This is a genomic window from Catenuloplanes indicus (assembly GCF_030813715.1).
GTDB classification, from domain to species: domain Bacteria; phylum Actinomycetota; class Actinomycetes; order Mycobacteriales; family Micromonosporaceae; genus Catenuloplanes; species Catenuloplanes indicus.
Window position 1 is genome coordinate 3,651,138 of the sequence record NZ_JAUSUZ010000001.1, and the last position, 461,373, is coordinate 4,112,510.

The 461,373-nt window shown below is 70.9% G+C and carries 409 protein-coding genes, 2 tRNA genes, 1 other RNA gene and 6 pseudogenes (2 of these 418 running past the window's edge); 209 read left to right on the plus strand and 209 right to left on the minus strand.

Translation table 11 applies throughout. The features are described from left to right. The 6 genes from J2S42_RS16380 to J2S42_RS16405 form a co-directional block, all read right to left on the minus strand. Nucleotides 1-141, minus strand: partial view of a hypothetical protein gene (locus J2S42_RS16380; RefSeq protein WP_307240106.1) — the start only. Its footprint begins 1,911 nt before the window's first position; only the first 141 of its 2,052 coding nucleotides appear in the window; the start codon lies at nt 139-141; its stop codon lies off the left edge, out of view. After that, complete coding sequence (locus J2S42_RS16385) at nt 138-1,415, minus strand: glycosyltransferase family 2 protein (RefSeq protein ID WP_307240109.1); 1,278 nt, start codon at nt 1,413-1,415, stop codon at nt 138-140. Before J2S42_RS16385 ends, J2S42_RS16380 begins: the two co-directional genes overlap by 4 nt. Beyond that, a complete protein-coding gene (locus J2S42_RS16390; RefSeq protein ID WP_307240111.1) occupies nt 1,412-2,422 on the minus strand; it encodes a polysaccharide pyruvyl transferase family protein in 1,011 nt (336 codons plus the stop codon). The genes J2S42_RS16385 and J2S42_RS16390 overlap by 4 nt, the downstream gene beginning before the upstream one ends. Before the next feature lie 22 nt (nt 2,423-2,444). Beyond that, nucleotides 2,445-3,428, minus strand: coding sequence for a glycosyltransferase family 2 protein (locus J2S42_RS16395; RefSeq protein WP_307240113.1), 984 nt, complete (start codon nt 3,426-3,428; stop codon nt 2,445-2,447). Further along, nucleotides 3,425-4,264, minus strand: a complete 840-nt coding sequence (locus tag J2S42_RS16400) for a glycosyltransferase family 2 protein (protein ID WP_307240115.1) — start codon at nt 4,262-4,264, stop codon at nt 3,425-3,427. Before J2S42_RS16400 ends, J2S42_RS16395 begins: the two co-directional genes overlap by 4 nt. A 237-nt stretch (nt 4,265-4,501) precedes the next feature. Next, nucleotides 4,502-5,131, minus strand: a complete 630-nt coding sequence (locus tag J2S42_RS16405; protein WP_307240116.1) for a TetR/AcrR family transcriptional regulator — start codon at nt 5,129-5,131, stop codon at nt 4,502-4,504. Nucleotides 5,132-5,196: 65 nt separating this feature from the next. On the opposite strand from J2S42_RS16405, the gene J2S42_RS16410 reads away from it, so the two are divergent. Together J2S42_RS16410 and J2S42_RS16415 are read left to right on the plus strand one after the other, a co-directional pair. Further along, on the plus strand, nt 5,197-7,107 hold the full coding sequence (locus J2S42_RS16410) for a HelD family protein (protein ID WP_307240117.1): 1,911 nt from the start codon (nt 5,197-5,199) through the stop codon (nt 7,105-7,107). A gap of 100 nt (nt 7,108-7,207) precedes the next feature. Then, complete coding sequence (locus J2S42_RS16415) at nt 7,208-7,732, plus strand: CGNR zinc finger domain-containing protein (protein WP_307240118.1); 525 nt, start codon at nt 7,208-7,210, stop codon at nt 7,730-7,732. Between the two features lie 321 nt (nt 7,733-8,053). On the opposite strand, the gene J2S42_RS16420 is transcribed toward J2S42_RS16415, so the two are convergent. Both J2S42_RS16420 and J2S42_RS16425 read right to left on the minus strand, forming a co-directional pair. Then, the gene (locus J2S42_RS16420) at nt 8,054-8,899 is read right to left on the minus strand and encodes an LLM class flavin-dependent oxidoreductase (RefSeq protein ID WP_307240119.1); all 846 of its coding nucleotides are present in this window, start codon (nt 8,897-8,899) and stop codon (nt 8,054-8,056) included. 11 nt (nt 8,900-8,910) lie between these two features. Then, a complete protein-coding gene (locus tag J2S42_RS16425; protein WP_307240120.1) occupies nt 8,911-9,762 on the minus strand; it encodes an alpha/beta hydrolase family protein in 852 nt (283 codons plus the stop codon). Between the two features lie 93 nt (nt 9,763-9,855). Between J2S42_RS16425 and J2S42_RS16430 the strand changes: the two genes are divergently transcribed. Continuing rightward, nucleotides 9,856-10,425: a TetR/AcrR family transcriptional regulator gene (locus J2S42_RS16430; RefSeq protein WP_307240121.1), complete on the plus strand. Its 570-nt coding sequence runs from the start codon at nt 9,856-9,858 to the stop codon at nt 10,423-10,425. A gap of 87 nt (nt 10,426-10,512) precedes the next feature. On the opposite strand, the gene J2S42_RS16435 is transcribed toward J2S42_RS16430, so the two are convergent. Then, entirely contained in the window at nt 10,513-10,812 is a 300-nt protein-coding gene (locus J2S42_RS16435; RefSeq protein ID WP_307240122.1) for a discoidin domain-containing protein, read from the minus strand. On the opposite strand from J2S42_RS16435, the gene J2S42_RS16440 reads away from it, so the two are divergent. Both J2S42_RS16440 and J2S42_RS16445 read left to right on the plus strand, forming a co-directional pair. Then, nucleotides 10,766-10,990 (plus strand): hypothetical protein, encoded by a 225-nt coding sequence (locus J2S42_RS16440; RefSeq protein WP_307249326.1) that lies wholly within the window; start codon nt 10,766-10,768, stop codon nt 10,988-10,990. The two genes, J2S42_RS16435 and J2S42_RS16440, sit on opposite strands and share 47 nt — an antisense overlap. Nucleotides 10,991-12,032: 1,042 nt before the next feature. Further along, complete coding sequence (locus tag J2S42_RS16445; protein WP_307240123.1) at nt 12,033-12,503, plus strand: MarR family winged helix-turn-helix transcriptional regulator; 471 nt, start codon at nt 12,033-12,035, stop codon at nt 12,501-12,503. Nucleotides 12,504-12,527: 24 nt separating this feature from the next. Here the strand turns inward: J2S42_RS16445 and J2S42_RS16450 are convergent, their stop codons facing one another. From J2S42_RS16450 to J2S42_RS16470, 5 genes are all read right to left on the minus strand, one after another. After that, entirely contained in the window at nt 12,528-14,150 is a 1,623-nt protein-coding gene (locus J2S42_RS16450) for a beta-N-acetylhexosaminidase (RefSeq protein WP_307240124.1), read from the minus strand. Continuing rightward, the gene (locus J2S42_RS16455) at nt 14,147-14,965 is read right to left on the minus strand and encodes a carbohydrate ABC transporter permease (protein WP_307240125.1); all 819 of its coding nucleotides are present in this window, start codon (nt 14,963-14,965) and stop codon (nt 14,147-14,149) included. The genes J2S42_RS16450 and J2S42_RS16455 overlap by 4 nt, the downstream gene beginning before the upstream one ends. Continuing rightward, the gene (locus J2S42_RS16460) at nt 14,962-15,888 is read right to left on the minus strand and encodes a carbohydrate ABC transporter permease (protein ID WP_307240126.1); all 927 of its coding nucleotides are present in this window, start codon (nt 15,886-15,888) and stop codon (nt 14,962-14,964) included. The genes J2S42_RS16455 and J2S42_RS16460 overlap by 4 nt, the downstream gene beginning before the upstream one ends. A gap of 2 nt (nt 15,889-15,890) precedes the next feature. Beyond that, entirely contained in the window at nt 15,891-17,147 is a 1,257-nt protein-coding gene (locus J2S42_RS16465; protein ID WP_307240127.1) for an extracellular solute-binding protein, read from the minus strand. 109 nt (nt 17,148-17,256) lie between these two features. Next, nucleotides 17,257-18,525 (minus strand): alanine racemase, encoded by a 1,269-nt coding sequence (locus J2S42_RS16470; RefSeq protein WP_307240128.1) that lies wholly within the window; start codon nt 18,523-18,525, stop codon nt 17,257-17,259. Nucleotides 18,526-18,658: 133 nt separating this feature from the next. Between J2S42_RS16470 and J2S42_RS16475 the strand changes: the two genes are divergently transcribed. Genes J2S42_RS16475 through J2S42_RS16485 form a run of 3 tightly spaced genes read left to right on the plus strand, consistent with a single transcriptional unit; the run spans nt 18,659 to nt 21,700 of the window. After that, complete coding sequence (locus J2S42_RS16475) at nt 18,659-20,020, plus strand: helix-turn-helix domain-containing protein (RefSeq protein ID WP_307248798.1); 1,362 nt, start codon at nt 18,659-18,661, stop codon at nt 20,018-20,020. Then, nucleotides 20,017-21,306, plus strand: coding sequence for an amidohydrolase/deacetylase family metallohydrolase (locus J2S42_RS16480; protein ID WP_307240129.1), 1,290 nt, complete (start codon nt 20,017-20,019; stop codon nt 21,304-21,306). Before J2S42_RS16475 ends, J2S42_RS16480 begins: the two co-directional genes overlap by 4 nt. Before the next feature lie 13 nt (nt 21,307-21,319). Continuing rightward, nucleotides 21,320-21,700, plus strand: coding sequence for a RidA family protein (locus J2S42_RS16485; RefSeq protein WP_307240130.1), 381 nt, complete (start codon nt 21,320-21,322; stop codon nt 21,698-21,700). Between the two features lie 41 nt (nt 21,701-21,741). On the opposite strand, the gene J2S42_RS16490 is transcribed toward J2S42_RS16485, so the two are convergent. From J2S42_RS16490 to J2S42_RS16500, 3 genes are all read right to left on the minus strand, one after another. After that, a complete protein-coding gene (locus J2S42_RS16490; protein ID WP_307240132.1) occupies nt 21,742-22,173 on the minus strand; it encodes a hypothetical protein in 432 nt (143 codons plus the stop codon). Further along, entirely contained in the window at nt 22,170-22,301 is a 132-nt protein-coding gene (locus J2S42_RS16495) for a hypothetical protein (RefSeq protein ID WP_307240134.1), read from the minus strand. The genes J2S42_RS16490 and J2S42_RS16495 overlap by 4 nt, the downstream gene beginning before the upstream one ends. Nucleotides 22,302-22,408: 107 nt before the next feature. Further along, entirely contained in the window at nt 22,409-22,768 is a 360-nt protein-coding gene (locus J2S42_RS16500) for a VOC family protein (RefSeq protein ID WP_307240135.1), read from the minus strand. A gap of 361 nt (nt 22,769-23,129) precedes the next feature. Here J2S42_RS16500 and J2S42_RS16505 point away from each other — a divergent pair, with 361 nt between their 5' ends. Beyond that, nucleotides 23,130-24,071, plus strand: coding sequence for an SDR family oxidoreductase (locus J2S42_RS16505; RefSeq protein ID WP_307240137.1), 942 nt, complete (start codon nt 23,130-23,132; stop codon nt 24,069-24,071). Between the two features lie 106 nt (nt 24,072-24,177). Here the strand turns inward: J2S42_RS16505 and J2S42_RS16510 are convergent, their stop codons facing one another. Next, nucleotides 24,178-24,609, minus strand: coding sequence for a hypothetical protein (locus J2S42_RS16510; protein WP_307240139.1), 432 nt, complete (start codon nt 24,607-24,609; stop codon nt 24,178-24,180). 67 nt (nt 24,610-24,676) lie between these two features. On the opposite strand from J2S42_RS16510, the gene J2S42_RS16515 reads away from it, so the two are divergent. From J2S42_RS16515 to J2S42_RS16525, 3 genes are all read left to right on the plus strand, one after another. Further along, complete coding sequence (locus tag J2S42_RS16515; protein ID WP_307240140.1) at nt 24,677-24,991, plus strand: hypothetical protein; 315 nt, start codon at nt 24,677-24,679, stop codon at nt 24,989-24,991. Continuing rightward, the gene (locus tag J2S42_RS16520; protein ID WP_307240142.1) at nt 24,949-25,134 is read left to right on the plus strand and encodes a hypothetical protein; all 186 of its coding nucleotides are present in this window, start codon (nt 24,949-24,951) and stop codon (nt 25,132-25,134) included. Before J2S42_RS16515 ends, J2S42_RS16520 begins: the two co-directional genes overlap by 43 nt. A gap of 394 nt (nt 25,135-25,528) precedes the next feature. After that, nucleotides 25,529-25,828: a hypothetical protein gene (locus tag J2S42_RS16525; RefSeq protein ID WP_307240144.1), complete on the plus strand. Its 300-nt coding sequence runs from the start codon at nt 25,529-25,531 to the stop codon at nt 25,826-25,828. 194 nt (nt 25,829-26,022) lie between these two features. On the opposite strand, the gene J2S42_RS16530 is transcribed toward J2S42_RS16525, so the two are convergent. Then, nucleotides 26,023-26,391, minus strand: coding sequence for a winged helix-turn-helix transcriptional regulator (locus J2S42_RS16530; RefSeq protein ID WP_307240146.1), 369 nt, complete (start codon nt 26,389-26,391; stop codon nt 26,023-26,025). A gap of 122 nt (nt 26,392-26,513) precedes the next feature. On the opposite strand from J2S42_RS16530, the gene J2S42_RS16535 reads away from it, so the two are divergent. After that, entirely contained in the window at nt 26,514-27,347 is an 834-nt protein-coding gene (locus J2S42_RS16535) for an alpha/beta fold hydrolase (RefSeq protein ID WP_307240148.1), read from the plus strand. Between the two features lie 37 nt (nt 27,348-27,384). On the opposite strand, the gene J2S42_RS16540 is transcribed toward J2S42_RS16535, so the two are convergent. The 4 genes from J2S42_RS16540 to J2S42_RS16555 form a co-directional block, all read right to left on the minus strand. Beyond that, on the minus strand, nt 27,385-27,864 hold the full coding sequence (locus tag J2S42_RS16540) for a DUF742 domain-containing protein (RefSeq protein ID WP_307240150.1): 480 nt from the start codon (nt 27,862-27,864) through the stop codon (nt 27,385-27,387). Between the two features lie 109 nt (nt 27,865-27,973). Then, the gene (locus J2S42_RS16545) at nt 27,974-29,125 is read right to left on the minus strand and encodes an ATP-binding protein (RefSeq protein WP_307240152.1); all 1,152 of its coding nucleotides are present in this window, start codon (nt 29,123-29,125) and stop codon (nt 27,974-27,976) included. Further along, complete coding sequence (locus J2S42_RS16550) at nt 29,122-31,605, minus strand: helix-turn-helix transcriptional regulator (protein ID WP_307240154.1); 2,484 nt, start codon at nt 31,603-31,605, stop codon at nt 29,122-29,124. The genes J2S42_RS16545 and J2S42_RS16550 overlap by 4 nt, the downstream gene beginning before the upstream one ends. An 8-nt stretch (nt 31,606-31,613) precedes the next feature. Continuing rightward, a complete protein-coding gene (locus tag J2S42_RS16555; RefSeq protein WP_307240156.1) occupies nt 31,614-32,957 on the minus strand; it encodes an Hsp70 family protein in 1,344 nt (447 codons plus the stop codon). Between the two features lie 456 nt (nt 32,958-33,413). Between J2S42_RS16555 and J2S42_RS16560 the strand changes: the two genes are divergently transcribed. The 3 genes from J2S42_RS16560 to J2S42_RS16570 all read left to right on the plus strand — a co-directional run bounded on the left by J2S42_RS16560 (nt 33,414) and on the right by J2S42_RS16570 (nt 37,581). Continuing rightward, nucleotides 33,414-34,322: an IniB N-terminal domain-containing protein gene (locus tag J2S42_RS16560; protein ID WP_307240158.1), complete on the plus strand. Its 909-nt coding sequence runs from the start codon at nt 33,414-33,416 to the stop codon at nt 34,320-34,322. A gap of 125 nt (nt 34,323-34,447) precedes the next feature. Continuing rightward, nucleotides 34,448-36,223, plus strand: coding sequence for a dynamin family protein (locus tag J2S42_RS16565; protein ID WP_307240160.1), 1,776 nt, complete (start codon nt 34,448-34,450; stop codon nt 36,221-36,223). Continuing rightward, nucleotides 36,220-37,581, plus strand: a complete 1,362-nt coding sequence (locus J2S42_RS16570; RefSeq protein ID WP_307240162.1) for a GTPase family protein — start codon at nt 36,220-36,222, stop codon at nt 37,579-37,581. Before J2S42_RS16565 ends, J2S42_RS16570 begins: the two co-directional genes overlap by 4 nt. Nucleotides 37,582-37,589: 8 nt before the next feature. Here the strand turns inward: J2S42_RS16570 and J2S42_RS16575 are convergent, their stop codons facing one another. Further along, nucleotides 37,590-38,207 carry a TetR/AcrR family transcriptional regulator gene (locus tag J2S42_RS16575; RefSeq protein WP_307240165.1) on the minus strand — a complete coding sequence of 206 codons (618 nt, stop codon included), beginning with the start codon at nt 38,205-38,207 and terminating at the stop codon, nt 37,590-37,592. A 201-nt stretch (nt 38,208-38,408) separates the two neighbouring features. On the opposite strand from J2S42_RS16575, the gene J2S42_RS16580 reads away from it, so the two are divergent. From J2S42_RS16580 to J2S42_RS16590, 3 genes are all read left to right on the plus strand, one after another. Further along, nucleotides 38,409-39,974, plus strand: a complete 1,566-nt coding sequence (locus tag J2S42_RS16580; RefSeq protein ID WP_307240167.1) for a hypothetical protein — start codon at nt 38,409-38,411, stop codon at nt 39,972-39,974. A gap of 161 nt (nt 39,975-40,135) precedes the next feature. Next, nucleotides 40,136-40,582 (plus strand): Hsp20/alpha crystallin family protein, encoded by a 447-nt coding sequence (locus J2S42_RS16585; RefSeq protein ID WP_307240169.1) that lies wholly within the window; start codon nt 40,136-40,138, stop codon nt 40,580-40,582. A 161-nt stretch (nt 40,583-40,743) separates the two neighbouring features. Further along, nucleotides 40,744-42,240 (plus strand): ricin-type beta-trefoil lectin domain protein, encoded by a 1,497-nt coding sequence (locus J2S42_RS16590; RefSeq protein ID WP_307240170.1) that lies wholly within the window; start codon nt 40,744-40,746, stop codon nt 42,238-42,240. A gap of 45 nt (nt 42,241-42,285) precedes the next feature. Here the strand turns inward: J2S42_RS16590 and J2S42_RS16595 are convergent, their stop codons facing one another. From J2S42_RS16595 to J2S42_RS16605, 3 genes are read right to left on the minus strand one after another with little or no spacing between them, the layout of a single operon-like run. Then, nucleotides 42,286-42,639 (minus strand): hypothetical protein, encoded by a 354-nt coding sequence (locus J2S42_RS16595; RefSeq protein WP_307240172.1) that lies wholly within the window; start codon nt 42,637-42,639, stop codon nt 42,286-42,288. Nucleotides 42,640-42,651: 12 nt separating this feature from the next. Continuing rightward, entirely contained in the window at nt 42,652-43,179 is a 528-nt protein-coding gene (locus tag J2S42_RS16600; protein WP_307240173.1) for a hypothetical protein, read from the minus strand. Beyond that, nucleotides 43,166-43,714 carry a tyrosine-protein phosphatase gene (locus tag J2S42_RS16605; RefSeq protein ID WP_307240175.1) on the minus strand — a complete coding sequence of 183 codons (549 nt, stop codon included), beginning with the start codon at nt 43,712-43,714 and terminating at the stop codon, nt 43,166-43,168. The genes J2S42_RS16600 and J2S42_RS16605 overlap by 14 nt, the downstream gene beginning before the upstream one ends. A gap of 170 nt (nt 43,715-43,884) precedes the next feature. Here J2S42_RS16605 and J2S42_RS16610 point away from each other — a divergent pair, with 170 nt between their 5' ends. Both J2S42_RS16610 and J2S42_RS16615 read left to right on the plus strand, forming a co-directional pair. Then, entirely contained in the window at nt 43,885-44,142 is a 258-nt protein-coding gene (locus J2S42_RS16610) for a type II toxin-antitoxin system Phd/YefM family antitoxin (RefSeq protein ID WP_130511265.1), read from the plus strand. Further along, nucleotides 44,139-44,399 carry a Txe/YoeB family addiction module toxin gene (locus J2S42_RS16615; protein WP_307240179.1) on the plus strand — a complete coding sequence of 87 codons (261 nt, stop codon included), beginning with the start codon at nt 44,139-44,141 and terminating at the stop codon, nt 44,397-44,399. The genes J2S42_RS16610 and J2S42_RS16615 overlap by 4 nt, the downstream gene beginning before the upstream one ends. 21 nt (nt 44,400-44,420) lie before the next feature. Here the strand turns inward: J2S42_RS16615 and J2S42_RS16620 are convergent, their stop codons facing one another. From J2S42_RS16620 to J2S42_RS16635, 4 genes are all read right to left on the minus strand, one after another. Further along, nucleotides 44,421-45,557, minus strand: coding sequence for a hypothetical protein (locus J2S42_RS16620; protein WP_307240181.1), 1,137 nt, complete (start codon nt 45,555-45,557; stop codon nt 44,421-44,423). Between the two features lie 57 nt (nt 45,558-45,614). Beyond that, complete coding sequence (locus J2S42_RS16625) at nt 45,615-46,784, minus strand: hypothetical protein (RefSeq protein ID WP_307240183.1); 1,170 nt, start codon at nt 46,782-46,784, stop codon at nt 45,615-45,617. A 363-nt stretch (nt 46,785-47,147) separates the two neighbouring features. After that, complete coding sequence (locus tag J2S42_RS16630; RefSeq protein ID WP_307240185.1) at nt 47,148-47,585, minus strand: hypothetical protein; 438 nt, start codon at nt 47,583-47,585, stop codon at nt 47,148-47,150. Next, nucleotides 47,578-48,570: a hypothetical protein gene (locus tag J2S42_RS16635; protein ID WP_307240187.1), complete on the minus strand. Its 993-nt coding sequence runs from the start codon at nt 48,568-48,570 to the stop codon at nt 47,578-47,580. The genes J2S42_RS16630 and J2S42_RS16635 overlap by 8 nt, the downstream gene beginning before the upstream one ends. Before the next feature lie 128 nt (nt 48,571-48,698). On the opposite strand from J2S42_RS16635, the pseudogene J2S42_RS16640 reads away from it, so the two are divergent. After that, a pseudogene (locus tag J2S42_RS16640) lies at nt 48,699-49,105 on the plus strand (DUF6642 family protein); the annotation flags it as partial. A 40-nt stretch (nt 49,106-49,145) separates the two neighbouring features. Here J2S42_RS16640 and J2S42_RS16645 read toward each other — a convergent pair. The 5 genes from J2S42_RS16645 to pglX all read right to left on the minus strand — a co-directional run bounded on the left by J2S42_RS16645 (nt 49,146) and on the right by pglX (nt 62,775). Continuing rightward, a complete protein-coding gene (locus J2S42_RS16645) occupies nt 49,146-51,269 on the minus strand; it encodes a DEAD/DEAH box helicase (RefSeq protein WP_307240189.1) in 2,124 nt (707 codons plus the stop codon). Then, entirely contained in the window at nt 51,266-52,579 is a 1,314-nt protein-coding gene (brxD, locus tag J2S42_RS16650) for a BREX system ATP-binding protein BrxD (RefSeq protein WP_307240191.1), read from the minus strand. Before brxD ends, J2S42_RS16645 begins: the two co-directional genes overlap by 4 nt. Next, the gene (gene pglZ, locus J2S42_RS16655; protein WP_307240193.1) at nt 52,576-55,314 is read right to left on the minus strand and encodes a BREX-2 system phosphatase PglZ; all 2,739 of its coding nucleotides are present in this window, start codon (nt 55,312-55,314) and stop codon (nt 52,576-52,578) included. Before pglZ ends, brxD begins: the two co-directional genes overlap by 4 nt. After that, complete coding sequence (gene pglY / locus J2S42_RS16660) at nt 55,311-59,045, minus strand: BREX-2 system ATPase PglY (RefSeq protein WP_307240194.1); 3,735 nt, start codon at nt 59,043-59,045, stop codon at nt 55,311-55,313. Before pglY ends, pglZ begins: the two co-directional genes overlap by 4 nt. A gap of 142 nt (nt 59,046-59,187) precedes the next feature. Further along, the gene (gene pglX, locus J2S42_RS16665) at nt 59,188-62,775 is read right to left on the minus strand and encodes a BREX-2 system adenine-specific DNA-methyltransferase PglX (RefSeq protein WP_307240196.1); all 3,588 of its coding nucleotides are present in this window, start codon (nt 62,773-62,775) and stop codon (nt 59,188-59,190) included. A gap of 96 nt (nt 62,776-62,871) precedes the next feature. Between pglX and J2S42_RS16670 the strand changes: the two genes are divergently transcribed. Continuing rightward, nucleotides 62,872-63,915, plus strand: a complete 1,044-nt coding sequence (locus J2S42_RS16670; protein WP_307240199.1) for an ADP-ribosylglycohydrolase family protein — start codon at nt 62,872-62,874, stop codon at nt 63,913-63,915. Here the strand turns inward: J2S42_RS16670 and J2S42_RS16675 are convergent. The 3 genes from J2S42_RS16675 to J2S42_RS16685 all read right to left on the minus strand — a co-directional run bounded on the left by J2S42_RS16675 (nt 63,900) and on the right by J2S42_RS16685 (nt 69,896). Next, a complete protein-coding gene (locus J2S42_RS16675; RefSeq protein WP_307240201.1) occupies nt 63,900-64,589 on the minus strand; it encodes a hypothetical protein in 690 nt (229 codons plus the stop codon). The genes J2S42_RS16670 and J2S42_RS16675 overlap by 16 nt on opposite strands. Then, nucleotides 64,586-68,980, minus strand: a complete 4,395-nt coding sequence (gene pglW / locus J2S42_RS16680; protein WP_307240202.1) for a BREX system serine/threonine kinase PglW — start codon at nt 68,978-68,980, stop codon at nt 64,586-64,588. The genes J2S42_RS16675 and pglW overlap by 4 nt, the downstream gene beginning before the upstream one ends. Before the next feature lie 91 nt (nt 68,981-69,071). Next, the gene (locus J2S42_RS16685) at nt 69,072-69,896 is read right to left on the minus strand and encodes a hypothetical protein (protein ID WP_307240204.1); all 825 of its coding nucleotides are present in this window, start codon (nt 69,894-69,896) and stop codon (nt 69,072-69,074) included. Between the two features lie 91 nt (nt 69,897-69,987). Here J2S42_RS16685 and J2S42_RS16690 point away from each other — a divergent pair, with 91 nt between their 5' ends. Together J2S42_RS16690 and J2S42_RS42185 are read left to right on the plus strand one after the other, a co-directional pair. Further along, nucleotides 69,988-70,764, plus strand: a complete 777-nt coding sequence (locus tag J2S42_RS16690) for a hypothetical protein (RefSeq protein ID WP_307240206.1) — start codon at nt 69,988-69,990, stop codon at nt 70,762-70,764. A 192-nt stretch (nt 70,765-70,956) separates the two neighbouring features. Then, a pseudogene (locus tag J2S42_RS42185) lies at nt 70,957-71,544 on the plus strand (helix-turn-helix domain-containing protein); the annotation flags it as partial. A 274-nt stretch (nt 71,545-71,818) separates the two neighbouring features. On the opposite strand, the gene J2S42_RS16700 reads toward J2S42_RS42185, so the two are convergent. Further along, nucleotides 71,819-71,894 (minus strand) — tRNA-Ala (locus tag J2S42_RS16700). 144 nt (nt 71,895-72,038) lie between these two features. Continuing rightward, on the minus strand, nt 72,039-72,593 hold the full coding sequence (locus J2S42_RS16705; RefSeq protein WP_307240210.1) for a YqgE/AlgH family protein: 555 nt from the start codon (nt 72,591-72,593) through the stop codon (nt 72,039-72,041). Between the two features lie 385 nt (nt 72,594-72,978). On the opposite strand from J2S42_RS16705, the gene J2S42_RS16710 reads away from it, so the two are divergent. Continuing rightward, nucleotides 72,979-73,914: a hypothetical protein gene (locus J2S42_RS16710; protein WP_307240211.1), complete on the plus strand. Its 936-nt coding sequence runs from the start codon at nt 72,979-72,981 to the stop codon at nt 73,912-73,914. A 2-nt stretch (nt 73,915-73,916) separates the two neighbouring features. On the opposite strand, the gene J2S42_RS16715 is transcribed toward J2S42_RS16710, so the two are convergent. The 3 genes from J2S42_RS16715 to J2S42_RS16725 form a co-directional block, all read right to left on the minus strand. Then, nucleotides 73,917-74,354 carry a hemerythrin domain-containing protein gene (locus J2S42_RS16715; protein ID WP_307240213.1) on the minus strand — a complete coding sequence of 146 codons (438 nt, stop codon included), beginning with the start codon at nt 74,352-74,354 and terminating at the stop codon, nt 73,917-73,919. A gap of 125 nt (nt 74,355-74,479) precedes the next feature. Next, nucleotides 74,480-74,995 (minus strand): flavin reductase family protein, encoded by a 516-nt coding sequence (locus J2S42_RS16720; RefSeq protein WP_307240215.1) that lies wholly within the window; start codon nt 74,993-74,995, stop codon nt 74,480-74,482. 5 nt (nt 74,996-75,000) lie between these two features. Next, on the minus strand, nt 75,001-75,492 hold the full coding sequence (locus tag J2S42_RS16725; protein ID WP_307240217.1) for an NADPH-dependent FMN reductase: 492 nt from the start codon (nt 75,490-75,492) through the stop codon (nt 75,001-75,003). A gap of 128 nt (nt 75,493-75,620) precedes the next feature. On the opposite strand from J2S42_RS16725, the gene J2S42_RS16730 reads away from it, so the two are divergent. Then, nucleotides 75,621-77,852, plus strand: coding sequence for an ATP-binding protein (locus J2S42_RS16730; protein ID WP_307240218.1), 2,232 nt, complete (start codon nt 75,621-75,623; stop codon nt 77,850-77,852). A gap of 1 nt (nt 77,853) precedes the next feature. On the opposite strand, the gene J2S42_RS16735 is transcribed toward J2S42_RS16730, so the two are convergent. Continuing rightward, nucleotides 77,854-78,546, minus strand: a complete 693-nt coding sequence (locus J2S42_RS16735; RefSeq protein WP_307240220.1) for an SDR family NAD(P)-dependent oxidoreductase — start codon at nt 78,544-78,546, stop codon at nt 77,854-77,856. Between the two features lie 88 nt (nt 78,547-78,634). On the opposite strand from J2S42_RS16735, the gene J2S42_RS16740 reads away from it, so the two are divergent. Beyond that, on the plus strand, nt 78,635-79,441 hold the full coding sequence (locus tag J2S42_RS16740; protein ID WP_307240222.1) for a helix-turn-helix transcriptional regulator: 807 nt from the start codon (nt 78,635-78,637) through the stop codon (nt 79,439-79,441). Nucleotides 79,442-79,650: 209 nt separating this feature from the next. On the opposite strand, the gene J2S42_RS16745 is transcribed toward J2S42_RS16740, so the two are convergent. Further along, complete coding sequence (locus J2S42_RS16745; protein WP_307240224.1) at nt 79,651-80,817, minus strand: FAD-dependent oxidoreductase; 1,167 nt, start codon at nt 80,815-80,817, stop codon at nt 79,651-79,653. Nucleotides 80,818-80,840: 23 nt separating this feature from the next. Further along, nucleotides 80,841-81,779, minus strand: coding sequence for an alpha/beta fold hydrolase (locus tag J2S42_RS16750; protein WP_307240226.1), 939 nt, complete (start codon nt 81,777-81,779; stop codon nt 80,841-80,843). A gap of 78 nt (nt 81,780-81,857) precedes the next feature. Here J2S42_RS16750 and J2S42_RS16755 point away from each other — a divergent pair, with 78 nt between their 5' ends. After that, nucleotides 81,858-82,442 (plus strand): TetR/AcrR family transcriptional regulator, encoded by a 585-nt coding sequence (locus J2S42_RS16755; RefSeq protein ID WP_307240228.1) that lies wholly within the window; start codon nt 81,858-81,860, stop codon nt 82,440-82,442. Here J2S42_RS16755 and J2S42_RS16760 read toward each other — a convergent pair. The 4 genes from J2S42_RS16760 to J2S42_RS16775 form a co-directional block, all read right to left on the minus strand. Beyond that, nucleotides 82,439-82,930, minus strand: a complete 492-nt coding sequence (locus J2S42_RS16760; RefSeq protein ID WP_307240229.1) for a metallophosphoesterase family protein — start codon at nt 82,928-82,930, stop codon at nt 82,439-82,441. The two genes, J2S42_RS16755 and J2S42_RS16760, sit on opposite strands and share 4 nt — an antisense overlap. Nucleotides 82,931-83,219: 289 nt before the next feature. Continuing rightward, nucleotides 83,220-84,074 (minus strand): Rieske (2Fe-2S) protein, encoded by an 855-nt coding sequence (locus J2S42_RS16765; protein ID WP_307240231.1) that lies wholly within the window; start codon nt 84,072-84,074, stop codon nt 83,220-83,222. 47 nt (nt 84,075-84,121) lie between these two features. After that, complete coding sequence (locus J2S42_RS16770) at nt 84,122-84,580, minus strand: DUF6174 domain-containing protein (RefSeq protein ID WP_307240233.1); 459 nt, start codon at nt 84,578-84,580, stop codon at nt 84,122-84,124. A gap of 98 nt (nt 84,581-84,678) precedes the next feature. After that, on the minus strand, nt 84,679-85,374 hold the full coding sequence (locus tag J2S42_RS16775; RefSeq protein WP_307240235.1) for a DUF6928 family protein: 696 nt from the start codon (nt 85,372-85,374) through the stop codon (nt 84,679-84,681). A gap of 199 nt (nt 85,375-85,573) precedes the next feature. On the opposite strand from J2S42_RS16775, the gene J2S42_RS16780 reads away from it, so the two are divergent. The 5 genes from J2S42_RS16780 to J2S42_RS16800 all read left to right on the plus strand — a co-directional run bounded on the left by J2S42_RS16780 (nt 85,574) and on the right by J2S42_RS16800 (nt 90,962). After that, a complete protein-coding gene (locus J2S42_RS16780) occupies nt 85,574-86,173 on the plus strand; it encodes a class I SAM-dependent methyltransferase (protein ID WP_307240237.1) in 600 nt (199 codons plus the stop codon). A 101-nt stretch (nt 86,174-86,274) separates the two neighbouring features. Then, entirely contained in the window at nt 86,275-86,892 is a 618-nt protein-coding gene (locus tag J2S42_RS16785; protein WP_307240239.1) for a class I SAM-dependent methyltransferase, read from the plus strand. 195 nt (nt 86,893-87,087) lie between these two features. Then, nucleotides 87,088-89,724: an ATP-binding protein gene (locus tag J2S42_RS16790; RefSeq protein ID WP_307240241.1), complete on the plus strand. Its 2,637-nt coding sequence runs from the start codon at nt 87,088-87,090 to the stop codon at nt 89,722-89,724. Nucleotides 89,725-90,066: 342 nt separating this feature from the next. Next, complete coding sequence (locus J2S42_RS16795) at nt 90,067-90,345, plus strand: hypothetical protein (protein ID WP_307240242.1); 279 nt, start codon at nt 90,067-90,069, stop codon at nt 90,343-90,345. 11 nt (nt 90,346-90,356) lie between these two features. Then, nucleotides 90,357-90,962 carry a hypothetical protein gene (locus J2S42_RS16800; RefSeq protein WP_307240244.1) on the plus strand — a complete coding sequence of 202 codons (606 nt, stop codon included), beginning with the start codon at nt 90,357-90,359 and terminating at the stop codon, nt 90,960-90,962. A 331-nt stretch (nt 90,963-91,293) separates the two neighbouring features. On the opposite strand, the gene ssrA is transcribed toward J2S42_RS16800, so the two are convergent. The 9 genes from ssrA to J2S42_RS16845 all read right to left on the minus strand — a co-directional run bounded on the left by ssrA (nt 91,294) and on the right by J2S42_RS16845 (nt 100,127). After that, nucleotides 91,294-91,667, minus strand: a transfer-messenger RNA (tmRNA) gene (gene ssrA / locus J2S42_RS16805). A gap of 87 nt (nt 91,668-91,754) precedes the next feature. Beyond that, complete coding sequence (locus tag J2S42_RS16810) at nt 91,755-92,417, minus strand: cellulose binding domain-containing protein (RefSeq protein WP_307240245.1); 663 nt, start codon at nt 92,415-92,417, stop codon at nt 91,755-91,757. 81 nt (nt 92,418-92,498) lie between these two features. Further along, the gene (smpB, locus tag J2S42_RS16815; RefSeq protein WP_307240247.1) at nt 92,499-92,975 is read right to left on the minus strand and encodes an SsrA-binding protein SmpB; all 477 of its coding nucleotides are present in this window, start codon (nt 92,973-92,975) and stop codon (nt 92,499-92,501) included. A gap of 324 nt (nt 92,976-93,299) precedes the next feature. Continuing rightward, a complete protein-coding gene (locus J2S42_RS16820) occupies nt 93,300-94,562 on the minus strand; it encodes a peptidoglycan DD-metalloendopeptidase family protein (protein ID WP_307240249.1) in 1,263 nt (420 codons plus the stop codon). 495 nt (nt 94,563-95,057) lie between these two features. Beyond that, complete coding sequence (gene ftsX, locus J2S42_RS16825; RefSeq protein ID WP_307240251.1) at nt 95,058-95,933, minus strand: permease-like cell division protein FtsX; 876 nt, start codon at nt 95,931-95,933, stop codon at nt 95,058-95,060. A gap of 76 nt (nt 95,934-96,009) precedes the next feature. Further along, nucleotides 96,010-96,690, minus strand: a complete 681-nt coding sequence (gene ftsE / locus J2S42_RS16830; protein WP_033339704.1) for a cell division ATP-binding protein FtsE — start codon at nt 96,688-96,690, stop codon at nt 96,010-96,012. A 129-nt stretch (nt 96,691-96,819) separates the two neighbouring features. Next, complete coding sequence (gene prfB / locus J2S42_RS16835; RefSeq protein ID WP_307240253.1) at nt 96,820-97,941, minus strand: peptide chain release factor 2; 1,122 nt, start codon at nt 97,939-97,941, stop codon at nt 96,820-96,822. Between the two features lie 49 nt (nt 97,942-97,990). Further along, nucleotides 97,991-98,506, minus strand: coding sequence for a PadR family transcriptional regulator (locus tag J2S42_RS16840; RefSeq protein ID WP_307240255.1), 516 nt, complete (start codon nt 98,504-98,506; stop codon nt 97,991-97,993). 286 nt (nt 98,507-98,792) lie between these two features. Further along, complete coding sequence (locus J2S42_RS16845; protein WP_307240257.1) at nt 98,793-100,127, minus strand: serine/threonine-protein kinase; 1,335 nt, start codon at nt 100,125-100,127, stop codon at nt 98,793-98,795. 200 nt (nt 100,128-100,327) lie between these two features. Here J2S42_RS16845 and J2S42_RS16850 point away from each other — a divergent pair, with 200 nt between their 5' ends. Both J2S42_RS16850 and J2S42_RS16855 read left to right on the plus strand, forming a co-directional pair. Then, nucleotides 100,328-102,760, plus strand: a complete 2,433-nt coding sequence (locus J2S42_RS16850; protein ID WP_307240260.1) for a helicase-associated domain-containing protein — start codon at nt 100,328-100,330, stop codon at nt 102,758-102,760. A 363-nt stretch (nt 102,761-103,123) separates the two neighbouring features. Further along, entirely contained in the window at nt 103,124-104,143 is a 1,020-nt protein-coding gene (locus J2S42_RS16855; RefSeq protein ID WP_307240262.1) for a hypothetical protein, read from the plus strand. Nucleotides 104,144-104,158: 15 nt separating this feature from the next. On the opposite strand, the gene J2S42_RS16860 is transcribed toward J2S42_RS16855, so the two are convergent. After that, nucleotides 104,159-104,665: a DUF6912 family protein gene (locus J2S42_RS16860; RefSeq protein WP_307240264.1), complete on the minus strand. Its 507-nt coding sequence runs from the start codon at nt 104,663-104,665 to the stop codon at nt 104,159-104,161. A 54-nt stretch (nt 104,666-104,719) separates the two neighbouring features. After that, nucleotides 104,720-105,148 carry a rhodanese-like domain-containing protein gene (locus J2S42_RS16865; RefSeq protein ID WP_307240267.1) on the minus strand — a complete coding sequence of 143 codons (429 nt, stop codon included), beginning with the start codon at nt 105,146-105,148 and terminating at the stop codon, nt 104,720-104,722. 93 nt (nt 105,149-105,241) lie between these two features. Here J2S42_RS16865 and J2S42_RS16870 point away from each other — a divergent pair, with 93 nt between their 5' ends. The 3 genes from J2S42_RS16870 (at nt 105,242) to J2S42_RS16880 (ending at nt 107,014) form a co-directional block, all read left to right on the plus strand. Continuing rightward, nucleotides 105,242-105,709 (plus strand): Lrp/AsnC family transcriptional regulator, encoded by a 468-nt coding sequence (locus tag J2S42_RS16870; RefSeq protein ID WP_307240269.1) that lies wholly within the window; start codon nt 105,242-105,244, stop codon nt 105,707-105,709. Nucleotides 105,710-105,722: 13 nt separating this feature from the next. Further along, nucleotides 105,723-105,953, plus strand: a complete 231-nt coding sequence (locus J2S42_RS16875) for a helix-turn-helix transcriptional regulator (protein WP_307240271.1) — start codon at nt 105,723-105,725, stop codon at nt 105,951-105,953. Nucleotides 105,954-106,084: 131 nt separating this feature from the next. Beyond that, a complete protein-coding gene (locus tag J2S42_RS16880) occupies nt 106,085-107,014 on the plus strand; it encodes an Rv3235 family protein (RefSeq protein ID WP_307240273.1) in 930 nt (309 codons plus the stop codon). Between the two features lie 614 nt (nt 107,015-107,628). On the opposite strand, the pseudogene J2S42_RS42115 reads toward J2S42_RS16880, so the two are convergent. Together J2S42_RS42115 and secA are read right to left on the minus strand one after the other, a co-directional pair. Then, nucleotides 107,629-107,934, minus strand: a pseudogene (locus tag J2S42_RS42115) (SEC-C metal-binding domain-containing protein); the annotation flags it as partial. Nucleotides 107,935-108,029: 95 nt separating this feature from the next. Next, nucleotides 108,030-110,541: pseudogene (secA, locus tag J2S42_RS16885) on the minus strand (preprotein translocase subunit SecA); the annotation flags it as partial. Nucleotides 110,542-110,734: 193 nt separating this feature from the next. Between secA and J2S42_RS16890 the strand changes: the two are divergent. Beyond that, nucleotides 110,735-111,901, plus strand: coding sequence for a GNAT family N-acetyltransferase (locus J2S42_RS16890; RefSeq protein ID WP_307240276.1), 1,167 nt, complete (start codon nt 110,735-110,737; stop codon nt 111,899-111,901). 5 nt (nt 111,902-111,906) lie between these two features. Beyond that, nucleotides 111,907-113,031, plus strand: a complete 1,125-nt coding sequence (locus J2S42_RS16895; protein ID WP_307240278.1) for a GNAT family N-acetyltransferase — start codon at nt 111,907-111,909, stop codon at nt 113,029-113,031. Between the two features lie 57 nt (nt 113,032-113,088). Here J2S42_RS16895 and hpf read toward each other — a convergent pair whose 3' ends face one another. The 5 genes from hpf to mtrA all read right to left on the minus strand — a co-directional run bounded on the left by hpf (nt 113,089) and on the right by mtrA (nt 119,121). After that, nucleotides 113,089-113,709 carry a ribosome hibernation-promoting factor, HPF/YfiA family gene (gene hpf / locus J2S42_RS16900; RefSeq protein ID WP_307240280.1) on the minus strand — a complete coding sequence of 207 codons (621 nt, stop codon included), beginning with the start codon at nt 113,707-113,709 and terminating at the stop codon, nt 113,089-113,091. 288 nt (nt 113,710-113,997) lie between these two features. Beyond that, nucleotides 113,998-114,777: a ComF family protein gene (locus J2S42_RS16905; RefSeq protein ID WP_307240282.1), complete on the minus strand. Its 780-nt coding sequence runs from the start codon at nt 114,775-114,777 to the stop codon at nt 113,998-114,000. A 45-nt stretch (nt 114,778-114,822) separates the two neighbouring features. Further along, a complete protein-coding gene (locus J2S42_RS16910; protein WP_307240284.1) occupies nt 114,823-116,658 on the minus strand; it encodes an LpqB family beta-propeller domain-containing protein in 1,836 nt (611 codons plus the stop codon). Further along, nucleotides 116,655-118,355 carry an MtrAB system histidine kinase MtrB gene (mtrB, locus tag J2S42_RS16915; RefSeq protein ID WP_370879398.1) on the minus strand — a complete coding sequence of 567 codons (1,701 nt, stop codon included), beginning with the start codon at nt 118,353-118,355 and terminating at the stop codon, nt 116,655-116,657. Before mtrB ends, J2S42_RS16910 begins: the two co-directional genes overlap by 4 nt. A gap of 76 nt (nt 118,356-118,431) precedes the next feature. After that, entirely contained in the window at nt 118,432-119,121 is a 690-nt protein-coding gene (mtrA, locus tag J2S42_RS16920) for an MtrAB system response regulator MtrA (protein ID WP_306838480.1), read from the minus strand. 192 nt (nt 119,122-119,313) lie between these two features. Between mtrA and J2S42_RS16925 the strand changes: the two genes are divergently transcribed. The 5 genes from J2S42_RS16925 to J2S42_RS16945 are packed head-to-tail and all read left to right on the plus strand — an operon-like array spanning nt 119,314 to nt 124,537. Then, a complete protein-coding gene (locus tag J2S42_RS16925) occupies nt 119,314-120,165 on the plus strand; it encodes a hypothetical protein (RefSeq protein ID WP_307240286.1) in 852 nt (283 codons plus the stop codon). A gap of 55 nt (nt 120,166-120,220) precedes the next feature. Continuing rightward, a complete protein-coding gene (locus tag J2S42_RS16930; protein ID WP_307240288.1) occupies nt 120,221-120,793 on the plus strand; it encodes a DUF4129 domain-containing protein in 573 nt (190 codons plus the stop codon). Next, the gene (locus tag J2S42_RS16935; RefSeq protein WP_307240289.1) at nt 120,790-122,118 is read left to right on the plus strand and encodes a DUF4350 domain-containing protein; all 1,329 of its coding nucleotides are present in this window, start codon (nt 120,790-120,792) and stop codon (nt 122,116-122,118) included. Before J2S42_RS16930 ends, J2S42_RS16935 begins: the two co-directional genes overlap by 4 nt. After that, nucleotides 122,115-123,095 carry an AAA family ATPase gene (locus tag J2S42_RS16940; RefSeq protein ID WP_307240291.1) on the plus strand — a complete coding sequence of 327 codons (981 nt, stop codon included), beginning with the start codon at nt 122,115-122,117 and terminating at the stop codon, nt 123,093-123,095. Before J2S42_RS16935 ends, J2S42_RS16940 begins: the two co-directional genes overlap by 4 nt. Beyond that, nucleotides 123,095-124,537, plus strand: a complete 1,443-nt coding sequence (locus tag J2S42_RS16945) for a DUF58 domain-containing protein (RefSeq protein ID WP_307248801.1) — start codon at nt 123,095-123,097, stop codon at nt 124,535-124,537. The genes J2S42_RS16940 and J2S42_RS16945 overlap by 1 nt, the downstream gene beginning before the upstream one ends. An 86-nt stretch (nt 124,538-124,623) precedes the next feature. On the opposite strand, the gene J2S42_RS16950 is transcribed toward J2S42_RS16945, so the two are convergent. Next, entirely contained in the window at nt 124,624-125,574 is a 951-nt protein-coding gene (locus J2S42_RS16950) for a stage II sporulation protein M (RefSeq protein WP_307240293.1), read from the minus strand. A gap of 46 nt (nt 125,575-125,620) precedes the next feature. Between J2S42_RS16950 and J2S42_RS16955 the strand changes: the two genes are divergently transcribed. After that, complete coding sequence (locus J2S42_RS16955) at nt 125,621-126,640, plus strand: RDD family protein (RefSeq protein ID WP_307240294.1); 1,020 nt, start codon at nt 125,621-125,623, stop codon at nt 126,638-126,640. Between the two features lie 43 nt (nt 126,641-126,683). Here J2S42_RS16955 and J2S42_RS16960 read toward each other — a convergent pair whose 3' ends face one another. The 11 genes from J2S42_RS16960 to J2S42_RS17010 all read right to left on the minus strand — a co-directional run bounded on the left by J2S42_RS16960 (nt 126,684) and on the right by J2S42_RS17010 (nt 138,381). Continuing rightward, entirely contained in the window at nt 126,684-126,890 is a 207-nt protein-coding gene (locus J2S42_RS16960) for a DUF397 domain-containing protein (protein ID WP_307240296.1), read from the minus strand. 35 nt (nt 126,891-126,925) lie between these two features. Then, nucleotides 126,926-127,789 carry a helix-turn-helix domain-containing protein gene (locus J2S42_RS16965; RefSeq protein WP_307240298.1) on the minus strand — a complete coding sequence of 288 codons (864 nt, stop codon included), beginning with the start codon at nt 127,787-127,789 and terminating at the stop codon, nt 126,926-126,928. Between the two features lie 362 nt (nt 127,790-128,151). Continuing rightward, nucleotides 128,152-129,624 (minus strand): adenosylhomocysteinase, encoded by a 1,473-nt coding sequence (gene ahcY / locus J2S42_RS16970; protein WP_307240300.1) that lies wholly within the window; start codon nt 129,622-129,624, stop codon nt 128,152-128,154. 325 nt (nt 129,625-129,949) lie between these two features. Continuing rightward, the gene (manA, locus tag J2S42_RS16975) at nt 129,950-131,062 is read right to left on the minus strand and encodes a mannose-6-phosphate isomerase, class I (protein WP_307240302.1); all 1,113 of its coding nucleotides are present in this window, start codon (nt 131,060-131,062) and stop codon (nt 129,950-129,952) included. A 2-nt stretch (nt 131,063-131,064) separates the two neighbouring features. After that, nucleotides 131,065-132,066 (minus strand): cation diffusion facilitator family transporter, encoded by a 1,002-nt coding sequence (locus tag J2S42_RS16980; RefSeq protein ID WP_307240303.1) that lies wholly within the window; start codon nt 132,064-132,066, stop codon nt 131,065-131,067. 3 nt (nt 132,067-132,069) lie between these two features. Next, nucleotides 132,070-133,293 carry an SIS domain-containing protein gene (locus J2S42_RS16985; RefSeq protein WP_307240305.1) on the minus strand — a complete coding sequence of 408 codons (1,224 nt, stop codon included), beginning with the start codon at nt 133,291-133,293 and terminating at the stop codon, nt 132,070-132,072. After that, a complete protein-coding gene (locus tag J2S42_RS16990; RefSeq protein ID WP_307240307.1) occupies nt 133,293-133,502 on the minus strand; it encodes a Trm112 family protein in 210 nt (69 codons plus the stop codon). The genes J2S42_RS16985 and J2S42_RS16990 overlap by 1 nt, the downstream gene beginning before the upstream one ends. 53 nt (nt 133,503-133,555) lie before the next feature. Further along, complete coding sequence (locus J2S42_RS16995) at nt 133,556-134,932, minus strand: phosphomannomutase/phosphoglucomutase (protein ID WP_307240310.1); 1,377 nt, start codon at nt 134,930-134,932, stop codon at nt 133,556-133,558. A 145-nt stretch (nt 134,933-135,077) separates the two neighbouring features. Then, nucleotides 135,078-136,133: a hypothetical protein gene (locus J2S42_RS17000; protein ID WP_307240312.1), complete on the minus strand. Its 1,056-nt coding sequence runs from the start codon at nt 136,131-136,133 to the stop codon at nt 135,078-135,080. Between the two features lie 77 nt (nt 136,134-136,210). Continuing rightward, the gene (gene nfi / locus J2S42_RS17005; protein ID WP_307240314.1) at nt 136,211-136,879 is read right to left on the minus strand and encodes a deoxyribonuclease V; all 669 of its coding nucleotides are present in this window, start codon (nt 136,877-136,879) and stop codon (nt 136,211-136,213) included. A gap of 77 nt (nt 136,880-136,956) precedes the next feature. Further along, nucleotides 136,957-138,381 (minus strand): aldehyde dehydrogenase family protein, encoded by a 1,425-nt coding sequence (locus J2S42_RS17010; protein WP_307240316.1) that lies wholly within the window; start codon nt 138,379-138,381, stop codon nt 136,957-136,959. Between the two features lie 106 nt (nt 138,382-138,487). Here J2S42_RS17010 and J2S42_RS17015 point away from each other — a divergent pair, with 106 nt between their 5' ends. Beyond that, on the plus strand, nt 138,488-139,915 hold the full coding sequence (locus tag J2S42_RS17015; protein WP_307240318.1) for a gamma-aminobutyraldehyde dehydrogenase: 1,428 nt from the start codon (nt 138,488-138,490) through the stop codon (nt 139,913-139,915). Between the two features lies 1 nt (nt 139,916). Further along, entirely contained in the window at nt 139,917-141,185 is a 1,269-nt protein-coding gene (gabT, locus tag J2S42_RS17020) for a 4-aminobutyrate--2-oxoglutarate transaminase (RefSeq protein WP_307240321.1), read from the plus strand. Here the strand turns inward: gabT and J2S42_RS17025 are convergent. Then, nucleotides 141,182-144,361: a WXG100-like domain-containing protein gene (locus tag J2S42_RS17025; protein ID WP_307240323.1), complete on the minus strand. Its 3,180-nt coding sequence runs from the start codon at nt 144,359-144,361 to the stop codon at nt 141,182-141,184. The genes gabT and J2S42_RS17025 overlap by 4 nt on opposite strands. A gap of 131 nt (nt 144,362-144,492) precedes the next feature. Here J2S42_RS17025 and exaC point away from each other — a divergent pair, with 131 nt between their 5' ends. Together exaC and J2S42_RS17035 are read left to right on the plus strand one after the other, a co-directional pair. Then, nucleotides 144,493-146,016, plus strand: a complete 1,524-nt coding sequence (exaC, locus tag J2S42_RS17030; RefSeq protein ID WP_307240325.1) for an acetaldehyde dehydrogenase ExaC — start codon at nt 144,493-144,495, stop codon at nt 146,014-146,016. A 9-nt stretch (nt 146,017-146,025) separates the two neighbouring features. After that, nucleotides 146,026-146,400 carry a DUF779 domain-containing protein gene (locus J2S42_RS17035; RefSeq protein WP_307240327.1) on the plus strand — a complete coding sequence of 125 codons (375 nt, stop codon included), beginning with the start codon at nt 146,026-146,028 and terminating at the stop codon, nt 146,398-146,400. A 325-nt stretch (nt 146,401-146,725) separates the two neighbouring features. On the opposite strand, the gene J2S42_RS17040 is transcribed toward J2S42_RS17035, so the two are convergent. From J2S42_RS17040 to J2S42_RS17050, 3 genes are all read right to left on the minus strand, one after another. Further along, nucleotides 146,726-147,505 carry a transposase family protein gene (locus J2S42_RS17040; protein WP_307239215.1) on the minus strand — a complete coding sequence of 260 codons (780 nt, stop codon included), beginning with the start codon at nt 147,503-147,505 and terminating at the stop codon, nt 146,726-146,728. 379 nt (nt 147,506-147,884) lie between these two features. Further along, nucleotides 147,885-148,208 carry a hypothetical protein gene (locus J2S42_RS17045; protein ID WP_307240329.1) on the minus strand — a complete coding sequence of 108 codons (324 nt, stop codon included), beginning with the start codon at nt 148,206-148,208 and terminating at the stop codon, nt 147,885-147,887. Continuing rightward, a complete protein-coding gene (locus J2S42_RS17050) occupies nt 148,205-148,336 on the minus strand; it encodes a hypothetical protein (RefSeq protein WP_307240331.1) in 132 nt (43 codons plus the stop codon). The genes J2S42_RS17045 and J2S42_RS17050 overlap by 4 nt, the downstream gene beginning before the upstream one ends. A gap of 134 nt (nt 148,337-148,470) precedes the next feature. On the opposite strand from J2S42_RS17050, the gene J2S42_RS17055 reads away from it, so the two are divergent. The 3 genes from J2S42_RS17055 to J2S42_RS17065 all read left to right on the plus strand — a co-directional run bounded on the left by J2S42_RS17055 (nt 148,471) and on the right by J2S42_RS17065 (nt 150,534). Then, nucleotides 148,471-149,718 (plus strand): GAF domain-containing protein, encoded by a 1,248-nt coding sequence (locus J2S42_RS17055; protein ID WP_307240332.1) that lies wholly within the window; start codon nt 148,471-148,473, stop codon nt 149,716-149,718. Between the two features lie 64 nt (nt 149,719-149,782). Next, nucleotides 149,783-150,199, plus strand: a complete 417-nt coding sequence (locus J2S42_RS17060) for a YbaB/EbfC family nucleoid-associated protein (protein ID WP_307240334.1) — start codon at nt 149,783-149,785, stop codon at nt 150,197-150,199. Next, on the plus strand, nt 150,196-150,534 hold the full coding sequence (locus J2S42_RS17065) for a hypothetical protein (protein WP_307240336.1): 339 nt from the start codon (nt 150,196-150,198) through the stop codon (nt 150,532-150,534). The genes J2S42_RS17060 and J2S42_RS17065 overlap by 4 nt, the downstream gene beginning before the upstream one ends. A gap of 168 nt (nt 150,535-150,702) precedes the next feature. On the opposite strand, the gene J2S42_RS17070 is transcribed toward J2S42_RS17065, so the two are convergent. Next, nucleotides 150,703-151,296, minus strand: a complete 594-nt coding sequence (locus J2S42_RS17070) for a LysE/ArgO family amino acid transporter (RefSeq protein ID WP_307240338.1) — start codon at nt 151,294-151,296, stop codon at nt 150,703-150,705. A gap of 70 nt (nt 151,297-151,366) precedes the next feature. Here J2S42_RS17070 and J2S42_RS17075 point away from each other — a divergent pair, with 70 nt between their 5' ends. Beyond that, on the plus strand, nt 151,367-152,230 hold the full coding sequence (locus J2S42_RS17075) for a LysR family transcriptional regulator ArgP (protein ID WP_307240340.1): 864 nt from the start codon (nt 151,367-151,369) through the stop codon (nt 152,228-152,230). A gap of 138 nt (nt 152,231-152,368) precedes the next feature. Then, nucleotides 152,369-153,532, plus strand: a complete 1,164-nt coding sequence (locus J2S42_RS17080) for a monooxygenase (protein ID WP_307240343.1) — start codon at nt 152,369-152,371, stop codon at nt 153,530-153,532. Here the strand turns inward: J2S42_RS17080 and J2S42_RS17085 are convergent. Next, nucleotides 153,529-154,128, minus strand: a complete 600-nt coding sequence (locus J2S42_RS17085) for a TetR/AcrR family transcriptional regulator (protein WP_307240345.1) — start codon at nt 154,126-154,128, stop codon at nt 153,529-153,531. The genes J2S42_RS17080 and J2S42_RS17085 overlap by 4 nt on opposite strands. 134 nt (nt 154,129-154,262) lie before the next feature. Between J2S42_RS17085 and J2S42_RS17090 the strand changes: the two genes are divergently transcribed. Continuing rightward, nucleotides 154,263-155,222, plus strand: coding sequence for a glycoside hydrolase family 16 protein (locus J2S42_RS17090; RefSeq protein WP_307240347.1), 960 nt, complete (start codon nt 154,263-154,265; stop codon nt 155,220-155,222). Nucleotides 155,223-155,251: 29 nt separating this feature from the next. On the opposite strand, the gene J2S42_RS17095 is transcribed toward J2S42_RS17090, so the two are convergent. After that, the gene (locus J2S42_RS17095) at nt 155,252-155,962 is read right to left on the minus strand and encodes a GntR family transcriptional regulator (protein WP_307240348.1); all 711 of its coding nucleotides are present in this window, start codon (nt 155,960-155,962) and stop codon (nt 155,252-155,254) included. A gap of 183 nt (nt 155,963-156,145) precedes the next feature. On the opposite strand from J2S42_RS17095, the gene J2S42_RS17100 reads away from it, so the two are divergent. The 5 genes from J2S42_RS17100 (at nt 156,146) to J2S42_RS17120 (ending at nt 161,952) form a co-directional block, all read left to right on the plus strand. Further along, complete coding sequence (locus J2S42_RS17100; protein ID WP_307240350.1) at nt 156,146-157,399, plus strand: extracellular solute-binding protein; 1,254 nt, start codon at nt 156,146-156,148, stop codon at nt 157,397-157,399. Between the two features lies 1 nt (nt 157,400). After that, nucleotides 157,401-158,339, plus strand: a complete 939-nt coding sequence (locus tag J2S42_RS17105) for a carbohydrate ABC transporter permease (protein ID WP_307240352.1) — start codon at nt 157,401-157,403, stop codon at nt 158,337-158,339. Further along, the gene (locus J2S42_RS17110) at nt 158,336-159,154 is read left to right on the plus strand and encodes a carbohydrate ABC transporter permease (protein ID WP_307240353.1); all 819 of its coding nucleotides are present in this window, start codon (nt 158,336-158,338) and stop codon (nt 159,152-159,154) included. The genes J2S42_RS17105 and J2S42_RS17110 overlap by 4 nt, the downstream gene beginning before the upstream one ends. A 27-nt stretch (nt 159,155-159,181) precedes the next feature. Continuing rightward, on the plus strand, nt 159,182-160,345 hold the full coding sequence (locus tag J2S42_RS17115; protein ID WP_307240354.1) for a carbohydrate-binding protein: 1,164 nt from the start codon (nt 159,182-159,184) through the stop codon (nt 160,343-160,345). Nucleotides 160,346-160,416: 71 nt separating this feature from the next. Next, nucleotides 160,417-161,952 carry a beta-N-acetylhexosaminidase gene (locus tag J2S42_RS17120; protein ID WP_307240356.1) on the plus strand — a complete coding sequence of 512 codons (1,536 nt, stop codon included), beginning with the start codon at nt 160,417-160,419 and terminating at the stop codon, nt 161,950-161,952. Nucleotides 161,953-162,391: 439 nt separating this feature from the next. Here the strand turns inward: J2S42_RS17120 and J2S42_RS17125 are convergent, their stop codons facing one another. The 5 genes from J2S42_RS17125 to J2S42_RS17145 are packed head-to-tail and all read right to left on the minus strand — an operon-like array spanning nt 162,392 to nt 167,793. Then, nucleotides 162,392-163,771, minus strand: a complete 1,380-nt coding sequence (locus J2S42_RS17125) for an NAD(P)/FAD-dependent oxidoreductase (RefSeq protein ID WP_307240357.1) — start codon at nt 163,769-163,771, stop codon at nt 162,392-162,394. Then, complete coding sequence (locus tag J2S42_RS17130; RefSeq protein ID WP_307240359.1) at nt 163,768-164,541, minus strand: ABC transporter permease; 774 nt, start codon at nt 164,539-164,541, stop codon at nt 163,768-163,770. The genes J2S42_RS17125 and J2S42_RS17130 overlap by 4 nt, the downstream gene beginning before the upstream one ends. After that, the gene (locus tag J2S42_RS17135; protein ID WP_307240360.1) at nt 164,538-165,437 is read right to left on the minus strand and encodes an ABC transporter permease; all 900 of its coding nucleotides are present in this window, start codon (nt 165,435-165,437) and stop codon (nt 164,538-164,540) included. The genes J2S42_RS17130 and J2S42_RS17135 overlap by 4 nt, the downstream gene beginning before the upstream one ends. Next, entirely contained in the window at nt 165,434-166,561 is a 1,128-nt protein-coding gene (locus J2S42_RS17140; protein WP_307240362.1) for an ABC transporter ATP-binding protein, read from the minus strand. Before J2S42_RS17140 ends, J2S42_RS17135 begins: the two co-directional genes overlap by 4 nt. A gap of 20 nt (nt 166,562-166,581) precedes the next feature. Continuing rightward, complete coding sequence (locus J2S42_RS17145; protein WP_307240364.1) at nt 166,582-167,793, minus strand: ABC transporter substrate-binding protein; 1,212 nt, start codon at nt 167,791-167,793, stop codon at nt 166,582-166,584. Between the two features lie 188 nt (nt 167,794-167,981). Between J2S42_RS17145 and J2S42_RS17150 the strand changes: the two genes are divergently transcribed. Next, nucleotides 167,982-168,482, plus strand: coding sequence for an Lrp/AsnC family transcriptional regulator (locus J2S42_RS17150; protein ID WP_307240366.1), 501 nt, complete (start codon nt 167,982-167,984; stop codon nt 168,480-168,482). 123 nt (nt 168,483-168,605) lie between these two features. Beyond that, entirely contained in the window at nt 168,606-169,952 is a 1,347-nt protein-coding gene (locus J2S42_RS17155; RefSeq protein ID WP_307248803.1) for an aspartate aminotransferase family protein, read from the plus strand. 480 nt (nt 169,953-170,432) lie between these two features. Here J2S42_RS17155 and J2S42_RS17160 read toward each other — a convergent pair whose 3' ends face one another. Both J2S42_RS17160 and J2S42_RS17165 read right to left on the minus strand, forming a co-directional pair. After that, on the minus strand, nt 170,433-172,571 hold the full coding sequence (locus J2S42_RS17160) for an immune inhibitor A domain-containing protein (RefSeq protein ID WP_307240368.1): 2,139 nt from the start codon (nt 172,569-172,571) through the stop codon (nt 170,433-170,435). A 263-nt stretch (nt 172,572-172,834) separates the two neighbouring features. Further along, nucleotides 172,835-173,209 carry a DUF3499 domain-containing protein gene (locus J2S42_RS17165; RefSeq protein WP_307240370.1) on the minus strand — a complete coding sequence of 125 codons (375 nt, stop codon included), beginning with the start codon at nt 173,207-173,209 and terminating at the stop codon, nt 172,835-172,837. 268 nt (nt 173,210-173,477) lie between these two features. Here J2S42_RS17165 and J2S42_RS17170 point away from each other — a divergent pair, with 268 nt between their 5' ends. Then, nucleotides 173,478-173,846 carry a metallopeptidase family protein gene (locus J2S42_RS17170; protein ID WP_307248804.1) on the plus strand — a complete coding sequence of 123 codons (369 nt, stop codon included), beginning with the start codon at nt 173,478-173,480 and terminating at the stop codon, nt 173,844-173,846. 41 nt (nt 173,847-173,887) lie between these two features. Here the strand turns inward: J2S42_RS17170 and J2S42_RS17175 are convergent, their stop codons facing one another. From J2S42_RS17175 to J2S42_RS17185, 3 genes are all read right to left on the minus strand, one after another. Next, nucleotides 173,888-174,145, minus strand: coding sequence for a WhiB family transcriptional regulator (locus tag J2S42_RS17175; RefSeq protein WP_033339648.1), 258 nt, complete (start codon nt 174,143-174,145; stop codon nt 173,888-173,890). Nucleotides 174,146-174,448: 303 nt separating this feature from the next. Continuing rightward, nucleotides 174,449-176,971: a bifunctional FO biosynthesis protein CofGH gene (locus J2S42_RS17180; RefSeq protein WP_307240372.1), complete on the minus strand. Its 2,523-nt coding sequence runs from the start codon at nt 176,969-176,971 to the stop codon at nt 174,449-174,451. 96 nt (nt 176,972-177,067) lie between these two features. Then, entirely contained in the window at nt 177,068-178,111 is a 1,044-nt protein-coding gene (locus J2S42_RS17185; protein ID WP_307240373.1) for a hypothetical protein, read from the minus strand. A gap of 117 nt (nt 178,112-178,228) precedes the next feature. Here J2S42_RS17185 and cofD point away from each other — a divergent pair, with 117 nt between their 5' ends. Next, nucleotides 178,229-179,185, plus strand: coding sequence for a 2-phospho-L-lactate transferase (gene cofD, locus J2S42_RS17190; RefSeq protein WP_307240375.1), 957 nt, complete (start codon nt 178,229-178,231; stop codon nt 179,183-179,185). Nucleotides 179,186-179,405: 220 nt separating this feature from the next. Continuing rightward, entirely contained in the window at nt 179,406-180,500 is a 1,095-nt protein-coding gene (locus J2S42_RS17195) for a coenzyme F420-0:L-glutamate ligase (protein WP_370879399.1), read from the plus strand. 168 nt (nt 180,501-180,668) lie between these two features. Here the strand turns inward: J2S42_RS17195 and J2S42_RS17200 are convergent, their stop codons facing one another. After that, nucleotides 180,669-180,929: a hypothetical protein gene (locus J2S42_RS17200; protein WP_307240379.1), complete on the minus strand. Its 261-nt coding sequence runs from the start codon at nt 180,927-180,929 to the stop codon at nt 180,669-180,671. Nucleotides 180,930-180,981: 52 nt separating this feature from the next. On the opposite strand from J2S42_RS17200, the gene J2S42_RS17205 reads away from it, so the two are divergent. The 3 genes and pseudogenes from J2S42_RS17205 to J2S42_RS17215 form a co-directional block, all read left to right on the plus strand. Next, the gene (locus J2S42_RS17205; RefSeq protein ID WP_307240381.1) at nt 180,982-181,275 is read left to right on the plus strand and encodes a hypothetical protein; all 294 of its coding nucleotides are present in this window, start codon (nt 180,982-180,984) and stop codon (nt 181,273-181,275) included. A 695-nt stretch (nt 181,276-181,970) separates the two neighbouring features. After that, the gene (locus J2S42_RS17210) at nt 181,971-182,387 is read left to right on the plus strand and encodes a hypothetical protein (protein WP_307240383.1); all 417 of its coding nucleotides are present in this window, start codon (nt 181,971-181,973) and stop codon (nt 182,385-182,387) included. 174 nt (nt 182,388-182,561) lie between these two features. Then, nucleotides 182,562-182,783: pseudogene (locus tag J2S42_RS17215) on the plus strand (IS5/IS1182 family transposase); the annotation flags it as partial. Nucleotides 182,784-183,023: 240 nt separating this feature from the next. Here J2S42_RS17215 and J2S42_RS17220 read toward each other — a convergent pair. Next, a complete protein-coding gene (locus tag J2S42_RS17220) occupies nt 183,024-183,590 on the minus strand; it encodes a Uma2 family endonuclease (RefSeq protein WP_307240385.1) in 567 nt (188 codons plus the stop codon). 33 nt (nt 183,591-183,623) lie between these two features. Next, entirely contained in the window at nt 183,624-184,658 is a 1,035-nt protein-coding gene (locus tag J2S42_RS17225) for a hypothetical protein (protein WP_307240387.1), read from the minus strand. Nucleotides 184,659-184,755: 97 nt separating this feature from the next. On the opposite strand from J2S42_RS17225, the gene J2S42_RS17230 reads away from it, so the two are divergent. The 7 genes from J2S42_RS17230 to J2S42_RS17260 all read left to right on the plus strand — a co-directional run bounded on the left by J2S42_RS17230 (nt 184,756) and on the right by J2S42_RS17260 (nt 193,697). Continuing rightward, nucleotides 184,756-186,684: an acetoacetate--CoA ligase gene (locus J2S42_RS17230; RefSeq protein ID WP_307240389.1), complete on the plus strand. Its 1,929-nt coding sequence runs from the start codon at nt 184,756-184,758 to the stop codon at nt 186,682-186,684. A 307-nt stretch (nt 186,685-186,991) separates the two neighbouring features. Then, the gene (locus J2S42_RS17235) at nt 186,992-188,137 is read left to right on the plus strand and encodes a glycosyltransferase family 4 protein (RefSeq protein ID WP_307240391.1); all 1,146 of its coding nucleotides are present in this window, start codon (nt 186,992-186,994) and stop codon (nt 188,135-188,137) included. 111 nt (nt 188,138-188,248) lie between these two features. Continuing rightward, a complete protein-coding gene (locus tag J2S42_RS17240) occupies nt 188,249-189,349 on the plus strand; it encodes a mannose-1-phosphate guanylyltransferase (RefSeq protein WP_307240393.1) in 1,101 nt (366 codons plus the stop codon). Nucleotides 189,350-189,425: 76 nt separating this feature from the next. Next, nucleotides 189,426-190,451: a hypothetical protein gene (locus tag J2S42_RS17245; protein WP_307248807.1), complete on the plus strand. Its 1,026-nt coding sequence runs from the start codon at nt 189,426-189,428 to the stop codon at nt 190,449-190,451. Nucleotides 190,452-190,525: 74 nt separating this feature from the next. Continuing rightward, nucleotides 190,526-190,912: a helix-turn-helix transcriptional regulator gene (locus J2S42_RS17250; RefSeq protein WP_307248809.1), complete on the plus strand. Its 387-nt coding sequence runs from the start codon at nt 190,526-190,528 to the stop codon at nt 190,910-190,912. Nucleotides 190,913-190,917: 5 nt separating this feature from the next. Next, nucleotides 190,918-191,325, plus strand: coding sequence for a VOC family protein (locus J2S42_RS17255; protein ID WP_307240395.1), 408 nt, complete (start codon nt 190,918-190,920; stop codon nt 191,323-191,325). Between the two features lie 8 nt (nt 191,326-191,333). Further along, nucleotides 191,334-193,697 (plus strand): ATP-binding cassette domain-containing protein, encoded by a 2,364-nt coding sequence (locus tag J2S42_RS17260; protein ID WP_307240397.1) that lies wholly within the window; start codon nt 191,334-191,336, stop codon nt 193,695-193,697. Nucleotides 193,698-193,836: 139 nt separating this feature from the next. Here J2S42_RS17260 and J2S42_RS17265 read toward each other — a convergent pair whose 3' ends face one another. From J2S42_RS17265 to J2S42_RS17275, 3 genes are read right to left on the minus strand one after another with little or no spacing between them, the layout of a single operon-like run. Then, a complete protein-coding gene (locus J2S42_RS17265) occupies nt 193,837-194,088 on the minus strand; it encodes a hypothetical protein (protein WP_307240399.1) in 252 nt (83 codons plus the stop codon). Between the two features lie 28 nt (nt 194,089-194,116). Further along, nucleotides 194,117-194,767 carry a DUF6193 family natural product biosynthesis protein gene (locus J2S42_RS17270; protein WP_307240401.1) on the minus strand — a complete coding sequence of 217 codons (651 nt, stop codon included), beginning with the start codon at nt 194,765-194,767 and terminating at the stop codon, nt 194,117-194,119. 1 nt (nt 194,768) lies between these two features. Further along, nucleotides 194,769-202,427, minus strand: coding sequence for a ricin-type beta-trefoil lectin domain protein (locus J2S42_RS17275; protein ID WP_370879195.1), 7,659 nt, complete (start codon nt 202,425-202,427; stop codon nt 194,769-194,771). Between the two features lie 357 nt (nt 202,428-202,784). On the opposite strand from J2S42_RS17275, the gene J2S42_RS17280 reads away from it, so the two are divergent. Next, complete coding sequence (locus J2S42_RS17280; protein ID WP_307240403.1) at nt 202,785-205,862, plus strand: DNRLRE domain-containing protein; 3,078 nt, start codon at nt 202,785-202,787, stop codon at nt 205,860-205,862. Nucleotides 205,863-205,919: 57 nt separating this feature from the next. Here the strand turns inward: J2S42_RS17280 and J2S42_RS17285 are convergent, their stop codons facing one another. Next, nucleotides 205,920-206,264, minus strand: a complete 345-nt coding sequence (locus J2S42_RS17285; RefSeq protein WP_307240404.1) for an MmcQ/YjbR family DNA-binding protein — start codon at nt 206,262-206,264, stop codon at nt 205,920-205,922. Nucleotides 206,265-206,310: 46 nt separating this feature from the next. Here J2S42_RS17285 and ligD point away from each other — a divergent pair, with 46 nt between their 5' ends. Further along, entirely contained in the window at nt 206,311-207,264 is a 954-nt protein-coding gene (gene ligD / locus J2S42_RS17290; protein ID WP_307240406.1) for a non-homologous end-joining DNA ligase, read from the plus strand. Nucleotides 207,265-207,372: 108 nt separating this feature from the next. Further along, a complete protein-coding gene (locus J2S42_RS17295) occupies nt 207,373-208,758 on the plus strand; it encodes a serine hydrolase (RefSeq protein ID WP_307240408.1) in 1,386 nt (461 codons plus the stop codon). 45 nt (nt 208,759-208,803) lie between these two features. Here J2S42_RS17295 and J2S42_RS17300 read toward each other — a convergent pair whose 3' ends face one another. The 5 genes from J2S42_RS17300 to J2S42_RS17320 all read right to left on the minus strand — a co-directional run bounded on the left by J2S42_RS17300 (nt 208,804) and on the right by J2S42_RS17320 (nt 213,481). Then, nucleotides 208,804-209,685, minus strand: coding sequence for a CPBP family intramembrane glutamic endopeptidase (locus tag J2S42_RS17300; protein ID WP_307240410.1), 882 nt, complete (start codon nt 209,683-209,685; stop codon nt 208,804-208,806). 129 nt (nt 209,686-209,814) lie between these two features. Then, nucleotides 209,815-210,399, minus strand: a complete 585-nt coding sequence (locus J2S42_RS17305) for a hypothetical protein (RefSeq protein WP_307240412.1) — start codon at nt 210,397-210,399, stop codon at nt 209,815-209,817. A 12-nt stretch (nt 210,400-210,411) separates the two neighbouring features. Continuing rightward, nucleotides 210,412-211,605: an ABC transporter permease gene (locus J2S42_RS17310; protein WP_307240414.1), complete on the minus strand. Its 1,194-nt coding sequence runs from the start codon at nt 211,603-211,605 to the stop codon at nt 210,412-210,414. Continuing rightward, on the minus strand, nt 211,602-212,291 hold the full coding sequence (locus J2S42_RS17315; RefSeq protein ID WP_307240416.1) for an ABC transporter ATP-binding protein: 690 nt from the start codon (nt 212,289-212,291) through the stop codon (nt 211,602-211,604). The genes J2S42_RS17310 and J2S42_RS17315 overlap by 4 nt, the downstream gene beginning before the upstream one ends. After that, nucleotides 212,288-213,481: an efflux RND transporter periplasmic adaptor subunit gene (locus tag J2S42_RS17320; protein ID WP_307240418.1), complete on the minus strand. Its 1,194-nt coding sequence runs from the start codon at nt 213,479-213,481 to the stop codon at nt 212,288-212,290. The genes J2S42_RS17315 and J2S42_RS17320 overlap by 4 nt, the downstream gene beginning before the upstream one ends. A gap of 108 nt (nt 213,482-213,589) precedes the next feature. Here J2S42_RS17320 and J2S42_RS17325 point away from each other — a divergent pair, with 108 nt between their 5' ends. Together J2S42_RS17325 and J2S42_RS17330 are read left to right on the plus strand one after the other, a co-directional pair. Beyond that, the gene (locus J2S42_RS17325) at nt 213,590-214,267 is read left to right on the plus strand and encodes a response regulator transcription factor (RefSeq protein WP_307240420.1); all 678 of its coding nucleotides are present in this window, start codon (nt 213,590-213,592) and stop codon (nt 214,265-214,267) included. After that, the gene (locus tag J2S42_RS17330; protein ID WP_307240422.1) at nt 214,264-216,069 is read left to right on the plus strand and encodes a sensor histidine kinase; all 1,806 of its coding nucleotides are present in this window, start codon (nt 214,264-214,266) and stop codon (nt 216,067-216,069) included. Before J2S42_RS17325 ends, J2S42_RS17330 begins: the two co-directional genes overlap by 4 nt. Here the strand turns inward: J2S42_RS17330 and J2S42_RS17335 are convergent. Beyond that, entirely contained in the window at nt 216,028-216,441 is a 414-nt protein-coding gene (locus tag J2S42_RS17335) for a CBS domain-containing protein (protein WP_370879196.1), read from the minus strand. The two genes, J2S42_RS17330 and J2S42_RS17335, sit on opposite strands and share 42 nt — an antisense overlap. A 67-nt stretch (nt 216,442-216,508) precedes the next feature. On the opposite strand from J2S42_RS17335, the gene J2S42_RS17340 reads away from it, so the two are divergent. Continuing rightward, the gene (locus J2S42_RS17340; RefSeq protein ID WP_307240424.1) at nt 216,509-216,985 is read left to right on the plus strand and encodes a substrate-binding periplasmic protein; all 477 of its coding nucleotides are present in this window, start codon (nt 216,509-216,511) and stop codon (nt 216,983-216,985) included. Nucleotides 216,986-217,001: 16 nt separating this feature from the next. Next, nucleotides 217,002-217,955: a cation diffusion facilitator family transporter gene (locus J2S42_RS17345; protein WP_307240426.1), complete on the plus strand. Its 954-nt coding sequence runs from the start codon at nt 217,002-217,004 to the stop codon at nt 217,953-217,955. A gap of 114 nt (nt 217,956-218,069) precedes the next feature. Here J2S42_RS17345 and J2S42_RS17350 read toward each other — a convergent pair whose 3' ends face one another. Continuing rightward, entirely contained in the window at nt 218,070-218,471 is a 402-nt protein-coding gene (locus tag J2S42_RS17350; RefSeq protein WP_307240427.1) for a Dabb family protein, read from the minus strand. Nucleotides 218,472-218,646: 175 nt separating this feature from the next. On the opposite strand from J2S42_RS17350, the gene J2S42_RS17355 reads away from it, so the two are divergent. The 6 genes from J2S42_RS17355 to J2S42_RS17380 all read left to right on the plus strand — a co-directional run bounded on the left by J2S42_RS17355 (nt 218,647) and on the right by J2S42_RS17380 (nt 225,357). Beyond that, nucleotides 218,647-219,696 (plus strand): medium chain dehydrogenase/reductase family protein, encoded by a 1,050-nt coding sequence (locus J2S42_RS17355; RefSeq protein ID WP_307240429.1) that lies wholly within the window; start codon nt 218,647-218,649, stop codon nt 219,694-219,696. Between the two features lie 9 nt (nt 219,697-219,705). Next, nucleotides 219,706-220,605 (plus strand): alcohol dehydrogenase catalytic domain-containing protein, encoded by a 900-nt coding sequence (locus tag J2S42_RS17360; RefSeq protein ID WP_307240430.1) that lies wholly within the window; start codon nt 219,706-219,708, stop codon nt 220,603-220,605. A 46-nt stretch (nt 220,606-220,651) separates the two neighbouring features. Further along, complete coding sequence (locus J2S42_RS17365; RefSeq protein ID WP_307240432.1) at nt 220,652-223,318, plus strand: helix-turn-helix transcriptional regulator; 2,667 nt, start codon at nt 220,652-220,654, stop codon at nt 223,316-223,318. A 61-nt stretch (nt 223,319-223,379) separates the two neighbouring features. Continuing rightward, nucleotides 223,380-224,345 (plus strand): CdiA C-terminal domain-containing protein, encoded by a 966-nt coding sequence (locus tag J2S42_RS41960; RefSeq protein ID WP_370879197.1) that lies wholly within the window; start codon nt 223,380-223,382, stop codon nt 224,343-224,345. Nucleotides 224,346-224,369: 24 nt separating this feature from the next. Beyond that, nucleotides 224,370-224,819, plus strand: coding sequence for a SitI3 family protein (locus tag J2S42_RS17375; protein WP_307240434.1), 450 nt, complete (start codon nt 224,370-224,372; stop codon nt 224,817-224,819). 124 nt (nt 224,820-224,943) lie between these two features. Continuing rightward, complete coding sequence (locus J2S42_RS17380; RefSeq protein ID WP_307240436.1) at nt 224,944-225,357, plus strand: STAS domain-containing protein; 414 nt, start codon at nt 224,944-224,946, stop codon at nt 225,355-225,357. A 357-nt stretch (nt 225,358-225,714) separates the two neighbouring features. On the opposite strand, the gene J2S42_RS17385 is transcribed toward J2S42_RS17380, so the two are convergent. After that, nucleotides 225,715-226,425: a GAF and ANTAR domain-containing protein gene (locus J2S42_RS17385; RefSeq protein ID WP_307240437.1), complete on the minus strand. Its 711-nt coding sequence runs from the start codon at nt 226,423-226,425 to the stop codon at nt 225,715-225,717. Between the two features lie 268 nt (nt 226,426-226,693). Here J2S42_RS17385 and J2S42_RS17390 point away from each other — a divergent pair, with 268 nt between their 5' ends. Beyond that, complete coding sequence (locus tag J2S42_RS17390) at nt 226,694-227,119, plus strand: ATP-binding protein (RefSeq protein ID WP_307248817.1); 426 nt, start codon at nt 226,694-226,696, stop codon at nt 227,117-227,119. 202 nt (nt 227,120-227,321) lie between these two features. On the opposite strand, the gene J2S42_RS17395 is transcribed toward J2S42_RS17390, so the two are convergent. After that, nucleotides 227,322-227,525, minus strand: a complete 204-nt coding sequence (locus J2S42_RS17395) for a cold-shock protein (protein WP_307248819.1) — start codon at nt 227,523-227,525, stop codon at nt 227,322-227,324. A gap of 374 nt (nt 227,526-227,899) precedes the next feature. Here J2S42_RS17395 and J2S42_RS17400 point away from each other — a divergent pair, with 374 nt between their 5' ends. From J2S42_RS17400 to J2S42_RS17420, 5 genes are all read left to right on the plus strand, one after another. Further along, nucleotides 227,900-228,643 carry a nitroreductase family protein gene (locus J2S42_RS17400; RefSeq protein WP_307240440.1) on the plus strand — a complete coding sequence of 248 codons (744 nt, stop codon included), beginning with the start codon at nt 227,900-227,902 and terminating at the stop codon, nt 228,641-228,643. 112 nt (nt 228,644-228,755) lie between these two features. Then, nucleotides 228,756-229,061 carry a LapA family protein gene (locus J2S42_RS17405; protein ID WP_307240442.1) on the plus strand — a complete coding sequence of 102 codons (306 nt, stop codon included), beginning with the start codon at nt 228,756-228,758 and terminating at the stop codon, nt 229,059-229,061. Nucleotides 229,062-229,129: 68 nt separating this feature from the next. After that, nucleotides 229,130-229,561 carry a DUF5994 family protein gene (locus tag J2S42_RS17410; RefSeq protein WP_307240443.1) on the plus strand — a complete coding sequence of 144 codons (432 nt, stop codon included), beginning with the start codon at nt 229,130-229,132 and terminating at the stop codon, nt 229,559-229,561. A gap of 71 nt (nt 229,562-229,632) precedes the next feature. After that, nucleotides 229,633-230,610: a diacylglycerol/lipid kinase family protein gene (locus J2S42_RS17415; protein WP_370879400.1), complete on the plus strand. Its 978-nt coding sequence runs from the start codon at nt 229,633-229,635 to the stop codon at nt 230,608-230,610. A gap of 88 nt (nt 230,611-230,698) precedes the next feature. Then, a complete protein-coding gene (locus J2S42_RS17420; RefSeq protein ID WP_307240445.1) occupies nt 230,699-231,820 on the plus strand; it encodes a baeRF2 domain-containing protein in 1,122 nt (373 codons plus the stop codon). 60 nt (nt 231,821-231,880) lie between these two features. Here the strand turns inward: J2S42_RS17420 and J2S42_RS17425 are convergent, their stop codons facing one another. Then, on the minus strand, nt 231,881-232,411 hold the full coding sequence (locus tag J2S42_RS17425; protein ID WP_307240447.1) for a nuclear transport factor 2 family protein: 531 nt from the start codon (nt 232,409-232,411) through the stop codon (nt 231,881-231,883). Between the two features lie 384 nt (nt 232,412-232,795). Here J2S42_RS17425 and J2S42_RS17430 point away from each other — a divergent pair, with 384 nt between their 5' ends. The 5 genes from J2S42_RS17430 (at nt 232,796) to J2S42_RS17450 (ending at nt 238,608) form a co-directional block, all read left to right on the plus strand. Further along, nucleotides 232,796-232,972: a hypothetical protein gene (locus J2S42_RS17430; protein WP_307240448.1), complete on the plus strand. Its 177-nt coding sequence runs from the start codon at nt 232,796-232,798 to the stop codon at nt 232,970-232,972. 548 nt (nt 232,973-233,520) lie between these two features. Then, nucleotides 233,521-233,766 (plus strand): hypothetical protein, encoded by a 246-nt coding sequence (locus tag J2S42_RS17435; RefSeq protein WP_307240450.1) that lies wholly within the window; start codon nt 233,521-233,523, stop codon nt 233,764-233,766. 58 nt (nt 233,767-233,824) lie between these two features. Further along, nucleotides 233,825-234,514 (plus strand): hypothetical protein, encoded by a 690-nt coding sequence (locus tag J2S42_RS17440; RefSeq protein ID WP_307240452.1) that lies wholly within the window; start codon nt 233,825-233,827, stop codon nt 234,512-234,514. Then, complete coding sequence (locus J2S42_RS17445; protein ID WP_307240454.1) at nt 234,511-236,502, plus strand: ATP-binding protein; 1,992 nt, start codon at nt 234,511-234,513, stop codon at nt 236,500-236,502. The genes J2S42_RS17440 and J2S42_RS17445 overlap by 4 nt, the downstream gene beginning before the upstream one ends. Nucleotides 236,503-236,574: 72 nt before the next feature. After that, nucleotides 236,575-238,608 (plus strand): hypothetical protein, encoded by a 2,034-nt coding sequence (locus tag J2S42_RS17450; protein ID WP_307240455.1) that lies wholly within the window; start codon nt 236,575-236,577, stop codon nt 238,606-238,608. Between the two features lie 284 nt (nt 238,609-238,892). Here the strand turns inward: J2S42_RS17450 and J2S42_RS17455 are convergent, their stop codons facing one another. Next, nucleotides 238,893-239,636: a DUF3800 domain-containing protein gene (locus J2S42_RS17455; protein ID WP_307240457.1), complete on the minus strand. Its 744-nt coding sequence runs from the start codon at nt 239,634-239,636 to the stop codon at nt 238,893-238,895. Further along, entirely contained in the window at nt 239,633-239,821 is a 189-nt protein-coding gene (locus tag J2S42_RS17460; RefSeq protein ID WP_307240458.1) for a helix-turn-helix transcriptional regulator, read from the minus strand. The genes J2S42_RS17455 and J2S42_RS17460 overlap by 4 nt, the downstream gene beginning before the upstream one ends. 110 nt (nt 239,822-239,931) lie before the next feature. On the opposite strand from J2S42_RS17460, the gene J2S42_RS17465 reads away from it, so the two are divergent. From J2S42_RS17465 to J2S42_RS17480, 4 genes are all read left to right on the plus strand, one after another. Continuing rightward, complete coding sequence (locus J2S42_RS17465) at nt 239,932-240,531, plus strand: helix-turn-helix domain-containing protein (protein WP_307240460.1); 600 nt, start codon at nt 239,932-239,934, stop codon at nt 240,529-240,531. Between the two features lie 275 nt (nt 240,532-240,806). Then, on the plus strand, nt 240,807-242,048 hold the full coding sequence (locus J2S42_RS17470; RefSeq protein ID WP_307240462.1) for a tyrosine-type recombinase/integrase: 1,242 nt from the start codon (nt 240,807-240,809) through the stop codon (nt 242,046-242,048). 366 nt (nt 242,049-242,414) lie between these two features. After that, a complete protein-coding gene (locus J2S42_RS17475) occupies nt 242,415-243,524 on the plus strand; it encodes a DNA-processing protein DprA (RefSeq protein WP_307240464.1) in 1,110 nt (369 codons plus the stop codon). Beyond that, complete coding sequence (locus tag J2S42_RS17480) at nt 243,517-245,148, plus strand: DUF2637 domain-containing protein (RefSeq protein WP_307240466.1); 1,632 nt, start codon at nt 243,517-243,519, stop codon at nt 245,146-245,148. Before J2S42_RS17475 ends, J2S42_RS17480 begins: the two co-directional genes overlap by 8 nt. Before the next feature lie 56 nt (nt 245,149-245,204). On the opposite strand, the gene J2S42_RS17485 is transcribed toward J2S42_RS17480, so the two are convergent. Next, nucleotides 245,205-245,972 carry an NYN domain-containing protein gene (locus J2S42_RS17485; RefSeq protein ID WP_307240468.1) on the minus strand — a complete coding sequence of 256 codons (768 nt, stop codon included), beginning with the start codon at nt 245,970-245,972 and terminating at the stop codon, nt 245,205-245,207. A gap of 450 nt (nt 245,973-246,422) precedes the next feature. Continuing rightward, entirely contained in the window at nt 246,423-247,334 is a 912-nt protein-coding gene (locus J2S42_RS17490; RefSeq protein WP_307240470.1) for a hypothetical protein, read from the minus strand. A gap of 487 nt (nt 247,335-247,821) precedes the next feature. On the opposite strand from J2S42_RS17490, the gene J2S42_RS17495 reads away from it, so the two are divergent. The 4 genes from J2S42_RS17495 (at nt 247,822) to J2S42_RS17510 (ending at nt 252,036) form a co-directional block, all read left to right on the plus strand. Then, on the plus strand, nt 247,822-248,775 hold the full coding sequence (locus tag J2S42_RS17495) for a DUF4192 domain-containing protein (RefSeq protein ID WP_307240471.1): 954 nt from the start codon (nt 247,822-247,824) through the stop codon (nt 248,773-248,775). Next, a complete protein-coding gene (locus J2S42_RS17500) occupies nt 248,730-249,896 on the plus strand; it encodes a hypothetical protein (protein WP_307240473.1) in 1,167 nt (388 codons plus the stop codon). The genes J2S42_RS17495 and J2S42_RS17500 overlap by 46 nt, the downstream gene beginning before the upstream one ends. Before the next feature lie 398 nt (nt 249,897-250,294). Next, a complete protein-coding gene (locus J2S42_RS17505) occupies nt 250,295-251,431 on the plus strand; it encodes a class I SAM-dependent methyltransferase (RefSeq protein WP_307240475.1) in 1,137 nt (378 codons plus the stop codon). Continuing rightward, on the plus strand, nt 251,428-252,036 hold the full coding sequence (locus J2S42_RS17510; RefSeq protein WP_307240477.1) for a hypothetical protein: 609 nt from the start codon (nt 251,428-251,430) through the stop codon (nt 252,034-252,036). Before J2S42_RS17505 ends, J2S42_RS17510 begins: the two co-directional genes overlap by 4 nt. Before the next feature lie 335 nt (nt 252,037-252,371). Here J2S42_RS17510 and J2S42_RS17515 read toward each other — a convergent pair whose 3' ends face one another. The 4 genes from J2S42_RS17515 to J2S42_RS17530 form a co-directional block, all read right to left on the minus strand. After that, on the minus strand, nt 252,372-253,247 hold the full coding sequence (locus J2S42_RS17515; protein ID WP_307240478.1) for an endonuclease domain-containing protein: 876 nt from the start codon (nt 253,245-253,247) through the stop codon (nt 252,372-252,374). Then, a complete protein-coding gene (locus tag J2S42_RS17520; protein WP_307240480.1) occupies nt 253,231-253,635 on the minus strand; it encodes an endonuclease VII domain-containing protein in 405 nt (134 codons plus the stop codon). The genes J2S42_RS17515 and J2S42_RS17520 overlap by 17 nt, the downstream gene beginning before the upstream one ends. 703 nt (nt 253,636-254,338) lie before the next feature. Then, on the minus strand, nt 254,339-254,974 hold the full coding sequence (locus J2S42_RS17525; protein WP_307240482.1) for a hypothetical protein: 636 nt from the start codon (nt 254,972-254,974) through the stop codon (nt 254,339-254,341). A 245-nt stretch (nt 254,975-255,219) separates the two neighbouring features. Then, entirely contained in the window at nt 255,220-255,369 is a 150-nt protein-coding gene (locus J2S42_RS17530; protein WP_307240484.1) for a hypothetical protein, read from the minus strand. 376 nt (nt 255,370-255,745) lie between these two features. On the opposite strand from J2S42_RS17530, the gene J2S42_RS17535 reads away from it, so the two are divergent. From J2S42_RS17535 to J2S42_RS17570, 8 genes are all read left to right on the plus strand, one after another. Beyond that, nucleotides 255,746-257,401 (plus strand): ParB/RepB/Spo0J family partition protein, encoded by a 1,656-nt coding sequence (locus tag J2S42_RS17535; protein ID WP_307240486.1) that lies wholly within the window; start codon nt 255,746-255,748, stop codon nt 257,399-257,401. 106 nt (nt 257,402-257,507) lie between these two features. Then, complete coding sequence (locus J2S42_RS17540; RefSeq protein WP_307240488.1) at nt 257,508-259,085, plus strand: DNA cytosine methyltransferase; 1,578 nt, start codon at nt 257,508-257,510, stop codon at nt 259,083-259,085. Next, nucleotides 259,082-259,498, plus strand: a complete 417-nt coding sequence (locus tag J2S42_RS17545) for a hypothetical protein (protein ID WP_307240490.1) — start codon at nt 259,082-259,084, stop codon at nt 259,496-259,498. The genes J2S42_RS17540 and J2S42_RS17545 overlap by 4 nt, the downstream gene beginning before the upstream one ends. Beyond that, on the plus strand, nt 259,495-260,469 hold the full coding sequence (locus J2S42_RS17550) for a hypothetical protein (protein WP_307240492.1): 975 nt from the start codon (nt 259,495-259,497) through the stop codon (nt 260,467-260,469). The genes J2S42_RS17545 and J2S42_RS17550 overlap by 4 nt, the downstream gene beginning before the upstream one ends. Beyond that, a complete protein-coding gene (locus J2S42_RS17555; protein ID WP_307240493.1) occupies nt 260,466-261,125 on the plus strand; it encodes a hypothetical protein in 660 nt (219 codons plus the stop codon). Before J2S42_RS17550 ends, J2S42_RS17555 begins: the two co-directional genes overlap by 4 nt. A gap of 194 nt (nt 261,126-261,319) precedes the next feature. Beyond that, nucleotides 261,320-262,813: a DUF3560 domain-containing protein gene (locus J2S42_RS17560; protein ID WP_307240494.1), complete on the plus strand. Its 1,494-nt coding sequence runs from the start codon at nt 261,320-261,322 to the stop codon at nt 262,811-262,813. Nucleotides 262,814-262,942: 129 nt separating this feature from the next. After that, nucleotides 262,943-263,389, plus strand: a complete 447-nt coding sequence (locus tag J2S42_RS17565) for a hypothetical protein (RefSeq protein ID WP_307240495.1) — start codon at nt 262,943-262,945, stop codon at nt 263,387-263,389. A gap of 6 nt (nt 263,390-263,395) precedes the next feature. After that, nucleotides 263,396-264,349, plus strand: coding sequence for a bifunctional DNA primase/polymerase (locus tag J2S42_RS17570; protein ID WP_307240497.1), 954 nt, complete (start codon nt 263,396-263,398; stop codon nt 264,347-264,349). Nucleotides 264,350-264,484: 135 nt separating this feature from the next. Here J2S42_RS17570 and J2S42_RS17575 read toward each other — a convergent pair whose 3' ends face one another. Next, on the minus strand, nt 264,485-265,366 hold the full coding sequence (locus J2S42_RS17575; RefSeq protein WP_307240499.1) for a hypothetical protein: 882 nt from the start codon (nt 265,364-265,366) through the stop codon (nt 264,485-264,487). Between the two features lie 271 nt (nt 265,367-265,637). Beyond that, nucleotides 265,638-266,630: a hypothetical protein gene (locus J2S42_RS17580; RefSeq protein ID WP_307240501.1), complete on the minus strand. Its 993-nt coding sequence runs from the start codon at nt 266,628-266,630 to the stop codon at nt 265,638-265,640. A gap of 1,167 nt (nt 266,631-267,797) precedes the next feature. On the opposite strand from J2S42_RS17580, the gene J2S42_RS17585 reads away from it, so the two are divergent. The 3 genes from J2S42_RS17585 to J2S42_RS17595 all read left to right on the plus strand — a co-directional run bounded on the left by J2S42_RS17585 (nt 267,798) and on the right by J2S42_RS17595 (nt 269,845). After that, nucleotides 267,798-268,448, plus strand: coding sequence for a hypothetical protein (locus J2S42_RS17585; RefSeq protein WP_307240502.1), 651 nt, complete (start codon nt 267,798-267,800; stop codon nt 268,446-268,448). 84 nt (nt 268,449-268,532) lie between these two features. Further along, nucleotides 268,533-269,066 (plus strand): restriction endonuclease, encoded by a 534-nt coding sequence (locus J2S42_RS17590; RefSeq protein ID WP_307240504.1) that lies wholly within the window; start codon nt 268,533-268,535, stop codon nt 269,064-269,066. A 167-nt stretch (nt 269,067-269,233) separates the two neighbouring features. Next, a complete protein-coding gene (locus J2S42_RS17595; protein ID WP_307240506.1) occupies nt 269,234-269,845 on the plus strand; it encodes a hypothetical protein in 612 nt (203 codons plus the stop codon). A 274-nt stretch (nt 269,846-270,119) separates the two neighbouring features. Here J2S42_RS17595 and J2S42_RS17600 read toward each other — a convergent pair whose 3' ends face one another. Beyond that, entirely contained in the window at nt 270,120-270,758 is a 639-nt protein-coding gene (locus tag J2S42_RS17600) for a hypothetical protein (RefSeq protein ID WP_307240508.1), read from the minus strand. 515 nt (nt 270,759-271,273) lie between these two features. Here J2S42_RS17600 and J2S42_RS17605 point away from each other — a divergent pair. The 4 genes from J2S42_RS17605 (at nt 271,274) to J2S42_RS17620 (ending at nt 272,842) form a co-directional block, all read left to right on the plus strand. Next, a complete protein-coding gene (locus J2S42_RS17605) occupies nt 271,274-271,711 on the plus strand; it encodes a single-stranded DNA-binding protein (protein ID WP_307240511.1) in 438 nt (145 codons plus the stop codon). Between the two features lie 81 nt (nt 271,712-271,792). Then, nucleotides 271,793-272,242: a single-stranded DNA-binding protein gene (locus J2S42_RS17610; RefSeq protein ID WP_307240512.1), complete on the plus strand. Its 450-nt coding sequence runs from the start codon at nt 271,793-271,795 to the stop codon at nt 272,240-272,242. Nucleotides 272,243-272,327: 85 nt separating this feature from the next. Then, on the plus strand, nt 272,328-272,600 hold the full coding sequence (locus J2S42_RS17615) for a hypothetical protein (protein ID WP_307240514.1): 273 nt from the start codon (nt 272,328-272,330) through the stop codon (nt 272,598-272,600). Between the two features lie 5 nt (nt 272,601-272,605). Beyond that, on the plus strand, nt 272,606-272,842 hold the full coding sequence (locus J2S42_RS17620; protein ID WP_307240516.1) for a hypothetical protein: 237 nt from the start codon (nt 272,606-272,608) through the stop codon (nt 272,840-272,842). Nucleotides 272,843-272,899: 57 nt separating this feature from the next. On the opposite strand, the gene J2S42_RS17625 is transcribed toward J2S42_RS17620, so the two are convergent. Further along, nucleotides 272,900-273,238: a hypothetical protein gene (locus tag J2S42_RS17625; protein WP_307240518.1), complete on the minus strand. Its 339-nt coding sequence runs from the start codon at nt 273,236-273,238 to the stop codon at nt 272,900-272,902. Nucleotides 273,239-273,367: 129 nt separating this feature from the next. Further along, a complete protein-coding gene (locus tag J2S42_RS17630; protein WP_307240520.1) occupies nt 273,368-274,321 on the minus strand; it encodes a S66 peptidase family protein in 954 nt (317 codons plus the stop codon). Between the two features lie 422 nt (nt 274,322-274,743). Here J2S42_RS17630 and J2S42_RS17635 point away from each other — a divergent pair, with 422 nt between their 5' ends. After that, nucleotides 274,744-275,664: a hypothetical protein gene (locus J2S42_RS17635; protein ID WP_307240522.1), complete on the plus strand. Its 921-nt coding sequence runs from the start codon at nt 274,744-274,746 to the stop codon at nt 275,662-275,664. Nucleotides 275,665-275,977: 313 nt separating this feature from the next. Further along, complete coding sequence (locus tag J2S42_RS17640) at nt 275,978-276,139, plus strand: hypothetical protein (protein WP_307240524.1); 162 nt, start codon at nt 275,978-275,980, stop codon at nt 276,137-276,139. Between the two features lie 60 nt (nt 276,140-276,199). On the opposite strand, the gene J2S42_RS17645 is transcribed toward J2S42_RS17640, so the two are convergent. Beyond that, the gene (locus J2S42_RS17645; RefSeq protein ID WP_307240526.1) at nt 276,200-276,583 is read right to left on the minus strand and encodes a hypothetical protein; all 384 of its coding nucleotides are present in this window, start codon (nt 276,581-276,583) and stop codon (nt 276,200-276,202) included. 418 nt (nt 276,584-277,001) lie between these two features. Here J2S42_RS17645 and mobF point away from each other — a divergent pair, with 418 nt between their 5' ends. From mobF to J2S42_RS17705, 12 genes are all read left to right on the plus strand, one after another. Then, nucleotides 277,002-280,214, plus strand: a complete 3,213-nt coding sequence (mobF, locus tag J2S42_RS17650; RefSeq protein WP_307240528.1) for a MobF family relaxase — start codon at nt 277,002-277,004, stop codon at nt 280,212-280,214. Further along, entirely contained in the window at nt 280,121-281,542 is a 1,422-nt protein-coding gene (locus tag J2S42_RS17655; protein WP_307240530.1) for a hypothetical protein, read from the plus strand. The genes mobF and J2S42_RS17655 overlap by 94 nt, the downstream gene beginning before the upstream one ends. A gap of 159 nt (nt 281,543-281,701) precedes the next feature. Beyond that, on the plus strand, nt 281,702-282,085 hold the full coding sequence (locus tag J2S42_RS17660) for a hypothetical protein (protein WP_307240532.1): 384 nt from the start codon (nt 281,702-281,704) through the stop codon (nt 282,083-282,085). 444 nt (nt 282,086-282,529) lie between these two features. Beyond that, nucleotides 282,530-284,629: a heavy metal translocating P-type ATPase gene (locus J2S42_RS17665; RefSeq protein ID WP_370879401.1), complete on the plus strand. Its 2,100-nt coding sequence runs from the start codon at nt 282,530-282,532 to the stop codon at nt 284,627-284,629. A 204-nt stretch (nt 284,630-284,833) separates the two neighbouring features. Further along, complete coding sequence (locus J2S42_RS17670) at nt 284,834-285,718, plus strand: L,D-transpeptidase family protein (protein ID WP_307240536.1); 885 nt, start codon at nt 284,834-284,836, stop codon at nt 285,716-285,718. 151 nt (nt 285,719-285,869) lie between these two features. After that, nucleotides 285,870-286,322: a DUF6153 family protein gene (locus J2S42_RS17675; protein WP_307240538.1), complete on the plus strand. Its 453-nt coding sequence runs from the start codon at nt 285,870-285,872 to the stop codon at nt 286,320-286,322. Nucleotides 286,323-286,409: 87 nt separating this feature from the next. Further along, nucleotides 286,410-287,066: a DUF305 domain-containing protein gene (locus J2S42_RS17680; protein WP_307240539.1), complete on the plus strand. Its 657-nt coding sequence runs from the start codon at nt 286,410-286,412 to the stop codon at nt 287,064-287,066. Nucleotides 287,067-287,229: 163 nt separating this feature from the next. Further along, nucleotides 287,230-287,604, plus strand: a complete 375-nt coding sequence (locus J2S42_RS17685; protein WP_307240541.1) for a hypothetical protein — start codon at nt 287,230-287,232, stop codon at nt 287,602-287,604. A 188-nt stretch (nt 287,605-287,792) separates the two neighbouring features. Beyond that, a complete protein-coding gene (locus J2S42_RS17690; protein WP_307240543.1) occupies nt 287,793-288,902 on the plus strand; it encodes a PLP-dependent cysteine synthase family protein in 1,110 nt (369 codons plus the stop codon). Further along, nucleotides 288,899-290,197: an MFS transporter gene (locus tag J2S42_RS17695; RefSeq protein WP_307240545.1), complete on the plus strand. Its 1,299-nt coding sequence runs from the start codon at nt 288,899-288,901 to the stop codon at nt 290,195-290,197. The genes J2S42_RS17690 and J2S42_RS17695 overlap by 4 nt, the downstream gene beginning before the upstream one ends. A 177-nt stretch (nt 290,198-290,374) precedes the next feature. Further along, nucleotides 290,375-290,833, plus strand: coding sequence for a hypothetical protein (locus tag J2S42_RS17700; protein WP_307240547.1), 459 nt, complete (start codon nt 290,375-290,377; stop codon nt 290,831-290,833). 140 nt (nt 290,834-290,973) lie between these two features. After that, the gene (locus J2S42_RS17705; protein ID WP_307240549.1) at nt 290,974-291,756 is read left to right on the plus strand and encodes a class I SAM-dependent methyltransferase; all 783 of its coding nucleotides are present in this window, start codon (nt 290,974-290,976) and stop codon (nt 291,754-291,756) included. A 476-nt stretch (nt 291,757-292,232) separates the two neighbouring features. Here J2S42_RS17705 and J2S42_RS17710 read toward each other — a convergent pair whose 3' ends face one another. Next, nucleotides 292,233-292,547 (minus strand): helix-turn-helix domain-containing protein, encoded by a 315-nt coding sequence (locus J2S42_RS17710; protein WP_307240551.1) that lies wholly within the window; start codon nt 292,545-292,547, stop codon nt 292,233-292,235. Nucleotides 292,548-292,838: 291 nt separating this feature from the next. On the opposite strand from J2S42_RS17710, the gene J2S42_RS17715 reads away from it, so the two are divergent. Further along, nucleotides 292,839-293,018, plus strand: a complete 180-nt coding sequence (locus J2S42_RS17715) for a hypothetical protein (protein WP_307240553.1) — start codon at nt 292,839-292,841, stop codon at nt 293,016-293,018. Beyond that, nucleotides 293,015-293,416, plus strand: a complete 402-nt coding sequence (locus J2S42_RS17720) for a hypothetical protein (RefSeq protein ID WP_307240555.1) — start codon at nt 293,015-293,017, stop codon at nt 293,414-293,416. The genes J2S42_RS17715 and J2S42_RS17720 overlap by 4 nt, the downstream gene beginning before the upstream one ends. A gap of 49 nt (nt 293,417-293,465) precedes the next feature. On the opposite strand, the gene J2S42_RS17725 is transcribed toward J2S42_RS17720, so the two are convergent. From J2S42_RS17725 to J2S42_RS17745, 5 genes are all read right to left on the minus strand, one after another. Beyond that, entirely contained in the window at nt 293,466-295,079 is a 1,614-nt protein-coding gene (locus tag J2S42_RS17725; protein WP_307240557.1) for an efflux permease Rv1217c-related protein, read from the minus strand. Beyond that, a complete protein-coding gene (locus tag J2S42_RS17730; RefSeq protein WP_307240559.1) occupies nt 295,076-295,969 on the minus strand; it encodes an ABC transporter ATP-binding protein in 894 nt (297 codons plus the stop codon). Before J2S42_RS17730 ends, J2S42_RS17725 begins: the two co-directional genes overlap by 4 nt. Before the next feature lie 100 nt (nt 295,970-296,069). Continuing rightward, nucleotides 296,070-297,377 (minus strand): Na+/H+ antiporter NhaA, encoded by a 1,308-nt coding sequence (gene nhaA, locus J2S42_RS17735; protein WP_307240561.1) that lies wholly within the window; start codon nt 297,375-297,377, stop codon nt 296,070-296,072. 101 nt (nt 297,378-297,478) lie between these two features. Beyond that, a complete protein-coding gene (locus tag J2S42_RS17740; protein WP_307240563.1) occupies nt 297,479-298,765 on the minus strand; it encodes a glycosyltransferase in 1,287 nt (428 codons plus the stop codon). 52 nt (nt 298,766-298,817) lie between these two features. Then, entirely contained in the window at nt 298,818-299,426 is a 609-nt protein-coding gene (locus J2S42_RS17745) for a DUF998 domain-containing protein (RefSeq protein WP_307240565.1), read from the minus strand. A gap of 674 nt (nt 299,427-300,100) precedes the next feature. Between J2S42_RS17745 and J2S42_RS17750 the strand changes: the two genes are divergently transcribed. Genes J2S42_RS17750 through J2S42_RS17765 form a run of 4 tightly spaced genes read left to right on the plus strand, consistent with a single transcriptional unit; the run spans nt 300,101 to nt 304,219 of the window. Continuing rightward, nucleotides 300,101-301,465 (plus strand): TrkH family potassium uptake protein, encoded by a 1,365-nt coding sequence (locus J2S42_RS17750; RefSeq protein WP_307248825.1) that lies wholly within the window; start codon nt 300,101-300,103, stop codon nt 301,463-301,465. Beyond that, nucleotides 301,458-302,138 carry a potassium channel family protein gene (locus J2S42_RS17755; protein ID WP_307237495.1) on the plus strand — a complete coding sequence of 227 codons (681 nt, stop codon included), beginning with the start codon at nt 301,458-301,460 and terminating at the stop codon, nt 302,136-302,138. Before J2S42_RS17750 ends, J2S42_RS17755 begins: the two co-directional genes overlap by 8 nt. A gap of 39 nt (nt 302,139-302,177) precedes the next feature. After that, a complete protein-coding gene (locus J2S42_RS17760) occupies nt 302,178-303,080 on the plus strand; it encodes a class I SAM-dependent methyltransferase (RefSeq protein WP_307240567.1) in 903 nt (300 codons plus the stop codon). Continuing rightward, nucleotides 303,077-304,219, plus strand: coding sequence for a hypothetical protein (locus J2S42_RS17765; protein WP_307240569.1), 1,143 nt, complete (start codon nt 303,077-303,079; stop codon nt 304,217-304,219). The genes J2S42_RS17760 and J2S42_RS17765 overlap by 4 nt, the downstream gene beginning before the upstream one ends. A gap of 243 nt (nt 304,220-304,462) precedes the next feature. Here the strand turns inward: J2S42_RS17765 and J2S42_RS17770 are convergent, their stop codons facing one another. Both J2S42_RS17770 and J2S42_RS17775 read right to left on the minus strand, forming a co-directional pair. After that, nucleotides 304,463-304,783 carry a winged helix-turn-helix domain-containing protein gene (locus tag J2S42_RS17770; RefSeq protein WP_307240571.1) on the minus strand — a complete coding sequence of 107 codons (321 nt, stop codon included), beginning with the start codon at nt 304,781-304,783 and terminating at the stop codon, nt 304,463-304,465. After that, a complete protein-coding gene (locus J2S42_RS17775; protein WP_307240572.1) occupies nt 304,780-305,268 on the minus strand; it encodes a hypothetical protein in 489 nt (162 codons plus the stop codon). Before J2S42_RS17775 ends, J2S42_RS17770 begins: the two co-directional genes overlap by 4 nt. A gap of 259 nt (nt 305,269-305,527) precedes the next feature. Between J2S42_RS17775 and J2S42_RS17780 the strand changes: the two genes are divergently transcribed. Continuing rightward, on the plus strand, nt 305,528-305,875 hold the full coding sequence (locus tag J2S42_RS17780; RefSeq protein WP_307240574.1) for a hypothetical protein: 348 nt from the start codon (nt 305,528-305,530) through the stop codon (nt 305,873-305,875). A 25-nt stretch (nt 305,876-305,900) separates the two neighbouring features. Next, on the plus strand, nt 305,901-306,326 hold the full coding sequence (locus J2S42_RS17785; RefSeq protein WP_307240575.1) for a hypothetical protein: 426 nt from the start codon (nt 305,901-305,903) through the stop codon (nt 306,324-306,326). A gap of 47 nt (nt 306,327-306,373) precedes the next feature. On the opposite strand, the gene J2S42_RS17790 is transcribed toward J2S42_RS17785, so the two are convergent. The 14 genes from J2S42_RS17790 to J2S42_RS17855 all read right to left on the minus strand — a co-directional run bounded on the left by J2S42_RS17790 (nt 306,374) and on the right by J2S42_RS17855 (nt 323,588). Beyond that, on the minus strand, nt 306,374-308,311 hold the full coding sequence (locus tag J2S42_RS17790; protein WP_307240577.1) for a UvrD-helicase domain-containing protein: 1,938 nt from the start codon (nt 308,309-308,311) through the stop codon (nt 306,374-306,376). A gap of 205 nt (nt 308,312-308,516) precedes the next feature. Next, nucleotides 308,517-310,379, minus strand: coding sequence for an ATP-dependent nuclease (locus J2S42_RS17795; RefSeq protein WP_307240578.1), 1,863 nt, complete (start codon nt 310,377-310,379; stop codon nt 308,517-308,519). A gap of 217 nt (nt 310,380-310,596) precedes the next feature. Then, a complete protein-coding gene (locus J2S42_RS17800; protein WP_307240580.1) occupies nt 310,597-312,549 on the minus strand; it encodes an EAL domain-containing protein in 1,953 nt (650 codons plus the stop codon). Further along, nucleotides 312,546-313,103, minus strand: coding sequence for an RNA polymerase sigma factor (locus J2S42_RS17805; RefSeq protein ID WP_307248827.1), 558 nt, complete (start codon nt 313,101-313,103; stop codon nt 312,546-312,548). Before J2S42_RS17805 ends, J2S42_RS17800 begins: the two co-directional genes overlap by 4 nt. Nucleotides 313,104-313,108: 5 nt before the next feature. After that, nucleotides 313,109-313,390, minus strand: a complete 282-nt coding sequence (locus J2S42_RS17810) for a hypothetical protein (protein WP_307240582.1) — start codon at nt 313,388-313,390, stop codon at nt 313,109-313,111. Nucleotides 313,391-313,763: 373 nt separating this feature from the next. Continuing rightward, nucleotides 313,764-314,024: a hypothetical protein gene (locus J2S42_RS17815; protein ID WP_307240584.1), complete on the minus strand. Its 261-nt coding sequence runs from the start codon at nt 314,022-314,024 to the stop codon at nt 313,764-313,766. 14 nt (nt 314,025-314,038) lie between these two features. Further along, nucleotides 314,039-315,049, minus strand: coding sequence for a DnaB-like helicase N-terminal domain-containing protein (locus J2S42_RS17820; protein ID WP_307240586.1), 1,011 nt, complete (start codon nt 315,047-315,049; stop codon nt 314,039-314,041). After that, nucleotides 315,049-315,744, minus strand: a complete 696-nt coding sequence (locus J2S42_RS17825) for a hypothetical protein (protein ID WP_307240588.1) — start codon at nt 315,742-315,744, stop codon at nt 315,049-315,051. The genes J2S42_RS17820 and J2S42_RS17825 overlap by 1 nt, the downstream gene beginning before the upstream one ends. Nucleotides 315,745-315,824: 80 nt before the next feature. Next, on the minus strand, nt 315,825-317,621 hold the full coding sequence (locus J2S42_RS17830; protein WP_307240590.1) for a type IV secretory system conjugative DNA transfer family protein: 1,797 nt from the start codon (nt 317,619-317,621) through the stop codon (nt 315,825-315,827). A gap of 4 nt (nt 317,622-317,625) precedes the next feature. After that, a complete protein-coding gene (locus J2S42_RS17835; protein WP_307240592.1) occupies nt 317,626-319,128 on the minus strand; it encodes a VirB4 family type IV secretion system protein in 1,503 nt (500 codons plus the stop codon). Between the two features lie 4 nt (nt 319,129-319,132). Next, the gene (locus tag J2S42_RS17840; protein WP_307240594.1) at nt 319,133-320,647 is read right to left on the minus strand and encodes an SCO6880 family protein; all 1,515 of its coding nucleotides are present in this window, start codon (nt 320,645-320,647) and stop codon (nt 319,133-319,135) included. Nucleotides 320,648-320,676: 29 nt separating this feature from the next. Then, nucleotides 320,677-322,530, minus strand: a complete 1,854-nt coding sequence (locus J2S42_RS17845; protein ID WP_307240596.1) for a hypothetical protein — start codon at nt 322,528-322,530, stop codon at nt 320,677-320,679. Continuing rightward, nucleotides 322,527-323,282 (minus strand): DUF8175 domain-containg protein, encoded by a 756-nt coding sequence (locus J2S42_RS17850; RefSeq protein WP_307240598.1) that lies wholly within the window; start codon nt 323,280-323,282, stop codon nt 322,527-322,529. The genes J2S42_RS17845 and J2S42_RS17850 overlap by 4 nt, the downstream gene beginning before the upstream one ends. A gap of 3 nt (nt 323,283-323,285) precedes the next feature. After that, nucleotides 323,286-323,588 (minus strand): hypothetical protein, encoded by a 303-nt coding sequence (locus J2S42_RS17855; protein ID WP_307240600.1) that lies wholly within the window; start codon nt 323,586-323,588, stop codon nt 323,286-323,288. A 187-nt stretch (nt 323,589-323,775) separates the two neighbouring features. Here J2S42_RS17855 and J2S42_RS17860 point away from each other — a divergent pair, with 187 nt between their 5' ends. From J2S42_RS17860 to J2S42_RS17875, 4 genes are all read left to right on the plus strand, one after another. Next, complete coding sequence (locus J2S42_RS17860) at nt 323,776-324,240, plus strand: helix-turn-helix domain-containing protein (protein WP_307240602.1); 465 nt, start codon at nt 323,776-323,778, stop codon at nt 324,238-324,240. A 205-nt stretch (nt 324,241-324,445) separates the two neighbouring features. Then, nucleotides 324,446-324,970, plus strand: a complete 525-nt coding sequence (locus J2S42_RS17865) for a hypothetical protein (RefSeq protein WP_307240604.1) — start codon at nt 324,446-324,448, stop codon at nt 324,968-324,970. After that, a complete protein-coding gene (locus J2S42_RS17870) occupies nt 324,967-326,199 on the plus strand; it encodes an MAB_1171c family putative transporter (RefSeq protein WP_307240606.1) in 1,233 nt (410 codons plus the stop codon). Before J2S42_RS17865 ends, J2S42_RS17870 begins: the two co-directional genes overlap by 4 nt. Before the next feature lie 86 nt (nt 326,200-326,285). Further along, nucleotides 326,286-327,329, plus strand: coding sequence for a M23 family metallopeptidase (locus J2S42_RS17875; protein ID WP_442320103.1), 1,044 nt, complete (start codon nt 326,286-326,288; stop codon nt 327,327-327,329). Between the two features lie 228 nt (nt 327,330-327,557). On the opposite strand, the gene J2S42_RS17880 is transcribed toward J2S42_RS17875, so the two are convergent. The 14 genes from J2S42_RS17880 to J2S42_RS17945 form a co-directional block, all read right to left on the minus strand. Further along, on the minus strand, nt 327,558-328,304 hold the full coding sequence (locus J2S42_RS17880) for a hypothetical protein (protein WP_307240610.1): 747 nt from the start codon (nt 328,302-328,304) through the stop codon (nt 327,558-327,560). Between the two features lie 41 nt (nt 328,305-328,345). Continuing rightward, nucleotides 328,346-329,611, minus strand: coding sequence for a hypothetical protein (locus tag J2S42_RS17885; RefSeq protein WP_307240612.1), 1,266 nt, complete (start codon nt 329,609-329,611; stop codon nt 328,346-328,348). Between the two features lie 82 nt (nt 329,612-329,693). Then, entirely contained in the window at nt 329,694-330,746 is a 1,053-nt protein-coding gene (locus tag J2S42_RS17890; protein ID WP_307240614.1) for a CPBP family intramembrane glutamic endopeptidase, read from the minus strand. A 251-nt stretch (nt 330,747-330,997) separates the two neighbouring features. Then, nucleotides 330,998-331,171, minus strand: a complete 174-nt coding sequence (locus tag J2S42_RS17895) for a hypothetical protein (RefSeq protein WP_307240615.1) — start codon at nt 331,169-331,171, stop codon at nt 330,998-331,000. Between the two features lie 298 nt (nt 331,172-331,469). Next, entirely contained in the window at nt 331,470-333,461 is a 1,992-nt protein-coding gene (locus tag J2S42_RS17900; protein WP_307240617.1) for a hypothetical protein, read from the minus strand. 22 nt (nt 333,462-333,483) lie between these two features. Then, the gene (locus J2S42_RS17905) at nt 333,484-334,788 is read right to left on the minus strand and encodes a hypothetical protein (RefSeq protein WP_307240619.1); all 1,305 of its coding nucleotides are present in this window, start codon (nt 334,786-334,788) and stop codon (nt 333,484-333,486) included. A gap of 115 nt (nt 334,789-334,903) precedes the next feature. Then, a complete protein-coding gene (locus J2S42_RS17910) occupies nt 334,904-335,905 on the minus strand; it encodes an HAD family hydrolase (RefSeq protein ID WP_307240621.1) in 1,002 nt (333 codons plus the stop codon). 35 nt (nt 335,906-335,940) lie between these two features. Continuing rightward, nucleotides 335,941-336,702: an SAM-dependent methyltransferase gene (locus J2S42_RS17915; protein ID WP_307240623.1), complete on the minus strand. Its 762-nt coding sequence runs from the start codon at nt 336,700-336,702 to the stop codon at nt 335,941-335,943. Beyond that, nucleotides 336,677-337,333 carry a hypothetical protein gene (locus tag J2S42_RS17920; RefSeq protein ID WP_307240625.1) on the minus strand — a complete coding sequence of 219 codons (657 nt, stop codon included), beginning with the start codon at nt 337,331-337,333 and terminating at the stop codon, nt 336,677-336,679. Before J2S42_RS17920 ends, J2S42_RS17915 begins: the two co-directional genes overlap by 26 nt. Before the next feature lie 562 nt (nt 337,334-337,895). Beyond that, nucleotides 337,896-338,678 carry an NADAR family protein gene (locus J2S42_RS17925; RefSeq protein ID WP_307240627.1) on the minus strand — a complete coding sequence of 261 codons (783 nt, stop codon included), beginning with the start codon at nt 338,676-338,678 and terminating at the stop codon, nt 337,896-337,898. Between the two features lie 122 nt (nt 338,679-338,800). Then, nucleotides 338,801-339,406 carry a GNAT family N-acetyltransferase gene (locus tag J2S42_RS17930; protein WP_307240629.1) on the minus strand — a complete coding sequence of 202 codons (606 nt, stop codon included), beginning with the start codon at nt 339,404-339,406 and terminating at the stop codon, nt 338,801-338,803. Beyond that, nucleotides 339,403-340,968, minus strand: coding sequence for an APC family permease (locus J2S42_RS17935; RefSeq protein WP_307240631.1), 1,566 nt, complete (start codon nt 340,966-340,968; stop codon nt 339,403-339,405). Before J2S42_RS17935 ends, J2S42_RS17930 begins: the two co-directional genes overlap by 4 nt. Further along, nucleotides 340,965-341,612 carry a GOLPH3/VPS74 family protein gene (locus tag J2S42_RS17940; protein ID WP_307240634.1) on the minus strand — a complete coding sequence of 216 codons (648 nt, stop codon included), beginning with the start codon at nt 341,610-341,612 and terminating at the stop codon, nt 340,965-340,967. The genes J2S42_RS17935 and J2S42_RS17940 overlap by 4 nt, the downstream gene beginning before the upstream one ends. An 86-nt stretch (nt 341,613-341,698) precedes the next feature. Then, the gene (locus tag J2S42_RS17945; RefSeq protein WP_307240636.1) at nt 341,699-341,956 is read right to left on the minus strand and encodes a hypothetical protein; all 258 of its coding nucleotides are present in this window, start codon (nt 341,954-341,956) and stop codon (nt 341,699-341,701) included. Between the two features lie 236 nt (nt 341,957-342,192). On the opposite strand from J2S42_RS17945, the gene J2S42_RS17950 reads away from it, so the two are divergent. Continuing rightward, nucleotides 342,193-342,756: an NUDIX hydrolase gene (locus J2S42_RS17950; RefSeq protein ID WP_307240638.1), complete on the plus strand. Its 564-nt coding sequence runs from the start codon at nt 342,193-342,195 to the stop codon at nt 342,754-342,756. On the opposite strand, the gene J2S42_RS17955 is transcribed toward J2S42_RS17950, so the two are convergent. Then, nucleotides 342,753-344,129, minus strand: a complete 1,377-nt coding sequence (locus J2S42_RS17955) for a helix-turn-helix domain-containing protein (RefSeq protein WP_307240640.1) — start codon at nt 344,127-344,129, stop codon at nt 342,753-342,755. The two genes, J2S42_RS17950 and J2S42_RS17955, sit on opposite strands and share 4 nt — an antisense overlap. Before the next feature lie 320 nt (nt 344,130-344,449). Between J2S42_RS17955 and fxlM the strand changes: the two genes are divergently transcribed. The 12 genes from fxlM (at nt 344,450) to J2S42_RS18015 (ending at nt 357,847) form a co-directional block, all read left to right on the plus strand. After that, nucleotides 344,450-345,676: a methyltransferase, FxLD system gene (gene fxlM / locus J2S42_RS17960; protein WP_307248829.1), complete on the plus strand. Its 1,227-nt coding sequence runs from the start codon at nt 344,450-344,452 to the stop codon at nt 345,674-345,676. 57 nt (nt 345,677-345,733) lie between these two features. Next, complete coding sequence (locus J2S42_RS17965; RefSeq protein WP_307240642.1) at nt 345,734-345,982, plus strand: FxLD family lanthipeptide; 249 nt, start codon at nt 345,734-345,736, stop codon at nt 345,980-345,982. An 89-nt stretch (nt 345,983-346,071) separates the two neighbouring features. Then, entirely contained in the window at nt 346,072-349,134 is a 3,063-nt protein-coding gene (locus J2S42_RS17970) for a lantibiotic dehydratase (RefSeq protein ID WP_307240644.1), read from the plus strand. Next, on the plus strand, nt 349,131-350,312 hold the full coding sequence (locus tag J2S42_RS17975) for a lanthionine synthetase C family protein (protein WP_307240646.1): 1,182 nt from the start codon (nt 349,131-349,133) through the stop codon (nt 350,310-350,312). Before J2S42_RS17970 ends, J2S42_RS17975 begins: the two co-directional genes overlap by 4 nt. Continuing rightward, nucleotides 350,294-351,247 carry a thiopeptide-type bacteriocin biosynthesis protein gene (locus J2S42_RS17980; protein WP_307240647.1) on the plus strand — a complete coding sequence of 318 codons (954 nt, stop codon included), beginning with the start codon at nt 350,294-350,296 and terminating at the stop codon, nt 351,245-351,247. The genes J2S42_RS17975 and J2S42_RS17980 overlap by 19 nt, the downstream gene beginning before the upstream one ends. Before the next feature lie 2 nt (nt 351,248-351,249). Then, nucleotides 351,250-352,353 (plus strand): hypothetical protein, encoded by a 1,104-nt coding sequence (locus tag J2S42_RS17985; RefSeq protein ID WP_307240649.1) that lies wholly within the window; start codon nt 351,250-351,252, stop codon nt 352,351-352,353. A 43-nt stretch (nt 352,354-352,396) separates the two neighbouring features. Next, nucleotides 352,397-353,440: a protein-L-isoaspartate O-methyltransferase family protein gene (locus J2S42_RS17990; protein ID WP_307240651.1), complete on the plus strand. Its 1,044-nt coding sequence runs from the start codon at nt 352,397-352,399 to the stop codon at nt 353,438-353,440. A gap of 315 nt (nt 353,441-353,755) precedes the next feature. Next, nucleotides 353,756-354,304: an RNA polymerase sigma factor gene (locus J2S42_RS17995; protein WP_307240653.1), complete on the plus strand. Its 549-nt coding sequence runs from the start codon at nt 353,756-353,758 to the stop codon at nt 354,302-354,304. After that, nucleotides 354,294-354,716, plus strand: coding sequence for a hypothetical protein (locus tag J2S42_RS18000; RefSeq protein WP_307240654.1), 423 nt, complete (start codon nt 354,294-354,296; stop codon nt 354,714-354,716). Before J2S42_RS17995 ends, J2S42_RS18000 begins: the two co-directional genes overlap by 11 nt. A gap of 196 nt (nt 354,717-354,912) precedes the next feature. Continuing rightward, complete coding sequence (locus J2S42_RS18005) at nt 354,913-357,039, plus strand: hypothetical protein (protein WP_307240656.1); 2,127 nt, start codon at nt 354,913-354,915, stop codon at nt 357,037-357,039. 52 nt (nt 357,040-357,091) lie between these two features. Next, complete coding sequence (locus tag J2S42_RS18010) at nt 357,092-357,586, plus strand: hypothetical protein (protein WP_307240658.1); 495 nt, start codon at nt 357,092-357,094, stop codon at nt 357,584-357,586. Between the two features lie 69 nt (nt 357,587-357,655). Then, complete coding sequence (locus J2S42_RS18015; protein ID WP_307240660.1) at nt 357,656-357,847, plus strand: hypothetical protein; 192 nt, start codon at nt 357,656-357,658, stop codon at nt 357,845-357,847. 329 nt (nt 357,848-358,176) lie between these two features. On the opposite strand, the gene J2S42_RS18020 is transcribed toward J2S42_RS18015, so the two are convergent. The 5 genes and pseudogenes from J2S42_RS18020 to J2S42_RS18045 all read right to left on the minus strand — a co-directional run bounded on the left by J2S42_RS18020 (nt 358,177) and on the right by J2S42_RS18045 (nt 365,014). Further along, on the minus strand, nt 358,177-358,935 hold the full coding sequence (locus J2S42_RS18020; protein ID WP_307240662.1) for a toll/interleukin-1 receptor domain-containing protein: 759 nt from the start codon (nt 358,933-358,935) through the stop codon (nt 358,177-358,179). A 182-nt stretch (nt 358,936-359,117) separates the two neighbouring features. After that, nucleotides 359,118-360,386: a helix-turn-helix domain-containing protein gene (locus J2S42_RS18025; RefSeq protein WP_307240664.1), complete on the minus strand. Its 1,269-nt coding sequence runs from the start codon at nt 360,384-360,386 to the stop codon at nt 359,118-359,120. Between the two features lie 397 nt (nt 360,387-360,783). Beyond that, nucleotides 360,784-361,883 (minus strand): annotated as a pseudogene (locus J2S42_RS41965) (IS3 family transposase). A 929-nt stretch (nt 361,884-362,812) separates the two neighbouring features. Further along, a complete protein-coding gene (locus J2S42_RS18040) occupies nt 362,813-363,712 on the minus strand; it encodes a flotillin family protein (protein ID WP_307240669.1) in 900 nt (299 codons plus the stop codon). Nucleotides 363,713-363,850: 138 nt separating this feature from the next. Further along, complete coding sequence (locus J2S42_RS18045) at nt 363,851-365,014, minus strand: acyl-CoA dehydrogenase family protein (RefSeq protein WP_307240671.1); 1,164 nt, start codon at nt 365,012-365,014, stop codon at nt 363,851-363,853. Nucleotides 365,015-365,154: 140 nt separating this feature from the next. On the opposite strand from J2S42_RS18045, the gene J2S42_RS18050 reads away from it, so the two are divergent. From J2S42_RS18050 to J2S42_RS18060, 3 genes are all read left to right on the plus strand, one after another. Next, nucleotides 365,155-366,582: a UDP-glucose dehydrogenase family protein gene (locus tag J2S42_RS18050; RefSeq protein WP_307240673.1), complete on the plus strand. Its 1,428-nt coding sequence runs from the start codon at nt 365,155-365,157 to the stop codon at nt 366,580-366,582. A gap of 158 nt (nt 366,583-366,740) precedes the next feature. Then, a complete protein-coding gene (locus tag J2S42_RS18055; RefSeq protein WP_307240675.1) occupies nt 366,741-371,654 on the plus strand; it encodes an SCO7613 C-terminal domain-containing membrane protein in 4,914 nt (1,637 codons plus the stop codon). Nucleotides 371,655-371,896: 242 nt separating this feature from the next. Beyond that, nucleotides 371,897-373,015 carry a sigma-70 family RNA polymerase sigma factor gene (locus J2S42_RS18060; protein WP_307240677.1) on the plus strand — a complete coding sequence of 373 codons (1,119 nt, stop codon included), beginning with the start codon at nt 371,897-371,899 and terminating at the stop codon, nt 373,013-373,015. A 197-nt stretch (nt 373,016-373,212) separates the two neighbouring features. Here J2S42_RS18060 and J2S42_RS18065 read toward each other — a convergent pair whose 3' ends face one another. From J2S42_RS18065 to J2S42_RS18075, 3 genes are read right to left on the minus strand one after another with little or no spacing between them, the layout of a single operon-like run. Continuing rightward, on the minus strand, nt 373,213-373,929 hold the full coding sequence (locus J2S42_RS18065; RefSeq protein ID WP_307240679.1) for an ATP-binding protein: 717 nt from the start codon (nt 373,927-373,929) through the stop codon (nt 373,213-373,215). A 60-nt stretch (nt 373,930-373,989) separates the two neighbouring features. Then, nucleotides 373,990-375,810, minus strand: coding sequence for a CheR family methyltransferase (locus J2S42_RS18070; RefSeq protein WP_307240681.1), 1,821 nt, complete (start codon nt 375,808-375,810; stop codon nt 373,990-373,992). A 48-nt stretch (nt 375,811-375,858) separates the two neighbouring features. Then, nucleotides 375,859-376,812 (minus strand): helix-turn-helix transcriptional regulator, encoded by a 954-nt coding sequence (locus J2S42_RS18075; protein ID WP_307240683.1) that lies wholly within the window; start codon nt 376,810-376,812, stop codon nt 375,859-375,861. 187 nt (nt 376,813-376,999) lie between these two features. Here J2S42_RS18075 and J2S42_RS18080 point away from each other — a divergent pair, with 187 nt between their 5' ends. Next, the gene (locus J2S42_RS18080; protein WP_307240685.1) at nt 377,000-377,296 is read left to right on the plus strand and encodes an STAS domain-containing protein; all 297 of its coding nucleotides are present in this window, start codon (nt 377,000-377,002) and stop codon (nt 377,294-377,296) included. Here the strand turns inward: J2S42_RS18080 and purE are convergent. From purE to J2S42_RS18095, 3 genes are read right to left on the minus strand one after another with little or no spacing between them, the layout of a single operon-like run. Next, the gene (purE, locus tag J2S42_RS18085) at nt 377,293-377,787 is read right to left on the minus strand and encodes a 5-(carboxyamino)imidazole ribonucleotide mutase (RefSeq protein ID WP_307240687.1); all 495 of its coding nucleotides are present in this window, start codon (nt 377,785-377,787) and stop codon (nt 377,293-377,295) included. The genes J2S42_RS18080 and purE overlap by 4 nt on opposite strands. Further along, nucleotides 377,784-378,932 (minus strand): 5-(carboxyamino)imidazole ribonucleotide synthase, encoded by a 1,149-nt coding sequence (locus tag J2S42_RS18090; RefSeq protein WP_307240689.1) that lies wholly within the window; start codon nt 378,930-378,932, stop codon nt 377,784-377,786. Before J2S42_RS18090 ends, purE begins: the two co-directional genes overlap by 4 nt. An 8-nt stretch (nt 378,933-378,940) precedes the next feature. After that, a complete protein-coding gene (locus tag J2S42_RS18095; RefSeq protein ID WP_307240691.1) occupies nt 378,941-380,974 on the minus strand; it encodes a thioredoxin domain-containing protein in 2,034 nt (677 codons plus the stop codon). A 123-nt stretch (nt 380,975-381,097) separates the two neighbouring features. Between J2S42_RS18095 and J2S42_RS18100 the strand changes: the two genes are divergently transcribed. Further along, on the plus strand, nt 381,098-382,318 hold the full coding sequence (locus J2S42_RS18100; protein WP_307240693.1) for a sensor domain-containing phosphodiesterase: 1,221 nt from the start codon (nt 381,098-381,100) through the stop codon (nt 382,316-382,318). A gap of 647 nt (nt 382,319-382,965) precedes the next feature. On the opposite strand, the gene J2S42_RS18105 is transcribed toward J2S42_RS18100, so the two are convergent. From J2S42_RS18105 to mca, 3 genes are all read right to left on the minus strand, one after another. Next, the gene (locus J2S42_RS18105) at nt 382,966-385,488 is read right to left on the minus strand and encodes a putative bifunctional diguanylate cyclase/phosphodiesterase (protein WP_307240695.1); all 2,523 of its coding nucleotides are present in this window, start codon (nt 385,486-385,488) and stop codon (nt 382,966-382,968) included. Nucleotides 385,489-385,698: 210 nt separating this feature from the next. Continuing rightward, on the minus strand, nt 385,699-385,992 hold the full coding sequence (locus tag J2S42_RS18110; RefSeq protein WP_307240697.1) for a hypothetical protein: 294 nt from the start codon (nt 385,990-385,992) through the stop codon (nt 385,699-385,701). Nucleotides 385,993-386,036: 44 nt separating this feature from the next. Further along, entirely contained in the window at nt 386,037-386,918 is an 882-nt protein-coding gene (gene mca, locus J2S42_RS18115) for a mycothiol conjugate amidase Mca (RefSeq protein WP_307240699.1), read from the minus strand. Between the two features lie 115 nt (nt 386,919-387,033). On the opposite strand from mca, the gene J2S42_RS18120 reads away from it, so the two are divergent. Beyond that, entirely contained in the window at nt 387,034-387,468 is a 435-nt protein-coding gene (locus tag J2S42_RS18120; RefSeq protein WP_307240701.1) for a DUF4307 domain-containing protein, read from the plus strand. Nucleotides 387,469-387,562: 94 nt separating this feature from the next. Continuing rightward, nucleotides 387,563-388,057 carry a transcription elongation factor GreA gene (gene greA / locus J2S42_RS18125; protein WP_370879201.1) on the plus strand — a complete coding sequence of 165 codons (495 nt, stop codon included), beginning with the start codon at nt 387,563-387,565 and terminating at the stop codon, nt 388,055-388,057. Nucleotides 388,058-388,146: 89 nt separating this feature from the next. Here greA and ilvA read toward each other — a convergent pair whose 3' ends face one another. The 3 genes from ilvA to J2S42_RS18140 are packed head-to-tail and all read right to left on the minus strand — an operon-like array spanning nt 388,147 to nt 392,003. Beyond that, entirely contained in the window at nt 388,147-389,376 is a 1,230-nt protein-coding gene (gene ilvA, locus J2S42_RS18130) for a threonine ammonia-lyase (RefSeq protein WP_307240705.1), read from the minus strand. Nucleotides 389,377-389,427: 51 nt separating this feature from the next. Then, complete coding sequence (locus J2S42_RS18135) at nt 389,428-390,813, minus strand: amidase (protein WP_307240707.1); 1,386 nt, start codon at nt 390,811-390,813, stop codon at nt 389,428-389,430. Between the two features lie 50 nt (nt 390,814-390,863). Further along, the gene (locus J2S42_RS18140; RefSeq protein ID WP_307240709.1) at nt 390,864-392,003 is read right to left on the minus strand and encodes a cystathionine gamma-synthase; all 1,140 of its coding nucleotides are present in this window, start codon (nt 392,001-392,003) and stop codon (nt 390,864-390,866) included. A 23-nt stretch (nt 392,004-392,026) separates the two neighbouring features. Here J2S42_RS18140 and J2S42_RS18145 point away from each other — a divergent pair, with 23 nt between their 5' ends. From J2S42_RS18145 to J2S42_RS18170, 6 genes are all read left to right on the plus strand, one after another. Beyond that, nucleotides 392,027-392,437: an HIT family protein gene (locus J2S42_RS18145; protein WP_307240712.1), complete on the plus strand. Its 411-nt coding sequence runs from the start codon at nt 392,027-392,029 to the stop codon at nt 392,435-392,437. A 73-nt stretch (nt 392,438-392,510) separates the two neighbouring features. Next, nucleotides 392,511-393,203 carry a peptide-methionine (S)-S-oxide reductase MsrA gene (gene msrA, locus J2S42_RS18150; RefSeq protein WP_307240714.1) on the plus strand — a complete coding sequence of 231 codons (693 nt, stop codon included), beginning with the start codon at nt 392,511-392,513 and terminating at the stop codon, nt 393,201-393,203. A gap of 99 nt (nt 393,204-393,302) precedes the next feature. Continuing rightward, nucleotides 393,303-393,590, plus strand: coding sequence for a type II toxin-antitoxin system TacA family antitoxin (locus J2S42_RS18155; RefSeq protein WP_307240715.1), 288 nt, complete (start codon nt 393,303-393,305; stop codon nt 393,588-393,590). Between the two features lie 5 nt (nt 393,591-393,595). After that, nucleotides 393,596-394,087 (plus strand): GNAT family N-acetyltransferase, encoded by a 492-nt coding sequence (locus J2S42_RS18160; protein ID WP_307240717.1) that lies wholly within the window; start codon nt 393,596-393,598, stop codon nt 394,085-394,087. Between the two features lie 169 nt (nt 394,088-394,256). Then, the gene (locus J2S42_RS18165; protein ID WP_307240719.1) at nt 394,257-394,580 is read left to right on the plus strand and encodes a hypothetical protein; all 324 of its coding nucleotides are present in this window, start codon (nt 394,257-394,259) and stop codon (nt 394,578-394,580) included. Nucleotides 394,581-394,590: 10 nt separating this feature from the next. Then, nucleotides 394,591-395,247, plus strand: a complete 657-nt coding sequence (locus tag J2S42_RS18170; protein ID WP_307240721.1) for a nucleotidyl transferase AbiEii/AbiGii toxin family protein — start codon at nt 394,591-394,593, stop codon at nt 395,245-395,247. On the opposite strand, the gene J2S42_RS18175 is transcribed toward J2S42_RS18170, so the two are convergent. Then, nucleotides 395,248-396,219 carry a hypothetical protein gene (locus J2S42_RS18175; RefSeq protein WP_307240723.1) on the minus strand — a complete coding sequence of 324 codons (972 nt, stop codon included), beginning with the start codon at nt 396,217-396,219 and terminating at the stop codon, nt 395,248-395,250. It abuts the gene before it with no gap. 152 nt (nt 396,220-396,371) lie between these two features. On the opposite strand from J2S42_RS18175, the gene J2S42_RS18180 reads away from it, so the two are divergent. The 5 genes from J2S42_RS18180 to J2S42_RS18200 all read left to right on the plus strand — a co-directional run bounded on the left by J2S42_RS18180 (nt 396,372) and on the right by J2S42_RS18200 (nt 400,994). After that, a complete protein-coding gene (locus J2S42_RS18180) occupies nt 396,372-396,557 on the plus strand; it encodes a hypothetical protein (protein ID WP_307240725.1) in 186 nt (61 codons plus the stop codon). A gap of 186 nt (nt 396,558-396,743) precedes the next feature. Further along, nucleotides 396,744-397,613, plus strand: a complete 870-nt coding sequence (locus tag J2S42_RS18185) for a CHAD domain-containing protein (RefSeq protein ID WP_307240727.1) — start codon at nt 396,744-396,746, stop codon at nt 397,611-397,613. A gap of 290 nt (nt 397,614-397,903) precedes the next feature. After that, nucleotides 397,904-398,845 (plus strand): ribonuclease Z, encoded by a 942-nt coding sequence (locus J2S42_RS18190; protein ID WP_307240729.1) that lies wholly within the window; start codon nt 397,904-397,906, stop codon nt 398,843-398,845. Further along, nucleotides 398,842-399,372 carry a GNAT family N-acetyltransferase gene (locus J2S42_RS18195; protein WP_307240731.1) on the plus strand — a complete coding sequence of 177 codons (531 nt, stop codon included), beginning with the start codon at nt 398,842-398,844 and terminating at the stop codon, nt 399,370-399,372. Before J2S42_RS18190 ends, J2S42_RS18195 begins: the two co-directional genes overlap by 4 nt. A gap of 680 nt (nt 399,373-400,052) precedes the next feature. Continuing rightward, nucleotides 400,053-400,994: a S1C family serine protease gene (locus J2S42_RS18200; RefSeq protein ID WP_307240733.1), complete on the plus strand. Its 942-nt coding sequence runs from the start codon at nt 400,053-400,055 to the stop codon at nt 400,992-400,994. Between the two features lie 550 nt (nt 400,995-401,544). Here the strand turns inward: J2S42_RS18200 and J2S42_RS18205 are convergent. Further along, nucleotides 401,545-402,921, minus strand: coding sequence for a cystathionine beta-synthase (locus J2S42_RS18205; RefSeq protein WP_307240735.1), 1,377 nt, complete (start codon nt 402,919-402,921; stop codon nt 401,545-401,547). 31 nt (nt 402,922-402,952) lie between these two features. Next, a complete protein-coding gene (locus tag J2S42_RS18210; RefSeq protein ID WP_307240737.1) occupies nt 402,953-403,306 on the minus strand; it encodes a YkvA family protein in 354 nt (117 codons plus the stop codon). A 215-nt stretch (nt 403,307-403,521) separates the two neighbouring features. On the opposite strand from J2S42_RS18210, the gene J2S42_RS18215 reads away from it, so the two are divergent. From J2S42_RS18215 to J2S42_RS18225, 3 genes are all read left to right on the plus strand, one after another. Then, complete coding sequence (locus J2S42_RS18215) at nt 403,522-404,598, plus strand: SGNH/GDSL hydrolase family protein (RefSeq protein WP_307240739.1); 1,077 nt, start codon at nt 403,522-403,524, stop codon at nt 404,596-404,598. 34 nt (nt 404,599-404,632) lie between these two features. Further along, nucleotides 404,633-405,433 (plus strand): SGNH/GDSL hydrolase family protein, encoded by an 801-nt coding sequence (locus J2S42_RS18220; RefSeq protein WP_370879403.1) that lies wholly within the window; start codon nt 404,633-404,635, stop codon nt 405,431-405,433. Nucleotides 405,434-405,513: 80 nt separating this feature from the next. Further along, a complete protein-coding gene (locus J2S42_RS18225) occupies nt 405,514-406,761 on the plus strand; it encodes an acetyl-CoA C-acetyltransferase (RefSeq protein WP_307240742.1) in 1,248 nt (415 codons plus the stop codon). 338 nt (nt 406,762-407,099) lie between these two features. On the opposite strand, the gene J2S42_RS18230 is transcribed toward J2S42_RS18225, so the two are convergent. The 3 genes from J2S42_RS18230 to J2S42_RS18240 form a co-directional block, all read right to left on the minus strand. After that, entirely contained in the window at nt 407,100-407,420 is a 321-nt protein-coding gene (locus tag J2S42_RS18230; RefSeq protein ID WP_370879202.1) for a hypothetical protein, read from the minus strand. 319 nt (nt 407,421-407,739) lie between these two features. Beyond that, nucleotides 407,740-408,564: a Bax inhibitor-1/YccA family protein gene (locus tag J2S42_RS18235; protein WP_307240744.1), complete on the minus strand. Its 825-nt coding sequence runs from the start codon at nt 408,562-408,564 to the stop codon at nt 407,740-407,742. Between the two features lie 139 nt (nt 408,565-408,703). Continuing rightward, nucleotides 408,704-408,784 (minus strand) — tRNA-Leu (locus tag J2S42_RS18240). An 84-nt stretch (nt 408,785-408,868) separates the two neighbouring features. Here J2S42_RS18240 and J2S42_RS18245 point away from each other — a divergent pair. After that, entirely contained in the window at nt 408,869-410,623 is a 1,755-nt protein-coding gene (locus tag J2S42_RS18245) for a DUF6311 domain-containing protein (RefSeq protein ID WP_307240746.1), read from the plus strand. Nucleotides 410,624-410,674: 51 nt separating this feature from the next. Here J2S42_RS18245 and J2S42_RS18250 read toward each other — a convergent pair whose 3' ends face one another. From J2S42_RS18250 to J2S42_RS18300, 11 genes are all read right to left on the minus strand, one after another. Next, nucleotides 410,675-412,039, minus strand: a complete 1,365-nt coding sequence (locus J2S42_RS18250; protein ID WP_307240748.1) for an NAD(P)/FAD-dependent oxidoreductase — start codon at nt 412,037-412,039, stop codon at nt 410,675-410,677. A 122-nt stretch (nt 412,040-412,161) separates the two neighbouring features. Continuing rightward, nucleotides 412,162-412,632, minus strand: a complete 471-nt coding sequence (locus tag J2S42_RS18255; RefSeq protein ID WP_307240750.1) for a hypothetical protein — start codon at nt 412,630-412,632, stop codon at nt 412,162-412,164. Between the two features lie 71 nt (nt 412,633-412,703). Further along, the gene (locus J2S42_RS18260; protein ID WP_370879404.1) at nt 412,704-414,065 is read right to left on the minus strand and encodes a DUF58 domain-containing protein; all 1,362 of its coding nucleotides are present in this window, start codon (nt 414,063-414,065) and stop codon (nt 412,704-412,706) included. A 159-nt stretch (nt 414,066-414,224) separates the two neighbouring features. Continuing rightward, nucleotides 414,225-415,217, minus strand: a complete 993-nt coding sequence (locus J2S42_RS18265; RefSeq protein ID WP_307240754.1) for an AAA family ATPase — start codon at nt 415,215-415,217, stop codon at nt 414,225-414,227. After that, on the minus strand, nt 415,214-415,774 hold the full coding sequence (locus J2S42_RS18270) for a hypothetical protein (protein WP_307240756.1): 561 nt from the start codon (nt 415,772-415,774) through the stop codon (nt 415,214-415,216). Before J2S42_RS18270 ends, J2S42_RS18265 begins: the two co-directional genes overlap by 4 nt. After that, nucleotides 415,771-416,475: a DUF4129 domain-containing protein gene (locus tag J2S42_RS18275; RefSeq protein ID WP_307240758.1), complete on the minus strand. Its 705-nt coding sequence runs from the start codon at nt 416,473-416,475 to the stop codon at nt 415,771-415,773. Before J2S42_RS18275 ends, J2S42_RS18270 begins: the two co-directional genes overlap by 4 nt. Beyond that, complete coding sequence (locus J2S42_RS18280) at nt 416,472-417,164, minus strand: uracil-DNA glycosylase (protein ID WP_307240760.1); 693 nt, start codon at nt 417,162-417,164, stop codon at nt 416,472-416,474. The genes J2S42_RS18275 and J2S42_RS18280 overlap by 4 nt, the downstream gene beginning before the upstream one ends. Before the next feature lie 33 nt (nt 417,165-417,197). Then, on the minus strand, nt 417,198-417,878 hold the full coding sequence (locus J2S42_RS18285; RefSeq protein ID WP_307240762.1) for a dienelactone hydrolase family protein: 681 nt from the start codon (nt 417,876-417,878) through the stop codon (nt 417,198-417,200). Nucleotides 417,879-418,039: 161 nt separating this feature from the next. Next, nucleotides 418,040-418,684 (minus strand): LppU/SCO3897 family protein, encoded by a 645-nt coding sequence (locus J2S42_RS18290; RefSeq protein WP_307240764.1) that lies wholly within the window; start codon nt 418,682-418,684, stop codon nt 418,040-418,042. 173 nt (nt 418,685-418,857) lie between these two features. Next, entirely contained in the window at nt 418,858-419,838 is a 981-nt protein-coding gene (locus J2S42_RS18295; RefSeq protein WP_307240766.1) for an HAAS signaling domain-containing protein, read from the minus strand. Further along, on the minus strand, nt 419,835-420,167 hold the full coding sequence (locus J2S42_RS18300; RefSeq protein ID WP_307240767.1) for a PadR family transcriptional regulator: 333 nt from the start codon (nt 420,165-420,167) through the stop codon (nt 419,835-419,837). Before J2S42_RS18300 ends, J2S42_RS18295 begins: the two co-directional genes overlap by 4 nt. A gap of 57 nt (nt 420,168-420,224) precedes the next feature. Between J2S42_RS18300 and J2S42_RS18305 the strand changes: the two genes are divergently transcribed. Together J2S42_RS18305 and J2S42_RS18310 are read left to right on the plus strand one after the other, a co-directional pair. Next, nucleotides 420,225-421,094, plus strand: a complete 870-nt coding sequence (locus tag J2S42_RS18305; protein ID WP_307240770.1) for a LysR family transcriptional regulator — start codon at nt 420,225-420,227, stop codon at nt 421,092-421,094. Nucleotides 421,095-421,150: 56 nt separating this feature from the next. Further along, nucleotides 421,151-421,975, plus strand: a complete 825-nt coding sequence (locus tag J2S42_RS18310; protein WP_307240772.1) for an SDR family NAD(P)-dependent oxidoreductase — start codon at nt 421,151-421,153, stop codon at nt 421,973-421,975. Here J2S42_RS18310 and J2S42_RS18315 read toward each other — a convergent pair. Together J2S42_RS18315 and J2S42_RS18320 are read right to left on the minus strand one after the other, a co-directional pair. Next, on the minus strand, nt 421,968-422,900 hold the full coding sequence (locus tag J2S42_RS18315; protein ID WP_307240773.1) for a Ppx/GppA phosphatase family protein: 933 nt from the start codon (nt 422,898-422,900) through the stop codon (nt 421,968-421,970). The genes J2S42_RS18310 and J2S42_RS18315 overlap by 8 nt on opposite strands. 4 nt (nt 422,901-422,904) lie before the next feature. After that, nucleotides 422,905-423,420, minus strand: a complete 516-nt coding sequence (locus J2S42_RS18320; protein WP_307240775.1) for an amino-acid N-acetyltransferase — start codon at nt 423,418-423,420, stop codon at nt 422,905-422,907. A gap of 67 nt (nt 423,421-423,487) precedes the next feature. On the opposite strand from J2S42_RS18320, the gene J2S42_RS18325 reads away from it, so the two are divergent. Then, a complete protein-coding gene (locus J2S42_RS18325; protein ID WP_307240777.1) occupies nt 423,488-424,048 on the plus strand; it encodes a hypothetical protein in 561 nt (186 codons plus the stop codon). Here J2S42_RS18325 and J2S42_RS18330 read toward each other — a convergent pair. From J2S42_RS18330 to eno, 3 genes are all read right to left on the minus strand, one after another. Then, on the minus strand, nt 424,031-424,564 hold the full coding sequence (locus J2S42_RS18330) for a DUF501 domain-containing protein (protein WP_307240779.1): 534 nt from the start codon (nt 424,562-424,564) through the stop codon (nt 424,031-424,033). The genes J2S42_RS18325 and J2S42_RS18330 overlap by 18 nt on opposite strands. Continuing rightward, a complete protein-coding gene (locus J2S42_RS18335; protein WP_307240781.1) occupies nt 424,565-425,176 on the minus strand; it encodes an FtsB family cell division protein in 612 nt (203 codons plus the stop codon). It lies immediately after the preceding gene. Between the two features lie 183 nt (nt 425,177-425,359). Beyond that, the gene (gene eno, locus J2S42_RS18340) at nt 425,360-426,646 is read right to left on the minus strand and encodes a phosphopyruvate hydratase (RefSeq protein ID WP_307240783.1); all 1,287 of its coding nucleotides are present in this window, start codon (nt 426,644-426,646) and stop codon (nt 425,360-425,362) included. Between the two features lie 206 nt (nt 426,647-426,852). Here eno and J2S42_RS18345 point away from each other — a divergent pair, with 206 nt between their 5' ends. Continuing rightward, the gene (locus J2S42_RS18345) at nt 426,853-427,485 is read left to right on the plus strand and encodes a flagellar brake domain-containing protein (protein ID WP_307240785.1); all 633 of its coding nucleotides are present in this window, start codon (nt 426,853-426,855) and stop codon (nt 427,483-427,485) included. 289 nt (nt 427,486-427,774) lie between these two features. Here the strand turns inward: J2S42_RS18345 and J2S42_RS18350 are convergent, their stop codons facing one another. Both J2S42_RS18350 and J2S42_RS18355 read right to left on the minus strand, forming a co-directional pair. Next, the gene (locus J2S42_RS18350; RefSeq protein ID WP_307240787.1) at nt 427,775-429,382 is read right to left on the minus strand and encodes a DUF885 domain-containing protein; all 1,608 of its coding nucleotides are present in this window, start codon (nt 429,380-429,382) and stop codon (nt 427,775-427,777) included. Nucleotides 429,383-429,522: 140 nt separating this feature from the next. Beyond that, a complete protein-coding gene (locus J2S42_RS18355; protein WP_307240789.1) occupies nt 429,523-431,424 on the minus strand; it encodes an enoyl-CoA hydratase-related protein in 1,902 nt (633 codons plus the stop codon). A 308-nt stretch (nt 431,425-431,732) separates the two neighbouring features. Between J2S42_RS18355 and mfd the strand changes: the two genes are divergently transcribed. The 8 genes from mfd (at nt 431,733) to J2S42_RS18395 (ending at nt 444,297) form a co-directional block, all read left to right on the plus strand. Continuing rightward, on the plus strand, nt 431,733-435,341 hold the full coding sequence (gene mfd / locus J2S42_RS18360; RefSeq protein ID WP_307240791.1) for a transcription-repair coupling factor: 3,609 nt from the start codon (nt 431,733-431,735) through the stop codon (nt 435,339-435,341). 34 nt (nt 435,342-435,375) lie between these two features. Beyond that, complete coding sequence (locus tag J2S42_RS18365; protein ID WP_307240793.1) at nt 435,376-436,116, plus strand: hypothetical protein; 741 nt, start codon at nt 435,376-435,378, stop codon at nt 436,114-436,116. Nucleotides 436,117-436,139: 23 nt separating this feature from the next. Continuing rightward, nucleotides 436,140-437,309 carry a nucleoside triphosphate pyrophosphohydrolase gene (locus J2S42_RS18370; protein WP_307240795.1) on the plus strand — a complete coding sequence of 390 codons (1,170 nt, stop codon included), beginning with the start codon at nt 436,140-436,142 and terminating at the stop codon, nt 437,307-437,309. Between the two features lie 738 nt (nt 437,310-438,047). Then, the gene (ppc, locus tag J2S42_RS18375) at nt 438,048-440,756 is read left to right on the plus strand and encodes a phosphoenolpyruvate carboxylase (protein WP_307248833.1); all 2,709 of its coding nucleotides are present in this window, start codon (nt 438,048-438,050) and stop codon (nt 440,754-440,756) included. A gap of 139 nt (nt 440,757-440,895) precedes the next feature. Further along, nucleotides 440,896-441,810: an ABC transporter ATP-binding protein gene (locus J2S42_RS18380; protein WP_307240797.1), complete on the plus strand. Its 915-nt coding sequence runs from the start codon at nt 440,896-440,898 to the stop codon at nt 441,808-441,810. Further along, nucleotides 441,810-442,667, plus strand: coding sequence for an ABC transporter permease (locus J2S42_RS18385; protein WP_307240799.1), 858 nt, complete (start codon nt 441,810-441,812; stop codon nt 442,665-442,667). Before J2S42_RS18380 ends, J2S42_RS18385 begins: the two co-directional genes overlap by 1 nt. Nucleotides 442,668-442,678: 11 nt before the next feature. Then, complete coding sequence (locus tag J2S42_RS18390) at nt 442,679-443,575, plus strand: ABC transporter ATP-binding protein (protein WP_307248835.1); 897 nt, start codon at nt 442,679-442,681, stop codon at nt 443,573-443,575. Nucleotides 443,576-443,577: 2 nt separating this feature from the next. Continuing rightward, nucleotides 443,578-444,297: an ABC transporter permease gene (locus J2S42_RS18395; protein ID WP_307240801.1), complete on the plus strand. Its 720-nt coding sequence runs from the start codon at nt 443,578-443,580 to the stop codon at nt 444,295-444,297. Nucleotides 444,298-444,332: 35 nt separating this feature from the next. Here the strand turns inward: J2S42_RS18395 and J2S42_RS18400 are convergent, their stop codons facing one another. Beyond that, nucleotides 444,333-445,517, minus strand: coding sequence for a glycosyl hydrolase (locus J2S42_RS18400; protein ID WP_307240803.1), 1,185 nt, complete (start codon nt 445,515-445,517; stop codon nt 444,333-444,335). A 140-nt stretch (nt 445,518-445,657) separates the two neighbouring features. Here J2S42_RS18400 and cysC point away from each other — a divergent pair, with 140 nt between their 5' ends. The 8 genes from cysC (at nt 445,658) to J2S42_RS18440 (ending at nt 455,962) form a co-directional block, all read left to right on the plus strand. Further along, nucleotides 445,658-447,181: an adenylyl-sulfate kinase gene (gene cysC, locus J2S42_RS18405; RefSeq protein ID WP_307240805.1), complete on the plus strand. Its 1,524-nt coding sequence runs from the start codon at nt 445,658-445,660 to the stop codon at nt 447,179-447,181. A gap of 245 nt (nt 447,182-447,426) precedes the next feature. Next, the gene (locus J2S42_RS18410) at nt 447,427-449,142 is read left to right on the plus strand and encodes a polysaccharide biosynthesis tyrosine autokinase (protein ID WP_307240807.1); all 1,716 of its coding nucleotides are present in this window, start codon (nt 447,427-447,429) and stop codon (nt 449,140-449,142) included. Continuing rightward, a complete protein-coding gene (locus J2S42_RS18415; protein WP_307240809.1) occupies nt 449,139-450,479 on the plus strand; it encodes a hypothetical protein in 1,341 nt (446 codons plus the stop codon). The genes J2S42_RS18410 and J2S42_RS18415 overlap by 4 nt, the downstream gene beginning before the upstream one ends. Beyond that, entirely contained in the window at nt 450,476-451,702 is a 1,227-nt protein-coding gene (locus tag J2S42_RS18420; protein ID WP_307240811.1) for a hypothetical protein, read from the plus strand. Before J2S42_RS18415 ends, J2S42_RS18420 begins: the two co-directional genes overlap by 4 nt. Then, nucleotides 451,699-452,574, plus strand: a complete 876-nt coding sequence (locus J2S42_RS18425; RefSeq protein WP_307240813.1) for a sulfotransferase family protein — start codon at nt 451,699-451,701, stop codon at nt 452,572-452,574. Before J2S42_RS18420 ends, J2S42_RS18425 begins: the two co-directional genes overlap by 4 nt. Beyond that, nucleotides 452,574-454,202, plus strand: coding sequence for a lipopolysaccharide biosynthesis protein (locus J2S42_RS18430; protein ID WP_307240814.1), 1,629 nt, complete (start codon nt 452,574-452,576; stop codon nt 454,200-454,202). Before J2S42_RS18425 ends, J2S42_RS18430 begins: the two co-directional genes overlap by 1 nt. Before the next feature lie 12 nt (nt 454,203-454,214). After that, on the plus strand, nt 454,215-454,955 hold the full coding sequence (locus tag J2S42_RS18435; protein WP_307240816.1) for a class I SAM-dependent methyltransferase: 741 nt from the start codon (nt 454,215-454,217) through the stop codon (nt 454,953-454,955). Then, a complete protein-coding gene (locus tag J2S42_RS18440) occupies nt 454,952-455,962 on the plus strand; it encodes a glycoside hydrolase family 26 protein (RefSeq protein ID WP_307240818.1) in 1,011 nt (336 codons plus the stop codon). The genes J2S42_RS18435 and J2S42_RS18440 overlap by 4 nt, the downstream gene beginning before the upstream one ends. A 51-nt stretch (nt 455,963-456,013) precedes the next feature. Here the strand turns inward: J2S42_RS18440 and J2S42_RS18445 are convergent, their stop codons facing one another. Continuing rightward, a complete protein-coding gene (locus J2S42_RS18445) occupies nt 456,014-456,805 on the minus strand; it encodes a WecB/TagA/CpsF family glycosyltransferase (protein ID WP_488193134.1) in 792 nt (263 codons plus the stop codon). A 34-nt stretch (nt 456,806-456,839) separates the two neighbouring features. On the opposite strand from J2S42_RS18445, the gene J2S42_RS18450 reads away from it, so the two are divergent. The 4 genes from J2S42_RS18450 to J2S42_RS18465 form a co-directional block, all read left to right on the plus strand. After that, the gene (locus tag J2S42_RS18450; RefSeq protein ID WP_307240823.1) at nt 456,840-457,781 is read left to right on the plus strand and encodes a sulfotransferase family protein; all 942 of its coding nucleotides are present in this window, start codon (nt 456,840-456,842) and stop codon (nt 457,779-457,781) included. Next, complete coding sequence (locus J2S42_RS18455) at nt 457,778-458,698, plus strand: glycosyltransferase family A protein (RefSeq protein WP_307240826.1); 921 nt, start codon at nt 457,778-457,780, stop codon at nt 458,696-458,698. Before J2S42_RS18450 ends, J2S42_RS18455 begins: the two co-directional genes overlap by 4 nt. Nucleotides 458,699-458,790: 92 nt before the next feature. Further along, complete coding sequence (locus J2S42_RS18460; RefSeq protein ID WP_307240828.1) at nt 458,791-460,755, plus strand: beta-galactosidase; 1,965 nt, start codon at nt 458,791-458,793, stop codon at nt 460,753-460,755. Continuing rightward, nucleotides 460,755-461,373: the 5' portion of a DeoR/GlpR family DNA-binding transcription regulator gene (locus tag J2S42_RS18465; protein ID WP_307240830.1), read on the plus strand. It continues 155 nt past the right edge of the window; the window shows 619 of its 774 coding nt (coding positions 1-619); the start codon lies at nt 460,755-460,757; its stop codon lies off the right edge, out of view. The genes J2S42_RS18460 and J2S42_RS18465 overlap by 1 nt, the downstream gene beginning before the upstream one ends.

Sequence of the window (461,373 nt, forward strand, 5' to 3'; positions counted from 1 at the left end):
GGCCAGCTGGAACAGCGCGGCCAGCGGGAGCAGCAGCAGACTCCCGGCGGAGAGCGCCAGCCGCGCGGTGGTGTCCGGGTCGGCGGTGCGGAGGGAAACATGTCTCCTCTCCGGCTTGGGGGTAGGTGGCCGCGGTGTCACCGGATACTCCCGGAGCGGCGGGCCCGCAGGTAGAGCAGCGGACCGGCGAGGTATCCGGCGAACTCGCGCCGCAGCGCGGCCCGGGGAGCGCTCACCCCGTCCAGCCGCCGGTGCGTGTCCGCGCGGATCCGGGCCAGCCGCAGTAACCCGGCCGGGACCCGGCGCAGCAGGTCATGGCGGGTGTCCCGGGTGAGCACCAGCTTGGTCAGGTACGCGGTGAGCCCGGTGCCGTACCCGTACATCTGGCGCAGCAGCGAGCCCGGGTCCGCGCGGTGGTGGTGCCAGACGACCGCGGCCGGCTGATAGGCGATCGCGTGCCCGGCGCGCAGCACCCGGACGAACGCGTCCAGGTCCTCGCCCCCGCGGGTCGGCGAGCCGGCGCCGAGCGCCTCGTCGAAGCCGCCGATCGCGAGCGTCCGCTCCCGGTGGAACGCCACGTTCGCCCCGGTGCCGAAGATCCCCGCGGAGTACGGGTAGAGCGGCCCCCCGTCGGTGTCCCGGTCGAACAGCCGCGCGGTGACCCGGCCGGACCAGCCGGAGTTGCGCGCGTCGAAGTACGCCTCGGACGCGTTGCCGATCGAGGCGGTGCAGACCAGCCCGGTCACGCACGCGACGTCCGGGCGCGTCGCGAAGCCGCGAACCAGCCCGTGCACCCAGCCGGGGTCCACCGAGACGTCGTCGTCGGTGTAGGCGACGTAGGTGCCGCGCGCCGCGATCAGGCCCCGGTTGCGGGCGGCGGACAGGCCGGGCCGCGGCTCCCGTACGTACCGGAGCCGGCTGTCTCTCGTGGATCTCGCCGTGACCAGGCGTTCCGTCGAGTCGTCGGACGGCGCGTTGTCCACGATCACGATCTCCAGCCGCGGGTACGTGAGCGCCGCCAGCCGGTCGAGCGCGGCGCCGAGCTGCCCGGCCCGGTCGCGGGTGCAGACCACCACGGAGACGAGTTCGTCCTCGGCCACCCGGTTCGGGCAGGCCGCGCCGGCCGGTGCGGGCCGCTCGCCGACCGCCGGCTCCGCGCCCTCGACCGCCAGGTGATCGAGCGCGGCCGGGCCGAACGCCCGCCAGGCGGTCGCGACCAGCTCGTCCACCGTGGTCCCGGCCGGCCGGGTGAGGTAGCCGAGCGGCTCGCCGTGCAGCCGGACCAGGACCCGCATCCGCGGCTCACCGCGCGCCGGCACGACCGAGGCGAGCCCGTCCACACCGGAGAGCTCCAGTTCACAGCACCGGACACCGACGCCGGTGGCCGCGGGCGCGGCGGGCAGCACGGCGGTCACAGCACTCCCTCCAGCGCCTCGGACGCCTCGGCCGCGGACCGTGCGAACGTGAGCCCGGGCAACGCGTGCAGGTACGCGTCGTACGCGGCCGAGATCTTCCCGGAGCAGTTGTCCATCGCGATCACCGGAATGCCCATCAGCGCGGCCAGCACCGCGGCGTGCAGCCGGTCGGTGACCACCGCGCGGCCCCGGGAGAGCACGGCGCGGGCCCGGTCGACGTTGTGTGCCGCGAGCGCGGCGAACGAGCGCTCCACCGTGGTCTGCAGCGGCCCGCGCAGCACCGGCAGGTGCCGGGCGACCGCGGACGGCGCGCGCAGCAGGTCCCAGCGGAGCCGGTGCGCGCCCCGGAAACCCCAGTCGGTGCGCAGCGCGCGGGCACCGGCCGGAATCATGACGCGGTGGTCGCCGGTCTGCTCGCCGTCCGTGCGCAGCAGCAGCACCACGTCGTGTGTGGCCGGTGCGGTGCGCGCCTGCGGTCCGGCCCCCGGTGCGAGGTCGGGGCAGAACTCGGCGCGGACGCCGGGGAACGCGTCCCGGGCCCGGGCCAGGCTGCGCTCGTCGCGCAGCAGCAGCGTGAGGTCCGGGTGGGCGTGGAACGCGGCACTGGCCCGCGCGAGCCGCGCCGAGTCGCGGAAGTCCATGGACTGTGGCAGCTGGACGATCGGCCGGTCCGGGTGCTCGCGGAGCAACCGTTCCCGGAAGTCCTGGCGGAGCGGCCAGAGGTCGCCCAGATTTCCCCCGCCCTGAATGAAGATCGGACCCGCCGGATGCCGTTTGCGCAGTACCGTGGGGCTGTAGGTCCGGTCATCGGCGAGATACCGCACCACGAGGCCGAGTCGCCGCAGATGGGCCACCTGTCCAAGGTGGATCAGCGAGTCGCCGGCGTTGTCGTGAGCGGGGAAGTCGAGCAGCGCCACGTGCGGGCCGCCGGGCAGCAGATCCTGGAGGATCGCTCCCGTCCGCGCGGTCAGGGCGCGGACGGGATCGTCGATGCGGGCGTCGGTCACGTGAGAGTCCTCCGGGCGACGGTCATCGGGTGGCCCTCCGGGTTCCGGTCGGGCGGCCGGTCAGGTAGCCGAGCGCGGTCACGGTCAGCCCGGCGAGGATCGCGCCTGCCTGGAGCAGTCCGCTGGGCCGCCGGATCGCACCGGCGAGTCCGCGGGCCACGCCGAGCGGCAGCACCACGCGGACGTACCGGCGTTCGGCCGCGAGCGCGGCACCGGCACCGGCCAGCGCGGCGACCGCACGCTTGGACCGGCCCTCGTGGTAGCAGCGGCTCAGGAAGTAGCGCAGCCGCTGCCGGTCGGCGGGCACCAGGTGGTCCACCCGGGCCCGCGGGTCGAAGACGACGGCGGCACCGGTGTGCCGTCGCGCCAGGCGGATGCAGAACTCGGTCTCCTCGCAGCCGACCGGGAGCGTCCCGACCCGGCCGACCACTTCGGAGAAGCCGCCGACCTCGGCGAAACACGACCGGCGAATCGCCATCGAGGCGCCGATCGGGTTGCGCACCGGCGCCGGCGTGGTGGGCAGGCCGCGGTAACCGCAGCCGACCACCCAGCCGAACTCGGGCGGGAACCAGCACGGCGGCGATCCACCGGCCCAGCGCGGCGCCACCTCGGTGCCGACGACCTGCACGGCCGGGTCGGCGAAACCGGCGCGGACCCGGCCGAGCCAGCCGTCCGCGGCGGTGGCGTCGTCGTCCAGGAACGCGACGACCGGGCAGTGGCTGAGCCGGACGCCGGTGTTGCGGGCGCCGGACAGGCCGGGCGGCCCGGCACTGGCGACCGCGTGCGCGCCGGGGATCTCCCGGTCCACCCGGGACAGCAGCCCCGGGTTGTGGTCCACCACGACGATCAGCTCGTCGTGCGGTGCCAGCTGGGCGATGACGGACGCGCAGGCGGCGACGAGCTCGTCGAAGCGTCGTTCGTGGTAGGTGCAGACGACGACGCTGATCGCGGGCGTGCCCGTATGGTCGCCGGCTCTGGTGGTGTCCTCCGGTGCGAGCAGGGTCACGAGAGCCCTCTCGCGCCCGCGCGGGCGTGCTTGCGGCCGGACGCGGTGCCGCGGATGCGCATGGACGCGGTCACCCGGTGCCGGCGCCCGGCCACGGTCGCGGACGCCGCGGCCATCTCGACCGCGAGGTGCGGAATCGGCTTGCGCGGCCATTCGCGCATGATGGTGCGCAGCACCCGGAGTCCGTCGGTGATCGCGTTCAGGTTGCTCACGCCGTGGATGCGCTCGTGCTCGTAGCTCGGCACCTCCTCGACGCGCAGGCCGGCCCGGGCCACCCGCAGGTTGAGCAGCGTCTCGATCTCGAAGCCGTCGCCCCAGAGCCATTCGCCGTTCGCGGGCCGCGGCGTGGTGTGATCCAGCCCGAAGATCGGCAGGTGCGCGGTCCAGAACGCGTTGTAGCCGTAGCAGAGGTCGCTGTAGCGGGTGCGGAACAGCACGTTCACGAAGAGGCTGAGTGCTTTGTTCCCGAGTCGCCGGATGCCCGTGATGTCCGCGCTGCCCCCGCTGGCTACGAACCGGGATCCCTTGGCGAAGTCGGCACCGCGGCGCAGTGCCTCGACGAAGCGCGGGATCTCACCGGGATCGGTGGACCCGTCCGCGTCGATCATGACGATGATGTCCCCCGTGGCCGCCGCGAATCCGCAGGCCAGGGCGTTTCCCTTGCCCTTGCGGCCCTGCTGGATCACGCGAATGCCGGGCAGCAGGCGCCGCGCGGTCTCGACCGTGTCGTCCACGGAGCCGCCGTCGACGAGGATGACCTCGTCCACGTCCGGCATCGCGCCGAGCACGTGTGGCAGGTTCCGGGCCTCGTTCAGTGCCGGAACGATCACGCTCACCGAAGGAGGCGGCGCGTGATGGTGATATTGCATGGCATCTCCAAACCACCGGTGTTGTGGGTGCATGCCGTCACGCTGTGTGCCGTGACCGTTACAGAGTAGGCGGGGCACATCGGTGGAGAGCGCATGAATCACAGGTAATGCCCGCAAGGTATCTCGGTCCAGGCGAAGTGGACCCTCGCGATAAACCGCTCCAGTTACCCTCATTCGGGCATTTCATACGTGGTCGGCGGAACTTTATCCGTACCGTCGGGACAGTCCGTCAGCAAGCAGTGCGAAGGCGTCCGCGGCGGCCGTGACCGCACCCGGATGGCGCACGTCCGCGCTCTCGCCCGCGGCCAGGTGCCGCCAGTTCTCCCGGGCCAGGATGCGGCGCACGGCCACGACCTGACCGGCCGCAACGAGGTCCGGCGACCCGGGCGTGTCGGACCCGGCCAGCGCCGCGGCCAGCGACTCCTCGTCACCGGCCGCGTGTGCGGCGACGCGCGCGGCCAGCGCCGGCGTCTCGAAGACCATCCGGTGGTACGCCAGCACCTCCGGATGGTCGTTGAGCCCGGTCACCGGGTCGCGCGCGTCCAGCCCGGCACGGAAGTGCGCGTGCAGCGCGCCCAGCGGCGGCACACCGGCCGGGCGGGCGAGCACCACACGGGCCGGCTCGCCCGCATGATCCGCGGCGCGGTGCAGCGCCAGGTCCTCCTTCGAGGCGAAGTACTTGAACAGCGTGGGCTTGGAGACCTCGGCCGCGGCCGCGACCTCGGCGACCGAGACGCGGTCGTACCCGCGCGCCAGGAACAGCGCGATCGCGGCGGCGGAGATCGCATCCCGGGTGCGTTGCTTCTTCCGCTCGCGCAGGCCTCCGTCGATCACGCGCTGAGCGTACCAGTGGAAAGATTTTGACTTGGTAATTTTCTTTACTCGGTTAAGCTTTTGTCATGGCGGTTTCCTCCGACGAACTCGAGTTCCTGGCCGCGGTGCACGCGGCGCTGACCCGCATGCTGGACACCGCGACTCACCGCGTCGCGACCGGCGCGGACGTGGCCGGCGACCGGTGGACGGCCGAGCGGCTCGGCCGCATGCTCAAGAGCCACCTCAAGGAGCTGCGCGAGGAGCCGGACGCGCCGCCCTACTTCGGCGCGCTGCACCTGACGGACGGTGAGCGGTACCGGATCGGCCGGCGCCGCGTCGCCGACGCGCAGGGCACGCCGCTGGTGCTGGACTGGCGTGCGCCGGTGTCCCGCGCGTTCCACCAGGCCCGCGCGGCGGATCCGCAGGGAGTGCGGGCCCGCCGCCGCTACGGCTGGTCCGGCAGCACGCTCACCGGGTACGAGGACGAGACGCTCGCCGCCGGCCTGCCGTCGCTGAGCCGGCTGGTCACCGAGGAGATCGAACGGCCGCGCGTCGGCCCGATGCGGGACATCGTCGCCACCATCCAGCCGGACCAGGACAACCTGGTCCGCGCCGGGATCGGCGACACCGTGTGCGTGCAGGGTGCGCCCGGCACCGGCAAGACCGCGGTCGGGCTGCACCGGGCGGCGTACCTGCTCTACGCGCACCGGCGGCAGCTCGAACGCGCCGGCGTGCTGGTGCTCGGCCCGAGCCGGGTGTTCCTGGACTACGTCTCCGCGGTGCTGCCCGCGCTCGGCGAGGTGCGGGTCGAGCAGCGCACGCTCGCCGGGCTGCTGCCGGTCCCCGCCGTGGCCATCGACTCGCCGGAGGCCGCGCTGGTCAAGCACGACGTACGAATGGCCGGCGTGCTGGAGCGCGCGCTGTGGTCGCACGTGAACCCGCCGGCCGAGCCACTGTCGGTGACGGACGGTTCGTACCGCTGGCGGATCCCGGTTCCCGCGCTGACCGCGCTGCTGCGCGAGGTGCGCGCGGAGAAGCCGCGCTACGGCACCGGCCGGGAGCGGTTCCGGGCCCGGATCGTGGCGCTGTTGCAGAGCCAGGCGGAACGGCGCGGCGAGACACCGGGGTACGCGTGGCAGCAGCGGATGTCACGATCCGCGCCGGTCCGCGAGCTGCTCGACCGCGCCTGGCCCCGGGTCCGCCCGGATGCGCTCGTCGCGGCGTTCCTGAGCGCGCCCGCGGATCCCGCGCTCTCCGGGGCCGAGTGCGCGGCCATCCGGTGGCCCCGGCCCCGGTCGGCGCGCGCGGCCCGGTGGACCGAGGCGGACGCGCTGCTCATCGACGAGGTCGCCGGGATGATCGAGGCGCCGCCCGGGTACGGCCACATCATCGTCGACGAGGCGCAGGACCTCTCGCCCATGCAATGCCGGGCGATCGCGCGCCGCAGCACGCACGGCTCGCTGACCGTGCTCGGCGACCTCGCGCAGGGCACCACGCTGTGGGCACCCGCGTCCTGGTCCCCGCTACTGGCCCACCTCGGCCGGCCCGGCACGCCGGTCACACCGCTGACCGCCGGTTTCCGGGTGCCTGCCGCGGTGCTGGCGATCGCGAACCAGCTGCTCGGCCCGCTCGGCGTGGACGTGCCGCCGGCCCGGTCGGTGCGCTCGGACGGCGTGGTGCGCTTCCTGCCGTCCGGGCACCTGCCGGCGGTGGTCGACGAGGCGCTCGCGCGGGAGGGCTCGGTCGCGGTGATCGCGGCGTCCGTCGACGGGCTGTCGCTGCCGTCCTCACCGCGGCTGACCGTGCTGCCCGCCGCGCTGGCCAAGGGCCTGGAGTTCGACCACGTGATCGTGGTCGAACCGGCGGACATCGTGGCGGCCGAGTCGCGCGGCCTGAACCGGCTCTACGTGGTGCTCACCCGCGCGGTCTCCAGGCTCGACGTGATCCACTCCCGGCCGCTCCCGCCGGCACTGCGCAGCCGCCAGGCACCGCAGTGACAGCGCTCGTAGCGGACCGGTCCGGTGCTGGTGCGGTGACTGGAGACCGTGCGCCAGGTGTGCTGTTCCGTCATGCGGTCAACGATGATGTAATGCCCTTGTGCACATCAACCCTTACGGCGAGGACGCGGTCCTGCTCGCGATAGACCTGCTGCGCCACCCACCGGCGACCGCGGCCGAGCTGGAGGCGCGCTGCCGCGCCGCGGACCTGATGATCGAGCAGCCGGTCACCGACGCGGACCTGGACGCGACGCGCGACTTCCTGCACACCTGGCTCGGCGTGGTGGACGCACCCGACTTCACCACCCGCGCCGACCGGCTCAACGCGCTGCTGGCCGGCTCGTCCGCGCACCCCCGTCTGACCAACCACGCGAACGACGGCTGGCACGTGCACTACCGCGGCACGAATCTGCCGCTCGGCTGGCTGCTGCGCGCACTGATCAGCGTCGGCACCGCGCTGCACCTGGCGGGCCGCGGCATGCACCGCCTCGGCCGCTGCGCCGCCCCGGACTGCGCCGCCCCGTTCGCCGACATCAGCCGCACCGGCCGCCAGCGCTACTGCACCACCACCTGCGCCAACCGCGACGCCGTCCGCCGCCACCGCGCGCGTACCCCCGCGGCCTGATCCTGGTTCGTTCGACGGCCCATCCCCGCCTCGCCGTCCGTCGGCGCGCTCGTTCGCCGAAGGCACCGGCGCGACCGAGGTCCCGGCACAGGCCGCGGGCGGGGTGTGTCGCGGCGACCACTCCTCCGCGGTCCCCGCACCACCGGTATCGACGTGCCTGGAGTCGCGCTCAGCGGCGGCCGCGTGTCGTGGCCAGCGCCCAGGCGATCAGGGCGGGCTGGCCCAGGACCCGCAACGCGCTCCGCTTCATGATCGGCACTCCCCGGGGACGCAGCATGACGACCTTCACGTGATCTCCCGTGCCGCGCCGGCCAATCCTGCTCAGAGCGACGGCTTGATCAGTTCGTCCGCCACCCATCCGGCCACGCCCTCCGGGTAGAACGGCGGCAGGCCGAGGACGACGTGGCCGAAGCCCGCGTCCCGTGCCTCCGCGATCCGGTTCCGCGTCGTGCCGGGGTCGTCGTACGAGACCGGCAGGTGGATCGACCGGGTGATGGTGGCCGGATCGCGGCCGATCTCCGCGCAGTACCGCTCCAGCAGCCGGCTCCGCCGGGCCAGATCCTCGATGTCACCGCCGCCCGCGATGTTCCACAGGTCGGCGTGCGCCGCGACCACGCGCAGCACCGGCGACGACCGTCCGCCGATCATGATGGGCGGATGCGGCCGCTGCACCGGTTTCGGGCTGCCGAACGCGCCGCTCAGCCGGACGTGCTCGCCCGCGAAGTCGAACGGCGCCTCGGACGTCCACAGTCGGCGGATCACGGTCAGCGACTCGCCGAGCGCGTTCACCGACCGGTCGAAGTCGTGGTACGGCAGCCCGTGCGCGTCGTACTCCCGCCGGGCCGGCGGATAGTTCGGCCGGGACCCGGCGCCGATGCCGAAGTCCAGCCGTCCGCCGGAGATCACGTCCACCGTCGTCGCGATCTTGGCGAGCATCGCCGGTGGGCGGAAGCGGTTGCTGGTCACCAGCAGGCCGAGGCGCAGCCGCCGGGTCTGCGCGGCGAGCGCGGAGAGCAGCGTCCAGCCCTCGTAGATCGGGCCGTCCGGATCGCCGCCGAGCGGCAGGAGGTGATCGAACAGCCAAGCGTGCTCGATCTCCTCGATCGCGTCCGCCTCCCGCCAGACGCGCGCGATGTCCGCGTACCCGACCTGCATCGGCGCCGTCATGATCCCGAAGCTCACTTGGACTCGATCCGGCCGAGGTCGTCGCTTCCCGGCAGCGTCTCGCCACGCAGGTACGCCGTGGTCACCCGCTGGATGAACGCGACCCGCTCCGGGTTCTCGTCCGTGGTCTCGGTGACCGCGTAGCCGGCGATCCCACCCAGTGAGTGCTCGCCGCCGTACACCGTGAGCAGGCTCTTCGGCGCCGGGCTGAGGTGGTAGACGTCGGTGAACCACTCCGGGCCGCGCACCGACAGCATCGACTGGTCCTTGTCGCCGGCCACGATCAGCGCCGGCGTGGTCATCCCGGCGAAGTCCGGGCTCATGAACGGGAAGTGCTCGGCCGCGAACGGCGTCAGGTCGTCCCCGCCGGTGCCGGTCGCGGCGAGCAGCACACCGGCCGAGATCCGCGGGTCGCGGGCCGGGACCTCCATGCCGACGACACCGGCACCGAGCAGCACGCCCACGGTCTGCGCACCCCACGAGTGGCCGGCCACCGCGATCCGGTCCCGGTCGAACCGGCCCGGGATCGCGGCCTCCAGCACGTCCAGGTTGTCGAGCACCCGGGTCACGTCGTCGATCCGGGTGCGCCAGATGTCCGGCGTGCGTGGGTCGTCCGGCGCGAGGCCGAGCCGGAGTGAGTCGAGGTGGGTCGGCTGGATCACCGCGAAGCCGTTCGCGGCCCAGTGATCGACGAGCGGCCCGTACCCGATCGCGGACTGGTGGTAACCGTGCGAGAAGACGATGACCGGCAGGTCACCGCCGGTCGCCGGCGCCGAGATCCGCACCTGCAGGTCGTCGCCGCGTTCCGGGGCGGGCAGGATCACCGGGTGGATCGTGAGAACGGTGTTTGGCGTGCTGGTGGTCATGACGTACCTTCCAGTTCCAGACGGCCCAATAATCGGAACCGTGTTCCGCACCAACGTTACGGAACCATGTTCCGTTTGCCAAGAGGAGTGACGGTGGTCACCGACCCCCCCGCGCCACGCAAGCGCGCCGACGCCGAGCGCAACAAGAAGGCGCTGCTGGACGCGGCCGCCGCCGCCTTCGTCGAGTCCGGCGTAGACGTGCCGGTCCGCGACGTCGCCACCCGCGCCGGCGTGGGCGTCGGCACGATCTACCGCCACTTCCCCACGCGCGCCGACCTGATCGTCGCGGTCTACCGGCATCAGGTCGAGGCGTGCGCCGAGGCCGGTCCCGCGTTGCTGGCCGCCGGCCCGACGCCGCACGCCGCGCTCGCCGCCTGGATCAACCTGTTCGCCGACTTCCTGGTCACCAAGCACGGTCTGGCCGAGGCGCTCCAGTCCGACAACGCCGCGTTCGCCACGCTCCACGCGTACTTCCTGGACCGCCTGCTACCGGTCTGCGCCGACCTGCTCGACGCCGGCATCGCGGCCGGCCAGATCATCCCCGGCATCGACCCGCTCACGCTGCTCCGCGGCATCGGCAACCTCTGCATCGGCGCCGGCGACCCGCGCTACGACGCCCGCCTGATGATCACCCTGGTGATCAACGGCCTTCGGCCGGAATAGCGGAGATTCATTTTCCCGCTTCCGGCGTGGTGCTGCCCGTACGCTCCCGCGGGCACCGGTTCCGTCGCCGGTCACCGAAGAGCCCGATCAGCGGATCTCCATCTCGAAGATGCTGAAGCCCCAGATGGTCGCGACCTCCGTCCCGTAGAGCCGCACGTACCGCCCGGTGGTGTTCTTCGGCGCGGTCGCCTTCACCGTGCCGCCCGCACCCGCGGTGGTGCTGTAGATCGACTTCCAGGTACTGCCGTCCCCGGACACCTCGACCCGGTAGGCCCGCCCGTACGCGGTCTCCCAGAACAGCGTGACGCTGCTGATCCGCCACGTCTCCCCCAGATCCACCATGATCCACTCCGGAACCGAGTACGCGCTGCTCCACCGCGTGGCCATGTCTCCGTCCACCACGCTCACCGCCCGCGTCCCGTCCGCCTCCGTGGACGCGAACACCGGCCGCCCACGCGCGATGTTGACCCCGGACGGATTCGTCTTCGGCCCCGCCGGCGTCGGCGCCTTCGTCGACGGCGCCCGGCTGGGCGACGGCGCCGCCACGGAAGTGGAACTTCCCTGACTCGGACCGGCCGTTACCGACGGCGTTCCGGACGGCGACGGCGACGGCGTGCCCGGCGCCACCGTCGACGGCCCCGACGGATACCCCAGCTGCCAGGACAGCGTCGCCACCGCACTCGGCAGTGCCACCGGCCCCGCCTCGCGCTCCTCCCCCAGCACCGGCACCACCGCCGCCGCCAGCCCCACCACCAGCAGAATCCCGGCAGCTACCACCCACGGCACCACCCGCCGCGACCGCGCCCCCGGCACAACGCCACCTTCACCCGGGCCGCGGCCTTCACCAAGTGCGCCGCCTTCGCCGGGAGCGCGGCTTCCGCCCGCCGCACCGGTTGGCGCCGCCAGCCTGGTCGTCGGCCTCCCGGACACCGGCCCGGCCCCCACGCGCCCGGAGGCCGCATCCCCGGCCCGCTCCACGGACGCCGCTTCCGCCGCACGTCGGGACCCCGGCGCCGACCCCGCGCCGCCGGCAGGCCGATCCGGCAGCTCCGCGAACGTCGGACCGGCTGCACCCGACCCGAACTCAGCAACCGCCCCGCCGGCCTCCGGCGCGCGCTCCGCGAACGTAGGCCCGGGCGCACTCGCCCCCGGCACCACGGTGGCCGATGCTCCCGCGGACCGCTCCGCGGGCAGCGTTCCGGCCCCCGACTCCGGCGCGGCCTCACCGCCCTCCGGCGCCCCCGCCATCGACAACCCCCGCAACACGATCGCCCGCTGCGCACGTGGCTGCCCGGACTCCTCGAAGCCACCGAGCCCTCGCTCACCGGCCTCGGCTTGCGTCTCCGGACGCTCCACACCCGACGGGCCGGCGTCCCTGCCGTCCGGCTGGCGCTCGGGCTTCTCCATGTCGGCTCCCCTGCGTGGCGCTGCCTACTGCCGGAGGAGGTTAACCGGATCACGTCGATGCCTCCGCGTCACCCCGCGACAGACCCGGTCAAGGGCACGACGCCCGCGCCCGTTCTCGCCGGCCGGTGCCCGACTTCCGCGAGCACATTTACGGACAACGATTGAATGACGTGTCAACCTGGAGCGCGTACCATGGTGGGGTGACTAGCTGGCTGAGCGATGATGAGCAGCGGGACTGGCGGCGGTTCGTCGTGATGCAGAACCGGTTGATGGCACAGCTGGCGGCGCATCTGCAGGCCGAGGGTGGGCTGTCGATTCCCGACTACGAGGTGCTGGTGCATCTGTCCGAGGCGCCGGACGGGCGCATGCGTTCCACCGACCTGATCGAGCGCATCTGCTGGGAGAAGAGCCGGCTGTCGCACCACCTCACCCGGATGGAGAAGCGCGGTTTCGTCACCCGGGAGACCCGGCCGGACGATCTCCGCTACTCGGACGTGGTGATCACCACGGCCGGGCGGGCCGCGATCGAGGCGGCGGCGCCCATGCACGTGGCGCACGTACGGTCGTGGTTCATCGAGGCGTTGAGCGCGGAGGAGCTCGCCGTGCTGGGCGAGCTGTCCGACAAGGTGACCGCGCGGCTGGACGAGGCGACCCCGGCCTGTCCGGCCTGAGTGCCGGTCAGGCCGGAGGCTCGATCAGGAGCCGAGCAACCGCGCGGTCAGGGCGGCGATGATCTCGCGGCGTTCCGCGTCGGTGAGCGGGTTGCCGCGCGCGGACGGACGGGTCTGCCACGGCCGTGGGCCGTCCGGGCGCCGGTACTCGACGCCGAGCGCGTCCAGCCGGGTCAGGTGCGTGGTCAGCCGGCCGGTGAAGCCGGCGGGGTCGCGGCCCGGGCCGGACCAGACCACCTCGGCCAGCGCGCACAGCCGCGGGAAGGCCATGTAGTCGACCGCGCGTGCGTCCGGCATGTGCTCGGTCCAGATGTTCGCCTGGGCGCCGACGATCCGCTCCGGCGACGTGACGCCGGGCGGCACCGGGTCGAACGCGTAGACGTCCTCGACGGTGAGCCGGGTGCCGACCGGGACCGGCTCGGCCGGGTCGTCGGACTGGCGATAGTCGAGATAGACGTGCATGTCCGGGCAGGAGACCACGTCATGGCCGGCGTTCGCGGCGAACGCGGCCGCGGCCGGGCCACGCCACGCCGCGATCAGCGCGCCCGCCGGTGCACCGCCCTCCAGGATCTCGTCCCAGCCGTACGTCCGGCGGCCGCGCGACTCCAGCACGGCGGCCAACTGGGCGACGAACCAGGCCTGCAGGTCGTCCGGGTCGATGCCGAGGTCGTGGGCGCGCGCGACCGCGGCCGGGCTACGGCGCCACTCGCCGCGGTCGCACTCGTCGCCGCCGATGCCGATCACCGGCGACGGGAACAGATCGCAGACCGTGTGCAGCACCGCGCGGCAGAAGTCCAGCGCCTCGTCCGAGACGTTGAGCGTGTGCGTGGAGATGCCCCACGCCTCGCGGACCGCGGGCGAAGGGCCGTTACCGAGCCGGGGGTACGCCGCGAGCGCCGCCTGCACGTGGCCGGGCAGATCGATCTCCGGCACCACGGTGACGTGCCGGGCCGCCGCGTACGCCACGATCTCCCGCACGTCGTCCGCGGTGTAGTACCCGCCGTGCGGCCGGTCGTCGTACTCCTCGTGCTTCTTGGATCCGCGCATGCTGCGCGGCCGCCAGCCACCGACCGAGGTGAGCAGCGGATAGCCGGGGACCTCCAGGCGCCAGCCCTGGTCGTCCGTGAGGTGCAGGTGCAGCACGTTCAGCTTGTGCAGCGCGAGCAGGTCGATCAGCCGCAGCACACCGGCCACCGGCATGAAGTGCCGGGCCACGTCCAGCATGGCGCCGCGCCAGCGGAACCGGGGGGCGTCGGTGATCTCCACCGCCGGCAGCAGCCATGGGCCGGGCGACACCTCGGCGCGGCGCAGCGCGGCCGGTGGTAGCAGCTGGCGCAGCGTCTGCAGCCCGTAGTGCACCCCGGCGGCGTCCCCGCCGGTGACCGTGACCTGGGACGCGGAGACCGCCAGCCGGTACGCCTCGGCCGCCATTCGCTCGTCGAGGCGCAGCACGATCGCGCCGCTGGGCGCCGGCTCGGCCACGACGGACTGCACCGCCGGCGGCAGGAGGCAGCCGGTCGGTGGCCCGAGCGCGGCGCGCAGCCAGGCCGCGGCCCCGGCCAGCGACTCCGGCGCGATCAGCACGGTGTCCGGGCGCAGCGTGAAGGCGCCGTCGAAGTACGTGGCCGAGGCCGGGCGCGGGATCAATCCTTCACCGCCCCGGCCAGGCCGGACACCAAGCGCCGCTGGACGAGCAGGAAGAAGATCAGCACGGGTACGGTCATCAGCACCGATGCTGCCATGATCCCGCCCCAGTCGTTCTCGTCCGGCTTGAAGAAGACCAACAGCGCCATCGGCAGCGTCTGGTTCTCGGTCGCGCTGATGATGAACGTGCGCGCGAACAGGAAGTCGTTCCACGCGGTGATGAACGAGAAGACGCCGGTGGCCGCGAGCCCGGGCGCGACCAGCGGGAACAGGATGCGCCAGAGGATCTGCCAGCGGGACGCCCCGTCCAGCTGCGCGGCCTCCTCGATCTCGTCCGGGATCGCGGCGACGAACCCGCGCAGCATCCACACCGCGAGCGGCAGCGTGAACGCGAAGTGCACCAGGATCAGCGAGAACAGCGTGTTCAGCGCCCCCAGGTCCCGGACCAGGAAGAACAGCGGGATGGTGAGCGCCTCGATCGGCACCATCTGCGCGATCAGGAACAGCACCAGCAGCGTGGACCGGAACCGGAACCGGAAGCGGGTGAGCGCGACCGCGGCCAGGAACGCTACCAGACCGGACAGAGCGACCACGGCGAGCGCCACGATCAGGCTGTTCACGAAGTACCGGCCGAAGTCGTTGACCCGCAGCACCCGCTGGAAGCTGTCCAGCGTCGGGTGGAGCGTCCACGGCACCGGCGTGGCCGACTGGATCTCCCCGGCCGGCTTCAGCGCGGACAGCACCATCCAGTAGATCGGGAACGCCACGACCAGCGCGACCAGCAGCGCGATCGTGTTCGGGACGATTCGACGGGTCACAGCGGCTCCCCGGAGCGGCGCAGCATGCGCAGGTAGACCAGCGTGACGGCGAGCAGGATCAGCATCATCACGACGCCGATCGCGGAGCCCAGGCCGTACTCGGAGGAGGCGAAGGCCTGCTGGTACGCGTACACGTTGAGGGTGAGGTTCTGCCCGGCGATGCCGCCGCCGTTCGTCATCACGTAGATCTGCGTGAAAATCTTGAAGTCCCAGATGATCGACTGGATGACCACGATCGCGATGACCGGGCGCAGCATCGGCACGGTGATGCTCCAGAACGACCGCCACGGCCCGGCGCCGTCCAGCTGCGCGGCCTCCAGCACCTGCTCCGGCAGCGCCTTGATGCCGGCGTACAGCGTGACCATCACGAACGGGAACGAGTGCCACACCACGACCGCGCCGACCAGCGCGAACGCGGAGAACCGCTCGTACGTCCAGTTGTGTCCCTCCCAGCCGAGCACCCGGTTGACCAGGCCCAGGTTGGTGTCGAAGAGGAACATCCAGACCGTGGAGCCGGTCATCGCGGGCGCGGCCCAGGCGGCCATCGCGGCCAGCGAGAGCGCGATCGCGGCCCACCGGCTGATCTTCGTGAGCAGCACCGCGAGAGCGGCGCCGACCGCGAGCGTGACCACCACGAGCGCGGCCGCGAACACCACGGTCGCCCAGAGCACGGACCAGAACCTCGGCGCGGACATCAGCTCGGCGTAGTTGTCGAAGCCGATGAACCGGGTCGGCTGACCGCCGCTGACCTGCGCCTGCCGGAAGTCCAGCACGGAGAGCAGGCCGAGCTGGTAGATCGGGTAGACGAACAGCGGCAGCAGCACCGCGGCGGCGGGCAGCAGCATCCACAGCGGCGCGAACTGCCGCTTCCGGCGGGAGCGGGCCCGGACGGTGACGGCCGGGCCCGCGTCGATCGCTGTCACTACTACTTCTCCAGCGCCGCGCTCACCGCGGCGGCGGCCTCGTCGGTGGCGGCGTCCACGGTGGCCCGGCCGGTCGCGACGTTCTGCAGCATGGTGGGGATGACGGCCTGGCTGTCGATCGCGCCCCAGCCCGGGTCGACCGGGACGAACTTGGTGCCGGCCGCGATCGTGTCCAGGTACGGCTTGAGCGAGGAGTCCCGCGCCGCCAGCTCGGTGCGCGCCGCGGTCAGCGTCGGCAGGTTGCCCATCGCCTCGTACATCTTCAGCTGGTACGCCTGGCTGCCGAGCAGCTTCAGGAAGTCCGCGGCCAGCGTCCGGCGTTGGGTGTTCGTCATGATGCCGAGGTTGTTGCCACCGGCGAACGCGGGCGCGATCGAGCCGGCGGTGATGCCGGGCAGCGGCACCACCGCGTACTTGCCCTTCGCGGCGCCGGCCTCGACCGCGGCACGGTTGAAGTTGCCCAGGATCGCCATGCCGGCCTTGCCGCCCGCGAACAGCTCCACGGTCTTGCCGCCGGTCAGGTCCGCGCACTGCTGCGGCGGGCAGTTGTCGTCCTTCAGCAGATCGGTGTACGCGGTCACGCCGGCCCGCGACTCGGCCGAGTTCAGCGCCGTGATGTCGCCGCCGTTCGCCCAGACGAACGGCAGCGCGCCGAACGTGTACTTGCCACCGACCGCGACGCCGAACAGCTCCGGCTTCTTCTCGCGGATGGTCTTGGCCGTGCTGGTCAGCTCCGCCATCGTGGTCGGCGGCTCGAGGCCCAGCTCGGTGAAGACGTCGGTGCGGTAGTAGAGCGCCCGCACGCCGACCCACCAGGGCAGGCCGTAGAGCTTGCCGTCGACCGTGGCGCTGGCGCGCAGGTCGGCACCGAGGTCGGCGCCCTCGGCCCAGCCGTCGATGTCCGCGGTGACGTCCGCGAGGCCGCCGGCCGCCACGTACTCGGCGATGTCGGTGTTGCCGAACTCGACCACGTCCGGCGCGCTGGCCGGGTCGTTGAACGCGCCCTTGAAGCGTTCGCCCCGGGTCTCGACCGCGATGTACTGCACGTCGACCGTGACGCCCGAGTGCGTGGCCTGGAACTCGTCGATCGCGGCCTTGATGACCGCTTCCTTCGGCGCGCGGTTCGGCTCGTCGAAGAGCCACACGCGGAGCGTGCCGGTCTTCTCGTCGGCGCCGGACGCCTCCGGCGTGCCGGTGGAGGGGGCGCAGCCGGTCAGCAGCGCGGCGGCGAGCGCGACGCCCGCTATCCGCTTCTTCATCGGACCTCCGTCACAGGGGAAATATTTCGCGCATGGCTCGTAAATGGTTCGTTGATCGTTGGCCACTAGGGTGTGGCCGCGCTCCGGCGCACGTCAAGACTTTCGGAGGTCACAAATAAGGCCGAAGCACACCCGAAACGCGTCCGTCATGATCAACGATCGGGAGCGCGCGCCACTTGTCGAACGCGGTGCACGGGTGCGAGATACCGAACAGGACCAGATCACCGGGTACGACGTGCGCGGCATCGGTCGACAGGTAGGTGTGGTGGTCGTTCATCCTGGTCACACGCAGTCCGGAGGCATCGCGCACCGTGCCGTCGGCGGCGCGGATCCACTGCGGTTCCGGCAGGCCCTCGTCGTACGGGGCGTCGCGCTTGCCCATGCCGGCCAGCGCGAGACCGGGCTCCGGCGTGGACAGCACCTGCGCCCAGACGCCCAGCGCCGCGTGCAGCGCCCCCTCGCCGGCCAGCCGGTTCCACGGGGTCCGCTCCCGGTAGAAGCCGTCGTCGTGGCTGACGTAGGCGCCGGAGCGCAGCAGTGGCACGGTCGTGCGGTCCGGGATCCACTGGCCGGCCAGGCGGTCCGCGACCACGTCGAACCAGGCGCTGCCACCGGCCGAGACCACGATGTCGCCGTCGACCAGCGTGGCCACCGCGTTCGCGGCGTCCCGCAGCCGGTCCAGGAACGCGGCGACCGCGCCGGCGTGCGGCAGCCCGCCCTCGTAGGCCGTGACGCCGGCCAGCCGCAGGCCGGGGCGCGCGCCGATCGCCTCGGCCACTTCGAGCAGGCCGGCGATGGTTCGGGCACCGGTCCGGCCACCGTCGTGGCCCAGCTCCACCAGCACCGGCAGCGTGCCACCCGCCGCGCCCCCGCTTGCCGCGCCACCATCTGCCGGACCGGCCGCCGAGCCGCCGGCGGCTGAGCCGGTGACCGCCTCGCCGGTGACCGCGGCGGCGGCGATCTCCGCGCCCTCGACCGAGTCGACGGTGATCGTGACGTCGTGTGCGGCGGCCCAGCGCAGCGCGGTCGGGTCGAGGACCTGGTTGGCGATCAGGATCCGCGGCACGCCCATCGCATGCGCGGCCAGCGCCTGGTTCGCGGTGGCGACCGTGACGCCCCAGGCGCCGGCGTCGAGCTGCGCCCGTACCAGGGTGGGGCTCATGTGGGTCTTGATGTGCGGCGCGAACATGAGACCGCGCCGCGCGCAGAACGCGGCCATTGTGGCCACGTTCGCGTCCAGCGCCGCGCGGCGGGCGAACATCAACGGGTACGTGAACGCACCCCCGAACAGGTCGTGACCTGCGGCGACGAAGTCCTCGTCGGATATCGGCGGCCCCGGGACGAAGAATCCCTTGGTACGCCAGTCGATGACGCTCACTGTGACACCCTTCTCGCAGGACGGGCTTGACCCGCGCGGGCCGAGGCCCCACTCTTAGTCGAGCTTTAGCGCACTATTTTCGAACCTGATCGAATATTGGACCCGATCGTAGGTGAGGAGCGGCCCCGTGGCGATGGTCATCGGACTCGTGATCCACGCGAGTCATCGGGCGCGGTTCGACGCGGCCGTGCGCACGCTGACCGGCGCCACGCTGGAGTGGATCACCTACGAGAACGAGCCGGAGATCCGCCCGCGCGTCGGCGAGCTGCTGCGCCGCAAGCGGGTGGACGGGCTGTTGCTCGGCCCGATGCCGTACGCCCGGGCCCGCGAGGTCATCCCGAGCAGCCTGCCGGTCGCGGTCACCCGCTCCGCCGCGCTCGACCTCGCGCTCGCCTGGGGACGCGCGCTCGCCGCCGGCATCCCCGGCACGCCGGTCAGCATCGACACGTTCGCCCAGGACACGATCGACGAGGTCGCGGACGCGCTCGGCCTGGACCGCACCGCGGTCGCCGGCCTGCCGTTCGACGAGTCGCAGACCGTCCCGGACATCATCGACTTCCATCGCCGGGCCGCCGCGCCGCTGGTGATCAGCGTCCGCACCGGTGTGATCGCGGCCGGCATCGAGGGCGCCACCGTGGTCACCGCGCAGCCGGAGATCGCCACCATCCGCGCGGAGCTGCATCAGCTCGCGCTGCGGGTCAAGTCGAAACAAGCCGACGAGCTGCGGTTCGCGGCCGGCGTGTTCCTGGTCGCGCCGAACTCCCCCGACCCGGACCGCGCCCGAATAGGCCTGATGAACCTGCTGCTCAACACGCCCGAGTTCGCCGACTGCTGGATCGAGAACCGCGACCGGCGCGGCGTCGTCGTCTTCGCGCACCGCGCGCTGTTCGAGGCGGTCACCCACCGCTGGGTCGACCTGGACGTGCTGTCCAGGGCACAGGAGACACTGGGGGTACGGGTGGTGGCCGGCTTCGGCATCGGCGCGTCCGCCCGCACCTGCGTGGCGCTGGCCGAGCGCGCCGCCGCGCGGGCCGAGCAGGAACCGGCGCCGGGGGCGTACCTGATCGAGGACTCCGGGCTGGTCATCGGACCGATGGGCGCGGGCAGCACCGCACTGACGTTCACCTACCGCGCACACGACGCCGGCCTGGAGGATCTGGCCGCGGAGGTCGGGCTGAGCGCGGGCACGCTGTCCCGCCTCGCCGCGATCGAGCGCGGGCTGGCCGGGCGCCCGGTGTCGCCGGGCGAGCTGGCCACGTCGCTGGGCATCACGGACCCGAGCGGGCGGCGGCTGATCCGCAAACTCAGCGAACGCGGCCTGGTCATCGACGAGGGCAGCGCACAGGTGAGCCGCAAGGGCCGGCCGACGCGCCTCTACCGCCTGGCGATCACGGCGGCGGCCACCGGCCCGGCCGCTACGGTCGTCACGGGGACCGGCGCTACCGGACCGGCCACCGGCGCGGGGACCGGCGTGGCCGGAGCGGTGCGGTCGTGAGTGGCGGGGCGGCGGGGGCCGCCGAGGCGTACCCGATGGATCTGGTCTTCGTCGGTGGGCACGTCGTGGACGTCGGCGGCGAGCACGTCGGCACGTTCGACGTGGGCGTGCGGGACGGCAGGATAGCCGCGGTCGCCCCGTCGCTGGACGCCACGGGCGCGCGCGAGATCGTCGACGCACGCGGGAAGATCGTCACGCCCGGCTTGGTCGACCTGCACACGCACGTGCACGCGGGCGGCGGCTACTGGGGCATCGACCCGGACCCGGTCGCCTGGTACTCCGGCGTGACCACCTGGGTGGACGCGGGCTCCGCGGGTGCATTCACGCTCGGCGGGTTCCGCGAGGCGGCCGCGCGCAGCCGGGTGCGGATCGCGTCGTTCCTGAACATCTCCGCGGTCGGGCTGGCCGGCCGGACCGGCGAGGCGCGCGACCTCGCGCACTGCGACGTCGACCTGGCGATCTCCACCATCGCGGCGCACCGCGACCTGGTGCGCGGTATCAAGGTGCGGATGGACCGGGAGACGGTCGGCGGCAACGGCCTGGAGCCGCTGCGCCGCGGCCTCGCCGCCGCGTCCGCGCTCGGCGTGCCGGTGATGGTCCACATCGGTACCTCGCCGCCCGCGCTCGCCGACGTGCTCGCGCTGCTCCGGCCCGGCGACCTGGTCACGCACTGCGCGAGCGCGATAGCCGCCGGTTCCACGCCGGCCCATCCGGCGCTAGCGGAGGCGTACCGGCGTGGGGTGCTTTTTGATCTTGGTCATGGCTCCGGGGGTTTCGCCTTCGACGTGCTGGACGCGCAGCTGCGGGCGGGCCTCGTGCCACACACGCTCAGCTCCGACCTGCACGCGCGCAGTCTCTACGGCCCGGTCTTCGACCTGCCGACCACGCTGACCAAAATGCTCGCGGCCGGTATGCCGCTGCCCGACGTGATCGCGCGCGCCACCGTCGTCCCGGCCCGTGTGCTCGGGCTGGCCGCCGGCACGCTCGCGGTCGGCGCCCCCGCGGACATCGCGGTGTTCACGCTGCGCGACGGCCCGTTCGAGGTGGTCGACGCACACCAGCAGCGCCGTGCCGCGTCACAGCGCCTGGTCAACGAGGCCACCTACGTCGGCGGGCGGCTGCTCCCCGCGCGCCTGCCGGAACCGCCGCCGTCCTGGATCCCGCTCACCCCGGCCCAGCGCCGGGCACTGCACGACCGGACGCTCACGCTGCGGTCACTGCTGGCTGATCCGCTGGTCAGCGCGGATGGTCTGACCGAACAGTTTCCTCGATTTCCCGTTGTGTAGAAAGGCGTTCACCGTGCCCAAGAAGATCATCGCCACCGACAAGGCAGCTCAGCCGGGCGGCCCGTACTCCCAGGCCGTCGTCGCCGGCGACTTCGTCTACCTGGCCGGCGCCTGCCCGGTCCACCCGGACGGCACCTGGATCCGCGACGACTTCGAGGCCGCCGCCCGCCTCGCCTTCACCAACCTGGCCGCGGTCGCCGAGGCCGCCGGCGCGTCCCTCGACCAGGCCGTCCGGGTCGGCGTCTACCTGCGCGACTTCACCGACTTCCCGAAGATGAACGAGATCTACACCGAGTTCCTCGGCACCGAGAACCTCCCGGCCCGCACCACGCTCCCGGTCCCGCTCGAGGGCTTCCAGATCGAGATCGACGCGGTCCTCTACACCGATGCCTGAGCCGTCGTCCCGCCGCTCACCCACCCGGTGAGCGGCGGTTGTCATCCCCGGCTCCGCTCCAGGTCGTCGCGGACCGGGCCGGTGCGGGGCAGCCGGAACCACCACCAGTCGTGCATCGAGTCGGGAAAGTCGGCGGCCCGCTCGACCAGGCCGTCGACGTCGGGTTCGGTGAACCCCCGGAAGCGATCGTCGATCTCCGCGACGGTGCGGTCGTAGCGGTGCCGCAGATCCGACGGGAGCAGCGCGGAAACCTCCGCGATCCAGTCCCGGACGCAGAGCGCCGCGACGAGGTCGTGGGCGCCCCAGACGCGGCGGTCATCCGGAGACAGCAGCAGATCGTCCTCGAACTTCGCCAGATGCGCCCGCCACGCCGCGACCATCGCCACCGCGTTCACCACCCGCCCGGGCGCGACTGCCTTGGTGACCCCGGCCAGAAACGCCAGATCCGCCTCGTCCAGATACCTGCCGCTCATCGGAGGATCTCGGCCAGGATCTGGCCGGCCGTGCCGGTGGCATCGATCGTGCGGACCCGGCCGGTCGCGCGGTAGTGGGCCAGGATCGGCGCGATGCTCAGGTGATGGTGATGCAGCTTGATGGCCACCTCTTCAGATTCATCGCCGCGCCGCCGGATGAACGTGCCGCCGCAGGAACCGACACCGCCGGCGGAGCCGGGGACACCGATGACGGCGATTCGCACCGGTTCGCCGGTCAGTGCTCGGACCAGACGCCGAGTTCGTTGCCGCTGGGGTCGGTGAAGTGGAAGCGGCGGCCGCCGGGGAAGTCGTACGGGCCCTCGGTGACGGTGCCGCCGGCGTCGCGGACCGCGGTGGCGGTGGCGTCGAGGCCGGTGGAGTAGAGGAGGACGAGGGGGCCGCCACGGCGGGGCTCGCCGGTGGCGTTCAGGCCGCCGACCTCGGGGGCGTCGTCGTGCGGGGAGCGGATGCCGGCGTAGGCGGGGCCGTAGTCGTTGAACCGCCAGCCGAACGCGTCACCGTAGAAGCGCTTCGCCGCCTCCACATCGGTGACGGTCAGCTCGACGTAGTCGATCGCGTGGTGTTGGTGGACCATGACGCCCATTCTGCCGTGCGCCGCGGGTGCCGGGCTGGACGAGGTCAACCGGCTGGCCGGCTCGCCGAACGAGCGGCCGGCACCGCTGTTCCGGGACCGGTTTCGCGCGCATCCGGCGGCGGTTCCGGCGTACTCGCGGTTCACGACAGGAACTGGTCGCGGCCGTCGACGACATCGAGGCCCGCACCCACCTCGAGGAACCGGTGATCGATCGGAGCCCGGTGTCCGCGGAGCAGTGAGCGGCAGCCGCGGCGGCGGAAGGCTGCCGCCTGCCGCCGAGAGGGGGATCGGCCGTCCGTGGTTCGTGCTGGGCATGGCCCGCATCCTCGAAAGCACCAGTGGCCGACGAGGGAGTGACACCATGGCACGCATTCAACCGGAGTACGGCGTCCCGGACCTGTCCGGGAAACGCGCGGTCGTGACCGGAGCCAGCGACGGTGTCGGCCGGGAGATCGCCACCCGGCTGGGCGCCGCCGGCGCCGAGGTCGTCATGCCGGTCCGCAACCGGGTCAAGGGTGAGGCCGCGATCGCGCGGATCCGGCAGAAGCATCCGGGGGCGACGCTGTCGCTGCGCGACCTGGACCTGTCGTCGCTCGCGTCGGTCGCGGCGCTCGGTGCCGCGCTGCACGCGGAGGACCGGCCGATCCACATTCTGATCAACAACGCCGGGGTGATGATGCCGCCGCGGCGGAAGAGTACGGCGGACGGCTTCGAGTTGCAGTTCGGCAGCAACCACCTGGGGCACTTCGCGCTGGTCGGGCACCTGCTGCCGCTGTTGCGCGCGGGCCGGGCCCGGGTCACCTCGCAGCTCAGCGTGTCGACCGTCGCGGGCCGCATCAACTGGGACGACCTGAACTGGAAGCGTTCGTACCGGGCCATGGGCGCGTACGGTCAGTCAAAAATCGCGCTCGGGCTGTTCGCGCTGGAGCTGGACCGGCGTAGCCAGGCCGGCGGCTGGGGCGTCACCAGCAACGTCTCGCACCCGGGTATCAGCCCGACGAACCTGATGCGGGCGCGTCCGGAGATCGGCCGGCTCCGGGAGGCCCCGCAACAACGGGGGATCCGCGCGCTCTCGCGCCGCGGCATTCTGGTCGGCACCCCCGGCACGGCAGCACTGCCCGCGCTGATGGCCGCCACCGCCCCGGACGCCGGGGGTGGCCGGTTCTACGGTCCGAGCGGCCCCGGCGGCCTGGGCGGCGCGCCCGCCGAGCGGCGGCTCTACCGCCCGCTGCGCCCGGTGGACGACGCGGGGAAGATCTGGCAGGTCTCCCAGGACCTCACTCACGTCTCCATCCCGGCCTGAGGAGAACAGATGATCATCGCAGCGGTGGTCGCCGGGATAGCGGCGGCAGCGGCCTGGTTCAGGAAGCGGCGCACACGCCAGGAGCGGGAGCCGGGCGCCTGACCAATTACAGGTAGCGGCCGGGCTCCGCGAACGCGGGCCCCGCCTCTATCGCGTGCCGGCCGGTGGGGTCGATCTCCATGATGGCGCGGCGGGCCTCCGCGTGCCGGCCGCGCGCGTAATGCAGGCCGACCAGCAGGTAGAACGCGAGCTTGTCGCCGGCCAGCGCGCGACGGCGCAGCGCGGCGGCCCGGCCCTTGCGGTAGAGCAGCCGGTTCAGCCGGCGGCGCGCGTGCTCGTCGGTGCGGCTCATCTGCTCCAGTTCGGCCAGCCGGCCGGCCCGGCCGAGCAGGTCGACGTGCCACAGATGTGCCTCGTGCCGGTCGAGGTCGTCGCTGAAACACTCGCCGAACGGCCCGACCAGCGCGATCGCCGCGTCGAAGTCACCCCGGTCCTCCGCAACCCGTGCCGCTGCCGCATCGAACCGCGCCGTCTCCACGGCGACATTATGACGATCTTCTAATTCGTGATCGTCGGCGACACGCTCGGCGCGTCGCTACGGCGCGGTGTCGAAAACGGCCCGCACGGCCGTACCGATCCGGCGCTGGATCGGGTCGGGCACGTTCTTCCTGCGGATACGCCAGCAGGCACAGTTCGCCACCGGCATCGTGCGCACCGGGGCCGCGGTCCAGTTCGTCACCGGCCTCGCCCTGGCGGGCGTCCGCCACGCCGCCGATCTGGACGTCAACTACGCCAGGGTGCTCATCAAGCTGGGCATCGGTCTCGCGGTCCTGATCTCCGCCGTGGCCGCCACGCGACGCACGCCGACGTCAAACCCTTGTTCCACACCGCCGGCGGCCTGGCCACCGGCAACGTCCTGATCGCCACGCTCTGGCAGCAGGCCCGCACCCCGGGCACCGCGCCGGCGGTGCGCCGCTACCGCCCCGACGTGTTCATCACGCGCTCGATCCGCCGCGGCTTCGGCGAGTCGTGCCCGATCCGGCCGGCCGAGGTGGAGACCTGACGTATCGATACGTTGCCGCCGCTCCGAGCGGCGGTCGATCGAGCGGCCGCCGATCGTTCACTGGCCGGCCGGGACACCGGCGCCGCTGCCGGCCGATTCCCAGCCCGGGCAGCCGGAAGCCCCGCAAAGTTACCCGGTTCCGGGAGAACACCCGGGCGCTCGGCGCCGAGGCGGCCCGGAGCGCAACCGGAAGACGTATTCTGAAATGAATTCACGGATAAGGTGAATTCGATTATTAGATAGCCGGCCACAGGCTCAGTCAATAGCTTCGCTTGCCATCCGACATTGCGATTAATTGAGGTTACGGAACTGCGGCACGGGTATTGAGACGGTGCGGCCGCAAGCGCAACAAATCCCCCGGAAACGTTCTTCGATCGCAGTGGAGGAAAACAGAATGCGTCGTATCTCCAAGGTTGTCGCCGGTTTCGCCCTCGCCGGTGCGGCGACGTTCGGTGGGCTCACCATCGCCGGCCCGGCCGCCGCGGGCAGCGGCACCCTGGTGGACGTCACGGTGGAGAACGTGCTGACCGGCAACGAGGTCACCGTCCTGCAGAACGTGGCCGTGCCGGTCGCGGCGACGATCTGCGGCCTGGACGTGAACGTGCTGTCGAACGTGCTGAACAACACCGACGTGACCGAGTGCAAGGCGCTCAGCGTCGCCGGCCAGAAGGTCGGCTGGGTCAAGAAGCACTGAGGCATCTCTTCCCCCAGTAAAACAGGGCCCGGCCACCTCGCCCAGGGTGGCCGGGCTCTGCCCCGCCGACGGAAGGAAAAGCGACGGGCGATTCTTTCGCGACCGACGCCGCAATGAGATGCCGAAGTCACCGCCGGCCACAGCGGAATGCGCGCCGGCCCGTGACGACCCGGCCGAGGTGGCGGCCGGGCAGGTCACTCCGCGGGCGACGCGATGCGCCGGTGTGCGGCGACCTCGGCCATGTGCGTCTCCGCCCATTCCCGCAGCACGGCCAGCGGAGCGTCGAGCGACAGACCGAGCGGGGTGAGCCGGTAGTGGACGCGCGGCGGGATAACCGGCTCGACACGACGCATGACCAGGCCGTCACCGGCCAGTGTGCGCAATGTCTGGGCGAGCATCTTGTGCGAGACGCCGGGCATGCGGCGTTCCAGCTCCGCGAAACCGAGCTCGCCGGGGTGTGCCTCGGCCAGCACCTTGACGGCCATCGCCACCCACTTGCCGCCGACCCGGTCCAGCAGCAGGCGGGTCGGGCAGGCGGGATCGAAGATGTCGCCGCGCGTCACCGGAGCCTCCAGGCCGTGGGGTAACCGTTGGTTACCCCACGCTAGCACCGCACCTCGGGGTAACCACCGCGCGGCAAGGTGCGTTCTTCCGGCGCCGCTGATCCGTTCCTACGGTTGCCGGCATGGAGGAATTCCGGGTGCTGGCGAACGGCATCGAGATCAACGTGGCGATCGCCGGGCGCGGGCCCGCGGCGCTGCTGCTGCACGGGTTCCCGCACACCTGGCGGGTGTGGCGGGACGTCATTCCGGCGCTGGCCCGCACGCACCGGGTGATCGCGCCGGACCTGCGCGGGCTGGGCGGGACCACGCGCGCGGACTCCGGCTACGACGTGGCCACGATTGCCGCGGACGCGATCGCGCTGCTGGACGCGCTCGGCGAGCCGGTCGCGGACGTGGCCGGCATCGACCTCGGCACACCACCGGCTTTCCTGCTCGCCATGCGGCATCCCGCGCGGGTACGCCGGCTGGCCGTGATGGAGTCGCTGGCCGGCCCGCTGCCCGGCGCGGAGGCGTTCCTGGCCGGCGGCCCGCCCTGGTGGTTCGGCTTCCATGGCGTACCGGGGCTGGCCGAGCGTGCACTGGCCGGCAACGAGGCGGCCTACCTCGACTTCTTCCTGCGCTCGGGCACCCACTCCGGCGCGGGGGTGGCTCCGGAGGTGCGAGACGCGTTCATCAGCGCCTACACCGGGGAGGAGTCGCTGCGCTGCGCGTTCGCGCACTACCGGGCGCTCGGCGTGAGCGGCGCGCAGATCGCGGACGAGGCCGCGGCCAGGCGGCTGGTCGTGCCGGCCCTGGCGATCGGCGCGCGGCCGGTCGGCGACGCGCTGCACCGCCAGCTCGCTCCGATCGCGGACACGCTGACCGGTCACGTCATCCCGGACTGCGGGCACATCATCCCGCTGGACCGGCCACGGGAGTTGCTCGCGCTGCTGGAACCGTTCTTCTCCGGCGCCTGACCGGTGTCCTACGGCCCGCGGAGGTGCCACGCGTGCCCTACAGCGCGCGCAGGCCGACGAGCACGCGGCGGAGGATCTTCTCGGTGGGTGCGGTGGTGGGCGGCTCCCAGGCCGTGACCAGGCCGGCGGTGACCAGGTCGCCGAGGAGGACGCGGGTGGTGCCGAGCGGGAGGCCGGCGTGGGCGGCGGCCTCGGCGACGGAGTGCGGGCTGTGGCAGAGGCGGAGGATCTCGCGCTGCTCCGGCGGGAGCGCGCGGCCGCTGCGCGCGCCCTTGCCGGTAGTGATCATGAGGGTGACCAGGTCGAGGTCGCCGGTGGCGCGGGTACGACCGCGAGTGACCGCGTACGGACGCACCACCGGCCCGGCCGCGTCGTCATACCAGGCCTCCTCCGCGGCCGAGGCCGGCCCCGCAGCCGGCGCGGCGCGCGAAACCGCGCCCGCCGGCGGCGAGGCCGCATCCGCGGGCGACGCCGCGCCCGCACCCGAAGTCAGGCCCGCGGCCCCAGCCGTGGCCACAGGCCCAGCCATCCTCGCGGGCGAAGCCATGGCCGCCGGCGAAGCCGCACCCGCACGCGACGCCGAGCCCCGCACCGCTCCCGAGGCCGGAGCTGAGGCGGCAGCCGGCCTATAGGGCGGCATCTGCGCCTCGACGCAACCCCGCGCGCGCACCCGGAACGGCGACGGTCCCACCGGCCGGGCCGCCGGCAGGACCGCCGCGGGCGGGCACGGCGGCGGCCGGGGCCGCCGCCAGCAGATCCGCCGGAATCAGGACCGTGGCCGTGCTCCCCTGTGCGCCGGTCTGCAGCGTGACCGTGATCCCTCGCCGCTGCGCCAGCCGTGCCGCGACATGCAGCCCGTGCCCCCGCTGCTGCTCACTGGCGGTAGCCGGCGCACGCAGCAGCTCGTTCGCCGCCGAAAGCGCGGCCGCGTCCATGGCCGGTCCCAGATCCCGCACCGAGATCAGCACTTCGCCGCGCATCGGCGTGCAGACCACCCGCACCTGCTGCCCGGGCGCCGCGGCCAGCGCGTTGTCGATCAGCTCGGCCAGCAGGTGGGTGACGTCGATCAGTGCACGGCCGAGCAGCACCGGCCCGCTGACCGGGGCCACGTCCACCCGGTGATAGTCGGTCGCCTCGGCCGCGGCCGCGCGCAGCACGTCCAGCATCGGCACCGGCTGGCGCCAGCGACGGGCCGGTGTGCTGCCGGAGAGCGTCAGGTGTTTCTCCACGTTGCGGCGCATGCGGGCGGCGAGGTGGTCGATGGTGAACAGCCGGGCCAGCTCGTCCGGGTCGGTCTGCCGGCTCTCCACCTCGTCCAGCATGGTCAGTTGCCGGTGCAGCAGCGTCTGGTTGTCCCGGCCGACGCGCAGCGCGAGCTGCTGCGCGTCCCGGCTGATCGTCTCCGCGGTGACCGCGTCGACCGCGTGGCAGGCGAGCGCGTGCAGTGCCTCGCCGAGCCGCGCGAACGGCCCGCCGTGCGGTGCCGGCAGCGTGGTCGCGGGGTCGACGGGTTCACCGGCGCGGATCCGGCGGGTGAGGTCGGGCACGCGTACCGCGGCGAGGTCCTCGGCGTAGGCCGCGGCCACCCGGACCTGGCGGGCGAGCCAGATCACGACCGCGCTGGCGATCAGCACGAGCACGCCGAGGACGGCCGCGAACACGATCTGGGGGGAGAACGGGGTCTCAGCGGCGCCGGCACGGGCGACCGCGTTGCCGGCGGCGTACGCGATCAGCCCGGCACCGGCCGGGATGAGGATGATCAGGGCGGGCTTCGTCATTCCGGCGCCTTTCGGGAGGCCGTGGCGCGCAGGCGGGCGAGCAGCTCCGCGCGGTTGGGCGCGCCGAGCCGGGCGCGCATGCGGGCCACGTGGTGCTCGACGGTCTTGGGCGTGATGAACAGCCGGTCGCCGATCTCCTTGTAGGTGAGCCCGGCCAGCAGCAGTTCCGCCACTTCCTGCTCGCGCGCGGAGAGCTGACCGGTCGGCGTCGGCTCGGATGCGCTGTCGGTGCGCGGGCCCGGCTGGCGGCCCTGCAGCAGGCGTGCGGTGTCGAGCAGCGTGACCATGGCACGCCGGTCCGCGGTGCGGGCGGCGGCCTGGCCGGCGAGCCGGGCCGCATCCCAGGCCAGGCCGGTGCGGGCCAGGTCGCGGGCGTGCGCGACGACCTCGTCCGGGTCGATGTCGCCGGTCAGCAGCCGGCACCAGCTGCGCGCCGCGGCGGCGAGCACGGCGGTGTGCGCGGTGGCGTCCGCGTCCACGGCGAGCGCGTCCGCGTGCACGGTCGCGGTGCCGGCGTCCTCGCCGACCACGGCCGCCTGGAGCAGGTACCAGTGCAGCGTGGCGTGCCACAGCGCCGGCCGGCCGAGCCGATCCAGAAGATCAAGAGCCTGCCGCACCGGTACGTCGAGCGCCGCGCGCTCGCCGAGCCGTGCCCCCGCGACCGCGAGCTCGCCGAGCGGAAGCAGCGTGAGCAGGTCGACCGGGTGGCGCAGCACGGTCTCCCGGGCGGCGGCCCAGCCGCGGTGCATCTCCGGCAGGTCGCCGGTGCGCCGGGCCAGCCCGATCTGCAGCGCGGTGGCGAACAGCCCGTCGCGCAGCTGGATCGGTGCGCCACCGGTGGTGGCCGCGGTGAGCAGCTCGTGCGCCGCCGCGGTGTCACCGCGGAACATCCGGATCCAGCCGGCCAGCAGCCGATGCCGGCGGGCCATGAGTACCGAGCCCATGCCGGCCGTGACCGCGCGATCGAGCACGGCGTCGGCCGCGTCCAGCTCGCCGTCGTGGAGCGCGACCAGCGCGGCGAGCGCGGCCGGGCTGTCCGGCAGCAGCACCGCGGGTCCGGCCGGCTCGAGCAGCGCCGCGGCCTGCACCAGCGTGGCGAGCGCGGCCGCGGGCGTACCCTCGATGCTCTCCCGGATGCCGTCGGCCATCATCGCGGCCGCGTTTGTCAGCAGCGTGGGCGGCCCGTCCGCGGCGTCCGCACCGTCGATCGCGAAACTGCCGCCGGTGACCTGCGTGGCCAGTGCCGCGAACGACCGGGACGTGGGCGTGCGCGACCAGCGGTACCGCTCCGCGCTGTGCGCCAGCTGGCCGCGGTGCGCGAGCACGGCGGCCGCGACCGCGGCACCGGCGGCCCGGTCGTTCTCCGCGACCGGTCCGGTACCGGGCGCGCCGACCAGCCGGTCCGCGAGGCGCAGCGCGGTGTCCAGGTCGCCGCCGAGCGCGGTCGCGAGCGCGTGCCGGGCGCCGGTGGCCGCGCCACCGGCGGCGGCGGCCGCGAACAGCCGCGCCGCGATCTGCGGTGCCGCGACCAGCGCCTCCTCCGCACCCGCCTGGAACGCCGGGGCGAGCCCGCTGCCACCGATGCCGGCGTCGAGCAGTGAGCGGGCCACGGTGAGCGTGCCGTCGCCGCGGGCCAGTTGCAGCGCGGCGAGACGCTGCCACAGGTCCGCGCGGTGCGCGACCGGGCCGAGCGCGGTGACCGCCTGCCGGGCGGCCGGGACGAGCGTGTCGTCCAGCGCGAGCAGGCCGGTGGCGCGCGCGGCCTCCAGCAGCTCGTCGATCCGGGCCGGGTCCCGGCCGAGCAGCTCGGCGAGCACGCCGATCGGCAGCGCGCCACCGGCCGCGGTGGCCAGCAGCAGCCGGCGTACGTCCGGGTCGAGATGGTCGAGGTCGGCGCGGAACTGGAGCAGCGACGTGTCGGTCAGCTCCGGCCCGGCCGCGAGCACCGCGGTGATCCGGTGTGCGATGCCCGGCACGCCGCCGCTGAGCCGGTGCACCCGGCCGGCCAGGTCACCGGCGGGCGCACCGCCGGTCCAGGCGTGCACGGCGCGCGCGGTCTGGTCCGGCGTGAACGGGCCGAGCAGCACCGGCGGGCGTTCCCGGCGCAGCACGGTCAGCAGCGACGTCAGGCCGGCCGGGCGCGGCCAGGGACGGTAGGCGAGCACGAGCCGGCGGCGGCCGGCGGTCAGCGGGTGCAGCGCGGCCAGACGGCCCTCGTCGAGCAGGTGGGCGTCGTCGATCATCAGCACCGCATCGTCGTCCGCGCCGTCCAGCGGGTCGGTCCAGGCGTCGATCACCGGTACGTCGTGCTCCCGCAGCAGACCGGCCAGGTAGGACAGCAGCGCGGTCTTGCCGTACCCGCCGGGCGCCTGAAGGCTGAGGCGCAGCGGGCCGGCCGGCCCGGCCGCGAGGTCGTCGCAGAGTCGCGCGACCTGCTCGTCGAGCACCAGCCAGGACGGTGTCATGGTGCGGATCGTCACCGTTCTCCTCAACCGATCGGTATGCCGGGCGCGAGTGCCCCGACTGCGAGTACGAGTGCGGCCGCGCCCGCGTTCATGCCCTGCGCCCTGCGGGTACGGCGGCGGCCGGGCAGATCCGGCGTGCTGATCCGCACGGGTGGCCGCGGTGGTGCGTCCGGCAGCTGGATGCGCGGTTCGGAGACCGGTGCGGGCAGCACGGACGGCTCCTGCCCCGGCTCCGGCTCCCACACCCCGCCGCCGCGCCGGCCGGTGTCCGGCGGCGCGTCGTGCAGCCCGGCCGCGAGCTGGGCGGCGACCGCGGCCGCGCCCTCGGCGACGAGCGTGGTGCCGCCCGGCGGGAACGGCGTGACGCCGGGCAGGTGCGCGGCGACCAGCTCGGTCAGCAGCGGCGTGTGCGCGGTGCCGCCGGTGAGCAGCACGCCGCCGAGGTGGTGCGGTGGCACCCCGGCCACCGCCACCAGCCGGGCCAGCGTGGCGGCGGTGTGGTCGAGCAGCGGCCGGAGCAGCGTCTCCAGCGTGGCCCGGGTGACGGTGAGGCGGGTCTCGCCGGGGTGCAGCGGCAGAATGATCTCGGCGTCGTCCGCGTGGCTGAGCTGCTCGCGCGTGTACCGGGCCTCGGCCCGCAGGTCGTGCAGGATCCGCAGGTGGCGGTCCGGGTCGCCGGCGAGCGGCGCGATCTGGAGACGCAGCGCGTCGTACGCGTGCTGGGCCAGCACCTCGTCCAGGTCGGCGCCGCCGAGCTGCTGCGCGCCGGTCCGCGAGGCACGCACCGCGTACGTGATCGGGTTGGTCCGCGTAACGACGGACGCCTCGTAGCTGGTGCCGCCGACCGCGAGCACCGCGAGCGCGCGGGCGTCCGCTCCACCGCGGGCCGCGTGCCCCTCGGCCGCGAGGACCGGCTCGGGCAGCGGTTCGGCGGCCAGGCCGACGTCGGCGAGCGCGGCGCGCAGCGCGGCGACGTGATGTGCCGTGAACGTGGCCGGGTGGGCCAGCACGACGCGGACCGGCGGCTCGCTCTCACGGCCTCGGACCAGGTCGGTGACGCGGCGCGCGACGATCGCGGTGAGCGTCTGCGGTGACCAGCGCTCGCCGCGCAGCAGCACCGGCGCGTCCGCGCCGATCCGGCCGGCGAACTCGCGGGCGACCACGCCGGGGCGCAGCACCGGGCCGCGCTCGGCCGGGTCGCCGACCTGCAGCGCGCCCTCCGGGTCGACGTGCAGGACCGCGGGCGCCTCGTCGGAGTCGCCGCGCAGCCGGACCGGCGTGGGACGTTTCCAGACGCCGTCGCCGAGGACGCTGGCGGCCGCGGTGACGTGGGTGCCGCCGATGTCGATGCCGAGCACGTACGCCATGCCGCCTCCCCCTCGTCTCCTCGCTGGGCGGGCGCCCGCATGAGCCGCGGACGCCCGCCCCATCCCTCGTGCCTTCCCTGGGCACCCCTACCCGGGAGAGACCGAGCCCTCCGTGGTGGCGCGTGGGCACACGCTCACACGGCCGGCCAGGCAGACGGAGTCCGGCCGCGGCCACGGTGGGCTCTGCCCGCCGGCGCCGGAACGGGATGGCTGCCGTACCGGCCGCGTTGATCGGCGGGCTGCACTGTTCGTACCAGAAAGCCACCGGGGGACGGACCCCACAAAAACGGCGGCCTCCGGACCCCCTAATCCCCCATCCCCCACCCCGGGGGTCCCCAGGGGGGTGGGTGCGGAACCCGGTCTCGTCCCCGATGTTCGGCGGGTCGCGCGGCACTAGCTTCGGTGTTCGGCAGCCGCTGCCCGACCACCGCGAATCCCTGAGAGGCTTGGCGCACGATGATTTCGACGCTGCACGACTTCGTACTGAACCTGATCACCGACCCGCAGGCACGGTCGATCTTCGAGCTGGACCCGGAGGCGGCGCTGTGCGCGGCCGGTCTGGGCGACATCACGCCGGCCGACGTGCAGGACGTGGTCCCGCTGGTGGTCGACTACGCGGCCGTGCCGGGCCTGGCCGGCCTGGCGCTGCCGACCGCGGCGGTGGAGGCGGAGGCCGGTGCCACCGTCTCCGCGACCGCGGTGGCGCAGCTGCAGTCGGTGACCGCGCACCTGTCGGCCGGTACGCACGCCCCGGGCGACCTGGGCAACACGGCCGCGGCCGCGGGCCTGGTGATCGACCACAGTGGCGTCGCGGTCGGCGTCGGCGCGCTCTCCGGTCTCGGCCTCGGCACGAGCGCGGAGGCGCTGGTCGAGGTGCCCCTCGGCCCGGACGGTGACCTGTCCGCGACGCTGGACGCGGACGTGACCGGCATCGACGGCGCGGTGAACTCGCCGGTCAACGAGCTGACCGGCACGGTGTACGACGTGGCGGACGGCGCGGGCCTCGGCTCGACCGTGACCGGCGTCGGCAGCACGGTCGGCGGCCTCGACGGCACGGTCGCGGGTCTCGGCGACACCGTTTTCGGCACGGCCGGTCTGGGCCTGGACACCGTGGGCAGCACGCTGCACGGCGTGACCGGCACGGTCGGCGGCGTGACCAGCGGCGTCACCGGCATCACGGACGGGCTGACCGCGGGCACCGGCCTGGACCACACGCTGACCGGCGTCACCTCGACCGTGGACGGGCTGACCGGCTCCACCGGCCTGCACGACGTCACCAGCCCGGTCACCGGCGCGCTCTCCGGGGGTGCGGCCGAGCAGCAGCACGGACCGGACCTGTCGGGCGTGACCGACATTCTGTTCTAATGAGCTTTTTTCAACCCGGCTAGGATCCAGCCAGGTTGATGAGGCTCGACCACCACGCCTCTGCCGCGCGGCCCCGGAGTCTCGGGTGCCGCGCGGCAGGCGTGGGAGCACAGAAACTGCCGGAGGTGACCGTGACGATCGGCTCGGTGGTGGCGCCGATGTGGGTGGACGTGCTCGACGCGTCGGTCCAGGCCTGCCTGGTGCACGGCCGCACGGACCTCGCGGCCCGGCTGCGCGCCCGGCGGGCTCAGCTGCTCGACCCGGCACTGTGGGTGATCGTGCTCGGCGAGTCCGGCCAGGGCAAGAGTCAGCTGATCAACGCGCTGATCAACGCGCCGGTCTGCCCGGTCGGCGACGCCGGCACGACCGGCACGCCGACCGTGGTCCGGCACGCGGAACAGCCGGGCGCGGTGCTGGTGCGGCGGGCCGCCCGCACCGCGCTCACGGTCGCGGAGGCGGCACCGCACATCCGCGGCCACGAGGCGCTGCGCGCGGAGATCGGGGTGCCCCGCGCGCTGCTGGCCGGTGGCATGACGCTGGTCGACACGCCCGCGGCCACGCCGACGACCGGCTGGCCTGCGCTGCTCGGCGGGCTGGGCGAGCATCCGCCGGCCGACACCGTGGTGCTCACGTCCGCCGCGACCGCGGAGCTGACCGTCGCGGAGCTGGACCTGCTGCGGGACGCGGCCGCGACCGTACCCAACGTGATCGTCGCGCTGACCAAGACCGACCTGGCCGCGGACTGGCGCGCGGTCGCGGACCGCAACCGGCAGCGCCTGGCCGCGGCCGGCCTGGCCGCCGCCGTGATCCCGGTGTCCGCGGTGCTGCGCCTGCAGGCCGCCCGCACCGGCGACGCGGAGCTGAACGCGGAGTCCGGCTTCCCGGAGCTGATCGCCCGGCTGACCCGGGACGTGGCCGGCAAGCCGCACGCGCTGGCCCGGACCGCGGCCGCGCAGGCCGCACGCGGCGCGCTGGAACAGGTCGCGGCACCGCTGCGGGCCCGGCTGACGTCCGCGTCCGCGCCGTCCCAGGCGATGGCCCGGCTGAACGAGGCGCAGCGCGCGCTGGACGACGTGCGGCGCCGGCAGGTCCGCTGGCAGAACACGCTCAACGACGACGTCGCCGACCTGGTGTCCAACGTGGAGTTCGACCTGCGCGACCGGACCCGGCAGATCCTGCGGAAGGTCGACGCGGCGTTCGAGACCGCGGACCCGATGACCGCGTGGGACGAGTTCGCGTCCTGGCTGGATCGCGAGCTGAAGGCGGCCGCGGAGGCGAACTTCGGCTGGCTGATCGCCCAGTGCGAGTGGATATCGCACCGGGTCGCGGCGCACTTCGGCGAGTACGGCCAGGACGCGCTGCCGACGTGGCGCATGCACGTGCCGGACGACCTGGACCGGATGGTCCCGCACATCGAGCAGCCCGGCGTGGAGAAGTTCACCATCACACAGAAGGCGCTGACCGGGCTGCGCGGCTCGTACGGCGGGATCCTCATGGTGGGCCTGGCGACCAGCCTGGCCGGCATGCCGCTGATCAACCCGGTGTCGGTCGGCGCCGGTGCGATCCTCGGCGGCAAGACCGTGCACGACGAGAGCAAGACGCTGCTGAAACGGCGGCAGGCCGCGGCCCGGACCCGCACCCAGCGGCACGTCGACGACTTCTTCCTGCTGGTCAGCAAGGAGGGCAAGGACACCGTCCGGCAGGCGCACCGGCTGCTGCGGGACCACTTCCTGGACCTGACGGACCGGTTGCAGGACGCGATCGTGCACTCCGTGCGCACCGCGAAGCTCGCCGCGGACGCGGACGTGGCACAGACCGAACGCCGCCAGCGCGAGATCGAGCTCAGTCTGCGCGAGCTGGCCGGCCTCTACCGCCAGGCCCAGCAGTTGCAGCCCGCATGACCACGGACCTCGCGGGTACGGTGCAGAGCCTGCTCGACGACACGCTGACCGCCTATCCCCGGGTGGTCACGCTGCGGCACCAGCGGCACCGGTGGACCGAGCCACTGCGGGTGGCGGTCGCGGGCCGCGCCGGGACCGGAAAGTCCACCCTGGTCAACGCGCTGATCGGGGACCGGGTCGCGCCGGTGACCGCGCCCGGCGACGACACCACGGTCTGGTACCAGGACGGCGCCGGGCCGCGCGCCACCGCGTACCCCCGGGACGGTGATCCTTTCGAATTGCCGCTGACCATGACGCCGGACGGGCCGCGCACCGGCGAGACGGACGGCGACCTGGTGATCCACTGGCCGAGCCGGGCGCTGCGGCAGATGACGCTGCTCGACACGCCCGCGGACGGCGCGACGCTGGACGACGCGGACGCGGTGCTGCACCTGACCCCGGCCGCCCGGCCCGCGGACCTGGAGCCGCTGCGCGCGCACCTGGACAGCGCGGTCGCCCGAGCCACGCCGATCGCGACCGTGCTGGTGCTGTCCCGGGCGGACGAGGTGAACGGCGGGCGTACCGACGCGTTCGTCACCGCGCGGCAGATCGCCCGGCGGCACGGACGCGACCCGGCCGTGCGCGACGTCTGCCTGCGCGTGCACGCGCTCGGCGGGCTGGCCGCCGCGACCGCGCGGACGCTGACCGACACGGAGTTCTCCACGATCGCGCACCTGGCCGCGCTCCCCCGCGCGGACACCGACGGCGCGCTGCTGAGCACCGACCGGTACCTGCGCGCCGGGCTACCGCCGGACCTGCTGCACCGGCTCGGGCTGCCCGGCGTCCGGCTGGCCACCGTGCTCGCCCGGACCGGGCACGACACCCGGCTCACACTCGCCGGTGAGCTGGCCCGGCGCAGCGGTCTCACGGAGCTGCGGGACACGATCACCCGCGGCCTGATCGCGCGCACCGAGGCACTGAAGGCCCGGGCCACGCTGCTGGCGATCGAGTCGGTGCTGGACGGACAGTGGACGCCGCGCACCGACGCGCTGCGGGTGCGGCTCGGCCGGATCCTGGCGGAGGCCACCGAGTTCCGGGAGATGCGGCTGGTCGCGGCGCTGCCGGAGCTGCCGGTGCGGTTCACCGCCGAACTGGAGGCGGAGGCGCACCGGCTGGCCGGCGGCGACGGCACGGACATCCCGTCCCGCCTCGGCCTGGACGAGCCGGCCGACGCGCCGACCATGCGCCGGTACTGCGAGGAGGCGCTGTTGCGCTGGCAGGTGCTGGCCGAGGGCGGCACCGCGGACCGTCCGCAGCGCCGCGCCGCCGCCGTGGTCGTGGAGAGCTGCGCCGCGATCCTGGACCGCCTCGGCGCCTGACCCGCCGGTCAGGTCTCGGCCGGTGGCGCGCTCATCGCCGCGGACAGGAACGTGATCGCCCAGCGCCGGGCCGCGTCGCCCGTGCCCGGGGACGGTCCGGTGTTGTAGCGGTCGACGCGGTCCACGGCCGTCACGGCGAGCACGCCGCGGATCCGGAACCACAGCTCCTCCGGGGTCAGCGCGGGCAGCGCGCGGGCGAACGCGGCCAGGTAGCGGTCGCGGACGTCGTTCTCGGCCGGGCCGGGCCAGGCGCGTGTCTCCTCGGCCGGGTCGCTGAGGATCGTCACGATCAGCCGGGACCGGCGGGCACCGCCCTCGTCGCCGCTCGGCATCCCGTCGAACATCGGGCCGGCGAACGCCTCCACCAGGTCGGCGACCGACGGATCCGGCGTGCGGGCGAGCAACCGGTCGAGCCCGGCGGCCTGCGCCTCGGTGATCGGCCCGATCGCGCGGCGGGCGACCGCGACCATCAGATCCGCCTTCGAGCCGAAGTGGTAGCCGACCGCGGCCAGGTTCGCCCCGGCGAGGTCGGTGACCGCGCGGATCGAGGTGCCGCGGTAACCGTGCTCGGCGAACAGCCGTTCGGCCGCGTCGAGCAGCTGCGTGCGGGTGTCGGGGGTCGCCACGAACGGCCACTATACGGTCGTATGAAAGAACGAACGTCCGGATGGGAGGCAGCTGCGGGTTTGCCGCGACCACCCGCGGGACCGGTGCCCGCGGGAGCGTACGGAACTCGCGCCGCCGGAAGCGGGAACACATGTCCTCTGGTCGGAAAACGACGGATCGCTCTGCGCGTGTCGCCGCGGCGGGCGGTACGGTTCTCGACCATGCGCATGGTCTTCACGGACGCACCCGAGGACGAGTTCTACCCCGCCCGTGACCGGCTGATCGACGCGTTCGACCGGTGGGCGCGGCAGGCACGCCGGGCGGTGGACTTGTTCGTGGCCGAGGTGCTGGTCGAGCAGCGGTGGAGCGTGGGCGACGGCCGGCTGTGCCGGTGGCAGCCGGAGGACCTGCGGTACGCGCTGATCGAATACTTCCCGCGCGGCGTCTCCACCCGGGAGTGGTCGGCCACGATCCCGACGCTGCACGCGTTCGTGGACTTCCTGTTCGACGCGGACCTGGCGGACGCGCGATGCGCGGACGCGGCCGTGCTGCACGCCGCGCTGGACGGGCTGACCGCGGAGTACGACGCCGCGATGGCCGACGAGACCCGGTTCGGCCCGGCGAAGTTCTGGTCGATGCGCATGCTCGACGCGGGCATCGACGTTCAGGACCACGACGCGGTGCAGGCGTTCATCGCGGACGTGCAGGCCGGCAAGGTCCCCTACGACGAGGCCGTGCTGGCGAAGGTGGTGCAGAACCAGCTGACCGAGGACGACGAGCCGCCGCCCGCGCTGCCGCCGGTCGACCCGCCGTCCCGGGAGACGGTCGCGGACGCGGCGGCCGGATCGATCACGCTGACCCGCCTGCTCCGCTTCACCGAATGGGTCGGTGACGGCCGTGCGCTCACGCCGAAGGGCAACCTCAAGCTCGCCGACGCAGCCGAGCTGATCTCGTTGCTCAGCCTGTCCGACGTGCTCGACCCGGCGATCGGTGACCGGACCTTCAAGACCACGAGCAGCGCGGAACTGTACGAGACCGGCCTGCTGTTCGCGTGGGCGAAGGAGGCGCGGTTCGTCCGCGTGGTCAAGGGCCGCCTGCTGCCGGTCAAGTCGGCCGCGAAGACGCTCCGGGACCCGGTGGCCGCCGCGGAGCGCGCGTTCGAGGCGTTCTTCCACATCGGCCGGGCCGTGTGCCCGCCCGCATACTTCAGCTCGATCGTGCCGTTCCGCGCCGACGAGTTCACGTTCGCGCTACTGATGGCGATGTACCTGGCACAGCGGCCGATCGAGCACGACGAGCTCGGTGAGATCGTCGGCGGGCTGGTCGAGGAGTTCCTCGGCTTCGACCCGGACGACAGCGAGACCGGCCTGGCCGCCGGCCTGCGGGTCCACGACCAGGATGTGGAGCGCCTGCTGACCCAGCTGGACCTGCTCGGCGCGGTCCGGCACGACGGCTCCCGCACGGCGCTGACCGCGTTCGGCACCGCGTTGTTCCAGGCGCACCTGCGCGGTATGCACGTCGAGGTGCCCACGATCGACGACCTGCTGGATGAGACGGCCGAGGTGGTGGTCGCGCTGGCCGCGAACACGCCGTCGATCACCGCCGCGCTGCTGACCCGCTGGCGCGACCACCGGCCGGAGGCGGCCCGCGCGGAGCTGCGCGCGCTCGCCGCCCGCACGGACGACCCGGAGCACCGGGCGCTGGCCGAGACGTACGGCGGACGGCGGCTCGCCGGACGGCCGCACGCGGTGTCGGCCCGGCGCCGCCCCACGCGACGCCGGCGCTGATTTTTCTCCGCCGAACCCTTGGCACTCCCCGGTCAGGAGTGCTAGAAAATTAGCTGTAGCCACTGCTCAGAGCAGTGAGCTCCTCGGCAGAATTGGTTGACAGCCGAGCGCCACACGCCTCGCCGGAAGGCCCGGCGGGCGACCTCGAGGAGGTGGGTTCCGTGGTGCTGACTTTCGATCCTTTCCGCGAGTTCGACCGCATGGCCGGTCAGATGTTCGGCGGTGGCACCGCGATGGCGATGCCGATGGACCTGTACCGTTCCGGTGACCACTTCGTCCTGCACTGCGACCTGGCCGGCATCGACCCCGGCTCCGTGCAGGTGGACGTGGACGGGCGCGTGCTGGTGATCCGCGCCGAGCGCTCCCCGCGCACCGACGCCGACGTGCAGTGGATCCGTCGCGAGCGCGCCACCGGCACGTTCGAGCGCCGCCTCACGCTCGGCGACGGCCTCGACCTGGACCGCATCGCCGCGACCTGGCAGGACGGCGTGCTGACGCTGACCATCCCGGTCGCGGAGACCGCCAAGCCGCGCCGCATCGAGATCAACACCGGCGGCCAGGTGCTCGAGGGCTCGTCCAAGAGGACCGCCGCGATCACTCGCTCCTGAACCAGACCCACATCGCAGAAGGCCCGCGGTTCGCGGGCCTTCTCGCTGTGTCGGGGCCGTCCGGCCGAATCGACGCACGCAGATATTGACGGGTATCGGATTATCTGTAAACTTTCTTGACAGAGAGCGCTCTCATCACTCCTCAAAACCGGAGGTATGCGATGAAACGCAGGATGAGTGCGCTCCTCGGCCTGGTGCTCGGCGGGAGCCTGCTCGCCGCCGTGCCCACGGTGCCGGCCTCGGCCGCGGCGGGCGGCCCCGACCCAGGGCAGGCCGGCGCGATCCGGCGGGACCTGCACCTCACCGACGCGCAACTGGCCGCCCGGCTGGTCACCGAGGCGGCGGCCGCGCCGATCGAGAGCCGCCTGGAGAGCACGCTGGGCAGCGCCTACGCCGGCACCTGGGTCTCGGCGGACGGACGTACCGTGATCGGCGGCGTCACCGACCCGGTGTGGGCGGCGGCGGTCCGCGCGGCCGGTGCCACGCCGAAAGTCGTCGGCCGCAGCCTCGCGGCGCTGGAATCGCTGGCCGCGACGCTGGACCGGCGCGCCTCCGCAGCCGGGAAGGACGTCCACTCCTGGTACGTCGACCCGGTCACCAACACCGTCACGATCACGGCGGCCAGCACCGCCGCGGCCGGCGCGTTCGCCCGTACCGCCGGGTTGCCCGCGGACGCGGTCTCGGTCCTCGCGGCGCCCGCGTACGAGCCGGTCTACGACATCCGTGGCGGCGACCAATACGTGATCAACAACAGCGTGCTGTGCTCCGTCGGGTTCGCGGTCGCCGGCGGCTTCGTCACCGCCGGGCACTGCGGCGGCGTGGGTGCGACCACCACCGGCAGCGGCGCCGCGCAGGGCACGTTCCGCGGCTCGTCGTTCCCCGGCGACGATCTCGCCTGGGTGCAGACGAATGCGAACTGGGTGTCCCAGCCGTGGGTGAACAACTACAACGGCGGCGTGGCCACGGTCGCCGGCTCCACCGAGGCCGCGGTCGGCGCGTCCGTCTGCGGCTCCGGCCGGACCACCGGCTGGCGCTGCGGCACGATCACCGGCAAGAACGTGACCGTCAACTACTCCGGCCAGCTCGTCTACGGCCTGGTCTCCAGCAGCGCGTGCGCGCAGCCCGGCGACTCCGGCGGCGCGTTCCTCTCCGGCAATCAGGCGCAGGGCGTCACGTCCGGCGCCGGCGGCGACTGCGCCTCCGGCGGCACCACGGTCTACCAGCCGGTCAACGAGATCCTGTCCCGCTACGGCCTGTCCCTGACCACCACCGGCGGGGGCGGCAACCGGCTGATCGGGCTGGCGAACAAGTGCATCGACGTCCCGAACTCCAACGCGGTCGACGGGCAGTTCCTGCAGCTCTGGACCTGCAACGGCACGGGCGCGCAGAACTGGGCCTGGCCCGGCGACGGCACGGTCCGCGCGCTCGGCCTGTGCATGGACGTCGCCTGGGGTTCCACCGCGAACGGCGCGGTCATCCAGCTCGCCCGCTGCAGCGGCAACCCGGCACAGCAGTGGGTGCTCAGCGGCGCCGGCGACCTCGTCAACCCGCAGGCCAACAAGTGCGTCGACGTCGTCGACTGGAACACCGCCGACGGCGCCCGCCTGATCCTCTTCGACTGCCACGGCGGCGCGAACCAGAAGTGGCGCCGCGGCTGATGCCGGTATGACCGGCGGGACGGCGCACGTCCGCCGTCCCGCCGCCTACGTCAGCGCGAGCTCGCCGCCGACCGATCGCGCGGCGATCCGGTGGCCCCCCTCGAACTCGACCTCCAGACCGAACCGCTCACCGGCCTCGTCGGTCTCCGGCCGCAGCGCGACGATCCGCCGCCCGCCACCGGTGACCGGCTGCCGGGTGTACGACTCCGGCGGCCACAGGTAGTCCGGCAGCGCCGCGTCCGGCCGCCGGTCGGTCCGCAGCGACCAGTCCGTCCACACCGTGCACAGCAGCGCCGAGCCGTCCTCGAGCACGATCTGCAGGGCGGCGAGATCGCCGTCCTCGTCGCGCACCTCGACCACCGCCTCGGCCATCGCCCCGACCAGCCCGAACTCGTCCACCGTCGCTCCTTTTCAGTTCCGCACCACGGTGGCACCGTTGTACCAGCCGTTTCCCGCCGGCCCGAGCGGGAACATGGTCACGAACGATCCGTCACCCTTGGTGATGAGCAGGTCGTTGCCCTGACGATAGAACTGGTAGTCGGTTCCGCCACCGCGCTGCGGGTTCCACGGGCCGACCCGCACCTCGTCCGGGGCGCCGTGCACCGCGTGGATGCGCTCCTCGAACCACCGGCGTGCCTCCGGATCGCTCGGATCCAGGCCGTAGTCCTTGGCGTGCTTGCCCCACTTCTTCCCGAACTGCCGGTCCCCGACGCCGCTCAGCGGCGGGCCGGTCCAATCCGGCGTACCACCCGGTGGTGCGCCGCCGTCGCCCGCGCCGCCTGGCGCCCGGCCGAGACCCGCGTCGTGCGCCGCCCGCTCCTGCCCCTGCGTGACGCTCCGGGGACGGCCGGGCCCGCCGGACCCGTCGCGCGTGCGGTCGCCACCGTCCGGCGGATCGCCACCGTCGCCGGTACCGGAGGGATTTCTAGGCCTGGCCATCGCTGTCCGACCCTAACAACGCCGCGCATCCCAGCCGCTCGCACACGGCGCGCACGATGTCGCCGGGGATCCAGTCCGCCGGGCGGAGATCCGCCAGCACCGCCCGGATCGCGTCGTGGACGGTGACGCCGTGCCGGGCCATCCGCCCGGCGATAACATCGCCGGGCGCGGCGTACGCCTCCGCGAAGTGCGGGCGCAGGCGCTCGGCGCTGCGGGCGTAGTCGGCCGCGATCGCATCCGCGGTGACGCCGGCCAGCGCCAGCAGGAGCAGGGACACCAGCCCGGTACGGTCCCGGCCGATACCGCAGTGCACGACCACGCCACCGGGCCGCGCCCGGGCGACGGCGGCGACCGCGGCCGCGCAACGCTCCGGGTTACGCGCCAGGAAGGGCCGGTAATGAGCGGCGTCCCGTCGATCTCCTCGTCGATGCAGCGATACCAGAACTCGGTGTCCGCGGTGTCGTCCAGCGGCAGGATCAATGAATGCGATGACCTCGCGGCGGGCCTGTTCGCTCAGTGACGGACGTTGCGCCATGCGAACCACCCCATCGCCATCCCCGGAGGCCCACTACAGGGACGTTTGACCAGCTCACGTAGCAGGTAGGTGCATTCGGGGCCGCCGTCGGCGGCCCCGGGCGGGCGCCAGGAGCGGCACACCGCCACCATCAGAGTGGTACCGTATCCGGTACAACCTTGGGAGGCATCGTGACTTCAGCGATCAGCGCCAGCGAGGCACGCAAGTCCCTCTTTCCGCTCATCGAGCGCGTCAACGAGGACCACACCCCGATCGAGATCGTCTCCAAGCGTGGAAACGCGGTCCTGGTGAGTAAAGAGGACTGGGACTCGATCATGGAGACCAACTACCTGCTCCGATCACCCGCCAACGCCAAGCGCCTCGTCGAAAGCGTCGAGCAGTGGCGAGCCGGCCGAGCCACCGAGCGCGAGTTCGGCCCCGAGGAGTGAAACTCAGCTGGACCGACCACGGCTGGGACGACTACCTGTACTGGCAGACCCAGGATCGCAAAACCCTCAAACGCATCAATGCGCTGATCGCCGACATCAAATGCGACCCCGACGGTCAGGGCATCGGCAAACCGGAGATCCTCCGAAACAACCTTGCAGGACTCCGGTCACGGCGCATCGACGACGAGCACCGCATGGTGTACGCCGTCGAGCCCAACGAGATCACCATCATCTCCTGCCGGTACCACTACGAGTAGATCCGGCCCTGTCGTTGCTGCTCAGCGGCGTTTGGCGAGTTCTGCCAAGCGCTCGCTGAGCGGGCTCACCCGTGGGTGCGGTGGCCGGTCGAAATAGCTTGGCTTGATTTCACGCATCAGCGCCTCACCGTCGCGGCCCCAGTCGAACCGTGGCCGTTTCAGCAGTCGCCGGAACACGACACTCGCCTTCTTCGGATCCCTCGCCGCAAGCCGACGCAGGACCATCGGCTCCACGCTGTCGTCCTCGAGATAGGACAGCGTGTGCTCGCGCCACCTGCGACGTCGCAGCAGTTCGGGGTTCACGAACGCTTCCTCCACGAGGCCGAACTCCGCGTAGAAACCGAGCCCGTCCGTCTCGTCGTAGATCAGCGCCACCGTCTCCGCCTCGGTCAGGTCCAGCGGCAACGACATCGACACCGCAGACGGGACGTCCTTCGGGTCCGGCCCGAGAACCGAGTCACGGCAGTACGTGTAGTAGCCGTCGAGCCGCTCCTGCGCCTGCTCCCCCGGGACCACCAGCAGGTCGGTGCCGAAGAACTCGACGAACCGTGCCCGGTCAGCACGCTGATGCTCCCACGCCTGCGCCAGCTTCTCTGGATTCCGGAACACTGCTTGCGGCGTACGCAACGACATGTCCAGCGCGAGCTGATAGGCGATGTCCCGCTCGCTCCCACGCAGGGTCTGTACCGGCCCGCTCAGCATCCACTCGTCACCGACCGCAACCAGCCGGGCGATGATGAACGAGCGGCGCGGCATCTGCTTGAACACTGCCGGGCCCATGTTCGACCGGACCCGATACGTCAAATCGTCAACCAGGCTCTCCACCACTAGCGCTGACCCGTCCTTGCGCTGAACCTCGAACGGGCCCTGCACCACATCGCGCCAGCCGAGCACCATCTCCCGCTCGACCTCCGGCAGGTCCGGCCGGGCATCCACGAACTGCTCCACCACCGTCCGGCCGTTCGCCAGCCGGTGCTCCAGGACGAAACAGTCCCAGAGCAACATCCACCGCTGCTCATCGGCGTCTTCCAGGCCGTTGCCGTACTGGGCCAGAAAACTCGACGCAGCCCGGTCGTAGCGGGGCTGTTGAGAAAACGCCACCAGCTCGCCCTTGAGGTCACCAGCCCGTCGGAGCAGCGCGGCATCAGACATCGACATGTCACCAACCTATGAGCTGTCAGAGCCAGACCGGCGCGGGGTGCCTCGTTCGGGTGATCAATCGATCAGACGCCGAGCGAGGCGCTCGGCGTTGAGTCCCCGCATTGCTCCGTCGACGGCCTCCGGGTCGGTGAGGTCGATACCGCGGGCCGCCAGTTCCGCGGCGATCTGCTTGGCCGGACCCCACGCCGCCGCGTCGTCGAACGCCTCCTCGAACGCGGGAAGGAACGTGTCGACAGCCTCGACCACCGGACCGATCCACTCCGGGTCGACCGCACGACGTTCCAGGGCGTACCGGATCCAGCGCCGCAACACGTCCGGCAGCGCGGCGCGCTGCTCGGCGTCCAGCGCCGCCTTACGCGGCAGCCAGTCGGCCAGGAACAGGCCGACCTGTCCCGGGCTCCAGCACAGGGGACCACTGGTCATGTAGCCGTCTCCGTAGTCCAGGAACAGGTCGGCCAGCGACCTGGCGACCGTGGCGTCGACCGGCGCGAACCCGCCCACCAGGCGCTCCCGTTCCTCATCGCCCATCGGCTGCCAGTCACGGAAGTCCGGCAGGTACGGAAGGCATCGCGACCAGGCCAGCGCCCGCAAGTCGACGAAGTCCTCGTCATCATGGCGGGGCCAGGTCATGTCAGTGGTCCGCAAGGCGTCCGCCAGCTCCGCCAGCGCAACCTCAACCGGGCACTCGACCGCCGGCATCGGCACCTCGCCCGGCTCACGCAGCCGGTCCCACGTCTCCTCGGCCCCGGGCTGCAGCACTGCCAGCTTGTCGACCAGCACACCGCCGGCAAGGGAAATCTGCGCCATCACCGTGTGCGGCGTCTGCCCCGCGAACTCAACGAACAGCACATGCTCGCTGTCCCAGACATCCACCGCCCGCCACGCCCGAACCGGCTCGAAGGCGGGAACCGCGAACCACGGCGGCGCCGACTGGCTCTCCGACAAGATCTCCAGGGTGCCGTCCAGCATCGACCACTCACCAGGAGCGGCGACACGGCGCAGCGCCGCCACCGCGGCCAGCCCATGCGGTGACGGCCGGGTCGACGCCCGGCCCACCACCTCCAGGTGGAACGTCTTTTCCGGCTCACGCTCGCCGAACCCCGCCGCCGACCACGCCGCGCCAAGCCACCCACTGGCCCACCGCTCGACCTTGAGCACACTGTCCTCGGACGCGATCGTGACCGCGTCACGCATCAACCGGTCCGACAACCGCAGCTCACGCACCGGGCGCTGCGGACGCTTCGGCTTACCTCGTCCCGCGGGACGACCACGACTCTTGGGCATGTACCCATCTACCACATACGCCCCGGGGCGACAGGCGAGCGACCCGCGTCGCGCAATGCCACATTTGACCTGTTCGAACACGCAGGTCAGGCGTGAAGTGGGCCGGACGTTGCACCCATGCGAACCACACCACCACCGTCCCCGGCAACCCACTGCCTGGACGTTTGGCCAGCTCACGCGGCAATCACAGCCCGGTGTGAGCGCTGACTCCAAGCGGCAGCGGCTGCGGGCTGCCCGGCTCGCAGCCCTACCAGGAATCCGGACCCGCCATACGGTCGGGCTGGCTCCATCGTTTCCGGCCGGTCAGAACTCGACCACGACGGCCGGATCGGTGAGCGCGCGGCGTAGTTCGCCGAGGTTACCAATGGTGGCGAGCGGGGACATGCGGGCGACATCGACGATCGCGGTGAGCGACGCCTGGATGGTCGCGTTATCGCCGGTTTCGCGGGCTTTGGCGAGGTCCTCGAAGAGCCGGTCATGAATCCTGTCCGCCGCGGCGAAGGCCCGGTCGAAATACTCGCGGACGGTTTGCGCTGCAGTGTCGAGGCGTTTGATTTCGATGTCGCGGCGGGCGCGGATCTCTTCGCGGCGGGTGGCCGCGGTCTCCCGCACTTCGATGCCCTGCTGCCGTGCGTTGATCAAGGTTTGCAAGGCGGAGACGACATCCGTGGAGTTGACCACGAACGTGGTGTTCGTGCCGGCCGGGGTGGACTCGGGCTGGCTAATGTCGTAGTCAGGCATCCGGGGACTCCGTGTCGTCGCTGGCGTGGGTGAGGATGAGCTGTTCGGTGGCCGCATCCAGATTGCCGCGTTCGTCGATGATCGGCGCGGTGATGATCGCGGTGAGGGACGCGACGTAGTCTCGGGCAAGGTCGAGGCGGTCACCGTGGAACTGGTCGTCGTACGGTTCGGATTCGAGCAGGTCGAGGGCTTCGACGGCGGGCCTGGTCAGTCGGGCGAGAATTCTCTCCAGCTGGCCGGCACGGGTGGCGGTGGCGCGCATGAACTCACAGCCGAGGTTCAGCTCGGCGATGTCCTCGTCGATCGTCTTGCACGCCTCGGCGGCCTGCGCGATCGCTTTCACCGTTTGGATCTTGGCGGTCACGCCGATCACGGCTGCGCCGGCTCCAACGGCGGAGGCTTTGAGGACGAACCGGCCGCCAGCCCGACCGAGGCCGCCCAGGCTTTTTGGGCCGCTGCCGAAGAGCGCTTCGACGGCGTTGGTCGCAGGCTGGCCGCGGAGAGTCTTGATCATCCGGCCAGTGCCGGCCTTGCCCCATTTCACGGCGATCCGTTTCAGGATCACCGGAACGGCCCCGGCGACCTGGCCGGCGATGACCACGCCGGGCACGAGGTCGGTGACGTCCAGACCGGGGATGGCTACGTCGAGCGCCTCAGTGCTCATCGCATAGTCGGCTTCATCCAGGAACCGGTAGTCGACTGTTCGAACGTTCACGCCCAGGGCAGCGACGAAATCTCGCAGCCGGAACACCACTTCTTCGCGTGCCTGCTGTTTCGCCTGGGAGAGGGATCGCAGCGCACCGTTGGTCTGGTCTCGTTCGGCGCACAGCCGAACGAGGGTGGCCTCACGACGGGTATCGCAGTCGGCGAGCCTGGCCTGGGCCAGATGCACTTCTCGCCCCCCGGACACCAGCGTCACCGCACTGCCGACGACCAGCGCCCCGCTGGCAGCCAGCAACCCTACCGAGAGTTTCGGTATCGCCAACGCCGCACCTCTCCCCAAGGCCACGCCGGCAGGCCCGGCACACATCGCCTGCGAATGGTATCGACTGTGGGGTAGGTGGGCGAAGGCTCGCGGGTTGACCCGGCATCCGCCTCCGCCGCCTACGACTCGACTACCACGTCGGCAACTTCGCGATGCACGGTGAGCCGAGGAAGCTTTGTTAACGGACCCGGCGGACGTGGCCGAGCCCTCGGCCGGCCGCTGTGAGGGGTTGGCGCCCGTACTTCCGCAGTTGCCCCGTGGTGCGGTTCTCCGATTCGGAGCTACGGGAGTTCCTCACGACCACTGGCGCCGCCATGGTCTGCGGCTATACCCGTAGCGTCGGCTGGGTTGAGGCTGCGGCGTTCGAGACGGTTCTGCTGGATGTCCTGGCAAACAGCCCTCGGCAGGACGGTGCGGAGCAGCGTCTGGTTCCGCCCGCTGGGCCGCACTCTCGGCGGGTCTCGGGTTCAGGGTCGCGTATGCGAGCGGGAAGAGCTGGCGCCCTCGACCTTACGCTTCGGCTCAGGCCGTATGAGGAGCCTGGGTCCTTACAATCGATTAGGTTCCTGCCGTGATCATGCGTGCACAAATCGTACGGATTCGCCGAGAACAGCATCGGCGCCCTCAAGGTCGGACAGTCGGGCGGCCAGCGTGGCCAGCGCGAGCCGTTCCGGCAGCGCTTGGCTGAACTTGAGTCCGTCGAGGGCCTTCTTGTTGACGTCGGGGAGGCAGAGTCGCTGGCTGGCGTCGGCGATGAGTGCCCGCCATTCGGCGGGGGTGACGTTTTCCCGGAGTCGGATGTGCCGGTCGTCGAAGCGCTGGATCGGGTCGACGACCTCCGTTAGGGTCGCGGCGAGGGTGGCGTTCGCTCGGAAACCGGCCCAGGTCCACCACTGGAGGTCGTCGCCGCGGTTGTCGCGCAGAATGACGCTTCCGCCTGGGTGCACAAGCGGGGATTCATCCTCACGCACCTGCGCGAGACGATCGATAGCTCGGCGGGTGAGTTTCACCGGCGGGTTCGCACCGAGCAGGACTTCACGCATGGCACGGCTCAACTCGAAGCCGAGACCCGACCAGCCGCCGGTTGTCCAGCGGGCCTTGCCGCCGCCGTCGGCGGGTTCGACAAAGCAGCGGCGGCGGCGCCAGTCGATGTAGGTGACTCGCCAGCTGCGTCCGTTGAGCAGAAGGCGTCGGTCGTCCTGGACTTCTTCGGTGAGTAGAGCTGGGTCGACGCGGCCGAGTTCTTCGCGGCCGACGAGCACGGTGAATTCGGGTGCGCCGGTGAAGACGGCGGTCATGGTCATGAAGTGCCGGTGTCCGAAGCGCCGTTCGGCTTCGGGCCCGATGAAGAGCATGCCGCCGTCGCTGTCCAGGTAGCCCTGATCGATCAGGTGGCGCAGGATCGGGTCGGCGCTGCGGTCGAACGGGGCGAGTCCATTCCACCACTGCGGCCATGTCTGATCTCCTGCTCGGTGTTCCTGCAGGCAGAGCGCGAGTATCTGCTGGGCAGCGATGTGCCTGGGTTCGGGTGGCGCGATGACAGGCTCCACCCATCCACGCCCCCAGAGCAACAGCAGAGCAGCGGCTTCGAGCAGAGCGTCGCCGTCGCGGGCGAGGAACAGGCAGTTGCGGATGCTGCCGGGCCGGCGGCCGGTACGGCCGAGGCGCTGGAGGAACGATGCCACGGTCGTGGGGGTGTCGATTTGGATGACGCGGTCGAGGTCGCCGACGTCAATGCCGAGTTCCAGGGTGCTGGTGGAGACGATGACGCAGTCACGTGCTTCGGCGAACGCTTCCTCCGAGCGGCGCCGTTCGTCGGCGGAGAGCGAGGCGTGTGACAGAAACGTGGTGATGCCTTTGCCTCGTAGGAGGCTGCCGAGTTCTTCGACCGCTTGCCGGGACTCGCAGAAGACCAGGCGCTTCTCCCCGGCGTGAAGGCTAGCGATGATCTTGGCGGCGTTCTGGAGGGAGCCGACGTAGTCGAGCTCGATCTCTCCGGGCGGCACAGCGGGAGCAGGTTCTCCCGGTACGAGGACGGGCAGGTCTGGCGCGACGACGCGGGCTGGCCGGGTACCGGCGCCCGAACCTTGCAGCCAGGTCAGGAGCCTGTCCGGGTTACCCACAGTCGCGGATAGCCCGACCCGTTGTACTGGTCGGCCGATCAGGTGGGTGAGGCGCTCCAAAACGGCCAGCAGGTGCCAGCCTCGGTCGTCCCCGGCGAAGGCGTGAACCTCGTCCACCACGACGGCCTGCAATCCGGCGAAGAACGCCCGGTGGTCGACTTTCTGGCTGACCAGCATCGCCTCCAGAGATTCCGGGGTGGTCAGCAGCAGGTCAGGGCGTGCGGCCAGGATGGCTTGCCGGCGGGACGCGGTGACGTCGCCGTGCCAGAGGGCGGCCTTGCGGCCGAGCCAGTCGGCGTACCGGTCCAGCCGGGGCTGCAGGTTGTTGAGCAGGGCTTTGAGTGGGCAGAGGTACAGCACCGATGTACCGGACCAGCTCTCCACGGTCATGCGGGAGAGAAGCGGGAAGGCCGCGGCCTCGGTCTTGCCGCCCGCGGTCGGCGCCAGCAGCAGGGCGTCCTCGCCGGCTAGCAGCGGCTCGACTGCCGCTTCCTGCAATGGCCGCAGGCCGGGCCACTGCAGGGAGTTGACGATGTGGTGCAGCAGGACCGGATGCAGTAGGTCGGTGCTGCTCACAGGTCTAGGGCGATCTCGTCGGCGCTGGCGGCGTTGCGCTCTACGTCGGTCATCTCGGCAGTGGTCATCGTGGGCGCGTAGTGCCGACGCGGGTCGAAGTCGGAGAACTGATCGACCCGGTCCAGAACGTCACTGACGAGCTTCTTGAGGTAGAGGCGGGGCACGATGCCGACCTTGCCACCGAGTCCGCCGGCCACGGCCCGCGCGAGCTGATCGAGGTACGTGTCGTCGATGAGATCCCGAACCCGCTCGGCTGCGGATGATCCGTCGGCGTAGAGGTCCCGGACCCGGCCGCCCAACTCGACCAGGGAGTCGATGGTGAAGCCCGGTAACCGGATCTGCACGGCGCGCGGGTTGTCGAACCGAGGGTCGGTGTCGAAGTCGACGGCGAGGCGCTGTGCCAGGGGTGCCAGGCGTTGCACTCCCTGTTGCCCGTCGTAGAAGGCGGGTGTGCCGGTGATGATCAGGTACAGGCCGGGGAAACGGCCGGAGTAGACCTCGTCGATCAGTTGCCGTAGCGCGTTCAGGGCCTTGTCGCGGGCGTCGGAACGGACCCGCTGCAGTGTCTCCACCTCGTCGAGCACGAGCAGCAGGCCGGGATGGCCGCTGTCGCGCAGCACCGCGAGAAGTCCCTGCAGGAAACTCAGTGCGGCGAAATGATCGAGGTTGCCTTTGACACCAGCCACCCGTCGCGCGGCGGCTGCCACGTGCGGTTGGCCGCCCAACCAGGCCAGGACGGCGTCGGCGGTCGCGGCGTCGCCGGACAGGCCGGCGGTCCGGTAGCCGCGGAGGGCGGCAGCGAAGGCGGGGGCGCTGCGGCTGACCTCGGCGAGACGCTGATCCAGGAGGACGCTGACCGCGCGGTCGAGGGCTGCCGCGTCGTCGGGGTCGACATCGCCGGCGGCCAGCACGTCCTCTTCCAGGGCGTAGAACCAGCCGTCGACGACCGGGCGTAACGCGCTGGGCGGGAACGTCGTGGTGGTGAGCCGCTCGGTGAGCCTGCGATAGACCGTTTCCAACTTGTGCAGCGGTGTCTCGTTCTCCGAGATCTGCACCTCGGCCGTGGCGAGGTTGACGCGTTTGGCCCGCTCGGCGATCCAGCGTACGAAGAACGTCTTGCCGGAGCCGTACTCACCGCGGACGGCTTTGAAGACCGAACCGTTGGCGGCGACCGCTTCCAGGTCTTCGTCGATGGCGCGGTGGAACCGGTCGAGACCGACGGCGAGGAGGTCGAGACCTGCCGAGGGTACGGCGCCGCGGCGCAGGGCGTCGATGACTTCGCGTCGTCGCAGCGGGCTGGCACTGGTCACGAGCGCTCCCCAGAGAGCCGGAACTGCTCGCGCAGCAGGCGGATGTCCAGCCGTACGGTGCGCCCGTCGTCGATCAGGGTCAGCACCGGGTAGTTGTCCACATTGAAGACGCGCTGCAACGTGGAGACGAAACCGGTCGCACGTGCGGGGATCTCACCGGCGCGTTCGGCGAGGACGGCCGCCGGCAGCACGCCTTTGGCCTCCACCAGGGCGCGCAGCGCCGCTTCGACCTTCTTGATGTCGAGGCGACGCGGGGTGAGGGCGTGCTGTGCCGCGAACAGTTCGCTGTCCTTCAATTGCTCGACGAGGTTGGCGTCGGCTGTTGGCGGTGTCGTTGTCGGCGTGTCCTGGGGGATGTCGAACAACGTCTCGCCGGCAGCGGGCGTGACCGGCGGCTTGCGGCGTGACTTGGGTGTGGCGGAGGGGAGCTCCGGTGCCGCTGTCGGCGAAGGTGTGGCCTGCTGCCACCAATCCGGGCTGCGCACCTCGACCGCTGACCAGCCCGCCGGTACGTCGGTCACGTGCGGCAGGAGGAAGGCCAGCAGTGGGATGGTGACCTCGGCCAATGACGCTCCGCCGTGGTAACCGGCCTTGCTGGGCCGGTAGCGCAGCCGCGGATCCCACAGCGCGATAATCCGGTTGTCCGGGGCGACGACCCGCGGCCCGGTCAGCTCCACCTCTCCCGGGCCGGCGGGGCCTAGACCGGTCCGATGCCGGGCGGAGGCGGCGTCGGCTGCCCGCACATGGTCACCGCCACGTTCCAAGACGTGCCCGTGGTCGCTGGTGATGACGACGGCCCGGCCGGACGACCGAGCGAGGTCGAGCAGGCTGCGCAGGAACCCGACGTCGCCGATCTGCCAACCGGCCTCGCTGCCCTCCCGGCCGTGGGCGAGCGACTCGTCGACCGTGTTGATCACGACGGCCACCAGGTTGCCCGAGTCTGCCACCGCGTCGGCCAGGTCACCGGCGAAAACTTCACCAGCACCGCCGCGCGCCGGCCCTTTGTGGAAGACCTTGGCGTCCTTGCCCCAGCGACCGTCGGCGATGAAACGCTTCTCGTTGTCCTGGCTGCCGCTGCGCAGAGCACCGGCGAACAGCGACGTTCGAGAGACCGCGGTCAGGGTGGGCAGAGCGGCGACGACACCGCGCCGCCGCGAGGTCCCCGACCCGGCGAGCGGATCGTATTCCACCCAGTGCTGCGACAGCTCATCGGCCAACTGGATGGCGACGGCCGCACTCATCCCGTCGAGTACGACGAGAAGCACCCGCCGATTCGCCCGCAGCAGAGGCTCGACGACACGCGGGAGCAGGTTCTCGACGGTCAGCAGCCCGCCGTCGTTGCCAGGCCCGGCTGTGGCCCATGCCTGTAGCCGGCCCGCGAATGACTCGTCCAGGCCGCGCCGCCGTTGCCGGGCCCGCTCGTAGATTTCGCGGAAAGCCGCCTGCAGTTCGGGATGCACGTCGTCGCCGGCCCAGACGTGGTCGACCGCCACATCCACCCAGCCCCAATCGGCGATCTGCCGGTCCACGCCGTCGGCGACGCTGGCCGGCGGTGGGACCGTTTCGCCGAGCCAGCGGACCAGTCGCTGGGCCATCTGAATCCGGCGGACACGTTCAACCTCGGCGGTGGCCAGGTCATGGTCGGCCAGGCTACTGACCGCCGCGTCGAGTGCCGGGTCGCCCGGTTTGTCGAGGGCGGCCAGCAGCGTGGTGGCGGCGGTGCTGATCCTGCGGGTGAATCCGGTCCGAAGGATCGGGCTGGCGGCCGCACTGGAGACCGCACCGAACTGGAGGAGCAGCTCTTCGGCACGATCCAGCACAGCGTGCCCGTCCCGCCGGACCTCCGACTCCGGCGCGGACAACATCCCGCGGACCACCTGAACGACGGCGTCGGCGAAACCGGTAACGGTCGCGTCGTCGTCCAGTTTGCCGAAGTACTGATCGATACGTCCCCGGGCCCGGATGGCCTCATTGCCACGGGCCTGCCAGACCGCGTGACAGACCAGCCCCAGCGGCAAGGCGTCGTCGCCGTGACCAGCGTCGACGAGCGCGAACAACGCTCGCGCGGGCCGACCGTACTGACCGGTCAGCCACTGTTTGAGGCCTTCTCGTTCAGCGGCTCGCAGCAGCCCGAACGCTTCGACCGCTCCGGGCTCGGAACTCCACCGCAACAGGGCATCGACGTCGAGATCGTCCGGCCCGGCGCCGCGCCGGTCCAAGCCGAGGCGTACGGCGGCGAGGTGCCGCAAAGCGACGTCGCGGGTCAGCACCGGCGTGGTCAGCTTCGGCCAGCCCGCCGGCGGCATCGCATCTACAAGCGCTTCGCCGGCCCACGCCTCCTGCTCCAGAGCGCTGTCCGGTTGCCGGGCACCGAAAGCCTCCACCACCAGGTCCCAGGGTTCCATGGTGATGACTCGATGACGGAAGACGCGGCTGCGGACACCATCACCGAGAGCGGCCTCGGCGAGATCGGTAAGCAGCACCAGCACCTCATCCGGCCGGTCGGTGACCAGTTGGTCCCAGATCGCCAGCGGGGATCCGCACGCCACGACGCGGGCGGTTCGCCCGTCGGGCAGCGAGATCGTCGGGTCGTGCGGCCAGACCGGCTCGGCGCGCAGCAGGATCACCGGGTACGCGTTGCCGTTACGGTGCCGTTCGAGTTGCTGGGCGACCTTCTGCCGCAGGGCGATCGGATTGACCCGCAGCGCCCGAGCCGACGTGGATGCCTGAGTCACGGCACAATTCTCCACGTCACCTCGATGGCGCCGCTGTCGTGCTTGGCGGCGAAGGCACGCACCTGCTCGACGGCCTCGTCCACGGATGCAGCCCTCACGGTGATGCGCCCGGCAGGCGGAACATCATCCCCGCCGCCCGGCTTCGGAGGAACGATGATCGGCGGGTTGACGACGGGCGGTGTCGGCGGTTTGCGGGTTGCACGGCGCAACAGTTCGGTGGCGGCACTTCGCGCACGACCCAGGACGGGTGCCAACGGGGTCGTCAGCTCGTCGGCACGGGCCGCAGCGCGTATCTCCGCGATGATCGACGTGGCCTCGAAGGCGTGTGGTTCCGGCAACCCGGCGATGATCTCGAAGGTGTCCCACGGCGCACCGGCCAGTGCCGAAGCCACCTGAGCCGCGCTCTTGACACTGCGCCCGGTGCGATCGGCCGGGCCGCCGAGGTCGGCACGGGCCAGCCGCTCGATGATCTCCACCACCGGTAGCCCTTCGTCCAGTGCGGTGAGCAGCTCGGATGCGGCACGGGCGGTCGCCAGCCGGCCGGGGCCGGACTCCAGGTCGATCTCCAGCCACTTCGCATGCTGTTCGAGACGGGCGACAAGGTCGTCCGCGGCGGCACGGTGCTGGGCGGCCTGCCGGGCGAGGTCCCGCCCGAAGATCGTCATCAGGCGGCCCCGCCGCAGCGCGTACGTTCGGAACCCGAAGATCGCCATGGCACGGCTCTGGGCTTCCTCCCAGTCCTCCGGGCTGGGCAGCCGCTGCTCCCGCAACGCATAGTCGGTGTTGATCCGCCCGGGTTCCGGTGGTGGGCTCACCTCGCCGCCGTGCAGGAAGAACGCCCGGTCGCTCTGCTCGGCGAACGTCGCCACCACGAGCTGGGCCACGATCGGGTCGAGGCCGCGCGGGTTCGGATCGTCGATCCACCGCAGCAGGTCACCGACCCGGATCTCACCGTCGATGCCCTCGCTGGCGGCCTTCTGCTGGAAATGCTGCGCCCAGCGGCTCTCGATGACGAACGCCGCCTCGTGCATGGTGCCCAACTCAAGAGGGTTCGCGATGCGGCGCATGATCTGCCGGTGCGGCCTCTCCACCTCGACCCGACCCTCGGTGGATTCGACCGCCCGGCGGACGTAGTCGAGGACCGTCTTGACGTCGGCCGCCTTGACCAGGTCGCCCTTGCGGTCGGGGTCGAAGTCCGGGTGAGCCGGGTACTGCTGGGTCAGCATCTGGTCGCCCAGGCTGCGCAGCGCATCAGCGAACGCCGCCCCGATCGGCAACTTCGGCTCCAAGACCCGGGTGAGTGGCTGCAAATGGTCGTCGAACCCGATCCGAACGTCGGTCGGCAGCTTCGAGGCCAAGCCGTACGCCTGGCGCAGCACGTTCTGCATCTTGGTCAGCAGCGCGCTGCGCTGATTGGTCAGAGCGGCGTGGGCACGACGCCGGTCGTCGGGGTTGAGGTGCTCGGCGTGACTGTCGAAGCGCTGACCTTCGAGCAGCTTGTCGATGATCACAAGCTTGCCCAGCTCGTTGAGGCGCTCCACGGTCAGCGCGGCCGGAATCCAGCACACCGTCCGTGCGGTCGTCCTGCTGAGCAGCTCCTGCACACGGTTCCGGTCGTCGGCGGGGCCGTGGCTGCCGTCGTCGAACGGGTAGTCGATGATGATCCGCCAGTTGGACGGGCTGTCGGGGTGGAACGACTCGTCGCGGATGTCGTTCGCGTCGCGCACGTTGCCGTACACCAGCTCGATGGTCCGGCGGCTGCCGCGCCAGGTCAGACCGGCCTCGGCGAAAAACGAGTCGTTCCAGGTCACGCCGAGCTGCTGCCACAACATCCGCTGGACGATGTGTTTGCGGGCGCCCTCGTTGTCGTAGTGCTTGGCGGTGGACAGCACGCTGCCCACGTCCACGCCGACCAGCTCCAGCGAGACGACCGGGTCGTCACCCTCACTGATCCGGATCTCGGGGAACTCGCCGGCCCAGTCGCCGAGCTTGCGAGAAACCTGGGCGACCTCACCGCCGGGAATGGGGCTGGTGATGCTGCCGTGGTTCAGTGCCGACAGCCGCCGGGCCGTCAGGTTCCGCAGTGCTGGCACGCTCGGCGCCAGCGAGGCCAGCAGCAGCGTCTTGATGAGCCGGTCGTCGCCCGTAAACGCCCGCACCCGGCCAGCCACGTCGGGCGGGAGGGTGGCACCGCGGCGGGCCGCGTCCAGGTCGTCGTCGGTCAGGCCGTACTGCCCGAGCAGGTACGGGCGCATCTTGAGCGCGTACAGCTTCTGGGCCATCTCGAACTCGGCCTTGAGCTTCTCGGTGAACGGCTGGTCACCGCCGCTGCTGATCACGTCGTAGAGATCGCCGAGCGGCACCAGTTGGCCGAGGCGCAGCGTGTCCCGGCGGTCGACCAACAGTTGGCGCATCAGTTTCAGGGCGGTGCGGGAACGCTGAAGCGCACTGGAGACGTGGACCAGCGTGGACAGAAAGGCCGGGCTGAACGGGTACGTCTTCCGGAAGGCATCAATGTCGGCCCCGCTGGCCGAGTCCGTGCCGAGCAGTGTGTCGAAGACTTCCCGGCGAACCTTGGTGGTGGCGTCGAACGCACGAGAGATCGCGACGCCGGCCTCGTCGGTCAGGGGTTTGAGGACCCGCTTCCTGGCGATCTCCGGAAGGTTGCGGTCCTCCAGTTGGATCACGTCGAAGCGACCGCTGGCCAGGTTGAGGGTGTCCTGGTAGCTCAGCTCGTTGGCGCCGGTCACCTCCTCGCCGACGAGTTCGCGCAGGTCACGCTGCCGGGCGATGAAGCTGATGATGGGAATCGGCCGGCGGGTGTTGCCGCCCTCGACGAAGTTGGTGATCTTCTGGATCTCGCGAGAGACGAACTGCTGGTCGCCGATCGAGTTGGCCAGCCACAGAATCAGCTCGTCCAGGAAGAGGATCAGCCCGTCGTACCCGAGCTCCTCCTTGGCGTGCCGGCTGATCTCGGTCAGGCCGCGGTCCAGCGAGACGAACGCCTCGGCGTCCTCGCGGGCGTTGCTGAAGAAGCCCTTGTTCCACGTGGTCAGCAGGTCGTTGACCAGCTTGCGGCGCAACTCGTCGGCGTACGCCCCGCCGAACGCCTGATCCAGCAACTCACCGGTCCAGAACTTCTCGGTCTCGCCCCACTCGTCCTCGGTGTCGCCGCCCGGCAGCCCGTCGATGAACTGCGCGTCGCCGATCCGCCGGCGCAGGTCGGTAGCTTGCTCCAGAAGCGCGTCGGTGCGGTGCACCGCCGGAATCGGCTTGTCCGGGTGCAGCGCCCGCACCGTGTCGACGTAGCCACCGAGAACCCGCTGCTCCAACGAACGAGCATCAAGCAGGTGGTACGGGATGAGCAGGAACCTGCGCCCGTCAAGCCAGGCACTGTGCTTGTTCAGCAGCGGCGCGAACTCGTCCCGGCCTCGCGCCGCCTGGTCACCGCGCAACAGTGCGTGCAGGACCGCCATGAAATGCGACTTACCCGAACCAAACGAGCCGTGCAGGTAGGCGGCCTTGGAAGCGTGCCCCTCAATCGCCGACCGGATCAGCCCGAGCGCCTCGTCGAAGTTGCCCAGTAGCCGGTCGGTGACCACATACTCCTTGAGCGTGGCACCGGAGTCGGCGACGCTGTCGGCGAGCTGGAGCACGAAGTCGCTGGTGCTCGTCCGCTCCGGGATATCGATGACCTCACGGAGCAGCGGCATGGCGCTGGGCTGTGACATGCCGCTTACCGTATAACTCCAGCGCTGGAGTTATCACGCCGCTCCGCCGGGTGACCGATAGAACGATCAGCACACCCCACCGAACGGCGGAGCCGGGCCGACTGCTGCCGACCCGGCTCCTTACCTTCTGCTGATCAGTGACTCACGCCTTCGCGCGACGACCGCGGGTCGCCTTCACCGGGCGCCAGGAGGCCATGGCCCCGTCGGTTAGATGCAGCCGCCCAGCGGTTTCGGAGAGGAACCCGGTGTACGTGTCGGCCGGCGACTCGCCCCAGACCGGATCGAACTCGCCATGCCATTGCCGCACCCACGGCAGCACCTCACGCAGGCCCGCGAGCAACGGAAGCAGCCGATCCGCATCCCAGCCATCCTCCTGTTCACGCGCGACGATCAGGGTGGACAGGGCCTGCGCCTGCTCACGGTGATCCCAGCCAGCCCATCCGATCAGCAGTGAAGGGTCACCGTCGCGGCCGCCCCCGGGATAGGAGATGAACCGCTCCTTGGGCACATCGAGCTTGCCGCGGTGTCGCCAATAGCTCGTCTTGAGAAAGTCGGTTGGCTTGTACTTAGGCGGCACCGGGATTTTCTTGCGGAATTCCTTCTTCGCCGCGTCGTCGCGGAGCGCATCCTCCTGCCGCTGCAGAACCCAGACGTTCTCCCAGTCTGCCCGCGTCACCAGCCCGGAGTCCTTGTAGCGCAACGCCGCCAGATGTGGCACATGCTCGTCGGCGACCAGGTCCGCGATCACCTTGCCGAGGTCCTGACCGGGGGCATAAAGACCAGCCACTGACAGTACGTCGTCGTCGCGCCGCAACTCGTCGGCGAGCTGCGCAGTGGTCAGCGGACGCGGCTGCTCCATCCCGTCGACGTGGTGGAACCACAGTTCCCGCGCTTCGCACCGGTCCAGGAGCCAGTCCCGCAGCGCCTTCGCCTGCATCGCCTCCCAGCCCTCGGTGGCCCAGCGGCGCTTGCACTCCGGCCGCTCGATCAGCGCGATGTTGCGATTGTTCTCGATGACCGCGATCCGCTGCTCTACGATCGCCCGATACTCCGCCGTCCAATGCGCGGGCAACTCGGTGATCGGCGTGAACTTATGGTTGTGGTGGACGAACCACGTGGTCTCCAGCTCGCCCGCCTCTATTTGCCGTGCCATAACGATCTCGAATGCCCGTTCCCCCGGATTCAACTCAGGCACCGCATCGTCTGGAGCAATGAGCTCGCCGTCCAGTAGCCCGTATAGTGCGTAGAACCGCCAGTCCAACTCCTCCTGCAGCGCGATCATCCTCGCCCGGACTGAGTGCCACTCGCTCTCAGCGGCATACAGCCTCTCCCGACTAGGCACGCCAGAAGCGGCAATCTCCATGGGTCTTACCGCAGCAAGCCGCAGTGCCAGCTTGTCCATCTCCCGGCACAGTCCCAAGGGGTACCCCGTCGGCAGCGGATACTCCTGCAACTTGGTACCTGTGAACTCGAATCGATGCTCCCAAGGCTCGTCTGCACCAGCTTGCTCTGCTCCCGGTCGCCCCTTGTTGTGGCTGACCTGCTTGAGCCAGAAGCACGCGGTCGAACTGTTGAGCACCCCGAGTAGCCGCAGGTGATCGTCCTCCGTCGCGTCCTCAGGCAACTTAATCACCGGAGCCGACTGCTTGAATACCTTCCCTCCCCGATCCAGCACAAAGTGGTTATGCGTGGCCACAAAAGCAAAAGAAATAGACCACTCATTCGCCTTCTCGTCCCGTGGAATCTGATGCCATTCAAACCAGGGCCTACCGTCGCCGAAATATGTCCCTCGTGAGAATGTAGCTCGATTTCCGAGATCGTTCCTAAAAGGCCACAGGCGTTTTCCGTGCTGCGGCATAACGTCTAGCTGGACGAGCTTCCGGGCCGAGTCATAGGGATGAAAGGCATGGTCTCCGTCAAGAGTTGCCCAGTCGCGCTGCTCGTCACCCACCACGAGCCGGCGATGGTAATCGCCTTCAACTCCTAGGCGCACGAAAGTAGCAGCCGGGGCGGTCATGGCTTCGTCCGCGCCCATAACTCCGTAGAAGCCGATACGAAACAAATTTGATCCAAGATTGACCGCCGAGGCGGTCTCTATCGATTGCAGCACGCCACCTGCGCCGCCACCGGCCAAACTCCACGGAAATTTCGCGAGAGCCGACCGAGACGTTTCGGCGGCGCTAACCCACTGACTTTCGGATCCGGGGGTGTCGACCTGGCCAACGATGGCCTGCCAGACGAGGCCTTTTCGAGGGTCAGCCGGAGCGCTCGGTTCGCCGCGGATACCCATGACCGTTCGGATCGTGCTGGCTCTACCTCGGTTAGTGTTGCGGCCGACCAGAATCACGGTGGGGGTACCGTGGCCTGGGATATAAGCACCAGAAGTGTCGATGACGTGGGTCAGGTTGACATCGAGGGCGAACAGGCTCTCAATCATCTTTTTGCCGAACTCGCGTTTCATGAACGAGTTGGCGGTGATCTGGCCGACGAACCCGGCGCCCTTGCCTTCGCCGTCACCCTGTTTCGCAAGTTGGAAGAAGCGCTGCGCGAACGGGACCGACAGGGCGTACTTGCCGGAGCAGGCGTCGTACATCTCGCGGTAGGCCTCGTTGAGGCCCTTATCCTTGACCGTGATGTATGGCGGGTTCCCTACCACGACGTGGTAGCTGCCGGCGGTCAGGATGCCCGGATGTTCGGCTACGTCCTCAGTCGCGTAGGCGAACTCGGTCATCGGGTCCCCGCCGAAGAGCGTGCCCGCACGATGCTTGATCAGCGAGTCGCCGACCGCCAGGTGCATCGGAAAGACGTAGTCGGCCGCGTCGGCGAGCGTCGCGATTCCGCTCGCGCGTAGAGCCGCCATCAGCAGGCGGAACCGAGCGATGGCCACCGCGAACGGGTTGATGTCGACGCCGTGCACCGCGTCCAGCGCCAGCCGAACTCGCTCGTGGGCGTCCCGGTTGGGGGCATGGCGTTCCCACTGCTTGAACAGCCGATCGAACGCACCGAGCACGAAGTGGCCCGAGCCGCAGGTCGGGTCGATCATCTTGACCTGGTCGTGGCCGAACTCATCGATCGCCGGAGTCAGCGTCAGGTCGAGGATAAACTCCTCGACGAACTCCGGGGTCTGCAGCAGTGCGTACGTCTTCTTGGCGTACTCGGAAAGGTCTTGATAAAGGTCTCCGAGGAAGCGGGTGTCCCACACCTCGTCGCGGAAGCTGTGTACCAGGTCGCCGAATTCGCCGCGGCGGCGCCAGAAGCCGATCAGTTCCTTGGCCGCGTCGTGTGACATCGGGATTTGGTAGAGCGGGTTGTGCCGCTTGTCGAAGAGCGACTTGCCGGCCTGGCTGCGGCCGATCGCGTCGAACCCCTGGTGCAGCCAGTCGCGCAACGTCTTGTCCGGCTGGTCGCGGAAGAACTGCGCCTCCGCCTCCTCGGCCAGCACCAGCCGGTCGCCTGGCCCGGCCAGGAACGGCTCCGGCAGCAGCCCGTTGTCCTCACAGAAGCGGACGAAGACCGTGCCGAGAACCCACGCCACTGCGGCCTGGGTGACCCGCTCGTCGCGCCACACCGTCCAGGTCGCGGAGGTGCGGCCCACCTTGAACGCGTAATCGTATTCACCGCGCAGTCGGAGGCGTACCTCCTCGACCGACTCAGCCTGCTCCTGCAGGTCCTTTTCCAGGGTCTTGACCTGCTTCTGCAGGTCACTCAAGAGCAGTTTGCGGTCGATCACCCGATGACTCTAGCCGCCGACCGGGCCGCTGAAGAGGACCGTCTTGGCCTGGTTGTCGACCGTTTGGCGGAAGAGCACGCCTCTATGCTCGTCCGCGTGATTACCAAGGTGACGATGAAGCAGCTGTCGACGGCGCGTGGCTGCGTTCTTGGCCTTGTGCTCGGCGACGCGATCGGTGCCGCAGGCGTCGAGGTGCCATCCAGCGGCGTGTTGCGAGCGACCAGCGCCGCCCAGCTCGCCTGCTTCACGATCGAGGGCGTCATCCGGGCGCACGTGCGAATGGCCCACAAGGGGATCTGTCACCCGCCGGGCGTGGTCTGGCATGCGTACGCACGGTGGGCCACCATGCAGGGGATTTCTGAGATCACGCCGTGGGAGAAGGAGGGCTGGCCCGACGGCTGGCTCGCTCGGGTGCCGGTGCTGGCCGTTCGGCGTGGCTCGGCGCCGGCCACTGTTACGGCGTTGCAGAGCGGCACGATGGGCCAGTTCGATAAGCCGGCCGGGAGCAGCATCGGCGCGCACGCGCTGACCCATGTCCTTCCGGCCGGGCTCGTGGGTGACTGGGTTCAGGAGCCTGGACGTTTCGCGGCGGAGATCGCGGCGACCACTCACGTCGGTGAGGCGGTGTATGCGGCTGCCCTGGGCGCGAGGATCGTCGCCGAGATCGTCAAGGGTCAGGGCATCGAGGACGCGATACGACAGGTGCAGCCGGAGAGTCTGACCTTCCTGGAACAGCAGCTCGATTCGCCCCTCGCAGATGCCGTGGAGGTTGCACGAGCTCAACCCCGGCAGGCTGCGAGGCTTGCTCAGCTCGCGCCCGATGCCCGAGCGGCTTCCGCGCTGGCCGGAGGCGTCTACGTCGCGCTCTCCTTTCCCAGGCGTGACCAGATCCGCGATGCCTTGCTCTTCGCCGTCTCCAGCGGCAACGGGAGTCACGTCGCTGCGGTCGCCGGTGCTCTGTTGTGCGCTGCCCACGGTGCTGACGCGTTGCCCGTCGACTGGGTGTCCCGGCTGGAGTTGGCGTGGGTCGCCGACGTCCTCGCTCGTGACCTCATCGCAGAGTTCGTCGACCAACCATCGGGCACCGAATACACCCCCGGTGACGATCCGAACTGGAGGGATCGCTATCCGGGCTGGTGAGCAGCCTGTTCGGATCGTGCTGGCTCAACCGCCGCAGCAAGCCATCGGAGTTGTCCGTTCGTGCCGTCGAGGTTGGAGTAGTCGCGCCAGGTGATCGGGTAGCTGCCGGACAGGGTCCGCTCGCTGCCGGCGTGGTAGCTACCTTCCGTGCCCCAGCGCAGCAGACCCGACAGGTTTTTCTGCCCTTCGTGGATCCGGAATGCCTGGTCGCGGGTGAGTTTGGCGGTCGCGGGCGGTTGCCAGAGCCGCTGGTCGTTGGTCAGCATGATCGCGAAGCCGTTCGACGCGCGACCGGAAGCACAGAACTTCTCCAGCCGGGCTATGTCGAAGACAAAGCCCTGCCGTCCGAGGTCGGTGGCCTCGTGGTTGCGCAGATGGAACGATTCCCCGGTGACCGGGTCCGCGCCGACCCATGTCCTGGTGAAGTACTTGAACTCGACAGCTGTCCGGGCCCGCGGCCCGAAGCAGAGCAGTTCGACGTACTCACGGGTGTCCTGCCGGACCTCCAGCCGGATCTGAAGCGAAGGCTCAATCTCGCGCAGCACCCAGGCGAAGGCGTGCTGGAAGTCGGCCTCGGAGTGGAACACCGGCCGCACCGAACTCAGCTTCTCCATGACGGTGCTGACGTCGACGGCTCCTGCGATGAGCGGCGTCGGGTCATCGTGCCGGATCACGCGGTGGCGGCGCTACGGTGCGTGTTCTCGACCCAGGCGTCCGGGAGGGAGATCCATTCGTTGTCGCCGACCCGGACCACCGTGCCGTCGAGTTTGGGCAGCAGGTCCGGGTCTTCGGTCGGGCACAGCAGCCACAGCTCACCACCGCCGCCGCGGGCCGCGTCCGCCAGTTCGTACAGTCGCTCCATCGCCCGATAGCGGGCCAGTATCGCCGCGTCGTGCAGCAGCAGCGGGCCGCCGCCGGTCCGGAGTTCGTCGAGCAGTTGCGGGGCGACTGATGCCCATGCCTGCTCCACGTACTCGCCGAGCTTGATCGCCGAGCGGGTGCCGGGTTCGGCGATGTCAGCGCCGAGCACGGTTTCCCAGGTCGGTTTCGGCCGGGCGTCGACCAGGCTGTGCAACGTGGTCAGGAAGCGAGAGGCGACGTTGAGCGGCCGGGCGGAGAAGCGCCGAACGAGTTCTTCACGGGCCAGGGCGTACCGGGAAAGCCGTACCGTCAAGGCGCGGAAACCGCCGGCGGACGCCGCGCCGGTCAGGCGTTCTTCGGCGCGCAGCGCCGAAGCCAGGATCGGGGAGTCCGCGGTCCACGCGGTGGGTGCCGTCGACGCCGACGACCGACGCCGCACGATGGTCATGGACGAGGACGCGGCGGCCCGGGTGGGGGCGGTGTAGTGGTCGCGGTTCCAGATCAGCTCGAAGCCGGCCTCGGTCAGCAGGCGGTCGAGGCGGGGGTGTCCGGGAAGCGGCGCGAGGTCCGGGAAGCGGGCGGCGACCCGGTCGGCGATCTGCGCGGGGGTGAGGCCGCGCGGTTGACCGGGTAGGCCGGCGGGTGGCAGGACGCCGGCCTGGGCAAGGCGCAGCGCTCGTACGGGGTCGAGGTTGCGTGGGTAGATCTCCAGCCGGGCGGTGGCGGCGGCGTTCTCCGAGGCCACCGCGGCGAGCAGGACCCGCCGCCGTTCGTCGATGGCGTCGGCGGCGCCCCCGGGTGCGGTCACCGTCGCGAGGGTGCGCAACACGGTAGCCGGGCTGGGCAGCACCTCGTTGCCGGCGAGGCGGTCGGCAGCCTTGCCGAGCGCGTCGGCGTAGTCGAGCAGGGCCGGTGCGGCCGGGGTGTCCGGGGCGTCGTCCTCGCCGGCTTCCAGCGCCACGAGCAGCCGGTCGCCGTGGCGGCGCGTCAGCAGGCGCGGTTCGTCGGCGAGGGCGTCGATCTCGACGGCGGCGCGGACCGCGGCGAGCGCGACGGTGTGGCGTAGCTCGTCACCCGTGCGCATGGATCCGCGGCTGGTGAGCAGGGCGGTGGCCAGTTCGTCGACGCCCATCACCCGGCCACCGTCACGCAGCAGGTCGATCAGCTCAGTGCGGACGCTGGACACGACCGGGATGTCATTCCAACGTTTGCGCTGTTTACCGAGGATCTGCGCGACCCGGCCAGAGGTCACGTTCAGGGCCGCAGCAACCTGCGGCTGTTGAGGCCACGGCGTCAGGCCGGGCAGGGCTCCGGTCTCGTCCGGCAGGCGCAGCAACAGCCGGGTGCCATCGACCTCGGTGGCGTTGCGGCCGTTCTTGGCCGGGATGAGCAGGGTGGCGATCGCGTCCAGACCCACCCGGACGAGCTCGGCATCGGCGGGGCCACCGGACAATTCGGCGGACGCCTCGGCGGCGGCGCTGCGGCGGGCGTTCGGTGAGGTCGGCAGGGTTTCCCGCTCGGCCAGTCGGGCACGCCAGTCCTTGACCCGGCGCTGCAGCTCCTGGCGGGTCTTCGCGCCCAGGCCGGGTAGGTGGGCCAGCTTGTTCGCCACGGTGAGCAGGTCACCGACCGTGGCGGCGTCCAGGCGGTGGGCGGCGGAGACCGCCCGGGGCGTCAGGCCGGCGGCTTCCAGGGCGGTGGCCCGGGTTGCCTTGGCGGCAGCCTCGTCGCGGGCGGCCTCGGCGACCTCGACGTCCGGTTCATCCTGCGGCTCGGGGTGCTCGGTACCGACCGGCGCACTGGCGTCGGAACGTCGAAAGACCTGCTGCCAGGCGTCGCGCATGTCCTTGAGCGAGGCGAACCGGGCACGACTGTCACGATGCAGGGCGAGCTGGAAGAAGTCGACCAGGCCGTCGCGGATCGCCGGGTCGAACGCTTCGGCGGCGAGAACCGGTGGGCCCTCGGTGTGCTGAGGTGCGGCGCCGTCGTCGTCCCAGCCGGGCAGCTCTCCGGAGGCCATCTCGTGCAGGGTGACGGCCAGGGCGTACCACTCGGCGTGTTTGTCGTAGACGGGCCGGTTGACCGTTCCCAGGAACGGGTCCAGATACCGCGGTGTGCCCGCGGTGATCTCCTTGACCGACACGCCGGCCAGCGAGAAGTCGAAGAGCACGAGCTGGCGGGTGCGGTTGGGACGGATCCGGATCGCGATGTTGTCCGGCTTGATGTCTCGGTGGTAGACGCCCTCGCCTTCCAGATAGTCCAGGGCGCCGAACAGGTAGTCGCTGTAGGTTTCCAGCTCGTCGACGGTGAGCCGGCCGTCGTCGCGGAGTTTGCGGGCCAGTGTCAGGTCACCGGCGTGTTCCAGCACGATGATGGTGCGGTTGGCGATCCGCAGGGGTTCGGGCCGGGCCAGCCGGATCACCCGGGAGTCGGTCAGCGGGCTGAGAACACGCGCTTCATGGGTGAGGCGGCTGGCTTTCTCGTCGGAGAGGCCGACCTTGAGTACTTCGGCGCGGCCGGTGCGGTCGTTGTCGGCGAGGAAGGCGCGGCAGGTCGAACCGGTGCCGAGCCGCTTTCGGACGGTCCATTCGCCGACCTTGTCGCCGGAGCGTGCCTCGAGCGGGTCGGTCGGCTCGGGTTCCGGCTGGGTGGGATGCACGGATGGGGGCGACGACGGTGTGGTCAGCTCCTCCTCGACAAGCTCGAGCATCTCGAGGAACTCGGCGGCGGTCGTCAGTCGCTGGGCCGGCACCGGCGCTGTCGCGGCCTGCACGAGTTCGTCGGCGAACTCGGAGATGGAGTCGGCGACCGATGAGGCCCGCAGGCCGTTATCGCGGGTGAGGCGAGACAGCAGCTCAGGACGCTTCGCGGCTGGAGGCTGGCCGGTGAGGATCAGGTAGGCCAGCGAACCCAGACCGAAGATGTCCATCGCGACCGGATCCGGCCGCGGAGCGGTCATCTCTGGAGCCAGGTACGCCTCCGCCGATCGTTCGAGGTGGGCCGCCGCGTGTGATGACAGCGCTACCACGCCGCCGCTGCCGTCACTTCCGGCGGAGTCGGTTCCTCGGGTCGCGGCCTGCCAGTCGCTGATCTGCAGCTGCGGGAGCAGCCACGCCTCCTCCTCCGAGCCGCCGCGCCGCTTCGGACGGGGAGTAACGAGAATGCTCCGTGCTGACAATGCCCGGTGATGAAGGTGACGGCGATGCGCGTACGCCACCGTCTCGGCCAATTGCCGGATCATGGTGAGCCGAGCGGGCGCGTCCAGGCGATCCTGGTACTGGGCCATGTAGTGGTCCAGTCGCATGGAACGCGGGTCGTACCGGAAAATTAGTGCTGGGCCGGCCTCGTGGGACTCCATCGAGTCGACCTGGACGATGCCGGGATGGCTGATGCCGTGCAGGACGAGCATCTCCCGTTTGGCCGCCCGCTCGATGCTCGCCCGCTCGGTCTGCACCGCGTTGCGCTCGACCAGGTAGATCCGCACCCGGCGGCGTTCACGTTCCAAGTCACGATGCTTGGCGAGATGGTCCTGCCAAGTGGGACCGACATCGAACGGCCTGGTCTCCAACTCCCACGACCCGATCTGGTAATGCCGCCGGCTCCGCGCGATACCGATCTCGGCAAGCAAGTCGGGAAGCGCCCGGGACGTCTCGACGGTGAGCCGCTGCCGCTCGTCCTGCGGCGGGCGCTGCAGCAGCGCACCGATGGTCGGCAGCCGGTTCGCCGGGTTGGGGCCCACTGGCTCGGGGCCATAGACACCATGCAGGTGGTGGTCCGAGAGCTCAACCTGCAGGCCGGGCTTCGACAGGAACACCGCGGCTTGCACAAACGGAATCCGGACAGGCGAGCCGCGCCGCCGGGAGGCCGCGGTTTGCAGGAGCGACTTGAGCTTCTTCGCCTTGGCATCGGCCAGGTGGAGCGGGTTGTCAAAGGTGCGGGTATGGCTGGGGCCGTGCTGGATCCAGTTCGAGCCGCTGGATACGAGCCGCCCGTTCAGGCTCTTGATCTCGATGAGGTAGAGGCCACTCGGTGCGGCCACGAGCAGGTCGACCTCGTACGGATGTCCGGTTTGCGCGGTGAAGGTGAAGTTCGACCAGGCCCGGTACGGCTCAGTGTCCGGTAGCAGTTGCTGTACGTACGCCAACGCCTCGCGCTCGTGCGCGAACTGCGACGGCGTGATCGTGGTCCACCGGCCCTCCTGCATGACAGAATCCTATTGGTCCCAGGCACCCTGGATACGGACGGTGCGGTGGTGACGACTGCGCCGTCGTCCCAGCACCGGTGCGTTCGGCGCGTCACCAGGAAGGGTTATCCGGAACTGTGGGGAAAACGCCCAGCAGTCGGGCTTCGTTCACCGTCTCCGAGTCATCCTCACCAACCGGCACCTCGAGCACCACTCGCTCGGCGGAACTGGCGCTCTCCCATGCCTTCCGGATACCGGCAGCGTCGTGGCCGATCCGGTGGCCGACCGCGAGGATCTCACCGGCTCCGGTCTCGGCGAGTTGGATCAGCTCCTGCAATGCCTCGTCCCTGACGTCGATCCCGTCAGCTGATCGAAGGTCGATCGTCAGTACACCGGGGCGTGGGCGGAGGAGTGTCCGCAGCGAGCCTGTGCTCTTGAGATCGGAGCCCTCCGCTCGGAATCTGAACCGGCTGACCAAGTCGACGCCTGCCGCCCATTGCGCGAAGGTCGACTTGGTGTCGACCGGGACGACCTCCCACCGGCGGTGTCCGTCGAAGGCTCGCAGCACGATCCTGAGTCCGGACGTGAAGTCTTTCTCCGACATGCCGCCTCTGCGTCGTTCATAGACGACAGCCAGGTCAGCGAGCCGTACAGCGAAGGTGACGGTCCGACCGCGGAGTACCGCCTCGTGCTTGAAGTCCTCGACACCAGGATCGTAGAGATCGGTATCCTCCTCGGTCTCCCAGCCGAGGCGAGCCACGACATGATCGCCGTCCGATCTGACGCGGCCGATTCGCCAGATCCGGCTCTTCGCCAGATGCCTCAGACCGGGCGTGATGATGGTTCGGATCGACTCGGGAGGGGCGGGGAAGAGGAGCGGTGGTTCCGGCGGCATGATCCGCGCCCGAGCAAGCCTGCTGATCGCACCGCTACCCATATATCGAACTTATTCGAACTCATCCCGCATGGTCACTCTCGGAAACTGACAGATCTCGGACTGTAATCTTGGCCCGTACCGCGTCCACGACATGGAAGCCGAGTGGGCGCTGGTAGATACTCGCTGGATGTCGGCAGCATCGAATCGCCACCGGATCCTGGAGGCCTTACGTCTCAGCGGACAGCCGCTGGACGATGATCGGCTTTCGACTGCCGCCGGCGTCTGCCCGAGGCAGCAGGTCAACCAGATCTGTCGAGCGCTGGAGAAAGACGGGATCGTCCGCCGGTATCGGGGCCCTGGCGAGAAGCTGGTCAACGAGCTGATCGGCGCCGACATCGCGGTCGCTCCGATAGAAGGCGATCAGACCGGCGGTCGTGGAATCACCAACACCTCCGAGTCGATCGACATAGCCAGAGACCCGATGCTTGACTCCCCGCCGGGCCATTCCCGCGAGCAGCGCGACGCCGAGCGGGTGATGCTCGACCTTCTCGGTCTTCAGTTGGGAGTGGTGCTTGAGCCGGCCCGCATCGTCGTAACCGACGGCACCCGAGTCGAGGTCGACGGGTCGGACGCCGGACGCTCCGTGCTGGTGGAGTGCTGGGCCCACCAGGGGCCGCCCAAGGTCGCGCAGAAGCACAAGGTTCTCGCCGACACACTGAAATTGACCTGGATCGCCACCAAGATCGAGCCGAGACCTCGGCTGTTCCTATGTCTCGGTGATCCGCTTGCTGCCAAGCCGTTTCTGCCGACGTCGAAGTCATGGGCGGCCCACGCGCTCCAAGACCTTGGCGTGACGATCGCGGTGGTTGACCTCCCTCTTGAGGTGAAAGACAGGGTCCGGGCGGCGCAGCAGCGCCAGTACCGATAGACACAGCGGTGGCCGCCAGAGCGACATAGCGCACCCGCGTTACGCGGAGCCGGACCATGACCGCATTCGATGGCACGTTCACCTGATCGACCCGGTTGCGCGGGCCCCGAACGTCCAGCTGAGAGCTATGGTGGCCGGTGATGCCCGGTTTCGGGTCCGAGGTGGCCGTTCGTCGATTAGTTGGGGTGGCCGATGCCGCGGCGGGCTGTTGTTGCCGATCCTGGCTTCGGCCGCAAGCTCAAGGAGCTTCGTGAGCAGCACGGACTGTCGCTGCGCAGGCTCGGCGGGATGGTCCATTGTTCGCACGGCCACCTGTGGGATCTCGAATCGGGGACCAAACGGCCGAGCCTTTCGGTGGCAGTGCTGCTGGATCAGGCGCTCGAAGCGGGTGGGCAGTTGTCCGCCATGGTGTCCGAGGCGTCAGCCGACACCGATACCCGGCCCGTCGCGCTCGAACATGCGGTGGTGGCCATGCCGTCCGGGCTAGAGTTCGCGCCGGGCTGGCGGCACGGCATAGATGTCGCTGTTGATCTTTGGCCAGGCGATATGCAGCGGTGGAACCTTCTGCGGCAGGTGGGCTTCAGCGCGACGGCCTTCCTGCCTGCGGCGATGCGATGGCTGATGTCGGCGCTCGACGAGCACCCGGCCGGCAACGGTGAGCGGCTGATCGGGGCCGCCGATATCGAGACCGTGCGCCGGATGACCTCGACATACCGGACGCTGGATAACCAGTTCGGCGGCGGCCACATCCGCGACAGCCTAGTCCGCTTCCTCAACGCCGACGTCACCGAGCTGATCAACGGCCGCTACGACGCGGCGACCGGCCGCCAGTTGCAGACCCGAGCCCGCCTGGAACACGTGATCGCCAACGGCGACTCAGCCGAGCGCAAGGCCATCATCGAGGAACTGACGCCGAAATCCGCATCATCGGCGAGGAGATCATCCCCGTGTTGCTGCTGCCGCACGACGAGCACGTCGCCGGTGGACGCGACGACACCCGCTACGTCCACCGGTGACGGCAACGAACCGGATCCGGTTCGCGCAATGTCAAACCTGGTGGAGCTGAGGGGACTCGAACCCCTGACCCCCACACTGCCAGTGTGGTGCGCTACCAGCTGCGCCACAGCCCCTTGCCGTACTGCCTTACCGTGGTACTGCCTTACCGTGATACGGACGTACCGTGATACTGCCTTACTGGTCTTGCTGTGTTTCCCGGGCTCACCCGGGCACGGCAGCAATATTACACACCTCCACGACCCCCACGGCGGAGGGGGTCAGTTGAGGGTGGGGTCGGCGGGGAAGTGGGCGACGGCGGCCATGATGCCGCCCTGGCGCTTGAGGACCATGGCCCAGAGGTCGTCGGGGCGGGAGACGAAAGCGTCGCCGGGGAGGGCGTCGAAGACGAACCAGGAGCCGGCGGAGATCTCCTCCTCCAGCTGGCCCGGGGACCAGCCGGAGTAGCCGGCGAAGACGCGCAGGCCGGCCAGGTTGTCGCCGAGGGATTCCGGGTCGGCGGAGAGGTCGACGGTGCCGACGCCGCCGGAGACCGGGTGGAAGCCGGACGGGCGCTTGACGGAGGGGCGCGTGCGGGCCAGGCAGATGGCGGACTCGGGCGCGACCGGGCCGCCCTCGAAGAGCACGGCGGGGTCGCCGGCGAGGCTGCCCCATTTCCCGAGGACCTCGGCGACCGGGACCTCGGTGGCGCGGTTCAGCACGACGCCGAGCGCGCCGCCGGTCTCGTGCGCGACCAGCAGCACGACCGTACGGTCGAAGTTCGGGTCCTTGAGCGATGGCGTCGCGACCAGGAGCCGGCCGGTCATCGACTCCATGGACCGACCTCCGATGCGCTGACCTTCAGGATGCACGCGACCCCCGTTCCACAGGTCCAGGCACGGCAAGGGGCCCGAAGCCGACCTTGCGCGCAGTCAACGCCATGACTCGCACGATAGCTTGCGCCACAGCCCGCCGATAAGGTCTGCACGTGAGTGAGCGCAACGATTACCCGACAGAGCCGAGGCGGGTTTCGCGGCGTAGCGCCTGCGTCACGCTGACGTCGTAAAGACCGGAAAAGACCTTTATCTGCCCGCTTCCGCACAGATCAGCTTCCGCACGCTCCCGCGGGCACCGGTCGTCGCCGGCGCTCCTCCCTGCACGATCCGTGGGCGCAAGGGCAAACCCGCGGAACCCGGATGGTGGGCGACTCGTCATACCGGTATGCGCCGTTTGCCGTACCTGGGAATTCTTCTCGTTCTGCCGCTCGTCGCGTGTGCCGCGCCGGGTGAGGCACCGTCAGCCGGGGCGCCCTCGGACGAACCGTCGAGTGCGTTCGCCGCCCGGGCCGAGGCCGTCGCGGCGGCGTGGCCGGCCGTGGCGGGCGCGGCGCCGGCGTGGCGGACCGGGTTCGTACCGTTGCAGGATCTGCTCGTCGCCCCGGCAGGGCTGAGTGACGAGCAGCGGCAGGCGTTCGACGCCGGGTGGTTCACGCTGGAGGGATCGCTGCCGGCGAGCGCCGGGTCCGGCGAGATCACCTATGCCTCCGGCGCGGAGAAGGCACCGTTGCTGAGCGCCGCCGACGCCTTCACGCTGATCGACCGGGGTGACCCACCGCCGTGCGAGCCCGCCACCGGCAAGCGGTCCGCGCCGGGGCAGCCGGGTCCGGACTCGCCGGTCAGCGCGGATGACGCGGCCTGCACGAGACTGCCGGTCACCGGCGCCACGCTGGGCACGGTGCCGTTGCGCACCAGTCGCGGCGACGCGACCGTACCGGCGTGGTTGTTCGCTGTGCGTGGGGTTGCGTCCCCGGTGGCGCGGGTCGCGGTGGCGCCCGCGTCGACGGCGCCGGTCCCGTCGCCGTCGCTGGCCCCGCCGAGTTCCGGCGCCGGCACGCTGAAGGCCGCGCAGAGTCTTGCGCGCGTCGCCGGGACCGCGATCGACCTGCGTCTCGGCGTCGGCGCCTGCGACGAGCAGATCACGCCGCTGGTGCACGAGACGGAGACGCTGATCGTGGTCGGTGGCACCGCCGTCTCCACCGCCGAGATGTGCACCGAGCAGCTCGTGATCCATCCGGCCACGGTCACGCTCGCGGCACCGGCCGGTGACCGGCCGATCCTGGACGCGCTGACCGGCCAGCTGCTGCTGCTGCGGCCCTGACGTCAGTCGGAGCCGCCGATGTCGGTCTGATACGCCTCCAGGACCAGGTCGGCGCCGCGCTGGCGGTGGGCGAAGAGCTGGTGGACGAGCAGCCGGGCCCAGGTGCGGATCTCGTCGGCGCGGGGCCGGTCCGCGTCGACGTGCTCCTGCAGCGCGCGGATCCGGTCCAGCACGGCCGCGTGCTCGCGGACCAGGCCGTCGACGCCGGAGGCGAGTCGCGGCGCGTTGTCGACGAGCGCGGCGTAGTGCCCGGCCGGGCCCTCGGTGGCCTGCATGTGCTCGTCGAACGCGCCGCGCAGGCCACGCAGCCGGGACGCGACGTGCTCGCGCCACGCCGGGTCGTCGTGCACGGGGTCGGCGATCGCCCGCGCCAGCTCGTGCGTGCCGTTCAGCAGCGGGTGCCAGCCCGTCGCCGTTTCTTCGCCGAAACCAGTCACCATCGCCGCACCCCCTGGTCGGTCACGCATCAGCCCATGAGTCGATGGTGCGGGAACCGGGGAACGCCTGTCCAGGATCACCATGAGAGCCGGTCACACCGGCAACAACGGTCTCACCGGCCCCACCGTCAGGCCGCGTCGCGCAGCCGGGGAGCGGCGAGTTGCCGGAAGCGGCTGCCGTGGAAGACGAGCGGCGCCACGTCCGGATCGGCGCGGAGCGTGTGCACGCGCAGCAGCACGATGTCGTGGTCACCGGCCGGCACCTGGCGCTCGATCGTGCAGTCCAGCCACGCGGCGGCGCCGCCGAGGAAGACCGCGCCGCCCGGGCCGGCCTCCCAGGCCACGCCCGCGAACCGGTCGCCGGTGCGGGACGCGATCTGCCGGGCGAGTGCGTCGTGGCCCTCGCCGAGCACGCTCACACCGAGCCGGCCGAGGTCCCGCAGCCGCGGCCAGGTGGTGGACGTGTGCTGGACGCAGACGGAGACCAGCGGCGGGCTCATCGACACGGATGTGAACGAGCTGGCGGCGAGCCCGGCCGGTGCGCCGTCGACCAGCGCGCAGACCGCGGTGACGCCGCTGGGGAAGCAGCCGTAGGCCGCGCGGAGCACGGCGGGGTCGTCGCCGACCGGACGGAGCTCGACCATGGCGCTCACGCTCCCTGGGGTATCGGCAGCAGCGGCCGGACCCGGTCCGCGTACGCGGGGAGTTGCGGGTCTTCGGCGAACGTCTTGTCGACCAGGTAGAGACCGCGGGCCGCGGTGATCGCGCCGAGCTCGGCCAGGACCGGCTTGAGCAGCAGTTCCGGCGCGAGCGCGTGGCCGGGCCCGGCGCCGAGCATCAGCGGTAGCGCGTGCACGCCGGCCAGTCCGTCCGCCGGGATCTGGTCGAGGAAAAGCTTGAGGATCCCGGTGTACGTGGCCTTGAACGTCGGGCTCGCGAAGACCACGATGTCGGACTTGACCACGGCGGCGACCGCGTCCGCCACGCCCGGATCACCCCAGGAGAGCAGGCCTGGACCGAGATCGATCACGTCGATGACCAGATCGGGTGCGCTGCCGGTAAGCGTCTCGGCGAGGAGGACTCCGGCGGCGAGGGTGCGGGACTTCGGCTTCGGATTCCCCGCGACGACAGCGATACTCACCAGCGACCCCGAATTCCATTGTTACCCGGTAGGAATTGGAGCCTATCCTGTCCGACCGTCGGCTCTCCCGGGAAGTGCCCCACCTCACCCCAGGTATATCCATCGACAGCGAGAAGTACCGTATCGCCGTGCGCCAGGATCGGGTCACCGTGCTGCAGCTCGCCATGTCCGGGTTGCTCACCGCACTGCTCGCGATCGCCATCAACGTCGCCACCGGCGGCCGGCTACCCGGCCCGTTCGCCGCGCTGGCCTGGCTCGCCTGGCCGATCGTCGCCGTGCTCGCGGTCGCGCTCATCGCGCTCTCCATCCGGCAACACCGGCTCGCCGGCGGTGGACAGACGTCGCACCGGCCGGCCGTCCCGGCGGAGCTGCCCCCGGCCCGCCCGATCCACGGCCGGGCCAGGGAACTCGCGGCGATCCGGAACGCACGCGCCCGTACCCCCGTGGTCGTGATCACCGGTGCGCCCGGCGCCGGCAAGACCGCGCTGGCCGTACGCGCCGCCCACGACCTGCGCCGGCATTACCCGGACGGGCAGCTCTACGCGGACCTGCGCGGCGCCGGGACCGTGGTCACACCGGACGCGGTGCTGGCCGCGTTCCTGCGCGCGCTCGGCGAGCCGGACACCGCCGCGCCACTGCCCGAGATCACCAACCGGTTCCGTACCGTCGTGGCGGGTCTGCGGTTGGTGATCGTGCTCGACGACGCGCTGGAGGAAGACCAGATCCTGCCGCTGCTGCCCGGCGGCACCGGAAGCCTGGTGCTGATCACCAGCCGCCGCCCGCTGACCGCCGGCCACCCGGTGCGGCTCGGCGGGCTCGGCCCCGGCGACGCCCGCGCACTGCTGTCCGCCACGGCCGGCCGTGCGCGGATCACCGCCGACCCGGCCGGTACCGACCGGATCATCGCGGCCTGCGCCGGGCTGCCGCTCGCGGTGCAGCTCGCGGCTGCCCGGCTGCGCGACCGTCCGGCCTGGCGCCCGGGCGATCTCGCGGACCACCTGGACGACGACGCCCGGCGGCTCGGCGAACTGAAGCACGGCGACGCGGCGGTGCGCGCCACCTTCCACAGCGCCTACGACGGGCTGTCCGGCACGGACCGGCTGGTGTTCCGCCGGGCCGGCGCCCACCCCGGCACCGTCTTCGGCACCGGCGCGGCGGCAGCACTCACCGGGCTCGACGAGGCCACCGCCGGGGACGCGCTCGACCGGCTCACCGACGCGATGCTCGCGGACAGCCCGGCACCCGGCCGCTACCGGCTGCACGACCTGCTCCGTCTCTACGCCCGGGAGCTGTGCGACGACGACGCGGCCCTCGACCGGCTGCTCGACTGGCTGACCACGACGGCGGCACCGGGGGCATGGCGGGACCTGGAACTGGACAACGCGCTGGCCGCACTCGGCGAAGCGGTGCGCACCGGACGGTACGAGGCCGTGTCTGCGCTGGTGGAGAGGGTGCATCCGCTGCTGGACCGGACCGGCGACCACGTACACCGGCTACCGCTCTGGCAGGCCGGCGCCGCAGCCGCCGCCGCGCTCGGCGACGACCGACGGCGGGTCCGCGCGCTGCGCGAGATCGCGCACTCGCACCACGATCTGGGCCGGCTCGACGCCGCCCTCGGTCCCGCGCGCGAGGCCCTGGACATCGCGGAACGGCTCGATGACCGGCGGGAGATCGCCAGAGCCGCCCGGGAACTCGGTGAGGTACTGCGCGGCCGGCACGACTTCGGGCCGGCGGAGGAACACCTCCGGCGCGCGCTCGCTTTGTTCGAGGAGACCGGAACGCCGGAGGAGGGCATCGAGATCCGGTCGGCTCTCGGCACGCTCTACAACCTCACCGGACGGCCCGGCCTCGCCGTTGACCTGATCTCGGCGTCCGTCGGGCTGTTCGATCCGCCGTTCGGAGACCCCCGCCATGCCTGGGCCGTCCTGGGGCTCGGCACCTCTCACCGTATGCTCGGTGACCTGCCGCGTTCCGCCGGCCTCGTGCGCCTGTCCGCCACCTGGGCCGCGACGGCCGCCGACGACTACGTGCTCGGCTACTGTGCGCAGGAACTCGGGCTGATCGCCCGGGAGGAGCGCCGCTTCGCCGAGGCGGAGCAGGAGTTCCGCCGGATGCGCGACCTGCACCGGCGCATCCGGCACGACACCGGGGTCGCCACCGCCCACCATCACCTTGGCGTCCTCGCCCACCGGCGCGGACGGCACCGGCACGCCCTCAGCGAGCTGACCGTCGCGATGGACCTGTTCGCCAGGCTCGGCAACACCGCCCGCCTCGACCGCAGCCGCGCCGCCCGTGCGGACGTTCTCGACGCGCTCGGCCGGCACGCCGAGGCGGCCGCGGACCGCGCCGCCGCGCGCTGAGCTACCAGGGCACCTCGCCGTCCGCGCCGAGGAAGCGGGCGGTGGAACCGGACCGGACCGCGCGGACCACCACGGCCGCGCCGTCCGTGGCGCTGCGGGTGCCGGTGTGGTGGTTCAGGTCGGTGGCGCAGAGGCCCGGGTCGGCGGCGACGACCGTGATCGGGGTGTCGCGCAGGTCGGCCGCGTATGCCAGGGTCAGGCCGTTCAGCGCGGCCTTGGACGAGCTGTAGGACATCACCGGGATCCCGGCGCCCGGCGCGGACAGCAGCGTGAGCGAGCCGAGGCCGCTGGACACGTTCACGATCCGGCCGGCCGGGGAGCGGCGCAGCAGCGGCAGGAACGCGCGGGTCACCGTCACCACACCGAAGACGTTCACCTCGTACGCGGCCCGCAGGTCCTCGGCCGTCAGGTCGGCCGGACGGCCCCAGCCGGTCAGCACGCCCGCGTTGTTGACCAGCACGTCCAGGCGGCCGTACTCGTCCTCGACCCGGTTCGCCGCAGCGGTCACCGACGCCGCGTCGGTGACGTCCAGCAGCACCGCCACCGCGCCGGCCGCCGTCGCCGCGGCCGCGCCCCGGCCGGCGTCCCGCGCGCCGAGCAGCACCGTCATCCCGGCCTCGGCGAGGCCGCGTGCCGTCTCAAGACCGATTCCCTTGTTGGCCCCGGTGATCAGGGCGATCCGTGCGTCATCCATGCCGGGCAGCCTGGGCCCGGATCGACGGCGGCGGAAGAGGACCGTGCAGTCCCTGGTTCGGCGCGGCCGCGACCGGCACGATGGCGGAATGGACCGCCGTACCCTCGCCGACTTCCTGCGTGCCCGCCGTGCAGCGATCCGGCCGGACGTCATCGGCCCTCGACGGCGGACGCCGGGCCTGCGCCGGGAGGAGGTGGCGCGGCTCGCCGGCATGTCGGCCGACTACTACGTACGGCTGGAGCAGGCGCGCGGTCCGCGGCCGTCGCGGCAGGTGCTGACCGCGCTCGCCCGCGCGCTGCGGCTGACCGGCAGCGAGCGGGCGCACCTGTTCGCACTGGTGGACATGGCGGCGGACGTACCGGAAGGGCCGTCCCAGGACGTACCCGTGGGCATCGTGCATTTGATCGATCGCTTGGACGACACGCCCGCGTTCGTGATCGACGCGGTGCATACGCTGCTGGCCTGGAACCGCATGGCGGTGGCGCTGCTGTGCGACCCGATGATCTGGGCGCCCGAGGACCGGAACCTGATCTGGCAGCTGTTCAGCAGTCCGCTCACCGACTTCGGTGACCCGCAGGTGGACGCGCACGCCCGGCAGTGCCTGGCGGACCTGCGCCGAGCCGCCGCCCGTTACCCGGACAGCCCGGTCGTGACCGGCCTGATCACCCGGCTGCGCGGCACCGGCGACGGGTTCGCGCGGCGGTGGGACGGCTATCCGGTCGACCCGCCGCGCGTCACGTCCATCAAGCGGATCCCGCACCCGGTCGTCGGCGACCTGGACCTGGACTGCCAGACCGTGGACATCACCGACCGCGACCAGCGCCTGATCCTCTACACCGCGGTCCCCGGCAGCTCATCGCACGCGGCACTGCGGGCGCTCAGCGACTCGCCGTGACCCGTGTTGCCGATCTCTGGATTTCGCGACGACCGGAGACACCGGCTCGTCCGGCGAGGAGAGCACGGTGGAGATCGGAGCCGCCGGAACCGATTCCATCGCTACGGCGTCCCCCCGTGGAGCGCATCCTCGGTGGGGCCGGCAGCCACGGCTTACAGCGCGATTCTCGATCACCGTGTCGCTGGACGGCCGCCGATCGACGGCCGGGCTCAGGCCGGTACGTGGCCTCGCCTCGGCCGCCGGCGAATTGTCGTTCGCATTCGGACGAACGTGTCCGCCATCGGAAATGCCAGGTGGATCGCCGCGCGGTAGAGCAGTGGGCCGGCCAGGCGGCGTTGCCAGCGGAGGGCGGGGCGGGCCTCGTCGACGGCGGGTGGGGCGTAGGTGAGCAGGCGAGGCTGGTAGGCGGGAAGGTCGCCGGTGGCGAGATCGTGGGCGAGGTGAGCGGCGTCCAGGATGGCGGTGCCGGCGCCGGCGCCGGCGGTCGGCGGCATCGGGTGGATGGCGTCGCCGAGCAGCGTGACCGGGCCGGGCGGCCAGGGCTGCAGCGCCGCGGGGAAGTAGAACGGGAACGCGGCGACGCTGCCCGGCTCGGCGCGGTCGACCAGCGTGTGGAAGTCGGGGGTCCAGCGGGCGGTCAGTCGGTGCACCAGCTCCGTGAGGTCAGGGCCGGCCGAGGTGAGCGGCGCCGCCACCGACCACACCAGGTAGGGGTCCTCGGCGGCCGGGTCGTCACCGGCGTGGTCGTGCAGCGCGAGGAACGCGCCGATGCCGCCGGGGCCGAGCATGAAGGCGAGGCCGTGCCGGAGGTCGGGCGGGATGCGCTGCGGCAGCCGGGAGCGGCCGGCGATGCCGATGATGCCGGAGCGGACCGCGGTGGGGCGGCCCACCCACCGGGCGGCGATCCGCGATCCGGTGCCGTCCGCGGCGACCAGCAGGCTCACCTCGTCGCCGGTGGACAGCGTGACCGAGTCACCGGCGACGTCGAAGCCGGTTACCGGCGTACCCCAGCGGATCTTGGAGTCGAGACCGCGGGCGAGGACGGTCCGCAGCGGGCGGCGGCCGATCATCAGGATCTCCCGGTCGTGGGTGATCGGGATTCGCAGGCGCGGCCGGCCCCGGTGATCGAGCACGGTGAACCGGCGGAACGAGGACGCGCCGGCACCACAGGCACGCAGCGCGCGCACGGAGGACTCCGGCAGCACGGCCGCGAGCACGGCGAACGCGTCCTCGGTCAGGTGCAGCCGGTATCCGGCGGTGTCGGCCGGGCCGGCGTCGCGGTCGTAGACGACGCAGTCGACGCCCCGGCGGGTCAGCGCGTGCGCGAGCGTCAGCCCGCCGATGCCGGCCCCGACGATGCCCACGCGCTGCGTCATGGTTCCAGCATGCGGCAGCGGGATCAGGGCAGGAAGGCCGCGATGTCGGCGGCGATCTCGGCCGGGTGTTCACCGTTGATCGCGTGTGACGCCTCCGGGTAGATCTTGACGGTGGCGGCCGGGAGCAGGCGCCGGGCGGTGTCCGCCGCGGCGGCCGCGTCGTGCACGCGGGACTTCCCGGCCAACAGCAGCAGCACCGGTGCGGCGACGCCGCGCACCTGGTCGTCGGACGGGCGGACCGGGGCGGACAGCTTGACCGTGTAGGCCTGCAAGCCCGCCTCGATCATGCGGGCGACCGGCTCGTCCTCGACCGGCGCGCCGTTCGCGGTCCAGCTGGCGAAGCCGTCCCGCCAGGCGCGCGGCGCCCACCGGAACGCGACCGGGATCGAGCGCAGCACCACGCCGAACGACAGATCGCCGAAGACCAGGATCGGGTCGAGCAGGATGACGCTCGCGATCTTCTCCGGGTGGTGAACGGCAAGGTTCATCGCGGTCCACCCGCCGAACGACAGGCCGCACAGGTGGATTCGTGGCTCGGGCAGCGCGAGCAGCACCTCGTGCAGCCAGCGTGCGTGGTCGGCGGTGGTGGCGACCGGCCGCTGCTGGACGCTCATGCCGGGCTCGCCGAGCAGGTCGACGGTGTAGACACCGCGCTGCCGCAGCAGGGACGGCAGGTTGCCGGCCCAGACCGGGGACGCGGACGCACGGCCGGGCAGGAGCAGCAGCGGCACGGCGGCCGGGTCAGCGCCGGTGAAGTGGTAGACGCGGACCACGCCGTACCCGGTGCGGATGTCGGCGGTCCGGTCCGGCGCGGGCATGCCGGCCATCGCCTCGCGGTAGGCACCGGTGAAGCGGTCGGCCGCCGCCGCGGAGACGAAGTAGCCGACCGGCGCCGGGTCGCGCAGCGCGTAGGCGACCACGGCCGCGATCACCGCGATGCCGGCGAGGACGGGAACGAGCACCTTCCTAACCATGAGGTCAGATTACTGACCGCCTGGTAGAAAATTCAACCGCAAAGTCAGATCGGGTACGGTGTTCGCGTGCCAGCCAAGAACGCCAGCAAGCCGCTCACCCTCACCGAGCAGGCACGACGCGCACAGTTGATCGGTGTCGCCATCGACGCGGTGGCCGCGCACGGCTACGCCGGGACGTCACTGGCCCGGATCGCCGAGGCGGCCGGCATCTCCAAGGCCGCGGTGCTCTACCACTTCCCGTCCAAGGACGCGGTGGTCCAGGCGGCCTACGCGACGGTGCTGGAGTCACTGATCGCGCACGTCGGCGCCGCGGTCGAGCCGCACACCGGCGGGGACGCGGTCGAGGCCTACATCCGCGCCCTGGTCGGCTACCTGCGCCTGCACCCGGGCCACACCCGCATGATCATCGAGTCGCTGGTCGCGGAGACGGCTCCGCCGGCCGGCCCGAACCGGCACGAGACCGTGGCCGCGCTGCTCACCGCCGCCGCGGAGGCCGGCGACTACCGGCGCGGCATCGACCCGGGGCTCGTGGCCGTGATCGTCAACGGCGCCATCGACGCGATCGTCTCCACCGGCCTGTCCGACCCCGGCTTCGACACCGCCCAGGCCGCGGACGAACTGATCCGCATGCTGAGCCGCACGTTCCGTTAGAGGTTGTGCAGCTCCACGTCACCGAGCATGCCGGTGTCGATCACCGCGGTCATGAACGTGCGGAACGGCTGCCGGCGCCGGTCCGTCGGGCTACCCGGGTTGAGCAGCCGCAGCCCACCCGGCGCGGTCGTGTCCCACGGGATGTGCGAATGCCCGAAGACCAGCACGTCCACGTCCGGATACGCGGCCGCGCACCGTGCCTCGCGGCCTTTCGCGTCCCCGGTCTCGTGCACCACCGCAAACCGCACGCCGTCCAGCTCGGCCCGCGCGACCTCGGGCAGCCGGGCCCGCAGCGCCGCGCCGTCGTTGTTGCCGTAGCACGCGATCAGCCGCCGCGACCGCCCTTCCAGCGCGTTCAGCAGCGGCACGTCCACCCAGTCACCCGCGTGCAGCACCACATCCGCCGCGTCCACCGCCGCCCACACCTCGGGCGGCAGATCCTTGGCCCGCTTCGGCACGTGCGTGTCCGCCAGCAGCACCAGACGCATGGCCTCACCCCCGCATCGACGATCACATCCCGGAAGCGGATTTTCCCGCTTCCGGCGTGGTGCGGCCCGCATGCTCCCGCGGGCACCGGTCCAATGCCGGTCGTGGGACGGCGGGAAGTCGCATGCTTTTCTCCGGCGCCGTGGGGAACCGGCTCCGATGCCGGGCGGCAAGCGGAGCTGCCAGCGGAGTCTTGGCGGGCGGCGAGGTCGGCCCGCTCCGCGCATGCGGGCCGCACCACGCCGGAAGTGGGAAGAGCAGAAGTTGAAAGGTTGTCCTCGCGGGATGTGTCTATGGCAGCGCGGCCTGGACCCGGCCGTCGACCACGCGGGAGCGCAGCAGGGGCTGGTCGTTGGCGGAGGGGCCGCGGACCACGGCGCCGTCGGCGAGGCGGAATGTGCTGCCGTGCCAGGGGCAGACCACGCACGCGGCACCGCCGATCTCGGTGATCTCGCCGTCGCCGAGGGGGCCCGTCTGGTGGGCGCAGCGCTCCATCATCACGGTGACCTTGTCGCCGACGCGTGTGATCAGGACCGGGACCTCGCCGATCCGGGCGACCTCGGGGCGGTTCTCGGTCAGCTCGTCCCAGCCGTAGACGTCGTGCCAACCGTCGTCGATCTGCCGGAGGTACGGCTCGGCCTGGTTGACGGCGGCGGCCTGGCGGAAGCTCAGGTGCCCGCCGACGTAGGCGCCGAGGCCGGCCGCGGCCAGGCCGGTGTACGCGAGCGTGCGCCCGAGCCGGTGATTGCCGGACAGTCGCGCGGCGAACGAGCCGGCGTAGAAGCCGAGCGCGATCATGTTCGCGCCCGCGTGCACCAGGCCGACGCGGCGCTGTTCCCGGGACTGCTCGGACCAGTCGGTGACGCCGGCGGCCGCGGCCGGGAGCGCGGCGGCCGTGCCCACGCCGACCAGGATCGTCGCGGCGCGCTCGGTGCCGGGCAACGCGTCCAGCACGGCCGTGCTCATCCAGGCTCCGACCGGCAGCTGCACGGCGACCGGGTGCAGCGGATGCCCGAGCCCGACGCCGTGCAGCAGATCCTTGAGCCGCCGCGGCAGCGTGGCCCGGACGCCGCGCTGCAGCGGATCACCCGCGCGGTCCAGCTCCCCGGTCTTCTCGACGCGTTCCAGCAGTCTCTGCAGCACCATGTCGCAGGGATGCCCGGCACGGCGGCCCGCAAACACGTGTCCGGCGGCTACTGAACGGCACGGTAGCCCGACACCGCGTAGCAGCGACCCGCGTCGATCGCCATCGCGTCCGGCTCGAAGCCGAACGTGACCGGGTGCCCGTCCGCCGGGTCCCACTCGCGCCGCTCGTCGCCGGTCGCCTGCCGCATCCACACGTCCAGCTCGCCCAGCGTCGGCACGGGGACGTCCGGGTGTGCGGCCGCGGCTTCGTTCAGGCCGGTCGCGGAGACCACCCGGCCGCCCTCGACCCGCACGTCATAACGCGCGTCGACGAAACCGCGGGTGCATCCCGTGGTCAGCACGAACCGATAGCTCTCCGGCTCCGCCCACCGCGGCTGTGCCGCGGAAGATCCCGGCGACGGTACGACCGGCGCCGATGCCGATCCGCCGCCGCTCGCACACCCGGCCGCCAGCAGTACCACGACCAGCCCCGGCCACCAGCGCATCACCGTCACCCGCATCAGCATGCCCTGCCAACGATCCCGGCGGCGTCCGGCCGGGCCCACGGCCCGACATCACCCGGCCGAGCGGCCGGTCAGTGCCGCGCACGGCCGGATGTCGGCGGTCAGGACCGGAGGTCGGCGAGGGAGGCGGGGCGGAGGGTGTCGGCGATGGTGGTGGCGAACGGGCGGCGGTAGGCGCCGGCGCTGACCCGGGCAAGCATCGCCTGGCGGGCGGCCTGTTCGCGGAACAGCGGGTCCTCGACCTGGAAGCCGTGGACGCGGACGGTGGTGGCGTCGACGTCGGCGGGACGGGCCGGGGCGGTGAGGACGAAGCCGAAGAACGCGCGCAGCGCGGCCTCGCCGAGTGCGGCCGGGTCGGCGGCGGGGGTGAGCTCGAAGCTGTACCGGTCGCCGATGTCCTCCAGCACGCGGGTGCCGGACAGGCTCAGCGACCGCACCAGCGCGCCGTGCTCCCACACCCCGTAGGCGAACCGGCCGGCGGCCGCGTCCATGGTGTGCAGCGTGATCCGGCGGTCGGCGCCGGCCCGGAGCACGTGCGCGGGGAGCCGGGACGGCCGGTCGAGCGCGAACCGGCGGTCGCAGAGCAGCACGGCACCGCGCAGCGCGGCCGCGTACGTGACGTCGTCCGGTGGGCAGAGCCGGCCGGCCAGCGTGTCGTCGCCGATCCGGGTGACGTGGCGCGCGGGCAGCAGACCGCGGACCACTTCCTCCGCGTCGTCCACCGGACGGGGTGCGGCACGCAGTGCCGTGCGCAGGTCCGCGTCCCCGATCGCCAGCAGCGCCGTCTTCACGCCCATCACATTCTCCCTGCTCAGCGCCGTTCTGTTGCCGGATCATGATGCACCTCATCGAGGTACCCGGCCTGTCGGCGATCTGTCAGTGCACCCTTGTAGTCCGGTGGCGCGTCGCTCAGACTGCTTCGGAACCAAGGAAACGCACGCAGATTCGACAGTTAGTGAGTGGCGAGTGAGCAGTGATCCGAGTCAGCGTGGCGGGATGCAGTCGAACTCCGGTGCGGCCTTCATCCAGCGCTTCCTCAAGAACCCCGCCCAGGTGGGTGCGATCGCCGCGACGTCGCCGGCGGTGAGCCGCCGGCTGGCCGAGCCGATCCCGGAGACCGGCGACCCGCTCGTGGTCGAGCTCGGTCCGGGCAACGGCGCGGTCACCGAGTGGATCCTGCGGCGGCTCGGCGGTCGCGGGCACCTGCTGGCGATCGAGATCGACCCGGTCTTCGCGGAGATGCTCCAGCGCAACTACCCGACGCTGGACGTGGCCGTCGCGGACGCCGGTGACCTGGCGAAGCTGCTGGCCGACCGCGGCCTCGGCACGGTCGACGCGGTGGTCAGCGCGCTGCCGTGGACCACGTTCCCGGACGAGCAGACCCGGCGGATACTCCGCGCGCTCGCCTCGTCGATGAGCCCGGACGGGGTGTTCACCACGATCACGTACACGACCGCGCGGATGATGCCGCCGTGGCGCCGGGTGCTGGCCGCGCTGAACGACACGTTCGAGACGGTCGAGCCGAGCCGGGCGATCTGGGCGAACCTGCCACCAGCCTTCGTCTACGAGGCCCGGCGCCCGCGCCGCACGGTCTGACCAGGCGCGACGCCGGGGTTGTAACACATCCGGCACCGGCGTCGCGTATTTATTCACTCTTTCGACTGGTCTTCGAGCGGACTCTGAGGCAGCGTTGCGGGATGCAGTCCAGCACCGCCCCCGGGGCCTTCGTTCAGCGCTTCCTCCGCAATCCGGCCCGGGTCGGCACACCGGCCGCCACGTCCGCCGCGGTCAGCCGCCAGATGGCCGCACCGATACCGGAGCACGGCGACCCGCTGGTGGTCGAGCTCGGGGCCGGGACCGGCGCGGTCACCGAGTGGATCCAGCATCGGCTCGGCGGCCGCGGCCACCACCTCGCAATCGAGATAGACCCGGTCTTCGCCGGCCTGCTCCGCCAGCGGTACCCGGCGGTCGACGTGGCCGAGTCCGACGCGGCACAGCTTCCCGCACTGCTGGCCCAGCGTGGGCTCGGCGCGGCCGACGTGGTGGTCAGCGCGCTGCCGTGGACGCTGTTCTCCGACGAGCAGGCGCGCGGCATCCTGGCGGCCGTCGCGGCCTCGATGGCGCCGCACGGCGCGTTCACCACGATCACGCTCAGCATGGGCAGCCGCATGCCGGGTGCCCGGCGGTTCCGCAGCGCGCTCGGCGCCACGTTCGAGGAGGTCACCCAGAGCCGCACGTTCTGGCGCAACCCGCCGCCCGCGTTCGTCTACGAGGCGCACCGCCCGCGCCAGCGCCGGCCTTCCGCGGGCAGCTGAAACCGAAACGTCGCGGGGGTACGTCGGTCAGGTGCCCCCGCATGGGTTTTGCGCGACCACGACGGAAGTGGCAGGGAGGCCGCCCGCGGCCGACCGGTCTCCGGCGGGAGCGGCGGAACGCCACCACCCGCTGACCGGGACCGCATGGTTTTCCGCCTTCGAGTGGGGGTGCGCCGGCGGCCTACGCTCGGAGCGGTGCGATTCCAGGTGTTGGGGCCGGTGCGCGCGGGTGACGCCGTCCTGGCGCCGAAACCGCGGGCGCTGCTGGCCGTGCTGCTCGCCGTGCGCGGACGTCCGGTCACGGTGGACCGGCTGCTGGCCGAGCTGTGGCCGGACGGCACGCCGCCGACCGCGACCGCCACGCTGCAGATGCACGTCTCCGCGCTGCGCAAGGCCGTCGGTGACCGGCTGCGCACGGTGCCCGCCGGCTACCGCCTCGACCTGACCGCGGACGTGCTGGACGCGGCCGAGTTCGAGCGGACCGGCGCGCTGGACCTGTGGCGCGGCGACGCCTACGACGACGTGCCCGCCGGCCCGGCCGTCGCCGCCGACGCGGCCCGGCTCGCGGAGCTGCGCCTCGACGCCCGGCGACGGTGGGCGGAGGCCGCGCTCGCGGACGGCCGGCACGCCGAGGCCGTCACCGAGCTGACCGGCTGGGCCGCCGCGGAACCCACCACCGAACCTCTGGTCCGCCAGCTGATGCTGGCGCTGTACCGGTGCGGGCGGGCCGGTGACGCGCTGATCGCCTACCAGCGGACCGTCGCGGCGCTGGCCGAGCTGGAGACCGTGCCGAGCCCGGCGCTGGACGCGCTGGCCGAGGCGGTACGCCGGCAGGACCCCACGCTCGACGCCCCGGTGCCCGGCGTGCCCGCGCGGCCGAACCGGTTCATCGGCCGCCGCGCCGAACTCGACCGGGCCGCGGGCCTGCTCGGCACCGCGCGGCTGCTCACCGTCGCCGGGCCGGGCGGCGCCGGCAAGACCCGGCTCAGCCTCGAACTCGCCCGCGCGCTCGCGGACGGGCACGACGCGGTGCACGTCGTGGAGCTGGCCGAGCACCGGGACGGTCCGCTCGACACCCGGCTGGCCGCCGCGATCGGCGCGCGCGAGGAGCCGGGCACACCGTTGCTCGCCACGATCACCCGCCGGCTCGACGGCCGTACGCTGCTGATCCTGGACAACTGCGAACACGTCCGGGCGGAGTCGGCCGCGCTCGCCGGTACGCTGCTGGCCGCCGCGCCCGGGCTCCGGATCGTCGCGACCAGCCGGGAACGGCTCGGCCTGGACGGTGAGGTGGTGTTCACGCTGGACGGGCTCGCCGCGCCGGACGCCGTGCGGCTGCTCGCCGACCGGGTCGCCGCGGTCCGCGGTGGCGCCGCGCTGACCGCCGCGGAGCATGCGGTCGCGGACGAGCTGTGCCGCCGCCTGGACGGCCTGCCTCTCGCCATCGAGCTGGCCGCGGCCCGGCTGCGCGCGCTGCCGCTCTCCGAGATCATGTCGCGTCTCGACCGGCGGCTCGACCTGCTCACCGGCACCGCACCGGTCGCCCGGCACCAGACCATGCGGGCCGCCATCGATTGGGGGTACGACCTGCTCGACCTGCCGCAGCAGGAGCTGCTGCGGCGGCTGGGTGTGTTCGGCGGCGGGTTCGACCTGGCCGCCGCCGGTGAGGTGGCCGGCACCGACCCCCTCGACCCGCTCACCCAGCTGGTCGACCGCTCCATGATCGAGTGGCGGGACGGGCGATACCGCCTGATCGAGACCATTCGCGAGTACGCCCGGGACCGCCTCGGCCCGGCCGAGCGCGCGGACGCGTACACCCGGCTCGCCCGGCTCTGCGAGAACCGCCTGGCCACGCCGCCGCCGGTGGACGGGCCCGCGCACACCGCGTGGCTGGCCGGGATCAGCGCGGACCACGACACGATCACGGCCGCGATCGACTGGGCGCTGCGCGACGGCGACGCCGCACAGGGCCTGCGGATCGCGGCCGCGATGTGGTGGTACTGGTGGGTGGCCGGCCGGATGGCCGAGGGACGCGCCTGGCTCGGGCGCGCACTCGGCGCGGGCCCGCCGGAGGCGTCGGCGTCCCGGGCCGCGGCGCTGCGGGCCGCCGCGTCACTCGCCCGCAACTCCGGCGACCTCACGGCGGCCCGGCGGCTCGGCGAGGAGTGCCTGTCGGTGCTCCGGTCGCTCGACGGCGCCGGCCGGAGAGGGCTGCCGGCCGCGCTGAACAACCTGCTGATCACCGCGCAGGCGCAGGAGGACTACCCGGCGTCGCTGGAGTTCGGGTACGAGGCGCTGCGCATCGCGGAGGAGCTGTCCGACGCCCGGATGATCGCGGCCGCGTCCAACAACACCGCGGGCACGCTGCGCTGCCTGGGCCGGCTGGACGAGGCAGAGGAGCTGTTCACGCGCGCGCTCGCCGGGTTCCGCGCGCTGCACGACCGCCGCGGTGAGGCGGCCGCACTGTCCAACCTGTCCACCGCCGCACGGCGGCGCGGACGGTACCCGGACGCGCGGACCGCCATGCGGGAGGCGCTGGCGGTCTACACCGAGCTGGGCATCGTCGAGGGGCAGCTGGACGCGATCGAGGGGCTCGCGCAGCTGGACGTGCTCGACGGTGACCCGGCCGCCGGGCTGCGGCTGCTGGCGGTCGCGGAACGGGAACGGTCGGCGCTGGGTGCGCCGAGCTTCACACCCGACGAGATCGCGGACCGCGCCCGGGCTGAGGAGCTGGCCCGGGCGCGGCTGGGAGCGGCGGCGGTGGGCCGGGTGTACCGGGAGGCGACGGGGACCACGCTCGAGGCGGCGGTGGCGGGTCTGCTGGGCGGGTGAGGCGGCGTCTTTGGCGATTCTTTGGCTGGGTCGCCGATCCTTGCTGACGTGATGCGATCTGCCAGGTCAGCTGTGCTTCTGGTGGTGGGTGTGGCGGCGTTGCCGGGGTGCGCGGTGAGCGTGTCCCCGGGTGGCGGCGCGGCTCCTACCGCGGTGTCGATCACTGCTTCCGCTCTGCCCACCCCGTCAGCCGCTCTGCCCTCGTCCGCTCTGCCCTCGTCCGCTCTGCCGTCTCCAGCTCCGCCGTCCGTTCCGGCTTCTTCCGCGCACGGGTCCGCGGCCGGGCCGCGGGTCGTCTATCTACGCGTCGCCCGGCAGCCCAAGTGTGCGGAGGGCACCGCGGTGTTCCGGGCCGAGCCGGTCCCACTGGTCATCGAGTGGAAGATCTCCGGTGCGACCGGCGGTGCGCTGTCCGTCGACGACCCGACCGGCACACCCGGCACGTACGGCGCGGTCGACCCCGAAGGCTCGCTGGAGTTCTTCTTCTCCTGCGCCGGCGAGGTCGGCAGCACGGAGACGCACACGTACGCGCTCTACACGGTCGGCGGCGGCCCGATGGACTCCGCAACCGTGACCGCCTCCGCCACGGTGCTCGACAAGGGCCTCGGCGCCGACTCCTAGGGAGATCCCCCGTGCAGCTTCGTCTCGCTCTGCCCGCCGTCCTGCTCCTCGCCACCCTCACCAGCGGCTGCGCCGCCATCCCGGTGTCCACCGCACCGCCCTCGTCCATCGCCGACGGTGCCGGCACCGGTCCGGGTCCGGTCGCCGGTGGTGCCGCTTCCGGCGCCGTTTCCGGTGCCTCGGCCGGTGCTGATTCCGGCGCCGCTTCCGGTGCCTCGGCGGAAAGTGGTCTCGGCTCGGTGAAGGACTCCGGTGCCATCCCCGACCCGTGCACGCTGCTCTCCGACGCCGAGGTCACCTCGCTCACCGGCCGCGACATCACCCAGATCGACGAGGACGGCGCCCCCACCGGCGACGTCACCCGCTACTGCCAGTGGCAGCAGAACAGCGGCCAGCTCGCCGTCTTCCTCACCCGTACCACCGCCGGCGACTTCCAGCTCGCCATCGCCGAGGCCGAGCCGGTCGACGGCGTCGGCGAGGACGCGTTCTGGCTCTCCGGCCACCTCTTCGTCCTCTACGGCACCGTCCAGATCGACGTCTACTCCCGCGGCGGCTCCGACGGCGAGAACCTGTCCGACGCGAAAACCATCGCCACCACGCTGATCCCCCGCATCTGACCGGCTACCCCGGTTCGCGCGCGCCGCGAACCGCTGCCCGGACTGACACGCCGGCACCGAAGCCCACCAGAACCCGCAAGCGACCGACGCCACGCCACCACCAGACCGTGGGGGCGTCCGGGGCTCGGCCCAGAGCGGAATACAAAACGGCCCCCCGGTTCGCGCTTTCCGCGAACAGGGGGGCCGCAGGCCGTGGAGGTGCTGTCCGCCTACTCGAACCACACCGCCGGCCGCGACCACCGGAACGCGGGGCCTCCGGGGGCTCGGCCCCCGGAGAGGAATACGAAACGGCCCCCCGGTTCGCGCTTTCCGCGAACAGGGGGGCCGCAGGCCGTGGAGGTGCCGGGAATCGAACCCGGGTCCTTCGGTGAATCAACAGGGCTTCTCCGAGCGCAGCTTGCTGTGCCTCTACTCGGCCCCTCCGATCACGCAAGCGAGTCGGTGTGACGGGCCCAGTCGTGATTGGTCTCGCCGTGCAAGCCTCACGACGGGGCTTGCTTGGCCAGCCTTCTAGATGATGCCGGTGACTAGGCCGAAGGCGTGCCTAGACCGACAGAGCTGCTACTCGCCTCAGGCGGCGAGAGCGAGCTCAGAGCGCTTAGAGTTGGCGCTTATTACTTTCCAACGATCGATTTATGAGACGACGTTGGCTTCCTCAGCTCGCTTCCCCTGCGTCAGCATCCGAAGTCGAAACCAGTCACCCCCTCGTCGAGCGTCGCCGGGTGGACGACGCAACCACACAAGATTAACGCGTCCCCGCGCGAACGTCACATGAGATACCCGGCCGGCGGGTCAGAAGCCGGCGCAGGGGGTGCCGTTGATCGTGCAGGAGACCGGGTTGACCTGGGCGGCGGTGTTCTTGGTGGCCTGGAAACCGGCCTGGATCTCGCCGTTGGCGGCGAGCGGGCCGCCGTCGAGGACGAGCGTGGTGCCGGAGACGGAGGCGGTCGCGTTCCAGAAGCCGGTGACGGCGATCTTGACGTCGGCCGGGTAGGTGAGGCGGACCTGCCAGTTCGTGTTCGCGCCGGTGGCGTTGCCGATGACCACGTTCGACACGAAGCCGTCGTTCCAGGTGCTGCCGAGCACGTACCGCGCGCCGAGCCCGCCGGCGGCGGGCGCGCGGGTGGGTGACGGCGGGGTGGCGGGCGCGGTGGTGCGCGGCGCGGCGGCCGACGGGGACGCGGCCGGCGAGGTGATCACCGGGGACGGTGAGGGCGACTCCTCCTCCAGCGGGTCCGCGGTGATGACGCCTTCCGGCGGCCCGGACAGCGCCGCGGTCGGGATGACGATCAGCGACGGCCGTTCGTCGTCCTCGGAGCGGCTGGTGAGTGCCCACACCGCGCTGCCGATGACCAGCGCGCCGATCACGCCACCGGCGATGGCGAGCCGGGACCGGGTGGGTGAGATGCCGAAGAATCCGCTGGTGGCGACGCCCACGGAGTGCTTGCCGGGCACGGCTGGTCTTCCTCCCGCGTTCCGCGACGAACGCGGTGGTTCGGCGCACCGGACGACGAAGGCTACCGCGGCCGCCCTCGGTCAGTCCATGCCCTTGCCGCGCCGCCCGAGCGCCCGGTTGATCTCCTTGGCCGCGTCCCGCTTGGCCAGGTCCTGCCGCTTGTCGTAGTCGCGCTTACCGCGCGCCAGCCCGAGCTCGACCTTGGCCCAGCCGTCCGAGAAGTACACCTGCAGCGGCACCATGGTCAGCCCGTCCTCGCGGACCTTCCCGGCCAGCTTCAGGATCTCGTTGCGCTTGAGCAGCAGCTTCCGGATCCGCCGCGGCTCGTGGTTGGTCCAGGTGCCCTGCGTGTACTCCGGAATGTGCATGGCGTGCAAAAAGATCTCGCCGTTGCTGACCTGCGCGAACGCGTCGACCAACGACGCCCGCCCGGCCCGCAGCGACTTGACCTCGGTGCCGGTCAGCGCCATCCCGGCCTCGACGGTGTCCAGGATCGTGTAGTCGTGGCGTGCCTTGCGATTCGAGGCCACCACCTTGCGCCCCTTTTCGCGCGGCATCGTGCACCATTCCCTCAGAGCCGGATCCCTCGTGGTCCGAACAACCCCGCAATGCTACAGCGCCACCGAACCCAACCCCCAACGACCAAAAACCCAGAATTCGCTTTTCCCGCTTCCGGCGTGGCTGAGTCCCGAGTGCTCCCGCGGGCACCGGTCGTCGCTGGCGCTCCTCCCTGTCAGTTCCGCCGCTGGTCACCACAACCCCGGGCCGGTGCACGCGACCGGGGTGGGTCTTCCGGGAGTGGCAGCGACGACCGGTCTCCGGCGGGAGCGGCGGGGCGGGACCACGGCGGAACCGGACCCCTCGGTCCTGGGTTCCGGTTTTCAGCAGAGGCAGCTGGGGAGCCAGTTGAGCGGCTGTTTCGGGGTGCCGTCGAGGCGGACCTCGAAGTGAAGGTGGTAGCCGGTGCTGGCGCCCGTGGTGCCGACGCGGCCGATGAGCTGGCCGCGGCGGACGCGCTGGCCGCGGTGGACGAGGATACGGGACTGGTGGCCGTAGCAGGTCGAGACGCCCTGGCCGGCGAGGTCGCCGTGGGCGACGCAGGTGAAGTTGCCGTAGCCGTTGGCCCAGCCCGCGCGGATGACCTCGCCGTCGTCGGCGGCCCAGATGGGCTGGCCGCCGCCGGCTGCGATGTCGACGCCGGTGTGGAGTTGCCAGACCTTGTAGTACGGGTCGAAGCGCCAGCCGAAGTTGCTCGACTTCCAGCCGCGGACCGGCATGAGCAGGCGGGCGTCCGAACGCATCCGGGTGCTGCCGCCGCCGTTGGTGGCGCCGCGGCGGGCGGCACGGCGGCGGTTCTCCCAGGCGCGTACTTCGGCGGCGACCCGGGACTCGGCGGCGCGGGCGTCGCGGTACCGGGCGAGGCTGGCGGAGCGTTCCTGCTGGGCGATGCCGAGCGCGGCGCGGCGCTGGTCGGTGAGACTCTGCACGGCGGCGACCGCGTCCTCGGCGACGCGCTGCGCGGTCCGCGCGTCGGCGAGCTTCGTGGCGGCGTCCGCGTGTGCGGCGTCCGCGGCGCGGCGGGCGGTGGTGGCCGCGTTCTGGGCGTCGCGGGCGGCGCCGCGGGCGTTGACCACCCGGGTGAGCGCGCCGCGCTGGGTGTCCAGGACCCGGTCGACGTAGCCGAGACGGTCCGCGAACGTGGTCGGGTTGGCGTCGATGAGCACGTTGAGCGTGCCGATGTTCCCACCCTTGAAACTGGCGGCGGCGAGGTCACCGAGCTTGTCGCGGGCGGCGGAGACGTCGCGCTCGGCCTGCGCGGAGCGGTTCGTGGCGGCGTCCTGGGCGGCGCGGGCGGTGTCGGCTTTCCGCTTCGCGGTGTCCGCGGCGGCCTGGGCGGCGGCAACGCGGCCGCGGGCCTGTTCCGCGCGGGCCTGGGCGGGCGGGAGCCCGGCGCTGGCGGCGGCGAGGCTGCGGGCGGCGGCGCGAGCGCGGTCGGTGGCGCCCTCCAGGATCGCGGCGGCCTTGGCGACCTCCCGTTCGATCCGGCGCTGGTCGTCACGCGGGTCGGCCGCGGACCTGGCGGCGACGGTCGCGGGTCCGCGCTCGGGCGCGACGTGGGCCGCGGCACGAACGGGTGCCGCCATGACACCAGCGGGTGCCGCCGCGACACCAGCGGGTGCCGCCGCGCTCGGGCCGGTCAGTCCCGCTGCGGCTGCGGCACCGCCCGGCGCTACAGCCCGCGCGGCGCTCGCGGGTGTCATCGCGAGCGCGGCGCCGGCGGGCGTCGCGACTGCGGCGGATGACGCCATCGCGGCAGACGTCGCGGCTGCGGCGGGTGCCATCGCGAGCGCGACACCGGCGGCTTTCGCGGCTACAGCAGATGTCGCGGATGTCGCGGCAGACCTCGCGGCTGCGGTAGACGTCGCGGCTGCGGCGGGTGTGGGCCCGGGTGCGGTGAACGCCAGCGTCAGCAGGGCCGCGAGTGCGCTGCGATAGGACTTCACGGACATATCCCCCGATTCTCCGTGCTCACCACCCTACGCGGGTGAGAACCGGCAGATCGGCAGAAACAAGAATCGCCGTCCGCTCCCGGGACGGACCCGGGTGCGGACGGCGATCCGGCACGGCTCGTGGGGTAACTAGACCCGCAGGTAGAACCGCAGCGTGGTCCATGCGGTCACGGCGCTGACCAGCGCGCCGGCACCGGCCATGAACGGCAGCATGAGCAGCACGTTGTCCCAGTTGAGCGGCGTGAGCAGCTCGGTCAGGTCGCGGAGTGCGCCGTCGATGAGGAAGATCTTGCCGAGGACCAGCGCGCCGAAGCCGAGGAGCGCGCCGAGCACACCGGCCGCGACGGCCTCCAGCACGAACGGCGCCTGGATGAACCAGTTCGACGCGCCGACCAGCTTCATGACCGCGACCTCGCGGCGCTTGCTGTACGCGGCGACCTGGATGGTGTTACCGACCAGCAGCAACGCGGCGATCGCCATGATCGACGAGGCGACCAGCGACATGGTCTGGACCGAGTTGAGGATGCCGAACACCTTCTCCAGCAGCGCGCGCTGGTCGAGGATCTCGTCGACTCCCTCGGCGGAGGCGTACTTGGCCGCGAAGTCCTCGTACTGCTCGGGGTTGTTCAGCTTCACCCGGAACGACTCGGGCAGCTGCTCGGCGCTGACGGAGTTCACGAGGTCGGGCGTGTCGCGCCACAGCGTCTGGAACTTCTCGAGCGCCTTCTCCTTGGTCTCCAGCTCGTACGACTGGACCAGGTCGTCGGACTTCAGCGCGGCGTCGAGGTTCAGCCTCTGCTCATCATTGACGTCGGACTTCAGGAACATCGCCACTTCGATGTTCGCGTAGTAGAAGTCCTTCATCTCGTTGGCCTGCAGGTACAGCAGCGCGCTGGCACCGAGCATGGTCAGCGAGACGGACATCGTGATGATCATGGCGATGGTCATCGTGACGTTGCGCCACAGTCCGACCAGCACTTCGGACAGGACATATTTCAGACGCATCGGTGAGGCTTCCTTCGTGAATCGTCTGCTGCCGGGTCAGGGATCTGGGAGGAGTGCAGTCGGTTACCGACTGTTATCAGCCGTAAACACCGCGCGGCTGGTCACGGACGATCCGGCCGCTCTCGATCTCGATGACCCGTCGGCGCATCTGGTTCACGATGTTGGAGTCGTGGGTCACCATGACGACGGTGGTGCCGGTCCGGTTGATCCGGTCCAGCAGGCGCATGATCTCGATCGAGGTGTCCGGGTCCAGGTTTCCGGTGGGCTCGTCCGCCAGCAGGATCAGGGGGCGGTTGACGAAGGCACGGGCCACCGCGACACGCTGCTGCTCACCGCCGGAGAGCTCGTGCGGGTAACGGTGCTCCTTGCCACCGAGACCGACGAGTTCCAGCACCTCGGGCACGACCCGGCGGGCGACCGCCTTGGTCTTGCCGATCACCTCGAGCGCGAAGGCGACGTTCTCGTAGGCCGTCCGGTTGGGCAGGAGCCGGAAGTCCTGGAAGACGCAGCCGATCGAACGCCGGAAGTGCGGGATCTTCCACGAGCGCATGGAGGTGACGTCCTTGGAGTTGACGATCACCTTGCCCTTGTTCGGGGCGACCTCGTGCAGCAGCAGCTTGATGATCGTGGACTTGCCGGAGCCGGACGGGCCGATGAAGAAGACGAACTCGCCCTTTTCGATCCCGACCGACACATCGTCCAGCGACGGCCGGGACGCCTTCGGATACGTCTTGGTCACGTTCTCAAGCTGAATCACGGGAGCAGAGTCTACGCGGTGTAACGAAAACTCCAAGTCCAGAGCTCGCCCGATCTGTCCCCGATGACCCGATAAAGGATCATCCGAACGGGTGACTTTCCCGGGTCGATCCGCGACACGCCGGGATGGTTACGCGGCGTCGCCACTCAACTGCTGCTGCTTACGCCACTTGATGCCGGCCTCGATGAACGCGTCCAGCTCACCGTCGAAGACCGAGGTCGGATTGCCCGTCTCGTGCTCGGTTCGCAGATCCTTCACCATCTGATATGGGTGCAGCACGTACGACCGCATCTGATCGCCCCACGAGCCGGCCGCGTCGGTCTTCAGGCCCTGCATCTTGGCCTGCTCCTCCTGGCGCTTGCGCTCCAGCAGGCGGGCCTGCAGTACGCGCAGCGCGGACGCCTTGTTCTGCAGCTGCGACTTCTCGTTCTGGCAGGTCACCACGATGCCGGTGGGAATGTGTGTGATCCGCACCGCAGAGTCCGTCGTGTTGACGCTCTGTCCACCGGGGCCGGACGACCGGTAGACGTCGACCCGCATCTCGTTCTCCGGGATGTCGATGTGGTCGGTCTGCTCGACGACCGGCATCACCTCGACACCGGCGAAGCTCGTCTGCCGGCGGCCCTGATTGTCGAACGGGCTGATCCGCACCAGACGGTGCGTACCCGACTCGACACTCAACGTGCCGTACGCGTACGGCGCCTTGACCGTGAAGGTGGCGGACTTGAGGCCCGCCTCCTCCGCGTACGACGTCTCGTAGACCTCCGTCGGGTAGCCGTGCCGCTCCGCCCACCGCAGGTACATCCGCAGCAGCATCTCCGCGAAGTCGGCCGCGTCCACGCCACCGGCGCCGGCACGCACCGCGACCAGCGCCTCGCGCGCGTCGTACTCCCCGGACAGCAGCGTGCGGACCTCGAGCTCGTCGACGGCCTTGGTCAGGCCCTCGATCTCACTGCCCACGTCACCGAGCGCGGAGGCGTCGTCCTCCCCCTCGGAGAGCTCGAGCAGGACGAACGCGTCGTCGAGCCGGGAGCGCAGGTTCTCCAGCTTGGAGATCTCGCCGTTGATGTACGAGAGCTTCGAGGTCACGACCTGCGCACGCGCCTGGTCGTCCCACAGGTTCGGCTCGGCGGCCTGCTCCTCCAGCTCCGCCTTCTCCCGGCGGAGCTTGTCGACGTCGAGGACGCCCTCGATGTTCCGCAGGGTGGCGTCGAGGTGCTTGAGCTGGTCGGAAAAGTCGGCTGCAGTCACAACAGTCAAGAATACGGCGCCCCCGGCCGGTCCGCGCCAAGCGGGCGGATCAGGCGCCCGGTGCCGTCTTCAGCCAGCTCAGCGCCGCCTTGTGATAGGCCACCGCGAACTCCAGCGCGGACGCCCCGAAGTTGTCTCCCGCCTTCTTCGCCTCCTTGGCCTGCTCACGCGCGGATGCCAGTGCGGCCGTGTGGTACTCGTTGGCACCGGCGACCAACGCACTCATCTGACCCTCACTGTGCTGCTCACCAAACGCGACGCGGAGCGCGATCGGGTTGCGAATGGCATCGCGCCCCGGGGTGTCGGTCAGCCAACGGCTGAACGCGCGCTTTCCGGACGCCGTGATCGCGTAGGGCTGGCTCGAGCGGGGGCCCGGCTTACCCAGCCGGACATAACCCATCTCGGCGAGCGCCGGCAATTCCCGGTAAACCTGGCTTCGGGTCATCGACCAGAAGGGGCCAAGGCGGCGCTCCGCCTGACCCATGAGTTGCCCACCCGTCATCGGCCCCTCGTGGAGCAGCCCGAGGAGGGCAGCCGCGGTTGGGTTGATTCCTGTCTCGGCCATGCCCATTACGCTGCCACTTTGTAGCCTCCGCGTCCAGGATTTCGACTTATCCGCACGCGCGCGTCTCCACAGTGCACTGTCTTGCGCGGACTGTCTGGTGCGGACCGGCCACAAATAGTGATCAACTCCGGGAACTATTCGACCGGGAATGCCCTTTGTCCGGTTCGGCGAAGGCAAAGGCTCTCACAAACCCCGGGGGTGCAATGCACCACTCCCGACTCAGCTTTGCAGACTCGGCGGCCCGAATGCCGGGAAACGGGGGTCAACACCCAAAGCAAAACGGGGGTCAGCGGCCGGCCACGGTGGAGGTCCCGGACGGTACCCGGGGCAGTGGCATACCGCTGGAGTCCCCTCCGGAGAGAAGTACCCCACTCAACACCGTGATCAACATAAGGAACGCGGCCACCACACAAACCGCGATCAGACGCCGGCGCCGTGACCGCCCGGCCGAACCGATCTCGGCACCCGCCAGCACGCCGATCTCCGGCATGTGGAGCCGGCCCGCCGCCGCCCTCGGCCACGGGCCACCCGCGCTGTACGCCGCGCCCAGCGCGGCCGCGGCCGGATGGTTCGGCGGCACCGAGACCGGGGCTGCGGAGACCGGCGGCACGGACGTGGGCACGGCCGAGACCGGCGGCGCGGAGACCGGGCCCTGGAACTCCATCACCGGCAGCGCCACCATCCGCCCGCCGGACGCGGGCGACACCGGCGCCACCGCCAGCGGCACCCAGCGCACGCTGGCCTGACCGCGGCTGCGCCCGTCCGGCCGGGGCCACCAGGTCACGTCGCGGTCGGACAGTGCGGGCAGCGGCGGCATGCCGGCCAGCGCGGACTCCACCCGGCGCAGCCGCACACCGATCGCGCGCGCGGCCGGCCGGCGTGCCGGGTCCGGCTCCAGACAGTGCTCGATCACCGGCCACACCTGCGCGGGCAGACCGGCCGGCGGCACCACCGCGCACTGCCGGTGCCGGGCCAGCACGTCCAGCGGCGAGCCGCCCTTGAACGCGCTGCGGCCGCAGAGCAGTTCGAACAGCACCATGCCCATCGCGTACACGTCCGAGGCCGGGCTCGGTGAAGCGCCCTCCACCACCTCGGGCGAGACGTATTCCGGGGTGGCGTGCGTGGCCCGGGCCGCGTCCACCCGGCGCAGCCGCCGCGCCACGCCGAAGTCGACCAGCCGGACCGGGCCGCCGTCCGCCGGGACGACCAGGTTGCCCGGCTTCACGTCGCCGTGCACGATGCCGCGCTCGTGCAGGTACGCCAGCGAGTTCGCCAGCTGGGCCACCAGGTTCGCCGCGACCGCCGGCGGCACCGGGCCGTCCCGTCGCAGGCGCTTGCGCAGGTCCTCGCCGTCGATCAGCTCCATCACGAAGACGTGCTGGTCCGCCTCCCGGCCGAACTCGATCGGCCGCACGATGCACGGGTGCGACAGCCCGGTGAGGATCTCCGCCTCGTCCACGAAGTTGCGCACCAGGTCGGGCTGGGACAGCGCCTCCGGGCGCAGCAGCTTGACCGCCACCGCGCGCCCGGTGCCCGTGTCCAGGCCGGACCAGACCGTGCCGATCGCCCCCCTGGCGATCTCGGCATCGAGCCGGTAGCGGCCGTTCAGCAGACCCGTCATCGTGGTCCTCCTCCCGGGCCCCCCGCCCGGCTGCGCTTCGATGCTACGGCGGCAGAACCGGATTCCGGACCCCTCCGGCTACCAACCGACACCAAACGAACACGGTCCACCAGCGGGAACACCGACCGATCATCGATAAACAGCCATGTCGGGGGACACCGGATTGACCGGCCGGAGGCGATAGGGAACATTTGGCTGCCGTGGCGTCTCCACTCGTACGATGGCTCGCAGGTCGCAGCCCCGAACAGCTCGCCGGGATCCTGCTCCGGCGGCCGGACAGCGTCCACGCGACCACCGGCTCCCGGCCCGCCGCGCCCCCGGCCGACCTGCCCGCGCTCGCCGAGCGTCTCCAGCGCCCGGCCGGTCTGGAGGCCGCGCTGCACACCCAGCCGCAGCCCAGTCACGAGTTGCTCGGCCTGCTGATCCACCTGGGCCGCCGGCGCCGCCCGGTCCCGCGCGCCACGCTCGCCCACCACCTCGGGCTGCCCGCCGCCGACCCCGGGCTCACCGGCGCGCTCGACCGGCTCGCCGCGTTCGCGCTGGCCTGGCCGGACCACGACGGCGCGCTGCACGTACCGGGTGAGCTGATCCGGTGGTTCCCGCACCCGCTCGGCCTCGGCGCGGACGCGGCCCGCCTGTACCGCGAGACACCGGCCGAACGGCTGCGGCAGATCGTGGTCGCGCTCGGCCGGCCCGACCCCGGCCCGCGCCGGGACGACGCACACGCCGCGGTGTGCGCCGCGCTCGGCGACGCGGCCGCGGTCCGCGACCTCGCCGACACCGCGCCGCCGGACACCCGCGACCTGCTGCATGCGATGGCCGCCGGATCGCCGGTCGCCACGCCGGACCCGGCCCGGTCCGCCGCGCAGGACTGGGCGGTCAGCCGGGGTCTGCTCGCGTTCAGCGGCTGGCGGCTGGAGATGCCCGCCGAGGTCGCGACCGCGCTGCGCGGGCCGGACTGGGCGCCGCCGTTCACACCGGAGCCGCCGCTGCCCGCGCCGGTGCCGGTCCCGGCCGGCGCGCTGGCCAGCGAGTCCGCCGCGGCCGCGCACACCGCGGTCCAGTCCGCGAACGCGCTGCTGGACGCGGTCGCGGCCACGCCCGCGGCCACGCTCAAGACCGGCGGCGTCGGCACCCGCGAGCTCACCCGGCTCGGCAAGGCCGCCGGCCTGCCGCCGGCCGAGGCCCGGTTCTGGCTCGTGCTCGCGCACGCGGCCGGGTTGGTCGCGGCCGTCCACGACCGCTCCGTCGGCCACGGCATGGACCCGGTGCACTACGCGGTCACCGGCGCGCACGCCCGCTGGCAGCGGCTCAGCCCGGCCGGCCGGCTCACCGCGCTGCTGCGCCACTGGCCCGCGCTCGCCCCGGCCGCGCTGGCCGCGCACCGCGGCGGCTTCGGGCCGGCCGGCGCCGCGCTGGTGCCGCACCCGGTCGACGCGGTCGCGCCGCGGCTGAAGGCCGGACTGCTGGACCTGCTGGCCGCGCTGCCCGAGGGCGTCGGGCTGCCGGCGCCGTTCGCGGCCGGGCCCGCGGTCGGCTGGCACCGCCCGCTCGACCGCCCGGTCACCGGCGATCGGGACGAGCTGGTGGTGCAGCTGTGGGAGGAGGGCCGGCTGTGCGGCGTCATCGCGCACGGCGCGCTCACGCCGCTGGGCCGGGCGCTGCGCAGCGGCACCGGAGACGACCTCGACCGGATCGCGGGTGAGCTGCTGCCGGACGCGGTCACCACCGCGTTGTTCCAGAACGATCTGACCGTTGTCGTGCCCGGCATCCCGGACGCCGACCTCGCCGCGCTGCTCGACTCGTGTGCCGACCGGGAATCCCGCGGCAGCGCCGGAACGTGGCGGTTCACCGCCGCGTCGGTCCGCCGCGCGCTCGACGACGGGCACCGCGCCGAGGACCTGCGCGCCGCGCTCAGCGCGGTGGGCAGGCTGCCGCAGGCGCTCGACTACCTGATCACCGACGTGGCGCGGCGGCACGGTCACGTGCGGGTGCGGCCGGCCGGGTGCGTGCTGCACACCGACGATCCGGCGCTGGTCACGGAGATCCTCTCCACCCGCGGGCCGGCCGCGCTCGGTCTCACCTCGGTCGCGCCGACCGTCCTGGTCAGCCCGGCCGGGGTCGGGGAGACGCTGGCCGTTCTGCGCGCGGCGGGATTCGCACCAGCCGGTGAGGACGCCACCGGTGGGCCGCTGATCCGCCGTCCCGCACCGGCGGCCGCCGCGGAAGCCGGGCCCGCACCGCGGGTCGTCGCGCCGATTCGGGATCACGGCCTCGGCGCGGACGACGCGCTGCATCTCGCGACGCTGCTGCTCGGCGCGGCGACACCGGCCGACCCGGTCGAGGAGGCCCGGCGGAAGATCGCGGCGCTGCGCCCGCGGAGCCGCCCGGCGGACGAGGAGATCGCGCTGCACGCGGAGCGACTCGACGGGGCGGCCCGGGCCACGCTCGCGGCCTGCGTCCGGGAGCGCCGCTCGGTGTACATCGAGTACGTCAACGCGGGCGGCCGCCGCTACACCAGGCTGGTCGAGCCGGTCGCGGTGGACGGCGAGTTCCTGGTGGGCTGGGTGCCGCCGCTGTCGGAAGAGGTGTCGTTCGCGCTCGGCCGGATCGTCTCGGTGGCACCGGAGTAAGGACCCCATGCGGATATACCCGCTTCCGGCGGGCCGGCTTCCGCATGCTCCCGCGGGCACCGGTCGGCCGCGGCCGGCCTCCCTGCACGATCCGTGGCCGCACGGACGAAAGGCGGACAACGGGCGATCCGCCCGGGTGAACGGCAGAGCCGTCCCGGGTCCCGGCTCGGCCGGCACCGACGGTGGCGGGCGTGAATGCGTCGGATGCATCGTGCCGGCCCGGTCCGCGCGTGCGACAACGGACAGACCGGGGCGAAAGGCGGCGAGTGAGGTCGGGGTGCCGAGGAGTGTCAGGTGGGACGCGTACCCTGAGGCCGCCGGTAGGCAGTTTGCGGCCCGCGGGCCGGGCGAGGAAGACAGAGGATGACCGAGCAGCCACGCACCCCCACGACCGCCGACGCGTCCACGAAGCCGGCGAGGTCCGGCAAGAGCTCCGCCGGGAAGACGGCCGGCGCGGCCGCGGGTGCGCCGGACGCGGAGCGGGCGGGCGCGGGCACCACTCCGCCGAAGCGGGCACGGTTCGCCGTACCGTTGGAATTGATCTTTGCTGTGGTCGCCCTCGGCTGGCTCGGCGTGATGCTGCGGTCGGCGCAGGTCTCCGTGACGACCGCGGCCGAGGGGACGGTGGCGGTCTATCTGGCGGCCTACTCGCTGCCCGGGCTGATCTCCGCGAGCCTGGTGGCCGGTGCCGCGACCGGGCTCACCGCCGTCACGATGATCGGGCCGGTCCGGCGCGCGGGCGCGACCGTGCGGTTCGCCGTGGCGGCCGTGGGCGGGCTGCTGGTCGGCGCGGTCGCGGCGCTGATCGTGCTGAACAGCTACGGGCAGGGTGGCGCGATCACGATCCTGGCGGCGACGTTCGCGGCCTCGGCGACGGCCGGTGGCGCGTTCGCGGGCATCCGGCACGCCGCGCTGGCCGGTGCGGTGGTCAACGCGTCGCTCGGCGTGTTCCTGATCGGCTTCGTGCTCAACCTGTTCCAGGACCCGCTGCTCAACCTGTTCGGCGCCGGCGACACGCAGTCCTCCCAGGCCACCGCGCTGAGCTGGTTCTCACTGACGTCCTCGCTGCTCAGTGCGTTGATCGCGGGCCTGGTGGCGTACCTGACGCTGACCAGCCGGCAGGGCGACGAACGGCCGAAGTGGGTGGTCTACCTGGCCGGCGGCGCGGGCGCGGGCATGGTGCTGCTCGTGTCCGAGGCGATCGCCCGGACCGGCGGCGGGCGCCTGCTCGACCTGGCCGGCCGGCTCAGCGAAGCCGACCAGGCCGCGCAGGAGATCCTGGCCAACTCCCGCTTCAACAACGGCCTGATCGTGCTGTTCATCGGCGCGATCACCGCGATGATCCTGCTCGGCCGCACGCTGAAACCGATCGAGGACGACTAGACACTGGCCGGGCGCTCAGCTGATCCGGTCGACCTCGGTCGCGTCGTACCACTCCAGCTCGTGATCCTCGGCCCCGTCCACGGTGAACTGGGCGTCCTCGTCACCGTCGAGCGCGCCCGGCACTGCCTCCACCGCGGCCGTCACGTCCGCCACCGCGTCCGTGGAGTCGACGTGGATCGCGGCGACCGCGCGGAGCGGCAGCGGACCGCCGAGCGTCATGATCGACGAGCCGAGCTGGTCGTCGCCGCGGGTCAGCGTGCCGCCGGGCAGGTCTGCGGAGATCACCACGCGACGGCGCGGCGCCTGCGGGTCGCGGTGCAGGAGCACGAGCGCGGACTGGGCTGCGCGGGTGAACGCCACGTACTCCAGCTCTTCCTCGTCGCCCTCCGCGTACCACTCGCGCAGGTGCGGCGTGACCGCGTGCACCGGATCGCCGGGCGCACCCAGCTCACCCTTCTCGCGCAGCGTGGCGAGCAGCGGAAGCGTGGCCGGGACGTACACCCGGACATTCTGATCTGGCACCGCCGTGGTCTCCCCGCATCCGTCCCTGTGGCGCCCTCAATTAGACCGTATCGGTCAGCAGGCGCAGGTCGCACCCTTCAACGGCGCGGTCAGCGGATCCGGCTCGCGCGTCGTCGGCCCACCCGGCGTGCGCACCGTGAACCCCTCCCGGATCCAGTACTCGATGCCGCCGATCATCTCCCGTACCCGGTATCCGAGCTGCGCGAACGCGAGCGCGGCCCGGGTGGCGCCGTCACAGCCGGGCCCCCAGCAGTAGACGACGACCGGGGTCGCCGGGTCGATCAGCGCGGGGCCGCGCTCCGCGATCTCCCGCCGCGGCAGGTGCAGCGCGCCGGGGACGTGCGCCTGCGTCCACGCCTCGGCGGACCTGGAGTCGACCAGGACGAAGCCGGGCGTGCCGGACTCCAGTGCCGCATGCGTGTCGGAGACGTCGATCTGCATCTCGAGCCGCGCGGCGAAAAAGGCAACACCTTCGTTCCACATGCCTTCGACGGTACGGTGATCAGTCCTTCTTCTGGATGGGCATCGCACGGCGCATGTCTTTATCGGCCGTGAATTCCCCGCTATAGTTCCGCCATGGCCGCCGTTTCACCGGAACTCGATCAGACCGACTGGCGAATCCTCGCCGAACTCCAGCGCGACGGCCGGATCAGCTTCGCGGAACTCGCCCGCACGGTCGCGATGTCGGCCAGCGCGGTCACCGAACGGGTCCGCCGGCTGGAGGAACTCGGCGTCATCTCCGGTTACCGCGCCGTGGTGACACCGGAGCGGGTCGGCCTGCACATCATGGCGTTCGTCCGGCTGCGCTACCCGACCGGCAACTACCGCCCGTTCCACGAGATGGTGGCGCGTACCCCCGAGATCATGGAAGCTCATCACGTCACCGGCGAGGACTGCTTCGTCCTGAAGGTGCTGGCCGCGTCGATGCGGCACCTGGAGGAGATCACCGGCCGGATCAGCGCGCTGGGCGGCGTCACCACCAGCGTGGTCTACTCCAGCCACCTGCCGTCCCGCGCAGTGACCGCACCGTCGATGACAGACTGAGGAGGTGACGCCGGTGGAGCCGAGGTTCCTGCTGCTGTCCGACGTCGCCGCCGAGCTGAACGTCTCCGACTCGCAGGTCTACCACATGGTCCGCCGCGGCGAGCTGCCCGCGATCAAGATCGGCGGCCGGGGACAGTGGCGCGTGGAACGCGCCCGGCTCGAGGAGTACATCGCCGCGAAGTACGCGGAAACCGCGGAGTGGGTGGCCCAGAACCCCCTGACCGAACGCGACGAAGAGGCCTGACCAGCGGGTACGTGCGGTCACGCCGTGCGATCTTCAATCGATGTCGATCGTTGACAGGTCGAATCGGTGTGTCGTTGAATGAGGTTTGTCGGAGGCAAACGAAGGCAAACGAAAGCATCCGGAGCGTTCTGATGGCCATGCGACTTGCTGATCCCCGCGGCATCCGGCCCGCCATCCGGGTCACCCGCGTTCCCGCGCTCGACCCACCCTTCGAGGACGAGCCGTTCGCCTGGTCCGACGCCGACCAGCTCACGCTTCCGTGGCGTCCACGAGAGAGCGCCGTCGACGGGCGAGCTGACGTCGCCTCGCCGGACGGCCCTGTGCCGCCGGGCGGCGGCAGCCCGGCGGGCGGCGGCATCACGCCGGGCGGCGGCATCACGCCGGGCGGCGATACCTGGCCAGATGGCGCCCTGCCGCGCACTGGCGGCGCCTCGCCAGCCGCCGACGTGTCAGCCGTCGGTGGAGACTCACCGAGTAGCGATGCCTCACCAGTCGGCAAGCCGTCGCCCATCGGCGGCGTCTCGTCTGGCGGCGGCATCCCGCCAGACGGCGGCGCGGCGCCCGGCAGCGGCGTGCCGGCGCCCGGCAGCGTGTTGCCGGCCGGCAACATGTCGCTGTCCGAATTGGCAGCGCTGGCCGGGGTGCGCGTTCCACCGCCGATCGCGGCCGAGGCGTTGGCCGGCGCGTCCAGCGAGGCACGCGGCGCAGCGCACCGATTCCTGATCCGCTCACTGGAGATCCTCAACGGCTACCGGCCGATCGGGCACCTGCGCGCCGTTTCCGCGCTCATGGCCGCCCCGACGATCCTGACCAGTGCCGACACCGCGCTACGCGCCATTGCCCGCATGCGCCGCGCCGCCGGACTGCCACCGGTCGCCGGCCGTCGTCCTCTCGTGCCAGAGGGGCGGGTCCAACCACGCCGCCTCCGTGTCTGCGAGCCCCGCCCCGGCGTGGCGGAAGCCTCCGCCGTCCTCACCACGGCCGGCCGCACCTGGGCCCTGGCCTACCGCCTCGAACTGCTGCACGGCCGCTGGCTGGCCACCGCCTTCACCGTCGTCTAGTCCGCACCCTCACCACCTCGATCGGAGGCGCCACCGTGCCGAACCACTTGGGAGGCGCCGGGGCGCAGCCGGTGCCGGGGCGCAGCAGGCGCCGGGGCGCAGCCGGTGCCGGGGCGCAGCCGGTGCCGGGGCGCAGTAGGCCAACCGGCGGCGCCACCAGCACAACCGACACGATCGGCGCAACCGGCGCAACCGACGCAACCGGATCCCCAGGGAAAGAAGCGCGGCCAGCGCAGCTGCGTCACCTCGTGGCGAGCCGGCGGCACTGGGCAACCGGCACCACAGCCGAACCGGCACTAGCGCACAAACCGCACTACTGGTGAGCGCGTCACCAGCGAACCGGCACCAACCGGCGAAGCGGCAGCAGCCATCGAAGCCGCACCAAACGGCACAGCGGCGCCAACCAGCGAATCGGCACCGAAGGGCATAGCGGCGCCGACCGGCACAGCCGCACCGAACAGCACAGCGGCGCCGACCAGCGCCGAAGCGGTAGCGCTGGCGAAGTGGAGTCGGCGAAGCGGCAGCAGGGTGGAGCCGCATCATCGGCGGCGCTGGAAGCGGATAAGAAAGCCGGCTCGGCCGTGGGGCCGAGCCGGCTGGTGGAGCAAGGTGGATCAGTCGTTGCCCGGGGCGCCGTGGCAGCGCTTGTACTTCTTGCCCGAGCCGCAGGGGCACGGGGCGTTGCGCGACGGGCCGTTGGAGGCGGCGGCCTGGGCGGAGCCGGTGACCGGGGCGCGGCGGGCGGCCTCGCGCGGGGACGGGGTGCCGGCGCCGGACGGGGTGTCGCCGCCGAGGGCGGGGGCCTGGCGCTGCATCTCGACTGCGCCGGAGCCGGCCGCGCCGTCGATGGTGGGGGCGGTGTACTGGAGGGGCTGGCGCTGGGCGCGGCCGCCACCGAGGCCCTTGGCGCGGACCTCGACCTGCGTCTCCGGCTCGGCCTCGGCGGCCGGGGCGTCGGAGGTGGCGCCGCCGACGCGGGGCAGGGCCTGGGCCTGGGCCGGGTCGACCGTCGGGGTCTCCTCGACCTGAACCTCCAGGTTGAAGAGGAAGCCGACCGCCTCCTCCTTGATGCCCTCCATCATCTGCTGGAACATGTCGAAGCCCTCGCGCTGGTACTCGACCAGCGGGTCGCGCTGTGCGTACGCGCGGAGGCCGACGCCCTCCTGCAGGTAGTCCATCTCGTAGAGGTGCTCGCGCCACTTGCGGTCGATGACCGCGAGCAGCACCTGGCGTTCCAGCTCGCGCAGCGCCTCCGGGCCGAGTTCCTGCTCGCGGCGGTCGTAGGCGTCGTGCACGTCCTCCTTCAGCTGCTGCAGAAGGAAGTCGGGGTCGATGTGGTTGACCTCGCCGCCGGCTTCCTCGGCCAGGTCCTCGATGGTGCGGCCGACCGGGTAGAGCTGCTTGAGGCTGGTCCACAGCTGCTCGAGGTCCCAGTCCTCGGCGTAGCCGTCGCTGGTGGCGCCCTGCACGTACGCCGTGATGGTGTCGTCGAGCATGTGGCGGACCTGGTCGTGCAGGTCCTCGCCGTTCAGCACGCGCTTGCGCTCGGCGTAGATCACCTGGCGCTGCTTGTTCATGACCTCGTCGTACTTGAGGACGTTCTTGCGGATCTCCGCGTTCTGGCCCTCGATCTGGGTCTGCGCGCTCTTGATCTGGCGGCTGACCATCTTCGACTCGATCGGCACGTCCTCGGGGATGTTGAGCCGGTCCATGACCGCCTCGACCGCGCCGGCCCGGAAGCGCCGCATCAGGTCGTCCTGCAGGGACAGGTAGAACCGGGACTCGCCCGGGTCGCCCTGACGGCCGGCGCGACCGCGCAGCTGGTTGTCGATGCGGCGGGAGTCGTGGCGCTCGGTGCCGAGCACGTAGAGGCCGCCGGCCGCGACGACCTGCTCGGCCTCGGCGTCGCACTCCTGCTTCCAGCGCGGGAGGATCTCCTCCATCGCCTTCTCGTACTCGTCGGCGTGCTCGACCGGGTCGAGGCCGCGCTGCCGCAGCTCACCGGTGGCCAGGTGCTCGGGGTTGCCGCCGAGCAGGATGTCGGTTCCTCGACCGGCCATGTTGGTGGCGACCGTGACGCCGCCCCGCCGGCCGGCCTGCGCGATGATCTCCGCCTCCTGGGCGTGGAACTTCGCGTTCAGCACGTGGTGCGGGATGCCGCGGCGGCGCAGCAGCTGGGAGAGGATCTCGGAGTTCTCCACCGAGACGGTGCCGACCAGAACCGGCTGCCCGTTCGCGTGGCGCTCGGCGATGTCCTCGACGACCGCGTGGAACTTGGCCTTCTCGGTCTTGTAGATGACGTCCGGGTGGTCCTCGCGGATCATCGGCCGGTTCGTCGGGATGGTGACCACGCCGACGTTGTAGACCTTGTTGAACTCGGCGGCCTCGGTCTGCGCGGTACCGGTCATGCCGGAGAGCTTGTCGTACAGCCGGAAGAAGTTCTGCAGGGTGACCGTGGCGAGCGTCTGGTTCTCCTGCTTGATCTCGACGCCCTCCTTCGCCTCGATCGCCTGGTGCATGCCCTCGTTGTAGCGGCGACCGTGCAGGACGCGACCGGTGAACTCGTCGACGATCAGGACCTCACCGTCGTTGACGATGTAGTCCTTGTCCTTCTTGTAGAGCTCCTTGGCCTTGATCGCGTTGTTCAGGTAGCCGACCAGCGGCGTGTTCACCGACTCGTAGAGGTTGTCGATGCCGAGCTGGTCCTCGACCCGGGCGACGCCGCGCTCGGTGATCGCGACGGTGCGCTTGGCCTCGTCGACCTCGTAGTCGCCCTCGCCGTCCTTGCCGCGCTGGAGGCGCTTGACGACGCGGGCGAACTCGCCGTACCACCGGGCGGAGTGCTCGGCCGGGCCGGAGATGATCAGCGGGGTACGGGCCTCGTCGATCAGGATCGAGTCGACCTCGTCCACGATCGCGAAGTTGTGGCCGCGCTGCACCAGTTCGGCCGCCGACCACGCCATGTTGTCGCGCAGGTAGTCGAAGCCGAACTCGTTGTTCGTCCCGTAGGTGATGTCGCACTCGTACGCCGCGCGGTGCTCGGCGGCCGGCCGGTTCGGCAGGACCACGCCGACGGTGAGGCCGAGGAACCGGTGGATCCGGCCCATGGTCTCGGCGTCGCGCTGGGCGAGGTAGTCGTTCGTGGTGATGATGTGCACGCCCTTGCCGGACAGTGCGTTGAGGTAGGCCGGCATCACACAGGTCAGGGTCTTGCCCTCACCGGTGCGCATCTCGGCGATGTTGCCGAAGTGCAGCGCGGCGCCGCCCATCAGCTGGACGTCATAAGGCCGCTGGCCGAGCACGCGTTTCGCGGCCTCGCGGACCGTCGCGAACGCCTCGGGGAGCAGGTCGTCGAGCGACTCGCCCTCGGCCAGCCGCTCACGGTATTGCTCGGTCAGGTCGCGCAGCTCGTCATCCGTGAGGTCAACGTACTGATCCTCGATCGAATTGACGGCGTCCGCGATGGCCTTGAGCCGCCGCACCATCCGGCCTTCGCCGGCGCGGAGGACTCTTTCCAGAATCGACACGGGTCAACGCTCCCTACACAGTCTGCCGAACCATCGTAGGGCGCGGAGGCGCAGAAGCGACTACCGCGGCTCCCGATAGTCGCTCGAATCGGACAAAAAACACCTGTGAGTTCGCTGAGGGCAGATTATCTGCCGCATCCCGTACCCGGGAAAGCGGGTTGGGGATCTCGGAGCCATGGGTGAGGATGACCGAATGAAGCCCGTGGAGATCATTTCTGACGGCTTGCTGCTGCGCGACTGGGCACCGGGCGACGTGGACGCGCTGCACCACGCGGTCGTCCATCCCGACGTCCAGCGCTGGCTGCCACTGCCCACCGATCCGGCCGCGAACGCGGACTTCGCGCTGCATCAGGCGCCCGCGCAGCGCGAGGCCGGCAGCGGGCTGCACCTCGGCGTGTTCGACGCCGCGGACGGCGGCCTGCTCGGCTCGGTGACCCTGACCAAAATCGATAAAGGCGCCGGAGCAGGGGGGTACGCCGAGGTCGGCTACTGGGTGACGCCCGGCGCGCGCGGTGCCCGGATCGCCGAGCGGGCCACCCGCGCGCTGCTCCAGTGGGGGTTCACCGAGCTCGGCCTCGGCCTGGTCGGCTGGCGTGCCCGAGTGGGCAACCACGCGTCCCGGATCACCGCGCTGCGTCTCGGCTTCACCATGGAGGGCACCGCCCGGTCGATACGCCTCGGGCCGGAAGGCACCCGCTTCGACCGGTGGGCCGCGTCGTTGCTGCCGGCGGACCTGACCGAGTCCGGCCGGCCGGACTCCCCCGCGATCGCGCTCGAGGCACGCCGCGCCCGGATCTTCGGCGGGCCGCGCCCGGTGCTGGCCGGACCCGGCGGGGTGCGGCTGCGGGCGGCCGAGGAGCGGGATCTGCCGGCCATCGTGGAGACCTGCCGCGACCCGGAGACGCTGCGCTGGACCACGGTGCCGGAGGACTACACGCTGGCGGACGCGGCCGGGTACTCGCTCGGCTACCAGCCCGCGCAGTGGGCGGCCGGCACCGCCGCGATGTTCGTCTTCACCGGCCCGGACGACGCGTACGCCGGGAACATGGACCTGCGGCTGACCAAACCGGGCGACCCGCTCTTCGCGGACGTCGGCTTCTCCGCCGCGCCGCACACCCGGGGCCGGGGGTACACCACGACCGCGTTGCGTACCGTCTGCGAGTGGGGTTTCGAGACGCTGGGACTGGAGCGCATCGAGTGGCTCGCGCACGTCGGCAACGACGCGTCCCGGCGGGTGGCGGAGAAGGCCGGCTTCACCGTCGAGGGCGTGCGCCGCTCGGGACTGGCGCACCGCGGTGAACGCCGCGACGTGTGGGCCGGCGGCCTGGTCCCGGCCGATCTCGAACGGACGGCGAGGTGAGCACCATGGACCGGACGACGATCGAGGACCAGGGGGTACGGCTGCGCCCGCTGCGCCGCACCGACGCCGCGGACGTGGTCGCGGCCTGCTCCGACCCGCTGACCCAGCGCTTCCTGCCGCTGCTGCCCCGGCCGTACACGGAGTCGGACGCGCTGTGGTGGATCGAGGAGGGCGCGGAGGCGGAGTGGCGGCAGGGCGGCGGTGTCTGGGCGATCGCCGACCCGGACACCGACCGACTGCTCGGCACGGTCGGCCTGCACCGAGTGGTACGGGAGCGGGCTCAGGCCGAGGTCGGCTACTGGGTCGGCCCGTGGGCCCGGGGCCGGGGCGTCGCGACCGCCGCGACCGTGGCGCTCGCCGCGCACGCGTTCGCGCACGGCTTCGCCCGTCTGGAGCTGCTCACCGAGCTGGAGAACGTGGCCAGCCAGCGGGTCGCGCTCGCGGCCGGGTTCCAGCGGGAGGCGGTACGCCGCGGCGTCGCTCCGGACCGGGACGGCGCCCGCACCGACCTGCTCGCGTTCGCCCGGCTCGCCGGTGACCCGCCCGGCCCGGTCGTGCGCTGGCTGCCGGACCTGCCCGGCGGTGAGCTGAGCGACGGCGTGGTCACGCTGCGCCCGCTGCTGCCCGGCGACGAGGACTTCCTGTACACGCTGCTCAACCAGCCGGACGTGGTCGCGACCAGCGTGCCGGCGGTCGCGCCGGACCGGCGGGAGATCGCACTGCGGTGCGCCCGGTCGCAGGCGCACTGGCTGGCCGGGGACCGCGCCGACCTGGTCATCCTGGACACCGCGACCGGCCGTCCGACCGGCGACATCGGGCTGTACTACCAGGAGCGCAACACCGGACAGGCGATGATCGGGTACGCGATGCTGCCGGAGTGGCGGGGCCGCGGCTTCCCGACCCGGGCCGTGCAGCTGGTGGCGCTCTGGTCGTTCGCCGAGACGTCGATCGCGCGGCTGACCGCCGGCACGAACCCGCAGAACGCCGGCTCGCAGCGTGTGCTGGAGAAGGCCGGCTTCCAGCGGGAGGGCTACCACCGCTCCCGGCTGCCCGGTGCGAACGGCCGGCGGATCGACGACGTGTCGTTCGCCATGGTGGCGGCCGACCTGCTCAGCCGCGCCACGTCGTAACGCGTGGAGGCCCCGCGCCCTCCCAGGGGCGCGGGGCGGTCGGATCGGGCGGGGACGTCAGGCCTCGAGCGAGAGGACGCCGTAGTCGTAGCCGTGGCGCCGGTAGACGACGCTCGGACGGCCGGTCTCCTTGTCCATGAAGAGATAGAAGTCGTGCCCGACCAGTTCCATCTGGAACAGAGCGTCGTCCACGCTCATCGGGATCGAGGAGTGCTCCTTCTCCCGGACGATGTGCCAGGGCTGATCGTCGTCGAGCTCGGGCTCGGACTCGCGCTCCTGGACCAGAGTGGTGGACCCGCCGCCCAGCGGGGCGAAGCCTTCGGCCGGAAGCCCGGCGGTCGCGGCGGCGACCGAGACCGGGGTACGGCGGCCGCGGTGCACGCGGCGGCGGTCGGCGGACCGGCGGAGTCGCGTCTCGAGCTTGGTGATAGCGCTGTCCAGAGCGCTGTAGAAGTCGGCGGCACATGCCTCGGCGCGGATCACCGGGCCGCGGGAAACGACGGTGATCTCGACTCGCTGGCAGTGATCGGATTGGCGCGGATTGCGCTCGTGAAACAGCTCGACGTCGACGCGGATGAGTTTCTGGTCGTAACGCTCGATCTTCTCGAGCTTCTCGGCGACGTGCACTCGGTAGTGGTCCGGCACCTCAACGTTGCGACCCTTGACGACAATGTCCACGCGTGACCTCCCCCTGATCGATCCTGCGGGACCACCGGGGCTCCGGTGGCCACAGATCTGGGCTTGAACTGGTCTGACGAGGCGGAGGACGGTTCCGGCGCGATCGCGGGCATGCCGGCGGCGCGCTGGGGAAATTCTCGACCGACCTCCGAAAATGCGGCGTAGCCTCCTCTCGGCGGCGGTCTGGCCTGCGCGGCCAGCCGCGGTGCCGGCCGCTGTGGCCGGCGGGGCACGCAGCAGCGGCCCCAGCGGCGGTAGATCTTGGGTCATACCTCCGCTATACAAACGCTAACCCGTGTTCCGCCCGGCGTCACGCTCCGTTCCCAAGACCGTGTCGAGAAGATTCGCGCATCCGGCACGTTCGGGGGACAAAGGCGTGCGTCTCAACGTTGCGGCAAGCACGGCCGCGCCGGTCACGGGCACGCCGGACGCCCGTAGTCGCGCCGCGATCACCGCGAGCGTCGCCCCGGTGGTCACGATGTCGTCGACCAGAATCACCGCCCCGGGCGTGTCGCGCAGCCGGCCCGCCACCCGCGCGCGAACCCGGAACTTGGCCGTGGCCTCGGCCATCCGTCCGGCCGCGGAGAGCCGCGTCGAGTCCGCGGCGGACCGGGCGGTCAGCGGGCGGGCCAGCGTGGTGCGCACACCCGCGGCGCGCAGCCGGGACGCGGCCCAGCCGGTCAGCGCCGCCAGATGGTCGCCCTGCCGCTCCCGGACGGCCCGCGGCGTGGACGGGACCGGCACCAGCACGGCGGCCGGGCCGGGTGCGGCCGCGGCGATCACGTCGCCGAGCAGCAGGCCGAGCGGGCGGGCCAGCGCTCGCCGGCCGCGCTCCTTGTAGTCGAGCAGGGCGGCGCGGAGCACGCCCGCGTACGGCCCGAGCGCGGCGCACGGCGGGAAGCCGGGCGGCGCCGGGTCCGGCCCGGTGGCGAACGGTGTGAGCGCCCGCAGCGTGGCCGCGCAGTCGGCACAGACCGCGCGGCGCAGCGCCCGGCCGGTGGCACCGCAGCCCGCGCAGGCGGACGGCAGCACGAGATCGGTCAGCGTCGCCCAGAGTCCCGCGTGCATGCCCCGCAAGGATAGGGCTTGATCACTGAACGTAGGGGGCGCGTCTCACTCCAGGAAGAACGGCGCGCTGATCCGGCTGGACACCGCGTCCGCCGGCGGCTGCGCCAGCTGTGTGGTCTCGATCCGGTTGGAACTGAACAGCAGGCTGTACGCGATGTTGTTCGCGACGTACGCGGCCTGGCTGCCCCCGCTGCCGTTCGGCCGGATCGGGTTCAGCGGGTACGCCGCGAGGTAGGTGACCTGCGCCGAGCCCAGGTCGGTCACCCGGTCGCGCTCGTCGACACCATCCACCGTGACCTCGGCGATCGCGCTCTGCCCCGACTTCTGGCCGGCCACGATCAGCCAGTCCTCGGCCGCGAAGTCCACCGCGGTGATGCCGGTCAGCGACGTCGGCACCTCGCGGACCACGGTGCCGGCCTTCACGCTGGTCTCCGTGCGGGTCAGCGTCGTGACGAACACCCGGCCGCCGGCGACCAGCGCGATCCGCTGACCGTCGTAGGACACCGCCATCGCCGTGATCCCGGAACCGGGCAGGCTGCTCACCGGCACCGACGTGAGTTCCGGTTCCTGCGTGCCGAACTGCTGCAGCCGCCCGTTGACCAGGATCAGCCCGACCAGGCTCTCCGGCTGCTGGTCCGCGACCGTTCCGGGCGCCCAGAGCCAGGCCGGGCGGCCGGCCTGGTCGTCGCCGAGCGGAATGCGCAGCACCCGGCCGGGGACCTCCGCGTTCACCACCAGCTCGCGGCCCGCGCCGTTGCCGCGGTCGCGCACCCACGCGCCGACCGTGCGCTGGCCGAGCCGGGAGTACGCCGCGAGGCTGACGCCGGAGTTCGTATCCACGGTCGCCAGCGGCACGTCACCGCCCGGTCCCGGGGCCTGGCTGCTGCTCATCCGCACGATCTGCCCGTCGTAGACGGCGAACCGGTTCGGGTCGTCGATCAGCGCGGACGACGGGTTCGCGGCGAGCACCCGGGCGTCCCCGGCGAACGCGGCCCGCGCCTGCCCCTCCACCTTGACCTGCACGCCGCCGCCGGCGAAGTCGCGCAACGTCCAGTAGAGCTGGGCGCCGAGCCGCCAGATCGTGTCGTCGTCCAGCGCACCGGCCTCGGCGCTCAGGTTGACCTCCAGCGGATCGTCGCCGACCACCTTAGGCACGTTGCCCTTCGGCTTGACGTTCGCCGGCAGGCCGTCGGTCGCGGCGCCGAGCAGCGCGGACGGGCCGGCGCCGAGCCACTCCAGCAGCTCGGTCGGGCGGCGCTCGGCGGACACGCTCAGCGACAGCCAGCGCAGGTCCGGGACGAGCGCGGTCCGCTCCTTGTTCCAGAAGTAGACCGGCGTGCTGGTGTACCGCAGCTCCAGCTCGGCGGCGGACAGCAGCAGAAGCGGCGGCGGCTCGAGCACCCACCAACCGGTCTGACCGGCGATCTGGCCGACCGTGAAGGTGTACTTCGTCTCGTCGTTGTTCGGCGGGTCCATCGAGCCGTTCGGGTTGAGCACGCCGAGGTGCTGCACGGTGAGCTCGGCGGTGGAGAACGGCTCCGCCTCCGTGATGACCGCGTCCTTCGGCAGCCGGACGATGTTGATCTCGTTGGACGGCTTCCACTCCGCGCGCTGGGTCGGCGCGATGAACGACCGGGCCCGCTGCACGGCCTGCTCCGGGTCGCCGGCCGCGGCCGCCAGGAAGGACTTGACCAGCGCCTCGGCCGTGCCGGTCGGCGCGGTCTCCCGGGTGACCGGCGTGATCGTGTCGACGCCGCCCGGCGCGTCCGGCGACGGTTTCTCGCCGTGCACCTGCACATCGGTCGAGCCGGGGATGCCGCAACCGGTCACCCCGGCCGCCGCCAGCAGCGCCACCAGGACCGCGGCTGTGACCCTTCTCACGACTGCGCCTCCTCGGTGACCCGGCGCAGCTCGCTCACGGACAGCGGCGACTCGGCCGTGCGCGGCGGCAGGTCGTCCGGGACCAGCCGCAACGGCGCCGCGGTGAGCCGGTCACCGGCACGGCACGGCAGCGTCAGGCGGAACTGGGCACCGGCGCCGGGCGCGCCCCACGCCTCCAGCCAGCCGCCGTGCAGACGCGCGTCCTCCAGGCTGATCGACAGGCCGAGGCCGGTGCCGCCGGTCTGCCGCGCCCGCGACGGGTCGGCCCGCCAGAACCGGTTGAAGACCAGCTTCTCCTCGCCCGGCTTCAGACCCACGCCGTGGTCGCGGACCGTGATCGACACGGCGGACTCGTCCGCGCGCATGCGTACCCGGACCGGTTTGCCCTCGCCGTGCTCGATCGCGTTGCCGACCAGGTTCCGCAGGATCCGCTCGACCCGGCGCGGGTCCACCTCGGCCACCATCGCGGCATCCGGAAGATCCACATCCAGTGGTACGCCGACGCGCTCGGCCAGCCCGGCCAGCCGCTCGGTCACCCGCTCCACGATCGGGACCAGGTCGGTAGGCTCGGAGTCCAGCATCGCGAACCCGGCGTCGAAACGGCTGATCTCCAGCAGGTCGGTGAGCAGGTTCTCGAACCGGTCCAGCTCGTTCTGCAGCAGCTCGGCACTGCGCGCCACCGCGGGGTCGAACTCGTCGCGCTCCGCGAAGATCAGATCGGCTGCCATCCGTACCGTGGTCAGGGGTGTGCGCAGTTCGTGCGAGACGTCCGAGGTGAAGCGGCGCTGCAGCCGGGACATCTCCTCCAGCCGGACGATCTGCCGCTGCAGGTTCGCCGCCATCTGGTTGAACGACGCGCCGAGCAGCGCCAGGTCGTCCTCGCCGTTGACCGCCATCCGCTGGTCGAGCAGGCCGGCCGAGAGGCGCTGCGCGGTGCGGGCCGCGACCCGGACCGGCGTCACCACCAGGCGGGTGACCAGCGCGGTCAGGATGACCAGCAGCACCACCAGCGCGGCGCCGGTGACCAGCACGGTCGTCCGGATCTCATTCGCCGCCTGGTCCTCCGCGGTCAGCGGGACCACGTAGTACAGCTCGACCTGGCCGAAGCCGGTCAGCACCGGCGTGCCGTAGACCAGGTACTTCTGCGGTTCGCCACCGTTCAGCGACGCGGTGCGGATCTGCGACGACGGGCCCTCGGTGGCGACGCTGGTCTCCAGCTCCCGCGTGATCACCTGGGAGACGTCGTCGACCTGCGGCGCCGTGACCGGCTGCAGACCGGGCACGCCGTACGCCCGGAGCGACCAGATCCGGCCGCTGACCTGGCTGGCCTCGCCGCCGACCAGGTAGCCGACCGTGCTCAGCATGGTGCTCTGCAGTTCCGGGTCGAACGCCTGGCTGTGCACGCCGAGCTGCGAGTCGGCCCAGATCTCGCCCGCGTTGAGCTGCGCCTCCGCGTTCGCGGTGGCCTGGTCGAGCAGGATCGTGCTGGCCCGGTTCGCCACCACGAACGCGAACACGCCGACCAGCACGCTGGACGCGATCAGCGTGATGGCGACCATGCGCAGCTGGAGCGAACGGCGCCAGGCCTGGCGCACCACGGCCGCGACCCGGCCGGCCCGCCAGGCGAGCGCGCGCCACCAGCCGCCGACCACCCGGCCCGGGCCGGAGTCGCGCAGCCGGACGAGCGCAGCACGCAGCGCGGCGGCCGCGCGGGAGTCGGCGAGCCGTCGGATCAGCGTCAGCGGAGAGGTACGGGTCACAACGCCGTACAGGCTAGCCGTTCCCCGCCTTGTAGCCCACGCCGCGGACGGTCAAGATGATCTCGGGCCGCTCCGGGTCCGGCTCGATCTTGGCGCGCAGCCGCTGGACGTGCACGTTCACCAGGCGCGTATCGGCCGCGTGCCGGTAACCCCAGACCTGCTCCAGCAGCACCTCGCGGGTGAAGACCTGGCGCGGCTTGCGGGCCAGCGCGACCAGCAGGTCGAACTCCAGCGGCGTGAGCTTGACCTCCTCGCCGTCCCGGCTGACCGTGTGCGCGGGCACGTCGATCGTGATCTGGTTCGTCGGCGGGCCGATCGTCAGCAGCTCCGGCGCCGCGTCCTCGCCCCGGCGCAGCCGCGCCCGCATGCGCGCGACCAGCTCCTTCGGCTTGAACGGCTTCACCACGTAGTCGTCGGCGCCGGACTCCAGGCCGAGGACCACGTCAACGGTGTCGCTCTTCGCGGTCAGCATCACGATCGGCAGGCCGGACTCGGACCGGATCGACCGGCACACGTCGATCCCGCTCATGCCGGGCAGCATCAGGTCGAGCAGGACGATGTCCGGCCTGCTCTCGCGGAACGCGGCGAGCGCACGCTCACCGTCGGACACGAACGACGGAAGGAATCCCTCGCTGCGCAGAACGATGCCGAGCATCTCCGCCAACGCTGGATCGTCGTCGACCACCAGGACCCGGGCTCTCATGGCGTCCAATATCGCACTTCCGCTCCAGGAAGCGCGTGACGCCCGCCGTCGGTTCCTGTCGGCCGCGCGTACCGAATCAGGCGATCTAAGGATTTTTCAGGCCTTTTTCCGTGGACATGGGCACCCGGCGCCCGGGCGTGTGCGGGCGTGCCAGGATTGCCCCAGCATTCCCCGCCCCAGGGAGCCCTCGGTTTGGATCACGCCGGCCCGTCCGCCGCGCTTCCGCAGCGTCCACTCACCGTCGGTGAGCTGCTGGACGCCGCGGTCGGCGTGCTGCGCGACAACGCCCGCGCGCTGCTGCCGGCCGGCCTGCTGCTGGCCGCGACGGAGCAGGTCGCGCTCGCGCCGGTCCGCGCCTGGGCCGGCGCGCGGCCGCCCACGTACGTACCGCAGTGGGAAGATCTTGATCGGTTCTGGGTCCTGCTGGTGGTCGGCGCGGCCACCGAGGCGATCGTGATCATGCTGCTCGGCGGGTTCGCCGCGCGCGCCGCATCGGCCGCGTTGCTCGGCACGCGACTGCCCGCGCGCCGGGTGCTCGCCCCGCGCGGCGCCAGGCTCGGCCCCATCGTGCTGGTCGCGGCGCTGACCGGGCTGCTCACGCTGTTCGCCGGGTCCACGATCGTGATGTGGCCGATCGTCTACGGGCTGACCGGGATGATCATCCCGGTGCTGCTGGTGGACCGGCTGCCGGCCGGGCGCGCGGTCCTGCGTGGCATGTCCATCGCGACCCGGCACGGCGCGCGCGGGCTCTGGGTCCGGCTGCTCGGCGCGGCGGGTTGGCTGGCCATGCGGATCGCGCTCGCGGTCTCCGGCGTCTACACGATGGACCTGCTCGGGCTGACCCACCCGGCCTGGGCCGCGCCGCTCGGCTTCGTGGTCTGGACGCTGGCGAACACGATCGCGTACCCGACGCTGGCCTGCCTGGACGCGGTCGTCTACCTGGAGACCCGGATGCGCACCGAGGGCCTGGACATCCGGCTGGCCCGAGCCCGCGCGCACGGGCCGGTCACCCCGGCCGCGCTGGCACAGGGGGCGTTACCGTGAGCGAGCATGCGAGGCGCCGGCCACGGCGAAACCGTCCCCTCGCCGGGGGCACGGCATGAGTTTCAGCAGGTGGTGGACCGAGACGGTGGGCGCGATCGACGACGCGATCGGAGCCGGCACCGCCATGCTCATCGTGCTGCTCACCGCGTTCGTGATCGCGATCCTCTGGTATGCGTACCCGGCCTGGGTGCCGCGCCGGCTGCCCCGGCCGCGCCTGCCCCGATGGCGGCGACGCCGACGGCGCGCGCCACGCCCGGCACCGGCCGAGGCGGTCGAGACCGTGGAGATCGACACGCTGCCGACCATGCCGTCCGCGTCGCTCAGCACGCTCGCCGACCGGTACGCGGCCGAGGGCCGGTACGCCGAGGCGGTCCGGGAACGGCACCGCGCGATGGTCCGGGAACTGGTCGAGCAGCGGGTCATCGAGCACCACCCGGAGTGGACCGTGACGGAGCTGGCCGGTGCCGCCGCCCGCGCCCGGCCCGCGCTCGGCGCACCGCTGCGCACGGCCGCGACCATCTTCTCCGACATCTGGTACGGCCAGCGCCCGGCCGAACCGGGCCACGACCGGCGCATGCGGGAGCTCACCGCCGAGCTCGGCGCGGCGCTGAAGGGCGGCGGACGGTGAAACGCCGTTACCGGATCCTCGTCCCGGTCGCGATCGCACTGGTCCTGCTGCTGACCACCGGCATCACGTACGCGATCGAGGAGCCGGACCCGTCGGCGGAGGACTATCTGTCCCCCACGGTCACCACCGCGATCGGCGGCAGCGCGCTCGACCGGGCACTGCGCGCCACCGGCGTCGACGTCCGGCACCTGACCAGGACGTCGGACGCGCTGGTCGAGGCGTACCGGGGAAACGCCACGCTGTTCATCCCGGCGCCGGAGGCGATCCACCCGGAATACCTGCGCATGCTCGAACTGCTGCCGCCCACCACCCGGATCGTGCTGGTCGCGCCGGGCGGCCCGGCGCTGCGCGCGGCCGGACTCGGCGTCACCGCGCAGAGCCGGCGGTGGACCACCAAGGCGGTCCCGCCGGACGCGGAACAGGCCGGGCCGTGCCGGATCGACGAGGCACGCGCCGCCGGCATCGCGGCCGCGCTGCGCCAGCGCTACACCGGCACCGGCCCGGCCTGCTACGGCCACGGCCTGGTCCGCGCGCACGACCTCACGGCCGAGACGTACGTGATCGGCGCCGGCGACCCGTTCCGCAACGACCGGATCCGCGAGCACGGCAACGAACGGCTCGCGGTCGGGCTGCTCGGTGCGCGCGGGCGGATGATCTGGCTGGACCGGCACCGGCTGGAACCGCCGCCGCTCTACGCCTCCACCCGGCCGGAGGGCCCGGACGCGCCACCGTCGCTCTACCCGGACGTGCCCGGCGACGGCGACACCAGCGGCCCCGGCGAACAGCCCGCACCGGACGGCAGCCCACAGCCGGGCGGCGGCGCCGGACCGGACGACGGTGACGCCGGTGACTCCGGCGGCGACCAGCGCGCGGACGGCCCGGCCCCGCCGGACGAGAACCCGGTGCTGGACGCGTTTCCGCCCTGGTTCTGGGCCATGCTGGTGCTGCTCGCCGCGGCCGCGCTGGCCACCGCGCTGTGGCGGGCCCGCCGCCTCGGCCCGCCGGTCCTGGAACCGCTGCCGGTCCAGGTCCGCGCGCACGAGACCGTGCTCGGCCGGGGCCGCCTCTACCGGCGGGCCCGCGCCGCCGCGCACAGCGCGGAGATCCTCCGCGAGGCCGCCCGGCAGCGGCTCACCCACCGCCTCCGGCTCGCCCCGGACGCCGACCTGAGCGCCGCCGTCGCCGCGCATCTGCGGTCGGACGAGCGGGAGGTGCGCCACGTGCTGTACGACTTCCAGGTGACCGACGACGGCGAGCTGGTCTGGCTGGCCCGCGCGCTGCACGAGCTGACCACCGCCGTGACACACGAAGGAGACGACCGGTGACCCAGAACGCGCTCGCGGTGGCGACCACCGACGACGCCCGGGAGCCGCTGCACCGGCTGCGCGCCGAGGTGGCCAAGGCGGTGGTGGGACAGGACTCGGTGGTCACCGGCGTGCTCATCGCGCTGCTGTGCCGCGGTCACGTACTCCTCGAAGGCGTGCCGGGCGTGGCGAAGACGCTGCTCATCCGTACCGTGGCGGCGGCACTCGACCTGGACGCGAAGCGTCTGCAGTTCACGCCGGACCTGATGCCCGGCGACGTGACCGGCTCGCTCGTCTACGACCCGCACACCGCGAAGTTCGAGTTCCGCAACGGACCGGTCTTCACGAACCTGCTGCTCGCCGACGAGATCAACCGGACGCCGCCGAAGACCCAGTCCGCGCTGCTCGAGGTGATGGAGGAGCGGCAGGTCTCGGTGGAGGGCGTGCCGCGGCTGCTGCCGGACGTGTTCATCGTGGCCGCCACCCAGAACCCGGTCGAGTACGAGGGCACCTACCCGCTGCCCGAGGCACAGCTCGACCGGTTCCTGCTCAAGCTGACCGTGCCGCTGCCCAACCGCGACGAGGAGCTGGGCGTGCTCCGCGCACACCACGCCGGCTTCGACCCGCGCGACCTCGCCGCCGCCGGGGTCCGGCAGGTCGCCACCGCGGCCGACCTGAACGCCGGGCGTGCCGCCGTCGCCCGGGTCGCGGTCGCCGACCCGGTGCTGGCCTACATGGTCGACATCTGCCGCGCCACCCGCGTGTCACCCGCGTTCGAACTGGGCGCGTCGCCACGCGGCGCGACCGCTCTGCTGTCCACGTCGAAGGCGTGGGGCTGGCTGGCCGGCCGCGACTACGTCACGCCGGACGACGTCAAGCAGGTCGCCCGCGCCACGCTCCGGCACCGCGTCCGGCTGCGCCCGGAGGCCGAGCTGGAGGGCGTGACCACGGACGCGGTACTCGAGTCCGTGCTCGCGTCCGTCCCGGCCCCGCGATGATCACCTGGCGTGCCGCGCTGCTGCTGGCCGCCGGTGCCCTGACCATGCCGCTGTGGCCGTGGCCGTGGATCGGCCTGGCCGTGGTGCTGGCGGCCGTCACGCTGCTGGCCGTGCTCGACGTCCGCGCCGCGGCCGCGCTCCGGCATGTCACGCTCACCCGCGAGGGTGCACGCGCGGTCCGGCTCGGCGACGCGGCCGTGGTGCACCTGCACATCCACAACCGGGGGGTACGGACGCTGCGCGCGGAGATCCGCGACGACTGGGTGCCGTCGGCCGGAGCCGCCCGTGCCGTACACCGGCTGGAGGTCGAGCCCGGGGACACCGGGATCGTCGAGACCCGGCTGCGGCCCACCCGGCGCGGCGACCGGCCGGCGGTCCGCGTCACGGTGCGCTCGCACGGGCCGATGGGGGTCGCGTTCCGGCAGCTCGCGGGCCGTCCGGTGACGCCGGAATGGACGCTGCGGACGCTGCCGCGGTTCGAGTCCCGCCGGTTCCTGGCGGAGAAGGTGTCCCGGCTGCGCATCCTGGACGGTTCCACCGTGACCCGGGGCCGCGGCCAGGGCACGGAGTTCGACGCGCTCCGGGAGTACGTGGCCGGCGACGATGTCCGGTCGATCGACTGGCGGGCGAGCGCGCGGCGCTCTGACGTCCTGGTCCGCACCTGGCGGCCGGAACGGGACCGGCGAGTCCTCTGCGTCATCGACACGGGACGCACGTCCGCGGTCCGGGTCGACCGCACCGCCGCCCCGGGGCGGCGGCCGGACTGGCTGGCCGCAGTGCCTTCCAGCACGGGGTCTTCCGGCGCGGGGCCTTCCAGCACGGGGTCTTCCGGCGGAGGGCTTATCGGCGCCGGAGGGGAGGGGGTGCCGCGGCACGGTGAGCCGCGGCTGGATGCCGCGATCGATGCCGCGCTGCTGCTGGCGGCGCTCGCCGCCCGGGCCGGTGACCGGGTCGACCTGCTGGCGGTGGACACCGCTGTGCGCGCGGCCGTCTCCGGCGCAGGCCGCGAGGCCCTGCTGCCCCGGCTCGTGGACGCGCTCGCGCCGTTGCAGCCGGCGCTGGTCGAGACCGACTTCGAGCTGGTCGTGGGCGAGATCCTGCGCCGGGAACGCAAGCGGGCACTGGTCGTGCTGTTCACCACGCTGGAACCGGGACCGCTCGGCGAAGGCCTGCTCCCGGTCCTACCCAGGCTGGCGGCTCGGCACAAGGTCGTCCTCGCCTCGGTGCACGATCCGGCGCTGGCCGCGTTGACCGGGCAGCCGCCGGACACGCCGGAACAGGCCTATGCGGCGGCGGCCGCCCACCAGGCCTATGCGGAACGCGATCGTGTCCGGGCGGCGCTCACCCGTCATGGGGTTGAGGTGGTCGATGCGCCGCTGGATCAGTTCGCCTCCCGGGTGAGCGACGCTTACCTCACGCTCAAAGCGGCTGGCCGGCTGTGACGGCGATCGGGTGCAGGCGCTGCCGGTAGCTGTTCAGGGCGTCTCCGGCGGGCTCGGACAGCGCCTCTGATCCGGAAGTTCAGCGCCTACGAATCCTCGAGTTGACGAGCCCGGGACCCCAGCACCAGCACATAACCGAGAAACGCGAGCCACACCGCCGCGCCCACCCCGATCCGGAACGCCGTCGGCATCGGCGACGGCGTCACCAGCGCTTCGATCAACGCCGAGACCCCGAACACGCCGATCAACCCGACCGCCGCCACCATTCCCTCCCGCGCCGTTTCCGCGAGCGCCCGGCCCCGGGTCCGGTCCGGACCCGGCGCGATCCACGCCCACCCGATCCGCAGCCCCACCCCGGCCGCGACGAAGATCCCGGTCAGTTCCAGCAGCCCGTGCGGGGTGATCAGACCGAAGAACTGGTCCGCGCTCCCGTGGTCGATCATCACGCCGCCCACCACCCCGATGTTGAGCGCGTTCTGCCAGAGCAGCCAGACGACCGGGACGATCAGCACGCCGGAGGCCAGGCACTGGGCGGCCAGCCAGGCGTTGTGGGTCCAGAGGTGGAACGCGAACGACGCGGGCAGGAACTCCGTGTAGTAACCGGCGAACTCGCTCTCCACCAGGCTCCGGGCCCGCTCCTCGCCGATGAACGCGGCGGCGCTCTCCGGGTGGGTGGAGACCCAGGACATCAGGAACGCGGTGAGCGCGCAGAACGCCACGGCCACGCCGGACCACCAGGGCCAGGCACGGTAGACGGCGCGCGGGAAGCCGTGCGTGACGAACCGGGTGGCGTCGGTGAGGCGCAGGCGGCGGCCGCCGGTGACGGTGGCGCGGGCGGTGAGGACCAGGCGGGAGAGGCGGGCGACCAGGGTCGGGTCGGGTGAGCGGCTGCGGACCACGGACAGGTGGGTGGTGGCGCGCTGGTAGAGCGCGAGCAGCTCGTCGACCTCGGCAGCAGATAGCCGGCGACCGCGGGAGAGCTGCTCCAGCCGGCGCCACTCGCCGTCGTGCTCCGCCACGTACGCATCAAGATCCACTAATCCCCCTGACCACGGCCGTCCGGCATAGTGTTTCACTGTGCGCGTGGCGGACGGGAATGCGGCAGGTGGCGGCCTGGTCTCCGGTGAGGCGGTCGAGGTCGAGATCCGAGTGGCCCGGCCGGGGTCGCGGGTGCTGGCGCTCGCGGTCGACATCGTGGTCCAGATCGGGCTGGCGCTGAGCATCACCACGACGCTGCTGCTGGCGCTGGGCATCTCCGGGCTACTGGGCCGGCTGGACGAGGCCGTGATGAGCGCGCTGACCGTGATCGTGACCGCGCTGGTGCTGGTCGGCTACCCGACGATCACGGAGACGGTGTCCGGCGGGCGGACCGCCGGCAAGTCGCTGGTCGGCATCCGGGTGGTCCGCGACGACGGCGGGCCGATCCAGCTGCGGCACGCGTTCACCCGCGCGCTGGTCGGCGTGGCGCTGGAGTGGCCGGGGCTGGTGCTGCCGCTGGTCACCTGGATCGCGAGCCTGTTCACGATGCTGACCAACCCGCTCGGCAAACGGCTCGGCGATCTCGCGGCCGGCACGATCGTCATCCACGACCGGGCCGCGACCGGGTGGGGGTGGGTGCCGGGCATGCCGCCGGCGCTGGCCGGCTGGGCGCTCACGCTGGACCTGACCGGGCTCGGTGACGATCTGGCGCTCGCGGTCCGGCATTTCCTGTCCCGGGGCAGCACGCTGGTCGAGCCGGACCGCAGCCGCCTCGGGCGTGCACTCGCGGCCGAGGTCGCGTCCGTCACCGCGCCACCGCCGCCACCGGGCGTGCCGGACTGGGCCTATCTGGCCGCGGTGCTGGCGGAACGGCACCGCCGCGCCACGCACCGGCTGGCCCGCAACCGTTCGGTCTCGGCCGCGCTCTGGCCGAGCCTGCCGCAGCCCGGCTTCCGCCCGCCGCTCCCGGTGCCGCCGGATGCGCGCGCGGAGTGGCCGAGTCAGACCTGGCCGCGCCCGCCGTGGCAGGCGGACCGCCAGCTCCCGGACTGGACCGGCATGACTCCCCCGCCGATGGCCAGCACGCTGCGCGCCGCCGCGCCGTCGGAGGACCGGAAAGAATAAGACCCCCAGCGGGTACGTCCGCCGGGGGTGTTTCCGCGTACCGCTAGCGGGCGATACGTCCGTCGGAGACGACACCGATCAGGTGCGTCCAGGCCTCGTGGCCGACCGTGAGCATCGGGCCGTCCGGGTCCTTCGAGTCCCGCACGTGCACCGACCGGGGCATCGCGGCGACCTCGACACAGGCGCCGTTGGAGGAACTCCGACTGCTCTTGCGCCATGGCAGGACATGGCCGTGCGACGCGGCAAGCATCCGCGCCACCATCCTCTCTGAATGGGGTTCCGGGGTTATATCTCGCGCGCCGCCGCCCGGATGAATTCGATCGACTTCTCCGGCGGCAACGCGACGTCACGCAGGCCTTCGAAGCTGGTCGCGTATCCGTCCACTTCCTCGGGTTGCTCGCGGAAGGTTCCGCCGGTCCGAGAATCGGCGTAGACGAGTCGCTGCCCACCGGCGAAGTCCATGATGCAGAACGATCCGGCGAGCCCGGAGTGTGCGCCGGCGTCGAAGGGAACCACCAGAATGGTGACGTTCGGCCGGTCGGAAACCTCGACCAGGCGACCCAGCTGGCGTCGCTGGACCTCGCGGCCGCCCACCCGGCGACGCAGCACGGCCTCGTCGAGCACCCAGAGCAGGTCGGGTGCGGGCTGCCGGCCGATCACGGCCTGCCGGGCCAGCCGCACCGCGGCGCGTTGCTCTATCTCGTCGTCCCGGGCCGGTCGGCCGTCCGGGCGCAGGTCGTCGGTCCGGAAGATCTCCCGCGCGTACTCGTCGGTCTGCAGCAGGCCCGGCACCAGCAGCGCCTCGTACGCGCGGAGCCGGACCACCTCGGCCTCGAAGCCGATGTAGGTCTCGTACGCGTCCGGGAGCACGTCGCCGTACGCCTCCCACCAGGCACGCTGGCGGGACTGGACCGCGACCGCGTGGATGCGGCGGCGGTCGTCGTCCGGCACGGCATAGGTGTCGAGGAGCGCGTCCAGATCGCGGTTGCGGATGCCGGTGTGGGCGGTCTCGATCCGGCTGAGTTTGCTCTCCGACCAGCCCAGCGAGCGCGCCACGTCGGCAACGGTGCGGCGGGTGGCCTCGCGCAGGCGACGTAGTTCGGCGCCGAGCTGCCGTCGTAGGGTGGTGGGGCTGGGCTTCACGGCCATCGGCAACACGTTACTGCAAGATCCGATTAGGACGGTGCAGGCCACGGCGGTGTCGAGTGCAACAAGCCCGCATCGATCTGCACTTGCATCCCCGGTCTGCAAGTGGCCTAATGAGCACTGAGCCAGGACGGGACCCGGGCGGCAACGGCGGTCCCGAGCCCGGCCCACCGAGGGGATCAGCGCTCAGGAGGGGTGGGTTCCGGCGGCGGCAAACGCCGGTCCTCCGCCCCTCCTGTCGTGCATTCCGGGCGCTCGCGCAAACCGGACATCACCGCCGCGACCTGCGACATGGGCGCGACCGTAGTAGAGGATCAGGGGCGCCCCACCGTGGCCGGGCGCCCCTGATCTTTTCCGCCGGAGAATCAGTAGCGGTAGTGGTCCGACTTGTACGGGCCCTCGACCGGCACGTTCAGGTACGCGGCCTGCTCCTTGGTCAGCTCGGTCAGCTTCACGCCGAGCGCGTCCAGGTGCAGGCGGGCGACCTTCTCGTCCAGGTGCTTCGGCAGCACGTAGACGCCGATCGGGTACTCCTCGATCTTCGTGAACAGCTCGATCTGCGCGATCGTCTGGTTCGCGAACGAGTTCGACATGACGAACGACGGGTGGCCGGTCGCGTTGCCGAGGTTCAGCAGGCGGCCCTCGGACAGCACGATGATCGAGTGGCCGTCGGCGAACTTGAACTCGTCCACCTGCGGCTTGATGTTGATCCGCTCGACGTCGGCACGCCGGTACAGCCCGGCCATGTCGATCTCGTTGTCGAAGTGGCCGATGTTGCCGACGATCGCGTTGTGCTTCATCCGCGCCATGTGGTCGGCGGTGATGACGTTGAAGCAGCCGGTCGCGGTCACGAAGATGTCCGCGGTCTCGACCACGTCGTCGATCGTGGCGACCTGGTAGCCGTCCATCGCGGCCTGCAGCGCGCAGATCGGGTCGATCTCGGTGACGATGACGCGGGCACCCTGGCCGCGCAGCGAGTCCGCGCAGCCCTTGCCGACGTCGCCGTAACCGAAGACCACGGCCACCTTGCCACCGATCAGCACGTCGGTGGCGCGGTTGATGCCGTCGATCAGCGAGTGGCGGCAGCCGTACTTGTTGTCGAACTTGCTCTTGGTGACCGAGTCGTTGACGTTGATCGCCGGGAAGAGCAGGTTGCCGGCGGCCTGCATCTCGTAGAGGCGGTGCACGCCGGTGGTGGTCTCCTCGGTCACGCCCTTGATGCCGGCCGCGATGTTCGTCCACCGCTGCTTGTCCTCGGCGAGCGACTTGTGCAGCGTGGCCAGGATGACCGCGTACTCCTCGGAGTCGGCGGTGTCGATGGCCGGGACCGCGCCCAGCTTCTCGAACTCGGCGCCCTTGTGGACCAGGAGCGTGGCGTCACCGCCGTCGTCCAGGATCATGTTCGGGCCCTTGCCGTCCGGCCAGAGCAGGATCTGCTCGGTGCACCACCAGTACTCCTCCAGCGTCTCGCCCTTCCAGGCGTAGACCGGCACGCCGGACGGCGCCTCGGGGGTGCCGTTCGGGCCGACCACGATCGCGGCGGCGGCGTGGTCCTGGGTGGAGAAGATGTTGCAGGACGCCCAGCGGACCTCGGCGCCGAGCGCGGTCAGCGTCTCGATCAGCACGGCGGTCTGGATCGTCATGTGCAGCGAGCCGGTGATCCGCGCGCCGCGCAGGGGCTGCGCGTCCGCGTACTCACGCCGGATCGACATCAGGCCGGGCATCTCGTGCTCGGCGAGCTGGATCTCCTTGCGCCCGAAGGCGGCGAGCGACAGGTCGGCCACCTTGTAGTCGCCCTCAGCGACGGTCTGGGGGCGGACGGGAAGGGTGCTGGTCATGAAAGCTCCTGTCGATACGTCACCGATGACCGACCCACTACTTTACGCGTCGCCGGTTGTAGCCGTGGAATCGCGCTGGTCACCGCCCTCCGGACATGCGCACGGGGCGGTCGGTGACGTGAGTCCCGACCGCCCCGTGCATCCCCCCGGTTTGGCATGTCCGCGCGACCACCCCGTGGCCTTGCGTAGTTATAGCCTCACACTCCGCAACCTAACTGTCAACCAAAAACAGCAAAAATCAGGATTGGTACAGAGAAGCGGATAGCGAAATACGGACATACAGCATCGGGCGCCGTGAAACACGGCGCCCGATGCTGTGGATTCGTCAGAGCCCGACGGCTGCCACGAAGGCCTCGCCGGCGCCGGAGAGGCGCAGCGGGCCCGCGTCCGCGCCGGAGAACGCGGCCGTGCCGGGTGCGATCTCCACCACGGCCTGCCCGTCGTCCGCCCGCACCGGACCGCCCACGGCCAGCACCACGCGCGGCCCGGGCACGTCCAGCGTGACCGTGCGGCCGCCCGGCGTGATCCGGTGCAGCAGGAAGTCCGGCACCGGCACCGGCCAGGCCCGGACACCCTCAGCCGGTTCCACGGCCGGGTGCAGCGGCTCGCTCAGCACCTCGAAACGCAGCACGCCGAGTAGCTCGTCCACGTCCACCTGCTTCGGCGTCATGCCGCCGCGGAGCACGTTGTCACTGGCCGCCATGATCTCGACGCCGGTGCCGCGCAGGTACGCGTGCAGGTTCCCGGCCGGCATCCAGATCGCCTGCCCCGGTTCCAGCCGCACGTGGTTGAGCAGCAGCGCCACCAGCACACCGGTGTCCTCGGGATAGAACCGGGCCAGCTCACCGGCGAGCGGCGCGGTGCCGGCCGCCACCGCGGCCTTCACCAGACCGGCACGCTCCTCGACCGGCCAGGTCAGCAGCGTGCGCACGGCCTCGCGCAGGCCCGCCGGCCCGGTCCGCAGCGCCGCTACCACCGGCGCGAGTTCCGCGATGCCGAGCGACTCCAGCGTGTCCGCCGAGACGGCCGGGTCGGCGAAGCCGCAGAGCGCGTCGAACGGGGTCAGCGCGACCAGCAGCTCCGGCTTGTGGTTCGCGTCGACGTAGCCGTCGTGCCCCTCGGCGAACCGCGCGTTCGCGTGCTCCAGCGTCGGGTGCGCCTGCAACGACAGCGGCGCGTCGGCCGCGAGGACCTTCATCAGGTACGGCAGCCGGGCGCCGAACCGCTCCACCACGGCCGGGCCGAGCAGCCGGTCCGGCTCCGCGGCCAGCAGCGTGTCCAGTCCGGTGCCGCCGACCCGCGACGGGTCCGCCGGGTGCGCGCCGATCCACAGTTCCGCCTCCGGCCCGGCGGTGGGCGTGGGCCGGCCCTGGATCTCGGCGATCGCGGCGCGCGAACCCCACGCGTACGGGCGGATGACGCTGGTCAGAGCCTGCATGTTCAGTTCCCCGTGAGTGTCTCGGAAGCCAGCTGCGTGCCGTCGTACCCGGATTTCGGCGCGGCCGCCGCCTCCGGGTCGTACACGTCCGGCTCCAGGTAGATGATCCGGGCGATCGGCACGGCCGCCCGGATGCGCGCCTCCGCCTCGTTGATGTGCCGGGTCACGTCCGCCGCGGTCTCGGTCGCGTCCACCGCGAACTTCGCTGCGACCAGCAGCTCCTCCGGGCCGAGATGCATGGTGCGCATGTGGATGATCTGCCGGACCGCGGCGCCGTCCAGCAGCGCGCGCTCGATCGCGGCCTGGTCCGGCGCGGACGCGCCCTCGCCGAGCAGCAGGCTCTTCGTCTCGACCGCCAGGATGATCGCGATGCAGACCAGCAGCACGCCGATCGCGCCGGTGCCGAGCGCGTCCCACACGCCGTGGCCGGTGATCAGCGTGAGACCGACGCCGAGGAGCGCCAGGACCAGGCCGATCAGCGCGCCGAAGTCCTCCAGCAGCACGACCGGCAGCTCCGGCGCCTTGGCGCGGCGGATGAACTGCCGCCACGAGGCGTCGCCACGGGTGTGGTTGGACTCCTTGATCGCGGTGCGGAACGAGAAGCCCTCCATGCAGATCGCGGCGACCAGCACCGCGACCGGCACCCAGTGCCACGACGTGATGGCGCCGTGGTTCGGGTCGGTGTGCGCCTCGTGCCACTTGTGGTAGGCCTCGTACAGCGCGAACAGCCCGCCCAGCGAGAACAGCACGATCGAGACGATGAACGCGTAGATGTAGCGCTCCCGGCCGTACCCGAACGGGTGGGCCGGCGTCGCTGCCCGGCGGGCTCGTCGCCCGCCGAGCAGCAGCAGCGCCTGATTACCCGAGTCGGCGACCGAGTGGATCGACTCGGCCAGCATCGACGAGGACTGTGTCAGCAGGAACGCGACGAACTTCGTGGCCGCGATGCCCAGGTTCGCGGCCAGCGCCGCGATGATCGCCTTGCCGCCCTCGCCGGTGCTCATCGGTCAGTTGATCCCTTCGGTGCGGATCGGGTTGGCCAGTTCCTTCATCTCGGAGATCGCCGGCACCGCCATCGGGTCGAGACCGTGCGCCAGCGCCAGGTAGATCGACGCGAAGTCCGGGACCGCGATCAGCGACGCCAGCCGCTCCAGCGTGGAGCCGCCCTCCGCGGTCACCACGTCGCAGCGCACGCCACGTCGTTCCGCGAGCGTCTGCACCGCGTCCGCGCGCCGCTCCTCGACCGCGACCGGCTCGTCGTTCGCCTCCTGCGGGTCGATGCCGCCGTCGCGCAGCAGCACGATCCGCAGCCGGGTCTGGTCTCCCTCGTCCTCCGGGTCGGCGAAGATGTCCCGCTCACCCTCGACCAGGCCGCCGAAGACGCCGTCGAGCAGGCCCACCCGGCCGCGGCCGGCCTCACCGAGACCGCCGGCGACCACCGGGTACCGTGCGTTCGCGGAGAGCGTGTCGGCGAACCGGCGCGCGGCCACGGTGGCCAGCGGCGACGAGCCCCAGACGATCGGCACCGAGCCGGCCAGGCCGAGCGCCAGCGACTTCGCCGGGTTGACGAACGACTCCAGGCCGGGGCGGCAGCGGTCCGCGTCCGTGTCCAGCCGGGTCGCGGTCTCCGCCAGGTCGGCCTCGTTGATCTTCACGAGGTCGAGCTGCCGCGCGGCCAGCAGCACCGGTACGGCCAGCGACCACAGGCTGGCGCGGGCCGGTGCGCGGCGCGGCACGCCGATGAACGGCGCACGGGCCGACTCGGCGATCGACTGCAGCCGGGAGTCCGGCGCGCCGATCGCGACCAGCCGGGCACCGCGCCGGGCCGCGGCCTCGGCGGCGGCCAGCGCCTCCGGGCTACGGCCGGAGGCGGAGACCGCGATCACCACGTCCGCCGCGCCGACCCAGCCGGGCACGCCCGGGCTGCGGTGCGCGATCACCGGCGCCGGGCAGCGCGGCCCGGCGACCGTACGCAGGATGTCCGCGGTGAGCACCGCGGTGCCGGCCCCGGCGATCACGACCGCGCGCGGCCGGCCCTCGTCGGACAGCGCGTTGAGGTTCGCCTCCGCCGCCAGCTGCGCGGACTCACGGACCTGGGCGCCCGCGGACGCGGTGGCCCGGAGCATGCCGCCCGGGTCCCGCGCGGCCATCAGCTCCTCGTCGTCGAGGATGCTCTCGTCGGCGACGCGCCGGCCCTGAATCCCCGCGGTGCCGTCCACCGGGTTGCCCATCAGCGGTCTTCCTCCTGGTCCGTGTGCTGCGGACCCGTCGGAGCCGTTCGTGCCTCGTCCAGCAGCATCACCGGGATGTCGTCCTCGACCCGGAACCGCCGCCCACACTCGGTGCAGGTCAGCGTGCCCGTGGCCGCGTCATGGGCGAGCGGCGCACGGTGCGTGTCCGGGCAAGCGATGATCTCCAGCAACTGCGGATCCAGGGCCACGAACGGCTCCTTTCCAGGGGTCCCGCGGGGGTGTTCCCCGCAACCCCCGAAGCCTAACCGCGAACGATGGCGAGAACGTCGTCGCGCAGCTGCGCCATGCGCTCCGCGGTCGGCGCCTCCACGTTGAGTCGCAGCAGCGGCTCCGTGTTGGACGGGCGGAGGTTGATCCACGCGCCGTCCTCGAACGTGATGGTCAGGCCGTCCAGCTCGTCCGTCGGGCGGCCGGCGAACGCGGCGCGCACCTCCGCGGTCTTCGCGGCCGCGTCGGACACCGTGGAGTTGATCTCACCGGACGCGACGTACCGCTCGTAGGCGGCGCCCAGTTCGGAGAGCGGCCGGTCCTGCTCGCCGAGCGCGGCCAGCACGTGCATCGCGGCCAGCATGCCGGTGTCCGCGCCCCAGAAGTCGCGGAAGTAGTAGTGCGCGGAGTGCTCACCGCCGAACACCGCGTCGGTCTTCGCCATCTCCGCCTTGATGAACGAGTGGCCCACCCGGGTGCGGACCGGCTTGCCGCCGTGCTCGACGACGATCTCCGGCACCGCGGTCGAGGTGATCAGGTTGTGGATGACGATGCCGCCCGGGTGCTTGGCCAGCTCGCGCACCGCGACCAGCGCGGTGATCGCGGACGGGGACACCGGCGCGCCGTTCTCGTCGATGACGAAGCAGCGGTCCGCGTCGCCGTCGAACGCCAGGCCGATGTCCGCGCCGTGCTCGACCACGGCGGCCTGCAGGTCGACCAGGTTGGCCGGCTCCAGCGGGTTGGCCTCGTGGTTCGGGAACGAGCCGTCCAGCTCGAAGTAGAGCGGCACGATCTCCAGCGGCAGGCCGGCCAGCACGGCGTCACCGAGCACGGCCGGTACGGTGTGTCCGCCCATGCCGTTGCCCGCGTCCACGACCACCTTGAGCGGGCGGATGCCGGACAGGTCGACCAGCGAGCGCAGGTGCGCCGCATAGTCGGCCAGCAGATCGCGGCGCTCCACCGGCACCTCGCCGACCGGCGTCAGGCCGTCGTCCAGCAACTGCTGCGCCCGGTCCCGGATCTGCGACAGGCCGCTGTCCTGACCGATCGGTTTGGCACCGGCCTTGCACATCTTGATGCCGTTGTACCGCGCCGGGTTGTGGCTGGCGGTGAACATCGCGCCGGGCAGGCCGAGCACGCCGGACGCGTAGTAGAGCAGGTCGGTCGAGCCGAGACCCGCGTGCACCACCTGGGCACCGGCCGCGATCGCACCGGCCGCGAACGACTCGGCCAGCGCCGGGCCGGACTCACGCATGTCGTGCGCGATCACGATGCGGTCGGCGTCGTCGCCGCGATCACGCAGCGTCTCCACGAACGCCTGGCCCAGCGCGCACGCGGCCGCGGTGTCGAACTCGTCCGGGACCGTACCGCGCACGTCGTACGCCTTCACGATCCGTGACAGCTCAGCCAACTCAACGCTCCTCACGCCTCGTCCTACGCCTGTGTAGCCGACCGGGGAAGCGTATCGGAGCCTTGTTCACCGGACGTGATGAGGCGGGTGACCGGGATGCTGCGGCTCGGTCACGGGCACATGACGAAGAGGATGCGCGGGGGTACTACTCCGTCACTCTAGGCAACCGGGTGGTCGGATCCGGCGGCGTGCTGCGCGCCCGGTTCGCGTTCGGGCCGGACGGCACGCCCGGGTAGCGCTGCGTGGGCAGGTCGACCGGCGGCCGGCCACCCGCCGGCGGCTGTGCGGGCAGCATCTGCGTGGCACCCTCGGTCGCGCCGCTCCAGCCGGCCGTGCGCGGACCGGCGCCGTAGACGCCGCCACCGTCACCGCCGCCACCGCTGCCACCGCCGCCGCGCGGCCACGAGCCGCCGGAGCCGGCGAACGCACCGCCGTCGTCCTCCGCGCGGTTGCGCCGGACCAGCAGCACGATCAGCGCCACGCCGACGCCGACCATGACCACACCGATCGCGATCGGCACGCCGAGCCCACCGAACAGGCTGTCGTTCGACTTCAGCGACACCGGGCCGGCCGGGTCCGGCGGGAGCGACTCGAAGGTGGGCGCGGCCGCGGCCTCCTCGGTCTTCTCCTCCTCCGGCGTGGGAGACGGCGACGGGCTCTTGGACGGGCTCTTCGACGGGCTGGGCTTGGGCGCGGGCTCACCGCCGCGGATCTGCGCCTCGTCGTCGCCGTCGGCCAGGCGGTTGTCGTTCTCGTCGAGCATGAAGCCCTCGAACCGAACCTCGCCGTTCGGCGCGTTCGGCCCGAACGCGACGCGGAACCGGACGGTCTGCTGCCGGTTGCGCCGCTCGCACATCTCCGCCTCGGCCGGCTGCACCAGCTGCGTGACGTAGTCGCCGTCGGCCTGCGCGCTCAGCTGCACCTGCACGGTCTGGCCGCCCGAGTTGACCGCGACCACGACCTGGTCCGGGCTCAGGTCGTCGGCGCGGATGCGCAGCTGGGCGCGGGCCCGGATGCAGCCGTCGTCCTCCCGGCGCAGCCGGATGTCGACGTTCTGCGGCCCGTTGCCCGCGGTGAACGAGCTGGGCGCGCTCACCGCGACCTCGTCCGCGTAAGCAGGCGCGACACCCAGCGTGACGGCACCGAGCAGCCCGGCCACCATCGCCATCAGGGCATGCGCCACCCATCGCCGTACAAGCATGTCTGGGAGGCTACATCGCCGGTGCGACAACGCCGAAGCCGTCGTTCGGTCGATAAGCCAACCCTTTTAAGACCAATTCACCGGGTACGTCCAGCGAGCGCGGCGCGGCACGCATGGTCCGCGGCCCGGGTCGTCTCCGGCAGGCGGAACCGCGGGGCGAGCGCCAGGACCTGCGCGGCCGCGCCGGCCACGGAGATCCGGTGGCCGGGCGAGACGAACACCGGCCGCACCCGGTCCTGGGTGCGCAGCACGGTGCCGACCGTCACCCCATCGAGCGAGATCGGGCTCGCATCGCCGCGCCGCTCCCCCGGCATCGCCCACTCGCCGGTCAGGTGCGTCTTGCCGACGCCCAGCGCGGGCAGGCCGGTGAGCACGCCGAGGTGGCAGGCGAGACCGAAGCGGCGCGGGTGGGCCAGGCCGTGACCGTCGCAGACCAGCAGGTCGGGGCGGGTGCTGAGCCGGTCCAGCGCGGCCAGCAGCGCGGGGATCTCGCGGAACGCGAACAGGCCCGGGACGTACGGGAACGCGGGACGGCCGATGGTGACCGCCTCGTCGACCGGTTCCAGCGTGGCCGCGTCCAGCACCACCACGGCCGCGACCAGCCGCTCGTCGCCGTCCGCGTAGGCGACGTCCAGACCGGCCACGGTCCTCGGCGATACCGGTGCGTCGGTCAGGTCGACCAGCCCGCGGAGGCGGTCCTGCTCGGCCTCGGCCTCGGCGACGGTGGTGGGCCAGGCGGCGGTCACGGTACGGGGCCTCCGGTCGGGCTCGGAGCACGGGCGGGTGGGGTGGCGCCCGTACCGTTGATGGGATTTTCTGGTTCTCAGAGGGTGATGCCGGTGAGCACCAGGACGCGGGGTTCGGTGTAATCCTCCATCGCGGAGCGGACGCCCTCGCGGCCGACACCGCTGCCCTTCACGCCGCCGTAGGGCATCTGGTCCGCGCGGTAGGACGGCACGTCGCCGATGATCACGCCGCCGACCTGCAGCGACTGGTGCGCGGCGAACGCGGTCTGGAGATCGTGGGTGAACACGCCGGCCTGCAGCCCGTAGGCGGAGTCGTTGACGGCGGTGAACGCGGCCTCGTCGCTCACCACCCGCTGCACGGCCAGGACCGGGCCGAACACCTCCTCCGCCAGCACCTTCGCCCCGGCGGGCACGTTCACCAAGATCGTCGGAGGGTACGTGGAGCCCTCGCGCTCGCCGCCGGTCAGCGCCTCCGCGCCGGCGCGCAACGCCTCGTCCACCCACGCCTCGACCCGCTTCGCCGCGTCCTCGCTGATCAGCGGGCCGACGTCGGTCGCCTCGTCGTTCGGGTCGCCGGTCGTGAGCGCCTCGGTCCGGTCCTTCAGTTTCGCCACGAAACGGTCGTAGACGTCCGCGTGTGCGAAGACGCGCTGCACCGCGATGCAACTCTGGCCGGCCTGGTAGTTGGAGAAGGTCGCGATGCGCTGCGCCGCGTGCTCCAGGTCCGCGTCCGAGGACCAGTCCGCGCAGATCACGGCCGCCGCGTTGCCGCCCAGCTCCAGCGTCACGTGCTTGCGCGGCACCGACTCCTGGATCAGGCCGCCGACCGGGCCGGATCCGGTGAACGAGATCACCGGCAGGCGCGGGTCCTCGACCAGCTCGGCGGTGCGGTCGTTCGGCAGCGGCAGCACGGAGAACGCACCCTCCGGCAGCTCCGTCTCGGCCAGCAGCTCGCCCAGCAGCAGTGCGGACAGCGGCGTGGCCGGCGCCGGCTTGAGCACGATCGGCACACCGGCCGCGATCGCCGGCGCCACCTTGTGCGCGACCAGGTTCAGCGGGAAGTTGAACGGCGAGATGCCGAGCACGGCGCCGCGCGGCACGCGCCGGACCAGCGCCAGCCGGCCCTCGCCGGCCGGGTCCGTGTCCAGCCGCTGCATCTCACCGGCGAACCGGCGTGCCTCCTCCGCGGCCCAGCGGAACACCGACACCGCGCGGCCGGCCTCGGCGCGCGCCCACTTCAGCGGCTTGCCGTTCTCCGCGGTGATAAGGCGGGCCACCTCGTCCGCGCGCTCCGCCAGCCGTCGTGAGACGTGATCGAGCGCGGCGGCCCGGACGTGCGCGGGCGTCGGCGTGACCGTCGCCTTCGCCAGCGCCTCGTCCACCTGCGCGGGCGTGGCGAAGCTGGTGCGGCCGACCACGGCGCCGTCGTACGGATGCCGCACGATCACCTCGTCGTCGCCGTGCACCGGGCGGCCGGCGACGTAGAACGGGATCATGTCCATGACGCGAATCCTTCCGTCTCCCCCGAGCCTAGTCCTCTTGCCCGCTACGGTTTTCGTGGCGAGGATGGCTGCGGAGTGACGGATACCGCGGTCCTACGGAGATGACATGCAGGTTCTTCGCAACTTCGTGAACGGTAAGTACGCCGACCCGGCCGACGGCCGGTGGTCCGACCTGATCGACCCGGCCACCGGCGAGGTCTTCGCGCAGGCGCCGGTCTCCGGCGAACGCGACGTGGATGCGGCCATGTCCGCCGCCGCCACCGCGTTCGAGAGCTGGCGGGACACCACACCGGCCGAACGGCAGCGGGCCCTCCTGAAGATCGCCGACGCAGTCGAGTCGCGTGCGGCCGAGCTGGTCGACGCGGAGGTCCGCAACACCGGCAAGCCCCGGCAGCTCACCGCGGACGAGGAACTGCCGCCGTCCGTCGACCAGCTGCGTTTCTTCGCCGGTGCGGCCCGCATGCTGGAGGGCAGGTCGGCCGGCAACTACCTGGCCGGCCACGAGTCGTACGTGCGGCGCGAGCCGATCGGCGTCTGTGCCCAGGTCACGCCGTGGAACTACCCGCTGATGATGGCCATCTGGAAGATCGCGCCGGCGCTCGCGGCCGGCAACACCGTGGTGCTCAAGCCGTCCGACACCACGCCGGTCTCCACGCTGCTGCTCGCCGAGATCGCGGCCGAGTTCCTGCCGCCGGGCGTGTTCAACGTGGTCGCCGGCGACCGGGACACCGGCCGCGCGCTCGTCTCGCACCGCACGCCGCAGTTCGTCTCGATCACCGGCTCCACCCGGGCCGGCCGGGAGGTGCTCGCGTCCGCCGCGCCCGACCTCAAGCGCACCCACCTGGAGCTGGGCGGCAAGGCGCCGGTCGTGCTCTTCGACGACGCGGACGTGGCGGCCGCGGCCGCGGCGATCGCGGGCGGCGGCTACTTCAACGCCGGCCAGGACTGCACCGCCGCGACGCGCGTGCTGGCCGCGCCGGGCGTCTACCCGGACCTGGTGGCGGCGCTGACCTCGGAGGCGCGCGCCACCCGCACCGGGCTGCCGGACGACCCCGGCGTCGCCTACGGACCGCTGAACAACGCGGCGCAGCTGGCCCGCGTCACGGGTTTCGTCGACCGGCTGCCCGCGCACGCGTCCGTCGAGACCGGTGGCGCGCGGGTCGGCGACCGCGGGTTCTTCTACGCGCCGACGGTCGTCTCGGGCGTACGGCAGGACGACGAGGTGATCCAGGACGAGGTGTTCGGGCCGGTGATCACCGTGCAGCGGTTCTCCGACGAGGACGAGGCGGTGTGCTGGGCCAACGGCGTCGACTACGGCCTGGCCGCGTCCGTCTGGACCCGCGACCACGGCCGCGCGATGCGGATGACGCGCCGCCTCGACTTCGGGTGCGTCTGGGTCAACACGCACATCCCGTTCGTGTCCGAGATGCCGCACGGCGGGTTCAAGCACAGCGGGTACGGCAAGGACCTGTCGCTGTACTCGCTGGAGGACTACACCCGGGTCAAGCACGTCATGCACAACATCGAGGTCTGAGGTGTCGCTGCACGAGCGGCGGCTGGCCGCGGTCGCACCCGGCGTCACCAGCGTGCTCAGCTCATACGTCGCGCACGCGTCCGGCGGGACGCTGACCGACGTCGACGGCCGCGAGTGGATCGACTTCGGGTCCGGCATCGCGGTCACCAACGTCGGCAACTCCGCGCCGCGCGTGGTCGAGGCCGTACGTGCCCAGGTGGAGAAGTTCACCCACACCTGCTTCATGGTCGCGCCGTACTCGCTCTACGTCGAGGTGTGCGAGCAGCTGAACGCGCTCACCCCCGGCTCGTTCGGGAAGCGGTCGATGCTGGTCAACTCCGGTGCCGAGGCGGTGGAGAACGCCGTCAAGATCGCCCGCCACGCCACCGGACGGCAGGCGGTCGTGGTGTTCGACCACGCCTACCACGGCCGGACGAACCTGACGATGGCGCTGACCGCGAAGAACATGCCGTACAAGCAGGGCTTCGGGCCGTTCGCGGGTGAGATATACCGGGTGCCGATGTCGTATCCGCTGCGCGACGGCGGCCTCTCCGGCCCGGCCGCGGCCGCGGTGGCGATCGACCTGATCTCGAAGCAGGTCGGCGCGGGGAACGTGGCGGCGCTGCTGATCGAGCCGATCCAGGGGGAGGGCGGGTTCGTCGTACCGGCGCCGGGCTTCCTACCGGCGCTGCGGGCCTGGGCCACGTCCGCCGGTGCGGTGTTCATCGCGGACGAAATCCAGACCGGTTTCTGCCGCACCGGGGACTGGTTCGCCAGCACGTTCGAGGGCGTGGAGCCGGACCTGGTCACCACGGCCAAGGGCATCGCCGGCGGGCTGCCGCTGGCCGGCGTCACCGGGCGAGCCGAGGTGATGGACGCGGTGCACGCCGGAGGGCTCGGTGGTACGTACGGGGGAAATCCGATCGCCTGCGCGGCCGCGCTGGCGAGCATCGAGACGATGCGTGAGCTGTCGCTCACGGAAGCGGCGACATCCATCGAAGCGGTCATGCTGCCGCGCCTGCGGGCGCTGGCGGGGCGGGATTCGAGGATCGCGGAGGTACGCGGGCGGGGCGCGATGCTGGCCGTGGAGATCGTGGCGCCGGGCACGCTCGTCCCGGATCCGGCGGCGACGGCTGCGCTCGCCGCCGCCTGCCATGCGGGCGGGCTGCTCACGCTGACCTGCGGGACGTACGGCAACGTGCTGCGTTTTCTGCCGCCGCTGGTCATCTCGGACACGGAACTCGATCGTGGCCTGGAGATCCTCGATTCGGCGTTTGCCGCGGTGGGTTAGCTGCCTGGTTCCGGCGGAACCTCGGGGGTGGATCTGTCCGGTGGCTGGATCGGGATATCCGAGGTCGGCATGCCGAACTCGCCGGGGCTGATCAAGCCGGGCGTGCCGGCTTGGCGGGCCGGTGGCACCGGCTCGGTGAAAGAGGCGTTCGTGCCGGAGATGACGCCGGGGGCGGGCGACGGCCGGACATCACCGGCGGGCGGTGCGGCCTCCGCCGGAGCCTTCGCCTCCGCCGCCGCCTTCACCGATGCGGGGGCTTGAGCCGGGGGCACCGGCTGTCCCGGGCCGGTGGTGTCGGCGACCGGGCCGGCTACCGCGCCGGTCACGTGCGTCGGGGTGCTTTCGGGCGCGGCCGCCGCGCGTCCACCCGGCGGAATTGCCGCGGTTCCGCCGGACGGAATTGGCACGCTTTCGCTTGGCGGCTCCGGCACGGTTCCGCCGGACGACACCGGCACAGTTCCGCCGGACAGAACCGGCACAGTTCCGCCGGACAGAACCGGCACAGTTCCGCCGGACATAACCGGCACGGTCGCGCCGGGCGGAACCGCCGCACGTCCGATGGACGAGGGGGAGGTGGTCCGGTCCACCGCCGGACGCGTGGGAGTCACCGGCTCCTCGATGCCGAACGACGCGGACCCGAGGATTCCGGGTGCCGGCACGCCGGGCTGCTTGATCGGGTCCTTCTCCGGCCGGAACGGGGCCGGCCCCTGCCTCCCGCCACCCTTCGACGATCCACGGCCGCCGCCACCCGGACCGACACCGCCGATGGGCGGCGCGACGAAGACTCCCGGCGCCGTGCCTTCGGCTCCCGACGCGGCCGCCGCCGACCCGGTCGGAGCCGATTCGCCGCTTTCCGATCCGGTCGTGGCATCGGTGGTCGCGGCCGTGCCGCTCGGTTCACCGGCCGCCCCGCCCATCGTGTGCGCGACGGCCGTCGCCTCACTCGCTCCGATCCCGCCGCCGGCCGCCAGCGGACCGGAGACGGTCTCGCGACCGAGATCGGTCGCGGCCGCCGCCCGGTGGTCGGGGTCAACGGCCCAACCGCCCACGGCACTGGACACGCGTGCCGCCGAGGCCGCACCGATGCCGCCGGTCACCGGGGATCGGTCAGCGGATTCCGGCTCTACTCGCCGGTCAGGGCTCGTCACCCACCCGTCAACCGCCGCGGATGCGGGTGTGTCACCGCCCGGCGTCAGCACCTGTGCGAGACCACCCGCCGGGAATCGGTCGCGCTCTCCAGGAGCGTCACCGGCCGGCGCACTCCCCGGATCAGCGGGGCGGTCGCCAACCGGCGCATGTCCGGTCGCGCGGCCGTCGGCGGCATCGCCCGCCGATGAGGTGCTGGAACCGAGCCCGGCCGCGAGGGGACCGGCGACGGGTGGGTGCGGGAGGGCATCCGTCCAGCCTGCGGCCGCGCGGGCAGCCTCGTTCACCAGCGCCGGGCCGACCCCGCTACCGGCCGCCAGCGGGCCACGGGCGGCGGGTGGATCAGGAGCTGGGTTCAGCCCGTCCGACCAGCGACCGACAGCCGCCGAGGCGGCCGCGGTGTCGGTCTGGGCGATGGCCGCCCCGCCGCCACTTCCGGCGGCGAGTGGCCCGGCGACACCGGCCGCCCTGCCGATCGCGCCTCCGGCGCCGACCGGCGGCGGGGCGACGGTGTTGCCGCCGGATGCGGTGTTGCCCGCGGCAGCGGCGGCCTGCGGTATCTCGGTGGTCAGCTGCGTCGTGGTAGCCGCGTCGTCGTGTGCGTCGCGGTGCGCGCGCGGCGGTTCGCCCGGAGCATCGTCGTCGACTGCGGCGAGCACGGTGACCGACGCCAACCCGGTCCCGGACGTCGTCCCGAATTCCGGCGCCGAAGCGAGTCCCGACCCCGGCCCGGTTCCCCAGGGTGACGCGTTCTGCGACGCTGACGCGATTTCCGATGCTGACGCGGTCTGCGGCGTCGGTGCGGTTTCGGAGCCGGCCGCGAGTCCGGGTGCCGGAGCGGACTCCGACCGCAGTAGCTCACCGACGTCCAGCCGGACGTCTGCCGCCAGCGACGGCTCACCCTTCCGGGCATCGGCCGCATCGGAGTCGTCGCCAGCCGGCGTATCGGCGGCGCCACCCGGGTGCAGCGCGTCGTTGATCGCGTCGGGCGAAGCGGTAGCGAGCATCGGCGCGGGCGCCGATGTCGTCCCCTCCGGGGAGAGCACCGCCTCGAAGGCGACCGCTTGGCCCGTACCCGTGGTAGCCGTGATGCCGTCGAGTTTGGCGGCCAGTTCCGCGTTGAGCACGCCGGTCTCGCCGGAGAGGACAGCCGCCCCCGAACCGGTAGCACCCGCGGCCGCCTCCCCCAGTGCCGCACGCACAGCCTCATCCGCGGCGGCGCCGGTCATCCGGACCGCCGCGACCCCGGCCGGTGCCGAAGCGAGAAACGCGTCCGAATCGACCTCGGCAGGACGCCCGCCGGTCGCACCGGCCATCGGCGAGCCCTGGGATACCGCCAGGTCAGCCCCGTCACCGACGGCAACGGCGAAGCCCGCTGGCGCCGGGTCCCGGTGACCGGCGGCGGTGTGTGGCGCTGACGAGCCGCCGTCGGCCGCGGCCACGTCGTCGTGCGGCCCGCGGCGAGCCGCCGACGGCACCGACGGGACGTTCGTCGCCTCCATTGACGCGGCCAGCTCGCTCGCGATGTGCCGCACCGCCAGGCGGCTGCCGGTCAGCGCCACCGCCGCGGCCGCGACCCCGGCGCCGGGCGTCAGCGCTTCGACCACGCTCAACGAGCGCAGCTCGACCACCAGACCCGTGACCTCGGTCCACATCTTGATCTTCGCGGCCTCAATGCTGGAGGCGCACTCCGAGACCATCCGGCCGACCTCGCCGGTCGCGGCCGGCAGGTCGTCGAGTGCGGCCCGGTCGCCGGCGGTGAGCGCGGTCCACGCCGCCCGGAACGCGTCCGCGGCCGGGCCGTCGTACGAATCCTGGAACGTGCCGGCCGCCTCGGACGCGGTCTCCGCGGGGGCGGCCAGCAGGCCGGCCACGCCGTACCACTCGTCGGCCAGGTCCCAGACCGCTTGTTCGTCGCCGTCGGGCCAGTCGGGGCCGATGATCCATTCGAGGGCGGCGCGGACTCCGACCGGGGCGTCCGGCCAGAGCAGGGCGAGTGGATGCGGAACGGGGCTGGTCAATGCCGTCACGAATCCCCCGATCGTCCCCCGGTCAACGAGCCACCCATTCAAGCAGCCGCCCGCCACCTCAACAGCGACGCAACGTTCGCGCAACGTCGGCGTAACTAGCCTGCGGGCCACGACACCGAGGAGGCCGGCACATGTCTCGATACGCAGCGCCCGGACAGGACGGCGCGATCGTCTCCTACCAGAACCGGTACGACCACTGGATCGGTGGCGAGTACGTCGCACCGGCCAAGGGCGGCTACTTCGACAATCCCAGCCCGGTGAACGGGCAGCCGTTCACCGAGGTGGCCCGCGGGACCGCGGACGACGTGGAGCGGGCGCTGGACGCGGCGCACGGCGCGGCGCCCGGGTGGGGGCGCACGCCGGTCGCGGAACGGGCGAACGTCCTGAACCGGATCGCGGACCGGATGGCGGAGAACCTGGAACGGCTCGCGGTCGCGGAGACCTGGGAGAACGGCAAGCCGGTCCGGGAGACGCTGGCCGCGGACCTGCCGCTGGCGATCGACCACTTCCGGTACTTCGCGGGCGCGATCCGCGCGCAGGAGGGCGGGCTCGCAGAGCTGGACGACGACACGGTGGCGTACCACTTCCACGAGCCGCTCGGCGTGGTCGGGCAGATCATCCCGTGGAACTTCCCGATCCTGATGGCGGTCTGGAAGCTGGCGCCCGCGCTCGCGGCCGGCAACACGGTGGTGCTGAAGCCGGCCGAGCAGACGCCGGCCTCGATCCACCTGCTGATGAGCCTGATCGCGGACCTGCTGCCGCCGGGCGTGGTGAACATCGTGAACGGCTTCGGCGTGGAGGCCGGCAAGCCGCTGGCCAGCAGCGCGCGGGTGGCGAAGGTCGCGTTCACCGGCGAGACCACCACCGGGCGGCTGATCATGCAGTACGCGTCGGAGAACATCAAGCCGGTCACGCTGGAACTGGGCGGCAAGAGCCCGAACCTGTTCTTCGACGACGTGTCCGCACGCAACGACGACTTCTTCGACAAGGCGCTCGAGGGCTTCACCATGTTCGCGCTGAACCAGGGTGAGGTCTGCACCTGCCCGTCGCGCGCGCTGATCCAGGCCGGGCACTACTCGGACTTCCTGGCCGCGGCCGTCGAGCGGACGAACGCTATCAAGCAGGGCCACCCGCTGGACACCGAGACGATGGTCGGCGCGCAGGCGTCCAACGACCAGCTGGAGAAGATCCTGTCGTACCTGGACATCGGCCAGCGCGAGGGCGCGAAGCTGCTCACCGGCGGCGAGCGCGCGGACCTGGGCGGCGAGCTGTCCGGCGGCTACTACGTACAGCCGACGATCTTCCAGGGTGACAACGCGATGCGGATCTTCCAGGAGGAGATCTTCGGGCCGGTGGTCTCGGTCGCGTCGTTCACCCACTTCGCGGACGGCATCAAGATCGCCAACGACACGCTCTACGGGCTCGGTGCCGGCGTCTGGACCCGCGACCTGAACACCGCGTACCGGGCCGGCCGGGCGATCCAGGCCGGGCGCGTCTGGACGAACTGCTACCACGCGTACCCGGCGCACGCGGCGTTCGGCGGCTACAAGCAGTCCGGCATCGGCCGGGAGAACCACCGGATGATGCTCGACCACTACCAGCAGACCAAGAACCTGCTGGTCAGCTACTCCGCCAAGGCCGTCGGACTGTTCTAGGAGGACGCCATGGTCTCCAGGGTCGACGTCACACCGGCCGCGGCGGACCTGATCCGGTCACTGCGGGGTGCGCACGGGCCGCTGATGTTCCACCAGTCCGGCGGCTGCTGCGACGGCAGCGCGCCGATGTGCTACCCCGAGGGCGAGTTCCGCACCGGCAGCTCCGACGTGCTGCTGGAGGAGATCGTCATCGACGGCGTCGCCGAACCGGTCACGTTCTGGATGTCATCGTCGCAGTTCGCACTGTGGCGGCACACCCACCTGACCGTCGACGTGGTCCCCGGCCGCGGCAGCGGCTTCTCCCTCGAAGCCCCCGAGGGCGTCCGCTTCCTGATCCGCTCCCGCCTGCTCACCGACGACGAACTCGCCGCCCTCGGCGATTGAAAGACCAGATCAAATACCGTCACCACGGTACGGGCGGCGGGCAGCCCCAGCGACGACCGTTGAGCGAATCCGTCGCCCGCACTCGCCGCGGTACGCGCGGCCGCACATCGCCGGCCGTGCGTACCGGGCGACCCGCACACCACTGATGCCGAACCGGTCCACGTGCCGGCCAGGTGCGCCACCTGCCCGAATCTCCGAAAAGTCCTCGGCCGCCGCACCCGGTGGCCGTCTCCGCCGCGGGTCCGCCACCTGAGTGATCAATCAGTGGAGCGAAAAGGAGGTCATTTAGCGAAGTTGATATCCTTCTTGCTCCACTGAGCCTTTTTCATCCTGGTGTGTGGCCTGCGTCGATGTGGTCGAGGACCAGGATGGCTTGGATGATGGTGGTGGTGCAGTGCGGGCTGCAGCGGAGTTTGGTCAGGATCTTCCATTGCTTCAGGGTGGCGTTAGCTTGTTCGCCGATGGCTCGTAGGCGGGCGTGTCCTTTATTGGCGGTTTTCTCTCCGGTCGATAGTTTGCGCCAGCGGCTGCCGCGGTAGGGGACGAGGACGTTGTCGGGGGCGCCGAGGTAGGCCTTGTCCGCGAGAACGGTGATGTTCGCGCTGGCCAGGGCGTCGATGATGCCGTGGGTGCGGGCGGCGGTGAGGTCGTGGGCGCCGCCGGGCAGGGCGGGTGAGGCCCATAGCCATGTGCCTTGTGGGCTGGCGATCGTTTGGGTGTTCATGCCGTGCCGGTGATGTTTTCCGGAGTAGTACGGTTTTTGGTCCGCGACCCGGTCGATGGGTATCAGGGTGCCATCGAGGATGACGTACGGGTACCGGCGGATCCGGTCCATGGCGGTGGCCAGATCGGGTGCGGCGGCGGCGAGCAGGGCGATGGCTTCCTGGACGTAGCGCCAGGCGGTCGTGACCCCGATACCGAATCCGGCGGCCAGGCGGGTGTAGGTGTCCCCGTTACGCAGGTGCGCCAGGGCGAGAAGGGCCTGGTCGCGGGGTGTCAGCCGCCGCCACCGGGATCGTTGCTGGTGGCGGTGGCGGCGGATATGGCCGGTGAGGTGGTTGAGGGTGCGGGTGGACAACGAGATCGTGGCGGGGTAAGACAGCACGGGCGAGGCTCCCTGGTCGGGGCATCGGATCTTGGTCGACTGCTGTCTTACCGGGAGCCTCGCACCTATCGATCTCCGGGGTCGTCATACCCGCTGCCACCTGCAAAGCCAGGATGAAAAAGGCTCACTGATTGATCACTCAGGGCTGAGCGGGGCCATTCGTCGGCGGCGATACTCCTACCTGCAGGATGAGATATCGCGCGATATTTCGGGCGCATAGCGCCCGGTTGCCACCGAGGAGCCGGTCGCCGCGGAGCCGGGGTGCCGCCGCGAAGCAAGATGCTGCGGCAGGGTCGGGTATGGCCGGCGCGAGCTGGGAATGGGCGACAGAGTCGGACCGTGCGGAAGGTGACCCCGCCGGGAGCGGGAAGTCCGAGGATCAGGTCTGCCAGGTTTTCTGGATCAGTTCCTCGTTGGTCTCGTCCGTGGCGGCGACCCGCCGGACCGCCACGGTGGCGGACTCGCCGAGCGCCTCCACCTGCGTGCCGGTGCGCTCCGCCGCCGCGAGCAGCCGGGACTCGATCTCGCGGTAGCGCGACTCGAACGCCGCACCGATCCGGCCGGTGCCCCACGGCGGCGCGGTGGACAGGCCCTGTATGCGGGTCGCGGCGGCGCGGGCGCGGGCGCGGAGATCGGCACCGGCGTCCGTCAGATCGCGGGCGGCCTGGGCGGCCCGCGCGGCGTCCAGTTCGAGATCGCTCATGCCCGGCTCACGGGGATCGGCTCGTTGGCGTCCACGGCGGAGACCGACAAGTCGGGCAGGCGGGCGCGCGGCCGGCCGGTCCTGGCCGTGAGCGCGGCGTTCGTCTCCCGGTCGACGTGCTGGGTCACCGGATCCCCCTCCCCTGGCAGGCGCCGCCGACAGTACCGGCCCGCGGCAACCGGCGGGGCCGCGGTTGGCAGGGCGGGGTGAGCTGGGTCACGATAGGCGATAGTCCGCTGCCCGACACAGGGGAAGGACGCCGATGTCCAACCCGTGGCTCGCCCTTCAGATCGGCGTCGATCCGGCCGAACGCATCGGCCAGATCCGCCGCGCACACGACGCGTTCATCAGCGGCGGTACGACCACGCAGGTCCGGAGCGTCGTCGCGGAGTCCTGGCACCGGTCCGCGGTCGCGTCCGTCGACCCGGACACCACCGCGCCCACCGACCTGACCGACGACGAGCTGGACGGATACCGTGCCGCGCATCCGCTGGCCCGCGTACTGCCGCTGTTCCGCGACCTGCTCGGCGGCATCGCGGACGACGGCGAGCACCTGATGGCGGTCTGCGACGCGCGCGGCCGGCTGCTCTGGGTGGAGGGGCACACCGCGGTGCTGCGGCAGGCCGCGGCGATGAACTTCGTGCCCGGCGCGCGCTGGGACGAGACGCACGCGGGCACGAACGCGCCCGGCACGGCGCTCGCGGTCGACCACTCCGTGCAGATCTTCGCGACCGAGCATTTCAGCCGCCCGGTGCAGCGCTGGACCTGTGCGGCCGCGCCGATCCACGACCCGGCGTCCGGCCGGCTGCTCGGCGCGGTCGACCTGACCGGCGGCGACCACCTGGCCAACCCGCACAGCCTGGCGCTCGTCACCGCGACCGCGCGGGCCGCGGAGGCGCTACTGGCCGCGCCGGTGCCCGGCCGGTCCGCGTCGCTGGCCGCGCTGGGCCGGGACGAGGCGGTGCTGACCGTGGCCGGGCGGCGGATCCGGCTGGGCCGGCGGCACAGCGAGCTGCTGGCGCTGCTGCTCCGCCATCCGGAGGGCCGCACCGGCGAGCAGCTGGCGCTGGACCTCTACGGCGAGGACCACCAGGCGCCGGTGACGCTGCGCGCGGAGCTGTCCCGGCTGCGTCGCACGCTCGGCCCGGCGCTGGTCGGTTCCCGCCCGTACCGGGTCGAGCCTGGCGTGACCGCGGACTTCCTGACCGTGACCCGGCTGCTCGACGCGGGCCTGGTCGGCGAGGCGCTGGACGCGTACACCGGCCCGCTGCTCCCCGGCTCGGACGCACCCGGCGTGATCCGTCTCCGCCGCACGCTCGACGACCGGTTGCGCGCCGCCGTCTTCGGCTCCGGTGACCCGGCGCTGCTCGACACCTGGGTCCGCACCGGCTGGGGCGCCGACGACCTCCAGGCCTGGGAAGCGCTGACCGCCGCCCTACCGCGCTCCTCACCCCGCCGCGGCCTCGCCGCCGCGCGTATCCACGACCTGACCCGTGAGTACGGGTTGTAGCCGCGCGTGTCTCTTGGCACGGCTCGGTATGGTCTTCGCAGCCGCTATATCGGGGGAGGTAACGGTGGCCCAGCAAGCGAACCGGGACGCGAACGCCGCGCTGAAGGCACGTTTCGCCGACGTCTACGGACAGTACGAGAAGCTTCGCGACGGCATGGGCGAGATGCAGACCCGCCTGGCGTCGCTGTCCGTCTCGGCCGCCGACGAGGACGAGCTGATCCGGGCGACCGTCGGTCCGCGCGGCCAGCTCACGTCGCTGGAGATCGCGCCCCGGGCGTACCGGGTCTACGAGGCGCACGAGCTCGCCGAGGCGATCACCCGCGTGGTCGCGGAGGCCGCGGCGAACGCGACCGACGCCGTGCAGGAGGTGCTCGGCGACTACCTGCCGGCCGGCACCGGCGCGATGGACTACCTCAAGGACGGTACGTTCGGCTCGCTGCTGCGGCACAGCGACTCCCGGCTGCGGGAGACGGGCGAATGACCGGCCCCGGTAACGAGCTGTTCCTCAACCCGGAGCGCGCGGCCCAGGGCGCCCGCGACCTCACCGACGCCGGCAGCGACTTTCTCAGCCAGCAGAAATCGGTCGGCGCGCAGATCCAGAGCCTGTCCTCCGGCCCGCCGTGGGGCGCGGACGAGATCGGCGCCGCATTCGAGACGAAGTACCGGCAGATCGAGACGCAGGTGCTGCAGGGCTGGGAGAAGCTCGGCACCTACCTGGAGGATCTCGGCGAGTCGGCCACCCACGCCGTGCAGCAGAGCACCGCGACCGAAGAGGCCAACGACGTGATCGTCCGGCAGGCCTGGCGAAGCAGCTAGCGCGGGGCGCGACGTGTGCTGGCTGATCTGCCCCGGGTAGAGCACACCGGCGGCTTCCCGCTGCCCACGCTCGACAGCTCCGCGTTTCCGGTACGCCGTGGCCACGGCACGAGCGCGTCAGCGTGAGGCCGGCGCCGCAGCCACGCGCCGGAGAGCGTCAGCGGCTGATCAGGCCAGGACGAGGGTGAGGGCGAGGGCTGCCATCACGGCGGCGATGAGGCCGTCGACGATGCGCCAGGCCGCGGGGCGGGCCAGGAGCGGGGCGAGGTGGTGGGCGCCGAAGCCGAGGGTGGTGAACCAGACCGCGCTGGCGGTGGCGGCGCCGAGGCCGAAAAGCCACTGGCTCGGGTCCTGGTGGGCGATCGCGCCGAGCAGGACGACGGTGTCCAGGTAGACGTGCGGATTGAGGAACGTGAACGCGAGGCAGGTCAGCAGCGTGGCGCGGAGCGTGGCCGGCGGGTGGTCGAGCGGGTTGAGCGTGCCGGGCCGCAGTGCGCGCCGGGCGGCCAGCGCGGCGTAGGTGAGCAGGAAGGCGGCGCCGCCCCAGCGAATCACGACGAGCGCGGCGGGGGCCTGGTTGAGCAGCGCACCCAGGCCGGCGATACCGGCGGTGATCAGCATGGCGTCGGAGGCGGCGCAGACCGCGACGACCGCGAGGACGTGCTCGCGGCGGAGGCCCTGGCGGAGCACGAACGCGTTCTGGGCGCCGATGGCGACGATCAGCGTGAGCGAGAAGCCGAAGCCGGCCAGCAGTGATGCCATGGGCAGAAGTGTGCGGTCACGGCTGTCTACAGGAAAGCTAAAGATTCTGCAGCACCGTTAGGATCGCTTAATGGCGCTGGACCCGGTGCAGCTGGCGACGTTCCACGCGGTGATCGCGCACGGCAGCTTCGACGCGGCCGCGCGGGCGCTGCATGTCACGCCGTCCGCGGTGAGTCAGCGGATCAAGGCTTTGGAACAGGTGGTCGGCCAGGTGCTGGTGCGGCGGGCGCGGCCGTGCGAGCCGACCGCGGCGGGGGCTTCGCTGGTGCGGCTGGGCGGGCAGATCGCGCTGCTGGAGCGGGAGGCGCTGGACGCGGCGCGCGGCGCGCTGACCGGCCGGGCGCGGGTGGCGGTGGTGGTGAACGCGGACTCGCTGGCGTCCTGGTTCCTGCCGGCGCTGGCGGACGTACCCGATGCGGTCTTCGATCTCCACACGGACGACGAGGGGCACACGGCCGACCTGCTGCGCGCCGGGACCGTGATGGCCGCGGTGACCACGGAGCACACGCCGGTGCAGGGTTGCCGGGTGCTGCCGCTCGGCGTCATGCGGTACCTGCCGGTCGCGGCGCCCGCGGTGCACGCGGCCTGGTTCGCCGGGCGTGCGCTGGCGGACGCGCTGCCGGACGCGCCGATGGTCCGGTTCAACCGGAAGGACGTGCTGCAACATCGTTTCGCGCGGGAGGTGACCGGGCGCGATCTGGATCCGCCCGCGCACTGCGTGCCGGCGTCGTCCGCGTTCGACGCCGCGGTCCGGCTCGGGCTCGGCTGGGGGTTGCTGCCGGAGCACACCGCGGGCACGGCCGACCTGGTCAATCTCGCGCCGGGCCGGTACATGGACGTGCCGCTCTACTGGCAGTACTGGCGGCTGGAGTCGACCGTGCTCGCGGCGCTGACCACGGCCGTCCGGGCCGCCGCCGCCACCGCGCTGCGCTGAAAGCCACAGCTCAGCGCCGCGCTGAAACCCGGGTTATTCCCGGATGAACCCTACCCTCACTCTCTGAGACGGTCGAGGTGCACATCGGTGACTCCGCCCTGATCCGACGGGGCGACCGACGGACGGAGGCACGACCCCGTGCGACATCACAGCAAGCTGATCAGTACCGCGCTCGCCGCGCTCCTGCTCACCGCGGCCTGCGCGACGGCGAACGACGACGGTGGCGAACCGGCCGCCGCACCGGCCGCGAGCGGCGGTCACGGCCATGAGTACCAGGCACCGCCGCCCGCGGCACCGCTGCGCGACGGCGAGCGCTTCCAGGAGCTGACCATGGCCCGGCCGTACACGCCGCAGGCCCCGGACGGCGCCACCGACGAGTACCGCTGCTTCATGATCGATCCGGGCCTGACCGAGGCCGCGTTCCTGACCGGCAGCCAGTTCCTGCCGCAGAACCACGAGATCGTCCATCACGCGATCTTCTTCCGGATGGAACCCGGCCAGGTCGCGGCGGCGGAGAAGCTGGACGCGTCCGAGGACGGCGACGGCTGGCGCTGTTTCGGCAACGCGGGCGTCGGCGACGCGGCCTGGGTCGCGCACTGGGCGCCGGGCGCGGACGAGGTGCTGCTGGACGACACGCTCGGCTACCCGATGCCGCCCGGCAGCCGCCTGGTCATGCAGGTCCACTACAACCTGCTCGCGGCGAGGACCGCGGCGAGCGGCACCGACCAGTCCAGCATCCGGCTGCGGCTGTCCGGCGCGGACCTGACACCGCTGGACACCGCGCTGCTGACCGCGCCGATCGAGCTGCCGTGCGCGCCGGGTGAGTCCGGGCCGCTGTGCGACCGGGCGGCCGCGGTCGCGGACGTGACGAAGCGCTTCGGCGCCGAGGCCGGGCAGACGGTCGAGCGGCTGAACGCGGGCTGCAACGGTGGTCAGGCGCCGCGGCAGGGCACGTCGCAGAGCTGCACGGTGCCGGTGCCGCGGCCGATGACCGTGCACGCGGTCGCCGGGCACATGCACCTGCTGGGCCGCGCGATCTCGGTCGAGCTGAACGCGGGCACGCCGCAGGCGAAGAAACTGCTGGACATCCCGGCGTACGACTTCGACGACCAGGCGATCCGCCCGCTGGACGCGCCGGTCCAGCTCAAGCCGGGCGACTCGCTCACGGTCAGCTGCACGCACGACGCCGGGCTCCGCCGCCAGCTGCCGGCACTGCAGGACCTGCCGCCGCGGTACGTGGTGTGGGGCGAGGGCACCAGCGACGAGATGTGCCTCGGCATCCTGGTGGTGTCCGGCTCCTAACGGGCGCGCAGCCGCGCGAGGAAGGCCTCCAGGACCGCCGGCATGTCGACCCTGTCCCGGTCGAGCAGCCACTGGATCTGGAGGCCGTCCATCAGCGCGATCATCGACACCGTGGTCGCGTCCACGTCCAGATCGGCCGGTACGTCGCCGTCCGCCTTGGCCGCGTGCAGCGCCTCGGCCAGCAGTCCGCGGATCCGCCGGTAGCGGTCGGTGAAGAACCCGTGCGCCGGGTGGTCCTCCGCGACCGCCTCACCGGAGAGCGTGGCGTAGAGCTGCACCAGGCCGGGGACGGTGGCGTTGTGCCGCACCAGATCCGCGATCGCCTCGATGAACGCCCACCCGCGTACGCCGTCGAGCCGGCTCAGGTCCGCACCGTCCCGCTGGTCGAGCACCTCGGCGAGCAGCTGTTCCTTGGACGAGAAGTGGTGCAGCAGCCCGGCCTGGGTGAGCCCGACACCATCCGCGATCTCCTTCAGTGAGCCGCCGCGGTATCCGGACTCGGCGAAGACCACGACCGCGTGCCGCAGGATCTCGGCCCGTTTCGCCCGTCCCTTGGTGTAGCTGCCGCGGACGCGCCGCGCGTTCGACTCGGTCACGGAGACCGAGAGTAGTGGGATCGACAGGCGAACATCGCACTAAAGCATTCTTAGGAGACTCTGAAAGATCTTGACTCCCGTGCGTACGTCGACCAGCTTCGAAAGGCGAGATCCCCTCGAAGTCAGGAGAAAAGGTGCGTTCAGGAGCCTCACGCGTACGGCTGGGACTGCTCACGGCGGCCGCGGTGGTCACCGCCGGCGGCGGGCTGGTGGTCACCGGCAACGCGCTGGCCGAGACCGGGCCCACGACGACCGCCGCGGCATGCGGCCGGTTCTTCGACGACTTCAGTTACGCCACCACCGGCGACGCCGCGTTCGCCGGTCAGGGCTGGCGCGTCCGCAACTACGCGGGCGGGCCCGGCGTCTCCGGTGCGGCCTGGTCCGCGTCGAACGTCTCGTTCGCCGATGTGGACGGTCAGCGCGCCGCCCAGCTGCGGGGTTCCACGGACGGCACCGCGGCCGGCACCACGCAGGCCGAGTTCTACCAGGCGGAGAAGCGGTTCCTGGAGGGCACGTACGCGGCGCGGATCAAGCTGTCCGACACACCGGTCAGCGGCCCGGACGGCGACCACGTCAACCAGACGTTCTTCGCGATGGGCCCGGTGCAGCGGTTCGACTACGACCCGCTCTACTCCGAGCTGGACTTCACCGAGTACCTGCCGAACGGCGGCTGGGGCACGGACGGCCCGACCAACTACCAGACCAGCTACAACGGGTTCCGTGCCGACCCGTGGGACCCGTACAACGCCAGCGACGCGCAGGACGGCAGCCTGGCCGGCTGGCACACGGTCGTCGGGCAGGCGGTGGACGGCCGGGTGACGTACTTCGTGGACGGTGTCCAGGTCGCCGAGCACACCGTGGACTACAAGGACGGCTCGCGCTCGGTCTTCCCGCGGGTGGAGATGGGCCTGAACTTCAACCTGTGGTTCATCGACCTGGCCGGGCACTCCGGCGGCCGGGCCACGTACCAGGAGCACGTGGACTGGGTCTACTACGCCGACGAGGAGGCCGTCTCCCCGGCCGAGCTGGAGGCGCGCACTGCGGCTTACCGCGCCGCCGGCACCGCGCGTGAGGACACGCTCGGCTCCTGCTGAGCCCGCGTGAACGGGAGCGGCGCCGCGATCTATCCGGCGTCGCTCCCGAACGCCAGGTGCGTGGTGATCCGGTAGCGGTCACCGCGATAGATGGACCGGGCGAACTCCACCACCCGGCCGGACGTGTCCCGGGTGGTGCGCTCGAAGAGCAGAGCAGGGGCATGCAGGGGTACGCCGAGCAGCCGCGACTCCTCCGCGTCGGTCACCGTCGGCTCGGTGGTCTGCACCGCGTCCGCCACCACCACCTCGTACCGCATGCGCAGCAGTTGATAGAGCGACCCGGCCTCGACGTCCGCCGGCGCCAGCCCGGGGACCAGCTCGGCCGGGATCCGGATGCGCTCGATCGCCATCGGCGCGCCGTCCACCACGCGTACCCGCTGGATGTATCGCAGTGATTCGCCCGGCGAGAGCTCCATCCGGCGGCCGAGCCGCGCACCGGCCGGTTCGATCCGGAAGTCGATGACCTCGCTGCGCCAGTCACCCTCGGCCGGCGGCACGGTGAAGTTGCCCGCGCTGGCCGGCGCGAGTTCCTGGGAGATCTTCCGCGGTGGCGTGAACGTGCCCCGCCCATGACTGCGGACCAGCAGCCCGTCCCGGGTGAGGTCCTCGATCGCGGCGCGCAGCGTGGGGCGGGAGACGCCGAACCGCTCGCTCAGGTGCCGCTCGGACGGCATCATCTCGCCGGGTTCGCGGCCGTCGATCAACTCGCGGAGCAGTTCCCGGATCTCGGCCCGCTTCATGATCGGGACTATACCAACCCATGGCGCAAATTTTTCCCACTGGTAAACCCCTGAGCGCCGAATAAACGGACATAAACGCCGCTAAGTGAATCCTATAAATCTGTAAAGACTCTTGACTTTAACCACTGGTTGGACCACCGTTCTCCCCAACGCGAGACACCCTCACCCCCTGGGGAGAACATCGTGATAACCACCCTGACCCGCCGCCGCGCGCTCGGCGCCGCGCTCGCGGCCGTCACTCTCGGCGCCACCGCGGCCTGTGGCGGCGCCGCGGCCGAGGACGGACCGATCACGCTCGACGTCTGGCTGATGAAGGACTCCGCACCGGACGCGGTGCTCCAGCAGATCAACGCGGAGTTCCAGGCCGCGCATCCGGGCGTCACGGTCGCGGTCCAGATCCTCGAATGGGACGGCCGCGACGTGAAGTGGAAGACCGCGCTGGCCGGCGACAACCCGCCGGACGTGCTCGAGATGGGCAACACCGACGTGCTGGCGTACGCGGCCTCCGGCGGCCTGACCGACCTGACCGGGCGTGAATTCGAGAACCGGGCGACCTGGCTGCAAGGGCTGCGCGAGGCCGGCAGCTACGAGGACCGGCTGTACGGCGTGCCGTACTACGGCGGCGACCGGGTGGTGATCTACCGCAAGGACCTGTGGGCGAAGGCCGGGCTGAGCGCGCCGCCGACCACGCTCGCGGAACTGCGCACGGCCGGCGAGAAGCTACAGGCCGCGAACGGCGCGGACTTCTCCGGCCTCTACTTCCCCGGTCGCTACCAGTACGCCGCGCTGCCGTTCCTCTACGACACCGGCGGCACGATCGCGGTCAAGGACGGCGAACGCTGGTCCGGCGCGCTCTCCACCCCGCAGGCGCGGGCGGGCCTGACCAACTGGGCCGAGCTGGTCAAGGCCGTCTCCCGGGCACCGGCCGACGCGGACGAGACGAACCTGCCGGACGTGCTGGCCGAGGGCCGGGCCGGCATGATCATCGGCCAGGCCTGGATGGTCGGCTCGATCGGCAGGGACCACCCGGAGCTGGCCGATCAGCTGGCCGCGTTCCCGGTGCCGGGCACGGCCGGGCCGATGCCGGTCTTTCTCGGCGGCTCCAACCTCGCGTCCGCGGCAGCGAGCCCGCACCCGGACCTGGCGTACGACTGGATCAGGTTGATGACCGGCACGAAGTACCAGACGCTGGTGGCCCAGAACGGCCTGCTGCCGAACTCGACCAGCCTGGCCGGCGTGGTCACCGGTATCACGAAGATCCAGATGGACGCGGCCGCGAAGAGCTGGTTCACGCCCACCTCCACCAAGTGGTCCGACGTGGACAACGCTCAGGTGCTGATGGACATGCTGCAGTCGATCGCGGCCGGCGACGCCACCGTGGCCGAGGCCACGGCCAAGGCCGACGCGCAGATCGACCAGATGCTGAACGCGGCCTGACGTGAGCATCACCCTGGCCCCGCCGCCGGTCACCCGCACGCCGGTCACGCCGGCCCGCCGCCGGTGGAGATCGACCCCCTACCTCCTGCTGATCCCGGCCACGGTGGCGGTGTTCGCCACGCTGCTCTACCCGGTCGGGCGCATGATCGCGCTCAGCTTCCAGCGCGGGAACCTCGGTGACCTGGTCACCCGGCGCACGGTGTGGGTAGGCCTGGACAACTACCGGTCCGTGCTCACCGACCCGGTGTTCTGGACCGTGCTTCCCCGTACCGCCGGATTCGCCTCGGTCTGTGTGATCTTGACATTGACCGTCGCCACCGGCGCCGCGCTGCTGCTGCAACATGCGAGCCGGTGGGCGCGGGTGCTGCTCTCGGCCGGCATGGTGATCGCCTGGGCCACGCCCGTGCTGATCGGCGCCGTGGTCTTCAAGTGGCTGTTCGACGCGGAGTTCGGCGTGGTCAACTGGCTGCTCACCGAGTCCGGGCTGTGCGACTGCCGGCATCGCTCCTGGCTGGGCGACCAGTGGTCCGCGTTCGCCGTGCTGGTCTCGATCGTGGTCTGGGGCGCGGTGCCGTTCGCCGCGCTGTCCGTCTACGCCGGGCTGCTGACCGTGCCGCCGGAGCTGGGCGAGGCCGCGCGGGTGGACGGCGCGGGCGGATTCCGGATCTTCTGGCGGATCACGTTCCCGCTGCTGCGGCCGATCTACGCGATCCTCACCGTGCTCTCCGTCATCTGGGACACGAAGGTCTTCCCGCAGGTCTGGCTCACCACCAAGGGCGGCCCGTACCAGGGCACCGTGATGCTGGGCGTCTACATCTACCAGAAGGGCATCGTCGGCTCGCAGTTCGGCGTCGCGTCCACGATCGCGGTGCTGATGACGGTGCTGTTGCTCGGGCTCTCCTGGATCTACATCCGGGCCATGCGGCAGGAGGCCCGATGACCCGCCGCGCGCTGGTGAACGGCGCCTGCGTGGTGCTCGCGGTGCTGTTCGTCTTCCCGGTCTACTGGATGGCGTCCACCGCGCTCAAGCCGGACGCGGACATCGTCAGCTACCCACCGGGCCTGCTGCCGTGGCCGATCGAGTTCGGGCACTTCGCCCGGGTGCTCGGCGACGGCGCGTTCTGGGCCGCGCTGCGCGCCTCGCTCACCGTCACCGTGACCGTGGTGACGGCCGGGACGCTGGTCGCGCTGATGGCCGCGGTCGCGCTGGCCCGGTTCACGTTCCGCGGCCGGACCGGTTTCGTGCTCGGCCTGATCATCGTGCAGATGATCCCGGGCGAGGCGCTGTTCATCCCGTTCTACCTGATGCTCCGCGAGGTCCGGCTGCTCGGTCAGCTGGCCGGGCTGATGCTGGTCTACCTCTCGATCACGGTGCCATTCACCGCGTGGATGCTGCGCGGGTTCGTCGCGTCGATCCCGGTCGACCTGGAGGAGGCCGCGGCGATGGACGGCGCGAGCCGCTGGCAGACGTTCTGGCGGGTGCTCTTCCCGCTGGTCGCACCGGGCCTGCTGGCCACCTCGATCTTCTCGTTCATCACCGCCTGGACCGAGTTCACCTACGCCTACGTGCTGATCAACGATCCGAGGAACTACCCGCTGCCGGTCTACATCCAGTCGTTCATCGGCCGCGACGACGTCGACTACGGGCCGCAGATGGCGGTCGCCTTCCTGTTCACGCTCCCGGTCGTCGTCTTCTTCCTGCTGGTTCAGCGTCGCGCCGTGGCCGGCATGAGCGCCGGTGCGGTCAAGGGCTGAGATCCCCCCTCGTTAGGAGCGAAAACCATGCCAACGGTACGGAAGACAGCGCTCGCCGCGGCCGCCCTGGTCACCGCGGCCGGCGGGCTGATAGCCACCGGCTCCGCATCCGCGGAGGCCGCGGCCGCCTGCGGTGTGCTGTTCGACGACTTCAACTACACGTCCCCGTCCGACAGCGCGTTCACCGGGCACGGCTGGACCGCACGGAACAACGCCGGCGGACCCGGCGTGCCCGGCGCGAGCTGGTCCGCCGCGAACATCTCGTTCCCGACCGTGGACGGGCAGAGGGTCGCACAGCTCCAGGCGTTCACGGACGGCACCGCGGCCGGGACCACGCACGCGGAGTTCCTGCAGACCGAGCGGCGGTTCTTCGAGGGCACGTACGCGGCGCGGATCAAGTTCTCCGACGCGCCGGTCAGCGGGCCGGACGGTGACCACATCAACGAGACGTTCTTCGCGATCGGGCCGGCGCAGCGCTTCGACTACGACCCGCTCTACTCCGAACTGGACTTCTCCGAGTACCTGCCGAACGGCGGCTGGGGCGTCACCGGGTCGATCAACTACCAGACCAGCTGGAACGGCTACCGCGAGGACCCGTGGGACCCGTACAACGCGCACTCCCAGCAGACCGGCAGCCTGGCCGGCTGGCACACCGTGATGGGCCAGGTGGCGAACGGTCACGTGCGGTACTTCATCGACGGCGTGCAGGTCGGCGACCACACGGTGTCGGAGAAGGACCCGGCGTGGAGCGTCTACCCGCGCGCGGCCATGTCGATCAACTTCAACCTGTGGTTCATCGACCTGGCCGCGCACACCGGCGGCCGGGCCACGTACCAGGAGCACGTGGACTGGGTCTACTACGCGAAGAACGAGTCCGTGTCGCCGGCCGACCTGAACGCGCGCACGGCCGCGTACCGCAGCGCGGGCCGGGTGCACGAGGACACGCTGGCCGGTGGCGGCTGCCCGGCCGGCCCGACCGCCACCCCGGGAAACCCGACGACCACCCCGACGGTACGGCCGACCACGCCGCCACCGGTCTCCTGCGCGGGCGCGAGCCCGTGGGCGTGGGGCACGGTCTACCTCGGTGGTGACCGGGTCGCCCACAACGGCCGGCTCTGGCAGGCGAACTGGTGGACGCAGGGCTCCGAGCCCGGCCTCACCGCCCAGTGGCGCGACCTCGGCCCCTGCTGACTGCCGCTTCGCTCCCGCCGCCCTTTCTGCTTACGTAGGGGGAGGGCGGCGTCACACACTCTGGAGGCCTCATGCTGATCCCCCGACCCGTCTCGATCTCGGACAGCTCCGGGTCCTTCGCGCTCACACCCGCGACCACGATCCACGCGCCGGACGCGCCGGAGGTCGCCGCGCTGCTGCGCGAGCTGCTCACCCCGGTCACCGGCCTGCCGCTGCCGGACGCGCCCGGCCCCGGTCCGCAGGTGGTCGCGCTGCTCGTCGACCCCGCCGCGACGGATCTCGGCGCGGAGGGTTACCGGCTGGACGTGGCCCGGACCGGCGTGACCGCGGTCGCGACCGGGCCGGCCGGACTGCGCTGGGCCGTGCAGGCGCTGCGGCAGCTGCTCCCGGCCCCGGTGTTCGCGTCCGGTCCCGTCCCCGACGCGTCCTGGACCGTCACGCCGGTCTCGATCGTGGACACGCCGCGCTATCCCTGGCGCGGGCTGCTGATCGACGTCGCGCGCTGGTACAAGCCGGTCGCCTGGCTGCGCACGGTCGTCGACCTGCTCGCCATGCACCGGATGAACGTGCTGCACCTGCACCTCACCGACGACCAGGGCTGGCGCTTCGAGGTGCGCAAACACCCGCGGCTGACCGAGGTGGGCGCGTTCCGCGCGTCGTCGCCGCGCGGGCACGAGACCGAAGGGCTCTCCGACGGTACGCCGCACGGCGGTTTCTACACCCAGGACGAGCTGCGTGACCTGGTCGCGTACGCGGCCCGGCGCGGCGTCACGATCGTCCCGGAGATCGATCTGCCCGGTCACATGCAGGCCGCGATCGCGGCGTACCCGCGGCTCGGCAACGATCCGGCGAACCCGCCCGAGGTGTGGACCCGGTTCGGCGTCAGCCACCGGGTGCTGAACGTCGCGGACGAGACGGTCGCGTTCGTCACCGACGTGCTGGACGAGCTGATGGACGTCTTCCCGAGCCCGTGGATCCACCTGGGCGGTGACGAGGTGCCGCTGGACGAGTGGCGCGCGTCCCAGGCCGCCGCCGAGCGGATCACGGCCGAGGGCCTGACCGGCGCCGACGACCTGCTCGGCTGGTGGATCCGCCGGGCCGCCGCGCACGTCGCCCGCAACGGCCGGCGTGCCGTGCTCTGGGACGAACTGGTCGGCCAGGCCGCGCCCGCGGCCGCGGTCGTGATGGCCTGGCGCGGCCACGACCGGATCGCCGCGGGCCTGCGCGACGGTCACGACGTGGTCGCCACCCCGCACGAGCACCTTTACCTGGACTATCCCGCCTCGGACGCGCCGGGTGAGCCGCTCTCCATCCGCACCGGCTACGCCGAGGGGCACGGGCCCACCACGCTGGACCACGTCTACGCGTACCGTCCGGAGCCCGCCGGCCTGCCGCAGGACCTTCCGTCCCGGGTGATCGGCGTGCAGGCCAACCTGTGGTCGGAGTACACACCCACCCCGGCCGGTGCCGAGTACAACCTGCTCCCCCGCCTGGCCGCGGTGGCCGAGATCGCCTGGGGCACCCCGTCCGCGACCTTCCACACCCGGCTGCGTGCCCACATCCGCCGCTTCGACGAGGCGGGGCTGAACTATCGCCCTCTGGACTAGCGTGCGCTGCGCCACTCTCGGGCTGTGGTCCCACTGCGCCGGCGCACACCTCAGCGACACCGGATTACCGCTGAGAGGAACACCGTGCTCGTCTCACCTCTCCACGTGCCGCTGACCTGCTGCACGCTGGCGGCCCGCTCAGTAACGCTCCCGGGCCGCCCCGGCGACCGGCCGTGGCGGCCCCGCAGCAAAGCGGGCCCCGCATCGCACTCGCGGCGCTCCGCGGTCACCACTCGGCTGCGGCCGATCTCCCCCGATGGTTACGCGAGGCGCGTGTTTCTCAGCCGCTCACACATGCCGCGCGATCTCGGGCCGTGGCAATCGTCAGATTCCATTCCCGCCGCGGGTCGTGCAGGGAGGAGCGCCAGCGACGACCGGTGCCCGCGGGAGCGTGCGGGACGTGGGCACGCCGGAAGCGGGAATATCGGATGTTGCGGGTTTATGATCCCATTCCGAGGCGCCGCATCGTGCGCAGCCACAGGTCGGGACGGCCCTCGTGGTCGTCGGCGTGGGCGCGGGAGCGGCGGGTCAGGGCGATGCCGAGCGTGCGGGCCGGTTCGGGGGGCCAGGGTAAGGGTTTGCGGCGGACCGTGACCAGGTCGGTGAGTTCGGTGCGGGTGCCGCTGAGCAGGTCGAGGCTGACGCGGGCGGCGAAGCGGGTGGCGGAGACGCCGAGGCCGGTGAAGCCGGCGGCGTAGGCGAGTTTGCCGGCGTAGGCGGTGCCGTGGAAGGCGAAGAGGCGGGTGCTGGCGTCGACCGGGCCGCCCCACCGGTGACTGAAGCGGACGTCGCTGAGCTGTGGGAACGTGGTGGCGAAGTGGCGGGCCAGCGTCTCGAACGACGTCGTGTTCTGTGCGAGCGCCGGTGCGGTCCGGCCGCCGGCGTAGAAGACCGGGTCGTAGCCGCCGAAGAGGATTCGCCGGTCCTGGGTGATCCGGTAGTAATGAAACCGGTTACCCAGGTCGGACACGCCCTGCCGCCGGCGCCAGCCGACGGACGCGAGCTGCGCGCTGGTCAGCGGCTCGGTCATCAGCGCGTAGTCGTAGATCGGCGCCACGAAATGGCGCAGGCGGCGCAGCAACGGCGGGAACGCGTGCGTGGCCAGGATCGCGCGCCCGGACCGGAGGCGGCCGTGCGCGGTGGTCAGCCGGATCGCGGTGCCCTCGTCGGCGAGCGCGGTGACCCTGGTGTGCTCGAAGATCCGCACGCCCAGCTGGAGCGCGACGCGGCGCAGGCCCCAGGCGAGGCGGGCTGGGTCGACCAGCGCGGTGCCGCGGCGGTCCCAGGCGGCGTAGAGGTAGGTCGGCGAGTCGACCTCGGCGCGGACCGCGGCGGAGTCGAGCAGACGCACGGTCCGGCCGTACGCCATGGCCAGCACCGCGCTCTCGGCCAGCTGCGCCACCTGGTACGCCTCGGTCGCCACCTTCAGCTCGCCGGAGCGAACGAAGTCGCAGTCGATGCCGTGCCGGGCCACGAACGACTCGATCGCGTCCAGGTTCTCGGTGCCGAGCCGCTCCAGCTGGGCCAGGGCGTCCGGGAAGCGGGCGTGACCGTTGGCGAGCCCGCCGGTCAGGCTGGTGGCGCAGAACCCGCCGTTGCGGCCGGACGCGGCCCACCCGCACGTGCCGGCCTCCAGCACGGCCACGTCCAGCGCGGGGTCGTCCTGTTTGGCGAGCACCGCGGCCCACAGCCCGGCGTAACCACCGCCGACGATCGCCAGGTCCGCGCGCCGGTCGCCGGACAGCGGCGGCAGCGGGTCGGGGCGGTCCGGACGGTCCAGCCAGTACGGGACCGGTGCGGCGTCCCGCAGCGCCCTCATGACCGGCGCCGGCGGCTGATGATCTCGCCGCCCACCACGAAGCCGACCGCGATCAGGAACATCGCGGTGCCGATCACGTTGACCTGCGGCGGGATGCCGCGCTGGGCCGCGCCCCAGACGTACATCGGGAACGTGACCGTAGTGCCGGAGTTGAAGTTCGTGATGATGAAGTCGTCGAACGAGAGCGAGAACGACAGCAGCGCGGCCGCGACGATGCCGGGCGCGACCAGCGGCAGCGTGATCCGGCGGAACGTCTGCCACTCGCCGGCGTAGAGGTCCATCGCGGCTTCCTCCAGCGCCGGGTCGAGACCGGCCAGCCGCGCCTTCACGGTCACCACCACGAACGACACACAGAACATCACGTGCGCGATCACCACGGTCCAGAAGCCGAGCGAGACGCCACCGGCCACGAACAGCGCCAGCAGCGACGAGCCCATCACCACCTCGGGCGTGGCCATCGGCATGAAGACCAGCAGGTTGATCGCGGAGCGGCCGCGGAACCGGTGCCGGACCAGCGCGAACGCCATCAGCGTGCCGAGCAGCGTGGCGACGAGCGTGGACAGCAGCCCGATCTGGACGCTGCGGCCGACCGCGTCGCACATGTCGCCGGGGCCGCACGGGTTGGCCCAGTTGTCCAGCGTGAACCGGTGGAAGTCGTACGACAGGCGGCTGGCCGGCTCGTTGAACGACAGCCCGGCCACCACGAAGATCGGCAGGAAGAGGTAGAGCAGGACGAGCAGGCCGACGGGCAAGACCCAATTGCGCCTCACAGCACCTCCTCCGTGCCGGAGCGGCGCACGTAGACGAACACGATGGCCAGGACCGCGGCCATCAGCAGGAACGAGAGCGCGGCCGCCTGCGGGTAGTCCAGCCGGACCAGGAACGCCGAGTCGATCACGTTGCCGATCATGTATTGCCGGGGCGTGCCGAGCAGTTCCGCGTTGATGTAGTCGCCGGCCGCCGGGATGAACGTGAGCAGCGTGCCGGCCACCACGCCGGGCATGCTCAGCGGCAGCGTCACCCGCCAGAACGTGCTGACCGGCCCGGCGTAGAGGTCGCTCGCGGCCTCCAGCACGCGCGGGTCGAGCCGTTCCAGGTTCGCGTAGAGCGGCAGCACCATGAACGGCAGGAAGTTGTAGACCAGTCCCATGATCACCGCGGCGGGTGTGGCCAGCAGCCGGCCGTCCGCGCCGAGCAGGTGCACCGCGCGCAGCGCCTCGACGATCACGCCGTTGTCGGACAGGATCGTCTTCCAGGCGAGCGTGCGGACCAGGAAGCTGGTGAAGAACGGCGCGATCACGCCGACCAGCATCAGGTTCTTCCACCGGCCGGCGCGGTGCGCGATCGCGTAGGCCAGCGGGTAACCGAGCAGCAGGCAGATCGCGGTGGCCGCGGCGGCGTAGCCGAGCGACCGGAGGAAGTGCCATTGGTAGGCCTCGAACGCGACCGGGTAGTTGCCGAACTCCCAGGTCATCGCGTACCCGGTGGTCAGTGAGCCGGCCGGGTCGTAGAGGCTGGTCGCGCCGAGCTGGACCAGCGGGATCACGAAGAAGATCAGCAGCCAGAGCCCCGCGGGGAGCAGCAGCAGGTACGGCAGCCACCTGCGCCGTGGGGCGCGGCGGGGCGGGGGCGCCGAGGTCCGGGACCGGAGAGCGGCGACGCTCATACCGCGTCCACCAGCGTGTGGGTCGAGTCGCCCGCGCCGGGTGCGCGGTCGAGCAGGAATGCGTGCGCGGGGTTCCAGGCGACCGTGACCTCGGTGCCGTTCGGCAGCGGGCCGCCCACGCCGACGTTCGGCGCGAAGACGGACAGCTCGGTGTCCCACGCGGTCCGGACCAGGTACTGCGTGCTGACGCCCACGTAGGAGGAGTCGGTGACGGTGCCGGTGACGTGCTGGAACCCGCTCGGTACGGCGCCGTCGGCCAGCAACGTCATCTTCTCCGGCCGGACGCCCAGGTAGACCTCGTCGCCGGTGGCCCGGGACCGGGCGGCCGGCACGCTGAACCGCGCGCCGTGCGCGGTGACCAGCAGGTCGTCGCCGCTGCGCCCGCCGCCGGACGCGGCCAGCAGGTTGGACTGGCCGAGGAAGTTCGCCACGAACGGCGTGGCCGGGAACTCGTAGATCTCGGCCGGCACGCCGAGCTGTTCGATCCGCCCCGCGTTCATCACCGCGACCGTGTCGGCCATCGTCATGGCCTCCTCCTGGTCGTGCGTGACGTGCACGAACGTGATGCCGACCTCGGTCTGGATGCGTTTGAGCTCGATCTGCATCTGCCGGCGCAGCTTCAGGTCCAGCGCGCCGAGCGGTTCGTCGAGCAGCAGCACCTGCGGGTGGTTGATCAGTGCGCGGGCCAGCGCGACGCGCTGCTGCTGGCCGCCCGAGAGCTGGGCCGGGCGGCGGTTGCCGAAACCGGCCAGCTCGACCAGCGACAGCATCGCCTCGACCTGCGGCTTGACGTTCTTCACGCCCTTGCGCCGCAGGCCGAACGCCACGTTCTCGGTGATGTTCAGGTGCGGGAACAGCGCGTAGCTCTGGAACACGGTGTTGACCGGCCGCCGATACGGCCGGAGCCGGGTGATGTCGGTGCCGCCCAGCGTGATCTGCCCGGCCGTGGGCTCCTCCAGCCCGGCCACCATCCGCAGCGTGGTGGTCTTGCCGCAGCCGGACGCGCCGAGCAGCGCGAAGAACGCGCCCTGCGGGATGGTCAGCGTCAGGTCGTCCACCGCGGTGAACTGCCCGAACCGCTTGGTCACGCCGGTCAGGCGCAGACCCTCGCCGTCAACACTCATGAAACGTCGCTCCGCTGCTCTCAAGCGCCGATGACGGCCTGGAACTTCTGCTCGTACGCCTTCTCGGTCGCCTCGTCGAGCGCCATGAAACCCTTCGCCTTGGACGTGACGGACTCGTCCGGGAAGATGAGCGGATTCGCCGCGAGCTCCGGATCGGTCTTCTCCGCCTCGGCCCGCGCGCCCTCCACCGGGCAGATGTAGTTCACATAGGCGGCGACCTCGGCGGCCACGGCCGGGTCGTAGTAATAATTCATCAGCGCCTCGGCGTTCGCCTTGTGCGTCGCCTTGTTCGGCACCATCATGTCGTCCGAATATTGGATGACGCCGGACTCCGGAATGACGAAGCGCACTTTCTCGTCCTCGGCGGAGAGCTGAATGACGTCGCCGGACCACGCCATGCAGGCCGCGATGTCACCGCCGGCCAGCTCGGTGGCGTAATCGTTGCCGGTGAACCGGCGGATCTGCCCGGAGTCGACCGCCTTCTGCAGCTTGGCGAGCGCGTCGTCGAACTGCGCCGCGGTGAAGTTCGACGGGTCGTGCCCGTTGGATTGCAGCAGCAGGCCGATCGTGTCCCGCATCTCGGCGAACGCGGTCACCCGGCCCTTCAGGTCGGGCCGGGTGAGCAGCTCGTCCACGGTGCGGATCTCACCGGTGACCGCCGCGTTGTAGGCCAGGCCGGACAGGCCGCCCTGCCACGGGATCGAGTATTCGCCCGCAGGGTCGAACGCCCGGTTGCGCAGCGACGAGAGCAGATTCGCCTGTACGTTCGGCAGCTTGCTGACATCCAGCTTCTGCAGCCAGCCGAGCCGGATCAGCCGCGCGCCCATCCAGTCGGTGAGCACCACGATGTCGCGATTCGTCGGCTGGCAGCCGGCGAGCTGGTTCTGCACCTTACCGAAGAATTCGTTGTTGTCGTTGATGTCCTCGGTGTAGGTGACCGCGATGCCGGTCTGCGCGGTGAACGCGTCCAGCGTCGGGTGCTTCGACTCGTCCTGGGCGTCGACGTCGAGGTACAGCGGCCAGTTGGAGAAGGAGAGCTTCTTCTCGGTGCCGGAGAGGTCCTCGCTGACGCAGGTGTCCTCGCTCTGCTGCTGCCCCTGGGTGCCGCACGCGGTCAGCGCCAGCGCGGACGAGGCCAGCGCGCCCCGCATCAGCGTGCGCCGGGAGACCGCGAAGGCGGAGAGGACCGCCGACGCCTCCGGCGACAACGGTGCACGGGGTGACTTACGCATTCACGGCTCCTGTGACAAGGGGTCCCGCTGGTGGCGAGAAAAGCGAGGATAAGGGGTCGCCCTAGATTAGACGAACGGGTCTCACATGCAAGACGCCTGCGGCCACAAGGGAATCCGTCGCGTGTCTGTCGCTGCGCAACGAAATACCGCAGACTTTGAGTCGGAACGGTTACGAAGGAGACTTCCGTATGGCCCAGAGCACACCGGCGGGTAACGGCCGGCGCATCACGGTACGCGAGGGGCATTCGTTGCTCGACGACGTGGCCAAGCAGATCATCGAGCAGCTGCAGGAGGACGGGCGCCGGCCGTACGCGGCGATCGGCAAGGCGGTCGGGCTGTCCGAGGCCGCGGTCCGGCAACGGGTGCAGCGCCTGCTCGACGCGGGTGTGATGCAGATCGTCGCGGTCACCGACCCGCTCCAGCTGGGCTTCCCGCGACAGGCCATGATCGGCGTCCGGACCACCGGGGACCTCCAGGCGATCGCGGACCGGCTGGCCGAGCTGGACGAGTGCAGCTACGTGGTGATCACCGCCGGATCGTTCGAGATCATGGCGGAGGTGGTCTGCCGTAACGACGACCATCTGCTGGAGATCCTCCAACGGATCCGGACGGTGGAGGGCGTGCTCTCCACCGAGGCGTTCGTCTACCTCAAACTACGGAAACAGACCTACAGCTGGGGTACGGCATAGTTGCGGAAACCGTAGGCAAATCGGTCAGCCAGCACGGTTTCCGTCGTCACCGCGCCTTGCCCATCACGGAATCGGTGTGCGATAACCGTAGAGACCGCTATGCCGACTTCGATGGGGCTGACCATGGGCACGCCGACCGACCATCTCTGGATGCACTTCACCCGGATGTCCAGCTTCCGCGGCGGCGAGGTGCCCACCATCGTGCGCGGCGAGGGCTCGTACGTGTGGGACTCCCGCGGTCGCCGCTACCTCGACGGCATCGCCGGCCTGTTCACCGTCAACGCCGGTCACGGCCGCACCGAGCTGGCCGAGGCCGCCGCGAAGCAGGCCGCGGAGCTGGCGTACTTCCCGCTCTGGGGCGTCGCCCACCCGACCGCGATCGAGCTTTCCGAGCGGATCGCCGGGCTCGCCCCCGGCGACCTCAACCGCGTGTTCTTCACCACCGGCGGCTCCGAGGCGGTGGAGACCGCGTGGAAGCTGGCCCGGGCGTACTTCCGGAAGACCGGCAAGCCGGCCAAGCACAAGGTGATCAGCCGCTACCTGGCGTACCACGGCACCACGATGGGCGCGCTCTCGATCACCGGCCTGCCCGCGATCAAGACCGACTTCGAGCCGCTGGTCACCGGCGGCGTCAAGACCGCGAACACGAACATCTACCGCGCGCCGGTGTACGGCGACGACCCCGAGGCGTTCGGCATCTGGGCCGCGGACGAGATCGCGCGCGCGATCGAACGGGAGGGCGCGGACACGGTCGCCGCGGTGTTCCTGGAGCCGGTGCAGAACGCGGGCGGTTGCTTCCCGCCGCCGCCCGGCTACTTCCAGCGGGTCCGGGAGATCTGCGACCGGTACGACGTGCTGCTCGTCTCGGACGAGGTGATCAGCGCGTGGGGGCGGCTCGGCGACTGGTTCGGTGCGCTGCGCTACGGCTACCAGCCGGACATCATCACCACCGCGAAGGCGCTGACCTCGGGCTACTCGCCGCTCGGTGCCACGATCGCCAGTGATCGGCTGATCGAGCCGTTCCTGCGTGACGGCGTGGCGTTCCTGCACGGCATCACGTTCGGCGGGCACCCGGTCTCGTCCGCGGTCGCGCTCGCCAACATCGACCTGATGGCCCGGGAGGACCTGAACGGGCACGTCCGGGCGAACGAGGCGGCGTTCCGGGCCACCCTGTCCAAGCTCAACGATCTGCCGATCGTGGGTGACGTGCGCGGCGACGGGTACTTCTACGGCATCGAGCTGGTCAAGGACAAGACGACGCGGGAGACGTTCGACGACGCGGAGTCGGAGCGGCTGCTGCGGGGGTTCCTGTCCGACGCGCTGTTCGAGGCCGGGCTCTACTGCCGCGCCGACGACCGCGGCGACCCGGTGGTCCAGCTCGCGCCGCCGCTGACCGCGGGCCAGGCCGAGTTCGACGAGATGGAGCGCATCCTGCGCGCGGTGCTCACCGAGGCGTACGGCCGGATCTGATGGAGTATCACGACGTCTCGTTCTGGATGTCCGGCGAGCGGCTCGGGGTGACGATCTACGAGCGCACACCGGTCACCGCGCTGACGCCCGGCAGTGGCGAGCGCAGCGGCGGCGCGCATACCGGCGACCGCGGAGGCGGGCACGGGCGGCCGCACGGCGCCCGCGGTGTCGCCGGGACGCCGTTCGGCCGGGTGCGGACGGACGTGCTGGTCCGGGCGACCGAGGGCTACACCGCCACGCTGCCCGGCGCACGACGCACGCTGGCACCGCTCTACTCGCTGATGATCGCCACCGCGCCGCTGCCCGCGTCGTTCTGGGCTGGCCGCGCGCGAGACGTTCAGCGACCACCGCCACCTGATCGTCTACGGTCAGCGAACCGATTCAGACCGCTTGGTGACCTCGTCCATCGCCTCGGGCGAGCAGCACACATGACAAGGCCCCCGAACCGTGACCGGTCCGGGGGCCCTTTTCAGCGGTGCATCAGGAGAGCGGGGCGCCGCCCGGCTGCACGACGCCGTTCACCGTGAGGGTGTAGGGCGCGTACTGCTGGATCTGCTCGGTGGGCTCGTCGTAGGCGACGACCGCGACCACCTTCGGGAAGGCGGCGAGCAGCAGCGTGGAGAGCTGGCCGAGCTTCAGCGAGCTCTTCCCGTCGTACTCGAACTGCCAGGAGATGCCGAGCTTCTCGTCGATGCCGATCAGCTTGACGTTCCAGTTGTCGACCGGGGTCGGGGAGACCTCGGACGGCGAGTCGAACGGGTCGAGGCTGGAGCCGTCGCTGATCAGCGTGCCGCCGACCGCGATGTCGTCGACGAGCAGACCGCCCTCGTTGACGCCACCGTCGGACACGTACCGGATGCTGATCAGCACCGACTGGCCGGCGTAGGCCGACAGGTCGTAGCTGTGCGGCTGATAACCGTCGGTGGTGCCGTTCAGGCCGGGGCCGAGCGGGGCGTCGACCGTCCGGTCACCGGGGATGATCGTGTACGTCTGGCCGCCGTCCGTGGACACGGAGACGTACCCGTAGTCGTAGCCGGCCTCGGCGCCGTACTTGGCGTCGAAGGTCAGCGACGGCGACGCCGCCGGGACGGTCGCCTCGAACACGGCGGCCGCGTCGGTGTTGTTCTCGTTGCCGGAGAAGAGCACCGAGTCGCCGCCGTCGTTGACCAGGGTCCACTCCAGCGGCTGGGTGGGCAGCGTCGTCGCGCCGGTGAACTGCACCGAGCGCAGGTCCTTGCCCTTCAGCGCCTTGCCGTTGCGGTCCTGCAGCAGCACGTAGTCCGCGCCGTTGGGTGCGGCGCCGGGCGTGACGTTCGCGTTCGGGTTCGCCAGGTTGACCGTGGAGTTGAGGCTCTTGCTGGTCACCCGGTTCTTCGGGACGCCGAGCGAGACGCCCCACCGGCCACCGACGATCTTGTCCAGCAGCACCATCGACTGATAGTCGTGGATGAGCTGGTACAGATCCTTGACGCCGCGCTTCTTGACCTCCGCCGCCACGCTGGCCAGGCCCTGCAGCTCCGCGTCGCGGTGCAGCGCGGTGATGATCCCCAGCCCGTACCGGTCGTAGAGGAACTGCATGAACTCGTAGGCGTTGCCGTAGTCGGCGAGCACCGCCGCCGGGTTCGGGTTCTCACCCCACAGGTTGAGCGAGTTCTCCGGGCCGCCGCAGTCGCGCGGGTTGACGTTGTACTGCGTCTGCACGCTGCCGAAGCCCTGGAAGCAGGCCAGGTGCCCGTCGTAGCCGGGCTCGTAGACCGTCGCCGCCGTGTTCGAGTAGCCGACGAGGAACTGCGCGAAGTCGGCCAGGCCCTCGTCGAGCCAGGTGGTCTCGCCCGGGTCGGCGTAGTTCTCCGCGAGGTGCTGCCACTCGTGCGCGAACGTGCCCTCGTAGGAGCGCGGCCGGGCCGGGCGGCTGGTGCAGACGTCGTCGGTCGGCTCGTTCGGCGGGTTGGCACCGGTGCGGTGCGCCCAGTCGAACGCGTCGATCGTCATGACGTTGCGGTCGGTGAGGTCGTTGAACTGCGACGAGTGGAAGCCGGCGATATAGGTGGTGGCCACCGGGAAGTCGTAGAAGTTGTCGTCCCGGACGTTGTCCACCAGCGTCACGGTCTTGTCGCCGTCACCGGTGAACTCAAGGCCCTCGATCTGCGAGTTCGTCCCGTCCCGGTCCGGCGGCGTGCTGAACGCCGCGCTCTCCTTCGGGAACATGTTCGTGTCGAACTCGTTGACCAGGTCCGCGACCTGCGTATCGGTGATCGCGACCGGGTCGGTCGGGTTGCGGCAGTCGCCCTCGGGGAAGGAGCGGTCGTTGGCGACCCAGACCTCGATCTTGTCGCCCACACCGCGAAGTGTGTATTCCTTCAGGTACAGCCGGCCCTGGGCGTCGTCGAGGGCCGGCCAGGCGCGCACCGTGCCGACCGGTGGCGTCGCCGCGGCGGCGGTGGTCGCACTCCTCCTGGCCTGCGTCGAGACCTCGAAGTCGCGCGTGAAGCCCTTCGCCTTCTCCTGATCCAGCGTCCGCATGTCGTTCGCGTAGGGCTCGATCGTCCCGCCGGGCTCGGCCGAGGCCGGCAGCGCCGGAAGCAGGGCAACGAGCGGCAGTGCCGCTATGGCGGCCACCGCTCCTCGGACATGGCTGAGTGCCATGAAGCTCCCTTCGGAGGGGTTCTCGTCCGCCCGGCCAACCGTCCGCATCGATCTGAGCTTGGCAAATGCGTCGATCGCCGGGCCGGACGTGACGTTACGCCGAAGGCACGTCGCAGACCTCTCCCCGAAGGGCTTCAAGGGAAATCCCGGCTAACAGCATCCGAACGAAACCCCAAAAAGGGCAAACAACCCCACGGGTACGTGGTAGAGCGCGCGGAATTGCCGGAAAGAACCGATCAGGCCGGCGGGATGACACGCAGGTGCCCGCGGCGCCCGGTCTGCGGGCCGGGCTGCCCCGGCGCGGGCTTCTGCTCGTACTCCTCCGGCCGCGGCTGCACCGGCCGGGCCGCCTCGCGCACCGCCTCGGCCAGCGCGACCAGATCGTCCGTGGTCGGCGGCGGCGGCGTGAACTCGCCCTCGTGCCGGACCAGCTCCCAGCCGCGCGGCGCGGTCAGGCTGCGGGCATGCGGCTCGCACAGGTCGTACGTATGCGGCTCGGCGAACGCGGAGAGCGGGCCGACCACGGCCGTGGACTCCGTGTAGACATAGGTCAACGTCGCTACGGCCTGCCGGGGGCAGCCGTTCCGGGAGCAACGCCGTGGTGACCTCACGGCAGAACGTTATCTCCCTTACCCGGTCCGCGCCCACGCGCCCGACTGCGACACGCCGACCAGGCGATGATCACGATTCGGCGACACGCGGGAACGCGCGGTACCGGGCCGCGCCACGGGCCGCTCCGGCGGGACTACCCTGGGAGCCGTGACCGAGCGGACCAGCCCTGCCAGTGCAGGCCCGACCAGCGCCGCGGGCCCGACCAGCGCCGGGCCCGGCCGCCGGCCGCGCCGCGACCGCCACGGGCGCGGGCTGCGGGGGCGCCTGGTGCCCGCCACCGTGCCGCTGGCCCGCACCAAGGCGGAGATCTTCGACGACCTCGTACTGGACACGGTCGAAAGCCTGGAGCGGCGGTACGCGAAGGAGCTGGCCGGCGTCGAGTTCGCGGTCGAGGACGTGCCGCCGGACCTGAACGTCTACGACAGCGACGTGCTGGAGGACGGCGAGGTGCCGCTGGCCCGGCTGCTGCCCGGCCGCCCCGGCCGGCAGGAGGTGCCGCCGCGGATCGTCCTCTACCGCCGGCCGCTGGAGTTCCGCGCGATGGACCGCGACGACCTGGCCGACCTGGTACACGACGTGATCATCGAGCAGGTGGCGAACCTGCTCGGTGTCGACCCGGACGAGCTCTCCTCGTAAGAGCGCCCCCCGGCGGCCCGTCGGGCCGACACACCCGCGCGTCAGGCCGCGCGGCGCTTGAGCTTGCGACGCTCCCGCTCGGAGAGTCCACCCCAGATGCCGAACCGCTCGTCGTGGCCGAGCGCGTACTCCAGGCACTCGCCCTTGACCTCGCAGCGGCCACAGATCCGCTTCGCCTCCCGCGTCGATCCCCCCTTCTCGGGGAAGAACGCCTCCGGGTCGGTCTGCGAGCACAGTGCCCGCTCCTGCCACTCCGGCGCATCCCCGAGCAGGTCGGCCACTTCCACTTGGCCGTCCATCAACGTGCCCCCTTCGCCGCCGGTGCACCACCGGCTGATCCCCCACGCGGAAGCGTGTCCAGCTACGTACGTACCACAAGCCCTTGCACCATCTGACAATCTGTGTCCGATTCGCGGCAAGTATGGCCTTCCGTTCGTACAACCCCATCGAAATTACACGCGTGTTATGCGTGCGTCGTCAAGCCGAACCTGATAAATAGGGTCACTTTCCCGGAGCGCCACCGTGAGTGGTCTCGTAACCTGCCCTATCGATTCAGACCCGGCCGGGGTAACGCCCGATCGGCGTGGCGCGCTGGAAAAAGATCAGACGCGACCGTACGCAGTGGTCCGTTGACGCGCGGGGCGACCCGCCTTCGCCGCGATGTCGTGCAGCTGCGCCACGGTACGCGCGGAGCCGTGGTCGGAGCCGGCCATCCGGGAGATGGTCTCCTCCATCAGCGTGCCACCGAGGTCGTTGCAGCCGCCGTTGAGCATCGCGACCGTGCCCTCGTCGCCCAGCTTCACCCAGGAACACTGGATGTTGGAGATCCGGCCGTGCAGCAGGACGCGGGCCATCGCGTGCACCGCCCGGTTCTCCCGCCACGTCGGACCGGCCTTCGCGATGCCGGCCAGGTAGATCGGCGCGTTCGTGTGCACGAACGGCAGCGCGACGAACTCGGTGAAGCCGCCGGTGCGGTCCTGGATACCGGCCAGCACCCGGAAGTGCTGGAGCCACTGCCGCGGGTGGTCGACGTGTCCGTACATCATGGTGCTGCTGGACCGGATGCCCACCTCGTGCGCGGTGGTGACCACGTCGACCCAGGCGGACGCGGGCAGCTTGCCCTTGGTCAGCACCCAGCGCACGTCGTCGTCGAGGATCTCCGCGGCCGTACCCGGGATGGTGTCCAGGCCGGCCTCTTTCAGCTCGGTCAGCCACTCGCGCACGGAGACACCCGCCTTCGCGGCCGCGGTCACGATCTCCATCGGCGAGTACGCGTGCACGTGCATCCCCGGCACCCGGCGCTTGACCGCGCGCACGATGTCCGCGTACGCGCTGACCGGCATCTTCGGGTCGATGCCGCCCTGCATGCAGACCTCGACCGCGCCGAGCTTCCAGGCCTCCTCGGCTCGGTCCGCGACCTGCTCGAGGGACAGCCGGAACGCGTCCGCGTCCCGCTCGCGCTGGGCGAACGCGCAGAACCGGCAGCCCACGTAGCAGACGTTGGTGAAGTTGATGTTCCGGTTCACGATGTACGTGATGTCGTCGCCGACCGCGTCCCGGCGCAGGTCGTCCGCGATCCGGGCGAGCTCGTCCAGCGCGCTGCCGTCCGCGTTGAACAGCGCCATCGCCGCGTCCGTGTGCTCCTCGCGGAGCAGCGCGCCCGGGTCCTCGGCGGCCAGCTTCAGCCCGGCCAGCACGTCGGTCGGCAGCTTCTCCCGCGCCCCGGCCGAGGTGCGCGCGGCGTGCGCGGCCACGTCGTCCCAGTCGCCGTACACCTCGTCGAAGTCGCCGCGCCGGTCCTCGGTGCGGCCCTCCGTGTCGATCTCGGTGTGCAGATCGACCCGCCCGCCCGGGACGAACGCGTCCTCCGGCTCCTGCCACGGCCGGCCCTCCGGCCGCGCGGACTCGACCGCGAGACCGGTCGCCGGGTCGGACAACGCGGCCACGTGCCCGGCCACCCGCGGATCCGTCCACTGCTCGCCGCGCAGCACGTACTCCGGGTAGATCGTCAGCCGCTCGCGCAGCGTGAAGCCGGCCTCGGCGCTGCGCCGGGCCAGCTCGTCGATCTGCGGCCAGGGGCGCTCCGGGTTCACGTGGTCCGGCGTCACCGGGGAGACGCCGCCCCAGTCGTCGATGCCGGCCCGCAGCAGCAGCGCGAACTCGTCGTCGATCAGGTTCGGCGGGGCCTGGATGCGCATCGCCGGGCCGAACAGGATGCGGCCGACCGCGATCGTGGCGGCCAGCTCGTGCAGCTCCGCGTCCGGCATGCCGCGCATCGCGGTGTCCGGCTTCGCGCGGAAGTTCTGGATGATGACTTCCTGCACGTGGTGGTACTCACGCTGGGTGCGGCGGATCGCGAACAGCGAGTCGACCCGCTCCGCGCGCGTCTCGCCGATGCCGATCAGGATGCCGGTGGTGAACGGCACGCCGACCCGGCCCGCGTCGTCCAGCACGCGCAGCCGGACCGCCGGCTCCTTGTCCGGCGAGCCGTAGTGCGGGCCGCCCTTCTCCGACCACAGCCGGGTGGCCGTGGTCTCCAGCATCATGCCCATGCTCGGCGCGACCGGCTTGAGCCTGGTCAGGTCGGCCCAGGACATCACGCCCGGGTTCAGGTGCGGCAGCAGGCCGGTCTCCTCCAGCACCGCGATCGCGCAGGCCCGCACGTAGTCCAGGGTGGAGTCGTAGCCGCGCTCGTCCAGCCACTGCCGGGCCGCGTCCCACCGGTCCTCCGGCGCGTCGCCCAGGGTGAACAGTGCTTCCTTGCAGCCCTGGGCCGCGCCCTCCCGGGCGATCGCCAGCACCTCGTCGCGGTCCAGGAACGGCGCGGGGAGCTTGTGCGGCACGGTGGCGAACGTGCAGTAGTGACAGCGGTCCCGGCAGAGCCGGGTCAGCGGGATGAAGACCTTCTTCGAGAACGTCACCACGCCCGGGCGGCCGGCCTCACGCAGGCCCGCGTCGCGGATGCCACCGGCGATCGCCAGCAGCTCGTCGAGCTGCTCACCACGGGCGGCGAGCAGCGTGGTCGCCTCGTCCGCGTCGAGGGACTTGCCGTCGGCGGCGCGGCGCAGCGCGCGCCGGATGCTCGCCTCGGTCGGCTGCTCTTCCCCGAATGCTGTCTCGGCCATTCGATGAGCCTAGGCCGTGGATCACCCCTTACCGGAGGTCCACCCCCCGGTAATTGTGATCACACGGCCCGTGTTCGACTGAGCGGAATAAATGGGTCAGCGATTGTCCGCGTCTCGCGGCGGCTGCTCGGTCACGGCCGGCGGGTAACCCGCACCCTGCGGCTGGCCCGGGAACGGCTGCCCCGGCATGGGCTGCCCCGGCGTGGGCTGCCCCGGAGCGGACTGATGCGGAGCGGGCTGGTCCGAAGCAGGCTGGACCGGCGGCGCGGACTGCGGTGCGGGCGGGCCGGACTGCGGCGCCGCCGGGTAGTACTGCTGCTGCGGTGCCGGGGGTGCCGACTGCGGGTCCGGGTACTGCGGCACGGCCGGTGAACCGGCGGGCGGCGGCTGCACCGGGTATGCGGCGGTCTGGTCCGCCCCGAAGTTCTGCGGGTCGCCGTACGGCGCACCGTACTGCTGCTGCGGCGGGAACCCGTACTGCACGTGCTGACCCTGCTGCTGCGGCTGGCCGGGGTGCTGTGGCTGGCCTGGGTAGGGCTGGCCGGGGTACGGCTGACCCGGGTAGGGCTGGCCAGGGTACGGCCCCGGCTGCCCGTACATGCCCGGGACCGGCGGCGCCGGCTTCGGCCGCGGCGTGTAGTAGTGCGCCTGGAAGATCGTCCACACGCCGTACGCCACCAGGCCCAGGACCGCGGCCCAGGCCAGGCGTGCCAGCAACGCGGTGAAACCGTTCAGCACCGAGCCGGCCGCGAGGCTGACCACGCCGACCATCAGGCCGAAGAGCAGCCCGAAGAACGCGGACACCGCGAACTCCGCCAGCGCGACCGTGACGATCAGCTTCGCCCGCGACGCCGCAGGTGCGACGAACACCGCCAGCAGCACCGCGATCAGCGGGAAGCCGATGGTGACCAGGTTGATGAAGTCGCCGAACGACGCGGCGGCCCGGTCGGTGAACGCGCTCGCGCCGTAGCCGAACTGCACCGACAGGTTGAGGAACGCGATGAACAGGAAGACCGCGTTCGCGCCGAGCAGGACGAAGGCCGCGATCTCACGCAGCGGCTCGACCAGCTCGCGGACCGGCTTCTTACCGGCCGGCGCCGGGTGCTGTCCGGCTGCTGCCGGGTCGGGTTGGGTGGTCACGGCTCCCCCTGGGAAGTCATGTGCGTCGTTGTGTTCGGCGCGGTTGTCCCGCGCAGCCTAGCGTCCGCCCCGGACCGCCGCGACCGGCCTCCGGCGCGATGAGTAAGGATTGGGGGCATGCGCATCACGGTCTTGGCCGGCGGCATCGGCGGTGCCCGTTTCCTCCAGGGTGTGCGGGCGCACGCCCGTACCCTGCCGGAGAGCGACGTCACCGCGGTGGTGAACGTCGCGGACGACACGCGCATGCACGGTCTGCGGATCTCCCCGGACCTGGACAGCGTCATGTACACGCTGGGTGGCGCGCACGACGCCGAGCGCGGCTGGGGTCAGGCCGGCGAGACCTGGACGGTCAGCGGCGAGCTCAAGGCGTACGGCGCGGAGCCGACCTGGTTCGGCCTCGGCGACAAGGACATAGCCACCCATCTGGTACGCACCACCATGCTCGACGCCGGCTACCCGCTGTCCCAGGTCACCGAGGCGCTCTGCACCCGGTGGAACCCCGGCGTCCGGCTGATCCCGGCCACCGACGACCGCCTGGAGACCCACGTCGTGGTGGACCTGCCCGGCGAGGGCCGGCGCGCGATCCACTTCCAGGAGTGGTGGGTCCGGCACCGCGGCAACGTACCGACCAGCCGGTTCGTCTTCGTCGGCGCGGACGCGGCGAAGCCCGCACCCGGCGTGCTCGACGCGATCGCGGCCGCCGAGGTGATTCTGATCGCGCCCAGCAACCCGGTGGTGAGCATCGCACCGATCCTGGCCGTGCCCGGCTTGCGCGACGCGCTGCTCGCCGCGCCCGCACCGATCGTCGGCGTGTCCGGCATCATCGGCGGCTCCCCGGTGCGCGGCATGGCCGACAAGTGCCTGGCCACCATCGGAGTCGAGTGCACCGCGGCCGGTGTCGGCGGCCTCTACGGGGCGCGCTCCGACGGCGGGCTGCTGGACGGCTGGCTGGTCGACACCACCGACGACGGGATCACCGTCCCCGGCGTCCGGGTCGCGTCCGCGCCGCTCTGGATGACCGACGAGGACGCGACCGCCGCGATCGTGGCCGCCGCCCTCGCGCTGACCGAGTGAAACCCGCCACCACCGATGATCGTTTCCACGGCGTAGGGCTTGCACGGGAACAGCACGTCGCCGCGCAGCGATTCCGGTGATCCGGCGCCGCCGGTTTCCCGGCTTCTCCCGCCTCGCCGCAGCGACGTGCGAGCGGCTACACGTGAATCGGCACCGGCCGCGACGAACCGGCATCGGCGTGGTGAAGAGAAAGAGCGGAGAGAGTCCCGTGACCGACCTGATGGTCCTGCCCGTCGCCGGCATCGGCGAGATCCGGCCCGGCGACGACCTGGCCGCCGCGATCACCGAGGCCGCGCCGTGGCTGCAGGACGGCGACGTCCTGGTGGTCACCTCCAAGATCGTCTCGAAGTCCGAGGGCCGGCTGGTCACCGTGCCCGCCGCGGAGGGACCGGAGCGCGACGCCGCCAAGGCCGAGGTGCTGCGGGCCGAGACCGCCCGGGTGGTCGCCAGCCGCGGCCCGGCCCGGATCGTGCAGACCCACCACGGCTTCGTCATGGCGAACGCCGGCATCGACGCCTCCAACGTCGAGCCGGACCGCCTGGTGCTGCTCCCCGAAGACCCGGACGCCTCGGCCCGCGCACTGCGCACCGCGCTGCACGCGCTCACGTCCCGTACCGTCGCCGTGATCGTCTCCGACACCATGGGCCGCCCCTGGCGCAACGGCCTCACTGACGTCGCACTCGGCGTCGCCGGCCTCGACCCGATCGACGACCACCGCGGCCGCACCGACTCGTTCGGCAACGAACTCCACGTCACCCAGATCGCGGTCGCGGACGAGCTGGCCGCCGCCGCCGACCTGGTCAAGGGCAAGGCCGACGGCGTACCGGTGGCCGTGGTCCGCGGCTACCGTTTCCCGGTGCCGGACGGTGACGGCCCCGGCGCCCGCGTCATGGTCCGCGACGGCGCCACCGACATGTTCGCGCTCGGCACCACCGAGGCGCGCGCCGCCGGCCTGCGCGACGCCGCCGACCTGCCGCCCGCGCCGCTGTTCCACGCGCCCGCGCTCCCCGACGCGGAGGACACCGCCGCCGTCATCCGCGCCATCTCCCACGCGCTGCCCGCCGCCGCCCCCGGCACGCTCTTCACCCACGAGAAAAACCCCGCCACGGTACGCGAGACGCCGCCGCCTGGCGTCGAGATCCCGGCCGCCACCACCGACCTGATCATCTGCACCCCGCCGGCGGACTCCGTCCCCGCACTGATCCGCTTCGGCGCCGACGTCCACCGCCTGCGCGCCTCCCTCGCCGCCGAGGGCCTCGCCTCGGCCACCCTCACCGACGTCCCGCCCATCCTCCTGGCGGTCGGCCCGGCCTGATCGTGCTGGCACAATCAGGACCCGTGCTGCAGCACTACCGGCCGGATCTCGCTCGGCCGGGACGAGCGTTCGGCTGCGAGGCCGTCCACGCTGCCCGTGAACGTCGCCAATGGGCCTGATCCACGAGGGCACCCGGACCGGCGCCCCGGTTCGGGACCCCGTAGCCGGTCAGCAGTTGCCGAGGTTGCCGTCCCGGGTGACCGTGGCCGAGGTCAGCCGATCGCCCGGGACGCTCGGTACGGAATACGGTGTGCCGTCGTGCCCGGCGAGTTCCTCGGCGTACGTGTCGCTGACCAGGTAGAGGTGTAGCTCGAAGCGCTGTCCGGCGGACGTGGCATCACCGATCACGACCCGGTTCGCGCGCCAGCTGCGCCCGTCGGGCGCGAACCGCACCGGCTGCTCGTAGAAGTAGTCCAAGTGTCCTTCCACGCGTACGAAGATCACCGCGGTGCGCCCGGCCGCCGGGCGTTCCCCGGTGCCGGTGACGTCGGAGCAGTTCGGCACCGTCGTCGCGCTGGTGATCGCGAAAGTGACCGGCGGAGGTTCAGGCGTCGGTTGCGGTTCGGGCGGTGGTGCCGGGCCGGTCGTCGCCGGGCCGATCGTCGGCGGGCCGGTCGTCGCCGGCGCGAGCGTCGGGCTCGCAGTGGCGGCTGGGCCGGTGATGCTCGGGGTGGGGGCACCGGATGAGGCGATCGGCGTCGGCCTCATCGGTGGCTCCGCGCCGGTCGACTGGCTCGTCTGCGGCGAGCTTCGGTGCCCGACGATCGCGACATAGGCCGGTACCGCCGCGACGATCCCGACGATCGCCGTCACCAGCACGCCTACCGCCGTGATCCGTTCGGTAGCTCCCAGGGCCCTCCACCAGCGCCGCATCGGCATCCCTTTCCGGCCGCACGCGAGTCCTCAGTGCACACGGTGGGCCAAGCGACACGCCAGCGCCCGTCGCATACCCGACGGGCATGCGACCATCGGATCGCCTCACCGGTCACGCGGACGTGGTGGGGTGGGCGTCAGGCGGTCCAGCGCTGGCGGGTGGCTTCGGTGCGGTTACGGGCGCCGACAACCGGGCCTGCGGCCCAGCAAAATCAAGCCACACTCGCACGGGTACGCCGGGGGCGTGCTTGGCCGCGTTGGTGAGCGCTTCCCGGGCGATGCGCAGCAGCGAGACCTCCGCGCTGGGTTCGAGCGCCCGCGGCGTACCGGTGATAGCGGAGGTGCATGTGGCAATCAACAATAAGGGTGGACTTTGTAGTAATTTGATTAACTGCACTGAGTCAGTTCAGGACATGCTGCCAAAGGGATATACAATGCATGTTTGGTGGGGTGCCGGTGAGGGTGAGCACACCACACTGAAGGGACGTAGGTAGATAATTGTCGGTAAATGACATCAACATCCCACCACGGCCCGCTTGGTCTTACATTCCTTTCGTATGCGTTGGTGGCTTGAATTTCGGTATGCGGCATTCGGAGGTGATTGACGTGGTCGCTTCCGCTGGTGGCGCGACGACTGATGCGATTATCACCTCCAACGGTGGACCTTGGGCGCGATTTGCTGATGTCGGACTTTCTGCATATTATTCCGACTCGCGAATGCTTTCCGGCATTGCGGTTGATGCGATTTCCGGCCCACAGGTTCTGCACGATAGCCGCGAACTTGTCGGGCGTGCCCCTTCAGGTTATGGAGCCTGGATCGAAAATTACACTGAATTATATGATCTGCGCCTCAGGTATTCAGAGGAGGGTATTCCGTCTTCGCCAGATCTTGGCTTTTTGATGCGCGTTCAGCGTGCCGGTGACGTGGTCTTGACAAGGCCGGTGTTCGTCATTGAAGGTTGGCTGGACAGTCCATACGACAGTATTCCCCGGGTGGAGTGGAATACATTTTAGTGTCGCGCGCGTCCCAGGTAATTTGACGTACGGGACATTGAGGTTACCTCGGTAAGGGTTGGGACCGTTTCGGCATGCCACGGGCTGCCGGGTGGCGTAGTCGGCGGCATTGGCGCTCCGCCGATACTCGTGGCGGTGCAGTTCAGATAGGACGAAGGTCAGTATCAGGGCCGGGCAGCCGCCGACGACCTGGACGCCGCGATGCGGTGCATCCGACTGCTGGCGTACGCGATCCTCGACGGCACCCTGATCCCGATCGACCGGGTTGCCGACCAGAAGCCCTACTACTCCGGCAAACACAAGCGTCACGGGGCGAACGTGATGACCTTCGCGGACAAGGGCTACCAGGGCGCCGGTGGCACCGTCCGGACGCCGTTCAAACGGCGCCACATGCGCTCTTAATACAGCAGTCGACCAAGATCCGATGCCCTCACAGGAGCCTCGCTCAGGCTGTTCCACCCCTCCGCGATCTCATCGTCCATCCGCAGTTTTGATCACCTCACTGTCCCGATCCGCCGGCACGGTGAGCAGGAACGCTATCGGTGGCGGCGACGGCCTCGACTCCGGCCGTCAGGCACTGCTCGGTCCGTTATGCGAAATGGCTCACTGAGTACCCCGCCGTGATGGGAGGTGGCGTCAGATCTGGCTGAGATCGACCTCGATGGGGAAGGGCGCGGTCAGCTTCACCGTGCCGGTGAAGACCTCGCCGTCGCGGTAGCGGCCGGCTGCCGGGTCGAGGACGTATGTGTAGACGATGGGTACGCCGGTGGCGGCCTGCTCGACACGCCAGTAGAACTGGATCCCCACTCGCGCATACTGCTCGGCCTTGACGATGCGGTCGGTCGTCTCCGATCCGGGTGAGACCACCTCGACCACGAGAAGCACGTGCTCGGGTCGGGTCGGGGCGACGTCGATGGTGTCCGCCCGGTACACCGTGACATCGGGGCGACGGTTGTTCAGCGGGACGTCATGGAGGCGCACGTCGAAGTCGGTGTCCGCGTTCCAGTCGGGCCCCGCCGCGGCGTCCAGGGAATTCGCCAGCAGCCGGGCCAGACGATTGTGCCGCTTGGATGCGCTCGGACTCACGAGAATCATCCCATCCACGATCTCGATGCCCGCGCATTGCTCAGGTGTCCATGTCGCGTACTGCTCGGCTGTGACCAGCTCGTGCATCCAGTCCGGCGCGACCATCTCGACAGTCATACCCACCTCCTGGAGCGTCCTTGGCTACCGGACTCACGATACCGACGAGCCGCCTAGCCCGGGGGTCCTGGTGCGGTTGGCCGGGCCGCTCGGGGGCTGGGACCAGGGTGACTCTGGGCGGCGCGCGGTCGGCACCTGCGGGTCGTCGGGGGCGGGGCCCTCGGGGGCGGTCGGTGCGGGGCGGCCGGGCGCCGGCCGGCGCGCGGGGTCCCCCGGCTGCGGCTGCGGGACCGGTTGCGGCGTCGGCTGCGGAGGGGCGGGCGGCGTGGCGCTGCCCTTCGCCCGCTTCGTCGCGGGGCTCTCCACGACCGGCCCCGGCACGGACACGCTGGCCAGCGTCAGCGGCGCGGCCGGCTTCGGCGGCGCGGCGACCACCGGAGGTGCCGTCGGCGCGGCCGGGGCCGGCGGCGCTGAGGACACGGCCTGCCCGGGGTGCGTGGGAAGCGCGGCGGGAGCCGGATCGACCGGCCGACCGGCCGGCGACACTGGCCGCAGCTCCTGGGTGACATCGTCGGACTCGGACACATCGGAAGCGCTGGACGCCTCGGAGGCCCCGGATCCGGCGAAGGTCTCGGACGTCGCGGCCGCGTCGCCGGTCTCGTCAGTGTCGGGAGCCTCAGCGGCAGGTGCGGCCGCCGCGACCGGCCACCGGCGCCAGCGCTGGATGCTGAACGGCGCCACCAGCAGCAGCACCCCAAGAACGGCCAGCGTCCCGTTGTTCAGCGGCACGTGCAGCGGGACCGGACGGTCCAGGATCACCCAGTCGTTCGGCAGGACGTCGCGGACCGCCAGCGGGTCGATGAACGTGGCCACGTACCCCGAGATCAGCAGCAGTCCGGCGACCAGCGGGCCCACGGGCGAGATGCGCAGCGTGGCGACGATGCCGAGCAGGACGCCGGCGACGAGCAGGAACGCGGCCGGTTCGATCAGGTCGTGGGTGTCCCACCCGCGACCGGCGGCCACCCAGCCGGCGATCAGCTCGGAGGAGGAGGCCTGGCCGGTGGCGAGCAGGAGCCACGTCAGTGGTGCCGCCACCAACCCGGCTATCAGACTCCAGATGTGTCGCATAGCGCGCACCGTACCGTTTTCCGGCTTTCCGGTCATCTCTGGGACGCACCGCGAAAGTCCACTTACTCCTTAACGCTTATTAGGGCACCATCATGACATGGGCACACCGCTGTGGTCACCACCTGACGACGTCCGCGACACCAGCCGGGTCGGCGCCTATCTGGCCTGGCTGGAACGGGAACGCGGGCTGCGCTTCGCGGACTATCGCGCGCTCTGGGAATGGTCGGTCGCCGATCTCCCGGCGTTCTGGTCGTCGATCTGGGAGCACTTCGGCGTGCACGCCTACGACCCGCCGCGGCAGGTGCTGGCCGATCCGGCGATGCCGGGCGCACGCTGGTTCCCGGGCGCGACGCTCAACTACGCCGAGCACGTTCTGCGGAAAGGCACCGGGGAAGGCCCGGTGGTGCTGGCCCGAAGCCAGACCAGGGCGCCCCAGGATCTGACCGCCGAGGACCTGAAAGACCAGGTCGCGAGGGTACGGGCGGGTCTGCGCGCCCGAGGCGTCCGGCGCGGTGACCGGGTGGTGGCGTACGCGCCGAACATCCCGGAGACGCTGGTCCTGCTGCTGGCCACGGCCAGCCTGGGCGCGATCTTCTCGTCCTGCGCCCCGGAGTTCGGCGTCCGCAGCGTGATCGACCGCTGGCGGCAGATCGCGCCGAAGCTGCTGGTGGCGGTGGACGGCTACCGGTACGGCGAGAAGGCGATCGACCGGCGTGCCGAGGTCGCGGAGATCCGGGCCGCGCTGCCGTCGCTCACCCACGCCGTAATGATCACCTATCTGGGTGACGACGAGGGGGACGCGGAGCCGTGGGCGGAGCTGGCCGCGCCGACCGCCGAGCCGCTGCGCTTCGAGCCGGTGCCGTTCGACCATCCGCTGTACGTGCTCTACTCGTCCGGCACGACCGGGCTGCCGAAGCCGATCGTGCACGGGCACGGCGGCATCCTGCTGGAGCACCTGAAGATGCTGGCGCTGCACCACGACCTGGGCCCGGGCGACCGGTTCCTGTGGTTCACCACCACCGGCTGGATGATGTGGAACTTCCTGGTCTCCGGCCCGGCCGTGGGCGCGTCGATCGTGCTGTTCGACGGCAACCCGGCGCATCCGGACCTGGGCGCGATGTGGCGGCTGGCCGCGGAGACCGGAACGACCTATTTCGGCACGTCCGCGCCGTTCCTGATGGCCTGCCGGAAGGCTGGCGTGCGGCCACCGGAGCTGCCCGGACTCCGCGGCATCGGCTCGACCGGCGCGCCGCTGCCGGCCGAGGGCTTCGACTGGGTCTACGACGCGGTCGGCCGGGACGTGCGGCTGGACTCGCTCTCCGGCGGTACGGACGTGTGCACCGGGTTCGTGGGTGGCTCGCCGCTGCTGCCGGTGCACGCCGGCCGGATCGCCTGCCGGGCGCTCGGCGCGCGGGTGGAGGCGTTCGACCCGGCCGGCAAGCCGGTGCTGGACCAGCTCGGCGAGTTGGTGATCACGGCGCCGATGCCGAGCATGCCGGTCGGGTTCTGGGGCGACGAGGACGGGAGCAGGTACCGGGAGGCGTACTTCGACGTGTTCCCGGGCGTGTGGCGGCACGGCGACTGGATCACGATCGGCGAGGACGGCTCCTGCGTGATCACCGGCCGGTCCGACGCCACGCTGAACCGGGGCGGCGTGCGGCTCGGCACCGCGGAGTTCTACTCGGTGGTGGAGGGCCTGGACGAGGTCGCGGACTCACTGGTCGTGCACCTGGAGGAGAGCGACGAGTTGCTGCTCTTCGTCGTACCGTCGGCGGGTTTTGATCTTGATCTGGACGCACTGCGGCATGCGCTGCGCACCGGGTTGTCGCCGCGGCACGTGCCGGACGAGATCCATCCGGTCGGCGCGGTGCCCCGGACGCTGTCCGGGAAGAAGCTGGAGGTGCCGGTGAAGCGCATCCTCGGCGGGACACCGGCCGGGGCGGCGGCCGCGAAGGGCGCACTGGCGAACCCGGAGTCGCTGACCGCGTTCGAGCAACTCGCCGCACGGCGTCACGCGACGCAGTGATGTGCACATCCTGCGAATTCGGTGCTGGGCGTTGAACCGGACCAGGTCACGGCGTTGCAATCGGTCAAAATCTTCAGAGCAGGACCATCAAGGTGTACGGAGTGTGACCGCTCTTGCTCACGGCGATGAGGGTGAGCGGAAGATCCGACAATGCCGTGTGATCGGTGGATGGAAAGACCCCTTACCGTCGCGTCGTGGACATCGCCGCAGAACCGGATCGGCGTAGGCTTGCTCCGGTCGCCGTGCCCCCGCGCCGCATGTTTTCGCACCCGGATCGATATTCACTGACAGATCGAGGAGTCGCCCTGTGACCGCCGGTCAACCGCCCCGAGTTCTCGTCGACGCCACCAGCGTCCCCGCCGACCGCGGTGGGGTCGGCAGATATGTCGACGGCCTGCTCGGCGCGCTCGGCGGCATGGTCGGCAGCGCGGTCGACCTGGCCGTGGTCGCGCTGCGGACGGACACCGAGCGATACGCGCGCATGCTGCCCGGCGCCGAGATCATCGCCGCACCGGCCGCGGTCGCGCACCGCCCGGCCCGGCTCGCCTGGGAGCAGACCGGCCTGCCGATGCTGGCCCAGCAGGTCGGCGCGCGGGTGTTGCACTCGCCGTTCTACACCTGCCCGCTGCGCGCGATGTGCCCGGTGACCGTGACCGTCCACGACGCCACGTTCTTCACCGAGCCGGAGCACTACGACAAGTCCAAGCGCACGTTCTTCCGCAGCGCGATCAAGACGTCGCTGCGCCGGGCCAACCGGGTGATCGTGCCCAGCAAGGCCACCCGCGACGAGCTGATCCGGCTGCTGGATGCGGACCCGACCATGATCGACGTGGCGTACCACGGCGTCGACCACACCGCGTTCCACGCGCCCACCGACGAGGAGAAGGCGCGCGTCCGGGCCCGGCTCGGCCTCGGCGGCATGCAGTACGTCGCGTTCCTCGGCGCCAAGGAGCCGCGGAAGAACGTGCCGAACCTGATCCGCGGCTGGGCGCGCGCGGTCGCCGAGCGGGACGATCCGCCGGCGCTGGTCATCGCGGGTGGTCAGGGGCACGACGACGACATCGACCGGGCCGTGTCCGAGGTCCCGCCGCACCTGCGCCTGCTGCGCCCGGGTTACCTGCGCTACGCGGACCTGCCCGGCTTCCTCGGCGGCGCGCTCGTCGCGGCGTACCCGTCGTACGGTGAGGGTTTCGGTCTGCCGATCCTGGAGGCGATGGCGTGCGCCGCCCCGGTGCTCACCACGCCGCGGCTGTCGCTGCCGGAGGTCGGTGGCGACGCGGTGGCCTACACGTCCGAGGCGCCCAACCAGATCGCGGCCGACCTGGGTGCGCTGCTGGACGACGAGGCACGCCGGCGGTCGCTGGCGAAGGCCGGCTTCGACCGCGCGAAGGAGTTCACCTGGGAGTCCAGCGCGGACGTGCACGTCGCCGCGTGGACGCGCGCGGCGGCCTGACCCGGAGTAACCGGCAATGCCCGTTTAAGTAATCGGTGCGTAACTGATCGTTACCATCTGTATATGTGTGGCACGCTTGAGCACTCATCTTGACCGGGCATGATGGCGCCCATGTTCTACACCGTCATCCCGGCGGGCGGAAGCGGCACGCGTCTGTGGCCGCTGTCCCGTGCCGGTCACCCCAAGTTCCTGCACCCGCTGACCGGCACCGACGAGTCGTTGCTGCAGGCCACCGTGGCTCGCCTGGCGCCGCTGGCCCCGGCGGAGCGGACGCTCGTGGTGACCGGCGTGTCGCACGCCGCCGCGGTGGCCCGGCAGCTGTCCGGCCTGCCCGAGGGCAACATCCTGGTCGAGCCGTCGCCGCGTGACTCGTGCGCCGCGATCGCGCTGGCCGCGGCCGTGATCGCGCGCCGCGAGCCGGAAGCCGTGATGGGCTCGTTCGCGGCCGACCACCTGATCGCGGACGGCGCCGCGTACGTCGAGGTGCTCAAGGACGCGATCAAGGGTGCCGAGTCCGGCCTGCTGATGACGGTCGGCATCAACCCCACCCACCCCGAGACCGGGTACGGCTACCTGGAGTGCGGTGACGCGATCGACGGCGGCCCGCTGCTGCGCGTCGCGGAGTTCAAGGAGAAGCCGTCCTTCGAGGTCGCCGAGTCGTACGTGACGTCCGGCCGCTACCGGTGGAACGCCGGCATGTTCGTCTGGCGCGTCGACGTCTTCCTCGCCGAGCTGGGCCGCCAGCAGCCGCAGCTCGCGGCCGGCATCTCGCGCATCGCGGCCGCGTGGGACAGCCCGGAGCAGGAGGACGTGCTCGGCGAGGTGTGGCCGACGCTGCCGAAGATCTCCGTCGACTACGCGGTGATGGAGGGCGCGGCCGCGGCCGGCCAGGTCGCCACCGTCTCCGGCGACTTCGGCTGGAACGACGTCGGCGACTTCCACACGCTCGGCGAGGTGCTCAGCACGGACGAGTCCGGCAACATGGTGCTCGGCGGCGACACGTCCGGTGACAAGCCGAAGGTGCTGATCCGCGACGCCAGCAACCTGGTCGTGGTGCCGCACTCCGGCCGCCTCGTCGCCGCGCTCGGCGTCCGCGACCTGATCGTGGTGGACACCGAGGACGCGGTGCTGGTCTGCCCGCGCGACCGCGCGCAGGACGTCAAGCAGCTCGTCGACGAGCTCAAGCAGCGCGGCGAGCACGCGCTCGTCTGAGTCTCAAGTCAGGGCCGGCGCTTCGATTGAGGTTCCGGCCCTGGTCACGACCTCCTACTCTGTGTCGGTGGACCACCTGACATCCGTCGAGCTCGCCGTCGCGGGCAACGAGGCCAGTGACCTGCTACCCGTACACTCGAAGGCTCTGCTGGCCGCGCACGGTGCCCGGCACGGTTTCTGGACCGTGCTGGACGAGGGCCCGGTCGAGGAGTGCCTGGCGCTGCTGCTGGAGAAGGACGACCACCCCGGCCACTGGTTCGCCCATCACCTGAGCGTGCTGCCCGGCCGGGAGGCGGGCCGCACCGAGGACGGCGAGGCGCTGGCCTACAAGGACGGCTGGGTCTACGCGATCGGCTCGCACTTCGGCTCGAAGGCCGGCCCGCTGCGCCCGCGGCGCGCGTTCTTCTCCCGGTTCCGCGAGGCGGACGCGGCGCGCGGCCCGGTGCCGATCCAGATCGTCCGCAATCAGTTCCGGCTGCACCGGGCGTTCAACGACGCGCTGCGTGCCCACGGCATCGACACGCTGCCGCCCGGCGAGCGCTCCCAGGCCCGGTTCATCGTGGAGACCACGCAGCGCGGCACCGCCCGCGGCAAGCGGTGGACCCGGCGGTTGGCCCCGGGCGACCACCCGGTGAACGTCGAGGCCGCCGCGTTCACCCCGGCCGGCACGCTGCTGCTCGGGCTGCGCTTCCCGGTCACCACCGCCGGTGAGCCGATCCTGCTGGAGATCGACGGCGTCGAGGCGATGTTCGACGACGACGCGCGCACCTGGCCCGAGGTGGCCGGCGTGCACGTGCTCACCGGCGTCACGCCGCCGGGCACGCTGACCGGCTTCCGGGCGATCACCGCGCGCCCGGACGGCAGCTTCGACGCGGTGATCGGCTCGATCGACGCGCTGAACAAGGGCTCGATCCTGATCGACGACCACCCGCACGGCGGCGGCGTGGAGTGCCGGCACGTGCGGTTCTCGCTGCCTCATTGTCATGGTGAGGTCGTCGCCGAGCTCGCGCCGTTCCGGAACGTGGAGGGCCTGGCCGAGATCGACGGGCATCCGTACTACGTGACGGATGAAGACCACCGGATCGCGCTCTGGTTCGCCTGAGGCTGTGGCATCATCGCGCAGTGAGCACTCCGCACCTGCGCGATCTCAAGCTGCTGCGCCGCGTCCGCGACCGGATGGACCGCGAGTTCGCGCAGCCGCTGAACGTGGAGGCGCTGGCCCGGGACGTGCACATGTCCGCCGGGCACCTCAGCCGGCAGTTCAAGCTCGCGTACGGTGAGTCGCCGTACTCGTACCTGATGACCCGGCGGATCGAGCGTGCGATGGCGCTGCTGCGGCGCGGCGACCTGAGCGTCACCGACGTCTGCTTCGCGGTCGGCTGCGCCTCGCTGGGCACGTTCACCACCCGGTTCACCGAGCTGGTCGGCGTGTCACCGGGCGTCTACCGGCGGTCTGTCGCCGCCGCTGAGTTGCCGTCGTGCGTGGCGAAGGCGGTCACCCGGCCGGTCCGGAATGCCGTCAGGAATGGAGAAGTCCAGGTCACCGCGGCACGCCTAGGGTGAGCGGCATGGACATCTCCATCAACGCCAGTTTCCTGCCGCAGGACGACCCGGAGGCCGCGCTCGGCTTCTACCGCGACCTGCTCGGTTTCGAGGTGCGCAAGGACGTCGGGTTCGGCGGCATGCGGTGGCTGACCGTCGGCCCGCCCGGCCAGCCCGGCACGTCGATCGTGCTCACCCCGCCCGCGGTCGACCCGGGCATCACCGACGACGAGCGCCGCGTCATCACCGAGATGATGGCGAAGGGCACGTACGCCGGCATCCTGCTCGCCACGAGGGACCTGGAGACCACGTTCGACCGGCTCCAGGCCGCGGACGCGGACATCGTGCAGGAGCCGACCGACCAGCCGTACGGGGTGCGCGACTGCGCGGTGCGCGACCCGGCCGGAAACCTGATCCGCATCCAGCAGGCCTGAGGGGTCTCATGAGTCACGTCGCCGACAGCCACGACCTGATCCGGGTGCACGGCGCCCGGGAGAACAACCTCAAGGACATCAGCGTCGAGCTGCCGAAGCGGCGGCTGACCGTGTTCACCGGCGTGTCCGGCTCCGGCAAGAGCTCGCTGGTCTTCGCCACCATCGCGGCCGAGTCCCAGCGCATGATCAACGAGACGTACAGCGCGTTCGTCCAGGGTTTCATGCCGACGCTGGCGAGGCCGGACGTCGACGTGCTGGACGGGCTGACCACGGCGATCATCGTGGACCAGCAGCGGATGGGCGCGGACCCGCGCTCCACCGTGGGCACCGCGACCGACGCGAACGCGCTGCTGCGCATCCTGTTCAGCCGGATCGGCAAGCCCTATCTGGGGCCGCCCAGCGCGTTCTCGTTCAACACCGCGTCGGTCAGCGGCAGCGGGGCGCTGACCGTCGAACGCGGGGCCGCCACCAAGGCGCAGAAGGCGACGTTCTCCCGGGTCGGTGGGATGTGCGTGCGGTGCGAAGGACGCGGCACCGTCAACGACATCGACCTTTCCGCACTGTACGACGACACGAAGTCGCTGGGCGAGGGCGCGCTGACCATTCCGGGCTACAGCATGGAGGGGTGGTACGGGCGGATCTTCGCGGGGAGCGGCTGGTTCGACATGGACAAGCCGATCAAGAAGTTCACGAAGAAGGAGATGCACGATCTTCTCTATCGGGAACCGACGAAGATCAAGGTGGACGGCATCAACCTGACGTATACGGGGCTGATTCCGTCGATCCAGAAGTCGTATCTGTCGAAGGACGTGGAGGCGATGCAGCCGCACATCCGCGCGTTCGTCGAGCGGGCGGTCACGTTCCAGACCTGCCCGGAGTGCGACGGGACCCGGCTGAGCGAGGGGGCGCGCGCGTGCAAGATCAAGGGGATCAGCATCGCGGACGCGTGCGCGATGCAGATCTCCGATCTGGCGGCGTGGGCTGCGTCGCTGAAGGAGCCGTCGGTGGCGCCGCTGCTGGACACGTTGCGGCACACGCTGGACTCGTTCACCGAGATCGGGCTGGGTTACCTGTCGCTGGAACGGCCGGCGGGCACGCTTTCCGGCGGGGAGGCGCAGCGGGTCAAGATGATCCGGCACCTGGGGTCGCCGCTGACCGATGTCACGTATGTCTTCGATGAGCCGACCACCGGGCTGCACCCGCACGACATCCAGCGGATGAACAACCTGCTGCTCCGGTTGCGGGACAAGGGCAACACGGTGCTGGTGGTCGAGCACAAGCCGGAGACGATCGCGATCGCGGACCACATCGTCGACCTGGGTCCCGGCGCGGGGACCGGGGGTGGTGAGGTGTGTTTCGAGGGGACGGTTGACGGCCTGCGTGGCAGTGGCACCGTTACCGGGCGGCACTTCGACGATCGGGCTTCGTTGAAGCCGTCGGTGCGTACGCCTACTGGCAAAATTGAGATCCGCGGTGCTGAGCTACACAACCTGCGCGGTGTGGACGTGGATGTGCCGCTCGGCGTGCTCGTCGTGGTCACCGGGGTGGCCGGGTCCGGCAAGAGCTCGCTGATCCACGGCTCGGTCGCGCCGCTGGATGGCGTCGTGGCGATCGACCAGGGCGCGATCCGCGGCTCCCGGCGCAGCAACCCGGCCACGTATACCGGCTTGCTGGAGCCCATCCGTAAGGCGTTCGCGAAGGCGAACGGGGTCAAGCCTGCGCTGTTCAGTGCGAACTCCGAGGGTGCCTGCCCGACGTGTAACGGCAACGGGGTGATCTTCACCGATCTCGGCATGATCGCCGGGGTGGCGACCACGTGCGAGGACTGCGAGGGGAAGCGGTTCCAGGCGTCGGTGCTGGAGTATCGCTTCGGCGGGCGGAACATCAGCGAGGTGCTGACCATGCCGGTCGCGGCGGCGGCGGCTTTCTTCGGCGAGGGCGAAGCCCGGACGCCCGCCGCCCACGCGATCCTCACCCGCCTCGTCGATGTCGGGCTGGGCTATCTGACGCTCGGGCAGCCGTTGACCACGCTTTCCGGCGGCGAACGCCAGCGCCTGAAGCTCGCCACCCACATGGGCGAGAAGGGCGGCACTTATGTCCTCGACGAGCCCACCGCCGGCCTCCACCTGGCCGACGTGGAGCAGCTCCTCGGCCTGCTGGACCGGTTGGTCGACTCCGGCAAGTCGGTCATCGTGATCGAGCATCACCAGGCCGTCATGGCCCACGCCGACTGGATCATCGACCTCGGCCCCGGCGCCGGCCATGACGGCGGGAAGATCGTTTTCGAGGGCACGCCCGAGGCTTTGGTCAGGTCACGGTCGACGCTCACCGGCCAGCACCTCGCCGACTACGTCGGCGTGCACAAGCTTTAGGCCCTTTCCTCGCCTACAGCGCGTAGCCACAGCGAGTCACTCCCCGCGCTTTAGAGTCCACTTCCCTACAAATGCGTTCGACCATCGAAAACGGATGTCCGAACAAATTCGAGAATGTCATCGATGCTGAAGAGGCGGCTCAGGTGGCGTGCGGAAAGTCGATTCCGGTGGCGACGGTCAGGGTTTTCGGCGTGCGGATCTTGCGGCGTCCGTGGCCTCGGTCTTCTGCGCGGGTGGCGTCGGAGACGGCCCGCCAGGGCAGACTGGCGAGTTGTTTTCGCAGGAGGGGCCGGTCGTCTTCGACGGTGAGGAGCCAGCGGGCGCGGCGGGTAGCGAGGTAGGCGACGTGGTCTTTCTGGCGGTGCATAGCGTCGCCGGTGATGATCGTCAACGCGGAACGCCAGCCAGGAGGAAAAAATTCATTCGAAGGCAATTTCGGCAATTGAGTGGACCACTACGCTGCCTTCGATTCCATGGCCTTCAACTCGATAGAGGCCTTCCCCTAGGCCAAAGATTCGAACCTCTCGCCCTCCTGTCCGACCCATATCATAGCTCAATCGCAAAACGCCATGCGTCAAAGCCGGATAGAGGGCACGAGCCCGCCTGTCGCCGAAGGCCGATTCCAGCATCGGTCGCTCATTCAGATTGGATTCATCTTCCAGCAGGGATGCCCACTGCGCTGCCGTCAAGTTCAAATCTCCATCAATATCGGCAAGCGGCCCGACGCGGACGAAAGAAAACTCTTCAGCTATCTCAAACGCCCTACGACCATGAAGCCATTGACAAACGACAGAGATAACGACGTCGAAGTCAGGAGATGCACCACTTGCCCACACAATCCTGTAGTTGCGACGATGAATCTCGAAAAAGAATACCCTCTCACGGGCGCCGACATTCAGATAGCAGATTCCTCGGTCAGCCTCGACTCGAGCGGTCCAGGCAGACCCACTATCGGACCCAACTGAGACCAGAAGGCCACGTTCGGCAATCGCCTCTCGAGCAGCATTCGACAGTCCACCCAGTTCAACTATGTCTGGATACAGATTCGCAAGCATTTGATCCACCTGCACTTCACTTCCCTTTGGAGCATCGGCACTCAGTCGGCGGATCAGTCCACCATTTATAGGGCGTGAACTGTGACCAATCTGGTTCAGGAACGGAGACCTCCGTCATAACATCACCCACTTTTCGATAGAAGAGCACCGACTTCCAGCTCCGCTCGCCTCGCATGACGGCCGTAGCTATCCAGGACATCTCAAGGTCCGCGCCTCCGCCGGACCCCAAAAATCCAACGCGGGCCGATTCCGCAAAACTGCCCATTTCCTCTAGATTGACATGAAGGGTTATCTTGGAGTTCCTGATGTCATCCTTGACTGGGCCCATCCACTCATCAGGCGACAGATTGCCATAATGCTCGAAACCTTCTTGCTCTGCCCACTGGTAAGTTCCTGCCTTTTTCTGCCCAAGCGCTACATTACAGTTATGCGCGAGAGCAGGGGTCGACCCGGCGAGCACGTAGTACGTGTGGATGTCGCTGATGGCGAGGTTGTGGACCGTCGCTGACTGGGTAGTCCAGCGGTCGATGGCGGCGATCTGGATCCAGGTGCCGGCGCTGGTTTGGAGCCATTGGCCGGGCTGGAGGTCGGTGGCGTCCAGCCACTGGCCCAGTTCAGGGACCCAGAAGGGGTGGCCGTCGGTTGCGGTGATCGCGGCGGTGTCCGTGCCGCGCTCGCCGTCGGTGTCGATGACGATCTTGACCAGGTGCTTGACGCCGTGACCCGTGATGGTTGCGATCACCGTCTTGGTCTGGGTCTCGCCGGTTTCGGCTTCGGTGGCTTGAACGGCGTCGCCCGTTTTCACCTCCTCGATTGGCTTCGACGTGCCGTCGGCCATGAGGACCCGAGTGCCGGGAACAAAGCTGTTGTCGGGCACTTGGCAGCTACCCCCGCTACTGCCGCCGTCGCTGCGACCGCCGCCGCTGGTGTCATCGCCCTTGGACGCCGGTGCCGCCGGCTTCTTCCCGCCCCCACCCCCGCTGCTGGCGGCGGAGGAGCTGGTCGGGTTTGCCTTGGCTTGGGAGCTCTTCTGTGCGGGGTTGCCGGTCTTCTTCGTCATGTCAGCCGCCTTGGCGCTGGCGGTCTTCGCCAGATCGGCGGCCTTCTTCGCCGCAGCCTGCGCGGCCTTCTTCGCCTTCTCCGCAGCCAGCTTCTTAGCCGCGATGAACGCCGCCTCGGCAGCCTTCGCGGCGGCGATGACGCGTTCGGCGATCTTGCGGGCGGTCTGCCACGCTCTGACGGCGGAGATCGTCAGGTCGATGGCCTTGGCGATCTTCGGGATCTTGGCGATCTTGCCCCACGGAACAGCACCGATGATCAAGGACCCGCACGCCCACATGTCACCGCCGAAGCAGTTGATCGCGTCGTTAATGCCCAGGAACTCGGCCAGAATGTTCCAGGCGGCACCGAGGATGACCGACACCAGCGACGAGTTCATCGCCGCCTGCGCCTGCGCCACCTGCGCCGTCGACAGACCCGCACCCTTGTACGCCGCGTCCATCTCCGACGCCGACAACGCCACCGACAAGCCCGACGGGTCGGACAGGGTCATCGGGTTGTTGTGGGCGTAGGAGTAGCCGTTGTTCTGCACCGGATCCGCCAAGTCCAGCAGCGGGTCGGCGGACAGGAACCGGCCCACCACCGGGTCATACAGACGCGCACCCAGCGGCACGTAACCCGAAGCGTCATCCGGAGTCGCGCCGAGGTAGCCGGCCTTCGTCTCCATCTTTGAGCCGAGGGTGGCGACACCGCGCTGGTTACCGAACGGGTCCTGCTTACGGATTCGGGTCTCCATCCCGTCCGCCAAAGCGACCTCAGCAGACGGCGTGCCCTGCGGGTCAGAGGCGACGGCGACCATGCCGGAACCGGACGCGTTCGTGTAGCGCATCACCCCGCCGCCGGGGGCGGCGTAGTTGCGCTGCACGGAGACCTGCACACCACCGGTCTGCACGGTCAGCGTCGTCTCGCCCAGCATCAGCGTCGCCTGGCGGCCCTGGACGGTGATCAGACGCGAGCCGCCAGGGCCGTAGATGTGACGGGTCTGGTTCTGCGGCTCCCACTTCTGCTCGGCACCAGCACCGCACGTCGCCAACACGACCGGAGTGCCGTTTGCACCAGACGTGTTCTGCACCGCGATGCACAGACCGGACGGCTGGTGGATCAGCTGACCGGAAGTGTTACGGGCCACCTGCTGCGCAGCGGTGCCGTCACACTTCTGCACCTGCAGCGCAGAACCCGCGGTCGAGCCGGCCGGAACGACACACCAATCCTGAAGAATCGACAGTGTGCCCAGGTTCGGGTTCGACTGACCAGGAGCCGGGGTGAAGGTGAACTTCTGGGCCAGGGTGCCGTTGCACGCGGTGTGCTGCAGCGGCACACCCGCCGCCGGCACACCCGACTTCAGGTCCAGACACTTACCGCCCAGACCCACATACTCGGTCTTGCCCGTCCCGCCCTGACCGGTGATCGACTCGATCTGGCCGTCATACGTCCAGGACAGCTCCTGCTTGTCACCGTTCTGGATCGACGTGACCGACTTCGTCTCACCGGTCAACTCGTACAGCCGCGTCGCCTCCGCCGTCACCTGGGCACCCGCCGGCGTCGTGTACTTCTTGCCGACCTTCGTCAACGTCCGCGGCTGGCTACCGTCAGCGGCGCCGTAGGAGTAGGTGGTCGTCGCGTCCTTGGCGGTGTCGCCGGTCAGATCCTTCTCGACCAGCTTCGTACGGTTGCCGAGCAGGTCGTAGGTGTACTCCTGCCAGTAACCCGTCTTGTCCACGCCCGCACCGGCCAGCACCGTGCCGTCCGTGGCGACCGGGCCGGAACCGCACGTCATCACGTTCTTCGACGTCCACGCCTTCGTCAGCTGACCACGCGCGTCATACGTGAAGCACTGCCGCTCCTCGATACCGGTGCTGCGCTCCTGGATGTCGGTGATGTTCCCGGCCGCGTCGTACGCGTAGTCACGCTGAGACACCAGGTTCCCGGACACCAGCAGCTTGTTACCGGTCTGCTCCCGGAACACCTGGCTGCGCTTCAGCTCACCGCTGGCCTCGTCATAATCCGCAAGAGCCCAGACACGGTACGGCTGGGAACCGAGCGTCGACCGAACCACCTGCCCGTACGGCGAGTACACCGTCTCCGTGCCGTACCAGTCCTGGCCGGACACCGACAGCGGCAGGCCGTCGTTGGAATACCGGACCAGCAGCTTCTCCGACGGCAGGCTCCCGACCGCGGGCAACACCGACGACTCCGGCAGACCCGTGTCCGTGTAGGTGTACGAGTACGTGTACGAGGTCTTGAAACCCCACGTGTCCGCCACCGACTGCGGCAACGTCAGCGTCGTCGACGTCGGCTGGTAGTCGTTGGTGTAGCCGCCGACCGTCTGCGTGTACGCCTCGTTGTTCGTGTACCTCGTCACCGACGCCGGCAGTCCGACGCCACCCGGCGCCGTGTCATAGGTGTAACCGGCCAGCAGCTGGCCGGTGGCCGACCCGAGCCGCTGCGCGATCGGCCGGGACAGTTCGTCGTAACCGGTCCACGTCGTGACGCCACGCGCGTTCGTCGTGGTGACCGGGCGATCCCGGTGGTCGTACGTCGTGGTCGACGTGCCCGCGTCCGGGTCGGTCGAGACGATCATGCGGCCGCGCTGGTCGAAGCCCCACGACCACGGCCGGTCCGGGTCCTCCGAGTGCCGGGCCTTGACCATCTGGCCGCGCGTGTCGAACTCGTACCGCATGCTGGTGAACGTCGTCCGCGCCGCGTCCGTGAAGGTGTCGATGCGGGTCGTGCGGCCGTTCGCGTCCGACCAGATCCGGTAGGAGCTGGAACCGGCCGGGTTGATCACGGTCGAGTGGTCCAGGCCGTACTCGTAGCGGGTGGCCCGCTCCGGCTTCGCCGAACCGTTCAGAACAGGCAGTTCCTCAAGAACACGACCCATGCCGTCGTACGTGTAGCGGGTCATGTTCGGGATGGCCGTGTCCGCCAGCGGCGTGAACAGCGAACCCTCGGGCTTACCGGTGGCGAAGTACGCGTTGTTGGACTGCCACACCTCGCCGGAGCTGTTGTACAGCGTGTCGGTGATCAGCCGGCCGCCGCCGACCGCCTCCTCCTGCGACTGCCGCTCCCGGCCGAGGCCGTCGTACAGCGTGACCGACACCTGGGTCTTGTTCTCGTGCCCCCGCGTGTACGTCGTGACGTACGGCGGTGATCCGGCCGGCGTGGTGTAGACGGCCTTGAAGTCCGGCAGCGTCGTCGCGGTCGGCGTGCGGCCCGGCGACCAGGCCTCGACCAGGCGGCCGAGCGCGTCGAAGCGGGCCTCGCTGACGTGACCGTTCAGGTCGGTGGTCTTGAGCGTGGTGGCGCGGCCGGGCTCCACCTCCTGGGTCTGCGTGTGGCCGAGCGAGTTCTTCGTGGTGATCCAGAACGCCTGGCCGGTCGCCGGCCGGTATTCCATCGTGGACTTCTTGCCGTCCACGTCCGTGGTGGCGATGACCCGGCCGATCGCGTCGAACTCGGTGGTGCCGCCGGACTGGAAGCCGGTGCCGTCCGCCTTCAGCGAGAACGTCTCGGTGACCAGGCCGCGCGAGTTGTCCGCCGGGGCGACCCCGAACGCCTTGCCGTCATAGGCGGTGCGTCCGCCGCCGGCCAGCGACTTCAGGTCGGTCCACGTCGCGTTCTCGCACAGCGTCGGGCTGGCGAGCATCTCCTGGGTCAGGCCGATCAGGTTGCGGCCGGTCTGGTGGTAGTAGGTCGTCCTGGTGCACGACTCGTCACCGGACTTGCCGGTGTCGCCGAGCGATTCGATGAAGGTCGGCAGCCCGTACGTACCCTCGAAGGTGGTTTTGGTCTCGACCTCGCGGGTCGTGCGCTTGTCGTCGCCGGTGCCGGACGACCGGGCCCACGACTTCTGCCGTGGCTCGGTGATCCGCCACGCGATCAGCGGGCTGACGCCGTCGGCCCGGTTGCGGCGAGCGAGTTCCGTGGCTTCCGGGTACGTGACGGAGCGGGTCAGCCAGTCGGAGTCCGCGGCGGTCGCGGACGAGTAGGTCAGCTCCTCGGCGACCCGGCCGGCGAACGGCTCGCGGTCCTTGGCGATCTCCACGCCCGCGCTGTCCTCGACCGTGACGTCGTCGCCGAGGCCCTGGAAGTAGCGGGTGACGGCCTTGGTGCGGCGGCTGCCGATGGCCGGGTCGTCGACGCCGGACAGCACGGTGGTCTTGGCGAAGCCGGCGAACTGCGAGTACGTCCGGGTGGACTTCTTGGAGAACTCCGCGTCGGCCAGGCGCCAGGCGGCACCGTCGTACGCGTAGGCGGTCTTCGTGCCGTGCGCGCCGAGCACGTTCGGCAGTTCCTCGACGGACTCGACCACGTACTTGTGGAACCAGTCGATGTCCTCGACGGCCGGGTCCGGGTGCCAGTAGGTCGGGTAGCAGAGCCGGTTGTTGCTCTTCAGCAGCGCGGCCTGGTCCTTGCGCGGCAGATTCTGCCCGGTCTTGCAGTCGCCCTCGGGAAGCTTGTACGTCACGACGGTCTCGCCGCCGTACTCGTTGATGACGCGGGCGATGCGCAGCCGGGAGAAGCTGGGGCGGCTGTCGTCCTTGACCCGGTTCGGCATGTCCTCCGGGTTGGACTCGAACCGGACCGGGTTCAGCGTGATCTTCTGGCCCGCCGCGCCGGCCCGGTCGTAGCCGGTGCGCAGGATGGACTCCAGCCACAGCGCGGTGTTCGGGCCGGTCTTCAGGATCGGGAACGACTGGCGGAGCTGGTACTCGTCGACGGTCTGCCGGGCGGTGCTGTGCTCGTGCCGCTGGGCCGAGGTTGTGATCTTGTCGAGGCGCTTGCGTGAGTAGAACGACGGGTTCGCGTTCCAGCACTGCTTACCGGCCACACAGTTGAGGTCGGCCGGGGTGTCGTACCAGATGCGGTACTTGCCCGGGTCCTTCGACGCGAAGTTCGCGTCGGTGCAGGTGAGGCCGTCCTCGTCGAAGCAGCGCTCGGCGACGGAGAACGCGACGCTGGCCGGGACCGGCGCGGAGAAGATGGTGTCGGCGCGCTGGCCGTAGTCGATCCGGGTGAGGTAGCCGCCGCGGTCGTAGGCGACCGGCTTGTTCCAGCCGAAGTTCCGGGCGTAGTAGCCGCCCTCCTTCTCCCACCAGAAGCTCATCGCGTTGCCGTGCACGTCCTCGACGTAGTCGAGCGACCAGCGCCAGCCCTGGTAGCAGGACGAGTCGGCGAACTTGAGCTGGTAGCAGTCCTCGTTGGAGTGGTTGCCGAAGACCGGGACGTTGAGCACGGAGTTGGTGACCGGCTTGCCCTCGGTCCAGCCGGGCAGCCGGTTCCGGCCGAAGTGGTATTTGGTGCCGTCCCGCGTGGTGACGACCCAGTACTCGCCGCGCCAGGCGCCGTTGCCGCTCGTGTTGTCCTTGACCTGGGTGATCACGGAACCGTCGCCGTTCGCGGTGGTCCACTTGTTGTCGTCCCAGACCAGCTCGGTGGTCGAGCCGCCGAGCGAGAGCGTGGCGTTGTGCGAGCCCCAGCACATGTCGCCGGAGCGGTGGTCCTTGTTGTTGGCGCCCGGGGTCTTGGAGTCCTGCGCGCAGCTGGTGTACGTGCGGGTGATCGAGCCGGCGCTGTAGTCCCAGCCGTCACCGATCCAGGAGGCCTGGTTGTTCGTGGCGGACGTGCGCCCGTCCACGGTCTGCGACGAGTAGCCCAGCGCCACCTTCGGGTTCAGGCCACCGGCGGTCTCCGGCACGTGTACCTGGTACGAGTAGGTGAACGCGCCCGAGGACTGACCCGCGGCCCAGGAGCCGGAGGAGAGCAGCGGCGTGGCGGTGAAGTCGCCGGCGGAGGAGGCGCCGGTGTCCAGCGCACCGACGACACCGGACGACGCCGCGGCGGCGGCGCGGGCGTTCGCGGCGGCGGGCGCGCCGTCGAGCAGCCCGGACAGCGGCACGGCGCCGGTGACCACGCGGCGCTCGCCGACGGCGCTGCGCGCGTTCGCCGGGGGCGGGATCACCTCGACGTCGCTGCGCACCGCCGGGGCGGGGTCCTCGGTGCTGGGCGCGCACTCGCCGCTGGCCGGCGCGTCGTAGACGCAGTCGGGCAGCAGCATCATGCCGAACCGGTCGGCGGCCTGCGGTCCGTACAGGTCGGCGAAGGCGGTGTAGTCGACGCTCAGCGCGACCGAGGCCTCCGGGTCCGCGGCGGCGGGCGGCGTGACCTTCATGATCAGACCGGGTACGCCGGCGGTCTGCGACGCCTCCGGCGCGGCCAGGTCGACCTTCCAGGTGCCGGCCAGGTCCGCCGGATCGCCGCCCTCCGGCACGCCGATCGAGACGGGCGTGCCGGCGATCGGCAGCGACTCGCCGGCCTCGACGCCGGTCAGGTCGGCCGTGCCGGTGCCCGCCTGCCACGGGGTGACCGCGGTGGGCGCGTACGGCTCGATCTCGTTCTCGGGCGCGGTGGTGAGGTCCTTCTCCGCGTCCTCCTTCTCGGCGATCGGCGCGATCTCCGGCAGCTCCGGCAGCTGGACCGCGCTCTGGCCGCGCGCCGGGTTGTCCGGCGGGAGCGCCAGGCCCTGCGAGGCCGTGCCGGTGACGACCAGCGTGGTGGTCAGCACGCCGATGAGGAGGGTGCGGGCGCGACGCCGCCAAAGACCCGTGGAACGCATTGGTGTCGACTCCCGCCGGTAGGCACCACAAGGGACACGCCACTGATGGCGCGCGCTCGGGCACTATGCGCGACGGCGAATGCCAACTCAAGATCACATCGAGTGACGGCACTTCGCCAAACGTGATCTGCGGCACGCCGCATTACACGATCTATCCATGCAAGTTGCTAGATCTTCGCCAATCGGACTTCTCCCGTTGAAGCGAGCTTTTCGCACGGTAAATCGGTCAGACGGCAACGAGGCGTCCGTAACTCACGGTGACTCACCGCATACGTCACGAGTTGATAACACTCGAACACACGATCTAACGTGCGATCGTATGCGCGTTTATCGACGCCTGGCCCTCGGGAGTAGACCGTGCATCGCTTCCTCAGCCCGTTCGTGCGCACGCGTACCCGGTTGGCGTGCACAGCGGGCTTGCTGGTCGCCGCGCTGATCGCCGGCCTGCTCCCGATGTGGTTACCGCGCGGCGACGCGGCACCGGCGACGCCAGTCACCACCGGGCCGCGCACCGAGGCGGACGCGCGCGCCCAGGCAGCCGCCACCGGCGAGGAAGTGCTGGTCGAGACCGCGACGACCGCGCACGAGCAGACCTGGGCCCGGCCCGACGGGCGGATGCGCACCGAGATCCACCCGGTCCCGCAGCGGGCCAGGAACGCGGCCGGTCAGTGGGCGCCGATCGACACCACGCTGGTCCGCGACGACCGCACCGGCACGCTGCGGCCGGCCAATCCGGTCGCGCCGGTCCGGTTCTACGGTGGCGAGAGCGGCACGGCGACCGGCGGCACCGGCGGTGGCACCGGCGTCACGTCCGTGCTGGCCGAGGTGGACTTCGAGGGACACACGATCTCCTACACCTGGCCCGGCCCGCTGCCGGTGCCGGTGGTCGACGGCAACCGTGCGCTCTACTCCGAGGTGCTGGCCGGCGTCGACCTGCTGATGGTCGCCCGGCCCGAAGGCGGCTTCGGGCAGATGCTGATCGTCAAGACACCGCAGGCGGCCACGCTGGACCGGGTGCGGCACCCCGACTTCGGGCTCTACTCGGAGACCGCGACGTTCCACTACCAGGCGGAGACCGGTGGCGTCGTCGTGCGCGACCCGAGCGGCACGGAGATCTCCTCGATCCCCACGCCGTACGCCTGGGACTCGTCCGGCACCAGCACGCTGGCCCCGGGCGAGCCGGTGCGCACCTCCACCGCCACCCCGGCCGACGTGCTGGCGCTGTCCGGGCTTGGCTACGTCGAGCCGAGCGCGCGTCAGGCGATCATGCCGCTGCGGCTGGACGGCGACGGCACCCGCACCGCGCGCATTCACCTCGACGCGGACTCCACCGGGCTGCTCACCGGCGACGTGACCTACCCGGTGTTCCTCGACCCGACGCTCACCTCCGGGCAGCAGGCCTGGACGTTCGCGTACAAGAAGAGCCCCAGCCAGGTCTTCATGAACGGTACGAACTTCGCCGGCGGCACGACGTCGCTGACCCGCGTCGGCTACGAGAGCCAGCAGGGCAACACCGGGCGCGCGTTCTGGCGGATGGGCTTCAACACCAGCATGCACGGGGCGACGATCGACTCCGCCTCGTTCAAGGTGCTCAACACGCACTCCTGGAGCTGCCTGACCCGCCCGATCGAGATGTGGGCCACCGGCGGCATCGACAACACCACCACCTGGAACAAGCAGCCGAGCTGGCTGACCCACCAGCAGACGGTGTGGTTCGCCAACGGATACGGCAGCGGCTGTGCCGACAAGTACGTGGAGTTCAGCGTCAAGAACGCGGTCCAGCAGGCGTCCGACAAGTACTGGCCCAACCTCACGCTCGGCATGCGCGCCAACAACGAGGCCGACACCCAGACCTGGCGGCTCTTCCAGGCCAACACCGCGGTGCTGAGCGCCGTCTGGAACCGCACGCCCAGCGTGCCCACCAGCCTGGTGACCACACCCGGCGGCGGCTGCGTCAACGACACGTCCAAGCCCACGGTCGTGGCGAAGACGAACCTGGTGCTCAGCGCGGTCGGCAACGACGCGGACGGCAACCTCAAGAACCTGCGGTTCCGCTTCTGGAAGACCGGCGGCACCCTGCCGGGCGGCACGGTCGTCACCACGACCACGAACGGCAAGGTCTCGGTGACCATCCCCAGCACGCAGCTGGAGGACAAGACCAACTACTCCTGGGACGTGCGCGGCGAGGACCACATGGGTGCGGTCTCCGCGTTCACCCCGGCCTGCCGGCTCCTGGTCGACGCCAGCGCGCCGCAGCCACCGGACGTGACCAGCGACGACTTCCCGGCCGCGACGGAGGACGGCTCCACCTGGTCCAAGGTGCCGTTCGGCACCGGTGGCCGGTTCACCTTCACCGCGGCCGGTGCGGCCTCGTTCACCTACGCGCTGGACAGCATCAACCCGGTCACGGTCGCGGCGGCCAACGGGACCGTGACCGTCCCGGACATCAAGCCGCGGCACGCGGGGCCGACCACGATCGTGGTCCGCTCCTACGACCCGGCCGGCAACCGCAGCGAACCGACCGTCTACACGTTCTACGTCACGCCGAAGTCGTCCGCGGACGGCCCGGGTGACGTGACCGGTGACGGGCTGCCGGACCTGGTCGCGATCAACCACAACGCGCACCTGCGCACCTACCCGGGCGACGTCAACGGTGAGCTCGACCAGTCACTCGCCGCCTCGTACACCAAGGACAGGACCGCGAACCCCGAGGGCCACTGGTACGACTGGAACTCCGGCAAGGCGGCGCTGATCACCAAGCACTCGGACGTCTATCCGGGTGACGGCATCACGGACCTGTTCGCCCGTACCCCCGATGGTGGTTTCTGGGTCTACCCGGGCGACGGGTACGGCAGCTTCGACGTCGACCGGCGCCTGCGGGTCCTGCTTCCGCCGAACGCGCCGGACCCGTCGACCTGGACCCAGATCAAGGCGGTCGGTGACGTCACCGGCGACCGGCACCCGGACCTGTTCCTGCGCGCCGGGACCTCGTTCTGGGCGCTGACCGGGTACACCGGCGCCAGCTTCCAGCAGGCCGTCCAGCTGGACACCGCCGGCTGGGACCGCCGCGAGATCCTCACCGTCGCCGACATGGACCTGGACGGCACCCCGGACCTGCTCTGGCGCGACCTGAGCGGCGGCGTCGTCTCGCTGCGCCACGGCAAGCCGGGCACCGCGGCCGGCAGCGTCACGCTGGAGTCGATCGCCAAGGCGGCCGGCTCGCGCTCCGGCGACGTGTCGGTCGGCACCGGCTTCACCGAGGCCACCGCCATGATCAGCGTCCCGGACACCAACGGCGACAAGATCCCGGACCTGTGGGTACGCAGCGCGGCCACCGGATACCTGCAGCTCTACCACCCGAGCAAGACCGCGCTCGGCAACCCGGTCGGCGACGTCATCGTGGCGGACTGGCGGCAGTTCAAGGCGTTCGGCTGACGACTCCCGGTGCCGGTCCCGCGGGGCAGCGTGCCCCGCGGGACCGGCGGCGAACGGTCAGGCGGGCTCGGCGCGCATCTGGTGGGCGTCGGTGATGAGCTCGGTCAGGCGGGGGACGTCGACCTCGGGCAGGCGGAGCATGACGAGCGGGAGGTCGTCGTAGCCCGGTGCGGTGAAGAAGAGCGCGGGCTCGCCGAGCAGGAGGGCCTGCTTCTCCGCCTCGTCGCCGACGAACAACACGGCCACATCGGTACGGATGCGGCGCGGCTTGCCGGGGATGCGCTCGGGATAGGACCAGACGAACCCCTTGCCGCCGACCCGGAAGTCGAAGCCCGCACTGTCGATCTCGACGGTGCCGGGCAGCGCGAGCGCGATCCGCCGCACGTCGGACGCGTCAGCCATGGCCGGAATCCCGCATGAGGGGAGCGTACCGGCTAGATTCAGGACCATGGCGGCCAGTAAGTCGCCGGCGGTGGTGGTTGAGGCCGGCGGGTATGAGGTGCGTGTCTCCAACCCGGACCGGGTGTATTTTCCGGTGCTCGGGCTGACCAAGCTGGATCTGGTGCACTACTACCTGGCGGTCGGGGACGGGATCGTGCGGGCGCTGCGGGAGCGGCCCTGCATGCTGCACCGGTTCCCGGACGGGCTGGCGGGAGAGAAGGTGCATCAGAAGCGGGTGCCGCACGGTGCGCCGCCGTGGCTGGAGACGGTGCGGGTGTCGTTTCCGCGGTATAGCCGGCATGCGGACGAGCTCTGCGTGACGAAGACCGCGGACGTGCTGTGGGCGGTGCAGATGTCGACGGTCGAGTTCCATCCGTGGAACTCGAGGCGGGCGGACACGGAGAAGCCGGACGAGTGGCGGATCGACCTGGACCCGATGCCGGACTGCCCGTTCGACCGGGTGCGGCGGGTGGCCGCGGTCGCCCATGAGGTGCTGGACGAGCTGGGGATCACCGGTTATCCGAAGACGTCCGGCGGGCGAGGGCTGCACGTGTACGTGCGGATCGCGCCGCGCTGGGGGTTCGCGGACGTGCGGCGGGCGGCGCTGGCGTTCGCGCGGGAGGTGGAGCGGCGGGCGCCGGCGGACGTGACGACCACCTGGTGGCGGCGGGACCGGGATCCGGCGGCGCTGTTCGTGGACTACAACCAGAACGCGCGGGATCACACGATCGCCAGCGCGTACTCGGTGCGCGGGGTGCCGGAGGCGACCGTGTCCGCGCCGGTGGACTGGGCGGAGATCGCGGATCTGGATCCGCGGGACTTCACGGTGCGGACCGTGCCGGAGCGGTTCGCGGCGCGCGGCGACCTGCACGCGGGCATCGACGACACGGCGCACTCGCTGGAGACGCTGCTGGAGTGGGCAGAACGGGACGGTCTGGACGTTCCGGACGACGCGTCCTGACGAAGAATTTTCCCTGGGGCCCGGTCGGAGACACTCCGGCCGGGCCCTCCGCATTGGACAATGATCGGCGGTAATCAACGGGGAACCCTGAACGACGGAGCTGAGAACGTGCGAACGAAGAGACACCTACTGGCCGGCCTGACCGCCGCGCTGACCGTCACCGTCGGCGTGCTCGTCGCGCCGTCCGCCGCGGCCGCGGGCCGGACCCCGCTGGACGACTTCCTCCGGCGTACCCTCGACGGCCTTGCCTTCGAAGAGGTTCTGGACACGGCGCCGCCGACCACCGCCGCGGCGCGAGCCGCCGTGGTCACGACGGACAAAGAGCTGGCCACGGTACGCCGCGCGCCCGTCTTCGCGCCGATCGTGCAGCACCCGCAGATCGACGCCACCGTGCTGGAGCTGGACGCGGCCGGCCGGATCACCGGGTCCGCGACCGTGCTGATGAGCCCGCAGCACCCGGACGGCGTGATCGTCGACGTGGACCGGAACCTGCACACCACGGACGTACGGTGGCGCCAGTGGGACGACGCCGGCTGGTATGCGAACGCGGCGCAGGGCACGGTCGACATCGTGCCCGGCCGGGAGGACGCGTCGCTGGACTTCATGTCGCCGTACCCGGCCTCGGTGCTGAAGCTGATGGTCGCCTTCGGCGTGCTGCGCCTGGTCGACCAGGGCACCGCAGGGCTGAACGACACGTACCAGTACCGGCCGGCCGAGCCGAGCACGCTGTGCGGGCCGGACTACGACGACACGCTGCGCGGCTACCTCGACCGCATGATCACGCTGTCGTCGAACGAGGCCGCCTGCGCGCTGATCAAGTTCCTCTGGGACAACGACGCGGTCGACGCGCTGAACCGGACGTTCCAGGACCTCGGCCTGGAGACGCTGCGGCTGCAGAACACGCGCCCGTCGAACGGCGGCCGGTGGACCAACGAGGTCACCATGACGTCGCTGGACACCGCGAAGCTGCTGGCGATCGTGAACGGTGGCCCGGGCACGCTGTGGACCGCGCCGAACGGCCACCGCGTCACGAAGAACGAGCTGAGCCGCGCGTCCCGCGAGTTCTTCCAGTCCACGCTGCGCCAGCAGGGCTACAACTGGATGCTGTCCACGCCGAACTTCTGCGGTCGTGACTACCCCGCGGCCGGCATCCCGCAGAAGATCGCGCCGCGCTGGATCGCCGCGGACGGCACCGTGACGCTCGGGACGGACGCGTTCGGCGAGGACGTACGGCCGTGCAACCGGGCGGCCGAGGTCACGTTCGCCCACAAGACCGGCTGGGTGCCGAACAGCGGCGCCGACTCCGGCATCGTCCACTCACTCCCTGGCGAGAACGGCCGCCACTACATCATCTCCGTCTTCTCCAACCTCGGCGACCAGTACGTCGACCCCCACCGCCCGCCGACCCCGGCCGGCACCGTCCCGGTCCAGTACACGGAGAAGTTCGCCCAGCTCGGCGCCATCATCGACCACTACGAGTCCCACCGCCGCTGACCGCAGGCATGCGAAAGGGCCCGGCCGAGCCGGGCCCTTTCCGTTTCAGACCAGAGCGGGTGCGGGGGCCGGGGTGGGCTTCGGGGCCTGGAGGCCGAGGCGGCCGCGGGTGGCGATGATCAGGATGAGGGCGGCGGTGGTGGAGGCGATGAGCTGGCCCCACATGGTGTCGGAGGATTCCAGGGTGGGGAAGACCTCGGGCCAGATCAGGGAGTAGGTGCTGTTGATGCCGGCGTGCAGCAGCATGATCAGCGGGACGCTCTGGCCGGTGCGGTTGAAGACCCAGGTCATGACCAGGCTGAGCGGGACGCAACTGGCGATGAAGATGACCGGCAGCCACCACGGCTTGTCCGGGCCGCCCCACTCGGTGAGGAAGAGCGGCAGGTGCCAGGCGCCCCAGAGCAGGCCCAGGATGGTGGTGCCGAGGACCGGGCCGAAGCGGTCCTGCAGGCGGGGCAGCGCGAAGTCACGCCAGCCGGGCTCCTCGGCCGCGGCGGTGGTGATCAGCTGGCCGATCAGCACCGGGACGTACGCGGCCAGGATGATCAGGCTCGGCATGGTGAGCGTGCCCCAGGTCTTGGGCAGCGCGAGCGGGGCGAGCAGGATCGCGATCGGCACGAGCAGCAGCACCGCGAAGAACCAGCGCCAGCCGACCCGCCAGTGGGTCAGCCGGTGTGCCCAGTGTCGCAGCCCGGCCCGGCCCTCGGCGAGCGCGGTGACGATGAACGCGGCGCCGAGCGGGCCGAGGTACGCGCCGGGCAGCACGCCGATCAGCTGGCCGCCGATCTCGCCACCCGGGAAGCGGATGTCCGGCACCAGGCCCAGGCCGTGCGCGGAGAGAATGTACGGAACCCAGCAGAGCCAGCTGAGCCCGAACGCGAGCGTGAAGAAGCTCAGCACCGGGAATCGTTGTACGAGGCGCCGCATCGTGGTCTCCGATCAGGACTGTCACCGTGTCGCTTACGGGTTCCAGTCCACCGGAACGGGCGCCGGAGGTCATTGAAGAAGCCTGGTCAACCGGGGTACAGCAGGCTGTACCCCGGTTGCCGGACCGGGTCAGGAGACGCTGAACGCCTTCATCTCGCACTCGCCGACGAGCACCATCTTGTCGTCCGGCGGCAGGCTCTCGAACGTCACGAAGCCGTCGCTCTCCCAGGCGTCGATCCCGTGCGAGCGGATGCAGGTGATCCAGTCGCGCAGCTTGTCCGCGTAGTCCGGGTCCAGGCGCTTGGCCCGCTGCCAGGGCGCCTCCGGCTCCAGGTTCTCGCAGGCCTTCTGCGCGGCCGCGTCCTGCGCCTCGGCCGCCGGGTCGGGCGCGGCCGGCGCGGCCGGCCCGGGTGCCGGTGCACCCCGGTCGCCGTCCGGGACCTCCTTCGGCCCGCGTCCCCGACCGCCCTTCTCCTCCAGGCAGTCGAACCACACGTCGTAGAGCCGCTCCTCCTCCACATCCGAGGTGTCCGGGCGCAGCAGCGGGCGTTCCGCCGGGGCGGTGGCGGCGGGAGCGGTGGCGCCGGGTGTCGCGGAGCTGAGCGAGACGACCTGGTCGGCCTCGGCCGTACCCTCGGCGGGGGGTTCGGCGCCGCAGGCGGTCAGCAGGGCGACGAGCGCGATGCCGGTGAGGCCGGCACGCAAGCGGTTCATGTGGGGATCCTTTCAGGCGGAGGCGAGCGCGACGGTCGGCGCCAGCCGGGCCGCGCGGATGGAGGGGTAGACGCCGGCGATCACGCCGACCACGACCGCGCCGCCGAGCGAGCCGGTGACCGCGAGCGCGGGGATCACCACCGGCAGGTCGTGCCAGGTGGCGTAGGCGGCGCTGCCGACGATGCCGAGCACGGTGCCGGCGCCGCCGCCGAGCGCGGACAGCACCACCGACTCGGTGAGGAACTGGATGCGGATCTGGCCACGGTGTGCGCCGAGCGCGCGGCGCAGGCCGATCTCGGAGCGGCGTTCCAGCACCGAGATGACCATCGTGTTGGCCACGCCGATGCCGCCGACCAGCAGCGCGACCGCGGCCAGGCCGACGAAGAGCACGGAGAACGTCTGCTCGGTGGCGCGCTTCGCGAACAGCGCGTCGGACGGCAGCGTGACCCGCACCCGGCTCGGCTCGGCCGGGTGCACGGTCGCGGGCAGCACCGCGCGCACCGACTCGATCGCCGGCTCGCGGGCCCGCAGGTAGAGCACGGTCGGCCGGCCGTCGAAGCCGAGCGTGGCCTGCGCGGCCTCCCAGCCGACCAGCACCGACCGGTCGATCTCCGGGGACAGCGGGGTGGTGGCGAGGATGCCGACCACCGCGAACCAGCTCCGGTCGATCAGGATCTGCGGCGGCGGGCCATTCGACGGTACGGACGGGATGCCGAGCCGGGACGCGGCCACCGACCCGAGCACCACCGTGGGGAACTCGCCGCCGGCCCGGTCCAGGAAGTGCCCGGAGTGCAGGCCGGCCTCGAGCGTGCCGAGCAGGTCCGGGCGGGCGGCGAGCACGGACAGGCCGGAGCCGTCGCGCGGGTCGGTGAGGTCGGACCGGCGTACCACCGCGTGGGTGTTCGCGACCGCGGTCACGCTGGTCACCGGCCCGATCCGGCGGACCATCTCGACCGATTCGGCCGGCAGCCCGAAGTCCTGCTCCGGGTTGTCCGCCGCGTTCACCTGCAGCAGGTTCGGGCCGAGCGCGGCGAGTTCCTCCATCAGCGCGCGCTCGTTCGACTCCGGGATCGCGGTGACCGCGACCATGGTGGCGATGCCCACGGCGATACCGAGCGCGGAGAGGACCGCGCGCATCGGGCGGGTACGCAGGCCGATCGTGCCGAGCGAGAGCACGTCCAGGAGTGCCAGGCGGACCGGTTTCACGCGCGCCCCCGGGCGACGACGCGGTCGGCCACGATGCGGCCGTCGCGGACCTCGATCCGGCGCGGCATGCGGGCCGCGATGTCCCGGTCGTGCGTGATCAGCGCGATCGTCGTGCCCTCCGCGTGCAGCCGGTGGAACAGATCCAGCACCGCCGTGCCGTTCGCGGTGTCCAGCGCACCGGTCGGCTCGTCCGCCAGCAGCAGCGCGGGCTCGTTGACGATCGCGCGGGCGATCGCGACCCGCTGGCGCTCGCCGCCGGAGAGCTGGTGCGGCCGGTGCGTGGTCCGGTGACCGAGGCCGACCCGGTCCAGCGCGGCCAGCGCCATCCCGCGCCGCTTCCGCCGGGGCACGCCCGCGTAGAGCAGCCCGGTCGCCACGTTCTCCACCGCGGTCAGCCCGTCCGTGAGGTGGAACTGCTGGAACACGAAGCCGAGCCACCGGCCGCGCAGCGCGGACAGCCGCCGGTCGGACAGCGTGGCGACGTCGTGGCCGGCCAGCTCGACCGTGCCGGACGTCGGGCGATCCAGCGTGCCCATGATGCTGAGCAGCGTCGACTTGCCGGAGCCGGACGGACCGACGATCGCACACAGCTCGCCGGCGTCGATGTTCAGCGAGACCCGGTCGAGCGCGGTGACACCGCCGGGGTAGACCCGGGCGGCGTCCCGGACGGCGAGCACCCGGGTCATGACGTCGTCACCACCAGCAGGCCCTCGGTCACGCCGTCGCCGCTGACCTCGACCATGCCGCCGGAGAACATGCCGGTCGCGACCGCGAGCAGCCGGCCGTCCACGAGCTGGATCGCGTACCCGCCCTCGCGCAGCGCGAGCAGCGCGGTGACCGGCACGGCCAGCACGTCCTTCCTGGTCTCGCCCTCGACCCGCACCTCGACCGCGCCGCCGTCGAGCCGGCCGGCCGCCTTCGGGTCGTTCATCGTGACCGTGACGTTGACCTGCTGCGCCGAGCCCGGCGGCGCGCCGTCCGGCGTCTGCGCGACCGTGCTGGTCTCGCCGACCTCGCCGGGCGTCTCGGTGCCGTCCGGCATGCGCAGCGTGACCGCGCCGCCGGGCTTCAGCACGTCCGCGTCGGTGACCGGCGCCTGGACGGTGATCACCTTCGTGGTCTGGGTGACGGACATGAGGTCGCCGGTGGCCGGATCGCCGATCTGTGCGGTGAGCGAGTCGACCCGGACCGCGCCGGGCAGCACGGCCAGGTCACCGACCTCGATCACGCCGTCGGCCGGCAGGCCGGTGTCCTGTTGCCAGCGCTTGATCGCGGCGCTGAGCGCGGCGGTCAGCACACCCTCGCCGTCCCGGACGGTCACCCACGCGGTGCGGCTGACCGGGGCGGGCGGGGTGGCCGGTGTGGCCGAGGGCGCGGGTGCCGGTTCCTCCGTGTACGTCTGCTTGACCTGCTGACCGGCGGTGGGCTGGTCGCCGATCGCGTACCCGAGTGCGGCGAGGTTCTTCGCGACCATCGCGACGTCCCGGCCCGTCATGTTCGCGCCGGTGATCGTGCGGTAGAGCGGCGGTGCGCCGATGAACAGCGGGACCGGCTCATCGTTGACCTGGTACAGCGGCTGGCCCCGGTCGACGGTCGCGCCCGCCTCCGGCAGGCCGGTGATGACGCCGTCCCGGCCGGCCCGGACCGCGCGCGGCGTGCCGTAGCCCAGCGTGCCGGGCAGCGTCCGGCTGGTCGACAGGTCGGTGCGCTCGACCGCGACCGTACCCACGCTGATCGTCTCGGCCGGCTCCTCGGTGGCAGCGTCCACGTCGCGCGTCCAGACCAGCGCGACCGCGATGATCGCCGGCACGGCCACGGCCGCGGCCAGGCCGGCCAGCACGCGACCGCGCCGCCGGCGGTTGTCCTCCTCAGGCATGGCGCCGATGATGCCGAGGCGTTTTCAGGAAGTTGTGAGGATCGCGGCCACTGTGGGAAATGCCTGCTGGCTGCGGAAATACGAGGTCGCGAACCTATAGTCGGCGGCGTGCCCGCACATGTGCTGATCGCCGAGGACGACCCGAAGCACGCCGAGATCCTGCGGCGCTACCTCGAGTCGGCCGGATACCGCACCACGGTCGCGCACGACGGCCGCACCGCGCTGGACCAGGCCCGCCGGCTCCGCCCGGACCTGCTGCTGCTGGACGTGATGATGCCGGAGATGGACGGGCTCGACCTGTGCGCGGTGATCCGCCGCGAGTCGGCCGTGCCGGTGCTCATGCTGACCGCGCGGACCAGCGAGGACGACCTGCTGACCGGCCTGGACTCCGGCGCGGACGACTACCTGACCAAGCCGTACCGGCCGCGTGAGCTGCTCGCCCGGATCCGGACGCTGCTGCGGCGCGCGGACCGGGCCGACCACCGGGACGTGCTGCGGGCCGGGCCGGTCGCGATCGACCTGACCCGGCGTGAGGTGACGGTGGACGGCCGGGTGGTCGGCTGCACGCCGGACGAGTTCGCGATCCTGGCCGCGCTGGTGGAGCAGCCGGAACGCGTCTTCACCCGGGCCCAGCTGCTGGAACGGACGAACGGCTACAGCCGGGACTCCACCGAGCGCACCATCGACACCCACATGTCCAACCTCCGCCGCAAGATCGAGCCGAATCCGCGCCGTCCCGCGTTGCTGCTCACCGTGTACGGCGTCGGCTACCGGATGGCGGCATGACCGGCCGCGCGGTGCCGCTGCACCGCAGCCTGCTGGTGCGGCTGCTGGCCACGTCGATGCTGATCGCGGCGTGCGCGGTCGCGGCCACCGCGTGGCTGACCGTGCAGCTCACCACGCGGGCGGTCACCCAGGAGCAGAGCCGCACGCTCGCCTCGGACACCGACGTCTACGACGCGATCATCGCGTACGCGGCCGAGCACGACCGCTGGGACGGCGTGGACGCGCTGGTCCGGCGGCAGGCCGAGCTGACCGGCACCCGGATCGCGCTGACCACGCCGGACCGGGTGCTGATCGCGGCGTCGTCCCCGGACGCACCGGCCGCGGTCGCCGCGTCCGACGTGCCGACCGCGACCGTCGACCCGCTCCGGCTGGACCGCGGCGTGGTCCGCGCGGACAGCGGGCTGATCGACGCGCGGGCGGTCGGGCCGTACCGGCTGACCGGCGCGGAACGGGACCGGCTGCGCCGCTACGCCGACATCCAGGCCGCGTGCCTGCGCCGGGCCAACCTGATCGCCGAGGTGGTCGAGCTGCCCGGCGGCCGTCCGGTGCTGCGTGAGGTCACCGGTGAGCCACCGCCGATCACGCCGTGCGACCCCACCGCGCTGACCGAGCCGGTCGAGTCGGAGCGGAAGCCGCTTCGCGAGCTCACCACGCTGACCGCCGCCTGCCTGGAGCGCTGGCTGGGCGCGGACGTCCGCTTCACGATCACGCCGGAGTTCACGCCCCGGTACGACGAGGCGCCGCCGGACGCCGACCGGGACCGGCGGGTGCGCGAATGCATCGAGGACGCCCGCCGCGAGCAGCTGCGCCCGTACGTCGCGCCACCCGCGTTGCTCTTCGTCACCGGCCCGTCCGCGCCGGAGACCGCGCCGGTCACCCTCTCCGCCGCGAACACCATGCGTATCGCCGGCACCGCCGCGCTCATCCTGCTGGTCACGCTGGCCGTCACGGTGGTGGCCGGCCGCCGGCTGGTCCGGCCGCTGCGCGCGCTGACCGAGGCAGCCCACCGGCCCGCGGACCGGCAGGAGCCGGTGCCGGTCACCACCCGCGACGAAATCGGCTACCTGGCCGCCGCGTTCAACGACCTGTCCGCGCGGCGGCAGGCATTGGAGCAGCAGCGCAAGGCGATGGTCAACGACATCGCGCACGAGCTGCGCACGCCGCTGACGAACATCCGCACCTGGCTGGAGACCGCCCGGGACGGCGCGGTCGAGGTCGATCAGGAGGTGCTGGACCTGCTGGTCGAGGAGTCCGTGCTGCTCCACCACGTGGTCGACGACCTGCGCGACATCGCCGCGCTGGAGGCCGGCAGCCTGCGCGTGCACCCGGAGCCGACCTACGTCCGGGACCTGCTCGAACAGTTGGTCGAGGCGCACCGGGGCCCGGTCCGGCTGGACGCCGGACCGCACGATCCGGAGATCGACGTGGATCCGGTCCGGCTGCGGCAGATCGTCGGCAACCTGGTGTCCAACGCGATCCGGCACACACCGGCCGGCGGGACGGTCACGGTCCGGCTGGAGATGCGGCCGGGCCGGATGGTCGTCTCGGTCACCGACACCGGCCCGGGCATCGCGGCCGCGGACCTGCACCGGGTGTTCGACCGGTTCTGGCGCGCGGACACCTCGCGGACCCGCGCCACCGGCGGTTCCGGCCTCGGCCTGCCGATCGCCCGTCAGCTGGCCCGCGCGCACGGCGGCGACATCACCGTGACCAGCGTTCCCGGCCACGGTGCCACGTTCACCGTGATCCTGCCCGCCGCCTCAGTTGTTGGGGGCGACGGAACTGATGTCGGCCAGCACTGAGTCCTCGTCCCGGGCCACCGCCAGGTCGCCGAGCGTGACCATGCCGACCACCTGCTCGCCGTCCATCACCGGCAGCCGGCGCACCGAGTGCGTGCGCATCAGCTCGACCGCGGTCGCGGCGTCGTCCTCGGCGGACGTGGCGATCACGTCCGGTCCGGCCAGTTCGCCGGTCGGCAGCGTGCGCGGGTCCAGGTCCTCGGCGACCGCGCGGACCGCGATGTCCCGGTCCGTCACCACGCCGCGCACCTCGGTGCCGTCCACCACGATCACCGCACCGACGTCACCGTCCCGCATGCGCCGCGCGGCCGTGCTCAGCGGCTCGTCCGCCCGTACGGTGATCGGGTTGGCCGTCATCACGTCTCGTACCTTCACGCCCCGCGTATACCCGGGTGCGGACCGGTCATACATGTCTCGGCCGATCGTGGGGTAAGCGGCCCGCATGCGAGGACTCACGGGTGTGGCGGCGGCCGTGCTGCTGCTGGTGACGTCGTGCGGCTGGCCCCGGGACGCGGCCGGCACGCTGGACGATGTGCGCGACGGCGTCCTGCACGCCGGTGTCACGGAGAACCCGCCGTGGACCGTGCTGCCGGACGACGGCGAACCGGCCGGTGCGGAACCCGAGCTGGTCCGCCGGCTCGCGAAGCGGCTCGGCGCCCGCGTCGAATGGCACCCGGGCACCGAGTCGACGCTGATGCCGGAGCTCAAGGAACGCGAACTGGACCTGGTGATCGGCGGCCTGGACGCGACGGCGCCGTGGACCGCGGACGCGTCGCTGACCCGCCCCTACCTGAGCACCGCGGAGGGCGACCGGGTCTGGGCGGTGCCGCCCGGCGAGAACGGCTGGCAGGTCGAGGTCGAGGAGTTCCTGCTGACCCTGCCGGACGAGGAGCTGGCCCGGCTGCTGGAGGCGTCATGAGCGTGGGAGGCCCGGCATGAAGGTCTATGACAACGTCGAACTGCCACCGGACATGGCCGCGCTGCACAAGCGGGCGATCCGGCTGGAGTGGTGGACGATCGCGTTCTTCGTCACCGCGATCGCGCTGCTGGCCGTGACGCTGGGCCAGTCGCAGGCGATGAAGGCCGCCTGGATCGAGGACATGCTCGGCCTGGTGCCACCGGCCGCGTTCCTGATCGCCGCGCGCTTCCGCACCCGCCCGCCGAACGAGCGCTTCCCGTACGGATATCACCGGTCGGTCAGCGTCGCGTTCCTGTCCGGCGCGGTCGCGCTGCTGGTCCTCGGCGGATACGTGGTCTACGACTCGCTGCTCCGGCTGATCGCCGGCGAACGCCCGCCGATCGGCCTGATCGAGCTGTTCGGACAGCGCTTCTGGCTGGGCTGGTTGATGATCGCGGTGCTGTTCGCGACCATGATCCCGGCGATCGTGCTCGGCCACGTGAAGCAGCGCATCGCCCGGCAGCTGCACGACAAGGGCCTCTACGCCGACGCCGAGATGAACCGCGCGGACTGGCTCACCGCCGGTGCCGCGATCCTCGGCATCCTCGGCATCGGCGCCGGCCTGTGGTGGGCGGACGCGGTCGCCGCCCTGATCATCGGCGGCGACATCGTCCGGGACGGTTACCGCACCACCCGCAGCGCGGTCGCGGACCTGATGGACGAACGCCCGCGCGTGGTCGACGGCGCCCGCCCGCACCCACTGCCGGACACGCTGCTCACCGCGGTCCGCGACCACGACTGGATCGCGGACGCGTGGCTGCGGCTGCGCGAGGACGGCCACGTCTTCGTCGGCGAACTGCTGGTCGTGCCGCACCCGGACACGGACGACCTGGTCGCGCGCCTGGAGAAGCTGCAGACGTTCGTCCGCGGCTTCGACTGGCGCATCCAGGACATCGTGGTCGCGCCGGTCTCGCACATCGACAAACCCTAGAAATTCAAGAGCCAGAACCGGTCCCGGTCCCGCCGTGGGCGCGTTCCGCCGCTCCCGCCGGAGACCGGTCGGCCGTGGCCGGCCGCCCTGCCAGTCCCAGCCTCACCTGAACCGTCAGGCCGCGCCGTTGCCGGAGAACTGGGACAGCGCGAACACGAGCGCGGCCAGCTCCGGGTCCTCCTCGTACCGGCGGCGGTGCATCTCGGAGATCTTCGCGCCGAACTCCGGGTCCTCGTCGTCGGAGACGTCGTACGTCTCGATCCGCTCGGTCCGCGGCAGGCCGACCCGGTCGGTGTGCGCGTGCGCCGGGTGAATCAGGTACTCCCAGTAGCCGTCAAGGTCGTCGATGGTGAACACCGCGCCCCACTCGTACTCGCCGCCGTAGTCCCGGCCGACCGTGAACGACCGCACCGACGGGATCACCCGGCCCTGCTCGCGCAGCAGGCCCAGCACCTCCTCGACCTGCTCCGCCGTCACGTCCGCCCTGGCCTTCATGCGCAGGATGTGGTGGATCATCGTGCCTCCCTCGTAGTTGTCCGGCGACGTCGATGCTGGTCCGGCGCGAGGCACACCTCATCGGCACTCCCTGCCTATCGGGCGGCGACCGCGGCGTAGGCAGCGGCGCGGCCCCGGCACATGTAGGCAGCCCGTGCCGACGCGCGCGGTGCCCCGGCACACGCACAGTGAGGCGGTGACAGAACCTTCGACGAGCACCGCCGCACTGGAGATCGTGCTGCCGGGCCCGGTCGCACCGGACGGGCTGCAGACCCGCACCCGGACGCTGCCCGCGCCCGGCCCCGGACAGGCCCTGGTGCGGATGGAGGCGACCGGCGTGTCCTTCGCCGAGCAGCTGATGCGCCTCGGCCGGTACTACGACCAGCCCGCGTTCCCGTTCGTCCCCGGCTATGACGTGGTCGGTACGGTCGTCGAGATCGGGCCGGGCGTGGACGCCGCGATGCGCGGCCAGCGGTACGCCGCGGTCACCAAGACCGGCGGCTGGGCCAGCCATCTGCTGCTGGACGCGGCGGACCTCGTACCCGTGCCGGTGGGTCTTGATCCGGCCGCGGTCGAGACCGTGGTGGTCAACGGCATCACCGCGTGGCAGATGCTGCACGGGCTGGCGAAGACGCCGCGGGGCGGGACGATCGTGGTGCTCGGCGCCAACGGTGGCGTCGGGTCCACGCTGCTGCAGCTCGCCCGGCACGCCGGGATCTCGGTGATCGGCACCGCGGCGGAGCGCCACCACGCGATGGTCCGCGAGTTGGGTGCGACGCCGGTCGACTACCGCGACCCTGGCATGTTCGACACGATCCGGCGGCTCGCGCCGGACGGCGTGCACGCGGTCTTCGACCACGTCGGGGGGTCCGGCCTGAAACGGTCCTGGCAGATGCTGCGCCGCGACGGCACGCTGGTCTCCTACGGCGCCGCGGCCACCAAGAACGACGAGGGCAACGCGCAGCTGCCGTTCATCGCGGCCTACGCCCGGATCAAGCAGTGGCACTACTCGCCCAACCCGCGCAGTGCCTACCAGTACAGCTTCTGGGACGGCTCGCGGAAGAAGGACGAGTTCCGGGCCCACCTCGCCCGGGACCTGACCGAGGTGTTGCGGCTGCTGGCCGACGGCGCGCTCGTCCCGCAGATCGCCGCGCGGTTCCCGCTCTCCCGGGCCGCGGAAGCCCTGACCCTGGCCGAGTCACGCACCGTGACCGGCAAGGTCGTCCTCGTACCCGACGCGAACTGAAAGCCGGCCATGACACTCGCTCTCGTCTCCCACCCCGACACCGACACCCCCGTCCTGGAACGCGTGACGCTGCCCGCACCCGGCCCTGGCGAGCTGCGCGTCCGGGTCATCGCGGCCTCGGTCGACCCGGTCGATCTCTTCCTGGCCGGTGGCTTCGGCCGCCTGGTCTGGGGCCTCACCGGCACGATCGGGCTCGGCTCGTCGTTCACCGGCGTCGTCACCGCGATCGGCGACGGCGTGACCGGCTTCGCGCCGGGCGACCGGATCGCGGCCGCCCACTCCGTGCTCACCGCACCGGCGCGCGGACACGCGGAGGAGACCGTCGTGCCGGCGTCCGCAGCCGCGACGATCCCGGACGGCGTCGACCCGGTGGCCGCCGCGACGCTGCCGCTCAACGGCCTGACCGCGGCCCAGCTCCTCGACCGGCTCGGCCCGGCCGACGGGCGGACGATGCTGGTCACCGGCGCGGCCGGTGGCGTCGGCGGGTTCGCGGTCGCGCTCGCGGCCCGGGCCGGCTGGGCCGTCACCGCGCTGGCCCGCGAATCCGACCGGGACTTCGTGCTGCGGGCCGGCGCGCACGGGCTGACCACCGAGCTGCCCGGTCCGGAGTTCGACGCGGTGGTCGACGCCGCCGTGCTGGAGGCCGTCGCACTCGGCGCGGTCCGTGACGGCGGCGCGTTCGCCGGCTCGACCTCGGCACGGCCGGCGACGCCGGAGCGCGGCATCACGGTCGACCTGGTCGACTCGCAGCCGGACGGCGACCGGCTCGCCGCGCTGCTCCGGCTCGCCGCGGACGGCGTGCTGGAGCTGCGGGTCGCCGGCACCGTTCCGCTGAGTGAGTCCGAGGTCGCGTACGGCAAGGTCGCCGCCGGTGGTGGCCGCGGCAGGTGGCTGTTGCTGGCGGATTGACGCCTGCGACGGCCGCACCCGCCGCGTGGGCCGGTACGGTCGCGACATGTACGCGTATGACCGGGAATCCGCCGTCCTCGTCGGCCGCACCGCGGAGAGCCGGCGCGTCGCCGCGCTGCTCGACGGCGCTCGGGCCGGCCGGGGCGGCGCGCTCGTGCTGACCGGCGAGGCGGGGATCGGCAAGACCGCGCTGCTCGACCAGGCCGCGGAGACCGCCGGCGGTTTCCGGGTGGCGCGCGCGTCCGGCTCGGAGTTCGAGCAGGAACTGCCGTTCGCCGGGCTGCACCAGCTGTGCGTGCCGATCCTCGACTCGCTGGACGTCGTCCCGGAGCCGCACCGCGAGGCGCTCCGCGTCGCGTTCGGCCTGGCCACCGGCGTACCCGACCTGCTGCGCACCGGCCTGGCCGCGCTGGAGCTGGCGACCGCCGCGGCGCGGGACACGCCACTGCTGCTGGTGGTGGACGACGCGCAGTGGCTCGACCCGGCCTCCACCCGGACGCTCGCGTTCCTCGCCCGCCGGGTCGGCGCCGACCCGGTCGCGGTGCTGATCGCGGCTCGTACCCCCGGCTCACCCGGCGAACTGGGCACGCTGCCCGCGCTGGCCGTCGAGGGGATCGGCGACGACAGCGCCGGTGAGCTGCTGACGCTGCGCAGCCCGCTGCCGCTGGACGAACGCGTCCGTGACCGGCTCGTCGCCGAGGCGAACGGCAACCCGCTGGCGCTGCTCGAACTGCCCCGGGCCGGCGGGTTCGCGCCGCCCTCGACGTCCTCGGTGCCGACGCTGATCGAGCGCGGCTTCCAGGCCCGGCTGGCCGCGCTGCCGGAGGACACGCGGCTGCTGCTCACGGTCGCGAGCGCGGACCCGACCGGCGACCCCGGCCTGCTCTGGCCGGCCGCCCGTACCCTCGGCATCGACGTGCCCCGGGCCGGCGCGGAAGCGGCCGCGACCGGGCTCGCCGAGTTCGGCACCCGGGTCCGGTTCTGTCATCCGCTGGCGCGGTCGGCCGTCTACCGCGCCGCACCGGTCGCGGCGGTCCGCGCGGCGCACGGCGCGCTGGCCGAGGCCACCGACCCGGTCGTGGCGGCGGACCGCCGGGCCTGGCACCGCGCGCAGGCCTGCGGCGGCCCGGACGACGACGTCGCCGACGAGCTGGAACGATCCGCCTCCCGAGCGCAGGCCCGCGGCGGTGTGGCGGCGGCCGCGGTGTTCCTGGAACGCGCCGCCGCGCTGACGCTGAACACCGAGCGGCGGATCGCCCGCACGCTGGACGCGGCGCAGGCCCACATCGACGCGGGCGGCACCGACGTAGCCGCGGACCTGCTCGGCACCATCGACACCGCCGTGCTCGACGAGCAGCGCCTGGCCCGCGTCGACGTGCTGCGGGGGCGAATCGCGTTCATGCGGTCCGACGACGACTCCGGCCCGGCGCTGATGGTGCGCGCGGCCCACCGGCTCGCCGCCACCGACCCGGACCGGGCCCGGGAATGCTTCCTGGACGCGGTCGAGATGGGCCTGGTCGTCGGCCGCGCCGGTGGCCTGATCGAGAAAATCATGGCCACGGTACGGGCGGAGGCCCCGCCACCGACGTCACCTGACGTGCTGGACGCGCTGGTCGTGCTGGCCACCGAGGGCCACTACGCGGCTGTTCCGCTGCTGCGCACCGCGCTCGCCACCCCGCTGTGGAGCCACCGGCCCGCGCTCGCCTCGATGATCGCCGGCGAGATCTACGACCTGAACACGCTCGCCGCGCTCGCCGAGTGGCTGGTCGGCACCGGCCGGGAGACCGGCTCACCAGCGCTGCTACGGCTCGGGCTCGGGCAAACCGTCGTCCACGCCACGCTCACCGGCGACATCGGTCAGGCGCTCGCCGCCACCGCCGAGGAGGAGGCGGTCGCCGAGGCCACCGGCGGCGCCCCGCTGCTCTACCACCGGCTGCACCTGGCCGCGCACCGCGGCCGCCGCGACGAGGCACTCTCGCTGATCGAGACGGCCACCCGGGGGCCCGCGCACGTCACCAACGTCAACTGGGCCACCGCACTGCTCCACAACGGACTGGCCGACTACCCCGCCGCGCTGGCCGCGGCCCGGCGCGCGGCCGAGGACGGCGAACTCTTCCTCAGCGGCGCCGTGCTGCCCGAGCTGATCGAGGCCGCGGTCCGGTGCGACGAGCACGACCTGGCGGCCCGCGGCCTGGACGCGCTGACCGTCCGCGCGGAGGCCATCGGCACGCCGTCCGCGCTCGGCCTCGCCGCGTCCGCCCGTGGCCTGCTGACCGGCGTCGAGGACCACCACGTGGAGGCCGTCGGCCTGCTCGCCACCAGCCCGCTCGTCCCGTACCGGGCCCGCGCCCACCTGCTCTACGGCGAATGGCTCCGGCGCCGCAACCGACGCCGCGACTGTCTGACCCACCTGCGTACCGCCCACGAACTGTTCACCACCACCGGCGCCGACGCGTTCGCCCGCCGCGCCGCCACCGAGCTTCGCGCCACCGGCGAACGCGCCGTGACCCGCGCCACCGGCCCCGCCCACGAGACGCTGACCATGCAGGAGATCGCGGTCGCCCGCCTGGTCGCCGCCGGCGCGATGTCCAAGGACGTCGCGGTCCAGCTCTTCATCAGCAAACGCACCGTCGACGCCCACCTCCGCACCATCTTCCGCAAACTCGGCATCACCTCCCGCGCCCAACTCCGCAACCACCCCGACCTCGCCTGACCCGGACGGGCGGTGGTGTTGCACCATCAGTAGCGCCGATCACGAACCATGGGGGGTAAGAATGGCGCGGCCCAGGGGTCCGGGTGGTGGTCACGGCGACGCCGACACGACCACGACGACGGACGGAGACGGCGTATCCTCGTCGCCGTCCACCCGGCGGCAGCCGACCTCCACCAGCGTCCGCAGCGTCTCCGAGGGCCACACCGTCGCGGCGGAGCACGCCGTCCGGGGACGGCCGAAAGCAGGGCCGGGCGGTGGGTCCGATCCCGGCTCTGCCGGTTCTCCCACGTCTCCGGCCTCACCCACGTCCCCGGCGTCTCCTGCTTCTCCCGCGTCTCCGGCCTCACCGGCGTCCCCCGCCACTCCGTCGTCGCCGGCCTCGCCGGAACCCGGCGGTGGCGGTTCCGGCGGGAACGGGCCCGGTGGCGGCGGTGGGGACGACGGCAACAACGGCGGCGGAAACGACGACCGTGGCAACGAAGGCGATGATCCCGACGACAGCGGTGATGGCGACGACGACGCCGATGACACCAACGGTGGCGATACCGGCGACGCCATCACGCAGCCGACCGGTGAGCCGGGCGGGACGCCGACCGGACCGCGCACCACGATCCCCGCGGACGCGAGCGAGCGGAACCGCACCGACCTGGAACTGGAGAACGCGCAGGCCGACGCCTACGCGAACCAGGGGTACCGGACACACCAGAATCCGACACCGCAGGAGATCGCCCAGGCCGCCCAGGCACACGGCGACACGGTCCGCGCCGGCAAGAGGCCGGACTATCTCATCGAGGGCAAGGTTTTCGACGCCTACTCACCGACCGAGAACCGGAGCGAACGCAACATCGCCAGCGCGGTCGAGAAGAAGGTCGACGCCGAGCAGACGCAGCGGGTCGCGCTCAATCTGACACGCTGGAACGGCAGCGTCGACGCCCTCCGCGACCAGTTCAGCCACTGGCCCATCGCCAGGCTGAAAGAGGTCAAGGGTCTCACCGGCGACGGCGACATCATCCAGATCTATCCCTAGCAGCGACGACGGAGCACACTACCGATGGCGATCCAGTACACCCTGACCCTGGCCGCGGCGCTTTCCGTGGCGGAGCTGGCGGCGCGGGCGATGCCGGAGCCGGCCCACCGGCCGATTGGGCGGGACGGTCTGGCGACGGCGGACCTGTATGACAGCCACGGCTTCGCGCTGACCGTGCTGACCGGGAAGACGAACGGTTATGTCGAGGCCGACTCGGACCTGGGCGTCTTCGAGTGGGAGCCGGCGGACTACTCGCTGGTGATGTTCGACCTGGGGAAGGCGGACCGGCTCGCGCGTCCCCTGGCCGCGATGCTCACCGTCGTACGGCGGGTGCTGGACAGTGGGGACGAGGACGCGGTCCTGGTCGAGAACGACGATGTACTGCTGTTCAAGCGGTTCGGTGGCGTGCTGGTCAAGCACGGGCGGCCGGGCTTCTGGGGGCACTACCCGGGCCTTGACGAACTGATCCGCTGAGTGGGCCGGCACTCGATCCGGGGGCCTTCGGCAGGGCCGGTGGCGTGGCGGCGGGTGGGGGCATATCGTAGGCGTGGGTCAAGCCGCGTGCCCGTCATGTTCCATCGACGGGAGAGGTGCGTCCATGACCGACTCGCGCACGGACCATTCGCCCAAATCCGGCTCATCGGCCGGTGCGGTCACCACGGCGACGGTCACCGGCTTCAACGGTGCCGTCATAGCGACCGTCTCGCGGAGCCTGGAGCACGCCGACGGCCGTACGCCGTTGGCCGTAGTGTCCGTGCACGGTGACGTGGACCGGGACACCGCGCCCCTGGTCGAACGGACCCTGCTGCGGGCGATCGACGAGCATCCGGTCACCTGGCTGGACGTACGGCAGGTCGGCTTCTTCGGGGCCGCGGGCGTACACGTGCTGGTCCGGGCACACCAGCGCGCCGCCGCGCTCGGGCGCACATTCGAGCTGCGCGGGGTGCACGGCATCACCGAGCAGGTGCTGACCATCGCCGGCCTGGACCACATGATCGCGGCGATCCGGTGACGGAACGGCCTCCCCGCGACCGTCTCGTCACGCTGGCCGGCCGCGCGGACGGCGGCACGCTCGTCGCGACCGACCTGGCCGACATCGCGGCGGTGACCGCGGTGCGCACCGTCTGCGAGACGGACGCGTCACCGGACCGGCCCCTCGACGAACCCGACACCGTGCAACGAACTCGTCGCCGGGCTGACCAGCGCGTTCGTGGCGCGGGCGCGGAGTCAGCGGGCGCTCGGCCTCCTGATGTCGACGACCGGCGGCGACGCGGACCGGGCGTTCGCACGGGTTGTACCGGCGTGCCGCCGAGACCGGGCCCGCGCTGGAACTCATCGACCGCACGCAGTCGCCAGTGGGACGGACCGGTCAGGAGCTGCGGGGCGCCTGAGCGACCAGTGCGGCGGCCACGTCCCGCAGCTTGCGGTTGGTGTCCTGGGAGATCCTGGTCAGGATCCGGAACGCCTCGTCGGCGGTACACCGGCGGTCGGCCATGATGATGCCCTTCGCCTGCTCGATCACCGCCCGATGCGCCATCGCGGCGCGCATCTGCTCGGCGAGCGTCGTGGTGGTGTCGTAGAGGTGCGCGTTGGCCAGCGCGACCGCCGCGTACTCCGCGAACGACTCGGCCAGCCGCACGGCCGGGTCGTCGAAGGCATCAGCCGTGGTGCTGTAGACGTTCAGCGCGCCGGTGACGGACTCCTGCACCGGCAGGCCGATCGACAGCGAGCTGCCCGCCCCCAGTTCCACCGCCCGCGGCGTCCAGCGCGGCCAGCGCGTCTCCGTCGCGATCCGGGACAACAGCATCACGCCGGCCGTGCCGGCCGCTTCCAGGCAGGGGCCGCTGCCCAACTCGTACTGCGCCTGGTCCAGCCGCAGCGCCATGTCGCTGGTTAAGGCCGCGGTCTGCGGCTTCTGGCCCCGCACAAGGGTCACCGACACCTCGTCCGCGCCGGGGACGGCCCGCCGCGCCAGGTCGGCGATCATGTCCAGCACGCCGCGCAGATCGGTCTCACCCAGCTTGATCCGGGCGAGCCGCGCGAAGGCCGCCTCGGGGTCGATCGGGTCGCTGGTGGCCACGGCGTTCACGTCCTCGCGTCGAGAACCCGGCCGACACGACGCGGTCGACGGCCAAGCGGATCACTGCGGGCCCTCACCGTCGGTGAAACCCGGGACCGCGCCGCTGTTTGACGCCGACTCGCCGATGCCATGGGGCATCCGCCACAGATTGGTGCAGTCTACCGCCGCTCACCTCCGCAACGCGCGGCCCAACGGTGCTCCAGCCGGTTTGTGCCCGGCTCCGGGCGGGTACCCGGCACCCTCGGCGATGGAAGGTGCGCGGGTGGACATGTCGGAGGAGGACCCGGGACCGGAGGCGACGGAGCCCGACCGGGGTCCGGTTACCGTCGCCCAGGACCTGTTCCCTCTCCCCGGGGCATCGCTGGTCGCACGCGAGGTCGTGACCGAGGCCTGCATGCGCTGGGGGCTGCCGGACGCGGTCGCGCCGGCCTCGCTGATCGTCAGCGAACTGGTCGCCAACGTGGTCGACCACGCGCACACGAGCATGACGCTGGAGATCGCCCTCCGCCCGGGCCGGCTCCTCATCTCGATGCGCGACGGCAGCCGCGTCCCGCCGATGCTCCGGCGCGACACCACCGCGCCGTCCGCGCGCGGCCGGGGTCTGCTCCTGATCGAGGCGGTCAGCGCGGACTGGGGTTACCGTCTCGACGCCGCCGGGAAGACCGTCTGGACGGCCCTGGAGATCATTACCTAGCCCGTACGGTAAAAAGGCGGCTCCGACCGGGATCTGTTTACCGGCCGGAGCCTTGGCCCCGACACCTGCGCGCCGGCGACGGAACCCACCCCGAAGAGTGCCCGGTCGACAGCCGGCGTGCCACTTCTGACATCGGACGAGCGCAAAAGAAATGCCGACGGCGGCCCGCTGAACCAGTCGGGCCGCCGTCGGCAGAATCAGATCAGATGACGCGAATGTTCTCCGCCTGCGGGCCCTTCTGGCCCTGGGTGATGTCGAACTCCACCCGCTGGTTCTCCTCAAGGCTGCGGAAACCGCTAGCCGAGATCGCGGAGAAATGGGCGAACACGTCGGCGCCGCCACCCTCGGGGCTGATGAAGCCGAAACCCTTGTCGCCGTTGAACCACTTCACGATGCCTGTAGCCATGTCTGCTTCCTTCGCAGGCTGTTGGAGACCGCACGGTGCGGACTCGCACGCCGCCGCGTTGATCACCCGCGTCGGAACCGACACGAAAAACGAAAAAGCGCCCGAATGAATCAGATAATCCACCAGGCGCCGAGAACGTCTACGGAAATCAAAACTGCAACGGCACCACCGTAGCACAGAAATTTGCGACTATCACAATCGGTAATTCCGCGCCCTCTTCGCGGAGCGCCGATCGCAGGGCGCGTACGGTGGACGGTGACCGCTGGCGCCGCCACCCGGTCGCACGCCTCACCGGCCACGGTGGACCTCGTCCTCGCCCTTCGTCCTCGGGCTGGGCCCCGCGCCCGCAGCGGTCCCGACGACGGGATGACTCCATGCGATCACCGATGCTCTTCCGCGACCGCCCGGCCACGAACGAGTCCCTCCGCCAGGTGGTCACGGCAGCCGGGCGCGCCCCCACGGCCGACGACTCGCAGCCGTGGCGCTGGCGGGTGAGCAACGGCCTGCTCGACCTGTTCGCGGATTACCAGCCGACACCGGCGGCGACCGATCCGGTACGCCGGCGTGCCGTGATCAGTTGCGGGGCGGCGCTGCACCACGCCCGGCTGACGCTGGCCGCGCAGGGCTGGCGCGTGACGGTGACCCGGCGGCCGGACGACGTCGACCCGTCGCACCTGGCCCGCCTGCACATCGACGGGTCCGCACCGGTGAGCCCGGACACCGCCCGTCTGGCCCGCGCCATCGGGCAGCGCGCGCCGGACGCGCCGTCGGCATCCGGCGTGCCGCTCGACCCCGCGCACCTGCGGGCCGTCGTCACCGCGTTCGAGGCACAGCGGGTCAGCGCCGCGATACTCGCCTCGGACCGGATCGGCTCCGGCGAGCCGGACGGGACCTTCGCGGTGCTGCACGGCCCGCACGACCGTGATCTCGACTGGCTGCACGCCGGCGAGGCACTGTCCGCGGGTTCGCTGGTCGCCGCCGGGCTCGGCGTGTCGGTCCGGCCGCTCGGGCACGACCAGCAGGAGGCGCTACGGCCCACGGTCCCCGGCCGCCCGTACCTGGCGATCCGGTTGAGTGCTCGCCCGACCGGGACGGTGACGGCGCTTGACCGCGGCTGACGGACCGCCCGGGCCGCGCGGCCCGAACAGGCGTAGCATGGAGCTGCCCGGAGCCGGCGCCGTCCACCATGAGACGTCGCCGACCGGCGAGCCCCGTGAGGGGGCGACCTACATGTCTTCCAGCACCGAGACCGGTCCGGCCGCCGACATCACCGCGCTTCCGCGGCACCGGGCGGCACCGGGCGACCGTACCGGCGCGATCTGGCTCGGCAGTTGGGTCGCCGCGTTGCTCCTCTTGGTGCTGATCATCTTCATGTGGCAGAACACCGTCCCGGTCGAGGTCAGCTTCCTGGCCTGGCAGGCAACGGTTCCGCTGGCACTGGTGCTGCTCACCGCCGCCGTGGGCACCGCGATCCTGACTCTGGCGGTCGGCACCGCCCGCATCGCCCGACTACGCCGGCTCCACCGGAGTCGCTGACTTCTCCACCCCAATACACCGTCCGTCGCCGTGCGAACCGAGCCGGCGGCGGGCGGGAGGGACCTCTCATGACGAATCCGACCGCACCACGACTGCACACAGAGGACACCGGCGCGTCCCGGACGCTGCTGGACGGCGGCTGGTGGCCGCGCAGCACCGACCCGGCCGCCGAGATCCCCGGTCTCGTACTCGCCATCGATCGCCTGCACGGTCGCGTGCTCCGGCTGGTGCTCGCCGCCGACGGCTGGGACGACCACCCACGCCGGCTCCAAGTCGCACCGGGCCGGACGGTCCGGCTCGGCTACTTCGCCAGCCAACCGGTCAGCCTGCTCACCGCGCTCTGCGAGAACGGTGGCCGGGTAGACCTGCTGGTGGTGCCGCCCGGCGAGGAGCAGAGCCACGCGGACGCGGCGCTGCTGCTCGCCACCGAGATCGGCAATCCGATGCATGCGCCGCAGATCCTGCCGTCGGTCAAGGCGCGGGCGGTACCCGCCCGGTGATCGGCCGTACCTCGTTCCCGCCGCACCTGGGCCGCATCGGCCGCCGCCGGCCCCGGACGCACCCCGATCCGGTGCACACCCGGAGGCCAGGACCCCTGTCCGCGGTCATCGTGAATCCGGCCAAGGTGGCCGATCTCGCGACGCTCCGCCGCACGATCACCGGCACGCTCGCCGCCGCGGGCTGGCCGGCCCCGCTCTGGCTGGAGACGACCGTCGACGACCCCGGGGCCGGACAGGCCACCGCCGCGGTACGGGACGGCGCCGAGATCGTTCTCGTCTGCGGCGGTGACGGCACCGTCATGGCCTGCGTCACCGCGCTCGCCGGGACCGGCGTCGCCATGGCCGTGCTGCCGGCCGGCACCGGCAACCTGCTCGCCGCCAACCTCGGACTCACCGGCGACCTCGCCACCGCCCTCAAGGTCGTACTCCAGGGCGGCCGCCGCCACATCGACGTCGGCACCGCCGGCGACCGGAGCTTCGCCGTCATGGCCGGGATGGGCTTCGACGCCCACATGCTCGACGCGACCAACGCCACCGCGAAGAAGCACATCGGCTGGCTCGCCTACATCGGCGGCGCGCTCCGGCACCTACGCGGCCGTCAGATGCGACTGGAGATCACCCTGGACGACCGGCCACCGTTCCACCGCCGCGCGCGGTCGGTGATCGTCGGCAACGTCGGCCGGCTCCAGGGCGGGATGCGACTGCTGCACGACGCCCGGCCCGACGACGGCCTGCTCGACATCGCGATCCTCAGCCCGAGCACGCTGTGGCACTGGGCCGCGCTCGGCTGGGGCCTGCTCCTGCGCCGGCGGTCCGTACCCCGCATGGAGATCCTGACCGCCGCCCGGATAGACATCCGCGCCAGCCGTACGCAGCCACGCCAGCTCGACGGCGACCTCATCGCACCGGGCCGGCGACTGCTGATCACCGTACGCCCGGACGCCCTTCTGCTCTGTGTGCCGCAGCCCGCGAGCGCCCCGGACCTCGCCCGGGGCATCGGCACGGCCGCCGCCGGGGCCGAAGGGCTCCGCGAACCGGTGCACTCCTGAGGCGCGTGCGTCGCAGCCCGTTTGCCGGACCGGAAGCGTGGTAACCGGGCAGCGCACGGTCAGCCCGCACCTGTGGAAAGGCACCGATATGAACCTCGACTTCCTCCGGCCGCTGCTGGACCATACCGGAGCATGGGTTTCTGTCTATCTGGACGCCACCCGGGCCGGTGCGAACGCCGACCATGAGGTGGGTCTGCGCTGGCGTGCCCTGCGGGAACGGCTGGCGGAGCAGGGTGCCGACGACGCCACGCTGGACGCGGTGCGGACCGCGATCGAGAACCACCCCGTCGAGACCGGACGGTACGGACTTGCCGTCTTCGCGTGCGACGGCGAGGTGGTCATGGTCGAGACGCTGCCCGCTCCCCCGCCCGCCGACGAGGCCTGCCTGGCACCGCTGCCGCACGTCATGCCGCTGATCAGACAGCAGCACGCGCAGATCCCGTACGTCCGGGTCCTCACCGACCGGACCGGCGCCGACCTGGACGCGTTCTCCTCCGGCGGCGTCCCCCGGCACCGCGAGGTGACCGGCAGCGCCACGTTCCCGTTGCGGAAGGTCCAGGTCGGTGGCTGGTCGCACCGGCACTACCAGCAGGCCGTCGAGGAGTCCTGGAAGCGCAACGCCGGCGATGTGGCCGCCGCCGCAGCCGACCTGGCGGACAGCGTCGGCGCAGAGGTGATCGTGGTGGGCGGCGACGTCCGGGCCGTGCAGACCTTCGCGGGACGGCTGCCGAAGCGCTGGCAGGACCGGGTGGTCGCGACCGACGCCGGGTCCCGGCACGCCGGCGCGGACGAGTCGGCCCTGGACGACGTGACCGTTCAGGCCGTCGCCGACTGCGCCGACCGGCACACCCGCGAGATCGTCGACCGCTACCGGGCGCAGGCGGCGGACGGCACCGCGGGCAGCGGCCTGACCGACGTGGTCGCCCGCCTCCAGCGCCGCCAGGTCGACACGGTCCTGCTCGCCGACGACGCGTCCTCCACCGACACCCTGTGGATCACCCCGGACGACCCGGCGCTCATCTCGGTCGACGACCACGTGCTCCGCGAGGCCGGCGTCGAGAACCCGCAGAAGGTCCGGGCGGACGCGGGCCTGGTTCGCGCCATCGCCGGCTCCGGCGCGAGCCTCGTCCTGACCGCCCCGGACGACGGCCCGCTGCCACACGGCATCGGCGCGGTCCTGCGCTACGCGGACGCCACCCCGGCGGGCTGACCGCCCGGTGCCGGCACGTCGGCGTCCGCGGAGGAACGCGGGCCGGCCGGCGCCGGGGTTTCAGGCGCCGGGGTTCCAGTCGGCCGGAAGGCCGGACTGCGCGGCCACGTCGGCGAAGCTGTAGTAGTCGTCATTGCTGGCGATCTTGGATCCGCGAATCTTCAGCACGGTGACCGCCGGAACCTTGAACGCCTTCGGCGCACCCTTGATGTGCCCGCTGAACGTCCACCCGAACACGATCTCGTCGCCGTGCCGCTCCGCCCAGCGCAGATCGCCGTGCACGCCGTCGATACCGCCGTAGGTGTTCGCCACCCACTGCTCGACGCCCGCCGGCCCGACGAAGACCGGCCCGAACGCATGGTCGGTGTAGCGGCCGTCCTTGGTGAACAGCGCGCCGAGCCGCTTACCGTCACCCGCGTTCCACGCCGCCAGCCAGTCCTTGACGATCCGCGGCGCGTGCCGGCCACGCTCCTGGTCGTGTGCGGCGTGCGCGACCGGCGCCGCCGACGCGGTGGACACGGCCGCCGCCGGCACGACGACACCCAACGTGACGACCGTGGCGACACCGGCGACGATGCGCTTGATGTTCATGGCGAGATCCCCCCTAAGACAACGACTGTAAGTTAACGCTTGTTGCCTTAGAAGCTTGGCGGCCGGCCCGGGACACCACGTCGGCAATCACTGCCTATATCACCCGGGCCGATGCCGGCTACGTAGTCGGCATCGGCCCGGAACCCTGCTGAGCGGCGGCGGGCGATCAGCCATTGAGCAGCTGCCGCGACATCACGATCCGCTGGACCTGGGTCGCGACTGCCGGCAGATCCGCGAGGCGCGCGGCAACCGTGGCGTCGGCCAGCCTCTCCGAGACGATCAACCACTATCGGATCCGTCTTCCAGGCCACGCTCGCCGACTTCGAGCGCCTCGAGGCCGAGACCGCCGCGGAAGACGCACCGTGGGGCGGCGACGATCTGGGCATGCTTATCGGCGAGATCTACCAGGGGGCGTACGCGATGGCGTTCAACTGCCTGTACTCGAACCTGGACACGATGGGCGACTACAGCTATCAGCTCTCGGTCGCGTACGACGCGTACGACGCGGTCGAGGAAGAGATCGCGCGGCGGCTGGCCCGGATCGGGTCGGCGCTGGGCTAGCCCGGCGGCACAACTGCGCACGGGGGAGGCACGGAGTGGGTCTGCAGTTGCCGGATGAACTGATCGAGGCACTCGGCATGCTGGGTTTCACTGGAGCTCGACGGCCGCCTGGACGGCAGCGGCACCTGGCGCGATCTGGGCTGGCTGGAGGACGAGTACGGCGAGTACGAGTCGTACGAGCGCTGGGAGTGACAGAGGATCCCACCGGCCGATGGAACCGGGATGTCTCGGCGATCGCGGATTCCCGGTCCCGGCACCTCCCACAGCCGCATGTCTTCGCGCCCCGGCGGGCCGGACGTCGGTCCGGCACCACCGGGGTTCACATTCGGCTTTCAGCCCTTCAGCAGCTGCCTCGACATCACGATCCGCTGGACCTGGTTCGTGCCCTCGTAGATTTGGGTGAACAACGCACACATACCCTCTGAGCTGCTGAAACTCGTCGCTTGATCGGCTTGCCCAGCATTTCCCCAGCATTCCTGCCGCCATGCGGCATGATCGGCAATCGGGGGATGCGGCGGCCCCCGCCAGACACCTCTAGATTCGGCGCCGTGCTCAGCATCAGCCTAATCCATTTCGATGCAACACAGCTCCAGCCGGTCGACCCCGAGCCTGCCTCGCGGCTCACCAACGCTCCCAGACACGGCCACAACCTACAGCCGCCGTACGCTTCCGCAGCAGCGGCACGCACGCCGCTCGACAACAGCACGCCCCAAATCAACCCGTCCCTGATTCAGAAATGCCTCGTGGGATACGTGCCCCAGATCAAGTTTGAATACCTGATCTTGGATACATAGAGAGAGCGGAGACTTGCTCTCGGTAGCCTTTTTCGCTCACCCTCCCTAGACTGCCGTCGTGGTTGACGCCGAAGTTGCACCGCCGACGAGTCGCGAGCAGGACGCCGTGCGAGTCTTGTTGATCATCGCCGCCGCCGGCACTCCGGTCACCCCCGCCACGGCCACGTCGGATGCCGGCCTAGCCGACGCGGTCTCGGTTCTCGAAACGCAAGTAAAGCTTCAGAAGATCGATTTCTGGGTGCGCAATCCAGACTTTTTGGCGCTAACACTGTTGAAGGACTTCGAGACGAGCCGCGAGCCGTACCTGCTGGAACTCGCTGATCAGATCTTGGCGTCCGAGGAGCCTGAGGTCCGCAGGTACCCGATGCTTCGTCATCTATTCGGCGCGTATGAACCGCTCGACCACGCCCTCGGTGTCCTGCGCCTCGCAGGGCTTGTCGTTCGCCGCAAGCGGGGGAATCCGGGACACATCCAACAGCATGACTATTACTTAACTTCGCGAGGCCGCGCAGCGGTCGACAAGATCCTCTTAGAAGCGCCCGCTTTTACCTATTTTGTCGAGCGGGTCAATCTGGTAGCAGCCCTTACTGAGGGTTACGGCGGCACACAGCTTAAAGCCCGCCAGTACCTGCATGAAGAGTATCGCGACACCGCCATCGGGGATCGGATCGGCAGTGTCGCGGCGCGGGCCAGGTCGCGTCTGACTGAGCTGAAGGCCGAAGCGGCCGGAATGGGGTCTTCCCGATGACAAGCGGTGACGCTAGCCAGGACTTGCCGGACCGCATCGCGGCGGCCGCGGGGGTCGCCCGGAAGCGCGTTCTGGAGGTCTTTCAAGAGTTCGGATTTCCCCTGGCAACTTCAGCAGCGCTGCCCCGTCGGCTATCGGTACACCGTCTGCGCATTTCGGGTGAACGGACCGTCGAGCCGCAGGGTCCTTTCGACACGACCCTTACCTTCAACGATGGCCTGACCGCCCTCGTTGCCCATAACCTCAAAGGCAAGACCAGCGTGCTGGAGTTGATCACCTGGTGCCTTCGTGGCACGCATCGCGATGATCTTCAAGGGGTAGTCAAGTCGTGGATCTCCGAGCTCGACTGCGACGCGCTGGTGGCAGGACGAGCGCTAGGGTTCCGGCTCACCATGGACCATGGGGAGATCTATGGCGCTCGCATCTTGTCTGCACCAGCGCTGGACGCGCTGAAGGGTGTTCGGGCTGCCAAGCCGGCCGAGGGTGTCACCGAGGTAGTCGCGGTGCACGATGCGGCTGCATACGGCGACGCGGTAGCTGGGCTGATGCTAGACCTGTTGAACCTCGGACGTCTCGAGAATGCCTCTGCGCAGGCGGCGAGCGGTAAGGCCACGCATGGATGGCCGACGTATTTCGGCGCCCTTTACCTGCCAGCCGGCGGTGACCGAGCCCTGCTCGGCGATGTCGTGATGGGTGGACTCGCTGGCCGACTTCTACAGGTCTTTCTCGACCTGCCAAGCGCCGCCTTGCTGACACGGGTCAAGGCGACTCGTGACGCGCGGGCGGCCAGCACGAAGATGCAGTCGGCCGACTCCGCGCGACTGTGGGCTCAGCAGGCGCATCTGTTCGAGCAGGCGACGAGGCAGTTGGAAGAAGCGCAGACGCGGCTTCGGCAACTGACCGACGACAGAGAACCAGTTGAATCAGTCACGGCTCTGGCCGGGGCTGTCACTCGTCTCGGCTCGGACCTGCTGACGGTTGAGCAGAATCTCAGATCGGCTTCCGAACTTCACGTCACGGTCCGTCAGCAGCGCCAGGCCGATGAGAAGACTGTGAATGACGTCCGGGAGAGCGCCTTCGCGCGCGCCTTCTTTCACTCGCTCGATCTCGTCGCTTGTCCTCGATGCGAGTCGCCGGTAACGAAGGCCCGACAGACCGCGGAACGGGAGACACACGCCTGTGCCGTGTGTACCAGTTCGGTAGCTGTTGACGAGAGCGGAAGTGATCGGGAGCAGGTTGAACGGGAGGCACAGGCCAGGCTAGCCGCAAGTCAGCGAGCCGAGCGGGAGGCTCATGTGCAGTTAGGCATCGCGGCTAGGCAGGCGGATGCCGTGCGTGCAGCGCTCACGGATGCCGAACAGCGCCTCCGGCTCGCAGAACAAGCCGCGGAGGCGGGAGAGCGCGCGGAGCTGACCGGCACTATCGCGCGCCTTGAGGGCGTGCTGAGTGTCGTCCAGCCTCCACCCCGAGTACCGACATCTCTTGATGACGTTGATCGCGTGCTTGATGCCGCGGTCTCACTGCTGGAGGCCGACGGGACCCGGGCTAGCGAGAGCCTGTTCGCCGCCTTGAACAAGGCGATCGTCGAAACGGCGCACCGGTTCGGCATGAGGGACCTTTATGAGGTGAAGATCGACAGGGCGGCTCGCCTGCAAGTTTTCAAGGTTGGCGGCCCCCGGGAGTGGTTTGGCAAGCAGGCGAGCGGTGAACGCCTTCGCCTGCGCATCGCCGTGGTCGTTGCGCTCATCAGGGTAGGTACTGAGTATGGTCTCGCGACCCATCCCGGTCTCCTTCTGATCGACAGTCCGAAGGCGGAGGAGGTACAGGAGACCGACGCGACGGCACTGTTTGCTGAGCTGGAGCAGCTTGCGTCAGAGATTCCTGGCCTTCAGGTCGTCCTCACCACGATCGACGAGGCTCTGGCAGAGAAGGTGTTGACTAGTTCCAACATCATTGCGCCGGGGGCGCCCGGAGGGCCATTGTGGTAAGTAACCAGCCGACATGAACGTCACGGAGCAGACGGAAGTCGACCCGGAGGTCAGCACCAGCAGGGGGTAGCGGTGGTTGCGCTTGACGAACTTCTGGCGCAGACAGCCGCAGACGGGGCGGCTCCGTCGCTTGCCGACCTAGTGCGCGAGCTGCCCGTCGATGAACTCTCGACGACCATTCGAGACAGCGCGGCAGGGCCGCTCGGGCACCTCCTCTGCCGCGCAGCGATTCGCACCCTTGACGGTGATCAGGGAGCAGACAGGGCGGCTATCGATGCAATCCTGCGCGGGATCACCCGCCAACGCAGCCTACTTACACTGAGTGACACCATCGACGTCTTGTTGGACAGCGGGTCGTTTGTAGGCCGATTCGGCAAAGGACTCCACGACGCGCTGATGCAAGGGCACGCTGGGGCCATCGATCGACAACCGCTTCTTGCCGCCGGCCATCTTGAAGGCGCACTTCGCCTGGCCATCGTCGGCGCCGTGCGCCCCTTCCGAGTGCTCGATGCTTTAGATCTCAGCGATGTCACGCAGCTTGATCCGGAATACGCCGAACGACTGCCCCGGTTGATCGGTGCTGCGCTGGACCGATGGGGGGACGATGACAGCGTAGCGACTCCGCTGCGTCATGATCTCGATAATTTGCGCGACGTTCCGGACGCCGCAGCAGACGCGACGTTCGAGTACGGGCTTGATCTGTTGCGACGCGCCGCCAATGAGCAGGCCACGACGGCTCTCGCCCTTCTCATAGAGGCGCGGGGCCAAATGGCCGCAGCAATCGCAGCCGAGGAAGATCGCGATGACGCCGCATTGTATGCCGCGGGACTCGACGCGATTATGGCGTTCACACGCGCAGATAGAGAGATGCTCGCCACCTCCCGCGATACGCTGTCGGATTTACTAAACAAGCGAGAAGCATGGCTCCGAGGACTGCATATTCCCGCCTGGCGCCGACCCCGTCAACAAGCCGAGCGCGCATGGACTCGCCTCCTTCTCATCCTTGACCACGCCGCCGAGCAGCTCGCGGCTCCGGTCTGGCTCAATGTCTGGGAAGCCCTCGCCGCGATCCTCGAAGCATACGAACTCGACCGCGAGGTTATCCCCGTTCCAGGGGCCGGGCAGGCAGCAGGGCTCGAAGTGATGGTTAGGCCACGGATTGAAAAGACGATCGCCCAGCAAGGACAGCTGCTGGCGAACTTACGGCATGCGACCGAAGCAGCAAAGGGATCCGACCATCCGGCAATCAACCCTGCCCAGCTACAAACCCTACTCGATCGGATCGACAGCCTCACCGAACGTCCAGCGGATCAACGGCATACCCGCGAACCCGAATCCTCCTCGGAGGGAGATTCACCAGCGCTCGCCCGGCTGATTGAGAGAGCCCCCTCCGCACTCGCGCGCCTTGGGGCTGAAAAGGCATTACGGCTCGTACAGGGCGTTGCAAGTGACGACATCCTCGACCTGGTCGAAGGAATCGCCTATCGAGATGCATTTGAAGCGGCACCCGGACCACTAGTTAACGTTATCTATCAAACTCTTCAAAAAGATCTGGAGACTTGCATTGATTACACAGGTCGGACCAGACAATACTTCGACCAGCTAAACTGGGAGCTGGCAACATTCTTGGCAGTTCGGCACGACCAGCAGCTGGTTGGTGAATTCGCCTACCTAAAGCCCTTCAAGACCGGAAAGGCTCCCGGCGAGAAAGCCCTCCAGCAGGACTACTTCGATTGGCTTCAGCGTGGCAAGCTCGTCGGTCGCGTTCAACTTGAGGTTTCAAATGTTGCAACAGGACGCGTCGATATTCAAGTCGGCTTTGGTACTACCCGATTCTACATCGAGGTCAAGCGAGAGCTGGATGACGCCACGAATTCAAACCTTGAGAAGTCATACCTAATTCAGGCCGCCGACTACGTCGGAACAAATGCAGCTTTAGGCCAAATGGTTGTTCTTGACCTAACAAATCACAGCGACGGAGTCCGACACCTACGTGAGACTGCATGGGTCACGTCTCATCGCCCAACCGGCAGCAGCGTCGACCGCTACGTCGTCGTTGGCGTAGTAGTCGGAAACCGAGATACACCGCGGTCCTATTCTAATTAGACTCAAGGACTTAGACAGGGGCTACGACCGCACTCCTGAGGGCCAGACGACTCTCGAATTCGACAAGATACGTCGCCCCACCTCACTGCGGCGAGGGCCACGTTCCCTCCACCACCGGCCGCCGTCAAGCCTCCGCCATCCACGGCGCGTAGTGACTACCCATGCGCAGCAGATGGCCTTCCCACTTAATGCGGCGGGGCTATGACTGCGGCCTCCGGCGGAGGAGGATGGCCCTAACGCCGCAGGGGCGGGCCGCATCAGAATTCCGCTCAACCTCGTTCGGCCTACAGCCGGATCGGTCCGCCGTGGATGTCGAGCGGTGCGAGCACGCTGTCGTACCACGAGTCGAGTTCGGCGCGATGAGCGCCGTGGCGTAGTGAACGGTAGGCGGTCCAGGCGACGAGGTCTGCGGCTTGGACCCATTGGCTGGTGCTGGCGTGACGGAAGAACGGGTCTTCGATCAGCCGGCTCGTCGTGATGTTCCGCTGCTGGTGGCTGGTGGCGTAGCCGGCGTTACTCCCATCGCCGTCCATGATCACGCTGCCATAGGTGGCGCTGGCGAGCAGTCGGGCGTCGAGCGCGTCGAGGAGACGCTGGTAGAGGTCTTGCTTGGCGAACTCGAAGGCGCGGCCGCGAGCCGTGGTCCTGCGGTAGACGCTGCCGACGGCGACTCCCGGCAGGGCCGCGATCGTCTCGATGCCGTGGCGGAGAATCTGCCGTCCGTGGTCGGCGGATTTTCCGGCGGTGCCGCGTGTGCGGTAGCCGCGGCCGGCGGCGAGGTCGGTGGCGTGGAGCCGGTCTGCGGCGGGGATGCCGTAGCGCTCGTGCAGCGCGGTTCGGTAGTGGTTCCACCGGTCGGCGGCGTCCGTCCATGTGGAGGGGCTGATCTCGATCCAGCTGAAGGTGGTGCAGCCAGTGGCTTCGCTGCCGGAGTCGTCGATATAGAAGAGGGTGAAGTTGCAGGACGGCCGGGTCGCGATGTTCGGCCGGGCCGGGGCGGAGGTCTTTCGCTGCCGGGCCTGGCTCATTTCGCCGCACACTCCGTTTCGAGCCAGGCGTCGATGTCCGCCTTCCGGTACCTGCGGTACTTGCCGACTTTGTACGACTTCGGGCCTTTGCCCTTGTGATTGATGAAATACAAGGTCTGCTCGCTGAGCCCGAGGTAGGCGGCTGCCTCCTCGTGCGACCACAGCCCTCTCGCTCCGTCCGCCATATGCCCTCACTCACCAAATCAGCAAGTAGATCTAACCGATCTACCTTTTCGGAAAGTGAGGTTGCTCCGCGTCTTGCCAGTTGTCAAGGAGGCGAGTAAAACTTACGAACATGGCAAGTGATCGTGCTGAGGTGCAGGTGGAGACGCCGGGTGAGATTGCCCGTCGGCGGATCCGTGAGGTGCGCAAGGCACGCAAGCTCAGCCCGACAGCGGCGGCGGAGCGCTACGGCGATGCGGCGATGACCGCGACGGTGCTGATGAACATCGAGGCCGGGCGCCGCCAGTCGGTCACGGTCGACGAGCTGGTCCGGCTCGCGTACGTACTGGACGTGCCGGTGGAGGCACTGCTGGTCGGACCGGGTGCGACAGTGGAGGTCGCGCCGGGGGTCTTGGTGGACTCCGTCCGGTTCCTGCGCTGGCTGCGCGGGCAGGAGGCGCTGGACGGCGCGGACGCCGATCACTATCGCGCGGTCGCCGCCGAGGCCCTCGGTGATGCCGGCCGCGGTGTGCCGCAGGAGCTGCGGGACGAGTTCCTGGCCCGGGCGCAGGCGGCCTTCGACGGTTTCTTCGCCGATAGCGAAGAGATCCACCACAAGACCCGGCAGCAGGTCCGCGGCGTGCTCAGCGACGTCCGCGAGGCGGTCTCATCCGGCAAGACGACGGACGAACTGCTCGGGATCATCGACACCTACCTCAACCGGCTCGAGTAAGCCCCAGCCCCACCACCACAAGACTCGGCTGACCGGCCCGTAAGACCCACGCGGTACACGGGCGGCTCAACCATGCCCTGATCACGCCGTTCACGCGGCGCCATACGACCCCATACCGGCATAGATCAACCCTGCGGCGCGGCCGCAGGGCCATCCCTACACGCCCTGAGCCCGATGCCGCGCCGGCAGCCGGGCGGATCCCGCACGCCCTCGCACAGAAACCGGCGCCGTTTCGGCGGCCGCCGGGAGCACATCGCACAGCAAAGGAACACCAGATGGCTCGCGCATGGATCAATCCCCGCTCTGACGGCCCCGGCTACACGGTGTACTGGTACGACGCGAACCAGAAGCAGCGCCAGCGGTCCTTCAAGAAGAAGGTCGACGCCGAGAAGTTCCGGGCCAAGACCGAACGCGACCTCGACACCGGCGTCTACATCGAGGCCGAACACGCCGGGGAGACCATCACCCGGCTCTTCGCCCGGTGGGCGACCACCCGCGGACTGGAGAACTCCAGCGTCCGGCAGTACCGCAGCATGCTCAACCAGGCCATCGCCCCGTACTTCAAGGCGAAAACGATCGGCGCGCTCAGGCAAACCGATGTGCAGGCCTGGGTGCTATGGATGAAGGACACCAAGCGGTACGCGCCCCAGACGATCCAAACGCGATTCGGGTACCTGTCCTCGGCGTTGCAGTGGGCCGTCGTCAACCAGGAACTCGGCCGGAATCCGGCCAAGGGCGTCAAGCTGCCCGGCCGGCGGGCGAACGTGCGACGCATCGCCAAACGCAAAATCATCGTACCGTCTCTGGCAGAGATCGACGCGCTCGCCGCCGCGTTCGACCCGCGGTACGCGGCGATGGTGTGGCTCATGGCCGGATGCGGGATGCGCATCGGCGAGGTCATGGGCCTATGCCGCGATCAGATCGACTTCCGCAAGCAGATCCTGCACGTCGACCGACAGATCACCGAGGACGGCGAAACCGACAGCGGCAAGAACGCCGGCCTCCGGCTGAAGCGCTACACCAAACACCGCGACGAGGACACACCAGGCCGAGACGTTCCACTGCCGGCCATCGTCGCGAGAATCCTGCGCGCGCACCTGCGCGAGTACGGCACCTACGGCCCCGATCAGCTGCTGTTTCCCAACAGCACACGGACTGGCCTGATCTACCAGTACTTCTTCCGCAACCAGCTGTGGCTGCCAGCCCTGAAGAGCGCACGGGTCTCATTCATCAAAACCCACGCGCTGCGGCACTTCTTCGCCTCTTCCCTGCTCAGCCGAGGCGTGCCGATCACCGATGTCAGCGTCTGGCTCGGCCACTCCAACGTCGAGATCACCTACGCGTACTACGGCCACCTGATGCCCGACGCCCCCGAACGCGGCCGATCCGCCATCGACCTCGCCATGCAGCCGCCGACCGATCCTGAGAACGGCGGACTTCCCTCTGAAGCGTCGGAGCGCGTCGCAGATCTCCCTCTCGACGAGGGCACTGATCCACAAGATCCACTCGCCGCATAGACGCATTTCCGCTGGTGGTCTCCCTCTGGACGCCACCAGTTGGTCTCACCGGACGGCCCTGTCACGTTCACCCACGCGATCGGATTCAGCGTCTTTCCGGCTTGCGTACGCGGGTGAGTGGACGAGGCACGATCCTGTCCGGTCACGCCCGGTGTCAAGCCGACCGGGACGCCCGCCCGTACGGCGCCGGCCGCGTCAGACTCACCCCGCCCGCCGAATCCACTTCGCGACCGTTGCCGCCCGCGCGGGCCGCGCCCGGCTTGACCCCTGGTCGGTGCCGGCCAGGCCGATGCGTGCCGTCCACTCCCCCGCCAGCGCCTCCAGCGCCTCGGCGCGGGTCCTGCCTTACGGCTCGGAGGTACGCACGTGCAAGCCGAAGAAGACATACGCGACGTGGCCGCGGCGCTATCACGGTACGTCGGCGGTCCGCTTCCCGCCGATCTGACCGGCACCGCAGAGGCACATGGCCTGACGATCGGTGGCTGGGTCTATCCGTCGGTGCCCGAGGTCAGCCCGCAGAGTCCGCCGGACCTGCGGGAGCTGGGCCAGCAGTTGCGTCGCGCTGCGGATCGGGCCGGGATCGTGATGTTGATGCGCGGTGATCCGGGCTGGCCGTCCGGCACCGGCGCGGATGAGCTGCCGTGTCTGTGGGTGCGTGGTGATCGTGATGTGGCCGGGCTGTTACGGCGCGCGGTGACGGTCGCCGGTGTCCGGGAGTGCACCGAGTACGGGCAGCATGTAGCGACCGATCTGGCCTTCGATCTCGCGGCCTCGCAGGTCACGGTGGTCTGCGGTGCTGCTCCTGCCGCCGGTGTCGACTACTACGCGTGGCGGGCTGCGCTCGCGCATGCCCCGCAGCAGCCGGTGGCCGTTGCCGCCTCCGGTCTCGATGCGGAGTCCTTCCATGGCCCGCGGGAACTCGTCGAGCGCACGGCACGTCGTGGCGCGGTCGTCAGCGCGTTCCCGCCCGGCTTGCCGGCGACGTGGTCCCGCTGGAGCGTGCGGGATCGTCTTCTGGGCACGTTCACCGCGGCAACGGTGATCGTCGAGGCCGCCGCCGATAGTCGGACGCTGGATGTCGCGACCGCAGCATCGGTGTCGGGTCGGCTGGTCGGTGCGGTGCCGGGCCCGGTGTCCTCGAAGGTGTCCGCCGGCTGCCACCGGCTGCTGGCCTCCGGCGCCATGACGGTCACCGGCGCACAGGACATCCTCCGCGCGCTCGCCGGCCCCGGCACGGCGGTTGAGGCGACGCGGGTATTTCGCGTGTACGGCACTGCCTCCTGGGATGACGGCCACTGGCGTACCCGGCGGGTGCCGGACTTCGCGGTCGAGGCGACCTCGCACCACGAAGCCGCGGACCTCGCCTACGAGGTAGTCTTCGCGGCCCACCCCGGCGCGGCAGGCGCCACGCTCGATGCCGGCATCGTCGACCCGGGCGGTACCTACGAGGCCGTGCAGGTGGCCTCCAGTGACTGAAACCGCCCGAGACGACGTGACGCGGTCACCGGTCGATGGTGTGCCGCCGGTCCTGGTGCAGGATCCGCGTGCGGCACGGGTGCTCGCCGGGGTAGAGCAGACGAGGGCGGTCACGCAGGCGCGGATCGCCGTCGCGGACGCGGACGCGGACCGGCGACTGCGGACCGCCGCGCGCCGTGCGCAGCTGGCCGCCGAACAGCGGGCGACCCGCCGGCAGGAAGCCGCCGCGGCCACGGCTGCCCGCCGGCAGCGGCGGGCCGAAGCCGCAGCGGCGCGGCGTGTGCGGCGCGCCGTGCTCGTCGCCCGCGGGGCGGGCCTGCTGCGGCTGGTGCGTGAACGTGGGGTGGCGGTGTACGCGGCCGTGATGTATCTGCTCGCGGTCGGCGGCGCCGTGTACGGGCAGATCAGCGCGGCGACCGGTCGGGGGTGGCCGCTTCTGGTCGGTGTCGTGATCGCCGCCGCCGTCGAAGGTCTAGCGCTGGTGATGGCGTTGACCGCGCAGCAGCTGCGGCTGCAGGGTGAGGCCGCCCGGCTGCCTCGGGTGCTGACCTGGTTGTGTGCCGGGTTCGCCTCGGCGGTCAACTACGCCGGCCACGCGGATCTTGATCGCACCGGCGCGGTCCTGCTCGCGGCGTTGTCCGCGGCGGGGATCGTGGTGTGGGAAGTCCGCTCCGGTGCCGCGCACCGCGCCGAGCTGCGCCGCCGCGGCCTGCTGCCCGACCCGCCCGCGTCGTTCGGGTGGCGCCGGTGGTGGCGATACTTCCCCTCCACCGCGGCAGCCTGGTCGCTGGACATCCGCAGTCGCGTCAGCCCGCGATCCGCCGCCCTCCTGGCCCAGGTCGCCGCCGAGGACCAAGCCCGGCACATCCGACGTGAGGCCGGACAGGTCCGGCGCCTGGCGCGTCGCGCGGTCCGGCGCGCGCTGCGGCGTGGCGAGTCCGGTGCGGTCCTGGCCGCGCTGGCCTCGCTGGCCGCCCACGGCACCGTCGCGGCGCTCCCGGCCCTGGCCGCCAGTGCGGCGTCACGGATCTCACCGCCCGGTCGATCCGGTTTCCGGCCGACGACGACGGCGGCGCAGACACGTCCGCCTCGACCCGGCGCGGTCCGCAGTGGCGGCCCGTCACGGCAGTCGCAGGCGCAGCGCCACCGGGCAGCTCGTCTCCGGCGGGTTCGCGGGCAGCAGGTCCGAACCGGGCACACGGAGACGGCGCCGACCCCTCGCGTACGTGAGCGAGGCGGATCGCGGTCCGGTCCGCGCATTCCGCAGGCACCCGGATCCGCACCAGCCACGTCCAGCAACGGCACAGGACGCGAGCCGCAAGTGCGAAGCACAGACACGCAAAGTGCGGGGCAGAGCCGGTCGCAGACGACTCCCGCGGCGAGGTCCGAGCCCGACAAGGCGGGCGTCCCGCGAGCGCGTCCTGACGTGTCTGACCTGTTGCCGGTGGGGCGGCAGATCCGGTCCCGGTTCGCCGCTCAAGGACTCGCTCTGTCTCGAACCGCACTCATCGCGCAGCTGCGCGCGGCGGGTGTGCCGGTCTCCACCGACCGCGCCTCCGCGCTCCTTGCCGTCCTGACCACAGAATCGACGCCAACCCACGAAACAGACCCACCGTCACGATGACCCCGCACCGTCCACCGCTGGATCACCGCCGCACGGACCGCTCTCAGCGCTGTGGGTCAGGTGGGTGGTGAGTCGATGAGGCTGACGGTGACGTCGAAGCCGGCTCTTTCCTCGATCCGGACCAGGTGGGACAGCCGGGCGAGGAAGGCACGGAAGCTGGCGCAGCCGTAGTTGGCCTCGTCGAACGACGGGTCGAGGGCGAGCATCCTGTTCTTCACCGCGCTGGCGGTAGGCGCTTCAACACGGCTCTGGCTGATCGCCTGGATGACGAGCCGTTCGGCGTCGGCGAGGTCGAACACGGCGGTGACCGCCGGCCGGGTGGCGGGGTCGACATCGGCGACGATCGTGCCCCAGAACTTGTACTCGGAGCAGACCGCGACCAGCCGCTGGCTGGCGCTGGCCTCGGTGCCGACCCCGACGACGTGTTTACCGAACTCCCGCAGCCGGTGGACCAGCGGTGAGTAGTCGCTGTCGCCGGTGACGAGGATGAACACCTCGATATCCGGGTGAGTGATGAGGACTTCCATGGCGTCGACGGCCATACGAATGTCGGCGGCGTTCTTCCCGCGCGCGGTGCGGGTGATCTGGATCAGGTCGACGCCGTTGTCGACCAGGGCCGGCTGGTAGCGACCGAAGATAGGGCTGGCCCAGTCGGCGTAGGCACGGCGGATGGAGGCATTGCCGTAGAACCCACGGCACAGCTGAGTCAGCGCCGCGGCGGGAATCGGCTCGCTCTGACCCGGCAGCCCGGCTCCGGCCCCGTGGACCAGGTTCTCGAAGTCCACATAGACGGCCACCCGCGCGTCCGGCGAATACCGGAACATCGCATCCGGACCGTGACCTCGCCATGACTCCCCCCGGTCACCGCCCACATCCGCACCTCCTGACGTACAAGACCAACCAGGGACCGCCAGCAACGCCCGGCCGTCGGGCCGGGCGGCAACCCGGACCGCGAGCACCAGCACAGCCCTCGCGCGTGGCTCTGCGGCCACTGCGGTGCCGTCCCCTCCCACAGCGGGCACATGACGGCTGGCGGTCATGTGCCGAGAGACGGCGAGCCCGTGGTTCCCCCACCGCGCGGGTGGAGGAACCACAGGAGGGCGTCCCCGAATCACTGGGAGGTTGTGCAGCTGAGGACGCACCGAGGGAATGCTGGCAGTCTATGCAAACATCGGTAATCGTGCAGCACTTGCGGCAGCGAAGGACATGCGGCTCAGCCTCCCGGCGGCGCCCGACGGCACCGTATGAGACGCCTGTGGTTACCGGATGAAAGATCAGCGACTTCTTGCCATAAACCTGCCCATAAATCGCCACATTATATTGGTGCCAGACTGTCGCACATCCCTTTCGGACGCAGCATTCCGCTCCTTCTCCGCTCGATGCTGCTGGATTTCGGATCCAAGTCGCAGTGCGGACCTTTCGGCACTTATCGACAGTTCGCGCCCAAGGTTCCTCAAGTGCCACTTGATGCTCCACCATGACAAAGCCTGCCCAAAGAAGTGGAGCCACCCCGGGGCGGCGAGGAGTGCAGCGCTGCCGAAACGTTCCGACAAGCCGAGATCAATGAACCCACCTCGACGCAGAGCGAATATCAAAATTGACAGCTCGACGCCGGAAAGCACTATAGATAGCACGAGCAAGAGTCGTCGCTTGACTGATTGCTGATGCCATATCCACCGGAGTGGTGATAGAGCTTCACTGCGCTCGGCCAACCGCGTTCCGACCCTTAGTAGCCGACGTACAGCGGCGAGATCACGCTCCATGTCGGCGAGCGCGACGTTGCCACCCTTGAACATCGAGGAGATTTCGGCCCGCCGAACCTTTTCCCTCATCAGCGCTACGCCCCGCCGCTCGCCCGAGCGTTTCGCGAAGAGAGCTCCGAAACCTACCGTGAACGAAATGCTTGCTAACACCCATACAGCGGCGGCGACGATAGCACGAATGTCTCCACCGTCCGAAATCTTGTTGATCGCGATTCCGCTGATCGCTCCAGTCGTCGAGGCGACCGCCGGACCATAGACCAAGGAGTGGACCGCGTCGGGCGCAAGTCCGTCCAATACACGTATAGCCCTATAAAGCAGTCGGTTCGCAACAAAGTCGATCACGCCTGCACCAAAGACCATCGCACCATAGGCGGCGTGCAGGATAATGACCACCACTAGGGCTAGAACTAGCACATCGCGCATCGCGCCATGATAGTGCAATACAACAAACCGCCCCCAACAATCCACGCGCCAGAAAGGTTGAAGTACCCCAACTCGCCTGCCCCAGCAAAACAGATGAACGTTTCGCAGGATTTGAGCACACCATCAGCAGACATGAATAGAGGTCCACCGGCAGCGCCTTCGATCACCCGTCCAGCATGTCGCGGATGCCTCGTTCTTAGCCGAATCGGACCCTCCCCTAATGAATCAACCGGTTCGGATCGCTGCTGCCCGTCCGCGTGCGTACCGGCCCCGCCCTGCGCCGGCCAGGGCGCGCGAGGTCCGCCGTACCCGCGTAGACGTCCTTGCTGGTGCGCGGACCCGCGATAAGCGGGTGCGGCGGATCGCGTCCCTGGCCTGCGTGCGGCCGTCCTGGCCGGTGCGCGCGGTGGGTCAGCGCGCCGCCGACCCGGTGATCTTCCTTCCGGAGTCGGCCGGCGCTCGTTCGTCCACGCCCTGGAGGCTGTTGGTGCCCGACTCTCCCGTTTCGTTCTCGCTGCGCACGCCGACCGACGTGCTCGGCATGATCCCTTACCTGCTCGGTTTCCATCCCGAAGACAGCCTCGTCGTGGTCCTGATCGGCACCGACCGGCAGCTCCTCGGGACGATGCGCATCGACCTGGCCGCGCCGCCGTCCGTCGCGGTCGAGCGGCTGAAGCCGATCGTCGACCGGCAGGCGAAGGTGTCCGTGGTCGTGGTCGGGTACGGGCCGCTGACCGCCACCGGCCTCACCCGTACGGCGGCGGAGGTGATCGCGCAGACGGTGCCGGTCCTCGGGGTGCATTTCGTGTCGGTCGGCTACCGGTTCTGCCTGACACCTGGCTGCAAGTGCCCGGCCGCCGGCGGGGTGCTGTTCGACGCCCGGGAGACCGCGGTCGCCGCGCAGTCGACGGTGGCCGGTCTGGTCGCGCTGCCGTCACGGAACGCGCTGATCGCGCTCGCCGAACCCGACCAGGCCGCGCAAGCGGCCGTCGCCGCGGCGATCCGGACGCTTCCGCCGCAGGTGGCACCGTCGAAGGCGGCGCTGCGGGACATGCTGGATCAGGCCGCGCTCGACGTCCGGCTGTCGGATGAGCAGGTCGCGCGGCTGGTGGTGATGCTGCGCGACCAGCGTGTCCAGGAGGCGGTGTGGCTGGCCGCGACCAGCGACCGGGTGTGGCAGCGGGACCTGTGGCTGGACATCACCCGCCGCACCCCCGACGACCACGCCGCCGCGCCAGCGTTCCTGGCCGCGTGGTGCGCGTGGCTGCGCGGTGAGGACCCGCTCGCGCACGCCGCCGCCCGGCGGGCGCTGGCCGCGGACCCGGACGCGCAGATGCCGAAGGTCATCATCGCGTCCATCCAGACCGGGATGCCCGCCCGTGACCTCATCGGCGCGTGGCCGCCGGCCACGACCGGCACGACGCCGGTGGTGCCGGCGTGAACGGCCCGGTCCTGCTCGTCACCGCCGACCCGGCACTCGTCACGCTCGTACGCGAGTGCGCCGCCCGGGCCGGGGCGTGGCTGGAGATACGCCACAGCCTGGTCGGAATCCGCAAGCAGTGGCGTGCCGCCCGGCTGGTCCTGCTCGGCGCCGACCTGGCATATCCGGCATACCGCAGGCGCATGCCGGCACTGCGATCACTGATCATCGTCACCGCGAACCCGCCGACTCCCGCGACCACCACAGCCGCCGACCGGCTCCAGGCGACGTTCCTCGCGCACGTCCCGATCGCCCAGGACTGGCTCGTCGACAAGCTCACCGATACCGCAGCCGATGTCATGCAGCAGCTCACCGGACTCGGCTACCGGATCGGGTACGCCGACCCAGCGGTAGCGGCAGAGCATGGGCACATCAGGGGCCGGGACCTTCGTACCCGCCGCACCAGCGACGAGCAGGCCGTCTACGTCAGCTTCGGCCAGGTCGCGTGCGGACCGGATCAGCTCAGCCAGACCAATACGGTGCAGCGCAGCAACTACCGCACCGCGCACCGGCTCTGGCCGACCGTCTGGACGGACCTGGCCTACGCCGACGGCGCAGTCCTCGGCGCATTCGTCGCGGACCTCCCGCCGGACATCCTCGACGCGATGTACCACCTCGCCGAGTACCCGCTGCTCGACGACGACGATCACCGGGCGCTCAGACATGCCGAGATCGCCGCCTCGTGGCGGCAGTGGGCCGCCGCCGACGTCTACAAACGGCTGCGCCGACGTGCTGGGGACGCCATGCTCGCCCTTGACGCCGACGACGTCGAACGCCTGTGGTGGCAGACCATCAACGCCATCGACTACCAGGCCGAACACACCGGCCTCACCGTCCACTGGGACTACGAGGCGATCGTGCCCGCATTCGCCGCCCGGCTCCTCACCGAGATCCGGCGCGGTCCCCGCACCCGCGCCCGATACCGCATCCACCGCCAGCAGGAGGCCCCTACGCCCGGAAGCGGGTGGGTGGTGGAACACCGCGGTCAGCAGGTCGCCACCGCCGACACGCGGTTCGACGCGCAGATCGCCGTCTGGCACCACCACCACGGCACCACCTTCGGTCCGCCAGCAGCCTCGTAAGCGGCCGCCCGGCCCGCAGCAACCAATCCAGGCAGGCCCATCGGGGCCAGCTTGCCGCGCCAGCCGCACCAGCAGGCGGTGCCGCAGGACTATCTCGACCACGCCTCCGCCGCTGGACAACACGGTCATCACCGCCATCACCGTCAAGGACTCGTTCAGCGAGCACGCGGTCGCCCCGGTGCCTCGCAGTCCGGTTCGAGTCCCGCCTCGTGTCGGTGCCGCAGGTCAGCCCGGTGCCGTGTCTCCTCCCGTTCCCGCCCGTGCGCGGGCCGGCGGTGTGTCCGCCCGCCCGCGCACGACCTTGCAATTCACGAAATCGGAGCCGTCTCGTGTCCTCTCTGCCCCTGGACGGGCCCACCCGTGCTGCCCTTCACGGCGCCGTCATCACGGAAAGTCAGTTGCGGCTGCCTGAGTTACTTCCACCGGCGCAGTACGCGACCGTCGGTCAGGTCCTCAGTGCGCTGGACGCGACCTGGAATCCCCGCCAGCGGGCGTTCGAGTTCCCCGCCCACGCCGACCCCGCAGCGCTGATCGCCGGTGTCCTCGACGCCAGCGTGATGCCGGTGCACGAGCGGCGCGGCGAGGGTTACGTGCGCACCCCGGACGACCTCGCCGACGACCTGTGCGAGTACCCGCACACCGACTTGCGCTGGCTTCCCGCCGGCTCCCGCGTGCTGGAGCCGTCCGCCGGCGACGGGTCCCTCGTGGCGGCGATCCTGCGCGCCAACCCGCACGTGCGGGTCACCGCAGTCGAGCCCAACCCCGCGCGGGCGCGGTGGTGCGCGGCGCTCGGCCCGGCCGTTGACGTGCACACCGCCACCTTCGAGACCTACGCCGCCCGCGCGCTTACCACCGGGACGCGGTTCGACGCGGTGATCGCGAACCCACCGTTCGCCACGAGTACCGACCCGAAACTCTGGGCCGAACACCTGCGCATCGCCTGGCACCTGCTGCACCCCGGCGCCCGCATGGTGTGCGTGGTCCCGGCCAGCGCCGCCACCCGCGCGGACACCGTCTACGCCGACGCGCGGGCGTTCATCACCCACCACGGCACCCTCGAACCGCTCCCGCCCGGGGCGTTCGCCGCCTCGGGCACCATGTTCGGCGCCCGCGTCGCCCGGCTCACCAAACCGATCGGCACCCAGCACCCGGACTTCCACCTGAGCATCCCGGACACCGCGCCGGTCCGGGTGCAGGAGCCGCAGTTCACCGGGCCCGCGGCACGCGAGATGCCCGTGCAGGTGTGGTGGGACGGGTGGCGACGCCGAGACCGGGTGCTGCGCTACCGCGGCCGGTGCGTGGTGTGCGGGTGGCTGCTGTGGGGCTTCGACGACGGCGAGAACGACCCCCGCGGCATCCTCGGCGACTTCAGCGCCGGATTCAGCCTCAACCCGGCCGACTTCGACCTCACCGGCCCACAGATCGGGCTGTGCTGCCGGTGCGGCAACGACGCAGACCTCTACCGCGCGGGCCTGCTGCCCGCGCAGGCACAGTGGCACCTGCCGGCCGAAAACCGTCCGCGAGTGCACGCATGAAGTCCAAGACCCCGGCGCGGCATGGCGGTTTTCGGCGCATGGCGGGCTGGTGCGCTTCGCTGTGGCGGCCTGGCAGACCAGCTGCGGCCGACACCGACCGCGGACCACGGCCGATCGCGTTCGACGCCGAACAGATCGCGAGCATGGTCAGGGCCGCCGGCATTCCCTGCTCGGCGCTGCACCATCACGACGGCACCGTCACCATCGCCGCGGGCTGGCCGGACAGCCACCGGACGTACCCGATCCTCTGCCGGCTCGGCAGCATCACGACCGCCCGCCCCGGAGACCTCGCGATCCACCCCGGCCATGCCCTCCACGACTACACACCGCAGGACATCCTCATCGTCGGCTGCATCACGAACCGCGACGTCGCCGACCTCATCCTCGCCTACATCGTCGACCTCGCCGCGCGCCCGCCCGGCACCCCCTGGGAATGCCTCGACCACGACCGTCTGGAGCATCTCGGCTTCGACGGCACCGCCCGCGGCTTCTCCCGCGGACGCCCCGACCCATCGCCCGCAGCCGCATCCGCGGCCCGCACCGCCAGGATCCGACGCTGGAGCCTGCGCCGGCTCTTCTGGCCAACTGGTCGGTTACACCGGTAAAACTCTGGCTCAGACCAGCGTACGGCTATGGGCTAGCCCTGCAACGTTCTCGCGGCGCCATTCACCACGTTCAAGCACTACCGCGGGAGTCTCCAGAGCATCCAAACTTCGCGCTGCGCGGCCGACCAAATTTGCTGGTGCGCCCGCACGTCGAGGTGCCTATTTTGACGGCCCTAAGGTGCCCCACCAAGCCTTCGGTAGGGCATAGAAATATTCGCATTGCATCCCGACTGCACCGAGAACTGGTTCCCCTCAGCCAGGCCAGGCTTATCCCCCTTTTTGAAGCACTCCACTCAATGGAGAATGTCGGACACAAAAGTCCAAACTCTTCATAATCAGCCCTCGGATTGCCTGCGGATCTTTTTCATACCATCGTACCCGCATTTTGAACTGCAGTACTGGCGCCGCTTGTCCCGCGTCTGAAACACCGATGAGCAATTACGGCAGTTAATCGACAGCGGTAAGGGTCGGCTCTTCTCGAGGCAGCGCTTACCGCAGTACAGCTGACGCTGGCTTGTCGCGGTGAATTGCCTGCCACATATCTTGCATGGCGGGCGGTCATAGGTGCGGCCTCGACGCTTGAGATTGTAACAGTCAGCGCTACAGTAAATTTTGCTTCGATCGGCCGACCTGAAGGTGGTCGAGCATGTCGGGCAGGTTGATTCGCGGCTGCGCATCCCCTCGGTCCTGCATTTGTGATCACAGAACCGTCGCCCTTGGCCATATTTGGCCGGCAACGGCGCACCGCAGTTGTCGCAGGTTTTCGACCAAATAATTGGCTCGGCAGTGACTGGACCAAGAATTCCTTCATCTTCCGGATGTACGGCGACGTGCGCGGCCCAGGCGCCAGGATTTACTCGGTAGAAGTCGAGCAGATATCCGATCGCGCTGTCGATCGCAGCAACTGAATCACCAAGTGCGCCTATGCCGGCGTTACATCGAGCACAAATGAAGCCGCGAAAACTATCCGTTTCGTGGCAATGATCGATCGCCCAGCCCTTCTCCAGCATGCTCGGATCCTGACTGCACACCGGGCACAGCCCACCGAGCTGTCGCGTCATTCGGTCAAAGTCCCCAAGGGTAAGGCCGAACTTAGCAAGGGCCTCCGCTCGTTTACGGATGGTCACACACGGTCGGCAGTAGCTCGATTTGGCGCTAAACTCGCTGCTCAGAACTCCGCATCGGGCGCACGTCCTATTCTTCACGGCCACCGCCCTCCAGGTAGCGACGGGCTTTCAGCAGGGTGGTGAGCGAGTCGCCCAGAAGGCCGATGCCGATGTTGTGGGTCCCACAGATTAGACCACGGAATAAACCGGATTCGTGACAGTGGTCCACCACCAACACCCCTCGCGCGGGCGGCCGTCGGCAGATCGCGCAGGCTCCGTTCTGCTCAGCCAGTGCTTCGTTGTATCGCGCGACAGAGATACCGTACTTTCTGGCCGCCTCCCGGACCGGGTCGTATGGTCTTCGCTGCCGCCGGGCACAGTCCCTGCAACGCCGATCCTTCCCGTCTGGCTGGTGCCGATCCCGTCCAAAGCTGGACAGGCCTTTGGATTTTTTGCACGTCATGCAAATCTTGACGGCCGAACTGCTATCCATGTTCTAGTTTACCATCGCGGCCAGCAGACCCTCCCGATCGATTGAGATCCTTAAGAGAAAGGATCGATCGATCTCACGCATTCAGGACATAACGCTCCATAGCCGCCGAAATGGCGGCCAATGGCTGATCTAGCTCGACTCGCCGAGCTGGCCGCCGACGCGGAGACAAAAACTGTTCACGCGGAACCCGCAAGGTTCGGGCCGGTACAACGGACGCCTCCTAGGCCGCGCCCCATGCCAGGGTGCGGCCTTACACTTCATAAATGGAACGAACGGCGTCAAGGATTTTGACGTCTGGTCCTTCTACGCCCAACTTGCCGATTGGCCTTTCCCGTCCCGATGGCGCGGAACCCGAGACTTTGGTCCGTCCAAATTTGGACGACATCCTCACGACCCGCCGCAGTATGCGGGAAGACGCGTTGATCTTCTTGGGCGATCGCTTCCCGCAGCACCGGGCGCCGATCCTGTCGACGGTCTTCGCATCTACCTCACAGGGCGCAAAACTGCCTCCGCCAAGGCGCTCGCGGCCAAAGCTGTCATACTGATCGACCCGCCGCACCGCTCGGGCGAAGTGGCGTGGCCCATCGAGCCGAGCTGACGCACACTCATGGCAGCCGATCAAACAAGAGTTACCTTTTAGGACCGGTCATCATGAATGCTTGGACCTCGGCTCAGCGGCGAAGCGCCCCGCGTGGCCCCTCGATTAGCTTGGTCCCGCCTCTCTCCAGCTAATCTTGTTAATCATGGGCAGGTCATCGAGCCCAAGCTGAACGACGAACTGTGAGCCATGAACGTCGCGGCAGGCAACCGTCCAAGCTCCCGTAATTTTATCTTGGGAGGCAGCAACCAATCGGAGCTCTTCATCAAGTAAAGGCATGGGATCTAGGCTCTCGACATCGTTCGCAAAGTGTGACGTAAGAATCCACTTCGCCCTCTCGACTGCTTCATCTCTATCCATCGGACGCGGCTCCGACTGAGATGAAGTATTGGCGAGGCTTTTCAGCAGATCGTACATAGCATTACCGATGATGCCACTGGCAGCGGACGAGGCAACGAATAGGACTACACGGATAAACTCACCACTATCCGCACCCCAGCTTGTCCTCCCTCGGACCTCACGGTAGACATGCCCCTGCGCCTGCCGGCTGACGATAGTGTTTACCTTCGCGTGCAACCCAGCTAACATCGATTCGGGCACGTCAAGCTCGGCAGTCCATGACTCTACGGGAATGCCGCCAACCCACTCCTTGAAGCCAAACGTGAAGAATGCGCGTACCATATAGGTACCAATACCTTGCGGTCGTCCCAATTCATCTAGAGAAAAACTTTCGTCGGCCATAGCGCGCAAGCATAGGGCATCTAAGCGGAACGGTATTTCCGGGAGCAGCATCTATGCGCGCATGTGGCCGCAGACAACGCGCGCTGCCAACCAAGGGAGCAAGACGCCGCGTCATGACGCGGCGATCGCAGTGACCTCGGCCACCTAAGGTCGTCAGGCGAGGCCACGTCGGGCCGTCAAAACCACTTGTCCCGGACCTGGAGGCCGAGCGCTTCGTTCTCGGCGACCATGGATAGGGCGGAGACCTATTCGGCCGTCTCCTGGCGCAAAAGCAGGTCATGCAAGAGCCGCCGGAGGTGCGGCTCATACGCGCCGCCGGCGCCCGTTGCGACCAGCCGGAACACCGACCGCCCGCCGGGTCCGTCGTCGTGCGGGTCCATCACGAACTTCAGCATGCTCGCGCTTCCCGTCATCCCGCACCCGCCGTCGTAATGCGCAGAATGCGCGGACACGGCGGGACCCGGACCGATCTTTCCTTGCAGCTGCCGTTGGCAGCATGGCGTCAGCGTCGCGAGCAGGTGGAAGTGAAAGTAGCGGGACGGCAGGGCGGATCGGGGCGGGTGCTTGGCCCGTGATCCTGGCCGACCGCGGCGCGGCCGGGCAAGGCCACGCCAGTCGGCCCGGCCGCGAGAGGTCCGCCGCGAGCTCGGGTTGCAGGGGGCCTTGCCGGCCGTCGCCGATCGGCCGGCCCTTGACGGATCGGCCAGCACCGCCTGATCCGCGCCGCACGCAGGACAGGCGGTTCTCCCTCTCGGGAAGGACCTGTAAATCGTGACCATCGACGTGCTGCCCCCGCCGTCTGCTGCTCTCGTGGCCGACGAGGCGATCGAGGGCGAGATCGTCACCGACGCCCCGCCGCACTCCGGCCCGGACACGCTGTTCGCCCCGCTCGCCTACGACGGGGCCGTCCAGCCGCGGGCCGTGTATCTGGACCCAAAGCTGTTGGAGGACAACAGCAGCAACGTGCGCAAGAACCTCCACGACCTCGACGACCTGAAGGCGTCGATGAAGGTCGTCGGAATCCTGTGCCCGCTGGTCGTCGTGCCGCGCGCACCGGAACTCTCCGAGCCCGACGACCTCGAGCGGTACACGATCGTGATCGGGCACCGGCGGAAGTACGCCGCGATCGCCCTCGACATGGCGCAGGTGCCCTGCTGGGTGGCGACCAACCCGGGCGAGGCCGCGTGGCTGGTGGCGCAGCTGGCCGAGAACGGCGACCGGATCGGCCTCACCCCCACCGAGGAAGCCGACGCGTACCACCAGCTGACGCTGCTGGACTGGACGCCGGAGCAGATCGCGGACGTGCGCGCGATCCCGGTGGCCCGGGTGCGGCAGAGCCTGCAGCTGCGCGCGCTGCCGCAGCAGGCCCAGGACGCGGCGGACGCCGGCACCCTGAACCTGGAACACCTCGCCGCCCTGAACGAGTTCGCGGGCGAGCCCGCGGTGATGACCAAGCTGCTGGCGAAGTCCGGCAGTGAGTGGGGCTTCCAGCACGCGATCTCCACCGAGCGGCAGAAGCGCGCCTACACAGCCGCGAAGGAGAAGGCGCGCGCGGAGCTGGTCCTTGCCGGGGTGAAGATCACCGGCAAGCCGAAGGGATTCGGCTACCACAGCGTCGATGCCGACATCGCCCACCTGACCACCACCGACGGCGAGCCGCTGGTCGCCGATCAGGTGCGGACGCTGCCGGGGTTCGCGGCGTTCATCGAGAAGGTCGGCTCCAGCGCGAAGACGACCGTGTACTGCACGGACCCGGAGAAGCTCGGCTACGTGCGGCGGGTCGGCCGGCGCCCGGCGGATGCGAAGACCGAGGCGCAGGAGGCCGCCGAGCGCACCCACGCCGAGTTCGTCGCCGCGCTCGGCGCCGCCACGGAGGTCCGGCGCGCGTTCTACACCCGCGCCTACGGCACCGCGAAGGCGGCAAAGTCGCAGTTCCCGGAGGCGCTGCGGCAGGCGGTGGCCTCCCGGTTCACGCTGCGCCCGGTCCCGGACGACGACGCCGTCTACACCGCGCTCGGCGGCGCCGACGACGACACACTCGCCACGGCCGGAGAGGAGCGGTTGCGGCGCAGCCTGGTCGCGCGGTGGATCGCCGCGCACGAGCGCAACCTCGGCCACACCATCACGCAGACGTGGGCCCTGGACCGGACGGCGGCGCTGTGGTGGCTGGACCGGCTCGTCGCCGACGGCTACACCCTCTCCGACGCCGAAACCCAGCTGCACCAGCAGCTCACCCCCACCCCACCCGCCGTCGACGGTGCCGATGAGGACGACTTCGACGACGAGGACTACCCGGACGACGACATCGAGGACGAGGAGCCCGACGAGCTGGAGGCCGACGACGAACTCGCCGGCGCGGACGCGGGCTCCGATCTCGATCTGGAGCTGACGACCGTGCTGGCCGAGCCCGACCTCGTCGCCGTCTGACCTGCTTTCCCCCTTTCTCGTCTGCTCTTTCACCAGGAGGCGGCGGGAGCCCGCGCACACGCGTGCGGGTTCCCGCCGCCTTTTGTCGTTTCCGGGAGGACTTCGGGTGACCTACACCCTCACCGATCTGTTCTGCGGCGCCGGCGGCTCATCGTCCGGCGCCGAACTCGTTCATGGTGTGAAGACCGTGATGGCCGCGAACCACTGGGCCAAGGCGATCGCCACGCACAACCACAACCTTCCACACGCCGCGCACGACTGCGCCGACATATCCCAGGTCGACCCGCGCCGCTACCCGCCGACCGACCTGCTCTGGGCCTCCCCCGAATGCACCAACCACTCCCAGGCCAAGGGTGTCCGGGACGCGGACAAGATCCCGGACCTGTTCGACGAGACCCTCGAAGACTCCGCCGCGGAACGCTCGCGGGCGACGATGTGGGACGTCATCCGGTTCCTGGAGGCCGGTGTCCTGCGCGGGCGCCCGTATCTGGGGTTCGTGGTCGAGAACGTCGTCGAGGTCAACAAGTGGCTGCCCTACCGGGCGTGGCGGGTCGCGATCGAGTCGCTCGACTACTGCTTCCACCCCGTCTACCTCAACTCCATGTACGCCCAGGCCGGCGGGCCCGGCGCAGCCCAGTCCCGCAACCGCTGGTTCGGGGTCGGGCACCGCAAGTCGCTGGGCCGGTGCCCGGACCTGCGCCGCTGGACGCGACCCGACGCGACCTGTGAGCGGTGCGGGCGGACGGGAAAGCCGGTGCAGGCGTGGAAGCGCCTCGACCGGCAGTGGGGCGTCTACGGCACCCACGGCCAGTACGTGTGGGCGTGCCCGACCCCGGCCTGCCGCGGCCAGCGCCTCTACCCGCGCGTGCTGCCCGCGGCCACGGTCATCGACTTCACCCGCGAAGGCGTCCGGATCCGCGACCGCGCCCAGCCGCTGGCGGACAAGACCATGGCGCGCATCCGCGCCGGGATCGCCGCGAACGCCCGGCCGATGCTCGTACCGACCGGCGGGACGTGGCGGACCCAGCCGACGCCGGTCGATGAGCCGATGCCCACCCGCACCACCCGGGAGAACGACGGCCTCGCCGTCCCACCCCTCCCTGCCGAGCTGGTGGTGCCGCCGATGGTCGTCGCGCTGGAAGGCCGGGCCACCGTCGCGCACGTGCGCCCGGTCGATCAGCCGCTGCGCACGCAGACCGGCCGGCACCAGGACGGGCTCCTCGTGCCGATGCGCAACCACGGCATCGCCCGCCCCATCGCCACCCATCCGCTGCCGACCGTCACGGCGGCCGGGAACCATCACGGGCTGCTGACCTGGCCGCAGCTACTCGTCCCGTACTACCGCACCGGCACCGCCCGCCCCGTCGACCAGCCGACGGGCACCCTGTCCACCATCGACCGATACGGGATCCTCGACCCCGAGACCGGGCCGGTCATCGACGCGCTCGACTGCACCTTCCGGATGCTGGAACCGGACGAGATCGCCGGCGGCATGGCCTTCGCTCCCAGCTACGAGATTCTCGGCACCCGCCGTGAGCGGGTCCGGCAGGCCGGCAACGCGGTCACCCCACCGGCCGCCCGCGATTTGATCGCGGCGCTGGTCGAGGCCATCTCCGGGCAGGAACCGACGTTCCGGCCGCAGCCGCACCGGGCCGAGTTCGAGCTCGCCGCAGGCGCCGCATGAGCACCCCGCTGCCGCCGCAGGAGCGGCATCCGGACACGGTGCTGCTGGACCGGCTCACCGCGTTCATCAACAGCAGCAACCCACCGTCTGGCGCCGACGTCGTCCAGCTGCTGTGCGAACTCCTTGACGGCAGTGGCCGGCCGGTGGTCAGCGAGCCGTGGGAGATGACCGCCGAGGTCGTCGAGGACGCCTACGGCATCCCGGCCGCCGTGGTCACCGCAGGCGGGTACACGGTGCGGCTGTTCCAGCACCCCATCGACCAGCCGGACCTGCGCATCGAGGTGCACAACGACACCCCGATCACCGGGCAGGCCACCGGCCCGGTCGGGATCACCGTCGGCGACCGGCCGGTGCTCACACCGCGGTCGGCGTCTCAGTCGCTGCGCATCGACATCGGGGAGGTCCCGTCGTGAGCCGCTGCACCCAGACCGAGGCGTTGCGCCTCTTCTCCGCGCTGGCCGACGCTGATGCTGGCCGGCTGACCGGCGCGAGCCTGCTCGGCCCGGTCCTACCCGCGATCCGGCCCGGGCAGCTCACCGCGGAGTCGGCCGGGCTGCTCGCGAAGAGCCTGTACCGGCCGCGGGACACCCCGGCCGGCGCGGAAATGATCTGTTACGTCGTGTCCAGCGACGGCACGCCGGTGGCGTGGCTGACCTACGACGCCCACGTGCACGCCCCGCCGTCCGGCGCTCTCACCGGCTATCAGCGCGCGCATCAGCAGCGGGCCGTGACCGCGCTGTCCGGGCTGACGCGGCGGGCGGTCGCCGCGCTGGCCCGGCTGCGCGACCACCGCGACGGCCGGATCCCCGGCGATCCGCCGGATCCGCTGGACACCTCGACCCGGCTGCTGGTCGCACACGCAACCGATCCGACGCTCACCTGGTGGGTGAAGCCCTCCGGCGACCTCGGCGCCCTCCGCAACCATCTGACCGTGCTGACCGGTCAGGACGTGGCCGAGGACGGGCAGGTGCGGGTGCTGGAGGTGGACGGGTTCGGTGACTACGGCCGCCACCGCGAACACCTGGAACTGTCGGTGCTGTGCGCGATCGACGCGCTGTCCGCCACGCACGAGGTGCCGACGTCGGTGATCGGGGACTGGCTGGACGCCGAAGGCGCCACCCGCACCGACGTGACCGCCGCGCAGATCACTCGCGCGTTCACCGAGGCGTTCGCCGGGATCCATCCGGGACGCCGGTCCTTCGCCGAGGCCGAACGTGACCGGCTCGGCTGGACCGCCGCGATGGCCGCCGCCGGGATCCCGCTGCGCTACTTCGACACCCCGCTCTACACCGCCAGCGTCTTCGACCACACGGCTCGCGCGATCCGGATGCCGTCCCCGCTGGCAGGTATCGCGGTATTCCGGCGCGGAAAGCAGCCCGCATGAACAACCTGCTCACCCTGCCGGGCAGACACGGCACGCTCGACATCCACATCGCGGTACGGCCGGCCGGCGAGGTCGCCTTTCAGATCGCGAGCGCGCGGATGGCGGGCACGGTCGTGTTCCGGCCGTGCCCACTGCCCGGCCAAGCCGTTCCGGACGCCGTGGTCGTACGGTTCGGCGACGGAGACAGCGTGCTCGCCGACCAGCTCACCGACCGGCCCGTCCTCGATGGCCTCCGGCTGCTCGGCGGCGGCGTCACCATGCTCGAACGCATGGACTGGCTCGCCACGATCGACCCCGTCCACCGACACGGTGGCCGGCTGACCGCGATACCACGCCGCTCGGCCCGCTACCTCGACGCGGTCCTGAGCGTGCTCGCTGATCAGTACCGGGCCATGAACCCTCACCAGCTCGCCCTGGCCGCCGCCCGGGCGACCGCGAACGACCGGCTCGGCACGCTGGTCCATACCCAGCTCCTGCCGACCGCCCGGCTGGCCGCCACAGCCCGCGGCGAGCTCACCGAGCTGCACAACCTCGCCGGGCGGCTCCAGCAGCTCTCCCCGCTGCGCCTCGCCGGAGTTCCGGCACAGTGCGAGCCGGCATGGCCGCAGGTGCACCCGGACACGGTGATCACCGCCGTGACGACGGTGACTGGCTGACCTGCCACTGCTGCGGGCAGGGCACCGTCATGCTCGCCGCCGGCGACAGCCTCGGCGGGCTGCTGGCCGCCCACGCCGCGCACCGCTGCCCCTGACCCATCCGTTCCCTGCTCGCCCCGGCCACCCGGCGCCCGGTCCGCCTCAGCGGGCCGGGCGCCTTTTTTCATGTCCGCACCACGGAAGAGCACACCCCTTTGATCACGATCACGCACACCCACGAAGACGGCACCATCCTCACCGGCTCTCACCGCGGCGACGGCGTCTACGACATCGTCAAGCAGCACGGCTTCCGCTACTCACGCCAGGTCGGCATCTACATCCGCGGCAGCCGCGACCGCGACGCGCCCACCGCCCGCATCGAGGCCGCCGCAGCCGCGCTGCGCGCCTGCGGGCACCAGGTGTCCATCGAGATCGACGACACGTGGCGGCCTGCCGCCCATCGTGAGGCCGCCCGCAGCGACCGCGCTGCCGAGCGCGCCGATCTGTTCGACGAACGGGCCAGCGCCGCGGCCGGACGGCGTGACCGCCAGCATGACGCCGCCCACGCGATCCTGGACGGGATTCCCGCTGGGCAGCCGATGCTGCCCGGCCACCACTCCTACCCCGCCGACCGCAATCGCCGCGACCGCGCGCTCACCCACCTCGACCAAGCTCGCGACGAGGACCGCACCGCCACCCACTACGCCGACCGGGCCGACGCGGTCCGCGCCCACAACGCGCATCTCGACGATCCGCGGGTGATCATGCGTCGTATCGAGCGCATCGACGCTGATCTGCGCCGGGCGCGCCGGATCCTCGACGACCCGGCCACCACCGGCGCCTACCGCGAGCGGGTGCAGCGCGACGGCGACCGGCTCGCGGAAGACCTCGCGCACCAGCGCGCCACCCTCGCTCAGTTCGCCGCTGACGGCACGTTCGTGGCCTGGGGCCGGGACAACCTCGCCAAGGGCGACCTGGTCAGCGTCAACGGCCACGGCTGGTACCCGGTCACCCGGGTCAACACCAAAACCGTCAGCCTCGACAACGACGGCTGGCCGCACAAGGCCCCGTTCGACAAGATCACTGGCCGGCGCCGCGACGGCCTCCAGCTCGACTCCCCGACCGGCGAGCCGTGGCCGGTCGCGCTCGCCGTCGCCGTCGCCCGCTGGCGGAGGCTCCTGCACGCGGTCGGCCGCGGCGGGTACGACGAGGACGCGCGGCGCCGTGACCGGCACGTGCGCTGGGCGCAACGCCTCGTCCACGGTCTGGACCTGTCCGCGGCCGTCGGCGAGGTCGCCGCGTTCACCCCACCGCCGGATGCGCCGGACGCCGAGGCGGAGCAGCGGCGGCTCGCCGCCGCGTACCTCGCCGTCTACCAGCGCCTCGATGCCGGTGATGCCGTCCCGGACATCGTCGCTGACCTCCCGCCGGACGGCCGCGAACCCGCGTGGCGGATGCCCGACGGCCAGCCCGTCGACCGGCATCCCGACGCCATCCACGAAGGCGACATCCTCGCCGGCATCTATGACCACCATGGCGGCGGTCTCGTCCTCATCTCGCAGGTGGTCGGCCCGGTCACAGCCGTGTCCGGCATCCGCCACCGCGACCACCGGGACTGGATCACTCTCGCCCTCCACGACGGCAGCACCCATGAACTCGCCACCAGCCGCTGGCTCGCCGTCCACTGCCCCCACCCGCAGCAGCCGTGACCACCACACGTGCGGCCAGGGCGCGGCGTTGTCGTGCGCCCCCGGGTTCAGGCTCTCGCGCTATGAGGCACGGGCCCTCCGTGGGCCCGTAACGATCCGATATCGCTGAAGAAGGGGTCCTTCCTGCCCATGTCAGAGCATCAGTTCCAGCGCGGTGACCGCGTCATCTGCAACCCGGACCACGTCGCCGCCAGGTACCACGGCATCGTGTGGACCATCGACCGGATCGGCCCCGTCAACGCCTTCCTCACCCACCCGCACGGCGGCGTCGGCCTCAAGGTCCCGCCCGCCCTGCTCCTGCCCGCCCCGGACGACACGGACACCACTGCGGCCGCAGCTGAGGTGGTGCCGCTGCCGCTCGAGCTCGGTGCCGTCGTCACCGTCGCCTCCCCGACCTGGCGCGGCGGCACCGATCCGCACGTGGTCCTCAAGGACAACGGCGACACCCTGCGCATCGTCCGGCTCGGCGGCGCCGGCAACCGCTACTGGCCCAAGATCCCCCGCGCCTGGCTGACCGAGGTCAACCCCGACAGAGTCCGCGCCTCCGTCGCCGCCATCGCCCGCGAGTCCCGGTGAACGCCCATGGACGCTCCCACCGACGCCGCGCCGCCGCCGGCACGCTTGCCGACGCTCGCCACGGCCGCGCGCTGGTACGCGGCCGCAGGCATCCCGGTCATGCCGCTGCACACCCCGACCGCCTGCGGGTGCTCCTGCACCGCCGGGCCGGAATGCGGCTCACCCGGCAAACACCCGCGGCTTCAGCACGGCCTGCACGAGGCCTCCGCCGATCTGCGCCGGGTCCGGGAGTGGTGGCGGCGCTGGCCGCAGGCGAACATCGGCCTGGCCACCGGCGGCAGCCTCGACGTCTGCGACATCGACACCACCACCGGCCTCACCCGCGTCCTCGACGTCCTCGACGTCGTACGCCCCGCTGGGCCGCTGGTACGGACCGGGTACGGCTGGCACCTGTGGTTCGCCGCCAACGGACTTCCGTCCCGGATCGGACTGCTGCCCGGCGTCGACTGGCGCGGACGCGGCGGCTACGTCGTCGCGCCACCATCCGTGCACGCCACCGGCAGCCGGTACGCCTTCCAGCAGCCGTGGAGACCGGGCACGCCGCTGCCGGTATGCCCGCCCGCGCTACGGCGGCTCGTACAGCCCGCACCGCCGCCGGCTCCGGCCGGGACGACGGCAGGTGAGGTCGCGGACCTGGACCGATACACGCAGGCCGCGCTCGACGGCGAGGTGGCCCGGATCCGTGCCGCGCCACGGCCGGTGTATACGGGCGGGCGGCGGGTGTCCGGGGGCGGACGAAACAACGCGGTGCATCTGGCTGCGTTCCGCCTCGGGCAGCTCGCCGCCCGCGGCACCCTCGACCAGGCTGAAATCTGGTCGCGGCTGATCACCGTGGCGACGGACGTCGGCCTCGCCACGCGCGAAGCCGAACGCACCATCGCGTCGGGGTGGCGTGCGGGTCTGCGCCGCCCCCGGGCCGTTGTCTCCCGTGCACGGCGGGGACGCGCGTTTATGAGGTAGCACGAGCGGCACATACCGCGAGGTCGGGGCGGCACCGCAGAGTCTTGCGGGGATCATTCCCCGGAGCCGCCCCGACCCGGAATCTACTCGCCAGCGAGGCCGGGCGAGTCGGTCCCGGCTATCCACGGCACCTCGTCAAGCAGGCAGGCGGAACCGCGTGGAGCATTTCGCTCCTCGCGTGTCTGTCCATGCGAGCTCGATCCACTCGGGGTAGTTACCCGTCCGGGGAATCCACGCGTCCGGCGTGGACTCGCCGGGATGCACAAGCTCTTGATGTGTCCCTTCAAGCATAAGTTCACCGCCGTTGCTCTGCGAGAACGTCATGTCCTTGGCCGGGGCATCGCCGCCATTTGTCCACGTTAGGACGAAGGTACCGTGAGACTTCGGCGTGACGTGACAGTCGAATGCCGCTTGCGGCTGTGGCACCTCCTGAAGAAGGTGCCATGAACCGCTGCCAGACCGCACGCACTCGATCTCCAACCGGATCGGTGTCTCGTCGTACCGTGCGGCCCATTCGGCGGAGTTGATCCATCCCGCGGGCACGCTGGGCTCCATTACGAGCGTGCGACGATCGCCGCAGCGCAGGGCAGAGAGGTGCACGCTCCGGCCCTCGCTGTCTGCGCCGTCGACTCCAGGAACGAGCCGGTACGGGGCCCAGACCACGGACCGCAGCTCCTCCTCGCTCGGGTCTCCGGCGAGATGCCGCTGTGGCTGATCACTGCGGATGCGCACCAGAACTTCATCCAGATGCTGCAACCCGGACGGGCCGGACAGCCCCAGCGTAAGCGACACGCGGTCGCTGCCGTGGCCGACGGCCGCAGCAGCGACGGTGACCTGCGGGGTGAGTTCACCGTGACGTCGGTCGGCTTCTACCTCGGCCGTCATGCGCGCCGACTCCGCTGCGTCTTCGGCGGCTTTCGTCGCTCGCCGGGTGAAGTGCACGCTGACGATCAGGGCGATGATGCCCGTGACCGCGCCGATGCCACCACCGATCCAGGAAAACTGTTCGAGGTTCACTAGCAACACCGTAATGTCGGCACCGCGGGGAGCGCCACGCCCACAGGAGATGCAGCGAGCCGGAGACCCGGCGGACCGTCATCTCGAGATGACGGTCCGGCGTGCGCCGATCTAGGGCGTGTTGGTGGATCTCGTCGAGCCGAGGTCCAGGTGTCGTTTGGGTGTGCAGCGCGCGAGTCCGCATACCGGTGTTGCATGTGGGCTTTTGCGACGTACGGCCAGGCGGCGCCTAGGCCATGCCCCAGGTCGGCGAATATCCGCCAAGCACGCCCTAAGGCGAGCTCGGCTCCTTCGTCGTCGATTGCCCGAGAGAAAGCAGCTCTCCGGCGATCAGATAGGTGTGGATGGCGCAGAGCTCAGCTTCCGGTACACCTACCTCGGCGTGCACGCCCTTATTCGCAAGCTTGTCGACAGCGTTGAAACGCTCGATCAAGCCGCCTACCGCTGCATTCACCGTCTCAGCCGTGGTCCCGCTGGGCGTGTTGGTCTTCACGTACTCATACACACGGTTGCGATACGCAGCGTCATTGAGCGCATGCCCAGCGTCGGTCTTGGCGTTCGGAACGCCAGGTAGCACGTGGTCCGCGACCGCCTTGAGGATACGTCGGCACGTGGTAATCGCCTGCGAGAGTTCCTCTGCGACCGGCGAAGACGGGTCGTTGGTCGCCGTCCTCAGCCGACGATATACAGCAGAGAACTGGTCCAGCAGACTCGGTGCACCCTCCGCAAGCAGGGCGTCGACATGCGAACGAAAGCGCTCGAAGATCCGCTCATTTACATTGGCGTAAGTCAGTTGACGTTCCCATGCGCACAGTGCCGCAAATACAGAGTGCCTGACCCTTTCTTTAATATCTCGCATGTGGCTCTGCATGAGAGCGGAGTCATAGTTCGATGGGGTATCCGAGTGCATCCGGATGATGTTCTCCACCGCAGCCAGCCCATGAACAGAACTCTTCCCCTGATCTGGACCCCATGCGATGGAACGCGAGGCCATATAGCGCGTGATGGCGGCTTCGGCTGGCCCCTCAGGATCGCCCCACAACGACGGGTCCGCCATCAAGCGCCGGGTATCCTCAGCATTCGCAGTGGGATGCCCACCAACGGGCTTGAGTTCCAGGCCGAGATAGACAGCGAATTCGGTCTCACCCAGAAGCGAGGCGATTCGGGCAGCCCGCCGAGCCGATACGTCGACCGGCCGGTCATCAAGCTCGTCCAGCGCGCGCTGGACGAGCGTCAGCACATAATCATTGCTCATGTCCGCCACGAAAGGACCATAGCGGTGCCGCACGAAGCCGCAGCGGCCTGACACGGCCGCTCGCAGTTGGAGTCCAAGAACTTCAACTGGCGAGACAGATCCCTCACGGAGGACGACGAGGCGCTCCCTTGAATGGACCGTCTGTGCTGGTGTGGTTATGCAACCACCCGAGTGCTCGTGAGCCCGGCGCCCGGCACCGATCTTCGCTTGCCGAGTGACCGCGCTGAGGTGGTCGTGCAGCTCTGCACCACGGCCGGGCGTGAGGCTCGCGCCGTCTGAGGTGGTCTCAAATGCAGGCGTCGTCCGCAGTCAGCGCGCCGTGCGCGCGTGACCTGGTAGGGGTACGACAAGTGTGAGTGAAAGTCGAGGCGGCGCCGTTGATTCTTGCGGGAGATCAACAATGCCTGGGCGCGCCGCCCCGACCGCCCACCCTACCGCCGCCCGGCACGGACGAAACGCGGTACCGGCATCAGCTAGCAGCGGATACACGGTATGTGTGCCAGGCCGCGGAAGCCTGCACGAGTTTCCGGGTCCACGGGTCAGGATCGTCGCCGCCGATTCCGGCCCACATCGCGGCCTTGCCTGTGGCAAACGCATCGGCGCCGTCGCGGGTAGCGGTGCGCCAGACGGCGACGCCGCCGGCCAGTTGCTCAGCCGCGCGCGGATGATGCCCCGCGGCGATGAGCCAGTACCCGCAGTCCAGCCACGGCGCACCCCGGGTGGCCCACCCCCCCCAGTCGACGATCCGGGCGTGCTGGGCGTGCACGAGGACATTGGCGGATTCAGGTCGGTGTGCAGCAGCGCGGTCCCGGCGAAGTGGTGCAGGTCCTCCGGCGCGGCAAAGGCACGCAGCCGCTGGACGGCATCGCGGACCTTCACGCCTGCCGGACACCGCACGGCACTCATCCGCGACAGCAGCCCGGCCACCGTCGACAGGTCCGGTGACCCGGCCCGGTAGTCGGCGGTCCGGCCCGGCAACGCGTCGAAGACCAGCACAGCCCAGCCGCAGGTGGTCACGCGCGCCCGGAACCTCTCCACAACCAGAGCCACGCAGCGAACTATGCTGCTGACCGAGCGTTCACAGATAAGAGACACCGTCGATGGGTTAGGCTTTCATATGCAAGGCAGAGCTCAACAAACCCGGTTCGGGGTTCATCATTCCGGTATGGCCCAATAGTGAGCGAAGAGTCAATCATCGCCATCGTTGCGGCAGCGGTGTCGGCACTCGCGGCCCTATTAGCGCTCTGGCAGGCGCGCTCGGCACGAGCTCAGGCAGTCTGGGCGGGACGGCAAGCGCGGGCTGCCGAGGAAGCAAACCGGTTGCTGTTAGAGCAGCTTACGCGACAGGACCTCGAGGCCGGCTCGACGGCCAGGGAGCGGGAACGACAAGCGGTCATGCGCCTGGCTCAGAGCGCGAACCTCGTGATGCACGACGAGATCACGTGGGTACAGGATTGGACAGCCGACACGCTGACCGACGCGACCTTGCACGTATTTAGATTACGTTTTGACCGATACCTCGGCGACCTTATGGAAGGGCGGGCGAACGCGACAAGCGATACATCCGTCTCAGCGGTCGATGTTATCGAGGCAGCCGTCGATGAGGTTCAGAGATTACGGAAGTCCGTCACCTCTTCGCACCGCGCCATGCAAACGGGTAGCGACGTGCAGGACAGAGCGCGAATGGTGGCGTCTCAGATCCGCGAACGGCTCGGACATGTGGAACAGATGCAGTGGCTAACCGCACAGCTGGCGGCACCGCACCGCGGCATTCTCGCCGAGGCGATAAGAGAACATCTAAGAAAGAACGATCCGTCTTCGCAGTAGGCAGGCCGGGCCTCGGCTTGATCAGGCGCTCGACTTCACTTCGTTGCATCCCTACGCGCGAGCCCATTTGTCATACTTGTCGTCATGGCCGAGCCGCTGTGGAAAAGCTACGAACGTCAGATTTGCGCCGTACTGCGCAAGTTGGGTGGCGAGGATGCCACGGTGTTGTTCGACCAGCAGATCCCAGGCAGGTTCTCAGGCGTCAACCGGCAGATTGACATCCTAGTCAGAGGAACATTCGCGGGACAGCCCCATGTTCACGACATGGTCGTGGACTGCAAGATGTTCTCGCGTAAGCTCGACGTGACGCATGTGGAGAACTTCGTGGGTCTACTGGAAGACGTGAACTGCGCCCTCGGCCTTCTCGTGACCACGGAAGGATTCACGCCAGCAGCAAAGCGGCGCGCCGAAAGCGTAAGGGGCGTGAACACTGAAGTGATCCGACTCGACGAGATGACGAAATGGCTCCCCCGCTCGGTCATCGTCGCGACGACCACTGGGTCCTCGGCGGCGACCCTGTCATTTCGAGATGACGACGGAGAGCCACAGACCCAGTGGGTGTCGCTCGACTTCGCGCGCCAACTCCTGATCGCCCAGGGCCGTACCGAATTGCCGTGACCGACGCGACAGTGCTCACCGATACCACCGACACAGTGGCGCGGCATACCGAGCTCAGGCGATGATCCAGGATACGAACTGCATCCATCATCTCTTTCGGATGATTCCGGCGCAACACCCAGCGCGCTGACGCAAACGACAGACGATCGGCCTGCAATCGTCTAACCATGGACGGTGCACAGATTGCCACAGTTAGCGCAGCCTCGATCGCAGCACTAGCGGCCATGGCGACATTGGGCGTGAATGTTGAAACAGCGTATCGGAAAGAACGTAGAGAAGCACACCGAAAGTCCTTGGAGCCGATGCTCTATGACATCCAAGACGCATTACATGAAGTAATTGCTACATCACGCACTCAACATAACCGTCTGGTTGACGGGAAGGCGTCGGCATCGTGGCGGGACAAGGGAGACAAAGCGTCCAAGGATCTCGACCGCCTTCGTCGCCGTGTCCGCTATCAGCTACCCGGACTCGAGCGGGGCTTCTACGTGCTGGTACGTGTGCCAAATTGGACCGCCCACCGGCGAGGAAGTCAGGAGGGCCTGCACCTGCTAGACCTCGCTGACGAGCTCGTGCAGCTGCTGCATGATGCGGTAGGGAGTTCTTGGCGAACGGGAAAGACTCCGTCGCGCAGGCAGATCGACCGCATCGATCAGGTTGTCAACGAAATCCTCGCACTGTCACCGACCGGGCCCCGCCCCGCGAAGGACCTGTTCGACATCGATGACAGCGTGCTTTCTGACGCAGATACCGACCCTGCACCCATCGCGGCCTCGTGAGCGGTGCGGCCCGAGGACCGGCACCGCCGGACCGTGCGTGCACTCATCCGGTCAGAGGGATGTCGGCCCAAACGACTTTGCCGTGTGTGCCGACCGCAACCATCTTCGCGCTCAGCACGACGCTCTGGTCCCGTCGACCCTTCAAGTCGCCGAAGGTGCAGGATAGCCCAGACCCCGACGGGATGCTGGTAGCGCCTCCGTCGACTGCACAGGACCGACTCGGCATAGGGAATCCGGGTCAGGGCTATCCATCGGACGGGCGGGCTCGTCACCGTCAGGTGATGCCGTGTCCACGCGGCGCGTACGCAGCCTCGGAAAAACCATCGCGCAGCAGCGGCGCACAGCGCATGAAGTCTTCCAGCAGCCCTTCTCCGTAAGCTGGCCACAGCGTTCGGTCGGCTAAGGGAACGCCGAAGTACGCGATGGTGCCGCCGTCAGCGTCCCAGGTCGGGTCGACCGCGGTGCCGTCGCGGGTAACACACCACGCGTGCGGCAGATGGACCGCCACACCGGGCCGGTGGTAGGCGGCCATACCCCCGGCATAGACCAGGTCGTGCTCGCCGTAGGTGCGTGCGGCGTGGGCGGCGTTGACGCGGCAGGCGCCGTCCGGCATCTTGTCCAGCCCAGGCGGGCGGGGTGCGGGGGTGAAGACGCGGCCGTGGGCGAGCAGGAAGTGGAACACGCTCGGATACCGCCAGCCGGGCGGGCGCGGCCCGCCCGTGTCGATGAGCCGGACGTGGTCGCGGACCACGTCGACAAGCCGCCGTACAGCCGCGTCGTGCGCGGTGCCGGACCGATCGCTGGTGATCACCTGGCCCGCACCCTCCTCATCGACGCCCGCTGAGCTTACGACCCACGCCCGGCCGCCGGTCAAGACCGATCCGCCGGCCCTTTGTGCGACCGAGCACTCCACCGCGGCACCATGCGAGCCGCGACCGCAGGACGGCAGGCGCCCCAGGCGCGGTGATCCGGCAAGGCTCGGGTCACGGCCCCGCCGCGCGAGCCCTTCTGCGCGCCCGTGCGCACTCAAGCGCTGCCCGGATCCGGTGCCCTCGGCGAGCTGAACGCTGGCCAGCCGCCGTGCGCCAGCCGCTCGCGGCGGTACCCGTGCTGGAGAGGTTATTTGTTGTTCCACCGGCGGCCGGTGGCGCCTCTGCTGAACAGGACTCAGGTCAGCCCACCCCAGGCCGGAGCCGCTAAGCCACCGCCAGCAGACGATCTTGGCCATCGGGTCTCGCTGCGCTCGACACCGAGCCCCACGGTCTCGCTGCGCTCGACGCCGAAGATCGTCCGCGCGGGCGGCTTGCACCCCGGCCCCAGGCGGGCTCTGACCGGCCCCGTCAGCGCGGCACACCCGGCGCGGCGGATCACCCGATCCCCTTCGCCGCACGGGATGCCGCACCCGAGCACCACCATTGGGAGCCAGCCATGCTGTTCAACTTCACCTTCGAGGGCAACCTCGCCGACGCGCCCGAGCTGCGCATCACCCCGTCCGGCAAGGCCCTGTGCCGGATGCGGGTCGGGCACAACACCCGCCGCCGCACCACCAGCGGCGAGTGGGTCAACGGGCCGACTATGTGGGTCACCGTCACCGCCTGGGAAACCCTCGCCGAGCGCTGCGCCGACCTGCGCAAGGGCGACACCATCGTCGTCGACGCCCGCGACGACCTGACCGCCTGGCCCTTCCTCGCCCAGGGCAGCGATAAGCCCGGCGCGCAGCTGCAGGTCACCGCCGCCAACATCTCCCTCTCCCTCCGCTTCAACCCCGCCGCGTCCAGCCGGCCCGCCCGCACCAACGAGGCCGGCGACTTCGCCGACGCGTGGGCGCACGCCGAGCCCGCCGACGACCTCCAGCCCGCCCTCTAACCGGCCACCGCGGGGCCGGGCACACCGCCGCCCGGCCCCGCACCACCCACCGCCCATCACCCTTTGCCGCTGGAGACGAACATGCTGTTCACCGTCGTCATCGAAGGCCGCCTCACCTCCACCCCCGAAACCGGCACCACCAGCGCAGGCCGCGACTTCACCCAGTTCACCCTCATCCACCGCGACCGCTACCGCGACCACACCGGCCGCTGGGTCGACGCGAAGGCGATGTTCTTCGACGTCCTCTGCTGGGGCGAACTCGCCACCCGCGTGCGCAACCTCTCCCGCGGCGACCTCGTCATCGTCGAGGCCGGCCAGCTCATGCCGTACCTCAACGACTCCGACCTGCCCACCCTCAAACTCGGCGCCCGCAACGTGTCCGTCTCCATGCGGTTCACCGACGCGCACGCCGGCCCGCCGGTCCGGCAGCGCCACGGTGACGTCGTCACCACCCCGGACGGCGAGCAGTACGCCGCCGACGTCTACCCCGACATCGCCACCGACCGCGAACTCGTCCACCACGCACGCTGACACCCCGCTCCAGGACCGGGTTCGTGCGCCTCGCACGGGCCGGTCCGGGAGCCGCCCGACCGCACGCCGCCCAGGAGATTCCGCGATGCACCGTCACGCCCCGGTCTCGATCGTCGTTCCGCGCATGATCGCCGACGACCTGCTCTACGCCCTCAGTTTTACCGTCGACGCCTACGACCACGACGCCGCCCGGTGCCGCTGCCCCGACAGCACTCCGGCCAGCCCGTGCCCGGACCACCAGCACGACCAAGCCCGCGCCGACCTGCTGCGCCTCGCCCGCTCCTACGTCGCCGCCGCCCTCGACGCCGGCGACACCCTCACCGGCTGCCGCACCAGCAGTAGCTTCGCCGCGAGCTGACGCCGATGGATACGCTCCCCACCGAGGTGCAGCCCAGACCTATCCGCTTCCGCGACGAGCCCGCGATGCACCACGGCGGCGCCTACGTCGCACCCGGGCGCCGCGCCACCGCCGGCGCATGGCTCTACCCGTGCCCGGAGCAGTGCCGCGACGACGGCCCGCTCGGCATCTGGATCGGCCCGGCCGACGAGCCTGGACGCCAGGTGCTGATCTGCCCGTCGTGCGGGCTCGACTGCACCTGAGCCTGATCGGAGGCAGCCACGGCCGGCGAGGCCGTGGCCGCCTCCGTCACGTGCCGGTTACGCGGCGCCGGTTGTCGCGCGGTCGATCAGCGCGCGCAGCTCATTGAGCTTCGGGTCGAGGTGGGACGGGTCGGCCTCGTTGATCGTGCGCAGCAGCGCCGGCCAGGTGAGGATGTTCTCGTCGCGGCGGGTACGCCACCCGGACGGGCCGGGGTTCTCCGCCTGGCTGTTGCCCGAGCGGACCACGATGGACATGTCGTCGCCGCCCATGTTCCGGAGCTCGATCTGGCTCCCGAGGCCGGGGATCCGCTCCACCGTCGTCGCGCCCTCGCGGTGGACGGAGAGCCGGACGTCCCCGGCGAGGTGGCGCGGGCTGAGGGGCTGCTGATCGGACACGAGAAACTCCATTCGGTACGAGACCGAACCCCCGGTCGGGGGCTCAACCTTGCTACCGATTGGCCAGGCTTCGTATTCGCCCGCGTGCTCGAACGGGTGACGGCTCTACAGCCGGTCCGGAGCACGGTCCTATTTTACCGCGGAGGCGACGGTCAGCGTGCCGGCGGTGGTGTCGATCGTCGCGGGCGGGCCGAGGGGGATCGTCGGCGGGTGGAAGCCGTGCCCGGCCGGGATGCCGCCGAGGACGGGCACGTCGAGCCGGGTGAGCCGGTCGCGGAGGATGTCGGTGATGTGCCAGCCGCCCTGGGTCGGGTCGTCGGCGATGTCCTCGAAGCCGAGGAACTGGCCGAGGACCACCCCGTGCAGGCCGTCGAGCTGGCCGGAGCCCATCATCTGGGTCAGGGCCCGGTCGACCTCGCCCAGGCCGGTGCCTTTCTGGTGTTCCAGGAACAGGATCGCCCCGGCCAGGCTCGGCAGTCCGGCGCCGACGGTGGTGCGGATCGCGTCGAGGTTCCCGCCGACCAGCGGCCCCTCCGCGACCCCGTCCACCTGCACGGCCGCGGTCGCCTCGTGTGGATCGCGGTGCAGCACGACCGGGTCGGTCGTCATCAGCGCCCGGCGGAGTGCCTCGGCGCTGTCGGGCCCGGACCAGTCGTCGCTCCAGTTCGCGAACGGCCCGTGCACTCCGGTGACCCGGCACCGCGCCCACAGGGCGAGGTGCAGGTGGGTGACGTCGCTGAACCCGACGACCGGCTTCGGATCGGCCGCGATCGCGTCGAAGTCCAGCCCGCCGATGATCCGATAGGTGCCCTTCCCGCCGCGGCTGGTCACGATCGCCCTCACCTGCGGGTCGCGGAACGCCTCGTTGAGGTCGGCCAGCCGGTCGGCGTCCGTGCCGGCCATGTACCCCCAGGAGTCGAACACGTGCACGCCGACCTCGACCCGAAGCCCCCACGAACGCATCACCTCCACACCACGGTCGATGCCGTCACGGCTCGGCGGGCAGGCCGGGCTGACGATCTTCACCAGATCCCCCGGCCGTAGGCGGGGCGGGTACACCGTCTGCGCGCCGGAGGTCTCCACGCAGCGGATTGTTCCACCGCCGTCGCGCCCGTACTGACCCCGCGACCGCGCCTGCGCCACCGTGTGCTCCAGAGGCTGAGGTCAGCAGGTCTCTCTTCGCGGTGTCGCCCCGGCGATTCACTCTTCGGGTGGAACGGCGACGAGTCGTTCCCGATACGCACGCATCGTCCGGGCGTCGTGTGTCATCGTGTGCGTGGCGCAGCGGGCGCCACGTTGGAGCTGCATCACCCGGTATGCGGTACGTCCGGCCGAAGGCATAGCCACCGACGCGTTCCACCGCACGACACCCAGACACTCGACGTCGTCTTCTGTATTTCGCTGACCGGGAGCGAGACCAGGAGATCGTCATGTCGAAGACTCTCAGTCCGACCGTCCTCGCCCGCCGGTGCCGTCGGCTGACCGGCGAGTCCCACGAGCGGATCATGCGCCGCCTCACCGACGGGTCGCGTCCGGTGATTCCGCACGGGTCCCCGGCGCAGGCCAACCTGGAGCACGAGGTGCTGATGCTCCTCGGGCACCGCGGGGAGACCACGGCACACGGCTGGAAACCCGGCGACGACCCGTTCGGCATCTCCTGGCTCACGCCGTACCTGGACGCCCTGGACATCGGCGTGAAGCAGACCGCGCTGCCCGACGTCCTCGGTGCGCTGATGCCGACCTACCGGCCCGGTGGCGAGCCGCACGGACTCTGGGGGCTGCGGGCCGAGGTATCCGCCGACGGAGTCCAGCTACGGCGGCTCGGGCTGCCCGGCGTCGTCCGCATCCCGGGGATCCGTCGCGCGCAATGGTGGCGCGCCGCAGCCGCCTACCTGGAAACCCGGTGCGACAGCCACGAAATGCAACTGCTCTGGCGCACCCATCCGCACCGGATGCATCCGGAGGAAGAGTCCTTCGCGCACAAGTACGGGGCCGGCTACACCACCGACGCCCGATTCCGGGAAGTCCCACCACTGACATCGGCGCTGCTACGCCGGCACATGATCTTCCGCCACCCCTCGATCGCCGCGGTCGACCTGTGGCGGAACTGGGAACGCATCGAGCTCGAATGGGCTGACGGCCCCGACCACACCACCGTCATCGAGGCCCTTCTCGACGCGGAACTCGGCGCCTCCGGGGCAGTCAGTGCTCGCTGCCGTTGCGCATCCGGTGACGACTGCTTCGCGATCGAGTTGACCATGCAGGCCGCGCCGAACGCGGTACTGCGTCTTCGGCGATGCCGCTACGGCTGGGCCGAAGTCCGTGAGCAGTTCAGCGACGAGGCCCGCGCCAAGCGCTACGCCGCCTTACGCCGCTACACCGGCTGCGGACCCGAGTTCCTGGTCACCGCAACTGCGCCGCGCTGAAAGAGCGCCCGCCGCGTTCTCGCGGCGGCAGACTGCCCGCCGCGCCCCGTGGTGACCGGGATGGCCGGCTGCCGGGCTTCAGTGGAGACCGGCCGCCCGGTGGCCGGCAAGCACCGCCCGGAACCTGCCGTGTCCCGGCTCGCTTCGCGTCGCCGTCGCTGCGCTGACCCGGCAGCTCCCGGGTCTGGCCTACGGCCTGCTTGACCTGCCCCTGGCGACGGGCCGGTCTCTCACCGCCCCGTCAGCACGGCACCCGGCCCCCGTCCGGGGAGCCACCGGGTCGCCGTGCCCGCCACCCGGGAGGGCTTCCGTCATGTTCCACGCGCTCGAGATCGCTGAGGACCACCGCGACCGTAATCGCCGCGGCCGACCCGGCACCCCCGTCACTGTCGGAGAAAGGGACGTCTACGACATCACCAACCCGCACGACCTCGCCGAGTACCACCTCGTCCTGTCCTACACCCGCACCGCATAACCCCCGCCCACCACCGCAAGGGCCAGCCCACACCTTCGCGGGCTGGCCCTTCACCATGATTCATTCCCCGGCCAGCGCGCCGTCCGGCTCCCAATCGCGCAGCTCACCCACATCGGCAGGCCCGGCGCCGAGCCCGGCCACCGGTTCCTGCTCCTCCACGACCTCCACATCCGGTCTCTCGCCTCCCGGCGCCGCCGGCGTGGTCTTCGCGCGGGCGATCGCGGCCTTCACCTCGCTCACCGGAATGTCGACCATCCCGGCTATCTCCACCACCAGCTCCCCGAGCGCGCGCAACTCACGCAGCGCCCCGTCCGCCTCCCCGGCCAACTTCGCCGCGACCGCCTGCGCGTCGTGCACGATCCGCAGCGCCCGCTCGCCAGCGTCCTGCATCACCTGCGACGCCTTCCCGGACCGGTCGAAGTAGATACCGACCTGCGCGGTCACCGCCGCCTCATGCGCCGCCCGACGCGCCTGCCGCAACGCCGCGACCTCCGACGCCCGACGCGCCGCCGAACGATTAACACCAGCACCACTCACACGCTTCGCCATAGCCACAAAAACTAGCCACCAATACGCCTTTCTCTCAAGGTCATGCCGCAAATTCAAGCCACATCAAGCCAACCCCAAACAACCGAATACAACCACAAGTCAAATCATCATAGGAACACCATCTAGCTGCACAAACACCAGACCCAGAGGCCAGCAAGAATTAGCCGACACACCTCTTGCAGATGCTCTTGTCATGGATAAAACCCGGCCGGTAAGCTGGTCCCAAAGATGACACGAATAGCCGACTAACAGGGCCCGCGAATGCACGTCATTCGCGGGCATTGTCGTGCGCGGGGTGAGGGGGTGAGCCGGGATGATGACGTTGCACAAGCTGTCCGTCGGGGACGGCTACACCTACCTGACCCGTCACGTCGCCGGCGGCGACACCACCCGCACCGCCGAGCAGACCGCGGCCGACTACTACACCGCGCGCGGGAACCCGCCCGGCCGATGGGGCGGCCGCGGTCTGGACGCGCTGGGTCTGTCCGGGGCGGTGACCGAGACACAGATGAAGCATCTGTTCGGGCAGGGGATGCACCCGGACGCCGACCGGATCATCGCCGACCACCTGCGCGAGCACGTCCGCGACGGGATGGACGACGACGCGCTGGCGAAGCTGTCGGAGGACGCGATCCGGGCGGCGACGCTCGGGCGTCGCTTCCCGGTCTACACCACCCTCGAACACTTCGACCTCCGCGTGGCGGCGCGGCTGGGTGTGATCCGGGACGAGACCGGGCGGGAGCCGACGCAGGCGGAGATCGGCACGATCCGGGCTGAGGAAGCGCGCCGGGCGCGCGGCGGAGTCGCCGGCTACGACCTGGTCTTCACCCCGGTCAAATCCCTGGTGCTGCTGTGGGCGCTCGATGATCGGGAGTGGGTCCGGGACGCGATCGTCGAGATCCACGCGCAGGCGCGGGACTCCGCGCTCGCCCTCCTCGAAGAGCACGCAGCGTTCACCCGCACCGGCGACGTCGGGCAGGCGCAGCTGGCCACGCGCGGGCTGATCTACGCGGTTTTCGACCACTTCGACTCCCGCGACGGGGATCCAAACCTGCACACGCACGTGCCGATCAGTAACAAGATCCAAGGCGCGGACGGCGTGTGGCGCAGCCTAGACGGGCGCGCGCTGCACCGGATCGCGGTCGCCGCGTCCGAGCACTACAACTCCCAGATCGAAACCCTCGCCACCGCCCGGCTCGGCCTGGAATTCACGGTCCGGCCGGACACCGCCCGGAAACGCCAGCCGGTCCGGGAGGTGGCCGGGGTGCCGGTGGAGTTCATCCCGACGTTCTCCAGCCGGCGCGGGCAGATCGAGGACCGGTACGAGCAGTTGGTCGTGGACTTCCGGCGTTTGCACGGCCGGGACCCGGACAACCAGACCGCATTCCGGCTCGCCGAACGCGCGAACCTCGACACCCGGCGCGGCAAAACCCCGCCACGATCGCTGGCCGAGCAGCGCACGGAATGGCAGGAGCGTCTCGTCGCCGCGCACGGCCGCCCGGCGCTTCGACAGCTGGCCGGTGTGGTCGCTGTCAACAGCCGTGAGCAGCCCGTCACCGCCTCATCCACAGAGTTGTCCACAGCAGACATCGCCACGTTGGCGCAGTTGACCGTCGGCCGGGCGGAACAGTCCCGCTCCACCTGGACGGTCTGGAACCTGCGCGCCGAAGCCGACCGGTTGCTGCGCGAACCACCCGAGTCACTGTTCCCGGACGGGCTGCGTTTCGTCGGCGTGGACGAGCGGACGCGGGTGCTGGAAGCGGTCGTCGCCCGGGCGATCTCCGACGAGTGCGTACCGGTGACCGTCCCGCCGCTGCTGGACGAGCCGGACGCGCTGCGGCGCCCGGACGGGACGTCGGTGTTCGTCGAGCACGGCGCCGCGCGGCACACCAGCCGCACGATCCTCGACGCCGAACAACGCCTCCTCAACGCGGCCCGGACCATCACCGGCCCACCCGGAACGGTCGCCCAGGTGCAGGCGATTCTCGACGGATACGAGGCCGCCGAGGGCAAGACATTGGACGCGGGTCAGCGGGCGATGGTGGCCGCGTTCGCCTGCGACCCACGCCAGATCGTCGTCGGCCTCGGCCCAGCCGGGGCCGGGAAGACGACCACGATGCACGCCTACCAGCACGTCCTCGCCGCCCAACACCGCCGGCTGATACCCCTCGCCACGTCCGCGGCAGCCGCCGCCGTCCTCGGCGAGGACCTCGGTGTCCCGGCCGAGAACGTGCACAAGTTCGTCCTGCACCACCTCGTCCACGGCCAGCCGCAGCCCCGCCGGGACGGCACGCTCTCACCGAAAACCGCGTTCTTCCACGTCCGGGCCGGGGACGTGATCCTGGTCGACGAGGCAGGGCTGGCCGGCACCCGCAACCTCGACACCCTCCGCCAGATCGCCGAACGGCACGGGGCGACGATCCGGCTGCTCGGCGACTACCGGCAACTGTCCGCCGTCGAGTCCGGCGGCGCACTCCGGCTCCTCGCCACCGAGGCCGGCGCCGTCGAACTGAACACCCTGCACCGCTTCACCCACCCGGCCGAGGCCGACACCACCCGCCGGCTGCGCGACGGCGACACGACCGCCCTGGACTACTACCAGCAGCACGATCGGATCCGGGCCGGGTCCGCGGAGGCGATGATCGAACAGGCCTACACCGCCTGGCACACCGACATGACCGCCGGGCTGCACACCCTGATGACCGCCTCCACCACCACCGGCGTCACCGCCCTGTCCGCCCGCGCCCGCGCCGACCGAATCGCCGAAGGACAAGTCGAAACCGACGGCGTAACCCTCCATGACGGGAACCGGGCCGGGCGCGGGGACTGGATCGTCACCCGGGTCAACGACCGCACCATGACCTGCAACCGCGGCAAGGACTGGGTCCGTAACGGCGACGCCTGGACCGTCACCGACCGCCGCCCGGACGGGTCACTGAAGGTCCAGCACATGCGGCACGGCGGCACGATTACCCTGCCCGCAGGGTATGTGGCCGGGAACGTCGAGCTGCTCTACGCCACCACCGTCCACCGCGCCCAAGGCGCCACCGTCGACACCGCACACGCACTGGTCAGCGACGACATGACCCGCGAGACGCTCTACGTCGCCGCCACCCGCGCCCGGCAAAAGACCACCCTCTACGCCATCACCCACCACGTCCTCCCGGTCGATGAGGACGCGCGGCTCGACCGCACCGTGTACGACCGGCACGCCCGCGCCGGCCGGGAAATCCTCGAAACCGTCCTCGCCCGCGAAGGCGCCGAACCCTCCGCCACCGAAGCCATCGCCCGCGCCCACGACGGCGCCCGCTCCCTGGCCACGCTCGCCCCCAGGCTGCGGTTCGCCGTCGAGAAGGCCGACGCGGACCGGCTGCAGACCCTGGTTACCGGGATGCTCGGCGACGACGCCACAGGGGTCACGAAGGATCCGGCGTGGCCGGCGGTCATGCGCGCCCTTCACCGGGCAGAGGCCGACGGGGGGACCTTCCGCAGGTTCTCGCCGGAACCGCACGGCGCGGCCCGCTGACCCGCGGCGAATCCCCGGCCCAACTGCTGGCCTGGCGCATCGACGACCACATCGAAGGCCGCACACCCACCCCGGCGCTCGCCGCGCCGACCGAAGCCGACACCGCCCGGTACGCGGCGCTCATCGGCCTGCACACCCAGCGCGCCGGCAACCTCGACCCCGTGGAGGGGGCTAGAACGCCGTCGGCGCTGCTGACCGATCCGGCCATCGGCCGCACTGATCATCAGCAGTTGCTGGGTCTGGTCCTCGACGAGCCCACCGTCGCGCGGACGCTGGCGGAGCCGTCGTGGCCGGCGCTGCGCACGGCGCTGACCCGGGCCGAGTACGCCGGGTACCAGCCCGCCGACGTCCTCGCCGCCGCTGTGCTGGCCCGGCCGCTGGACACCGCAAGGTCGGTATCGGACGTGCTGGCCTGGCGCGTCGCCCGCCACCTCCACGACAACGCCGCACCCGCCACACCGGGTGGTGAGGACGGCTGGCGGCAGCTGGCCTGGACGCTCAAGGCCGCCGAGCAGGACGGTAAGACCGCCGCGCAGTTGCTGGCCGGCACCCGCCCGGACAGCGGACTCGACGATGTCCGCCGTCTCGTCCACCAGCGCACCCAGCCAGCGCCCGCGCACGGCCCGCTGCCCTGGATGGCCCCGATCCCGCACCAGGTCGCCGATGACTGGAAGCCCTACCTCGACGCCTCGCATCGGCTGGTCAGCGATCGTGCGCAGGTGCTCGCGGCGGCCGCGATCGCCGACCGGCCGGCCTGGCTGGCTGGGCTCGGCGAGCAGCCGATCGACCCGCAGGCAGCCCGCCAGTGGCAGCGTCATGTCGAGATGGTCGCCGCGTTCCGCGACGAGTTCCAGGTCCGTACCGACGACCCGCTCCAGCCACTCGGCGCGTACCCGGCCGCCGACAGCGCCGCCCACCGCGCGTTCCTGCACGCCGCCGACGCCGTCCTAGCCACCCGCCACCCGCACGCCTCCACACCCGACGTCATCGACGTGCGGGTCACCGCCGACACCTATCTGGCGCTGCCGGACCTCGAACGCGAAGACGTCACCCACGCCGTCGCCGGACGGCTCGGACCCGACTGGCTCGGACCACGGAACGGCACCGCGGACACCCTCATCACCACACCCACCTACGCCGCGCACCTACGCGTCGAACTCACCCACCGCGGCCACCTAGACCCGGCGGCCGCACACGAACCGGCATCCGCCGAGGCCATCACGACCAGCCAGCCGCCGGCACACACGCACGTCGGTCGTGGCCGGAACGGGCCAGCCCTGCCGATGGATCAGACCGCCGCGCAGCCCGGCATCCAGGTCACCTGGTAGCCCCAGCCCGCGGCCGTTTCCAGGTCGCCACCGCCGACCGGCGCGGCATCGGCACCCGCACCTCTCGTTCAGAACCCTGCGCATGAAAGGATTCCTATGCCTCCGATCAGCAGCTCACCGCCACCTGGCCGGCCGGCTCCGGCTCACGCGGTCCGGCACGTGATCCAGTTCTCCGGCGGGATCGGCTCGTGGGCCGCCGCCATGCGCGTCGCCGCACAACACGGCACCGACAACCTCGTCCTTCTCGCCGCCGACACCAAGGCGGAAGACCCTGGCCTGTGGCGCTTCGTCGACGACGCCGCCGCGCTCCTCGATGTCCAGCCCGTGATCGTCGCGGACGGTCGCACACCCTGGCAGGTCTTCGCCGACCAGCGTTTTCTCGGAAACAGCCGTATCGCCCCGTGCTCGACCTTCTTGAAACAACGGCCCTGTCGAGCCTGGCTGACCACGCACGCCGACCCCGCCGACACGATCCTCTACGTCGGGATCGACTGGAGCAAACAGCACCGCACCCCGGGTATCACCCGCGGCTGGGCGCCGTAGACGGTGCGGTTCCCGATGTGCGAACCACCGTTCCTGACCACGACCGACATGCTCGACTGGGCACGCACGGAAGGACTCCGCCCGCCCCGCGCCTACGCCGAAGGGTTCTCGCACAACTTCTCTCCAGGGTTTGCCGATGTCTCATCTCCATCGATGGCCGTATCCCGCTCCGCACCACACGTCCAAGATCATCCCGCTCGCCTGATAGATCCGAAGACCCCGTCTCGCAGGTCGCGTGCCTCGGATCACCAGCTCATACCCCGCATCCGGCGCCGGCCCCGGCCGTCGTCGTCGCTGTGACGCCGGGAACCCCACCACCCCTTGCCCTATACCCCCGGGGGGTATACCTTCGGCGCATTGGAGGTGGTCGACATGACGACCGGAGACCACGAAGGTCACGCAGCACCCGGGGCCGTGACCACACGCACGCACGCCACGGCGGGCATCGCGAGCACGCACGATCATCACGGGCATCCGGCGGCGCACGCCGGTCACGGTGGCGGACATGACGCGTCCGCGCATGGGGGTGCGGGTCATGGCGGGCACGACAAGCACGCCGGTCACGATCCGGATGCGTTCCGGCGGAAGTTCTGGCTCAGTTTGGTGCTGACGGTCCCGATCGTCGCAACGAGCCACATGATCATGGACTGGTTCGGCTACACCCTCGACTTCCCCGGTATGGCGTGGGTCGGCCCGGTACTCGGTACCGCGGTGTTCCTCTACGGCGGGTGGCCGTTCCTGGCCGGTGCGGTCGCCGAGGTGCGGGACCAGGCACCGGGAATGATGCTGCTGATTGCGATGGCGATCACCGTGGCGTACGTGGCGTCGCTGGCGACCAGTGTCGGGGTGTTCGGACTGGACTTCTGGTGGGAGCTGGCGGCTTTGGTGACGATCATGCTGCTCGGGCACTGGCAGGAGATGAAAGCCATCGGGCAGGCGCAGGGCGCGCTCGCGGCGCTGGCCGCGCTGCTGCCCGACGACGCCGAACGGCTTGCCGCCAACGGTGACACCGAGCGGGTGCCGGTGGCCGCGCTTGCGGTCGGGGATCTGGTGCTGGTGCGCTCGGGTGCGCGGGTGCCGGCTGATGGACGGATCGTCGAGGGCACGGCGGCTCTGGACGAGTCGATGATCACCGGTGAGTCCCGTCCGGTGTCCCGGGGTGCCGGAAATCGGGTGGTGGCCGGGACGGTCGCGACCGACTCGGCGATCCGGGTCCGGGTGGAGGCGGTGGGTGAGGACACGGCGCTGGCGGGGATCGGCCGGCTGGTCGCGCAGGCGCAGGCGGCCAGTGGCCGGGCACAGGTGCTGGCGGACCGGTTCGCGGCGCTGCTGTTCTACATCGCGACCGCCGCCGCGGTCCTGACCTTCGTCGTCTGGTGGCTGCTCGGTGACCTGGATCAGGCGGTGGTGCGGACCGTGACGGTGCTGGTGATCGCGTGCCCGCACGCGCTGGGCCTGGCGATCCCGCTGGTGATCGCGTTGTCGACGGCGCTGTCGGCGCGGGCCGGGATCCTGGTCAAGGACCGGCTGGCGCTGGAGCGGATGCGCACGGTCGAGGCGGTGCTGTTCGACAAGACCGGCACCCTGACCAAGGGTGCGCACACCGTGACCGGCATCGCTGCCACGACCGGGTTCACCGAGGCGCGGGTGCTGGATGTCGCCGGCGCGGTCGAGGCCGACAGCGAGCACCCGCTGGCGCGGGCGCTGACCACGGCCGCCCACGAGCGGGGTCTGCGCGGGCGGGCGACGGGTTTCCGGTCGCTGACCGGCCGGGGCGTGCAGGCGGTCGTGGACGGGCGCACCTACGCCGTCGGCGGGCCCGCTCTGCTGCGGGAGCTCGGCGCGACGGTGCCGGCCGACCTGGAGGCGGCGGCGGGGCAGTGGTCGCGGCGTGGAGCGGCGGTGCTGCACCTGCTGCGCTTGGACGACGCCGGGACACCGGCGGTGATCGGGGCGTTCGGTCTGGAGGACGAGGTGCGGCCGGAAGCGCGCGAGGCGATCGCGCAGTTGCGTCAGGCCGGGATCGGCAAGATCGTGATGATCACCGGTGACGCGCGGCCGGTCGCCGAGGCCGTCGCGGCCGACCTCGGCTTCACCGCCGAGGATGAGGTGTTCGCCGAGGTCCTGCCGGCCGACAAGGACCGGACGGTGGCCGGGTTGCAGGAGCGCGGGCTGCGGGTGGCGATGGTCGGTGACGGGGTCAACGACGCGCCCGCGCTGGCCCGCGCGGATGTCGGCCTGGCGATCGGCGCGGGTACGGACGTGGCGATCGAGTCGGCCGGTGTCGTGCTGGCCTCCTCCGACCCCCGGGCGGTGACCGGCGTGATCCGCCTGTCGCAAGCCTCCTACCGGAAGATGATCCAGAACCTGGCGTGGGCGGCCGGCTACAACGTCGTGGCGATCCCGCTCGCCGCGGGCGTGCTGGCCTGGGCCGGGATCACGCTGAGCCCGGCGGTCGGAGCGGTGCTGATGAGCGCCTCGACGATCGTGGTCGCGCTCAACGCCCAACTGCTGCGCCGGGTGCGTCTGGCGCCCCGGCCGTGACCCGGTCCCGGCCGAACACCCACCAGGCCGCGTGATCGCAGCCCGAGGCAGACCACCGCCCGGGGCTGCGAACGCGTGCCGAGGTGTGTTGCACCATGGCTGCTCCCGGCCGGGACCGCGATCCGGGCGCCGTGGCGGCGATCGTGGTGAGCGTCGGTGGTGGTGCGGTGAAGGGTGGTTGCCCGGGTGGCGGGTTCGCAAGCGGTGACGTATCTGTTGAGCGCGGCCGTGGTGCTCGGGCTGGCGGCCTCGGCCGCCGCCGGTGACGTGCTGGACCTGATGAATACGGCCCCGCCGCCCGCACAGGCCGCGACCGCACAGGCCGCGGCGGACCTCAGCGCGCCGGGCGTGCGGGTGCTGCGCCAGGACCCCGCACCCGCCCGGACCGCACGCGGTGATGCTGCCGTCTCCCGTCCGCCCGCTTCCCGCCCGCAGGCCTCCCGCCCTTCCGCGGCCGCCTCTGCCCCGGCCGCCGCGGCTGCGGTGGCGTGTGCGGGTGGCCGGTGGCAGCGCGACATCGAAGCCGCTCTCGCCCGTCTGGGCGGTTACGGTCCGGTCAGCGTCAACGGCCGGTCCTCGCCGGCCGACTGCGCCGCGATCCGGGCGTTTCAGCAGCGGTTCGGTGTCGAGCCCGCCGTCGGGCAGGCGGACGCCACCACGGCGGATGTCGCCCGGCGCCTCGCGGCCAGCACCGACCCGAAGCGGGTCCGGCAGTGCAAGGCCGGCGCCGGGGTGACCGCCTGCGTCGACTTGACCCTGCAGACGGTGTGGGTGATGCGTGACGGGGACGTGGTGTTCGGGCCGACCGTGGTTCGGACCGGGTTCCGCGGTCACGCCACCCCGGCCGGGACGTACCGGATCAACAAGCGCGCGGTCCGGGAGTGGTCGAACCCGTACGAGGTGTGGCTGCCGTACTGGCAGCGGTTCAACGGCGGGATCGGTTTCCACGAGACGACCACGTACCTGCACGACGCGGCCCGCGGTTCGCACGGCTGCGTCAACCTCCTGCACCGCGACGCGGTGGCGATGTGGAAGCAGCTGAAGACCGGCACCAAGGTCCGCACCTTCGGCCGCCGGCCCGGCACCTGACCCGAGGGGGGTCCTTCACCCGGGCGGGTGACAGGCGGGCATCCGCCCCGGGCGGCACAGGTCCGGGGCGGAGCCGGGCACGGCCCGGGGCCAGGGTCTGTGTCCGGGTGGTGTCGTCATCGGCGGAGGCCGCAGACGCTACGGTGGGGCGGTGAGCGGGGCAGCAGCGATCGTGCCGGGCCGTACGGCCCGGCTGATGCTGCTTTTGGCGACCGTCCTCGGCCTGGCGCTGATGCACACCCTCGGCCATACCGGTGTCCGCACCGACACCCACCACCCGGCGAGTACCGGCACGCACGAGTCGGCGGCCGGCACGCACGCACAGGTCACCGTGGGCGTGACGATGGCGGCGTGGACGGCGTCGACGGTGTGCCCGGACGACCGCTGCGGCGGGCACGGTGGCCACGGCGCGGGTGTCTGGAGCGTGTGTCTGGCGATCCTGACCGGCCTGGTCGTGCTGGTGATGTTGCTGTGGCTGGCTGCCGCCGGCTACGACCGGCAGCGCCTGATGGCGGCGGGGGTGCTGCGGGCGTTGATGCCGCGCGCACCGCCGGACCGGCCTGCAGGTCTGACGCTGGCCTCGGTAGCGGTACTGCGCATATAGGCGACCCACCTCGACGGCGACCGCGATCGGTCGTGGCCGAGGCGCCCGCACGCGTACCCGAATCCTGCCGAAAGGTCACATTCCATCATGATGCGTATTTCCCTGCCCCCGACCACGATGCGGGGCCGTACCCTCCTCGCCGGTGCTGCAGTTACCGCCACGCTGCTGCTGTCGGCCTGCGGCGGTGATCACTCCGCCGACCCGGACGCCGGGGGCATGAACCACATGCCGGCGAGCGCGTCGGCGGCCGCACCGGCGGCGTCGGTGTCGGCTGGATCGTTCAACGACGCCGACGTCAGCTTCGCCGAGGCGATGATCCCGCACCACCAGCAGGCGGTGCAGATGGCCGCCCTCGCCGACGGCCGGGCCGCCGACAGCGAGGTCAAGACTCTCGCCGGCAAGATCGCGCAGGCCCAGCAGCCGGAGATCGACACCATGACCGGCTGGCTGGCCGCCTGGGGCCGGCCAGCACCGGACATGAGCATGGACGCGGGCATGCACCACGGGTCGATGCCCGGCATGATGTCCGACGCCGACATGAGCATGCTCACCGAGGCCACCGGCGCCGCGTTCGACACGCACTTCCTCACCATGATGATCAGCCACCACGAAGGCGCCATCGACATGGCGCAGCAGGAAGTCCAGCAAGGTACTAACGCCGACGCGAAGGCCCTGGCCCAGAAAATCATCACCGATCAGCAGGCCGAGATCACCACGATGAAGGGCATCCTCGCCCGCCTCTGACCGGTGCCCTCGACCGGGTGGGCGGGCGCTGATCGCGTCCCGCCCACCGGGCCTTGCACCTCCGGCCGACCGGGATTCGCGAAGCGCGTTTCGCACACGCCGCCAAAGGTATTTTTGGTACATTTGCCATTCGGTGTGTCAGGGATGCGGGACGGAAAGGTTCATGTTCGGGCTGGTCATGCGGATGACGACCGTGGCGCTGATCGTGTTCTGCGCCGCGATGGCCGATCATGCGCTGCCGCACCCCCACCATGCGCACGTCGCGCACGCCGCGGTCGTCGCGCCACCGGACCCGGCCGGGCCTGGCGCCGGTGATGCCGTCCCGGCGACCGGCGAACGGCCGCACGACGCGCATCCGTGCATCACCGCCGCGCTCCTGCCGCCGGTCAGTACGGGCGTCGTCGATCTGGCCGAGGTCGTTCCGGACGTTCCGGTCCGGGCCGGTGCGGTGCCCGTGACGGTCACCGCCGATGCCGCGCACCCGCCCGGCAGATCCGCGGCCGGCGTGCTCTCGACGACCTGCGTCCACCGCATCTGACAGGCCCCGGCCTGCCGCCTGCCGCCACCCGCTTCGCCCCTCTTCCGCGATGACCGATGCCGCGGGCCCGGGCCGGTGTGACGGCGGCATGCCTTCCGCGACCCTGTTGACCCTGTGCCACCCTTGCTGGCGCCCCTGTTCGTTGGGTGCGCGGGCCGGTGGCGCATGTCCTGAAAGCGGCTTCGCACATGATCGACCTGATGGGGTCCCGGCTCGACCGGCGGCCTTCACCCAGCCAGCTCATCTCCAGCTCCACCTGCCACCACCTCGACCAGCTCGTCGGGAACACGCCGGTGCTGTGGACCCCGGACATCACCGACGCGACCGACCGTGGGTTCTGGGCCAAACTCGAAGGCCACAACCCCGGCGGGATCAAAGACCGGCCCGGTCTGCACCTCATCCAGCGCGCCCGGGAACGCGGCGACCTGCCCGACGGGGCCCCGATCGTGGAGTCGACCTCCGGCACCCTCGGTCTCGGTCTCGCCCTGGCCGGCCTGATTCACGGCCACCCGGTCACCCTGGTCACCGACCCGGGCATGGAAACGTCGATGCGGAACCTGCTGGCCGCCTACGGCGCCCGTATCGACCTGGTCGAGACACCGCACCCGGACGGCGGCTGGCAGCAGGCCCGCCGCGACCGGGTCACCGCGCTGCGCGAGGCGCACGGCGGTTTCTGCCCGGACCAGTACCACAACCCCGACAACGCCGACGCCTACCAGCCCTTGGCCCTGGAACTCGCCGCGCAGCTGGGCCGCGTCGACGTGCTGGTCTGCTCCGTCGGCACCGGCGGGCACTCCGCCGGGACCGCGCGGGTGCTGCGCGAGTTCTTCCCCGGTCTGAAGCTGGTCGGCGTCGACGCGTGCGGGTCCACGATCTTCGGCCAGCCGGCCCGGACTCGGCTTATGCGCGGGCTCGGCAGCAGCATCCTGCCGCGCAACGTCGACTACCCCGCCTTCGACGAGGTCCACTGGGTCGCCGCCGCCGAAGCGGTATGGGCGTGCCGGCGCCTGGCCGCCGGGCACTACATCAGCGGCGGCTGGAGCGTCGGCGCGGTCGCGCTGGTCGCCTCCTGGCTGGCCCGGACCCTGCCCGGCGACACCCGCATCGCCGCGGTCTTCCCCGACGGCCCGCACCGCTACGCAGAAACCGTCTACAGCGACGACTACTGCCACCGCCACGACCTGCTCGGCCACCCGCCCGCACTCGGTCCGCAGCAGCTGGACCATCCCGGCGAGGCCGAGGCGACCCGCTGGACGCGCTGCACCCGCGTCATCGACCCGGCCGGGAACACGCCGTGACCGGCACCCTGACCGCGCTGCGATCCTTCGACCGGCCCGTGCAACTGTTGATGGTCAACCAGCTGACCATCAACATCGGCTTCTACATGCTCATGCCGTACCTCGCCGGGCATCTCGCCGGTGACCTGGCCATGGCCGCCTGGGCGATCGGCCTGATCCTCGGCGTGCGCAACCTCTCCCAGCAGGGCATGTTCCTGCTCGGCGGCGTCCTGGCCGACAGGATCGGCTACAAACCGCTGATCCTGGCCGGCCTCGGCCTGCGCGTCGCCGGGTTCGGCCTGCTCGGCGCCGCCGACACCCTCACCGCGCTGCTCGTCGCCTCGGCGGCGACCGGGCTGGCCGGGGCGTTGTTCAACCCAGCTGTGCGCGCCTACCTCGCCGCCGACGCCGGCGACCGGCACACCGAAGCGTTCGCCCTGTTCAACGTCTTCTACCAGGCCGGAATCCTGACCGGCCCACTGATCGGCCTGGCCCTGCTCACCGCCTCGTTCCAGTGGGTGTGCACCGTGGCCGCGCTGCTGTTCGCGGTGCTGCTGCTCGCGCAGGCGCGGGCTCTGCCGGCCCGCCACGCCCCACCGGCATCACCGGATGAGTCGCATGCCGGGCCCGGGTGGCGGCAGCCGCTGCGCCACCGCGGCTTCCTGCTGTTCGCCACCGCGATGATCACCTCCTACGTACTGAACTTCCAGATCTACCTCGGCCTGCCCATCGAAGTGCGCCGCATCACCGGTACCGACACCGCCGTCGCGGCCCTGTTCGCAGTCTCCGGGCTGCTCACCGTCGCCGGGCAGGTCCGCCTCACCGCCTGGGCGAAAGCCCGCTGGAGCGCCCCGCAGGCCATCACCCGCGGGCTGGCGCTGATGGCCGCCGCGTTCCTGCCGCTCGCCGCCACCGCCACGCTCAGCCCCGCACCCGGCGCCGGCCCCTGGGCGGCCGCGCTCGCCCTGGGGCCGGTCCTGGCCGGCACGGTGCTGCTGACCATCGCCACGATGTTGGTGTACCCATTCGAGATGGCCGCGATCGTCACGTTCGCCGGGCCACGCCTGGTCGGCACGTACTACGGGCTGTACAACACCCTCGCCGGGATCGGCATCGCCGCCGGGAACCTGCTCACCGGCGCCGCGATCGACACCGCCACCCGCCACGGCTGGCCCGCCCTGCCCTGGCTGGCGCTGACTGCCACCGGCCTGCTCGGCGCCGCCGCACTCACCGGCCTGTCCCGCGCCGGGCACCTGCACCCACCGCCGCCGGCGCCCGCAGGCACACCGCATACCGCCCGCAGCCGCGGCGGCTGACCCGCACACCCCGCCGGCGCGCCCGGCGACCGGCGGCGTTCCGCGCGACCACACCGGGTGCCGGGGCGCCTGCGCGTGTCCCGGCACCCGCAAGGCCGAAGACCAGCGGAAAAGACGCCGACAACCATCCGACCGGTCGGTGCCGCCCACGCCCCGCGCGTCGTTACGCTGCCGACCATGACGGCGGCATCGGCCCGGCACGGGATCACACGCGCCCGCGACGGCGCGCGGATGCGCGCCGCCGGACGCCTGTTCATCCTGCTGCTGCTGTGCGCGCTCGCCGGGCAGACACACGCCCTGATCACCTGCTGCGCGCCCGCCCACACCCACACCGCCGCGCCGGCCGCGGACGGGCACGCCCACACCACCGCGCAGCCGGTCGCCGGGCACGCCCACACCGGCGCCGGCACGGCCGTGCCCCATCAGGTGTTCTGTTTCGAGCATCTGTCAGGGGCGCACGAGTGCGCCCCGGCAGCCGAGCTGATACCGGACGCCGCGCTGCCGCAGCCGGACACCGTCGCCCTCCCCGCACCTGCGGTCCAGCACGTCCCGGCACCCGCACGGCGCCCAGCCCTCCCGGCCACGGCCGGCGGGCCAGGGCGTACGCGTACGGAACTGATCTCGCTTCGCATATAGGACGACGGCGCTACACCACGCCCGACCGGCGCACACCTCTCCCACGCCGGCATCGTCCTCGCGGCCCCGCACACCGCGGGTCGGCCTCCGGCCACCCGGTGATGCGCCGCCGCCCCGCGACCTCCGTAAGGCGAACAACGATGACCTCACCCACCACTGCTGGTTCCGTCGTCCTCACGGGCGCCGCTTACGGCCAGACCTGGGCCGCCGACTATGACACCCTCTACGACGACCGCGACGACATCCCCGCCGTCGTAGAGTTCCTGCGCCGTCACGCCCGCCCGGCGTCCGTGCTCGAGCTCGGCGTCGGCACCGGCCGTCTCGCGGTGCCCCTGGCCGCGGCCGGCATGCGTGTCGTCGGCGTCGACAACTCACCCGCCATGCTCGACCGGCTACGCGCCAAGCCCGGCGCCGGCCGCGTCGACGCCCGTCTCGGCGACATGCTCCACCCGCCCGCCGAGGAGATGTTCGGCTGCGTGCTGATCGCGTTCTCGACCCTGTACCTGCTCACCGACCAGGCCGACCAGCGCGCCTGCATCACCGCCGCCGCGGCCCGGCTCGCCCCCGGCGGCAGCCTGGTCGTCGAAGGCTTCATCCCCGACCCGGATCGCTGGCATCACGGCCACTCCCTGCAGGTCGACCGGTGGGATCCCGAACGCCCCGCCGTGTCCGTCGGCCGCCTCGACACCACCGCCCAGACCATCGAGACGCTGCGCATCACTCACACCGACGGACAGCCCCGCGTCATCGCCAACCGGCTGCGCTACGTCCTGCCCGCCGAACTGGACCTGCTCGCCGAATCCGCCGGCCTCACCCTCACCGGCCGCCACCGCGACCTGACCGGCCGGCCCTTCGACCCGCGGGCGCACACCCACGTATCCGTCTACACCAATCCCGCGCCACACTCCGCATCGCCGGCCTGATCGCCACCGGCCGCAGCAGCACGGCACCGTCGCGGCCGAAGGAGGCGGGCCCGCACGACACCCGCGCGCCCGCCTGCCCCAGTACCACCGACGCCCCTGCCGATCTGCTCGCCCGGCTTCGTCACCGCACCGGATCCAGCCGCCCCGGAGCCGGTGCTGGCCGCGACATTCGCCGGATACAGCCCCGGGTGGATCGGTTCAGCGTCAGCGGCTGCGGGCGCGGGACAGCATCGGCTTGGTCGAGACGGGAGTCCGCCGATGACGCGGACCTCGACGGTCACCCTGTTCGCGGCGGGCCGCCGGGACGCGTAGGTCTCGGGGTGAGTGATCGCGATGACGTACCAGGTCAGCCACCTGCTTATCAGCGAACCGATGGCGGGGGCCGCGGGCGCGCAGTCCGTTGCCACCGCGTGGGCTGCGCGGGTGGGTTCACGTCGGTGACGGCCGCGCCGCGTCGACCCCGTGCTGCGCGGCGGTCAGGCCGGCTGACCGGCTACGCGCGGTGCGACGGTGGGTGCCGTGGTGTCCTCGGCGGTTTGCGGATCGATGTGGTCGACGTGATGCAGCGCTTGGGCCAGCAGCCGCCGCACGTGGTCGTCGGCGGCCGAGTAGAACATGAACGTTCCCTGCCTACGTGCGGTGACCAGCCGGGACATGCGCAGTTTCGCCAGGTGCTGGCTGACCGCGCGGTCGGCGAGGCCCCACCCCGACCTGGTCTTCGGCAACGTCAACGACCGCGCCGGCCGGCTCGCGCACCAGCCGCGCACCTCCGGGTTTAGCAGCGGCGCCATCGTCAACAGCTTCATCACCCACGAGCTCTACGACAACCACCACACCGGCCCCACCATCGGCTCAGGCCCGGCCGCCGAACGCCTCGCCAGCACCTTCCGGGAGATCCGCCAGACCGCGCTCGCCCGCCACGGCGACGCCCGCACCGCACACGACCTGCTCCGCAAGGCGCGCATCCCGCTACGGTTCGGCACCCTCAACCACTGCCTGTTCGACGACGCCGACCCCGCCGGCGCGAAATGCCTGGAAAACGCGATCGTGCCACCTGGCCACCGCGGCCCGCTCATCGACCGATGCAGCCCGGCCGCTGCGCCAACAGCCTCATCACCGGCACACACACCGCCATCTGGCGAACCGAGCGCCGCAGCCTGCTCACGCTGCTGGACAACCCCCGCCTCGCACCCGGCCACCACGCCGCACTACAACGGCAACTCGACGACGTCGACCAGGTCATCGCCAAGGCCACCCGATGACCGTGTCCCCTGCCACCGAGCAAGCCCTGCGCGAGGCGATGACCCGCCTGCTACGAGGCCGTGCCCGCCATACCGACGGCAAACTCACCAAGGAAAACGTCTACCGTGAGGCCGGGGTCAGCCGGGCCACCATGAACCGCGCACGCGACCTGCTCACCGCATGGGACCGCGCCGTCGCCGCACACCACGACACTGCGCCGTCCAGCACCAGCGCGGAGGAACTCGACCAGCTACGCGCGCAGCTTGGCCGTAAGACCCGCGAATGCGCTGCCCTTCAGCAGCGCCTCGCCGCCGCAGCGACCACGATCGCCGCACTCCACCACGACAACATCGCGCTCCGCGACGAACTCGCCCAGCACCACTCCTCCATCGTCATCCCGCTTGCCGCACGGCCATAGGCCACGAGGGTGACGCCGACTCGGAGCCTGCGGGCCGGGTATGGCCGCGTTAGCTGCGCAGGTCACGGCGGTGGTAGGCGAGCGTTCCGGCAACGGCCAGCGCGACCGCGATGCTTGTCATCGTCACGGCAGCTGGCCAGGCGACCCCGGTGAGGGGTACCGGTGCCAGATGCGGGAACGGCGACAGTTCTCTCACCCACGTGGGTGCGCCGGTGGCGTCGGCGAGGACCTGGAGCAGGAAGCCACCGGTGGCTGGCAGCGTGCCGGCGAGGACGGTCACGCGTGGTGCCCCGCCGAGAGCCAGGACGGCGGCACCGAGGCTGAGCGCGACGATCGGCAGCGTGTTGAACGTGCCGGCCAGCGCCGCCGGTAACGTCAGCCCGCCTCCGACCGCGGTCACGCCCGCCCAGGTCGCCAGCGCCGCGACGGTGAGCAGGATCAGCGCGCCGCCGGTGGTCGCGGCGGTCTCGGCCGCGAGCAGGCGGGTCCTGGTCAGTGGCGCGGCGGCGAGCGGGGTCAGGCGCCGGTCGGTCTCGGCGGCGGCGAACGCGCCGATCCGGACCGCGGTGAACGCGCCGGCCGGGAGGGCGAGCAGCGCGAAGAGGCTGGCGGTGAAGCCCTCCACGGTGTGCATGCCGGCGAATCCGGCCTGCGCGGCCGCGTCTGCGAAGACCGCGTTGCCGGTCAGGAACTCGGTGACGGAACGGGCGGTCAGTCCGATGAGCAGGAAGTAGGCGCCGATCCCGGCGGTCCAGGCGAGCACCGGCCCGATCGCTCGGCGCACCGCGAACGCCGCCGGGCCGCCCAGCAGCCACCGCCGCGGTGCGCGGCCGGCTGCCGGTGCGGTCAGGCCACCGCCGAGGTCACGCCGGCCAACGGCGGCAAGCGCGGCCGCAGCGATCGCGAGGGCGGCGGCGGTCAGGAGCAGCAGCGGTAGCGGATCGTCGCGGCCGTACGGGGAGCTGAGGGCGAGCAGCCCGAACGGCGACAGCCAGTGCAGCCAGCCGAGCGCGGTGAGCCCGTCGCCGATCATGCGCAGCAGCAGGCCTGCGCCGAGCACGGCGATCGCCGTGCCGGTGGCCGGGGCCCGGGCCGGGAAGATCTGCGCGGAGAGGGCGGCGACCGCGACCGCGAAGAGCCCTGCAGCGGTGACTCCCGCGCCGTGCACGATCGCCCCGGCCAGGTCTGGCCCGGCGGTCCATAGCGCGGCCGTGACCGCGATGCCGGCCGTAACCGGGACGGCCGCGATGACGGCGAGGTGCTGCAGGAAGACGGCACGCGGCGTAGATCGGCCGGCCAGCAGCAGGCTCCAGCGGCCGGCTTCCTCCTCGCCGCGCAGGACGCGGGTGGTGGTGAGCGTGGCCCAGACGGTGAGGATGACGGTCAGGACGGTGCCGATGCGCCAGACGGTGAAGCCGCCGGCGTGGTCGAGCGCGATCGGGGTGCCGAACAGGGTGCGGATGGCCGGGTTCGCCGCGATCCGCGTCAGCCCGGCCGCGGCGGCCGGATCGGCGGTCAGCCCGTCGTAGGTGGCCGTGACCAGGGCCGGCATGCCGGCGGCGAGCAGGAGAACGATCGCGCCGCCACGGCGGATCTGCCGGACGGCGAGCCCGGTGACCGCCGCGCCCGGCCGGGCCGGGAGGGTGAGCGCCGGGGCGGTCATCGTCCGTTCTCCGTGCCGTAGTAGTCGAGGAACATCTCCTCGAGGCTGGGTTCGCGGACAGCGAGCGCGGTCACGTCGGCGGCGGCGAGCACCCTCAGTGCGGGCGCGGGTGGACCGGTGAGCGCGAACCGCAGCCGGCCCTCGCCCGTGGTCTGCACACCATCGACGCCGGGCACCGCGGTCAGCGCGGGCTGCTCGCCGGTGTAGCTGACCGTGACCTCGGCCCGGTGCAGCGCCCGCAGCGCCGGCACGGACGCCACCTCGACGAGCCGGCCGGCGCGCAGGATCCCCACTCGGTCGCAGACCGCCTCGACCTCGGCGAGCTGGTGCGAGCTGAGAAAGACGCTCTGCCCGCGCTCGCGCGCCTCGGCGACCGCGGCCCGGAACTGCTGCTCCATCAGCGGGTCCAGGCCGCTGGTCGGCTCGTCCAGCACGAGCAGCGGAGCGCGGGTGGCGAACGCCGCGATCAGCGCGACCTTCTGCCGGTTGCCGGTGGAGTAGGTACGCGCCGGTCGCGACGGGTCCAGGTCGAACCGCTCGACCAGGGCGTCGCGGTAGGCGATGTCGGTGCCCGGGCCGGTGGAGGCGAGCAGGTGCAGGATCTCCGCGCCGGTCAGCTGCGGCCACAGCGCCACGTCAGCCGGCACGTACGCCAGGTGCCGGTGCGCGTGGGCCACGTCGGCCGCGTCGACGCCGGCGATCAGTGCCCGCCCGGCGGTCGGGCGGGCCAGGCCGAGGATCATGCGGATCGTGGTGGATTTCCCGGCGCCGTTCGGGCCGAGGAAGCCGAAGACCTCACCGGCGCCGACGTCCAGGGTCAGGTCGTCGACGGCGGTCAGCCGGCCGTACCGTTTGGTGAGGTGGATGGTGCGCAGCACGGACTCGTCCATCGGAGGAAGCCCTTCGGTCGCAAACGGATCATGACCGCCGACCAGACTTCCCGGCACACCTATCGGCCACCGTACTCCCGCCCACACCGGCGGAGAAGTGTCAGGACCGCGACTCGCCCTGATACACGTCCGGCACACCGTCCGCGTCGGCGTCGCGCTCCTCGATCTCGCGCAGTCGCCGGTAATGCCGGTTGCGCACACGCAGCACCACGGTTGCCAGCAGCGCCGAGAGGAACGAGCCGGCCAGGATGCCGATCCGGGCGTGCTCGTCCTTCACACTGCCGGCGCCGAACGCCAACTCGCCGATCAGCAGCGACACCGTGAACCCGATCCCGGCCAGCAGCGACAGGCCCAGCACGTCCCACCAGCCGAGCTGGTCGCCGAGCGTGGAGCGGGTGAACCGCTGCACCAGCCAGGTCGCGCCGAGCACGCCCACCGCCTTGCCGGCCACCAGCCCCACGACGATGCCGATAGTGACCGGGTCGGCCATGGTCGCGCCGAGTCCGCCCGCGCCGGCGACCGAGACGCCGGCGGCGAAGAACGCGAAGACCGGCACCGCCACGCCGGCCGAGAGCGGCCGCCAGCGGTGCTCGAAGTGCTCGGCCAGGCCCGGTCCGTCGCCGCCGGCCCGGCGGATGACCGGGACGAGGAAGCCCAGCAGGACGCCGGCGACGGTGGCGTGGACGCCGGAGGCGTGCACCAGCGCCCACGCGGCGGCGGCCAGCGGCAGCAGCAGCCACCAGGAGCGGACCCGGCGCTGCACCAGGAACCCGAACAGCCCCAGCGGAATCAGCGCCGCCGCCAGCGGCAGCAGCTGCAGCGAGCTGGTGTAGAACACCGCGATGATCAGGATGGCGAGCAGGTCGTCGACGACCGCGAGGGTGAGCAGGAACGTGCGCAGCGCGGCTGGCAGATGCGAACCGACGACGGCGAGGACGGCGAGTGCGAAGGCGATGTCGGTTGCGGTCGGCACCGCCCAGCCGGACAGCGCGCCACCATCGGCGGTGGCGTTGATCGCGGTGTAGATGATGGCGGGTACGGCCATGCCGCCGACCGCGGCTGCGATCGGCATGACGGCGCGGCGCGGGTCGCGCAGGTCACCGGCGATGAACTCGCGTTTGAGTTCCAGCCCGGCGACGAAGAAGAAGATCGCCAGCAGACCGTCCGCGGCCCACTGCGCCAGCGTGAGGTCCAGGTGCAGCGCGTGCGGGCCGACTGTCACCTCGCTCAGCGTCCGGTACGCCTCCGACCAGGGCGAGTTCGCCCACAGCAGCGCCAGCACGGCCGCGCCCAGCAGCAGCGCGCCGCCGACGGTCTCCGCGCGCAGGATCTCGGCGATCCGCCGGGCCTCGGGCCAGCTGCGGCGGCCGAACAGGTGACGGGCGGGACGTGGCGGCACACCGGACATGAGACTCCTTAGGAAGGCACGACGAAACCATCGCCGACCAGCCTTCCCGGCACACCTGCACCCAACCTACCGTGACCGGCCGGCCGGTGCAGCGGCACAGATCACCGACGCACGCCCACGACCCGCTCCAATGCGTCGACAGCGTCCGCGGCACCGTTCTCCGCGCGGATCCGCTCGCCGAGCAGCCGCGCCGCCTCCGCCATCCCCGCGTCGCGGGCGGCCTGCCGGATCGCGGCGCCGAGCGCGGCCGCGTCCAGGCGGGTCTGCGGCACCGGTGGCGGGGCGACACCGAGCCGGTGCATGCGCCGGCCCCAGAACGGCTGGTCGGCCACGAACGGGCAGATCACCTGCGGGACACCGGCACGCGCGGCGGCCGCGGTGGTCCCGGCACCGCCGTGATGGACGATCACCGCGCACCGCGGGAACACCACCTCGTGCGGCACATCACCGGCGACGAACGCATGCCGGTCGGAGACGAACCGTTGCAGGCCACCCCAGCCACCGGCCACGACCCCCGGCAGGCCCGCCAGATCGAGGGCCTGCAGCACGGTACGGGTGGCGGCGGCCGGGGCCGGGCCGGCCATGCTGCCGAACCCGACGAACACCGGCGGCTGCCGGCCGTCCAGCAGCGCCCGCACATGCGGTTCGACAGCCCCGCCGGCGGTGGTGGTGGCCGGTGGGGTGAACCAGTAGCCGGTGACCTGCGCCGTGGGGGGCCAGTCCGCCGGGCGCGGCAGGACCGCCGGGCTGATCGCGTGCAGCACCGGCGCCGGCCCGCCGTCGGGGCGCCGCGCCGGATCGTGCCGGCCGCGCCGCCGTGGCAGGCCCAGCCCGGAACGCCACCGGTCGACGGTGCGGCCGAACATCAGCGCCGGCGCCTGCATCCCGGCGTAGGTGGCCCGGTTCAGCCGGCCCGGCAGCCGGTCGGAGACGTCCTGGCCCGGCCACGGGAACTCCCGGGTCGGCACGTACATCGGCAGAGGCAGGCCCAGCACGGCGGGCACGCCGAGTTTCTCGGCCACGTGCTGCCCGGCGATCACCTGACCGTTGTGCACGATCACGTCCGCGCCGGCACCCTCGCCGGTCGAGGCGACCTGCCAGCAGTCGTCGAGGACCCGGCCGAACATCGCCGGCATCCGCCGCATGAGCGCCGCCTTCCCCCGGATCCCGCCCTTGGCGACGTCCTCGACGCCCGAACCGTCGTCTAGCACCCGCAGCGGCCCGTCGTCGAGCACAGCGAAGGGCACGGCGTGGACGGCGGCCAGTGCGGCGAACCGCGCAGGTGCCGCGATGAGCGCTTCGTGACCGCGGTGCCGCAGGTGGTGGGCGAGGGCGATGAACGGCTGCACGTCGCCGCGGGTGCCCAGCGTCAGCATCAGAACCTTCATGGGTGAGCCCTTTCGTCGCACGAAAAAGGTCGCGCCGACCAGACTTCCCGGCTCACCGGCCGTCAGCGTACGCCCACGACGACCTGTCGCGCAGCATGGCGGCGCTGACCCAGCACAGTCCGCACGCCATCGACAGCAGTTCCAGCAGCCCGGCCGGCCCGGTGCCGATGATGTCGCGCTGTACCAGCCGGAACACGATCCCCGCCGCGACCGCCAGCCCCGCCACCGCCCAAGCCACGGCCACACACACGGCCGCCCACCGGAACCGGCCGCGCCGCCGGGCATCTCGACCGGCCACGACGGCTGCGGCGATCATCCCGGCGAACAGCATCGTGCCGCCGACCTGATGCACCGCCCCGGTCGCGGTGATCGCTTCTGGGGCGGCGGGCGGATATCCCAGGGCCGGATCCGTCGGGAACACCCCCGCGACGATCAGCCCCGCCGCCACCACACCCAGCAGGCGCCACTGCCACACCGGCCCCGGCATCGGGCGGCGGCCAGCGATCAGTACCGCCACCAGCAGCAACACCCCACAGACCGCGAACAGCAGCCGGATCAGAACGTTGCCGTCGCCCGAGGTCAGCTGGCTGACGCCGTGACGCACCTGGTCATAGCCGTCCCGCGTCGCACCGCCCCACAGCAGACCGACGAGCAGCAGCACGGGGCAGACCGCACCGCACAAGAAAGTCCATCGCAGCACTCGAGTGGCGCGCATGATGACTCCGACGCCGACCAGACTTCCCGGCACACCATCAGACGACATCGATTGCCGTGCACTGTAGACCGCCTGCCGCTCCTTGTCACGCTGCTGATCGTCGCGCCGGCTGGCCTGCCGCCATGGCGCACGAGCGCCGGCAATTCGACGGGTGAATGAGTGTCCTCGCCAAGGGCCAGCAGAGTTGCGACTGAGAAACCGACTCGACTCCTCGCGGTCGGCCCGACGACGGCGTCATCACGCACGCGGGGCTGACGTCCGGGCAGCCTGTCACTGAGCTGTGTGACAGCGCGGCCGACCGGATTCGTGTCGGGCGGTTCACCGCGCGGCGTCCCCGAGGCCGGTCCCGCCGGCATGCCATGCTGCCCGTCTCGGAGGCGTCCCGCTGATACGCTGCGCGCAGGTGTGCCGGGAAGCCTGGTCGGCGATGTTCGATTCATCGTGCCCACAGGAAGCCCCGCCACCATGTCTCTGCTGCCACCGTGTACGCCGATATCACCGGCACCGGTCTACCGTGACCCCGCCTCGGGCCGACTTGAGCCGCGGTGCGTGCCGGGGCGGGCGAGGCTGCCGTTGCGATCACCACGCCGCACCGGATGCTGACCCGGCGCGGACGCGAGATCCTAGCCGGGCCAGCACGCGCGTGGCGGCGGCGAGCCGACCGGTTCCGGCATCCCGCCCAGGTGATCACGGTCGGGTTCGGTGCGGCGGTCGCGGCCGGCACCGGGTTGCTGAGCCTGCCGTGGGCGACCGCGTCGGATGAACCTGCGTCGCTGGTCGACGCGTTGTTCACGGCGACGTCCGCGGTCTGTGTGACGGGCCTGGCCACGGTCGACACCGGCACCCACTGGTCGCCGTTCGGGCAGGCGGTCATCCTGCTGCTGATCCAGGCCGGGGGCTTGGGGATCATGACGCTGGCTACGATGCTGACCCTGCTGCTGTCCCGCCGGCTCGGGCTGCGTGCGAGGTTTCTGGCGCAGGCGGAGACGAAGAGTCTCAGCCTGCACGACGTGCGTGGGCTGGTGCGCCGCATCGTGCTGTTCAGCCTCGGCACCGAAGCGCTCGTCGCCGCTGTACTGACCATCAGACTGATCACCGGCTACGGGCTCGCACCGGCGGATGCGCTCTACAGCGGTGTGTTCCATGCGATCTCCGCGTTCAACAACGCCGGGTTCTCTCTCCACGCCGACGGCCTGGTCCGCTACGCCGGCGATGCGTGGATCTGCCTGACCGTGGCCGCGGCGGTCATCGTCGGCGGTCTGGGCTTCCCGGTCGTCTTCGAGCTCGCCCGCGGATGGCGGCGCCCGGGCCGCTGGTCGGTGATGACCCGCATCACCGTCACCCTGACTGCGGTCCTGCTCGCCGCGGGCACGGCCGTGTTCACGGCGGCGGAATGGACGAACGCCCGTACCCTCGGCGCCCTTGCCCCGGGTGACCGGCTGCTGGCCGGGTTCTTCGCCTCCGCGATGGCGCGGACCGCCGGGTTCAACAGCGTCGACATCGGCGCGCTGCGGCCGGAGAGCCTGCTCGCCACGGACGTGCTGATGTTCATAGGTGGCGGCAGCGCCGGCACCGCGGGCGGGATCAAGGTCACCACGTTCGGGGTGCTGGCGTTCATGCTCTGGTCGGAGATCCGCGGCCGGGCTCACGTCAACGCCGGGCGCCGCCGTATCCCCGCCACCAACCAGCGCCAGGCTCTCGCGATCGTCCTGCTCAGCGTCGGCACGGTCATCGCCGCCACCTTCACGCTGCTGGCCGTGACCACGCACGCCCTCGACGCGGTGCTGTTCGAGACGATCTCGGCGTTCGCGACCGTCGGCCTGTCCACCGGCATCACCGCGGACCTGCCCGCGCAGGCGCAGCTGCTGCTGGTGGCGCTGATGTTCGCCGGGCGGATCGGCCCGCTGACCCTGGCCTCCGCGCTGGCGCTCCGCGACCGTGACCAGCGCTACGAACTGCCCGAGGAGAGAACCATCGTTGGCTGACACACCCACCGCACCCGTCGTCGTCATCGGACTCGGCCGGTTCGGCACCGCCCTCGCCGTCGAACTCGACCGGCGCGGCACCGAAGTCCTCGCTATCGACGGCAACCCCGCCGTCGTGCAGAAACTCGCCGGACGGCTCCCACATGTGGTCACCGCCGACAGCACCGACGCCGAGGCCCTGCACCAGCTCGACATCACCGCCTTCCACCGCGCGGTCGTCGCGATCGGCACCGACATCCAGGCCAGCATCCTCACCACCGCGCTGCTGTCCGACCTCGGTATCCGCGACATCTGGGCCAAGGCCGTCAACGCCCAGCACGCCGGCATCCTCTCCCGGGTCGGCGCTCACCACGTCGTCTTCCCGGAGAACGACATGGGCGAACGCGTCGCCCACCTGCTCTCCGGCCGGATCCTCGACTACGTCGAAGTCGACGCCGACTTCGCCGTCATCAAGACCACGCCACCCCGTGACGTCGTCGGCGTCCCGCTGCGCGAATCGAAGCTGCGCAGCCGCTGGGGCGTCACCGTCGTCGCCGTCAAACCCCAGGCACCGGCCCCCGGTGCACCACGCGGCTTCACCTACGCCACCCCGGACACTGTGCTCGCCTACGGCGACATCGTCCTGGTCGTCGGCGCCATCGACAAAGTCGAACGCTTCGCCGAAACCGACTGACCCGCACCTCCTCACCCCGCACCGTGAAGGAGCGCATCCATGGCGCCACGCAATACCGCCGCGCAGACCGCGTACGGCCCGATGGTCATCGCCGCCGCCGAACACGCGCGGCCGCCTGGTCAGCGCCTGTACGACGATCCGCTCGCGGTCCGCATGCTGCCCACCGCTCAGCGCTGGATCGCCCGAAGCTGCCGGTGGGAGTCGGTCTACCGGATGCTGGTCGCCGCCACCGACGCCCGCGCACACGGGCTGTGGGCCGGTGTGCTGTGCCGCAAACGGTATGCCACCGACCAGATCAAAGCGGCGCTCGACGCCGGCATCGGGCAGTACGTCATCCTCGGTGCCGGTCTCGACAGCAGCCCGTACCGGCTCATCGCCCCGGCCGGCGCCCACGCCTGGGAACTCGACCTGCCCGCGAACATCGCCGTCAAACGCCGGCGGACCCGGTCTCTGCCGGCTGGGCTGGTCGCCGGCACCACGCTCGTGCCGATCGACTTCGCCACCGACGACCTGACCGGCACGCTGCGTGCGGCCGGATTCGCGCCCGCGGAGCCGGCGATGTTCGTCTGGGAGGCGGTGACTCAGTACCTCACCGAGGACGCCGTTCTCGGGACGCTGGCCTTCCTCGGTACCGCCGCACCCGGCAGCCGGCTGATCTTCACCTATCTGCGCGCCGACTACCTCGACGGCACCAGCGACTACGACGCCGCACCCGCCCGGCGCGACTTCGTCGACCGGCAGCACATCTGGCGGTTCGGTCTCGACCCCGTCGAGATCACCACACTTCTGCGACCCTACGGATGGATCGTGCGTGAGCACGTCGGCGCGCAGGAGTACACGAGCCGGTATCTCGCACCGATCGGGCGTGACCTGCCGGTCTCCGGCATCGAACGCTTCGTCCTCGCCGAGCGCCAGGACGCGACCGCCGGGGACTCCCGATGATCGGGCCGGGCCGGTTGTCGCCGTCGGCGGTCGTGCGGATGGACCGGGCGGCGCGCCCTCGGCCCTACCTGGATCATGTGATCGCCGCGGTCGCCGCGTCGATCTTTCTGATCACCGTGTTCACCGTGCCCGAGCAGCCGTGCACCGCGGCCGACCCGTGCGGGCCGGAACCCGTGACGGCGACCGCGGTCGGTGCGTTGTGCGCTGCCGCGGTGATGGTCTACCTTCACCGGCCGGCCGCGGTCTGGGTTGCAGCGGCCAGCGCCGTCCTGTGGCCGCTCAGCATCATCACCGACGACAGCGGCCTCGGCTGGCGGGCCGCGCTGCCGCTCGCGCTGGTCGCCATCACCGCGGGCGTCGCCCGGCTGCGCCCGGCACCGGCAACCGGCACTGCGCTCCGGCACCGCACACCACCACGGCCGGCACAGCTGCCCCAGCTACACGCGCTGACGGCGCTGGCCGGAACCCTGCTCCTCATCGCGGGCGTCGCCCTCGGAGGCTGGACCTTCTGGCGGCAGCACGCGGCCACCGCCCGGGAAAACAGCGCCGAGACCGTCACCGCCGTGGTGCGCGCCCAGGTGGCGGAGGACGCCATTGAAGTAGAGCTGCCTGGTGGCCAGCTGTGGAACGCCGAGGTCCTGGCCGCTACCGATTATCCGGTCGGCGCTACGGTGCCGGTCCTCGTCGATGCGGCCGGGCTGCGGCAGCTTCGCACCGAGCCGTACGACATCACGCTCCTGTTCGTCGTCGCGACCGTAGCGGCCGGTGCCGGAGCTGCGTTGCTGTCACTGGCCCGTGCATGGGACCGCGGCCTGCACGCACTGTTCACCACGGCCCAGCCGGTCCGCGAAGCCCGCCTCGTCGACGACGGCGACTGCCTCACCATCCTCGTTCCAGGACCGGCCCGCACCGCCGACGAACTCATCCTTCCCCTCACCGAAACGGAGGACACCGCGCACGACTGCAACCGGGTACCCAGCAGCACCCGGGCAACCCTCTACGGCGAGCCCCGGCCCGGCGCCTGGTGCACGGTGCAGATCGACGAGACGATTCGTACGCCGTTGGGCCCTGTACTCGCCGTGGAAACGATCCCCTACGACCCGATCCGAGCCCTGCCGGCTGATCTCTACCCGGGCTGATCCACGGTCCCGGGCAGGGATGTCGTCACGGCAGGCACCCCGGCCCAGCGGTACCCGGACCAGCTGCGGTGGGGCTCACGGTGGGCCGCACCGCCGTCTCCCTAGCTCCACCACCTGCCCGGCCTGCATCGCCGCCGCAGCCGAAGTGGCTACTGACGCGATCCACCACGGTGTTCGCGTCAGCTCTGCCGTGAATCGGCGCCGGTCTGCACGGCAACGCATGCGGGCCGGCATCCACCCGCGTCACCCCGGCGCATCGGATGCCGCCGCGTTCGCACGAGCCAGCAGGCCCTGCAGAGCGGCGATGTGACTCCGGATCGCAGTCCGGCCGGCATCGGTCAGCGACAGCCAAGTCCGCGGACGCCGCCCGATACTGCCCTTACGCACCTTCAGATATCCCGCCCTCTCCAGGGCGGTAGCCTGCTTGGACAGCACCGAGTCACTAATACCGGCCGCCTGCCGGGCGACGCCGAACTCTATCTCCTCCGCACCCGCCAGCACGGCCATGATGGCGAGCCGGGTGGTGGTGTTGATGACCGGATTCAGCTCCCACTCATTGCTCATCGAGGCTCCCTGGCCAGGCGATCGGCATAGCGGCCCGCGAGACGGCGCGCGGCGAAACCCACGATCGTCATCATCAGCACGGCATAGATCAGTCCCGCGATCGCGAACGGCACCGGGACGCCCGCATCACGCAACGCCATGCCGACAACGCCCGCAACGGCGAAAACCGCCACGTGCAAGACGATGAGCGCGACGACGACCGCACTCCCATAACCCGCCCACCGAGGCCGGGCCAGCCACTCCCACCGGGTGTACACCGTCCAGACCGCACAGACCACCAGAGGCAGCGGGAAACGCAGGATCGCACCCACTCCCCACAGCGAGGCCGGGATATCGAAGCACGCCCCCAACGCAGCTGCCAGCAATCCGGTTATCAGGACATAGCGGGTCGGACTACGAGGACCGACGACAGCGGCCCCCGTTCGCACACCCCGGCCTACCACCTGCAGGGCCTCCGCAGCTTCTCCACTCGTCATTCCGCTCATGTGGCAGCCTCCCCAATGTTTTCCACATGGAAAGTACATGCGAAGCGGCAAGTGCTGCAAGCGCCGACGCGCACAGGTGCTGGCATACCTATCGCGAGCCACCTAGGCCGAGGGGGAACAGCGCGAGGTGATCCGCGCCCGGTCGACGCGAGGATGCACGCAGATGGTCGTAGAAGCGACACCAACCGCGTCGATCGCCGACTGTTGATCGTGAACGGCGGCGCAAATCGCACGCGCAGACTGCAAGCTCAACCGGCTCATGAGACAGCTGGATTCTGGAGAACACAACAACTGCTTCGGCATGTGCGTGCGCGCCGGCCAGAAGCAGTGGAAGCATCTGCTGGCTGTCGCCCCGGAGCGCTTCGCCGCCGCGGAAGCCCACGAAGAGCAGCTTCGCGCGGTCCTCGGAGACGTCGCGATCCTGCGCGAACGACGCGCCGGCACCAGCTACCCCTTACCCCTGCGGGAACTCCGCCGACGCGCCACCTCCAGCAGCAACCGGTCAGCTTCCGGCACCGGAGAGGCCGGTGCAGGTTGTGGCGGGAGTCCTGCGCAGGTGCCCCCACCGGACCGCGACCGTGTGGCAATCTCGGCGATCGATGTCTGATTCACTCCGAGACGACGCGGGCGCGGTGCTGTACGCGCTGCTGTGCCTGTTGCCTCCCGCACTGGCGCTTCTGGCCGCGATCCTCTCCACGCGCGGATCGCGGCGCCGACGCCGCGAGCAGGCCGCAGCGGCCTGGCAACAGCTGCTGACCATCGAGGCTCAGTCGCCCAGCGCGCACCGTTGCCATGTCGCGCACGTCTACCAGCGGGCACGCCGCGGCGCGAAAGTCGTCATCGTCTGGACCGCCACCGGCGCCCGACAAGACACCTGGTTCTGGGGCTTCTGGCCCGCACCCGGCAGCACCCTGCTCATCCACGGCAGCAACGGGTACGGGCCGCACAATAAAAATCCGAACGTCTTCTACGTTCAGCCCGGCGGAGTGATTGCGGATGCACCGCCCGGTGCTTACCAGGCGTGGGCCGAACCCCGGTCCCGCCCCGGCACCGCCTGAAGCGCCACGGCGCAGGGTAGGCGACGTCGTTTCTAAACTGCCATATCTCACCCACGGTCGAACTCCGGGACGGCCGCCTCGTCGAGCAGCTCGAAGAACGTGGCGATACGGCCGGTCCGTGCATGTGGGCTTGTGGTCGTGAGGATAACCCGTTGGGCCGCTCGGGACACTCCGACGAAGAAAGTCGACGTCGACTCGACGGGATCGCGTCCATGCGCCCACCATTGGTCATCGTCAAGGCCCATGAAAAACACTGTGTGGTATTCCAGGCCCTTGCTGCGGTGGGCGGTGAGAAGTACGACCGCATCAGCGCACTCGAACTTCTCCAGTACATCTGCCCAGCTCGCACTGTTCGGCAGGACCTTGTCCAGTCGCGCCCAAAATGCACGTATAACGGTGCGAAGCGCTTCGTCGGGCATCGTCGTTCGGACGTACCGGTGCAACGCGCCAACGTCGAGGAGGCTGAGGAGTTGTTCCAGGATTTCCCGGGCTGAGGTGGAGGTGGACGGGTTCGACGCGAGCCAGGATCGCATAGCGGTGGTCACCGCAGTCAGGTCGTCACCGACTCGCCGCTGTGCTACCTCATCGCCGGCAGCACCGTGCACACGGTAGAGGGTGTTCAAGACTTCTTGCCACACAGTCGGCAGGCCCCGCGGCTGGTCCGCCAGTCGCAAGAGTCCCAGGATGAGACGCGCGACCTCGTGTTTGAGTAGATCCTGCAAGCGGATGGTGTCAACGAGTTCGTCGTCGTTGCGCACCTGGATGCCGTAGCGTGCGAGTTCGATCCGGAAGCGGGCTTCGAACGTGGCGATCTTCTGCCGCGCCAATAGGGCGAAGTCGGCTGGCCTACGGCCGGACTTGGCGATGTCCGTGGCGATCCATTCAGCGATGAAGGCGGCTTCCCGATTCACGCTGGAGAACGTCCACACCTCGGCGGGGTTGCCATCGAGGTCCGCGTCGGTCTTCGAGATTGCCGGCGCCGTGCTGGGTTCGAGGTGGGTTGCGATGACGTGCTGCATCTGAACCAGCCCGGCACTGGAGCGGAAGTTCCACATCAGCGGAAAGGACGTCGCGTCGAACTTTTGGGCGAACCGTTTGAGTGCATGGGGTAGGGCCCCGGCCCAGCCCATGATTCTCTGCTTGCTGTCACCGACGGCCGTGACCATCGGCCCGTCAGCGAAAACGGAGGCGAGAAAGGAGAATTGAGCGCTTGTTGTGTCCTGAAACTCGTCAACAAAGATATACGGGTATGTGATCCGGAGAGCGCGCCGCAGCTGCGGTGCGGAGCGGACCAGCAGCTCAGCCAGCCTGTTGATCATCACGAAGTCCAGCTCCGCTGGAGCGCGGCCAAGATAACGAGCGCGCCACCACTGCAACGCCGCATATTCGGTGGCATCGCCCGCTTCGCTGTCCGGCATCTCGATCGGCAGGTCCCACCCGCCGACGGTGCTGGCGATGAACTTCGTCGCCCGGATCCGCATGACGTCCGCACGGATGTCCAGCGGTGCGGCTGGTCCGATGTTGGCGAGGAAGCCCTCGACGTTTCGTTCAGTCGGAAAGTCAATCTTGTAGCCGTCGTGCATCGCCCAGCTCGCGGGTAGGGCCGACGCGAATCGGTCGACCAAGCTCTTCGTGAACGCGTCGAACGTCATCGAGACGAACCGGCTGGCGTGCTCCGGGACGCGACTGGTGACGCGTCGCCCGAGGTTCGCAGCAGCATCTCGCTTGAACGAGATCGCCAGAATGCGTTGTGGCCACGGGCAGATGCCGGTTTGCAGGAGGTAGGCGGCTCTCTGGGCGAGGAGTTCGGTCTTGCCAGCCCCGGGGCCGGCAACGACTGCGGCGTTCCCCTCGTGCATGAGAGCAGCCGAGGCGTTCGGCTCGAGACCGTCGATGCCGACCGGCTGCCAGCTCTCAGGCATGATCAACGTGACCAACGGCCGCCTGCGCTCGCCCAGCTCGCCGAAGGTGTCGAGCTGACTCACGATCCGACCTTCTGACTGATGTGCTTGATCAGCGCGACGAGCACCTTCGGTGCCCCTTCTCGCAATTCGTCATCAGTGAGCCGACTTAGGGCCCGCAGGTGACTGCTCGGCTTGGAACGGCCCAGAAACAAGTAGCGGTACCACCGAAGGCGCCTGGCGCGCCCCGGAGTCGTCCAGAAATCCTCGTCGCTGCTCTCATCCCCGATTACAGCAGCCAAAGCATCTGTCTTGCGCGGCCCGATCTCCCCCTTCTTCCGTCTCGTGTACGCCGCGGTGAAGCGAGACAACATGATGTAGTCAAGATCGAGCGGCGCGGCGAAGAAGATCCGAACGATCGCAGGTGCCGGATGATCGGCCACAGCTCGTCGAGCTTCAGCTCGTCGTGGATGTCGTCAGGTCCGGCGTAGCCGTGCAGGCCGTCGAAAGGATCTACACCGTTGTCGAGGAGTCGCTTGCACGCATCGCGCAGGCGGGCAGGACCAGCTCCCGCGCGCCCGTAGTCGAGGTCCAGCAAGGTCGCGTGTGGGATGCCCAGGTCGTTTAGCAGCTTCCACATATGGTTGGTGTGCCGGCCCCCGAGCGGTACCACGGCGACGAATGACGGGTCGAGGTCAACACCTCGGGCCTGAGCGATTCGGGGGATGACGAGTTGTTCGGTGTCGCCTTCGCCAAGGACGACGAACTTGGCGAAGTACAGCTCGGGGTGTGCACGTACAGCCTCACGGATGTACTTGCCCGCATCAGTGCGGTTCGCAGGCAGGGTGATCGCGTGCACCGAAGCGGTTGCCGGTGCCGGGTCGAGGCGGAAGTAGCGCAGGTCCTCGGGTGCGATGCGGTTCAGCACGCTGGCAGAGTGGCTGGACAGTACGGCCTGCGTCGCACGGGTGACCGCGAGGTTCTGGAGCTGGGTGACGATGCGGGACAGGAAGAATGGTGACAGGTTGTTCTCCGGCTCCTCGACCGCGATAAGGGTCAGGTTCGGCAGTTGGGCGGCGTCCAACGCGAAGTCCGTGGTGTGTCGTCGGTCGCGAACAGCTCCTTCCACGTCCAGCACCGCTGCGGTCAGGGCGAGATGCAGCAGGGATCTCTGCCCGTCGCTGAGCAGCCGGGCCGGTCGCGCCTTCCCGGTCGGGTCGGGCTCGAAGACCAGCTCTGTGTTACGGACCAGCTGATCGAAGTCGCCGTCAAGGAGCCGGAACTTCGGCGCTGCGTGGGTACCCGCGTCGTGGAGTTCCTGCCAGCGTTGCCCTAATGCACCTTCGACTGCGTCGACGACCGGCTCCTCGTCGAATTGCTCGGCCACCTTGCCCGCGTGCTCGCCCACCATGTCGCGAAGGTCTGCCGACCACTGCGCGGCTCGCCATAGCCGACCACGCAGGAAGGCGTTCACCTGGCGGGCGCCGTCTCGCGATGCCGGAATGTAGATCATCTGGATCCGGCTACGTTCCGATGCCGGCAGCGGTGCATAGTCCTGCTCGCCATACTCTTCCGCCATCGTGCTCACCACGATCCGGTTTTCCGTGACCGTGCCGTCCACGGTTCCGTCGTCTTCCCATCTCGCCTCTAGGACGATGCGGACCTTGAAGTCGCCGTCGTCGTTGGCCACCATCCGCGAGAAAAAGTCCGGGACTGCCTGGTGGCTCTCTACTCGCTGCCCAGAAGGGTGGTCTACGCCGTCTTGGTCGAGGTCGTCCTCATCGAGCTCTTCCTCGTCGCCAGCGTCCGCGCCCTCGGTGTCGTCGTCAATGTCGTCGGTGTCCTCTCCGCCGTCGTCATCACCGCCCGAATCATGGTCATCGCCAAGCTCCGGGAAGGCGAGCACTGCCTCGATCGTCAGCTCGCGTACGTCCGGGGTGCCCTCTTCGTTGACCGGGACGTGGAAGTCGTCGATACGAACATCGCGGTCTTGACTGGTGATGCCGAAGAGCCGCAGCAGCGCCTCGCAGGCAGCGGTCTTGCCCGTTCCGTTCGTGCCGATGAACGCGGTGAGGTCGGCACCGAGGTCAATCGTATTCCGGGTCGGCCCGAAGCATTGGAAATTCTTCAGTACCAACGTCTCGATGAACATCTCTCCTCTTTCCAATATCGCATTAGTATGAGGGCGTTGTGCGTCGCGTCGTGTGTAAAAACCCCCGTTCCAGGCAGACGTGAGCTGGGGCAGACACACCGGAGCCAGAAAACCGTCCAGGAAACATTTCCGCGCGATGGCGACCATCGCACGGCGATGCAGATAAGCGGGAACCGCTCGATTCGAACGCTCGCGCCAGCTTCGGCTAAGGAAGGCGCTAGACCGCCTTACGATGGTGGTCCGCAGACGACCTTGGCGTCTCAGTTTGACGGCGAGGTGACTGTTCAGCGGTCTCACCGGTCGGCACGCTGACGACCTGGAGGCTTAGGTCTACATACGGGTTTCGGTGTCGGCGCGTAGCCACAGGCTGCGGTCGTCCGATGTGGTACCCCTGGGCGAAGTCGACGCCGTACTGACGCAGCAACGTGAGGGCGGCGTCGTCTTGGACGTACTCGGCGGCGGTCCGAATACCGAGGGTGCGGCAGAGGTCGACGATGGTGCGAACGATCTCTTGGTCAGCGGCCGAGTTCGGTAGGTCTCGGATGAAGTCTCCATCGATCTTGAGCAGGTCGACGGGAAGGTATTTGAGGTAGGCCAGCGAGGTATACCCGGTGCCGAAGTCGTCGAGGGCGATCTGGCATCCGAGTTCTCGAAGTCCGTTGACGAGTTTGCGGGCTTCAGTGAGGTTAGCGGCGAGCGCGGTCTCTGTTATCTCGAAGGTGATCTGCTCAGGGTTGACGCTGTGACGGGCGATGGCGTCGCGGATGTGGCCGAGCATGCCCGGGTCGGCGAGAGATCGGCCTGACAGATTGAGCTGGTAATGGGTAGTTTGAGGCGTCTGACCGATGAGCCTCATCGCATTGGCGACGACCCACCTGTCCACAGCGATGATTTCGTCGACGTGTTCGGCGAGACTCAGCAGTGCCGTCGGCGGGTGAGGGTCGCCGGCGTTGTCCAGGGTCCGGAGCAGGATCTCGTGGCGTACGACCTGGTTGAGGTTGAGGTCGAGAATCGGCTGGGCATGCAGAGTGAACCGGTCTCCAGCGACGGCGGCTCGCACCCGAGCGCGGACGGTTTCGTGGCGCTGTTCGGCCGAAGGCGTGTCGGTGAGCACGTACAGGGGCTGGTCAGTACGAGTGGCCTGGCGCCACGCGGTCTCTGCGTCGATGAGCAGGTCGGTGGTGGTGATGGGTACGCGGTGGTCGTAGCGAACGAGCCCGCCGTAGGCGTCGAGGCGGACGGCGCCGGCCATGAACCAGCGGTTGCGGAGCCCGTCCAGGATTTCATCGGCGACCGGTCGCGCGACATCGAGAGGGGCATAGGGCATGACGACGCCGTATTCGTGTGGGCCGAGGCGGCCGCAGATGTCTGCGGGGCGAGCGATCTTGGTGATCGTGGCCGCGATGGCTGCAGCCACGTCGCGGTCATGGCCGTCGTGCTCGCCGGAGTTCTGAGTTCGGGTGAGCGGTGGCGCGGTGATGACAAGTAGTGCGCCAGTGCCGGCACGGTGGGCGCGGTCGAGTTCGTCGGCGAACGGCGACGCATCAAGTAAGCCGGTTTCGGCGTCGTGCGAGATGTGACTAACTTCAATGGTGCGGTTACGCCTGGTGATCCGGTCGCGTTCCTGGCGGGCGAGTTCGAGGCGGGTGGCGTCGCGGGTGGTGGCGATGAGCCCATACGGGCTGCCGTCAGCTGTGGTGAGAATTTCTACGAGGCTGTGGGCGTAGATGGTGTTGTTGGCGCGGACTATGCGGAAGGTAAGTTCTACCGCGGTGCCTTGCCGCCACGCGTCGATGACCTGCTTCAGGGTCGCGTCGCGGTCGTCTTCGTGCAGGTGGGAGAGTAGCCGCCATCCAGACGGCTGCCTCTCTCCGGGGGCGTAGCCGAGCAGGATCGACATTTCACCGGACCAGTCCAGATGATGGCGTCGGGCGTCCCAGACGACCACGCCGGTCTTGGCGAGTTGCGCGGCTCGGGAGATCCGTACCACGTCGTCGACCTCTGTGGCGTACGGATCGCGCAGGTCGACATCAGTGGTGATCTCCGGACCTTCGGCAAGACGCCGGGCGTACTCCCGCTGAATTTCATGAACGGCGCGGCGGGCCCGCACCTGCTCCAGCTGGGGCGGGGGCATCTGCGCCGCGCGGCGGATCAGGGCGTCGAGGTTCATGACTTTTCTCCACGGTCCGACCGGGATCCGTCGTCGAGCCCCATCTCTCGCAGAGTGCTGTGGGCCTTGCTCTTGTACTGCTGGACAGTGCTCACTTGCAGGTCCAGTTCCAGGGCGATCTCACGATCGGTGTACTGGTCGAAAACGAGCGCCATCACCTCTCGCTGCCGGAGAGGCAACCGCTGAAGCGCCTGGATGATCAGCTCCTCGACCTCAAGGTCAGTCGACGGTTCGACGCGCAGTTGCTCGTGCGCCTCCTCGAGATCCACCTCGATCCGATTACCGCGTTGCTCGATTACCGTGTTGAGGTGGCGGCGGGCGACCTTGCGGACCCAGGCCATCGGCACGTCGTACTCGCGGACCTGCGCCCATTTACGGAGCGCGACGATGAACGCCTCGTGCACGGCGTCCTCGATCAGCCCGCGATCGGGATGAACTCTCAGCAGGTGCCTGATGATGACCGGACAAGCTTCCCGATAGAAGACCTCATAAGACGTCGAGAGCTCGGCCTCCCATGCTGCGCCGCCGTCGTCGGAGACGACGGCGAGTCCCATGCGGCTCACGCGGGCTCTCCGCCCTGCGCTTCGTAGGCGCCGACCTCGATCACACGCTCACCGTCGAAGTCACGTACATGCGCGCGCACCGGCTGGTTGCTGCCCGCGTGCGCGAGCCGGACCATATCGGTAGACCAGGCAGCGGCGCGGGCTGAGCGCTGCCGCTCCACCCGCAACCGCGTGCGGTGGCCGATGAAGGCACGCAACAGCCGCCCACCGTGCGCCATGGCGAGTGCGGCCAGCACCAGACCACCCGTGGTGGCCGGCCACCCTCCAAGTTCGATCATTCCCCCAGCCCTTCCTGATTCGGTCTCATATAAGACTGGGCTGGCGAGCACTATCCGTGAGTGCCCTCCTCAACACGAATTTTTGCCATGATCAGCTACGAGCCGACCACCAGCAGATATCGGCGAAATTTTGTTCGAAAACTGTTCGAAGACTCAGCCATCCCGACAAACAAAAACTACCTAGAGTTATCATTTGGCGACCCCGTGTCTTGCTCTGCATCGCTGATCTCCGAAGTCAACGAAGGCAAGAGCCTGCCGGGCGTATCCGAGCCCGCGAACAACCCGGTGGAAAGCCGAAACCGACGGCTCAGTCGAAGTCGCCGAGCCGTCGGACTCCAGCCCTGCAAGACATTCCGTCTGCCTGCAAGGCCCATTAGGTCCAGAGTGCACCCTCCGTGAGCCGTACGTGCCAGCGGTCGAGCTTCGTGTTCTGCGCGCTGCTGGTGATCTCGTGGTATCCGTCGCGGTCGCGGACCCACCAGCTGCCGTCATGCCGGACGAAGCCGCGTTCCCGTAGTGACGGCAGGGGCTCTGCGGTGTTGCTCTCGATGTCACGCATCTGGTCGTGGGTGATGAATCGTGGGGTGGTGGTCGGGCCGTCGCCGCTGGTGTGTTCGGGGGTTGTGGCGTTCATGATGGTTCCCCCGTTCAGCGTTCGATCTGCGGCTGGTCGACGGTCGGCGCGATCGGCATCGGTGGCTCGACACCGACCTGCTGTGCGGTCGGCACGACCCGGGCCTGGGCGCTGATCGTGGTGGTGCTCGCGTGAATTTCCGTCTGGACATGGGCGATGAGCAGTTCCCGGCCGACCACGACGGCGGTGCCGCGGGTGACGGTGGTGCGTTCCAGGCGGGTCACGTACGCGAAGTCCGCCTCGACGTCGGGCCCGTCCACCGCCCAGCCGGCACCGGGATCACGTTCCTGGGTGCGTTCGCCCCACAGGTGGGCGGTCTGCCGTTCGCGGTCGACTTGCCAGGCGATGATGACCGCGTCGATCGGGTCGCCGTCGTAGCCGGTACTGGCGGTGATCTCGAAGACGAGCCGACGCTGCTCGCTGGTGAAAACCGCGCTGTCGAGCCATGCGGCGACCTCGCGTGCCTGGTCGGGGTGCTGGAGCAGGTCCGCGATCACGAGGTCTTCGCGGCCGAGCTCGGACGTGATCTCCACGGTGGCCCGGCCGCTGGTGGTGAGGTCGACCGTGCGCTCGTGATCGATCGCGGCGGTCGGCAGAAACACTTCGGTCTGGGCGTCGAGCGCGTCGCTGACCCGCAGCAGGTGCTCGCGGCCGACCGGATCGGTGGTCGTGGCCGCGGCGTCGCGATACGGCGCGGCCCAGTCCGCGGTCTCGCGGGTGAACGCCGCGTCGATGACGATGCGGGTGTAGGTCTGGGCCCGGTAGTGGTCGGGTGCACGCTCGGCGAGTTCGGTCAGCCACTGTTCGCTGACCTCCGGCAGCTCCAGCGTGCTCGCGACGACGGCACGCAGGCGCTCCGGTGGGAGGTCGGCGCCTTCGAGGTCGCGCAGCGCGCTGTAAACGGCGGCGTGGACAGGGTGGCCGAAGTCGCTGCTGGTGAGGTGGTCGCGGATCGAGGGTTGGTCGCCGCCGGCGAGCATGACGCCGAGGACGCCTTGTTCAGCCCGCATGATCAGCTCGGACATCAGGCATTCCCCTTCTTCTGCTCAGCACCTGCGGTACGCACGCCATCGGTCTCTTCCTTGGCGCGGTGTCGGCCGACGGCGGCGTCCGCCAGGCGCATCCTCACGCTGGACTCGTCGAGGCGGGCGTGCTGGACCGGGTCGGTGGCGCGGAGCCAGAGGCCGGGGTCGAACTGCCGGATCCACCAGCCTCCGTCGTGCTTCACGAACTGCGGCAGCCCGTCGCTGTGCGGGACCGCGCGGCCGTCGGCGAGCGCGGCGTCCATGTCCGCCAGGCTCATCTGCAGCCCAGCGACCACGCTCGCGCCGGCGGCTTTCGGCGCCGGTGCGGGGGCCGTGCCGGGTTGTGGTGGTCCGGTCTCGAGCCACCGCTGGCGCAGGCCGGGGTCGGTGTCGGTGAGCTGGCTGGTGGGTTTGTGGCCTACCCGGCAGCCGGGTGCCCAGAAGCTGATCGCGGCCGCGATCGTCTGCCGCAGCTCCCCGTGCCACGACCGGGCAGAGTGCGCAGCACCGTTGTCCGGGGCGTCGTAGACGTGCTCGCGCCACACCTTCAGCGACCGCAGCTCTTCGACGAGCCCGGGGTGCTGCGGCCAGCACAGCGGCAGACGTTCCTCACGGGACAGTTCGTACTGGTCGTACAGCCAGGCGACCCAGGCGACGAGCGCGGCCCATTCGGTGGCCTGGTCGTCGGCGGTCATGTTGTGCCACTCTCGGATCAGCGGCGGCATCTCATCCGTTCCGGGTGGCGTGCTGGTGGAAGCGGGTAGTGCGGGAAGGGTCATCGGGGATCTCCGTCGGTCAAGCCGCCCATCAAATGGCGGGCATCACGGCTGGCTTGGGCATATTCCTTGCGGTGCGGGCTTTCGTAGTGGCGGACCATGCGGGTGCGCACCGGCGGTGTGGTCGCGTGGATGATCAGCGCTTCGCGGCGGGCTTCGTCGAGGGTCCGGATCGCCTCGGGGGGCATGGCTTTGCGGTCGGTGACGGTGGCTTGGACGCTGTGGCCTTGCCGGTTGTGCTGCGGGATGAGCAGGGTTTCGCGGTAGGTGCCGGCGAGGTCGGAGAACGCGGTGAGGTCTTCGCCGGCGAGGCCGCCGAGGGCGATCTTGATGGTGGAGTTCGCCCAGAGCATGCGGCGCCCGACCTGGCCCCAGCGTTCTTCGGCGGCGGCGAGGTTCTGCAGCACGCCGGCGACGAAGATCCCGAACCCGGCCGCGGTCGAGGCGAGTTTCGGCATCCGCGGCAGCGGCACCACGTTGGTCAGCTCGTCGAGGATCAGCCCGAGCGGCGGGTCGAGGCGCCCGTTCGGCGACCGCAACGCGATCCGGCGGGCGGTGGTGATGAGGTGGTCGACGAACGCGGTCACCAGCGGGGCCAGGGATTCGGCTTGGTCTTCGTCGACGAGCAGGTAGATGGTGTCGGTCCCGGAGGCCAGGAATCCCTCCACGTCGAAGGACGTGTGGGCGGGTCCGCAGAACACCGCGCGCGCTGCCTCGCCGAGCAGGCAGCTGGTGCCGGTCTGCACCGTCGTCCACAGGTTCTTCCTGGTCACGTCCGGCTGCCGGTAGAAGCTGTCGAGCATCTCCAGCACCCCAGCTCGCGTCCCCGATGCGTCGCGGAGAAGCTTCAGCGGCTGGTCGTTGGTGTCGTCCAGCGACCAGGCGAGCACGTCGGCCATCGTGCGGCCGGTCAGCGCGGCGGTGTGCAGCCAGGCGGCCATGAGGTTGGTGGCGGTGAGGCCGAAGAATCCGGCGTTGGAGCTGTCGGAGCCGTCGCTGGTCTTTCCGACCTGGATCATGACGTCGGCGCGTTTACGGGCGAGGTCGTAGGAGTCGCAGCCGGCGACCGGTGACCAGGTGAGACGGTGCGGCCATGCGAGTTCTCCGGTCAGCTCCATCACCCACGACCGCCCTCTGCGCAGTGTCGCGGTCGCTTCTAGAACGTCGTGGCGCACGGACGTGACCAGCGCGCAGCCGGGGAACGTGCGCAGCCACGGGATGATCACCTGCGACGTTTTTCCCTGCCGGGGTGCGGCCAGCAGCAGCACCGACGTCTCCAGGCTGGCGAACAACTCCATCCCGCCGTCGGCGCGGCCGAGTTCGACGGCGACGTCCGGCCAGCGCGGTGTGCCGGCCAGGCCGGGCCGCAGCCGGGACGCCCGGCCGAGGACCGCGTTACGGGACATCGTCTTGTCCAGCTGGGCGCGGGAGGCCATCCCGCGCCGCTGCTGCCCGCCCGCGAACATCCGCCACCCGACCGCAGCCAGCACGCCGAGGACGGCGAAGACCATCACGGCGGTGGCGTAGAGACCGGCTGGGCCGGGGAGGAGGTTCCGCGCCGGTGCCGGCCAGGCCTGGCGCGGGTCCTGCCAGGTGCCGGGGATCGCGAAGGCAATGTCGACCGCATCACCGACCGTCACCGCCGGCCACACCCCGGCGAAGACCAGCCCGGCGACCTGGCCGGACAGCCAGGTTCCCACGACCAGCACTCCGATGGCCGCGGCGGCGATGCCGAGGGCGCGGTCGGTGCCGCTGGTCCAGCCGGCGCCGGACATGCGGGTGGTGTTGCCGCTCACCGGCCTACACCGCCATGCGTTCGTTGGTGTAGTACAGCTGCCGCTCGGTCGGGTGGAGGACGACTTGGACGATGCGGGAGTCGGCGCGGCCGATCTTCCACACCGCCCGGCCGATCTGCTCTCCGGACCAGGAGGCGATGTGCGCGCATTCGGTGTCGGTCAGCCCGATCGCGTCCCGGGTCATCGCGAGGGGTGCGGTGTCTTGGGCGAGGCAGATCCGCACGTCGCAGGAGCCGATGAGGTTGCGGGCGATGGCGACTTCGGCGGAGCCTTCGGCGCCGACGGCCTCGAAGTCCGCGAGCCGGTGTGAGGCGAGGAGCTGGATCGTGCCCTGTGCCCGCGACAACCGCAGATCCGAGTCGATCTTCCGGACCATCGCCGGGATCCGCATCGCCCGCCACAGCTCATCCCGGATGACGAGCCGGACGGGGCCGCCGGGGGCGTCGATCGCGGCTTGGCCCCAGGAGGAGACGCAGGCGAGGGTCATGGCCACGGTGTCGTCGCCGCGGTTGTCCAGCCGGGACAGGTCGACGGTCTGGATGTAGGCGTCGAAGTCCATCCGCACCGTCGTGGCCCGGTCGAACAGTCCGGCGAGGGAGCCCTGGACCATGTTCCCGAGCGCGTCGGCGGCCGGGCGGATCATCTCCCGCAGCTCCGCCACGTCCCCCTCCCGGACACGGAGTTCGCCGGCCATCTCGGGGGTGGGGTCGCGCAGCAGCGCCCACACCTGCGGAATGGTCGGGTCGGTGAGGTGGGTGTTGCCCGTGGCCTGCCCGGAGGCGTACTGGATCGCCAGAGACAGCGCGGCCTCTTCCGTGGGGTCGAGGGCGCGGCCGAGCCGCACCACCAGCAGCGACCCGAGCAGGGTCAGGCGCCGGCGGTGGATTTCGGCGAGGCGCTCGCGCAGCTCGTCACCGCCTGCCGGGAGGTTCTGGCCGAGCGGTCCGGCATCGAGGGGGTTGAGCCGGGCCGGGAGGCCAGGGCCGAGTTCGACCGGCTCGACGCCGAGCGCCCGCGCGAGGGGCGCGTATTCGTTCTTCAGGTCGCCGACGACGAACGCTTTGACGCCGTAGCGCATCAGCCGGTGCGCGATCGCCTTGATCGTCGCGGACTTCCCGGAGCCGGGGACGCCGGTGATGAGCATGTTCGGGTTGGAGATCAGGCCGCGGCGCAGCCACTCGATCGGATGCACACTGAACGCCCCACCGGACAGGCAGTCGACCCCGAGGTACGCGCCGACCGGCGGCATCGACGCCCCATACAGCCACGGATACAAGCCCTGCACCTGCCCGGACGAGCCCCGGAACGTCGGCACAGCCGGGACGATCGGTGCCCGGCCGCCGAACGGGCGGGCCCAGCCGCGCTGCGGCGGGACCGGCTCGGCCGAGACCCGCTCCCCGCGCCGGGCGCGCCGGCGCGGGGCCGCCGGTGTGGCCTGGTCGGGGGTGGTGAACACGTCGGACAGGTCGGCGATCGGCAGGGCGGTGTTCTTGCGGCGTAGACGCATGGCGCTACCACCGCTTCCGAGGGAGACCCATGCCGACGGGCAGAGCGGACATCGCGAAGCCGACATCCTGTGCCATCCACATCCGGCGTAGCTCGATGCGCGCGGCTGCGGCGTCGGCTTCGAGTTCGGCGCAGGCGTCTTCGAGCAGGTGCGGGTCGGTGACGGTGACGGTGACGTAGCCGGTGAACCGGACCAAGCCGTGCCCGGCGGCGCGTTCGGCGTCCTGATGGCGGGCGCGGTCGAGAGCCTGCTGCTCATGCTCCGGAACGATCTGGCCGGTCTTCTGCCGCATCCGCACCGCAACGTTCCGCGCGGTCCGCTCCCTCATCACCTCGCGCTCGGCGTCGCGCGGGCCGAGCGGCTCGAAGTGCAGGGAGAACGCGCGCCGGTGCGCGCCTTCACCGAGCAGCGGCGCGAGGGCGGTGGCATAGACCTCGGTGCGAGGCCAGTCATGCACCCAGAACGTCGCCGAGACCGCGCCGTCGTGGACGTAACTACCCGCGTTCGCGATCGCCGCCGCCGGACCCGCCAGCGCCGGATCGGCACCGGCGGGCAGGCCGTCGTCGAGATCGGCGGTGGTGGCGCGACGCTCCGCGAGCGCCCGGACGGAGTGCGGGTCGTAGGCGACCCGGATGACCTCGGCCATCTCCCGCGGAGCCAGCCACGCCTCGATCTGCAGGTCAGCGCCCGAGATTGAAGACGCCAGCGCCCGGACCTGCCGGGCCAGCACTGCGGCGGCGCCGACGGTGCCGCCGCCGGCCTGGCGGATCGCCCGGCTCGCGCGCCGGTGGTCCATGGTGAACGCGAGGAACGCCTCCCGGTGGGAGGTCGCCAGGATCGCGGAGCCGAGCAGCCCGCCGGTGATCTCCGCGGTCACCGCCGGGGCGTGCGGGTCGGAGTGTTCGGTGTGCCAGCGGCGCAGCGCCGCCCCGGACTCCGGCAGCAGCCGCTGCAACGCCTGGATCCGCACGATCGGCCCGCCCTCGGTACACAGGCCGGCCAGCAGGCTCCCCCAGCCGGAAACGCGCTGGTCACGGCGGGCGGTGTCCACCAGGCCGATCCCGGGATACCGGACCCGGGCGACCGCGGTGTAGGTGCGCTCGTGCCGGTGATGGATCACCGCGAACGGCTCCCCGCCCGGCATCTGCCCTTCCAGGATTTGGACCGGGGCGAGGATGCCGGGCAGGTCCTGCGGGCGCGGCGCGGTGGGGGCGGTGCGGGCGGGTGGGGTGAACGCGGCGGAGGCGAACTTGTGCTGGCCTTGGATGCGGATCGTGGTGTAGGAGACGGCGGCGGTCGCCCATTCGTCCATGGTTCGGCCGCCGACGCGCAGGAACGCCAGGATCGCGCACACGGCGGCGATCGGCCAGGTGATCGCGCCGAGGCTGGCGTCGGCGACGGCTAGGGGCCAGATCGCGCCGAGGACCGCGACGGCGAGCATCGTGAACCGCTGCCCGGACATCCCGTACAGGAACGCGACCCGCTCGGGCTGCCAGCCGAAGAACGTCCGGGCGCGCACCGCCTGCGGCCGTGAAGAAGATGTGGTTGTCACAGCGGGCCTTTCTGATCGTCAACAGCAGGAGTCGGCGGGCGCACCGGCCTGATCGGCGGCGCGACCGGCGCCGGCGTGTCGGCTTCCGGAGTACGCGGCGCCGGGATGCGAGGTGGCTCCGGCGGAGCGCTTTCCGGCAGCACCGTCCCGGCCGTGGGTGCTGCCGCTGGCGCAGCCGACGCCGGTGCCGATCCGGGTGCCGGCGATGCAGCAGCCGGAGAATCTGCTGCCGGGGCGGGCTCGGACGGCGCCGGTATCGCGGATGCGGGCGTGTCGCTCGGGCTGGGCGCCGGGACGGAGGCCGGTGGAAGCGGTGTGTCCGCGGCCGGCGTGGCGGTTGCGGAACTCGCCGGAGCCGTCTGCTCGGGCACCGCAGCAGGCTGTGCGGATGCGCTCCCTGTCTCGGGCGCCGGCTCCGGTGCGCTCGGCACGTGGCCGGATGGCGTCTGCGGGTCTGCGGGTGTCGAGGACGCCGATGCTCCAGCCGCGCTGGCAGGCAAGGGTGCCGGGGCCGGGCTGGTCGGCGCAGGACCGGCGGGAACCGGAGGCGGCCCTGATGGTCCGCCCGGCCGGGCAGGCGCGGTGCGGGTCGGGATCGGGCCGCGCGAGTAGCCCGCGGGGTGCGGGTATGGGGAGACGCCGCCGAGGCCGGCGTGCCCGGCGGTCTGCTCCATGCGGCCCATCAGGCTGTTCGCCGCTTTCTGCGCCAGCGCCAGCCCGGCCGCCGCGACCGTCAACGCACCCGCCCCAGCAGCAGCCGGACCACCAGCCGCCGCACCGCCCGCACTGGTCGCGCCCGCGCCGGCACCGGCGGCGGTGCGGCTGGACACGGCGGACATGGTGCGTTCGGCTGCGGCTTGCCCGAACTGGTCTGGGTCGACTCCGGCTGGGCCGGCCGCGCGGGCTCCGGCGGCGTCGGCGGCGCGGTTGGCGCCCGCGCCGAGCATCGACGCCAGGCCGGTCGGTCCGCCGGTGTGGATCGTCATGAAGGTGAAGAATCGGCCGATCGCGGGCCAGGCCAGCACGGCGAGGAGCAGGATGAGCAGGCCGGCCAGGACGGTGACGAGGTCGTCGCCGTCGTTCGTCTCGGTCGCGCCGGCGATGGAGAAGCCGAGCATCATCACCAGCGCGATCGCCGGTTTCAGCAGGATCAGCCGGATTGTCGCCGAGACGAGGGTGGGCCACCAGCCGCGGGTCGCGTCTGACATCTGCCCGACCGCGGAGATCGGGGAGGTGGCGATCAGGACGGCGACTGCGGCGTTGCGCAGCAGCAGCTCGAACCACAGCACCCCGGTCAGCACGATCCCGATCAGCGCCAGGATCAGCAGCAGCGCCCCCGTCATCGACGTCGACGCCGAGGAATACTCGAAGACCCCGGTGAGCTTGTCCCGCAGCCCTTCGGTGGAGCCGAAACCGCGTTCGATGATGAACACCGTGATCTCGTCGGCCGCGACCAGCGCGGTCCCGGCGACGGTGAGCGTGGCCATGAACGCGACCACTGCTTTGCCGATTCCGAGCAGCCCTTGGGCCAGGCCGGAGCCGTCGTGGGTGATCGCGGTCCGGGCGATCTGGAACAGCAGCAGCATCGCGGCGACCAGCGCGGCGATCCCGAGGGAGATCCCGTAGACCTGCTGCACACCGGCCGAGGACAGATCGACCGGCGGGAACGCGACGAACGCTTTGGCGAACCCTTCGAGCATCGCTACGGCCGCGTCGGCGAATGACCGGCACACCGTCTCCCACGCCGAGGCTGCAGCACCGCCGACGACGTCCTCGACCGCGTCTTCGACGCAGGTGGTCGGAGCGGTGATGACGCAGTCCAGAAGCACGGCTTGGATGCGGCCGCTCATTGGGTGAAGTCCAGCCAGCCGGCCGCTTTCGCCTGCGCGCTGCCGGGCTGGACCCGCAGCTCGGTGTACTCCGGGGCGCCGTCCGGGCGGGCGGTGACCTTCCAGTCCCCGTCGTGCCAGACCATGTCGGCCGGGATCAACGCGAGCCGGCTTTGCGTGCCCGCCACCGGCGTGCTGGTCACCATGTAGCCGAGGGTCAGCACCGTCACCCGGTCCGCGGAGACGTCCCGTAGCTGGTAGGCGTTGATGCCCAGGGTCGCCGATACGCCTTGCGGCACAGGGCCGGACAGCGGAGCTCCGAGCAACTCGCGCAGGCCTATCGCACCGTCGCGGAACACCTGATCGCTGCCGAGCGAGCCGTCACTCATCACCCGGCCGATCTCCACCGCCCGGTCCAGATCGAGGTTGGAGGAGAACAGCGTCGTGTACTCGATCGCCGCCGACACCGCCCCGGCCAGCTCGTGCGGATAGCCCACCGGCACGTCGTCCACCCGCCGGCCTGCCGGCACCAGCCGCAGCGGCCCGCCGCCCGGCGCAGGGTCCTCGACCACGCCGTCCTCGTGGGCCGGCTCGGAGGCCGACGCCGATGATGCGGTCGGCGGGGCTTCGGCCGCCGGGCCGCCGGCCGGAGTGCCACCGGCCAGGGCGGCGCCGGCGACCGCGGCCGTGGCGGCGACCGCGATCAGCACCCCGGCCGCCACCCACCACCGCCCTGGGCCGGGAGCGGTCAGGAACGTGTTGTGCCCGGTCATGGGTCAGCCGACCGCGCTGAAGACGTTGTTGACCATCGGGATCGCGATCGCCGCCGCGACGGTCGCGGCGCCGGATATCAGGAACGCGCGCTTGCCTTTCTGGTTCTCCTCCGGCCGGTGCGACAGCGCACCCCAGGCCATGTAGCCGGCCGAGGCGAGCGCGATCGCGCCGCAGATACCGAGCACGCCCCACTTCAGGTAGGCGAACAGCAGCTCGACCCCCTGTGCGCCGCCGGTCGGGTCGATCGGGGCGGGGTTCGGCACGTCCAGCGGGACCAGCGCGACCAATTCAGGCAGAAGGATCATGGGGAACACCTCGCGATCAAGGCGCAGCAGACCTACCCGAAACGGCACGCCACCTGCGGTTTTCGCTACAGCGAACGCTGTGGGTCGACAGCGTACGTTCCTTGATCACTTTCCTGTCAACTGTGGCGAACAAAAATGTTGTCGCGCCTGTTTGCGTTCGCTGCAGCGAAACGGCAAGCTCACAGCGATGAACGGGCAGCCGGACGGCGCCGCCGCATCGCCGGACGACGGCGCCCGCGGCTTACTCGCCGCGCGCCTGAACAAGCTGTTCGCCGAAAAGAAGCGCCCGGACGGCCAGGAGTACAGCTACCGCGAGGTCTCTGAGGCGATCAACGCCGCCGCCGGCGAGAAGGCCATATCCGGCAACTACATCTGGCAGCTGCGCAAAGGCGAGCGCCGCGAGCCGTCCGCGCGCCGGCTGAAGCTGCTCGCCGACTTCTTCAACGTCGAGATCGGCTACTTCACCGGCCCGGAACCCGGCGCCGATGGGCGCGATGAGGACACGCGGTTCGTGACCGCGCTGCGCGACGCGGGCGTGCGGGATATCGCGCTGCGCGCGCACGGGCTGTCGGACGCGAGCAAGGCGACGATCCTGCAGATGATCGAGATGGCGCGTAAGGCCGAAGGGCTCGGGTCGCCGCCTGAAGCGTGATCAGGCTGCGCGTTGTAGCAGGTCAGGGTTGCTGTTCGGGTGCAACGTCGAAGATTTCACAGCGCACCCTATTTCGCTTGGCCGCCCGGTTCGGCGCGTTTTAGGCTGCCCCGCGCGATCGGACTCGATCGCGGATGAAACGTGGCGAAATCTCCCGGCGGCCGGTCGCAGACCGCCGGGACGCGTGGCAGGAGCACTCACGGGGATGCGGCACGACAACCGGATACGGCGGCGGTGCGCACGCGTCCTCGCGGACCTCGACATCCCTCAGCCGTTCGACTTCGACGTCTTCTGCGCGCACGTGGCTCACACGCGTGACCGGCCGCTGTATGTCCATCCGCTGCCGAAGCCACTCACCCCGGCACACCCCTACGGTGCGACCCTGCGCACGAGGACCGCCGATCACATCTTCGTCGAGCAGGCCACCAGCGCCTGGCACCGGACCGTGATCGGCTGCCACGAGGTCTCTCACCTACTCCTCGGCCACCATGGCGTGCTGACCGATCTCGTCTCCGCGCTCGCACCGAGCCTCGACCCGACCACCATCGACGCCCTCCTCGCCCGGCAGAGCTACGACACGGTGCACGAGCAGGAAGCCGAGACGTTGGCCGGCATGATCCTCAACCTCGCCTACCCGCTGCCGGTACAGCCGCGTCAGCCGGTCGGTGAGCACGTGCTGACGCACCGGCTTGCCGACACGCTCGGCCTGCCGGACGAGCGGGTCACATGAACGCCCTCGACGCCGTCGTCCTGGTCTTCCTCTGGGCCGCGGTGCTGGTCCGGCTGCCGGGTGCGGCACATGACCGGCGGCGGCGGATCCTGTGGCTGGCGTTCACCGCGATGGCGATCGCGGTCAGCGCCCGCACGCCCACTGTCGCCGGACTCATCGACCAGCACACCGGCTGGCCCGGCACGTCCGTGCTAGTCGGCCACGCCTTCACGGTGCTCGCCGCGACCGGGGCGTTCGAGTTCGTCACCGACCTGCGCGAAACCGTCCGCATCCGCCTGCCCCGCCTGGACATCTGGCTGCTGATCGCCGCGATCACCGTCCTCGCCCTCACCGTGCTCTTCTTCCAAATCCCTCCACCACCCGAAGGCCTGTTCATCGACCGGGCACCCGGCCAGGTCCTGCCGACGCTGTATCTGGTGCTGTTCACCACGCACCTCGGCTTCGCCATGGGCGCCATCGGCACCCTCCACGCCGGCGCCCTCATCACCTCCCGCCGCACCGCACCGCCCTGGATCCGCACCGGATTCGCCCTCAATGCGGCCGGCGGCATCACCGGCATCGCCTACGCCACCAGCGTCGACAGCTATCTGCTCTACCGGCTCACCGCACCCGGCCTCGGCCTCGGCCTCGGCGACACCACCGTCCTCGCCCTGCTCGACCCCCTCGAAGCCGTCGCGATCCTGCTCATCGCCGCCGGTCACGGCGTCCCCGCGATCCCCGCCGCACTCGGCACCGCCCGGCAATGGCTCACCCTCCTCCAGCTCCGGCCGCTCTGGGCGGCGCTGACCAAAGCCCACCCGGACGTCGTGTTCGGCGAGCGCCCGTCGCTGCTCGACGACCTCACCGACCGGCACGCCCTGCGCTACCGGCTCATCCGCCGCACGATCGAGATCCGCGACGCCACCCTGCACCTGCGCGGGCATGTCGACGACGACACCCGTCGACGCCTCACCGCGGCGTTCGCCACCATCGGCTGCCCTCGCCGCCGCGCCGCGGCGACCGAAGCCGCGTTCATCCGCCTCGCCCTGCACACCCACCACCTCGGCCGCGCCCCGGCACCCCGCCCGGACTACGTCCCGCCCGGTGGCCACGACCCTGACACCGAGGCTGCCTGGCTGCGCACCGTCAGCGCCGCCTACCTCCGCCCCGCCACCCGCCGCACCGCTACCGCCCACGCCTCACAGCGGCGCGCCACACCGCGCATCCCCACCCAGCGCCGTTCGCTGTAGTTGACAGCCGAGCATGATCATCCCGTAGAGTCCCGCCACGCCAGCCTGTTCGCTACAGCGAACAGCGGATGGATGCGGGAGGCGATATGGCGGGCGCGATCATAAAACGGCTCGTCGTCGCGGCCGCGTCCCTGCCGATGATCGCGGCCCTCGGCATCGCCGTCGCCAGCTCCGGCGCCGGCGTACTCGACCCACAGGCCGCCGCGTGCGTCATCACGCCATCCGATTCGGCCAGCACCGGCGGATCGCCGATCAGCCTCGCGGATCTCACCGGCACCCAGCTGGCCAACGCGAAGATCATCTACACAGTCGGGGCCGAGCGGAACCTGCCCCACCGGGCTGGCGTCATCGCGCTCGCCACGGCCATGCAGGAGTCGAAGCTCTACAACCTCGCCGTCGCCGTCGACCACGACAGCCTCGGCCTGTTCCAGCAACGCCCCAGCTCCGGATGGGGCACACCCGCGCAGATCCTCGACCCGGTCTACGCGACGAACAAGTTCTACGACAAACTCATCACCATCGAGAACTGGCAGACGCTACCGGTCACCGTCGCCGCCCAGCGCGTCCAGCGCAGCGCCTACCCGGACGCTTACGCGCAGTGGGAAGCTCTCGCCACCGACCTGGCCGCGAGCCTCGCCGCCGGGCTCGGCCGGGACACCACCTGCGCCCCGGCCGTTACCGGCGAATGGGTCCGGCCGGTCAACGCGCCGGTCGGCTCGGGTTTCCGCACCGACAGCCGGCCCGACCACGACGGCGTCGACCTCTCCGGGGCCCGCGGCACCGTCATCGTCGCCGCTTCCGCCGGTACCGTCCTCGTCGTCACCTGCAACATCGTCCCCGCCAGCCACGGCTGCAATCAAGACGGCTACCCCGGCCTCATCGGCTGCGGCTGGTACACCGACATCCAACATGCAGGCGGCATCATCACCCGCTACTGCCACATGCTCACCCGCCCCAACGTCACCGCCGGCCAACACGTCACCGCGGGCCAGCCGATCGGTCTCATGGGCAGCAGCGGGAACTCCTCCGGCCCTCACCTGCACTTCGAGATCCACCTCAACAGCGACCGCTCGTCACAATCAGCAGTCGACCCCGTGCCGTTCATGCGATCCGTCGGTGTCGAACTCTGAGTGACCGACCGAGCGGCTGGAGCGCGATGGCGGGCAGCAGACCCGCTGCGGCGACGACGGCGACAGCGACCGGATCCAGGGTCACTGGGGCGGTGGCCAGCGGTGATGCGGTCACCACGATCCTGTCGCCCATCGCCGCAGCCGCCGCGGTCGTATACAGCGCCGCGCCGGGTGGCACGGGGCGTCGCGATGCGCGCGCAGCTGGCCGCGGCGCCGGGCTGGAGGCGGTCACCAGCCACCGGCCAAGGTGGCGTTGAAGGCGGCGGCAGCCGCGAGGATCGAGAGCCCGAAGAAGTCCTGTGCACGGTTGTACCTGGCGAACTTCTTTGCGTTGGCCTGCGACAGGTGTGCGGTCTCGGTGACCGCTTCCTCCAGCTGCCGCTCCAGGTCACCGGCGATCTCGATCGTCCGGCGCATCAGGTCCTCGGCCGGTATGGCGTCGGCGAGGAAGCCGGTTCGGGTGTTCACGGTGGCCTGCATGACGGCTTTGAGGTGCCACATCGTCCAGCCGATCAGCATCGTCCACCCGGCGGTGAGTACGCGGGTACCCGGCTGGGTGGGTAGGCCCTGCAGCATCATGAGAGGCACCGCAGCGGTTAGCGCGGCCGCGACGAAGCCGCCGAGCACGGCGGCTTTGAGCTCCGGACGCGCGCTGAGCGCCCGGGCGGCGACGAGCCGCGGCGTGATCCACGCCAGCCGCAGCACCGCAGGGGCAGGCGCGCTGTCTCCTGTCACCGGAACGTGGAGCGCGGTGCCAGTGCGGGCCGGGACGTGAGCCGGCGAGCGGCGGGCCGTGGTGTGCAAGACCGCGGCCGCGATGCACCCTCCGGCCACCGCGCCGGCCAGAAGGAGCCATGGCTCGGCGGCTGCACCGCGGCGTCCGGCGGCCGGTGGCGCGGGCGAATATTGCTGATGCGGGATGGGCACGCGTGTGATCTCCGGACGGAATGCGCTGCCGGTCACCGGTGTGGGCACGACCGGCAGCGTGAGCGGGGTGGTGGCGGGATGCGGCCGGGTCAGGCCCCGGCGGAGATGTCGTCGAGCAGGAACTGCACGGCGGTCTCCGCGCGGTCGCACAAGCCGGCGTAGATGTCGGCGGCCTCGTGCAAGAAAGCGCGGGCCTGGTCCAGGTCGTCGCAGGTGATGGCGAGGTCGCCCAGGTAGTGCAGGGCCAGAGCGCGGCCGCGCGGACGGTCGAGTTTCGTCATCTCACGCAGGGCGGTGACGAGCACGATCCGGGCATGGGTGTGATCGCCGAGCTCGGCCAGGGCACGGCCAGTCTCTACCCCGACCAGGGCGGCGCGGTAGGGGTCGGTGCCGGCGCGGGCCAGCATGTCGCTGGCGGCGGCGAGGGCGTCCAGCGCCTCGCCCGGCTGGCGGGCGTTGATCAGCGTGACGGCGCGGTTGAGCGCGGACAGGCCCTCACTGCGGTAGTCACCGTGCGCCGCGTACACGCCGCGGTTGACCCGCAGCAGCTGCAGCGCGTGAGTGACATTGTTCTCGGCCTGTTCAAGCATGGCCAGGCCCTCGCTAGCAGAGGCGGTGGCGATCACCCGCGTACGGTCGTGGGGGATGCCGGCGGCGGCCTTGATCGCCTGCTTGAACGCGTCTGCGGCATGCGGGTGATTGCCGAAGTCGAAGGCGCGCCAGCCGTAACGGCGCCAGGCGTGGCTGAGCCAGGCCGGGTCGCCGACCCGTTCGGCGCAGTCGAGGGCGAGTGCGTCGGCGTCGCGCCGGTCGTCGGGGAAACCGCGGGCCTCGAACAGCGGCCGGATCGCGTCCAGCAGCGCCCACACCATGTGCGGGTCGTCGGTGCTGCGGGTGCCAGCGAGCGTGAGCAGGTTGACCCGCTCGGCGTCGAGCCAGTCCAGCGCCGCACCAGGCGTAGCGAACTCGATCGCGTCCGGGCCGCAGTGGGTCAGGGCCGCCGGGGGCGGGGTCCGGTACGGGGCGGCGGCCGTGCTGGCGGCACGGGCGCGGGCCAGATACCACTCGTTGATCCGTGCGGTGAACAGCTGCTGCGTGGGGTCGGCGGCGAGGTCCGTAGCGGCGCGGGTGCGGGCCTGGCTGTATATCCGCCATCTGCTGCCGGGCGCAGGGCGTACGAGGTCGGCCCGCACGAGCTGGTCGATGTGTGCGGCGGCGACGTGGTCGGTGGTGGCGAGCGCGGCGGCTAGCACCGGCAGGGTCGGCTCAGGGCCGGGGTGGGCGGCGAACGCCCGCGCGCAGGCGCGCAGCGGGGCGGGCAGGGTGTGGTACCGGTCGGCAAAACAGCCGGTCATGGCATTCCTCGAAAATGGTGGGAGACCGAAGGCGGCGCGCTGGCGGAGGTGTCGGACAGCGGTATGGAGGTGCGGATCGGGATCAGCTGGCGGGCTGGCTCGCGTGAGGGGAAGCGTCAGCGGGCGGGGTTTCCGCGTCAGCGCCGGGCCGCCGTGTGGCGGCGGCGGGTTCGGGCGGCGCCCAGGCCGGCGGGCCGCTGTGATCGCGCCACTGGTGGAGGGCATGGGTCATCATGGCGACGACCGCCACGTAGAAGACGGTGGATGTGATCCATGCGGTGGGCGCGATCCAGTTGCCGGCGTCGGCCGCGGACAGTGAGGGGTCCAGCGGTGTCAGCCCGCCGATGAGGATTTGCAGGGTAAGCAGGGTGCAGTTGTGCACGACGTGCTTGACGATCGCGGCTTCGAGTCCGCCCGTGTGGACGGTCAGCCAGCCGATCAGCAGCCCATAGACGAGCAGCCCTGCGCTGCCCGGTCCGGGGCCGGTGCCGTGCAGCGCGGTCCAGATGATCGCCTGGACGACGATGCCCGGCCACGGGGACAGGAATCTGACCGCTTGCAGCAGCCAGCCGCGCGTCAGGTACTCCTCGGCCGCGGACTGGAACACGGTCAGGACCAGGATGATCAGGCCCCCGGCCAGCACATACGTCCACGGCTCGGCACGGTGCGGCAGCGCGGGCTCGGCACCGGCCGGCACGTCGGGCGGGAAGATCAGCGCCAGCACGATCAGCTCGATAAAGAGCACGATCTGCGAGGCGAGCGCGGCGGCCAGGCAGAGGCCGAGCCACGGCCACCGTAACCGGCCGGCGACCGAGGACACGTTTCCCGGCCGGCGCCGCTCGATGAACCGCGCGGCCAGCAGCACTGCGGGGGCGAGCATGGCGATCGCGCACAAGCTGACCGCCATCGCGGTCCCGCCGCCGAGGACCGGGATCTGCTGCTCGGGCAGCGCGCGGACGACCAGGCGGAGCAGGCGCGGGACGGCGAGGTAGACGGCGGCGATCGCCGCGGTCGCGGCGAGCGTGCGCCACCACCGCACCGGGAAGCTGATCCGGTGATACGGCATCAGCATCACTCCGGGAAAGTGCCGGAACGGGCTCGCGGGCGCGAACAGATACGGCCGTAGCAGGTCCATTCCGAGCCGGGTGGTAGCGCGCCGAGACCCGGCGGGCGCAGATACGCCGGGCGAAGGCGCGGAGACGACGTCGTTGTCGATCATGATGAGGGGTGTGACTCCTGAAGGGGCACCCGGGAGTTCCCGGGTGACGGGTGAGTGGTTGCACGCGCCGTGCGAGGCGGTGCGGGATGGTCACATCGCTGGTCAGCAGGACCGGCGGGCGTCGGGCTGTCGGGGTGGTGGCGACAGGCAGCCGGTCCGGGCCGGTCTCACCGTGGGTGGAGTCGCAGCCCGGCGGTGGGAGGCAGTAGGCAGGACAGCACCAGCGGGCTGACCGCGGCGGTCGTTGCCGTCGCGGCCGGCGCCCGGACGGCGTGCCACAGCACGGAGATCGGCGAGTCCGCGGAGAGCACGACGGCGGCCAGGCGCACGCGCTGGTGCATCCAGCTGGACCGCACGGCGCCGGCGGGCCAACACGGCACGCGTGACGCCGGCCAGGAAGCACCGGTCGCCTCCGGTCGGGTGGCCGCCGTAGGCACGCGCACGGTGGAGAACACCACGGTCCGCGGCACCGGCAAAGCGGGATCGGGGTCCGGCGGTATGGCGGCGCACTGTATGCCGGCCGAGGTCAGCACCGTGATCAGCAGGCGGGTGCCTGCCGTCGCAGGGGAAAACATGAGGGGAGATGTCCAATCAGCACGACCGGGTCCGGCCGGGTGGGCAGGCGGATGGCCCGGTCGGTCAGGCGTCGTCGAGGGTGGCGAGCGCGGTGCGGACGGTGTGCTCCTCGTGGTCGCCGAGATCGCCGTAGAGCGCGGCGGCGATTTCCAGCCGGGTGCGGGCGCCGTCGCGGTCGCCGCGTGCCTGGGCGAGCTCGCCCAGGTAGTGCTGGGCGAGGGCGCGGCCGCGGGGACGGTCGAGGGCGGTCATCTCCTGCAGCGCGGCGTCCAGCCAGGTCTGGGCGGCGTCGTGGCGGCCGAGACCGGTCAGCGCGCGCCCGTACTCGAGACCGATCCGGGCGGTGTTGAAGGGATCAGTACCCGCGGTGCGAAAAAACAGGTGCCGGGCGTCGTCGAGCACGGGCAGCGCTTCCTCGGGCCGGCCGGCGCCGATCAGCGCGATCGCGTGGTTGAGCGCGGACAGCCCTTCCCGGCGAAAGTCGCCTCGGGCGAGGTACTGGCCGCGCTGGGCTTCGATCAGCTCCAGGGCGCGGGCGTAATCGCCGTAGGCCTGCGCGACCGCGGCGAGGCCTTCACGGGCGGTGGCGGTGCCGAACACGCGGGTGTTGTCGTCGGTGATGTCGGCGGCCGCGTCCACGGCGTTGGCGAAGGCTGCGGCGGCGCCGTCGAGGTTGCCGAGGTCGTAGCAGTTCCAGGCCAGCCGCCGCCAAGCGTGCGCGATCCAGGTCGGGTTCTTGACGCGCTGCGCGCAGTCCAGGGCGAGCGCGTCGGCGTGCGCACGGTCGTCGTGCCGACGCCGGAAGATGAACAACGCCCACATCGAGTCGATGAGCAGCCACACCAGCCGCGGATCGTCCGCCGCCCGGACCTCCGCGAGTGCGAGGAGGTTCTCCCGCTCGATCTCCAGCCACTCCAGCGCCGCCGCCGGGTCGGGAAACTCCACCTCGTGCTCGGGCGAGAAGTGGACGAACTCCGCCGCGTACGGCTCCCGGTACGGCGTCGCGACGGCGTCGGCGGCCCGGACCGCGGCGAGGTACCACTCGCTGATCCGGCCGAGCAACTGGTGCCGCTGCTGGGGGTCGCGGCCGGCCTGGACGACGGCGTGCCGGCGGATCTGGTCGTGCATCCGGTACCGGCCGGCCGGTTCCTCCTCGACCAGGCTCGCCTGGACCAGCCGCCGCAGATGCCGTTCCGCGACAAGCAGTGAGGTGTCGAGAGCGGCGGCGATGACCGGCAGCCCGACGTCCGGGCCGGGATGCAGGCCGAGGGCCTGGTAGCAGATACGGGCGCCTTCGGGCAGGCCGGCATAGCTGGCGGCGAACGCGTTCATGATCGCGTCTTTCTGGTCGGCGAGCACGTCGGCGTGCCCGTGGTGGACGGTGGTAAAGGTGGTGGTGGCGTCGCGCGGGAGGGTGGCGAGGCCGGCGCCGGTGACGGTGAGCGCGAGCGGCAGGCCCGCGCAGAAGTCCAGCAGCCGCCCGGTGGCGGCGTGGTGGGCGTGCGCGCCAGCGACCTGGTGCAGCAGCAGGGCGGCCGCGTCGTCCGGTAGCGGCGGGACGGCCAGAAGCCGGACGCCGGTGGTGATGAGCCCGGGGCGCCGGTCGCGGATGGTAATCAGCACGAGGCTGGCCGGCCCGGCGGGGATCAGCGGCTCGATCTGGTCCGGGCCGGCCGCGTTATCCAGCAGCAGCAGCAGGATCCGCCGGTCGGCGGTGATCGTGCGCCACAACCCCGCCTGCTCGTCCACCCTGGCCGGGATCCGGCCGTCGGGAACGCCGACGGCGCGCAGCATCGCGCTCAACGCGTCCCCGGGCGTGCGAGGGCCCGCGGGGTCGTGCGCGCCGAGACGGACGAAGATCTGCCCGTCCGGGAACCGATCTGCGGCGTGGTGCGCCCAGCGCACGGCCAACGCGGTCTTGCCGATGCCGCCCATCCCGACCAAGCCCACCAGCGGTGACGAGTGCCGCTCACCGTCGGCGAACCCGTCCAGCGCCGTCAGCAGGTGCTCGCGGTCGACCCAGTCCGCGGCGGTCCGGGGCAGTTGCCGCGGCATATGTCTACACATGTGGTCTACGTCAGTCCCTTCGTCTGGTCGGATGCCGCCGGGTCCGGGACGCGGCGGCGATCAGCGCGTTGACGGCGCCGGCCTCGTGGTGGCTTCCGTGCGCGGTGAACAGCCGTACGGCGGCGTGCAGCCGGGTCAGGGCCAGCGCGGTGTCGCCTTGGGCAAGAGCGAGCTCGCCCAGGTGGCGCAGGGCCTGTGCCTGCCCGGACAGCGCGTGCAGAGTCGTCGTCGTGACCAGCGCGCCTACCAGCAGCTCCCGCGCCGTGTCGTGGTCTCCGCGCGCGATGAGGATCTCGCCGTGCGCGATCTGGACCAGCGCCCGCGCGTACGGATCGGCTGGCGTGCCCGGGGCGTCCAGCAGCGTCTCGGCGGCGGTAAGCGCGGCGAGAGCCTGGTCGAGTTCGCCGCGCGCGCGGTGGACCGCCGCGAGGTGCAGCTCGGTCAGCGCGGCCCGGCGCAGATCGTGCAGGGACCTGAACACCAGGCGCTGGGGTGTGAGCAGGTAGTACGCCTCGTCGTGCGCGCCCATGCTGTTCGCGGTCATCGCCATCGCCTCGGTGGCCGCGGCGATGCCCCACATGTCGTGGCTGCGGGTGGCGGCGTCCCGGCTGGCGCGCAGCAGCGCGAGCGCCTGGGTCTGCTCGCCCTGCGCGTGCAGGGTCTCGCCGTAGCGCAGCAGCGCCTGCGCGATCCGCCTCGGGTCTGCGAGCTGTTCCGCGCAGTCCAGCGCGGTCTGCTCCAGCCGACGCCGCAGCACGGGCGTCCCGCGCAGCAGGTACAGCGGCCACATGGCGTCAGCGATCTGCCAGGCCAGCAGCGGCTGCCGGCCGGCGAGGCCGGTGACGACGGCGGCGAGGCTGTCCTGTTCGGCCTCCAGCCATTCCAGGGCCGCGTCGTAGCTCGGCAGCCGGACAACATCGGCGGGCAGGCCGGTGATCCGGATCCGGTCGCGGCGCCGCCACGGGGTGAGGACCGTGTCGGCGGTATGGGCGCCAGCGAGGTACCACTGCGCGAGCCGCGCCCGAAGCTCGTCCCGGTCAGCCGCGGTGTCGGCAATAGCGCACGCCTGCTGACCGATCTCGGCGGGCACGCCATAGCGGGCAGGCATACCGTCCCCGGCCGGGGCAGCGGCGGCCAGGCCCGCCGCCACGAGCTGCGCGCATCGCCGGGCGGCGGTGCGCGGGGTGCAGCCCACGATCGCGGCGGCGGCGTCCACGGACAGGTCCGGGCCGGGGTGACAGACCAGCAGCCGGAAGCACCGCGCGGTCTCCCGGTCCAGCCCTTCGTATCCGGGCAGCGCGAGATCCGCCATCACCGGCGCCACCTCCCGCACCCGGCCGGCCGTGCCTTCGGCCCCTGGTATCGCGCGTGCCGGGCCTGCGCCGTGCCCGGCGGCCGGTGCCCGGGGCGGGCGGCGTGCAGCAGCCGGGTCATCGCGTCGTGCCTCGTTCACCGGGCGCGAGCGCCACCGCCGGGTCCGGGCAGCGGCAGTAGTCCAGCGCCAGGTCCAGCGTTGAGGTGTGCACGACCTCGCCTGCGCCGGACCGGTCGGGGCAGGGCGTGGCAGTGCACAGGTGCACCGCCGGCCAGCCGCCGTGTGCCGCGAGCCCGAGGTCGTGGACCGCGCTGTCGCCGACGACCATGCACACCCGCCGCCGTGTGGCGTCGAGTGCCGCGGTCAGTGCTGCCGCGAACCCCGGATCCGATTTCGGTGCGCCGACCACCTCGGAGACGAAGATGGCGTCGAAGTAGCCGCGCAACCCCGCGGCGTCGATCTTGCGGTATTGGTGCGCGGCCAGGCCGTTGGTCGCCAGCCACACCACGTGACCGGCTCCGCGCAGGGTGTCAAGGAACTCCCGTACGCCGGGAAGCGGCCGCAGTAGCCCGGCACGGATCCGCCGGAAGCTTGCTGCCGCTTCCGGCGCGAGGCGCGCATCGGCGCGCAACGCGGTCAGCGCCACCGACCAGACCCGCTCGTCATGCCCGCTCAGGGACGCCGCGACCGGCTCCAGCAGACCGGCCGTGGCCGGCAGCCACAGCGCCTCCCATGAGCTGACGTAGGTCAGCGCCCCGGTGCGGCGGTGCGGATGTGCGCTCCACGCCCGCTGAGCGTGCTCCAGCACGATGCTGGTCGACATCGCATCGGCGGGCAGGCCGAGCCCGGCAAGGGTGAAGCTGACGGCCAGCCGGGCGGCAGGCACGTCGTGAATGAGCGTGTCGTCAAGGTCGACGACCACCACATGACCGCCACCGGTCCGCACGCCGGCCTGCTGGGCGGCGCGTAGCAGCGTCAGGTATTCGCGGCGGACCGTGGCGGCCGGGCCGACCCGGCGAGAGACCGCCGGCGGCAGCACCTTCTCGACCGCGAGCCACCACCACATCGACATCCACGCACGCGTCTGCTGCCAGCGCAGGATCGCGTCGGCCGTCACCGGCTTCCCGCGGTGACGGCGGATTCGGGGATGGTTCATGGCCGACGTCCGAGAGCGGCCCAGGCCAGCGGCATCTGCGTGGCGTGGTGGGTGCTCGTCCAGCGCCGTACGGGCAGCACACCGGGCGGAAGCAGATCGAGGCCGTCGAACAGCCGCTCAACCTGCGCGTACGAGTACCAGTGCGGCGACGCCCCCACAGCCTCCCGCGCACGCCGCTCGGCACGGGGCATCGCATCGGCGGTCGCGGCCGCCAGCGCCAGCAGCGACCCGGCCGGTAGCCCGGCGACCAGTTTCCGCACCGCCTCATACCCTTGCGGGCCGCGCTGCCCGGCGCGCGGGGGGACGATCACCGCGACCGGCTGACGCGGGTCGAGGACGGCACGGACATCGTCGAGCGCACTCGAGCCAGCCGTGGTCAGGTCGACGTGCAGGAACCGCACCCGGCCGCAGCCGCCGGCGGGAAGCTGCCGGGCTCCGGCGGCGGCGACGCGAGGATCGTGGTCGGTGTAGACGACCCGCGGGTCGCGCACGACGACGTCGGCGAGGTTGTGCACGGCGGGCGCGGCCGGCCGGCCCGCGTCGATGTGGAGGAACTGCCGGATCTGCAGACCGCGGCCGGCCAGGAGCACGGCGCACTCGATCCACCCGTCGATCGCGGACGCCAGCGTCGCGCCGCCGTCGAACCGGCGCGTATCCCGTTGCGCGCTTGGAATGGAGGGCGCCGCCATGGTCGGTGCGCCGGCCGCGGGCACGATGTCGTAGAGCATCCGGTCACGCACCCGGCTCGTGGCCGGCACGATCGCGGCGTCCCGGCACGCGGCGCAGCGCCCACGCTGGCCGGCATGCGGCGCCGACCTCATCGGCAGGGCTCAGCAGACGCAGTTCCTGCCAGCCCCGCGCCAGGAGCATGTTGCGTCCGGCCGCGCGGTGCACGACCGCGTAGGCGGCCAGGTCGGCGGCGTCGAGCCGGTCATGGTGTACGCCCAGCAGCCGCGGCACCACCCCTGCCCGGCCAGCGAGCGTGGGGGCGAGCACCAGGTGCAGCAGGTCGTGGTGCCGGCCGACGGGATGCTCGACATCGAGCAGCAGCCCGAGCCCGGCCGCACGGGCCAGCGCGGGTGTGATCCCGTCGGCCGGACGGAGCAGGGCCGGGGTAGTGGCCGCTGCCTCGGTGTGGTCGGACCACACGGCGACCCCGTCCACCCGGCCGGGGCCGAGGTAGGCGATGTCGATCGTGCCTCGGGAGCGTGCTTCGGTGATCGCTTGCCGGGCGGCGGCCGTGGCGGCGTCGGCGAGCTGCTGGGCGCTGGCGTCTGGGTGCAGCCATGCCAGGACGGGGTCGCCACGCAGGGTCGCCGACAGCAACGTGACGATGGCGGGTTCGTCGGCGGTGCTCGAGCGGATCGGGACGGTGCCGGGGTCGGGCATGGCAGGCTCCCTCGGTGGATGGCCCCGGTCGGGGCGATCGGACAGCGAGGGGTGAGATCGACGCAGGGCGCAGGGTGGGTGGCTGGCACGGCGAGCGTGGGGGTGATCGCTCGTCGTGGCGGGGACGGGCGCCGGAACACGCGTCGCGGTGCCGGCCGTGCCGCGATCGCGGGCGTCGGCAAGGCGGGTGCGCGGCACGACGATGTCCTCCTTGAGTCTGTGGTTGTGCACGTGAGGCGGGGTGGGGCAGAGCCGGTGCGGCGGCTGGTCCGCGTCGGCTCTGCCCCGAGGGCGGCGAGCCGGTGTCCCGGTAATCGGCTCGCCAAGCGGTCTGCCCGCCGTCACCGGCGCGGACGGCGCCAGGCGAGCGGTCGCAGCCAGCACCGTGATCCGGCCAAGGCAGGCGGAAGGGCGGCGCACGGGAATTCCCTATCGACGCGCAACGGGCAGGGGCGGGGTGGTGCGCCCGCCGCCCGGGGGTCTGACGGGGCGCACCACCCCTGTGGGGCTGCCTCGCCGAGATGATCGGGGGGGCCGGCGGGCAGCCCGGCACCGGTGCCGGTCAGCGCCCGTCCGGCGAGACGGGGGTGATGTCCGGCCAGTGCACGTAGGTGACCTCGGCCGTCGGCACGAGCGTGGCCAGGTGGGTACTGCTGTCCGGTGCCGGCTGGCCGGGGTGGTGCAGCAGGACCGCGGCACCAGGGACTCGCCAGCGGGTGAGGTCCGGCGGGTGGTGAATGACCGGCAGCGTGGTCTCGGCGATGCGGCGCAGCAGCTTGAACGCGGTGCTGGCCGGCATGGTGACGCTGCAGGTGCGCATCGCGACCACGAGGTCGGTGCCGAACAGCACCCACCGCCAGTCGCGTATCGGGTCCGGGATCAGCGTCTGCGCGCGTGCGATGGCCGGGTCTGCGGGTTTGCCGAGTTCGTCGCGCACTTCTTCGAGCGCCTGCCCGACTTCGTTACCGTCGGTGATGGCATCGGTGACGAGCAGGGGGCGCCGGCCAGTGGCGCGCAGCGTCGCGGCGAGCCCGGGATGCTGGATCATCCTCGCCCGATGCACCCGGCGGATCACGTCGCGGCCGGTCTGCGGCCAGTCGGGGCGCACCGTCGATGGCCGGGCGAGTTTCCTCGCCTCACGCGGATTGGGAGCCATCCGGATCCGTGCGGCGAGCGCGGGATCGGTGACCTTCGCGGCCGTGATGGCGTGTGCCGCAGTGAGGTAGTCCTCGCCGGCGAACACGACCGGGCGCCGGGCGCCGGAGGTGAAGATCCCGTACGGGCCGTAGATGCGGCGGATCTCCAGCGGCTCGTCCGGGCCGCGTTGTACGTCGGTGGATGGCACGGCGGTCCTCGTCTTCGTGTCGGGCGGGCGGTATGCCGAAAGGCTCGCGGGGGATGCGCCGGCACACCGCCCGGCTATTGGCGCTGGCCAGACGGTTATCTGACCAGCGAAATTGGGGTGTCTTACGTGCGCGGATCCCGCCACATCGGGTACAGGAACGGTCCGCCGAGCCCGACTGGGAACGGATCGCCGTAGTCCTCGAAGCCGTGCCGTAGATACAGCTGCCGGTTCCGCGAGCCAGTCGCTTCGAGATAGGCCGGGAGTCCGATCGCGTCGAGGTGCTCGTGCACGTGATCCAGCAACGCCGAGCCGAGCCCTTGCCCCTGCGCGGACGGTGTGACGGCAAGGAAGGCGAGGTAGGCGTGCGGGCGCATGGTCGGGTGGTTACGGATGATCGCCGAGTCGAGGTCTGCGAACCGCTGCACCTGCGGACCACACATCTGCCGCAACCGCGTCTCGTAGTCACGTGGCTCCGGCGGCAGCAATTCCTCGACCCGGATCCAAAGGGCGACCGCATCGTTGCCGATCATGTTCGCGGAACCATGCTCCAACAGCGGCTCTGCGAGCATCCCGAGGTAACCGGGGTAGATCGTGGACCGTCTGACCCGGTCCGCCGCCAGCCACGGTGCCAGGTCGCCGTCCAGCAGCGCGTCGACCAGCACAGCGGTCACCGACCGGAGTTCGGCGGCACCGACACTGCGGATCGCCGGCGCGGCGCTGGCGCTCATCGCGCGCTCCCGACCGCCAGGCCGACGGGCTGGGCGAGATGGGAGTCGACGCGGATGCCGCGGCCGATCCGGTAGTACACCTCGGGCCGCGCCCGGCGCAGCACCGTCGCCCACACCACACCGAGTACGGCCGCGCTCAGGAACGCGACCGGCGCCGCCCAGGTGAGTGGATCCCCCGGTTCGAGGCCGAGCATGATGTGGATGTTGAGCATGGTCTGCACGAGAATCCAGGTCAGCGGGACCAGCGCGACCAGCGGTGCGACGACGCCGCGCAGGAGGCTGGCTGCTTCACCGCTACGGCGCCGGATCCAGGTGTAGGCGGGGATCGCCGCAGACGTGAGCGTCATCAGGATGAGCACGCCAAGCCCGCCGATGCACGTGCCCCAGAAGAACAGGTAAAGCTCGGGATCCCAGCTCATGGCCGCGTACAGCATGACGACGCTGAACCCGATCGCGGACTGCAGCCACGAGCCGGCCATCGGGGCACCGGTGCGGGCGCTGATCCGGCCGAGCCAGCTGGGCAGGACGCCTTCACGGCCGAGGGAGTAGTGGTAGCGGGCCGCGGTGTTGTGGAAGGCGAGGTAGCCGGCCAGCAGCGACGTCACGAACAGGATGTGCCCAAGGATGTTGACGAACGCCGGGATGTACGGGCCGGCCAGGACGAAGGTGAGTTCGGTGCCGTGCTCGGTGGCCATCGCAACGATGTTGTCCGGGCCTGCGGCCACCGACATCGCCCAAGACGCGAACGCGTACAGGCCGCCGATCAGCGCCAACGACAGAAACGTCGCCTGCCGGACGGTGCGTTCCGGGCGCTTGGCCTCCTCGGCGTAGACCACCGTCTGCTCGAAACCGACGAACCCGGTGACACCGATGACCATCAGCACCGCACCGCTGCCGGTAAACAATGACCAGGGATTCAGCGCGTCGAACGTCAGCACCCCACCCGCCGGATGCGCGACGTGGACCGCGGCCAGACCCGCCGCGACAAGAATTTCCCCGCCGAGCAGGAACAGCAGGAAACGGCCGTTCAGGTCGATTCTCAACACGCCGAACAGCGTCACCAGCGCCCAGAAGCTCAGCCCGCAGATCCACCACGGCACAGACACGTCGAACTGGTCGGCCAGCCAGGATGAGGCGATCGCGCCAGCACCACCGAGCATGCCGACCGCCATGGCGTTATAGGCCAGCACCGCGATGAAGGAACCACCAACGCCGAGGTGTCTGCCGAGACCGTGAGTGATGTAGGCATAGAAGGCGCCCGCGTTGGTGATGTGGCTACTCATGTCGACCAGGCCTACCGCGAACACGGTCAAGATCGCCGCGACCGCCAGGTACGCGATCGGGATACCGAGCTGACCGGTGACCGCCCACTGCAACGTGGCACCGGCAGCGATGACCGTCATCGGCGCGGCGGCCGAGGTCACCATCACCACCAGGTCGGCTATCCCTAGCCGGGCACCGGCAAGCGTGTCCGCCACACTGACCGGCCGTTTGCTATGCGTACGCATACGTGTGACTCCAGACATCAAGAGAATGCGAGAGGGGATGGTGGTGGCCGTCACCGACGGACCGTGACGGCCTTCGCGACCGCGGCCTCGGTGCACACGTACAGGGTTTGCAGGACCTGATCGCCGCGGCGTACCTCGCGGCGGGCTTGGGCGACGGCCTGCGCGTGATCGTCGTAGAACACGTACTCGTCCAGACCACAGGCGAGGACAAGCGCGACCAGGATCAGGTCGTCGTCCTCGAACTGCCCGTGGAGGCGGAAGCTGCTCATCAGTCGCCCGGCGGGCCAGGCTGCTCTGGTCGGGTCCGCGCCCACGTACGGGTACCGCTTCCGGGGCCAGCCGACCGCTTTGACCTGGCCGGCATTGATCAGGCGCCGTGCGGTCTGGTCATAAATCCCGTCCGCAGCGACGACGTCGAGCCACGTACCCGGCGGGTGAGCAGTGCCCTCGGCCACCAGACGGCTTAAGAGCCCTTGTTCCGTCGGCTCGGCGGACACCCGTTCGTCGATGACCGCGATCCCGTCAGCGGTAATGAACAACTGGTCCCGCATGTCCCACAGCAGCGCCGCAGCCAAGCCGATCGAGGTGATCGATCGGTGAAGCACTGAGGCGCCGGTACCGTCCCGATGCGCGAGCCACCAGAAGTCGACGGCGGCCTGCTTGTGGGCACCTCGACTGCCAACGGCAGGGATCAGCACCGTTGGCTGATCACGAGCGCTCGAAGAGCTCGCTACGCGAGGTGTTCCGTCAGCTTGCTGCCCGGCATGGCGTCCGTATGGCCGGCTCATGCCGTCTCCAGCTGTGGGTCGATGGCCTCTTCCGCAGTTCGGTGCATGACGCGGTCCGCAATGAAGTCATCAACACCGGTCGCGCTCGCTCCGACGAGGTGGCGCACGCGAACAGACCCGGTGGAGGCGGCTTCGACCGCCCCGGGGAGCCATCTGCGCTGGAAGACCCACACTTTCTGGTCTCGTTCGTACGAGATCGATGGTCGAACTTCTGGTGCCTTGCGATCCGCAGGGCTGATGGTCGGCGCCGGCATGGCAACCCTCCGCGCTTGTTACATTCCGGGCATCGGAGACGCTTGAGCAGGCGAGGGTTAGAGCCCGAAGCCGGATAGCTCGGCCCTCCGGCAGGGCCAGTTTCTCCCTGCGCCTTAACCTGCGGTCAATAGCGTGGCAATCTCAGTACCGCAGGCAAAGACATCCGCTGTCAGCCGCTTGTCGGCCGACCAGCACCGCAGTGTCGGTCTGTCGGCTGCCAAGCTAGGGTTTGCCCATGAGTACGCAGCCAAAGCGCGCTAGCGAGTGGACCATTCACGGCGAGCGCGTCGTGGACGACAGCCGGCGCTCCATCTTAAGCGTTGCCGACGTGGAACTCCCAGACGGCGTTCGATTTGAGCAATACGTTCTACGGGTACCGAACGCTGCAATGGTCGTCATCCTTGACGACGATGATCGCGTATTGATGCTCTGGCGCCACCGCTTCATCGCCAATCGATGGGTGTGGGAGCTTCCTGGCGGGTATCTCGATCCGGCCGAAAGTGCCATTGATTGCGCCATGCGTGAAGTCGAGGAAGAAACCGGATGGCGACCACGGAGCCTGGAGAAGCTGATCGATTTCCAGCCCATGATTGGAACCATTGATCAGCTAAATACGATTTATCTAGCTCGTGGTGCGGATTACACCGGCGGGCCACTGGATGAGAACGAGGCCGAAAAAGTCGCCTGGATCAGACTCGCAGACATACAAGACCTCATCGCATCTGGATCTATTATTGGAGCCGGATCGGTGTCCGGCCTCCTTGCGACCCTTCTATTGCAAGCATCAGGCAAACTCTAGAGCCGCTCGACGATCGGGCGAACCCGCTCCATGTAGTCCCGAACCGAGGGAAGGCCGACGTGTTTTGAGAGCTTATTGGCAATATCCAGCAGGTAGTCTCGTGACCGCATCGAAGTGAGCCCATCTGCGGCGTCCGCTGCCTGCATGCCGATATGCGCAGACTGTTCAATTTCCCCGACTTGAGCATGAGCAATTGCCGACAACGCAAGATTGAACTGCCGACCGCGCGCGTACTCACCACCATCCATGTCTAGTGAACGAGCGGCGAAGCGTTGTGCGATTTCGCCACGACCAAGCGCCGCGAAACACTGCCCGAATTTGGCCGCGAGATACGCTTCGTCGAAATAACCAATCCATTGCGGATCGCTGGCCCGGTCAGCCTTATCGAATATAACCTCAGCCCTACTCAGTGCCGACGCGCATGACGCGCTGTCGCCACCAACCGCATAGCCCTGGGCTTCAAGAACCGCTGATTCTGCTTGAATTGCAGCGACGCCGGCCTCAACTGCCGCTCGACCCGCCGCTCGGGCCAGGTCGACGGCCTCAACGTGAGCACCGTTATATGCCGCTTGATGGCTCATCGCTGCCAAAATTTCGGCGCCCAGCGCTCGGTCACCCGCTCCCGCCGCAAGCCTTAGTGCCTGGATCATGTATCGCTGCGCGAGGCCATGCATTCCAGCATCGTAGGATGACCATGCCGCAAGTTGCGTCGCTTCCGCAGCCGCAGACAGTAGTTGTCGTCCCGTACTGATGTCATATTTACCGCCAATACGCACGGCGACTTCGTCACTCAGGAAGCGAACGATTCCCTCACGGACATGACCTCCGCCGAAACGATTGTCGAGCCGTCTGTACGTTGCAGTGATCTGCTGGACCGTCTCAACGTCCGGCATACCTACTAGCATTTCCCCACCACCAGCCGGTCGCTCATCTAGTGGCGACATAAGCCACCTCATAGCAGGTGACAGAAAAACTGCCGCCTCAAAAGATGCCGCTCGCAGGAAGCCACGCCTATTCAAGTCGCCTCGCCAAAGTTCGACAGCGTTTTCTATTCCATCTTGCCACTCGGGCACAAAATCTAGCCCGACCCGAACTCCGATGGTCTCAGATTTGTCTACCGCAGTCCGTCGGCTGACATCAGCCGACGCTTCGCCCAGTAGAGCAGAAAGCTCGCCGCCCGCCTTCAGAACATCATCGAGCAGTCTGGCGACCGCCGCACTCGGGCGCTTGGTCCCGTTCTCAAGATCCCAAAGAAATCCGTGAGAACAGTGGACTTCCTTGCCCAATCGCCGTAGCGACATCCCTGCCTCTTCACGCAACTGCTTGAGTCGGCTCCCGAAGTTCAGAGCGGCTGACGTCATCCGCTTCGGCATGATTCTCCTCCCGAGCGAGAGTGCGGCACGCTGGGACCGGCCTTCCGGACATCCGGCCACTCCCATCGAACGTTACATGAAATGATCGACTCAACTACGAGGCGTGTCCACTGTCAGCCGACAAGGCTGACAGTGGACGGCGGCGAAACTCGGGCTGCATCTACCTTAAGCTTTCAGCCAACGCAGCAAGCCGCACGCTCGCGATCATGATCGTTTCGGTTGATCGCGTTCGGAACGCTGGAAGGGTCGACGCCCCGGCTAGCCAGCGAGCGGAAACGAACGCTACAACAATGGAGTGCCGAGTGACTCAGGCGCAAAGCATGCAAAGCGATAGCGAACGAGCTTACGAACTTCGTACAGCCTTGGTGGACCAGCTGGTTACGGATGGCTTGATCGTCAGTCCCGCTGTCGCGGACGCATTCCGAACCGTACCGCGCCACCTCTTCGTACCAGCTGATACTCCTTTAGAAGTGGTGTACGCGATCGACAGGTCTGTGATCACGAAGACGGGCGAACACGGGGAGCATCTGTCGTCGGTGAGCGCCACGTACATCCAGGCCCGAGAGATCGAGCAGGCAGGCGTTACCGCAGGTATGCGGGTCCTTGAGGTCGGTTCCGGCGGCTACAACGCCGCGCTGCTGGCGGAGGTGGTCGGCGCTGACGGCGCCGTGGTGACCGTTGACATCGACCCGGACATCACGTCCCGCGCCACGGCGCTACTGGCCGAAACCGGGTATGGCGACCGGGTCCGGGTGGTGCAGCTCGACGCCGCGCATGTCGTACCAGGCGAGGAGATGTTCGACGCGATCATCGTGACGGTCGGCGTATGGGACGTTCTGCCGGCGTGGCTGTCGCAACTCACGTCGGAGGGCGTGATTGTGGTGCCGCTACGGATGAACGGGGTGACTCGCACGATCGCGTTCCGCCGTGACGGTGATCGCCTCGTAAGCACGTCCACGGAGGTGGCGGGGTTCGTACCGATGCAGGGCGACAGCGCCCGGCCCGAAAGGATCCTCCGGCTGCCTGACCCGCAGGGCGGCGCCGTGAGCCTGCGATTCGATCTCGGCGTGCCCGACGATCCGCGCTTGCTCGACGGTGTGCTGGCGACCGGGCGCAGCGAGGCGTGGTCGCAGGTCGAAGTGGCCGGCAGCGAGTCCTTCGCGGACCTCTACCTGTGGATGGCGGGTTTCCTGCCCGGGTTCTGTCTGCTTCACGCGGAGGAGGGCACGGCGCTTTCGGCGGAGCGCGGTTGGTTCCCGTTCGGGGTCGTGCGCGGTAACTCGTTCGCCTACTTCGCGTTCCGGCCGGCCGCGGGCGGCTCCGGTTCCGAACTCGGTGCGCGGGCCTACGGGCCGCACGGCGAGGAGGCCGCTGCGGCGATGGCCGCGCAGATCCGGGCGTGGGACCGGCACGCCCGCCGCGGACCGGCGCCCACGTTCGCGTACTGGCCGGCTGGATCCGGCGGTCCGGGTGAGGCTGCCGGCAACGTCGCCGTGCTGGAGAAGACGCACGGCGTGCTCACGATCTCCTGGCCGGAGGTGAGCTAGCCACCGCAGCCAGGTGTACCACCCCTACTGTCCCACCGATACGAGGAGTGAGAAGGGATGCTCGAGGTACTCGATCGTCTGAGCGTCAGCACCGGAAGCGGCGTTGCTGACACACACGACCTGCACAACGCATCACCGACCGCGCTCGCCGAGGGTGACGCGCTCACGGACGACGACTTCGTGCTCGACATGACGGTCGTGGAGTCCACCACCCCGCTGGTAACGCTGATGTGCAGCACGAGCGACGGCTGCGGCAACAGTTGCAGCACCAGCGCGTGCACGACCAAGGCGAGCGAACCGCTCTGATCCTATCCGGCACGGTGCCCTATCCATCGGGCACCGTGCCGGAGCCCTCGCAAGCCACCGTTGCCCGGCCCATGTCGAGGAGGCGACTCGTGACCGTCACGCCCATCTTCCGGTGCAGCGATGCCATCATCGTCCGCGCCACCACCGCCCCGGCAGACCTAGACGCACCCTCCGAGCTCCGCATGGCCGACGACGCCGCGGTACGTCGAGAAGGCGCCGAATGGCTGAAGAGCGCGTGGTCGCGTGCCGACGTGCGAGACGCAATCATGCTGGCCAGCCCGAGCCTCGCCGCTCACCTCGATCGTGTCACGCATGCAGATGGCGACGCCCCGGTCAAAGATCTACGTCGTGCGGTCTTGTCGCTCGCCGGGTATGTGCTGAGGTGGCAGCGTCGCGTCACACCGTTCGGCGTGTTCGCCGGTGTGGCGCTGGCGGATGGCGGAGCGGCGAGCGCGTCGGTCGGGCTGCGGCATCGGGCGATCGCACGCGCCGACAGCGAGTGGCTCTTGGCCGTCATCAGTGTGCTCGAACGTCATGTTGCGTTGCGTCAGCGGTTGTACGTGGTTGCCGATAGCACGAGCGTAGTTCGCGATGGCCGTTTGATTACTGCGCTGCGGGCTGAGCGCGGCGGCGGTAAGGCGGTACCGCTGCGTGAGGCGTCCGTGCGCTTCACCCGGCCGGTGCAGGCCGCGATGAGGTTCGCCGTGGTCCCTCGGCGGTTTGATGACCTTGTGGCCGCCCTAGGCGAGACGTTCCCGGCTGCGCGAACCGAGCAGATGGTGGCGGTCGTCGAAGGGCTGCTACATCAGGGATTTCTGCTCACGAACATGCGACCGCCGATGACCGTCGCTGATGCCCTGCCGCATCTCATCGGCACCGTGATCACTGCCGGTGGACGGGACCTCAACGACGTCGCTCCGATACTCGAAGAGCTGGAAGCGATCCGGGACCTCCTCCAGGAACACAACATGGCTGACGATCCGGTCCGCGCGGCCGAGCTGCGCGGAATGCTGGCACCGCGAATGCGCGGGCTGGTATCCGACGCCTCACAGGTGCTGGCCGTGGATACCCGGCTCGATGCTCACATCCGGATCCCGCGGCAGGTACTGATCGAGGCGAGCCAGGCGGCGGACGTGCTGCTGCGCGTGTCAACGAAGCCGTTCGGGTCTACGGCGTGGCAGGACTACCGGTCGCGTTTCCGGGCCCGTTACGGTCAGGGTGCGCTCGTGCCGGTACGCGAGCTGGTCTCCGACTCCAGCCTCGGATTCCCCGCTGGGTACCTCGGTGCGCCGCGCGCCCATCCGAGCTGGCGCGGCGTGACGGAGCGCGATGCGGTGTTCTTGGCGCTGGTGCAGCGGGCCGCTTTGGACAGCCTCGACGAGATCGTCCTGACAGACGCTGACGTGGACGCCCTGAGCGTTGGGGAGTCCGCGGACGTGATTCCGCCATCCAGGATCGAACTGGGCGTGGCCGTTCACGCCCGATCGCTCGCAGCACTCGATCAAGGTCATTTCCGAGTGAGATTCGCGGCCGCGCCAGGCACACCGACGAGCATGGCCGGCCGCTTCATACATCTATTCGCCGGGCCGGATCGTGCGCGGCTCACCGCCGCCTGCGCCGCTTCCTCGCCGGACGACGACGCGGTGGCGGTGCAGCTGTCGTTTCCGCCTCGCCGGCCGTACAACGAGAACGTGGCCCGCGTTCCGCAGGTGTTACCCGATGTCGTACCACTCGCCGAGCACCCCACCGGGCGGGCGATCGCACTTGACGATCTCGCGGTCACCGCCGACGCGGACCAGATGTATCTAGTCCAGATATCCACTGGCCGTCGGGTCATTCCCAACATTCCACATGCCCTGGACACGGTCGTACAAAGTCCGCCACTAGCGCGGTTCCTCGCCGAAGTCGCTGACGCCCGCACCGCCGTGTTCGGCCCTTTCGATGTCGGCGCCGCGCGTACCCTGCCGTACCTGCCGCGTGTGCGGTACCGGCGCACGATTCTGGCTCCGGCACGGTGGCTGCTGAACAGCACCGATGTACCCGCCGATCAGGCGGATCGGTGGGAGGCGAGGCTACAGACCTGGCGGGAGCGGTGGCGGGTGCCGGCCCGTATCGTGCTCTGCCACGGTGAGCTGCGACAGCCCTTGGACCTTGACCATCACCTTGACCAGGCGCTGCTGCGCTACCGGCTCGTGCAAGCGGGACGGGTCGAGCTGTATGAAGACGCGGATGTTGAGGACCACGGCTGGATCGGACGCCCGGCGGAACTGCTGATCCCGATGACCGCTGTCTCGCCGCCGAGGCGCTCGCTGCCCGATCTCTCGCCGCCCGGCGAACAGTTCCTGCCGGGAGGCTCCACCATCATTCAGGCACGGCTCGCAGGCAATCCGGCCCGTTTCGACGACATCATCCGCCGCCTTCCCGCGTTCACCACCTCGTTGACGGGTGTCGTTGGCCGCTGGTGGATCCTGCGCCAGCGCGACCTCGTGCGGGTCGACGCAGACCAGCACCTCATCCTGGTCCTCCGCCTACACGCGCTGGACCAGCATCCTGCCGCCGCAGCAGCCCTCGCGGAATTCGCTGCCGGCCTGATGGCCCAGGGCCTCCCCGGCCAGTTGTCGTTCGTGCCTTACCAAGATCAGCCCGGACGGTACGGCCGGGGCGAGGCCCTCACCGCCGCCGAGAGCGTGTTCGGCGCGGACACCACTTGCGCCGTTGCCCAGATCGGCGTCGCCGCAACGACAGGTATTCCCGCGCAGGCGCTGGCTGCCGTGTCCATGACCCGGATCGCGGCGGCCTTCGCCCCCGATGCCGCGACCGGCTACCAGAACATCGCACGTCACGTTCCTCGGCAGACCGGTCCATCAGATCGCGCCCTTAACCAGCACACACTCACTCTCGTCGACACCACCCGCACCACGCCGGCACCACCATGGGCAGCGGAACTCATCTCGGCATGGGAAGCGCGAGATGCCGCACTCGGACGCTACTTCAGGCTTCTGGCCCGCCAGCGCAACCCGGCCGGCGTGCTGCCGACGCTGCTCCGCGACCACCACGTGCGCGCGCTCGGTCTCGATCCCGCGTTCGAGAAGGTCACACACCGGCTGGCCCGCGCCGCCGCTCAGCGAGCCCTCGCCCGAGGCCAGCGATGATCAAGAATTCCGACGTACCGGCCGTCAACTTGGACACGCCAGCAGCGATCCGGCAATCGCTCGCCGACGGGCCCGCCGGGCTCGCCCTCCTCCAGCTCGTGCGGGCACACGCCGGTACCGGAACCTGGGCAGACGCCCGCGCGGGAGTCCACGCCGTGGCCACCGGTCCGGTAGATGCCGGCCCGCACGCCAGCCTGTACTACGGCGCTCCCGCCATCGGGCTCCTTCTTCACTGCGCCGCACAAGCAGACGACCGCTACCGACCCGCGGCCATGAACCTCGATCCGTACCTTCTGCGGCTCACCCGGGCGCGGCTGACCACCGCCCGCGCACGCATCGCCTACAGCACCGCCGCCACACACCGCGAGTACGACCTGTTCCACGGGCTCACCGGCATCGGCGCCCTGCTGCTGCACCGGGCCCCCGGCAGCGACGAATTCACCGACCTACTGCGCTACCTGACCCAGATGATCCTGCCCCGCGCACGCGCGCAGGACCCGCTGCCGGGATGGTGGGTCACGCATGACCCCGACCCCACGCTGCCGACCCCGGGCGGGCACGCAAACCTAGGCATGGCCCACGGCGCCGCCGGCATTCTCGCCCTGCTAGCCCTCGCCATGCACCACGGGCACCTCGTCGACGGCCACGCCGAAGCCATCAACGACCTCACCAGCTGGTTCGCCCGATGGCAGCAAACCGATACCAACGGCGCGACGTGGTGGCCGCAGTGGCTGACCCTCGACGAACTCCACACCGGCCGCATCTCGGCTGTGGCGCCGGGACGGCCCTCATGGTGCTACGGCACCCCGGGAATCGCCCGCGCGCTCCAGCTCGCCGCCATCACCACCCGCAACCGGGCCCTGCGCAGCATCGCCGAACAAGCCCTCACCGACTGCCTCACCGACCGGCACCTCAGCCGACTCACCGATCTCGGCCTATGCCACGGCCTCGCGGGGCTCACCCTCACCATGCACCGAGCCGCCGCCGACAGCGACCACCCCACACTCGCTCAGCACCTGCCCGTCCTGACGTCCGCCCTTCACTCTGCCATCGAGCGAACCCCTACGGCGCCCAACACCGGGCTCCTGACCGGGAACGCCGGCATCCTCCTAGCCGCCGAGACGATCCGCCACGGTGCCGCCTCCATCGGATGGGACACATGTCTACTGATCACCTGACCGCCACACCGCTGGCCGACACCGTCCAACGCGTCCTCGCCGGCACCCCACTGCCAGAGGCCGCCGCCTCAACCGGAGTCAGCACGGCCGAGCTCGCCGACGCCGTCGACATCTACCAGGCAGCCGGACGTGCCGCGCTCCAGCACCACACCGACCACCACTGGTATCAGGTACGCATCGCATTCCCCGACTGGGCCGCCGCAGAACACGCCGTAGCCCACCAACTCGGGCCACGCCTAGACGAGCTGTACCACCAGGATGCGATCGGCGGATGGTGGTTCCTGCGCAAACACCCGCAATGGCGCCTCCGGTTCGCCGACCCCGACATCACCACCGTCCACCGCATCCTCGACGGCTTCACCGCCACCGGCGGCGCGAGCCGCTGGTGGCCTGCCGTCTACGAACCAGAGACCACCGCGTTCGGCGGCCCTACCGGCATCGCCATCGCCCACGAACTCTTCTGCGCCGACAGCCGAGGTGTCCTGCACTACCTCCGTCAACCACGGCAACCCCTGGGCCGCCGGGAGCTGTCGCTTCTCCTGCTCGGTGGATTCCTACACGCCGCCGGCCTGGACTGGTTCGAACGCGGTGACGTCTTCGCGAGAGTCGCCCAGCTACGTCCGACAGCGGGAGCCGACGACAGCAGGCTCAACATGCTGGCCGACAACGTACGCGCGCTGCTCGCCGTCCCCGACACCGCCCACGCCCTGTTCCAACCCGGGGGCGCCGCGCACCACGCCGCACCCTGGCATACCGCGCACACCAACGCCGGCCAGCAGCTCGCTGCCGCAGCGGCGAACGGCACTCTCCACCGTGGGATACGCGCCGTCACCGCCCACATCGTCATCTTTCACTGGAACCGACTCGGGCTCTCCGCCGCCACACAAGGCATCCTCGCGCGCGCGGCCACCACAGCGTTCCTCCCTCGGAGTTAGCCATGGACATCGCCACCATCCCCAGGCATGTCCGCGCCGCGATGCGCTACTTCCCGCTCGTCGGACGGCCACGCCCCGCCTGCCCCGCTCTTACCGAACGCGTCACCGCAGTCGCCCAAGCTGCCACCGCCGCACACGCCGGCGCCGACATGAAGGAGGCCGCGAACGTCCTCAACATGGCGGCGCTGATCGCCAGCGACTGCGGACTGCCCGACCTGGCCACACTGTGGTGCTGGCAGCACATCGACGTCTACCTGCGACCCGGTCCGCTTACCACACTGCACGCCGGCTATCTCCTCGAGCCCGTGCTCAACCTGGTCCGCCTGCGCATCCGCGCCGACGCCGGCCGACCCGCCCTCGCACTGCTGCACGCGATGTATCAGGCGATCACCACCAGCACCAACCTGGCAATCGGAACCCGGACCCTGCCGCTGGCAGTACTCACCGGATCAACGGCAGGTCGTCGTGATCTCGTCCGATGGACGTGGCTGCAGTACCTCAACGAAGGGATCCGCATCCACGCCCTGGCCGGCAGATGGAACGAGGCCGCACAGCACGCAAAGAACCTCAACGGTGTCGGACTGCACCTGCTCGAAGGCCGCCAAGCCGCCACGATCGGACACCTCTTACACGACGGCATCACGACGGCTCGGAGCTTCCTCGCCGACAGCACGCTCACCGAACCCTGGGAACATCAGGTTGGCTCATGCCTCGCGGTCATGTGCGCCACACCCGACACTCGCCCCGACGCGGTACACGCGATGCACGACAGCTACTACGCGCATCACCCCGTACCCGGATACGAGCACTATCGGGCTCGCTGGGCCCTTAGCGCAGCCACCCTCACCGGCGAGTGCCACGGACGCGAGGCTCAGCGTCTCATCGATCAGGTGACGGCCGAGACCCTCGACGCGCCTGATGGATATGCGGCGCGCGAAATTCTTCGCCACCCCAACGCCCAGCTGTCGCCGCCACAACGCGAAGAGCTCGGCCGCATCGTGGCATCGGCTGGCCTGGGCGCGATGACGGTGCCCGACACGCTGCTGTCGACGTTGACCACAGCGGTGCACCTCGCAGAACGCACGCTGGCGGCGACAATCAACTGAGCACCAGTTTCCGGTCTAACCCGTGCGAGCTCGGAGAACGGCAGTGACTTCACTCGATGACGCCTTCGATGCCGTACCTGCGCTCGCCTACACCCACCATCCGAAGTGGGGTGAGACGGTACACCGCTCGGACCCTGCGGCCATCCGCCGCGACATCACCTCCTTGGCGGTACGGCCCGGGGACCGGGTCCTGGAGATCGGCACGGGCTCCGGGTACAGCAGCGCCATCCTCGCGAGCCTCTGCGGACCGCACGGCCGGGTCACCAGCATCGACATCAGCGACGAGCTCGTCGCCCGCGCCACGGCGATCCACCGGGAGCACGACATCCGCGGCGTCGACCTCCACGTCGCCGACGGCCTCGCCGACTACCCGTCTGCCGCGAGTTACCACCGCATGGTGGCCTGGTGCGCGCCGCCCCGACTACCCCGGACGTGGGTAGATCAGGTGGAGGATGATGGACGGATCGTCGCCTGCTTGCCAATCGCCGCGCTGCCGTCCACCACGCTGATCGCCACCATCACCGTTCGGGATGGCCGGCCCCAGCTGTTGGACGTCACTGGGGGCGGCTACGCGCAGAGTACCGCGACCGCGGTCGACGACGCGCTGACCATCCCCGGCCGCTGGGTCGATTACTGCGACCACCAGCCGGACCCGTCCTGGATCTCCATCGCCTGGCGCGACGACGACCCCCTGCGCACCGGCGCCCGCGCAGCCCTCGACCGACTTCTCCACGCCGGGCACACCGCGGCCCATCACGACATGTCGACGGCATGGCGATCGTGGACCGCATACACGGCCGCCCTCGGGGACAGGCACGTCAGCCTCGTGTCGCTACGGAATCGCGTCCGCGGGATAGGGCACACCACCCCGGATACCGCCGCCGTGATCCTGGCCGACGGCACCATCATCGCCGACACCCCGCACTCGCCGTCCCTGACGATCCTGCGGACCTGGCTAGACCGGTGGGAGACGGCCGGCCGCCCTGACGCCGGCTCCTTCCCGACCACGCTCGTGCCGTACCGCGGAACCGGACTCGCCGGTTGGGACCTGCGCGTCCGCATGCCCAAGCCCGACGGCCGGCAATGACCGGCCTTTCGCATCGGCACGGCCACCGTCCGGGCCTGAACGCCGTTCACCCGCCAGTGCCGGCAACTCGTCTGCGCGCCAGCCTCGAACCGTTTCGGCCTGACGCCCGCGCCGCAGAACAAGGCAGTGAGCCGCCTTCGAACAACTACCGTAAGACCACGACCCATCCAGACATGTCGCTAAGTGACCACACTATGGCGTATCGTGATGTCCGGTCGTTCAGTTGCCAGCGGTCCGCATCTCGACCGCGGGCGTAGCTGTCGCACCGCACGGGTCGCCGAGTCCCGTCGTGAGCGACTGGTTGTACGAGGGCGGATGAACAGGAACGACGTCGCGGTGATCCGGGCGGATCAAACGGAGTTCTACCGGGCCAACGTGAGTCGGTTGCTGCAGTACGCGTACGTGAGGTGCGGTGACCGGCAGTGGGCTGAAGATCTTGTCCATGAGACTTTTGTCCGCCTCTTCAGAGCATGGTCAACTGAGCGCGCGGCGGTCGCGGATCGCCGCGGCTACGCGGCACGTACGCTGCTGAACTGCTTCCGCGATGACCTGCGCCGGCGCAGTGCCCGTCCTCCGACGGACCTGGTTGCCGATCATGAGGATCGACCATCCTCCGTGCCGGTTGCCGAGGGAGAAGTGGATGTGGCGGATCAGGTTCGTGCCGCCGTGCGCGGGCTGGCGCCGCAGCAACGGGAGGTCATCTACCATTTCTATTACGAAGACCTGTCGCTAGCCGAGACCGCTCGGGTGATGGGTATAGGCCCGGCTAGCGTGCACAACTATCATTCCCTAGCCAAGAAGCGGTTACGGACGGAGCTGGCCCATCTGGCGCCTCCCGCGAAGGAGCGGCGCAATGAACGTTGAAGAACTCCTACGTAGCGACGCTGCGCGTGTCGCCACAGCAGTCGAACAAGTCGATACCGATGCCCTGCTCCGGCGCATCATCAGCGCGACGACGGCCTCAGCGCCGGATGATCTCGAAAACCCGGACATCGAAGACTGTACGCCGTCTGCCGACCTGCGGTTGAGCCCGCTTGAAGAGGTGCGTCACCACCTCCGCCATGCGCTATCCAGCCCATCTTGCGCCCGGCGCGCGGCCGAGCTTTTCGAGCTGCTCGGCCATGATAAGGAGGCAGCGGTCTGCTGGCGCAGTGCCGCCGACGGCGGCGATCGAGATGCCCAGGAGTACGTCGCCGAGTTCATCGCTCTGCCCACGCGGCCCGAGGCGGCGGAACACGACCGTAGGCAGATGCAGGAGCTTGTCGAAGCGTTCTGACGGGCCTGACTATCGCGGCAACCACTGTCTGACCTGCGGCAGCAGCAGACTCCGCGGCCGGGGTAAAGGCAGGAGCGGCATGGTAGCGGCTGCACGCCAAGATTCTCTGAATTTCTTGCCGGGAGGCAGTTAGGTTTGCCGACATCGATGCGTCGTTAGGGGTTGAACAGCTTCTGACGACAGCGGAAGGCTCCCCGTGGACGCGGCCCAACTCCTTATCGCACCCGAGGTTCGACGCCATCTTGGCGAGCGGGCGACCAGCGATCTTGCAAATCGGATCCAGCCCAGTGGCGACTGCCCCGTTTGCCACACGACGCTCACCGACTCCCAAGTCAGCATCACCGTGCACACCGCCGCCACCGACCCGCTCCTGGTCATGCCGGCACACGCGTCATGCCAGCCGTCGTCACTGATCATTCATCCCGCAGGGCGGCGGCCCGCCGCGCCACCCACTGAGTATCACTTCACGGTCTTCGTACTACCCGTTGTCCCTGCTGGCGAGGAAGCTTCTTCGAACCCGCAGGTCTGGGGAGTGCCGGCGATCCTGCTCAACCCGGAAGTCGACGTCCAGGTCGGCGATGTTGTTGACGGCCGCTGGCAGGCGTGGTGGGAGAAAACCGCCGAGCTGGTCGGGCTCACGCAACTCACCCCGGATCATCCGATGCCCGAGGCCGATGTCACGACCTGGGCGGCGCAGGTATCAACCACGCGTGGCCGCGGCCGGATAACGCTGCACGGCCCGGCGCTGCAATACCAGCTGGTTGACGTCCAGGCCGACCTCCTGGACCGAATGCGCTATGCCGGCCGGTGCCTGCTCCTGTTCTGCGGCTCAGTTCCAGCAGCTCCGGTTATCGATATGTCGCTGCTCGCGGCGGCGATGCGATCGGGATCGGTGTACGGCGCCTGGGCCAAGCTCGGCGGGCAGCCGACATCGGCGGTGTTCCCCCACCCCGATGAGCGCGAGATGGCCGACCGTGTCGCACCGCCAGGAGCGCAGATCATGCGGTCCACGGCGGACTTGGAACGCCAGCTGGACGACCGCGACGTCTGCGCCAAGGTCACCTTCAGCGATGATCCAGCACTGCGCCTGTCGTGGACGATCCCGGATCAGCCAAGGCAACCATTTCCGGTACTGCTGCTGGAACCTCGCAGGATGATCGGCATGGCTCGCGGCGATAGCGGAGTCAAGACCGAGGCCCGTGTCGAAATGGTGATCGGATCCGGCATGCACCGGCTGACCACAGCCGACACCGCGCCGGACGTGGCCCGCGACTGGCATGCGCGCCCCACCAGCAGCGGGGTGGAATTGACCAACCCTTTCGGTCAGGTCATCGCCACAGGTGCGGTATCGATACCAAACCGGTGGCGAGAGCAAGCCAGCGCCACCGGAAACGTCATCGTGATCTTCGGTCCCATGATCGGTGTGCGATCACCAGAAGGCCGACCGTATGACGACCTCGACCGGCATGCCGAACTTCAGAACTCGCGACGGCTCGGCTTCGCCGCCGCCGGCCAAGTGACCTGGGCCGACCCAGGGCTGCACGGCCACTCTCACCTCGACAGCGCAAGCACCGTGGAAGACGGACATCACGACCCCGACCTCGACGCCCTCGCCACCGAAAAACTCCAGCGAATCAGCTCCTACAGCATCACGGTAGCCGACAGCCTGGCCACCACGATCGCCCCGGAACAGCTTCAGCCCTGGCTGACCAGGCTCTGGCCGGTCAACTGCCAGACATGCGGCTTCGCCTTAGGTACCAAAGCCGAGGTCAACATCGACCACGTCAAGGGTCGCGACGAGGTCATCGTTTCGATGCACCACGCGACCTGCCGCCCGTCCGGGACGCCACCGGTCAACCTGACCAGCCCCACCTGCTCACTGACGGCCGGCTGCCTCGGCGAGGGACAGGGAGGCGAGCCCTCCGACACGGATCTGCCGGTCGCCGTGGTCAACCCCTCATGCGAGCACCTCGTCCTACGCCACGAGAAAGGAGGCGACTGGCAGGACGTCACGCTCAGCCAGTTCCGCCATCTGCGATTCACCGCGCCGAACGGACAATTTCCCCGGCAGGCCCGCCACACCTCGGCACGGGTCACCGGGCAGCGACTGACGATCACGACGACCAGCCGCCGCTCCGCCCGCACCAGCTGGTCGCTGGACGGGTGCCCCGAACATGTTCTCCGGCAGATCGTCCGGGCCGGTGGTATAGCCGTCGCCTTGACCACCACGGCACTTCCCGCCCGGCTGGGCCACGACGACCTACCCATCACCTTCAACGACCCGGCATCGCTGATCGCCTGGGTCCGGCTGCGCACGTCATGACGCCATCCCACATCGGAGGACGCTGTTGGTCGTAGACGTATCACTAAGCCCTGTGGAGATGCAGCACGCCGCCATGGTCGGAGCGCTCCGGCAGATCGAATCCATCCGGCTCCGCCTACAAGACCAGTACGGAGCCGACCCGGACAACGCCTGGAGCATCCACATCGAGGGCGCCGCCGGCGAAATGGCCGCCGCGAAAGCCATCGGCCGCTACTGGACCATGCCGGTCAACACCTTCAAAGACGGCGGCGACGTCGGCGAACTACAAATCCGCACCAGGCCAAGGCACTACAACGAACTCATCGTCCGGCCAGGCGATCGAGACACCGACACCTTCATCCTCGTCACCGGCCGTTCCCCACAATTCCGCGTCCACGGCTATATCACCGGCAGACAGGCTAAACGCCGCTGCTGGCTACACGGCTACGGCGGACGCCCACCGGCGTACTTCGTACCCCAGTCGGCACTCCGCCCGTTGGAGCTGCCAGCGCGCTGGTCCGCGGACCCAGCGCCAGGTACCTCACCTGCCTTCGGACAAGCATCTTAAAGAACCCGCAGCTTCAGCCGCAGGCCCGTCCCCAACACGCATCAACATCACACCCCAGAAGGCGAAAAGGTGATCACGCACACTGAGCTCGACACAAACACCGAGACCTGGCAGCAACTCCTCAACGACAAACACACCGCAGAACGCGACCTCGACACGCTGGCCACCAGAGTCATGCGCGATCACGACGACAACCACGTCGGCAACCTCCGCTGGTGCCCGTCCGAAGCCTGCCGAATGGTCGCCGAACGCCTGGGATAACCGGGTTCTCGGTCGAAGGGCGTCGATCCGCGGAGACCGCAGGACCGGCGGCGCGTGGCAGAAATCACCTCTACAGGTGACGAACGAGCCCTTTCTGACAGCTCGTGATGTGCGGTGCTCCCCAATTCTGCCCAAACTATGCCCGGACGGAGATCAAAAACGCGGCCCCCGGAAACCGGGGACCGCGTCCTGACCTGCAACTTCGTTTGTAGGGGGGACAGGATTTGAACCTGCGACCTCTGGTTATGAGCCCAGCCAAACATCACAGCTGAACCGTTAATTTGGCGAAGCCAAGTAAATTTAAATAGTCAAGCGGGCCACATGGGCAGCTATGTAGCGCTTCCACTCAGCTTGCGACCAAGTTGATCGACCAGTTGGTTTACTAGCCTAAGGTCTGCGTGCGCTACGCGACCCGACAGCCGACTTCGAATGCAGCCATTCTTATCTCTAACTGTTAGGTCAATATCCACTCCGCCAGCAGTTGCGGGCGTTGATGCAGCGCGGGCTCTTCCATACTCTACAACCGTTTCTGAGCCCAGTTCCGCATTATCTATAGATTGCTCCAAAGGCTCATCTTCAACCGAGAAAAGCCTGATACGTAGATGTCTGATAATTGCATTGACATCATCTTCAAATCGACGAAGGCGCAGCTGCATATATTGCCTACCAGCGAGGCTAGCGATATCATCCGGAAGGTCCGCTTCAGCTATCGGCCCACACCGGTCGAGGAACACAGGAACGACATCAAGCCCACCACGGAATGCCTCTCTGATTTCATGGCGAACCCAGTCATCCGCTCTATCGACAAGCCTCTCACCAGACAGGCCGGATCCATTCGTCAACCAGTGCGGTCCAATGACGACTAACATAGCCTTGCACTGCTTCAACGCAAGATTGATGCTGTCTTTATAGCGCCGACCTGGCTCAATAGAGCGACTAGCCATGAAGACAGCGTCTTCACCAAAGGCGCGAGCAAGTCTCGTATCAAGATTGACTGCGGCATGATCGCCGTCCGCCTTCCGATACGATACGAAGATTTTTGGCTCGACCACCAGCCACCCCCTTGGCAAGCGCGAAAGCCGCAGCACCTAGATGAGGATGCTGCTCATTCTCGTCGGACATAGGCGTGTGGATATTACACGTCCGCCTACATGCCCCGCACGACCACCGGCGACATACCTTGACAGCAGCCAATATGGCCGAAAGTGTCGCCTTAGGTACGTTGCGTATCCGACTCAAACGCGCGCGTCTTTCAGCTCAACGGGCGCCCTCAACCCTCGATCGATGCACTTGGCATAAGAGCCGCCGACAGGATCGGACTCACTCGTAGCACACTTTCGTCGCCATGCCATCGGTTGAGAATTCGATTAACAGATTTCAGGTCGGCACGAATTGTCGCCGACTCTATAGTTCGAACGCCGGAAAGAATGTCCTCTAAAACTTCCGCAGCCTTATCAAGCTTATGCGAGGCAGCGAGGGCGAGAGCAAGTCGAGCTCCAATTCTCGCGCGCGCCCGCCTATTCGACGCATGCGTCGCATCATACTCGTCCCGCAGGAACGGAACCGCGTCCTCACTCAAGCCAAGATCATGCAGTGACCAACCCTTAGCAAGGCGCAAAGGATTACTCATACGCTGGGATCCGAGTTGCACTCGCTGCGGTTCATCGTCGGGCTCATTCGCTAGCAACCCTTCGGCGCGCGCCATCGCCTTGATGTAGCTATGACGATCTCCGGCGAGAGCGTAACCTTGTGCCTCTCGTTGACATGCCAGGCGCTGAACATAGCTACCACATTGAGTTTTCTGTGCCAGCACAGCAAAATTTACCGTCATTCGTGCATCATGCTGATACAAGGCAATATTTGCGCGTCGTACATAGGCATACGCCACAGCATCATTGTCGCCGGCCAGCCTCGCAAAAATCACCGCTTGATCCGTCCACCGCGAAGCCGTCTCGTCGCTACCCATCTCTTGGGCCATCCACCCGGCATAATCGGCAAAACGAGAGGCCATCCGCCATACCTTCGGAGCAATTCGGTCGTCCGCCCGTTGAGCAAGCTTAACCAAAATCACGACTTGCGGCACTAGCATTGGCATGACATTCGAGGGAGCCAGCACTTGCCCAAGACTCTTAAGCCTATCGAGGAGATCCGCAAAGCTTTCGATCGCTTGATCTTGGACGTCGGGACGTACTAGCGCATCTGAGACGTATGAACGCCGCGAGGCCGTATCAGCGTGAAATGATTCAATCCATGAAAGATCAAACGTAGCGTCCGGATTCGGGAAGGGCTCACGCGCCTGGCTAATCATGACCGCTTGAGGTTCAAGCATAAGAGCCAAGACGCCTTCAGCGCCAAGAGCGGCATCGAGTCGACGGGCGAACTCCACACTCGGCTCTCGATCGCCAGTTTCGATACGGCTGATATAGCCTCGACTGTAGTGAGTCCTAGAGCTAAGCTCGCTTAAGCTCAAACCAGCCGCCAAGCGTCGACGTCGCAGTTCGGCTCCGAAAGACGATGCGTCGCTCGCGGGCGTCGTCATTAGGCCCCCCACATGCTACGAGATAGACACCGATCTAATGATAGGATAGCCAATCTTTACTTAATTCCCAAGCCTCCGGATGTGCCAGTTCCGCATCAGCCGCTTGACGGACCCCCCGCGAGTACTGTACCGCGTCGCCCCCGAGCAAGCGATCATGGATTCGGCCTGGTGGGAGGGATCGCGCCCGGGCTATCTCTGATCAACTCCTTGAAATTCCTCGTCACTCGGACCGGCATGGCTGTTCACTCCGCTTGTCCACATGTGCCGAGGTACGCCCAACCGACCGGGGTGGCGGCGACGACCTGCCAATCGAAACCTAGCCATCTGCATCTTCTCGGCCGCTCCTGTCACCACATGATGGCGACAGTTGGGTCTGCCTGCATCGATAGGTGTCAGGTCAAGCCACGCGGCCCGACTGGCCGGTGGGGCCAAGTCTCTCGTACTCGATAGGGGTCAACCGGCACAGGCCTCGTCGGCGGCGGTGGCAGGTCCGTTCGACCCAGGTCACGATCGCGGCGCTCAGCGCTTGTCGGGTAGTCCAGGCCCGGCGGTCGAGGACGTTGTTCTGGGCAGCAGGCCGAAGAACGACTCCATGGCGGCGTTGTCACCGGCGGCGTCGACTCTGCCCATCGACCTGAGCATCCGGTGCTGATCCACGGCACCAACGAATTTCCGGCTGCGGAGCTGCGATCCTCGGTCAGTGTGCAGCACGCAGCCGGCCCTTTCACCGCGCCGGGCGACGGCGCGGTGCAGGGCATTGACGGCCAACCTCGACCTCATACGTGAGTTGATGGAGTAGCCGACGATCCTGTTCGACTAGACATCCTTGATCGCGCAGAGATGGAGCTTGCCCTCACCGGCGCGGTGCTCAGTGATGTCGGCCAGCCATGACCGATTCGGGCCGCCAGCGGTGAAGTCGCGCTTGACGAGGTCGTCGTGGACCGGCGGTCCCGGCCTGGAGCCCTTGCCCCGGCGCCGCTTGCGGCTGACCACGCTCCACCAGCCCATCCCGGAACAGATTTTCCAGGCGGTGCGTTCGGCCATCGGCTGTCCAGCAGCACGGGCCTCGTCGTTCAGGAATCGGTAGCCGAATTCCGGATCATCACGATGGGCATCACACAGCGCGTTCGCCCTATACGCCGCGGCCAGTGCAGCGTCGGCGACCGGGCGGGCGGACCACCGGTAGTAGGGCTGGCGAGCAAGTGGAGCACCCGGCACGTGACCGCGACAGCAATCCCGTCTGCGCGGCAAGCTCGTCTACGAGCGGGGGAGAGCCTTTCCCGGCAGATTCGCCTGCGACAGATACGCCGCGGCCCGGTGCAGGACCTCGTTCTCCTGCTCGATCAGCTTGATCCGTTTGCGGGCCTCGCGCAGCTCGACCTCATCAGTGCGGCTCACGCCGGGCTCGGCACCGGCGTCAATGCCGGCTTGGCACAGCCATTCGAACATCGTCATCGGGTGGACTCCGAACCCCTTCGCGATTTGCTCGACCGTCACGCCGGGGTCCGGTCACGAACGACCCGCACGGAACTCACGAGGGTAGGGCCCTTCCCAGCTCAAGCTGCCCACTCGTTACGAAGTACATCCCAGGCTCGCACGACAAGACGCTGAAGGTCACGCGCTGCGGCAGCCTGCTGAATAGCCTTCGATTGCGCCTCAGCGATCGGAAGAGGTGACGGTGATGAGGCTCCAGGCTCGGCGCCGTCAAGGCACTTTCGAAGCACAGCAGCGCCATCCGGTACATCGATTCCAAGGAGGACATCTGCAGCGTCGGCTAGCTCCCGCATAGTCTCGGCTAGACCGGCGATACCGCGGTCCGCTAGTTGCCGTGCGTCCGTGCGAAAAGCACACAGACCGATCTGGCGAAGCTGCTCCTGCGTACATGGGGGACCTTCCAGGACCGCCGATGCGACGTCCTCGCCCTGCCGAAGAAGGGCGCAGCACTCGCTGTGCTCCTCCTTCCAAAGTTCCCACCTGGCACGCTGGTCTGCGCGTGCGTCCGCCTCCATTTGCCTCTCCCGGTCGTCCCGGGCCTGCATCAGGCGATCCATTATCTGATCTTGACGTTGCGTCCACGCGATTCCGACAGCCACGAGCATGGCAGAAATGCCGACCACTATCCCGACCAGCACAGCCAGCCAGTCACCGGGCGTTATGCCGGAGAGCAGCACACCTAAAAACTCCGGATACCCGATCGAGATAGATGTAGGTGCGAGGTGCGAGTACATTGCCATGACCCGGCCTTTCCGATCTTGAAGGTGCGGCAGTTCCATGGGACCCTGTCGGCGGCGAGCCTGGCGCTGGCTGTCAACCTGCCCTCCATCATCTGTTGCCTGTTTTCTGGGTGCAACCCGAGGACAACAGTTGGCATGCATTGTGGCCTACCTGCGATTCCACGTTGAAGCGGCCAAGCTGCTCGAGCGGCGCTAGGTGCGCTCGGCCTCCTCGACCACGCGCAGCCGCTTGATGTTCTCCTCCTGCTCGGCCACGGTCTTCTCGACCGCGATCCGCTCCCGGACGACCTCGGCGATCGCCCGCTTCTCGGCCTCCACCTCCTTGTCCTTGGAGATGGTGGAGAGCTCGGTCTCGCGCTGCCGGCCGATGACCTCCAGCATGCGGTCCTTCTCGATCCGCTCGGTCTCGATCGCGATGACCCGCTCACGGTTCTTCGCCGCGACCGCGATCTCCCGGGCCTGGTTCTCCGCCTGGATGCCCAGCTGCTCCTCGGTGCGCAGGTCGGCGGTGCGCGAGCGCAGGCGCTCCTCCGCGTACACCTTGGCGGTCTCGGCCTCTTCCCGGGCACGCATGGTCTCGATCTCGCGCTTCTGCCGGATCTCCGCCTCGGCCTGGCGGCGCTGCAGCTCGAGGATCGCCTCCCGGGCGTCCATCTCCTCGGAACGCTGGAACTCGTTGGTCCGCACGTTCTCGGCCGCGGTCAGCTCGGTGATCTTCCGGATGCCCTGCGCGTCCAGGATGTTCTTCGGGTCCAGCCGGCCGATCGGCGTCTGCTCCAGGAAGTCGATCGCCGCGTCCTCCAGGCTGTAGCCGTTGAGGTCGGTACCGATCACCGCGATGATCTGGTCGCGGAACTCGTCGCGCTTGGTGTAGAGGTCGACGAAGTCCAGCTGCTTGCCGACCGTCTTCAGCGCCTCGGAGAACTTCGCGTTGAACAGCTCCTGGAGCGTGTCCTGGTCGCTGGCGCGCGCCCGGCCAGACCGCCCCGGCCGAGACCGACCCTCCCAGGCGCGGGAGCGATCGACACCCATACCCCAGGCGCTGATCTTGTCGCGGCTCGGGAGCCCACCGGCCCCGCGAACGAAGTCCATCGACCAACACGTCATGTCCACTCTGGATGGCCAGCATTTGGCCAGCATGACGATCGAAAACAACTACAGCGGACCAATGCCAACCAACCAGTTGGCATTGGTCCGGCATTCGCGCTGAGCTGCTGAAATGCTGGCTCATCAGCCCTTGAGCAGCTGCCTCGACATCACGATCCGCTGGACTTGATTCGTGCCCTCGTAAATCTGGGTGATCTTCGCGTCGCGCATCATGCGTTCGACGGGGTAGTCGTGGGTGTAGCCGTAGCCGCCGAGGAGCTGGACGGCGTCGGTGGTGATCTCCATGGCGGCGTCGGAGGCGAAGCACTTGGCGGCGGCGCCGAAGTAGGTGAGGTCGGCGTCGCCGCGTTCGGACTTGCCGGCGGCCACGTAGGTGAGCTGACGGGCGGCCTCCAGCTTCATGCCCATGTCGGCGAGCATGAACTGCAGGCCCTGGAAGTCGGCGATCGGGCGGCCGAACTGCTGGCGCTCCTTGACGTAGCCGAGCGCGAAGTCGAGTGCGCCCTGCGCGATGCCGACAGCCTGGGCCGCGATCGTCACTCGGGTGTGGTCGAGCGTGCGCATGGCGGTGCCGAAGCCGGTGCCGGGCTCGCCGATCATGCGGTCGGCGGGAATGCGCACGTTGTCGAAGTAAACCTCGCGGGTCGGTGAGCCCTTGATGCCGAGCTTTTTCTCCGGCGCACCGAAAGAAACCCCATTGTCCGATTTTTCCACGACAAAAGCGGAGATGCCGCGGGAACGGGCGGCCGGGTCGGTCACGGCGAAGACCGTGTAGAACTCGGAGACGCCGGCATTCGTGATCCACCGCTTCGCACCGTTGAGCACATAGTGATCGCCGTCACGTTCGGCGCGCGTGGTCATCGACGCGGCGTCGCTGCCCGCCTCCGGTTCGGAGAGGCAGTAGCTGAACATCGCCTCGCCGGCGGCGACCGGGCGGAGGTACCTCTCCTGCAGCGACAGCGACGCTGCCAGCAACAGCGGCATGGTGCCGAGCTTGTTGACCGCCGGGATCAGCGAGGACGAGGCGCAGGCGCGGGCCACCTCCTCGATCACGATGGCGGTCGCGAGCGCGTCCGCCCCGGCGCCGCCGAACCGCTCCGGGATGTGAGGTGCATGAAAATCCGCAGCCCGCAGAGCGTCATAGGAAGCCACCGGAAACTCGGCCTTTTCGTCCGCTTCAGCCGCATTTGGTGCGACCTTGGCGTCACACACCGCGCGAACGGCTTCACGTACCGCATCATGATCTTCAGGCAGCTGATACGCATCGAACGATGGGATTGTCGACATTGCGGCCCTTCCCTTTGCTAGCGACCTGCGCGGATGCGAGGATACCGACCGTCATTCAGATCCTTGTTACCGACGCGTAGGAACCCTGACTATTGTCGCCTGCGCCCAAGGCCGAAACATGCTGTGAGCGGAGAAAAGGCGTGACGATCCCCTACCCCACCAGCCAGTCCGTGCAGGCGATTGCCCCGGTGACCCCGCCGTCCGGCGCGCCGCGACCGAGGCTGACGTTCCTCGGCACTGGCTACCTCGGTGCCACCTACGCGATCTGCTTCGCGGAGCTGGGCTACGAGGTGGTGGGCTTCGATGTGGACGAGGCCAAGATCGCGAAGCTGTCCGCCGGTTCGGTGCCGTTCCACGAGCCCGGCCTGGACGAGCTGCTGCGTCGCAACCTCGCCTCCGGCCGGCTGCGGTTCACCACCGACTACGCCGAGACCGCCGAGCACGGCGACGTGCACTTCATCTGCGTGGGCACCCCGCAGCGCGCCGACGGAATGGGCGCGGACCTCTCCTACGTCGAGGCGGCGGTGAGCGGCCTCTCCCAGCACATCACGCGCAAGGCGCTGATCGTCGGCAAGTCGACCGTCCCGGTCGGCACCGCCGAGTGGATCGAGCAGCTGGTCGGCAAGCACGCCGACCCGGAGCTGGGCATCGAGGTCGCCTGGAGCCCCGAGTTCCTCCAGGAGGGCTTCGCGGTCGAGGACGTGCTGCGCCCGAACCGCATCGTGGTCGGCGTCAAGACCGACTGGGCGAACGGCATGCTCTTCGCCGCCCACAAGGGCGTCTTCGACCTGGCCGCCACGGAGGACCGCGAGGTCCCGATGGTGGTCACCGACTTCGCCACCGCGGAACTGGTCAAGGTCGCGGCGAACGCGTTCCTGGCCACCAAGATCTCGTTCATCAACGCGATGTCCGAGGTCTGCGAGGTCGCCGGCGCCGACGTCACCCAGCTGTCCAAGGCGATCGGCTACGACCCGCGCATCGGCAACCGCTTCCTCCAGGCCGGTGTCGGCTTCGGCGGCGGCTGCCTGCCGAAGGACATCCGCGCGTTCCAGGCGCGCGCCCAGGAGCTCGGCGCCGGTGAGGCGCTGCGCTTCCTGCACGAGGTCGACCTGATCAACCTGCGCCGCCGCACCAAGGTGCTGCAGGTCGCCGCGGACCTGCTCGGCCGCCGCTTCGGCCCGGCCGGCCCGGACCTGTCCGGCACCAAGATCGCGGTGCTCGGTGCCACCTTCAAGCCGAACTCCGACGACGTGCGGGACGCTCCGGCGCTCGCGGTCGCGGCGCTGCTGCGCAAGGCCGGTGCGGACGTGCACACCTACGACCCGCAGGGCAACGAGAACGCCGCCCGCGCGCTGCCCACGGTGACCTACGAGGACAGCATGAACGCGGCCGTGCAGGACGCCGACCTGGTCTGCGTGCTGACCGAGTGGGCCGAGTTCCGCAACGCCGACCCGGTCGCGCTCGGCGAGATCGCCAAGGGCAAGAAGGTCATCGACGGCCGGAACTGCCTGGACAACACGGCCTGGGTCGCCGCCGGCTGGGAGTACCGGGGCATGGGCCGCCCGTAACGGTTCAACGCTTCACGACGGCCGGGGTTCCGCACGGGACCCCGGCCGTTTCCATGCCCGCCCGCGTGGAAATAGATCGCCAGGGCTACCCAACACAAGGGTCGTTTCGGCATGCTTCCTATGAGGGCGATTGCGGAAGTGAACGTGGAGGGTGACGCATGGCAACCTATCCCTGCGCTTCCTGCGGCCGGCAGATCAATCCGGCGGTGCGCTGCCCCTACTGCGGACACGTGAACACGTTCCAGGAGGAGATCTCGCGGATAGACGCGGCCATGGCCGAGCTGAAGCAGCGCGACATGAAGCTCGCCAAGGAGCGCGCGCAGCTCGCGGCGGATCTGAACACCGCGATGTTCCAGCGGGACACACTGCGCGCCGCGAACACGGTGCGAGAGAAAGCGCAGGAGAAGGCCCGCACGCAGAGCCGCCGCACCCGCCGCCGCACGGTCCGGCCCGCCGCGTCGCCGCGGCCCGGCGCGGGCTCCACCGCGGTGATGGACGAGCCGCCGCTGCCCCCGCCACCGCCCGGCAGCCGCCCGCGGGTCGCGCCGCTGGACGACGACACGCCCCGGCCGGAGCACGCGGAGACCTCGTCGCGCTCCGTGCAGAACCTGATCCTCGGCCTCGCCTGGCTGGTGCTCGGCACCGCGGCCGTGGTGTTCGTCGCGGTCGCGATCGGCAACGTCGACTCGGTCGCGCGCGTCGTGGTCCTGCTGATCGCGGCGCTGGCCATGCTCGCGCTGGCGCCGGTGGTGGAGCGCCGCGGCCTCAGCTCCACCGCCGAGACGATCTCCGCGATCGGCATCGTGCTGGTCCCGCTGGGCGGCTATGCGATCCACGAGGTCCAGGCGTTCGGCGGCAGTGCCGTACCCGATGAGATCTTCCTGGGCCTGACGTTCGCGGTGACCGCCGGCGTCGCCGCGTTCTACGCCGGCATGACGTCGCTGGCCACCCCGCGGTACGCGATGGTTCTCGCGCTGCAACCGGTGCTGCCGCTGCTGCTCTCCCAGGCCGCCGGCAACAGCGCGACCGGCTGGGCGCTGATCTTCACGCTGGTCGCGCTGCTCGACCTCGCGCTGACCAGGGTGCTGCTCCGCTACGGCACGCTCGCCCCCAGCTGGCCCCGGGGCCGCACGGTGACCGTGCCCCCGCCACGCCGGCCCGGCGAGCGGCCCGAGGGGGCCGACGAGGAGCCGGACGCGGTGCTGTACGCGGAGACGCCCCGACGGACCACGGCGCCGCCGTCCGGTCGCTACCTGACCGAGCTGATCTGGGCGCTGTTCGGCGTGGCGGTCGTGGTCGCGCTGCTCTTCGCCACGGTCGCGGTGCTCCGCGCGGGCACGCCGTCCGCGGCGTACCGGTCCGCGCTGGTCCTCCTGCTCGCGGCCGGTGCCGGCCTGGCGGGTGCCACGCTGCTGCGCCGCCCGGGACTGCGCGACCTCGCGGCCGGTGCGATGACACTCGCGGTGATCGGCGCGATCGCCCGGATCGCCGCGGTCGCGGTGCCCGGCCGCGCACTCGTCGCGATCGCGGCCGCGGTCGCGCTGACCGGCGTCGGCGTCCGGATGCTCCCCGCGCACCTGCGGCGTGGCCCGCAGCTGGCGTCCGCGGTCGCGCTGACCGTGCTCACGCTCGTGGTGGCGATCGCCGCGATCCCGGCCGCGATCGCGCCGGTCCGTGCCGCGCTGCCGCCATGGGGCACGGACCTGACCGCGTACGCGGCCGACCTGGCCCGGTTCGCGAACTACCCGGACTGGCAGCTCGCGCTGAGCGCGCTGTTCATCACGATCGCGGCCGCGCTCGCGCTGCCCGCGGAGGTCCGCTACGAGAGCGCGGTCGCCGGGGTGGCCGTGACCTCGCTGACCGTACCCGCGTCACTGCACCTGCCCTGGTCGGAGGCGCCCTGGCCGCTGGTGGCCGGTGCGGTCGGCATCGGCCTGGCCGGGCTGGCCGCGCGCACCCGGAACGGCGCCTACGCGCACGTCATCGCGGCCGCCGTGGTCGGCATCGCCGGTGCCGGTGCCGCGGTGTCCCGGCCGTGGCTGACCGCGGCCGTGCTGACCGCGCTGGCCGGTGCGGGCGTGATGATCGCGGTCGGTTCGCAGCTGATCCCGCGGGAGCGGCTCTTCGCCTGGGTGATCGGCGACTGGGCCCGAGGCGGTGCCGCGTTCGCGTTCCCCGGCGCGGTCGCGTCCGCCGTGGCCGCGATGTCCGCGACCGACGCCCCGAGTGACACGCTGCCGATCCTGGCCGCGAGCTTCCTCGCCGTGTCGATCACGCTCGGCTACGCCGCGATCAACCAGGTCGCACAGCGGGCGATCAGCCTGCCGGTGACGGTCGGCGCCGGGCTGGGCGCGCTCGCGGTCGCCGCCGCGTCGTTCGGCGCCGAGCACACCTCGCCGGCGGACGTGCTGGTCGGCGCGCTGCTGCTGGTCGCGGCCGTGCTGCTGTTCCTCACCCCGCAGATAGACTCCGGCCGCCGGGCGGACATGGTGCTGGACGGCGCGGACGTGGCCGCGGCCGCCGCCACCGTCGCGGTGATCGGCGCGCTCGCCCGGGTCGGCGCGATCGCGTTCCCGGACTCGCAGCTCGCGGTGGCCGCGCTGATGGTGCTGATCATCGCGGCCGGTGCCTGGCTGCTGCCGGCCGACTGGCGGCGCGGCCCGACCGCCGGTGTCACGGTGGCCGGCGCGGTCGTCGCCGCGATCGCCGGTTACCTCGCGATCGGCGCCGGCCTGCGCGCGCTTGCGGTCTCCGGCTCGCTGTGGGACGCCGATCTCTCCTCGTGGACCACGTCGCCGTCCACCGGCGGCGCCGAGGTGCCGATCGCGCTGCTCATGCTCGCCGGTGCGGCCGCGCTCGCGCTGAACCGGCCGCTGGCCTACAACGCGGCCGCCGGTTGCGTCGCGCTCGCCACCGTCGCCACGCCGGCCGCGCTCGGCTGGCCCTGGTGGTCGCCGATCGTGGTGGGCGGTCTCGTCGCGCTCGTCTACGGCGTCGCGTCCGTGCTGACCACCGTGCCGTCCGCCGGGTACGCCCGGTTCGCCGCCGCGGTCGTGGTCTCGCTGCACGCGGCGGCCGTCAGCGTGGTCCGCCCGTGGACCACCGCGGCCGCGCTCGCCATGATCGCCACGATAGGGCTGCTGGTCGCCCTGCTCGCCGGGGACCAGGGCCCGCTCGCCCGGCGGGTCCGGGCCGCCCGGGCCACCGTGGGTGACCTGGAGGCCGGGCGGATCGAGCTGCCCCGGCACCTGGCTTTGATCGGCGGCGCCGGGGCCGGTGGCGCGCTGCTGGCGGCGCCGGGCGTGTTCGCCTCGATCGCCGCGCACCTCGGCCGGAACGCGGACGTGGTGCTGCTCTCCGCGCTGGCCGGGTCCGCGCTCGGGCTGGCCGTGCTGGCCACGATCGCGCGCGACGTACCGCAGTACCTGCCGTACACCTCGATCGGCATCACCGGTGGCGCCACGCTGACCGCGCTGGCCTCGCTGCCGACGGATCACCCGGCCGCGCTCTACGCGGCCGCGGCGGCGCTGCTCGGCGTGCTCGCGGAACTGCTGCGCGGCGGCACCAACCCGCCCGCGCGCGTGGTCACCACAGCGCAACGGTGGTCGCCGAGCGCGAGTGGCCGGTTCCAGGACATCTTCAGCCGGGCGATGACGGTCAGCCGGCGGTGGACGGTCAGCCCGGCGATGGGCGCGCTCTACGCGGGCGCGATCCCGGCGATCATCGCGCTGGTCCTGATCACGCCGTATCTGGTGGCCGCGCTGGTCACGCCGTACCAGCAGCTGCAGCTGATCTGGGGCGGGCCGGTGGACGCGCTGCTCGACCCGCTGCCGGACCGGCCGCTGGACGGCACCAGCGTGCTGGCCGCGCTGCTGCTCACCGGCGTCGCCACGCTCGCGGCGCTCGGCTTCAGCGGCAACCGGCCGCTGCTGTCCGTACCGGTTATCCTGCCCGGACTGGCGGCCACGATCCTGATCACGCCGATCGCGCTGGACTACAACTGGCCGACCGCGACCACGGCCGCGCTCGCGGTCTTCACCATCTCGATGCTCGGTCTGGCGCTCACGCCGACGCTCTACACGGCCGCGGCACGCCCACTGCGCGCGTCCCGGATCCTGGTGTTCGTGATCGGCATGCTGGCCGGTGGCGCCGGGCTCGCCGGTGCGCTCGCCACCCGGCCGCTCACGCTGTTCACGCTGGGCGCCGCGGTCGGCGTCGGCCTCGTTGCCGCGCTCGGCGGGCGGATCGAGATCTCCCGTATTCTCGGCTGGCTGTTCGCCGCGATCATGGCGCAGCTGTTCGTGGTGACGCTGGTGCTCACCGCGGGCCGAGACCGCTACTGGGCCGCGTTCGGCGTGCTCGCGGTCGGCGCCGGCCTGCTGATCGCCAGCTCGATGCTGCCGCGGCTGCGCGAGCCCGAGGCGGTGCGCGAGGCGTACGCGGTGGAATGGGCCGGCTATGCCGCCGCGGTGCTGGCACTCGCGCTCGCGTTCGACTCCGCGCCGCACGTCGCCGCGCTGCTGGCCGCATGGGGCGCGGTGCTCGGCCTGGCGTCCAGCCGGCCGCGCGCCGAGTCCGAACGGCGCATGCTGTTCTGGATCTCGGTCGGCCTTGAGGTCGGCGCGTGGCTGCTGCTCATGGTGGTCGCGGACGTGGCGCTCCCGGAGGCCTACACGCTGCCGTTCGCCGCGCTCGCGCTGCTCATCGGCTGGCTGGAATCGCGTCGGCGGGAGGATCTGAGCAGCTGGTACGCGTACGGGCCGGCGCTGATCGCCGCGTTCCTGCCCACGCTGGTGCTGGTCATCTCGCGGGAGACGACCGGTGTACGACAGGTCGGGCTGCTGCTCGGCGCGCTGGTCTGCCTGGTCATCGGCTCCCGTTACCAGCAGCAGGCGCCGCTGATCATCGGCGCGGTGGTCACCACGATCGCCACGCTGCACTTCGTCATCACGCTGGTCAGCGCGTGGCTCGTGCTGCTGCCGGTCGGCGTGCTGCTGCTCGTGCTCGGCGCCACGAACGAGAACCGGCGCCGGGCGCTCGCCTTCCGCGGGAACATCGGCCGCATGCGGTAGAGCGCGCCGCGGCAGGCAAAATTGAAGATCAAATTCATGTTCCCGCTTCCGGCGCGGCTGCGTCCCCAGTGCTCCCGCGGGCACCGGTCGTCGCTGGCGCTCCTCCCTGCCGGCTCCGCGGCGGTCACGAAAATGCCCCGATGGTGTACCCGATCGGTGGTCGAAATGGCGCCGGTGAGACGGCGGGAGGATTAGGGTCGGATGACCCACCCACGGGTGCCGGCGCGAAGGAGAGAGGCGCGATGCTCGACCAGCTCAGCGCGGATCAGGACCTCGACGCGCGCGCGGAACAGTACGTGCGTGCCCGGGCGGCCGCGGGCGAGGCCGAGCGCGCACGCCTGCGCGACGACTTCATCCGCTCCTCCCTGGCCTTCGCCGGCCGCCTGGCCAGCCGCTACTACGGCCGCGGCGAACCGGCCGAGGACCTCGACCAGGTCGCCCGGATCGGCCTCATCAAGACCATTAACCGGTACGACGCGAGCCGCGGCTCGTTCACCGCGTTCGCCGTGGTGACGATCCGGGGCGAGCTGCGCCGGCACTTCCGCGACCACACCTGGGGCGTGCACGTGCCGCGCCGCATGCAGGACCTCGGCCTGGACCTGAACCGCGCGACCGGCACGCTCGCCGCCCGGTTCGCGCGCGTGCCCACCGACGACGAGTTGGCCGGCTTCCTCGGCGTCGGCGAGGCGGACGTGCGGGCCGCCCGCGCGTCGCTCGCCGCGTACCTGCCGGTCTCGCTCAACCGGCAGCTCGACGTGGTCGAGGAGGCCGAGTTCGGCGACCTGTTCGGCGCGGCCGACCCGTCGCTCGCCGCGGTCGACGACCGCGCCGCGATGACCCGGCTGCTGCTGCGCATGCCGCAGCGGGACCGCCGGCTGCTGGCGCTGCGCTACTGGGGCAACCTGACCCAGACCGAGATCGCCGAGCAGTTCGGCGTCTCGCAGATGCAGATCTCCCGGCTCCTCGCCCGCGCGCTCGCCTGGCTGCGGACCGCGCTCCTCACCGACACGGTGCCGCCGTGGCCGGGCGCGACCGACGAGCCGGAGGTCCGGGTGGTGCTGTACAGCGGGCCTGGCCGGCTGCGGCACGCCCGCGTCTACGGCGAGATCGACCGGGACAACGCGGCCGAGCTGCGCGCCCGCCTGCTCGCCGCGCTGTGCGCGGGCCGGCCGACCACGATGGTGGTGGACCTGACCGGCGTGCCGTCGATGGACGCGGCCGGCCTGAGCGCGCTGGTCGCGGTGCACACCGCCGCACACGGCCGCGGCGTACGGCTGCGCGTCGTCGGCGCCGCACCGCACCTGGCCGGCCTGATGGGCGCGATCGGGCTCGGCTTCCTCCTCCGGCCCACCGGGCAGTGACCGCGTTCAGCGCAGCGCGCCGGGCAGTGACCGCGTTCAGCGCAGCGCGCCGGGCAGTGACCGCGTTCAGCGCGGCGCGCGAACCCTCCAAGCCGTGACCGGGCTCATCGCGGCGTGCCGGGCCGCGCCGCCGGCCAGTGACCGGCACGGCGGTTGTCGCGGCGCGCTCGGCCGGCCGGCGGTGAGCGGCGCGGCGGTCATCGGAGCGCGAGCGCGGCCCAGACGACCTTGCCGCCCGCGGCCGGCATCCAGCCCCAGTGGGTCGCGGACGCGTTGATCAGCGCGAGGCCGGACCCGGGGCGGAACGGCGGCCGCAACGGCTCCGGTGGCTCCGGCGAGCCGTCCCGCACCGCCACGTAGAGGAAGCGCGGCCGGAGCGTGACGCGCAGCGTCATCATCGTCCCGGCATGATCGATCGCGTTCGCCACCATCTCGCCCGCGACGACCGAGGCCGGCGCGACCAACTGGGGCAGCGTCCATCGGGTGCACGCATCGGTGATCACGTCGCGCGCGTGCCGGGACGCTCCCCGGATCGGCAGCAGATCGTCCGTGACCATCAGCATCCCCGAATCGCCGGCGTCGAGCAGGGTCCGGGCCTCGTTCAGGTCGGCCACCACGGTGAGCTTGCCGAACCCGCCGCCGGCCAGCAGCTCGGCCGTGGCCGGCGTCGGTGCGCAAAGCAACACCGGCGTGCCCGGCCAGGTCGCCGACTGCCGGACCACCGCGGTGAAGACACTCAGCGCGTGCGGCTCCGGAGCGTGCATCCCGGACAGGTCGACCAGCAGCGCCTCCGGCTGTTCCGCGAGGCATTTCAGCAGCGCGGTCCGCAGCCGGCCGGCGTCGCTCGTCATCAGGTCGCCGCACACCGTCACCACGGTGCGGCTGTCACCCGAATCGACGGTCCAAGTCAGCACGGCCGTACCTTCCGTGTGGGCTGACCGCTGAATACCCCGGTCGGGAGGCATCCAACGTCCCTATTCCTCCATGACGAGGATGGCACCGACCGGCACCCCTTCGTCGAGCATGGGACTGCACGCTACTCGCACCGTGATGGCCCGTCCACGCCGGTTCACCGCGTCCAGCCGCATCTCGCCCGGCTCCGGCTCGCCGCCGAGCGCCTGCCGGATCAGCGGCCGCAGCCGGTCGACCGGCAGCCCGATGTCAAGGTTGAGAAGGTGTTCGCCGACCGCCTCGTTCGCGCGCAGGCCCCACAGGTTTTCCGCCTGCCGGTTCCAGGCGCGGATCTGCAGGCTCTGGTCGACCACCACGATGCCGGCCCGCAGATGCGTGAGGATCGCGTCCAGGAACGCGTTGGCGCCGTCCAGTTCCGCGGTGCTGCGCCGCAGCCGCTCGTTGCTGTTCTGCAGCTCGTCGTTGGTGGACTGGAGCTCCTCGTTCGTGGTCTCCAGCTCCTCGTTCGTGGACTGCAGCTCCTCGTTCGTGGTCTCCAGCTCCTCGACCGTCGACTGCAACTCCTCGTTCGTCGTCTCCAGTTCCTCGTTCGTCGACTGCAGCTCCTCGTACGCGGTCTCCAGCTCCCGGTTCGCGGTCTCCAGGTCGTCGCGCAGCCGCCGGGCCGCGGTCACGTCCTGGAAGACCAGCGCCACGCCGAGCGGCTCCGCGTCCCCCTCCTGCAGCGGCGTGATCTGCACCTCCAGGTACGTCGAGTGGTGCCGCACGTCCTCCAGGTGGACGGTCCGGCGCTCGGACAGCGCCTTCTCGATGTAGGTGCGCAGCTCCACCGGCCGGTACGACACGTCCAGGTCCTGGAACGGCCGGCCCACGTCCCGCGCGGACACGCCGAACAGCCGCTCCGCCTGCTGGTTGCTGAGCGCGACCAGCCCGTCCGAGGTGACCACGATCTGCGCGATCGGGCTGGCCAGCATCGCCGCGTTGCGCATCCGGTCGACCCGGACCGGCCCGTCCGTGCCGCGCGCGAGCTGGTGCTGCGTGCTCTCCGGCGGCGCGTACCCGCCGGCCACCGCGCGGGGCAGCCGGCGGAAGATCCGGTGCTTGCCGTCGGTGGGCAGGAACCTCGCGCTGTGGTGGCGCAGTGTCTCGGCCCGGCCGAGGAACAGCGTGCCGCCGTCGGCCAGCGCGAAGTGGAACCGGGCCAGAATCCGCGCCTGCGTCTCCGGTGTGAAGTACATCAGCGTGTTGCGGCAGGTCAGCACGTCGATCCGGGAGATCGGCGCGTCCTGGACCAGGTCGTTACGCCCGAAGATCACCGAACGCCGCAGGTCCGGCCGGAACTGGTACCGCTGCCCGGCCGCCTCGAAGTACTTCGTGGCCAGCTCCGGCGGCACCGCCGCGATCGTGGTCGCATCGTAGGTCGCGTGCCGGGCGTCGTTGAGCTGCTCCTCGTCCACGTCGGTGGCGTAGATCTTCACCCGCTGACGCAGCGCGTCGACGCCGAGCACCTCGCCGAGCAGCATCGCCAGCGTGTACGCCTCCTCGCCGGACGCACACCCGGCGCTCCACAGCCGGACCGGCGCGTCCGGCGCCTTCGCGGACGCCAGCGGCTCCAGCACCGACCGGCGCAGGCTGTCCCACGCGCCCGGGTCACGGAAGAACGAGGTCACGTTGATCAGGATGGTGTTGAACAGCGCGGTGAACTCGTCCGGATGCACCTGGAGATGGTCGACGTAGTCCCCGTAGTCGGCGATCTGCAGCGCCGCCATCCGCCGCCTGACCCGGCGCATCAGACTCGACCGTTTGTATCCGGTGAAGTCGAATCCGCGAGCTTCCTTCAGATGGATCAGCAGCTCCTCGAACTGCCGGTCGGCCTGGTCCATGGCTCGCCTCCACTACCCGATGCGCAAAGTTACCGCACCTGGCGCGGGTCAGCTCGCGCGCCGTAGCGTCCAGGACGGGGTCACGCCGTACACCGCCCGGTAGTGCGCGGTGAACCGGCTGTGGTCGGTGAAGCCGCAGCGGGCCGCGATCGCCATCACCGTCGTGCCGCGCGGGTCGGCGGCGAGCAGGTCCCGGTGCGCGTGCGCGAGCCGGACCCGGCGCAGGTAGCCACGCGGCGTGATGTCCAGGTGGCGGCGGAACGCCATCTGCATGGCGCGGATCGAGACGTGCGCGACGGAGGCGATGTCGGCCGGGCTGATGTCCCGGTGCGCATTGTCGTCGATGAACGCGACCGCGCGGCGCAGCGAGGCCGGGTGCGCGTCGCGCCGGTCCTCGATGGTCGGCTCGGTCAGCCCGTCGTGCGGGAACACGGAGAGCGCGGTCGACGCGAGCAGCCGGGCCATGCTGCCGGCCACCAGCGGCTCGGCGACCGCCTCCGGGGTGGCGTTGAGGCAGTCGAACACGTAGTCGTACGTGGTGTCCCACAACCAGGCCGACCGGGCCGGGACCGGGACGTGCGCGGCGAACCGGATCGGGCGTGCCGCGCGGCCGGGTGGGCCGTCCGCGACCTCCGCGACCAACCCGGGATCGAGCACGGCCAGCTCCAGATGCGCGTTGTCCAGCGCGGCGCGGTGTGGCTCGCCGGGCTGGACCGCGACGAACGCCTCGCCCGGCGTGCCGTACACCCGGGCCGCGCCGCCGGCCCGGAGCGCGATGCGCCCCCCGGCGATCCGGCCGACGATGAGCGCCTGCTGCGGCACGCTGTCCACGTCGAGGCTCATCCGGAATGAGTTGCGGTGCAGCTGCGCGGCACCGACCGGGTAGTGGCCGAACCGTACGTGGTGCTCGCCGGCGGTGGCCCGCAGGCGCAGCCGGCCGTACGCCCGGCAGAGGAACTCGTGCACGGCGTCGATGTCGGTGGTCTCGAACACGGTCGCCATGGCTCTCCGGCTTCTCCCACCGCACTGCTCGGTTATCCGATAAACGAGCAGGACAGCCGCCGAACACTCCAACGGGAGCGCCGACATCCGTTCGGGTGAGCGGAGAACTTCGTTTTCGGCCCAGCCGGCGCCCCGGCGGTCGTTTCGCGCGCTAGCACCGCAGGCCGTGGCCGGACAGCATCACAGGGTGACCGGAACACGCATCCTCGTGCACGAACCCGCCCGGATGGTCGCGATCGGCGAGTTCGACCGCGACAACCGGCACCGCATCGTCGTCGCCGTGCAGCACGCGATCGCCGACGGGCACCCGAACATCACGATCGACTTCGCCGGCGTCACGCTGATCGACGCCGGCACGATCCGGGCGCTGCTGGCCTGCCGCACGCTGGCGCTTGCGCACGGTGGCGACCTGCGCATCCTCCGCGCGAACGGGGTGGTGGAGTTCGCACTGGAGGTGACCGGCGCCACCGCCCTGCTCGGCTAGCCCAGCGACGCGCGCAGCTTCGCGTCCTTCTCCGCCACCATCTCGGTCAGCGCGGCCTGGAACTCCGTCACCTTCGCCTGCAGCGCCGGGTCGGTGGCGGCCAGGATGCGCACCGCGAGCAGGCCGGCGTTGCGCGCGCCGGCGATCGACACGGTGGCGACCGGGATGCCGGCCGGCATCTGCACGATCGACATCAGCGAGTCCATGCCGTCCAGGTACTTCAGCGGCACCGGCACCCCGATCACCGGCAGCGGCGTCGCGGACGCGACCATGCCGGGCAGGTGGGCGGCGCCGCCCGCACCCGCGATGATCACCTTGAGGCCGCGACCGGCCGCGCCGGTGGCGTAGTCGAGCATGCCCTGCGGCGTGCGGTGCGCGGAGATCACCCGGACCTCGTGCGCGACACCGAACTCGTCCAGCGCCTCGGCCGCCGCCTTCATGGTCGGCCAGTCCGAGTCCGAACCCATGATCACACCGACCTGCACGGTCACCACTGTCCCTCGTGAAGCCACTTGGCGGCGCGGACGGCCCGCGCCCGTACCGATGTCATGTCCGTGCCCAGCGCGGTCACGTGCCCGATCTTGCGGCCCGGGCGGACCTGCTTGCCGTACAGGTGGACCTTGATCCCCGGGTCCTCGGCGAACAGGTGGTGCAGCCGCTCGTCGATGCTCATGCCACCGGGCTCGCCACCGAGCAGGTTCGCCATCACCACGGCCGGTGCGGCGAGCGCGGTCTCGCCCAGCGGGTAGTCCAGCACCGCGCGCAGGTGCTGCTCGAACTGCGACGTGCGCGCGCCCTCGATCGTCCAGTGACCGGAGTTGTGCGGGCGCATCGCCAGCTCGTTGACCAGCAGCCCGGCCTCGGTCTGGAACAGCTCGACCGCGAGCAGGCCAACCACGCCCAGCTGCTTCGCGACGCCGATCGCCAGCTCCTGCGCGGCCACGGCCAGGTCCTCGGCGAGGTCCGGCGCCGGGGCCAGCACCTCCACGCAGATGCCGTCCCGCTGCACGGTCTCGACCACCGGGTACGCCGCGACCTGCCCGAACGGCGAGCGCGCAACCAGCGCGGCCAGCTCGCGGACCAGCCGCACCCGCTCCTCGACGATCAGCGGCGTGCCGGTCGCGACCAGCGCCGCGGCCTCGTCCGCGTCGGACAGCGGGAAGACGCCGCGGCCGTCGTACCCGCCGCGGGTGGCCTTGGCGATGACCGGCCAGCCGACCTCGTCGCCGAACCCAACAAGATCATCGAGACCCTCGACGGTACGCCAGCGCGGCGCCGGAAAGCCCAGCTCCGTCAGCCGGGTACGCATCAGCAGCTTGTCCTGCGCGAACTGCAGCGCGTCGGCACCCGGATGCACGGTGAACCCCTCCGCGGCCAGCGCGCGGATGTGCGCGGACGGCACGTGCTCATGGTCGAACGTGACCACGTCGCACAACTTCGCGAACTCGCGCAGCGCCTCCAGGTCGGTGTGTTCACCGATCTGGACGTCCGCGGCGACCAGCGCGGCGCCGTCGTCAGGGGACTGTGCCAGCACGCGCAGTGACTGGCCGAGGGCGATCGCGGCCTGGTGGGTCATCCGGGCCAGCTGGCCACCGCCCACCATGCCGACAACGGGCAGACCGGTTCGGGTATCCATCTCGCCGATCAGCGTAGCCTGGCCGCCAGCTCCTCCGCCGAGGTGACCGGGCGGTCGCAGACGAAGCCGCGACAGACATAGGCGGCCGGCTTTCCGTCGATCATCGGCCGGTCCGCGAGCAGCGGCACGCCCGGCTGGTCCGGACGACCCGCGACCACCACCGCACCGGGCGGCGCCAGCCTGACCGCGGCCGCGACCAGCGGGTCGGTCTCCGGCGACTCGGTGACGACCGCGATCTCGTACGGCCCGGAGAGCAACGCCTCCGCCGCGGCCAGCGAGTAGCCGGTGAACCGCGGGTGCTTGTCCGCGATCGGCGCGATCGTGCGCAGCGCGGCCTCGGCTGCGTCCCGGTAGCGCGGCTCGCCGGTCAGCGCGGAGTACGCGATCAGCGCGTTCGCCATCGCGGACAGCCCGGACGGGGTGGCGTTGTCGGTCGGGTCCGCCGGCCGGGTGACCAGCTTCTCCGCGTCGTCCGCGGTGTCGAAGAAGCCGCCGGCGCCGTTGCCGAACCGGGCCAGCGCGGTGTCCAGCAGCCGCCCGGCCCGCTCCAGCCACTCGCCCTTGCCGGTCAGCTCGTGCATCGCGCAGAACGCCTCGGCCACGCAGCCGTAGTCCTCCAGCACACCGGCCGGGGTACCGGCCACGCCGTCCCGCGAGACGCGCCGCAGCCGGTCGCCGGCCAGGTGCCGGTCGGCGAGCACCTGCGCGGTCATCAGCGCGCCGCCGTACGCCACCGCGCGCTCGCCCTGGGTCTCCGGGTGCCCCTCGGCGGGCTGCTCGGTGCCGTCCAGCGCCATCGCGTAGCGCGCCAGCGCGGTCACCGCGAGCCCGTTCCAGGCCGCCACGATCTTGTCGTCGCGGGCCGGCTGCGGACGGCCGGCGCGCGCCGCGAGCAGACGTTTGCGCACGTCCCGCCAGCGCTCGGTGATCTCCGGGGCCGCGTCGTCGATGTCCCGGCCCAGCACCAGCGTGCTGGTGCCGTGCTCGAACGTACCGCCCGGCGTCACCTGGAACAGGTCCGCGGCCCAGGCGCCGTCCTCGTCGCCGAGCACCTCGCGCAGCTGGTCCGGCGTCCAGGCGTAGGTCAGCCCCTCCACGCCGTCGGTGTCCGCGTCCAGCGCGGACGCGTACCCGCCGTCGTCGGTCAGCAGGTCGCGGGCCAGGAACGAGACGATCTCGTCCGCGATCCGGCGGGCCAGCGGGTCGCCGGTCAGCCGCCACAGATCCGCGTAGACCCGGAGCAGCAGCGCGTTGTCGTACAGCATCTTCTCGAAGTGCGGCACGGTCCAGTGCGCGTCCACCGAGTACCGCGCGAACCCGCCGGCCAGCTGGTCGTAGATCCCGCCGCGGGCCATCGCCTCCGCGGTATGCCGGACGATCTCCAGCGAGCGCGCGTCGCCGGTGCGCTGCCAATGGCGCAGCAGGAACAGCAGGTTCATGTGCGGCGGGAACTTCGGCGCGCCACCGAACCCACCGGCGCGCTCGTCGTGCTCGGTCGCCAGCTGCGCCGCGGCCGCGTCGAGCAGGTCCGCGGAGATCGGCGCGGTCGGCCCACCGGCCAGCTGTGCGCCGCCGATCGCGGTGACCACGGCCGCCCCCTGCTTGACCACGTCGTCGCGCTGCGTCCGCCAGGCCCGGTCCACCGATTGCAGCAGTCCGGCGAACGTGGCCTTCGGGTAGTACGTACCGCAGAAGAACGGCTCCCCGGACGGCGTGGCAAAAACCGTCATCGGCCATCCGCCCTGCCCGGTCATCGCCTGCGTGGCGGTCATGTAGACCGCGTCGACGTCCGGCCGCTCCTCCCGGTCGACCTTGATCGCCACGAACCCCTCGTTGACCAGGTGCGCGATCGCCTCGTCCTCGAACGATTCGTGCGCCATCACGTGGCACCAGTGGCAGGCCGCGTAGCCGACGGAGATCAGCACCGGCACGTCCCGGCGCCGCGCCTCGGCGAACGCCTCCTCGCCCCACGGCCACCAGTCGACCGGATTGTCCTTGTGCTGCAGCAGATAGGGGGAAGTGGCGTCCTCGAGCCGATTCATACCCTCACCCTTCCACACCGCCGGAGCATCAAACCCCACATCATCAGCGGGTACGCCGTGTGACGCGCTTCACCCGGGCGCGGATCTCTCGGACCGGCCCGGCCGCTGCCGATAACTGGGGACATGCACCTCTCGCCCCTGCTCGCGACGGACGGGCCGACTCCCGCGGCCGCCGTCACGGACGCGCTGCAGCAGGTGCTCCAGGTGGTCCGCCGGCGCCTCGGCATGGACGTCGCGTTCATCTCCGAGTTCGTCGGCGATCAGCGCGTCTTCCGCTGGGTGGACGCCGTGTCACCGATCTCGGGCCTGAGCCCCGGGCTGGGCGACCCGCTGGAGGAGACCTACTGCCAGCGGATCGTGGACGGCCGGCTGGACCCGATCGTGCCGGACACCGCCGCGAACCCGGTGACGGGCGCGCTCGCGGTGACCGACGCGCTCGGCATCGGCAACTACCTGGGCACGCCACTGCGGCTGAGCAGCGGCGAGATCTACGGCACGCTGTGCTGCTTCTCCGCCACGCCGGACCGCACGCTGAACGCCCGCGACCTGGATTACCTCAACGACGTGGCGGAGATCGTCACGGTCACGCTGAGCGCGGCGGACGCGGCCCGCCGGGAGTACGCGCGGATCCGCGGGTGCCTGGCCGACCTGGAACGCGGCGGCGGGCCGGTCGTGGTGGTCCAGCCGATCGTCGACCTGACCAGCGGCAAGATCGCGGGTTCGGAGGCGCTCAGCCGGTTCCCCACCGGGTCGCCGCTGACCTGGTTCGAGGAGGCCAGCCGGGTCGGCGAGGGCATCGCGCTGGAGCGATCCGCGATCCGCAACGCGCTGGCCGCGAGCCGGGACACACCGGGCTTCATGTCGCTGAACCTCTCCCCCACCACGATCGTGGCGCCGGGCACGCTGGAGCTCTTCGACGGCGCACCGCTGGACCGGCTCATCGTCGAACTGACCGAGCAGGAGAAGGTCGACGACCTGACCGACGTGCGGGACGCGCTGGCGCCGCTGCGGCAACAGGGCCTGCGGGTGGCGATCGACGACGTCGGCGCCGGCTACGCCGGGCTGAACCGCGTAGTGCAGTTGCGCCCCGACATCATCAAGCTGGACATCGGACTGGTCCGCGGCATCGAGGGCGACGAGATCCGGCAGGCGCTGAGCCGCGCGCTGATCTCCTTCGCCCAGGGCAGCGGCTCCAAGGTCATTGCCGAGGGCGTGGAGACGCCGGCCGAACTGCGCATCCTGCGCGCGCTCGGCGCGGATTACGGCCAGGGCTGGATCTTCTCCCGCCCGTGCCCACCGGCCCAGCTCACCGACTCGGTCGTCTTCGACCTGGACGCGCTCTAGGCGGGGCGGCGGGGCACGGCCTCCATGCCCCGCCGCCGGTTCACTCAGGGATTGCGGCCCCGTAGGTCGTGATCAGATCACGACCACTCGCTGCCGTTGTGCGTGGCGAGAACCTTGTGCACCATGACGGCCCCTTCTTTCTCGAACGTTTGTTCTAGTCTACGGCGCCGGTATGACATTTTTCCGGCGCCGACGATCGAGAGACGGCACGCTTTCCCGGGTGCGCACCATCCCGTGACGACTATGGACCGGACCGATCCCGACCTCTTCAGATGGTGACTCATCGCGGCAAGCCACCGAAGACGCCCGCGTGCCGCGATAGCCGGATAAATCCCGCCAACTCGCGAGGCCTGCCACAACTGTGCGCGATTGCGCCCAGCCCGGGCAACGCATTTACCATGGCCACCGCGTGCGCCAGATCCACCCAGTTCAGATCGCCGCGGAATGGCACCAGAACCCGGCCGCGGCGTCGCATTCGGAGTCCCGCGGAAAACGCGGCGCCCGAATGCGAAACCGGGTCCGCCGCGGCGGCCGGAGCAGAGCGGAGCCGGCGGAGTCGGAGGCCTCCGCGCGGTCGGCCCGCGTTGAGCGGGCGGATCGCACCACGCCGGACACGGGAAGATTGGTCCGGGGTGTGAAATCGGCGGTCAGGAGGCGTCGTCGGCGGCGCGGAGCGGGACCACGGTGGCGCGCGTGGCGGAGTCGCGCAGCGTGCGGAGCAGCGGGACGATCTTGTCGCGGCGGACCGGGCGGCAGAAGTGGTAGCCCTGGCCGGAGTCGCAGCCCAGGCTGACCAGCGCGGCGCGCTGGTCAGCGGTCTCGACGCCCTCGGCCACGACGCGCGCGTTGATCCGGCGGCCGAGTTCGACGGTGGCGCGGATGACGGCGGTGGCGCGGGTGGAGCCGGCCATGTCGCGGACGAACGAACGGTCCACCTTGAGCTCGTCGACCGGGATGCGGGTGATGAAGCTGAGCGACGAGAAGCCGGTGCCGAAGTCGTCCAGCGAGAGCTGCACGCCCAGCTCGCGCAGGCCGTCGATGACCTCGTCGACCGCGCCGGTGCGGCTCATCGCCACGGTCTCGGTGATCTCCAGGACCAGCAGGTGCGGCGGTACGTGATGGCGGCGCAGCAGCGCGCCGACCTCGCCCGGCAGGCGCGGATCGAGCAGGTTGCGCGCGGACAGGTTCACCGAGATCGGCACGTCCAGCCCTTGCGCACGCCACTCGCCCGCGGTGGCGAGCGCCTGGTCCAGCACGTAGCCGGTGAACCGGGCCAGCAGCTCGCTCTCCTCCACCGCGCGGACGAAGTCGCCGGGCGTGAGCAGGCCGCGGCGCGGGTGCTCCCAGCGGATCAGCGCCTCGACGCCGGTCGGCACGCCGGTCGCCAGGTCGACCGCGGGCTGCATGTCGAGGACCAGCTGGTCGTCCGCGGCGAGCGCGGCGCGCATCTCGGCCAGCAGCGACAGATGGTCGACCGTGGCCGAGTCGGCGGCGCTGTCGTACGCCGCGATCCGCGCGTTCGCCGCCTTGGCCCGGTACATCGCGTGCTCGGCCTGCCGGACCCGTTCGGCCATGTCCGCCGCACCGGCCGGGCTGACCGCGACGCCGACCGTGACCTCGACGGACATCGGCACGTCGCACACCTCGATCGGCTCGGACAACCGCTCCGCGATCTGCCGGGCGCGGCGCAGCAGTGGCGGCTCGGCCGGCGGCGGCGGTGCCTCGTGCGGCGTCTCCGGCGCGACCGCGATCATCGGTCGCGGCGGCGGGACCGCACCGTACGCCCGGGGCCCGTCCGCCGCGGTCAGCAGCAGTGCGAACTCGTCGCCGTCCAGCCGGGCCAGCAGCTCGCCGGGCCGGGCCAGCGAGGTCAGCCGGTCGGACAGCGCGCGGAGCAGCGCGTCACCGGCCGCATGACCCATCGCCTCGTTGACGCGCTTGAGCCGGTCCACGTCGAACAGCAGCAGCGCGGCCGGCGCGTCCCGGTCCAGTTCGCCCAGTGCGGCGTCGCCCTCGACCAGCAGCGCGACCCGGTTGGTCAGCTCCGTCAGCGGGTCGTGCGCGGCCTGGTAGACGGCCTGTTCGGTGAGTTCGTGAACCTGGGCGCTGATCGCCGCGTTCCCCAGAGCGAGAGCGAGCGCGTCACCGTACGCGGCGAGCACCGCCTCGTTCGCGGACGCCGCTTGGGTCGACGCCGGGAAGTGCACGCGGATCTCGCCGAGCAGGTGCTCGGCCGCGACCAGCGAGCGGGCGACGAGCGTGTCGGGATCGGAGGGTTCGTTGGCCGGAGGAGCGGCGACCACCAGGCCGTCGTGGTCGGCGGTGTACCGGTTGACGCCGGTCGGCGTCACCACGTCGACCTCGACCCGCTCCGCCCCGAACAGGTCCAGCGCACCCTCCGCGCCCGCGGTCGCGACCGCGCGCTGGTCCGGGCCGGCGAGCGCGCCGGTCGCCGAGGCGAATGTGATCCAGGTGCGCCGGTCCGCCTCGTGGCGCAGCCGCGCCCCGTACGACCGGTGGATGAACCACAACGCGGGCACCAGGAAGAACAGCCAGCGCGGGTCCACCTCGATCACCGCGACGGCACCGATCCCGACCAGCACGTTGCCGGCGAAGAGCGGCAGCTTGGCGCGGAGCGCGGGCCAGGCCGGCACCGTCACCGGCAGGCCCTGGCGGACCGCGAGCGTGAGCACGGCCAGACCCACGGAGACCACCAGGTACGCGGTCGCGGCCGCGGTCAGCTGCAGCGCTCCGGCGAAGGTGAGCGCGGTGCCGGGCGCCGGGCCGATCGCGAGCGCCAGCGCGGCGGCCACCGCCGTGCCGGCCACCAGGGACGCTCCGGCGTGCACGGTGTCCGCGGTCGCGCGGTGCGGGCGGCCGGCGGAGAGCACGGTCCAGGCCAGCACGGCACCGGCCGCGGTGGCCGCGGGCAGCCACTGCGCGGGCAGCAGGTGCAGGCCGACGATGAGCGCGGCCTCGCCCCAGGTGACACTGACCGCGCCGGTGGCGACCTGGACCCGGACGCGAGCGAGTTGCCCGCACGCGACGAGACCGGCCACGACGGCCCAGCGGATCGGTGCGGGCAGCTCGCCGGCGAGCGCGCCGGAGGCCGGCAGCAACAGGCCCAGCAACGCCGCCGCGAGCGCGACCGCGAGGACGGAGGCGTGCACCGCGCGGACCGCACCACCCACTGTGGAGTGGCTGGCGGTGCGTCGGCGATCACTTGTCGTAGACATCGGCGACCGCCCCCTTTCCGCGCAGGGTCCGGGGATGATTACACCCCCCGGCGGAAGGCTAAGCCAATCGCGGACCGCGCAACAGGGGTTGACGCCCCGGCCACAGTGCTGATCCGGCCACAGAGGCTGGTCAGCGTCGCGTGCTCAATTCTTGGGAGTGCTTCCGCTCTCTTCCCGCGCCTCGGCCTCGGCCGCCGGGTCTGTCGGATCGAGGACTTTCTCCTCGCCGCCCTTCTCCGGCTTCGCCGGGCCGGCCGCGGGCGGCGGGAACGAGTCGGGCAGCCGGCGCAGCCGCTTGTTCATGCTCCGGATCAGGAACACGGTCGCGATCGCCAGCAGCACGATGATGAGCAGGCCCAGCGGCCCGGTCAGACCACCCGTGCGCGTGTCACCGAAGTTGTTCTGCGCGAGCAGGTCCAGCCCAGTCGGGGTCACCATCCCGCCACCTCCACGTTCTCACCGCCCACGGTACGCCGGTCGGTTCAGCGCACGGTCACCGAGTCTCGGATCCCGGCGAACAGGTCCGTCTCCGGCGCGGTGCTGTCGACCAGCGACCGGGCCAGCTCGAAGTCCTCGGTCGGCCACACCTTGAGCTGGAGTTCGAGCGGCACCTGGAACCAGAAGCCGTCCGGGTCGACCTGGGTGGCGTGTGCCCGGAGCGCGTCGTCCCGGACGTGGAAGTACTCGCCGCACGGCACCCGCGTGGTGATCTTGGCGCCGCGGTCACGGCTCTCGTCCCACTTCTCGATCCACTCGGTGTACGGCGAGGTCAGGCCCGCGGCCAACATCGCCTCGTGCAGCGCGAGCACGCGGTCCTTGGAGAAGCCGGAGTTGTAGTACAGCTTCAGCGGCTGCCACGGCTCACCGGCGGTCGGGAACCGGTCCGGGTCGCCGGCCGCCTCGAACGCGGCCACCGACACCTTGTGCGTCATGATGTGGTCCGGGTGCGGGTAACCGCCGTTCTCGTCGTACGTGGTGATCACATGCGGGCGGAACTCGCGGATCAGCTTGACCAGCGGCTCCGCGGCCACCTCCGGGTCCATCAGGCCGAAGCAGCCGTCCGGCAGCGGCGGCAGTGGGTCACCCTCGGGCAGACCGGAGTCGACGTAGCCCAGCCAGGCCTGCCGCACGCCGAGGATCTCGCGCGCCGCGTCCATCTCCCGGCGCCGGATGTTCGCGATGTCCGCCCACACCTCCGGCCGGTCCAGCTTGGGGTTCAGCACGCTGCCGCGCTCCCCGCCGGTACAGGTGACCACCAGCACGGAGACGCCTTCCGCGACGTACTTCGCACTCGACGCGGCGCCCTTGCTTGACTCGTCGTCGGGGTGTGCGTGCACCGCCATCAGACGCAACTGCTCAGCCAACGCTGACTCTCCCTCGTGACCTGCCGGTACGTTCATCCCCGCGTGCTGCGAGAATGGACCGGACACATTCTGGCCGACCGGCCCCGACGTACCCAACCGCAGGAGTGTGGCACCGGTGACCGAGACGCCCGCGACAACACCTGCGGCGGCCCCGGTGTTCCCCCCGGGCCGCTACGGCCGGCGGCGCGAGCAGCGCCGGCGCCGTCCGTTGCTGGTCGTGGCCGCGTTGACGGTGGTGCTGGTGATCGGCGTCATGATCGCGTACAGCGAGTACCAGAAGTACGGCGATCCGGCCTACGACGCCGAGGTGATCAGCTACACGGACATCACGGACACCGGCCTGGTGGTGCACTTCCGGGTGAACGTGCCGGCGGACGGTTCCGCCACGTGCGGCGTCCGCGCGCGCAACCGCGCCGGCGCCACCGTGGGTGCGGAGGAGGTCCGGGTGAACGGCACTGCCGGTGGCGAACCGGTCACCGTCGATCATCGGCTGACCACCACCGAACGGCCGTTCATCGGCGAGGTGCTCCGCTGCCGCGCTAACTCGTAAGCGGCCTCGCGATCACTGCCGGTGAAACTCGGTAGTGAAATGGGTTGTCTCCCACTGGTAAGTTGGTAGTTCGACCCTGTTCGCCGCAAGCCATATGAGGAGATCGTCTGTGTCCACGACCTGGCTTTCCCAGGACGCGTACGACCGGCTGCAGGCCGAGCTCGACGAGCTGATCGCGGCGCGCCCCGTCATCGCAGCGGAGATCAACGAGCGGCGCGAGGAAGGTGACCTGCGGGAGAACGGCGGTTACCACGCCGCCCGCGAGGAGCAGGCCAAGCAGGAGCACCGCATCTCGTACCTCAAGGAGCTGCTCCGCGACGCGCAGGTGGGCGAGGCCCCCTCCGCGGACAAGGTCTCGCCCGGCATGGTCGTCACCATCTACTTCGACGACGACAAGGACGACACCGAGACGTTCCTGCTCGGCTCCCGCGAGATCTCCGCGACGACGGATTACACCGTCTACAGTCCGGAGTCCGCGCTCGGCAAGTCGATCCTCGGCGCGTCCGGCGGCCAGACCTGCACCTACACGGCTCCCAGCGGCGCCGACATAAAGGTCACGGTCGTCGCGTTCGAGCCCTTCGCCGGCTAGAGCCTGTATCGACGTGGGGGGCGGAGCGAGGCACGGCCAGGCGGCGCCTGGGCCTCGCCGTAGCCCGGCATCCCACGTCGATACAGGCTCTAGGACTCGATGCCCGGTGTGAGGCGGAGGGAGTAACCCGCCTCACGCAGGGCACTGAGCACCTCCTTGCTGTGCCCGGTGCCGCGCGTCTCGACGGAGAGCGCCACCTCGACCTCGCCGATCCGCAGCATCGGGCTGTGCCGCAGGTGCTCGACGTCCACGATGTTCGCCTGCAGCTCGGCCAGCCGGGACAACAGCACGGCGAGCTGACCCGGCCGGTCGCTGCACCGGACCGCGAACCGCAGGTACCGCCCGGCCGCGGACAGGCCGTGCTCGATCATCCGCAGCAGCAGCAGCGGGTCGATGTTCCCGCCGGACAGCACCGCCACCACCGGGCCGTCGCCGACCTCGATCCGGCCGGCCAGCAGCGCGGCGACGCCGACCGCACCGGCCGGCTCCACCACCATCTTGCCGCGCTCCAGCAGCATCACCAGCGCCCGCGAGATGTCCTCGTCGGACACCGTGACCACGTCGTCGGCCAGCTTGGACACGTGCCGGAACGTCACGTCGCCGGGGCAGCCGACCGCGATGCCGTCCGCGATCGTGCTGATGCCGGGCAACCGCACCGGCGAGCCCGCGGCCAGTGACGGCGGGAACGCGGCGGCACCGGCGGCCTGCACGCCGATCACCCGCACGTCCGGCCGGAGCGCCTTCGCCGCGACCGCCAGCCCGGAGATCAGGCCGCCGCCGCCCACGCCGGTGACGATCGTGCCGACGTCCGGGCACTGCTCCAGGATCTCCAGCGCCACCGTGCCCTGCCCGGCGATCACGTGCCGGTGGTCGAACGGGTGGATGAACACCGCGCCGGTCCGGTCCGCGAACTCCCGAGCCGCGACCAGCGCCTCATCCACGGTCGCGCCGCGGAACTCGACCGCCGCGCCGTAGTTGCGGGTCGCCGCGACCTTCGGCAGCGGCGCACCGACCGGCATGAACACGGTCGCCGAGATGCCCAGCAGGCCGGCCGCGAGCGCCACGCCCTGCGCGTGGTTGCCGGCGCTGGCCGCGACCACGCCGCGGGCGCGCTCCGCCGCGGACAGCCGGGAGAGGCGCACGTACGCGCCGCGCACCTTGTACGACCCGGCGCGCTGCAGGTTCTCGCACTTCAGCCACGTCGGTACGCCGAGCAGCGCGGAGAGCGGCCGGGACGGCTCCAGCGGCGTGGTCCGCACCACGCCGCTGATCAGCTCTCGGGCCGCCTCGACGTCCGGCAGCGAAACGAGATCATCCATGCTCGCATGGTCCCACCCGCGGGGACCCGGACGCCGGACCGGGAGATGCGGCTACCGCACCGCGGGAAAAACCGACGGCGCGTGCCGCTGCCAGGGCGCGGCCAGCTCGAACTGCCCGGCGACCGCCAGCAGCGTCATCTCCGAGCCGGGCGGGCCGACGAGCTGCACCGCCAGCGGCAGCCCGTCCGGGCGTACACCGACCGGCACCACCAGCGCGGGCAGCGCGGCCAGGTTCCACGGCGCGGCGAACGGGGCGTACCGCATGCTGGCCAGCATGTTCGCCGACCACGACCGGCCGGACCAGCCGTCGGCCGCGGGCGGCGTGGCGGCCAGCGCCGGGGTGAGCAGCAGGTCGACGCCGTTGTCCGCGAAGAACGCGATCGAGCGGTCGCGCCAGGCCTCGCGGTCGGCCTCCCGTGCGTACCCACGCCGGGTTGCGATCTTCCCGAGCCGGATGTGCCGGCGGTTGCGCCGCTGCAGCGCCCCGATCTCGAGCCCGCGGTTGCTCACCTCGGTCCAGCTCGCGCCGAACCAGGTGGCCAGCCCACGCAGGCCGAGCGAGACCGGGTAGACCGGGTCCTTGGCGACCGCGGTGTGCCCACCGGCGATCAGCAACCGGGAGGCGGCGGTGACCGCGTCCCGGTTCGGCGCGTCGGCCGCGATGCCGGACACCGGCGAACGGGTGGACACCGCGACGCGCAGCCCGCTGGGCTCGGTCAGCTTCGCCGAGTCGCGGCCGGCCAGCACCGCGAACCCGATCGCCGCGTCCGCCACCGTGGTGGACAGCAGGCCGTGCTCGGCCATGCCGAACCAGCCGTCGCTCTCCGGTGGCGGCGGCACCACGCCCCGGCCCGGCTTGAGCCCGACCAGGCCGCAGCACGCGGCCGGGATGCGCAGCGAGCCGAACCCGTCGTTGCCGTGCGCGAGCGGCACCAGACCGGCCGACACCGCGGCCGCGGCGCCACCGGACGAGCCGCCGGGCGTACGGGTGAGGTCCCACGGGTTGCGCGTCGGGCCGTCCTCGTCGTCGGTGACCGCCCAGAGTCCCAGCTCCGGCATCCGCGAGGTGGCGACCACGACCGCGCCCGCGCCGCGCAGCCGGCGGACCACCTCGTGGTCGGCCTCCGCGATCGGGCCGCGTGCCGCCGCCGATCCGTTCCAGGTGGGCAGGCCCGCGATCGCGGTGTTCTCCTTCACCGCGACCGGCACGCCGGCCAGCGGGAGCCGGGTGAGGTCGTGCTGCTCGTCGACCTTCTCCGCCTCGGTCGCGGCCTCGCCGCCGCGCACGACGCGGAACGCGCCGATCAGCGGGTCCCGGCTGCCGATGTGTTCGAGGTGGTCGGCGACGACCTGGGTGGCGGACGTGTCCCCGCGGCGGACGCCGCGGGCGATCTGCTTCGCCGTGGCACCCACCCAGTTGGGCACCGGCTCCGTCATGACCCCTCCCGGAGTGTGTGGGGCCCTGTGCGCCAGGGCCCCGGTGTCGATCAGCGCAGTGCCGCCTCGAGATCCGCGAGAAGATCGTCGACGGTTTCGATGCCGACCGACAGTCGCACGAGATCGGCGGGAACTTCAAGCGGGGATCCGGCCGTGCTCGCGTGGGTCATCCGGCCGGGGTGCTCGATCAGCGACTCCACGCCGCCCAGCGACTCGGCGAGCACGAACAGCTTGGTGCTGTTGCAGATCCGCTCCGCCGCCTCCGGGCCGCCGGCCGCGCGGAACGAGATCATCCCGCCGTACCGGCGCATCTGCTTCGCGGCCACGTCGTGACCGGGGTGCGACTCCAGACCGGGGTAGATGACCTGGGACACCGCCGACTGCCGGGTGAGGTACTCGGCGATCTTCTCCGCGTTGTCGCAGTGCCGGTCCATCCGGACGCCGAGCGTCTTGACGCCGCGCAGCGTCAGCCACGCGTCGAACGGGCCGTTGATCGCGCCCATCGCGTTCTGGTGGAAGCCGATCTGCTCGATCAGCTCCGCGTCGCTGGCGATCAGCGCGCCGCCGACCACGTCGGAGTGTCCGCCGAGGTACTTGGTGGTGGAGTGGACCACCACGTCCGCGCCGAGCGCGAGCGGCTGCTGCAGGTACGGCGAGGCGAACGTGTTGTCCACGACCAGCAGCGCCTCCCGCTCGTGCGCGACGGCCGCGAGCACCGCGATGTCCGCGATCGACAGCAGCGGGTTCGTCGGCGTCTCCACCCAGATCATCCGGGTGTGCGGCGTCATCGCGGTGCGGACCATGTCCACGTCCGTGAGGTCGACCGCGGACCAGCTCAGGCCCCACCGCTCCGCCACCTTCGCGAAGAGCCGGAACGTGCCGCCGTACGCGTCGTCCGGGATGATCACGTGGTCGCCGGGCCGGAGCACGGCGCGGAGCAGCGTGTCCTCGGCCGCGAGGCCGCTGGCGAACGCGAACGCCCGGCGCCCGCCCTCGATTGCGGCCAGGCACTCCTGCAGCGCGTCCCGCGTCGGGTTGCCGGACCGCGAGTATTCGTAGCCGAGCCGGGGTGAGCCGACGGCGTCCTGTGCATACGTGCTGGTCTGGAAGATCGGGGGCACCACCGCACCGGTGCGTGCCTCCGGGTCCTGGCCCGCGTGGATCGCGAGCGTTTCGAAGCCGTGCGTCATTTCGCTAACGCTAGTCTGCCCGGATGGCGGAGTGCGTGTTCTGTGCGATCGTGGCGGGCAGCACGCCCGCGACCGTGGTGGCGGACACACCGGACGGGCTGGCGTTCCTGGACACCCGCCCGGTCTTCAAGGGGCACGTGCTGGTGGTGCCGCGCCCGCACGTACCGGCGCTGCCTGATCTTGATCTTTCGCTGCTCGGCCCGTTCTTCGCGCTCGTGCAGCGGCTGTCCGTGGCCGTCGAGGCGGGACTGGGCGCGGGCGGCACGTTCGTGGCGATGAACAACCGGGTCTCACAGTCGGTACCGCACCTGCACGCGCACGTGGTGCCGCGCACCAAGGGCGACGGCCTGCGCGGCTTCTTCTGGCCCCGGACCCGCTACACCTCACCCGACGAGGCCGCGGCTTACGCCGACAAGATCAGAAACGCTCTGTGACGGTACGTCCCGCGGGTAAGGATCGTGCAAGCCCCGGTGTTGGATGCTGGTGGAAGCATGAGAGGAGCTCACCGTGTTCTTGCGGTTCAAGAAGCTTGACCTGGTCACCGAGGAGCAGGCGATCCCCGGTCGCTCGGTGTCGATGCCGGTGGCCGACCGCCACACCGTCCTGGGCACCTCGCTGACCGGCCCCTGGCCGTCCGGCGCGGAGGTCGCGGTGTTCGGCATGGGCTGTTTCTGGGGTGCCGAGCGCATCTTCTGGCGGCTCCCCGGCGTGATCTCGACGTCCGCCGGCTACGCCGGAGGCTTCACCGAGAACCCCACCTACGAGGAGGTGTGCTCGGGCCTGACCGGTCACACCGAGGTCGTCCAGGTGGTCTACGACCCCGCCAAGATCTCCTTCGAGGCGATCCTGAAGGCCTTCTGGGAGAACCACGACCCGACCCAGGGCATGCGCCAGGGCAACGACGTCGGCACCCAGTACCGCTCCGCCATCTACACCACCACCGACGCCCAGCTGAAGACCGCCCTCGCGTCCCGCGACGTCTTCGCCCCGGTCGTCGCCAAGGCCGGCCTCGGCGACATCACCACCGAGATCGCGCCGCTGAAGCACTACTACTTCGCCGAGGACTACCACCAGCAGTACCTGTCCGACGCCAAGAACCCCAACGGTTACTGCAACCACGGCCCCAACGGCCTGAGCTGCCCCATCGGCATCGGCAACATGCCCGCCCAGACCTCCATCGAGGCCCCGGGCACCCGCTGACCGGTTGTCGCGGCCACCGCCGACTCGGCGGTTGCGCCACCCAATTCGTTGCCGACGAACCTCCTGTGTACGTACACTCGTCCGTACACAGGAGGGAACATGACGATGACCATCGCCGCGTCCGCCCGCTTCGAGTTTCGCCTTCGGCCCGAAGCGAAGAAACGCATCGAACAGGCGGCCGAACTAGTACACGAGAGCACGTCCGACTTCGCGCGAACCGCCGCAGAGGAACGCGCCGACCAGATTCTGCACGAGCACTCAGCCGGCACCATCGTGCCGGCCGACTTCTTCGAGGAACTTCTGCGAGCGCTCGACGCTCCGGCACGACCGAACGCCGCGCTGCAGAAGGCCGCGGAACGCGCTCGCGGCATTGTGGAACGGCGCTGACGCTCGTGGCCTTCATCAGCGAAGCACTGAACGAACGCCACGAGACCGAAGACTTTGACAGCGGCAAGACCGACCTCGACATCTGGTTGCGCGAGCACGCTCTGACCACCGAGGCTCGCCGCACCGGCCGGACCTTCGTCTGGCAGGACGAAGGTCGGGTTGCCGCCTACTACACGATCGCCGCCCATCTGATCACGCGTGAAGACCTCCCGCGATCCCTAGGGCGAGGAAACCCTGGCCAGATCCCAGCCGTGCTGCTGGCCCGACTGGCCCTCGACAAGACCCTGCACGGCCAAGGGCTCGGCGGAGCCCTCCTCGCGGACGCCCTACAGCGCATCGTGGTCGCCACCGAGGTGGTCGCCGCCCGCTTCGTGGTCGTCGACGCGATCGACCAGGGTGCGCACGGCTTCTATCTTCACCACGGCTTCCGCGAGATCCCCGGCTTCATGCGCCTGGTGCAGAAGATCAGCGACATCGCCGCAGCAGTCCGCCAGTGAACCAGCGAGGGGCACATATCGTCAGCCTCGTTCCAACGGCCTGAGCTGCCCCATCGGCATCGGCAACATGCCCGCCCAGACCTCCATCGAGGCCCCGGGCACCCGCTGACCGGTCGTCACGGCCACCGCCCTCCGGCGGTGGCCGTATTCTTGCCTGGGAGGTGAGTGCATGCGCCGCTACGCCAAGCCGATCGTGACTGCCGACAGTTTGGCCGACCTGCACGGTCCCGCAGCCGGGGCGATCATGCTCCCGCCGCACCTCGACTGGTCCGGTGCACCGGAATACGACCTCGATGATCCCGCGCGACTGGTCGACTATTACCGCACCGTGTTGATCGAGGCGACCAAGCCGGCCGATCTGCATGACTACCTCGATCGAGCGACTTTATTTCGCCTTTGGCCCACTCTGTGGCTGTCACCGGAAATCCGCAGCACGTGGGAGCAGCGCTTTCCCGAGTTGCCCCGGCCGGAGGACACACGCTCCGCCGCGTAGCCTCCGCCGCATGGATCAGCGGCACCGGCACCTCACTGAAATCGCACTGGCCGCCGCAGGCGAGCAGTACGGACTCGCGTTGGCCGGCGGCTATGCCGTGCGTGTACACGGCATAGGCGAACGACCGAGCAGCGATATCGACCTTTTCACGGACTGGCAACGCCGTGCCGATTTCCCTGCCGTAGTCGATCTCGTCGCCGCAGCACTTGAACGAGCGGGATTCACCGTCACCACCGATGCCCGGGCAGAGACGTTCGCGCGCCTGCTCGTCAACCGCACCGATGATCCCGGCGGACGAACGGACAAGATCGAGATGGCAGCGGACTGGCGATCACACCCACCTGTACAGCTGGATATCGGCCCGGTTCTACACCCCGACGACGCGGTCGCGAACAAGATGGCCGCGCTCTACGCACGTGCCGTGGCACGTGATTTCCTCGACGTCCATGCCATTCTCGACAGCGGCCGCTACAGCCGTGAGCAACTTCTCCACCTCGCGGTGAGCGCCGATCCCGGCTTTGACCGGACCATGTTCGCGCGGGCGCTCGGTATGGCGAATGAGATCAGCGAAAAGACGTTCGCCGCCTATGGCACCGATGGGAAGACGATCGCCTCGTTACGGCAGGCATTCGCCGAATGGCGGCGGGAGTTGGTGGGGGACGGGTGATCAGGCGGCTGGGGAGTCGGGGCTCTGGCCGCCGAGGAAGCGGACGCGGAGGCCCATGCGGTGGCCGAGGTTGATGATGTCCTCGCGGCGGGACAGGCCGAGGACGTAGACGCCCAGGTCGAGGACGACCTCGTCGTCCTTGATCTCGGCGGGGAGGACGCGAGCGTTGACCTCGCCCGCGATCCGGGTGGCCTCGCGGAGCAGGTCGCGGACGTGCGAGGGGGCGTTGGCGATCGCGGCCTCGTCCTGGGCGGCCTGTTCGGCGACGACGGCGGGGTCGGCGACCGGCCGGGAGGCGCCGGGGGCGGTGCCGTCGTGCTGCTGCTTGACCAGGGAGTCGACCTGGCTGGCGAGCAGTTCGAACTTGGCCTGCCAAGGGTCCTTCTCCTCGACCTGCTCGACCGGGGACTCGGCGCGGAGCGTGAGGCCGAAGTAGCGCCAGAGCGGGTTGATGTTCTCCGGGTTGCTGTTGCGGGTGGCCTGGATGTGCGCGGACAGCGCCTCCACCTCGCCGCGCAGCGACCACGGGTTGAGGCTGCTGGAGTACTCGTACGTATTGATGATCGACATGTCGAACGGCAGCTGGGTGGTCAGATTGTCGCGGATCAGGCAGATCGACCGGTTCAGCGCGATGCGGATGCCGAGCTCGAGCATGACGTTCGCGTTGAGCGTGGAGACGTCACAGAGCACCAGGTCGGACTGTACCAGATTCTTCACGATCTCCGCCTGGATCACCGTGGAGCCGCTCGCGGCCGGTGGGATCACCTGGTAGCCGACCTCGCGCAGTGCGGGCGAGATGAGGTACTCAAGGACGTGTCCGAAGTGGTCGGCGTCACCCTCGTAGTCGGCGACGCGGTCGGCCGGCGTGCTGATGGGCATCGCGACGAAGCACTTCCGGGTGGTCGTCGACAAACCGGCCTCCAGGGCGGAAACGGTACGGAAGACCATGTCACGGTAGCGGCCGGGCGCCACCCGGGCATCCCTCGCGCGGCCGACGCGTTCCGGCTCCCGGCCGTACCCGGGAATATTGATCTTGATTTGCGGGCAACCGGCCATGAGCACGGTCGGCGGGCGTGTACTACGGTAGGCGCGATCAGCTCGGTTACGGCAAGGACGGTGTGGCGATGTCGGACTTATCCCCCGTCCTGCGCACCTGCCTGTCATGTCACGGCTCCGGTGCCCGCAACCGCCTCCCCTGCATGGCGTGCAAGGGTTCCGGCCTGGTCTGGTGCGAGCCCGCGGAGGACGACCTCGTCGACGGCGAACACCACGCGGGGCCGGACGAGCGGCGGCTCGACCCACCCCGCTGAGCGACCGCGTCGTACCAGAAGAGTGAAAGTTCGCCGCCCGTTCACATGGGCGGCGCCATGCGGGGGTAGCACTGAGAGATGGTCACCGCGACGCGCTTCCGGCGTAAGTTCGAGGTCATCGACACTGCGGCCGTGGCCGGGTCTCCCTTGCCGGCGCCTCCGGCCACCCCGAGCGAGGATGACCGGATGCCCACCAACCTGGTGCTGCAGTACCTGCGCGCCCAGCGGGACACGATCCGATGGACCGAGGCCGGCGCCCGGCGCGGCGACGCCGAGGCCGTGCACGACATGCGCGTGGCGATCCGCCGGCTGCGCAGCACGCTCCGCACGTTCCGCGGCCTGTGGGACGCCGAGCGCGCCGAGTGGCTGCGCACCGAACTGAAGTGGCTGGCCGACCAGCTCGGCCCGGTGCGGGACGGGCAGGTCATGTCCGAGCGGCTGGCCGCCGCGGTCGAGGCCGAGCCGGACCGGCTGGTCCACGGCCCGGTCGCGGACCGGCTGCGTGAGGGCCTCGGCGACCGCATCGCGGAGGGCCGCTCCGGGCTGCGCGGCGCGCTGGACGGCGAGCGCTACCGGGTGCTGCTCGGCCGGCTGAACGCACTGGTCGTGAGCACCGACGGCGGCTCCTCGTCGTGGCTGCGCAAGCGCACCCGCAAGGCCGTGCGCCGCGCCGACCGCATGCTGGCCGACGCGGTCCGCGACCGGCGGTCCGCGCCCGGCCCGGAGGCTGACGCGCACCTGCACGACGCGCGGAAGGCCTACAAGCGCGCACGGTACGCGGTGGAGGTCACCCGCCCCGCCGCCGGCCGCCCGGCCCGGCGGCTGGCCAAGCGGCTCACCGCGCTGCAGGACGTGCTCGGCGCCCACCAGGACTCGGTGATCACCGGGTCGGTGCTGCTGGAAGCGGCCGGTGCGGCCGCGGCCCGGGGCGAGGAGACGTTCACCTACGGCCTGCTGCACGCGCGTCAGGCCGACGCGGGCGAGCGCGCGCTGGACGCGCTGCCGGCCGCCCGCCGGAAGGCAGGCAAGTCCGCCGCCCGTGCCTGGCTGAAGTAGGTATCCGCTGGTCAGAGGGCGTGATTCAGGTCGCCGGAAAACCGTTGCCGATCACCCCCGGAAGTGGATAACGTTGCCGTACACGTGAGAGGAGGTGGTCCTAGCTTTGTGTAGCAATCGGACTCGTGAGGTGGCTGTCCGCTAGCCGCTGTCCTTGACAGTCGTATGACGTCGAGACCGTGTGGCAGCGGTGCGGCGAATACCAGACAGCCACCCAGCCCCCGGGGTTCCGGCCGAGTCCAGCCGGTTCGCGTTCGCGCGAGTGCCCCGGGGGCTGTTTACTATCTCGGGTGAGCGCACGCGAGCTGGTCATCCTCGGTACGGCCAGTCAGGTCCCGACCCGGCACCGCAACCACAATGGTTACCTGCTCCGCTGGGACGAGCACGGGATCCTCTTCGACCCGGGTGAGGGCACCCAGCGGCAGATGCAGGGCGCCGGCGTCGCGGCCAGCGCGATCACCGGGGTCTGCGTCACCCACTTCCACGGCGACCACTGCCTCGGCCTGCCCGGCGTGATCCAGCGGCTCTCGCTCGACCGGGTGCCGCATCCGGTGCCGGTGCACTTCCCGGCCGGGGGTGCCGAATACTTCGACCGCCTGCGGTACGCCAGCTCGTTCTACGAGACCGCGACCGTGGTGCCGGCGCCGGTGACCGACGGCTGGACCGCGGATCTCGGCGCGTTCACGCTGACCGCGCGCCGCCTCGTGCACTCCGTGGAGACCTGCGGCTACCGGCTCACCGAGCCGGACTCGCGGCGGATCGTCCCGGAGCTGCTGGCCGCGCACGGCGTCACCGGCCCGGCCGTCGGGGTGCTGCAGCGGACCGGCCGCCTCACGCTCGACGGCGGCCGCGTGCTCACGCTCGACGAGGTCAGCGCGCCGCGCCCGGGTCAGCGGTTCGCGTTCGTGATGGACACCGGGCTCTGCGACGCGGTGTTCGCGCTGGCCGACCGCGCGGATCTGCTGGTCATCGAGGCCACGTTCCTGAACGAGGACGCCGCGCTCGCCGCCGAGGTCGGGCACCTGACGGCCGCGCAGGCCGCGCGCGTGGCCCGGGAGAGCGGCGTGCGCCGGCTGGTGCTCACCCACTTCTCCCAGCGGTACGGCCAGGACGAGTACGAGCCGGGCGGCCGCTTCCTGACCGAGGCGCGGGCCGAGTTCGACGGCGAGATCGTGCTGGCCCGGGACCTCATGCGGGTGGACGTGCCGTCGCGGGTGCGAGTGAACGCATGAGCGTGCTGCTGCGGGCGGTCACGGACGCGGACCTCGCGGCGGTCGGCGCGCTGCACCTCGCGTCCCGGACGACCGCCTACGCCGGGATCATCTCCGCCGAGGCGCTGGCCGACATCACGCCGGACGCGATGGCCGAGTGGTGGCGGGAACGGTTCCGGTGGGAGCGGGACACGCATCGTTTCACGGTCGCGGAGGACGGCGGCACGATCGCCGGCTTCACCTACGCCGGGCCGGACGAGGCGCCGGACGCCGCGATCCTGCACGCGATCCACGTGGCGCCGGACCGGGTCGGGTCCGGGCTCGGCCGGCTGCTTCTGACCGACGTGCAGGACTGGTTCGCCGCCCAGCCGGGCTGGACCAGCGCGTCGCTGTGGGTGCTGGAGGGCAACGCGCGGGCCCGTGGCTTCTACGAGCATCACGGCTGGCGGTCCGACGGGACCACCACGCTCGACGCGATCGGCGCCGCGATGGTGCCGATGGTCCGCTACCGTCGATCATGGAGCCCTCCCCCGGTAACGGCCGGTTAGCGGGAGACGACTCCATCATCGGCGGTGCGCGGAGTGTGGCAGGCGAGGGCACGTGACCGTTCGTTGCGGGGGAACCGGTTTCCCACGCACCCTCGCCCGCCGTCCCCATCTCGCCCGGACCGAACGCCTGGCCGGAGGCGTTCGACGATCGGCGGAGGCCTGCCGGTCGCCGGGCCCGATGGGTTCTGTGCGGGACGCCTCGAAGCTGGCGGGGCGACAAGACGTCAACCGCGGAAGGATGCCACTGGCTTTGCTCGCCGGGGGACGGTCAAGCTCTGGAGCGTGGCATCCAGAAAAGTCGCTATGCAGCTGGGTCCTCGGTGGATCGTCGCCGGGGGCGGGCTCGGCGACGGTCATTTCCTTCTCTCAGTCTTGCCCTCCTGAGCCGGAGGTAATCCATATCGAATGCTCGGCCCTTCCGTACGACGAAGTCAACCGTCACGACGAGTCCCAGCGCCGCACACGGTGTGCGATTGCGTTATGTGGACGGCTTACTTGCGCTTAGCGGATAACGTGCACTTAACCTGCATCGATGACACATCAACGTCGTGCCGATCCGCGCCCGTCCACACGATCGGGAAGCCCTTCTCCCGGACATCGAACATCGTGTGAATGCCCTTGTTCGCGCCCGGCGAAACGGCCAAAGGCATTAGACGGTACGCCTCGACGTTGCCGCTGTCATGGACGCCGACCGGATCGACGCAGATGATGAAGCTCTCGACGCGTACAGCCGGGTGGTCACGCGCGTGGCCGCCGACATCCTGCCCAGCGTGGCCGCGCTCGCGGTCCGGACCGGCCGGGGCGCCGGGGCCGGCTCCGCCGTCGCGTTCGCGGCCGACGGCTTCCTGCTCACCAGCGCGCACGTGGTCGCCGGGGCACGCTCCGGCACCGCCACGTTCGCCGACGGTGCGCAGTCCCGCTTCGACGTGGTCGGCGCCGACCCGCTTTCCGACCTGGCCGTGCTGCGCGCCGGCGGCGCGGTCCCACCGGCCACGCTCGGCGACGCGGACCGGCTGCGCGTCGGTCAGCTGGTCGTCGCGGTGGGCAACCCGATGGGCCTGGCCGGCTCCGTCACCGCCGGCGTCGTCTCCGGCCTCGGCCGGTCCATCCCGGCCCGGGACGGCCGCCGGGTCCGCCCGATCGACGACGTGATCCAGACCGACGCCGCACTCAATCCCGGCAACTCCGGTGGCGCGCTCGCCGCGTCCGACGGCACCGTGGTCGGCATCAACACCGCGGTGGCCGGTTACGGCCTCGGCCTGGCCGTGCCGATCAACGCGACCACCCGGCAGATCATCGGCGAGCTCGTCTCCACCGGCCGGGTGCGACGCGCCTGGCTCGGCGTCGCCAGCGTCCCGGTCCCGCTCCCACCGCCGCTCGCCGCGCGCCTCGGCCAGCGCAACGGGCTGCGCGTCGTCGAGGTCGTCCCCGGCTCACCCGCCGGCGTCGCCGGCATCTTCCTCGACGACATCATCGTCTCCGCCGGCACCGAGCCCACCGAGACCGTCCAGACGCTGCTCAAGCTGATGCTCGGCCCGGCGATCGGCTCCCGTCTGCCGCTCACGCTCTACCGCCGCGAGGCCATGGTCGACGTCGTGACGATACCGGCGGAATTGACCTGACAACCGCCGTCACGACGGCCGGCTCCGTCCTCACCGGGCGAAGCCGGAACCGTTCGTGAAATTGCTCGCGCGCCGATTCGGCTGCTTGAAACATTTCAGGTCGGTAGCTCGCCGGAGAATCGCGTCGGACACGAATCGCGGCCGGCACGGGAATTGCCGATCACGCCAATATCGCCGTTGCGCAATCAGCACTGGCGAAGGCACGCCGGCAGCCGAGGCGATCCCCGCTTCGCGTGCTGGGTGAGCCCGGCGGAAATCGGCTACACGCGGCTGTCGGTTTCGTTTGCCGGCCGTATCGCGTCGTCGTGTCGATCACCGCAGAACCGGCTCCGGGAGCCGGACCACATCACGCACCGCGGCAGGCACCGCGAAACCGGCTCCGCGGCCGGTGGCCGGGCCACCGGCCGCGGCGCGTGGGTTGTGGTGAGTGTCGCGGGACCGGCTCCGGCGCGGCGGCCGGAGCGGAGCGCCAGCGGAGTCGGAGGCCTCCGCGCGGTTGGCCCGCGGGAGCATGCGGGCCGCACCGCGCCGGAAGCGGGAATATCCGCTTTTATGGGTTTGTCGGCGCCAGGTGGGCGAGAAGGTCCTGGCGGGTGAGCACGCCGGCCGGCTTGCCGTCGATCAGGACCATTGCGGCGTCGGACTGTTCGAGCAGCTTGACGGCCTCGCTGACCGGCTGGCCGCCGCCGATCATGGGCAGCGGGTCGGCCATGTGGCGCTCGATGGTGTCGTGCAGGTGGGCCTTGCCGGAGAAGAGCGCGTCGAGCAGCTCGCGCTCGGCGACCGAGCCGGCCACCTCGCCGGTGACCACCGGGGGCTCGGCCTTGAGCACCGGGAGCTGACTGACGCCGTACTCGCGCATGTAGTCGATGGCGTCGCGCACGGTCTCGGTGGGGTGCAGGTGGACCATGGGCGGGATCTGGCCGCCCTTGCTCTCCAGCGCCTCGGCGACGGTCGACTCGGTGCCGGACGTCTCCAGGAAGCCGTACCGGGCCATCCAGTCGTCGTTGAAGATCTTGGAGAGGTAGCCGCGGCCACCGTCCGGCAGCAGCACCACGATGACGTCGTCCGGCTGGGCGCGGCGGGCGACGTCGAGCGCGGCCACCACGGCCATCCCGCAGGAGCCGCCGACCAGCAGGCCCTCCTCGCGGGCCAGGCGGCGGGTCATCGCGAACGACGCCTTGTCGGAGACCTCGACGATCTCGTCCGCGACGGTACGGTCGTAGCAGTCCGGCCAGAAGTCCTCGCCGACGCCCTCGACGAGGTACGGCCGGCCGGTGCCGCCGGAGTAGACCGAGCCCTCCGGGTCCGCGCCGATTATCCGGACCCGGCCCGCGGACGCGTCCTTCAGGTAGCGGCCGGTGCCGGAGATCGTGCCGCCGGTGCCGACGCCGGTCACGAAGTGCGTGATCCGCCCGTCGGTCTGCTCCCACAGCTCCGGGCCGGTGGTCTCGTAGTGCGAGCGCGGGTTGGCCTTGTTGGAGTACTGGTCCGGCTTCCATGCGCCGGGGATCTCCGCGGCCAGCCGGTTGGAGACGTTGTAGTAGGAGCGCGGGTCCTCGGGCGCGACCGCGGTCGGGCAGACCACGACCTCGGCGCCGTACGCCCGGAGCACGTTGCGCTTGTCCTCGGAGACCTTGTCCGGGCAGACGAAGACGCACCGGTAGCCGCGCTGCTGCGCCACCAGGGCCAGGCCCACTCCGGTGTTTCCGCTGGTCGGTTCCACGATGGTGCCGCCCGGCTTCAGCAGCCCGGCGGCCTCCGCATCGTCGACCATCCGAATGGCGATCCGGTCCTTCACCGAGCCGCCGGGGTTCATGTATTCCACCTTGGCGAGCACGGTGGCCTCGATGCCCTCGGTGACCCGGTTCAGGCGGACCAGGGGCGTGTTGCCGATCAGGTCGACGACGGTGTCGTAGTAGCGCACGCCCACAGACTACGTCCCGCACTTCGGGAAGTTAGTGCGCCTTCCCGATGAGAATGCGATCACGGTCCTTCTCCCACTCGATGAACCGCTGCGTCTCGGAGAGCACCGAGCCGGCCAGCCAGGTGATGACCACGGCGTCGTCGGCCAGGCCGACCAGCAGCAGCATCGCCTCCGGCACCAGGTCGATCGGGGAGACGAGGTAGGCCAGCGCACCGGCCATCAGCAGCAGTGACTTGCCGCCGTCGTACTCACCTTTGACGATCGCCTTGATCATTCGCGGGACGGCCGCGATCCGTTGCCCGATCGACGGGCCGCCCTTCCGGCTCGCCGTCAGCGCCTGCCACAGAGCCTTGAACGCCGCCACACGCCGCAGATTGTTCGCCATCTCTCCCCAGCTCCTCGATCCCGCATCCCAATGGTGACCGTTCTCGGCAACCCGTATGTACCCAGCCCGGTGATCCACACCACCTGCCCCCGGGCACCGGGTTGAACTCCGTGCGAACTCACCGGAAAGCACCCAGGGCGCACCGGGAGACCGTCGCGGAGAAGCGTTAATCTCGAAATCCGTCGCTCGCGTGAAAGAGGAAGGCGGGGGCGCTGATGAACGGGCGGACAGCACAACGCATCGCCAGGACCGCGGTGTTCACGGCCGGCGCACTGACCGGCATGACACTCGCGTCCGCGGGTCTGCTGGCCTCACAGGCCGAGGCGGCCCGCCGGACCATTCCGCTGGCCGAGGGGCCACCGCCGCGCGCGGACGGCGTGTTCGGCGCGAAGTTCGGCGGCAGGCCACTGGTTCTCGCCGTGCTCGGGGATTCCACCGCGGCCGGGTACGGCGTGCTGCGCACCCGGGAGACGCCGGGCGCGCTGCTGGCCACCGGCCTGTCCCGCCGGTTGCGCCGTCCGGTCCGGCTGCACCGGTTCGCGGTGGTCGGCGCGATCACCGACGGCCTGCGCCACCAGGTGCAGGACGCGCTGGAGGTCCGGCCCGACCTGGCCGTGATTCTGATCGGCGCGAACGATGTGACCAAACGCACGCCGGTGACGGTCGCGGCGCGGCAGCTCGCCGACACGGTGGGCGCGCTGCGCGGCGTCGGCGCCGAGGTGGTCGTCGGCACCTGCCCCGACCTGGGCACGATCCGGCCGATCAAGCCGCCGCTGCGCTGGCTCGCCCGGCGGTGGAGCCGGCAGCTGGCCGAGGCGCAGACGATCGCGGTGGTCGAGGCCGGCGGGCGCACGGTGTCGCTCGGCGACCTGCTCGGGCCCCGCTTCTTCGCGGAGCCGACCCGGATGTTCGCGTGGGACCACTTTCACCCCTCCGCCGACGGGTACGCGGTGGCAGCGGCCGCGATGCTGCCGACCGCGGTCGCGGCGCTCGGCGTGCCGTCCGCGCAGGCGTCGACGCTGAGCCTGGACCAGGGCGTGCGCTCGCTCTCCGACGCAGCGCAGGAGGCGGTCAAGCACGCGGGCACCGAGGTGTCGGCCGAGCGGGTGGCCGGGCGCGACCGCGGGCCGCTGGGCCGCTGGGTGCGGCTGCGACGACTGGCCGTGATGCCGCGTCAGCAGACTCCCGATCAGGACACGGCGGCCGTACCCTTGGATAAGGCTTTGTCGGGAAAAGGGGATATGACCCCGCAGGAGTCGACGGACGGCCGCGGCCACGACGGCATGATGTGATGTCAACCATGCACGGAGGAGGACGGTGATGGGCATGACTCCGGAGGCTCGCCAGATCGGCCGGACCGCGGCCATGACGCTGCTCGCCGGCACGGTGAGCGGCGCCGCGCTGCTCGCCGGCGAGATCGTCGCCGCGCGCAGCCGCCGCTACGCCAAGCCGTCCATGGGCCTCGGCCTGCGCACCTCGATGGGCCCGGCCGGTGCCCCGTCGCTGCGCCTGGTACTGCTCGGCGACTCCAGCGCGCTCGGCGTGGGCGTCGAGTTCCTGGCCGACACGGTCGGTGGCCACCTGGCCCGGCTGCTCTCCGAGGGCGCGGCCGGGCACGGCGAGCGGCACGTGCACCTGTCCAGCGTCGGCGTGGCCGGCTCCCGCTCGACCGACCTGGCCACTCAGGTCGCCCGCGCGCTGCTCGGCGAGCGTCCGGACGTGGCCGTCATCCTGATCGGCGCGAACGACGCCACCTCGCTGCGCCGCCCGGCCGAGGCTGCCGCGCACCTGAGCGCGGCCGTCCGCCGGCTGCGCGGCGCGGGCGTCGAGGTCGTCGTCGGCACCTGCCCTGACCTGGGCGCGGCGCGCGCACTGGCGCAGCCGCTACGGCAGATCGTCGGGCTGCTCGGCCGTCAGATGGCGCACGCGCAGGCCAAGGCGGTGCGCGACGCCGGCGGCACGGTCGTCGACCTGGCCGTCGAGACCGGCGCGGTGTTCCGGGCCGACTCCGGCACGCTTTGCTACGACGGCTACCACCCGTCCGCGGACGGCTATCGGGTGTGGGCGCACGCGCTGCTGCCCGCGGTCTCGCACGCGGCGACGATGCCGAACCCGCGTACCCAGTGAGCGTGTGTGCGGCGCGGCAATCTCTGCCGCGCCACACGTTTCTCATCGACATGATGTTACCGGTGGGTTAACGTTCGTTCATGCCGGAAGCTGTCATCGTCGCCACTGCCCGCTCCCCCATCGGACGGGCCGTCAAGGGCTCGCTGCGCGAACTGCGCCCCGATGATCTGGCCGCCACGATCATTCAGGCGGCGCTCGACAAGGTCCCCCAGCTCGACCCGGCCACGGTCGAGGACCTCTACCTCGGGTGCGGTCTGCCCGGCGGCGAGCAGGGCTTCAACATGGCCCGTGTGGTCGCCACGCTGCTCGGGCAGGACGGCCTGCCCGGTGCCACCCTCACCCGCTACTGCGCGTCCTCGCTGCAGACCACCCGGATGGCGCTGCACGCGATCCGGGCCGGCGAGGGCGACGTGTTCATCTCGGCCGGCGTCGAGATGGTCTCCCGCTACGCCCGCGGCAACTCCGACGGCCTGCCGCCCGAGGCGCAGGCGCTGGTCGGCGGCGGCTGGGAGAACCCGCGCTTCGCCGCCGCGCGGGAGCGCAACGCGGCTCGCGCCCAGGGCGGCGCCCCGGTCTGGCACGACCCGCGCACCGACGGCGAGCTACCGGACATCTACCTCACGATGGGCCAGACCGCCGAAAATCTGGCCCAGGTGTACGACGTGTCCCGCGAGGAGATGGACGAGTTCGGCGTCCGCAGTCAGAACCTCGCGGAGAAGGCCATCGCGAACGGCTTCTGGTCCCGCGAGATCACCCCGGTCACCACGCCGGACGGCACCGTCGTCACGGCCGACGACGGCCCGCGCGCCGGCGTCACCATGGAGGGCGTGGCCGGCCTCAAGCCCGTCTTCCGCCCCGACGGCCGGATCACCGCGGGCAACTGCTGCCCGCTCAACGACGGCGCGGCCGCGGTCATCGTGATGAGCGACGTACGGGCGCGCGAGCTGGGCATCACGCCGCTGGCCCGGATCGTCTCGACCGGGGTCACGGCGCTGTCACCGGAGATCATGGGGCTCGGGCCGGTGGAGGCGTCCCGGCAGGCGCTGGCGCGCGCCGGGATGACCATCGACGACGTGGATCTCGTGGAGATCAACGAGGCGTTCGCGGCACAGGTCATTCCGTCGTACCAGCAGCTGGGCATTCCGATCGACAAGCTGAACGTGAACGGCGGGGCGATCGCGGTGGGGCATCCCTTCGGGATGACCGGCGCCCGGATCACGGGGACGCTGCTGAACTCGCTGTCCTGGCACGACAAGTCCGTGGGGCTGGAGACCATGTGCGTCGGCGGTGGCCAGGGGATGGCCATGATCGTTGAGCGGCTGAGCTGATTCTCGCTCTCCCGCGGGGAGGTCGTTGTGTCGCTGGGGCTGCTTCGGGGTGGGGTGAAGCAGCCTTAGTGACTCAACGATCCTTACTCTCCAGGCTCATCGCCCGAGGCGCCCTCGCCGCCCCGCGGCGGCGGTGGCACGCGACTACCCATGTGACCGAAGCCGGCGGCCCTGCCGATGATCTGCTCGGCTCGCCTGGGCGGCAGCAGGCGAGGCGGGCAGGCACACGAGACAAAACCGGGAACCCAGGCCCGCTGGAACTCTTGGCCTTCCCCGGAGCCGAGACGCCTTTGGTGCAACCACAGGGTCAGGAGCCGGGCGGCCCGCACGGCAACGTGTCAGAACACCTGGCGCAAGGTGCTGAGACGGTCTGCGGCCTCGGCGAGCACGGCTTCCGCCGGATTCGCGGCCCGCAGGTCGGCGATGACGACGCGGAGCTGGTCGACCAGCGCGGGATCGTGGGGCAGGCGCGGAACCGCCCGGTGCGGCTCGCCCTCCGCATCAGCGGCGGCATCCGCGATCCAGGCGACGAGAGCGTGCAGGGCGTCGCCACGGCTGCCGTCGGTACCGTCGAGGTGCGCGGCCCAGCGCGGCGCCTCCCAGTGGCCCACCTGACGGATGAATCGCTCCAGAGCCTGGTCGAGGGTCGCGGTACGCACATCGCGAGGCTACCCGGGCACGCCGGCCACCCCCGCGAGGCCGTGCGGCAGGCCGGTACGAGCCGGCGACGCGATCGGTTCTCCGGACAGGCCTGAGCGCGGCTTCCGGCCGCACGAGGGCCGGCGGGAAGGGCACGGCCGGCCCCGGCCGGGAAGAGGCGAGATCCGCTCCGGGCGGGGAGAACGAAGCGCCCGCCCCGGGCCGGGGAACACCGTGCGTGCCCTCAGGCCGGGAAAGGCGAAACCCGCCCGGGCCGGGGAGGGCTCGGGCGGGCTTCGGCGGAAGGGGTGGGGTGCGCGGCGGCGGGCGCCGCGCGGGTCAGTCGTCTTGGAGGAAGCTCAACAGGCGCAGGATCTCCAGGTAGAGCCAGATCAGGCCGACCAGGATGCCGAACGCGGCGGTCCAGGCGTACTTCTGGGGAAGGCCCATGCGCACGCCCTCCTCGATCTCGCCGAAGTTGAGCACGAAGCTCAGCGAGGCGACGACGATGCAGACCAGGCTGAAGCCGATGGCCAGCGGGCTGCCGTCGCGGAGGCCGGTGTTGACGCCGAACAGGGCGAACACCAGGTTGATCATCATGACCGCGAACAGGCCGACCATGATCGAGATCATGATGCGGGCGAACTTCGGGGTCGCGCGGATCACGCGGGCGCGGTAGAGGATCGCCATCAGGAAGAACACGCCGAACGTGGCGGTGGTGGCCTGCAGGACGATGCCGTCGTAGAAACCCTCGAACACGCGGCTGACCAGGCCGAGGAGCACGCCCTGGACGACCGCGTAGACGCCGGTCAGGACCGGGTTGGCCATCCGCATGAAGGAGAGGACCAGGCCGAGCACGAGGCCGACGACGGCGGCCGCGACCAGCACCGGCATCGCGACCGGGGCGGGGACCAGGATCCACGCGGCGGCGGCGGAGAGGGCGGTGATCGCAAGCAGCGCGACCGTACGGACGACGACGTCGTCGATGGTCATCGGGCGGACGGCCGGCGGAGCCGCCGGGTACGCCTGGGACGGGTAGGGCTGGTCGTAACCCGCCGGACCGTAACCGGGCGCGCCACCGGGACCGTAGGCGCCGTACGCGCCGGCCCGCTCGCGCTCGGCAGCCCGGCCGAGCTGGCTCAGCACCGGGTTGCTTGTCTTCACGTCTATGGCCTCCTGCCGGTAATGACACTCCTGCCAAGAGTAAGGGGTGGCCACCAGGCTGGGCGACCCGCTGGCCTGTGAACTTCCTGAACAGAAAGTCCTACACCTTGTGGGAGAGGACGGGAAGGTAGTAAAGGGGTGCCCGGGGCGGGGGTCGAACCCGCATGCCTCTCGGCAGCCGCTTTTAAGGCGGCCGTGTATGCCATTCCACCACCCGGGCGAGTGCGTGCGTGCAGATGTCACGGTAATGGGTAGGGGCGCACCGAGCGCGCCGACAACCCTGCGGCGCACTACTGTCGTTGCCGTGACGAGCCCCACACCCACCGAAGTGGACCGGGAGACGAACGTCAGCGAGAAGCGTCTGGACGTCGCTGACCTGGCATTTTGCGTCTTCTACCTATTCCTGGCGGCCTGGTTGACGGCCTACCTGTGGCCGGACCCGGGCGCCAAGGTGATGGCGCTGAACGCGGCCGATCAGGCGCTGTACGAGTGGTTCTTGGCCTACGACACCCGGATAGCCACCGGCGATGTCGGTTTGATCACCGACCGGCTGAACGTGCCGGACGGCGTGAACCTGCTCGCCAACACGTCCGTGATCGCGCTCGGCGTACTGATGACGCCGGTGACCCTGATCTTCGGGGTGCCGGTGACGTTCGCGCTGCTGGTGGCGCTGAACCTGGCCGGCACCGCGATCGCCTGGCACGTGCTGCTGCGCCGGGTGCTGCGCGTGGAGCCGGTCGCGGCCGGGCTCGGCGCGGTGTTCGCCGGGTTCGCGCCCGGCATGGTGTCGCAGTCGGTCAGCCACCTGCACATGACCGCGCAGTGGCTGGTACCGGTGATGGTCTGGCTGGTGATCCGGATGTACCGGACCCGGAACCCGAGAACGATCGTCATCTCCGCGCTGGGCCTGGCCGCGGCCGTGACCGTGCAGGTCTTCATCGGCGAGGAGGTGCTCTTCCTCACCGCGTTCACGCTGCTGCTGTTCACGCTCGGATTCGCGGCGCTGCGCCCGCGGGCGGCGCTGCGCGCGGCCGGTCCGTTCCTCGGGGGGATGCTGCTCACCGCGGTCGTGGCCGGTGCGCTGCTGGCGTACCCGCTGTGGGTGCAGTTCGGTGGGCCACAGTCGGTGAACGGGACGCTGTTCCTGCCCGGTTACTTCGTGACCGACCTGGCCAGCTTCACCGCCTTCTCGCCGCTGTCGGTGGCCGGGGAGCCGGAGGCGGCGGAGCTGAGCACCGGTGCCAGCGAGTACAACACGTTCCTCGGCTGGCCGTTGCTGCTGCTCGCGGCAGGGTTCGTGGGGTGGCTGCGGCGGGACCGCGCGGTGCTGGCCGCCGCGTTCGCCGGTCTGACGATGGCGGTGCTGTCCCTCGGTCCGTCGCTCGTCCACAACCGGGAGCAGCTGGAGATCTGGGGGCCGTTCGCGCTGCTGGAGAGCGTGCCGGTGATCGACGCGGCGCTGCCGATGCGGTTCTCGCTGGCGCTGATCCCGGTGATCGCGGTGATCCTGGCACGCGGCGTCCAGGCCGGTCTGGCTCGGCCGGACCTCACCCGGTACGTGGCACCGGCGCTGGTGGTCGTCGCTCTGGCCCCGCTCACCCCGGCGCCGCTGCCGGCCGCGGCGCGCGAGCCGCTGCCGGAGTTCATCGCGGGCGGGCACTGGCGGGAGTGCGTACCGGAGGGCGGCGTGCTGGTGCCGGTGCCGCTGCCCACGCCGCAGGACCCGTGGCCGATGCGCTGGGCGGCGGCGACGAACGCCGCGTTCGGCATCCCGGAGGGATTCTTCATCGCGTCGTACGGCGCGGACGGCGCGCCGTCGATGGGCACCTACCAGCGGACGCTGTCGAGCGTGACGGCCGAGGTGGCGAAGACCGGCGTGGTGCCGGAGATCGACGAGCAGAAGCGCCGGGACGCGCGGGCCGACCTTGTGCACTGGGGCGCGTCGTGCGTGGCGGTGGCGGACTCGGCGCCGAACGCGGTGGCGCTGCGCGTCACGCTGGAGCGCCTGCTCGGCACGACCGGCACCCGCTCGGCCGACGTCTGGTACTGGCGGGCATGACGTGAGGCAGGGGCGAGCCGTTCGGCTCGCCCCTGCCTCAGAAAGAAACGATCAGGCCTTACCGGCGGCCACCGGCTCGGCGGGAGCGGCCGGCTTCGGCTCCAGCGGCGGCGTGACCTCGGTGAACTCCTCGCGCGGCGCGTGCAGCTGACCGAGCGCGACCACCTCACGCTTGAGGAAGAACGCCAGCGTCCAGTCCGCCACGACCCGCACCTTGCGGTTGAACGACGGGATCTGGCTGACGTGGTAGAAGCGGTGCATCAGCCATGCCGTGACGCCCGGCACCTTGACGCCGTAGACCTTCGCGGCGCCCTTGTAGAGGCCGAGGCCGGCGACCGAGCCCAGGTACTTGTGCCGGTACACCTTCGGCTCGCGCCCGTGGATGACGCGCGCGATGTTGTCGGCCACCACGACCGCCTGCCGGACCGCGTGCTGTGCGCTCGGCGAGCACCACGCGCCGACGCCGCCGGTCAGGTCCGGGACCTGCGAGCAGTCGCCCGCGGCCCAGGCGCCCTCGACGACCGTCTCCCCGTCCGCCACCTGCAGCGTGGGCAGGCAGTTGACGTGGCCGCGCGGGCCGAGCGGGAGGTCGGTGTTGGCCAGCATCGGGGACGGCTTCACACCGGCGGTCCAGACGACCGTGTCGGTGGTGAACTGCTCACCGTCGGAGAGCTTGACGTTGCCGTCGACGCACGACTCCAGGAACGTGCCGAGCCGCATGTCGATGCCGCGCTTGCGCAGCTGACGGGCGGCGTAGGCACCCATGTCCGGCCCGATCTCGGGCAGGATCCGCTGGGTCGCCTCGACCAGCACGAACCGGACCTCGTCCTGCTTGAGCTCCGGGTAGTACTTGAGCGCGGAGCGGACCATGTCCTCCATCTCGGCCAGCGCCTCGATGCCCGCGTAGCCACCGCCGACGAAGCAGAACGTGAGTGCCCGCTTCTTGGTCTCGGCGTCGGTGGTGGTGGCGGCGACGTCCAGCCGGTCGAGGAAGTGGTTCCTCAGGTAGATGGCCTCGCCGATGGTCTTGAAGCCGATGCCCTGCTCGCGTAGGCCCGGGATGGGCAGCGTGCGGGACACGGAGCCGGGCGCGACCACGATGTGGTCGTACTCGACCTCGCGGGCCGGCCCGGAGATGGTCTCGACCAGGACCTTCTTGTTCGCGTGGTCGATGCGAGTGACCTCACCGGAGATGATCGTGCAGCGGCGCAGCTCCCGGCGCAGCGGCACAACGGCGTGCCGCGGGGAGATGTTGCCGGCCGACGCCTCGGGGAGGAACGGCTGATAGGTCATGTGCGGCTGAGGATCGACGACGATTACCTCTGCCTCGCGCGCGCTGAGCTTCTTGGAGAGGCGCAGCGCGGCGAAAAGGCCGACGTGCCCAGCTCCAACCACAAGGATCCGCTGAGGACTCACGAGGGTTATCTTTCTCCTAACCTCTTGACCTTGCGCGGGGGATGACGACTTATGTGATCCACGACGCGTTCCCGACCAGGTAAAAAGCATGTTACGTCAGCAAAAGCGCTGGTCAGCAGCGTTTATCGGGAGAGCCTGGCGAGGAGGCCGGCAGCCGTGATTGCTGCCACTAAGCCACCGATCGCAAACGCTACGTGACTGCCGAGCGTCAGGCGGCCGACCGCGGCGAGCGCCATGACGAGCACGACCGCCGATCCGATCACCACCGCGACCAGCCGAATCACCCATCCGGTGACAGCCTCGGAGCGGATCGCGCCGTCGAACGGCAGGCAGGCCGCCAGCGCGGCCAGGCCGTGGCCCGCGTAGAGCAGGCTGCCGAGCGCGAGCACCCGCCAGATCGAGACCGACTCACCATACGCGGCGGTGCCGATCAGCCAGAGCGCGATGACCGCGAGCGCCAGGATCACCGGCATGGTGCCGCGCGGCCGCAGCGCCGGGAGGATCGCCAGCACGATCATCGCGCCGGCCACGCGCAGATCGAGGAAATCGGCCGGCAGTGCCACCAGCAGCGCGGCCAGGCCGGCGGCGGCCACCGCAAGACGGACCAGGATCGGCGTGGGTCCGGCACGCCGGACCGCGTTGCGCAGCGCGAGGTAGCGGGCCCTCACCGCAGGCCCGCCCGGGGGGCGCCGGCGAACCGGGCGATGTCCCGCAGCACCAGGTCCAGGCTGCCGGCGCCGGCCCAGCTCACCACCGGCACACCGTGCTCTCGCAGTCGGCCCAGCGTGTTCTCCCGCTCCAGCCGCCACAGGCGCAGCGCCTGCTCGACCCACGGGCTGCCGCCGGGCAGCGACAGTCCGGCGCTCGGCAGCGTGTCGACCGCGACCACGTACCGGCCGGAGCGGGCCAGCCGGGCCAGCATCTCGGCCGCGCCCGGTTCCAGCAGCGGCGTCAGCACCACGACCAGCGCGTTCGACGAGACCAGGTGTGCGGCGACCGGGTCGGCGCCGTTACCGGCGCTGCCCTGCTGCCGCACCTCCAGCAGCCACTCCAGCACGGTCAGGTACTGCCGGCGGCCCGCCGCGGCGCGGGGTCGGCGGGCGGCCGGGCCGTACTCCAGCAGCGAGACCCGGTCGCCGCGGTGCAAGTAGTGCTCCGCGATCGCGGCTGCGGCCCGGACCGTGGTGTCGAGTACGGAGGCACCGCCGTCCACGCCGCCGGAGTTGCCGGTCTCGGCCGTCACGTCGAGCAGCAGCGCCACCTCGGCGTCCCGGTCGGAGAGCGTGGCGGCCACGTGCAGCTCACCGGCGCGCAGCGACACCCGCCAGTCGATGCGCCGCAGCCGGTCGCCGGGCCCGAACTTGCGGACACCGGCCAGCTCGCCGCTCTGGCCGGGGCGCCGGGAACGGTGGCCGCCGACCAGGCCGGCCGCGTTCGGCATCGCGTCGACCGCCTGGAACGGCTCGGTACGCGGGTAGACCGCGATCCGGGCCGGGCGCAGCACCACCGGCGCGGACGTGAACAGCCCGTCGCAGGCGGCCGCGGCGGCCGCGATCGGGCCGAGGTCGTGGCGGCCCCAGCGCAACCCGCGGCCCTCCAGCGCGATCAGGCCGGTCCGGCCCGCGTCCACGGCCAGGCCCTGCGGCCGGTCCGCCGCGTCCAGGCGCAGCCACCGCGACCGGCGCACCCGGACCAGCACCAGGTCGTAGCGGACGTGATCCCGGTTGATCACTTCGAGCTCGGCGAGGACGTCGCCGCCCTCCACCCGGTTGACCGCCTCCAGCGTGAGCGCCAGGTCCGGCGCCGCGGCCGGGCGGCGGCGCAGCGAGACCGCGGTCCCGATCACGAACGGCGTGGCCAGCAACACCACATCGGTACGGCCGAGCACCACGCCGATCACCAGCAGCAGACCGGCCAGCGTGATCGCGCGGCTGAGCGCCCGGGTCGGCACCCACACCGGCGGGGCCTCCGCCTCGGGAAGCACCGGTTCCGCGACCGCCGCCAGCGGCGGCACCGCGGGACGCAGAGAGCTCATGCCGCCTCCTCCGCTTCGCTCCCCCGGCGACATTCGTCGAGCACTGAGCCAGCAGATTCGCTCGCAAGCTCGCTCATGCCGCCTCCTCCGCTTCGCTCCCCCGGCGACATTCGTCGAGCACTGAGCCAGCAGATTCGCTCGCAAGCTCGCTCATGCCGCGTACGTCGGCAGCGCGCCGCTGGCCGGGGCCGGGACCGCGTCGAGCACCTCGGAGACCACGAACGCCGGGTCGACCCGGCGCAGCCACATCTCCGGCCGCAGCGTGATCCGGTGGGTCAGCGCCGGTGCCGCGACCTCCTTGACGTCCTCCGGGACCACGAAGTCGCGGCCGGCCAGCGCGGCCCGCGCGCGGGACAGCAGCAGCAGCGCCAGCGAGCCGCGCGGGGACGCACCGACCAGCACGGACGGGTGCTCCCGGGTGGCCGCGGCGAGCGCCACGATGTACCGGCCGATCGAGTCCTCGACCGTGACCTGCTCCAGGCCGGCCTGCATGCGCAGCAGCGTCTCCGCGTTCACCACCGGGGCGATCTCGGCCTCCTCACGGCGGCGGTGGATGCGGCGGCGCAGCACCTCCCACTCCTCCTCGTGGCTGGGGTAGCCGAACGAGACGCGCAGCAGGAACCGGTCCAGCTGCGCCTCGGGGAGCGGGTACGTGCCCTCGTACTCGATCGGGTTCGCGGTGGCGAGCACGTGGAACGGCGCGTCCAGCCGGTACGTGACGCCCTCCACCGACACCTGCTTCTCCTGCATCGCCTCCAGCAGTGCGGCCTGCGTCTTCGGTGGCGTCCGGTTGATCTCGTCGGCGAGCAGCAGGTTCGTGAAGATCGGGCCGGACCGGAAGGTGAAGTCGTGCCGGCTCTGGTCGTAGAGGAACGAGCCGGTCACGTCCGCGGGCAGCAGGTCCGGCGTGAACTGGAGGCGGCGGAAGTCCAGCCCGAGCGCCTGCGCGAAGCTGCGCGCGGTCAGCGTCTTGCCCAACCCGGGCAGGTCCTCCAGCAGCACGTGCCCACCGGCCAGAATGCCGGCCAGCACCAGCTCCAGCGGCTCCCGCTTGCCGACCACCACCGTGCCGACCGCGTCCAGCACGGTCCGCGCGAGCGCACCCACCTCGTACGGCGGGAGGGGCTCCGGCATGTCAGTCATAGTTCCTCCAGGCGGGTGACCAGCGACGCGAACTGTCGTGGTTTCGGTGCGCGCTTCGGCGGCGCGGTCAGCAGCGTCCACAGCGGGTCGCCGAGCAGCTCGCGCGCCCGCCGCTGATCAGACGCGATGGTGACGCCGTGGCGTTGCCGCAGCCGCTCGTCGGCCAGCTCGCGCAGCGCCGGCACGGTCAGCCGGTGGAACCGGGCCGCGTCCTCGGTGCTCCAGTTGAGCACGCGTTCCCAGCGCCCGACCGCATGGCGCAGCCCGTCACCGCCGGTGAAGTTGTAGGTGCCGGGCTCCTCGCCGCGGACCACGTGCCGGGCCGGGCGCTCGCCGCGGCCGGGCACGCCGACGGACGCGATCACGCGCCGCAGCGTCACCAGGGCCAGGAACGACAGGAAAAGCACCGGTACGGAGACGGTCAGCTCCTCGACGCGCAGCAGCACGTAGACGATGCCGGTGCCCAGCCCGGCCAGCAGCGCACCGGTCACCCAGCGCCACCGGCTCTTCCGGGCCGGCCGCTCCTCGGCACCGGCGAACAGGTCGTCGATGCTCACGGCGCACCCCCGGCCGGCGTGGTCAGGTCGTCGCGCACCCGGTGCAGCGCGGCCACGGCGTCGGCGCGCATGCGCTCGTCGACCGTGTGCGTGGCGTACCGCGCGGTGCGGTAGACCTCGGCGAACCCGGCCAGCACGGCGCGGTCCACCCGGTGCTCGCGCAGCAGACGGGTGACCAGCTCGGACGGGGTGTCACCGGGGCGGCGCGGCGTGCCGGCGTCCGCCGCGGCCTGCTCCAGCCGCACCCAGCAGGTGATCACGGCGCCACGCGGATCGCCGTCGCCGGCCAGCTCGTGCAGGCCGGCGTCGAGCGCGGCCACCATCTCCTCGGTGGCGGCGGCGCGGCGGCGCGGCGCGGCGTACCCGGCGGTCCGTTTTCGCAGCTGGTCGCGGACCGCGATCACCACCACGGTGCCGAGCACACCGGCCACCACCAGCACGGCCAGCACGATCAGCGCGGTGATCAGCCACGGCGGCAGCGCGAAGCCGGAGTCCTCGATCTCGATCAGCTCATTACCGCCGCCGGCCGGCGGTGGCGGATTCTCCAGCGTCGGCGGTGGTTCGCTCGGCAGGTCGAAGCGCGCGAGCGGCGGCGCCTGGCGCAGGCCGATCGAGGAGTTCTGTGCCGCGACCGCGATCAGGCCGATGAGCAGCACCGCGGCGGCGACCGGCCACCACACGCGCAACGACTTCAGCGTCATGCGGCGGCCAGCGCGCGGGCTCGGGCGAACACGTCGTCCAGCATCGCGGGTGTGAGCCGCCCGGTAAAGGTGTTCTGCTGGCTCACGTGATAACAACCCAGCAGCGCCGGTACGCCGTCCCCGGTCCACAGTGCACCATGGCCGAACGCCGGGCGGGGACTCGGCGGGCGCACGCCCCACACCTCGCGCATCGCGGGCCACCACGCGGCCCAGGCGAACGCACCGAGCGCGATCACCACCCGCAGCGTGGGCCGGATCAGCGCGAGTTCGCGGTGCAGGAACGGCGCACAGCGATCCCGCTCGTCCGGCGCCGGCTTGTTGTCCGGCGGCGCGCAGCGTACCGCCGCGAAGATCCTGGTGTCCTTGATCTGCAGACCGTCGTCGGCGGAGACGCTGGTCGGCTGGTTGGCCAGGCCGGCCCGGTGCATGGCCGCGAACAGCACGTCGCCGGAGCGGTCGCCGGTGAAGATCCGGCCGGTGCGGTTGCCGCCGTGCGCGGCCGGTGCCAGGCCGAGGATGCCGATCCGGGCGTCGGCCACGCCGAAGCCGGGCACCGGGCGACCCCAGTAGGTCTGGTCCCGGAACGCCGCGCGCTTCACGGCGGCGACCTCCTCCCGCCACGCGACCAGGCGCGGGCAGGCGAAGCAGTCGCTGATCTCGGCGTCGAGGTGCTGCAGCGCGTCCCCCATGATCCTTAGAGAATCACGGGGGACGCGCCTCGGCTACAGCCGGGTCCGGAACAACTCGAGCGTGCGCGCCCACGCGGTGGCGGCGGCGGCCGGGTCGTAGGTCTTCGGGTGGTCGTCGTTGAAGAACGCGTGCGACGTGCCCGGGTAGTCGTACAGCGTGACCTCGCCACCGGCCAGCTCGATGCCGGCCCGGGCGCGCTGCGGCCCCTCCGCGGCGGACAGCCCGTCCTCCTCCGCGCAGTGCACGATCGCGGTCTTCCCGGCGTAGTTGTCCCACTTCGGCGCCATCCGCTCCCACGGGACCGCCGGGTAGAAGCCGGCCGTGGCGACGATCCGGTCGGAGAGCGTAGCGGACCAGAGCGCCAGGCTGCCGCCCATGCAGAAGCCGACCGCGCCGATCTTCCCGCTGGTCTCCGGCAGCTCCGCGAGGTAGTCGGCCGCGCCCGCGATGTCCTTGCCGGCCTGGTCGATCGCCAGGCCCATGAGCAGTTTGACGGCCTCGTTCGGGTACGTGGTCTGCTTGCCGTGGTAGAGATCCGGCGCCAGTGCGACGAAGCCGGCCTCGGCGAAGCGGTCGGTGAGCGCGGTGATGTGCTCGACCAGGCCCCACCACTCCTGGATGACGATCACGCCCGGTCCGGTCCCCGACGCGGGTCTCGCGAGGTAGCCCTCGCTCGTACCCCCGTTGCTGCGATAGCTCACCATCGAGCCCATTGGCCGCCTCCAGTCACCGTTGGCTGGTCACACAGAGTCACTACTCAAGTCAGCTGAGTAGTGCTGGCCAGCCTGCCATGACGACCGCGTCGACGGGAAGAGTGGAGAACAGCACACGGCGCCGCCCCGCGCGATGCGGGACGGCGCCGTGGTGGCGGGTGCTACTTGTCGGTCAGGCAGAGAACGTAGTACTCGTTCTCCGGGGCTTCCATCGGCCAGATCATCGAGCCGGACTGGCCCTCCTGGATGAAGTCCATGCAGCGCTCCTCCTCCTGGGCCTGGAGCAGCGTCAGGTTGTCCACCCGGCCGACGATCAGCGACTGCGCGTCGGCGCTGTTGCAGTCCACGATGCCGACGTCGACCTGACGGTCCGTCTCGCCCTCGGCCAGCTCCGGGAGCTTGCCGACGCACTCGCCGACCTTCGCGTCCTTGGTCGGGTCGGTCGCCAGCGCGTTCGCCGCCGCACCCACGCCCAGGCCGAGCACAACCTTGATCAGGATGCCGACCGCGACCACGCCGACCACGCCGAGGATGCCGGCGAGCTTGCCCTTGCCGCCGCTCTTCTGCGGCTCCTGCGGCGGCGGGGCGTAGCCCGGCGCGCCGAACGCCGGCGGCTGGCCGGGAGCGCCGAACGCCGGCGGCTGGCCCGGGGCGGCACCGAAGCCGGCCTGGCCGTCCGAAGCGGCACCGAAGCCCTGCTGCGGCTGGCCCTGCGGCACGCCGGGCGCGGCCGGGGCGCCGAACGCGGGCGCGCCCGGAGTGGAGGGCTGCTGCGGCGGCGGGAAGCCGGCAGGCTGATCAGTCACGATTCCGATCCCCGTTTCGATCTGGCATGCCGGCCGGAACCGGCACGAATGCAAGTGCATCGACACGGTACGGGTCCGGAGTCCGCCGTCCCGCCCCTCGACCGGATGATCGTCGCGGCCGAAGGGGCAGGATCGGGTGACTGAAAGTCGTACAGCCAACGATCAGATCACTTTCAGGAGGCGGACGGTGACGGCTCCCCGGACAGGCTCGCCGACGGCGCCGCATCCGGCTCGGCCGGCACCGCGCCGGGCACGGCCGGGACCACCGCGGCCGGCTCCGAGGACGCCGAGGGCGTCGGGAAGGCCGGGACCTGGAACGGCGCCTGCCCTGGGCAGTGCGGGTAGAGCGTCTGGCCGGTGAACGCCCGCTCCGGGCCGCACCGATTCCAGCCCAGCTCGATCGGCCGGCCGTTCTGGTCGAACAGGCGCACGTCGGTGAGCAGCCGACCGTTCCGGTCGTAGACGTAGACGTCCTCGACCTCCGCGCCCGCCGGTGCGTAGCTGGTGCCGTACGAGTCGATCATCTGCTCCGTCGTGGACCGGCTGTCCACCTGCCAGAGCAGCACGAACGCCCAGACCGCCAGCATGCCGCTAGCGGCCCGCAGCAACCGCCGCGGGTTGCGGGGCAGCCCGGCCGACTCGCGCCGGCCCACCCAGACCGAGCCGAGCACGAACGCGAACAGCAGGAACACCGCCATCGGGAAGCTGCCGTTGACCCGCGGCAGCACGCCGGGCGGGTCGTTGCTGACCAGCACGGCGACGAACATCGCGATCAGGTAGCCACGCAGCAACCACCACGCCGGGCGCAGCAGCCGCAGGAAGTCGCTGCCCTGCTCGTACCCGAGGAGCGTGCCGGCCCGCCGGTTCACGTCCGCGCCGCGGTCGCGCAACCGGTGCGCCACCGTGTCCAGCCGCGCCCGCAGCGGCACCCGGCCGCCGTTGACCATGCCCATCGCCACCCGCAGCTCGGCCGCGTAGACCTCCGGTGGCCCGAGCCGCCGCACCAGCGGCTCGCCGCTCTCCGCGCGCACCTCCGCCAGGTGGCTCGGCAGGTCCTCCAGCAGGTCGTCACGCTGCCGCGACGGCAGGTCGGAGAGCGCGGCGCGGACCGCCTCCACGTAGTGCCTGATCTCCAGGTCCTCGGTGACGCTCATCGGTGCGCCAAACCCCCGCTCAGCAGATCGTCCATGGTGGAGGCGAAACCTTCCCATACCTTCGCCGAGCGGGCCAGCTGGTCGCGCCCGGCCTCGTTGAGGGCGTAGTACTTGCGGTGCGGCCCCTCCTCGCTCGGCACCACATAGGCCGTGAGGAGCCCGGCCTGGAAGAGGCGCCGGAGCGTCCCGTAGACGGACGCGTCACCGACCTCCTCCAGCCCGGCCGCCCGCAGGCGGCGGAGGATGTCGTAGCCGTAGCCGTCCCCGTCCCGCAGCACTGCCAGCACGGCCAGCTCCAGCACTCCCTTGAGCAACTGGGTCGTTTCCATGCACCGCAGAGTATTCCGCAATGCGTAATAGATGAAGCGCCGTGGCATCCTCGGTGTGTGGCCGACCTTGATCTGCGACACCTCAGGTACCTCATCGCCGTGGCGGAGACCGGAAGCATCACCCGCGCCGCGCAGCGGCTGATGCTGACGCAGCCGGCGCTGTCCCGCGCGCTGCGCGCGCTGGAGCGGATGGTCGGCACGCCGCTGCTGGTGCGCGGCTCGCACGCCACCACGCTCACCGCGGCCGGGTCGGAGCTGCTGATGGACGCGTACGACCTGGTGGAACGCTCCCGGGTCGCGCTCGCGCGAGCTCGCGGGACGGAGACGCTGACCGTCACCGCGCCCGCCTGCGACGTGCTGGACGTGGCCGCGGCGAGCCGGGCCTTCGAGGAGAAGCACCCGGACATCCAGGTGCACATCGAGCCGCGCGACTGGCTCGCGCCGGAGGTGCTGCGCGCCGGGGCTACGGACGTCTCGATCCTGCGCGACTCCTTCGACCGGCACGGGCTGGACGTCGAGCCGCTCGCGGCCGAACCGCGGATGGTCATCCTGAACGCGGGCCATCCGCTCGGCGGCCGCGACCGGCTCACGCTCGCCGACCTGCGCGACGAGACGTTCACCTACTGGCCCGGTATGTCCGATGCGGAGGCGGCGCACTGGACCGGCGCCGACGTCGACGGGCACCCACGCCGGCAGAGTCTCCGGATCGGTTCCGTGACCGACGTGCTCGCCGCGGTCGCGCTCGGCCGCGCCGTGGTCTACGCGCACGGCTCGACGCTGTCGGAGCGGCTGCCGGGCATGCGGGCACTGCCGGTCGAGGATCTGTCCCCGAGCCGCCTGGAGATCGGCACGCCGGCCCGGCACGCCGGGCCGGCCGGCAAGCTGTTCGTGGAGCACATGCTGGAGTGGGCTGCCCGGCCGGCATGATCGGCCCTGCCCGATCGGCATTACCGGCCACGCCGCGCCGCTGCTGGAATGAGTACATGCAAGATCATGAAGTAGTAGTCGTCACCGGCGCCAGCTCCGGTATCGGGCTCGCCGCGGCCGAGCAGGCGGCGGTGCGCGGGTCCCGGGTGGTGCTGATCGGCCGCACCGAGCGGCGGCTGGCGGCGGCGGTGGACCGGGTACGGGCGGCCGGGCACGGGCGTGAGCCGGGACGGTTCCTGGCCGACTTCGAGCGGCTCACCGAGGTGCGGAACCTGGCGGCACACCTGCTGGACACGTACCCGAGGATCGATGTGCTGGTCAACAACGCGGGCATGCACGTGCCGTCGCACCGGCTCACCGAGGACGGGAACGAGGCGACGGTCCAGGCGAACCACCTGGCGCACTTCCTGCTCAGCAACCTGCTGCGGGAGCGGCTGCGCGGTGGCCGGATCATCAACACCTCGGTACGGCCGGCGCTCAACGCCCGGATCGACCCGGACGACCTGAACACGCCGGCCGCGCGCTACCACGGCGTGCCGGTATACCAGATGACGAAGGCCGCGAACATCCTGTTCGCCATGGAGGCGGCGCGGCGCTGGCCGGACATTCTCAGCGTGAGCTTCCACCCCGGCCTGGTCCGCACGAACGTAGGCGAGGGCACGCCGTTCGCGTACGTCTTCCGGTACGCGCCGTTCCTGATCAGCCCGGAGCGGTCCGCCGCCGGCATGGCTCCGCTGATCACCACTCCGGTGGCCGATCTGCGCAACGGCAGCCTCTATGCCGGCGGGAAACCGCAGCGGCTGCGCGGCACGACGTTCAACCCGGACATCGCCGCACGGCTCTGGACCACCTCGGAGAACGCGGTCCGACGGCTCAGTTGAGACTCCACGCGATGCCGTCGAGAATGTCGTGCTCGCTGGCGACGACGGAGGAGATCTCGGCGCGTTCCATGATGGTGCGGAGCACCATGGCACCGGCGCCGATCACGTCCGCGCGGCCCGGGTGCATGACCGGAATCGCCAGGCGCTCCGCGCGGGTGGCGGCGAGCATGTCCGCGGTGACCTTGGCGACCTCGTCGTAGGTGAGGCGCGCGTGGTGGATCCGGGCCGGGTCGTACTCGGTGAGACCGCGCGCGATCGCGACCACGGTGGTGACCGAACCGGCCAGGCCGACCAGCGTCTTCGCGTCCCGGCCGGGCACGGCGGCGAGCGCGCGGTCGACCTGGGCCGTGATGTCCGCCTGGGCCGCCTCGATCTCCGCGGCCGTGGGCGGGTCGCCGTGCAGGTGGCGCTCGGTCATCCGGACGCAGCCGATGTCCACCGAGATGGCCGCGTCCACCTGGCGGCCGCCGACCACGAACTCGGTGGAGCCGCCGCCGATGTCCACCACCAGGTACGGTGCGTGCGCGCCGGGCGGCAGGCCGTGCACCGCGCCGGTGAAGGAGAGGTGCGCCTCCTCGTCTCCGGTGACCACCTCGGGCGGCGTGCCGAGCGTCTCGGTGACCATGGCGCGGAACTCGTCCGCGTTCTCCGCGTCGCGGCTGGCGGACGTGGCGACCATCCGCACCCGGTCCGCGCCGAACTCCGCGATCGCGGCCGCGTAACCGGCCAGCGCGACCCGGGTGCGCTCGATCGCGGCGGGCGAGAGGCGGCCGGTCCGGTCGACGCCCTCGCCGAGCCGGACGATCTCCATCCGCCGGGTGACGTCGAGCAGCTGGGCGCCGGGGCCCGCGTACGACGCCGGAAGGTCGGCGATCAGGAGACGGATGCTGTTGGTACCGCAGTCGATCGCGGCTACGCGTGCCATGGGCTCAGCCTACGTCGGACAGGTGCACCAGCATCCGGGTGTTGCCCAGGGTGTTCGGCTTGACCCGCTCCAGGCCGAGGAACTCCGCGACACCCTCGTCGTAGGAGCTCAGCAGCTGCTCGTAGACCGGGGACGGCACCGGCGCGCCGTCGATCGCCCGGAACCCGAACGAGGCGAAGAACCCGGTCTCGAACGTCAGGCAGAAGACCCGGGAGACGCCCAGGTCGCGCGCGGTGTTGAGCAGCTCGGTGACGATCCGGTGGCCGATCTTCTGGCCGCGGCACGCCGGGTCGACCGCGAGCGTGCGGATCTCGGCCAGGTCCTCCCACATCACGTGCAGCGCACCGCAGCCGACGATCGCGCCGTCGGCCAGCCGCTCCGCGACCCAGAACTCCTGTACGTCCTCGTACAGCGTGACCGTGGGCTTGCTGAGGAGGCGCCGCTCGCCGCTGTACGTGTCGATCAAGGCCCGGATGCGGCGTACGTCGGCGGTCCGGGCGCGGCGTACCGCAACATCCATACGGCCAACCCTACTGGCTCCGTCCGACCGACCCGGCGACCGGCACCGATACCGCATCCTCGTAGACATGACCCGCGCCCCGGCCGTCGCCGCCGTCGCCGTGCTGGCACTGACCGGCTGCGCCGCGCAGGCCACCGGCGCCGGTGGCCGCGGACTGACCGAGGTGCTCGACCGGCTCGGTCAGGCGTCCGCGGAGACGTACACCGCGGTCTACGCGCTCGGCACCGGTGAGATGGCCACCGTGGTGAGCGCGCCGCCGCGGACGGCCACGATCAGTGGCGACGACCGCCTGGTGGTCGGGCCGGACGGCGTGACGCTGTGCGAGGACGGCACCTGCTCGCGGCCGCCGGGCGCGGCGGACGCACCCGGCGGCACCGGGATAGTGACGACGGAGCAGGTGCGCGCGATGGTCTCCGCGGCGGCCCACCTGCCGGGCGTGGACGTGGCCGTCTCGACCGCGACGTTCGCCGGGCGGGAGACGCTCTGCGCGGACGTGCACGGCATGTCGGACTTCACCGTCTGCGTCACCGAGGACGGCATACTGGCGTCGTTCCGCGGCGACGGTGAGATCACTCTGGAGCTGACCCGGCTGGCCGAGTCGGCGGACGCGTCACTCGTCGCTCTGTGACGGCGCCACGCACGGCCCGTCGGTCCACCACGGGCCGATCATCTCGGCGGCCTCGTCGCCGAACGGGTTGACGCCCGGGCCGGCACCGAGCGCGTGGCCGAGGTGCACGTGCAGGCACTTGACCCGGCCGGGCATGCCACCGGCCGAGACACCGGCGATCTCCGGCACGTCGCCGATCGCCTCGCGCCGCTTCAGGTAGTCCTCGTGCGCGGCCCGGTAGCGCGCGGCCAGGTCCTCGTCCTCGGCCAGGCGCGCGGACATCTCCTTCATCACGCCGGCCGACTCCAGCCGGCTGATCGCGCTGGTCGCGCGCGGGCAGGTCAGGTAGAAGAGCGTCGGGAACGGCGTGCCGTCCGCGAGCCGGGGCGTGGTCTCCACGACGTCCGGGTTGCCGCACGGGCAGCGGTGCGCGACCGCGCGGGTGCCGCGGGGCGTGCGGCCGAGCTGGGCGGCGACGGCCGCGAGATCCGCCTCGGTGGCTTCTTCCCGATGAGGCGGGTGGATTTCCTGCGTCACTTATTTATTGGCTTCCTGGATGCTGGACCACAACGTGTCGTACCACTTGTCGGGCGTCTCGGACGGCGCGGACGGGATCCCGCCCCCACCCGGGGCGGCACCGGCATCCTGGTTCATCACGATCAGCAGCGTCTCGTCGGGGTGGGCGTAGTAGAAACGATTCCGGACCTGGGTCCGCACGTACTCGTCGTCCTGCCACTTGTCCACCAGCTCGCTGAGTTCCCGGATCCGTTCGCGCTGCTCGGCCTGGGACGCCTCCATCGCGGCGATGTCCGCCTCCTGCGACAGATAGAGCCGCACCGGGTACGTGTACGCCAGCGCGAGCGCGATCAGCACCACGATCAGCACCGCGGCCCGGCCGGTGTAGCGCCGGGGCTGGGTGGCGGTGGTGCGCTTCGCGGCACCGGCCGCCGCCGCGCGCCGGGCGGCCGCGGGACGGCTGGCGGAACGCCCGGTCTCGGTCGGCCGGGGCTCGCGGACGATGCTGGCGTCGCGGATCGCGGTGCGGGCGCCACGCGCGCTCCGGGCGGGCGAACCGGCCCGGCGCGTCGGCCGCGTGCCGTGCCCGCCGCGGGCAGGCCCCTGACCGCCCGGCGATCGCCGTTGCGTCACGACACCCGCTCCATCGCTACATCAGCTCCCACTGCCCCCGCCGTACCCATTCTCACGCTAAGCAACCATGACGGGCGCGAGGGCCGGAGGCAAATCCACGGGATTTTTGATCAGATACTGCAAACCCCTGGCGGAAAGTGCCCCCGGCCCTTGCGACCTACGTGGGTACCGCGTGACTCTGAGTTACTTGGCGGCCTTGTAACGCGGGAACGCGCCGGCACCGGCGTAGCGCGCGGCGTCCGCCAGCTCCTCCTCGATACGCAGCAGCTGGTTGTACTTCGCGACGCGCTCGGAGCGGGCCGGGGCACCGGTCTTGATCTGGCCGGAACCGACCGCGACCGCGAGGTCCGCGATCGTGGTGTCCTCGGTCTCGCCGGAGCGGTGGCTCATCATCGACTTGAAACCGTTGCGGTGGGCCAGCTCGACCGCGTCGAACGTCTCGGTCAGCGAGCCGATCTGGTTCACCTTCACCAGCAGCGCGTTCGCGGCCTTCTCGGCCACGCCGCGGCCCAGGCGCGTCGGGTTCGTGACGAACAGGTCGTCGCCGACGATCTGGATCTTGTCACCGAGTGCCGCGGTCATCGCGGTCCAGCCGGCCCAGTCCTCCTCGTTCAGCGGGTCCTCGATGGAGACGATCGGGTACGTCTCGACCAGCTTCGCGTAGTAGTTGATCATCTCGTCGGAGGACTTGGAGCCACCCTCGAACGTGTACGCCCCGTCCTTGTAGAACTCGGTCGCGGCCACGTCCAGCGCCAGCGCGAAGTCGGTGCCGAGCGAGTAGCCCGCCTTCTCGATCGCCTCGGCGATCAGGTCCAGCGCGGCGGCGTTGGTCGGCAGGCTCGGCGCGAAGCCGCCCTCGTCGCCCAGGCCGGTCGCCAGGCCCTTCTTCTTCAGCACGGACTTGAGCGCGTGGTAGACCTCCGCACCCGAGCGCAGCGCCTCACGGAACGTGGACGCGCCGATCGGGGCGATCATGAACTCCTGGACGTCGACGTTCGAGTCCGCGTGCGCGCCGCCGTTCAGGATGTTCATCATCGGCACCGGCAGCAGGTGCGCGTTCGGCCCGCCGAGGTAGCGGAACAGGCTCAGCTCGGCCGAGGCCGCCGCGGCCTTGGCGACCGCCAGCGAGACGCCGAGGATCGCGTTCGCGCCCAGCTCGGACTTGTCCGCGGTGCCGTCGATGTCCAGCATCTTCTGGTCGATCAGGCGCTGCTCACTGGCCTCGTAGCCGAGCAGCTGGTCGACGATGCGGTCCTCGATGTTCGCGACCGCCTTCTCGACGCCCTTGCCCAGGTAGCGGCCGGCGTCGCCGTCACGCAGCTCGAGCGCCTCGAACGCGCCGGTGGAGGCGCCGGACGGGACAGCGGCGCGCGCGATCGTGCCGTCGTCCAGACCGACCTCGACCTCGACGGTCGGGTTGCCCCGCGAGTCGAGAATCTCCCTGGCGACAATTCCCTCGATGGTGGCCATTTTGTCGTGTCGCTCCTTGAGTTGTGATTGCCGGCCCGCGTACAGGCTGTGTCTGCCGGCCCGCCGGCGGGACCTGTGAGCCGAACCCCCGATCGCCGCCACCCTGCGGCCGACCACGACGCTGAGCCTATCCATCCGGGCGGGGGCGCCGCGTGCGAGGCCGGGGAAAACCCTCAGGGTGCCGCGCGGGAGACCGATGGGTGAACGTGAGTTTTCCCTCCCCCGGCATCAACGAGCGGGTCGAGATCACGGTGAAGCGCGGCGGCACGTACCGCTCCCGCGTGGAGGATCTCGACGGCGCGCTCCTCTCGCTGGCCGCGCCGCTGGACCTGCTGGTCACCGACGTACCCGACCCCGGCATGGAGCTGACGGTCCGCTGGATCGCGGGTGAACGCGGCCGCTACGCCGCCGACGCCGTGATCACCCGGATCGTGCACGGTCACGTCAGCACCTGGGTCGTCGAGATCACCGGCCGCCCGGCGATCGAGCAGAACCGCGAGTACGTCCGCGGCGGCGGCGGCGAACCGGTCGAGCTGACCGTCGGCGAGGACGGCGAGCCGCACCGCGGCGAGGTCATCGACGTCAGCGAGCGCAGCATCAAGGCGGTCTTCAAACGCCTGGACATCGCCGCGGGCGCCGAGGTCTCGCTGCGCGTTCTGCTCGAGTCCGAGCAGATGACGCTGCACGGCACTGTCTACCGCGTCGTCGACCAGGCCGCCACCTCCGAGGTCCAGGTCGTCCTGATGCTCGACGCCGACGAGTCCCAGGCCCAGGCCATCCGCCGGCACGTGATGAACCTCCAGCGCCTGGCCCGCGCCCGCGCCCGCGACCACGCCTGACCCCTTCGTCCGATATGCCGCGCCGCGGGTGTGGAGCGCGGTGGTGGACTGGTGAAGGGGTGTTGCGTCGCGTCGGGATGGGGAGCGCGGCGACGGTTGCATGGTTTGTCCGGTGTTGTGCGGGACCGGCTCCGGGGCGGGCGGGAAGCGGAGTGCCAGCGGAGTCTTCGCGCCCGGCGGGGTTTGCCCGCGGGAGCATGCGGGCCGCACCACGCCGGGAGCGGGAAACCGGAATGGGATGACTCAGCGCCGTGGGAGCAGGCGGGCCGCACGGTGCCGGGAGTGCGGCTCAGACGCCCAGCAGCGTACGGAGGTGGCGCGGGGACGGTGAGCCGTGCGCGAGCATGGCGTCGTGCCAGGTGCCGAGCGGGACGGACGGTGGGCGGGCGGCGGCGATCGCGGAGACCTCGGTGTAGCCGACGAAGTAGGTGGAGAGCTGGGTCGAGGTGAGCAGCAGGCGGCGCCACTTGCCGGCGGCCTCGCCCTCCTCCTGGAACGCGCGGCCGGTCATCATCCGCATCGCGTCCGTCTCGGACAGGTCCTCGCAGTGGACGAGCTGGTCGAGCACCGCGTTCATGGTCATTCGGAGTTGCATCTTGAGCTGCTGCATGCGGACCGGCAGGCCGCCGAAGCCGTGGTCGGCCAGGGACTCCTCCGCGTGCACGGCCCAGCCCTCGACGAACGGGTCGGACCAGCCGAGCGAGCGAACCCGGGTGTTGCCGCGGTAGCGGCGGGCGTGCGCGAGCTGGACGAAGTGGCCGGGCATCGCCTCGTGCACGGTCAGGTTGCGGACCATGTGGTGGTTGTACTCGCGGTAGAGCGACTCGACCCGCTCCGGCGACCAGTCCGCGGGCGCCGGTGCGATGCAGTAGAACGTGGGCACGTCCGCGGTCTCCATCGGGCCGGGCGGGTCGCAGTAGGCGACGCTGACGCCGCGCGCGAACTCCGGCATCGCCTCGATCACGCACTCGTCGTCCGGGATGGTGACGATCCCGTGCGTGCGGACGAAGTCCGTGGTCTCGGCCATGGTGACCCGGGCGAAGTCCACTATCGTGTCGTTGTCCGGCCGTTCCTCGGCCAGCTGGGCCAGCGCGCGGCGCACGGTCTCGTCGGTGGCCGGCCCGCCGGTCAGCTCCGCCGCGGTCTCGCGGATCCGCTCGCCGATCCGCTCCAGGTTGTCCTCGGCGCGGCGTAGCACCTCGGACGCGGACAGCTCGGTGTCCAGCGTGTGCCAGAGCCGCGCCTCCCACTGCCGCCGGCCGAGCCGCGGCGAGCGGCCGTCCGCGTCCAGGCCGCGCAGGTGGGCGGCGAACCCGTCCAGTTCCTCGGCCGCACGGGCGGCCAGCGGCGTGATCCGGCCGGCCAGCGACGGTTCCTCGGCCAGCAGCGTGGGCAGCTCGTCGCGGATCAGGCCGGCCGCACCGGCGAACTGCCCGGCCGCGGTCTCGACGTGCACCCGCGGGCAGTCGTGCAGCACCGCACGCGCGGTGGCGACCGCGTCCGGCACCGCGGCGAGCCGGCCGGCCAGCGACTCCAGCCGCGCCGCGACCGGCGCGAACCGGCGGGCCATCAGGCCGTGCAGCAACGGGCCGGGGTTGTGCAGCAGCGGGTTCCACTCGTGCTCGCGGATCTCGGTCAGTTCCAGCAGCCGCCGCTCGACCATGGTGGTCAGGATCGCGTGGTCGACCTGGTCCTCCGGGTCGAGCCCGTCCACGTCCAGCTGGGCCAGCGCGTTGCCCGCGTCGATCAGCATCGCGGTGCGTTCGGTGACCGCACCGGCCGAATGGTCCGGCAGGCGGTCGTCGTGGGTGTGGTCCCCGGCGTAGAAGGCGGTGACCGGCTCACTCGCGAGGATCGCGTCGACGATGCGCTCGGCCACGGGCACGAAATCCGACATGACGATCAATCTAACCGCCGGACCCCGGCTCATGCGGTATCCCGGGCAGAGGGGCAGGCCTCGTGCGACGCACCACCCGTCGCACGAGGCCTGCCGGAGAGGCCGGCCTGACCGGTACCGGCCGGCCTCGGGTCTTCGGGTCAGCCGGCCTGCGCGGGCACGGCCGGGCGCACCGACTGCGGCGTGTCCGGGGCGGACGAGCGCGGCCGTACGTGCGAGCGGTTCTTCCCCTGGTTCTGGGTGCCCGGTGGCGGCGGCGGGACCGGCCGTTTCGCGTTACCGGCCGAGCCGTTCGAGCCGGCCGGGAGGGCCTCGGTGAGCGTTCCGGGCAGCAGCCGGGCCGGCGTGCCGGTCGGACGGACCTTGTGGACGAACGCGTGCCGCGCCGCCGCGAACCCGGACCGGTCGTCGAAGATGTCGTGGCTCATCTCGGCCAGCTCGCGCACCTCGTGCACGCCGAGCGGCCGGCCGGACGTGAGCGCCCGCGCCTTCCGGTGGCGCATCCGGCGGTTGAGCTGCGGTTCGGCGTATCGGGCGGCGAGCTCGGCGAGCCAGTCCGCGAACGCGTCCGGGTGCCGCGGCCCGACCTCGTCCAGCAGGCCGATCGCGCGTGCCTGGCCGGCGTTGACCGGTAGCTTCTCGGTGAGCAGCCGTTCCGCGCGGACCACTCCGACCCGGCGCGGCAGCGTCCAGGTGTGCAGCTCCGATCCGTACAGGCCGATGTCGTAATAGGGGTTGAGCACGATGTCCTCGCGCCCGGCGACGACGTCCGCGCCCAGGCCGAGCATCACGCCGCCGGCGCCCGCGTTGCCGGGGTAGGCCGCGATCACCACCTGCCGGGTGCACTCGATGATCTCCGTACAGACCGCGTTGATCGCCTTGATATTGGCCCAGGCGGCACCGGCCGGGTCGGTCGCGGCCGTGATCTGGTTCAGGTGGATGCCGTTGCTGAACGCCTCCGTGCTGCCGCGCAGCACCAGCACCCGGGTGTCCTGGCCGGCCGCGTGCCGGAACGCGCCGAGCAGCCGGCGGCACTGCCCGGTGGACATCGCACCGTTGTAGAAGTCGAACGTGAGCCAGCCGACGTCCGCGGTCCGCCGATATTTGATCTGCCGGTAGGCACCGGGCACCTCCGCCTCCGAACCCAACGGCAACGGCGCGTGCGGTACGCCGTGCAGCCGCCGGCCGAGGACCACCGCGGCCGGCAGCTTGATGCCCCGGGGCCAGGTGCCGGCCGGGCCCGCCGCGTCCGTGCGCGGCTCCGGGTCGGCCTGGCGCAGGTGGCCGAGCCACACGCTGCCGTCGCCGGTCGCCACCATGACCGCGCCCTGCCGGCGGCACAGCACGGTGCCCGGCGGCGCACCGGCCGCGGTGCCCGGATGCACGTCGTACGCGAAGACCGGCAGGCCCAGCACCTCGGTGCGTACGCCCGGTGCGCCGTCCGCGGCCCGGATCCGCCGGATGATGCGCTCGCTGCCCTCGTCCCATCCGAACGCGCGGTCGGACTGGCGCATCAGCGGACGCGGACGCGCGTTCGGCACCTCGTGCGGCATCCGCTCGGCCGGTACCGGCCGGAACGCCGGGTCGGCGGCCTTCGCCATCACCTCCTGCACGCAGGCGACGGCCGCGTCCGCGACCGGGCCGTTGTACAGCGCGGACTTGCGCGGCGCGGCGCTGGCCAGCCGGAAGATCCGGGTGGCCCAGATCGGCCCGGCGTCCATCTCGGCCACCGCCTGCAGCGCGGTGACGCCCCAGTACGGCTCCGCCTCGGTGATCGCCCAGTCGAGCGAGGACGGTCCACGGTCGCCGACCGGGCCGGGGTGAATGATGATCGTGCGCCACTCGGACCAGATCTCGGCCGGCACCCGGTGCGTCAGGAACGGGCAGAGGATCACGTCCGGGCGCGCGCCGCGGACGCCCTCGATCATGTCCCGTTCGCCGGTCGCGAGCAGCACACCGACCTCGTGTCCCGCCTCCCGGAGCGTGCACCAGACGCGCTGGCTGAGTCCGTTGAAGGCGGAGACGAGCAGCAGTACCCGCACCGTGTGGTCCTCCTTGCGTGGTGGGGTGGGTTGTGCAGCCGGTGATCCCCCTCGAGACGAAGTCTCCCGGGTGATCGGGGCCCGGCCCGAGAGACCTTGCAAGGGCTCCGAGCTGCCGGGCCGCACACCCGGTGCGACGGGTGGGACACCGCCACCAACGGATTCAGCCGAACTCCGGACCCGCGCTCGGACGCCCGTCCCACCGCTGATCCACGGGACGGGCCGGGGATCGGCGTAGTCTGGATGTCGTACCCCCCGTCCAGACTGGGCGCGGGGTAAACGCCGTGCTGTCTTACGGGGGATGTGCAATGAAGCTCGCCGGCCTTCTTCCCGCCGCGCTCGCCGACGGTGGCCTGGCCCGCGCCCGCGATCTCGCCCGCACCGGCGGGCCGGAGGCGGCCGAGCTGGGGCTGACCGCGCCGGCGCCGCTGCGGCCGTTCATCGTGGCGACCGTCGCGGCCGCGGTGAAGTCCGGCGGTGCCGGGCGCCCGGTCCTGGCCGTGACCGCCACCTCGCGCGAGGCGGACGACCTGGTCGACGCGCTCGGCTGCCTGATCCCGGCGGAGCAGGTGGTGGCGTTCCCGGCCTGGGAGACGCTGCCGCACGAGCGCCTCTCCCCCCGGTCGGACACGGTCGGCAAGCGGCTGGCCGTGCTGCGCCGGCTCGCGCACCCGGGCGAGGCCGGCCCGGTCCGGGTCGTGGTCGCGCCGGTCCGGTCGGTGCTCCAGCCGCAGCTCAAGGGCCTCGGCGATCTGGAGCCGGTGGTGCTGCGGCCGGGCGGCGAGGCCGGTCTGGAGGAGACCGTCGAGCGGCTGGTCGACCTGGCGTACGCGCGGGTCGACCTGGTCACCAAGCGCGGCGAGTTCGCGGTGCGCGGCGGCATCCTGGACGTGTTCCCGCCGACCGACGAGCACCCGTCACGCGTGGAGTTCTGGGGCGACGAGGTCGAGGAGATCCGCACGTTCGCGGTGGCCGACCAGCGCACCATCGAGCCGGCCGCCGAGCTGTTCGCGCCGCCGTGCCGGGAGCTGCTGCTCACGCCGCACGTGCGGGAGCGCGCCGCCGCGCTGGCCGCCGCCCACCCGGAGCTGGGCGAGATCCTGTCCAAGCTGGCCGAGGGCATCCCGGTGGAGGGCATGGAGTCGCTGGCCCCGGCGCTGCTGGACGGCACGGACAGCATGGAGCTGCTGCTGGACTGCATGCCGCGGGACACGCACGTGCTGCTCTGCGACCCGGAGCGCATCCGCACCCGGGCGCATGACCTGGTCCGTACCAGCGAGGAGTTCTTGCAGGCCAGCTGGGCTGCGGCCGCGGTCGGTGGCGAGGCTCCGGTCGACGTCGGCGCGGCGGCCTTCCGCAGCCTGTCCGAGGTGCGCGCGGAAGCGGCGCGGCTCGGTCAGCCGTGGTGGTCGGTGTCGCCGTTCGGGCTCGACTCCACGACGGCGGAGACCGCGCCCTGGGAAGACGAGGTGCGGACCGAGGTCACGCCGGACGCCGGCGACGACATCGCGCTGGCCGCGCAGGCCGCGCCGCTCTATCACGGCGAGACCGGTCGGCTGGTCGACGACCTGAAGCGCTGGTCCGGCGACGGCTGGTCGGTGGTGCTGGTCTTCGAGGCGAACGGCCCGGCCAACCGCGCGGCCGAGGTGCTGCGCGACGCCGGCCTCGGCACGATCATGGCCGACGGGCTGGAGACCGCGCCGGCCGCCGGGCAGATCACCATCGTCTGCGGCGGACTGAACCACGGCTTCGTCGACGAGCGCGCCCGGATCGCGGTGGTGACCGGCAACGACGTGACCGGTGGCCGGGGCGCGACCACCAAGGCGATGGGCAAGATGCCGTCCCGCCGCCGCAACACGATCGATCCGCTGGAGCTGAAGGCCGGCGACCACGTGGTGCACGAGCAGCACGGCATCGGGCGGTACGTGGAGCTGGTCCAGCGGAAGGTCAACGGCGCCGACCGCGAGTACCTCGTGATCGAGTACGCCCCGGCCAAGAAGGGGCAGCCCGGCGACCGGCTGTTCGTGCCGACCGACCAGCTCGATCAGCTGTCCCGCTACGTCGGCGGCGAGGCGCCCACGCTGCACAAGATGGGCGGCAGTGACTGGCAGAAGGCGAAGGCGCGGGCGAAGAAGGCGGTCAAGGAGATCGCCGCGTCGCTGATCCAGCTGTACGCGGCCCGCCAGGCGCAGCGCGGCCACGCGTTCGGGCCGGACACGCCCTGGCAGCGCGAGCTGGAGGACGCGTTCCCGTACCAGGAGACGCCGGACCAGCTGGCCGCGATCGAAGAGGTCAAGCACGACATGATGCAGCAGGTCCCGATGGACCGGCTGATCTGCGGCGACGTCGGCTACGGCAAGACCGAGATCGCGGTTCGGGCCGCGTTCAAGGCGGTGCAGGACGGCAAGCAGGTGGCCGTGCTGGTGCCGACCACGCTGCTGGCCCAGCAGCACTACAACACGTTCGCGGAGCGGATGTCGCAGTTCCCGGTGGAGATCCGGCAGCTGTCCCGGTTCCAGACGCCGAAGGAAGCGGAGCAGACGCTGAGCATGGCCGCGGAGGGCACCGCGGACATCGTGATCGGTACCCACCGGCTGCTCTCCGCCGCGGCCCGGTTCAAGCAGCTCGGCCTGGTCATCGTGGACGAGGAGCAGCGTTTCGGCGTCGAGCACAAGGAGCACCTGAAGACGCTGCGGGCCAGCGTGGACGTGCTGACCATGTCGGCCACGCCGATCCCGCGCACGCTGGAGATGGCGATCACCGGCATCCGGGAGATGTCCACCATCGCCACGCCGCCGGAGGAGCGGCATCCGGTGCTCACGTTCGTCGGCCCGTCCGACGAGAAGCAGATCGCCGCCACCATCCACCGTGAGCTGCTGCGCGACGGCCAGGTGTTCTACCTGCACAACCGGGTCGAGTCGATCGACCGGGCCGCGCGGAAGCTGCGCGAGCTGGTGCCGGAGGCACGGGTCGCGGTGGCGCACGGGCAGATGTCCGAGGAGGCGCTGGAGCGGGTCATGGTCGGCTTCTGGGAGAAGGAGTTCGACGTCCTGGTCTGCACCACGATCGTCGAGTCCGGCATCGACATCCCGAACGCGAACACGTTGATCGTGGAGCGCGCCGACCTGCTCGGCCTGGCCCAGCTGCACCAGATCCGCGGCCGGGTGGGCCGCGGCCGGGAGCGGGCGTACGCGTACTTCCTCTACCCGCGGGAGAAGCCACTGACCGAGCACGCGCACGAGCGGCTGGCCACCATCGCGCAGCACACCGAGCTGGGCGCCGGCATGTACGTGGCGATGAAGGACCTGGAGATCCGCGGCGCCGGCAATCTGCTCGGCGGCGAGCAGTCCGGGCACATCGAGGGCGTCGGCTTCGACCTCTACGTGCGGATGGTCGGCGAGGCGGTACAGCAGTTCAAGGGCGAGCGGCCGGAGGAGGTCCAGGAGGTCAAGATCGACCTGCCGGTGGACGCGCACCTGCCGCACGACTACATCGGCGTGGAGCGGCTCCGCCTGGAGATGTACCGCAAGCTGGCCGAGGCGCGGGACGAGGCGGCGCTCAAGGAGATCGTCGCGGAGATGACCGACCGGTACGGCGAGCCGCCGGCCCCGGTGCAGAACCTGCTGGCGGTGGCGCGGTTCCGGCTGGTCGCGAAGGCGTACGGGCTGACCGAGGTGACGTTGCAGGGCAAGCATGTGCGGTTCGCGCCGCTGTCGCTGCCGGACTCGAAGCAGATGCGGCTCAAGCGATACCACCCGGACTCGGTCTACAAGCACGCGACCGACCAGGTGAGCGTGCCGCGGCCGATGACCCGGCGGATCGGTGGCGAGCCGGTCCGCGACCAGGCGCTGCTGGACTGGTGCGCGCAGCTGCTCAAGGACGTGCTGGGCGAGCCGGTCACCGTCGGCGCGTCGTAGAGTGATCGGCTCGTCACATGATAGAGTGATCTCTATGCGACCTGCCCGTTATGTGGCTTTCGTCGGAGCGGTGGCGCTCGCCCTCACCGGCTGCGCCCAGCAGAGCCCGGCCGTGGCCGCCTACGTCGGCGACACGACGTTCACCCAGCGCACCGTGGACGCGATCTTCGAGGACGCGCGCGCCGCGTTCGACGCCGACCAGGCCACGCTGGTCGCGGGCGCGTCCGTCGCGCCCGGCGAACCCGGCGAGCAGCTGGAACGGCCCAGCCTGCCGATCACCCGGCGGCACGTGGTCGACCTGCTGCTCACGCTCGACCTCGGCCGCCGCGCCGCGGAGGCACGCGACCTGACCCCCACCGGCCCCGAGGTGCCGGCCGAGCTGGTCGAGTCCGTGCTCGGCGTGCCGGCCGAGACGCGCTACGTCACGCTCTACAGCGAGTGGTACCAGCTCTACGGCGCGCTCCAGGACGACGTCACGCCCGCCGAGGTCACCGACGAGCGGATGATGACCGTGTACGACGCGCTGGTCGACGCGCACGCGATCGACCCCGGGCTGTCCGTGCCGGTGGTCCGTGAGCAGTTCGGCGGCGGCGAGTTCGCCAGCCTCCCGCTGTCCGTCGCGGACCTGCTGCGCGACGAGGCGGAGAAGGCCGGCGCGGTGGTCAACCCTAAGTACCTGCCGGTCGGCGTGCCCATGATCGCGTCGGCCAACAACCAGTCGTTCCCGTACCGGATGCCGTACCTGTCCGGCCGGACCGTCGTCACGACCGGCTGATCCCCTGCGGCATGCTGGTCGGCATGCCGCAGATCGTCCTGCTCGTCACCTCACCGCGCCTGCCCGCGGGCCTGCTGACCGCCGACGCCTGGGACCTCGTCCGCAACCACCCGGTGCTCGCCTCCGAGGAGAACGCCCAGGTCCACGCACTGCGCACGGCCGGCGCGAACGTCACCGTGCTGGCACCGGACGCCGCCGTCACGCCGGAACCGGCCAGCACGCCGGGGCCCACCGGCGCACTGGAGGCCGGCACCACGCCCGGAGCCGCTGACCCGCCGGGGGCAGCTGGTGCCGCGGCGGTCACCGCCGGACGGGACTTCGCCGCCACGCCGGGACCAGCCGGGACGCCGGTGTCCGCCGCCGCGCCGGAACTCTCGGCCGCGCCCGGCCGTCATGCCGTGCCGGTCGCGGAGGCCGTGCTGGCCGCCGCGGTCGAGCACGGCACCGTGGTGTGGCTGGCCGGGCCGGCCGGTGACCAGGACATGGCACGCACGCTGGGACTGCGGCTGGCGCGCGAGCCCGGCCTGGCCGAGCTGGAGCTGCGCTACGGCTCGTGGGACCCACCGGGCGCGCGGCTGCTGGACGCGGTGACCGTGATCGACCGGCTGGTCTCCCCCGGCGGCGACCCGTGGAAGCGCCAGCAGACGCACGCCACGCTCGCGCAGTACCTGCTGGAGGAAGCCTACGAGGCCTACGACGCGATCGAGACCGGTGACCTGGAGACGCTGCGCGAGGAACTCGGCGACGTGCTGCTCCAGGTGGTGCTGCACGCACGCCTGGCCGAGGAGCTGCCCGACGACGCACGCTGGACCGTCGACGACGTGGCCGGCACGCTGGTCGAGAAGATGATCCGCCGCAACCCGCACGTGTTCGCGGACACCGAGGTCAGCGGCGTCGACGAGATCATCGAGAACTGGGAGCAGATCAAGCGCGCGGAGAAGTCCCGCGACTCCGCGATGGACGGCATCGCACTCTCCCAGCCCGCGCTCTCGCTCGCCGCCAAGATCCTCCAGCGGGCCGAGCGCGCGGGCGTCGCCGTACCGGTGCCGGACGCCTCTGATGATCTTGGTGTTGAGCTGCTGCGGCGGGTCGCCGCGGCCCGCGCGGACGGTCTCGACGCCGAGGCCGCGCTGCGCCGCGCCGCCCTGACCCACGCCGAGGCCATCCGCGCCGCAGAGCAAGAACGGAGATGAACCGATATTTCCGCTTCCGGCCACAATGCCGCTCGGACTAAGTCGATCATGCGCTCCGGCCCGGGCCCGCAGGAACGTCCGCCCGCGCCCTACCCGCCCGAGCCAGTCAGGAAGGCATCCGTGCCGGCCAGCGGGCGCGCGAGCCGGCCGGGTTCAGTTCCCCGGCCGAGTGGCCCAGGGCACCGGTCGCCGCCGGCGCTCCTCCGCGCCTGATCCGGGGCCCGCTCGACACCCCGCCCAGTGACGGGCAGAGCTCCCCACGCGGCGCACCGCCGACGCCCGCCGCGACAGCGCAGCCGGGCGCGGTGAGCTGCACGCCGCAGTGGAGAGAATCTCGGGCGTGGAACGCCCGGAGCGGGCACCCACGCACTGAGCGGGAGCGCACGTCGAGGCCCTCGACGAGGGACGATGCCGATATAGGAAAACTAGTCTTGATATGCGCGACACGGGCGGCCGAGCGGCGATCGCGAGCGAGGTGACGCTGATCGAGGGGCAGGAACGCCACGACGCCGCCACGGCCTCGCATAGGGTGGTCGTCGGGACCACAGCTTGAGACAAGGCTCACCACGGTGACCACAGCGCTACGCGTCGCCGATACGATCGCGCACAAGTCGGACAGCGCTGTCCTTCGTTCGCAGGGAAGGAGCGCTTTCTGTGACCGAACAGCTTTCCGGTGCAGGGCACAGCGACCACGACGGTCCGGACGCCGCACTCCGCGCCGATATCCGCCGGCTCGGCATGCTGCTGGGGCAGACCCTGGCGCGGCAGGAGGGCAAGCCGCTGCTCGACCTGGTCGAGGAGATCCGCGCGCAGGTGCGCACGGACGCGGACGCGGCGGCCGCCCGGCTGGCCGCCATGGAGGTCACCACCGGCACCCAGCTGGCCCGCGCGTTCTCCACCTACTTCCACCTGGCGAACATCACCGAGCAGGTGCACCGCTCGCGTGACCTGCGCCGCCAGCGCGCCACCCAGGGCGGCTGGCTGGACCAGGCGGCGAAGCTGATCGCGGAGGCCGGTGTCCCAGCGGACGAGATCGCCACCGCGGCCCGCCGGCTCGCGATCCGGCCGGTGTTCACCGCACACCCGACCGAGGCGTCCCGCCGGTCCGTGCTGACCAAGCTGCGCGCGCTCGCCGACCAGCTGGACGCGGAGCAGGCCGCCGCGGTGCTCTACGGCGCGACGGACAACGGTCCCGCGTCCCGCCGGCTGGCCGAGCTGATCGACCTGATCTGGCAGACCGACGAGCTGCGCCTGGACCGGCCGGACCCGACGGACGAGGCGCGCAACGCGGTCTTCTACCTGAAGGACCTCTACGCGGACGCGGCGCCGCAGGTGCTCGACGACCTGGCCGAGACGCTGCGCTCACTGGGCGTGGAGACGTCGCCGACCGCACGGCCGATCACGTTCGGCACCTGGATCGGCGGCGACCGGGACGGCAACCCGTTCGTCACGCCCGCCGTCACCCGGGACGTGCTGATCATCCAGCACGAGCACGGCATCCAGGCCACCGAGGCCGCGATGGACAAGCTGATCACCGAGATCTCGGTCTCCCGCCGGCTGCGCGGCGTCTCGCTCGACCTCTCCGCCAGCCTGGCCAAGGACCTGGACGCGCTGCCCGAGGTGGCGCCGCGGTTCCGCCGGGTGAACGCGGAGGAGCCGTACCGGCTGAAGATCCGCTGCATCAAGGCGAAGCTGGCGAACACCCGGAAGCGCCTGTCGCAGAGCACGCCGCACGTGCCGGGCCGCGACTACCTCGGCACCGAGGAGCTGATCGCCGACCTGGAGCTGATCCGCGCGTCGCTGGCCCGCAACTCCGGCCAGCTCACCGCGGTCGGCCGGCTGTCCTCCACGATCCGCAGCGTGTCCGCGTTCGGCATGCACCTGGCCACGATGGACGTGCGCGAGCACGCGGAGGCGCACCACGCGGTGCTGGCCCAGATGTACGGGCAGGTCGGCGAGGTCGGCGACTACACCACGCTGACCCGCGCGCAGCGCACCGAGCTGTTGGCCCAGGAGCTGACCGGGCGGCGGCCGCTGTCCAGCGCGGACACGCCGCTGACCGACGCGGCACGCAAGACGTTCGACGTGTTCGGCACGATCCGGGCCGCGCAGGAGCGGTTCGGCGACGACGTGGTCGAGACGTACATCATCTCGATGACGCTCGGGCCGGACGACGTGCTCGCAGCCGCGGTTCTGGCCCGCGAGGCCGGCCTGATCGACGTGCACTCCAAGCGCGCCCGGATCAACATCGTGCCGCTGCTGGAGACGCCCGCCGAGCTGAGCTCCGGCGGCCGGATGCTGGACGAGCTGCTGTCGCTGCCGGCCTACCGGGCGATCGTGAAGGCGCGCGGCGACGTGCAGGAGATCATGCTCGGCTACTCGGACTCCAACAAGGAGGGCGGGATCACCACCTCGCAGTGGGAGATCCACAAGGCGCAGCGCGCGCTGCGCGACGTGGCCGCGCGGCACGGTGTCCGGCTGCGGCTCTTCCACGGCCGCGGCGGCACGGTCGGCCGCGGCGGCGGCCCCACGCACGAGGCGATCCTGGCCCAGCCGTACGGCACGCTGGACGGCGCGATCAAGGTGACCGAGCAGGGCGAGGTCATCTCCGACAAGTACACGCTGCCCGCGCTGGCCCGGGAGAACCTGGAGCTGACCGTGGCCGCGGTGCTCCAGGCCACGCTGCTGCACACCAAGCCGCGGGTGCCGGACGAGAGCCTGGAGCGCTGGGACGGCGCGATGGACACCGCCTCGGCCGCCGCGTTCGCCGCGTACCGGCGGCTGGTGGAGAACCCGGACCTGCCCGCGTACTTCTGGGCGTCCACGCCGACCGAGCTGCTCGGCGCGCTGAACATCGGCTCCCGCCCGGCCAAGCGGCCGAACGCGGACGCCGGCCTCGGCGGGCTGCGGGCGATCCCGTGGGTCTTCGGCTGGACGCAGAGCCGGCAGATCGTCCCCGGCTGGTTCGGCGTCGGCACCGGTCTGGCCGCGGCGCGCGAGGCCGGGCTCGGCGACGTGCTCGACGAGATGTGGTCGGACTGGCAGTTCTTCCGGACGTTCCTGTCCAACGTCGAGATGATGTTGACCAAGACCGACCTGAAGATCGCCCGGCGGTACGTGGAGACGCTGGTCCCGGAGGAGCTGCAGCCGATATTCGCCACGATCGAGGAGGAGTACGCGCGGACCGTGCGCGAGGTCCTCGCGATCACCGGCGAGACCGGGCTGCTGGAGGGCAACCCGGTGCTGGCCCGCACGCTCGGGGTGCGCGACACCTACCTTGAGCCGCTGCACCACCTCCAGGTCGCGCTGCTCCGGCAGTACCGTGACGCCGGCTCGGGTCAGGCCGTGCCCGGTGCGCGCCGCGGCTACAGCGACGCCACCACGCTGGAGCGCGCGCTGCTGACCACGGTCAACGGCATCGCGGCCGGCATGCGCAACACCGGCTGACAAGATCAGGATCATCCGGGGGTACGGGGCCGAGCCTCGTACCCCCGGATGCTTCTCAGGGTATTGATCTTGCTTTTGCGGGTGGGTCCAGGGTTGATACCTGATCCCGGGGGTGCGCGGCGGGCCTAGGCTCATCACCGTGACATTGATCGCGACCCAATCCCTGACGAAGGTCTACGGCGGACGCGTCACCGCGCTGTCGGACCTGACGCTGAGCGTGGGGCCGGGCGTCGTAGGCCTGGTCGGTGCGAACGGGGCCGGCAAGTCCACCCTGATCAAGCTGCTGCTCGGACTGCTGGCACCGACCAGCGGATCCCTGCGCGTGCTCGGGCTGGACCCGACGACCCAGGCTGCTGACGTGCGTCGACGCGTCGGATACATGCCGGAGAACGACTGCCTGCCGCCGGAGCTGTCCGCGGCCGAGTTCGTGACCCACCTCGGCCGGATAAGCGGGCTGCCGCGCACGGCCGCACGCGAGCGGGCCTCCGAGGCGCTGCGCCACGTCGGGCTGTACGAGGAGCGCTACCGGCAGATCGGCGGCTACTCGACCGGCATGAAGCAGCGGGTGAAGCTGGCCCAGGCGCTGGTGCACGACCCCGACCTGCTGCTGCTGGACGAGCCGACGAACGGCCTGGACCCGGCCGGCCGCGACGCGATGCTGAACCTGATCGCCCGGATCGGCTCCGAGTTCGGCATCTCCGTGGTGGTCTGCTCGCACCTGCTCGGCGAGGTCGAGCGGATCTGCGACTCGCTGATCGCCATCGACGGCGGCAAGCTGCTCCGCTCGGCGGAGATCTCCACCATGACCACCAGCACGGACGTGCTCGCGGTCGAGGTCAGCGAGGGCACCGACGAGCTGGGCCACCGGCTGGCCGCGGCCGGACTGCCGCCGACCCGCGAGGGCCGGCTGCTGCTGGTGCCGCTCGGCGCGGAGCCGGACTCCGCCTACGACACGATCCTGGCCGCGGTCGCCGACCTGGACCTGCCGCTGCACCGTCTGGAGCAGCGCCGCCACCGGGTGGCCGAGCTGTTCGCCGCGAGGGAGGACGCCTGATGTCCGTCATCCACGACATCGGTTATCGCCGCTACCAGGGCCCGCGGCTGGGCCGGGGTGCGGTGTTCGCCGCGCTCTACGTGCACGGCATGCGGGCCGCGTTCGGGCTGGGCCGCACGTTCAAGGCGAAGATCTTCCCGTGGTCGGTGGCCGGCATCATGCTGGTCGTCGGCGTGGTCGCGGCCGCGGTCAAGTCGCAGACCGGCATGGAGCTGCTCACCTACGAGACGTTCCCGGACCAGATGAGCATGCTGCTCATCCTGTTCTGCGCGGTGGTCGCGCCGGAGCTGGTCTCCCGGGACCTGCGCAGCGGCGTGCTGCCGCTCTACTTCTCCCGGCCGCTGAGCCGCGCCGACTACCCACTGGCCAAGCTGGGCGCGATGATCAGCTCGGCGTTCGCGGTACTCGCCGTCCCGATGCTGATCATGTTTCTGACCGCGGCGTTCAGCGGCGACGGGATGGGCGCGGTCTGGGACGAGACCGTGGCGTTCGCGCCGGGCCTGGCGTACGCGCTGCTGTTCGCCCTGGTCTACAGCTCGATCGCACTGCTCGTCTCATCGTTCGTCAGCCGGCGCGCGGTGGCGGCCGGTGCAACGGTCGCGGTGTTCCTGGTGACCGCGCCGGTCGTCGGCGTGCTCGCGTTCTCCACCACGCAGACCGGCCAGCAGCTCTCGCAGCTGGCCAGCCCGTCCACGCTGGTCGGCGGCGTCGGCCAGTGGTTCTTCGGCCGCCCGGAGGGCATGCCGGAGGAGTTCGGCATCGGGTCGTTCGGCCCGCTCTACGGCGCGGTCACGCTGGCCCTGCTCGCGCTCTGTGTCTCGCTTCTGCTGGTCCGATACCGGAAGGTGGCCTCGTGACCACGGTGACCATGGACGGCGTGTCCCGCTGGTTCGGGAACGTGGTGGCCGTCAACGACGTGACGATGACGCTCGAACCGGGCGTGACCGGCCTGCTCGGCCCGAACGGCGCCGGCAAGACCACGCTGCTGCACATGATGGCCGGGTTCCTCGCGCCGTCCCGGGGCACGGTCACGGTCGGCGACCAGCCCGCGTGGCGCAACCCGGCCGTCTACCGGCACCTGGGCCTGGTCAGCGAGCGCGAGGCGGTGCACGGCTTCCTCACCGCGCACGAGTTCGTGCTGGCCAGCGCGCGCCTGCACAAGCTGCCGAAACCGGAGGAGGCGGCCGCGGCCGCGCTCGATCTGGTGGAGATGACCCAGTTCAAGGACCGGCGGATCGACACGTACTCCAAGGGCATGCGGCAGCGCACCCGGGTGGCCGCGTCGCTGGTGCACGAGCCGCAGGTGCTGCTGCTGGACGAGCCGTTCAACGGCATGGACCCGCGGCAGCGCATGCACATGATGGAGCTGCTGCACCGGCTCGGCGCCGCCGGGCGCACCATTCTGTTCAGCTCGCACATCCTGGAGGAGGTCGAGCAGCTCTCCGGCACCGTCCAGGTGATGGTCGCCGGCCGGCTGGCCGCGTCCGGCGACTATCGCGAGATCCGGCGGCTGATGTCGAACCGGCCGCACGTCTTCGCGGTCGCCTCCACCGACGACCGGCGGCTCGCGGTCGCGCTGATGGCGCAGCCGTCCGTGGCCGGTGTGGAGCTGGCCGCCACCGGGCTGACCGTGCGCGCGAGTGACTACGGCGGCTTCACCCGGGCGCTGCCCAAGATCGCGCTCAAGGAGGGGATCCGGGTCAGCCGGCTCACCCCGTCCGACGAGTCCCTGGAGAGCGTCTTCTCCTACCTGGTGGAGGCCTGACCATGCTGTTCAACCCGACCATCGCCTGGATGACCGCGCGCGGGCTGTTCGGCCGCCGCCGGTTCCTGCTGCTGTTCCCGCTGCCGCTGCTGCTGGTCGCGCTGGCCGTCTTCGCCCGCGTCACCGGCATCAACAACGGCGACTGGGGACCGCTGGTGATCAACGGCCTGGGCATCGCGGTGCTGCTGCCGGTGACCGCGCTCATCGTCGGCACCGGCGTGCTCGGCTCCGAGATCGACGACGGAACGATCGTGCACATCCTCACCAAGCCGCTGTCCCGCGCGGAGATCGTCTGGGCGAAGTTCCTGGTCGCGTCCGGCGTCACCGCGCTCACCGCCGCGATCCCGCTCTACGTGGCCGGCGTGCTGGTCCAGGACTTCCGGTTCGGCCTCGCGCTGGCCGGTGCGGTCGCGATCGGCGCGGTCATCTATTCCGCCGTGTTCGTGCTGCTCAGCCTGCTCAGCCGGCGCCCGGTCCTGGTCGGCCTGCTCTACGTGCTGATCTGGGAGGGCCTGCTGGGCAACCTGGTGAGCGGCACCCGGGTGCTGTCCATCGGCCAGTACACGGTGACCTACGCGGACCGCTTCCTCCCGACCGAGTATCTGACCGGGAACGTCTCGCTGCCCGTCACCATCGTGATGAGCGTGATCGTCACGGCGCTCTGCCTTGCGTACGCGGTGTTCCGTCTCCGCTCCTTCACGGCCAGCTCCGAGACCAGCTGACCTGGCGCGGCCCCGCCGTCCCCGGCGGGGCCGCCTCAGCGGACGTCGACCTGGAAGATGGGGAGGCGGCCGAGGTCTCGGTAGGCGGCCAGGCCGTCCGACGTGCGTTCCGGGCGGGAGTCGCGGCCGCGCTGGTCGTGGGGCGTGTCGAAGTGCAGCAACGCCTTGATCCGCGGGAAGTCCCCGATCTGCCGCCCCACGCTGCGGTAGAACTCCGCCTGGTGGCCCGGGTTGGCATGGCTGGCCCAGACGCCCCACTCCGCGACCATCAGCGGTTTCGACGGGTGCCGGGCCACCGCCCAGTTGTAGAAGCCCGGCCAGTCCGGTTCCTCGCCGGAGACCCGGTTCATCAGCTCCGCGAAGTCGCCGTGGCCGTACTCGCCGCGCTCGCTGTAGGCGTAGGTGTCCCAGGCCACCCAGTCGACCACGTCGTCGCCCGGGTACAGGCCGGCGAACCACGGTGCCGCGGTGTACGGCACGTAGGCCATGTGGACCATGACGGTGACCAGGTTGTCCACGCCGCGGGCCCGCAGCCGCTGAACCACGTGCCGGAACATGTCCCGGTAGTCGTGCTCGGTGTACTCCGACCCGCGGCGCGGCCGCACCTCCTCCTCCGGTTCGTGGTGGACGGTGAAGAAGAACGGCTGGGTGTACGTGTCCCGGATGTGGGCGGCCAGCCGGTCCAGGTACTCGTCGGCGGCACCGTCCGCGATCTCCGCCCAGCTGGCGTCCCACGGCTTCCAGTTCAGGAACAGGATCCGCGGCCGGGCCGGGTCACCGGCGATGGCCAGCTCCTCCGCTGTCGGAAAGAGACCGTTCATCCCCCGGTGGTACGCGTGGTAGACCGCCTGCGTGCGCCCGGTCTTCTCCTCGTACTCGGCCAGCGCCCGCGCACCGCGCGCGGCGGTGAACGCGCCGGGTGCCGCTCCCCAGAGGACGTTGCAGGTCGGCACCAGCTTCGGCCCGACCCGGCAGCCGGCCGGGCCCGGCGCGGACGTGACCGGTGCCGGGCCGAGACCGGTCGACGCGGAGGGCGGCGGCGGCTCGTCCGGTACCGGCCGCGTCGGGCGGCCCGGCTCCGCGCGTGGCGGTGGCGTGCTGCCCGGCGCGGACGGTGGCGCGTCGTTGTCCTCGCGCAGGCCGGACCAGAGCAGACCGGCGCCGGCCACCAGCAACACGACCGCCGCCAGGGCCAGTAACAGGTGTATCCGGCGGCGCATGCGCTGGCGACCTCCCCTGCGGTGACGACCTCCTCCGCACAACGAGCCGGGGTACTGATTTGTCGCTCGGCCCCCCTCCGACTTTCACGATCGGGCGTTCTGCTGAGAGACTGTCTGCCTTACTTGGTCTTGGGGGTGGGATGAACAGCGGTGGGTGGTTGCTGCCCGAGGACGTGCTGCGGGACGCGCCGGCTTATACGCCCCGGGCGTATGAGCTCGCCGACCTGGAGCTGCTGCTCTCCGGCGCCTATGCCCCGCTGACCGGCTTCCTCGGCCGCGCGGATCTGAGCAGCCTGCAGCGCCGGGGCCGGCTCGCGGACGACCGGTCCTGGCCGGCGCCGGTGACGCTGGAGGTGCCGGCCTCGATCGCGGAGGGCCTGGACCTGACGAACCCGGTCGGGCGCGCGATCGTGCTGACCGACCCGGAGGGTGCGCCGGTCGCGGCGATGGAGGTCGCGGACGCGTGGCCGACCAAGAACGGCATGTACGGCGTCGGCGGCGACGTGCGGCGGCTCGGCGACGGTACGCACGGCCCGTTCCAGCGCCTGCGCCGGACGCCGGAGGAGATCAAGGCGCTGCTGCCCCCGGGCCGGGTGCTCGGCGTGATCGCGGACAAGCCGCTGCACCGCCCGCAGCTCGCCCAGATCGCGCACGCGGCGAAGCAGCTCAGCGCACACCTGCTGGTGCTCATCCCGATCGCCGAGGCCAGCCCGGACGGCATGCCGCCGGAGGCGCTGGTCCGCGCGATCTTCGCGGCGCGCGACCGCATGCCCCCGGCGACGCTGGTCGCGGTGTCGCTGACCCGGCGCGGCCAGGAGATCGCGGACGCGCTGCTGCGGGCACGGGTGGCCGCGGCGTACGGCGTGACCCACCTGCTCTCCACCGGGGAGTCACTCTCCGGTGGTGGTCCGCGCGTGCTGGTGCCGCGCGAGCTGGCCTACGACAACCGGGACGGTCAGTGGCGCTGGCGGGAGGAGATCCCGCCGCGCAACCGCAAGCTGGCGCTGTCCCAACTGGAGATCAACGATCTCCTTGACCGGGGCTTCCCGCTGCCCGAGTGGCACACGCCGCCGGCCGTGGCCAAGGAGCTGGTCCGGGCACGCCCGCCGCGCCGGCACCGGGGCCTGGTGGTGTTCCTGACCGGGCTGTCCGGTTCGGGCAAGTCCACCGTGGCCCGGCACGTGGCGGACACCGTACGCGAGTCCGGCGAGCGGTCGGTCACGCTGCTGGACGGCGACGTGGTGCGCCGTGAGTTGTCCGCCGGCCTGACGTTCAGCAAGGCGGACCGGGACCGCAACGTGCGCCGGATCGGCTGGGTCGCGGCCGAGGTGGCCCGGCACCGCGGGCTGGCGATCTGCTGTCCGATCGCGCCGTACGCGGACGCCCGCGCCGAGGCCCGGAAGATGGCGACCCAGGCTGGTGCCGGTTTCGTGCTGGTGCACGTGTCGACGCCGCTGGAGGTCTGCGAGCAGCGCGACCGCAAGGGCCTCTACGCGAAGGCGCGGGCCGGCGAGCTGACCGGGATGACCGGCATCGACGATCCGTACGAGACGCCGACGGACGCGGAACTGACCATCGACACCAGCGAGCTGTCGCTGGCCGACTCGGTCAAGCTGGTGATGGACCACCTGACCGAGCACGGCTGGTTCGAGCCGCACCGCTGACCGGCGCACCTGTGATCGAGGCGTCCGCCGCGTCCTGGCGGGCGCCTCGATCATGTCTCGATCGGGTCGGTGCGCGGCCGATAGTTACGTAGCCGAGAGACGGGCGTTGAACCCCGGGGGGCGATTCGCCGCTCTCGGCCGCTTCATGGTGATTTTCCCGGCGGCCCCGCCTTCGACCGTACGGTCGGCACCCCGTGGAAAGGGCCGCCACACCCATGGACGCGTCTCCTCCGCCGTCCCACGACATGTCCCACTATTTCGGGATACTACGGCGGCACTGGTGGGTACTGGCGGGCCTGGCGCTGCTCGGGCTCGGCATCGCGGCCGGCGTGACCGCGCGAATGCCGAAGACCTACGAATCCGCGACCAGCGTGCTGGTCACCCCGGCCGGTCAGGACACCAACGTCTCCGGCGGCCGGACCAAGGGTGAGGTCAACCTCGACACCGAGGCGCAGCTGGTGCGCTCCACCGCGGTCGCGGCCGGTGCGGCCGAGCTGCTGCGCAGCCCGCTGGCGCCGGACGAGCTGGCGAAGAGCCTCCGGGTGGAGGTGCCCGCGAACACGTCCGTGCTGGTCATCACGTACGCCGCGACCGAGCCCGCGGCCGCGCAGGCCGGGTCGCACGCGTTCGCCGAGGCGTACCTGCGCAACCGGGAGCGGACCGCCACCGCCAGCACCGAGGCCGCGATCAAGGCGCTCTCCGACAAGACCAAGCAGCTCAGTGCCACGCTCACCGAGGTCAACAACCAGCTGGCCCGGGTGGACCGGGAGAGCCCGCAGCGGCCCAACCTGGAGAGTCAGCGGCAGACCACGCAGAACCAGCTGAACTCGCTGAACGGCAAGCTGAACGAGCTGACCACGACCACGGTCAGCGTCGGCTCGATCATCAGCGAGGCGCGGCTGCCGTCCATGCCGAGCAGCCCGAACACCATGCTGAACCTGGCCACCGGCGGCATGATCGGGCTGCTGCTCGGCCTGCTGGCCGCCACGCTGTGGGAGCGCCTGGACCGCCGGGTGCGGTCCGCGGCCGACGTCTCCGGCGCCGGGGTGCCGGTGCTGGCCACGCTCAACGGCCGCAGCGCGCCCCGGTTCGACGACGTGCTCCAGCCGTACGGCCCGGGCGGCCGCACGTTCAACCGGCTGCGCAACGAGGTGCTGGCCAGCCTCGGCCGGGACGACCAGGTCGTGGTGGTCACCGGCGCCAGCCGCGGGTCGGCCACCACGCTGGTCGCCGCGAACCTGGCCACCGCGCTGGCCCGGACCGGCAGCGAGGTGGTGCTGATCGGCGCGCACCTGCCGGAGAGCATGGTGGAGATCGCGCCGATCGCCCGGATCTTCGGCATCGCGGCCAAGCCCGGACTGTCCGAGGTGCTGGCCGGGCGCGCGCCGCTGGCCGACGCGGTCCAGCAGGCGCCGCGGGTGCCGTCGCTGCGCGTGGTCACCACCGGGGGCACCGCGGCCGCGGGCGGGCTGATGCAATCGCAGGCGCTCTCCGACATGCTGAGCACGCTGCGCCGGCAGGCCGCGTACGTGGTGATCGAGGCGCCGTCCACGTCCAGCAGCGCGGACGCGCAGAGCCTGGCCAGTCTCGCGGACGCGGCGATCCTCTCGGTGGAGACGCGGCGGGCCCGGCGGCCGGAGGTGGCGGACGCGGCCGAACAGCTGCGCCGGGTCGGTACGCCGCTGCTCGGCGCCGTGGTGTTGCCACGCATCGAGCCGAAGGCGGCCGAGGAGCTGCCACCGCCGCGGCCGACGCTCGCGCCACCGCAGCCGAAGAAGCCCACCAGCCGCACGTACGGGTCGGAGGCCGCGAAGAAGCCGAGTCCGTCGAAGGCCGCCGAGCCGAAGATGCCGGGCTGGCTGGGCGAGTCCGACGCGGAGACCCGGGTGATCGACATCTCCGCCGTGGCCGCCGCGACCCGGGACGACAAGCGCCCGGACCCCGACGGACCGGCGAGGTGACGTCCGCGCACCTCGCGGAGCGGGCCTCCCCCTCGTACCCCCGCGAAGGTTTTGATCTTCCGGCTTGGCCGGTCGCGGGTCTGTTGCTGCTCTATCCGCTGTGGTGGGCGCTCGGACTGGGCGTGCTGATCTTCCCGATCCTGGCCGTGCCGATGGCGGTACTGCTGATCCGCGGTGCCGCGCGCGGCCGCCCGGTCCGGATGCCGCCCGGTTTCGCCTGGTGGCTGCTGTTCCTCGCGGTCGTGGTGGTCAGCATCGGCGCGCTCGGCGCGGACCCGGCCGGCACGGTGCCGGAGCGGGCGAGCGCGCGGATCGTCGGCGTCGCGTTCCGGCTCGCGCAGTACGCGTCGCTGACCGTGCTGCTCGTCTACGCGGGGAATCTCACCGAGCGCGAACTCCCTCGCCGCCGGATCGCCGGGCTGCTCGGCTGGCTGTTCGTGGTGACCGTGGCCGGTGGGCTGCTGGGCGTGTTCGCCGGGCACTTCGCGTTCACGTCGCCGGTGGAGATGGCACTGCCGGCCGGCATCCGCAACAAGGGCTTCGTGCAGTCGATGGTGCACCCGTACGCCGCGCAGATCATGGACGTGGTCGGCGAGACCCGTCCGCGCCCGGCCGCGCCGTGGGGCTACACGAACACCTGGGGCAACAATTTCTGCCTCTTAGTAGGATTTTTCATTGTTTCCAGTAGCAAACACCGACTGCTCGCCACGCTCTGCTTACTCGTCGCGCTGGTGCCGGTGGTGGAGTCGCTCAACCGGGGACTGTGGATCGGGCTCGGCGTCTCCGCGCTCTACGTGGCGCTGCGGTCCGGCCGGATCACGCTGCTGCTCGGCGTGCTCGCCGCGAGCGCGCTGCTGGTGCTGGTCGTGCTGGTCAGCCCGCTCGGGAGCACGGTCACCGCGCGGCTGGACAACGGCAAGTCGGACGGCGTCCGCTCGTTCCTGGTCGGCCGCGCACTGGACGGCGTGGTGCACTCACCGGTGATCGGCTACGGCTCCACCCGCACCACGATCGGCGGCCGTAACTCGATCGCGGTCGGCGAGAGCGCCGCGTGCGAGCGGTGCGGCAACTTCACGGTCGGCGGCAACGGCCAGCTCTGGCAGCTGCTCTACGCGCACGGCCTGACCGGGACGATCGCCTATTTCGGTTTCTTCGCACACGGGCTGTGGCGGTTCCGGCGCGACCGCAGTCCCACCGGCCTCGCCGCGAGCTGCGCGATCGTCGCGTCGTTCGTCGCCACGCTCTGGTACAACGCGCTGGTCACCCCTCTGGCGTTCCTGTTCCTCGCCTACGCGCTGCTGTGGCGGAACCAATCATCCGAGGGAGACCCCACGTGACGGTAAAGACCGCGCCGGTACGCCTGACGGCGAACGACGCCGCGCTGCGGGCGCAGTACCTGGACGAGGTGCTGACCGTGCTCTACCCGCCGCCGATGTTCACCACGGACGGGCCCGGCGCGATCGAGTTCGTGGTGGTGCCGGACCGCGCCCGTGCCCGCCTGCTGGTCCCGGCCAGCCCGCGCCGGATCGCCGCCGCCGCGGTCCGCCGCTACGCCGAGCCGCAGTCCCGCGGCGCGAAGCTCAAGCGCGAGGCCGTGGTGGCGGCGCTGCAGACCGGCGCGTCCGGCCTGCTGTTGCGCGACCGGATCCGGATCGACGGCCCGCGGGACGCCTCGATCGACGCGTACCTGGAGCGCGCGCTCGGCCGCCGCACCGCGCTCAGCATCCACATCGGACCGGCGCGGGCCAACCGCAAGCCGGTGCTCCAGCTGCTCGACGACGCGGGCAGCACCTGCGGTTTCGTCAAGCTCGGCACCGGGCCGCTGACCCGGGAGCTGGTCGAGGCGGAGACGGCCGCGCTGCGCACGCTGGACGGCGTGCCGCTGCCGCACCTGACCGTGCCACAGGTGCTGCACGCCGGGCGGTGGGGCGCGCACCAGGTGCTGGTCCAGTCCGCGCTGCCGGTATGGCGGCCGCGCGCGTCGCTGTCGCCGCGCCGGCTCGCCGCCGCGATGCGCGACGTGGCCGGCTGCCTCGGCTACACGTACGGGCCGCTCACCGCGAGCCCGTACTGGAAGAGCCTGACCGACCGGCTGGCCGAGGTGGCGGACCGGGAGGAGGGCGCGCAGCTCGGCCGCGCGGCCCGGCTGCTGGCGGACCGGGCCGGGCAGATCAGCCTGCGGTACGGCGCCTGGCACGGCGACTGGGCACCGTGGAACATGGCCGCGCTGGACGACACGGTGCTGCTCTGGGACTGGGAGCGGTTCACGCCCGGCGTACCGGCCGGGTTCGACGCGATCCACCACGAGCTGCAACGCCGCGTGCAGTTCGACCCGGACGCGACCGGTGCGCTGGAGGCCACCATGCAGCGCGCCGGTGAGCTGCTGCACCCGTTCGAGGTGGCGCCCGGCGCGCGCGAGCTGACCGCGCTGCTCTACCTGGTCGACCTGGCCGTCCGCTACCTGATCGACCGGCAGGCCGAGGCCGGTGCGCGGCTCGGCGTCCTGGGCAGCTGGCTGCTGCCGGTTCTCATCCGTCGTGTGGAGGGCAATCGGAAATGATCACTTCGTCGCGGGTGCCGGGTGCGGTCAAGCACATCGTGCATCTCGGGTCCCGGTCGTACGGGCGGCTGACCGCGGGCTCGCGCATGCTGCCGTCGTTCCTGATCGCGGGCGGGCAGCGCTGCGGGACCACGTCGCTCTACCGTGCGCTGGCCGCACATCCCGTGGTGCTCAAGGCGGTGCTGCACAAGGGCGTGCACTACTTCGACACGTCGTACGGCCGGGGCATCAACTGGTACCGCGGGCACTTCCCCCGGCAGAGCACCGGGCACCGGGTCGGCGAGCGGCACGGCGCACCGGCGCAGACGTTCGAGTCCAGCCCGTACTACCTCTACCACCCGCAGGCCGCGGCCCGGATCGCCCGGGACCTGCCGGACGTACGGCTGATCGCGCTGGTCCGGGACCCGGTCGAGCGCGCGTACTCGCAGCACGCGCACGAGGTGGCCCGCGGGTTCGAGAAGGAGCCGTCGTTCGCGCGGGCGCTGGCGCTGGAGCCGGCCCGGCTGCACCGGCAGGAGGAGAAGCTGGCCGCGGACCCGGACTACTACTCGTTCTCGCACCAGCACCACGCCTACCGCGCGCGCGGCGAATACGCCCGCTACCTGGACGCGGTCGCGGAGCACATCCCGCGCGAGCGGATCCTGGTGGTGGAGAGCGAGCGGTTCTTCGCCGAGCCGGAGTCGGTCTACGACCGGGTGCTCAACTTCCTGGACCTGCCGCACCTCGCGCTGCCGGCCTTCGAGAAGCACAACGCGCGCCCGCGCGGCACCGCGATGGACGACGCCGTGCGCGCGGACCTGACCGCGCACTTCGCGCCGCATGACCGTGCGCTGACCGCCTGGCTCGGGCACACCCCGGTCTGGCGAGCCTGATGGGGGCGCCCACGCGCGCCCTGCCCCGCACCGTCGACCACTCCATCTGCGGCAGCGTGCCGGGCATGCTGTGCGCGCACGCGTCACCGCGGCCGGCCGCCGCGGAGAAGAGCGTCGGCGGCGCCGCCCGCGGCGGGCTGGCGAGCCTGATCGGCGTCGGCTTCACCGGGCTCACCGGCCTGGCCGTGACCTGGCTGGTCGCGCGCGGGCTGGGCACCGATCACGCGGGCGCGTTCTTCGCCGCGACCGCGCTGTTCGCGCTGGCCACCGGGCTGGCCCGGCTCGGCACGCAGACGTCGCTGGTCTACTGGCCGGCCCGGCTGCGCGCCCGGGGCAACGCGAACCTGCTCGGCGAGTGCCTGCGCACCGGGCTGACGCCGGTCGGCGCGGTCGCGCTGGTGATGGCCGTGCTGCTCTGGACGTTCGCGCCCGCGCTGGCCGGGCTGACCGCGCCGGACGCCGCGCCGGCCGTGGTTGCGGACCACGCCGGTCAGCTGCGCATGCTCGCGGTGTTCCTGCCGCTGGCCGCGATCGCGGACGCGGTGCTCACCGCGACCCGCGGCTACCGCATGCTCCGGCCGACGATCATGCTGGAGCGGATCGTCCGGCCCGGCCTGCAACTGGCCGGCATCGGCGGGCTGGCGCTGGCCGCGGCCTGGGTCGTGCTGCCGCCGCACTGGTACGCGCTGGCCTGGGCCGGCCCGTACCTGCCGGTGGCACTGCTCGGCGGGTACGCGCTGCGCCGCGTCTACCTGTCCGGCCCGGCACCGGCCGAGGCGCCCACCTCGCGCGCCCGCCGGCTGCTGCGCCGGCGCTTCTGGCGGTTCACCGGCCCGCGCGCGGTCGCCAGCGTCGCGCAGCTGGCGTTGCAGCGCCTGGACGTGCTGCTGGTCGCCGCGTTCGGCGGACTGGCCGCGGCCGCGCTCTACGCGGTGGCCGGGCGCTTCGTGGTGCTCGGCCAGTTCGCCAACCAGGGCATCGGCCAGGCGGTGCAGCCCCGGCTGGCCGAGGCCCTGGCCACCGGCGACCGGGACCGGGCGAACGCGCTCTACCAGGCCGCGACCGGCTGGCTGGTGCTGGCGGCCTGGCCGCTCTACCTGCTGGTGATCACGTTCGCGCCGGTCTACCTGGGCGCGTTCGGCGCGGACTACCGCGGCGGCGGCACGATCGTGGTGGTGCTGGGCAGCGCGATGCTCTTCTCCACCGGCTGCGGAATGGTCGACTCGGTGCTGACCATGGCCGGGCGCACCACCTGGAACCTGTGGAACGTGCTGCTCGCGCTGGTCGTGACGATCTCGCTGAACCTGCTGCTGATCCCGTCGATGGGCGCGCTGGGCGCGGCGATCGGGCTCGCGGTGGCCGTGCTGATCAACAACCTGGTGCCGTTGTTGCAGGTCGGGTTGGTGCTCGGGCTGCACCCGTTCGGCCGGGGCACGATGGCGGCGGGTGCGCTCGCGCTCGCGTGTTTCGGCGGCGTGGGCGCGCTCGCCGTGCGCGCGCTCGGCCCGACCGTGCCGGGCCTGCTGGCCGCGCTGGCCGGTGGCGGCGCGTTCTACGCGCTCGGCATCCTGCGGCTGCGGACCCTGCTCGCCCTCGACGACTTCGCGCGCCTGCGCCGTACCAATTAGAAAGGATTTTTCGTGACAAATTATGCTTCGGTGTTTCAGAACGCGGATGCGGTCGAGAAGTACGAGACCGTCACGTACGCGCCGGACAGCTACGGCTCCGCGATCAACGAGCGGCAGCGCGCGTACCTCCGGCATCTGATCAAGCGGTCGTTCCCGGTGCGGCGCCCGGTGCAGCACGACTTCGCCTGCGGCACCGGCCGGGCGATCCGGCTGCTGCACGGCGCGGTGCGCGGCGCGCACGGCTACGACACGTCCGCGGAGATGCTGGCGAAGGCGGCCGAGGTGGGCACGGCCGCGCGCCTGCACCGGATCGCGGAGGACGGCCCGGTCCCGGCGCCCGCGCACGAGGAGGGTCCGGCGCTGGTCACGTCGTTCCGGCTGCTGCTCAACGTGGACGAGTCGGTTCGGCACCGGCTGATCGGCTTCGCCGCGCAGGCGCTGCCGGACCGGGACGCCGGCCTGCTGGTGGTGGAGAACCACGGCAACCGGCACTCGCTGCGGCACCTGGCCGCCCGCCGTCGCTCCGGCAGGCGGTGGTTCGCGGAGTTGTCGCACGCCGAGGTGAGCGCGCTGCTCGCACAGCACGACTTCGAGATCGTGGAGCGACGCGGGTTCAGCATGTTCCCGCAGTCGGCCTACGCACGGCGCTGGGCCCGGCCGGTCGCGCGGCTGGTGGACCGGATCGCCGCACGCGTCCCGCTGCTGTCCGCGGTGGCGGTGAACGTGCTCTACGTGGCCCGGCGGCACACGTGACCCGCCGCTGGCTCCTGGCGCTGGTGACGTCGCTGGCCGTGGCCGGGTGCACCGGCGGCGATCCGTCGCCCGCGCCCGTCCCGTCGCCGGACCTGGACGGGCCGCCACCGGCGATCGCGGTGAACCCGGGGCCGTTCGACGCCGGGCCGATCGCGCTGCCCGCGCGCGGCGCCTACCTGGGCGCGTGGGTGAAGCCGGCGGTGATCAGCCAGCCCGGCCGGCTGGAGGCGACCCGCGGGCTGGAGGAGCGCCTCGGGCGCGACCTGGACATCGTGCACACGTACCGGAAGTGGGACGAGAAGTTCGGCACCGCGTCGGACCGGGAGTACCTGGACGCCGGCGCAACGCTGCTGTTCAGCTGGGCCTCCGGCGACACCCGGTCGATCACGTCCGGCGAGCACGACGAGCTGATCCGGGCACAGGCCAGGCGCGTCGCCAAGGACGGGCGGCCGGTGCTGATGCGGTTCCGGTGGGAGATGGACCGGCCCAACCTGCGCCCCTCGATGTGGTCCGGCGACGACTACGTGGCCGCCTGGCGGCACGTGCGGCGGATCTTCGACGCGGAACGCGCCCGCAACGCGTCCTGGGTGTGGTGCCCGACCGCGGAGGGCTTCGAGAACGGCGAGGCGCCCGCGTTCTATCCCGGCGACGACGTGGTCGACTGGACCTGCGTCGACGTCTACGCGGGCGAGGACTTCCGCTCGCTCGGTGATCTGCTCACGCCGTTCCTGCGCTGGGCCGCCGAGCGGCCGAAACCCATCCTGATCGGCGAGTACGGCGTGGCCGCGGCCTGGGGCTCGGAGCGCCGGGCCGCCTGGCTGCGCGACGCGACCCGCCTGTTCAAGGCGAATCCGCAGATCAAGGGTGTCTGCTACTTCGACTCCAACCCGGACGGGAACCCGCCCGCCAAACAGTTCCAGATCTCCGGGGATGCACCGGCGTTCGCCGCGTTCACCGAGCTGACCCGCGACCCCTGGTTCAACCCGGAAGTGCAGCCGGAGCCGTAGGGCATGTCCGGCGGATCCCGACGGCCTGCGGCGAGATCCACCGAACGCGCCCTAGCGCACCCGGCCGACCATGGCGCCGAGCAGCAGGCGCATCGCGTACGGGGCGTCGTGGCCGAGGTAGCGGCGGGCCATCCGGCGTGGCTCGCCGGCCAGCCGGTGCACCCACTCCAGGCCGGACCGCTGCATCCAGGCCGGGGCGCGGCGCGCGTCACCGGCCACGAAGTTGATCGCGGCGCCGCAGCCGAGGAACCAGGTGAACGGCAGGTACTCGGCGAGCGCGGAGATCACCCACTCCTGCTTCGGGAAGCCGAGGCCGACGTAGACCAGGTCCGGCTTGGCCTCGACCACCTCGCGGCAGACCGCCTCCAGCTCCTTCGGGCGGCGCTCGAAGCCGTACGCCGGGCTCAGGCAGCCGGCGATGCGCAGGCCCGGGCAGGCCACCGCGAGCCTGGACGCGGCGCGCTCGGCACCGTTCGCGCCCTCGTCCGGTTCGCCGCCGATCAGGAACACGGACCGGCCGTCATCCGCGACGCCGGAGGAGAGCGACCAGATCAGGCTGGACCCGGCGACCCGTTCCGGCACCGGCGTGCGGGCCAGCCGGCTGGCCCACACCAGCGGCATGCCGTCGGCCACCACCAGGTCGGCGCCGCAGAGCAGGTCGCGTACGGCCGCGGAGTCGCGGGCCTGGCGCAGGATGTCGACGTTCGGGGTGACGATCCGGCCGCCCTCGCCGCGTTCGAGCGCGCGCCGGACGTGCCCGACCACCTGCGACTCCGTCACCGGGTCGAACCCTGTCCCGTCAAGGACGACGCGCACCGCAAGCACTCCCCCACGCTCGATCACTCGTTACTTAACGAAACGACCGAAAGTGGTGAAAGTGGCACGGGTACTCTTTCTCGGTGGTTTGGGGCGAAGTGGGACAACCCTCGTAGAGCGCCTGCTCGGTGAGCTGCCGGGGGTCTGCGCGCTCGGCGAGGTGGTGCACCTCTGGCAGCGCGACGTGCGCGACGACGAGCGCTGTGGCTGCGGCGCCCGCTTCTCCGAGTGCGCGTTCTGGCGCGCGATCGGCGAGGCCGCGTTCAACGGTTGGCAGAACGTCGACGTGGACCGGATCATCGCGCTGCGCGCCACGGTGGAACGCACCCGGTTCATCCCGCGCCTGGCCGCCCGGACGCTGCCGCGCGCGCTGCACGACGCCGTGCTCGAGTACGCCGCGTTCTACACCTCGGTCTACGAGGCGGCCGCGCTGACCGCGGGCGCCGAGGTGGTCGTCGACTCGTCCAAGCACAGCGCGCTCGCGCACTGCCTGCGCTGGTCTCCCGCGCTGGACCTGCGCGTGGTGCACGTGGTCCGGGACCCGCGCGGCGTCGCGTACTCCTGGACGAAGTCGGTGGCCCGGCCGGAAACCGACGGCACCGAGGAGATGACCCGTTACTCGGCCGGGCGCTCGGCGCTGCTGTGGACCGGGCACAACGCGGCGTTCGGGCTGCTCGCCCGCCGCGGCGTGCCCACGATCCGGCTCCGGTACGAGCAGCTGCTCGCCGACCCGCGCGGCGAGCTGGCCCGGATCGCCGCGCACGCGGGCCTGCCGCTGCGCGCAAACGACCTGGCGTTCGTCGACCGCAGCGCCGCCGAGCTGCGCACCGGCCACAGCGCCGCCGGGAACCCGATGCGCTTCACCACCGGCCGGGTGGAGCTGCGCCGGGACGACGCCTGGCGCGACGCGCTCCCACCCCGGCAGCGTGCCCTGGTCGGCGCGGTCTGCGCCCCGATGCTGCACGCCTACGGCTACGCAACCCCGCAGAAGGAGATCTCGTGACCAGCTGGCCCACGGTCGGCGTGGTGATCCCGACCCGCAGTCGCCCCGAGCTGGTGCGCAAGGCCGTCGACTCGGTCCGCGCCCAGGACTACCCCGGCAAGATCCGGATCATCGTGGTGTTCGACGGCACCGAGCCGGACTTCTCGCTGGCCGCGCCGGGCGGCCCGCCGGTGCTGATGCTGGCGAACTGGCGTACCCCCGGGCTGGCCGGCACCCGCAACACCGGCATCACCGCGCTGGACACCGAGCTGGTCGCGTTCCTGGACGACGACGACCAGTGGCTGCCGGCGAAGCTGCGCAAGCAGGTCGCGGCGCTGCTGACCGAGCCGCAGGCGGAGTTCGTCACGTGCGGCATGCAGGTGGAGTTCGACGGCCGGCGCAACGCGCGGCTGGCCGGGCGCGACCGGGTGACCGTGCAGGAGCTGGCCCGGTCCCGGATGGCGATGCTGCACTCGTCGAGCTTCCTGATCCGGCGCGAGGCGCTGATCGGCAAGCACGGCTTCGGCCTGGTCGCCGAGGACGCGCCGGGCAGCCAGAACGAGGACTGGGACCTGCTGCTGCGCGCGGCCCGCCGGTCGCCGATCGTGCACGTGGACGAGCCGCTGGTCCAGGTGCTGTGGGGGCGCAGCTCGCACTACGCCTACGAGTACGGCACGAAGATCTCGTCGTTGCGGTGGATGATGGCCCGGCACCCGGAGATCGCCGGATGCGCGCCCGGCGCGGCCCGCGTCTATGGTCAGCTAGCTTGCTGGTCCGCCGCGACCGGCAACCGGCCGGACGCGTGGCGCTGGACGAAGGAGGCGGTCCGGGCGAACTGGCGCGAACCGCGCGCCGCGATCGCGCTGGCCGCGATGACCGGCGCGGTCAAGGTGGAGAACGTGCTGGCCACGCTGCACCGGCACGGCAGGGGTATTTAAAGGAGAAGACCCTTCTCGTTCGCCACCGTACCGGGGTATGTTCGTTTCTGTTGGTTTTAGTGCGGAAGCGTTGACCTACCCCAGGAGGTCGTGTGACGAAGCGGCTGGTGCCGAAGGTCCGTGGGCTGAGCTACGGCGGGGACTACAACCCCGAGCAGTGGCCGGAGAGCGTCTGGGCGGAGGACGTCGCGCTGATGCGCGAGGCCGGCGTCACCGTGGTCAGCCTCGGCATCTTCGCCTGGGCGTGGCTGGAGCCGGCCGACGGGCGGTACGAGTTCCACCGCCTCGACCGTCTCATGGACATGCTGCACGACGGCGGCATCGCCGTCGACCTGGCCACCGCCACCGCGTCGCCGCCGGCCTGGTTCTCGGCCGCGCACCCGGAGGCAATGGTGGTCGACGCGGACGGCCGCACGCTCACCTACGGCAGCCGCCAGGCCTTCTGCCCGAGCTCCCCGGCGTACCGGCAGAAGGCTCTGGATCTGGTGACCAGGCTGGCCGAGCGCTACGGCGACCACCCGGCGCTGGCCATGTGGCACGTGCACAACGAATATGCGTGCCACAACCCGCACTGCTACTGCGAGCTCTCCGCGGAGGCGTTCCGCGACTGGCTGCGCGCCCGCTACGGCGACCTGGACGGGCTGAACGCGGCCTGGGGCACCGCGTTCTGGTCGCAGACCTACACGGAGTGGGAGCAGGTGCAGCCGCCGCGCGCCACCGTCACCTCGGCGAACCCGACGCAGCTGCTGGACTTCAGGCGCTTCTCCTCGGACGCGCACCTGGCCAACTTCACCGCGGAGCGGGACGCGCTGACCGCGATCACGCCGGACGTGCCGATCACCACGAACCTGATGACGTCCAGCTGCTACGCGCTGGACTACTGGGTGTGGGCGCGCGAGATGCCGGTGATCTCCAACGACCACTACGTGCTGGCGGAGAGCCCGGTCCCGCCGGCCGCGCAGACCGCGTACGCGGCGGACGCCACCCGAAGCCTGGCCGGCGGCGGGTCGTGGCTGCTGATGGAGCACTCCACCAGCGCGGTCAACTGGCAGCCGCGCAACCTGGCCAAGGCGCCCGGCGCGCTGCTGCGGGAGAGCCTGGGCAACGTGGCGCGCGGCTCCGAGGGCGCGATGTTCTTCCAGTGGCGGGCCAGCCGGGCCGGCTCGGAGAAGTGGCACTCCGCGATGCTGCCGCACACCGGCACCGGGTCGAAGGTGTGGCGCGAGGTGGTCGCGCTCGGCGACGCGCTGCGCGACCTGGCCGAGATCGAGGGCTCGCGGGTCGAGGCGCCGGTCGCGATCGTGCTCGACTACCCGTCCGGCTGGGCGCAGGAGGCGCCGAACCAGCCGAGCGTCGACATGCGCGCGTTCGACGAGGTCAAGCGCTGGCACGCGGCGCTCTGGCGGGCCGGCGTCACGGCCGACCTGGTGCACCCGTCCGCGGACCTCAGCGGCTACCGCGCGGTGCTGGTGCCGTCGCTCTATCTGGTCGACGACGACGCGGCAGCCAACCTGACGGGCTACACCGGCACGCTGATCGTGGGTCCCTACAGCGGGCTCGCGGACCGCAACGACCACATCCGCCCGGCACCGCTGCCAGGAGCATTCCACGACCTTCTGGGGATACGGGTGGAGGAGCACTTCCCGCTGCCGGCCGGCGCGAGCGTGGCGCTGGACGACGGCTCCTCGGCCGGCGTCTGGACCGAGCAGCTGTCCGCGACCTCGGCCACGGTTCTCGCCTCCTACCTGGACGGCCCGGTGGCCGGGTCCCCGGCGATCACCCGGAACGGCCACGTGCGGTACCTGGGCACCCGGCTGGCCGACGACGCGCTGGAGGCGCTGCTCGCCACCGTCGCGCCCGCCACGCACCGCGTCCCGGCGCAGGTCGAGGCCGTGCGCCGGCGGCACACGGACGGGCGGTCGTACCTGTTCCTGCTCAACCACGGCGACGGACCGGCCGCGGTCGACGCGCGTGGCACCGATCTGCTGACCGGCACCGCGTGGACCGGCCCGGCCGAGGTGCCCGGCCGCGGCGTCGTCGTACTCCGGGAGGCGTGATGCTGGCTCAGCAACGACAGGCCGCGATCCTGGAACGGGTGCGCACCGCGGGCGGCGCCCGGGTCAGCGAGCTGGCCGCCGAGTTCGGCGTCTCGGACATGACCATCCGTCGCGACCTGGACCTGCTCTCCGACCGCGGGCTGCTGGCCAAGGTGCACGGCGGCGCCACGCCCGGCCTGCCCGGCTCCGCGCACGAGCCCGGGTTCGCCGCCAAGTCCGCGCAGCAGCGCCGGGAGAAGGCGCTGATCGCGGCGGAGGCGGCCACGCTGGTCGGCCCGGGCACCGCGATAGCGCTGTCCGCCGGCACCACCACGGTCGAGCTGGCCAGCCGGCTGGTCGACGTGCCCGGCCTGACCGTGGTGACGAACTCGATCCCCGTCGCGGACGTGTTCTACCGCGGCGGCCGGCCGGACTCCACCGTGGTGCTCACCGGCGGCGTGCGCACCCCGTCGGACGCGCTGGTCGGCCCGGTCGCGGTGGCCGCGATCCGCTCGCTGCACCTGGACCTGGTCTTCCTCGGCGTGCACGGGATGAGCGAGCGGGCCGGTTTCACCACGCCGAACCTGACCGAGTCGGAGACCAACCGCGCGCTGGTCGAGGCCGCGGAACGGCTGGTGG

Coding starts and splice junctions, on each gene's coding strand:
- J2S42_RS17855 (WP_307240600.1), bottom strand. CDS start 323,588: ATGATCCTTCTGCCTGAATTGGTCGCGCTGGTCCCGCTGGACGTGCCG.
- J2S42_RS16880 (WP_307240273.1), top strand. CDS start 106,085: ATGGCCATGCGACTTGCTGATCCCCGCGGCATCCGGCCCGCCATCCGG.
- J2S42_RS17875 (WP_442320103.1), top strand. CDS start 326,286: ATGGCGGGCGCGATCATAAAACGGCTCGTCGTCGCGGCCGCGTCCCTG.
- ilvA (WP_307240705.1), bottom strand. CDS start 389,376: ATGGATGATCTCGTTTCGCTGCCGGACGTCGAGGCGGCCCGAGAGCTG.
- J2S42_RS16600 (WP_307240173.1), bottom strand. CDS start 43,179: ATGGCCAGGCCTAGAAATCCCTCCGGTACCGGCGACGGTGGCGATCCG.
- J2S42_RS17980 (WP_307240647.1), top strand. CDS start 350,294: ATGTCTACTGATCACCTGACCGCCACACCGCTGGCCGACACCGTCCAA.
- J2S42_RS18365 (WP_307240793.1), top strand. CDS start 435,376: ATGCGACCTGCCCGTTATGTGGCTTTCGTCGGAGCGGTGGCGCTCGCC.
- J2S42_RS17365 (WP_307240432.1), top strand. CDS start 220,652: ATGTACGCGTATGACCGGGAATCCGCCGTCCTCGTCGGCCGCACCGCG.
- J2S42_RS17920 (WP_307240625.1), bottom strand. CDS start 337,333: ATGCCCGACCCCGGCACCGTCCCGATCCGCTCGAGCACCGCCGACGAA.
- J2S42_RS17400 (WP_307240440.1), top strand. CDS start 227,900: ATGCGATCACCGATGCTCTTCCGCGACCGCCCGGCCACGAACGAGTCC.
- J2S42_RS18430 (WP_307240814.1), top strand. CDS start 452,574: ATGGGGGCGCCCACGCGCGCCCTGCCCCGCACCGTCGACCACTCCATC.
- J2S42_RS17315 (WP_307240416.1), bottom strand. CDS start 212,291: ATGACCCGGGTGCTCGCCGTCCGGGACGCCGCCCGGGTCTACCCCGGC.
- J2S42_RS18215 (WP_307240739.1), top strand. CDS start 403,522: ATGAACGGGCGGACAGCACAACGCATCGCCAGGACCGCGGTGTTCACG.
- J2S42_RS17145 (WP_307240364.1), bottom strand. CDS start 167,793: ATGCGTAAGTCACCCCGTGCACCGTTGTCGCCGGAGGCGTCGGCGGTC.
- J2S42_RS17150 (WP_307240366.1), top strand. CDS start 167,982: ATGGCCCAGAGCACACCGGCGGGTAACGGCCGGCGCATCACGGTACGC.
- J2S42_RS16865 (WP_307240267.1), bottom strand. CDS start 105,148: ATGTGGAACGAAGGTGTTGCCTTTTTCGCCGCGCGGCTCGAGATGCAG.
- J2S42_RS17460 (WP_307240458.1), bottom strand. CDS start 239,821: ATGGCGGACGGAGCGAGAGGGCTGTGGTCGCACGAGGAGGCAGCCGCC.
- J2S42_RS17430 (WP_307240448.1), top strand. CDS start 232,796: ATGCTTATCGGCGAGATCTACCAGGGGGCGTACGCGATGGCGTTCAAC.
- J2S42_RS16580 (WP_307240167.1), top strand. CDS start 38,409: ATGCGCATGGTCTTCACGGACGCACCCGAGGACGAGTTCTACCCCGCC.
- J2S42_RS18155 (WP_307240715.1), top strand. CDS start 393,303: ATGACGATGACCATCGCCGCGTCCGCCCGCTTCGAGTTTCGCCTTCGG.
- J2S42_RS16440 (WP_307249326.1), top strand. CDS start 10,766: ATGATCCACTCCGGAACCGAGTACGCGCTGCTCCACCGCGTGGCCATG.
- J2S42_RS17110 (WP_307240353.1), top strand. CDS start 158,336: ATGACCCGCCGCGCGCTGGTGAACGGCGCCTGCGTGGTGCTCGCGGTG.
- J2S42_RS17180 (WP_307240372.1), bottom strand. CDS start 176,971: ATGGCCGAGACAGCATTCGGGGAAGAGCAGCCGACCGAGGCGAGCATC.
- J2S42_RS17815 (WP_307240584.1), bottom strand. CDS start 314,024: ATGAACGCCACAACCCCCGAACACACCAGCGGCGACGGCCCGACCACC.
- J2S42_RS16960 (WP_307240296.1), bottom strand. CDS start 126,890: ATGCTTGCCGCGTCGCACGGCCATGTCCTGCCATGGCGCAAGAGCAGT.
- J2S42_RS17405 (WP_307240442.1), top strand. CDS start 228,756: ATGTCTTCCAGCACCGAGACCGGTCCGGCCGCCGACATCACCGCGCTT.
- J2S42_RS17255 (WP_307240395.1), top strand. CDS start 190,918: ATGGACATCTCCATCAACGCCAGTTTCCTGCCGCAGGACGACCCGGAG.
- J2S42_RS17010 (WP_307240316.1), bottom strand. CDS start 138,381: ATGGACATGATCCCGTTCTACGTCGCCGGCCGCCCGGTGCACGGCGAC.
- J2S42_RS16525 (WP_307240144.1), top strand. CDS start 25,529: ATGCGTCGTATCTCCAAGGTTGTCGCCGGTTTCGCCCTCGCCGGTGCG.
- J2S42_RS17740 (WP_307240563.1), bottom strand. CDS start 298,765: ATGAAGGTTCTGATGCTGACGCTGGGCACCCGCGGCGACGTGCAGCCG.
- eno (WP_307240783.1), bottom strand. CDS start 426,646: ATGGCCACCATCGAGGGAATTGTCGCCAGGGAGATTCTCGACTCGCGG.
- J2S42_RS17770 (WP_307240571.1), bottom strand. CDS start 304,783: ATGAGCAATGAGTGGGAGCTGAATCCGGTCATCAACACCACCACCCGG.
- J2S42_RS17075 (WP_307240340.1), top strand. CDS start 151,367: ATGGCGCTGGACCCGGTGCAGCTGGCGACGTTCCACGCGGTGATCGCG.
- J2S42_RS17945 (WP_307240636.1), bottom strand. CDS start 341,956: ATGCCGGCGCCGACCATCAGCCCTGCGGATCGCAAGGCACCAGAAGTT.
- J2S42_RS17510 (WP_307240477.1), top strand. CDS start 251,428: ATGAAGTCCAAGACCCCGGCGCGGCATGGCGGTTTTCGGCGCATGGCG.
- J2S42_RS16870 (WP_307240269.1), top strand. CDS start 105,242: ATGGCCGCCGTTTCACCGGAACTCGATCAGACCGACTGGCGAATCCTC.
- J2S42_RS18220 (WP_370879403.1), top strand. CDS start 404,633: ATGACTCCGGAGGCTCGCCAGATCGGCCGGACCGCGGCCATGACGCTG.
- J2S42_RS18320 (WP_307240775.1), bottom strand. CDS start 423,420: ATGGATGTTGCGGTACGCCGCGCCCGGACCGCCGACGTACGCCGCATC.
- J2S42_RS17375 (WP_307240434.1), top strand. CDS start 224,370: ATGGCGATCCAGTACACCCTGACCCTGGCCGCGGCGCTTTCCGTGGCG.
- J2S42_RS17985 (WP_307240649.1), top strand. CDS start 351,250: ATGGACATCGCCACCATCCCCAGGCATGTCCGCGCCGCGATGCGCTAC.
- J2S42_RS18170 (WP_307240721.1), top strand. CDS start 394,591: ATGGATCAGCGGCACCGGCACCTCACTGAAATCGCACTGGCCGCCGCA.
- J2S42_RS17715 (WP_307240553.1), top strand. CDS start 292,839: ATGCAGCCCGGCCGCTGCGCCAACAGCCTCATCACCGGCACACACACC.
- J2S42_RS17620 (WP_307240516.1), top strand. CDS start 272,606: ATGGATACGCTCCCCACCGAGGTGCAGCCCAGACCTATCCGCTTCCGC.
- J2S42_RS18045 (WP_307240671.1), bottom strand. CDS start 365,014: ATGTCGACAATCCCATCGTTCGATGCGTATCAGCTGCCTGAAGATCAT.
- J2S42_RS17825 (WP_307240588.1), bottom strand. CDS start 315,744: ATGACCGCCGACGACCAGGCCACCGAATGGGCCGCGCTCGTCGCCTGG.
- J2S42_RS17115 (WP_307240354.1), top strand. CDS start 159,182: ATGCCAACGGTACGGAAGACAGCGCTCGCCGCGGCCGCCCTGGTCACC.
- J2S42_RS18300 (WP_307240767.1), bottom strand. CDS start 420,167: ATGGAAACGACCCAGTTGCTCAAGGGAGTGCTGGAGCTGGCCGTGCTG.
- pglY (WP_307240194.1), bottom strand. CDS start 59,045: ATGTCACAGCCCAGCGCCATGCCGCTGCTCCGTGAGGTCATCGATATC.
- J2S42_RS17615 (WP_307240514.1), top strand. CDS start 272,328: ATGCACCGTCACGCCCCGGTCTCGATCGTCGTTCCGCGCATGATCGCC.
- J2S42_RS17305 (WP_307240412.1), bottom strand. CDS start 210,399: ATGAACCGCTTGCGTGCCGGCCTCACCGGCATCGCGCTCGTCGCCCTG.
- J2S42_RS17640 (WP_307240524.1), top strand. CDS start 275,978: ATGTTCCACGCGCTCGAGATCGCTGAGGACCACCGCGACCGTAATCGC.
- ahcY (WP_307240300.1), bottom strand. CDS start 129,624: ATGACCAGCACCCTTCCCGTCCGCCCCCAGACCGTCGCTGAGGGCGAC.
- J2S42_RS16705 (WP_307240210.1), bottom strand. CDS start 72,593: ATGGAGTCGATGACCGGCCGGCTCCTGGTCGCGACGCCATCGCTCAAG.
- J2S42_RS18110 (WP_307240697.1), bottom strand. CDS start 385,992: ATGGTGACCCCGACTGGGCTGGACCTGCTCGCGCAGAACAACTTCGGT.
- greA (WP_370879201.1), top strand. CDS start 387,563: ATGAGGAGATCGTCTGTGTCCACGACCTGGCTTTCCCAGGACGCGTAC.
- J2S42_RS17525 (WP_307240482.1), bottom strand. CDS start 254,974: ATGGCCGACGAAAGTTTTTCTCTAGATGAATTGGGACGACCGCAAGGT.
- J2S42_RS17930 (WP_307240629.1), bottom strand. CDS start 339,406: ATGAGCGCCAGCGCCGCGCCGGCGATCCGCAGTGTCGGTGCCGCCGAA.
- J2S42_RS17860 (WP_307240602.1), top strand. CDS start 323,776: ATGAACGGGCAGCCGGACGGCGCCGCCGCATCGCCGGACGACGGCGCC.
- J2S42_RS16500 (WP_307240135.1), bottom strand. CDS start 22,768: ATGGTCCACCAACACCACGCGATCGACTACGTCGAGCTGACCGTCACC.
- J2S42_RS17275 (WP_370879195.1), bottom strand. CDS start 202,427: ATGCGTTCCACGGGTCTTTGGCGGCGTCGCGCCCGCACCCTCCTCATC.
- J2S42_RS16720 (WP_307240215.1), bottom strand. CDS start 74,995: ATGGTCGAGCTCCGTCCGGTCGGCGACGACCCCGCCGTGCTCCGCGCG.
- J2S42_RS17065 (WP_307240336.1), top strand. CDS start 150,196: ATGACCGGCCCCGGTAACGAGCTGTTCCTCAACCCGGAGCGCGCGGCC.
- J2S42_RS17775 (WP_307240572.1), bottom strand. CDS start 305,268: ATGAGCGGAATGACGAGTGGAGAAGCTGCGGAGGCCCTGCAGGTGGTA.
- J2S42_RS18040 (WP_307240669.1), bottom strand. CDS start 363,712: ATGGACTTCGTTCGCGGGGCCGGTGGGCTCCCGAGCCGCGACAAGATC.
- J2S42_RS17800 (WP_307240580.1), bottom strand. CDS start 312,549: ATGAACCTCGACGCCCTGATCCGCCGCGCGGCGCAGATGCCCCCGCCC.
- J2S42_RS16590 (WP_307240170.1), top strand. CDS start 40,744: ATGAAACGCAGGATGAGTGCGCTCCTCGGCCTGGTGCTCGGCGGGAGC.
- J2S42_RS17700 (WP_307240547.1), top strand. CDS start 290,375: ATGACGGCGGCATCGGCCCGGCACGGGATCACACGCGCCCGCGACGGC.
- J2S42_RS17805 (WP_307248827.1), bottom strand. CDS start 313,103: ATGGGACTCGCCGTCGTCTCCGACGACGGCGGCGCAGCATGGGAGGCC.
- J2S42_RS16570 (WP_307240162.1), top strand. CDS start 36,220: ATGACCACGGACCTCGCGGGTACGGTGCAGAGCCTGCTCGACGACACG.
- J2S42_RS17175 (WP_033339648.1), bottom strand. CDS start 174,145: ATGGACGGCCAAGTGGAAGTGGCCGACCTGCTCGGGGATGCGCCGGAG.
- ligD (WP_307240406.1), top strand. CDS start 206,311: ATGGCGGCCAGTAAGTCGCCGGCGGTGGTGGTTGAGGCCGGCGGGTAT.
- J2S42_RS17835 (WP_307240592.1), bottom strand. CDS start 319,128: ATGCGTCTACGCCGCAAGAACACCGCCCTGCCGATCGCCGACCTGTCC.
- J2S42_RS17725 (WP_307240557.1), bottom strand. CDS start 295,079: ATGACCGCCCCGGCGCTCACCCTCCCGGCCCGGCCGGGCGCGGCGGTC.
- J2S42_RS16965 (WP_307240298.1), bottom strand. CDS start 127,789: ATGGCCGTGAAGCCCAGCCCCACCACCCTACGACGGCAGCTCGGCGCC.
- J2S42_RS17720 (WP_307240555.1), top strand. CDS start 293,015: ATGACCGTGTCCCCTGCCACCGAGCAAGCCCTGCGCGAGGCGATGACC.
- J2S42_RS17230 (WP_307240389.1), top strand. CDS start 184,756: ATGGGCACACCGCTGTGGTCACCACCTGACGACGTCCGCGACACCAGC.
- J2S42_RS16775 (WP_307240235.1), bottom strand. CDS start 85,374: ATGGGCGTGAAGACGGCGCTGCTGGCGATCGGGGACGCGGACCTGCGC.
- J2S42_RS17705 (WP_307240549.1), top strand. CDS start 290,974: ATGACCTCACCCACCACTGCTGGTTCCGTCGTCCTCACGGGCGCCGCT.
- J2S42_RS17285 (WP_307240404.1), bottom strand. CDS start 206,264: ATGGCTGACGCGTCCGACGTGCGGCGGATCGCGCTCGCGCTGCCCGGC.
- J2S42_RS18070 (WP_307240681.1), bottom strand. CDS start 375,810: ATGGACCAGGCCGACCGGCAGTTCGAGGAGCTGCTGATCCATCTGAAG.
- J2S42_RS17195 (WP_370879399.1), top strand. CDS start 179,406: ATGGTCCTGCCCGTCGCCGGCATCGGCGAGATCCGGCCCGGCGACGAC.
- J2S42_RS18325 (WP_307240777.1), top strand. CDS start 423,488: ATGACCCGCGCCCCGGCCGTCGCCGCCGTCGCCGTGCTGGCACTGACC.
- J2S42_RS18145 (WP_307240712.1), top strand. CDS start 392,027: ATGGCGGAGTGCGTGTTCTGTGCGATCGTGGCGGGCAGCACGCCCGCG.
- J2S42_RS17520 (WP_307240480.1), bottom strand. CDS start 253,635: ATGGATAGCAGTTCGGCCGTCAAGATTTGCATGACGTGCAAAAAATCC.
- J2S42_RS18185 (WP_307240727.1), top strand. CDS start 396,744: ATGCCCACCAACCTGGTGCTGCAGTACCTGCGCGCCCAGCGGGACACG.
- J2S42_RS16985 (WP_307240305.1), bottom strand. CDS start 133,293: ATGGGCAACCCGGTGGACGGCACCGCGGGGATTCAGGGCCGGCGCGTC.
- mfd (WP_307240791.1), top strand. CDS start 431,733: ATGAAGCTCGCCGGCCTTCTTCCCGCCGCGCTCGCCGACGGTGGCCTG.
- J2S42_RS17345 (WP_307240426.1), top strand. CDS start 217,002: ATGAAGGTCTATGACAACGTCGAACTGCCACCGGACATGGCCGCGCTG.
- J2S42_RS17565 (WP_307240495.1), top strand. CDS start 262,943: ATGTCAGAGCATCAGTTCCAGCGCGGTGACCGCGTCATCTGCAACCCG.
- J2S42_RS16770 (WP_307240233.1), bottom strand. CDS start 84,580: ATGCTGATGCGGGTGACGGTGATGCGCTGGTGGCCGGGGCTGGTCGTG.
- J2S42_RS18390 (WP_307248835.1), top strand. CDS start 442,679: ATGGACGGCGTGTCCCGCTGGTTCGGGAACGTGGTGGCCGTCAACGAC.
- J2S42_RS17885 (WP_307240612.1), bottom strand. CDS start 329,611: ATGACCGGCTGTTTTGCCGACCGGTACCACACCCTGCCCGCCCCGCTG.
- J2S42_RS17350 (WP_307240427.1), bottom strand. CDS start 218,471: ATGATCCACCACATCCTGCGCATGAAGGCCAGGGCGGACGTGACGGCG.
- pglW (WP_307240202.1), bottom strand. CDS start 68,980: ATGCAGGAGGGCCGGTGGACCACGATCACGCCGTCGCAGTTCGCGCAC.
- J2S42_RS18060 (WP_307240677.1), top strand. CDS start 371,897: ATGCTCGACCAGCTCAGCGCGGATCAGGACCTCGACGCGCGCGCGGAA.
- J2S42_RS18100 (WP_307240693.1), top strand. CDS start 381,098: ATGCACCTCTCGCCCCTGCTCGCGACGGACGGGCCGACTCCCGCGGCC.
- J2S42_RS18195 (WP_307240731.1), top strand. CDS start 398,842: ATGAGCGTGCTGCTGCGGGCGGTCACGGACGCGGACCTCGCGGCGGTC.
- J2S42_RS16845 (WP_307240257.1), bottom strand. CDS start 100,127: ATGACGGGTCTGCTGAACGGCCGCTACCGGCTCGATGCCGAGATCGCC.
- J2S42_RS17950 (WP_307240638.1), top strand. CDS start 342,193: ATGAGTACGCAGCCAAAGCGCGCTAGCGAGTGGACCATTCACGGCGAG.
- J2S42_RS17320 (WP_307240418.1), bottom strand. CDS start 213,481: ATGCCTGAGGAGGACAACCGCCGGCGGCGCGGTCGCGTGCTGGCCGGC.
- J2S42_RS17760 (WP_307240567.1), top strand. CDS start 302,178: ATGGCGCCACGCAATACCGCCGCGCAGACCGCGTACGGCCCGATGGTC.
- manA (WP_307240302.1), bottom strand. CDS start 131,062: ATGCAGGCTCTGACCAGCGTCATCCGCCCGTACGCGTGGGGTTCGCGC.
- J2S42_RS18370 (WP_307240795.1), top strand. CDS start 436,140: ATGCCGCAGATCGTCCTGCTCGTCACCTCACCGCGCCTGCCCGCGGGC.
- J2S42_RS18210 (WP_307240737.1), bottom strand. CDS start 403,306: ATGGCGAACAATCTGCGGCGTGTGGCGGCGTTCAAGGCTCTGTGGCAG.
- J2S42_RS18025 (WP_307240664.1), bottom strand. CDS start 360,386: ATGACGACGCCCGCGAGCGACGCATCGTCTTTCGGAGCCGAACTGCGA.
- J2S42_RS18180 (WP_307240725.1), top strand. CDS start 396,372: ATGTCGGACTTATCCCCCGTCCTGCGCACCTGCCTGTCATGTCACGGC.
- ftsX (WP_307240251.1), bottom strand. CDS start 95,933: ATGCGTCTGAAATATGTCCTGTCCGAAGTGCTGGTCGGACTGTGGCGC.
- J2S42_RS16890 (WP_307240276.1), top strand. CDS start 110,735: ATGAAGCCCGTGGAGATCATTTCTGACGGCTTGCTGCTGCGCGACTGG.
- J2S42_RS17590 (WP_307240504.1), top strand. CDS start 268,533: ATGGCCGAGCCGCTGTGGAAAAGCTACGAACGTCAGATTTGCGCCGTA.
- J2S42_RS17710 (WP_307240551.1), bottom strand. CDS start 292,547: ATGGCGCCGCTGCTAAACCCGGAGGTGCGCGGCTGGTGCGCGAGCCGG.
- J2S42_RS17865 (WP_307240604.1), top strand. CDS start 324,446: ATGCGGCACGACAACCGGATACGGCGGCGGTGCGCACGCGTCCTCGCG.
- J2S42_RS17975 (WP_307240646.1), top strand. CDS start 349,131: ATGATCAAGAATTCCGACGTACCGGCCGTCAACTTGGACACGCCAGCA.
- J2S42_RS18410 (WP_307240807.1), top strand. CDS start 447,427: ATGTCCCACTATTTCGGGATACTACGGCGGCACTGGTGGGTACTGGCG.
- J2S42_RS16535 (WP_307240148.1), top strand. CDS start 26,514: ATGGAGGAATTCCGGGTGCTGGCGAACGGCATCGAGATCAACGTGGCG.
- J2S42_RS17570 (WP_307240497.1), top strand. CDS start 263,396: ATGGACGCTCCCACCGACGCCGCGCCGCCGCCGGCACGCTTGCCGACG.
- J2S42_RS17410 (WP_307240443.1), top strand. CDS start 229,130: ATGACGAATCCGACCGCACCACGACTGCACACAGAGGACACCGGCGCG.
- J2S42_RS17120 (WP_307240356.1), top strand. CDS start 160,417: ATGCTGATCCCCCGACCCGTCTCGATCTCGGACAGCTCCGGGTCCTTC.
- J2S42_RS18295 (WP_307240766.1), bottom strand. CDS start 419,838: ATGAGCGTCACCGAGGACCTGGAGATCAGGCACTACGTGGAGGCGGTC.
- J2S42_RS17470 (WP_307240462.1), top strand. CDS start 240,807: ATGGCTCGCGCATGGATCAATCCCCGCTCTGACGGCCCCGGCTACACG.
- J2S42_RS18285 (WP_307240762.1), bottom strand. CDS start 417,878: ATGGGCTCGATGGTGAGCTATCGCAGCAACGGGGGTACGAGCGAGGGC.
- J2S42_RS16980 (WP_307240303.1), bottom strand. CDS start 132,066: ATGAGCACCGGCGAGGGCGGCAAGGCGATCATCGCGGCGCTGGCCGCG.
- J2S42_RS17240 (WP_307240393.1), top strand. CDS start 188,249: ATGTTCTACACCGTCATCCCGGCGGGCGGAAGCGGCACGCGTCTGTGG.
- J2S42_RS16555 (WP_307240156.1), bottom strand. CDS start 32,957: ATGGCGTACGTGCTCGGCATCGACATCGGCGGCACCCACGTCACCGCG.
- J2S42_RS17330 (WP_307240422.1), top strand. CDS start 214,264: ATGACCGGCCGCGCGGTGCCGCTGCACCGCAGCCTGCTGGTGCGGCTG.
- cofD (WP_307240375.1), top strand. CDS start 178,229: ATGCGCATCACGGTCTTGGCCGGCGGCATCGGCGGTGCCCGTTTCCTC.
- J2S42_RS17845 (WP_307240596.1), bottom strand. CDS start 322,530: ATGAGCGGCCGCATCCAAGCCGTGCTTCTGGACTGCGTCATCACCGCT.
- J2S42_RS41960 (WP_370879197.1), top strand. CDS start 223,380: ATGGCGCGGCCCAGGGGTCCGGGTGGTGGTCACGGCGACGCCGACACG.
- J2S42_RS18095 (WP_307240691.1), bottom strand. CDS start 380,974: ATGAATCGGCTCGAGGACGCCACTTCCCCCTATCTGCTGCAGCACAAG.
- J2S42_RS16465 (WP_307240127.1), bottom strand. CDS start 17,147: ATGAAGAAGCGGATAGCGGGCGTCGCGCTCGCCGCCGCGCTGCTGACC.
- J2S42_RS16410 (WP_307240117.1), top strand. CDS start 5,197: ATGGCGGTTTCCTCCGACGAACTCGAGTTCCTGGCCGCGGTGCACGCG.
- J2S42_RS18135 (WP_307240707.1), bottom strand. CDS start 390,813: ATGACGGAGCCGGTGCCCAACTGGGTGGGTGCCACGGCGAAGCAGATC.
- J2S42_RS17850 (WP_307240598.1), bottom strand. CDS start 323,282: ATGACCGGGCACAACACGTTCCTGACCGCTCCCGGCCCAGGGCGGTGG.
- J2S42_RS17765 (WP_307240569.1), top strand. CDS start 303,077: ATGATCGGGCCGGGCCGGTTGTCGCCGTCGGCGGTCGTGCGGATGGAC.
- J2S42_RS18315 (WP_307240773.1), bottom strand. CDS start 422,900: ATGGCACGCGTAGCCGCGATCGACTGCGGTACCAACAGCATCCGTCTC.
- nhaA (WP_307240561.1), bottom strand. CDS start 297,377: ATGTCCGGTGTGCCGCCACGTCCCGCCCGTCACCTGTTCGGCCGCCGC.
- J2S42_RS17465 (WP_307240460.1), top strand. CDS start 239,932: ATGGCAAGTGATCGTGCTGAGGTGCAGGTGGAGACGCCGGGTGAGATT.
- J2S42_RS16760 (WP_307240229.1), bottom strand. CDS start 82,930: ATGCGTCTGGTGCTGCTGGCGGACACGCACGTGCCGAAGCGGGCCAAG.
- J2S42_RS16895 (WP_307240278.1), top strand. CDS start 111,907: ATGGACCGGACGACGATCGAGGACCAGGGGGTACGGCTGCGCCCGCTG.
- J2S42_RS17095 (WP_307240348.1), bottom strand. CDS start 155,962: ATGAAGCGGGCCGAGATCCGGGAACTGCTCCGCGAGTTGATCGACGGC.
- J2S42_RS17260 (WP_307240397.1), top strand. CDS start 191,334: ATGAGTCACGTCGCCGACAGCCACGACCTGATCCGGGTGCACGGCGCC.
- J2S42_RS17545 (WP_307240490.1), top strand. CDS start 259,082: ATGAGCACCCCGCTGCCGCCGCAGGAGCGGCATCCGGACACGGTGCTG.
- J2S42_RS18310 (WP_307240772.1), top strand. CDS start 421,151: ATGCAAGATCATGAAGTAGTAGTCGTCACCGGCGCCAGCTCCGGTATC.
- J2S42_RS17555 (WP_307240493.1), top strand. CDS start 260,466: ATGAACAACCTGCTCACCCTGCCGGGCAGACACGGCACGCTCGACATC.
- J2S42_RS16765 (WP_307240231.1), bottom strand. CDS start 84,074: ATGGTGCTGCAGAGACTGCTGGAACGCGTCGAGAAGACCGGGGAGCTG.
- J2S42_RS16490 (WP_307240132.1), bottom strand. CDS start 22,173: ATGAGCGGCAGGTATCTGGACGAGGCGGATCTGGCGTTTCTGGCCGGG.
- J2S42_RS18075 (WP_307240683.1), bottom strand. CDS start 376,812: ATGGCGACCGTGTTCGAGACCACCGACATCGACGCCGTGCACGAGTTC.
- J2S42_RS18275 (WP_307240758.1), bottom strand. CDS start 416,475: ATGACGCTGAAGTCGTTGCGCGTGTGGTGGCCGGTCGCCGCCGCGGTG.
- J2S42_RS17015 (WP_307240318.1), top strand. CDS start 138,488: ATGCAGGTTCTTCGCAACTTCGTGAACGGTAAGTACGCCGACCCGGCC.
- J2S42_RS16785 (WP_307240239.1), top strand. CDS start 86,275: ATGCAGTCCAGCACCGCCCCCGGGGCCTTCGTTCAGCGCTTCCTCCGC.
- J2S42_RS17035 (WP_307240327.1), top strand. CDS start 146,026: ATGGTCTCCAGGGTCGACGTCACACCGGCCGCGGCGGACCTGATCCGG.
- J2S42_RS17225 (WP_307240387.1), bottom strand. CDS start 184,658: ATGCGACACATCTGGAGTCTGATAGCCGGGTTGGTGGCGGCACCACTG.
- J2S42_RS17870 (WP_307240606.1), top strand. CDS start 324,967: ATGAACGCCCTCGACGCCGTCGTCCTGGTCTTCCTCTGGGCCGCGGTG.
- J2S42_RS16685 (WP_307240204.1), bottom strand. CDS start 69,896: ATGGGTAGCGGTGCGATCAGCAGGCTTGCTCGGGCGCGGATCATGCCG.
- J2S42_RS16630 (WP_307240185.1), bottom strand. CDS start 47,585: ATGCCTGACTACGACATTAGCCAGCCCGAGTCCACCCCGGCCGGCACG.
- fxlM (WP_307248829.1), top strand. CDS start 344,450: ATGCAAAGCGATAGCGAACGAGCTTACGAACTTCGTACAGCCTTGGTG.
- J2S42_RS16545 (WP_307240152.1), bottom strand. CDS start 29,125: ATGACGAAGCCCGCCCTGATCATCCTCATCCCGGCCGGTGCCGGGCTG.
- J2S42_RS16560 (WP_307240158.1), top strand. CDS start 33,414: ATGATTTCGACGCTGCACGACTTCGTACTGAACCTGATCACCGACCCG.
- J2S42_RS17900 (WP_307240617.1), bottom strand. CDS start 333,461: ATGCCGCGGCAACTGCCCCGGACCGCCGCGGACTGGGTCGACCGCGAG.
- J2S42_RS18350 (WP_307240787.1), bottom strand. CDS start 429,382: ATGTCGGATTTCGTGCCCGTGGCCGAGCGCATCGTCGACGCGATCCTC.
- J2S42_RS17055 (WP_307240332.1), top strand. CDS start 148,471: ATGTCCAACCCGTGGCTCGCCCTTCAGATCGGCGTCGATCCGGCCGAA.
- J2S42_RS18000 (WP_307240654.1), top strand. CDS start 354,294: ATGAACGTTGAAGAACTCCTACGTAGCGACGCTGCGCGTGTCGCCACA.
- J2S42_RS16780 (WP_307240237.1), top strand. CDS start 85,574: ATGCAGTCGAACTCCGGTGCGGCCTTCATCCAGCGCTTCCTCAAGAAC.
- J2S42_RS17610 (WP_307240512.1), top strand. CDS start 271,793: ATGCTGTTCACCGTCGTCATCGAAGGCCGCCTCACCTCCACCCCCGAA.
- J2S42_RS16820 (WP_307240249.1), bottom strand. CDS start 94,562: ATGGCGGCACCCGTTCGTGCCGCGGCCCACGTCGCGCCCGAGCGCGGA.
- cysC (WP_307240805.1), top strand. CDS start 445,658: ATGAACAGCGGTGGGTGGTTGCTGCCCGAGGACGTGCTGCGGGACGCG.
- J2S42_RS16715 (WP_307240213.1), bottom strand. CDS start 74,354: ATGGTGACTGGTTTCGGCGAAGAAACGGCGACGGGCTGGCACCCGCTG.
- J2S42_RS16735 (WP_307240220.1), bottom strand. CDS start 78,546: ATGGATGACGCACGGATCGCCCTGATCACCGGGGCCAACAAGGGAATC.
- J2S42_RS16745 (WP_307240224.1), bottom strand. CDS start 80,817: ATGACGCAGCGCGTGGGCATCGTCGGGGCCGGCATCGGCGGGCTGACG.
- J2S42_RS16605 (WP_307240175.1), bottom strand. CDS start 43,714: ATGGCGCAACGTCCGTCACTGAGCGAACAGGCCCGCCGCGAGGTCATC.
- mtrA (WP_306838480.1), bottom strand. CDS start 119,121: ATGAGAGCCCGGGTCCTGGTGGTCGACGACGATCCAGCGTTGGCGGAG.
- mobF (WP_307240528.1), top strand. CDS start 277,002: ATGATGACGTTGCACAAGCTGTCCGTCGGGGACGGCTACACCTACCTG.
- J2S42_RS17445 (WP_307240454.1), top strand. CDS start 234,511: ATGACAAGCGGTGACGCTAGCCAGGACTTGCCGGACCGCATCGCGGCG.
- J2S42_RS18280 (WP_307240760.1), bottom strand. CDS start 417,164: ATGGGGGACGCGCTGCAGCACCTCGACGCCGAGATCAGCGACTGCTTC.
- J2S42_RS18140 (WP_307240709.1), bottom strand. CDS start 392,003: ATGACGCACGGCTTCGAAACGCTCGCGATCCACGCGGGCCAGGACCCG.
- J2S42_RS17045 (WP_307240329.1), bottom strand. CDS start 148,208: ATGAGCGATCTCGAACTGGACGCCGCGCGGGCCGCCCAGGCCGCCCGC.
- J2S42_RS16475 (WP_307248798.1), top strand. CDS start 18,659: ATGGTCATCGGACTCGTGATCCACGCGAGTCATCGGGCGCGGTTCGAC.
- exaC (WP_307240325.1), top strand. CDS start 144,493: ATGTCTCGATACGCAGCGCCCGGACAGGACGGCGCGATCGTCTCCTAC.
- J2S42_RS17780 (WP_307240574.1), top strand. CDS start 305,528: ATGAGACAGCTGGATTCTGGAGAACACAACAACTGCTTCGGCATGTGC.
- J2S42_RS17125 (WP_307240357.1), bottom strand. CDS start 163,771: ATGAGGGCGCTGCGGGACGCCGCACCGGTCCCGTACTGGCTGGACCGT.
- J2S42_RS17425 (WP_307240447.1), bottom strand. CDS start 232,411: ATGAACATCAAGCGCATCGTCGCCGGTGTCGCCACGGTCGTCACGTTG.
- J2S42_RS17995 (WP_307240653.1), top strand. CDS start 353,756: ATGAACAGGAACGACGTCGCGGTGATCCGGGCGGATCAAACGGAGTTC.
- J2S42_RS17220 (WP_307240385.1), bottom strand. CDS start 183,590: ATGACTGTCGAGATGGTCGCGCCGGACTGGATGCACGAGCTGGTCACA.
- ppc (WP_307248833.1), top strand. CDS start 438,048: ATGCTGCTGGGGCAGACCCTGGCGCGGCAGGAGGGCAAGCCGCTGCTC.
- J2S42_RS17490 (WP_307240470.1), bottom strand. CDS start 247,334: ATGCGCGATGTGCTAGTTCTAGCCCTAGTGGTGGTCATTATCCTGCAC.
- J2S42_RS17420 (WP_307240445.1), top strand. CDS start 230,699: ATGAACCTCGACTTCCTCCGGCCGCTGCTGGACCATACCGGAGCATGG.
- J2S42_RS18385 (WP_307240799.1), top strand. CDS start 441,810: ATGTCCGTCATCCACGACATCGGTTATCGCCGCTACCAGGGCCCGCGG.
- J2S42_RS17810 (WP_307240582.1), bottom strand. CDS start 313,390: ATGATCGAACTTGGAGGGTGGCCGGCCACCACGGGTGGTCTGGTGCTG.
- J2S42_RS17965 (WP_307240642.1), top strand. CDS start 345,734: ATGCTCGAGGTACTCGATCGTCTGAGCGTCAGCACCGGAAGCGGCGTT.
- J2S42_RS17955 (WP_307240640.1), bottom strand. CDS start 344,129: ATGCCGAAGCGGATGACGTCAGCCGCTCTGAACTTCGGGAGCCGACTC.
- J2S42_RS17685 (WP_307240541.1), top strand. CDS start 287,230: ATGTTCGGGCTGGTCATGCGGATGACGACCGTGGCGCTGATCGTGTTC.
- J2S42_RS16620 (WP_307240181.1), bottom strand. CDS start 45,557: ATGTCGATGTCTGATGCCGCGCTGCTCCGACGGGCTGGTGACCTCAAG.
- smpB (WP_307240247.1), bottom strand. CDS start 92,975: ATGCCGCGCGAAAAGGGGCGCAAGGTGGTGGCCTCGAATCGCAAGGCA.
- J2S42_RS17485 (WP_307240468.1), bottom strand. CDS start 245,972: ATGTTCCGGTATTCGCCGGACGCGCGGGTGGCCGTCTATGTGGACTTC.
- J2S42_RS18425 (WP_307240813.1), top strand. CDS start 451,699: ATGATCACTTCGTCGCGGGTGCCGGGTGCGGTCAAGCACATCGTGCAT.
- J2S42_RS17300 (WP_307240410.1), bottom strand. CDS start 209,685: ATGCGGCGCCTCGTACAACGATTCCCGGTGCTGAGCTTCTTCACGCTC.
- J2S42_RS17000 (WP_307240312.1), bottom strand. CDS start 136,133: ATGCTTGTACGGCGATGGGTGGCGCATGCCCTGATGGCGATGGTGGCC.
- J2S42_RS17530 (WP_307240484.1), bottom strand. CDS start 255,369: ATGCTGAAGTTCGTGATGGACCCGCACGACGACGGACCCGGCGGGCGG.
- J2S42_RS16855 (WP_307240262.1), top strand. CDS start 103,124: ATGACCGAGCAGCCACGCACCCCCACGACCGCCGACGCGTCCACGAAG.
- J2S42_RS16905 (WP_307240282.1), bottom strand. CDS start 114,777: ATGCACGCGGGACTCTGGGCGACGCTGACCGATCTCGTGCTGCCGTCC.
- J2S42_RS17690 (WP_307240543.1), top strand. CDS start 287,793: ATGATCGACCTGATGGGGTCCCGGCTCGACCGGCGGCCTTCACCCAGC.
- J2S42_RS17890 (WP_307240614.1), bottom strand. CDS start 330,746: ATGGACCTGCTACGGCCGTATCTGTTCGCGCCCGCGAGCCCGTTCCGG.
- J2S42_RS17070 (WP_307240338.1), bottom strand. CDS start 151,296: ATGGCATCACTGCTGGCCGGCTTCGGCTTCTCGCTCACGCTGATCGTC.
- J2S42_RS17135 (WP_307240360.1), bottom strand. CDS start 165,437: ATGAGCGTCGCCGCTCTCCGGTCCCGGACCTCGGCGCCCCCGCCCCGC.
- J2S42_RS17390 (WP_307248817.1), top strand. CDS start 226,694: ATGTCGGAGGAGGACCCGGGACCGGAGGCGACGGAGCCCGACCGGGGT.
- J2S42_RS17380 (WP_307240436.1), top strand. CDS start 224,944: ATGACCGACTCGCGCACGGACCATTCGCCCAAATCCGGCTCATCGGCC.
- J2S42_RS17895 (WP_307240615.1), bottom strand. CDS start 331,171: ATGCACCAGCGCGTGCGCCTGGCCGCCGTCGTGCTCTCCGCGGACTCG.
- J2S42_RS16505 (WP_307240137.1), top strand. CDS start 23,130: ATGGCACGCATTCAACCGGAGTACGGCGTCCCGGACCTGTCCGGGAAA.
- J2S42_RS17820 (WP_307240586.1), bottom strand. CDS start 315,049: ATGTCCGAGCTGATCATGCGGGCTGAACAAGGCGTCCTCGGCGTCATG.
- J2S42_RS16710 (WP_307240211.1), top strand. CDS start 72,979: ATGCGCCGTTTGCCGTACCTGGGAATTCTTCTCGTTCTGCCGCTCGTC.
- J2S42_RS16930 (WP_307240288.1), top strand. CDS start 120,221: ATGAGTTTCAGCAGGTGGTGGACCGAGACGGTGGGCGCGATCGACGAC.
- J2S42_RS18395 (WP_307240801.1), top strand. CDS start 443,578: ATGCTGTTCAACCCGACCATCGCCTGGATGACCGCGCGCGGGCTGTTC.
- J2S42_RS18090 (WP_307240689.1), bottom strand. CDS start 378,932: ATGGATACCCGAACCGGTCTGCCCGTTGTCGGCATGGTGGGCGGTGGC.
- J2S42_RS17395 (WP_307248819.1), bottom strand. CDS start 227,525: ATGGCTACAGGCATCGTGAAGTGGTTCAACGGCGACAAGGGTTTCGGC.
- J2S42_RS17140 (WP_307240362.1), bottom strand. CDS start 166,561: ATGAGTGTTGACGGCGAGGGTCTGCGCCTGACCGGCGTGACCAAGCGG.
- J2S42_RS17605 (WP_307240511.1), top strand. CDS start 271,274: ATGCTGTTCAACTTCACCTTCGAGGGCAACCTCGCCGACGCGCCCGAG.
- J2S42_RS17455 (WP_307240457.1), bottom strand. CDS start 239,636: ATGAGCCAGGCCCGGCAGCGAAAGACCTCCGCCCCGGCCCGGCCGAAC.
- J2S42_RS18055 (WP_307240675.1), top strand. CDS start 366,741: ATGGCAACCTATCCCTGCGCTTCCTGCGGCCGGCAGATCAATCCGGCG.
- J2S42_RS17250 (WP_307248809.1), top strand. CDS start 190,526: ATGGACCGCGAGTTCGCGCAGCCGCTGAACGTGGAGGCGCTGGCCCGG.
- J2S42_RS18165 (WP_307240719.1), top strand. CDS start 394,257: ATGCGCCGCTACGCCAAGCCGATCGTGACTGCCGACAGTTTGGCCGAC.
- J2S42_RS16425 (WP_307240120.1), bottom strand. CDS start 9,762: ATGACCACCAGCACGCCAAACACCGTTCTCACGATCCACCCGGTGATC.
- J2S42_RS17795 (WP_307240578.1), bottom strand. CDS start 310,379: ATGTTCATCGAGACGTTGGTACTGAAGAATTTCCAATGCTTCGGGCCG.
- J2S42_RS18200 (WP_307240733.1), top strand. CDS start 400,053: ATGGACGCCGACCGGATCGACGCAGATGATGAAGCTCTCGACGCGTAC.
- J2S42_RS18265 (WP_307240754.1), bottom strand. CDS start 415,217: ATGACTGACATGCCGGAGCCCCTCCCGCCGTACGAGGTGGGTGCGCTC.
- J2S42_RS16420 (WP_307240119.1), bottom strand. CDS start 8,899: ATGACGGCGCCGATGCAGGTCGGGTACGCGGACATCGCGCGCGTCTGG.
- J2S42_RS17360 (WP_307240430.1), top strand. CDS start 219,706: ATGACACTCGCTCTCGTCTCCCACCCCGACACCGACACCCCCGTCCTG.
- J2S42_RS16740 (WP_307240222.1), top strand. CDS start 78,635: ATGGACCGCCGTACCCTCGCCGACTTCCTGCGTGCCCGCCGTGCAGCG.
- J2S42_RS17635 (WP_307240522.1), top strand. CDS start 274,744: ATGCGCCGCCTCACCGACGGGTCGCGTCCGGTGATTCCGCACGGGTCC.
- J2S42_RS18400 (WP_307240803.1), bottom strand. CDS start 445,517: ATGCGCCGCCGGATACACCTGTTACTGGCCCTGGCGGCGGTCGTGTTG.
- J2S42_RS17680 (WP_307240539.1), top strand. CDS start 286,410: ATGATGCGTATTTCCCTGCCCCCGACCACGATGCGGGGCCGTACCCTC.
- J2S42_RS17595 (WP_307240506.1), top strand. CDS start 269,234: ATGGACGGTGCACAGATTGCCACAGTTAGCGCAGCCTCGATCGCAGCA.
- J2S42_RS18225 (WP_307240742.1), top strand. CDS start 405,514: ATGCCGGAAGCTGTCATCGTCGCCACTGCCCGCTCCCCCATCGGACGG.
- J2S42_RS17155 (WP_307248803.1), top strand. CDS start 168,606: ATGGGCACGCCGACCGACCATCTCTGGATGCACTTCACCCGGATGTCC.
- J2S42_RS16690 (WP_307240206.1), top strand. CDS start 69,988: ATGGAAGCCGAGTGGGCGCTGGTAGATACTCGCTGGATGTCGGCAGCA.
- J2S42_RS17730 (WP_307240559.1), bottom strand. CDS start 295,969: ATGGACGAGTCCGTGCTGCGCACCATCCACCTCACCAAACGGTACGGC.
- J2S42_RS17340 (WP_307240424.1), top strand. CDS start 216,509: ATGCGAGGACTCACGGGTGTGGCGGCGGCCGTGCTGCTGCTGGTGACG.
- J2S42_RS16840 (WP_307240255.1), bottom strand. CDS start 98,506: ATGGCCGAGACAGGAATCAACCCAACCGCGGCTGCCCTCCTCGGGCTG.
- J2S42_RS16435 (WP_307240122.1), bottom strand. CDS start 10,812: ATGGCCACGCGGTGGAGCAGCGCGTACTCGGTTCCGGAGTGGATCATG.